This window comes from Pseudovibrio sp. SCP20 (assembly GCF_057774105.1).
This window is the reverse complement of record NZ_JBYMDH010000003.1, coordinates 286,816-722,291: the sequence shown is the minus strand read 5'-3', so window position 1 is coordinate 722,291 and position 435,476 is coordinate 286,816. Positions and strand designations below refer to the sequence as shown.

374 protein-coding genes, 3 tRNA genes, 2 other RNA genes and 1 riboswitch (1 of these 380 running past the window's edge) are annotated in these 435,476 nt (G+C 52.6%); of the genes, 231 read left to right on the top strand and 148 right to left on the bottom strand.

The genetic code is table 11. From position 1 onward, the window contains the following. Both AC3CB2_RS15865 and AC3CB2_RS15860 read right to left on the bottom strand, forming a co-directional pair. A partial coding sequence (locus AC3CB2_RS15865) for a DedA family protein (RefSeq protein ID WP_352934157.1) occupies nucleotides 1-582 on the bottom strand: 582 nt, incomplete at its 3' end. A 3-nt stretch (nucleotides 583-585) separates the two neighbouring features. Next, nucleotides 586-1,326, bottom strand: a complete 741-nt coding sequence (locus AC3CB2_RS15860; protein WP_352934154.1) for a glycosyltransferase family 2 protein — start codon at nucleotides 1,324-1,326, stop codon at nucleotides 586-588. A 130-nt stretch (nucleotides 1,327-1,456) separates the two neighbouring features. On the opposite strand from AC3CB2_RS15860, the gene AC3CB2_RS15855 reads away from it, so the two are divergent. Together AC3CB2_RS15855 and AC3CB2_RS15850 are read left to right on the top strand one after the other, a co-directional pair. Beyond that, on the top strand, nucleotides 1,457-1,849 hold the full coding sequence (locus AC3CB2_RS15855) for a cupin domain-containing protein (protein ID WP_352934151.1): 393 nt from the start codon (nucleotides 1,457-1,459) through the stop codon (nucleotides 1,847-1,849). Between the two features lie 208 nt (nucleotides 1,850-2,057). Next, on the top strand, nucleotides 2,058-2,750 hold the full coding sequence (locus tag AC3CB2_RS15850) for a nitroreductase family protein (protein WP_352934149.1): 693 nt from the start codon (nucleotides 2,058-2,060) through the stop codon (nucleotides 2,748-2,750). On the opposite strand, the gene AC3CB2_RS15845 is transcribed toward AC3CB2_RS15850, so the two are convergent. Both AC3CB2_RS15845 and AC3CB2_RS15840 read right to left on the bottom strand, forming a co-directional pair. Further along, nucleotides 2,747-5,077, bottom strand: coding sequence for a heavy metal translocating P-type ATPase (locus AC3CB2_RS15845; protein WP_352934146.1), 2,331 nt, complete (start codon nucleotides 5,075-5,077; stop codon nucleotides 2,747-2,749). The two genes, AC3CB2_RS15850 and AC3CB2_RS15845, sit on opposite strands and share 4 nt — an antisense overlap. A 162-nt stretch (nucleotides 5,078-5,239) precedes the next feature. Next, on the bottom strand, nucleotides 5,240-5,920 hold the full coding sequence (locus tag AC3CB2_RS15840) for a 2OG-Fe(II) oxygenase (protein ID WP_352934144.1): 681 nt from the start codon (nucleotides 5,918-5,920) through the stop codon (nucleotides 5,240-5,242). Between the two features lie 341 nt (nucleotides 5,921-6,261). On the opposite strand from AC3CB2_RS15840, the gene AC3CB2_RS15835 reads away from it, so the two are divergent. Further along, a complete protein-coding gene (locus AC3CB2_RS15835) occupies nucleotides 6,262-7,053 on the top strand; it encodes a DUF6345 domain-containing protein (protein WP_352934141.1) in 792 nt (263 codons plus the stop codon). A gap of 14 nt (nucleotides 7,054-7,067) precedes the next feature. Further along, on the top strand, nucleotides 7,068-8,138 hold the full coding sequence (locus AC3CB2_RS15830) for a hypothetical protein (RefSeq protein ID WP_352934138.1): 1,071 nt from the start codon (nucleotides 7,068-7,070) through the stop codon (nucleotides 8,136-8,138). A 35-nt stretch (nucleotides 8,139-8,173) separates the two neighbouring features. Here AC3CB2_RS15830 and AC3CB2_RS15825 read toward each other — a convergent pair whose 3' ends face one another. Further along, entirely contained in the window at nucleotides 8,174-8,797 is a 624-nt protein-coding gene (locus tag AC3CB2_RS15825) for a TetR/AcrR family transcriptional regulator (RefSeq protein ID WP_352934135.1), read from the bottom strand. Nucleotides 8,798-8,916: 119 nt separating this feature from the next. On the opposite strand from AC3CB2_RS15825, the gene AC3CB2_RS15820 reads away from it, so the two are divergent. From AC3CB2_RS15820 to AC3CB2_RS15785, 8 genes are all read left to right on the top strand, one after another. Then, nucleotides 8,917-10,749, top strand: coding sequence for an acyclic terpene utilization AtuA family protein (locus AC3CB2_RS15820; protein WP_352934133.1), 1,833 nt, complete (start codon nucleotides 8,917-8,919; stop codon nucleotides 10,747-10,749). Continuing rightward, on the top strand, nucleotides 10,749-11,555 hold the full coding sequence (locus AC3CB2_RS15815; RefSeq protein WP_352934130.1) for an enoyl-CoA hydratase/isomerase family protein: 807 nt from the start codon (nucleotides 10,749-10,751) through the stop codon (nucleotides 11,553-11,555). The genes AC3CB2_RS15820 and AC3CB2_RS15815 overlap by 1 nt, the downstream gene beginning before the upstream one ends. A 184-nt stretch (nucleotides 11,556-11,739) precedes the next feature. Then, nucleotides 11,740-13,428 carry an AMP-binding protein gene (locus AC3CB2_RS15810; RefSeq protein ID WP_352934128.1) on the top strand — a complete coding sequence of 563 codons (1,689 nt, stop codon included), beginning with the start codon at nucleotides 11,740-11,742 and terminating at the stop codon, nucleotides 13,426-13,428. Between the two features lie 104 nt (nucleotides 13,429-13,532). Next, a complete protein-coding gene (locus AC3CB2_RS15805; RefSeq protein ID WP_352934125.1) occupies nucleotides 13,533-14,441 on the top strand; it encodes an SDR family oxidoreductase in 909 nt (302 codons plus the stop codon). Continuing rightward, entirely contained in the window at nucleotides 14,429-16,039 is a 1,611-nt protein-coding gene (locus tag AC3CB2_RS15800) for an acyl-CoA carboxylase subunit beta (protein ID WP_352934122.1), read from the top strand. Before AC3CB2_RS15805 ends, AC3CB2_RS15800 begins: the two co-directional genes overlap by 13 nt. A gap of 53 nt (nucleotides 16,040-16,092) precedes the next feature. Continuing rightward, complete coding sequence (locus AC3CB2_RS15795) at nucleotides 16,093-17,280, top strand: acyl-CoA dehydrogenase family protein (protein WP_054784594.1); 1,188 nt, start codon at nucleotides 16,093-16,095, stop codon at nucleotides 17,278-17,280. A 102-nt stretch (nucleotides 17,281-17,382) separates the two neighbouring features. Continuing rightward, nucleotides 17,383-19,272 (top strand): acetyl/propionyl/methylcrotonyl-CoA carboxylase subunit alpha, encoded by a 1,890-nt coding sequence (locus AC3CB2_RS15790; protein WP_352934119.1) that lies wholly within the window; start codon nucleotides 17,383-17,385, stop codon nucleotides 19,270-19,272. A gap of 39 nt (nucleotides 19,273-19,311) precedes the next feature. Then, nucleotides 19,312-20,484: an acyl-CoA dehydrogenase family protein gene (locus AC3CB2_RS15785; protein WP_352934116.1), complete on the top strand. Its 1,173-nt coding sequence runs from the start codon at nucleotides 19,312-19,314 to the stop codon at nucleotides 20,482-20,484. Nucleotides 20,485-20,540: 56 nt separating this feature from the next. Here AC3CB2_RS15785 and AC3CB2_RS15780 read toward each other — a convergent pair whose 3' ends face one another. The 4 genes from AC3CB2_RS15780 to AC3CB2_RS15765 all read right to left on the bottom strand — a co-directional run bounded on the left by AC3CB2_RS15780 (nucleotide 20,541) and on the right by AC3CB2_RS15765 (nucleotide 24,213). Then, on the bottom strand, nucleotides 20,541-22,277 hold the full coding sequence (locus tag AC3CB2_RS15780; RefSeq protein ID WP_352934113.1) for a flotillin family protein: 1,737 nt from the start codon (nucleotides 22,275-22,277) through the stop codon (nucleotides 20,541-20,543). Between the two features lie 21 nt (nucleotides 22,278-22,298). After that, the gene (locus AC3CB2_RS15775) at nucleotides 22,299-23,012 is read right to left on the bottom strand and encodes an OB-fold-containig protein (protein WP_352934110.1); all 714 of its coding nucleotides are present in this window, start codon (nucleotides 23,010-23,012) and stop codon (nucleotides 22,299-22,301) included. A 36-nt stretch (nucleotides 23,013-23,048) separates the two neighbouring features. Then, the gene (locus tag AC3CB2_RS15770) at nucleotides 23,049-23,726 is read right to left on the bottom strand and encodes a PspA/IM30 family protein (protein ID WP_014286867.1); all 678 of its coding nucleotides are present in this window, start codon (nucleotides 23,724-23,726) and stop codon (nucleotides 23,049-23,051) included. A gap of 67 nt (nucleotides 23,727-23,793) precedes the next feature. Beyond that, nucleotides 23,794-24,213, bottom strand: coding sequence for a hypothetical protein (locus AC3CB2_RS15765; protein ID WP_208608772.1), 420 nt, complete (start codon nucleotides 24,211-24,213; stop codon nucleotides 23,794-23,796). A 273-nt stretch (nucleotides 24,214-24,486) separates the two neighbouring features. Here AC3CB2_RS15765 and AC3CB2_RS15760 point away from each other — a divergent pair, with 273 nt between their 5' ends. Beyond that, the gene (locus tag AC3CB2_RS15760) at nucleotides 24,487-25,347 is read left to right on the top strand and encodes a trypsin-like serine peptidase (RefSeq protein WP_352934106.1); all 861 of its coding nucleotides are present in this window, start codon (nucleotides 24,487-24,489) and stop codon (nucleotides 25,345-25,347) included. Between the two features lie 154 nt (nucleotides 25,348-25,501). Continuing rightward, nucleotides 25,502-26,137: a hypothetical protein gene (locus AC3CB2_RS15755; RefSeq protein ID WP_352934103.1), complete on the top strand. Its 636-nt coding sequence runs from the start codon at nucleotides 25,502-25,504 to the stop codon at nucleotides 26,135-26,137. Nucleotides 26,138-26,172: 35 nt separating this feature from the next. Here the strand turns inward: AC3CB2_RS15755 and AC3CB2_RS15750 are convergent, their stop codons facing one another. After that, the gene (locus tag AC3CB2_RS15750) at nucleotides 26,173-27,321 is read right to left on the bottom strand and encodes an acyl-CoA dehydrogenase family protein (RefSeq protein ID WP_008552877.1); all 1,149 of its coding nucleotides are present in this window, start codon (nucleotides 27,319-27,321) and stop codon (nucleotides 26,173-26,175) included. A gap of 308 nt (nucleotides 27,322-27,629) precedes the next feature. Here AC3CB2_RS15750 and AC3CB2_RS15745 point away from each other — a divergent pair, with 308 nt between their 5' ends. From AC3CB2_RS15745 to AC3CB2_RS15730, 4 genes are read left to right on the top strand one after another with little or no spacing between them, the layout of a single operon-like run. Next, nucleotides 27,630-28,082: a YeeE/YedE family protein gene (locus AC3CB2_RS15745; RefSeq protein WP_352934100.1), complete on the top strand. Its 453-nt coding sequence runs from the start codon at nucleotides 27,630-27,632 to the stop codon at nucleotides 28,080-28,082. A 1-nt stretch (nucleotide 28,083) separates the two neighbouring features. Further along, complete coding sequence (locus AC3CB2_RS15740) at nucleotides 28,084-28,524, top strand: DUF6691 family protein (RefSeq protein WP_008552810.1); 441 nt, start codon at nucleotides 28,084-28,086, stop codon at nucleotides 28,522-28,524. A 49-nt stretch (nucleotides 28,525-28,573) separates the two neighbouring features. Further along, nucleotides 28,574-29,464, top strand: coding sequence for an MBL fold metallo-hydrolase (locus tag AC3CB2_RS15735; protein ID WP_352934097.1), 891 nt, complete (start codon nucleotides 28,574-28,576; stop codon nucleotides 29,462-29,464). Further along, entirely contained in the window at nucleotides 29,454-29,831 is a 378-nt protein-coding gene (locus AC3CB2_RS15730) for a protein tyrosine phosphatase family protein (protein ID WP_008552848.1), read from the top strand. The genes AC3CB2_RS15735 and AC3CB2_RS15730 overlap by 11 nt, the downstream gene beginning before the upstream one ends. A gap of 100 nt (nucleotides 29,832-29,931) precedes the next feature. Here AC3CB2_RS15730 and AC3CB2_RS15725 read toward each other — a convergent pair whose 3' ends face one another. Next, nucleotides 29,932-30,375 (bottom strand): DUF3429 domain-containing protein, encoded by a 444-nt coding sequence (locus tag AC3CB2_RS15725; protein ID WP_075700705.1) that lies wholly within the window; start codon nucleotides 30,373-30,375, stop codon nucleotides 29,932-29,934. 234 nt (nucleotides 30,376-30,609) lie between these two features. Between AC3CB2_RS15725 and AC3CB2_RS15720 the strand changes: the two genes are divergently transcribed. Next, the gene (locus AC3CB2_RS15720) at nucleotides 30,610-31,362 is read left to right on the top strand and encodes an inositol monophosphatase family protein (protein WP_352934094.1); all 753 of its coding nucleotides are present in this window, start codon (nucleotides 30,610-30,612) and stop codon (nucleotides 31,360-31,362) included. Nucleotides 31,363-31,525: 163 nt separating this feature from the next. Here the strand turns inward: AC3CB2_RS15720 and AC3CB2_RS15715 are convergent, their stop codons facing one another. Beyond that, nucleotides 31,526-32,065, bottom strand: coding sequence for a DMT family transporter (locus AC3CB2_RS15715; RefSeq protein ID WP_352934091.1), 540 nt, complete (start codon nucleotides 32,063-32,065; stop codon nucleotides 31,526-31,528). Nucleotides 32,066-32,143: 78 nt separating this feature from the next. After that, the gene (locus AC3CB2_RS15710) at nucleotides 32,144-32,398 is read right to left on the bottom strand and encodes a hypothetical protein (RefSeq protein ID WP_352934088.1); all 255 of its coding nucleotides are present in this window, start codon (nucleotides 32,396-32,398) and stop codon (nucleotides 32,144-32,146) included. A 91-nt stretch (nucleotides 32,399-32,489) separates the two neighbouring features. Here AC3CB2_RS15710 and AC3CB2_RS15705 point away from each other — a divergent pair, with 91 nt between their 5' ends. The 3 genes from AC3CB2_RS15705 to AC3CB2_RS15695 all read left to right on the top strand — a co-directional run bounded on the left by AC3CB2_RS15705 (nucleotide 32,490) and on the right by AC3CB2_RS15695 (nucleotide 34,698). Then, complete coding sequence (locus tag AC3CB2_RS15705) at nucleotides 32,490-32,744, top strand: hypothetical protein (protein WP_352934085.1); 255 nt, start codon at nucleotides 32,490-32,492, stop codon at nucleotides 32,742-32,744. A gap of 107 nt (nucleotides 32,745-32,851) precedes the next feature. Next, nucleotides 32,852-33,679, top strand: a complete 828-nt coding sequence (locus AC3CB2_RS15700) for an oxidoreductase (RefSeq protein WP_352934082.1) — start codon at nucleotides 32,852-32,854, stop codon at nucleotides 33,677-33,679. A 20-nt stretch (nucleotides 33,680-33,699) separates the two neighbouring features. Beyond that, entirely contained in the window at nucleotides 33,700-34,698 is a 999-nt protein-coding gene (locus AC3CB2_RS15695) for an AraC family transcriptional regulator (RefSeq protein WP_352934080.1), read from the top strand. A gap of 51 nt (nucleotides 34,699-34,749) precedes the next feature. Here the strand turns inward: AC3CB2_RS15695 and AC3CB2_RS15690 are convergent, their stop codons facing one another. Next, nucleotides 34,750-35,814 (bottom strand): alpha/beta fold hydrolase, encoded by a 1,065-nt coding sequence (locus AC3CB2_RS15690; RefSeq protein WP_352934078.1) that lies wholly within the window; start codon nucleotides 35,812-35,814, stop codon nucleotides 34,750-34,752. A 470-nt stretch (nucleotides 35,815-36,284) separates the two neighbouring features. Here AC3CB2_RS15690 and AC3CB2_RS15685 point away from each other — a divergent pair, with 470 nt between their 5' ends. The 4 genes from AC3CB2_RS15685 (at nucleotide 36,285) to AC3CB2_RS15670 (ending at nucleotide 40,455) form a co-directional block, all read left to right on the top strand. Then, on the top strand, nucleotides 36,285-37,304 hold the full coding sequence (locus tag AC3CB2_RS15685; protein ID WP_352934076.1) for a TAXI family TRAP transporter solute-binding subunit: 1,020 nt from the start codon (nucleotides 36,285-36,287) through the stop codon (nucleotides 37,302-37,304). Nucleotides 37,305-37,390: 86 nt separating this feature from the next. Continuing rightward, entirely contained in the window at nucleotides 37,391-39,427 is a 2,037-nt protein-coding gene (locus AC3CB2_RS15680; protein WP_352934074.1) for a TRAP transporter permease, read from the top strand. 76 nt (nucleotides 39,428-39,503) lie between these two features. Further along, nucleotides 39,504-40,019, top strand: a complete 516-nt coding sequence (locus AC3CB2_RS15675) for a peroxiredoxin (protein ID WP_352934072.1) — start codon at nucleotides 39,504-39,506, stop codon at nucleotides 40,017-40,019. A gap of 79 nt (nucleotides 40,020-40,098) precedes the next feature. Continuing rightward, nucleotides 40,099-40,455: an Imm8 family immunity protein gene (locus tag AC3CB2_RS15670; protein ID WP_352934070.1), complete on the top strand. Its 357-nt coding sequence runs from the start codon at nucleotides 40,099-40,101 to the stop codon at nucleotides 40,453-40,455. Between the two features lie 85 nt (nucleotides 40,456-40,540). Here the strand turns inward: AC3CB2_RS15670 and AC3CB2_RS15665 are convergent, their stop codons facing one another. Next, nucleotides 40,541-41,260, bottom strand: a complete 720-nt coding sequence (locus tag AC3CB2_RS15665) for a glutathione S-transferase family protein (RefSeq protein ID WP_352934067.1) — start codon at nucleotides 41,258-41,260, stop codon at nucleotides 40,541-40,543. A 101-nt stretch (nucleotides 41,261-41,361) separates the two neighbouring features. Between AC3CB2_RS15665 and AC3CB2_RS15660 the strand changes: the two genes are divergently transcribed. The 3 genes from AC3CB2_RS15660 (at nucleotide 41,362) to AC3CB2_RS15650 (ending at nucleotide 42,866) form a co-directional block, all read left to right on the top strand. Then, nucleotides 41,362-42,108 carry a helix-turn-helix transcriptional regulator gene (locus AC3CB2_RS15660; protein WP_352934065.1) on the top strand — a complete coding sequence of 249 codons (747 nt, stop codon included), beginning with the start codon at nucleotides 41,362-41,364 and terminating at the stop codon, nucleotides 42,106-42,108. Between the two features lie 21 nt (nucleotides 42,109-42,129). Beyond that, entirely contained in the window at nucleotides 42,130-42,444 is a 315-nt protein-coding gene (locus AC3CB2_RS15655) for a hypothetical protein (protein WP_352934064.1), read from the top strand. Nucleotides 42,445-42,575: 131 nt separating this feature from the next. Then, complete coding sequence (locus AC3CB2_RS15650) at nucleotides 42,576-42,866, top strand: hypothetical protein (protein ID WP_352934062.1); 291 nt, start codon at nucleotides 42,576-42,578, stop codon at nucleotides 42,864-42,866. A gap of 11 nt (nucleotides 42,867-42,877) precedes the next feature. On the opposite strand, the gene AC3CB2_RS15645 is transcribed toward AC3CB2_RS15650, so the two are convergent. From AC3CB2_RS15645 to AC3CB2_RS15625, 5 genes are all read right to left on the bottom strand, one after another. Further along, nucleotides 42,878-43,327, bottom strand: coding sequence for an HIT family protein (locus AC3CB2_RS15645; RefSeq protein ID WP_352934060.1), 450 nt, complete (start codon nucleotides 43,325-43,327; stop codon nucleotides 42,878-42,880). Between the two features lie 2 nt (nucleotides 43,328-43,329). Then, complete coding sequence (locus AC3CB2_RS15640; RefSeq protein ID WP_352934058.1) at nucleotides 43,330-44,526, bottom strand: efflux RND transporter periplasmic adaptor subunit; 1,197 nt, start codon at nucleotides 44,524-44,526, stop codon at nucleotides 43,330-43,332. A 2-nt stretch (nucleotides 44,527-44,528) separates the two neighbouring features. Then, nucleotides 44,529-46,901, bottom strand: a complete 2,373-nt coding sequence (locus AC3CB2_RS15635; RefSeq protein ID WP_352934055.1) for an ABC transporter permease — start codon at nucleotides 46,899-46,901, stop codon at nucleotides 44,529-44,531. Then, on the bottom strand, nucleotides 46,895-47,602 hold the full coding sequence (locus tag AC3CB2_RS15630) for an ABC transporter ATP-binding protein (protein ID WP_008552870.1): 708 nt from the start codon (nucleotides 47,600-47,602) through the stop codon (nucleotides 46,895-46,897). The genes AC3CB2_RS15635 and AC3CB2_RS15630 overlap by 7 nt, the downstream gene beginning before the upstream one ends. Nucleotides 47,603-47,701: 99 nt before the next feature. Next, nucleotides 47,702-48,727 (bottom strand): substrate-binding domain-containing protein, encoded by a 1,026-nt coding sequence (locus tag AC3CB2_RS15625; RefSeq protein WP_352934052.1) that lies wholly within the window; start codon nucleotides 48,725-48,727, stop codon nucleotides 47,702-47,704. 468 nt (nucleotides 48,728-49,195) lie between these two features. On the opposite strand from AC3CB2_RS15625, the gene AC3CB2_RS15620 reads away from it, so the two are divergent. From AC3CB2_RS15620 to AC3CB2_RS15480, 29 genes are all read left to right on the top strand, one after another. Beyond that, nucleotides 49,196-50,470, top strand: coding sequence for an ABC transporter substrate-binding protein (locus AC3CB2_RS15620; protein ID WP_008552837.1), 1,275 nt, complete (start codon nucleotides 49,196-49,198; stop codon nucleotides 50,468-50,470). Between the two features lie 116 nt (nucleotides 50,471-50,586). Next, nucleotides 50,587-51,552, top strand: a complete 966-nt coding sequence (locus tag AC3CB2_RS15615; protein WP_008552909.1) for a carbohydrate ABC transporter permease — start codon at nucleotides 50,587-50,589, stop codon at nucleotides 51,550-51,552. Further along, nucleotides 51,549-52,376 carry a carbohydrate ABC transporter permease gene (locus AC3CB2_RS15610; protein WP_008552832.1) on the top strand — a complete coding sequence of 276 codons (828 nt, stop codon included), beginning with the start codon at nucleotides 51,549-51,551 and terminating at the stop codon, nucleotides 52,374-52,376. The genes AC3CB2_RS15615 and AC3CB2_RS15610 overlap by 4 nt, the downstream gene beginning before the upstream one ends. Before the next feature lie 5 nt (nucleotides 52,377-52,381). Then, nucleotides 52,382-54,046, top strand: coding sequence for an alpha-glucosidase family protein (locus AC3CB2_RS15605; protein ID WP_352934049.1), 1,665 nt, complete (start codon nucleotides 52,382-52,384; stop codon nucleotides 54,044-54,046). Nucleotides 54,047-54,061: 15 nt separating this feature from the next. Continuing rightward, nucleotides 54,062-55,189, top strand: coding sequence for an ABC transporter ATP-binding protein (locus AC3CB2_RS15600; protein WP_352934047.1), 1,128 nt, complete (start codon nucleotides 54,062-54,064; stop codon nucleotides 55,187-55,189). A 398-nt stretch (nucleotides 55,190-55,587) separates the two neighbouring features. Next, nucleotides 55,588-57,201, top strand: coding sequence for an ABC transporter substrate-binding protein (locus tag AC3CB2_RS15595; protein WP_054784611.1), 1,614 nt, complete (start codon nucleotides 55,588-55,590; stop codon nucleotides 57,199-57,201). A gap of 16 nt (nucleotides 57,202-57,217) precedes the next feature. Then, nucleotides 57,218-58,285, top strand: coding sequence for an ABC transporter permease (locus AC3CB2_RS15590; RefSeq protein ID WP_008552824.1), 1,068 nt, complete (start codon nucleotides 57,218-57,220; stop codon nucleotides 58,283-58,285). Beyond that, the gene (locus tag AC3CB2_RS15585; protein ID WP_008552852.1) at nucleotides 58,282-59,223 is read left to right on the top strand and encodes an ABC transporter permease; all 942 of its coding nucleotides are present in this window, start codon (nucleotides 58,282-58,284) and stop codon (nucleotides 59,221-59,223) included. Before AC3CB2_RS15590 ends, AC3CB2_RS15585 begins: the two co-directional genes overlap by 4 nt. Before the next feature lie 11 nt (nucleotides 59,224-59,234). Continuing rightward, on the top strand, nucleotides 59,235-60,095 hold the full coding sequence (locus AC3CB2_RS15580) for an ABC transporter ATP-binding protein (protein WP_352934044.1): 861 nt from the start codon (nucleotides 59,235-59,237) through the stop codon (nucleotides 60,093-60,095). Further along, on the top strand, nucleotides 60,082-60,912 hold the full coding sequence (locus tag AC3CB2_RS15575; RefSeq protein ID WP_352934043.1) for an ABC transporter ATP-binding protein: 831 nt from the start codon (nucleotides 60,082-60,084) through the stop codon (nucleotides 60,910-60,912). The genes AC3CB2_RS15580 and AC3CB2_RS15575 overlap by 14 nt, the downstream gene beginning before the upstream one ends. 124 nt (nucleotides 60,913-61,036) lie before the next feature. Then, nucleotides 61,037-61,393, top strand: a complete 357-nt coding sequence (locus AC3CB2_RS15570; protein WP_352934041.1) for a DUF2834 domain-containing protein — start codon at nucleotides 61,037-61,039, stop codon at nucleotides 61,391-61,393. A gap of 151 nt (nucleotides 61,394-61,544) precedes the next feature. After that, nucleotides 61,545-62,261 (top strand): Crp/Fnr family transcriptional regulator, encoded by a 717-nt coding sequence (locus tag AC3CB2_RS15565; protein ID WP_008552895.1) that lies wholly within the window; start codon nucleotides 61,545-61,547, stop codon nucleotides 62,259-62,261. Between the two features lie 189 nt (nucleotides 62,262-62,450). Beyond that, on the top strand, nucleotides 62,451-62,903 hold the full coding sequence (locus AC3CB2_RS15560) for a c-type cytochrome (RefSeq protein WP_037038179.1): 453 nt from the start codon (nucleotides 62,451-62,453) through the stop codon (nucleotides 62,901-62,903). Nucleotides 62,904-62,914: 11 nt separating this feature from the next. Continuing rightward, on the top strand, nucleotides 62,915-64,300 hold the full coding sequence (locus AC3CB2_RS15555) for a cbb3-type cytochrome c oxidase subunit I (RefSeq protein WP_008552859.1): 1,386 nt from the start codon (nucleotides 62,915-62,917) through the stop codon (nucleotides 64,298-64,300). Beyond that, nucleotides 64,300-65,097 carry a CbbQ/NirQ/NorQ/GpvN family protein gene (locus tag AC3CB2_RS15550; RefSeq protein WP_008552880.1) on the top strand — a complete coding sequence of 266 codons (798 nt, stop codon included), beginning with the start codon at nucleotides 64,300-64,302 and terminating at the stop codon, nucleotides 65,095-65,097. The genes AC3CB2_RS15555 and AC3CB2_RS15550 overlap by 1 nt, the downstream gene beginning before the upstream one ends. Before the next feature lie 5 nt (nucleotides 65,098-65,102). Next, nucleotides 65,103-67,046, top strand: coding sequence for a nitric oxide reductase activation protein NorD (locus AC3CB2_RS15545; protein ID WP_352934038.1), 1,944 nt, complete (start codon nucleotides 65,103-65,105; stop codon nucleotides 67,044-67,046). 3 nt (nucleotides 67,047-67,049) lie between these two features. Then, a complete protein-coding gene (locus tag AC3CB2_RS15540) occupies nucleotides 67,050-67,241 on the top strand; it encodes a hypothetical protein (RefSeq protein WP_037038177.1) in 192 nt (63 codons plus the stop codon). After that, entirely contained in the window at nucleotides 67,238-67,486 is a 249-nt protein-coding gene (locus tag AC3CB2_RS15535; RefSeq protein ID WP_008552875.1) for a hypothetical protein, read from the top strand. Before AC3CB2_RS15540 ends, AC3CB2_RS15535 begins: the two co-directional genes overlap by 4 nt. Nucleotides 67,487-67,684: 198 nt before the next feature. Then, on the top strand, nucleotides 67,685-68,965 hold the full coding sequence (locus AC3CB2_RS15530; RefSeq protein WP_352934036.1) for a carbohydrate porin: 1,281 nt from the start codon (nucleotides 67,685-67,687) through the stop codon (nucleotides 68,963-68,965). Between the two features lie 460 nt (nucleotides 68,966-69,425). Then, on the top strand, nucleotides 69,426-69,932 hold the full coding sequence (gene napF, locus AC3CB2_RS15525; RefSeq protein WP_352934034.1) for a ferredoxin-type protein NapF: 507 nt from the start codon (nucleotides 69,426-69,428) through the stop codon (nucleotides 69,930-69,932). Further along, a complete protein-coding gene (locus AC3CB2_RS15520) occupies nucleotides 69,929-70,189 on the top strand; it encodes a chaperone NapD (protein WP_352934033.1) in 261 nt (86 codons plus the stop codon). The genes napF and AC3CB2_RS15520 overlap by 4 nt, the downstream gene beginning before the upstream one ends. A gap of 13 nt (nucleotides 70,190-70,202) precedes the next feature. Next, a complete protein-coding gene (gene napA, locus AC3CB2_RS15515) occupies nucleotides 70,203-72,692 on the top strand; it encodes a nitrate reductase catalytic subunit NapA (RefSeq protein ID WP_352934032.1) in 2,490 nt (829 codons plus the stop codon). A gap of 32 nt (nucleotides 72,693-72,724) precedes the next feature. Next, nucleotides 72,725-73,522 (top strand): ferredoxin-type protein NapG, encoded by a 798-nt coding sequence (napG, locus tag AC3CB2_RS15510; protein ID WP_352934029.1) that lies wholly within the window; start codon nucleotides 72,725-72,727, stop codon nucleotides 73,520-73,522. Further along, the gene (gene napH, locus AC3CB2_RS15505; RefSeq protein WP_352934027.1) at nucleotides 73,522-74,451 is read left to right on the top strand and encodes a quinol dehydrogenase ferredoxin subunit NapH; all 930 of its coding nucleotides are present in this window, start codon (nucleotides 73,522-73,524) and stop codon (nucleotides 74,449-74,451) included. The genes napG and napH overlap by 1 nt, the downstream gene beginning before the upstream one ends. After that, nucleotides 74,448-74,891: a nitrate reductase cytochrome c-type subunit gene (locus AC3CB2_RS15500; RefSeq protein WP_208608778.1), complete on the top strand. Its 444-nt coding sequence runs from the start codon at nucleotides 74,448-74,450 to the stop codon at nucleotides 74,889-74,891. Before napH ends, AC3CB2_RS15500 begins: the two co-directional genes overlap by 4 nt. Nucleotides 74,892-74,918: 27 nt before the next feature. Further along, nucleotides 74,919-75,563 (top strand): NapC/NirT family cytochrome c, encoded by a 645-nt coding sequence (locus AC3CB2_RS15495; RefSeq protein ID WP_008552814.1) that lies wholly within the window; start codon nucleotides 74,919-74,921, stop codon nucleotides 75,561-75,563. 324 nt (nucleotides 75,564-75,887) lie between these two features. Continuing rightward, nucleotides 75,888-77,915 carry a TonB-dependent receptor plug domain-containing protein gene (locus AC3CB2_RS15490; RefSeq protein ID WP_352934025.1) on the top strand — a complete coding sequence of 676 codons (2,028 nt, stop codon included), beginning with the start codon at nucleotides 75,888-75,890 and terminating at the stop codon, nucleotides 77,913-77,915. Between the two features lie 55 nt (nucleotides 77,916-77,970). Continuing rightward, nucleotides 77,971-78,339, top strand: a complete 369-nt coding sequence (locus AC3CB2_RS15485; protein ID WP_352934022.1) for a hypothetical protein — start codon at nucleotides 77,971-77,973, stop codon at nucleotides 78,337-78,339. Nucleotides 78,340-78,397: 58 nt separating this feature from the next. After that, nucleotides 78,398-79,162, top strand: coding sequence for an SDR family NAD(P)-dependent oxidoreductase (locus tag AC3CB2_RS15480; RefSeq protein WP_352934020.1), 765 nt, complete (start codon nucleotides 78,398-78,400; stop codon nucleotides 79,160-79,162). Between the two features lie 7 nt (nucleotides 79,163-79,169). Here the strand turns inward: AC3CB2_RS15480 and AC3CB2_RS15475 are convergent, their stop codons facing one another. After that, nucleotides 79,170-79,772, bottom strand: a complete 603-nt coding sequence (locus tag AC3CB2_RS15475) for a hypothetical protein (RefSeq protein WP_352934019.1) — start codon at nucleotides 79,770-79,772, stop codon at nucleotides 79,170-79,172. Between the two features lie 1,056 nt (nucleotides 79,773-80,828). Here AC3CB2_RS15475 and AC3CB2_RS15470 point away from each other — a divergent pair. The 6 genes from AC3CB2_RS15470 to AC3CB2_RS15445 all read left to right on the top strand — a co-directional run bounded on the left by AC3CB2_RS15470 (nucleotide 80,829) and on the right by AC3CB2_RS15445 (nucleotide 94,790). Then, on the top strand, nucleotides 80,829-84,104 hold the full coding sequence (locus AC3CB2_RS15470; RefSeq protein WP_352934017.1) for a beta strand repeat-containing protein: 3,276 nt from the start codon (nucleotides 80,829-80,831) through the stop codon (nucleotides 84,102-84,104). 78 nt (nucleotides 84,105-84,182) lie between these two features. Next, nucleotides 84,183-86,126: a hypothetical protein gene (locus tag AC3CB2_RS15465; protein WP_352934015.1), complete on the top strand. Its 1,944-nt coding sequence runs from the start codon at nucleotides 84,183-84,185 to the stop codon at nucleotides 86,124-86,126. A gap of 91 nt (nucleotides 86,127-86,217) precedes the next feature. Beyond that, the gene (locus tag AC3CB2_RS15460; RefSeq protein ID WP_352934192.1) at nucleotides 86,218-88,056 is read left to right on the top strand and encodes a type I secretion system permease/ATPase; all 1,839 of its coding nucleotides are present in this window, start codon (nucleotides 86,218-86,220) and stop codon (nucleotides 88,054-88,056) included. Nucleotides 88,057-88,084: 28 nt separating this feature from the next. After that, nucleotides 88,085-89,425 carry an HlyD family type I secretion periplasmic adaptor subunit gene (locus tag AC3CB2_RS15455; RefSeq protein ID WP_208608780.1) on the top strand — a complete coding sequence of 447 codons (1,341 nt, stop codon included), beginning with the start codon at nucleotides 88,085-88,087 and terminating at the stop codon, nucleotides 89,423-89,425. A 578-nt stretch (nucleotides 89,426-90,003) separates the two neighbouring features. Continuing rightward, a complete protein-coding gene (locus AC3CB2_RS15450) occupies nucleotides 90,004-92,190 on the top strand; it encodes a GGDEF/EAL domain-containing response regulator (protein ID WP_008552818.1) in 2,187 nt (728 codons plus the stop codon). Further along, nucleotides 92,187-94,790, top strand: coding sequence for a hybrid sensor histidine kinase/response regulator (locus tag AC3CB2_RS15445; protein WP_352934012.1), 2,604 nt, complete (start codon nucleotides 92,187-92,189; stop codon nucleotides 94,788-94,790). Before AC3CB2_RS15450 ends, AC3CB2_RS15445 begins: the two co-directional genes overlap by 4 nt. 9 nt (nucleotides 94,791-94,799) lie before the next feature. Here AC3CB2_RS15445 and AC3CB2_RS15440 read toward each other — a convergent pair whose 3' ends face one another. From AC3CB2_RS15440 to AC3CB2_RS15425, 4 genes are all read right to left on the bottom strand, one after another. Then, nucleotides 94,800-95,780, bottom strand: a complete 981-nt coding sequence (locus AC3CB2_RS15440) for a crotonase/enoyl-CoA hydratase family protein (protein WP_054784630.1) — start codon at nucleotides 95,778-95,780, stop codon at nucleotides 94,800-94,802. 897 nt (nucleotides 95,781-96,677) lie between these two features. Further along, nucleotides 96,678-99,149, bottom strand: coding sequence for a trimethylamine-N-oxide reductase TorA (gene torA, locus AC3CB2_RS15435; RefSeq protein ID WP_352934009.1), 2,472 nt, complete (start codon nucleotides 99,147-99,149; stop codon nucleotides 96,678-96,680). Between the two features lie 31 nt (nucleotides 99,150-99,180). Continuing rightward, complete coding sequence (locus tag AC3CB2_RS15430) at nucleotides 99,181-99,804, bottom strand: TorD/DmsD family molecular chaperone (protein ID WP_352934006.1); 624 nt, start codon at nucleotides 99,802-99,804, stop codon at nucleotides 99,181-99,183. A 39-nt stretch (nucleotides 99,805-99,843) separates the two neighbouring features. After that, a complete protein-coding gene (locus AC3CB2_RS15425; RefSeq protein ID WP_352934004.1) occupies nucleotides 99,844-101,004 on the bottom strand; it encodes a NapC/NirT family cytochrome c in 1,161 nt (386 codons plus the stop codon). A 119-nt stretch (nucleotides 101,005-101,123) separates the two neighbouring features. Between AC3CB2_RS15425 and torT the strand changes: the two genes are divergently transcribed. Then, entirely contained in the window at nucleotides 101,124-102,230 is a 1,107-nt protein-coding gene (gene torT, locus AC3CB2_RS15420; RefSeq protein ID WP_352934002.1) for a TMAO reductase system periplasmic protein TorT, read from the top strand. An 8-nt stretch (nucleotides 102,231-102,238) separates the two neighbouring features. Further along, nucleotides 102,239-102,955 (top strand): response regulator, encoded by a 717-nt coding sequence (locus tag AC3CB2_RS15415; RefSeq protein ID WP_352933999.1) that lies wholly within the window; start codon nucleotides 102,239-102,241, stop codon nucleotides 102,953-102,955. Here the strand turns inward: AC3CB2_RS15415 and torS are convergent. Next, nucleotides 102,922-105,828 (bottom strand): TMAO reductase system sensor histidine kinase/response regulator TorS, encoded by a 2,907-nt coding sequence (torS, locus tag AC3CB2_RS15410; RefSeq protein WP_352933996.1) that lies wholly within the window; start codon nucleotides 105,826-105,828, stop codon nucleotides 102,922-102,924. The genes AC3CB2_RS15415 and torS overlap by 34 nt on opposite strands. A gap of 177 nt (nucleotides 105,829-106,005) precedes the next feature. Between torS and AC3CB2_RS15405 the strand changes: the two genes are divergently transcribed. The 3 genes from AC3CB2_RS15405 to AC3CB2_RS15395 are packed head-to-tail and all read left to right on the top strand — an operon-like array spanning nucleotide 106,006 to nucleotide 108,769. Continuing rightward, a complete protein-coding gene (locus tag AC3CB2_RS15405) occupies nucleotides 106,006-107,529 on the top strand; it encodes a cryptochrome/photolyase family protein (protein ID WP_352933993.1) in 1,524 nt (507 codons plus the stop codon). A gap of 53 nt (nucleotides 107,530-107,582) precedes the next feature. Further along, complete coding sequence (locus AC3CB2_RS15400; protein ID WP_352933990.1) at nucleotides 107,583-108,335, top strand: SDR family NAD(P)-dependent oxidoreductase; 753 nt, start codon at nucleotides 107,583-107,585, stop codon at nucleotides 108,333-108,335. Next, a complete protein-coding gene (locus AC3CB2_RS15395) occupies nucleotides 108,332-108,769 on the top strand; it encodes a nuclear transport factor 2 family protein (protein ID WP_352933987.1) in 438 nt (145 codons plus the stop codon). Before AC3CB2_RS15400 ends, AC3CB2_RS15395 begins: the two co-directional genes overlap by 4 nt. 39 nt (nucleotides 108,770-108,808) lie before the next feature. Here AC3CB2_RS15395 and AC3CB2_RS15390 read toward each other — a convergent pair whose 3' ends face one another. From AC3CB2_RS15390 to AC3CB2_RS15380, 3 genes are read right to left on the bottom strand one after another with little or no spacing between them, the layout of a single operon-like run. Beyond that, complete coding sequence (locus tag AC3CB2_RS15390; protein WP_352933984.1) at nucleotides 108,809-110,053, bottom strand: class I SAM-dependent methyltransferase; 1,245 nt, start codon at nucleotides 110,051-110,053, stop codon at nucleotides 108,809-108,811. Continuing rightward, nucleotides 110,050-110,910 carry a DUF1365 domain-containing protein gene (locus tag AC3CB2_RS15385; protein ID WP_352933981.1) on the bottom strand — a complete coding sequence of 287 codons (861 nt, stop codon included), beginning with the start codon at nucleotides 110,908-110,910 and terminating at the stop codon, nucleotides 110,050-110,052. Before AC3CB2_RS15385 ends, AC3CB2_RS15390 begins: the two co-directional genes overlap by 4 nt. Next, on the bottom strand, nucleotides 110,907-112,247 hold the full coding sequence (locus AC3CB2_RS15380; protein WP_352933978.1) for an NAD(P)/FAD-dependent oxidoreductase: 1,341 nt from the start codon (nucleotides 112,245-112,247) through the stop codon (nucleotides 110,907-110,909). The genes AC3CB2_RS15385 and AC3CB2_RS15380 overlap by 4 nt, the downstream gene beginning before the upstream one ends. 145 nt (nucleotides 112,248-112,392) lie before the next feature. Between AC3CB2_RS15380 and AC3CB2_RS15375 the strand changes: the two genes are divergently transcribed. From AC3CB2_RS15375 to AC3CB2_RS15365, 3 genes are all read left to right on the top strand, one after another. Beyond that, entirely contained in the window at nucleotides 112,393-112,986 is a 594-nt protein-coding gene (locus AC3CB2_RS15375) for a sigma-70 family RNA polymerase sigma factor (RefSeq protein ID WP_352933975.1), read from the top strand. Further along, nucleotides 112,983-113,639, top strand: coding sequence for a ChrR family anti-sigma-E factor (locus tag AC3CB2_RS15370; protein WP_352933972.1), 657 nt, complete (start codon nucleotides 112,983-112,985; stop codon nucleotides 113,637-113,639). The genes AC3CB2_RS15375 and AC3CB2_RS15370 overlap by 4 nt, the downstream gene beginning before the upstream one ends. Before the next feature lie 142 nt (nucleotides 113,640-113,781). After that, the gene (locus AC3CB2_RS15365) at nucleotides 113,782-114,681 is read left to right on the top strand and encodes an MJ1477/TM1410 family putative glycoside hydrolase (RefSeq protein ID WP_352933969.1); all 900 of its coding nucleotides are present in this window, start codon (nucleotides 113,782-113,784) and stop codon (nucleotides 114,679-114,681) included. Here AC3CB2_RS15365 and pelG read toward each other — a convergent pair. Genes pelG through AC3CB2_RS15345 form a run of 4 tightly spaced genes read right to left on the bottom strand, consistent with a single transcriptional unit; the run spans nucleotide 114,678 to nucleotide 119,703 of the window. Beyond that, nucleotides 114,678-116,099, bottom strand: coding sequence for an exopolysaccharide Pel transporter PelG (gene pelG, locus AC3CB2_RS15360; protein WP_352933966.1), 1,422 nt, complete (start codon nucleotides 116,097-116,099; stop codon nucleotides 114,678-114,680). The two genes, AC3CB2_RS15365 and pelG, sit on opposite strands and share 4 nt — an antisense overlap. A 33-nt stretch (nucleotides 116,100-116,132) precedes the next feature. Continuing rightward, complete coding sequence (gene pelF / locus AC3CB2_RS15355) at nucleotides 116,133-117,644, bottom strand: GT4 family glycosyltransferase PelF (protein ID WP_352933963.1); 1,512 nt, start codon at nucleotides 117,642-117,644, stop codon at nucleotides 116,133-116,135. 13 nt (nucleotides 117,645-117,657) lie between these two features. Then, entirely contained in the window at nucleotides 117,658-118,644 is a 987-nt protein-coding gene (locus tag AC3CB2_RS15350; RefSeq protein WP_352933961.1) for a hypothetical protein, read from the bottom strand. Beyond that, the gene (locus AC3CB2_RS15345) at nucleotides 118,645-119,703 is read right to left on the bottom strand and encodes a hypothetical protein (protein WP_352933958.1); all 1,059 of its coding nucleotides are present in this window, start codon (nucleotides 119,701-119,703) and stop codon (nucleotides 118,645-118,647) included. Nucleotides 119,704-120,060: 357 nt separating this feature from the next. Between AC3CB2_RS15345 and AC3CB2_RS15340 the strand changes: the two genes are divergently transcribed. Further along, on the top strand, nucleotides 120,061-122,256 hold the full coding sequence (locus tag AC3CB2_RS15340; protein WP_352933955.1) for a polysaccharide deacetylase family protein: 2,196 nt from the start codon (nucleotides 120,061-120,063) through the stop codon (nucleotides 122,254-122,256). After that, on the top strand, nucleotides 122,256-123,074 hold the full coding sequence (locus tag AC3CB2_RS15335) for a tetratricopeptide repeat protein (protein ID WP_352933952.1): 819 nt from the start codon (nucleotides 122,256-122,258) through the stop codon (nucleotides 123,072-123,074). The genes AC3CB2_RS15340 and AC3CB2_RS15335 overlap by 1 nt, the downstream gene beginning before the upstream one ends. Nucleotides 123,075-123,152: 78 nt before the next feature. On the opposite strand, the gene AC3CB2_RS15330 is transcribed toward AC3CB2_RS15335, so the two are convergent. Beyond that, nucleotides 123,153-124,142, bottom strand: coding sequence for a LacI family DNA-binding transcriptional regulator (locus tag AC3CB2_RS15330; RefSeq protein WP_352933949.1), 990 nt, complete (start codon nucleotides 124,140-124,142; stop codon nucleotides 123,153-123,155). Nucleotides 124,143-124,271: 129 nt separating this feature from the next. Here AC3CB2_RS15330 and AC3CB2_RS15325 point away from each other — a divergent pair, with 129 nt between their 5' ends. The 11 genes from AC3CB2_RS15325 (at nucleotide 124,272) to AC3CB2_RS15275 (ending at nucleotide 138,361) form a co-directional block, all read left to right on the top strand. Continuing rightward, complete coding sequence (locus AC3CB2_RS15325; protein ID WP_352933946.1) at nucleotides 124,272-125,372, top strand: ABC transporter ATP-binding protein; 1,101 nt, start codon at nucleotides 124,272-124,274, stop codon at nucleotides 125,370-125,372. A gap of 57 nt (nucleotides 125,373-125,429) precedes the next feature. Further along, nucleotides 125,430-126,578, top strand: coding sequence for an ABC transporter substrate-binding protein (locus tag AC3CB2_RS15320; protein ID WP_352933943.1), 1,149 nt, complete (start codon nucleotides 125,430-125,432; stop codon nucleotides 126,576-126,578). A 108-nt stretch (nucleotides 126,579-126,686) separates the two neighbouring features. Then, nucleotides 126,687-127,505: an ABC transporter permease gene (locus tag AC3CB2_RS15315; protein WP_014286797.1), complete on the top strand. Its 819-nt coding sequence runs from the start codon at nucleotides 126,687-126,689 to the stop codon at nucleotides 127,503-127,505. 1 nt (nucleotide 127,506) lies between these two features. Continuing rightward, nucleotides 127,507-128,331 carry an ABC transporter permease gene (locus AC3CB2_RS15310; RefSeq protein WP_014286796.1) on the top strand — a complete coding sequence of 275 codons (825 nt, stop codon included), beginning with the start codon at nucleotides 127,507-127,509 and terminating at the stop codon, nucleotides 128,329-128,331. Nucleotides 128,332-128,621: 290 nt separating this feature from the next. Beyond that, nucleotides 128,622-129,305 carry a response regulator transcription factor gene (locus AC3CB2_RS15305; protein WP_352933940.1) on the top strand — a complete coding sequence of 228 codons (684 nt, stop codon included), beginning with the start codon at nucleotides 128,622-128,624 and terminating at the stop codon, nucleotides 129,303-129,305. A gap of 12 nt (nucleotides 129,306-129,317) precedes the next feature. Continuing rightward, the gene (locus AC3CB2_RS15300; protein ID WP_352934189.1) at nucleotides 129,318-130,610 is read left to right on the top strand and encodes a sensor histidine kinase; all 1,293 of its coding nucleotides are present in this window, start codon (nucleotides 129,318-129,320) and stop codon (nucleotides 130,608-130,610) included. Nucleotides 130,611-130,729: 119 nt separating this feature from the next. Then, complete coding sequence (locus AC3CB2_RS15295; protein WP_352933937.1) at nucleotides 130,730-132,112, top strand: TolC family protein; 1,383 nt, start codon at nucleotides 130,730-130,732, stop codon at nucleotides 132,110-132,112. Nucleotides 132,113-132,156: 44 nt separating this feature from the next. After that, a complete protein-coding gene (locus tag AC3CB2_RS15290) occupies nucleotides 132,157-133,338 on the top strand; it encodes an efflux RND transporter periplasmic adaptor subunit (protein ID WP_352933934.1) in 1,182 nt (393 codons plus the stop codon). Nucleotides 133,339-133,341: 3 nt separating this feature from the next. Continuing rightward, nucleotides 133,342-136,515 (top strand): efflux RND transporter permease subunit, encoded by a 3,174-nt coding sequence (locus AC3CB2_RS15285; RefSeq protein WP_352933931.1) that lies wholly within the window; start codon nucleotides 133,342-133,344, stop codon nucleotides 136,513-136,515. 298 nt (nucleotides 136,516-136,813) lie between these two features. Further along, a complete protein-coding gene (locus AC3CB2_RS15280) occupies nucleotides 136,814-137,821 on the top strand; it encodes a ChaN family lipoprotein (protein WP_352933928.1) in 1,008 nt (335 codons plus the stop codon). 153 nt (nucleotides 137,822-137,974) lie between these two features. Then, nucleotides 137,975-138,361, top strand: coding sequence for a hypothetical protein (locus tag AC3CB2_RS15275; protein ID WP_352933925.1), 387 nt, complete (start codon nucleotides 137,975-137,977; stop codon nucleotides 138,359-138,361). Nucleotides 138,362-138,635: 274 nt separating this feature from the next. Here the strand turns inward: AC3CB2_RS15275 and AC3CB2_RS15270 are convergent. Further along, nucleotides 138,636-138,712 (bottom strand) — tRNA-Met (locus tag AC3CB2_RS15270). A gap of 514 nt (nucleotides 138,713-139,226) precedes the next feature. Here AC3CB2_RS15270 and AC3CB2_RS15265 point away from each other — a divergent pair. From AC3CB2_RS15265 to AC3CB2_RS15245, 5 genes are all read left to right on the top strand, one after another. Then, complete coding sequence (locus tag AC3CB2_RS15265; protein ID WP_352933921.1) at nucleotides 139,227-140,588, top strand: TolC family outer membrane protein; 1,362 nt, start codon at nucleotides 139,227-139,229, stop codon at nucleotides 140,586-140,588. Nucleotides 140,589-140,673: 85 nt separating this feature from the next. Then, a complete protein-coding gene (locus AC3CB2_RS15260; protein WP_352933917.1) occupies nucleotides 140,674-142,857 on the top strand; it encodes a type I secretion system permease/ATPase in 2,184 nt (727 codons plus the stop codon). Then, nucleotides 142,857-144,164, top strand: coding sequence for an HlyD family type I secretion periplasmic adaptor subunit (locus AC3CB2_RS15255; protein WP_352933914.1), 1,308 nt, complete (start codon nucleotides 142,857-142,859; stop codon nucleotides 144,162-144,164). The genes AC3CB2_RS15260 and AC3CB2_RS15255 overlap by 1 nt, the downstream gene beginning before the upstream one ends. A 251-nt stretch (nucleotides 144,165-144,415) precedes the next feature. Next, on the top strand, nucleotides 144,416-145,312 hold the full coding sequence (locus AC3CB2_RS15250; RefSeq protein ID WP_352933911.1) for a transglutaminase-like cysteine peptidase: 897 nt from the start codon (nucleotides 144,416-144,418) through the stop codon (nucleotides 145,310-145,312). Between the two features lie 376 nt (nucleotides 145,313-145,688). After that, nucleotides 145,689-155,303, top strand: coding sequence for a T1SS-143 repeat domain-containing protein (locus tag AC3CB2_RS15245; RefSeq protein WP_352933908.1), 9,615 nt, complete (start codon nucleotides 145,689-145,691; stop codon nucleotides 155,301-155,303). 514 nt (nucleotides 155,304-155,817) lie between these two features. Here AC3CB2_RS15245 and AC3CB2_RS15240 read toward each other — a convergent pair. Further along, a tRNA-Met gene (locus AC3CB2_RS15240) sits at nucleotides 155,818-155,894 on the bottom strand. Between the two features lie 360 nt (nucleotides 155,895-156,254). Further along, entirely contained in the window at nucleotides 156,255-157,457 is a 1,203-nt protein-coding gene (gene mnmA, locus AC3CB2_RS15235) for a tRNA 2-thiouridine(34) synthase MnmA (RefSeq protein ID WP_352933905.1), read from the bottom strand. Nucleotides 157,458-157,916: 459 nt separating this feature from the next. On the opposite strand from mnmA, the gene AC3CB2_RS15230 reads away from it, so the two are divergent. The 11 genes from AC3CB2_RS15230 to AC3CB2_RS15180 all read left to right on the top strand — a co-directional run bounded on the left by AC3CB2_RS15230 (nucleotide 157,917) and on the right by AC3CB2_RS15180 (nucleotide 170,838). Then, nucleotides 157,917-160,274, top strand: a complete 2,358-nt coding sequence (locus AC3CB2_RS15230; RefSeq protein WP_352933902.1) for a flagellar hook-length control protein FliK — start codon at nucleotides 157,917-157,919, stop codon at nucleotides 160,272-160,274. A 22-nt stretch (nucleotides 160,275-160,296) separates the two neighbouring features. Beyond that, nucleotides 160,297-160,953: a flagellar hook assembly protein FlgD gene (locus AC3CB2_RS15225; RefSeq protein WP_352933899.1), complete on the top strand. Its 657-nt coding sequence runs from the start codon at nucleotides 160,297-160,299 to the stop codon at nucleotides 160,951-160,953. Between the two features lie 125 nt (nucleotides 160,954-161,078). Beyond that, nucleotides 161,079-161,357 carry a CtrA inhibitor SciP gene (gene sciP, locus AC3CB2_RS15220; protein WP_054784903.1) on the top strand — a complete coding sequence of 93 codons (279 nt, stop codon included), beginning with the start codon at nucleotides 161,079-161,081 and terminating at the stop codon, nucleotides 161,355-161,357. A 408-nt stretch (nucleotides 161,358-161,765) separates the two neighbouring features. Continuing rightward, a complete protein-coding gene (gene fliF / locus AC3CB2_RS15215; protein WP_352933896.1) occupies nucleotides 161,766-163,415 on the top strand; it encodes a flagellar basal-body MS-ring/collar protein FliF in 1,650 nt (549 codons plus the stop codon). Between the two features lies 1 nt (nucleotide 163,416). Next, nucleotides 163,417-164,481 carry a flagellar motor switch protein FliG gene (locus AC3CB2_RS15210; RefSeq protein WP_008547484.1) on the top strand — a complete coding sequence of 355 codons (1,065 nt, stop codon included), beginning with the start codon at nucleotides 163,417-163,419 and terminating at the stop codon, nucleotides 164,479-164,481. A 36-nt stretch (nucleotides 164,482-164,517) separates the two neighbouring features. Then, nucleotides 164,518-165,198, top strand: a complete 681-nt coding sequence (locus AC3CB2_RS15205) for a FliH/SctL family protein (protein ID WP_128647449.1) — start codon at nucleotides 164,518-164,520, stop codon at nucleotides 165,196-165,198. A 61-nt stretch (nucleotides 165,199-165,259) separates the two neighbouring features. Further along, nucleotides 165,260-165,595 (top strand): flagellar motor switch protein FliN, encoded by a 336-nt coding sequence (fliN, locus tag AC3CB2_RS15200; RefSeq protein WP_041768750.1) that lies wholly within the window; start codon nucleotides 165,260-165,262, stop codon nucleotides 165,593-165,595. Between the two features lie 31 nt (nucleotides 165,596-165,626). Beyond that, a complete protein-coding gene (flbD, locus tag AC3CB2_RS15195; RefSeq protein WP_008547472.1) occupies nucleotides 165,627-167,000 on the top strand; it encodes a sigma-54-dependent transcriptional regulator FlbD in 1,374 nt (457 codons plus the stop codon). Between the two features lie 19 nt (nucleotides 167,001-167,019). After that, entirely contained in the window at nucleotides 167,020-169,194 is a 2,175-nt protein-coding gene (gene flhA, locus AC3CB2_RS15190) for a flagellar biosynthesis protein FlhA (RefSeq protein WP_352933891.1), read from the top strand. Between the two features lie 94 nt (nucleotides 169,195-169,288). Then, the gene (locus AC3CB2_RS15185; protein WP_352933888.1) at nucleotides 169,289-169,897 is read left to right on the top strand and encodes a GNAT family N-acetyltransferase; all 609 of its coding nucleotides are present in this window, start codon (nucleotides 169,289-169,291) and stop codon (nucleotides 169,895-169,897) included. Between the two features lie 311 nt (nucleotides 169,898-170,208). Next, nucleotides 170,209-170,838 (top strand): hypothetical protein, encoded by a 630-nt coding sequence (locus tag AC3CB2_RS15180; protein ID WP_352933885.1) that lies wholly within the window; start codon nucleotides 170,209-170,211, stop codon nucleotides 170,836-170,838. A gap of 112 nt (nucleotides 170,839-170,950) precedes the next feature. Here the strand turns inward: AC3CB2_RS15180 and AC3CB2_RS15175 are convergent, their stop codons facing one another. Then, the gene (locus AC3CB2_RS15175; protein ID WP_352933882.1) at nucleotides 170,951-171,886 is read right to left on the bottom strand and encodes a metallophosphoesterase family protein; all 936 of its coding nucleotides are present in this window, start codon (nucleotides 171,884-171,886) and stop codon (nucleotides 170,951-170,953) included. A gap of 526 nt (nucleotides 171,887-172,412) precedes the next feature. On the opposite strand from AC3CB2_RS15175, the gene AC3CB2_RS15170 reads away from it, so the two are divergent. Both AC3CB2_RS15170 and AC3CB2_RS15165 read left to right on the top strand, forming a co-directional pair. After that, nucleotides 172,413-172,817: an NUDIX domain-containing protein gene (locus tag AC3CB2_RS15170; RefSeq protein WP_014286776.1), complete on the top strand. Its 405-nt coding sequence runs from the start codon at nucleotides 172,413-172,415 to the stop codon at nucleotides 172,815-172,817. A 323-nt stretch (nucleotides 172,818-173,140) separates the two neighbouring features. Continuing rightward, entirely contained in the window at nucleotides 173,141-173,716 is a 576-nt protein-coding gene (locus AC3CB2_RS15165; protein WP_352933878.1) for a GNAT family N-acetyltransferase, read from the top strand. 55 nt (nucleotides 173,717-173,771) lie between these two features. On the opposite strand, the gene AC3CB2_RS15160 is transcribed toward AC3CB2_RS15165, so the two are convergent. From AC3CB2_RS15160 to AC3CB2_RS15145, 4 genes are read right to left on the bottom strand one after another with little or no spacing between them, the layout of a single operon-like run. Further along, nucleotides 173,772-175,856: a hypothetical protein gene (locus AC3CB2_RS15160; RefSeq protein WP_352933875.1), complete on the bottom strand. Its 2,085-nt coding sequence runs from the start codon at nucleotides 175,854-175,856 to the stop codon at nucleotides 173,772-173,774. Between the two features lie 35 nt (nucleotides 175,857-175,891). Next, on the bottom strand, nucleotides 175,892-178,699 hold the full coding sequence (locus AC3CB2_RS15155) for a DUF4159 domain-containing protein (RefSeq protein ID WP_352933872.1): 2,808 nt from the start codon (nucleotides 178,697-178,699) through the stop codon (nucleotides 175,892-175,894). Nucleotides 178,700-178,701: 2 nt separating this feature from the next. Next, complete coding sequence (locus AC3CB2_RS15150) at nucleotides 178,702-179,625, bottom strand: DUF58 domain-containing protein (protein ID WP_352933869.1); 924 nt, start codon at nucleotides 179,623-179,625, stop codon at nucleotides 178,702-178,704. 22 nt (nucleotides 179,626-179,647) lie between these two features. Beyond that, nucleotides 179,648-180,661 carry an AAA family ATPase gene (locus AC3CB2_RS15145; protein WP_352933866.1) on the bottom strand — a complete coding sequence of 338 codons (1,014 nt, stop codon included), beginning with the start codon at nucleotides 180,659-180,661 and terminating at the stop codon, nucleotides 179,648-179,650. A 477-nt stretch (nucleotides 180,662-181,138) separates the two neighbouring features. On the opposite strand from AC3CB2_RS15145, the gene AC3CB2_RS15140 reads away from it, so the two are divergent. The 6 genes from AC3CB2_RS15140 to AC3CB2_RS15115 all read left to right on the top strand — a co-directional run bounded on the left by AC3CB2_RS15140 (nucleotide 181,139) and on the right by AC3CB2_RS15115 (nucleotide 185,565). Continuing rightward, the gene (locus AC3CB2_RS15140) at nucleotides 181,139-181,759 is read left to right on the top strand and encodes a DUF1285 domain-containing protein (RefSeq protein ID WP_425328950.1); all 621 of its coding nucleotides are present in this window, start codon (nucleotides 181,139-181,141) and stop codon (nucleotides 181,757-181,759) included. A 27-nt stretch (nucleotides 181,760-181,786) separates the two neighbouring features. After that, the gene (locus tag AC3CB2_RS15135) at nucleotides 181,787-182,407 is read left to right on the top strand and encodes a CoA pyrophosphatase (RefSeq protein WP_008548117.1); all 621 of its coding nucleotides are present in this window, start codon (nucleotides 181,787-181,789) and stop codon (nucleotides 182,405-182,407) included. Beyond that, nucleotides 182,407-182,679 (top strand): DUF6111 family protein, encoded by a 273-nt coding sequence (locus AC3CB2_RS15130; RefSeq protein ID WP_208608786.1) that lies wholly within the window; start codon nucleotides 182,407-182,409, stop codon nucleotides 182,677-182,679. Before AC3CB2_RS15135 ends, AC3CB2_RS15130 begins: the two co-directional genes overlap by 1 nt. Then, nucleotides 182,676-183,896: a CCA tRNA nucleotidyltransferase gene (locus AC3CB2_RS15125; RefSeq protein WP_352933863.1), complete on the top strand. Its 1,221-nt coding sequence runs from the start codon at nucleotides 182,676-182,678 to the stop codon at nucleotides 183,894-183,896. Before AC3CB2_RS15130 ends, AC3CB2_RS15125 begins: the two co-directional genes overlap by 4 nt. Before the next feature lie 2 nt (nucleotides 183,897-183,898). After that, nucleotides 183,899-184,336 carry a DUF1284 domain-containing protein gene (locus tag AC3CB2_RS15120; protein ID WP_352933860.1) on the top strand — a complete coding sequence of 146 codons (438 nt, stop codon included), beginning with the start codon at nucleotides 183,899-183,901 and terminating at the stop codon, nucleotides 184,334-184,336. Nucleotides 184,337-184,509: 173 nt separating this feature from the next. After that, on the top strand, nucleotides 184,510-185,565 hold the full coding sequence (locus tag AC3CB2_RS15115; RefSeq protein ID WP_352933858.1) for a TIM44-like domain-containing protein: 1,056 nt from the start codon (nucleotides 184,510-184,512) through the stop codon (nucleotides 185,563-185,565). 78 nt (nucleotides 185,566-185,643) lie between these two features. Here the strand turns inward: AC3CB2_RS15115 and AC3CB2_RS15110 are convergent, their stop codons facing one another. Further along, nucleotides 185,644-186,075 (bottom strand): organic hydroperoxide resistance protein, encoded by a 432-nt coding sequence (locus AC3CB2_RS15110; RefSeq protein WP_352933855.1) that lies wholly within the window; start codon nucleotides 186,073-186,075, stop codon nucleotides 185,644-185,646. 181 nt (nucleotides 186,076-186,256) lie between these two features. Between AC3CB2_RS15110 and AC3CB2_RS15105 the strand changes: the two genes are divergently transcribed. Continuing rightward, on the top strand, nucleotides 186,257-186,727 hold the full coding sequence (locus AC3CB2_RS15105) for a MarR family winged helix-turn-helix transcriptional regulator (RefSeq protein WP_352933852.1): 471 nt from the start codon (nucleotides 186,257-186,259) through the stop codon (nucleotides 186,725-186,727). Here the strand turns inward: AC3CB2_RS15105 and AC3CB2_RS15100 are convergent. The 3 genes from AC3CB2_RS15100 to AC3CB2_RS15090 form a co-directional block, all read right to left on the bottom strand. Beyond that, nucleotides 186,724-187,206 (bottom strand): PAS domain-containing protein, encoded by a 483-nt coding sequence (locus tag AC3CB2_RS15100; protein WP_352933849.1) that lies wholly within the window; start codon nucleotides 187,204-187,206, stop codon nucleotides 186,724-186,726. The two genes, AC3CB2_RS15105 and AC3CB2_RS15100, sit on opposite strands and share 4 nt — an antisense overlap. 81 nt (nucleotides 187,207-187,287) lie before the next feature. Beyond that, a complete protein-coding gene (locus AC3CB2_RS15095; protein WP_352933847.1) occupies nucleotides 187,288-188,268 on the bottom strand; it encodes an EamA family transporter in 981 nt (326 codons plus the stop codon). Between the two features lie 2 nt (nucleotides 188,269-188,270). Continuing rightward, a complete protein-coding gene (locus AC3CB2_RS15090) occupies nucleotides 188,271-189,395 on the bottom strand; it encodes an AAA family ATPase (protein ID WP_352933844.1) in 1,125 nt (374 codons plus the stop codon). Between the two features lie 241 nt (nucleotides 189,396-189,636). On the opposite strand from AC3CB2_RS15090, the gene fumC reads away from it, so the two are divergent. Continuing rightward, nucleotides 189,637-191,043, top strand: a complete 1,407-nt coding sequence (gene fumC, locus AC3CB2_RS15085; RefSeq protein WP_352933841.1) for a class II fumarate hydratase — start codon at nucleotides 189,637-189,639, stop codon at nucleotides 191,041-191,043. On the opposite strand, the gene AC3CB2_RS15080 is transcribed toward fumC, so the two are convergent. After that, complete coding sequence (locus AC3CB2_RS15080) at nucleotides 191,030-191,602, bottom strand: TetR/AcrR family transcriptional regulator (protein WP_054784915.1); 573 nt, start codon at nucleotides 191,600-191,602, stop codon at nucleotides 191,030-191,032. The genes fumC and AC3CB2_RS15080 overlap by 14 nt on opposite strands. A gap of 86 nt (nucleotides 191,603-191,688) precedes the next feature. Between AC3CB2_RS15080 and AC3CB2_RS15075 the strand changes: the two genes are divergently transcribed. Next, nucleotides 191,689-192,096, top strand: coding sequence for a hypothetical protein (locus AC3CB2_RS15075; protein WP_352933838.1), 408 nt, complete (start codon nucleotides 191,689-191,691; stop codon nucleotides 192,094-192,096). A 216-nt stretch (nucleotides 192,097-192,312) separates the two neighbouring features. Continuing rightward, nucleotides 192,313-192,903 carry a DUF2087 domain-containing protein gene (locus AC3CB2_RS15070; RefSeq protein ID WP_352933836.1) on the top strand — a complete coding sequence of 197 codons (591 nt, stop codon included), beginning with the start codon at nucleotides 192,313-192,315 and terminating at the stop codon, nucleotides 192,901-192,903. A 71-nt stretch (nucleotides 192,904-192,974) separates the two neighbouring features. On the opposite strand, the gene hemF is transcribed toward AC3CB2_RS15070, so the two are convergent. The 4 genes from hemF to AC3CB2_RS15050 form a co-directional block, all read right to left on the bottom strand. Beyond that, nucleotides 192,975-193,886, bottom strand: a complete 912-nt coding sequence (gene hemF / locus AC3CB2_RS15065; RefSeq protein WP_352933834.1) for an oxygen-dependent coproporphyrinogen oxidase — start codon at nucleotides 193,884-193,886, stop codon at nucleotides 192,975-192,977. 81 nt (nucleotides 193,887-193,967) lie between these two features. Continuing rightward, the gene (locus AC3CB2_RS15060) at nucleotides 193,968-194,531 is read right to left on the bottom strand and encodes a DUF1176 domain-containing protein (protein WP_352933832.1); all 564 of its coding nucleotides are present in this window, start codon (nucleotides 194,529-194,531) and stop codon (nucleotides 193,968-193,970) included. A 129-nt stretch (nucleotides 194,532-194,660) separates the two neighbouring features. Then, the gene (locus AC3CB2_RS15055; protein WP_008547576.1) at nucleotides 194,661-195,239 is read right to left on the bottom strand and encodes a DUF1176 domain-containing protein; all 579 of its coding nucleotides are present in this window, start codon (nucleotides 195,237-195,239) and stop codon (nucleotides 194,661-194,663) included. Nucleotides 195,240-195,307: 68 nt separating this feature from the next. Then, on the bottom strand, nucleotides 195,308-195,763 hold the full coding sequence (locus AC3CB2_RS15050) for a tRNA (cytidine(34)-2'-O)-methyltransferase (RefSeq protein ID WP_008547433.1): 456 nt from the start codon (nucleotides 195,761-195,763) through the stop codon (nucleotides 195,308-195,310). A gap of 567 nt (nucleotides 195,764-196,330) precedes the next feature. Here AC3CB2_RS15050 and AC3CB2_RS15045 point away from each other — a divergent pair. From AC3CB2_RS15045 to AC3CB2_RS14995, 11 genes are all read left to right on the top strand, one after another. Next, a complete protein-coding gene (locus tag AC3CB2_RS15045) occupies nucleotides 196,331-196,720 on the top strand; it encodes a hypothetical protein (RefSeq protein ID WP_008547746.1) in 390 nt (129 codons plus the stop codon). Between the two features lie 73 nt (nucleotides 196,721-196,793). After that, on the top strand, nucleotides 196,794-198,632 hold the full coding sequence (locus AC3CB2_RS15040; protein ID WP_352933829.1) for an ABC transporter ATP-binding protein: 1,839 nt from the start codon (nucleotides 196,794-196,796) through the stop codon (nucleotides 198,630-198,632). Between the two features lie 365 nt (nucleotides 198,633-198,997). Then, nucleotides 198,998-199,573 (top strand): ubiquinol-cytochrome c reductase iron-sulfur subunit, encoded by a 576-nt coding sequence (gene petA, locus AC3CB2_RS15035; RefSeq protein WP_008547658.1) that lies wholly within the window; start codon nucleotides 198,998-199,000, stop codon nucleotides 199,571-199,573. Nucleotides 199,574-199,596: 23 nt separating this feature from the next. After that, nucleotides 199,597-200,853, top strand: coding sequence for a cytochrome b (locus AC3CB2_RS15030; RefSeq protein WP_008547360.1), 1,257 nt, complete (start codon nucleotides 199,597-199,599; stop codon nucleotides 200,851-200,853). 18 nt (nucleotides 200,854-200,871) lie between these two features. Then, entirely contained in the window at nucleotides 200,872-201,714 is an 843-nt protein-coding gene (locus AC3CB2_RS15025; protein WP_008547549.1) for a cytochrome c1, read from the top strand. 145 nt (nucleotides 201,715-201,859) lie between these two features. Then, complete coding sequence (locus AC3CB2_RS15020) at nucleotides 201,860-202,732, top strand: S-methyl-5'-thioadenosine phosphorylase (RefSeq protein ID WP_352933826.1); 873 nt, start codon at nucleotides 201,860-201,862, stop codon at nucleotides 202,730-202,732. Nucleotides 202,733-202,812: 80 nt separating this feature from the next. Then, complete coding sequence (locus AC3CB2_RS15015; protein WP_037036260.1) at nucleotides 202,813-203,367, top strand: adenine phosphoribosyltransferase; 555 nt, start codon at nucleotides 202,813-202,815, stop codon at nucleotides 203,365-203,367. Continuing rightward, on the top strand, nucleotides 203,364-204,074 hold the full coding sequence (gene bluB / locus AC3CB2_RS15010; protein WP_008547373.1) for a 5,6-dimethylbenzimidazole synthase: 711 nt from the start codon (nucleotides 203,364-203,366) through the stop codon (nucleotides 204,072-204,074). Before AC3CB2_RS15015 ends, bluB begins: the two co-directional genes overlap by 4 nt. Further along, nucleotides 204,059-204,553, top strand: coding sequence for a GNAT family N-acetyltransferase (locus AC3CB2_RS15005; protein WP_008548018.1), 495 nt, complete (start codon nucleotides 204,059-204,061; stop codon nucleotides 204,551-204,553). Before bluB ends, AC3CB2_RS15005 begins: the two co-directional genes overlap by 16 nt. A 69-nt stretch (nucleotides 204,554-204,622) precedes the next feature. Continuing rightward, the gene (locus AC3CB2_RS15000; protein ID WP_352933821.1) at nucleotides 204,623-205,417 is read left to right on the top strand and encodes a DeoR/GlpR family DNA-binding transcription regulator; all 795 of its coding nucleotides are present in this window, start codon (nucleotides 204,623-204,625) and stop codon (nucleotides 205,415-205,417) included. Between the two features lie 75 nt (nucleotides 205,418-205,492). Further along, a complete protein-coding gene (locus tag AC3CB2_RS14995) occupies nucleotides 205,493-206,302 on the top strand; it encodes a DeoR/GlpR family DNA-binding transcription regulator (protein ID WP_352933818.1) in 810 nt (269 codons plus the stop codon). Between the two features lie 77 nt (nucleotides 206,303-206,379). Here AC3CB2_RS14995 and ychF read toward each other — a convergent pair whose 3' ends face one another. The 9 genes from ychF to lgt all read right to left on the bottom strand — a co-directional run bounded on the left by ychF (nucleotide 206,380) and on the right by lgt (nucleotide 214,802). Further along, entirely contained in the window at nucleotides 206,380-207,480 is a 1,101-nt protein-coding gene (gene ychF / locus AC3CB2_RS14990; RefSeq protein WP_014286748.1) for a redox-regulated ATPase YchF, read from the bottom strand. Next, nucleotides 207,481-208,245: an aminoacyl-tRNA hydrolase gene (gene pth / locus AC3CB2_RS14985; RefSeq protein ID WP_352933815.1), complete on the bottom strand. Its 765-nt coding sequence runs from the start codon at nucleotides 208,243-208,245 to the stop codon at nucleotides 207,481-207,483. A gap of 31 nt (nucleotides 208,246-208,276) precedes the next feature. Then, nucleotides 208,277-208,891: a 50S ribosomal protein L25/general stress protein Ctc gene (locus AC3CB2_RS14980; protein WP_008548139.1), complete on the bottom strand. Its 615-nt coding sequence runs from the start codon at nucleotides 208,889-208,891 to the stop codon at nucleotides 208,277-208,279. Nucleotides 208,892-209,105: 214 nt separating this feature from the next. Then, the gene (locus AC3CB2_RS14975) at nucleotides 209,106-210,041 is read right to left on the bottom strand and encodes a ribose-phosphate pyrophosphokinase (RefSeq protein ID WP_008547515.1); all 936 of its coding nucleotides are present in this window, start codon (nucleotides 210,039-210,041) and stop codon (nucleotides 209,106-209,108) included. A 235-nt stretch (nucleotides 210,042-210,276) separates the two neighbouring features. Continuing rightward, nucleotides 210,277-210,780: a hypothetical protein gene (locus AC3CB2_RS14970; RefSeq protein WP_041768747.1), complete on the bottom strand. Its 504-nt coding sequence runs from the start codon at nucleotides 210,778-210,780 to the stop codon at nucleotides 210,277-210,279. 76 nt (nucleotides 210,781-210,856) lie between these two features. Continuing rightward, entirely contained in the window at nucleotides 210,857-212,035 is a 1,179-nt protein-coding gene (locus tag AC3CB2_RS14965) for a M24 family metallopeptidase (RefSeq protein ID WP_352933811.1), read from the bottom strand. A 53-nt stretch (nucleotides 212,036-212,088) separates the two neighbouring features. Next, a complete protein-coding gene (gene pgeF, locus AC3CB2_RS14960) occupies nucleotides 212,089-212,856 on the bottom strand; it encodes a peptidoglycan editing factor PgeF (RefSeq protein WP_352933809.1) in 768 nt (255 codons plus the stop codon). Nucleotides 212,857-212,880: 24 nt separating this feature from the next. Further along, the gene (locus AC3CB2_RS14955; protein ID WP_352933806.1) at nucleotides 212,881-213,972 is read right to left on the bottom strand and encodes a class I SAM-dependent methyltransferase; all 1,092 of its coding nucleotides are present in this window, start codon (nucleotides 213,970-213,972) and stop codon (nucleotides 212,881-212,883) included. Continuing rightward, nucleotides 213,969-214,802: a prolipoprotein diacylglyceryl transferase gene (gene lgt / locus AC3CB2_RS14950; RefSeq protein WP_352933803.1), complete on the bottom strand. Its 834-nt coding sequence runs from the start codon at nucleotides 214,800-214,802 to the stop codon at nucleotides 213,969-213,971. The genes AC3CB2_RS14955 and lgt overlap by 4 nt, the downstream gene beginning before the upstream one ends. A gap of 204 nt (nucleotides 214,803-215,006) precedes the next feature. On the opposite strand from lgt, the gene AC3CB2_RS14945 reads away from it, so the two are divergent. The 5 genes from AC3CB2_RS14945 to AC3CB2_RS14925 all read left to right on the top strand — a co-directional run bounded on the left by AC3CB2_RS14945 (nucleotide 215,007) and on the right by AC3CB2_RS14925 (nucleotide 218,264). Next, on the top strand, nucleotides 215,007-215,291 hold the full coding sequence (locus tag AC3CB2_RS14945) for an accessory factor UbiK family protein (RefSeq protein WP_054784924.1): 285 nt from the start codon (nucleotides 215,007-215,009) through the stop codon (nucleotides 215,289-215,291). 295 nt (nucleotides 215,292-215,586) lie between these two features. Next, on the top strand, nucleotides 215,587-216,087 hold the full coding sequence (locus AC3CB2_RS14940; RefSeq protein WP_008547464.1) for a type III secretion system chaperone family protein: 501 nt from the start codon (nucleotides 215,587-215,589) through the stop codon (nucleotides 216,085-216,087). Next, a complete protein-coding gene (gene proC, locus AC3CB2_RS14935; RefSeq protein WP_425328949.1) occupies nucleotides 216,084-216,905 on the top strand; it encodes a pyrroline-5-carboxylate reductase in 822 nt (273 codons plus the stop codon). Before AC3CB2_RS14940 ends, proC begins: the two co-directional genes overlap by 4 nt. A 273-nt stretch (nucleotides 216,906-217,178) precedes the next feature. Next, entirely contained in the window at nucleotides 217,179-217,871 is a 693-nt protein-coding gene (locus tag AC3CB2_RS14930; protein WP_008547577.1) for a hypothetical protein, read from the top strand. Between the two features lie 36 nt (nucleotides 217,872-217,907). After that, a complete protein-coding gene (locus tag AC3CB2_RS14925) occupies nucleotides 217,908-218,264 on the top strand; it encodes a tRNA-binding protein (protein WP_352933799.1) in 357 nt (118 codons plus the stop codon). Between the two features lie 563 nt (nucleotides 218,265-218,827). On the opposite strand, the gene AC3CB2_RS14920 is transcribed toward AC3CB2_RS14925, so the two are convergent. Genes AC3CB2_RS14920 through AC3CB2_RS14910 form a run of 3 tightly spaced genes read right to left on the bottom strand, consistent with a single transcriptional unit; the run spans nucleotide 218,828 to nucleotide 221,442 of the window. Continuing rightward, nucleotides 218,828-220,210, bottom strand: coding sequence for an ATP-binding protein (locus tag AC3CB2_RS14920; protein WP_352933796.1), 1,383 nt, complete (start codon nucleotides 220,208-220,210; stop codon nucleotides 218,828-218,830). Between the two features lie 44 nt (nucleotides 220,211-220,254). Beyond that, nucleotides 220,255-220,956 carry a response regulator gene (locus AC3CB2_RS14915; protein WP_008547432.1) on the bottom strand — a complete coding sequence of 234 codons (702 nt, stop codon included), beginning with the start codon at nucleotides 220,954-220,956 and terminating at the stop codon, nucleotides 220,255-220,257. Between the two features lie 9 nt (nucleotides 220,957-220,965). Next, nucleotides 220,966-221,442, bottom strand: a complete 477-nt coding sequence (locus AC3CB2_RS14910; protein WP_352933793.1) for a MarR family winged helix-turn-helix transcriptional regulator — start codon at nucleotides 221,440-221,442, stop codon at nucleotides 220,966-220,968. A gap of 319 nt (nucleotides 221,443-221,761) precedes the next feature. On the opposite strand from AC3CB2_RS14910, the gene AC3CB2_RS14905 reads away from it, so the two are divergent. Next, a complete protein-coding gene (locus AC3CB2_RS14905; RefSeq protein WP_008548062.1) occupies nucleotides 221,762-222,661 on the top strand; it encodes a branched-chain amino acid aminotransferase in 900 nt (299 codons plus the stop codon). A gap of 60 nt (nucleotides 222,662-222,721) precedes the next feature. Here the strand turns inward: AC3CB2_RS14905 and AC3CB2_RS14900 are convergent, their stop codons facing one another. The 10 genes from AC3CB2_RS14900 to AC3CB2_RS14855 form a co-directional block, all read right to left on the bottom strand. Beyond that, nucleotides 222,722-223,981, bottom strand: coding sequence for a multidrug effflux MFS transporter (locus AC3CB2_RS14900; RefSeq protein WP_352933789.1), 1,260 nt, complete (start codon nucleotides 223,979-223,981; stop codon nucleotides 222,722-222,724). A gap of 151 nt (nucleotides 223,982-224,132) precedes the next feature. Next, nucleotides 224,133-224,618: a molybdenum cofactor biosynthesis protein MoaE gene (locus AC3CB2_RS14895; protein WP_008547460.1), complete on the bottom strand. Its 486-nt coding sequence runs from the start codon at nucleotides 224,616-224,618 to the stop codon at nucleotides 224,133-224,135. 46 nt (nucleotides 224,619-224,664) lie between these two features. Next, nucleotides 224,665-224,916 (bottom strand): molybdopterin converting factor subunit 1, encoded by a 252-nt coding sequence (gene moaD / locus AC3CB2_RS14890; protein WP_008547358.1) that lies wholly within the window; start codon nucleotides 224,914-224,916, stop codon nucleotides 224,665-224,667. Between the two features lie 60 nt (nucleotides 224,917-224,976). Beyond that, complete coding sequence (gene pgsA, locus AC3CB2_RS14885) at nucleotides 224,977-225,549, bottom strand: CDP-diacylglycerol--glycerol-3-phosphate 3-phosphatidyltransferase (protein ID WP_008547678.1); 573 nt, start codon at nucleotides 225,547-225,549, stop codon at nucleotides 224,977-224,979. Nucleotides 225,550-225,666: 117 nt separating this feature from the next. After that, complete coding sequence (locus tag AC3CB2_RS14880; protein ID WP_352933785.1) at nucleotides 225,667-225,948, bottom strand: HlyU family transcriptional regulator; 282 nt, start codon at nucleotides 225,946-225,948, stop codon at nucleotides 225,667-225,669. Between the two features lie 27 nt (nucleotides 225,949-225,975). Continuing rightward, complete coding sequence (locus tag AC3CB2_RS14875) at nucleotides 225,976-226,611, bottom strand: thymidine kinase (RefSeq protein ID WP_352933782.1); 636 nt, start codon at nucleotides 226,609-226,611, stop codon at nucleotides 225,976-225,978. A 117-nt stretch (nucleotides 226,612-226,728) separates the two neighbouring features. Next, nucleotides 226,729-227,418: an HAD family hydrolase gene (locus tag AC3CB2_RS14870; protein ID WP_352933779.1), complete on the bottom strand. Its 690-nt coding sequence runs from the start codon at nucleotides 227,416-227,418 to the stop codon at nucleotides 226,729-226,731. A 49-nt stretch (nucleotides 227,419-227,467) separates the two neighbouring features. Next, on the bottom strand, nucleotides 227,468-228,499 hold the full coding sequence (locus AC3CB2_RS14865; RefSeq protein ID WP_352933776.1) for an endonuclease/exonuclease/phosphatase family protein: 1,032 nt from the start codon (nucleotides 228,497-228,499) through the stop codon (nucleotides 227,468-227,470). Nucleotides 228,500-228,582: 83 nt separating this feature from the next. Beyond that, nucleotides 228,583-230,616: an excinuclease ABC subunit UvrC gene (gene uvrC / locus AC3CB2_RS14860; protein ID WP_425328948.1), complete on the bottom strand. Its 2,034-nt coding sequence runs from the start codon at nucleotides 230,614-230,616 to the stop codon at nucleotides 228,583-228,585. Nucleotides 230,617-230,717: 101 nt separating this feature from the next. Continuing rightward, nucleotides 230,718-231,704 (bottom strand): calcium/sodium antiporter, encoded by a 987-nt coding sequence (locus AC3CB2_RS14855; RefSeq protein ID WP_352933773.1) that lies wholly within the window; start codon nucleotides 231,702-231,704, stop codon nucleotides 230,718-230,720. Nucleotides 231,705-232,098: 394 nt separating this feature from the next. Here AC3CB2_RS14855 and AC3CB2_RS14850 point away from each other — a divergent pair, with 394 nt between their 5' ends. After that, nucleotides 232,099-232,764: an outer membrane protein gene (locus AC3CB2_RS14850; RefSeq protein ID WP_008547496.1), complete on the top strand. Its 666-nt coding sequence runs from the start codon at nucleotides 232,099-232,101 to the stop codon at nucleotides 232,762-232,764. Between the two features lie 56 nt (nucleotides 232,765-232,820). On the opposite strand, the gene AC3CB2_RS14845 is transcribed toward AC3CB2_RS14850, so the two are convergent. The 6 genes from AC3CB2_RS14845 to AC3CB2_RS14820 all read right to left on the bottom strand — a co-directional run bounded on the left by AC3CB2_RS14845 (nucleotide 232,821) and on the right by AC3CB2_RS14820 (nucleotide 237,263). Beyond that, nucleotides 232,821-233,453, bottom strand: a complete 633-nt coding sequence (locus AC3CB2_RS14845; RefSeq protein WP_352933769.1) for a glutathione S-transferase family protein — start codon at nucleotides 233,451-233,453, stop codon at nucleotides 232,821-232,823. A gap of 8 nt (nucleotides 233,454-233,461) precedes the next feature. Then, entirely contained in the window at nucleotides 233,462-234,079 is a 618-nt protein-coding gene (locus tag AC3CB2_RS14840) for a glutathione S-transferase family protein (protein ID WP_352933767.1), read from the bottom strand. Nucleotides 234,080-234,224: 145 nt separating this feature from the next. Continuing rightward, nucleotides 234,225-234,773, bottom strand: coding sequence for a menaquinone-dependent protoporphyrinogen IX dehydrogenase (hemG, locus tag AC3CB2_RS14835; protein ID WP_352933765.1), 549 nt, complete (start codon nucleotides 234,771-234,773; stop codon nucleotides 234,225-234,227). 84 nt (nucleotides 234,774-234,857) lie between these two features. Beyond that, complete coding sequence (locus AC3CB2_RS14830) at nucleotides 234,858-235,382, bottom strand: hypothetical protein (protein WP_352933763.1); 525 nt, start codon at nucleotides 235,380-235,382, stop codon at nucleotides 234,858-234,860. A gap of 179 nt (nucleotides 235,383-235,561) precedes the next feature. Then, nucleotides 235,562-236,416, bottom strand: a complete 855-nt coding sequence (locus AC3CB2_RS14825) for a 23S rRNA (adenine(2030)-N(6))-methyltransferase RlmJ (protein WP_352933760.1) — start codon at nucleotides 236,414-236,416, stop codon at nucleotides 235,562-235,564. A 196-nt stretch (nucleotides 236,417-236,612) separates the two neighbouring features. Then, on the bottom strand, nucleotides 236,613-237,263 hold the full coding sequence (locus AC3CB2_RS14820) for a cold-shock protein (RefSeq protein ID WP_352933757.1): 651 nt from the start codon (nucleotides 237,261-237,263) through the stop codon (nucleotides 236,613-236,615). A 549-nt stretch (nucleotides 237,264-237,812) separates the two neighbouring features. Here AC3CB2_RS14820 and AC3CB2_RS14815 point away from each other — a divergent pair. After that, nucleotides 237,813-238,478: an MBL fold metallo-hydrolase gene (locus tag AC3CB2_RS14815; protein ID WP_352933754.1), complete on the top strand. Its 666-nt coding sequence runs from the start codon at nucleotides 237,813-237,815 to the stop codon at nucleotides 238,476-238,478. 44 nt (nucleotides 238,479-238,522) lie between these two features. Here the strand turns inward: AC3CB2_RS14815 and AC3CB2_RS14810 are convergent, their stop codons facing one another. Continuing rightward, nucleotides 238,523-239,455 carry a DUF1402 family protein gene (locus AC3CB2_RS14810; protein WP_352933751.1) on the bottom strand — a complete coding sequence of 311 codons (933 nt, stop codon included), beginning with the start codon at nucleotides 239,453-239,455 and terminating at the stop codon, nucleotides 238,523-238,525. 117 nt (nucleotides 239,456-239,572) lie between these two features. After that, nucleotides 239,573-239,986 carry a septal ring lytic transglycosylase RlpA family protein gene (locus AC3CB2_RS14805; protein WP_371256238.1) on the bottom strand — a complete coding sequence of 138 codons (414 nt, stop codon included), beginning with the start codon at nucleotides 239,984-239,986 and terminating at the stop codon, nucleotides 239,573-239,575. A gap of 244 nt (nucleotides 239,987-240,230) precedes the next feature. On the opposite strand from AC3CB2_RS14805, the gene AC3CB2_RS14800 reads away from it, so the two are divergent. The 3 genes from AC3CB2_RS14800 to AC3CB2_RS14790 all read left to right on the top strand — a co-directional run bounded on the left by AC3CB2_RS14800 (nucleotide 240,231) and on the right by AC3CB2_RS14790 (nucleotide 245,048). Beyond that, a complete protein-coding gene (locus tag AC3CB2_RS14800) occupies nucleotides 240,231-241,175 on the top strand; it encodes a heparan-alpha-glucosaminide N-acetyltransferase (protein WP_352933748.1) in 945 nt (314 codons plus the stop codon). Between the two features lie 735 nt (nucleotides 241,176-241,910). Continuing rightward, complete coding sequence (locus AC3CB2_RS14795; RefSeq protein WP_352933745.1) at nucleotides 241,911-243,200, top strand: OmpP1/FadL family transporter; 1,290 nt, start codon at nucleotides 241,911-241,913, stop codon at nucleotides 243,198-243,200. A gap of 609 nt (nucleotides 243,201-243,809) precedes the next feature. Continuing rightward, nucleotides 243,810-245,048 carry an OmpP1/FadL family transporter gene (locus AC3CB2_RS14790; protein WP_352933742.1) on the top strand — a complete coding sequence of 413 codons (1,239 nt, stop codon included), beginning with the start codon at nucleotides 243,810-243,812 and terminating at the stop codon, nucleotides 245,046-245,048. Between the two features lie 55 nt (nucleotides 245,049-245,103). On the opposite strand, the gene AC3CB2_RS14785 is transcribed toward AC3CB2_RS14790, so the two are convergent. Both AC3CB2_RS14785 and AC3CB2_RS14780 read right to left on the bottom strand, forming a co-directional pair. Then, a complete protein-coding gene (locus tag AC3CB2_RS14785; RefSeq protein ID WP_352933739.1) occupies nucleotides 245,104-245,604 on the bottom strand; it encodes a hypothetical protein in 501 nt (166 codons plus the stop codon). A 5-nt stretch (nucleotides 245,605-245,609) separates the two neighbouring features. Continuing rightward, nucleotides 245,610-246,095 carry a hypothetical protein gene (locus AC3CB2_RS14780; RefSeq protein WP_352933736.1) on the bottom strand — a complete coding sequence of 162 codons (486 nt, stop codon included), beginning with the start codon at nucleotides 246,093-246,095 and terminating at the stop codon, nucleotides 245,610-245,612. A 254-nt stretch (nucleotides 246,096-246,349) separates the two neighbouring features. Here AC3CB2_RS14780 and uvrB point away from each other — a divergent pair, with 254 nt between their 5' ends. The 3 genes from uvrB (at nucleotide 246,350) to AC3CB2_RS14765 (ending at nucleotide 250,599) form a co-directional block, all read left to right on the top strand. Continuing rightward, the gene (gene uvrB, locus AC3CB2_RS14775; RefSeq protein ID WP_352933733.1) at nucleotides 246,350-249,193 is read left to right on the top strand and encodes an excinuclease ABC subunit UvrB; all 2,844 of its coding nucleotides are present in this window, start codon (nucleotides 246,350-246,352) and stop codon (nucleotides 249,191-249,193) included. A 164-nt stretch (nucleotides 249,194-249,357) separates the two neighbouring features. Next, entirely contained in the window at nucleotides 249,358-249,999 is a 642-nt protein-coding gene (locus AC3CB2_RS14770) for an HAD family hydrolase (protein WP_352933730.1), read from the top strand. Between the two features lie 135 nt (nucleotides 250,000-250,134). Then, nucleotides 250,135-250,599 (top strand): plastocyanin/azurin family copper-binding protein, encoded by a 465-nt coding sequence (locus AC3CB2_RS14765; RefSeq protein ID WP_352933727.1) that lies wholly within the window; start codon nucleotides 250,135-250,137, stop codon nucleotides 250,597-250,599. A 59-nt stretch (nucleotides 250,600-250,658) separates the two neighbouring features. Here the strand turns inward: AC3CB2_RS14765 and AC3CB2_RS14760 are convergent, their stop codons facing one another. From AC3CB2_RS14760 to AC3CB2_RS14745, 4 genes are all read right to left on the bottom strand, one after another. Then, complete coding sequence (locus AC3CB2_RS14760) at nucleotides 250,659-251,558, bottom strand: DMT family transporter (RefSeq protein WP_352933724.1); 900 nt, start codon at nucleotides 251,556-251,558, stop codon at nucleotides 250,659-250,661. A gap of 199 nt (nucleotides 251,559-251,757) precedes the next feature. Continuing rightward, complete coding sequence (locus AC3CB2_RS14755) at nucleotides 251,758-251,886, bottom strand: hypothetical protein (RefSeq protein ID WP_256377897.1); 129 nt, start codon at nucleotides 251,884-251,886, stop codon at nucleotides 251,758-251,760. 168 nt (nucleotides 251,887-252,054) lie between these two features. Next, nucleotides 252,055-252,465, bottom strand: coding sequence for a DUF3775 domain-containing protein (locus tag AC3CB2_RS14750; protein ID WP_008547506.1), 411 nt, complete (start codon nucleotides 252,463-252,465; stop codon nucleotides 252,055-252,057). 447 nt (nucleotides 252,466-252,912) lie between these two features. Continuing rightward, nucleotides 252,913-253,311 carry a GtrA family protein gene (locus AC3CB2_RS14745; protein WP_008547969.1) on the bottom strand — a complete coding sequence of 133 codons (399 nt, stop codon included), beginning with the start codon at nucleotides 253,309-253,311 and terminating at the stop codon, nucleotides 252,913-252,915. 274 nt (nucleotides 253,312-253,585) lie between these two features. On the opposite strand from AC3CB2_RS14745, the gene AC3CB2_RS14740 reads away from it, so the two are divergent. Continuing rightward, nucleotides 253,586-254,785, top strand: a complete 1,200-nt coding sequence (locus AC3CB2_RS14740; protein ID WP_352933720.1) for a pyridoxal phosphate-dependent aminotransferase — start codon at nucleotides 253,586-253,588, stop codon at nucleotides 254,783-254,785. A 121-nt stretch (nucleotides 254,786-254,906) separates the two neighbouring features. On the opposite strand, the gene AC3CB2_RS14735 is transcribed toward AC3CB2_RS14740, so the two are convergent. Beyond that, nucleotides 254,907-255,620: a hypothetical protein gene (locus AC3CB2_RS14735; RefSeq protein ID WP_352933718.1), complete on the bottom strand. Its 714-nt coding sequence runs from the start codon at nucleotides 255,618-255,620 to the stop codon at nucleotides 254,907-254,909. Nucleotides 255,621-256,068: 448 nt separating this feature from the next. Between AC3CB2_RS14735 and AC3CB2_RS14730 the strand changes: the two genes are divergently transcribed. After that, the gene (locus AC3CB2_RS14730; protein ID WP_008547457.1) at nucleotides 256,069-256,578 is read left to right on the top strand and encodes a DUF992 domain-containing protein; all 510 of its coding nucleotides are present in this window, start codon (nucleotides 256,069-256,071) and stop codon (nucleotides 256,576-256,578) included. Nucleotides 256,579-256,825: 247 nt separating this feature from the next. Continuing rightward, on the top strand, nucleotides 256,826-258,886 hold the full coding sequence (locus tag AC3CB2_RS14725; RefSeq protein ID WP_054784947.1) for an elongation factor G: 2,061 nt from the start codon (nucleotides 256,826-256,828) through the stop codon (nucleotides 258,884-258,886). A gap of 117 nt (nucleotides 258,887-259,003) precedes the next feature. Here the strand turns inward: AC3CB2_RS14725 and AC3CB2_RS14720 are convergent, their stop codons facing one another. Together AC3CB2_RS14720 and AC3CB2_RS14715 are read right to left on the bottom strand one after the other, a co-directional pair. Further along, nucleotides 259,004-259,453, bottom strand: a complete 450-nt coding sequence (locus AC3CB2_RS14720; protein ID WP_352933713.1) for an HIT family protein — start codon at nucleotides 259,451-259,453, stop codon at nucleotides 259,004-259,006. A gap of 78 nt (nucleotides 259,454-259,531) precedes the next feature. Further along, nucleotides 259,532-260,431, bottom strand: a complete 900-nt coding sequence (locus AC3CB2_RS14715; RefSeq protein WP_352933709.1) for an NAD(P)-dependent oxidoreductase — start codon at nucleotides 260,429-260,431, stop codon at nucleotides 259,532-259,534. A gap of 252 nt (nucleotides 260,432-260,683) precedes the next feature. On the opposite strand from AC3CB2_RS14715, the gene msrP reads away from it, so the two are divergent. Next, nucleotides 260,684-261,658: a protein-methionine-sulfoxide reductase catalytic subunit MsrP gene (gene msrP, locus AC3CB2_RS14710; RefSeq protein WP_014286693.1), complete on the top strand. Its 975-nt coding sequence runs from the start codon at nucleotides 260,684-260,686 to the stop codon at nucleotides 261,656-261,658. A 234-nt stretch (nucleotides 261,659-261,892) separates the two neighbouring features. Here msrP and AC3CB2_RS14705 read toward each other — a convergent pair whose 3' ends face one another. From AC3CB2_RS14705 to AC3CB2_RS14690, 4 genes are all read right to left on the bottom strand, one after another. Further along, entirely contained in the window at nucleotides 261,893-262,036 is a 144-nt protein-coding gene (locus AC3CB2_RS14705) for a hypothetical protein (protein WP_162097435.1), read from the bottom strand. 947 nt (nucleotides 262,037-262,983) lie between these two features. Beyond that, nucleotides 262,984-263,895: a LysR family transcriptional regulator gene (locus AC3CB2_RS14700; protein ID WP_008548057.1), complete on the bottom strand. Its 912-nt coding sequence runs from the start codon at nucleotides 263,893-263,895 to the stop codon at nucleotides 262,984-262,986. A gap of 27 nt (nucleotides 263,896-263,922) precedes the next feature. Further along, complete coding sequence (trxB, locus tag AC3CB2_RS14695; RefSeq protein ID WP_352933705.1) at nucleotides 263,923-264,885, bottom strand: thioredoxin-disulfide reductase; 963 nt, start codon at nucleotides 264,883-264,885, stop codon at nucleotides 263,923-263,925. Nucleotides 264,886-264,948: 63 nt separating this feature from the next. After that, the gene (locus AC3CB2_RS14690) at nucleotides 264,949-265,908 is read right to left on the bottom strand and encodes a mitochondrial fission ELM1 family protein (RefSeq protein ID WP_008547703.1); all 960 of its coding nucleotides are present in this window, start codon (nucleotides 265,906-265,908) and stop codon (nucleotides 264,949-264,951) included. 161 nt (nucleotides 265,909-266,069) lie between these two features. Here AC3CB2_RS14690 and AC3CB2_RS14685 point away from each other — a divergent pair, with 161 nt between their 5' ends. Continuing rightward, nucleotides 266,070-266,552: an Lrp/AsnC family transcriptional regulator gene (locus AC3CB2_RS14685; RefSeq protein WP_008547806.1), complete on the top strand. Its 483-nt coding sequence runs from the start codon at nucleotides 266,070-266,072 to the stop codon at nucleotides 266,550-266,552. 319 nt (nucleotides 266,553-266,871) lie between these two features. Here AC3CB2_RS14685 and AC3CB2_RS14680 read toward each other — a convergent pair whose 3' ends face one another. The 4 genes from AC3CB2_RS14680 to AC3CB2_RS14665 all read right to left on the bottom strand — a co-directional run bounded on the left by AC3CB2_RS14680 (nucleotide 266,872) and on the right by AC3CB2_RS14665 (nucleotide 272,944). Further along, nucleotides 266,872-268,212: a protoglobin domain-containing protein gene (locus AC3CB2_RS14680; protein WP_352933700.1), complete on the bottom strand. Its 1,341-nt coding sequence runs from the start codon at nucleotides 268,210-268,212 to the stop codon at nucleotides 266,872-266,874. Nucleotides 268,213-268,600: 388 nt separating this feature from the next. Next, on the bottom strand, nucleotides 268,601-269,074 hold the full coding sequence (gene greA, locus AC3CB2_RS14675; RefSeq protein ID WP_008547672.1) for a transcription elongation factor GreA: 474 nt from the start codon (nucleotides 269,072-269,074) through the stop codon (nucleotides 268,601-268,603). A gap of 95 nt (nucleotides 269,075-269,169) precedes the next feature. After that, nucleotides 269,170-272,532, bottom strand: coding sequence for a carbamoyl-phosphate synthase large subunit (gene carB / locus AC3CB2_RS14670; RefSeq protein ID WP_352933697.1), 3,363 nt, complete (start codon nucleotides 272,530-272,532; stop codon nucleotides 269,170-269,172). Nucleotides 272,533-272,710: 178 nt separating this feature from the next. After that, complete coding sequence (locus tag AC3CB2_RS14665) at nucleotides 272,711-272,944, bottom strand: helix-turn-helix domain-containing protein (protein WP_008547646.1); 234 nt, start codon at nucleotides 272,942-272,944, stop codon at nucleotides 272,711-272,713. Nucleotides 272,945-274,251: 1,307 nt separating this feature from the next. Between AC3CB2_RS14665 and AC3CB2_RS14660 the strand changes: the two genes are divergently transcribed. Then, on the top strand, nucleotides 274,252-274,701 hold the full coding sequence (locus AC3CB2_RS14660) for a MerR family transcriptional regulator (protein WP_208978965.1): 450 nt from the start codon (nucleotides 274,252-274,254) through the stop codon (nucleotides 274,699-274,701). 145 nt (nucleotides 274,702-274,846) lie between these two features. On the opposite strand, the gene carA is transcribed toward AC3CB2_RS14660, so the two are convergent. Continuing rightward, nucleotides 274,847-276,037 (bottom strand): glutamine-hydrolyzing carbamoyl-phosphate synthase small subunit, encoded by a 1,191-nt coding sequence (gene carA, locus AC3CB2_RS14655; protein ID WP_352933693.1) that lies wholly within the window; start codon nucleotides 276,035-276,037, stop codon nucleotides 274,847-274,849. A gap of 250 nt (nucleotides 276,038-276,287) precedes the next feature. Here carA and AC3CB2_RS14650 point away from each other — a divergent pair, with 250 nt between their 5' ends. From AC3CB2_RS14650 to rpoD, 3 genes are all read left to right on the top strand, one after another. After that, nucleotides 276,288-276,749 (top strand): GatB/YqeY domain-containing protein, encoded by a 462-nt coding sequence (locus AC3CB2_RS14650; RefSeq protein WP_008547492.1) that lies wholly within the window; start codon nucleotides 276,288-276,290, stop codon nucleotides 276,747-276,749. 181 nt (nucleotides 276,750-276,930) lie between these two features. After that, nucleotides 276,931-278,889: a DNA primase gene (gene dnaG, locus AC3CB2_RS14645; RefSeq protein ID WP_352933690.1), complete on the top strand. Its 1,959-nt coding sequence runs from the start codon at nucleotides 276,931-276,933 to the stop codon at nucleotides 278,887-278,889. A gap of 539 nt (nucleotides 278,890-279,428) precedes the next feature. Next, nucleotides 279,429-281,534 carry an RNA polymerase sigma factor RpoD gene (gene rpoD / locus AC3CB2_RS14640; protein ID WP_352933687.1) on the top strand — a complete coding sequence of 702 codons (2,106 nt, stop codon included), beginning with the start codon at nucleotides 279,429-279,431 and terminating at the stop codon, nucleotides 281,532-281,534. 72 nt (nucleotides 281,535-281,606) lie between these two features. Here the strand turns inward: rpoD and AC3CB2_RS14635 are convergent, their stop codons facing one another. Further along, nucleotides 281,607-282,527 (bottom strand): hypothetical protein, encoded by a 921-nt coding sequence (locus AC3CB2_RS14635; RefSeq protein WP_352933684.1) that lies wholly within the window; start codon nucleotides 282,525-282,527, stop codon nucleotides 281,607-281,609. Nucleotides 282,528-282,553: 26 nt separating this feature from the next. Continuing rightward, complete coding sequence (locus AC3CB2_RS14630; protein WP_352933681.1) at nucleotides 282,554-282,847, bottom strand: Imm53 family immunity protein; 294 nt, start codon at nucleotides 282,845-282,847, stop codon at nucleotides 282,554-282,556. Between the two features lie 841 nt (nucleotides 282,848-283,688). Here AC3CB2_RS14630 and AC3CB2_RS14625 point away from each other — a divergent pair. Together AC3CB2_RS14625 and AC3CB2_RS14620 are read left to right on the top strand one after the other, a co-directional pair. Then, nucleotides 283,689-284,015 carry a hypothetical protein gene (locus tag AC3CB2_RS14625; protein WP_352933678.1) on the top strand — a complete coding sequence of 109 codons (327 nt, stop codon included), beginning with the start codon at nucleotides 283,689-283,691 and terminating at the stop codon, nucleotides 284,013-284,015. Nucleotides 284,016-284,353: 338 nt separating this feature from the next. Next, entirely contained in the window at nucleotides 284,354-284,611 is a 258-nt protein-coding gene (locus AC3CB2_RS14620) for a hypothetical protein (RefSeq protein ID WP_352933675.1), read from the top strand. Nucleotides 284,612-284,721: 110 nt separating this feature from the next. On the opposite strand, the gene AC3CB2_RS14615 is transcribed toward AC3CB2_RS14620, so the two are convergent. From AC3CB2_RS14615 to AC3CB2_RS14605, 3 genes are all read right to left on the bottom strand, one after another. Then, a complete protein-coding gene (locus AC3CB2_RS14615) occupies nucleotides 284,722-286,161 on the bottom strand; it encodes an MFS transporter (RefSeq protein WP_352933672.1) in 1,440 nt (479 codons plus the stop codon). Between the two features lie 481 nt (nucleotides 286,162-286,642). Beyond that, nucleotides 286,643-287,398, bottom strand: coding sequence for an SIMPL domain-containing protein (locus AC3CB2_RS14610; RefSeq protein WP_014286674.1), 756 nt, complete (start codon nucleotides 287,396-287,398; stop codon nucleotides 286,643-286,645). A 125-nt stretch (nucleotides 287,399-287,523) separates the two neighbouring features. After that, nucleotides 287,524-288,606 carry an AI-2E family transporter gene (locus tag AC3CB2_RS14605; RefSeq protein ID WP_075698770.1) on the bottom strand — a complete coding sequence of 361 codons (1,083 nt, stop codon included), beginning with the start codon at nucleotides 288,604-288,606 and terminating at the stop codon, nucleotides 287,524-287,526. Nucleotides 288,607-288,814: 208 nt separating this feature from the next. Between AC3CB2_RS14605 and AC3CB2_RS14600 the strand changes: the two genes are divergently transcribed. The 6 genes from AC3CB2_RS14600 to AC3CB2_RS14575 all read left to right on the top strand — a co-directional run bounded on the left by AC3CB2_RS14600 (nucleotide 288,815) and on the right by AC3CB2_RS14575 (nucleotide 293,769). Next, nucleotides 288,815-288,891, top strand: a tRNA-Ile gene (locus tag AC3CB2_RS14600). A 345-nt stretch (nucleotides 288,892-289,236) separates the two neighbouring features. Then, a complete protein-coding gene (locus tag AC3CB2_RS14595) occupies nucleotides 289,237-289,704 on the top strand; it encodes a curli assembly protein CsgF (protein ID WP_208608798.1) in 468 nt (155 codons plus the stop codon). A gap of 15 nt (nucleotides 289,705-289,719) precedes the next feature. Continuing rightward, entirely contained in the window at nucleotides 289,720-290,670 is a 951-nt protein-coding gene (locus AC3CB2_RS14590; RefSeq protein WP_014286672.1) for a CsgG/HfaB family protein, read from the top strand. A 250-nt stretch (nucleotides 290,671-290,920) separates the two neighbouring features. Then, entirely contained in the window at nucleotides 290,921-292,483 is a 1,563-nt protein-coding gene (locus AC3CB2_RS14585; RefSeq protein ID WP_352933667.1) for a curlin, read from the top strand. 118 nt (nucleotides 292,484-292,601) lie between these two features. Further along, complete coding sequence (locus tag AC3CB2_RS14580) at nucleotides 292,602-293,126, top strand: curlin repeat-containing protein (RefSeq protein WP_352933664.1); 525 nt, start codon at nucleotides 292,602-292,604, stop codon at nucleotides 293,124-293,126. Between the two features lie 40 nt (nucleotides 293,127-293,166). After that, on the top strand, nucleotides 293,167-293,769 hold the full coding sequence (locus AC3CB2_RS14575) for a curlin (RefSeq protein ID WP_352933661.1): 603 nt from the start codon (nucleotides 293,167-293,169) through the stop codon (nucleotides 293,767-293,769). A 35-nt stretch (nucleotides 293,770-293,804) separates the two neighbouring features. On the opposite strand, the gene AC3CB2_RS14570 is transcribed toward AC3CB2_RS14575, so the two are convergent. Further along, complete coding sequence (locus AC3CB2_RS14570; RefSeq protein WP_008547991.1) at nucleotides 293,805-294,674, bottom strand: glucosamine kinase nucleotide-binding domain-containing protein; 870 nt, start codon at nucleotides 294,672-294,674, stop codon at nucleotides 293,805-293,807. 173 nt (nucleotides 294,675-294,847) lie between these two features. Between AC3CB2_RS14570 and AC3CB2_RS14565 the strand changes: the two genes are divergently transcribed. Next, nucleotides 294,848-295,390, top strand: coding sequence for a GNAT family N-acetyltransferase (locus AC3CB2_RS14565; RefSeq protein ID WP_352933658.1), 543 nt, complete (start codon nucleotides 294,848-294,850; stop codon nucleotides 295,388-295,390). A 138-nt stretch (nucleotides 295,391-295,528) separates the two neighbouring features. Here the strand turns inward: AC3CB2_RS14565 and arsH are convergent, their stop codons facing one another. The 4 genes from arsH to AC3CB2_RS14545 all read right to left on the bottom strand — a co-directional run bounded on the left by arsH (nucleotide 295,529) and on the right by AC3CB2_RS14545 (nucleotide 297,951). Next, nucleotides 295,529-296,254, bottom strand: coding sequence for an arsenical resistance protein ArsH (gene arsH, locus AC3CB2_RS14560; protein WP_352933655.1), 726 nt, complete (start codon nucleotides 296,252-296,254; stop codon nucleotides 295,529-295,531). A gap of 3 nt (nucleotides 296,255-296,257) precedes the next feature. After that, nucleotides 296,258-296,668: an arsenate reductase (glutaredoxin) gene (gene arsC / locus AC3CB2_RS14555; protein ID WP_352933652.1), complete on the bottom strand. Its 411-nt coding sequence runs from the start codon at nucleotides 296,666-296,668 to the stop codon at nucleotides 296,258-296,260. Nucleotides 296,669-296,690: 22 nt separating this feature from the next. Continuing rightward, complete coding sequence (locus AC3CB2_RS14550; RefSeq protein WP_197432686.1) at nucleotides 296,691-297,053, bottom strand: ArsR/SmtB family transcription factor; 363 nt, start codon at nucleotides 297,051-297,053, stop codon at nucleotides 296,691-296,693. Between the two features lie 166 nt (nucleotides 297,054-297,219). Beyond that, nucleotides 297,220-297,951, bottom strand: coding sequence for a pirin family protein (locus AC3CB2_RS14545; RefSeq protein WP_352933649.1), 732 nt, complete (start codon nucleotides 297,949-297,951; stop codon nucleotides 297,220-297,222). A 379-nt stretch (nucleotides 297,952-298,330) separates the two neighbouring features. On the opposite strand from AC3CB2_RS14545, the gene AC3CB2_RS14540 reads away from it, so the two are divergent. Both AC3CB2_RS14540 and AC3CB2_RS14535 read left to right on the top strand, forming a co-directional pair. Continuing rightward, nucleotides 298,331-299,578 (top strand): exonuclease SbcCD subunit D, encoded by a 1,248-nt coding sequence (locus tag AC3CB2_RS14540; protein WP_352933646.1) that lies wholly within the window; start codon nucleotides 298,331-298,333, stop codon nucleotides 299,576-299,578. Then, complete coding sequence (locus AC3CB2_RS14535; RefSeq protein ID WP_352933643.1) at nucleotides 299,578-303,327, top strand: AAA family ATPase; 3,750 nt, start codon at nucleotides 299,578-299,580, stop codon at nucleotides 303,325-303,327. The genes AC3CB2_RS14540 and AC3CB2_RS14535 overlap by 1 nt, the downstream gene beginning before the upstream one ends. 44 nt (nucleotides 303,328-303,371) lie before the next feature. On the opposite strand, the gene AC3CB2_RS14530 is transcribed toward AC3CB2_RS14535, so the two are convergent. Then, the gene (locus AC3CB2_RS14530; RefSeq protein ID WP_352933640.1) at nucleotides 303,372-306,467 is read right to left on the bottom strand and encodes an EAL domain-containing protein; all 3,096 of its coding nucleotides are present in this window, start codon (nucleotides 306,465-306,467) and stop codon (nucleotides 303,372-303,374) included. Between the two features lie 539 nt (nucleotides 306,468-307,006). On the opposite strand from AC3CB2_RS14530, the gene AC3CB2_RS14525 reads away from it, so the two are divergent. The 3 genes from AC3CB2_RS14525 to ettA all read left to right on the top strand — a co-directional run bounded on the left by AC3CB2_RS14525 (nucleotide 307,007) and on the right by ettA (nucleotide 310,963). After that, nucleotides 307,007-307,822: an acid phosphatase gene (locus AC3CB2_RS14525; protein ID WP_352933637.1), complete on the top strand. Its 816-nt coding sequence runs from the start codon at nucleotides 307,007-307,009 to the stop codon at nucleotides 307,820-307,822. Between the two features lie 356 nt (nucleotides 307,823-308,178). Beyond that, nucleotides 308,179-308,389, top strand: a riboswitch (cobalamin riboswitch). 35 nt (nucleotides 308,390-308,424) lie between these two features. Beyond that, complete coding sequence (locus tag AC3CB2_RS14520) at nucleotides 308,425-309,090, top strand: energy-coupling factor ABC transporter permease (protein WP_352933634.1); 666 nt, start codon at nucleotides 308,425-308,427, stop codon at nucleotides 309,088-309,090. Nucleotides 309,091-309,313: 223 nt separating this feature from the next. Then, nucleotides 309,314-310,963, top strand: coding sequence for an energy-dependent translational throttle protein EttA (gene ettA, locus AC3CB2_RS14515; protein ID WP_008548166.1), 1,650 nt, complete (start codon nucleotides 309,314-309,316; stop codon nucleotides 310,961-310,963). A 59-nt stretch (nucleotides 310,964-311,022) separates the two neighbouring features. Here ettA and ospF read toward each other — a convergent pair whose 3' ends face one another. Continuing rightward, nucleotides 311,023-311,760, bottom strand: coding sequence for a type III secretion system effector phosphothreonine lyase (gene ospF, locus AC3CB2_RS14510; protein WP_008547743.1), 738 nt, complete (start codon nucleotides 311,758-311,760; stop codon nucleotides 311,023-311,025). A 261-nt stretch (nucleotides 311,761-312,021) separates the two neighbouring features. Continuing rightward, nucleotides 312,022-312,927: a glycosyl hydrolase family 18 protein gene (locus tag AC3CB2_RS14505; protein WP_352933631.1), complete on the bottom strand. Its 906-nt coding sequence runs from the start codon at nucleotides 312,925-312,927 to the stop codon at nucleotides 312,022-312,024. Between the two features lie 241 nt (nucleotides 312,928-313,168). On the opposite strand from AC3CB2_RS14505, the gene AC3CB2_RS14500 reads away from it, so the two are divergent. Beyond that, nucleotides 313,169-313,432: a hypothetical protein gene (locus AC3CB2_RS14500; RefSeq protein ID WP_352933628.1), complete on the top strand. Its 264-nt coding sequence runs from the start codon at nucleotides 313,169-313,171 to the stop codon at nucleotides 313,430-313,432. A gap of 7 nt (nucleotides 313,433-313,439) precedes the next feature. Here AC3CB2_RS14500 and AC3CB2_RS14495 read toward each other — a convergent pair whose 3' ends face one another. Both AC3CB2_RS14495 and AC3CB2_RS14490 read right to left on the bottom strand, forming a co-directional pair. Continuing rightward, nucleotides 313,440-313,775 (bottom strand): DUF2293 domain-containing protein, encoded by a 336-nt coding sequence (locus AC3CB2_RS14495; RefSeq protein ID WP_352933625.1) that lies wholly within the window; start codon nucleotides 313,773-313,775, stop codon nucleotides 313,440-313,442. Nucleotides 313,776-313,804: 29 nt separating this feature from the next. Continuing rightward, complete coding sequence (locus AC3CB2_RS14490) at nucleotides 313,805-315,802, bottom strand: diguanylate cyclase domain-containing protein (RefSeq protein WP_352933622.1); 1,998 nt, start codon at nucleotides 315,800-315,802, stop codon at nucleotides 313,805-313,807. A 390-nt stretch (nucleotides 315,803-316,192) separates the two neighbouring features. Here AC3CB2_RS14490 and AC3CB2_RS14485 point away from each other — a divergent pair, with 390 nt between their 5' ends. Then, nucleotides 316,193-316,819 (top strand): helix-turn-helix transcriptional regulator, encoded by a 627-nt coding sequence (locus tag AC3CB2_RS14485; protein WP_008547428.1) that lies wholly within the window; start codon nucleotides 316,193-316,195, stop codon nucleotides 316,817-316,819. A gap of 14 nt (nucleotides 316,820-316,833) precedes the next feature. Here the strand turns inward: AC3CB2_RS14485 and AC3CB2_RS14480 are convergent, their stop codons facing one another. Together AC3CB2_RS14480 and AC3CB2_RS14475 are read right to left on the bottom strand one after the other, a co-directional pair. After that, nucleotides 316,834-317,436, bottom strand: a complete 603-nt coding sequence (locus AC3CB2_RS14480) for a helix-turn-helix transcriptional regulator (RefSeq protein WP_008547980.1) — start codon at nucleotides 317,434-317,436, stop codon at nucleotides 316,834-316,836. 204 nt (nucleotides 317,437-317,640) lie between these two features. Then, nucleotides 317,641-318,528: a hydrogen peroxide-inducible genes activator gene (locus tag AC3CB2_RS14475; RefSeq protein WP_352933618.1), complete on the bottom strand. Its 888-nt coding sequence runs from the start codon at nucleotides 318,526-318,528 to the stop codon at nucleotides 317,641-317,643. A gap of 521 nt (nucleotides 318,529-319,049) precedes the next feature. Between AC3CB2_RS14475 and AC3CB2_RS14470 the strand changes: the two genes are divergently transcribed. From AC3CB2_RS14470 to AC3CB2_RS14440, 7 genes are all read left to right on the top strand, one after another. Then, nucleotides 319,050-320,135 (top strand): DUF2336 domain-containing protein, encoded by a 1,086-nt coding sequence (locus AC3CB2_RS14470; protein ID WP_037036136.1) that lies wholly within the window; start codon nucleotides 319,050-319,052, stop codon nucleotides 320,133-320,135. A gap of 155 nt (nucleotides 320,136-320,290) precedes the next feature. Beyond that, nucleotides 320,291-322,633: a mechanosensitive ion channel family protein gene (locus tag AC3CB2_RS14465; RefSeq protein WP_352933615.1), complete on the top strand. Its 2,343-nt coding sequence runs from the start codon at nucleotides 320,291-320,293 to the stop codon at nucleotides 322,631-322,633. A gap of 259 nt (nucleotides 322,634-322,892) precedes the next feature. Then, nucleotides 322,893-323,867, top strand: a complete 975-nt coding sequence (locus tag AC3CB2_RS14460) for an ArsR/SmtB family transcription factor (protein WP_054785212.1) — start codon at nucleotides 322,893-322,895, stop codon at nucleotides 323,865-323,867. A 2-nt stretch (nucleotides 323,868-323,869) separates the two neighbouring features. After that, entirely contained in the window at nucleotides 323,870-324,790 is a 921-nt protein-coding gene (gene metF, locus AC3CB2_RS14455) for a methylenetetrahydrofolate reductase [NAD(P)H] (RefSeq protein WP_075698749.1), read from the top strand. 87 nt (nucleotides 324,791-324,877) lie between these two features. After that, nucleotides 324,878-328,624: a methionine synthase gene (gene metH / locus AC3CB2_RS14450; RefSeq protein WP_352933612.1), complete on the top strand. Its 3,747-nt coding sequence runs from the start codon at nucleotides 324,878-324,880 to the stop codon at nucleotides 328,622-328,624. 240 nt (nucleotides 328,625-328,864) lie between these two features. Continuing rightward, entirely contained in the window at nucleotides 328,865-329,461 is a 597-nt protein-coding gene (locus tag AC3CB2_RS14445; RefSeq protein WP_352933609.1) for an FMN-dependent NADH-azoreductase, read from the top strand. A gap of 605 nt (nucleotides 329,462-330,066) precedes the next feature. Then, nucleotides 330,067-330,876 carry an extensin-like domain-containing protein gene (locus AC3CB2_RS14440; RefSeq protein ID WP_352933606.1) on the top strand — a complete coding sequence of 270 codons (810 nt, stop codon included), beginning with the start codon at nucleotides 330,067-330,069 and terminating at the stop codon, nucleotides 330,874-330,876. Nucleotides 330,877-330,943: 67 nt separating this feature from the next. Here the strand turns inward: AC3CB2_RS14440 and AC3CB2_RS14435 are convergent, their stop codons facing one another. Continuing rightward, nucleotides 330,944-331,441, bottom strand: a complete 498-nt coding sequence (locus AC3CB2_RS14435) for a BA14K family protein (protein ID WP_008547411.1) — start codon at nucleotides 331,439-331,441, stop codon at nucleotides 330,944-330,946. A 270-nt stretch (nucleotides 331,442-331,711) separates the two neighbouring features. Between AC3CB2_RS14435 and AC3CB2_RS14430 the strand changes: the two genes are divergently transcribed. Then, nucleotides 331,712-332,458: a HugZ family pyridoxamine 5'-phosphate oxidase gene (locus AC3CB2_RS14430; RefSeq protein WP_352933603.1), complete on the top strand. Its 747-nt coding sequence runs from the start codon at nucleotides 331,712-331,714 to the stop codon at nucleotides 332,456-332,458. 83 nt (nucleotides 332,459-332,541) lie between these two features. Next, the gene (locus AC3CB2_RS14425; protein ID WP_008547575.1) at nucleotides 332,542-333,198 is read left to right on the top strand and encodes a class I SAM-dependent methyltransferase; all 657 of its coding nucleotides are present in this window, start codon (nucleotides 332,542-332,544) and stop codon (nucleotides 333,196-333,198) included. Here AC3CB2_RS14425 and AC3CB2_RS14420 read toward each other — a convergent pair. Beyond that, nucleotides 333,182-333,865, bottom strand: a complete 684-nt coding sequence (locus tag AC3CB2_RS14420) for a glutathione S-transferase (RefSeq protein ID WP_352933600.1) — start codon at nucleotides 333,863-333,865, stop codon at nucleotides 333,182-333,184. The two genes, AC3CB2_RS14425 and AC3CB2_RS14420, sit on opposite strands and share 17 nt — an antisense overlap. Next, entirely contained in the window at nucleotides 333,858-334,430 is a 573-nt protein-coding gene (locus AC3CB2_RS14415) for a thioesterase family protein (protein ID WP_014286640.1), read from the bottom strand. Before AC3CB2_RS14415 ends, AC3CB2_RS14420 begins: the two co-directional genes overlap by 8 nt. A 163-nt stretch (nucleotides 334,431-334,593) precedes the next feature. Between AC3CB2_RS14415 and AC3CB2_RS14410 the strand changes: the two genes are divergently transcribed. The 6 genes from AC3CB2_RS14410 (at nucleotide 334,594) to AC3CB2_RS14385 (ending at nucleotide 339,385) form a co-directional block, all read left to right on the top strand. Next, on the top strand, nucleotides 334,594-335,376 hold the full coding sequence (locus tag AC3CB2_RS14410) for a sulfite exporter TauE/SafE family protein (protein ID WP_352933597.1): 783 nt from the start codon (nucleotides 334,594-334,596) through the stop codon (nucleotides 335,374-335,376). 116 nt (nucleotides 335,377-335,492) lie between these two features. Further along, nucleotides 335,493-336,293 (top strand): sulfite exporter TauE/SafE family protein, encoded by an 801-nt coding sequence (locus AC3CB2_RS14405; RefSeq protein ID WP_352933594.1) that lies wholly within the window; start codon nucleotides 335,493-335,495, stop codon nucleotides 336,291-336,293. A gap of 94 nt (nucleotides 336,294-336,387) precedes the next feature. Next, nucleotides 336,388-337,365 (top strand): calcium/sodium antiporter, encoded by a 978-nt coding sequence (locus tag AC3CB2_RS14400; protein WP_352933591.1) that lies wholly within the window; start codon nucleotides 336,388-336,390, stop codon nucleotides 337,363-337,365. Between the two features lie 492 nt (nucleotides 337,366-337,857). After that, the gene (locus AC3CB2_RS14395; protein WP_093518059.1) at nucleotides 337,858-338,091 is read left to right on the top strand and encodes a type II toxin-antitoxin system Phd/YefM family antitoxin; all 234 of its coding nucleotides are present in this window, start codon (nucleotides 337,858-337,860) and stop codon (nucleotides 338,089-338,091) included. Further along, the gene (locus AC3CB2_RS14390) at nucleotides 338,088-338,474 is read left to right on the top strand and encodes a type II toxin-antitoxin system VapC family toxin (RefSeq protein WP_352933588.1); all 387 of its coding nucleotides are present in this window, start codon (nucleotides 338,088-338,090) and stop codon (nucleotides 338,472-338,474) included. The genes AC3CB2_RS14395 and AC3CB2_RS14390 overlap by 4 nt, the downstream gene beginning before the upstream one ends. Before the next feature lie 38 nt (nucleotides 338,475-338,512). Continuing rightward, on the top strand, nucleotides 338,513-339,385 hold the full coding sequence (locus AC3CB2_RS14385) for a hypothetical protein (RefSeq protein ID WP_352933585.1): 873 nt from the start codon (nucleotides 338,513-338,515) through the stop codon (nucleotides 339,383-339,385). 54 nt (nucleotides 339,386-339,439) lie between these two features. Here the strand turns inward: AC3CB2_RS14385 and AC3CB2_RS14380 are convergent, their stop codons facing one another. Next, nucleotides 339,440-343,039, bottom strand: coding sequence for a hydantoinase B/oxoprolinase family protein (locus tag AC3CB2_RS14380; RefSeq protein ID WP_352934176.1), 3,600 nt, complete (start codon nucleotides 343,037-343,039; stop codon nucleotides 339,440-339,442). Between the two features lie 238 nt (nucleotides 343,040-343,277). Here AC3CB2_RS14380 and AC3CB2_RS14375 point away from each other — a divergent pair, with 238 nt between their 5' ends. Beyond that, a complete protein-coding gene (locus AC3CB2_RS14375; protein WP_352933582.1) occupies nucleotides 343,278-343,820 on the top strand; it encodes a winged helix DNA-binding protein in 543 nt (180 codons plus the stop codon). Nucleotides 343,821-343,852: 32 nt separating this feature from the next. On the opposite strand, the gene AC3CB2_RS14370 is transcribed toward AC3CB2_RS14375, so the two are convergent. Next, nucleotides 343,853-344,758, bottom strand: a complete 906-nt coding sequence (locus tag AC3CB2_RS14370) for a DoxX family protein (RefSeq protein WP_008547947.1) — start codon at nucleotides 344,756-344,758, stop codon at nucleotides 343,853-343,855. A gap of 103 nt (nucleotides 344,759-344,861) precedes the next feature. After that, nucleotides 344,862-346,943, bottom strand: coding sequence for a putative bifunctional diguanylate cyclase/phosphodiesterase (locus tag AC3CB2_RS14365; protein ID WP_352933579.1), 2,082 nt, complete (start codon nucleotides 346,941-346,943; stop codon nucleotides 344,862-344,864). Nucleotides 346,944-347,295: 352 nt separating this feature from the next. Between AC3CB2_RS14365 and AC3CB2_RS14360 the strand changes: the two genes are divergently transcribed. From AC3CB2_RS14360 to AC3CB2_RS14350, 3 genes are all read left to right on the top strand, one after another. Continuing rightward, nucleotides 347,296-347,988 (top strand): TerB family tellurite resistance protein, encoded by a 693-nt coding sequence (locus AC3CB2_RS14360; RefSeq protein ID WP_425328954.1) that lies wholly within the window; start codon nucleotides 347,296-347,298, stop codon nucleotides 347,986-347,988. Beyond that, on the top strand, nucleotides 347,985-348,743 hold the full coding sequence (locus AC3CB2_RS14355) for a peptidoglycan recognition protein family protein (RefSeq protein ID WP_352933573.1): 759 nt from the start codon (nucleotides 347,985-347,987) through the stop codon (nucleotides 348,741-348,743). The genes AC3CB2_RS14360 and AC3CB2_RS14355 overlap by 4 nt, the downstream gene beginning before the upstream one ends. 269 nt (nucleotides 348,744-349,012) lie before the next feature. Then, on the top strand, nucleotides 349,013-349,510 hold the full coding sequence (locus AC3CB2_RS14350; protein WP_008547682.1) for a lytic transglycosylase domain-containing protein: 498 nt from the start codon (nucleotides 349,013-349,015) through the stop codon (nucleotides 349,508-349,510). Between the two features lie 169 nt (nucleotides 349,511-349,679). Here the strand turns inward: AC3CB2_RS14350 and AC3CB2_RS14345 are convergent, their stop codons facing one another. After that, nucleotides 349,680-350,378: a pyridoxamine 5'-phosphate oxidase family protein gene (locus tag AC3CB2_RS14345; RefSeq protein ID WP_352933570.1), complete on the bottom strand. Its 699-nt coding sequence runs from the start codon at nucleotides 350,376-350,378 to the stop codon at nucleotides 349,680-349,682. 222 nt (nucleotides 350,379-350,600) lie between these two features. Here AC3CB2_RS14345 and pdxR point away from each other — a divergent pair, with 222 nt between their 5' ends. The 3 genes from pdxR to AC3CB2_RS14330 all read left to right on the top strand — a co-directional run bounded on the left by pdxR (nucleotide 350,601) and on the right by AC3CB2_RS14330 (nucleotide 353,375). Further along, nucleotides 350,601-352,034, top strand: coding sequence for a MocR-like pyridoxine biosynthesis transcription factor PdxR (gene pdxR, locus AC3CB2_RS14340; protein WP_352933567.1), 1,434 nt, complete (start codon nucleotides 350,601-350,603; stop codon nucleotides 352,032-352,034). A 44-nt stretch (nucleotides 352,035-352,078) separates the two neighbouring features. Then, an RNA gene (gene rnpB / locus AC3CB2_RS14335) (RNase P RNA component class A) lies at nucleotides 352,079-352,474 on the top strand. A 103-nt stretch (nucleotides 352,475-352,577) separates the two neighbouring features. Beyond that, nucleotides 352,578-353,375 carry an alpha/beta fold hydrolase gene (locus tag AC3CB2_RS14330; RefSeq protein ID WP_352933564.1) on the top strand — a complete coding sequence of 266 codons (798 nt, stop codon included), beginning with the start codon at nucleotides 352,578-352,580 and terminating at the stop codon, nucleotides 353,373-353,375. Between the two features lie 106 nt (nucleotides 353,376-353,481). On the opposite strand, the gene AC3CB2_RS14325 is transcribed toward AC3CB2_RS14330, so the two are convergent. The 3 genes from AC3CB2_RS14325 to AC3CB2_RS14315 all read right to left on the bottom strand — a co-directional run bounded on the left by AC3CB2_RS14325 (nucleotide 353,482) and on the right by AC3CB2_RS14315 (nucleotide 355,986). Then, entirely contained in the window at nucleotides 353,482-354,477 is a 996-nt protein-coding gene (locus AC3CB2_RS14325; protein WP_352933561.1) for an NADP-dependent oxidoreductase, read from the bottom strand. Between the two features lie 105 nt (nucleotides 354,478-354,582). Beyond that, nucleotides 354,583-355,053, bottom strand: a complete 471-nt coding sequence (locus AC3CB2_RS14320) for an SRPBCC family protein (protein ID WP_008548053.1) — start codon at nucleotides 355,051-355,053, stop codon at nucleotides 354,583-354,585. A gap of 210 nt (nucleotides 355,054-355,263) precedes the next feature. Then, nucleotides 355,264-355,986: an SDR family oxidoreductase gene (locus AC3CB2_RS14315; RefSeq protein ID WP_352933558.1), complete on the bottom strand. Its 723-nt coding sequence runs from the start codon at nucleotides 355,984-355,986 to the stop codon at nucleotides 355,264-355,266. 146 nt (nucleotides 355,987-356,132) lie between these two features. On the opposite strand from AC3CB2_RS14315, the gene AC3CB2_RS14310 reads away from it, so the two are divergent. The 4 genes from AC3CB2_RS14310 (at nucleotide 356,133) to pepT (ending at nucleotide 358,819) form a co-directional block, all read left to right on the top strand. Next, nucleotides 356,133-356,471: a formylglycine-generating enzyme family protein gene (locus tag AC3CB2_RS14310; protein ID WP_352933556.1), complete on the top strand. Its 339-nt coding sequence runs from the start codon at nucleotides 356,133-356,135 to the stop codon at nucleotides 356,469-356,471. Next, nucleotides 356,465-356,824 carry a formylglycine-generating enzyme family protein gene (locus AC3CB2_RS14305; RefSeq protein ID WP_352933553.1) on the top strand — a complete coding sequence of 120 codons (360 nt, stop codon included), beginning with the start codon at nucleotides 356,465-356,467 and terminating at the stop codon, nucleotides 356,822-356,824. Before AC3CB2_RS14310 ends, AC3CB2_RS14305 begins: the two co-directional genes overlap by 7 nt. Before the next feature lie 42 nt (nucleotides 356,825-356,866). Beyond that, nucleotides 356,867-357,487 carry a LysE family translocator gene (locus AC3CB2_RS14300; RefSeq protein ID WP_352933551.1) on the top strand — a complete coding sequence of 207 codons (621 nt, stop codon included), beginning with the start codon at nucleotides 356,867-356,869 and terminating at the stop codon, nucleotides 357,485-357,487. A 90-nt stretch (nucleotides 357,488-357,577) separates the two neighbouring features. Then, nucleotides 357,578-358,819, top strand: a complete 1,242-nt coding sequence (gene pepT / locus AC3CB2_RS14295; protein ID WP_352933548.1) for a peptidase T — start codon at nucleotides 357,578-357,580, stop codon at nucleotides 358,817-358,819. Nucleotides 358,820-358,855: 36 nt separating this feature from the next. Here pepT and AC3CB2_RS14290 read toward each other — a convergent pair whose 3' ends face one another. Further along, nucleotides 358,856-359,278, bottom strand: a complete 423-nt coding sequence (locus AC3CB2_RS14290; protein ID WP_008548141.1) for a helix-turn-helix domain-containing protein — start codon at nucleotides 359,276-359,278, stop codon at nucleotides 358,856-358,858. A gap of 69 nt (nucleotides 359,279-359,347) precedes the next feature. Here AC3CB2_RS14290 and AC3CB2_RS14285 point away from each other — a divergent pair, with 69 nt between their 5' ends. From AC3CB2_RS14285 to AC3CB2_RS14185, 21 genes are all read left to right on the top strand, one after another. Then, nucleotides 359,348-360,580 carry an MFS transporter gene (locus tag AC3CB2_RS14285; protein WP_352933545.1) on the top strand — a complete coding sequence of 411 codons (1,233 nt, stop codon included), beginning with the start codon at nucleotides 359,348-359,350 and terminating at the stop codon, nucleotides 360,578-360,580. 285 nt (nucleotides 360,581-360,865) lie between these two features. Next, on the top strand, nucleotides 360,866-361,684 hold the full coding sequence (locus AC3CB2_RS14280) for a sugar phosphate isomerase/epimerase family protein (protein ID WP_054785231.1): 819 nt from the start codon (nucleotides 360,866-360,868) through the stop codon (nucleotides 361,682-361,684). A 621-nt stretch (nucleotides 361,685-362,305) separates the two neighbouring features. Next, nucleotides 362,306-362,776: a division/cell wall cluster transcriptional repressor MraZ gene (locus AC3CB2_RS14275; protein ID WP_008547354.1), complete on the top strand. Its 471-nt coding sequence runs from the start codon at nucleotides 362,306-362,308 to the stop codon at nucleotides 362,774-362,776. Then, nucleotides 362,776-363,813, top strand: coding sequence for a 16S rRNA (cytosine(1402)-N(4))-methyltransferase RsmH (gene rsmH / locus AC3CB2_RS14270; RefSeq protein WP_208982202.1), 1,038 nt, complete (start codon nucleotides 362,776-362,778; stop codon nucleotides 363,811-363,813). The genes AC3CB2_RS14275 and rsmH overlap by 1 nt, the downstream gene beginning before the upstream one ends. A gap of 3 nt (nucleotides 363,814-363,816) precedes the next feature. Beyond that, complete coding sequence (gene ftsL, locus AC3CB2_RS14265) at nucleotides 363,817-364,170, top strand: cell division protein FtsL (RefSeq protein WP_008547620.1); 354 nt, start codon at nucleotides 363,817-363,819, stop codon at nucleotides 364,168-364,170. Nucleotides 364,171-364,181: 11 nt separating this feature from the next. Next, entirely contained in the window at nucleotides 364,182-365,906 is a 1,725-nt protein-coding gene (locus AC3CB2_RS14260) for a peptidoglycan D,D-transpeptidase FtsI family protein (protein ID WP_352933540.1), read from the top strand. 112 nt (nucleotides 365,907-366,018) lie between these two features. Further along, nucleotides 366,019-369,690 (top strand): UDP-N-acetylmuramoylalanyl-D-glutamyl-2,6-diaminopimelate--D-alanyl-D-alanine ligase, encoded by a 3,672-nt coding sequence (locus AC3CB2_RS14255; RefSeq protein WP_352933537.1) that lies wholly within the window; start codon nucleotides 366,019-366,021, stop codon nucleotides 369,688-369,690. Nucleotides 369,691-369,700: 10 nt separating this feature from the next. Further along, a complete protein-coding gene (gene mraY, locus AC3CB2_RS14250; RefSeq protein WP_008548111.1) occupies nucleotides 369,701-370,795 on the top strand; it encodes a phospho-N-acetylmuramoyl-pentapeptide-transferase in 1,095 nt (364 codons plus the stop codon). A gap of 12 nt (nucleotides 370,796-370,807) precedes the next feature. Then, complete coding sequence (murD, locus tag AC3CB2_RS14245) at nucleotides 370,808-372,208, top strand: UDP-N-acetylmuramoyl-L-alanine--D-glutamate ligase (RefSeq protein ID WP_352933535.1); 1,401 nt, start codon at nucleotides 370,808-370,810, stop codon at nucleotides 372,206-372,208. Then, on the top strand, nucleotides 372,208-373,365 hold the full coding sequence (locus AC3CB2_RS14240) for an FtsW/RodA/SpoVE family cell cycle protein (protein ID WP_352933532.1): 1,158 nt from the start codon (nucleotides 372,208-372,210) through the stop codon (nucleotides 373,363-373,365). Before murD ends, AC3CB2_RS14240 begins: the two co-directional genes overlap by 1 nt. 27 nt (nucleotides 373,366-373,392) lie before the next feature. Next, nucleotides 373,393-374,517: an undecaprenyldiphospho-muramoylpentapeptide beta-N-acetylglucosaminyltransferase gene (gene murG, locus AC3CB2_RS14235; RefSeq protein WP_008547994.1), complete on the top strand. Its 1,125-nt coding sequence runs from the start codon at nucleotides 373,393-373,395 to the stop codon at nucleotides 374,515-374,517. Next, nucleotides 374,514-375,935 carry a UDP-N-acetylmuramate--L-alanine ligase gene (murC, locus tag AC3CB2_RS14230; protein ID WP_352933530.1) on the top strand — a complete coding sequence of 474 codons (1,422 nt, stop codon included), beginning with the start codon at nucleotides 374,514-374,516 and terminating at the stop codon, nucleotides 375,933-375,935. Before murG ends, murC begins: the two co-directional genes overlap by 4 nt. Then, nucleotides 375,932-376,906, top strand: coding sequence for a UDP-N-acetylmuramate dehydrogenase (murB, locus tag AC3CB2_RS14225; protein ID WP_352933528.1), 975 nt, complete (start codon nucleotides 375,932-375,934; stop codon nucleotides 376,904-376,906). Before murC ends, murB begins: the two co-directional genes overlap by 4 nt. 49 nt (nucleotides 376,907-376,955) lie before the next feature. After that, nucleotides 376,956-377,879, top strand: coding sequence for a D-alanine--D-alanine ligase (locus AC3CB2_RS14220; protein ID WP_054782681.1), 924 nt, complete (start codon nucleotides 376,956-376,958; stop codon nucleotides 377,877-377,879). Between the two features lie 209 nt (nucleotides 377,880-378,088). Further along, entirely contained in the window at nucleotides 378,089-378,781 is a 693-nt protein-coding gene (locus AC3CB2_RS14215; protein WP_352933526.1) for a cell division protein FtsQ/DivIB, read from the top strand. Beyond that, nucleotides 378,778-380,100, top strand: a complete 1,323-nt coding sequence (gene ftsA, locus AC3CB2_RS14210; RefSeq protein WP_008547536.1) for a cell division protein FtsA — start codon at nucleotides 378,778-378,780, stop codon at nucleotides 380,098-380,100. Before AC3CB2_RS14215 ends, ftsA begins: the two co-directional genes overlap by 4 nt. A 110-nt stretch (nucleotides 380,101-380,210) precedes the next feature. Next, nucleotides 380,211-381,980, top strand: a complete 1,770-nt coding sequence (ftsZ, locus tag AC3CB2_RS14205) for a cell division protein FtsZ (RefSeq protein ID WP_352933523.1) — start codon at nucleotides 380,211-380,213, stop codon at nucleotides 381,978-381,980. 247 nt (nucleotides 381,981-382,227) lie between these two features. Then, nucleotides 382,228-383,190: a UDP-3-O-acyl-N-acetylglucosamine deacetylase gene (gene lpxC / locus AC3CB2_RS14200; protein WP_008548064.1), complete on the top strand. Its 963-nt coding sequence runs from the start codon at nucleotides 382,228-382,230 to the stop codon at nucleotides 383,188-383,190. Between the two features lie 154 nt (nucleotides 383,191-383,344). Further along, nucleotides 383,345-384,211 carry an outer membrane protein assembly factor BamD gene (locus AC3CB2_RS14195; RefSeq protein ID WP_054782683.1) on the top strand — a complete coding sequence of 289 codons (867 nt, stop codon included), beginning with the start codon at nucleotides 383,345-383,347 and terminating at the stop codon, nucleotides 384,209-384,211. Nucleotides 384,212-384,245: 34 nt separating this feature from the next. Beyond that, complete coding sequence (recN, locus tag AC3CB2_RS14190; protein ID WP_014286609.1) at nucleotides 384,246-385,919, top strand: DNA repair protein RecN; 1,674 nt, start codon at nucleotides 384,246-384,248, stop codon at nucleotides 385,917-385,919. A gap of 53 nt (nucleotides 385,920-385,972) precedes the next feature. Next, complete coding sequence (locus AC3CB2_RS14185) at nucleotides 385,973-386,755, top strand: APH(3') family aminoglycoside O-phosphotransferase (RefSeq protein WP_352933520.1); 783 nt, start codon at nucleotides 385,973-385,975, stop codon at nucleotides 386,753-386,755. A 9-nt stretch (nucleotides 386,756-386,764) separates the two neighbouring features. On the opposite strand, the gene AC3CB2_RS14180 is transcribed toward AC3CB2_RS14185, so the two are convergent. From AC3CB2_RS14180 to AC3CB2_RS14160, 5 genes are all read right to left on the bottom strand, one after another. Further along, the gene (locus AC3CB2_RS14180) at nucleotides 386,765-387,523 is read right to left on the bottom strand and encodes an ABC transporter permease (protein ID WP_352933518.1); all 759 of its coding nucleotides are present in this window, start codon (nucleotides 387,521-387,523) and stop codon (nucleotides 386,765-386,767) included. Next, a complete protein-coding gene (locus AC3CB2_RS14175; RefSeq protein WP_352933517.1) occupies nucleotides 387,520-388,203 on the bottom strand; it encodes an ABC transporter ATP-binding protein in 684 nt (227 codons plus the stop codon). The genes AC3CB2_RS14180 and AC3CB2_RS14175 overlap by 4 nt, the downstream gene beginning before the upstream one ends. Nucleotides 388,204-388,314: 111 nt before the next feature. Continuing rightward, nucleotides 388,315-388,779 carry an SRPBCC family protein gene (locus tag AC3CB2_RS14170; protein WP_352933515.1) on the bottom strand — a complete coding sequence of 155 codons (465 nt, stop codon included), beginning with the start codon at nucleotides 388,777-388,779 and terminating at the stop codon, nucleotides 388,315-388,317. Continuing rightward, nucleotides 388,776-389,120, bottom strand: coding sequence for an ArsR/SmtB family transcription factor (locus AC3CB2_RS14165; protein WP_352933513.1), 345 nt, complete (start codon nucleotides 389,118-389,120; stop codon nucleotides 388,776-388,778). The genes AC3CB2_RS14170 and AC3CB2_RS14165 overlap by 4 nt, the downstream gene beginning before the upstream one ends. 136 nt (nucleotides 389,121-389,256) lie before the next feature. Next, the gene (locus AC3CB2_RS14160) at nucleotides 389,257-389,706 is read right to left on the bottom strand and encodes a translation initiation factor 2 (RefSeq protein ID WP_352933511.1); all 450 of its coding nucleotides are present in this window, start codon (nucleotides 389,704-389,706) and stop codon (nucleotides 389,257-389,259) included. Nucleotides 389,707-390,038: 332 nt separating this feature from the next. Here AC3CB2_RS14160 and AC3CB2_RS14155 point away from each other — a divergent pair, with 332 nt between their 5' ends. Beyond that, entirely contained in the window at nucleotides 390,039-391,298 is a 1,260-nt protein-coding gene (locus AC3CB2_RS14155; RefSeq protein ID WP_352933509.1) for a glycosyltransferase family 87 protein, read from the top strand. 337 nt (nucleotides 391,299-391,635) lie between these two features. Next, nucleotides 391,636-394,011, top strand: coding sequence for an NAD-dependent DNA ligase LigA (ligA, locus tag AC3CB2_RS14150; RefSeq protein WP_352933506.1), 2,376 nt, complete (start codon nucleotides 391,636-391,638; stop codon nucleotides 394,009-394,011). Between the two features lie 56 nt (nucleotides 394,012-394,067). On the opposite strand, the gene AC3CB2_RS14145 is transcribed toward ligA, so the two are convergent. Then, nucleotides 394,068-394,679, bottom strand: coding sequence for a hypothetical protein (locus AC3CB2_RS14145; RefSeq protein WP_352933503.1), 612 nt, complete (start codon nucleotides 394,677-394,679; stop codon nucleotides 394,068-394,070). A 188-nt stretch (nucleotides 394,680-394,867) separates the two neighbouring features. Further along, a complete protein-coding gene (locus AC3CB2_RS14140) occupies nucleotides 394,868-395,386 on the bottom strand; it encodes a DUF4142 domain-containing protein (protein WP_352933500.1) in 519 nt (172 codons plus the stop codon). A gap of 384 nt (nucleotides 395,387-395,770) precedes the next feature. Here AC3CB2_RS14140 and AC3CB2_RS14135 point away from each other — a divergent pair, with 384 nt between their 5' ends. The 4 genes from AC3CB2_RS14135 to AC3CB2_RS14120 all read left to right on the top strand — a co-directional run bounded on the left by AC3CB2_RS14135 (nucleotide 395,771) and on the right by AC3CB2_RS14120 (nucleotide 403,462). Then, nucleotides 395,771-398,176, top strand: a complete 2,406-nt coding sequence (locus tag AC3CB2_RS14135) for an ATP-dependent helicase (RefSeq protein ID WP_352934171.1) — start codon at nucleotides 395,771-395,773, stop codon at nucleotides 398,174-398,176. A gap of 74 nt (nucleotides 398,177-398,250) precedes the next feature. Next, on the top strand, nucleotides 398,251-400,068 hold the full coding sequence (locus tag AC3CB2_RS14130; RefSeq protein WP_083416668.1) for a cation:proton antiporter: 1,818 nt from the start codon (nucleotides 398,251-398,253) through the stop codon (nucleotides 400,066-400,068). 89 nt (nucleotides 400,069-400,157) lie between these two features. Next, nucleotides 400,158-401,060, top strand: coding sequence for a 50S ribosomal protein L11 methyltransferase (locus AC3CB2_RS14125; protein WP_352933498.1), 903 nt, complete (start codon nucleotides 400,158-400,160; stop codon nucleotides 401,058-401,060). A gap of 581 nt (nucleotides 401,061-401,641) precedes the next feature. Continuing rightward, nucleotides 401,642-403,462, top strand: a complete 1,821-nt coding sequence (locus AC3CB2_RS14120) for an aminopeptidase P family protein (protein WP_352933495.1) — start codon at nucleotides 401,642-401,644, stop codon at nucleotides 403,460-403,462. Between the two features lie 59 nt (nucleotides 403,463-403,521). On the opposite strand, the gene AC3CB2_RS14115 is transcribed toward AC3CB2_RS14120, so the two are convergent. The 4 genes from AC3CB2_RS14115 to AC3CB2_RS14100 form a co-directional block, all read right to left on the bottom strand. Next, a complete protein-coding gene (locus AC3CB2_RS14115) occupies nucleotides 403,522-403,845 on the bottom strand; it encodes an AzlD family protein (protein WP_008547628.1) in 324 nt (107 codons plus the stop codon). Further along, nucleotides 403,842-404,591 (bottom strand): AzlC family ABC transporter permease, encoded by a 750-nt coding sequence (locus tag AC3CB2_RS14110; RefSeq protein WP_352933492.1) that lies wholly within the window; start codon nucleotides 404,589-404,591, stop codon nucleotides 403,842-403,844. Before AC3CB2_RS14110 ends, AC3CB2_RS14115 begins: the two co-directional genes overlap by 4 nt. A gap of 102 nt (nucleotides 404,592-404,693) precedes the next feature. After that, nucleotides 404,694-405,563, bottom strand: coding sequence for an AraC family transcriptional regulator (locus AC3CB2_RS14105; protein WP_352933489.1), 870 nt, complete (start codon nucleotides 405,561-405,563; stop codon nucleotides 404,694-404,696). An 89-nt stretch (nucleotides 405,564-405,652) separates the two neighbouring features. After that, on the bottom strand, nucleotides 405,653-407,293 hold the full coding sequence (locus AC3CB2_RS14100) for a chloride channel protein (protein ID WP_014286590.1): 1,641 nt from the start codon (nucleotides 407,291-407,293) through the stop codon (nucleotides 405,653-405,655). 309 nt (nucleotides 407,294-407,602) lie between these two features. On the opposite strand from AC3CB2_RS14100, the gene AC3CB2_RS14095 reads away from it, so the two are divergent. Both AC3CB2_RS14095 and AC3CB2_RS14090 read left to right on the top strand, forming a co-directional pair. Further along, nucleotides 407,603-409,024 carry an FAD-binding oxidoreductase gene (locus AC3CB2_RS14095; protein WP_352933486.1) on the top strand — a complete coding sequence of 474 codons (1,422 nt, stop codon included), beginning with the start codon at nucleotides 407,603-407,605 and terminating at the stop codon, nucleotides 409,022-409,024. Between the two features lie 172 nt (nucleotides 409,025-409,196). Further along, nucleotides 409,197-413,264, top strand: a complete 4,068-nt coding sequence (locus AC3CB2_RS14090; RefSeq protein WP_352933483.1) for an AsmA family protein — start codon at nucleotides 409,197-409,199, stop codon at nucleotides 413,262-413,264. Here the strand turns inward: AC3CB2_RS14090 and AC3CB2_RS14085 are convergent. The 4 genes from AC3CB2_RS14085 to ssrA form a co-directional block, all read right to left on the bottom strand. Next, nucleotides 413,257-413,478 (bottom strand): ribbon-helix-helix domain-containing protein, encoded by a 222-nt coding sequence (locus AC3CB2_RS14085; RefSeq protein ID WP_008547767.1) that lies wholly within the window; start codon nucleotides 413,476-413,478, stop codon nucleotides 413,257-413,259. The genes AC3CB2_RS14090 and AC3CB2_RS14085 overlap by 8 nt on opposite strands. 7 nt (nucleotides 413,479-413,485) lie before the next feature. Further along, nucleotides 413,486-413,689, bottom strand: coding sequence for a DUF4169 family protein (locus AC3CB2_RS14080; protein ID WP_352933480.1), 204 nt, complete (start codon nucleotides 413,687-413,689; stop codon nucleotides 413,486-413,488). Between the two features lie 57 nt (nucleotides 413,690-413,746). After that, nucleotides 413,747-414,355 (bottom strand): SspB family protein, encoded by a 609-nt coding sequence (locus AC3CB2_RS14075; RefSeq protein WP_083416670.1) that lies wholly within the window; start codon nucleotides 414,353-414,355, stop codon nucleotides 413,747-413,749. 127 nt (nucleotides 414,356-414,482) lie between these two features. Continuing rightward, nucleotides 414,483-414,838: a transfer-messenger RNA gene (ssrA, locus tag AC3CB2_RS14070) on the bottom strand. 272 nt (nucleotides 414,839-415,110) lie between these two features. On the opposite strand from ssrA, the gene AC3CB2_RS14065 reads away from it, so the two are divergent. The 4 genes from AC3CB2_RS14065 to AC3CB2_RS14050 all read left to right on the top strand — a co-directional run bounded on the left by AC3CB2_RS14065 (nucleotide 415,111) and on the right by AC3CB2_RS14050 (nucleotide 417,978). Then, nucleotides 415,111-415,905, top strand: a complete 795-nt coding sequence (locus AC3CB2_RS14065) for a thymidylate synthase (protein WP_352933477.1) — start codon at nucleotides 415,111-415,113, stop codon at nucleotides 415,903-415,905. 28 nt (nucleotides 415,906-415,933) lie between these two features. Continuing rightward, nucleotides 415,934-416,758 (top strand): 3-deoxy-manno-octulosonate cytidylyltransferase, encoded by an 825-nt coding sequence (locus AC3CB2_RS14060; RefSeq protein WP_352933474.1) that lies wholly within the window; start codon nucleotides 415,934-415,936, stop codon nucleotides 416,756-416,758. Continuing rightward, a complete protein-coding gene (locus AC3CB2_RS14055; RefSeq protein ID WP_352933471.1) occupies nucleotides 416,755-417,366 on the top strand; it encodes a histidine phosphatase family protein in 612 nt (203 codons plus the stop codon). Before AC3CB2_RS14060 ends, AC3CB2_RS14055 begins: the two co-directional genes overlap by 4 nt. A 90-nt stretch (nucleotides 417,367-417,456) precedes the next feature. Next, nucleotides 417,457-417,978 carry a dihydrofolate reductase gene (locus tag AC3CB2_RS14050; protein ID WP_352933468.1) on the top strand — a complete coding sequence of 174 codons (522 nt, stop codon included), beginning with the start codon at nucleotides 417,457-417,459 and terminating at the stop codon, nucleotides 417,976-417,978. On the opposite strand, the gene AC3CB2_RS14045 is transcribed toward AC3CB2_RS14050, so the two are convergent. Further along, nucleotides 417,979-418,899, bottom strand: a complete 921-nt coding sequence (locus AC3CB2_RS14045) for a phytanoyl-CoA dioxygenase family protein (RefSeq protein WP_352933465.1) — start codon at nucleotides 418,897-418,899, stop codon at nucleotides 417,979-417,981. It lies immediately after the preceding gene. A gap of 199 nt (nucleotides 418,900-419,098) precedes the next feature. On the opposite strand from AC3CB2_RS14045, the gene AC3CB2_RS14040 reads away from it, so the two are divergent. The 5 genes from AC3CB2_RS14040 to AC3CB2_RS14020 all read left to right on the top strand — a co-directional run bounded on the left by AC3CB2_RS14040 (nucleotide 419,099) and on the right by AC3CB2_RS14020 (nucleotide 423,809). Continuing rightward, on the top strand, nucleotides 419,099-419,563 hold the full coding sequence (locus AC3CB2_RS14040) for a GNAT family N-acetyltransferase (protein WP_014286580.1): 465 nt from the start codon (nucleotides 419,099-419,101) through the stop codon (nucleotides 419,561-419,563). Nucleotides 419,564-419,912: 349 nt separating this feature from the next. Continuing rightward, nucleotides 419,913-421,079, top strand: coding sequence for an FtsH protease activity modulator HflK (hflK, locus tag AC3CB2_RS14035; protein ID WP_008547520.1), 1,167 nt, complete (start codon nucleotides 419,913-419,915; stop codon nucleotides 421,077-421,079). Beyond that, on the top strand, nucleotides 421,079-421,966 hold the full coding sequence (gene hflC, locus AC3CB2_RS14030; protein WP_008547935.1) for a protease modulator HflC: 888 nt from the start codon (nucleotides 421,079-421,081) through the stop codon (nucleotides 421,964-421,966). Before hflK ends, hflC begins: the two co-directional genes overlap by 1 nt. Next, nucleotides 421,966-422,160 (top strand): DUF2065 domain-containing protein, encoded by a 195-nt coding sequence (locus AC3CB2_RS14025; RefSeq protein ID WP_014286578.1) that lies wholly within the window; start codon nucleotides 421,966-421,968, stop codon nucleotides 422,158-422,160. The genes hflC and AC3CB2_RS14025 overlap by 1 nt, the downstream gene beginning before the upstream one ends. A gap of 164 nt (nucleotides 422,161-422,324) precedes the next feature. Then, nucleotides 422,325-423,809, top strand: coding sequence for a DegQ family serine endoprotease (locus AC3CB2_RS14020; protein ID WP_352933460.1), 1,485 nt, complete (start codon nucleotides 422,325-422,327; stop codon nucleotides 423,807-423,809). 69 nt (nucleotides 423,810-423,878) lie between these two features. Here AC3CB2_RS14020 and serB read toward each other — a convergent pair whose 3' ends face one another. Then, nucleotides 423,879-424,772, bottom strand: coding sequence for a phosphoserine phosphatase SerB (gene serB / locus AC3CB2_RS14015; protein ID WP_352933457.1), 894 nt, complete (start codon nucleotides 424,770-424,772; stop codon nucleotides 423,879-423,881). On the opposite strand from serB, the gene miaA reads away from it, so the two are divergent. Together miaA and AC3CB2_RS14005 are read left to right on the top strand one after the other, a co-directional pair. After that, complete coding sequence (miaA, locus tag AC3CB2_RS14010; protein ID WP_352933454.1) at nucleotides 424,750-425,748, top strand: tRNA (adenosine(37)-N6)-dimethylallyltransferase MiaA; 999 nt, start codon at nucleotides 424,750-424,752, stop codon at nucleotides 425,746-425,748. The two genes, serB and miaA, sit on opposite strands and share 23 nt — an antisense overlap. Nucleotides 425,749-426,359: 611 nt before the next feature. Then, nucleotides 426,360-426,896 (top strand): GNAT family N-acetyltransferase, encoded by a 537-nt coding sequence (locus AC3CB2_RS14005; protein ID WP_008547740.1) that lies wholly within the window; start codon nucleotides 426,360-426,362, stop codon nucleotides 426,894-426,896. Between the two features lie 58 nt (nucleotides 426,897-426,954). Here AC3CB2_RS14005 and AC3CB2_RS14000 read toward each other — a convergent pair whose 3' ends face one another. The 3 genes from AC3CB2_RS14000 to AC3CB2_RS13990 form a co-directional block, all read right to left on the bottom strand. Next, nucleotides 426,955-428,511, bottom strand: a complete 1,557-nt coding sequence (locus AC3CB2_RS14000; RefSeq protein WP_008547692.1) for a 2-isopropylmalate synthase — start codon at nucleotides 428,509-428,511, stop codon at nucleotides 426,955-426,957. 519 nt (nucleotides 428,512-429,030) lie between these two features. Then, nucleotides 429,031-429,945: a PhzF family phenazine biosynthesis protein gene (locus AC3CB2_RS13995; protein WP_008547952.1), complete on the bottom strand. Its 915-nt coding sequence runs from the start codon at nucleotides 429,943-429,945 to the stop codon at nucleotides 429,031-429,033. A 137-nt stretch (nucleotides 429,946-430,082) separates the two neighbouring features. Continuing rightward, nucleotides 430,083-431,237: a GNAT family N-acetyltransferase gene (locus AC3CB2_RS13990; protein WP_352933449.1), complete on the bottom strand. Its 1,155-nt coding sequence runs from the start codon at nucleotides 431,235-431,237 to the stop codon at nucleotides 430,083-430,085. A gap of 304 nt (nucleotides 431,238-431,541) precedes the next feature. Between AC3CB2_RS13990 and AC3CB2_RS13985 the strand changes: the two genes are divergently transcribed. Beyond that, a complete protein-coding gene (locus tag AC3CB2_RS13985) occupies nucleotides 431,542-433,020 on the top strand; it encodes a tetratricopeptide repeat protein (RefSeq protein ID WP_352933446.1) in 1,479 nt (492 codons plus the stop codon). A gap of 110 nt (nucleotides 433,021-433,130) precedes the next feature. Here AC3CB2_RS13985 and AC3CB2_RS13980 read toward each other — a convergent pair whose 3' ends face one another. Further along, a complete protein-coding gene (locus tag AC3CB2_RS13980; protein ID WP_352933443.1) occupies nucleotides 433,131-435,176 on the bottom strand; it encodes an alkyl/aryl-sulfatase in 2,046 nt (681 codons plus the stop codon). A gap of 212 nt (nucleotides 435,177-435,388) precedes the next feature. Here AC3CB2_RS13980 and AC3CB2_RS13975 point away from each other — a divergent pair, with 212 nt between their 5' ends. Next, nucleotides 435,389-435,476, top strand: partial view of a tetratricopeptide repeat protein gene (locus AC3CB2_RS13975; RefSeq protein ID WP_352933440.1) — the beginning only. Its footprint extends 2,927 nt past the window's final position; 88 of the gene's 3,015 nt are visible here — the first part of the coding sequence; it begins with the start codon at nucleotides 435,389-435,391; the stop codon falls past the right edge of the window.

Sequence of the window (435,476 nt, the reverse complement as noted above, 5' to 3'; positions counted from 1 at the left end):
GTAGGCGGTTGGGGCTATGGTGGCTGGGAGGAGGAGGAGTTTGTAGTGGGTTTGGAGGAAGGTGGTGACTGGTTGCCAGTAAGGGTGCAGGGCTTCGAGGCCTTTGGTGCCTAGGGCGCCATAGAGACAGAATTGGCCTACGCCGAGGAGGACGCCTGCTGTTGTTGCTGGCAGAAAGCGTGAGGCGGGGATGTTGCTGGCGCCGCTGAGAAAAGGTGTGATCCAGGCCAATGGTCCGAGGATGCGCGCAGAGATGATGAACGGGACTGCGTGTTTTTGCAGGGCGGTGCGGGCCTTGTGCCATGCCCGGCGTCGCTTCAATGGCCTGAGAAAGTGCAGGATGGCTCGGGTGCCGTACACTCTGCCGAGGATGTAGCTTGTGATGTCTGCCAGTAGTGCAGCGACCATAACCACTATGATTGGCCAGGGATCGCCGGAAGTTGCATAGAGGGCTCCGGCTGCGAGGAATGCGATTTCGCCAAAGACAAAGAAGCTTGGGCCGATGAGAGCATCACCGAAGGCAATGGCTGCCAACAGGGCATAGCTGAGGGGCCCGTTGAAGGTGGTGACAAGATCCTGCATGACTTACGTGTTGCTGTAGTGGCCGAACTCGTAGGGGACTTCGTTTTTGTAAAGTTCGCCTTTGAAGAAGCGCAGCATGTTGGCTTTGAGATAGGTCCAGCCCGTTCGCAGGATGCCATCCTGATTGAGGCGGCGCGGATTGAACATGAAGCGGGGCTTGATGATTTGCCCCGAGAACCGGCCAGTTTTCTGAGCTTTGAGGACGTAGTTGCAGTCTTCGCAAAGCTTCAGCTTTTCATCGAAACCACCAATGGCTTCGTGGGTTTGCGGTGTTGAGAACAGGCATGCGCCGACTGCGGTTGGGAAGAAACGTCGGCTGAGGGTTATGCCGAGGTTCATCAGTTCATAGCCGATCACCTGTTTGGCTGGCAGGCGATAGCTGGACATGAGGACGATGCCGATGTCGAGGCTGCGATACTCCAGCTCCCACATGGATTCAGCCAGAAAGTTTGGTGGCAGTCGGGTATCTGCATCCAGAAACAAGATGCGGCGGCCTTTGGCCTGCGCTGCACCCGTGTTGCGGCCTAGGCTGACACCGCGCTTTTCCATTTGCACGATACGATAGTGCTTGAAGTTTTTGGCATGGTGCTGTGACAGAGGCACCGTGTTGTCTGTGCTGGCACTGTCCACATGGATGATCTCGAAGTTCTGCCATGTTTGCAGGTTCAGATCTGCCAGCAGACGCGGGAGGTGGTGTTCCTCATTCAAGGTGATGATGACAATTGAGAGATCGATCGTGGTCATGAGCGTGCCTTCCAAGCCTTTCTGAGCATTGGTTTGCGCGGTCAAACTGAAGAGCACCTGAACCTGATTTCGAAACTCTTTGCCTTTGGTGGTTACAAGGGAGGTCAGGTTCTTTGGATGGAGGTTTGTGATGACTCTGTTTGACCATAGCAAGCAGGCACTGGAAGAGTGGCGGGGTGGGGTGATGACCCAGATGCGGGTTTCAGCGCTCAACGGGTCTTGTCAGCTTTGTATTTTTGACCAGTGGTGTGAGCCGGGAAGTGGGGCGCCGCGGCACTTGCATGCGGTTGAAGAACTGCTGGAGGTGATTGAGGGCACTGCGGAGATCACCTGCGGAAATGAAACCCATGTTGCCACGGCTAATCAGAGTGTGTTGATCCCTGCCGGGTGTTTGCATGGGTTTAAGAATATTGGAGCGGGCAAGCTGCATGTGCGGGCGACTTTGGCAGCACCGATCTTTGAGGCCAGTTATGAGAATAGCACGGAAGTTTCCCGGCGCTGGGTGCCGGGTGGGAAATCGTGATCAGCTCGGCTCTCTGGAGGCAAGTTCAATAGATTTGGCCGCAATTCTGTTTTAGTCGTTATTTCTGCGTATCTTTATCCGAAAACCGGTTTCCACTTTTCGGAGATACGCTTTAGCTTGCTGAAACCTTATGTGAGCTGCGAGAGGCTGGGAGGCTTTATCTGTCTGGCTCACACATAAAAGAATATCCGGAAAGCGGGGGAACAGGATGTTTGCCAAAGAACACATCAAGTATGAGCCGGTGGATCTGCCGGACCGTATGGACCTGAGCGATGAGCAGATGCTTGAGGCTGTGAAAGCCTTTTATGACAAGATGAAGCGTCGCCATACGGTGCGGGACTTTTCTGACCGCCCCGTCGCCCGTGAAGTGATTGAAGAATGCATCCGCACAGCGGGGACCGCGCCTTCCGGTGCAAACCACCAACCATGGCATTTTGTGGCGATCTCTCAACCAGACTTCAAGAAGCGTATTCGCGATGCGGCGGAGGAAGAAGAGCGCCGGTTTTATGACGGCGGGGCTGGCGATGAATGGATCAAGGCGCTGGAGCCGATTGGCACCAATGACCATAAACCACATCTGGAAGAAGCGCCGTGGCTGATCGTGGTGTTTGCGCAGCGCTGGGGCGAGTTTGAGGATGGCACGCGCTACAAGAACTACTACGTGCCTGAAAGTACTGGTATCGCCTGTGGTTTTCTGCTGACCGCGCTGCACCATGCCGGATTGGTTTCACTGACCCATACGCCGAACCCGATGAAGTTTCTGAATGGCATGCTGGACCGTCCGGATTCTGAGAAGCCGATCATGATTATTGCGGTAGGGCATCCGGCTGAAGATGCAAAGGTGCCTTCGGTTGCGAAACTGAAGAAGCCGCTTTCTGAAATTCTGACCGTTGCTGATTAGAGCTTCAGGTTCTTCAACCGCAGGGAGTTCATAACCACGCAGAAGGATGAGAGGCTCATGGCCAGCGCTGCGATCATGGGTGAGAGCAGGGCTCCGGTGAAGGGGTAGAGAATGCCTGCTGCAATGGGGACGCCTGCGGAGTTGTAGACAAATGCCAGGAACAGGTTCTGGCGGATGTTGCGCAGTGAGCCGATGGCGAGCTTGCGGGCACGAACGATGCCGGTGAGGTCGCCATTGAGCAGGGTGATGCCCGCGCTTTCAACGGCGACGTCAGCGCCGGTTCCCATGGCAAGGCCCACATCTGCAGAGGCCAGAGCCGGGGCGTCGTTGACGCCATCACCTGCCATGGCCACCATGGCGCCGGAGGTGTGGAGCTGATCGATCAGGGTTTTCTTGTCTTCTGGCAGGGCTTCAGCTTTGAACTCATCAATGCCCACAGTGGCAGCCACGGCTTTGGCTGTGAGTGCGTTGTCTCCCGTTGCCATGATGACTTTGATGCCTGCCTCATGCAGCTGCTTAATGGCTTTGCTTGCGTTCTCTTTGATCGGATCAGAGATGGCGATGAGGCCGATGACTTTCTCTTTGTTTGAAATGTAGATGCTGGTGTTGCCGGTCTCGCTGAGGGACTGGTGCTTTTGCTTCATCTCCTCGGAGATCTTGTCGGTCAGGCCGAAGATGGCGGGGTTGCCGATGGCGTAGACGTGGTTGTCTACCTTTGCGCTGACACCTTTGCCGGTGTGGGCCTCAAAGTCCTCTGAGTTGGAGAGTGCCATACCTCTGTAATTGGCCGCATTGACGATGGCTTCTGCCAGCGGATGCTCTGAGCCTTTTTCGATGGAGGCGGCGACGTGGAGCAGCTGGTCTTCGGTGTACTCTTCTGAGAACGCATGGATTGAGGTGACGGTTGGTTTGCCTTCCGTGATGGTGCCGGTTTTGTCGACGATGAGGGTGTCGACTTTAGACATGAGCTCCAGTGCGGTGGCGTCTTTGATGAGGACGCCGGCCTGCGCGCCTCTACCGCTGGCGGTCATGATGGACATGGGGGTGGCGAGGCCCAGTGCGCAGGGGCAGGCGATGATGAGCACGGAGACGGCGACGATGATGGCATAGGAGAGGGATGGCGCCGGGCCGACGATGAGCCAGATAAAGAAAGACAGGATCGAGATGCCGACGACTGTTGGGACGAAGTAAGCGGAGACCTTGTCTGCCATGCCTTGGATGGGCGCGCGGGAGCGTTGTGCGGAGGAGACCATGGCGACGATCTTCGAGAGCATGGTGTCAGCGCCGACGTTGATGGCCTCGATGATGAGTGTGCCGTTTTTGTTGAGCGTGCCGCCGGTGACGGTGTCGTCGACGTTCTTCTCAAGGGCGATGGGTTCGCCGGTGATCATGCTTTCGTCCACGTAAGACTGGCCGTCTATGACGCGGGAGTCGACGGGGATGGCCTCGCCGGGGCGGACGCGGAGCTTGTCGCCGGTCATGATGTTTTCAAGCGGGGCGTCGTACTCGGTGCCGTCGTCCAGCACGCGGCGGGCGGTTTTGGGGGCGAGGTCCAGGAGGGCGCGGATGGCATCGCCGGTGCGTTCGCGGGCACGGAGTTCCAGCACCTGCCCCATGAAGATCAGCGCGACGATGACGGCGGCGGCCTCATAGTAGACGGGTGGGTGACCGGTGGCGGCACGGATGCCCGGGGGGAACAGACCAGGCAGGAACGTGGCGACGAGGGAATAGAGATAGGCAGCCCCGACACCGAGCGTGATCAGGGTCCACATGTTGAGGTTCCACGTAGTGATGGATTTGATGCCTCGTTTAAATAAGGGAACGCCTGCCCAGAGGACAACGGGTGAAGCGAGGACAAACTCGACGTAGATGGCGGTGGGTTCGCCGATCCACTCACGGAAGGGCAAGCCGATAAAGGGGCCCATGGTGATTGCGAGGAGCGGGATCGCGAGGACCGCGCTGAGCCAGAAACGGCGGGTGAAGTCGATCAGTTCGTGGCTGGGTTCGTCATTGCTGGTGACGGTCATGGGCTCCAGTGCCATGCCGCAGATGGGGCATTCGCCGGGGCCTTTCTGGACGATCTGCGGGTGCATGGGGCAGGTGTAGTCAATGTCCTGCGCGTTGGCGTCCTGCTGCTTCTTGCTGTTGCCGCTTGCGTAAAAGTAGGGATCGCCCTCGAAGGTGTGGGAGCATTTTTCGGAGCAGAAGTGGTAGGATTTTCCAGCAAAGTCAGCGGCAAGGGTTTCAACGGTGACGGTGACCTGCATACCGCAGACCGGGTCTTGTTCTGTGGTACCGGAGGTGGGTGTGTTTGATGCCTCGTCCATCGGTCAAAAGGCTCCCTGATCCAACAAGCTCGCGTTTCACCAGCGCAGATCATAAGCCTTTGCCCTGCCTGAAAGGATTAATGCCTAGTGAGAACTCGCAGTATCCCTAGGCAGAGCTTAACGGGATCGATTGGATTTGGCTCAAACTCCCTGAGCCGGGTGTCAGGCAGCGATTGTGAGGCGTTCTGTGAGAGCTTCCGGGAAGGCCAGTTCATGCCGAGCACGCCATTCTGAGGTGACGTAGTTGATGATGAGGCTCTTGCGTGGAGCGTTGATTTCACGCTTCTCAAAGCCATGCCAGGAGTCATCGGAGGGGATGAAGAACATGGCCCGATTAGGCGCCCAGGGAGTGTTGGAATGGAAGGTCTCTTTATCGGAATACAAAGAGGTGCCCCATTCTTCACCGTGGGCCTCTGAGAGGTAGATCATCAGGGTGAATTTCTTGGCGCCGATATCGGTGTGGGGTTCCAGCCAGAAGCCTTCGCGATCACAGGTGTACTCAATACGCAGATAGGTGTTTGAGAGGTCTACGCCGCATTTTTCATAGAACAGCTCGATCATTTGTGGAGCTTGGAAGGCGGAAGCGAACTCTTGTTCGGCTTCAAACTTCATAAAGCTGTCGCCGTGGAGGTACTGGCGCAGCTTATTGTTGGTCGCCCGTTGGCCTTCGCTGTAGTCCATATCACGCATGCAAGTGGGCAGGTTCTGAAAGTCCGAGAGCGTGGGCTGAGGCAGCAAGTTGTCTGCCGTCCAGTGCAGAAACGGAGCTTTGTGCGGCGTCGCTGTGCGCAGGGCGTGAAAGATGGATGCGCTGATAAGGCTTGCGGAGTTTGGGCGATTCATTAAGTCCTCCTCCTGCGCTGCCGTGCTTATGTGCATGGGGCGTTTCTGCAGGTGGTTGTTGGCTTGGAACAGGCGGGAGGTACTTAATGCCAGCTTAGGGGCCGAACAATGCCGGCTTGCAATCGTCGAAAATACCTAATGAAAAACGGTAGTTCGTTTTAATGCGAATTTGAGCGCAATTGGTGCAGTTGAAAGCTCATCCACGCGGGAAGTTACGTTGCTTACTCGTCTCATTTGCACCCCTGAATTGCAGTAATGTTGAATGCAGCTCACATACCGTATGGTGATCTCGTTGTTTTGATAATTTGTATCTTTTGTGCAGCGTTAAGGGGGGCTCCCCGATGAGAGTACGTGGTTCTGTTCCATTTTTGAAAACAGTGATTGGTGCCATGCTGGCGTGTTTGGTTGCTAATTCCGCGAGTGCCGATGGCGCTAATTATTGGATTGACGAGTCGACCGATTTTACTGGTAATGGCTGTCAAAATTCCGACTTGAACGATGTTACATCAAGCCTACGCAGCGAGCTCAACAATCGGGGTTGGACTGGTACACGCTGGTCCAATGCAAACGCTTGGCCTGAAGATTTCATTGAGCAAAATTTAGGTGGGATTGACCACGTTGCAGGGGATGCACGCACATTGTCTGTCTATGCCGGGCATGGTTGGCGAGCGCTTATTCAATTCGGTTTTCAGCGCAACGGTGTTTGCACGGTCAGTTTTCCGAACTCTACGCGACTTGGCACTCAAGGCGGTGACGAGGCCGTTTATGCGATGTGGGTTACAAGTTGTACCGTTAATCTTGACAGTCTATCGAGTCATTTTGACCAAGCGATCCGGCAGACCTTTGGGTACCACAACTCGCCATCAGTCAAAGATGATCAGCCACGCGACTTCTTCCGCGAAACAGATGATTTGAGGAATGAACGTGCCTGGATTGAAGAGATGGAAGATCGACCAGGCTGGTTTACCGGTGACAACTCTCCAATTGCGCTCACTTTTGGTTTGTCTCCAAGCCACTGTGATTGGGTGCAGGATAATGCCCGGTTGCGCGATCAGATCCTTCTTTACCAGGCTCCAAGCCCGGATACTCACTTTTGCTATCTGATGTTTGACAATGGCCAAAGTGGTTGCTGAGAGGAGCATTTGAGATGTTGATGAGACGTGTTTCTTTGTCCGTTGCCATCTTGGCTGCTCTGACCTTAACGGCGACTGCCCAGCAAGAACAGCAGCGCACTGATAACAGGAATACAGCACCGCTGCTGCTGGAGCGGAATGCACAATACAAGGTTCCGGCATTTAAGGAAGGGCTAGAGCTTCCGATAATCCGGATGACCTGGCGCAATGATCGTGATGCACAACAAGTAATTGATGCTGCTGAAGCGGCGATAACCCTCATGCTTGACGGAAGCCGTTCTGAAAAGATGGATGGCGCGTTGAAAGAGGTGCTTTACGGAAATGAGGCAGGCACGTGGGCACGCGTGTCCGCAGCTCCTCAGATCTTAGTCCGATATGATGCAGATTTTGATGAAATTCGGCTGATTAACGAAGAGATTGACGTGATCCGTGAACCTCTTGGACGGATCAGCGTGGATGAAGCAGTTGCCCGAGCCAACAAGGTGATCGACGCGTTATCGGAGCAGGGGATTCTGAACCGTCGCCTCTATAGCAGTGCAGCTATTCAGATTGGTTACCGCCGCGTTGGCAGTGGTTCGCGGAAGGCACAGCCTGGTCGCAGCCAGATCCTAGAGTACCGAGTTACGTATCGGCCACGGATCGAAGGTGTTGAATTGGCTAATGCTGGCGTTCGGGTGGGTGTTATGGCCAATGGCCAAATTGGCTCGATGCGATTTGGCGGTGTAACACCTCTGGTCAAGTTCACTGACGACAAGGTTGAACCAGAGGAAGATGGCAAGCGGCAGCCCGTGGTAATCGACCCTAATCGTCTTACTAAACGGTTCTATCGGACGCTTAGTGCCAACGTATCGCCGCAAGTGGCTTGGAGCCGTGTGATGTACGCTATGCCAGATGGCGAACGCAGTGCCTTGCTTGAGCCGATGCTGGTGGTCTCTTTCTCTGAAGGCACTACTACGGACAAGGGACAGCGCGTTAGTAGCCGGCGCAGAATTCTCGGTTTCTCTCTGGTGGATGAGAAGGCAAAGCCATTCGACTTTACTGCGCCGACTCCTATCAAAAGTGATGAGCCTAAACGCAGCAAGTAGGCGCGTCCAAGCGCCTGTTTCCTCCCACAGTTTGATCAGCCATTTTGGGACTGGACCATCTTCAGGTGTGGTTCCATGATCTTGGCGAACTTGCGGATGATTTTTTCGACGTAGGCTGGGTCGCTGTGGAACTCTTGCTGGAAGATCATGCCGCGGATGAAGGAGCGCCAGATGAGGAGGGTGAGGGTCATGTCCTCTTCCGCTGCTTTGTCCAGGTCTGGAGGCAGGAAGAACTGGTTGAGCTGGTCGTTCCAGTCTTCCAGCTTTGGCGAGATGCGCTGCGAGAGTGCTTTATCGGTGCGCGTTGCCATGATGATTTCAGAGAATGCCCGGCCTTCTGGCGTATCGATGATGTTGCGCCAATAGGTCACGAGGGCATCTGCCAGTGTGCCGCCCTCAGCTTGTGTGATCTGCGCGAACGGGAAGGAGCTTGGGCTTTCCTGCTGATAGTGGCGCAGAATTCTTGAAAGCAGAAAATCCACCGTACCGATGACCAGATCTTCCTTTGAGGGGAAGTGGTGCATCAGCGCACCGCGGCTGACATCAACGCCTTCCAGCACCCGGTTGATGGAAGTTTCCGCATAGCCAAGCCGGTCGAGGCAATCGATGGTCGACTTAATGAGGGCCTTGCGTGTGTTTTCACCGCGCTGCTTCTTCATGTCCAACTTGCTTACCATGATCAACCTTAGCCTTAAGACGGGGTTTTTGCTGAAATACTTGACGTATTGGGAAGGAGTATATACCGTACGTTTGGTATGTAAAAGAGGTTTCCGTCAAAATGACCATGAAAAACACGGAAAATCAAAGCTCTAGTAAACGTAAGCAGCCTATTCGCATAGGGGGTGCTTGCGGCTTTTGGGGTGACTCCAACGCGTCTACGGGGCAATTGTTGCGCGCTGGCGGGCTCGATTACATCGTTTATGACTATCTGGCAGAGATCACTCTTTCCATCATGGCAAGGGCGCGTCAGAAGTCCCCTGATCTTGGATATGCAACGGATTTTGTCGAGCAGGTGCTTGGGCTCAATCTGAAAACAATCGCGTCTTCCAAGACAAAAATTTTAAGCAATGCAGGCGGCGTGAACCCGGAGAGTTGTGCTGCCAAGATCCGCGAGTTGATTGCTGCACAGAAGCTGGATCTGAAAGTTGCTGTTGTGACCGGTGATGACCTGCTGGCGGAAGCTTCAGCCTTTAAAGAGGCTGGTGTCACTGAGATGTTCTCCGGCGAAGCCTTTCCTAAAGCGGAGAAGGTTGCTTCCATCAACGCCTACCTCGGCGCCCAGCCTGTTGTTGCTGCTTTGGAGGCGGGTGCAGATATTGTGATTACGGGTCGATGTGCTGACAGTGCGTTGACGCTTGCGGCCTGTGCTCATGCCTTTGGCTGGGACTGGACGGATTATGATCGCCTCTCTGCAGGTAGCCTTGTAGGGCATTTGCTGGAGTGCGGAACGCAGGTTACTGGAGGCAACTTTACAGACTGGCGGGATGTGCCGGATGTGAAGAAGATCGGTTATCCGATTGCGACTGTCTATGAAGATGGCAGCTGCGACCTGAGCAAGCCTGAAGGCAGCGGCGGCCTTGTGAGTGTTGGCACAGTTGCGGAGCAGCTGGTTTATGAGATCGGTAATCCGCAAGCTTACCTGCTGCCAGATGTGACCTGCGATTTCTCCAAGGTAACGATCGAGGCGAAGACCTCTGAGAGTGTGCATGTTTCTGGTGCGAAAGGGCGCGCTGCGCCTGAGAGCCTGAAGGTTTCTGCCACCTGGGCGGATGGGTTCCGCATTGGGTTGATGGTGCCTTATGTGGGCTTTGATGCAGGTGAGAAAGCAAAGGTCTTTGCTGACCTTGCCCTTGGCCGCGCTGAGACAGTTATGAAGAAACTTGGTGCGCCCGGCTATCAGGAAGTTTCCGTTGAGATCGTGGGGGCAGGATCTCAGATAGGGGAAGCGCCTGTCAGCCGGGGCACTTACGAAGAAGTTGTTTTGAAGATTGCCGCACGGCATGTGGATCAGCGGGCTGCTGGCTTGTTGCTGCGGGAGCTGACTGGCCTTGGCCTTTCTGTTGCGCCGGGCATGACGACCTTTAATGGCGGAAGGCCTAAGCCTTCCCCTGTTGTGCGGTTGTTCTCTTTCCTTGTTGAGCAGTCTGCCGTGTCTCCCAAAGTTTCGCTGGAAGGTGAGGCTGTGGCGTTTGAGCAGGTTGTTGCGGCAGAGGCTGCCGCCTCAGTTGAAGCTGCTGAAGTTCCGGGTGCGCCTGCTGCTGATGACGTACTTGCAGAGGTGCCGCTGATCAAGCTTGCTTATGCCCGCAGTGGTGACAAAGGCGATAAGGCAAACATTGGTGTTATCGCGCGAAAAGCAGAGTGGCTGCCATGGATTGCAGCGGCTTTGAGTGAAGATGCGGTTGCCAAAACCTTTGCGCATTTCAATCCGGGCAAGGTGGCCCGTTTCTATCTGCCGGGCTGTCATGCGCTCAACTTCCTGATTGATGATGTGCTGGGCGGTGGCGGCATTGCCAGCTTGCGGCTGGACCCGCAAGCGAAGGCGTATAGCCAGATCCTGCTGAGGCACAGTGTTTCCGTTCCGCACTCCATCGCGCAGGAGGTGATGTAATGACTGATGCTCCAACAACGGATGCTGTGCTGGTTGCGCAGCAAGATGGCTGGATGACCATCACGCTGAACCAGCCGGAAAAGCGCAATCCGCTGACTGGCGAAGTGATTGCTGAAATTTCCAAGGTTCTGCGGGGTGTGCAGGATGACCGCAGCGTGCGTGGCATTACGTTCACTGGTGCTGGTGGTGTGTTCTGTGCAGGCGGTGATCTGAAGTCCTTCCAGCAGATTATGGCTGGTGGTGATGAGGCTGAAGCCATTGCGCAGAAGATCAGTCTGGAGGCTGCCGAGTTTTTTGGAATGATCGCCCATCAGCCGCAAGTGACCATTGCTTTGGTGGAGGGGGCAGCTATGGCTGGTGGCCTGGGCATGGCGTGTGCCTGTGATTTTGTGGTGGCCACGCAAGATGCCAAGTTTGCTTTTACTGAGACGCGGATTGGCTTACCGCCGGCTCAGATTGCTCAGTACGTGACCAAGCGACTGGGCTACCAGAAAGCCAAGAAAATGCTCGTGTTGGGGAGCAAACTGACCGGTGACGAGGCCTTTGACGTCGGTCTGGTTGATCAGGCTGTTGCCAGTCAGGCAGAGCTTGAAGCAGCAGAAGCTGAGATAAAACAGCAGGTTCTGGCCTGTGCGCCGGGCGCTGTTGCAGCCACGAAGAAGGTGGTTGAAGAGACGCGTTTCCTTGAGCAGGAGGAACTGCGCCAGAGTGCAGCTGCCTCGTTTGCGAGAGCAATTGTTGGGGAAGAGGGACAGGAAGGCGTGATGTCGTTTTTGCAGAAACGCAAACCCTCCTGGGCTCCATAGCTGGCCCCTCAAATTTGGGGGTATGCGTTTACCCGATAACAGATGTTCGAATGCGGTGAAGGAAGAAGAAATGCAGGGTATGCTCATATGCGTATGAGCTGATTATAATGCCGAAGTCTATCGCGCAAAAAAGATAGTGCTGGAAGCAGCGGGGAGGCTGAACCAGCACATCAGAGGAGGGAACATGGGTACACAGTACGCACTGCCAATTGAAATGCTGCAAAAATGGGCCACAGAGAAACCAAACTCGGTTTATCTGCGACAGCCTGTGAACCGGCAGTTCATCGAGTTCACCTGGAAGGAGTGTTACGACACGGTCCGGCGAATGGCTGCTGCGCTCCAGTCAATGGGTTTCCAACCGGGAGACCGGATTGGCATTCTCTCTAAAAACTGCGCTGAATGGTTTCTGGCTGATTTTGCAATTCAGGCTGCCGGTTACATCTCCACGCCGATCTATTACACCGCCTCAGCAGATACGATCAGCTACATCATTGACCATGCGGACATCAAAGCGGTGTTCATGGGCAAACTGGATGACTTTGCGCCGAGTGAGCAGGGTATCCGTGATGGTGTGGTGAAGATTGCGCTTCCTTATAAAACGATAGATTGCGAGTACAGCTGGACGGAGCTGCTTAAACAGAATGAGCCTTTACCAGAAGACCAGCTTGCCAAGCCGGATCTGGATGAACTGTTTTCCATTGTTTACACCTCAGGCTCCACCGGGAACCCTAAAGGGGTGGAAGTCTCCTGGCGCAACATTGCTTATGGGGCGTGGTCTCCAACCCAGTCTCTTGAGCTGGGCCGTGAAGAGCGTCTGATTTCCTATCTGCCGCTGGCTCATATTACCGAGCGTGCGCTCATTGAGCATGTGAGCCTTTATGCTGGTGTGGTGGTGAGCTTTGTGGAGTCGCTGGATACGTTTGCAGAAGATTTGCGTGCTGCTGAAGTGACCATGTTCATTTCCGTGCCGCGGCTCTGGATGAAGTTCCAGTCGGGGATTTTGGCCAAGGTGCCACAGAAGAAACTGGACCGGCTTTTGAGCATTCCGATCCTGAGCTGGTACGTGAAGCGGAAGATCCGCGCGCAGCTTGGTTTGACCAATGCGAAGCTGATCGGCAGTGGATCTGCGCCGATCTCCAAGGCCGTGCTGGAATGGTATCAGAAGCTGGGCATCAACATTACTGAAGGGTGGGGCATGACCGAGACGGCTGGTCTTGCGTCCTCACACTTCCCATTCCGTGCGGACAAGGTTGGTACCATCGGTACGCCGCTTGCGGGGCTGGAGATTAAGATCACCGATGAGGGTGAGCTGCTTATTCGTGGGGATTCCGTCACCAAGGGTTACTACAAAGACCCTGAGATGACTGCGGAGACCATTGAAGAAGGTGGCTGGTTCCATACGGGTGACAAGGTGGAGCAGGATGCTGACGGGTTCTTGCGGATTACGGGCCGGGTGAAGGAGATCTTCAAATCCTCCAAGGGCAAGTATATCGCGCCGGTACCGATTGAGGCCATGCTGTTTGACAATACCTATGTGGAGCAGGCCTGCGTGATGGGGTCTGAGTTGGCTCAGCCTGTTGCTGTGGTGTTCCTCTCCTCCGAGATCACTCATGGTCTGTCGCGTGAAGAGGTTCGTACGAGCCTTGAAGAGACCTATCACAGCATCAATCGATCTGTTGAGAGCCATTTGAAGCTGAGCTCGATCATTGTCGCCAACGACATGTGGACCATCGAGAATGGCTATCTGACCCCAACCATGAAGATCAAGCGGACGCGCCTGGAAGATCGCTATCAGGACGTGGTGCACTCCATGCCGGATCGGCCTGTGGTCTGGGAAGATGAATGTGGAGCCGAGGCAACCGCTCCGGCCTGAAAGGATGATGATGGTTTGGGGTGACGTGGTCACCCCGGCCGGGATTTTCTGAGGTGAGAACCTCCGTTTGACTAAGCCGCGCTTGTGGCAGGGAGACTTTTGGAATGAGCAATGAACCGTCCCGTTACGCATCAGTTCTGCGAGATGGGTTGTTTGATGGGCAAACTGTGATTGTGACTGGGGGAGGCAGTGGCATTGGTCGCTGCATCGCCCACGAACTCGCCGCGCTGGGTGCCCATACCGTTCTCCTTGGCCGCAAGCAGGCAAAGCTGGATGCGGTGGCTGATGAAATTCGTGAGGATGGTGGAGATGTTTCCACCCATTCTCTGGACATCCGCAATGAAGACGCTGTTGCGGAGACTGTTTCAAACATCGTTGCCGAGCGTGGTGTGATCCATGGTCTGGTGAACAATGCTGGCGGGCAGTACCCAAGTCCGGCAGCGGCGATCAAGAAGAAGGGCTTTGATGCGGTTGTTGAGACCAACGTGACCGGCGGGTTTCTGATGGCGCGTGAGGTTTACAATCAGGGCATGCGCAAGAGCAAAGGCGGTGCCATCGTCAACATCGTTGCGGATATGTGGCGCGGTATGCCGGGCATGGCGCACTCTGGTGTGGCGCGGGCCGGCATGCAGAACCTGACCATGACGCTGGCCGTTGAATGGGCGGAAGCAGGTGTGCGCGTGAATGCTGTAGCACCGGGCTGGATCGCGTCGTCCGGTTTTGACACGTACGATGAGAACTTCATCAAGCACATGTTTGCGCGCATGTCTGAGAACAATCTGGCGCGCCGTCTGGGCACTGAGGCTGAAGTGGCGTCTCTGGTGAACTTCCTGCTGTCTCCGGGTGCTGCGTTCATCACTGGCCAGTGCATCGGTGTGGATGGTGGTGCGCCGCTCTGGACCAATCTGATGCCGGTTGGTGACAATGCAAACATGAAGGAATACCAAGGCTTCCATCGCTATGAGAAGCCGAAGGCCCTTCAAGCTTGGGAGAAAGACAAATGCCCAAGTTAACCTCAGCTGTCGATAGCGGCAGTGCCGCGTTTGCCCAGAACAAGGCCTTCATGGAAGCGCTGATTGAGGAGTTTCGTGGATATGAGGCCAAGGTTCGCGAGAACTCTGAGAGCAAGCGTGGGAAGTTTGAGAAACGTGGTCAGTTGCTGCCGCGGGATCGGGTGAGCCTGCTGCTGGATCGTGGTGCTCCGTTCATGGAAATCTCTACGCTCGCAGGCCTGAAGATGCATGATGACGATGGCAAGAAGAACGCTGCGGGTGGTGGTTCGATTGCTGGCATCGGTTATGTGGCAGGCAAGCGCTGTCTCATTGTGGCGACGGACTCTGCCATCAAGGGCGGTTCTATTTCTCCAATGGGTTTGAAGAAGACGCTTCGCCTGCAGGAGATTGCCAAGAAGCAGAAGCTGCCGATTGTTGCGCTGACGGAAAGTGCTGGCGCGAACCTCATGTATCAGTCTGAGCTGTTTGTTGAAGGCGGACGGGCGTTTGCTAATCAGGCGCGTTTGTCTGCAGCTGGTATTCCGCAGGTGACCGTGGTGCATGGGTCTTCAACGGCTGGCGGTGCGTACATGCCGGGGCTGTCGGACTATACGGTTGTGGTGCGCGGCAAAACGAAGATTTTTCTGGCTGGCCCTCCGTTGCTGAAAGCGGCCACGGGTGAAGTTGCGTCGGATGAAGAGCTGGGTGGTGCAGAGCTGCATTACAACACAGCTGGCACGGCGGAATACATGGCCGAAGATGATGCGCATGGCGTTGAGACCGCGCGTGAGATCGTTGACCATCTGCCATGGGAAGCCCCGTTGGAAGCCGAAGGCGGCAAGCAGCCGTTTTATGATGCTGAGGATTTGCTGGGCATCGTGCCGGAAGACACCAAGAAACCATACGATGTACGCGAGATCATCGCGCGTATCACGGATGGGTCCGACTTCCTTGATTTTAAGAAGGAGTTTGGCGGTTCCACGGTTTGTGGTCATGCGCGCATTGATGGGCAGGCCGTTGGCATTCTTGGTAATAACGGCCCGATTGATCCGCAAGGTGCGGTGAAGGCGGCGCAGTTCATTCAGCTGTGTTGTCAGAGTAATACGCCACTGCTGTTCCTGATGAACACCACTGGGTATCTGGTAGGCCGGGATGCAGAGACGAGTGGTATCGTCAAACATGGGTCCAAGATGATCCAGGCGGTTGCCAATGCCACGGTTCCTAAAGTGACCGTGGTTGTTGGTGGTGCCTGGGGTGCTGGTAACTACGGCATGTGTGGTCGTGGGTTTGATCCTGATTTCATCTTTTCATGGCCCTCTGCCAAGGTTGGTGTGATGGGACCAGAGCAGGCGGCGACGGTGATGAAGATCATCACTGAAGAGAAGTTTGCGAAGATGGGTCAGCAGATCCCTGATGGCATGACCGATCAGATGGCGCAGAAGATCATTGACCAGATGTCGCCGGAGACTACAGCGTTGTTTGCGACAGCGCGGCTTTGGGATGATGGGATCATTGATCCGAGAGATACGCGCCGTGTTGTCTCAATGGCCCTATCTGTTTGTGCAGATGCCAAGAAACGTCAGCTTAATCCAACAGCATTCGGAGTTGCGCGCGGCTAGGGAGAGCTGCGCATTACGGCTCCCGGAACACAGTTCAACATGAGGGTTTCACGATGGAATATACTGAAGAACATCGGAAAATGAAAAGTGCGGTGGTCAAGTTCGTCGAGGCCGAAATCAACCCGCATGTTCAGGAATGGGAAGAGGCTGGAATCTTCCCGGCTCATGAGCTTTTCAAGAAGATGGGTGATCTCGGTTTTCTTGGCGTCAACAAGCCGGAAGAGTACGGCGGGATGGGCCTTGATTACTCTTATCAGGCCATGACTATCGAGGCACTGGGCGCGTGTGCCTGCGGTGGTGTGCCAATGGCGATTGGCGTGCAGACCGATATGGCAACCCCGGCACTCTCCCGGTTTGGTTCTGATGAGTTGCGCCGCGAGTTTCTGACTCCGGCGATTGCTGGTGACATGGTGGCCTGTGTTGGTGTGTCTGAGGCCCATGCGGGGTCTGATGTGGCGAACATCAAGACCACAGCGCGTAAAGATGGTGATGACTATGTGATCAGCGGATCCAAGATGTGGATCACCAATTCCACGCAGGCGGACTACATGTGCATGCTGGCAAACACCAGTGATGGGCATAAGCACCAGAACAAGTCTCTGATCATCGTGCCGATGGATAGCGCGGGTATCACCAAATCAGATCGCCTGAACAAGCTGGGTCAGCGCTCTTCTGATACGGCGCAGATCTTCTTTGATGACGTGCGTGTTCCTCAACGCAACCTGATTGGTACTGAGGGCGCTGGTTTCATGTACCAGATGCTTCAGTTCCAGGAAGAGCGTCTGTGGTGTGCGCTGTCGCTGATTGACGGTATGGACCGTATCATTCAGCTGACGGAAGATTATTGCCGTGAGCGTGCTGCGTTCAACCAGAGCATTCTGGACTTCCAGGTGGTTCACTTCCGCCTGTCAGAGCTGCGGACCGAGGTTGAGCTGCTGCGTGCGCTTTCTGAGAAGTGCGTTGAATCCATGGTGCGCGGTGAGAATGTGACCCGCCTTGCTTCCATGGCGAAGTTGAAGGCTGGCCGTCTGTCTCGCGAGCTGGCGGACTCCTGTCTGCAGTTCTGGGGCGGCATGGGTTACATGTGGGACAGCCCTGTGAGCCAGTTCCTGCGTGATAGCCGCCTGACCTCCATTGGTGGCGGTGCGGATGAAGTGATGCTCTCCATCATCTCCAAGCTGGATGGCACTTTGCCAAACCCAAAGAAGAACCGTGCAATGCAGAAGGAAGCAGCTGAATAAGCTGCCTCCTCGGCCATTATTTGAAAGGCGTATCCTTATCCGAAAACCGGTTCCCACTTTTCGGGGATACGCTCCATATTGGCAGTGTGAAGGGAATTTTCGATGTTTGATAGCGTCCTGGTCGCCAATCGGGGGGAGATTGCTCGCCGAGTGTTCCGCACTGCGCGGCAAAAGGGCTATCGGAGTATTGCTGTTTATTCCGAGGCTGATGCAACCGCTCCGCATGTTAAAGACGCTGATATTGCGGCGTGTATTGGCGGTGCGACACCAGCTGACTCCTACCTCAAGATTGAAGCTATTTTAGAAGCGGCTCGCAAAACTGGCGCACAGGCTGTGCATCCGGGCTACGGGTTCCTAGCGGAGAATGCTGAGTTTGCGCGTGCTTGTGCGGAAGCTGGGCTGGTGTTCATTGGTCCGCCTGCGGAAGCCATTGAGCTGATGGGCTCCAAGCGGCTTTCCAAGCTGCGGATGATTGAGGCAGGCGTGCCATGCGTGCCGGGGTATTCCGGGTCTGATCAGTCGACCGATACGTTGGCAGCGGAAGCTGCGCGTATTGGTGTGCCGCTGATGATCAAGGCATCTGCCGGTGGCGGTGGGCGCGGTCTGCGCTTGGTTGAAGACCTGAATGGGCTTGAAGACAAGCTGGCTGCTGCGGCCTCTGAAGCAGAGAATGCGTTTGGCAATGGCGAGCTTATTCTTGAAAAGGCCGTCATCAATCCACGCCATGTGGAGATACAGGTGTTTGCCGACAATCACGGCCACGTGGTGTATCTGGGTGAGCGCGATTGTTCTGTGCAGCGTCGGCACCAGAAGGTGGTTGAAGAAGCGCCGGGACCATCTGTAACGCCGGAAATCCGGGCTGCGATGGGGCAGGCAGCAGTGGATGCAGCGCGGGCCATTGGCTATCGCGGGGCAGGCACTGTTGAGTTTCTGCTGGCTGAGGATGGCAGTTTCTACTTCATGGAGATGAACACCCGCTTGCAGGTGGAACATCCGGTGACGGAAGAGATTACCGGTCAGGATCTGGTTGCCTGGCAGCTGGATGTGGCTGCTGGCAAACCTCTGCCACTGGAGCAGGACGAGATTTCCTTCAGCGGCCACGCCATGGAGCTTCGTCTTTATGCCGAAGATGCGGATGCGGGCTTCCTGCCACAGACAGGGACTGTGCTGGCGTGGAACGGCAATGAGCTTTCTTTGCGCGTTGATAGTGCCATTGAGCAGGGCAGCGAGATTTCATCCTATTACGATCCGATGATTGCCAAGCTGATTGCGCATGGCAGTGACCGGGGCGAAGCACGCCGCAAACTGTTGCGCGGGTTGGATGAGCTGGTTCTGCAGGGATTGGTGCACAACGGTGCGTTCCTGAAGAGCGTGTTGCAGGACGAAGTATTTGCGGCTGGCAATGCAACGACTGCTTTCTTGAATGATCGCGAGCTTGGATCGGTTGCGGCAGATGCCACACGAGAGTTGATGCGTGACCTCGCTGTGCATCTGTTTGCGCGCAGCAAAGGCCAAAACCGCTGGACTACAGCGACGCCTTTGCCGGTGAAGATCAAGCTTGATGGGGAAGAGACCGCAGCGCGTGAGGATCTGACTATCCTCAGTGGCGGTGACAGTGGTGCCATTATCTTTGAAGCGGATGGTGTTCGACGCTCAGCCTTTGTGAGTGAAGCTCCCGAGGGTGGTCTCTGGATCTCATTGGAAGGGCAGACGCAGTTCTTTGAAGAGCAAAGTTTCAGCACCAAGAAGGATGACAGTTCAGCTGCAGGCAGCTCCATCATTGCGCCTATGCCGGGTGCTGTTGTGGCGTTGAAGACAGAGCAGGGCGCACAGGTTTCCAAGGGAGATGTGTTGCTGGTTCTGGAAGCGATGAAGATGCAGCATGAGCTGACAGCACCGCGTGATGGCGTTGTTGCTGAGCTTGGAACACAGGAAGGCGCGCAGGTGAACAGCCGTGATGTGCTGGTTCGTCTGGAAGATGAAACCGCCTGATTGAGTTGATGGAATCCGCTTTTGAAGGCGGTGGAGAATATGATGAGTTTGAACCTTCCTGACTTCGGATTGAAGCGTAAGTCCACCATGTTCACTGAGGAGCATGAAGCGTTTCGCGATGTGCTTTCCCGCTTCATTGCCAAGGAGATTTCGCCTTACGTCTCCCAATGGGACGAAGCTAACGAGTTTCCGCGTGAGCTTTACAAAAAGGCGGCGGATGTTGGGTTGCTCGGCATCATGTTCCCTGAAGAGTACGGCGGGACGGGCATTGATTATCCGCTGTCTTATCTATCGGCTGTTGAGCTTGGGCGTGCAGGAAGTGGTGGCATCAATGCGGGTTTGATGAGCCACACCATTGGCACGCCTCCGATTGCCCATCTTGGCTCTGATGAGTTGAAGGCACGGGTGATCCCTTCTGTGCTGGCAGGTGAGAAGATTTCTGCTCTGGCGATTACTGAACCGGGTGGTGGGTCCGATGTGCAGAACCTGAAGACTGTGGCACGCCGTGAGAATGGGCATTATGTGCTCAATGGTGAGAAGACCTTCATCACCTCTGGTATGCGTGCAGATTACTATACGGTTGCGGTGCGGACGGGTGATACGGGCATGGGCGGTATTTCGCTGATGCTGGTTGAGAAGGGCATGGAAGGTTTTACTCAGACGCCGTTGCATAAGATGGGATGGTGGGCTTCTGATACCGCGACGCTGCATTTTGACAATGTGAAGGTGCCAGTTGAAAACCTGATTGGGGGTGAGAACGCCGGGTTCATGGGCATCATGATGAACTTCAACAATGAGCGTCTGTTCCTTGCATCCGCCTGTTATGGTCATATGCTGGGTGTGTTTGAAGAGGCGCTGGATTGGGCGCAGCAGCGTGAGACGTTTGGCAAGCCGCTCATTCACCGGCAGGTTATCCGGCACAAGTTCGTTGATATGGCAATGAAGATGCAGGCTGTTCGGGCTGTGCTGGAAGAACTGGCGCAGCGGTTGCAGCTGGGAGAAAGCCCGATCACCGAGATCTGCATGGCGAAGAACCTTGCAACGAGTACGCTGGAATATGTGGCCAACGAGTGCCTTCAGATCCTGGGTGGTGCAGGTTACATGCGCGGAACCAAGGTTGAGCGCATATATCGTGAGACCAAGGTGATGACCATCGGTGGTGGTTCTTCTGAGATCATGAAGGATCTGGCCAGCCGGCAGATGGGTATCTAGGAGCAGTTTGTTGCAATGAAAAGCCCCGCTCATTGGCGGGGCTTTTCTTATTGGGGTTAGGCTTTTTCTTCGGTTGCGACTGATTTGGCAATCTCGTTTGGCGTTGCGCCGGAGATGCCCAGTTCTCCGAGGAGACTGTCGACCAGTGGGGCCTGAGAGCGGTATCTCAGAGCTGAGTTGACCAGCTGATCGGAGAGGCCTGCGGAAGAGCCTTCTGCCGGTGCTCCATTTGCAACCGGAGCTGAGCCGTTTAAGCCATCGACCTGAAGGATCTTGATCTCGTCGATGTTTTCCATCGGCTTCACGCTTGCGCCGATGACCTGCGGCAGAGCCTCGATCAGCGCGAGTTTGACCTGCATCTGGATCTGCTCAGGGGACAGCAGGTTTGCCGCTTCGTTGAGGATGCGCTTACCTTCTGCTTCCACTGCAAGGCGCAGTTTGTCTGCTTCCGCGCGGGTGGTGACAGCATCGGCTTCCGCGTTTGCCGCGATGCGGATCTGATCCGCGTTACCGCTTGCTTTCAGGCGGACGGCTTCTGCGTGGTCTTCTGCAGCCTGCTTTTCAGCTTCCGCACCAACGGTGACAGAGATTGCAGCACGTTCCGCTTCCTGAGCTGCAACAACCAGCTCAACTTGCTTCTGACGCTCTGCCACTTCGATTTCACGAGCGGTAACAACCTGTTCTTCTGCCTTGATGGCAACAGCACGGGCTTCGTTTGCAGCAGCATCCGCTGTTGAGAGTGCTTTGGACTTTTCAGAGACCGCGATGGAGCGATCCTGCTGGGTCAGCTCAATGACCTTTTCCTTCTCAATGCGGGTCTCTTCCAGAGCGCGATCTTTGAGGATCTCCTGCTCTTTCACCTGACGTTCAGAAGCGATAGATGCCTGCTTAATCTCCAGATTGGATGTGATCTCTGCCTGCTCTGCATCACGGCGGCGTTCGGCTTGTTCGGTGGCGATCAGGGCCTGCTGTTTGGCGCGGCGGATTTCAAGATCGCGCTGCTGTTCCAGACGGGCGTATTCTTCTTCACGAGAGATATCGAGCTTCTGCTGTTCGGCATCCAGGTTTTTGCGCTGGATCTGAACTTCGGTGTCCTGCTCGATGTCGTTCCGCTTTCTGCGGCGCTCTTCGATCTCCTGTGTGAGCTTGGTCAAACCTTCCGCATCGAACGCGTTGTTCGGGTTGAAGTATTCCATGCGGGTCTGGTCGAGACCGGTCAGAGAAACGGACTCCAATTCCAGACCGTTTTTCAGCAGGTCTTCGGAAACAGCAGCCTGTACCTTCTGCACGAAGGAGACGCGTTGCTCGTGGAGTTCTTCCATTGCCATTTCTGCAGCCACAGCACGCAAGGCATCAACGAACTTACCTTCGATGAGATGTTTTAGGTCTTCCGGGTGCATAGTCCGCACACCGAGGGTTTGAGCAGCGTTTGCGATGGACTCGATGGTTGGCTGAACACGCAAGTAGAACTCGGCCACCACGTCGACGCGCATGCGGTCGCGGGTGATGAGGGCTGCTTCGTCAGCGCGGCGGACTTCCAGACGCAGGGTGTTCATGTTGACGTTGATGATATCATGAAGCACCGGCAGGACGATTGCACCGCCGTTCATGATGACTTTCTGGCCACCAAAACCAGTCCGTACGAAGGCAACCTCTTTTGAGGAGCGGGTATAAAGGCGTGAAAAGACAATACCGATTGCAAGAAGTGCGACGAGGATAACACCGGCGAGTACGAGCAGCTCCATAAAGCTGGTAGACGTAGCTACGACCGCGTTTTGAGTATCTGAAAACATATTTGACCTCAAACTGAGAGATTAGTTTGTAAGCGTGTCTTTGCGAGGTGATAAATTGACGTGTGGGTTAGGAATTGCTGTGAAAAGGGAATCTTTTAAGCCGACAAGCAAGACTTCGTCTCCCTGCATTAATGTTGTGTCTGGCTGGTCTGGAATGACCTGCACATAATGGCGTGTGCCGAAGCTGTCCGTGACGCGGGCTTCTGCCTGCAGTTCCTTGGTCGCATTGCCAAGTGTCAGGACTGCAACTTCGCCAATCAAGGCATCTCTGGAGCGGGCATCCGTCTCTTCCTTGGGCATGACGCGACCAATGGCGTGACCGGTTTTCGCGGTGAACCAGAAGCTGACAATGCCTGTCGGGATCAACGCCATCCAGAATGGTAGTGTTGCACCAGCGATAGATGCGGCTGCATATTGGACAAGAATACCTGTGATGCCGAAGCTGGTGAGCAGGATGATCAGCAGAACAATGAACGGAACCTTGCCCACTGCCAGCCATGCCAAGAACCCTTCGATGGGGCCAAGGCCTGCGGCATCGACTGAGACATCAGCGTCGATGTCTGCATCTATATCGAGGTCAGCGTCGACCTCCAGATCTGGCAGAGCGTCATCTACCAGACCGGACAAAGACAGTCCGAAGATCATGCCGACAACTTCGAGCAGTGCCAGAGCAAGCATCACGAAGATGGCGAGTGTGAAGAGATAGGTCTCACCCGAAAAAATAAGTTCTGCCAATTCATCCCCCAATGAACATAATAGTTTTTGTTGCTGTTATTCCAGTTCAGCTTCCAAGGCTGCGAGGCGTTCTTCTACACGGTGATCGCGCGCCATCTGGTCCAGTTTTGCCAGTTTGGCATCGTCTGCCATAGAACCAGAGTTTGCTACGCCCGGAACACCGGTTGCTGCCTTCATTGCCCGTTCGAAAGCAGAGTTGGCGTTGTCGACGGCGCTGTTCAGTTTACGATCCGATCCACCATCTGTGGTTGTACTTTGTGATGCTGCCGCATTTTTCTGCGCAATGTAAGCATCTAATTGGTCTGACATTTCGCGTTTGCGGCCCTGAAGTGCGAGAATGGAGTTGTTGAGCTCCAGCTCTTCGTCGCCAGCGTCCGCAATGGTCTTTTCGAGTACCGGGATCTGGGCTTCCAGATCCATCTGGCGGGCGACTGCTGCACGTGCCAGATCTTTCTCACCAGCGCGCAGGGCGATGGCGATTTTCTCCGAGAGTTCCTCGTGAGACTTGTTGGTTTCAGCAAGGCGTTGGCTTGCGACGTGTTTTTTGACCGCGGTTTTGCCAAGGGCGTCGCGGACATCCTCAACAGCGCTGTCGAGTTCGCGAATAGCCTGTTTCATGACCAAATCTGGCGCTGTGCTTTCGACAGCATCAACGATCGAGTTTGCAGTTCCGGAGACCAGACGACCTACGCGAGATAAAAGAGATTCAGACATAAAATCCTCCAATTCTATGGCGTATCTTTCTCCGAAAAACGGGTTCCACTTTTCGGAGATACGCTGATTACTTCGAGTTCAAACGGGTGCGCAAAAGGTCGGTGGAGCTGCGCATATCATCGACAAGCTCTTTGAAAAGCTCAGGGTTTTGAAGGCGCGGGTTACGTCTCAAACCTGCCTGAAGCACCAGTTCAATGAGCTCAAAAAAATCTTCTGTAATGGCGGCTTCTGCTTCTTTCAGATCCGTGTCACCAGCTTTACCGGCCAGTTCTCCAAGAAGAAGCGGAAGACGATCTGTCAGTAGTCGTAGTACGTCTGACTGACGGTCGCTCTGGTCCAGCATGTCACTTGCTGGCTTCACCAGTTTTCGCGCTGCGAAGGTGTGTGTGCCATCCCCCAAGGATGCGAAGCTGCTTTCCGGGGCAGCTATGAGAGCTCTGATTTTGTCGCTTGGCGTTTTGGCGTCCGGAAAGTTCAACCGGGCCAAGCGCTCCGACTCCTCTTGCGTTAATCGCACGCTTAGCGAAATGGATCTGGATGGCATGTTGCACCTTTGCATTACAAATGTATTTCTAATGTAATTGCAATTTGTGATTGTTCAAGAGGTAAAGCTAAAATTTTTTCGAGTGACAGGGAATGACATTGGCCAAACTGTCAGGATCTACCTGTGGTTTTGGTAAATGAACTCCGAAATCTCACAGGGCGGCTTAAAGCGGGTCTTCTTAGGGAATAAGTGGTCTTTGTGACGTGGAGCTCTGAGATGGCGAAAGCGCGAACCGGTGGATGTGATTGTGGGCGTGGTGAGGAGAGCCACGAGGGCGATGTCTGGGATGAGCCGGAGCGTTTACAGGTGCGCAGAAATCTGATCCCGGAGGGGGATAACACCGCGTTTGAGCGCATTATGGGTGTTTCCGATATTTTTCCGATCAACTACCTGAGCAGAGGTGTTGCGGCAGCACGGGCGGTTTGTAAGGTTCAACTTTATCGGGGAGGGCGTATCCCGGCAGGTGCGGGATCTGGCTTTCTTGTTGGCCCGAACCTGTTGTTGACCAATAACCATGTGATCAGGTCCCGGAACTCAGCTGCGTTGGCCAAAGCCATTTTCCGCTATGAGATGAACGAGGATTTCTCGTTGGACCGAACGGCGGAATTTTCAATTACAGACGAGTTGTTCTTCACCAGCCCCAGCAATCAGCTGGACTTTAGCTTCGTCTCTGTTGAGGGGGATAATAAGGGGAAAGTGGCTCTGGCGGACTTTGGGTTCCTGAGGCTGCTGCCTCAGTCCGGTAAGGCGGTGAAGGGTGAGCCGGTTTCAATCATTCATCATCCCAATGGTGGGCTGAAGAGCCTTTCACTTCGTAACAGTAGCATCCTGAGCGCACATGAGCAGTTCATCACGTATACCAGTGATACGTTGCCGGGATCATCAGGTGCGCCGGTGCTGAATGACCAATGGCTGCCCGTGGCGCTGCACCATCGCAGCATTCCGCACCCGTCACATCGCAACAAGTGGATTGCCAATCGAGGTATCCGGATTAGTGCCATTCTTGCCAACCTGAAGCTGCATGCGTCAAAGCGCAACACCGACGCTGTGCGGATTGCTGAACTACTTGAGCTGTAATTGCACAGCAAGATCAGTGCACTAACCAAAGTGTTATGTTGATATACGTAGTTCAAAGTGACTAATGGGCAAAACGCATATATCAATCCCATTTTTTCAGAATGCTGATAGATAGGCGACCATAAATAGAAGAATAAATCTACATGATAGATCGATGAAAAGATCCGGCGTTATAACCAAAACATTTATGGGACTTCTGGGCAGCGTACTCTTCGGTGGCGCGGCTGTTGCACAAGTGTGTCCAACCGCTGACACGATGAAAACTGGCATGGTCCTGATCAACAGCAGTATTCCTGCACGCCTGTTTGTTCGGCTTGATAATAACGGGCAGATTACAGAGCTGCATTTGAACGAGCGGTATGTGGTCGTGCGAGACCAGATCCATGTTCACGAGCGGGGATTGTTTCTCTCCTACGAACGCGGTTCCCATATCAATCGCACCTATGTGCCTGATGTTCCGTTTTCCGAATTCTTTCCGCTGGAAGTGGGTAAGACCTGGACGGCATCTGTCGATGTGTTTGAAAATGAAGACCTTGTGCGCAGAGATGTACCTTACAAGTTTTCCGTTGGCGAACCGGGCAGATTGCAGGTTGGCAGCTGCGCATATGATGTGCTCGACGTGACGCTGGAAACTGTCGGCACTGAGGGTGAGGATATCGTCACAAAGTATACGTACAGCCCGGAGCTGGGAACCATCCTGAGAGGGGAAGGCCAGCACCTTTGGACATCTGAAGATGGTGTCATGCAGTTTGATGAGTTGCGGGTCGTGCGCAACAAGTTGGTGCAGTGATGAAAGGGGAGACTCGTGCCTCCCCTTGAAGAAACTTATGCCAACACTTCGCGGCTGATCAGTTCCTTCATGATCTCTGAAGTACCGCCGTAGATGCGCTGAACACGGGCGTCTACGAAGGCGCGGGAAACGCCGTATTCTCTCATGTAGCCGTAACCGCCATGGAGCTGGAGGCAGCCGTCGACGACGCGGCCCTGCATTTCCGTTGTACCGAGTTTCGCCATGCTGACGGTGGTGTTATCGAGCTTGCCTTCCAGGAACAGGCGACAGCATTCATCAACGAACGCACGGTGAACGCGGACGTCGGTGGCCATTTCTGCCATTTTGAAGCGGGTGTTCTGAAGGGTTGCGACCGGGCGACCGAATGCCTGACGTTCTTTGACGTAGTCAGCAGTCATTGCCAGCACGCCTTCAGCGCCAGCAACTGCGCCCACTGCGAGGGTAAGCCGTTCGCGTGGCAGCTCGTTCATCATGATGTGGAAGCCTGTGTCCAGCTTGCCGAGGCAGGCACTGGCCGGGACGCGGAGGTCCTCGAAGAACAGTTCAGATGTGTCTGAGGAATGCAGGCCGATCTTGTCCAGGTTCTGACCGCGCTTGAAGCCTGGGTTGTCTGCATCGACGAGGAAAAGACTGGTTCCCTTGGAGCCGGAGACGTCTAGATTTGTGCGGGCAACAACGATCACAACATCTGCATGCTGGCCGTTGGTGATGAAGATTTTGCTGCCGTTGATGATGTAGTCATCGCCATCTTTGCGGGCGATTGTACGGATGCCCTGTAGGTCAGAACCAGCTGCTGGTTCGGTCATTGCGATGGCGCCGACGCATTCGCCGCTGACCATTTTAGGCAGGTACTTTTTCTTCTGCTCTTCGCTGCCGTGATTGAGGATATAAGGGGCAACGATGTCTGAGTGCACGCTCAGGGATACGCCCAGACCGGAGCAGTTGGCACGGGTGAATTCTTCAATGATGACCATGGAGAACAAGAAGTTGGTGCCGAACCCGCCATATTCTTCCGGGGTGTCTACGGAGAGCAGACCCTGCTCACCCATCTTGTTCCAGATGTCACGCGGGAAGATATCTGCCTTCTCCCATTCGTCGTAGTGCGGGAGAATCTCTGCTTCGATGAACCGCTTTACATTATCGCGAAAAAGCTCAAGTTCACCCTTCAGGTCTTCGTCAATCATATCCATCCCTTTGTATTTCCAAGTGAAACGACAGGATCCCCACGTCATCTCCCAACAGCGATCCAGGGTCGTTTCTTTACGTATACGGCAAGCCTAAGGGAGGGGATCATTCTGCGCAACTGGCGATGAGTATTAGGTGATTGGCATAATTGCTGTTGGTAGCGACTTGACACTCAGAATTCGGCTTATATATTAGAAATAACTAAATTAGAAAAATATATTATTTTTGATCGTGGTGTTGCGCACCCTTCGGTCAAATTCTCCATCAACCGAACTTTCCTCTGCAGGGGAAAGAACGAGTATAAAACATGACTGAGTTTACCCCATATGCCTCGTTAGCCGGAGGCGTTTTAATCGGCTTGTCTACGGTCATCCTGCTGCTCGCCAATGGGCGTATCGCGGGGATTAGCGGTATTTACAGCCGCTTGTTTGAGCCGGGTACGCTTGCCAATGGCAAGTCGGCCTGGGTGCATGGTGAGAAGGGCTGGCAGCTGTCGTTTGTTGTCGGGATTATTCTTGCGCCTCTGCTGCTTATGGCAGCTGGTTTTGAGATTGAGCAGGTGTTTACAGGAGACCTGACGCTGATTGCGATTGCAGGGGCTCTTGTGGGCTTTGGCTCGGTGTTCGGTAGCGGATGCACGAGTGGACATGGGGTTTGCGGATTGTCGCGCCTGTCTGTTCGCTCACTGGCTGCGACGATCACCTTCATGTCTGTCGGCATTGCCGTTGTGTTCGTTCTTCGCCACGTGGTGGGGGGATAACATGCAACGGATTATTGCTGGATTATTCGCCGGTCTGACCTTTGGGGCTGGTCTGGTTATTGCGGGAATGAGCAACCCTTTGAAGGTGCAAAACTTCCTTGATGTGTTTGGAAACTGGGACCCAAGTCTCGCCTTTGTGATGGGCGGTGCCATTTTGGTGGCGGCTCCGTTCTTCCGTCTGGCGCGCTTTCTGCCGCGTCCGTTTGTGGCGGATGATTTCCGGATCCCGACGTTTCAGCAGATCGACAAACGGCTGATTTTCGGGTCAGCCACGTTTGGTGCGGGATGGGGATTAATCGGTTTGTGCCCTGGGCCTGCACTGGTTTCAGTTTCGTTGTTGTCGCCTCAGGCGATCGTGTTTGTTTTATGTATGACGGGAGGGATGCTCTTTGCGAAGTTCGTTGCCAATCTCTCGATGCGAAGAGCCCTCAAACAGGCCTGATCTGTCATGCATTTCTTAGATAAATCATAGATTTAAAGCGGAGAAGGTTATGAGCAGCTATCCTGTGCAGATGGACCAGAAGGTGGAAATCAAGGACTTCTTTGATCCGGTGTCAAACACGATCACCTATGTGGTGACAGATCCGGAAACAAAGGCATGTGCGGTTGTCGACAGTGTGATGGATATCGACTATCCCGCTGGCCGCATCAGCTTTGAGCATGCCGATGAAATCATTGAGTACATCCGCTCTAATGGCCTGAAGCTGGAATGGCTGCTTGAAACTCATGTGCATGCGGATCACCTGTCTGCTGCGCCGTATATTCAGGAGCAGCTGGGCGGCAAGATTGGTATTGGTGAGCAGGTAACAGTTGTTCAGGGCGTGTTTGGCAAGGTGTTTAATGCCGGTACTGAGTTTGCCCGTGATGGTAGCCAGTTTGATAAGCTGTTCCAGGACGGGGATACCTATCAGATCGGGAATCTGAAGTGCTTTGCGATGCATACACCGGGTCATACGCCAGCGTGCATGGTGCATGTGATTGGTGATGCAGCGTTTGTGGGGGATACCTTGTTTATGCCGGACAGTGGCACTGCACGTGCTGACTTCCCGGGCGGGGATGCGTCCGTGCTGTATGACTCCATCCATAAGGTGTTGAGTTTGCCAGATGAAATGCGTTTGTTCATGTGCCACGACTATGGCGCAAACGGGCGTGATATTCTGTTTGAAACAACTGTTGCTGCTGAGAAAAACGAGAACATTCATGTAGGTAATAGTACTAGTCGTGAAAAGTTCGTCGAAATGCGCGAAGCTCGAGATGCAACGCTTGATATGCCTAACCTGATTGTGCCGAGCATTCAGGTGAATATGAGAGCCGGCCGTTTGCCTGAGGCAGAAAACGAAACCGGTCAAACCTACTTGAAAGTGCCAGTTAATGTTCTCTAGTCTACTTCAGAAAATTTCAGGCGGCGGCGGTGGTCAGCTGCGTGCGCGTCAACTTGCCGAGGATTACTGGGTTGCCGGGCAGCTCTATCCGGAGGACATGGAGAAGGCGCGTGAGCAGGGTTTCCGGTCTATCGTCTGTAACCGTCCTGATGATGAAGCGCCGAACCAGCCGACTTATCTGGAGGTTTCTGGCGCTGCTGAAGAGCAGGGGCTGGAGCACATTTACATTCCGATTGGACCGGGGACAGATTTTGCAGAAGCTGGTCAGGAGCTGATCGATTTTCTTGCGGAAGCACCAAGACCTGTTTTGGCATATTGCCGGAGTGGGAACCGTTCTACCATGTTGTGGCGCTCCATCAATATGTAAGCGTTGCCAAGCAGCTAGATTTGAAGATGCCAGTGAGGGAGACCTTGCTGGCATTTTTCGTCGAACGTATGGCTTCGAACAGGCTGAGGGGGGATAAGCCTCACACGTTGAGGGCGATGACGCCCAGTGCGATCAGCGTGATGATGGTGGCTGTGATGCGTACGCCGAGGTAATTTCGTGATGTGATTTCCAGGTTCTGAAGATAGAAATCAACAAACAGCATGCCTGAGAAGAGGATGATAAGTCCGAGAATGAAGATGATCGGCGCGGTAAACAGGAACAGGCACCAGCCGGAAAGTGCGACAAAGTTGCTCCATAATAGCAGCCAGGCGCGTCTTGGATGAGGGGCGATGAAGAACATGCCCCACTGACTTCCGGCCATGAAGGAGAGGATGACAAGGGCATAGAGACTGACCGCGATGACCGTTGCGCCAACCACCGGTAGAAACGAGTAACCCACTGATAAACCTATAGCTCCGGCGATGAAGGGAATGGTTCCGGCCAGGGCGAGGCAAGCATAGAGCACGGGGAGTTCTCGGTTCATCAGGTTTTAGTCCAGCTCATTTCTACTCCTGATAAAGGCTAGCGTTTAAGGCTGAAGGTAGTCCTGATACGAAGTTGCTCTTTTGAATGAACTGCTCAATACCTAAAGGCAGTTTGCGATGAAACTGCTTTAGGCCTTGTTTTTGCGTATCTTAATCCGAAAACCGGTTCCCACTTTTCGGAGATAAGCAGAAAGGGCACCACCAGACAGTAATAACCAACGAAAGTGCTCACCATGCAACAAGAGATACTCACCACAGCCAGACTGATTGCAGAGGAGGTTGGTGCTTATGCTCTTGCGGTGTTTCATGACCGAGACAAGCTACAGATTGGCAGCAAGGGTTTGTTGGATTACGTGAGCGAAGCGGACTGTGAGGTTGAGCGGCGCATCAAACAGGCGCTGTCAGAGGCCTTCCCGAAACATGGGTTCAAAGGGGAAGAAACCGGCGGAGTTCTGGAGCCACCGTGCTGGGTTATTGACCCGATAGATGGCACGACCAACTACCTTTATGGCCGGCCAGACTTTTGTATTTCCATGGCTTTTGTTGATGAACAGGGACCGGCTGTTGGTGTTGTTCATGCGCCATTTCACCGGCGGACGATTTATGCTGCGCGGGGGATAGGGGCGTTTGAGGATGGCAAGAAGTTACAGCCTCGGCAGGCTTGTGATCATGAGCTGGTCGTGAACCTGTGCTTCAATTACAAGCAAGAGAACAACCTCGACTTCCTCAACAAGGTCAATCAGTTGGTGGCTGAGCAACATCAGATCCGGATTTGCGGGTCTGCGGCTTGGGCATTGTGTCAGGCAGCGACGGGGCAGGTGGATGGCTCTTACAACGGCTGCGTGAACAGCTGGGATGTGTTGGCAGGGCAGCTGATCTGCGCTGAGGCTGGACTTGAGGTTGGGCCTTATGTTTATGAGCGCGGCAGCGTCTTTGCCTATCCGAAGGGTTCTGTGCTTTCAGATATTCTGGTGCCGTACCTTTAAGCGCTTGTGGCAGGAGCGGGGATATCTGCTTTTGCGTTGTTTTGTGCGTTTGTTTGCGTTCTTAGCGTTTTTCTGCGTTGCTTGGGGTTGATGGTCTCGTGGTACCACCAAAGCCCCTCCGCCTGCTTTCCAGCAAAAGTTATTCCCCTTGCGCCTTGCCGGGTTAGGTTGGTTTGAGCGCTGCTTTCCGGCGGTGTTCTTTCTGCATCATGTAGAGAGCAGAGAAGATGATGGTGGCTGCTCCAATGAGGGTGAAGGCATCTGGCAGCTCTGAGAAGAGGACAAGTCCGAGCAGGGCGGCGTAGATGAGGGAGAAGTACTCCGTGCTGCTGACAAGGCGGGCCTCACCCAGTCTGAGCGCTTTGATGCCGATCCACTGGCCTAGTGTGGCGATGAGAGCCATGGAGATGAGGAGGACGAAGCCGAAGAGGTCCGGTGTCTTCCAGAGCCAGAACATGGGCAGGCCTGCCATGAGGCCGACAAAGACGGCCTGATAGCCGAGCAATGTGGCTGTGCTTTCTGTCTGTGAGAGTTTGCGGACACAGACGACAGCGACGGCAGCGCCCAATGCCCCGGCAAGAGGGACAAGTGCATAGAGGCTGGCAAGGCCATCAAAGCCGGGTCGGATAACGATCAGCACGCCAAGGAAACCGAGGGTGATGCCGAGTATGCGGTTTTTTGTGGTGGCTTCCCCCAGAAACACGGAGGCGAGGAGAGCTACAAAGAAGACCTTGGCAAAGGCGAGCGTGGTTGCGTTGGTGAGAGGCAGCAGCGCTACGGCTCAGATGCCGGTGGAGAGCGTAACAAAAGCACCGCCTAACCGCAATGCATGGGGCAGTGGATGCTGCGTTTTGAACCCGTGGGGGAATGTTTTGAGCAGCACTGGCAAAGCAGAGGCAAACACAAAGCATTGCCTGACAAACAGGATTTGCAGCACGTGATACTCAATGACCGCGATCTTGGCGAGAGCCGACACGAGCGTGAACAGCGCAGCAGAAAGAAGGCCCCAAAGGACCCCTTTGATGTTGTTTGACATGGGAGAACCGCCAAGATATGAAATTGGTAACTTGGTACCATGTTACCAGATTCGTTTGAGACGTAAACTATCCTGTGAGCGAGGAACTGTCATGACACCATGTAAGATTGAACGGGTGCAGACCGGTGTGCGGCTGGAAAAGCGGGTGCTGAAGGTGCTGAAGGCCGTGGCTGCTCATCATGAGATGGGGCTGGGGGATCTGCTTGAGGGCATCGTGCTGCACAGCTTTGAAGGCAAGGCACCGTTTGGCCCGGATACACTGGCCTTCATCGCCGGCATGCGCGAAGCCTATGGGCTCGACCTGACAGCTGAAGACAGCCACAAGCTGATTGAAGCGGAAGACTGACGCTTCTTTGAAAGTTGGCGTGATCTGCATATCCATTGGCGCGGTCTGCTAGTGTGCTGTCGTGATCTGCTGGTTACGTTCTTTCCAACGCAAGACAGGAGAGAACAATGTCCAGCAAAGCAAAAGTCGCCCTCGTCACCGGTGCTTCTTCCGGCATGGGTAAAGAGATTGCCCGGAACCTGATGAAAGATGGTCTGGTGGTTTATGCCGCTGCACGTAGTGTTGAGAAGATGGAAGATCTGGCAGCCAGCGGTGCACATGTGCTGCAGATGGATGTGACCAAAGAAGAGGATCTGATCGCTGTTGTTGAGCAGATTAAACAAGTGCATGGCACGGTGGATGTGCTGGTCAACAATGCTGGCTTTGGCTGCTACGGATCCGTTGAAGAAACCAGCATGGAAGATGTGCGGTATCAGTTTGACGTCAACTTCTTTGGTGTGGCACGTCTGACACAGCTGGTTCTACCTCTGATGCGAGAACAGAAGTCCGGCAAGATCATCAACATCACCTCCATGGGCGGAAAGATGTATACGCCGCTGGGTGCGTGGTATCACGCCTCCAAACATGCGGTAGAGGGATGGTCTGACAGCTTACGCTTGGAAGCTGCCTTGCACGGGATTGATGTGGTTGTTGTGGAGCCTGGCATCATTCTGACTGAGTTTGGCAATGTGATGCTGAAGCCGATGATGGAGCGCTCCGGCTCTGGCCCTTATGGCAAGCTGGCGCACAACATCGAGAATGCCAGCCGGGCGGCTTATGAGAAGAAGACCGGCTCACCGGCCAGCCTGATTGCAGATGTGGTTAGCCAAGCTGTGCGTGCGGGGCGCCCAAAAACGCGCTACGCTGCTGGCCGCTATGCGAAGCTTATGATTTTCGTGCGAACATACCTAGGTGATCGCCTGTTTGACCGCATGGTGATGAGTACACTGAAGTAAGAGTGAGATGGTGCAAGACCATGACACAGGGTGCTGTGAAATTCGCGATTGATGACGGGTGGAAAGAGCTGGTCAAACAGCTTGGCATCCGTCCGCAGGACCTGCTGGTGCATGCGCAGTTACCGACAGATCTCATCAGCCGCGGAAACGCATCGCTAACGGCACCGGAGTATTTGCGCTTGTTGGAAAGCCTTGGTGTTTTGCTGGATGATCCGTTCTATCCGCTGATGCTTGGGCAATCCATCAGTGTGGAGCAGTTCAGCCCGCCGATCTTTGCAGGCTTTTGCAGCGCCAATCTGATAGAAGCGATCAAACGGATTTCGCAGTACAAGATGCTCATCGGTCCGGTACGGCTGACCGTGCAGGAAGGTCCGTTTGACGTACGTTTTGGCGTGAAAGGACCGATGCCGGGCATTGAGTTGCCCATGCAGGTAGTGCTCATGGAGCTGGTGTTCATCGTCCATTTGGCGCGTCTGGCCTTGCGGGAGCGGATTGTGCCCAAAGCCGCTTTCATCAAAGAGCTGCCGAAGGATTGTGGGCCTTATGAGGAGTTTCTGGGCTGCAAGCTGACGAAGGCGGACCATGATGGGCATGTGTTTTCCGAGGAGGTTGCTTCGCGGCCTTTTCTGAGCGCGAACAAATCCATATGGGCTGTTTTTGAGCCCGCTTTGCAAGCGCGGTTGAATGAACTGACAGAGCAGGCGGGTTATAAAGACAAGGTACGGGCGTGCCTGACGGAGTTGCTGGCCAGCGGGCATTGCTCCATTGAGGATGTGGCGCGGAAGCTGGCGGTTAGTCAACGCACGTTGCAGCGCAAGCTGGCTGCGGAAGCGACGAGTTTTCAGGAGGTGTTGAATGAGTTGCGGGAAGAGCTGGCCTGGCACTATCTGGGCAACACGGATTACTCCAGCGCTAAGATCTCGTTCCTGATTGGCTACAATGATCCCAACTCATTTGTGCGGGCGTTTCATGGATGGACAGGCCGCACACCGGAGGCGGCCCGCAGAGCCGTGCACTGAGTGATCTTGAAAGGTGCTCCCCGTTGGGGGGAGAGCACCTTTTTTGCTGCGTTACTTGTTCAGGAACGGGCGCAGTTGTTGTTCCAGCGCTTTGGCGTTGTTGAAGTGCGGGAAGTGGGCGGCTTCTTCGATTTCTACCAGCTGTGCGTTCGGGATGGCTTTTTCGTAGAGCTCTGAGACGGCGAGTGGCTGGAAGTCTTTGCTGCCGTGAATGATCAGCGTGTCAGCGGTGATGTTGCCCATGTGTGCGCTCCAGTCATGACGTCTACCAAGGCCGAAGAACTGGGCGCGGGTGTACCAGCTGCCGAAGAGGTCTGGTGAGACTGGTGGAGCGCCTTCGATCGTGTCGCCGGTTGCCTTGATGAAGAACGGCAGGAAGTCTGCATCCAGCTGTTGCAGGCTGGCTTCGTCTTCCTTGAAGATCTGGCCAAGGTCGAGGTAACGACGCTGCCATCTATCATAGGCTTTGTGGTCGCGCTCTGGCAGGCGTTCGCGGACATTCTCAAACAGGCCTTTGTTGCCAGAGGGGAAGACGAGCAGGTCTGCCGGATTGAGCAGGATCAGCTTGTCGACGTTCTCTGGAAACTCAGCGGCATAAAGTGATGCGAGCAGGGCGCCGTAGGAGTGTCCCATGAGGATGAGCTTGTCATCGCCCAGCAGTTTACGAATGCGTTCGATGTCCGCCAGTTGCTGGCTGATGCCGAGGGTGCTTTCCAGCAGCTGGATCTTTGTCCATGAACTGTCTTCTGCCGGGAAGCGATCGAAGGGGCGTGTGGAGCGGCCTACGCCGCGCTGGTCGTAGTAGTTGACACGGTATTCATCTGAGAGCAGGTCAAAGCCCGGAGCGCTCTCCATTGTTGGAATGCCGGGGCCACCGTGCACGAAGAGGATGTTGCGGCCTTCACCAGTTGAGAAGTGCTTGAGCTTTACACCCGGTGAGACTTCCCAGAAATCATCAAAAATGCCGACAGGGGTCAGGTCTGTACGCTGGGCAACGGTGCCGAGTTTGAACATCGGCTGTTGCATCATCCACCAGACAAAGGCGCCACCACCGGCGAACAGCAAGCCAACCAGAATAACGATAAAGAGAAGCATCTTTTTGCCGCTTACCCTCATAAAACCACTCCTTCATTGCAGCAGAGCCCAATGAATCATATGTGCACCTATCCGGTCTATAGCGGAGACAACGTGCACGGTGAAAAATGTCGTTTCAGGACTGTACTCAACTGAATTTCTTCATGCTTCGCATTTCTTGCGGAATTTCGCTCATGAATGCGTTTTGTAGCTTTTGTTCTGAAAATGGACTTTGTCTGACATATTCATGCGTCAATCGCGTTTGGAATGACCTAGAATTACATTTTCTTGCGCTTGCCTACGAAAAATCTCGTATTTCACTTGCGATCTCTGGTTGAAGCGTGTCTTCTAATACGCGTGAATATTTCTTGTTCACTTCATTACACCAGTCGAGCGTCCTTTTTCATTTTCCGGTGACCGCTCAGGCTTTTCATAGTGTTTGGGGCAGACGATTTTATGGCACTTATGCGCCGTAAGGTGTCCTGTCTCTCGTATATTTTCCCGGGGGGGCTATGACGCTTCTATCTTCCATTACAAAATTGGCGACAGCTGCAGCTATTGTTGGCGGCGCGGCGCTGTTTTCTGGTCAGGCTTTGGCGCAGGATCTCAAGTTCTTCACCATCGGCACAGGTGGTACGGCTTATACCTACTATCCGGTTGGCGGTATGATCGCCAATGCGATCTCCAATCCTCCGGGTTCCCGCGCTTGTGATGCAGGTGGCTCTTGCGGTGTGCCAGGTCTGATCGCTTCTGCTGTTTCTTCCCGTGGTTCCGTAGATAACGTGAATGCGATCAACTCCGGCCTGCGTAACTCCGGTTTTGCGCAGTCTGATGTTGCTTACTGGGCGTTTTCCGGTACCGGCACCATGGAAGGCAAGGAGCCTATGAAGGATCTGCGTTCCATCGCGGCGCTGTTCCCTGAGCACATTCACCTTGTTGCAAAAGCTGACAGCGGCATCAACTCTGTTGCTGATCTGAAGGGCAAGCGCGTGTCTCTGGATGAGCCTGGTTCAGGAACGTACACCGATGCGAACCTGATCCTTGCTGCTTATGGACTGTCCACTTCCGATATCACTGCTGAAGCGCTGAAGGGGTCTGCGGCTGCGGAAGCTCTGCGTAACGGCAAGGTGGATGCGTTCTTCGTGGTGGCTGGTTTCCCAACCGGTGCTGTGGTTGAGCTGGCGTCTGCGGAAGACATCAAGATCGTTCCAATCACCGGCCCTGAAGCAGAAGGTCTGGTTGAGAAGTATGGCTTCTTTGCAAGCTCTGACATTCCGGCAGGTGCATACCAAGGTGTTGATGCCACAACCACTTTGACCGTTGGTGCGCAGTGGATCACCAGTGCGAAGGAAGATGATGAGCTGATCTACAACATCACCAAGGCTCTTTGGAACGACAAGACTCGCAAGCTGCTGGATGTTGGCCATGCGAAGGGCAAAACCATCACCATGGAAACTGCAATGGACGGCCTTGGCGTGCCGCTGCATCCGGGTGCTGAGCGTTTCTACAAAGAAGCTGGTTTGCTGAAGTAAGCCGAGACCTTCTTTGAGAATTTTGTGGTGCCCGGTAGACCTCTGCCGGGCGCTGCTGTTTTCAATCTAAAAGAAACGCAGGGCTGATGTCTCACAATACGACAGATCAAACCCTTGAGGATCTGGAACGCAAGTACGATCCAGACCTTACCTTCAGAGCGGCCGGGCCGGTGCTGGCTGTTGTAATAACAGCGGCACTCGTTGCCATGTCGCTCTACCATTATTACGCCTCCGGCTTCGGGCTTATTCGGGAGCTTGTCCATCGCGGCATTCACCTCTCGTTTGTGCTGGGGCTGGTTTTTGTCCTTTTCAGCTTCATCAAGAGCACGAGCAGCCAACCGGCGCCGTCTGCCTGGTGGCGTCCGAGTGGTGTGCATCTGTGGGATGTTGTGCTGGCGGTTCTGGCTGTTGTTGCCGCGATGTATTTGCCGTTGTTGCCAGCTGAGGCGGTTGCCTCCCGCGTTGGGGCGCCTGCTCCGATTGATGTGTTTATGGGCACCGTATTGCTGGTGCTGGTGCTGGAAGCTGCGCGCCGGTCTGTTGGGCCAACGCTGCCACTGATAGCGCTGATCTTTATCGGTTATGCGGTGTTTGGCATGTTTGCGCCGGGGGCGTTGAAACATCCGGGTGCGAGTTGGACCGGGCTGATCAATCACCTTTACATGACGAACCAGGGCATCTACGGCATCGCCATTGGGGTGGTGGCCAAGTATGTGTTTCTGTTTGTTTTGTTTGGGGTTTTGGCGACGCGCATTGGCCTTGGGCAGCTGTTTATCGATCTGGCCTCGGTGATTGCGGGACGTTATGCAGGCGGGCCAGCCAAGGTTGCGATCTTCTCCTCTGCCATGCTGGGCACGATCTCCGGCAGCTCCATTGCGAACACGGTGACCACGGGCTCGCTGACCATTCCGGCCATGAAGAAAGTTGGGTATCCGCCGCACTTTGCCGGGGCTGTTGAGGCGACGGCATCAACGGGCGGACAGATTACGCCGCCGATCATGGGGGCGGCTGCCTTCATTATGGTGGAGTTTCTGGAGATCCCGTATCGTGAGGTTTTGCTGGCAGCGATGTTCCCGGCACTGCTGCACTATTTCGGTATCTTCGTGATGGTGCACTTGGAAGCCAAGCGACTAGGGCTGCGCGGCCTTTCTGCAGATGAACTGCCGAAAGCGCTGGTGGTGATGAAGCAGCATTGGCTCTCGGTCATTCCGCTCGGCATTCTGGTTTATCTGATTGTCTCCGGTAAAACGCCGGACTTTGCTGCGGTTTGGGGCATTACGGCCTGCGTGGTTGTTGGCTTCCTGAACCCGCATAACCGGATGGGCCTCAAGGATCTGATTGAGTCTCTGGCAACGGGTGCCAAGTACTCGCTGGCCGTAGGGGCTGCGGCTGCGGCGGTGGGTATTATCGTTGGTGTGGTGACGCTGACAGGTACCGGCTTCCGGCTGTCGTTTGTGGTGACGCAGGCGGCGTCTGATCTGGGTGGCTTTATCGCGTCTGGTATGCTTGCAGAATACGTAACGCAGAATGCTTTGACGCTGTTCTTCACCCTGCTGTTTACGGCCATTGCCTGCATCATCATGGGGGCGGGCATTCCCACAACGGCGACCTACATCATTCTGGTTTCTATTGCAGCGCCGGCTCTTGGTCTGCTGGGCGTTCAGCCGCTCGTGGCGCACTTCTTCGTGTTCTATTACGGTGTGCTGGCGGATGTGACGCCACCTGTAGCATTGGCGGCGTATGCAGGGGCTGGCATTGCGGGGGCGAACCCGTTCAAGACTGGTAACACCGCGTTCCGGCTTGGCATTGCGAAGGCCCTGGTGCCGTTTGTGTTTGTCTACTCACCAGCCTTGCTGTTGGTGACGCCTGAGTTCACCTGGTACGACTTCCTGATCACCCTTTCCGGTGCCATGGTTGGTATTGGTCTGCTGGGTGTTGCGTTCTCCGGCTACATGCTGGCCGGGCTGAACAAGCTGGAGCGATACTGGACAGCCTTTGCAGCCATGTTCTTCGTGGCTCCGGGAATACAGACCATGGCGATTGGCGGAGTGCTGATGCTGCCGGTTATCGTGCGGCAGATGCTCGCCCGCAAGAACCAACAGCTGGTGATGCAAGACGCTTAGTGCTGGTGACTGATTGGTGAGAATAGCCCTGCCGGATGAGTGGGTTCGGCGGGGCGGTTGTGAGGGAATGGTTTGAGTGACTGAGAGTGACACGAAGAGTTTGCTTGGGAGGACCCTTCCGCAGTTGGCGTTGCGGGCGACGAGTGGAGAGAGGGTGGATGTTTCGGCGTTGCCCGGCATTACTGTTGTCTATGCTTATCCGAGAACAAGTCCCCCTGATGAGGGACCAATTGAAGGATGGGATCTGATACCGGGCGCGCGTGGATGTACGCCTCAGTCCTGTGCGTTTCGTGATCACTTCAGTGAACTGGAGGATGCTGGCGCGCAGGCGGTGTTTGGACTTTCCACGCAATCAACCGCGTTTCAGAGAGAAGCGGCTGAGCGTTTGCATCTGCCGTTTGCTCTTCTTTCAGATGAAGATCTGACCCTGACCAAGGCATTGGAGCTGCCGACCTTTGAAGCCGGAGGCATGGTTCTGCTTAAACGGCTGACCATGATCCTTAAAGATGGGGTGGTTGAGCACATCATGTATCCGGTGAGCGATCCGGCCAAGAATGCTGAAGATGTGATTGCTTATTTGCAGTCTCAATGAGAGTAAAAGTTGCTCTCTGGATAACTATGTTTGCTAGTTACTTAGTTTAGACACCCATGATTGGACTGCGAGATTAATAGTGAAAGCTGAAGTAAAATGTTTTTGCATGGTGGGTCAGGAGTGGTCTGCTTACTGGCCAGAAGATGTAACTGATTTTCACTTCGCAGCCGATGCCACCATTGGAATCAAAGGCGGTAAAGGTGGTGACATATTTAGTTTTGAGGTGTGTACACCGAAGTGGTTTGCTCGTGAGCGAGGGACAGCAGCCAGCTTTATGCGGCACATTATTTTCGTGAATGAGTACGATGAAACCCAAATTCAAAAGCTGGTTGTTGATCTAGTTGAGAATACAATTGGCCAGGACTGGGAGGAAATTGCGCGAGTACTTTCGCGTTACATGTTTTGGGAATTTGAAGACTATGAAAATCTCAAATAGAAATTGAGGTCCATTTTTCAAGTCTGGATTGCTTTACTTTTAGCAGTGCCCCCGCCGGATGCACCAATCCGGCGGGGTGTTTTGTTTATGCGGCTTCGGTTGCCTCCTCCGGGTAGGCCTCTTTGATGCGGTTGGCGTAGGCGACAAGGTTGGGGAACTGCTCGACGGTTTTTCTCCAGCCTGAGAATGGCAAATTGGAGAGTGCACAGAGGATCTGGGCGCCAACGGCGGCATCAGCAAAGCAGGGGCGATCGCCGAGCAGGTATGGCTTGTCGCCTAACTGAGTGGAGATGGCCTGCAGATCTGCGCGGCCCAGTGCGAGACGCTCTTCCCATGTGTGCTGGCCGTATCCGTGGTTGTTGACTTTGGTGATGACGCTTTTGCGAGACTCGTTTGCAAGGGTGCTGCGCATTTCCGGTGGCAGGATGCCGAAGAACTGATCTTCGATGACCGCAAAGTTTTCATCTGGCAGCCAGCGGGTGCAGACGGTTACGAAATAAAGAGAATGCTCAGCCATGCGCATGAAAGCGTGGGCGACAGCCAGCTCTGCCTCAGAGTAACTACCTGAGAAATCAGCGTTATAGTTGATCACCAAATGCCGTCTGATGAACTCGGAATCGGCGATTAGTTCCTCCTGATCCTTCATCACGGGCAGCTTGCCTTTGGGGGCGGTTTGCAGTGCTGCTGGGCCTTCCAGAACGTTATAGGTCAGGCCTGCCATGGCGAGCAGGATGTCTACTTTCAGGCAAAATGGGCTTGCACTGACACCGTCGAGTTTGGCGCTGAATTTGTGATGTGTGAGCATTTGCTTTCTCCGCTTGTGTTTGCTGGGAGATTGGTAGCAAGGTGCTCCTGACAGCATGGTGTCAGGAGTGTTTGGCTTCTGACAAATTTCTGGAGGATTTCATGCGTAGAGCAGATCGGTTGCTGCAGATTGTGCAGTTGCTGCGGCGGCATCGGGGGCCGGTGACTGGAGATGTGATGGCAGAGGAACTGGAGGTTTCTGTGCGCACGCTTTATCGCGATATTGTCAGCCTGCAATCAACCGGAGTGCCGATCCGCGGGGAGGCAGGCGTTGGCTATGTGCTGGATGAAGGCTACGATCTGCCGCCGCTGATGTTCAACAGTGATGAGCTGGAAGCGGTGATGATGGGTCTGCGCCATGTGCAGGTGCGCGGGGACGAGCAGCTTATCCGCACGGCCAGTGATGTGATTGCCAAGATCGCGGCGGTGCTTTCTCCCGAAGCGCGGGATGAGTTTATTGAAGCGCCGCTGTATGCGCCGGACTTTGGGGTGGAGCCTATTCCCACAGCGCGTATTGAGTTGAAGGATGTGCGGCAGGCTATTCGCGGGCAGCACAAGCTGAGGCTTACCTATGAAGATGCGCAGGGTGAGATGAGTGAGCGACTCATTTGGCCGCTGAGCCTGACCTTCTTTGCGCAGTCTCGGATGATCGTGGCGTGGTGTGAACTGCGCAAGGACTTCCGGGCTTTTCGGACGGACCGTGTCACCCACATGGAGGTGCTGGAAGACCGCTACCGCGAAAATCGCGTCACCCTACGTGATCGTTGGTGGAAGCTGGAACTGGCACGACGGGAGAAAGAAGCGGCAGAGAAGGCTGCGAAAGACGGCTTGCCTGTTGCAACGAGTTAGAGCGATCCCTATCAATACTGTATGTTTATTTTCATTCTTACGTTGCTCATTGTATCCATATGTGCTGCTGCTATTTCAGAGAGTGTTTTTCTTCGCTTCAAGGCTGACGATTACTTTGAAAATAAGAAAACCGCTCATGTTTTCCATTTCTTATTGGCGGCAATAGCTGGATTTGCAGCCATGTATTATGCGCTTTGGGATTACCAACTGGCTGCATCGCATGACTCGCGCGCTTTCCAGTATGTTGGATACTTCATCAGTCTACCGGCTGGCATTTTGACGTATGTCGTTTGCAACCTGTTCTACGAGTTCTTCCGGTATGTGAGAGGAGCGTGAGTACGTGCTGAGATATGCACCTCAAGGTTGTGCTTGGCCGTTTTTTAAGTGAGAATGATTGCGTTTTGGAAATGCTTTTTTGAACGCGTGTGAGACTCGCTTTGCATTATATGATCTGGAACAGTCTTTTTTTGCTCGTTATCACCTTCGCTTTCACGGGGTTTGCTGAGCTGCTTATTATCGGGCGTAATGCTGAGGGATACTTCCGGTTTAATAAACTGGCGCGCGTGCTGTTGTTTGCTGGTGCGATGGCCGTATCGTTTGCGACGACGCTTTGGGTGCTACTCGGTTATGGCTTCGCTGATCCAGTTATGTATAGGGCGAATGGATACATGGCATTTGCTGCAGTTGTTTCCAGCTCGTTTCTCTCGTATCTGGCGTTCTATCTGATCTATAAGTTTGTCGAAGATATCTTCAACTAAACGGTGACTTATCAGAGGTATTCAGAACTCATTGCTTCCTTGATTTTTCTGAGTATCGCCAGCTGCTCGTTGTGGGGTGGATGGGCTCTATCCTGAAAGGTGAGGTCCTCATTGAGGATGTAGCGGCGGGAGGTGATGTCGGTTTTTTCATACATCGGGACCAGATGAGCGTGGGCGTGGGGGATGTCTCCGCCGGTGAAGAGGAACGCTACTCTTTCTACTCCCGTGATTTGCTTGAGTGCTTTGGCTAGGCGTTGGCCAAGTTCCATGATGTTGGTCGCAAGTTCGAGCGGCAGATCATCAAAGTAGTCGTAATGCTCCAATGGGATGATCTGAATATGACCGGGACGGATTGGGCCATTGTCGAGAAAGGCCATGATCTTGTCATCGCGATAGACCTCATAAACGCGATAATGCTTCTGAGCTATTTTGCAAAACGAGCAATCCGTTTGTTCGGTCATCTTTACTCCGCCACCACTGCAGTACCATGTGAGACCGTATCTCCCGGAAACTGGATCACGGTGTCGTTCTGGGTCAGGCCAGAGCGGACTTCGGCCATATCCTGGTTGAAGGCGCCGATTGTGAGGAGTTGGAGGTGGGCTTTGCCGTCGATGACTTTGAAGGTGGCCCAGTCATTGCCTTCCCGGAAGAGGGCGGTCATGGGAATGCGCAGGACGTTTTGGCCGTGCCAGGTTTCGATGGCGGCGCGCAGGTGGAAGCCGTGGCCGAGTTCCAGGGCTGGGGTGTCCAGATCCAGAATGGCGTTGACGCGCTGCTCTTCGATGCCAAGGGCTGAGACCTTGGTGAAGCCAGCAGGATCAATGCGGCGGACGGTTGCCTTCAAGGTGTTGCCGCCCCAGTCGACCAGCGTTGCTTTTGCCCCTTCTGCGATTTTCACGGCTTCGGTAGAGAGCAGGTCTACGACCACCTCGATATCTGCGGGATCGCCCAGTTCCATCAGCAGGGCGCCGGACTGGATGGTTTGCTCGCTTTCGACAGCCAGATTGAGGACCACGCCATTGATCGGGGAGATCATGCGCACGGCCAGTTCCTCTGAGCGTTCAGGATCCTGAGCGATGTGCGGCTCAATCAGACGGGCTTTGGCGCTTTGCAGGTCGCTGCTACGTTGAGCGATCTGAGCTTCTGCGCTTTGCACTTTGGCGGCTTTCAGAGTGACGTCAATTTCCACGCGCTCCAGCTGCGCATCAGAGATGGTTTTAGAGCGGTTGAGGCGCTGGGCGCGGATGAGCTCTGACTTAGCCAGTTTGTGCTCTGCCTTGGCGGAGGCGAGCTGGGCTTCTGCCAGAGTGATGGCGGCTTTGGCGGTTTCAACACCTGCCAGTGCTTCTGCCTTGGTACGGGCGTTCATGAACGGAGTGGTGAGCGGGTTGATAGTGGCGACTGTGGTTTCGCCACGGGATAACTTATCGCCAACCTCCAGCAGGGAACGATCTACTCTTCCGGCGATTGGGGCGGAGATTTTGTAGATCTCCTTCACGCGGGTTTTGCCGTCTTCTTCCACGGTGACCACCAGATCTCCGCGAGTGACCTTGGCGGTTTCAACGGAGATTGGCTTTTCCTGCAAGGCCCAGCCGAAGAGGAGGAGAACGACCAGAGCGATAGCGATGTAAGCGCCTCGTTTGACGTATTTACCGTTCATTCCTATTCCCTCGTTTTTAAGGTTTTGATGAGATCAAGTTTGCCCACACGGCGGCGCACGATCAGCGCACAGGCCAGTGCGGCTGTGAGAATGACAAAGCTGGCGATGGCATAGGTGCTTGGTAGCACCACAAGCGGCACGCGGAAGAGATCGCTGGCGAAGCCCTGTATCATGCCCGCGGCCATGCCATAGCCGATGAGCCAGCCCATGGGCTGTGCCAGCAGGACGATCATCGCCATTTCCACCAGAATGACATGGAAGACTTCCTGCTTGGAGAAGCCAATGACGCGGAGACTAGCCAGTTCGCGACCCCGCTCTGACAGCTGGATGCGGGCGGCGTTGTAGACCACGCCAAAGGCCACGATGACGGCGATGGTGATGTAGGCCACCAGCATTGAGGTAAAGCTCTGGTCCATGAGCTCGCGGAACTTTTCGCGAGAGAGCATCTGCATGGCGATGCCGCCGAGGCCCGGTGTTTCCTTCACGGCGTCGTAAAGATCATCCAGCCGTGTGCGGTCGATGTTGATCGCCAAGTCAGAGATGCGTGGGCCAGTGGGCACAAGGGCGTTCAGCGCGTCGATGTGCATGGAGGCGGAGATGCCCATGTAGCTGGTGACGGTACCAGACACGCGAACCTGCCGCTCAACGGAGTTGTGCTTGGTGAGCTCTACGGTGACCATCTCACCCGGCTTTACGCCCAGCTGGTTGGCGAGATGTGTTGGCAGCATGAGGCCCGTGCGGGGCATCTGGATAGCGCGTTCATCGAGGTCCAGAATGCGGGAAAGGTTGGCGTTGGTTGGGCGGCCTGTGATGGCGACGCGCTTCTCTTTGGGACCAAAGCGCAGGATGACGGGTTCTTGTCTGTAGGCTTCTGCAGTGAGCACGCCGGGCAGGCGCAGGATGTCATCGAGTACGCTGGGGGCTTTGTCGTCGGCGAGTGTCAGGCGAGCATCTGCGGTTTCTGCTTTGTTGAAGGCCACGTTGATCATGTGGTCCATGGAGTTTGTCAGGAACAATGCAGAGACGAGCAGGGCCAATGAGAAGGAGACGCCCAGGCTGGTGAGCAGGCTGCGTACCGGATTGTGCATGAGATGGCGCAGACCCATGGTGCTGAGCTGAGACAGGATGCGTACACGTCTGGATTTGAGCGAGAGGAAGCTGCGGAACCGTGGTGGAGCCGGTGGGCGCATAGCCACAGCAGGTGGCAGGCGGGCGGCCTTCATGATGGAAGAGAACGCACCGCCCAGAGCTGCGGCCAGTGAGATGGCGGCTGCGATAAGGTACAGATCCGGGCTTTCATCGAAGACGAGGAAGGGGAACGAGAAGTACTGCGCATACATCTGCGTCATCAGGCGGCCCATGTAGTTGCCTGCAATGGAGCCGATGCCAACGCCGAGGAAAGCGACGATGGAAACCAGTTTGGCGTAGTGACCGGCAACGGACCATGAAGAGTAGCCGCAGGCTTTCAGCAGGCCGATCTGCTCGCGTTCCAGAGCGATCAGGCGAGATAGGATCATGTTGACCAGAAAAGCGGAGACCAGCAGGAATATGGGCGGGAGCACCTTCGCCATGGCAGAGAGCTGGGTGAGTTCTGCATCCAGAAACGCGTGGGATTGCTGTTCCTTGCGTTTGTATGCGCCCGTACCGCCGTAGGGTTTCAGCAAGCGGTCGAGTTTTTCCAGCACGCAGGGTGTACAGGCTCCTCTGAGCTGTCTCAGGGAAATGTCGTTGGCCGCGTTCTTCATGTCAAACAGGCCTTCCATGGCGGATTGGGCCATGAAGAAGACGGCGAAGCGGCGATCATCGGGGACCAGATCACCGGGGCCGAGGGCGTAGATGAACTCAGGCGAGAGGATGATGCCGGTAATTTCGAGGTTGAGCTTCTTGCCGTTCAGGGTGGCGCTGAATGTGTCCCCGGGGTTGAGACCGTGTGCTTTGGCAAAGCGCGAGTCGAGGGCGACTTCGTTGGTGCGGGAGCCTTCTGGCAGACGGCCTGCTCTCAGGTAGAGGCGGTTGACGGCTGGCTTTCTGCCGGAGGGCAGGGAAAGGGCGATACCAGCAGCAGGTTCCGCCATCTGCGGGATGTCGAGGATAGCGGAGCGGACGATGCGCATTTCGACGGCTGCTACACCATCAATGGCGGCGATGCGGTCTTTCAGGTGGTCAGGTGCGCGGACGGCCTGCGCAAAGATGTGGCCGAAGCGGTATTGATCGTAATAGGTTTTCTGCGTTTCGCTGAGAGAACGGTAGGCTCCTTGGGCGAGGATCAGCGTCATCACTCCGCAGGCCATGACCAAAGCAATCGCGAGGACTTGCGCCCAAAGGCGTTTCAAGTCGCGAAGTACTTTCCGGTCAAGGACGGGCAGAGCTACCATGCAACCTCCGACGGCTGCTTGGGTGTTTCGTTTTCGTGCGTGCTCTCAATGGCGCCGTCTTTGAAAACGTAGACACGGTTTGCCATTTGCTGGATTGCGGTGTTGTGCGTGATGATGGCTGTTGTGGTGCCCAGCTCTTTGTTGATGCGCTGCAAGGCTTCCAGCACCAATGTGCCGGTTTTGGTGTCGAGGGCACCCGTGGGCTCATCACAGAGCAGGACTTCCGGTCGCTTGGCGATGGCGCGGGCGATGGCGACGCGCTGCTGTTCTCCGCCGGACATTTCTGCCGGGAAGTGAGAGGAACGCTTGCCGAGGCCGACCAGTTCCAGCGCCTCCTGCGGGTCCATGGGGTTCTTGGCGATCTCTGTTGTCAGCGCCACGTTTTCCCATGCGTTGAGGCTGGGAATGAGGTTGTAGAACTGGAAGACGAAGCCGACGTAGTCGCGTCGATAGCGGGTCAGCTCGCTCTCGCTGAAATCGGTGAGGTTCTTGCCCATGAAGGAGACTGTGCCTGAAGTGGCATTGTCCAGCCCGCCGAGAATGTTCAGGAAGGTGGATTTGCCGGAGCCGGATGGTCCGAGCAGCACAACCATTTCGCCTTCAAAAAGTGTCATGGAGACACCGCGAAGTGCGTGCACCTCAACCTCGTTGGTGACATAGGTTTTGGTGGTGTTTTCAGCGATGAATACTGGCGTTGGCATAGGGGCCCCAACCTGAATGTGCAGCTACATTACACTATAGCCTCAAACTCAAGTTGTATGGCAATGATCCCACTCAAGGAATTGAGTAAATTCCCTAGGTCAGCCGTTCGTGCGTGGCGGAGCGCCTACAGATTTGCGGAAAATCAGTTCAGGGTGCCAGAGGCATTGCAACTCTTTGATGTCTGTGCCTTTGAGGTAGTTCATCGCCATGATTGCGATCTCGCGGCCTGCATCGCGCAGCGGTGAGCGAGTGACCGTCAGTGGCGGGTCCATATCCGCTGCTTGTGCAAGAGGCACGTTATCATCGTGCGCAACAATGGAGACTTCTGAGCCGATCTTGATGCCAAGTTCATTGCAGGCTCTATAGGCGCCTTTTGCCATGACCACGCTTGAGCAGAGCAGGGCGGTTGGGCGATCTTCCAGCTGCAGGATCTCCATGGCGAAGGTGTAGCCGTTCTCCTCAGACATGGCGCCAGCGCGCACGTAATCCGGGTTCGGCGTAACGCCTCGTTCCTTCAGTGCATCCTGCCAGCCGTTGAAGCGGTCAATGGCGTAGACGCGGTTAGGATGACCGTTGAGGATTGCGATCTTATCGTGGCCCATCTCCAGCAGCATTTTTGCTGGCTCATGGAAGACGCCATAGTTATCGATGTCGATATACGAGTAGCTGTCGCAAGTGGCGGTGCGGCCATGCACGATGAAGGGCATGTTGAGGTCTTGCAGAAGACGGATCCGCTCTTCGCTGAGGTCCACGTTGGACAGGATCACCAGATCAACGGTGCCTTTTTCTGCAAAGCGGCGGTAGACGTCGACTTCCTCACTCTGGGAGGAGGAGATCATGATGTCGTAGTCCAGCTCAGATGCCTTTTCTGAAAGACCTGTCAGAAACTCGATGAAGTGTGGATCGAGGAACATGTTCATGTCAGTTGGGAAGGCGATGCCGATGACGCTGGAGCGGCCTGTTGCCAGGCGGCGTGCGTTGACATTGGGACGATAGCCATAGGTCTTCGCGGCTTCAGCGACCCGGTTTCGGGTGGCGAGCGACACATCAGAATACCCGTTGAGGGCTCTGCTAACTGTGGTTTGTGAAAGACCGAGATGATTGGCTAACGTCTTAAGATTCATAATTATTCAATGGCTCAAACTTGCTATGCGCCGCGTTTATAGCCCCTTTTTCTCCCGCATGCTTGTGAGAAATGTAGACCATAAACTTCAGGAAAATCCAGTGAGACCTTTGTCTTTTCCAAAGCGCTTTGGGTCCGGTACCGGAGTCAGTGGAAAACTGATATTTTTCAGAGATGCAGTAAAATACCACATATGGGGTGCTCTAAACTTAGGAGAATTCAGCTATTTTGCAGGTGTTGCATCGCAAAATTGGGCCTTTGGCGGGCATGGTCATAAATGTTCCTACGGATTTTTACTATTGACTTAGACCGGTGAGTAAACTTTGCTGGTCTCAAAGCGCTTTGGGAATCTTTCAATAGATTGCCAGTGTTTGGGGAGCCCTTCGCTCTGGAGGGTTAATTACTGGCCGGACAACGATTGGGAATTCGTTGAATGAGGGCCAAGGACGAAACAGGGAGGCGTCCCATTATGGGTATCCGTCGTACATTATTAGGTTCTGCTGTTGCACTTGCTGGTATGGCTGGCGTTGCGGGTTATGCAATGGCTGCTGAAGTTACTGTTGTTTGCGGCAGTGTTGGGCAGGGCGCTAAGCTTTGTAAGGGCGCAGCAACTGAGTGGGCCAAAGAAACCGGCAACACCGTCAAGTTCTTCGCTGCACCTGCATCTTCTACCGAGCAGCTGGCCCTTTACCAGCAGATCCTGAGCTCTGGTTCTTCTGATATCGACGTCTTCCAGATTGATGTTATCTGGCCTGGTATTCTTGGAAGTCACCTGATCGATCTGAAGCCATACTCCAATGGCGCAGAAGACATGCACTTTCAGCCAATCGTTGCGAACAACACCTATAAAGGCAAGCTGGTTGCTATGCCTTGGTACACCGACGCCGGCCTGCTGTTCTACCGCAAAGACCTGCTTGAAAAGCACGGTGAAAAAGCTCCTGAAACCTGGGGTGATCTGACCGCGACTGCGAAGAAAATTCAGGATGCTGAACGCGCAGCTGGCAACGACAAAATGTGGGGCTTCGTTTATCAGGCGAAGGCTTACGAAGGTCTGACCTGTGACGCTCTTGAGTGGGTTGACAGCTTCGGCGGTGGTGATGTTGTAAATGCAGACGGCGACATCACCATCAACAACGAAAAAGCTGCGAAAGCTCTTAAACTGGCAGCTAGCTGGACCGGTTCAATCGCACCTGCTGGTGTTCTTTCCTATCAGGAAGAAGATGCACGCGGCGTGTTCCAGTCCGGTAATGCGGTGTTCATGCGCAACTGGCCTTATGCATGGTCTCTTGGTCAGGCTGACGATTCCCCGATCAAAGACAAAATCGGTGTGATGGCTCTGCCTAAAGGTGGGGAAGACGGAAAGCAGACCGGTACTCTTGGTGGATGGCAGCTTGCTGTTTCCAAGTACTCCAAAGCGCCTGAAGCAGCTGCAAGCCTTGTTATGCACCTGACCAGCAAGAAGAGCCAGAAGCAGCGCGCTATCGAAGGTTCTTACAACCCAACCATTGCTGATCTGTACACTGATGCAGACGTGCTGGCAGCAAGCCCATTCATGGGTCAGCTGAAAGACACCTTCACCAACGCCGTGGCACGTCCATCCCGTGCAACGGGCTCTAACTACAACAAAGTTTCCAACGCATTTTACAATGCAGTGCATGATGTGCTTTCCGGTAAAACCGAAGCAGAAGCATCCCTTGCGAAACTTGAAAAGAACCTGAAACGCATCAAGCGTAAAGGCTGGTAAGTCTCCTCCCTAGACTTGCGATCTGTGTTGCGGCCTCCCGATGGCCGCAACACTGAACCGAGCTCCGGGGTGGTTCCTTGGAGTTTCCCTAAAATAAAGAAACCAAGGATCAGAGGATGACCCTTGCTCTGCAGCAGGATGGTACTGCCACACGTAAGGCAAAACGCTCTAATCTGAGTTCTGCCAGATTGCGCGCCGCGTGGCTTTTTCTCGCCCCCATGATGATCGCATTGGCCGCTGTTGCAGGCTGGCCGTTGCTCCGCACCATCTGGTTGGGTTTTACCGACGCAAACCTCATTGATCTCAGTGAATCCCAGTTTATCGGCTTTGAGAATTACCTCGCCTTTTATGATGGGGAAGCCTACGGCGTTCTCGTCGATGCCGAATGGTGGAATGCGGTTTGGAATACACTCTGGTTCTCTGTCATTTCTGTTGGTCTTGAAACCCTGTTCGGGCTCATCATTGCGTTGATCCTGAATGCGGAGTTCAAGGGACGTGGCCTTGTGCGTGCCGCTGTTCTGATCCCATGGGCGATCCCAACAATTGTTTCCGCCAAGATGTGGGGCTGGATGCTTCACGACCAGTTTGGCGTGATCAACGAAATTCTCCTCGGCGTTGGCATTCTGTCTGAGCCTGTTGCCTGGACCGCTGATCCTTCCACCGCGATGTGGGCTGTGATCATGGTGGATGTGTGGAAGACCACACCATTCATGGCACTGCTGACCCTTGCTGCACTGCAGATGTTGCCCGGCGATATCTATGAAGCAGCCCGCGTGGATGGCATCAATCCGATCCGCGTGTTCTTCAAAGTGACGTTGCCGCTGATCCGTCCGGCGATCATTGTTGCGGTGATTTTCCGCAGTCTTGATGCGTTGCGCGTGTTTGATTTGATTTACGTGCTGACATCCAACTCCACTTCGACAATGTCCATGTCAGTCTATGCAAGGCAGCAGCTGGTGGACTTCCAGGAGGTTGGCTACGGCTCTGCCGCTGCAACGCTGCTGTTCATTGTGATTGCCTTGTTGACGACCATTACTGTGGTGGCAGGCGGATTGAAATCCGGTGAAGGAGATCAGGCATGAACCGTCAAATCAAAACTTTTGTGTTCTATGCGCTGGTTGTCGGAGTTGTTCTCTTCTCTGTCTTTCCGTTCTACTACGCGATTATAACCAGTTTCAGAAGCGGGCAGGAGCTGTTCAATCCGTCTGTGTTCCCGACCAGCTTCAGCATTGGCAATTACTTCTCGATCTTTAAAGAGCAGCCGTTTGGTCTGAACATTCTGAACTCGGTGATCGTGGCGACGTCCGTTGTGATCCTGTCGCTGATCATTGCGGTGACTGCTTCTTATGCGCTGGCTCGCATCCACTTCCGTGGTCGTGGCCTGCTGCTGATGACTATTCTGTCTGTCTCCATGTTCCCGCAGGTGGCGATCCTGTCCGGCATGTATGAGCTGATCCGTTCTATGGGGCTCTATAACTCTCTGCCGGGTCTGATTATTCCGAACACCGTGCTGACGCTGCCGTTTACCGTGTGGGTGCTGACCACCTTCATGAAGGAGCTGCCGAAGGAACTGGAAGAAGCTGCTGTTGTTGACGGTGCTTCTCCGCTGACCATTGTGCGCCGGATCTTCCTGCCGCTGATGTGGCCCGCCATGGTGACCACCGGTCTGCTTGCTTTCATCGGTGCGTGGAACGAGTTCCTGTTCGCGCTCACCTTTACTCTATCCAACGAAGTTCGCACCGTACCTGTGGCGATTGCCCTGATGTCCGGCGCAACTGAATACGAGCTGCCATGGGGCAATATCATGGCTGCTTCTGTGCTAGTGACCGTCCCGATCGTGGTCCTGGTGCTGGTGTTTCAACGAAAAATCGTCGCTGGTCTTACTGCTGGTGCGGTTAAAGGATAACTGGAATGAACCTCTCTACCCCAATAAACGAAAATACAAGCCATCGAGTTCTGGCGAACGATCCGGATTGGTGGCGGGGCGCAGTCATTTATCAAATCTATCCGCGGTCTTTCGCTGATAGCAACGGTGATGGCATTGGTGACCTTCCAGGAATTACCGAGAAGCTGGATTACATCTCTGATCTTGGTGCTGATGCGATCTGGATTTCGCCTTTCATGAAGTCGCCGATGGATGACTTTGGCTATGACGTTTCTGATTATGAAGACGTTGATCCAATGTTCGGCTCTCTGGACGACTTTAAAGAGCTGATTGCCAAAGCGCATGGCAAGGGCATTCGTGTGCTGATCGATCTGGTGATCTCGCACACCTCTGATCAGCATGAATGGTTTGTTGAAAGCCGCAGCAATAAAACCAACAGCAAGTCTGACTGGTATGTGTGGGCTGATCCGAAGGCTGATGGGTCTCCGCCAAACAACTGGCTGTCCATCTTTGGTGGTTCTGCATGGCAGTGGGATAGCCGTCGTTGTCAGTATTACCTGCACAACTTCCTGCGCTCTCAGCCGGATCTGAACTTCCATTGCGAAGAAGTGCAGCAGGCTGTTCTGGATGCAGCGCGCTTCTGGCTGAAGCTGGGTGTTGATGGGTTCCGTCTTGATACCGTGAACTTCTACGTTCACGACAAGCAACTGCGTGATAACCCACCTTATCCGGATCCAGATAGCCTTGCGGATGTGACCGGCGTGAATCCTTATGCGTTCCAGGATCACAAGTTCGACAAGTCTCAGCCTGAGAACCTGAAGTTCCTTGAGCGTTTGCGTGAGGTGATGAACGAGTTCCCGAACACCACTACAGTTGGTGAGATCGGTGCGGGGCATGAAGCCAGCGAGATCATGAAGCAGTACACCTCGGGTGATGGTCGTCTGCACATGGCTTACAGCTTCGATCTGCTTTCCAATACGCCAACCGCGAAGTACGTGCGTGAGCGCGTGACCAACCTGCAGAACATCGTGACTGAGGGCTGGCCAAGCTGGGCGATGTCCAACCATGATGTGAAGCGCATGGGCTCTCGTTTGCCAGAGGATGTTGATCCTCAGGTGGCAACACCGGCTCTGTTGGCTCTGAGTGCGTCTTTGCGTGGTAGCCCTTGCATCTATCAGGGTGAGGAGCTCGGCTTCAAAGAGGCTGATGTTGCTTTTGAAGATCTGCAGGATCCGTATGGCATTGAGTTCTGGCCTGAGTATAAGGGTCGTGATGGTTGCCGTACGCCGATTGCCTGGTCCAAGGATGGTGGTTTCACCTCTGGCAAGCCTTGGCTGCCAATGGCGCAGGATCATCTGGATCACAGTGCCGAAGCTCAGGTGGGCGATGAGGTTTCTCCAATGCGTCGGACTGCAAAGTATCTGCATTGGCGCAAGGACCAGAAGGTTCTGCAGAAGGGCTCTCTGGACTTTGTTGATCTGGGTGAAGATGTGCTGGCGTTTGAGCGTGAGCATGAAGGTGAGAAAGTTCTCTGCGTCTTCAACCTGACAAATGATGATATGCGTGTTGCTCTGGGAGCTTACAGCTCTGCTGTGTTGCTGGAGGGGCATGGATTTAGTGCGGAAATGGACGGCGAGGCACTCAACCTGCCTGCATGGCAAGTGGCTTACTTGCAAATCTCAAAGAACTAAGCTGAGGGCAACACCATGGCAGATGTAACACTTAAGGGTATCGTCAAGGACTTCGGGTCAACCCGCATCATCCACGGCGTTGATTTGCAGATCAAAGATCGTGAACTGATCGTGTTTGTCGGACCATCCGGCTGCGGTAAGTCGACTTTGCTGCGCCTGATCGCCGGACTTGAAGATATTACTGATGGTGAAATGTTCATTGATGGAGACCTGGTGAACCAGCGCACTCCAAAGGAACGCAAGATTGCCATGGTGTTCCAGAGCTATGCTCTTTATCCGCACATGAGTGTTTATGAGAATATGGCGTTTGGCCTTGAGCTCTCCAAGCATTCTAAAGAGGATATCAAAGAGAAGGTGATGGAGGCAGCTCGTATTCTTGAGCTGACTCCGTTGCTGGAACGTAAGCCGAAGCAGCTCTCTGGTGGTCAGCGTCAGCGTGTGGCGATTGGCCGTGCGATTGTTCGTAATCCTAAGGTCTTCCTGTTTGATGAGCCGCTGTCCAACCTTGATGCGGCGCTGCGTGTGCAGATGCGTATCGAGATTGCCAAGCTGCATCAGGACATGGATGCCACCATGGTGTACGTGACCCACGACCAGGTGGAAGCAATGACGCTTGCTGACCGAATTGTGGTGCTGAATGCGGGCCGCATTGAGCAGGTTGGTAGCCCGCTTGAGCTGTATCACCGCCCGCGCAACAAGTTCGTGGCTGGCTTCATTGGATCGCCAAAGATGAATTTCATTGAGGCTCAGGTGACTGGTGTTTCTGAAGACGGTGTTGAGCTGTCTGTTGTTGGCTCCGCACCGGTGACGGTTGCTGTTGACCCGTCCTCTGTTGCTATTGGCGATAAGGTGGAGTTCGGCATTCGTCCCGAGCATATGGTGAGCGGCGGCGAAGGTGAGCTGGCCGGTAAGGTGGAAGTCATCGAAGAGCTTGGTGAGAGCCACTTCCTGCATGTGCGCCTGACGGATGGTTCACTGGTGACCGTTCAGGGTAAGGGCGATGCGCAGGCAAAGGCTGGCGAGAGCTGTCAGGTGAAGCTGGAATGCGGCCATGCGCACGTGTTTGGCGGTGACGGATTCGCGATTTCTAAATTGGGGACGTTAGGTCAGCAAGAAAAGGCCGCAACTCTTGAGAGTGTTTGATAAATAAAATTTCTCACAGGCTCAGTCCAATTTGGCATTTTGTTCCAGTGCCGCACCTTGTGTGCGGCACTTGTCGTTTGGGGAGTCGCCAGCGCATCCTTAAAACGATTAAATAGCTGATTTTTTTAGGCTGAATCAGGTCTGATCATACCAATTGACTACTCCGTTAGGGGAGGTTGGATTACTGGCAGAAACCGCAAGGTTAGTCTTTCAGGATCAAGCGAAGATTGAGCTCCTGCATGGTATTCTTGGGCTGAGCTCAACCAAGGGTACTTGTTCCCTTTCCTAAAAAATGAAAGAATTTAATCAGTGATTGCACTTATGCGCGATTACAATTCTTTTTGCCTTTGCCAGTCCAACGATGCGAAGGCCTTTTATAAATAGGGGAGCATTTTTAAATGCAATTTAAGCGTAGTCTTCTCTCGCTCGCGCTTGCTGCAAGCGTGGCGATGCCAATTTCCGGCGCTATCATCACTGAGGCAGGTGCTGCAACACCACCTAACATGCTCATCATTGCTGGCCGTATCGACGACCTCATCTCTCTTGACCCGCAAGAGATGTTTGAGTTCTCCGGCACAGACATGGCGAACAACATCTACGACAAGCTGGTTATGCTGGACCCATCCGACCTTTCTAAAGGTTATGGCCCAGGTCTGGCTGAGAGCTGGGAGATCTCCGAGGATGGCAAGACCTTTACCTTCAAAATGCGTGAAGGCATCAAGTTCCATTCCGGCAACCCTGTAACTGCAAAGGACGCTGAATTCAGTATCCGCCGTGCAGTTGCTCTGAAAAAGACACCTTCCTTCATTCTTACTCAGTTCGGTTTCACCGCTGAGAACATGAATGACACCATCAAGGCTGTTGATGCGAACACGTTCCAGATCACCACTGACAAGAAGTACGCTCCTTCTTTCGTGCTGAACTGCTTCACCGCTGCAATCGCTTCCATCGTTGACTCTGAGCTGGTTAAGTCCAACGAAGTTGACGGTGACTGGGGTAACGGCTGGCTGAAAACTAACTCTGCTGGTTCTGGCGCATTCAAGCTGCAGAACTGGAAGCCAAATGAGTCTTACTCTCTGACAGCTGTTCCAGGTTACTGGCGTGGTGAAGTTGCGATGAAGCGCGTTATCGTGCGTCACGTGATGGAATCTGCTTCTCAGCGTCTGATGCTGGAAAAAGGCGACGTTGATATTGCGCGTCACCTATCTCCAGAAGACATTGCATCCATCTCCACCAACGAAGACCTCAAGGTTGAGGACACTCTTCGTGGTCGTCTGATGTACATCTCCTTCAACCAGAAAGATAAGGCTCTGTCCCATCCGAAGGTTGCGGAAGCTCTGAAGTACCTTGTTGACTATAAAGGTATGACCGGTTCCTTCCTGAAAGGTCAGTACACCATTCAGCAGGCGTTCCTGCCACAGACCTACATGGGTGAGTTGAAAGACACTCCTTACTCCCTGAACGTTGAAAAAGCGAAAGCTCTGCTGGATGAAGCTGGTTATGCTGATGGCTTCGACGTTGAGTTCATCGTTCGTAACGCAACTGAGCGTCTCGAAATTGCTCAGAGCCTGCAGAACACCTTCGGTCAGGCTGGCATCAACGCGAAGATCTCTACCGGTACCGGTAAACAGATCCTCGGTCGTTACCGTGCTCGTGACTTCCAGATCTACGTAGGTGCATGGGGTCCGGACTATCCAGATCCACACACAAACGCTGACACCTTCGCGAACAACCCTGACAACCGCGATGAAGCAAAACTGACAGGTAAACTGGCATGGCGTAACGCTTACCCAGCAAAAGACCTGACAGTTCTGACTGATCTGGCTGTGCAGGAAAGTGACCGTGAGAAGCGTGCTCGCATGTACGTTGAAGCTCAGAAGACCTTCCAGAAAGAAGCTCCATTTGCAGTTATGTTCCAGAAAATCGAACAGAACTCCATGCGTGCAAACGTATCTGGCTTCAATCCGGGTGGCGCGATCACAAGCGTATTCTACTGGCCTGTTAAAAAATAAGATTGGCTGATACAAAATGAGCATCGCTGACTCTACAGCGACTGTGGCGCGGCGAGGGACTTCCTCGCCGCTCTACAAGATTTTGAAAGGTTTGATCGCTGGCCTTTTCTCCATCACCCTCACCATGGTGGGGCTGCTTTTCGTAACCTTTATCATTGCGCGCGTTATGCCCGTCGACCCGGTTCTTGCGGTTGTCGGTGAGCGTGCTTCCCAAGAAATTTATGAGGCAGCCTACAAGGCCATGGGTCTTGATCAGCCGCTGATTGTGCAGTTCTGGCTGTTCCTGAAACAGGTGGCTATGGGTGACTTCGGGATGTCGACGCTGACAGCGCGGCCCGTAGTTGAAGACGTTGCCCGTGTATTCCCGGCAACCCTTGAGCTTGCAACCCTGGCGACGATTGCCGGTGTGGGCCTTGGCGTGCCGATGGGTGTGATTGCAGCTGTGAATGAAGGCCGGTGGCCTGACCAGCTGATCCGCCTTGTTGGATTGTTTGGCTACTCCATGCCGATTTTCTGGTTCGGCCTGATGGGCCTGCTGATTTTCTACGGCATTCTTGGTTGGGTTGGTGGCCCAGGCCGTATTGATATCTACTATGAAGATATTGTTCCTGTCGTATCAGGGATGATCCTGATCGATAGCCTGCTTGCTGGTGAGATCGAGATCTTCTGGAATGCGGTGAGCCACATCATCCTGCCAGCCAGCATTCTTGGTTATTATTCCATCGCCTACATTTCACGCATGACCCGCTCTTTCATGCTTGAGCAGTTCTCTCAGGAGTACATTACTACTGCGCGCGTGAAGGGTGTTTCTGAGACTGCTGTGATCTGGCGTCATGCTTTGCCGAACGTGATGATACCGCTGATTACTGTGATCGCGCTCTCCTATGCGAACCTGCTGGAAGGGTCTGTGCTGACTGAGATCATCTTCTCCTGGCCGGGGCTGGGCAACTACATCACCAACGCTCTGCTTTCTGCGGATATGAACGCGGTACTGGGTGGAACGGTTGTGGTTGGTGCGATCTTTGTGGGTCTCAACCTCTTCTCTGACTTTATGTACAAAGTGGTGGATCCGAGGGCACGATGACAACAGCACCTGTAAAATCAAATGTGCCTGAGAAGACTGGTTTGAAGGCATGGCTCACCTCTGATGCACCTGAATCGCGCGGTCATGCGCGTGCTGTGCAGCTGTATCTGGGGTGGTTGAAACTCTATGAAAACAAACTCGCTTTCCTTGGTTTCCTGATCATTCTTGGTCTGGTGTTGATGGCTGTCTTTGCGCCGCTGCTGGCGACCGCTGAACCGAATGCGCAGGACTTGAGTAAACGCCTGCTGTCACCGGGGACAGATGGGTATTTGCTGGGTACTGATGAGCTGGGTCGCGACATTTACAGCCGGCTTGTTTATGGCTCCCGTATCACTCTCTTGATTGTCGGCATTGTTGCCTTCACCGCACCGGTCTTCGGTTTGCTGATTGGTACAGTGGCTGGTTATCTGGGTGGTTGGGTTGATCAGGTGCTGATGCGCTTGGTGGACATCTTCCTTGCCTTCCCGCGCCTTGTTTTGGCGCTGGCGTTTGTTGCTGCGATTGGTGCAGGTATTGAGAGTGCCATTATCGCGATCAGCCTGACAGCCTGGCCTCCTTACGCCCGTATTGCACGTGCTGAAACTCTGACCATTCGTAATGCAGATTACATCAGTGCTGTGCGTCTGCAAGGTGCGGGTGTCATGCACATCATCGTGGGTCATGTGTGGCCGCTGTGTTTGTCCTCCATCATCGTGCGTGTGACACTGGATATGGCTGGGATCATTCTGACGGCTGCTGGTCTTGGCTTCCTTGGTCTTGGTGCTCAACCGCCAGAGCCAGAGTGGGGTGCGATGATCTCTGCTGGCCGTAAGTTTGTTCTGGACCAGTGGTGGGTTGCTGCCATGCCGGGTATGGCGATCTTTATCGTGTCTTTGGGCTTCAACCTGCTGGGTGATGGTCTGCGCGATATTCTTGATCCGAAGAAAAGCCAGAGCTGAGGGAGAGGACCATGAGTGATACGCTTTTAAGCGTTGAGGACCTTTGGGTTCGCTTCCCAACCCGCAATGGTACCGTTGATGCTGTGCGGGGGATTTCGTTCTCTATCGGGCGTGAGCGCGTTGGAATTGTGGGTGAGAGTGGTTCTGGTAAGTCCATGACTGGCCGCTGTATTCTGCGTCTGATCCGCTCTCCGGGGCAGATGGAGGCTAAATCCATCCTGTTCAACGGTGAGAACCTGCTGGACTATTCTGAGAAGCAGATGCGCAAGATCCGTGGACACCAGATTTCCATGGTGATGCAGGATCCGAAGTTCTCGCTGAACCCGGTTCACACTGTTGGTAAGCAGATTTGTGAGGCTTTGCGCCTGCACACCAAGGCATCGCGCCGTGAAGCCCGTCAGGGCGCTCTGGAGATGCTGGAAGCGGTGCAGATCCGTAATCCCGAGCGTGTGTTTGACAGCTACCCACATGAGCTCTCCGGCGGTATGGGCCAGCGTGTGATGATCGCGATGATGCTGATCACTGATCCCAAACTGCTGATTGCTGATGAGCCGACTTCAGCGCTGGACGTGACCGTTCAGATGAAGGTGCTGGCGATTATGGACAAGCTGGTGCAGGAGCGCGGTATGGGGCTGATCTTTATCAGTCACGACCTGAACCTTGTCTCTTCTTTCTGTGACCGCATCATCATCATGTATGCAGGCCGTATTGTTGAGACCTGTAAGGCCAGTGAGCTGCATAAAGCGACGCACCCTTATACTCGTGGGCTGCTGAACGCCTTGCCGCGTATTGAGGAGCCTAAGGGACGTCTTGAAGCGCTGCAGCGTCAGGACAGTTGGAAGCAGGAGGCCAGTGTCGATGCAAGGGTCTGATAGTGCTGTGATGGAACGTAAGCCATGGGTTGCGGAAGCAACGAATGATGCGCGCCTCGAAATCAAGAGTCTGAACGTTTACTTCGGTGATGGCCCGGATCGTTTTCAGGCCGTCAAGAATGTGAGCCTCAAGGTTCAGCAGGGTGGTAGCTTCGGTATCGTTGGTGAATCTGGCTCAGGTAAATCAACTGTTCTGCGCGCTGTGTGCGGACTGGTTGAGAGCTGGGACGGTGAGATTGATATTGACGGAGCCCCTGTCTCTCATAAGCGTGACAAGGCCTTTGCTCGCAAGATTCAGATGGTCTTTCAGGACCCTTACGCATCGCTGCATCCACGCCATACAGTTGACCGAGTTTTGTCAGAACCACTGAAATTACATGGGTTTGACGATATTGACGGTCGTGTGCTTCGTGCATTGGATGATGTGGGGCTTGGAGCTGATTTCCGCTTCCGTTATCCGCATCAGCTTTCTGGTGGTCAGCGGCAACGTGTGGCGGTTGCACGGGCTTTGATGCTTGAACCGGAGATCCTGTTGTTGGATGAACCAACCTCAGCGTTGGACGTGTCCGTGCAGGCGGAGATCTTGAACCTGTTTGCGGATCTGCGCAAAGAGCATAACCTCACCTATGTGATGGTGACGCATGATCTGGCTGTGGTGGCTCATATGTGTGATGAGATCGCGGTTATGCAGCATGGTGGAGTGGTTGAGGTGATGGATGTTGAGGCTATGCGCCAATCCAAACCAGAGACTGCCTACACTCAGGAACTGCTGAAGGCCTCTATGGGATATGATGCTGAGTTCTTTGGAGACAGCTGACCTGTCAATGAGTTAGACGATTTACGAAAGCCCTGCCATCCTGGTGGGGCTTTTGTTGTTTTGGGCCAAGAACTTTACTAGGATCGCCCTATTGCTTTTGAGATTATGAGCTGCGGAGCCGCAGATGAAATACTTTTATGGTGTTCTTTGTATTTTAGGATTTCTGCTGCCCTACGGGGCATTTATGCCATGGCTGCTTGAAAATGGCCTGGATTTACCACGGCTTTTAGCGGAGGCTTTTGCAGGTGAGATTTCTGCTTTTGCCTGGCTGGATGTTGTGGTTTCTGCGGTGGTTTTGACAGGCTTCATCTTTGCCGAAGGGCAACGACTTGGAATGAAGTTTCTTTGGCTACCGATTCTTTCTGTGTTCACCGTTGGTGTGTCACTCGGCCTGCCATTGTTCTTGCTGCTGCGGGAATTACACGTTGAAAAAACATCGAAAACAGGCGCGGTTAGCGGAAAAAACGTAGCGCGTATATGATAGTTGGAACTCATGTGCAGAAAATAGACTACGCCAATGAGTTCACTGTGAATTTCTTAATGTTTTCTGCTATAAACAAGCCGCTTAATCCTACGAGTACACGAGCTGAAACACTCGCAGATTAGCTTGGGTGTTTTCTAATTTATCTACGGTGTCTTCTTTGAGAAGTCTTGACGAAAATCTTATTTCGCATATTCCTCCGTTCCGCAAACTGGAACGCGTTGATATTAGAGAGATTTTGGACGCAGCAACGCCAAAGCGTTTCAGTGCGGGTCAAGCTATCTTTGAAGAACATGAGCCAGCAGAGCGGTTCTTTCTGCTTCTCGATGGCCATGTGCGGGTTATTCGCACCACCGCAGCTGGTGATCAGGTGATTGCACGCCACATCGTCAGCGGCGAGCTGATGGGCATCGCGCCTGCAATCGGGCGCACGACTTATCCGGCAAGTGCTGTCGCGATTGATGATTGCCTTGTGCTGTTCTGGCCTACAAACCTCTGGCAGACGTTTGTTGCGAAGTATGATGGCTTTGCCACGGAGACCTACAAAACCGTCGGTGAGCGCATCTCAGAGGCTAACAATCACATTCTGGAGCTGGCGACCCAGCAGGTTGAGCAGCGTGTTGCTCGTGCACTTCTGCGTTTGGCTATTCAAAGCCATCGTGACACGGAAGAGGGCATGGAAATCGATTTTCCGCTTACCCGCCAGAATATCTCCGAGATGACAGGCACAACACTCTACACCGTGAGTCGTTTGCTAAGTGCTTGGGAGAAGCAGGGAATTGTGACCAGCGGTCGTAAAAAGGTTGTTGTGACAGACCTCGGCAAGCTGAAGACTCTGGCTGATTTGGACCCTATGGGCGACTCCTAAGCCGAGTGGGGTACTCACGCGTGTGGTACTAGGCATAAGTACCAGTATTCTCGATTTTGTATCTCATTGTTTTATTTAAATTATTTCTTACATATCCGGTAATTACCGAATAGGTTGTTCTAGCACAAACTTCGCCACTGGCGTCAATTTTATCATCTTCGGGACCGTAACCACGATAGGATTCCGTAGATGTCAGAATTCCTTACAAAATCGCGGGCACGAAATATTTTTTATGGGGGATCCTTATTCTTCATAGGCATATTTGCCGTGCTCTCAATCGACAGCCACCTTTACGTCGTGAATGAATCGACTGCTAAGGCTCCGCTTACGGACGAAGTCGTCCTTGGTAAGCACGTTTGGGAAAAGCATTCCTGCATCAACTGTCACACACTGCATGGTGAAGGTGCTTACTTTGCACCAGAAGTCGGCAACGTGATGACACGTTGGGGTGTTCTGGATGATCCAGATGATGCTGCTGAAACTCTTGGCTCATGGATGGAATCTCAACCTAGCGGCATCGAAGGGCGTCGTCAGATGCCATACTTCAAGCTGACAGAAGAAGAAGTCCGCGGCCTCTCAGAATTCTTGCGTTGGGCTGATAAGACCAACACGCAAGACTGGCCACCGAACGACGCTGGTTAAGGGGTGGTATTATGAAATACAGTTCTCAAAAAGTTGCGTATGCTTACTTCGTAGCTGCGCTTGGACTATTTGCAATCCAGGTTCTCGTCGGTTTGATCGGCGGCTGGATTTACGTTTCACCTAACTTCCTTTCGGAGTTGCTGCCGTTCAACATCGTTCGCATGTTGCACACCAACGCGCTGGTCGTCTGGCTTCTGCTCGGCTTCTTCGGTGCTGCTTACTTCATCATTCCTGAAGAGAGTGAGCGGGAAATCCATTCCGTGAAACTCGCTTACATCCAGTTGCTTATTCTGGTTGTCGGTACTCTGGGTGCTGTTGTCAGCTATATCTTCGGCATTCACGAAGGTCGCGAGTTCCTTGAGCAGCCGCTCTGGGTTAAAGTCGGCATTCTTGTTGCTGCACTGATCTTCCTGTTCAACATCTCCATGACTGTGCTGAAAGGTCGTAAGACTGCAATCACCAACATCCTGGTGATCGGTCTGTGGGCTCTTTCCCTGCTATGGCTGTTTGCATTCTACAATCCTGCAAACCTCAGCCTGGACAAAATGTACTGGTGGTATGTTGTTCACCTTTGGGTGGAAGGTACCTGGGAACTCGTGATGGCTTCCATCCTTGGCTTCCTGATGCTGAAACTCACCGGTGTTGACCGCGAAGTTATCGAGAAGTGGCTCTACATCATCGTAGCAACCGCTCTGTTCTCTGGTATTCTTGGTACAGGCCACCACTACTACTGGATTGGCTTGCCTGGCTACTGGCAGTGGATTGGTTCCATCTTCTCAACTCTGGAAGTTATTCCATTCTTCCTGATGATGACCTTCTCCTTCGTCATGGTCTGGAAGGGTCGTAAGAACCATCCAAACAAAGCAGCTCTGCTGTGGTCTCTCGGTTCCGCAACTGTTGCGTTCTTCGGCGCTGGCGTATGGGGCTTCCTGCATACTCTGCACGGTGTGAACTTCTACTCACACGGTACTCAGATCACTGCAGCGCATGGTCACCTTGCCTTCTTCGGCGCATACGTTGCTCTGAACCTTGCAGTATTCACCTACGCAATGCCAATGCTGAAGGGTCGTAACCCATACAACCAGGTTATCAACATGGGCAGCTTCTGGCTCATGACCGGTGGTATGTCCTTCATGACCTTCGTGCTGACATTTGCTGGTACCATCCAGACACACATGCAGCGTGTTGTTGGTGAAGACTTCATGACCGTTCAGGATCAGCTGACAGTGTTCTACATCATGCGCTTCGGTGCTGGTGCAGCTGTTGTACTCGGTGCAATCCTGTTCATCTACTCCGTGCTCGTACCACGGAAGGAACTGTTCACCGAGACATCTGGTTCCAAACCAGTAACCGGAAGCAACCCTGAAGCCCAAGCAGTTCTGGAAGGTGGTCGTTAATGACTGTACAGAACCACGTTTTTGATGTGCCCTATTATCAGCCAATCGCCGATGAATGTGCATTATTTGAAACGGCTTTTAACAAAGGTCTGCCCCTTCTTTTGAAGGGGCCGACGGGCTGCGGCAAAACCCGCTTCGTGGAACACATGGCCGCGAAGCTGGGTCGCCCGATCTACACCGTGGCTTGCCACGATGATCTTTCCGCAGCAGACCTGATTGGTCGTTACCTGCTTAAAGGCGGCGTGACTGAGTGGGTTGATGGCCCGCTGACCCGCGCTGTTCGTGAAGGTGCGATCTGCTATCTTGATGAAGTGATCGAAGCACGGAAAGACGTTGCGGTTGTTCTGCACCCGCTGACCGATAACCGTCGTCGTCTCATCATTGAGAGAACTGGCGAAGAGCTGCAAGCTCCTCCGAACTTTATGCTCGTTGCCAGCTATAACCCCGGCTATCAGAACGTTCTGAAGCAGATGAAGCCTTCCACACGGCAGCGCTTCCTCTCAACCACCTTCGATTTCCCTGATGCGGAAACTGAAATTCAGGTTGTTGCTAAAGAAAGCGGACTTGATGTTGAGCGTACCAAGAACCTGGTTCGTCTCGCCGGCCATATCCGTGGTCTTTCCAGCCTGGATCTGGAAGAGGGTGTTTCAACCCGCTTGCTGATCTATGCAGCATCCCTGATTGCTGGTGGTATGCCAGTCGACAAAGCACTGCAATACTCTGTTGTTGAACCGCTGAGTGATGAACCTGATGTTCAGGTTGCGCTTCGTGATTTGATCGCAGTTGTTTACGGGTGAGCCTGATGAAAGAGCAAATACTGGAGTTTTTAGAGCCTGAAGAAGCCGTAGGTAATCTGTGGCATGATTATGCTTCAAGCCTGGGTGCTCCAGTGCACTACGAAGATATGGAGGTCGAGCTGGCTAAGCTTCGTACCTCCGTGCAAGTGGTGTTTCGCGGGTTAGGTGGTGAAGCGAAAGTCGAGATCAGTCAAGCTCCGGCGACCGCTTCAACCTACCGTATGCCCGTCAAACGCAAACTGGGTAACGCGGCTGAGACTATTTTTCTCTCCGAGTTTGATGGTGAGCGTTTAAGACTTCCGCCGGTTCTCGGTGTTTTCCCAAGTGCGGAGATGAACCGCGCGCATTACATCTGGCTTGCTGCTTTTGCGGCCAACTGTGATGTTCAGAAAATGCCGGAAGATCCATTGCAGGCGGATGTTCAGGCGTTGGCTTTGGCCAAGCAAGCTATTGAGCGTGTTTGGGAAAAGTGCAGTGGCCTGCAGAAGTTCTTCCGTGAATCCTGCGAGTTCTTGTTGCAAACTCGTAAGCGTCCAAGTCTTCCTGAATGGGAAGCTGCGGTTGAAGCTATTGTTCTGGAACTGCTTGGTGGACCGCGTGCGGTGACCAGCACAAGTGCAACTATTCGCAAGGCGATGGAATGTGTTGATGAGCGTTGGAAGCTGCAGGCTCCACGTGGATATTGCACTTTTGCGCCTGTGCCGATCTGGGTTTCCAGTGAGTTGGTCAACGGTGAACGGGGTGAAGAGCGCTCGGATGAGCAAGCTCCGCCAACACCGCAAGGTGCCAACGCGACATCGAAACGCAAAGCGAAGCGCGAGAAGCGTGAGCAGGCGGATCGAAAAGACAGTTTTATTCTGCACCGGTTTGAGGCGATCCTCTCCTGGGTAGAAAGCATGAACCTCAATCGTAGTACTGACGATGATGAAGAGGAAAATGCGCAGAAAGCAGCTGATGATCAGGACTACATCAGCCTTTCCAAAAATCAGCGGAAAGCCGCGACGCGTTTGCGTTTGCATCTGGATCTGTCTCCGGAAGATGCGGACCACGAACGCCTTTCCGACAAATACACTTATCCTGAATGGGATCATCGCCAGCGTAAGTTCCTAGAAGATCATTGCCGCGTTCTTGAGAAAGACGCCGAGCCTGATTACGAGAGCGTGCTGCTGACAGATGCCTATCACAGACGCCGTATCCGGCAGGTGAAACGCCAGTTTGAAGCTTTACGTCCGAAGCGGATCATGCAGATGCGTCAGGCGGAAGGTTCTGAACTGGATCTAGATGCGTTGGTTACAGCGCAAGTTGATCTGAAGGCATCCGGGTATGCGTCCGATCGGATCTTCCAGGATGCCCGCGCTGTCGAGCGTGATCTTTCTGTTGCGATGTTGCTTGATACATCCCGCTCCACTGAGAGTGCGGTTGGCGATTCCAGCGTGATCGAAATTGCTGGGGCTGCTCTGGCTGCATTGTCTGGCGGTATCGATGCAAGTGGTGATCATCTCGGCGTCTGGGGCTTCTCGTCCTTGAAACGAGACCGCGTTTTCATGAACAAAGCCAAAGGCTTCGATGAGCAGATGACTGACGAGGTGATTGCGAAGATTGGCGGGCTCAAGCCTTGTTATTACACCCGTCTGGGTGCTGCGATCCGGCATACAACCGCGCAGCTTGCCTTGCAGCAAACACAGCGGAAGCTTTTGCTTGTACTAACAGACGGAAAGCCAAACGACTTGGATCACTATGAGGGCATTCACGGCATTGAAGACAGTTACATGGCTGTTCGTGAAGCGCGTCGTCAAGGCATGGCAGTTCATGGTGTGATTGTTGATGAGGATGGGCAGGACTGGTTTGCCCGGATCTTCGGCAAGGGTGGTTATACATTGTTCCCAAATCCGGAGCGTCTTACTCGCGCGCTACCTGATATCTACAGAAGCCTGACAAGGGAGTATTAGATTATGAAGCTTTTCTATATGGTTATGGGCTTTATGGCGGGTCTGCTGCCTTTGTCCGCAATGTCGGCGGTTTCCGGGTATCAGCGCCCTGTGCCACAGCCGCAAAGTGCGACTGCTGAACTCTGGTTTTTGCTGGCAACAGTTATGCTTGTTGTTTCACTTTATGTCGTTCACAGGGTCGTTAAAGGCAGATGACTGAAGACGAACTCCGCAATCGCATCAGCGTAAGAAGGCTGGCGCTCTATCTTTACCCGTTGGGTATTGGAGCGGTTGGCATCAACCTCTTCTTTCTGTCGCTGATCTTTTCATGGGTTGGGCTGCCAGTCATGTCGCCCTATCTCGCGATGGCTGGAGGTGTTGTGTTCGGCTATCCATTTGCATATCCCTTCGCGAAGCATATCCGATACCTGATGGATAAATCGGACGGATTGCTGGACTGATCGAACAGTTCAGTGAAGGTTGAATCTCAGCGCGGCCTCTTCAGGTCGCGCTTTTTTTGTGAGAAGTGGTCACTGCATTGATCTGATTGACAATTCTGTCAATTCAGGACTGCTGATTATTGTGCCAGCATAGTGTTGATTTGCTGGAGTTGTTTTGCGTTCCTTCTGGCCTGGACTTCTGATCGAGAGAGGCAGCAGTTGCGAGCGTTTTCTGCCCGTACATTTTTGCTGGAACTGAGGTGGTGTTGCTGGCTGACAGCAGCATGCTTTGGGCTCTGCTCGGGATTTGGGGGAGAGGCTTCTGCTCAATCAAGCCGTTGGCCTTTAGACTGGAACAGCTGGGAAACCGCGACTGGAGACTGGGGCGGATATCGCACCAAGCTCAATAACATGGGCATTGATCCAGAGCTGAACTATACGCATGACATCATGGCAAATCCGGTTGGTGGCGAGCGGCAATCTTTGGCTTATGCAGGGGCGCTTGATGCCAGTGTTGATTTTGATCTTGAGACATTGTTGGGATTTAACGGAACCAGTTTTAGCTTGGGTTTGTACCAAGGTCTCGGGCGTGACCTTTCCGGTGAAGACATCAATAACTTTTTCGATGTGGCGCAGATCTTCATCGGCGATGTGTTTGGCATTTCGCAGATGAACTTTCTGCAGACATTGGCCAATGATCGGATTGAGATTGCGCTTGGCAGATTGTCGGCTGGTACTGACTTTGCCTTCAGTGAAGCATTCCCGCTTTATGTGAACACCGCCGTCAACGGCAACCCGGCTCAGTTGCTTGAAAACGTACCATCTTTTACGACGCCGCCCTTCAGCCAGTGGGGTGTGCGAGGAACGGTTAAACCGGAGGAGTTCCTGTATCTTTCGGTTGCCGCTTATAATGCTGATGTGAATGCTCAGGACAATGACACGCAAGGGCTGAACTTCAAGTTCAATCCCGAAGATGGCGTGCTGGCTATTGCTGAAGGCGGGTTGCTTGTTGGCCAGGAAAGTAATGGTCCGTATCTACCCGGACGCTACATGATTGGTGGGTACTATGATACCAGTGACTACACCAGTTTTGTAGATCCAGATGACATCATTGAGGGGAACTGGGGGCTCTACTTCATCGCCAACCAAATGGTCTATGAAGAGCAAGCGGATCAGGGACTTAACATCTGGGGTGTGTTTACGTTGGCCCCGCGTCAGAGCATCAATAGTTTCCCGTATGGAGTGAGTGGTGGTGCCTATTACAAAGGGTTGTTTGATAGCCGTGATAACGACATCACGGCAGGTGCTTTTTACTTAGGCATCTATAGCGAGGACTTGCCCGGTCAGACCTTCGAACTCGTTTTCGAACTGAACCATCGTTTTCAGTTTAATCAGTGGTTCTATACGACGGTGGATGGCCAGTATGTTGTGAACCCAAATGGGCAGACAAACATCTCTGATGCGTGGGTTGTTGGCCTCGAAATGTCTGTCGATTTCTAAGTAATTTCCCTGTGATTTTGAGCGTGATTTGGCCGTATCTGATAGTGCAAATCAGTTGCATAAAACATGTAGATTTACGGAAGAAAAAATACGCGGAAATCCACTGTAAACTTAGAGTTTTTGCGGCTCGGATAGCTGTTCTGCATGGGGGACGGCTCCGTAGCGAAGCAGTACAAAATTTCAGCTTTAAAACATAGGTATTCAAGTGCTGATTTTATCTTATCGAGCGGAACGTACTGACTCTACATCAGAATTCTCTAAATTAGTTTGGTTTGATGTAATTTGAAATATGGACGAAAGCTAAATCATCACGGAAGTGTGAGATGTAAACTCAAGTTAATTTTAAATCTTGAGTTTTCAGTACTAGTATTTCTCAAGCTTTCAAATTGATTGCAATCAAAATGAAAAAGTAATCTCGTTGATATATTTTTCTCAGTTCAGTTGAGAAGTTGATTCTATCATGCAAGCGCAGATGGAGAGGCGGCGTTTTCTTGGTATATCCAAGTATGCGGAGGATAAACCGTGTCCGCCCTACAGTATTAGCATAGATAAATTTTCGGATGCTTGCACCGGTTGCGGCGATTGTGTTTCCGCGTGCCCTGAAAAGATCCTTCTCATTTCTGAACGGAGCAGATTGGCTGTTGTCGATTTCGGCATGGGATCCTGCACGTTTTGTGAGGAATGTGTCGACGCCTGCAAGGAGGGAGCGTTGGTCAAGACTGATGAGGCTCCCTGGGCGATGAAAGCTACCATCGGTTCCAACTGCCTCTCTTTTCAAAAGATCGCGTGCCGATCCTGCGCAGACTTTTGTGAGATGAGGGCAATCCGGTTTCATCTTGGCCTTGGTGGCCAGCAAATTCCTGATTTGGACAGTGAAGCCTGTACCGGCTGTGGTGCCTGCCTTGTTGCCTGTCCCAATGGATCCATCGAAATGCGTGAAATTAAACTCCAAGAGGAGGTTCTATGAACATTTGCGGCGTTCTTGTGACCTGCGAGCCGGGCAAGACCCAAGAGGTTTCCGAAGCAATCACAGCCCTTCTGGGCGTGGAAGTTCATATCACCAATGAAGATACAAGGCAGCTCGTCGTCACAGTGGAAGACACGGATGAGACATTTGCTGATCAGCAAGTGATGGAGCTCCACCGGACCCCGGGCGTTGTGTCTGCAGGACTTACTTACCATCAATTCGAACCAAACACCGACCCTGACTTGAAGGCGGCCTAACGGGAGGCAAACCATGTCAATCACGGCATCTCGCAGAGATATAATTAAGTCAGCAGCGGTTGCAGCAACTGCTTCTGCAGCTGGCATCGCTCTACCAAAGTCCGCCGAGGCTCAGGGAAAAGCCTCCGACATCCGCTGGGATAAGGCTGTCTGCCGCTTCTGCGGTACAGGCTGTTCACTCCTTGTTGGTGTGAAGGATGATCGCGTTGTGGCAACTCAGGGTGATCCTGACGCGCCTGTAAATCGCGGCCTGAACTGCATCAAAGGCTATTTCCTCTCCAAGATCATGTATGGTCAGGATCGCCTGAGAACACCGCTTCTGCGTAAGACCGGTGGCGTTTACGACAAGAATGGTGAGTTTGAGCCTGTTTCCTGGGATGAAGCCTTCACCGTTATGTCTGGCAAGTTCAAGGACGCGATCAAGAAGACTGGTCCGTCTGCGGTTGGTATGTTTGGCTCTGGTCAGTGGACCATCTGGGAAGGTTATGCTGCCTCCAAGTTTATGAAGGCGGGTCTGCGTTCCAATAACATCGATCCAAATGCGCGCCACTGTATGGCGTCTGCTGTGGCAGCGTTCATCCGTACATTCGGTATTGATGAGCCAATGGGCTGCTATGATGATCTGGAACTTGCTGACACGTTTGTGCTGTGGGGCGCGAACATGGCAGAGATGCACCCAATTCTCTGGTCACGCCTGACAGACACACGTCTGACAAAGCCTGGCTGTGAAGTGCATGTTCTTTCCACCTTCGAACATCGCAGCTTCGAGCTTGCCGACAACGGTATGGTGTTCACACCACAGACCGATCTGGTGATCCTCAACTTCATCGCCAACTACATCATCGAGAATGATGCGGTGAACTGGGACTTCGTGAACAAGCACGTCAACATCACCAAGACTGCGACAGATATTGGTTATGGTCTGCGTCCAAATGACGAGCGTGAGACAAGTGCTGAGAATGCTGGTTCCGGCAAGATCTCCAAGATCGACTTTGAAGAGTATAAGCAGCTCGTTTCCAAGTATACGCTTGAGTATGCAGAGGAAATGTCCGGTGTACCTGCGGAGAAACTCCTGAAACTGGCACAGGCATATGCTGATCCAAACCGGAAGGTTATGTCTCTCTGGACTATGGGCTTCAACCAGCACTCACGTGGTACATGGGTCAACAGCCTTTGCTATAACGTGCACCTGCTGACAGGTAAGATCTCCGAGCCAGGCAATGGTCCATTCTCTCTGACTGGTCAGCCATCAGCTTGTGGTACTGCCCGTGAGGTTGGCACCTTTGCGCACCGTCTGCCTGCGGACATGGTGGTTAAGAATCCTAAGCACCGCGAGATCTGTGAAAAGGCTTGGGGCATTCCTGAAGGTACGATCCCTGGTAAGCCTGGTTACCACGCCGTTCTGCATCACCGGATGCTTAAAGATGGCAAGCTGAATGCCTATTGGGTTCAGTGCACCAACAACCTGCAAGCTGCTCCAAACATGAACGAGGAAGGCTGGCCGGGTTATCGGAACCCAGACAACTTTATCGTGGTGTCTGATCCGTATCCAACCGTTACTGCAATGGCTGCTGATCTTATTCTGCCAACCGCTATGTGGGCAGAAAAAGAAGGTGCTTACGGCAACGCAGAACGTCGTACTCAGTTCTGGCGTCAGCAGGTGAAGGCTCCGGGTGAAGCTATGTCAGATGTCTGGCAGGTTATGGAGTTCTCCAAGTACTTCAAGACAGAAGAAGTCTGGCCTGAAGAACTTCTTGCCAAGAAGCCAGAATTACGCGGCAAGACACTGTTTGAAGTTCTCTTCGCCAATGGTGTGGTCGACAAGTTCCCTGTTTCTGAAGTGAAAGAAGGCTTCAACAACCACGAGTCTGAAGACTTTGGCTTCTACGTTCAGAAGGGTCTGTTTGAAGAGTACGCTCAGTTCGGTCGCGGTCATGCGCACGATCTGGCTGACTTTGACACCTATCACAAGGCTCGCGGCCTGCGTTGGCCAGTGGTTGATGGCAAGGAAACACTCTACCGCTTCCGTGAAGGCTACGATCCTTACGTTCCAAAAGGAGAGGGCGTCCGCTTCTACGGAAAGCCAGATGGTCGTGCGAACATCATCTTTGCTCCTTACGAGCCGCCTGCAGAAATGCCTGACAAAGACTTTGATCTCTGGCTGTGCACTGGTCGTGTTCTTGAGCATTGGCACACAGGTTCTATGACCCGTCGTGTTCCTGAGCTGCACAGAGCATTCCCTGCCGGTGTCGTGTTCATGCATCCGCAAGATGCACGTGAGCGTGGTCTACGCAGAGGGCAAGAGGTCACTGTATCAACCCGTCGTGGTGAAGTGCAGACACGCGTTGAAACCCGTGGTCGTAACAAGGTGCCTAAGGGCTTGGTCTACATGGCTTTCTTCGATGCAAGTCAGCTGACCAACAAACTCACCCTTGATGCCACTTGTCCGATTTCCAAAGAGACGGATTTCAAGAAGTGCGCTTGTAAAGTCGAAAGCGCTTAGAGCAACCCTCTGAGCAGCAATGGATAAGAACCATGTCTGATCTCAAAAAGACAGGCCTCAGCAGTGCAAAGCGTCGTCAGTTTCTTGGCGACGCAGCCCGCACGGCGTGTGGCTGTGCTGTTGCTGCGACGTTCCTGACGGTCTATCAGGCGCAGGCCAAGGCTTTGCCTGCCGACGCCATCAGACCGCCCGGGGCTCTTACTGAAGAAGAGTTTTTGAGTGCATGTGTGCGGTGTGGACTGTGTGTTCGTGACTGTCCTTATGACACTTTGAAGCTCGCCGAGCTTGGTGAAACTGGCCCGGCAACCGGAACACCATACTTTACAGCTCGTGATGTGCCTTGTGAGATGTGTGAGGACATTCCTTGTGTTGCTGCCTGTCCAACAGGGGCACTGGATCATTCTCTCACCGACATTGATGATGCTGATATGGGTGTGGCTGTCCTGATCGATCAGGAGAACTGCCTCAACTTCCTCGGTTTGCGCTGTGACGTTTGCTATCGGGTTTGTCCGCTGATTGATGAAGCGATCAAACTTGAGATGACGCCAAACACGCGAACGGGCAGCCATGCTGTCTTCTCGCCAACTGTCTATGCAGATACCTGCACAGGCTGCGGCAAATGTGAGAAGGCGTGTGTTCTGCCAGAGTCTGCGATCAAGGTTCTTCCTCGCCGCATTGCCAGAGCTGAGAGTGCAGAGCACTACCGGCTTGGTTGGGAGGAAAAAGCCAAGGCAGGAAATGCGTTGGTGCCAGGTGTGATCGATCTGCCGGATCGTGTGCCGGATGCAGGTGCCTTCAAGCCCGTGTTCCAGCCAGGGAAGGGGCAGTGATGACTACGCATGCATTAGACGCCCAAAGCCTTAAGGAAAAGAAGCGGAGTTGGGTTCTGCGTAACCGCTTTCTGCTGCTTAGACGAAGCACTCAGTTGCTGGTTCTGGCTCTTTTCCTTGCTGGTCCCTGGGCCGGGATCTGGATTGTCAAAGGAACGCTGACGTCCAGCATGACGCTGAACATCCTTCCGCTGTCAGACCCGTTTTTGCTGTTGCAGACAATGGTGACGGGACACTGGCCTGAGCTGACCGGTTTGATTGGTCTGGCCATTGTGATTGTTTCCTACGCTGTGTTTGGTGGTCGGCTTTACTGCTCATGGGTTTGTCCCATGAATGTGGTGACTGACAGTGCAAACTGGCTGCATCGTAAGCTTGATCTGAAAAAGGGATGGCAACCGAAAAAGCACACCCGCTACTGGGTTCTGGCGATGACGCTGCTTGTCGCTGCCGGATCTGGTTCTCTGGCTTACGAGCTGGTCAATCCAGTCACCTTGCTACACCGTGGGCTGGTGTTTGGCATGGGCTTCGCCTGGGCTGCGGTGCTGATGGTGTTTCTGTTTGACACTTTCGTCTCCCGGCATGGCTGGTGCGGACATCTGTGCCCTATGGGTGCAGTGTATGGACTGCTCAACACTAAGAGCTTGCTGCGGGTCTCTGCCAAGAACCGCGAAGCTTGTGATGACTGCATGGACTGCTTTGAGGTTTGCCCTGAGAACCATGTGATCTCGCCAGCTCTGCGAGGCAAAGGGGATGATACCCCGCTCATTCAAAATCGGGACTGTACGTCTTGTGGTCGCTGTATCGACGTATGCGATCTGGACGTTTTCAGTTTCACCCATCGTTTCGATACTCAACTTATTCAACCTACTTCAATCGAACCGGGCCCCCGCGATCCGGTCGCGACCAAAGCTATGGGAGGTCACAAATGAAAACGGGAGTGCCTTGGAAGGCTATCACCATTATGGCGGTTTTGAACCTTACCGGCTTTGCTGCCTTGAACGCACATGCCGAGGGGGTAAAGTCCTTGCGGGGTGTACAGGTCGATGAGCCCGTGTTCGTAGAACCGATTGCTCGTCCTCAAAACACCCGGGTGAACCGCGAGTTTCGTCAGCAGCCACCATTGGTGCCGCACAAGACTGAAGCCTATCAGGTGGACCTGAAGGTGAACCAGTGCCTGACTTGCCATGACTGGGCAAATGCAGGTGAGAAAAAAGCACCGACCCTTTCCATGACACACTATGCGGACCGTGAAGGGCGTCAGCTGGATCAGGTTGCTGGTACACGCTGGTTCTGCACGCAATGCCATGTTCCTCAGGTCGAAGCTGAGCCGCTCGTGGAGAATGAATTTACTCCGTCAAGCAAACGCTAGATGGCACTCTGACTGGAGGAACTAAATATGAGCAATCAAGGCGCAATTCCCAATAAAGATCAGGGGCCTGGCCTGATCAAACGGATCTGGCGTTTTCTGAGGCATCCTGCTGCGACGATTTCTGCAGGTGCTCTGTTGCTGATTGGTGTCGTTGTTGGTGTGGCTTTTTGGGGTAGCTTCAACTGGTCTATGGAAATGACCAATACAGAAGAGTTCTGCATTGGCTGTCATGAGATGGAAGCAAACGTCTACGCGGAATACACTGAGACAGCGCACTACAACAATGCTTCAGGCGTACGGGCAACCTGTCCTGACTGCCATGTGCCTAAAGAGTGGGTGCATAAGGTGGTTCGGAAGGTGCAGGCAACCAGAGAGCTTTATCACAAAGCTTTGGGTTCCATTGATACCCCTGCGAAGTTTGAAGAGAAACGTCTTGAGTTAGCAACCAACGTATGGACTGCAATGAAGAAGACAGACAGCCGCGAATGCCGCAACTGTCACGAGTTCGATTCTATGGACTTTGTTCTTCAAGAAGGCCGCGCATCCGCTGCTCACTCTGATGCATTCAAGGAAGGCAAGACTTGTATTGATTGTCACCAGGGCATCGCACACAGCCTGCCAGCAAACGCTCTGGAAGCTTACAAAGAGAAGGTTTCAGCTGTTTACGACTAAACATCGCATTTGCTGACGTCAGACAAGACAATTGGCAGAACCCACCTTCAATCAACCATGAGGGTGGGTTTTCTTTGTCTCATGCACTGTGAGATGAGCGAATCAGCTTTTGTGAGTGGCTGCAGAAGTACAGGAAGGGAGCGCAGCATGGATGTGTTCGCTTGATCCAAATCAAAGGAGAAGGGGAGCAGTTATGTTGGATGTGATCAAAATGACACAAACATGAGTCTTATATTCATATTTATTTTCGAATGATCATTTTTACATTGATAGATATCTCTACTCAATAATATGAGTCATTAACTCATATTAAAGGGTGTAGGGATGTCCAAGGGTTTTGTCTCCGGCTTGATGACCGGAATCTGCTATCTCGCACTGCAATCCGGTGCATATTCTCAAGAACAGAAAGAGCCAGAAGAGCTCGGTCCGATCGTCGTAACCGCTGCCCGCGGTGAACAAAGCCTAGACGAGGTCACACGCTCCGTCGCTGTCGTTGATAGCGTGCAGATCGAGCGTGCTGTTGCCGATAGTGTGACTGAAGTTCTTCGAGATGTGCCGGGGATTAAAATCGTTGATAGTGGTACTCAAGGAATGAAGCGAATTAGCATCCGTGGAGAGGAGGCAATTCGGAATGTAGTATTGATTGATGGGCAGGAAATTTCCGACCATTCTTCTTATGGGCCGCTATTCCTTATCGCGCCCGAGGACATCGAACGTGTTGAGGTTGTTAAGGGGCCGGGGTCTGTTCTACACGGCTCGAAGGCCATTGGTGGTGTGGTAAATATCATCACTAAGAAAGGTGCTGATAGGCCAGTTGAGATTGAAGTTGGTACTAGTTTTGATTCATCAAATGATGGTTTTACAGCGTTTACATCTGCTTCTGGAACTGTAGATAGGTGGGATTATCGCGTTTCTGGACGTAAGGCTAAAGCCGGGGATTTGCAAACGCCTTCCGGTACTTTGGAGCCGAGTGGTTCTGATGAGCAAAGCTTGACAGCTTATCTTGGGTACAGTGGGGATCAACACGATTTCAGCCTCAAGGTAGAACGCTACGAGCTTGAAAGCGAACTTTACTCCGAAGAACCAGTGATGGCTTTTGATTTTCCCAAGCGAGACCGCACAAAGATTGGGATCTTTTATGACTTTGCCGATGTAAATGAAACGATTTCAAACTTGCATCTGGATGGATATTTTCAACAGATCGAACGTGTTGCAGTCAATAATCTCTTCATTGGTACACCCGCAGAAAAAAACAATGAAATTGACAGTACATTGCAAACTTTTGGTTTTAATGGACAGGCTGATTTGCTTTTATTCGAGAACCATTTGACGAAAATTGGTTTTCAAGTCACCAATGACAATCTGGATAAGAAAACTGATAGTCGAGCCAGCATTCCAATTTTAAATAAGTTTGAAGCGGATAAGTCTGATCTAACCACTGTATCTGCGTTCGTTCAAGATGAGTGGGATGTTTCCGACGATCTGACATTAACGGGTGGAGGTCGCTACTACTTTGTTAATCGGCAGAACAAAGGGGCATCAGGGAATATTGACGATAAAGATCAAGCGTTTGTCGGTGCGTTGGGTTTAAATTACACCGGTATCGAAAACGTATCGTTGCGTGCTCATTTAGGTCAAGGATATGTATATCCAACGCTGGTTCAAAATACGATTGGCAGCATTTTTACGCCGGCAAATGTTATTCATGGAAATCTAGACTTAAAACCGGAAAAGTCTGTAACGGCGGAAGTTGGTGCACGTTATGATAATGGAGTGTTCACGCTTGATGTTGGAGCATACTATACTGATGCAGAAGATTATATTGATAGCGTAAGTTGCAACATGTCAAATCCGGTTCACGCGAGTGTTTGTGATACAGGTTCTGACTATCTCTATGTTAATATCGATAGTGCTAAAACGTGGGGCTTAGAAGTCTCCGGGTCTTACAACTTTTCTGAATATGCTCTCAAACCTTACGCAAGCATGACAGTGATGCGGCGTCAATTTAAGACACCTGAGCACACGACCTTTCATACTGATACACCACTAGTTTCTGGACGTTTGGGTGTAGTGAAAGACTGGAGCTTCAACAATGGCGTCCAAGCTTATGCTGATCTGTATTCCCGCTTCGCAAGCAAGCATACGAAGCTTGAGCGTGGTGTAGTTGAGGAAGAAGCGGGCTTCGCAACTCTCAACTTAGCCGGTGGGTTCTCTTACGACTTTGATGAGGAGCGTAAGTTGAAGGTGAATGCTGCGGTCGAGAACATATTTGATCTTGAATATAAGCCTTCCCTGGATGAATTGACTGCTCCAGGGCGGACCTTCAAGCTTTCTGCAAGTGTGATCTTTTAAGTCTTTTGAGCTCTGTCGTAATTGCGGCAGGGCTTTTAAATAAGGAAACAACAAAATGAAAACCGTGCTTCTCATGTTTCTGCTGAGTTCAGTGGGAGCTGATGGGGAGGTTGGTGCCTCCTATGTTGAGAAAGACAGCCACGAAGAATGTCAGGAAGGCATTGTTGCTCTTAAAGAAATTCTCAGTGAGCCACGTTTCAAGATCCACTATGCTGGATGTCATGAAAGTAATGCGAATATCTCAGAGTTCGAGCATCCAGGGGCTGAAGACGAAGGTGAGAAAGCTGAGAGGTTTGTGTATCTGAATGCACTTCAAGATGGAAAACTCTTGGTTTCTCAAGTTAAAAGCCTTCCTCTCTGTGAAGCTCAGTTAGAGGACTCTGACAGCTGGTGTGCCATCAGCACACAGAAGTTATTGCCGTAACAAAGTGATCTATGCTTTGCTCTCTCTTAGAAGTTTTGCTTTTGGGGGGGGAGCACGCATGTCATCACATACTAAGATTATCTGGGTTATTGGAGCAACTTCTGGAATTGGTGAGGAGCTATGTAAGCTCTATGTTGCAGATGGTTGGAAAGTTGTGGCGAGTGGCCGGCGTGTTGAGCGCCTTGAAAAACTGATGAAGGCTCACAGCTCAGTGAAAGCTTTGCCAGTTGATGTAACCGATAAAGAGCAGATTGAACATGCTGTTCAAAGACTTGAAGCCGAAGACTTGCTGCCGGACCTCACTGTGTACTGCTCTGGTGTGTTCCATGTAGGCGGACTATCCACTTTGACAGATGATGTATGTGTCAACGCAATGGATACCAACTACTTTGGCGCGGTTCGTACCATCCATAATCTATTTCCACTTTTGAAAGAGCGCGGCTCAGGCCAGATTGCAATCATCTCATCATTGAGTGGATACGGCGGTCTGCCTTATGCGGCGAGTTACGGCCCGACAAAGGCCGCCTTGATCAATCTCTGTGAGGCTTTGAAGCCGAGTTTTGATCGGGCAAATCTTTCTCTATCGGTGATCAATCCGGGTTTTGTCAAAACCGCAATGACGGAGAACAGCAGGTTGCCGATGCCGTTTATCATTGGGGCTGAAGGTGCGGCGCGGCGGATCAAGAAAGATCTTGATCGAAAGAAGTTTGAGATCGCCTTTCCATTCCCGTTGGTGGCTGCGCTGAAACTGCTCCGATTTATGCCTTACTGGGCTTACTTTAGATTAATTGGTTTATCTGCTGGCAAACGAGGGCGAAGCTGACCTGCCTTTAGGATGGCTGAAGTTGCAGTGAGTTTTGAGTTTGAGGATTCTCTGCTGCATGCGACATAGCGTGTTGCAACTCAGGTATGAATGCCCAGATCTCGCGGTTCAGCTTGACCAGTTTTTCGATAGCTTTCCCCATTTGGGCGATACGGGCGTCATCCAGTGCTTTGATTTCTCCGAGCTGGATTTGCCCGTTTTTACGCTGAATGCGCATTGAATGGGTGTGCGTTATTTCACCCTGCTGGTTTTGCCGGAAGGTTGCGTGACTGAACTCATTTCTCAGCCGCGTGCTTTCGTTGAAGATGCGCAGGATACGACGAAGTTTCTTTTTAAGGGTATCATCTTTGAGCTTTGCATCGGCCAGACGCTCAATCAAGTCAACGCGGGCCCTTGTTGTATTGAGTGTGCCAAAGACCAGCGTCGCGGTGAGTTCATCTGTTTCCATCAGGTGCTGGAGGATGTAGATGAACGTGCTCTCATTGTTTGACCAACTGTAGTTGATGTTGCCAATCAAGGCGAACAGCAGGTTGCGCCTGCCTGCTTTGTTGGGGGCCAAGCGATCCAGTTCGTCAAAGTCAGGCGAATGAGGGATCTGATCATCATCCATGGAGCTTACCGTCTAAGAAGATACGTTGATGTGCATGGTCTCTATATTCTGACGTAAGGGTAGCAAAGCTGTAGGTTCATTGACAGGGGCTGTCAGATTGATTTTTGCTGGCGACTCCTAGGATGGGTGTGATGCATGCTTTCGTGAAGTATATGAAGCATCAAAAGGAGAAGCGCTGGAATCTTGAGGGTTATAAATCTCAGTGAAGCCAAATAATCTTGAATTACCTGTGAAGAAATTTATGCGATCAGAAATAGAAAAATAGTGCCGTATTGTGTCCTTAAATTGGAGTATTGCGTTCTTTTATTAGTCGGCGAAGTATGGTTATGGATCCATAACTTTTGCACTGAAACAGTGTTTGGGGTGTGCTGTAATTTTACTGCATATTGCATGAGTTCTTGAAAACCTGTTTCCCGATCAGCTTGCTAGGCGATTTAGATGAGACCGGCATTATTGAGACCAATAAACATACCCCTGTGAGGGGTGCCCAATTAGTTTTCGGTGATATTTAAAACATTAATTTGCAAATACTAACGTTAACTAGCTATTAATATCCTAGATAATCATAGTAATTTCTATCTAGTTCAATTGAACGTATTGTTTGTTTTGACCCAGTATTACTCTTGGTTTGTCTGTTTTTTAGGCCGTGTTATAGCTTCCGCCGCTTCCGTGAGGAATTTTCTTTCTTGTCTTTGCTGGAGCTTTGTTTGAAGGAATGGAGTCAATTCGTTTTAGCAAGAGCATTTAGTTAGTATTTAGAGCGGAAACCCAGAACCAAAGCATTTTATCGGTTCCTTCGCTTTCTGAAGCCGAAATCATGTTTATCGTGCAGATACCTTGTTTGTGCGGGCTGGACCCTTGTGCCTAAAATTCGGAGCTATCCGGGTATGCGAGCCATATGCTCTCTTTGGTCCCAGATCGAAACGCTGAACTGAAAAGACAGCCTTCAAATCATGGAATGAAACATTTTTTCAATCCTCAGGAGAACCTGTAGCAACCAGCTGACGTAAATGATCGGCTTTTTGCAGGGCAGTTCTCCGAATATTTGGAGACGATATGTCTAGTTATAATCCTAACAGTCCTAAAACCGACACCGTCACTGATTTTGACCAGAACAACAATATTGGTGATCAGGATACATTAGCCGGAGATATTTCGGTTACGAATAAATCTCAACCAGTGCATCAGCATGTTGATGCAAACTCCTCTGACTTTTCATTCATTCATGCACAAGCTGGTGATGGTATTGAGGACATCAATGATGCGCTATGGGTTGGTGATGATCTAACAATTGATGCAGATTCCCTCGCGTCCTCCTCCGGCAAAGGATATGCGCTAGCGTTTGACCAAGGTCTTGCAACTGGTGCAAATGTTCAGTCAAACAGTATTGACGGTGCGGTGACTGGTGGTAACTACACAGCTGCGAGCGCAGGCGAAGACAGCTCTGGTGGCCTGAAGGCGAATGGAGTTCCGTCAACAGGTGGTGATACCGACACAGACCTACCTATTTGGCAAGAAAATACTGCTGGTGATTGGGATTCTGTTCAGTCCCCTTATGTATTGAATGAAGGAAGCCTACTGCAGGACGTTGATGCTAATGGTGGCGAGGCAACCTCTGGTAATGGTGTGAGTGCTGTTCGCCCTCAGGGGACCTCAGCTGATGTTGCTTTAGGCGCTTCTGTAGGCGTTGGTGATGATGAGGATGTCAGTGGTTCAACGATCGCACAAGCTGATAGCCTAGGGTTAGCCCGCTCATTTAACCAAACAATCCAAACCGGGGCAAATCAGCAGGGCAACTCAACTGACCTCCAGATAACTGGAGGAGATGTAAACATTGGTGGTGCTGGTGAAAGTGGTCCTGCTGGCATTTCTGGCGGTGCCCTGAACGGCATCACTGACACAAATACTGAACTCAACATTGATCAGTCAAATGATCTAACAGATGGCGGACTATTCTCTTGGACTGGAAGAGAAGAAATTTCGTCTCCTGACGTGACCAATGATGGAAGCCTTAATCAGTCAGTCTTCTCCGATGGTGGTACTGCTCAAACTGGTTCCGGTATTTATGCTGAGAATAATGGTAACGGGCAAAGCTCAATTGGCTCCAGTTCATACGTTTCTGATGATTCATCTATCTCTGGCGCGGCCGCTGCGTCTGCAGATGCCAGTGCGGTAACTCTGGGCTTTAAGCAGGACATTGCATCTGGCGGCAACAGCCAAGGCAACTCTGCATCAATGGATGTGGTTGGTTCCACTCGTGCTGCTGCAACAGCTGGTGAGGATGGCGCATCACTGAATCTTCATCAAAGCGGACTGTCTGCTTCATCTTTAACTGATACGAACTTAGAGGCGTTGCAAACAAACCATATGCATGATGGTGATCGCGTTGGCGATGCTCTCGTGACAAATGATGGGCATGTTTCGCAAACTGCTGATGCGGATGGCGGTTCTGCATCAACAGGTGATGGCATCTTCGCTCATAACACTCACGTCGGTTCTGCTGGTAGTGTCGGTGGCGACAGTGATATTGCAGGATCTTCCGCTGCATCTGCTGATGCAACCGCGGCTGCAATTAGCTTTGAACAGTCTATCAAGTCCGGTGGCAACTCTCAGGGTAACTCACTTGACTACAGTGTTATCGGCGGTAACTCAGTGGCAGCTGTTTCTGGCGGTGAAAATGCCAGTATGAATGCCAAAAATTTGGGTGATGCAACCGTCAATACCGATACGACTTCCGAAAACGTTCAGATAAATGATCTGTCTGATAGTGATCATGTTATCGGTGCTGTAGTTGAAAATATCGGTGGTAGTCATGTTCATCAAAATGTTTCATCCACTGGCGGTACTGCAACTGCTGGTAATGGAATTGCGACATCGGGCGATGACAGTGGTCTAGGCGCAGTATGGGTTGGTGACGACTCAAATATCGTGGGATCTGCGAGCGCATCCGCTGATGCAATGGCATCAGCCTCCACGATGAACCAGCGGATTCAAACAGGTGGGAACTCTCAGGTTAACTCACTTACAGAAGAATCTGTTGGGGGGAATAGTCAGATTGTTGCTACTGGTGAGGATAATGGTTTTGGTATCACTGGACTGATGGGTGATCAGGGAAGTCAAGGGCTCTCCAGTGATCTTACAGCTGGCCAGCATAACTTCCTCAATGATCATGATCATGCAAATAACTCCTCTGTAACGAACAATGATTTGGTAACTCAGGATGTGACTGCTCAAGGTGGACAAGCTACGAGTGGCGATGGCATTTTGGGTGGTGATCCAGATGATGGAAGCGTTGAGAGTGATCTGACGGGTGCTGCTGCGGTTGAAGACAACTCCAGCCTGACTGGTCAAACCAGTGCATCGGCAGATGCAATCGCAGAAGCTTCTGCATTCAATCAGACGATTGTCACGGGTGGTAACGTACAGGTTAACACAGCAGAGACCAGCATTGTTGGAGATAATAAAACAGTCGTTTCCACTGGGGATGATATGATTGGATCTCAGGCTGGTTCTCTGCGTTCAGGTGGTGTGTCCGGGAACGCTGACACGGCATTGTTTGCAGGCCAGATCAACATTGCATATGATGGCGATGATATCCGTGACAATACTGTAACTAATGATGGTACCGTTGATCAGACAGTTACAGCTAGTGATAGTAACAGTGTTTGGGATGCCAATGCAGGTTCCGGTATCTCAGATGATGGTTCCAGTTCCTTCAAAGTTGATGCTGATGGTGGCTGGGTTGGTGATGATTACAGCATAACTGCTCAGGCTGTTGCGTCTGCTGATTCCACTGCGAAGGCTTCTGCTTTTAATCAGACATTGTCATCAGGTGGAAATAAGCAGGTAAACTCAACTGAAACTGAGGTTACCGGCCATAACGATGCTGTGTTGTTTACTGGTGAAGATGACAGTTTGCCCAATATGACTGTTACACCCGACGGTAGTCCGACAAGTTCCAGTCAAGATGACTTTGACGGCACTGATACGACGTTTTCTGCCGTACAAGCTAACGCCCTTTTTGATCAGGATGAGATCACTAACGCCACGGTTACCAATAATGGTTCTCTACATCAAGAAGTAAGTGCTGAAGCTGGTGGAGCATTGTCTGCTGACGGTATCTTTGATGCTGAGACAGTCTTCGACTTCGGTACAGGTGATGATTACAGCGTGACGGCTTCTACGGCTGCGACTGCTGATGCTCTGGGTGTGGCAAATGCCTTCAACCAGACAATCGTCATGGGTGCGAACGTTCAGGCCAATGCTGTTGATGTCAATGTTGTTGGCGGTTCCTCAACCGTGAACGTTGTTGGCGAAGACGACCTTGCATAAACAGACCTAAACAAGGCCTGCGCGGAGCAATCCGCGCAGGTCATTTTATATATCCATATGAAATTGTTAGGATATTTTATGCTGTCGCAGGCTATAAATGAATTAAGCTGGCACTTTGTCGGCTATATGAAGATCTTTGATAGTATCGCTACAGCCGAACAGAGCTTTGACGAAGCCTGGTTTGCTCAAGACGCTATTGTTATTACCCCGGTGGAAGTTGTTTACTCTCGCGGAGATACCGCTGAGCTTCCCTATGAGAAATTCTATAATCTTCCTTCACTGCTACCAGAGATTGGCGCAGCCTCTCAGGCTCGTCTCCCATATTCGGTTGAGACGCTTGTAAATGCTTCGGACTTTACGCTGCCTTCTGAAGGTGTGTTTTTTGAAGATAATGGTGAAACAGATCTGCCGCAAAATGGTGATGTCGGTCAGTCTTTCGACTACACCTATACAATCACCTTCACCTATCGCGATATTTATGCTCCTGACATCGAAATCAACCTCGCTCAAGAGAATGCCCTCACAGATGATGATCTGTTGCTGTCCAAGAGCGAGTTTGGTGATGATATTCCAGAGAGCAATGCCGATGAGGTGTTAGAACAGCTTCTGGATGCTGCCAATGAAATAGAGCTCGATACTCTCGATCAGATTTTTGAGGAGGAGGATGCTCAAAGTGCAGCTGATGCTATCGGTGAAGCACTGGTTCAACGTGCTGAAAATGATGCTCCGAACCCATCATTCACCAGCGGTGACAACATCGGTGAACTGCCTGAAGAAGAGCAAGTTAGTGATGAGAGCTCTGATGATGACGAAAATGATAGCAGCTATGTGACGACTGGCGATAATGAGGCCGTGAACGTGGCTTCAATCGTGGATCTGAGTGAGCTGAAGTGTTCGACTGTTGTAATGGGAGATTACTACGCTACAAACTCGATCATTCAGAGCAACCTCTATTATGGGCCAACTGAGCAGCCCACCGATGTCGTCAATGGGCAAGGTCTCTCGGACACGGTTGTCTACAACGATGCCAATGTGACCTCAGAAGGGGAGTATCTGATCTCCTCTCACGTGTCCTACGACAATCCAGACTACTCCTTCACCGTCGATGTGGTGAGTGGCAACTTTTACGATCTGAACATTGTTAGTCAGAAAAACTATCTGTCAGATGATGATTGCGTGTCCTATCAGCTGAACAACAACGGCTACTATGTTCAAACTGGTGACAACACCCAGGTGAATGCGGCGCAGTTGATTGATAGCATTCAAAATTATGACGTCATTGTCGTGCTCGGGAACTATTATGACGTCAACTACATCAGCCAGAAAAACATTCTTCTTGATACTGACTACGTTGATACCGCGGGTACTTCGATTAACGGTACGGGGCGGCACAATGTTCTGACCAACGAAGGCACCATTAAGAACATTGGTGGTGGGTCGCTGATGAAACCCATGACTTCTGAAGTTCATGGTTTGGTTGATGCGATGGATGGCCGGGCTGGAGAGTATGAGTACACCGCTTCTTCGGCGACAGGCGGTTTGCCAATCCTGCCCAGTACTGATCTGAAAGTCCTTTATATCACGGGTGATTACTATCAGATCAATGCGATTGAACAGATCAATGTTCTTTCAGACGCTGATTACGTGAAGATCCATAAGGAATCTGAAGACAGCGGAGTACTGATGCAGACGATCAACGGTGAGGTTGTTGAGGCTGATGAGGATGGGTATCTGGATTCGTCTAGCAACAAGACAAGCAACAAAGCAACCATCATTGATTACGACAGTCAGTCGGGTTTTCAATATTTGGATGGCGAATACTCAGAGGAAGACATTGTCATAAAAGTCAATATCGTAGTCTCTGAAGAGGAAGATCTCGAAACAGCATTGAATGGAAATACTGATCTGGTTTCGGAGGTTGTTGCGTTTACTGGCAATGACACTGGAAGTGAAGCCGGATCATCTCCCGCATTTGTTCCTTATGCGGGCGAGAGTGATATGGTCTCAGATATAATTGTTTGATTTTAATAGATTTTTATAGAGAGAATGTATGTTTAAAGCTCGAGAGACAAAGAATAATAGCCGACAGCGTGGAGGGCAGGCGAGCAAAACATTGCAGGTGGATGGCATTTCGCAGCAACCTGCACATGGAGAAAAGCTCGCTGGCCAAAAAGGCAATTTTGCCTCCAGAAAAAATGGCGGCCCTTATGAGGATATTGATTTTCGAAAGTTGATGCAAAATGGTCTGGCACGGGCGAAGATAAACCTGTTGTATGTCGGGTTCTTCTCCTTCTGTGCCAGCCTTCTGATCCTTTCTGTTCCTATTTATCTGTTCCAGATTTCTGACCGTGTGTTGACCAGCCGAAGTGTCGATACACTTGTTATGCTTACTGCTATCGTCATCGGCCTTGTGCTGGCTCATGTGCTGCTGGATATGTTTCGCCGCTTTATGCTTATGCGGGTTGCTGTGGATGTTGAGACGCGGCTCGGTGGGCCTGTGCTCAGTGCAGCAGCAAGGGCATCGCATAATGGAAGCAGTCAGGAGTTTCAGGCTCTTTCTGACTTGCAGCAGTTGCGGAGCTTTTTGACGGGGTCCGTGCTTCTGACCATGATGGATGCACCTGTGGCTCCGATTTATCTGCTTGTCGTTTACATGGTGCACCCGCAACTTGGAATGATCGTGACAACGACCATTTTGCTGCTGCTCGTTCTTGCGCGGATCAACCAGCGACTAACCGCTGTTCCATTTGGAAAGGCCAATGCATTTTCTTCCCGTGCAAACCTGCAGGCGGAAGCGATGGCACGGAATGCTCAGGTTATGAACGCAATGGGAATGATCCCTGAAGGTGTGATTATCTGGGGTAAGGAAACTGCTGAATCGTTGAAGGCTCAGATACTGGGGCAGGATCGAAATGTTCTGATTTCAGCTGTATCCAAGTTCATTCGCTTGTCTACTCAGATCACGATGCTTGGATGGGGGGCCTGGCTTGCGCTTTCTAACGAAATTACTGGCGGTATGATCATTGCTGCGTCCATTATTGGTGGTCGTGCTCTAGCTCCTGTTGAAGGCATTATTGATGGCTGGAAGAGCTATGTCGGTGCGAAGAACGCTTATGGGCGTATCCAGAAATTGCTGCATACCTCTCCGCTTAATGTGCATCGGCTTCGGTTGCCAAATCCTGCTGGCCGACTGAGTGTTGAGCGGCTGCTATTCGTACCGCCTCCAAACAAGCGTGTGATCTTAAATGGTATTTCGTTCCAGCTTTCTCCAGGAGATTCTCTGGCTGTTGTTGGCGCGTCTGGTTCCGGGAAGAGTACGCTTGGAAAAATGTTGGTTGGATCTCTCATCCCAACAGCCGGCAATGTGCGTCTTGATATGATGGACTTGAGGAACTGGGATAGTCGGCAGCTCGGTGAGAATATCGGTTACTTGCCGCAGGATGTTCAGCTCTTTCCGGGGACGATCAAAGAGAATATTGCCCGAATGAACAGAGAAGCCAAAGATGAGGATGTCTTCAAGGCAGCTCAAATGGCGGACATTCATGAGATGGTCTCTCAATTTTCTCAGGGCTATGAAACGCAGGTTGCCATGGATGGAGCACCACTCTCTGGCGGGCAGAGGCAGCGGATTGGGTTGGCTCGGGCGTTCTATAACAACCCTCGTCTGTTGGTGTTGGATGAGCCAAACTCCAATCTGGACACCATCGGGGAACATGCTTTGGCAGAAGCTCTTGGGCGTGCCAAGCAGGATGGGATGACTGTCATTGCGATCACACAGAGGCCTGCGCTGCTGCGCTGTGTTGATAAGATCATGATGCTCAAAGACGGGACTGTGGCGGCGTTTGGAAGCCGTGATGAAGTGATGCCTCTGATTACAGGAAAACGGCCGGGCATTTCACAGCATCAAAACGTTCCGGGGCATAACCTGCCGGCAGCGCAACCAGCTGAATAGTTTAATCTTTTGAGATTTGGTGATTTTAATGTCTACTAGAGCACTTATACTTGATGGGAGCTGGTATGAGGATGTGCCCCGCACAACTCGCTCACCCATATTGGCTAGTTTAATCATTATTGCGCTTACTTTTGCCGGATTTGGTTATTGGGCCTCCAGTGCTCCCATGGCAGGTGCTGTGGTTGCTTCCGGTTCCTTTGTTGCCACAGGCCAGAACAAGATTGTCCAGCACTTTGAAGGTGGGATCATCAAAGAGATCCTCGTAAAAGAAGGGGATGTGGTTTCTGCCGGTGATGTTCTGGTGAAACTGGATGAAACAGCTGCAGAAGCAAATCTGGAACGGTTGGTGATCCGGCAAGCACGTTTGCAAGCTATTCAAGCGCGGCTAACACAAGAAGCCAAAGGGCATAAGACGCTGGTTCTTCCTGAGATGCTGACAAGCACGGCACACGATCCGAAAATCAAAAGCATCATTCTGAACCAGTCGCTGACGTTCAAAGCCCGAACGAGAAAACTGCAGAGTGAGATTGATATTCTGGCACAGGGTATCGATGCCTTGAAGGAGCGCATACAGGGTGGTCAGTCTCAATTGGTTGCTGTGAAGCAGCAGATGGAGTTGTTCCAAGAAGAGCTGGATGCCAAGAAGAAGATTTTGGGTAAGGGACTGATCCGAAAGTCAGATGTGCTGCGCATCGAGCGTTCGCTTGCAAACCTGAAAGGTGAGGAAGGACGTATCCTCGCTGAGATCGGAGATGCGACTGAGCGGATTGCGCGAGCGCGGGCTCAGATTGTCAAAGTAGAAAACGAAGCATCCCAAACGGCAGTGGGTGAATTGCAGGTGGTCAATGCGGATCTTGATGATGTGAGTGAGCAGATACGGGCGGCACAAGATGTCTTGCAGCGTGTTGAGATTGTTGCTCCTGTACGGGGCATTGTCGTTCGAATGCGTTATCACACTGCTGGAGGTGTTGTTGAGAGTGGTAAGGACCTGATGGAGATCCTGCCTCTGCAAGATGAGTTGATCATCGAAGCTTCCATCCAGACCACGGAAATTGACAATGTGAAGGAGGGGCAGAAGGCTATGGTGCGGCTGACAGCCTTGAACCAGCGCATTACGCCTATGCTGGACGCTAAAGTCATTTATGTTTCTGCAGATGCTTTACGAAATGAAGATCCCATGAGTAGCGCAGGAGATGTTTACAAAGCGCGGGTGCAGTTGGATCGTGAGAAGATCCCTGGGCATCTGAACTTCAAGGCAACTCCTGGTATGCCTGCTGAAGTGTACATCACGACGAGAGACCGAACCTTCTTTGATTATCTCATGGAGCCTGTGCGAGACAGTATGGCCAGAGCCTTCAGGGAGCCATAAAACCTGAAGTGGTACAGGCGAGTTCGTTAAGTCCATTTAATGATTGGCGCTTTCTGCCAGGTTATACTTCTTGGCAGAAAGTTTAGTGTTCGAAAGTCTCTTTTAAGAATGATTCAAAGGAAAATAAAAGAGTTTGAGTGACTTTTTTAGTCAGACTCAGTCTTGTTACTGGAATCTTATTTGCTCGGTTGTGCTGAGGTACAAGCTTTAGGCGAGTGTGTGTGGATCTATATTCACAACTGTTTAGTGTAATTTGAAGAAAATTTTTTATTGTGTTTTCAATGTTTCAGTAACTAATTGAAGACCCAACTGTTTTGCGGTGCAAAACATCGCAAACTACCGCTTACGTTAGCTTTATTCCGTTGATGAAGGAAATTAAAGGGTCTGTGCACTGACGGTGGACGAACCGTGTATGCCTATAGGTAAATAGAACCATGAGTTTGATACTAGGCATTTAATGATAACTATTTGGCATTTCTTAACACTGTCTCCTTAAGCGAAGATAACCATGGGGTGAATTTGTTCAACTGCTGCGGGTGTTTGATACCTTCGGCAGTTAGGCTCGTGGTGGTAGCTGCATGACAACAATCGTTATTGTCGATGACAGAGCAATTAATAGAAGTATCTTTGAGAAGCTTGCACTCGCTGTAGATGCATCTGTCAAAGTACAGTGTTTTGCCTCGCCGATTGATGCTCTCGAATATATGGAGAGCAACGTCCCCGACTTGATCATTACCGATTACAGCATGCCAGAGATGGATGGGGCTGACCTGACGCAGAAGGTGCGCGCGCTGGAGCATTGCAGTGATGTGCCGATAGTCGTCATTACGGTCTTTACAGACCGCTCGTTCCGCATCCGTGCTTTGGAGGCAGGCGCAACTGATTTCTTGCAGAGCCCGGTTGACCACAATGAGTTTGTGAGCCGAGCGCGAAATCTGCTTGCTCTGCGGGAAGAGCAGAATGCAGTTAAGCGACATGCGCGTTTTCTTGAGCAAGAGCTGGTCAACGTAGAACAGCAGAGCAAAGAAGCGCTGCGAGATTCTCGTGAGCAGTTGGCGCAGGTTATCGATAGCGTTCCTGCAATGATCACCACCAGTACGCGAGATGGCCTTTGCGCTTTTTCCAATGCAGCATGGGCTCGGTTCCTGAACTCAACAACTGCTGAGCTTGTTGGTGAGGACACCTATGGGAAATTTGATAAGTTTACCCGCGAGCGGAATCGCCGGCTGGATCGCAAGGTGTTTATTACAGGCAGAGCGCTGCCACCCTATGAGATCGAACAACGTAACCATGCGGGTGATATCTTTCACTTCATCGTTACAAAGAGTCCTTTGCTCGATGCGGAAGGGAACACAACGCATGTGGTGACGACTGCGACCAACATTTCGGATCGCAAACGTGCTGAAGCTCATTTGCTGCATATTGCGCACCATGACGCGCTGACCGGTTTGCCAAACAGGACCATGCTTGGTGAACGGATTGATGAAGAGATTTTCCAGTGCCGCAACAGCGGACGTAGCTTTGCGCTGCATTTCATCGATCTGGACCGCTTCAAATCTATCAATGATGCCTTAGGCCACCGGACGGGTGATCGCTTGCTGGAGGTGCTTGCAGAGCGTTTGTTGCGCTGTGTAGATGGTTCGGACTTGGTTGCACGACTGGGTGGTGATGAGTTTGCTATTCTTCAGACTGATTTGAAGAGCTCTGAGGAAGCCATGCGTTTTGCTCAGCATCTGGTGAGTGTGGTGGAAGAACCGTTCCACATCAGCGGTAAAGAGCTTCAAACCAGCGCCAGTGTTGGGATCACGAAATATCCGGAAGACGGCCTGAACAGTGAAGAACTGCTGCGCTGTGCGGATATGGCCATGTATCAATCCAAGGCTGATGGCGGGAACACGTTCCATCTGTTCTCAACAAAGATGGACCATCACGTCAAAGAGACTGTTGCGCTGGAAGCTGAACTGCGGAACGCGATTGAGCATGATCAGTTGGAGCTGTTCTATCAACCGCAGATTGATTTGCGGACCAACGAGATTGTTGGGGCCGAAGCTCTGCTGCGCTGGAACCGTCCTGACTATGGTGTAGTAGCGCCGAATGTTTTCCTTGGTACGGCTGAGGAAGTTGGTCTCATCTTGCCGATCGGAGAGTGGGTGATTTTCGCTGCGTGTCAGCAGGCGAAAAAGTGGATGGATATGGGGCTTGAAACGCCGCGCATTGCTGTCAACATCTCGCCAACGCAGTTCCGCAAGCAGAATGTGCCGCAGCTTTTAAAGGATGCGCTGGTTTCTTGCAGCTTGCCAGCTGACAAGCTTGAAATTGAAATCACAGAAAACATCGTTTTGCATGGCTCAGACGCCACAGTGCGTGATTTACGTGAGATCCGTGAGATGGGGATTGCAATCTCCATCGATGACTTTGGAACTGGTTATTCTTCACTGGCTTATCTGAGTAGGTATTCGGTTGACTGTCTGAAAATCGACCGTTGCTTCACGCGCGATATGATGACGGATCCGAACAACACCGTCATCATCAAAGCGATTGTTGGCCTCGGTAAGAGCCTTGATCTCTCCATCATTGCTGAAGGTGTTGAGACGCGCGAACAGGCGGAATACCTGAAGGATGCCGGTTGTGAGATGGCGCAGGGCTACCTGTTTGGTAAGCCTGTGCCTGCTGAAGATTTTGCTCGTCTGTTGGAGGAGCAATCCTCGAACTTGCAAGGGCATAGCCAGCAACGCGCTCTGGCAGGGGCGGAGTTTGAGCTATGAACGATAACAGAAAAGTAAAGCTGCAAATGCTTCCATTGGGCAAACTGAAAGAGTTGTACTCCCGCATCACTCAGCTGGGTGGTGGTGAAGGTGAGATGTCTCTGAACCGGTTTATGTTCACGCTTCTGATAACCCCGTATCTGGCATCGAACATCACCTTTGGCAGTGCCGAAAACTTCCAGACCAACGTTATCATGACAACCTTTGCGTTGGGCTCTGTGGCACTGCTCGCGCATTTGCTTTACTCGAAGCAGATCAGCTCATTGCGGCGGGTTCTGGCAATTTTCCTGGATGTGGGAGCCGTTTCTGCAGGCCTTTATGTAGGTGGTGAATATCTCTCCATTCTGTTCCCAATTTATCTTTGGGTGATTTTCGGCAATGGATTCCGGTTCGGACTGGATTATCTGGCCTTAGCGACGATTGCCTCTGTGAGTGGCTTTGCTGTGGTGTTGACGACGCCATACTGGCAAGGTGAGTTTATCCTTGGACTTGGCTTGCTGGGTTGTCTGGTCGTTGTGCCGCTATACGCCAGTAAGCTCATTCGCTCGATGACCGCTGCGCAGCAAGCGGCTGAAGCTGCCAATAAGGCAAAAACTCAGTTCCTTACTGCTGTGAGCCATGAACTGCGTACACCGCTTAATGCGATCATCGGTATGGGTGATCTAATTCAGGATACCAAGTTGGATCCTGAGCAGCGAGATATGGCTAAGACCATCCAGTACTCTGGCAGTTCATTGCTTTCCATGATCAACGGCATTCTTGACTTCAGCCGGATCGAAAGCGGACGCATGATCGTCAATCGGACTGTCTTTGACATGAACTCGATCCTGCGTGAAGTGACTCAGATTGTTCAAGGGCAAGCCCGCGGTAAAGGCCTGATTATTTCGCGCTACGTGGACAGTAAATTGCCTCCGTTCCTAGTGGGTGATGCTCGTCATATCCGCGAAGTGCTGCTGAATATCGCCGGTAATGCGGTCAAGTTTACCGAAGAGGGCTCCGTTTCCATTAGTGCAACCTGCAAGGAAATGGATGGCGGTAAAGTCAGTTTGCTGCTGGAAGTGAAAGATACCGGCATTGGTATCTCTGAGGATGCTCAAGGCCGTATTTTTGAGCGCTTTACTCAGGCCGATGAAAGCATCGTTGATCGCTTTGGTGGTACTGGTCTCGGTCTTTCCATTGTGCGTGAAGTCGTGCGAGCGATGGGTGGTGAAGTTAAGGTAACCAGCCAGCCTGGGCAGGGAAGTACGTTCACCATTGAGCTTGAAGTCGGTCGTGCCGTTGGTGATGAGACTGCACTTCTTGAAGTGGCTGATGGTGCTGTTGCGATTGTCTCTAAGCGTAAAGATCTGCGTGATGTATGCGCCGAGTCTCTGGTTGCGTGTGGTATTGAGCCTGAGTGCTTTGAGACGGTCGGTAGTGCATTTAGTTCGTTGCGGCAGCAGACGTCTACTGATGGTGGCAAGATTGTCCTTTTTGTTGGTGAAGATGTTTTGGCTGCGACCTCTGACAGCCTGCATTATGCGTTGAAGTCAACCGGGCAACATCACAACGTCAATCTTATTCCGATGTACTCTTCTGCTTCGGAAAAAGAGTGTGAGGATGTGTTCCAGCCGAGCATTGTGTCTTCCATCAAGGTCCCGGTTACTACTCAGTCCGTCGCCTGGGCTTTGAGAGCAGCTGGTGCTGAAGATGCTAAGTCTGGCATGGAGCTGAAGGAAGAGCTTCAGGCTTACTTCAGCCGCTACATCGGCCTTGATATTCTTGTTGCTGAAGACAACAAGACCAACCAGCGTGTGATTGAGAAAATCCTACAGAAGGGCGGGCACACCTGCACACTCGTCAGCAATGGTGAGCTGGCGCTGGATGAGCTTGAAGAGAACTCTTACGATCTTGCGATCATGGACATCAACATGCCGGTTCTGAACGGTATTGAGACCATCAAGCTGCACCGTATTACAGAGCTCGGGCAGGATCGCTTGCCAATCATTGCATTGACCGCAGACGCAAGCCGAGCTGCGGCCCGAAACGCCCAGGAGGCTGGTGCTGACGCTTGTGCAACAAAGCCGATTGAACCTCAGAAACTCCTGACACTGATTGATGATGTGATTGCTGAAAGCGGTGTTTACGAGAACATCACGCGCAGGCAAATCGCCAACAGTCAGGTGACTTCCATCTCGGAGCATCCGCGTTTCTCTTCTGAAGTGTCTTCAGGGATTGACTATGGAAGCCTGTCTCAGCTGAGAACGCTTGGTGGTCTGGACTTCGTGATTGGGGTGATCGAGGATTATCTGAAGGACACCACGCAGCTGCATCGCGATATCAAAGCTGCTTATGAGGCTGGCGATACTGAGCTATTCCGTGCGAGTGCACATGCGCTGCGGTCTGCTTCAGTCAATCTTGGGGCGACTGAAGTTGCCAAACTGAGTGATGACATGGAGAACATGCCTCCACACCAGATGCATGCTCTGGGTGAAGACATGGTGCGAAAACTGTCCGGCAAGGTGAAGCGAGACCACGACAATCTTAGTCGCTACCTGCAGCAGCTCAAGCAGGAAGGGCATAACCCTGTCAACCGCTTGAGCACTTTGGATTTTTCTTAGAGCTAAACTCTAGAAAGCTTGTTTGCGAACAGATGGAGCGCCGAGACGGTCCTGAGCTTTTGTCAGGCGTTCCATCTTTTTCAGGTCTTGATCGGACAAAGACAGAGCGGCATCTACCCAGATCTCGACTACATCAATCAGTTCTTCATAGCTCACGGGTTGCACGGTGCGACCTGCGCGGTAGATTGCAGAATGAGCGGTGTGTTTGCGTGAGTTCTTGGTGATGTACTGCTGAACTGCGAACGGTGCTTGGCCTTCTTCAACCACTTCATGGACAATGCCCATTTCGTGAAGTTCTTCTGCTGAGTACAAGCGACCGCTCATAAGCATCTTCTCAGCAATGCGACCATCCACCATGCGAGACAGGAAGCTATAGGCACCCATACCCGGGAACAGGTTGAACAGGACTTCCGGCAGGCCGAACTTTGCCTGCTTTTCTGCGATGATAACGTCGCAGGAGAGGGCTGTTTCAAAGCCACCCCCCAAAGCATCACCCTGGATCATGCCGATGGTGATGATTGGCAGATTGGAAGAGACAGCGTTGCGGTAAACAACGTCGATGCAATCAACTGCATATCTGTGAAGCTTCTCACGGTTCTTTTCGCGGATGAGCTGAATGAAGAGATTGAGATCCCCACCCAGATTGTAAACGCCCGGAATACGTGAAGCGACGACCTTAAAGTTGATCGGACAAGGATCTGCTGGCTGATAGGTCTCGAAGAGGCGCTTCATCACAGCCTGAGACTGCGCCAGTTCACCCAATAACTCTGGCGTGAAGCAAGGACGACCCTCGCTCTTCATGTAAAGCCAGAGTGCTTTGTTGGTTTCGTCAAACTCTAGATCAACCCAATTCAACTGAACCGATGCAAACTGCTGTGCAATTGAAACAGTTGAGACATCCATTGCTGGATGCGCATTGGACTTCAGGGATGGCTTCGTGGTTCCACTAAAGGAAGGAAAGTTGGATCTATGCCCCGTTAGATCAGACATCTCAGCCCCTACAAATTTTGGTCTACGCGTTTACAGTGGTTATGGCACACCCCAGATCAGTCTATTTTTTATTTCCGACTGTATTATGTGCAATCAAACATGGTAAATAATATATTAATGCTAATATGTATGTCGAGTAAAAAAGTTTCCACACTGCTTAGGTAAAGTAGTTACCTAGCGGCATTGTGGCTAAAATTTTAGCTTTATTGTTAACCATAAATATTAACTGTTAGATCAGCTGAAGTTATAGATATGATTACTTAAGAGCTGGAGCGGGGGTTACCAATAGGTAATGCGATGATAAGCTGAAGTTTGTAGTAAACAATTCAGTTGGAAGTAGAATTTGCTTAATGAGATGCAAGCATAAATAGTTATGGATTTCCGTAAAATTAAAGCGTTACTTAAATCTAAATATAAAACATAAAATGTGACCTGTTTACACATTGCTCTAGGCTCAGAAAACTTACCTTCTGTTTTAGTTTTGCATGAGGCATAGAGATCTGTTCTAAACTATGCGTGAGTTTAAACTGGGAAACTGGCTTTGAGTTGATTGGCTAAAGTGGTGAGAGTTTTGCTGTTAGTTTGAAAATATTGTTCTATTACAGTCGTTTAATTGCATTTTATGTGTTTGATGCATGTAATGTCGTGGCTACTCTAAAGAATTGCGATTTGTAAGACTAAAACTGTTTCTCTAAGGTTTTTTGCCTAAAAAATCGGCAATTATATCTAGGTGGACTTTTCCCAAGCCCTTCGTTGAAATTGGGGTGTGAAGTGGGGGAAAACTGCTGAAACGCGCTGAGTTTGAGGTGATAACCAGCAAAAATGTATGATGAATCGATTTCGCGCAGACAAGAAAAAGGCCGCTCTGGGGGTAAGTAGAGCGGCCTTAGATTTTAATTATGCACCTTGAGGAGCGTCAAATGCTGTTACGGTTGGTGCGTCTCCTTCCAGCTTAGCAATGTCTACAAGACAGGTGTTTGCGATGGTTGCCTGAGACAGTTTTGAGGCGCCTTTGTCGATGGTCAGAACGTTAGCGTGACCATACTTACAGCGAGAGCCGATCTTGCCTGGCTCTTCCGGATCGTACCAACCACCTTCGCGCAAACGAATGACACCCTTACGCAGATCGCCTGTTACGTATGCGCCCGCGAGTGTCTCACCGCGCTCGTTGAAGACACGAACCACGTCACCGGTTTTAATGCCGCGTGAAGATGCATCTTCCTCTGAGATCCAAACTGGCTCGCGACCTGCGATGGTGTAGTTATCGCGGGTGGAGATATTGTTGGTTTGAGAATGGATGCGTTCCACTGGGTGCGGTGAAAGCATATGCAGTGGGTACTGCTTAGCTTTTTCTGAACCAAGCCATTCTGCTGGCTCAATCCAGGTTGCGTGGCCTTTACAGTCGTCGTAGCCCATGTCTGCAACAGTCTTGGAATAGATCTCGATGAGGCCAGATGGTGTGCCCAATGGCTCAAGGAGAGGGTCTTCGCGGAACTCGCCGTGGCGGGTGTACTGTATTGCCTCTTCGGTGGTTGGGAACTCGACATAACTTGTCGGGTTGGACCAGAACTCGTCAAAATCAGGCATATCAAGGTTCTTGGCTTTGCCCTGTGCCAGTGCTTTGCCATAGAGTTCGCGCAGCCAGTCTTCTTCAGATTTGCCTTCGAGGTACTTGTCACCAAAGCCAAGCTTGTCTGCGATACCCTGATAAATGTCGAGATCGTTCTTGGATTCAAACTGAGGTTCAACAACCTGATGCATCGGGAAGAGGTACTTGCCGGAAGCGCCGCCACCCATTTCCATGTCGTTGCGTTCAAATGCAGTGGTTGCAGGCAGAACGATATCAGCGAACTTAGCTGATGCAGTCCAGAAGATATCCTGAACGATGATAGTTTCAGGGCGCTGCCATGCTTTGAGCATGCGGTTGCGGTCTTGCTGGTGGCTGAGTGGGTTGCCGCCGGTCCAGTAGATCAGCTTGAACTCTGGATAGGTGTACTTGCGGCCATTGTGGTCGATAGTCTCGCCTGGGTTGAGGAGTGCATCGGTAATGCGTGCCACTGGCATTGCAGGAGGCATGTTTTCAGGTGCTTTGCCACCAGACAAGCCCGGTACGATTGCGTTGTTTGCGGATGGTACGCCTGCACATTCGTAGTGCCATGAGTAGCCGAAGCCACCACCGGGTTTGCCGATCTGGCCAAGCATTGCTGCGAGGGTGACCATCATCCAGTGCGGTTGCTCACCGTGGTCAGCACGCTGCATGGACCAGCCGCCCATGATCATGGTTGTACCGTTCGCCATCTGAGCTGCGATGTCGCGGATATCGCTTGCAGGTAGCTCGGAGAGCTCAGAGGCCCACTCAGGTGTTTTCTCAATGCCGTCTGTTTCGCCGAGCACATAGGCTTTGAGTTCTTCATAGCCAACTGTGAACTCTGAGAGGAAGTCCTCGTCCACTTTCTCTGTTTTGATCAACTCATGAGCGATTGCCATCATGGTTGCTGTGTCAGAACCCGGACGCGGTGCATACCACTTAGCGTTCAGGTGCTTAGCGGATTCAGTCATCAATGGATCGATAGAGATGACGTTCTTGCCGGCATCACGAAGCTGATCCAGATAGGTGAAGCCTTTGTGGTCTGGAATGACCCAACCCATGTTGAGGGTTTCCTGCGGGTTACATCCCCAAAGGATGATGTTGTCTGTGTGTTCCAGAACGGTCTCATAGCTGGACATCTGAGCGTACACTTCCGGGTTGCCCATGATGTGGGTCATGATGACTTGAGCTGCACCAGTAGAGTAGTCGCCCACGCCTTTTGTGTAGCCACCGTTCATATTGAGAAGGCGATAGAGGCCCGCGCGGCAGTTGTGGAAGCGACCAACACTCTTCCAACCAGGAGAGCCACCGTAAATTGCGGCTGGACCAAAGGTGTCACGCACGCGGTTCAGTTCTTTTGCAACCAGTTCGAAGGCCTGATCCCAGGTTACGCGTACAAATTCACCTTTACCGCGATCTTCCGTGTTGGCCTGAGGGCCGTTTTCAAGGAACCCACGGCGAACCATTGGGTACTTGATGCGGCTTGGGGAGTACACCAGCTCAGGAGTATTGGCGATGTTTGAGGTTGGGCGAATGTCGTGTTCGAAAGGTTTTGCTTCAACAAAGCGACCATCCTTAACAACAGCGCGGAACAGCCCCCAGTGCGCGCCGTTGAGAACTTCCTTGGTTCCAGCCGCTGCAGCATGAGCAACCTTCATCAGAAGTGGTGAGCCCATGAATGCAATAGCCGAAGTGCTGAGCAGCGTGGACAGAAAACGTCTACGTGTCATCCCTTTGGTTGGGCTTGTGTTTTCGGTGATCGTGTTATTTTGAGTGGACATGATGTCCCTCCAATTTCCCAGTTTTATGTGTTTAGTGCAGGGTGCTAAGGTCGCGCTCAATCAGAGCGCGGAGTAAGTTGGCGCAAGCGAGATAGAAGCCATCGCTGTCGTAGGATGAGCAATCCTCGCTGAAACCTTGCGAGAAAGTTTTCAGGTGCGTTTGCAGGAAGGCTTTCAGTTCAGCCTGCTGTGTTGGTTGCAACGCCAGTTCGGAGCAGAAGCTCAGCATGGCTGCGATGTGGTCAGCAGGCTCGGAGAAGCTTTGATGGGGAGCCAGCTGGTGCTTGCGATAGGTTGTTTCTATTTCTGCAACACAGGCATGACTGAGAGAGGTTTTCTCGGTTGCGTAGTAAGAAGCGTATGGCGGGGCGGATTTGCGACCACCAGCACCGAGGAATAGGCTTGAGAAGATGACGCGCAGATCCATGATTGCAGAGGCATCGTGACCGCGTTGATCCAGATTGAACTTCAACAGATCAACAGCATCTTTCAAATCAGCTTCGCACTGAAGATCATCCAATAACTGGCGGAGTTCTCCGGAGGTTGCTGACTGCAGGAAGGTGGCATCCACTTCTGTTCCGAAAACACCTGCAAGGAAGCGATATGTTGCAGCTCTTGAGAGGTTTTCTGTGGTGATGTCCGTTAGATCATACATGGCATATTCCTTAGACAGAGACGGGTGTGGCAGGGCGGCCTAGTGTTGGCCTTTGCCGCCCGTGTCCTGTGCGTTGAGCTGCAGGTATTTTTGAAGAAGGCGCTGTTCGTCTTTGCTGAGCGCGGTGTAGCGCACCATTGATTTCAGAACGCCGATCCATTGGTTTGCCAGGAAGTGGCTAGGTGATGGCGCGTTGTGACAAACGGAGCAGGAGTTCTCGTAAAGCTCACCGGAGTAAGACCAGAGGGCATCTGCGTCTGAAATCATGTCCTTCTTGTCCATGAAGCCGGTGAAGCTGACTTCAGTCCAGTCCTGACCTGTGCTTTCGAGAGTGATGGTTTCACCGCGTTCAACTAGAGGCACTGCTGTTTTGCCGAGGGCTGTGTTGAAGATACGCTGGCCCTTCATTGCGTAGATGATCTTCTCCGCGCCCTTCTGGCTCCAACCGCTTACTTTCACTTTCACACGGTCACCACTGGCATCGACAGGTTCAACTGTGGTGGCAGGGAGAACACGTCCGGCTGCCTTGGTGTCATCCTCGTTGAGGTAGATGTTTGCTGTTGCCAGAGTGGTGAGGTGAGCTGCGTTGTAGCTGACAGTTCTGGACTGTTCTTTCAGCATCTCGAATGCTTGCTTGGAAGCTGCTGAAAGGTCAGGCAGTTTGTGGGCGATGCCTTTGTGACAATCGATGCAGGTGCTGCCTTCCTTAATGGCTTTCGGGTGCATCTTTTGTGCTTTTTCGCGCTGTCCATCGATCTTCATCGTATCGAAGGCATGGCAGTTGCGGCACTCGCGGGAGTCCGTTTCCTTCATGGCATGCCAAACGTTCTTGGCAAGGCGCAGACGATTGGCTTCAAACTTTTCCGGTGTGTCGATCGAAGGGTCGATAAACTTATGATAGAGCTCGTTCGTTGCCTGAATTTTACGAATGACTTTTGGTCCCCATTCGCGGGGAACGTGGCAGTCCGGGCATTCTGCTCTTACGCCTGAGTTGTTCTGGTAGTGAACTGAGGTTTTGTATTCTTCGTAGACCGGCTGCATCTCGTGGCAGGAGACACAGAACTCCAGATTGTTGGTGACTTCCATTGCTGTGTTGAAGCCGCCCCAGAAGATGACGCCTCCGATACCACCTATGATGATGAGAACCGCGAGAGGAAGTGGACTTGCCGTCCACATGCGTTGCCAGAGCTTTTTAATCATTATTGTTGTTCCTGAGTGCCCTACAGGAAAATGTGATCCTGCTGTCGGATTGGTCGCATTCCCAGCGACTGATTTATCTCTATGGTAGCGGGCGGATATGAACTGGGTTCTGGCTTGCTATGAACAGACCGAAAGAAATTGTAAGAATTTGTAAGATCCTGATGGCGGCTCTTGTTGGGGTGTTTCTAACGGGGTATGCGCATGCAGAAACTTGGTCTGCAGTGACATGGGAGAAGCTGCTGGATTTCACTTCACCGCGGAAAAGTATTTCTTATGAGCCGCTTAAGCAGGCTGAAAAGGCCTGGAGCATCTGTGCGCTCTATCCGCATCTGAAGGATTCTTACTGGCTTAGCGTCAATTACGGAATGGTCAAACAAGCCAAGAAACTGAATATCAATCTTCGTGTTTATGAGGCGGGTGGCTATTATCAGCTGGAGCAGCAGCGCAAGCAGTTGCAGGCCTGCGCGGACAGCAAGCCGGATGCAATTCTGCTGGGCACGGTTTCCTTTGAAGGGCATCACGATCTGTTGGAGGAGATTGCAAAGGATACGCCGGTTATTGCGCTGGTGAACAACATACGCAGTGACTTCATTGCGGCTGCGACTGGTGTTGATTGGGATGAAATGGGGCGCCGAACAGCGCAGGTGATTACAAAGAGGCATCCCGCTGGAACGGCTTCGGTAAATGTGAGTTGGTTTCCTGGTGCTGGGAAGCCGGGGATCTCTTCAACAAAGTTGAGCGCATTCAAATCAGAGCTGACAAAGTCCTCCGCCAATCTGCTGAACACACGCTACGGAGATACCGGCAAGCTGATCCAGCTGTCGCTGATTGAAGAAGAGTTAGAAGGTGGAACTGCTCCAGATTATCTGATTGGAACCGGAGTTTCGGCAGAAGCGGCAATTGGCGCACTTAAAGTTCGTGGGCTTTCGGAGGATATTGAGGTTGTTTCCGGTTATCTAACCCATGGCGTGTTTCGTGGCATCAAGCGTGGCAAAATCATTGCTTCGCCCACTGATCAACCGGTCATGCAGGGCATGATGGCCATCGATCAAAGCATTCGTCTTTTGGAAGGCAAGCCATATCTCAAGCACTATGCACCAGAGATTTTGATGGTGACGAAAGACAGCATTGCTGAAGTCGATTTGGAATGTGCGTTGTCTCCGGCGTCTTTCAGTCCGACTTACACGGTGGAAGCGCAACGCAATGCAGAAACTAAGAGCAACTAGGTGATCCGTTGAATATTCGCAAAACCCGCATACTCGTTGTTGAAGACGAAGCGATCTCTCGCAAGAAGCTGGTTGCCTATCTGCAAACCGAAGGTTTTGATGTGCTCGAGGCTGCTGATGCAGGCCAGATGCATCAAGCGCTTGAAGAGTTCACGATTGATCTGGTGCTGCTGGATATCAACCTGCCGGATGATGACGGGATCAATCTGGCAAGAGCATTACGTGCGCAATCTGACATCGGGATTATTCTGGTTACTGGCCGGACAGATGAGATTGACCGGATTATCGGGATTGAGGTTGGGGCGGATGATTACATCACAAAACCCTATAATCCCAGAGAGTTGTTGGCGCGGGTGAAAGCTCTATTACGTCGATCCGGGCAGGTGCAGCCTTCCAAGGATGAAGCCCATGCGCATCGGTTTGGACGTTGGACGTTGAACCTGATGAAACGGGAGTTGATTGCTGAAGGTGAGGAAGGTGTTGCTCTTACGCGCGGAGAGTTTCAGTTGCTCAACACCTTTACATCCAAGCCGGGGACTGTTTTGAGCAGAGATTATCTGATGGATCATATCAGCCATCGAAGTTGGTCACCGAATGACCGCTCGATTGATGTGTTGGTCGGGCGGCTTCGCAAGATCCTTGAGGATAATCCGCGCAAACCAACCATGATCCTGACGTCTCACGGAGAGGGCTATATCTTCGCTGAGAGTGTTGAGGCTTTGTAGCTCGCAAGAGCGTTTATGGCTCTGTCTAGAGCATCAGAGAGACCTTCTGGTGGTCGCTTTGCGGCTTCAACATTAGCAGATAACTCTCGCAGTTCCTGAAGACCCAAGCTGGCGGCAGCGCTCTTCAAGGCGTGCGCTGCTTTCTTTTGCTGCTCAGGTGATTGAGCGGAAAGTACATTCTTCAGCAACTGTTTGGATTCCGCCTCGAAGAGCTCAATGATTTCTGCCAAAGCAGCTTCCCCGAGCATTTCGACATCCTGATCAAGTGTTTCTAGATCTAGCACTTGAGTGTGGTTTGTCGCTGCTTGGGAAGGTGGGCATTGTTGAGCCGCGGTTTTTCCATCTTTCTGTAGGACGGAGCGCAAGATCTGGTGAAGCTCTGCTTGTTCAAATGGCTTGGCGAGGAAACCATCCATGCCTGCTTCTTTGCATTTGTCTGCATCCACTCCAATGACGTGAGCGGTAGTTGCAATAATTGGAGTGCTTGCAAGTGTCGTATCTGCAAGCTTGCGGATTTGTCGTGTGGCTTCAAGGCCATCCATCTCTGGCATGCTGACGTCCATCAACATCAGGTCTGGCCGTTCACGTTGCAGCTGCTCGAGAGCTTCCAATCCGTTATGGGCTTCGAACACGGACATACCCAGTTTGATCAACATGCTGCGGAGGATGAAGCGGTTGGTTTCAATGTCTTCGGCAATCAGGATTTTTGCAGCGGGAAGGGCTTCCTGCTCTGAAATCACTGGATTTTCTGCTGTGTACTCGCAGGATTCCATAGGGAGTGTGAAAGTGAATGTACTGCCTATGTGAAGTTCACTCTCAACTGAAACTGTTCCTCGCATTCCCTTTATCAACTTGTCGCAGATTGCCAGGCCAAGGCCGGTTCCACCATAACGGCGGCTGGTTGAATCTTCGGCTTGTGAGAATGCGTCGAACAGTGAGGAAATCTTGTCTTTTGGAATGCCGATGCCACTGTCTATCACTGAGAAGATTAGCTCTGATTGTGTTGAATTTGCAGTGACTTGCAGTTGGATGCCGCCAACTTCCGTAAACTTGATTGCATTGCTGAGAAGGTTGGAGAGTACCTGATAAAGACGTGCGGGATCACCGAGGCTGCCATCAGGCACATTGTCTGCCACATGATAGGTGAGGCTCAGGTCTTTTTCTTGTGCCAGAGGGGTGAACAGGGTGATCAGGCGCTCGATGATTGTGTGTACGGAGAATGGGATTTGCTCGAAGGTGAGCTGACCTGCTTCAATCTTTGAGTAATCCAGTATGTCATTGAGAATACAGAGAAGTACGTTGCCGGACTCTGCAATGGTGCTTGTCAGATGTTGTTGCTCGGTGTTGAGCTGAGTATCTTTCAAGAGCGAAGTGGTACCCAGAATACCGTTCATAGGTGTTCTGATTTCATGGCTCATCGTCGCGAGGAAGGTGGACTTGGCGCGGTTGGCTTCCTCGGCTTGCTTGCGTGCTTTTTCCAGTCGGACAGCTTCTTCTTCGAGTTGCTGATTAACCTCCACCAGCTTCTCTGTGCGATCTTCAACGAGTTGCTCCAGCTCATTCTGGTAACGCTGAAGTTCTTGATTTACCTTCACTTGTTGCTCTTCGAGCTGACCTCGCACAACAGCAGTCTGGCGGAAAACCTCAAGGGTTTTTGCCATGGTGTGCAGCTCGTCGGAGCCGTAGTCGTTTATGGTAGAGGATAGGTTGCCCGACGCCAGAGTTGCCATGCCTTCGTGGAGGCGGGAGAGGCGTTTGAGAAGATTGCCCTGAACGTAGAAGTACACGACTGCGAATGTGACGAGCAAAGAGATTGCAGCCAGTGCAACAAGTGTGATTTGGCCAGCTGTGATGGCGAGACCGGAGTCTTTAATAGCTTGGTTGATCCAGTCCTGAGAGGAAGCCGTAATGCGCTCAACTGCTGCTGTCAGTTCTGTACTGTGCTCCGCTGCTTCCTTTGTAAGTGCTTCAACTTGCTTGTCTAATCGCACCAGTTGCTCACGAAGTGAAAAGACATCGGAACCAGATGAACCAGTGGTTTCGACCTGTAGTTCCTGAAGAAGCTGTGTTGCCTCTGACTGTCTTCCGGGATCGCTTGCAAAACGGAGGCGACGTTCGATGATCCGCCAGGATTGTGCGAAGTCCTGCTTGAGTTGACTGATTTTCGCGATGTCCAACTCACGGGCAACTGTGTTGAGCTTGTGTGTGAGCAGAATGGAGAGCAGGCGGAGCTCTGTCATGCGCTCTAACTGGTCCAAATTGTCTTCCGCAATGCCATCCAATGCGGCCAGAAGTTGTTCTTCTTCCTGCGTTTCTTCCACCAAGTCATAGGTGCGGACGATCGCTGCCATGGAGCGGGTGTAAGCGTTCTCGACCAGCGTTCGGGAGATTTGCGTTAATCTGTCCGAAGTTGTGAGCGCTTTTGTAAAAGATGCGTTGAAATGTGCTGAAACACGCACACGCTCAGCCGTCAGCACCTCTTGCTTCATAGTCACATCGAACAGTGAGTTGGCCGCGATATTCACCTCATTGAGCTGCGGGCCGAGTATCTCGCGCTGGGTGAGATGGGTGATTTTATCCTGAATGCTGGATTGAGCCTGAGAGAGGCGCCGACGTTGCTGGGCGAGCTCTTCCAGATTTTGAACGCGAGCGAGAGAGGGCAGGGAGGAGACAACGGCTTTACTGGTTTCGCTGATCTCTTGTGCGAGGAGGAGGTTGGGAAGGGCTTCCTGCGTGATGCGGTCATTGGCATCTTCAACGGCGCTGAAGCCGAGCCAGCCAGTGCTGGCTGAAAGCAGCATACATAAAACGATGGCGCCAAACGCCAGTAAAAGCCGCCCTCTGATGCCCATAGCGATCATCGTGTCATCCACCTGTTCCTCATCATTCCTGACTATCTGCGAGGAGGGGATAAGGGCAACTCTCTACATAGCCGCAAGACAACATGTCTCAGGGGGAGGACTTGTCCCAATACTCGGGTATGGTCTCCTTATGTCTTGCGCCCTACCTTTCTTGGAAATCAATGAGTTCCTTTGAAGGGAGAGCGAGAGATGAAGGTGCGGTTGGTGTTGGGGGATCAGCTGAGTTTGTCGCTTTCCAGTCTGCGGGATGCGGAGCCGGGTGTGGATGTGATTTTGATGGCGGAGGTGCGTGAAGAGGCAACGTATGTTCGACATCACAAAAAAAAAATTGCGTTTCTGTTTTCGGCCATGCGGCACTTTGCAGAGGAGCTGAAATCTCTTGGGCACCGCGTTGTTTACAGACGGTACGACTGTGCTGAGAACACGGGCAGCTTGCTTGGGGAGGTTCTTCGACTGACGAAGGAAGAAGCTGTCTCCGATGTCATTGTGACAAAGCCGGGAGAATACCGGCTGCTGCATGACATGGAGAGTTGGCAGGAGCGGTTGGGTGTTCCGGTGGAGCTGCGGGAGGATGATCGGTTTCTTTGCAGCTCAGATGAGTTCCAGCGCTGGGCCTCTGGTCGCAAGAGTTTACGGCTGGAGTACTTTTATCGCGATATGCGCCGGCAGCATGCGGTTTTGATGGATGGTGACAAGCCGCTGGGTGGGCAGTGGAACTTTGATCACGATAACCGCAAGAGTGCTCCAGAGGCGTTAGAGGTTCCAGAACCCTTTGCGGCTGAACCAGATGAGATCACGAAAGAGGTTTTGGTGCTGGTGGACGAGTGCTTTCCGGATCATTTCGGAGACCTGCAGCCGTTCTTCTTTGCTGTTACCCGTGAAGATGCGCTGAAGGTGCTGGATCAGTTTGTTGCGGAGCGACTTGGTAAGTTTGGTGATTATCAGGATGCGATGGTTCAGGGGGAGCCCTGGATGTTTCACAGTCACATCAGCTTCTATCTCAATTGCGGCTTGTTGCTGCCGATGGAGTGTGTGAGGGCAGCGGAACGTGCTTATTTTGAGGGGCGCGCGCCGTTGAACTCTGTTGAGGGCTTCATTCGCCAGATTGTCGGATGGCGCGAGTTTATCCGGGGGATCTACTGGCTCAATATGCCAGAGTATGCGGAGCTGAACTACTTTGATGCTTCGCGAAATCTGCCAGAGTTTTACTGGAGCGGTGAGACGCAGATGAACTGTCTGCGCCAGTGTATTCTGGAGACCAAATCCAATGCCTATGCGCATCATATCCAGCGTTTGATGGTGGTTGGGAATTTTTCGCTGCTTGCCGGGTTAGCGCCAAAGCAAGTGAGTGAATGGTATCTCGCTGTTTATGCAGATGCTTATGAGTGGGTGGAGTTGCCCAATGTGAGCGGTATGATCCTGTTTGCTGATGGCGGGATTTTCGCTTCAAAACCTTATGCAGCCAGCGGTGCTTATATCAACCGCATGTCCAATTACTGCCAGCATTGCTCTTATTCCGTCTCTGCCAAGACCGGCGAGAAGGCTTGTCCCTTCAACTATCTTTACTGGAACTTTCTGGAGAAGAACCAGGAGAAACTGCGAGGAAATCCGCGGGTTTCGATGATCTATCGCAGCTGGGATAAGATGAGCGACGCGAAGAAGGACCAGATTAAGCAGGATAGCCAACGCTTCTTTGCTGAACTGGACGCTTAGCAGGCGTGATCTGAAAACTGTTGTGCAGCGTAAGAGCAGACAGAGAGGGCGTTATGGCAGAACATCAAAAGCTTATCTGGATTATTGGAGCGAGTTCCGGGATCGGAGCCAGTCTTGCTCAGCTTTATGCGCAGTCTGGTTGGCGTGTTGCGGTAAGTGCGCGAAATGAGCAGAAGCTTAAAGAGCTTGCTCAGGATGCAACTCAGTTCGACGTAGTCCCGCTGGATGTGACTGACAGTGGACAGGTTGCTGCCGTGGTTCAACAGTTTCACGATGCAGGGAAGTTGCCTGATCTGACGGTGTATTGTTCTGGCCTTTATTATCCCGGCGGCATTGATGTGCTGACGGAAGAGCACTCAGTGGCCTCTATGGACACCAATTATTTTGGTGCTGTTCGTGTGATTGAGAAGCTGTTTCCTTTGCTGAAAGAGCAAGGAAACGGGCACATTGCGATCATTAGCTCCCTTAGTGGTTATTGTGGTCTTCCGGAAGCTGCGTGTTATGGACCGACGAAAGCAGCGCTGATCAATCTTTGTGAGAGCCTGAAACCTGATTTTGATCGGGTCGGACTTGAGCTCTCACTAGTGAACCCCGGCTTTGTGAAAACGCCAATGACGGACAAGAACACGTTCGATATGCCGTTTCTTCTTACACCCGAACGGGCGGCCAGGGATATCTATGAAGGGCTTCAGCGAAAGTCGTTTGAAGTCTACTTCCCGTTCCGTCTGGGTGCCATCATGAAGGTGCTTCGGATGCTGCCTTACGCTCTCTACTTCCCTGTCATGAGAAGGATGAGTAAGAGATGACCGAGAGAGCTGAACTGGAGAGAACTGCCCGGCAGTATGCGCTTTTCTTTGAAAACGTAACGCCAGAGAGCATCAAAGAGGTTCATGAGCTCATCAGTGATGATGTGCATTTCATCGATCCGTTTAATGATGTGAAGGGCCGAGAGAACTATGAGAAGGTCTTTCACAAGATGTACGAGGATGTGCAGGAACCTCGGTTCAAGATCCTCGATCTGGCGTGGTCCGGTGACCTGTGCTTTATGCGGTGGGATTTTACCTGCAAGCAAAAGCATCTGGGGAACTGGAGTGTGCGAGGGCTGACCGAGGTGCATTTTGATGCTCAAGGCAAGGTGAGTGCGCATTACGATTACTGGGACGCATCGCGGCACTTTTATCGCAAACTGCCGATTGTTGGTGCGATGATCAAATGGATTGCGTCCAGAGCTGCTATCTGAGGGATGAATTGGGCCACTGTGGCCCAACTTTTTTAGCTATTAGGCTGGCTTCTTAATCTGAAACAGACCCACATTGATGGTGCCTTGGGCAAAGCCTGCTTCGCAATAGGCGAGATAGTAATGCCACATGCGCTTGAAGCGGTTGTCATATCCAAGCTTTGAGATTTCCGACCAGTTCTGGAAGAACGCTTTTCTCCATCGCACCAGAGTCTGTTCATAGTCGGCGCCAAAGAACTCGCGGGTGATCAGTTCCAGTTTCTGTTCTTCTATCTTCTGTGCCATTTCACGAGCAGAAGGAAGCAGCCCTCCCGGGAAAATGTAGCGCTGAATGAAGTCAACGTTTTTGCGATAGGTATGGAACTTGTCATCGGCAATCAGGATCGCCTGAATGACGGCTGTCCCACCGGGCTTCAGTCTGGACTTCAGCTTTTCGAAGTAGCTGTTCCAGTTTTCCTCTCCGACTGCTTCAATCATCTCGATAGAGACGATGGCGTCGTACTGGCCGTCGGTCTCTCTGTAATCTCTCAGCTCAAAAGAGGCGTTACCGACTGTCTGTTGAGACTGAAGGCGAGACTGGGCAAACTTCAGTTGCTCCTGTGACAGTGTGATGCCGTAAACGTCTCGTCCGGACTGACAGGCGTGTTCTGCAAACCCGCCCCAGCCGCAGCCGATTTCAAGGATCTTTTGATCTGGCTTGGTGTTGGTCAGTTGCAGGACACGGTCGTATTTTCTGCGCTGAGCCTCATGTAAGGGCTCGTGCTGTTGCAGTTTGTAGGCAGAAGAATAGGTCATGGTTTCGTCCAGCCAGTGGCTGTAGAAATCATTGCCCAGATCGTAATGGAACGCGATGTTGCGTTTGCTGCCCGCAAGTGTGTTTGCATTCGCCAGATGGCGCAGGCGTGCCAAGGCTCGTGAGAAAACACCACGTTTTGTGACAGACTGCATGATGCGTTGGTTCGCAACCAGTAAATCAAACAGGGAGCGAAGGTCACTGCACCGCCAGTCTTCTTCCAAATACCCTTCAGCCAGAGCCAAAGAGTTTCCTGAGAGAAGCCGCCACAACAGGCGGGTGCGCAGGATTTTTACGGTGACGATGGGGCCGTGATTGGCTTGGTTTCCATAGGTCAGTAACTGGCCGTTGGGCAGAATGACACCGAGATGCCCTTCTTTGAGTTTGCTGAGCATAGGATCCAGCAAGGACTTCCATAGTCTGGAGGTCAGGTTAAGATCCGTCATACTGGCGCCTGCCAATGGACTGAGGGAGGAGTTGTCTCTGAGTGTCATGGGTGTCTCCCTGAGTTTGCTTTGATTTTTTTGAGTGCAGGGCCTTGCTTATGCATGCCTGTTACGATGGAAGCGGGTGGGGGCGGGCGCTTGTAAAACTTGGCGCCTTTGATCCAGAGCTTGAGCGCTTCATAATGGATCAACCCCAATATCTTGGCGGAGTTTTGGAAGTAGCGAAGCCCGATTGCCAAAAGGCGAGTTGTCGTTGCGGGCTGCTCCTTGCCCTGAAAACTTGCCGTTAGTACGGGCGCGCTTTCCTGAGTGAGGCGGATAATGAGTGAAACATCATCTGCCGGTGGGCGCGCTATGAAGTGGTAGTGGCCGGAGAGTTCCAGAAATGGAGAGACATGGAAGTTTTTTGGGCATGAGTGCCGGAACACTGGCTGAATGCCTTGAGCTTCAGATGTATCGATCTCGACGGCGTAGTGATGCATGTCTCCAAAGGTGTTTCTGACCTGATACAGGATCGCTTGAAGCTTCTCCTTGGAGTAGCAGTAGAACACACTGATTGGATTGAAGGCTCTTCCCAAAAATCTGGGGTAAGCGAGCAGTTGGATCTTGTCCGGGACGGTGTCGATTTTTGCCTGCTTCAGGACTGCTTCTACATACCCTCGGAGGTCTGTATGACCGCTCTCCATGTGATCTGATGGGTGGAAGCTGAAGAGGTTGAACCGGTCAACGGACAGAAGCGACGACATCTGGTCCATGTCCTGCAAGCGGTCTATGTCGATTGAGAAGGACAGTGCCTTGTAGCTCAGCTTGTGTTTGATCTTGTCATGACGACAGTGCACCACATCGCCCAGATAAATTCTGAGAGGTGCGCTTTCTGTTTTATGCTGTCGTCTGGTCAGGATCATTCCGCAGCCTCCTGCTGGCCGCCAAACTGCCAATCCTCAGGTAAGCCAATGCGACCGTTCGGATTATCGCAGTCCCAAGGGCGTTTCACATCTCCAAGTGCTTCGGCCACAGCGAGGCCGGACTGAAGTCCATCCTCGTGGAAGCCGTAACCGAGATATGCGCCGCAGAACCAAGTGCGTCGCTCGCCCTGTATCTGCCAGAGTTGCTTTTGAGCTGTGAGCGCTGTCTGATCAAACACAGGGTGCGCGTAGTGGAAGGTGCGCAATATGGACCCGGTTGCTGGCTGATGGTTGGGGTTGAGGGTGACAAACACATCTTCAGTGGTATTCAGCTGTTGAAGTGCGTTCATCCAATAGGTCACACAAAGGGAGTTGTTGCCCATTTGTGAGCCGATGAAGTTCCATGCTGACCACGTTGCTTTGCGCTTTGGCATGAGCGATTTATCGCGGTGCAAGATGGCGATGTTGCGCTGATAACGAGTTGAGCCAAGGATCTTTCGCTCTGCGTTGGATGCATTGCCTTTCGCATTCAGGATTGCCAGCGCCTGATCTGAGTGACAGGCAAAGACCACGTGATCGTAAGTGTCGACCTGGCCATTTCTGGAGAAGATGGTCACAGATCCGGGCTTACGCTGCACATCTGAGATATTGGCATTCAGGATGATCTTGCCGGAAATCTCCGCTGCCAGTTTCTCTACGTAGTTGCGAGAACCACCTGTTACCGTGCGCCATTGTGGTCGGTCCTTCAGCTGGAGAAGACCGTGGTTGTTGCAAAAGCCGATGAAGGTCTGGAATGGGAATGCAAGCAATTGTGCTGGCGGCATAGACCAGATCGCCGCTCCCATTGGGAGGAGATGATCGTTGATGAACGTTCTTGAGTAGTTGTTTTGAGAAAGGTAGCTGCCGAGTGTGGTGGTCTCATACTCTCCTTTGGCTGCATCTTCAGGCGCGTCTTTATAGAAGCGCAAAGTTTCAACGATCATGCGCAGGAAAGATGGCCTTAAAAGATTGGTCTTTTGAGCGAACAGCCCTTTTAATCCTGAACCAGAGTATTCTTGCTGTCCCTCATTGAGCGAGACTGCAAACGACATTTCTGTTGGGTTGGTGTCGACGTTGATATGGTCGTAGAGAGCAGTGAGGTTTGGGTAGGTGCGCTCGTTGTAGACAATGAAGCCCGTGTCTACAGCGACTTCGACACTGTTAATAACAGGGTGCTGTGTGTTGGCATGACCACCAAGGCGATCGTCCTTCTCATAGATGTCTACCTGATGCTTTTGGGAAAGAAGCCAGGCGGCTGAAAGGCCGGAAATTCCACTCCCAATCACTGCTATTTTCATTGCTTTCGTCCAATCTAAAGTTTCTCTTTTTAGGAGCGCTGATTGGAAATGGATCACCCTAGGCAGGAAAAAGTGATCCAAATGACAAACTGTTTGGTAAAAAGACGTGTGACACAATTCGGCGGTTTGCAGAGCGATGGTTACGATGCAACTTAAAAGTAATGATGGTGAGAGTGAAAACTGCCTGACTTCTGCGGAGTTAAGCGCCATGCTTCAGTCGCTGGGCAAGCAACGCTCGCGGGATGTGTTCAGGCAATTGTTCGAGTTCTTTGCTCCGCGCCTGAAAACGTACTTTCTTAAAGGTGGAGCAACAGCAGAGCTTTCCGAAGAGCTTATTCAGGAAACCTTTGTCATTGTCTGGCGGAAAGCCGAGCTGTTTGACAGCCGGAAGGCCTCCGCATCGACCTGGATTTACACCATCGCCCGTAACCTGCGGATTGATCGGTTTCGTAAAGAGCGGCGGTATCTTTACAAAGACGATCAGTTTTTTGCCAATGAGTTGGTGGGTGAAGGATCGCAGCTGGATGACCATCACCAATCGCAACTGAGTGAACAGGTAGAGAAAGTGCTTCCTCTCTTGCCAGCCGAGCAATCACAAATAATCAAACTGGCCTTCTATGAGGATGCCAGCCACTCAAAAATCGCCCAGCATCTGGAACTCCCGCTGGGTACTGTGAAGTCCCGAATGAGACTTGCTTTAGCGCGACTACGGAAACTTTTGGAAGGGGTGGAACTATGATCAACCATCACCTCAGCGATGAAATTCTTTGGGCCTATGCGACAGGATCGCTGCCTGCCGGACATGCCCTGCTGGTTTCCTGTCATCTGGAGCTTTGTGAGGGATGTAAAGGTCGCCTTGCTGAAGCCGAAGCGCTCGCAGGGGCTATGTTGCAGACAACAGAGCAGCAAAAGCCTTCCGACGACATGTTTGACCTGCTGATGGCGCGCGTGGAAGATGAGCCCGCTGTTCCTGCTGCTGCTTATACATCCGAGCCGAGATCAGAGAAGGGTGTCCCCTCTGCTCTTTGGGATGTGCTTGGGCATGGCTTTAACGACATCAAGTGGAAGATGGTTGGTCCGGGTATCCGCCAGTTCATTTTGCCGATCAAACCGAGTGAAGGCGAAAGCGCTCGCTTGCTGAAGCTGTCTCCCGGCTTCGTCACCCCTGAGCATTCGCACCATGGTTCAGAGATGACACTTGTCTTGCAAGGCTCCTTCAGCGATGAGACAGGCCGTTACAAGATCGGTGATGTTCAGGAAGCCGACGAACACGTGCATCACCAGCCCGTCGCCGACACAGAAGAAGACTGCATCTGCCTCGCCGTAACAGACGCCCCCCTTGAGTTTAAAGGCTTCCTCCCCAAACTGTTGCAGCCGTTGTTCCGGATTTGATTTTGGGTTGGAGGTGGTTGGTTTGTTCAACCGCCTCCTTTCCTTTCCGACGGAAGACCTGAGAAATTTTCATAAGAAAGAATAGGCATAGCGCTTTGTTTTAGGCGGGCATATGGTGTGGAGCCTGCTGCATGGAGCGCCGATGTTTTACCTTAGGTTTGTCCTCGCCGTTGTTGCGTTCTCTCCTCTTGTTTTTCTTTTAAGCTGCTCCAGCGATAAGGTGGAAGAGATGCAAGCGCCTTTGAATGACGTGTCAAAGTGGGGCGTGCAGCTTCAGGATATTGAGATCAAGAAAATCCATCAGTCTGACCTTGATCTGTTGGTGATTGACTACTCTAAAGATGGCACAGCGCTGGGGCGTTTTTCCCGTTATGAAGTGGCGAAAGCCAAACAGAAGCCTGATGGATCGCGTCGGCTTGTGCTTGCTTATCTGAGCATTGGTGAAGCTGAGGATTATCGCGACTACTGGAAGGATAGCTGGCAGGCAAACCCGCCAGACTGGCTTGGTGATGAGAACCCGAACTGGCCTGGCAATTACACCGTCAAGTTCTGGCAGCCTGAGTGGCAAGGGCTGATAATGGCCTACCTCAAGCACATCATTTCAGCTGGTTACGACGGTGTGTATCTGGATGGTGTTGATGTGTTTCAGCGCTACAAAGACCGGACGGATGCGCAGGCGAACATGGTTGAGTTTGTTGGGAAAATTTCCCGGTTGGCGAAGGCGCAGGCTCCCGGATTTATTGTTGTTTCCCAGAATGGCGAGGAGCTTCTGAAGTATCCCGAATATCGTGGTGAAATTGACGGTATCAGCAAGGAAGACCTGCTTTATGGCGCTTATCATGATGGCGTACGAAACGGCTCTCAGCTGATTGATTGGAGTTGGGGGTTCCTGAAAGAGGGGCGTGATGACGGTCTTTCAGTGTTTGTTATCGAATACCTTGAGCAGGCCGACAAACGCCAACGTGCACGACAAGAGCTAGATGAGCTTGGCGTGATCTCTCTCTTTACCCGCAGGCCGCTCGATACGCTGGTCGCCTTCTAGCGCAGTGCCTCATACCAGCTGTTAGGCCGCAGGGAGAGACGTGCCTGAAAGAAGATGTGCTGGTCCAGCCTGCCAAATGCATTTTGAAGTGTAGCTACTGCGAGGAAGCTGGCGGATAGACAAGCGATGAAGTAGCCAAACCCTAAGTACTCAGCTGGCAGGTATAGCGTGGCATAGGTGCAGACTGCGTTGAGCAGTAGAAATGCCAGTTGCAGCAGCATGTTCTCCATATTTCGATTGATGAAAATGAGTGTGGTTGATGCTGCGAAAAACACAAATTGAAAGAGAACACTGGCAGCGGCAATGCGAATGATCGCAGCTTGCCGATACTCGAAGTTCAGATACTCGACGACCAGTGGCGAAAACAAGATAAGCAACGCACACAAGCCCAACTGAATTAAGGTGAGGCGGCCAAGGGTGTAGATTGCTTCTGTCTTCAGTTCCTGTGATTTGGCGCGAATATCAAACAAGGTGCCGTGCCCGGTGATCGTTCGGATGTAAGACTTAAAGTTGCGGAAGAAGTTCGTTTCTGCCTCGATCAGGAAGAGAGCGAGCGGTGGGATGAGGATGAGCTGGGCGATAAAGATGGAACTGTCGTAGGCAGGAGCATGTCGCAAGCCGCTTGGAAGCAATTGCCCCTCATGGCTTTGCCAGATGATGATCTTATCTACCCACAAGGCGCTGATGTTGAAAGTCGCAGCCAAAGCTAGCGGCCAATAGCGTTTGAGTGCGCCCGTCAGATACTCCCGGGTCTCTTTGAAAATGTAGCTGAATGCCGGGAACGTGAAGAGCACTTGGATGGATAGCCATATGAAACAAAGCAGGAAACCGAGACTGAAAGCCAGCAGTAAGTGAAGCTCGCTGGGATGGTGGGCGGTGCTGTAGATGACCAATGATATTGTTAGAAGCAGCCCAGTTGCGAAGGAAAGGCTTACGCTTTTGTAGTTTTGAAGGCTGGAACTGAAGCCCAGTGCGATCCAAAGAAGGTTGGCGATGATGCAAGAGATGATAATCGCCAGTAGTTCTATGAGTGGAACGTTCAGCAGTATGAACAGAACTGGGGCAGCTACAATGACAGTCAGGAGGGAGGAAGTGTAGAGGGCACTCAGGTAGAGCTGCGGGATGAGGTGAAACTTTCCGAAGTAGATGGCGTCTGAAGCCATTCTGATTGCAAGGATCAGAACAGGTGCGCTTGTCAGCAGTGAGATGCCCAGAATGTAAATCAGCTTGGTTCTGAAACTGGTTAGCATAGGCAGACCGAGTCTTTGCTCTGTCAGAAGCGAGATGAACAGAATGCAGAAAATGAACATGAGCCAGGGGCCCGCGATGACCATGCTTGCGTGAAAGATCGCCCGCATGTGGGATGTCATGTCGCCTTTGTGTGTTAGTCGCTGCAGCTCAAAGCCTATGCCTGCCATCTGAAATCTCCGGGAAAGGGTTGGGGTTGGGCTTTAAGCGAACAGTCGGCTTTCTTGTTCAGCGGTTCTATTAAAGTTGCGGGTGTACAAGTCTCTGTAGGAGCTGAGGGCCTGATGCTCGTTGTAATCCCGCTCAATACGCTTGCGCAGCTGTGCACCGTATTGTTGGCGTAAGTTATGATCTTTCAGTAGTTTGGCCATGGCCTTTGCGGTGGCAAAGGGGGAGACGAGTTCTGTGATGATGCCGCCGGCACCAAGCGGGGCCGGGTCATCTGAGCGCCCTTCGAGAACTTCCCGGCAGGAGCCGACATCCGTTGCAACACAAGGAATGCCTGCTGCGCCTGCCTCCAGAAGGACAAGCGGTTGGGCTTCACTAAGGCTGGTTAAAGCGACAAGATCGATGGAGGGCAAATACTCAGCGATGTTGACCGGGCCTGTGAAGGTGATTGTCTCTTCAAGCCGTAGCTGAGAGACGAGCGTTTTACATTCCTCAAAGTACGCTGGTTCTTCGTCGGTTGGGCCAAGAATGAGCGCTTCCACGGTGGGAAGTTCTTCCTTAAGCAAGGCAACCGCGTGGATGAAACTCTTCACATCTTTGATTGCAACAACTCGCCCAATGAGAGCGACTGTGGGTTTGTGATTGTCCTGCTTTGCGGGTATGGTGCTGAATTTGTTGAGATCTATCCCATTGGGGATGACTTGCATCTTGCTCTGGCATGCACCCTGAGAGAGCTGCATCAGCTGGTTGTCTTTGTAGAGGGTCGTGATGTCTGAACAGCAGTTGTAGCAACACCGAGCGAAGGACTCGAAGGCCGTGATCCATAAATCACGAAGGTCCAGCCTAGGATCGTCCAGCGAGAAGCCTTTGTTGATGCTGTCTTCAATCCAATCGGCAAGGAGGATCTCGATCCGGCGCTCGTTTGTGTAGATGCCATGCTCGGTGATGATGGCCGGTGCGCTGGTGCTTATGGCTGCTCTTGCTGCGAATAGGCCGGCATAGCCAGTTGAGATTGTGTGATATGCTTTGGCTTTGGGAATGGGAGCTTTGAGTACGGCGAAGAGTCCGCCAAATAGTGTGTACCACGCCCAGAAGAAATGGTGGAACGATGTCTCCGGCAGGATCTCCTCGTACATCTGGCAAATGACATTCCAAGTAAGATCAGAGTTCGTCAGCTGATTTATTGTCCAAGGACGAGAGGCAGAGTTCACCAGACGGTTCAGATCGTAAAGCCTTGCTTTGCTGCCATTCTTAAGGAAAGCCCGGAGTTCGCGCGAGATTTCATTGATGCTGGCTGAGCCATAATCAGGAGCAGGTTGGGGATCGTGAATGTCGAAGAGTGCGAGCTCCTGATACTCAATGACGTTGGAGGGGAGCTTGTACTTGGGAGTGCCATTTTGAGAGCTGGAAAGCACGGCGACCATTGAAAAGGTCAGATCAGGCAGACCGGAGATAAGCCAATTGATCCAGGAGGATACGCCACCAGCCACATAAGGGTAGCAGCCCTCAACTATTATGCAGACATCTGCCGTGGGATTGGAATGCATATTACTCACCATTTCAGTTGATCAGAGCGTGCTCTCGTGTGTGTAAAACGGCTCTTTTGTTGAGCTTGGCAGAAATCCTCTGGTTCAGGGCCGTGGCTTCAGGGTCTTTGATCCGAACCAGTGGCTTAAGGCAGAGCTGGGCTTCTTTCAGTGCACCCTTTTGAGTGAGGCGGTCGGCTCGTAAGACGGTCAAAGCTTTTTCTGCTTCCGGTCGGACATCAGTTTTCAGCAGTTTGCGCAAAGTTGCAGTGACTTGATCTCGCTGGGATTTATCGATGAGCTGTGAAAGGCCTGCTGCCTTCAACCGGGAGATGGCTTCTCGCCGATGCTCTGAAGTGGCGTCTTCGGGGAAGATGACTGAGTTTGCGATGTCATCCTGAAAACGTTGTTTGAGTTTGGTGTAGACAGCCGCTGCCTGGACGCGGATCTCTGGCTTATCATTCTTAAGAGCAACCTGAAGAAACTCCAGTAGTTCCGGTTTGTATTTGAGTGTGATGATGGAGAGGGCGCGTTTGATTTCCTGCGTGTTGTCAGAGGAGAAGATCTTCTGGAAGGGTTTGAGGGAGCCGTTGGTCATATCCAGTGAGCGGTTGCTCATGATTTTGCTGAAGATATCCTCCTGATGAGAGGCGGGTGGTTCATCAAGCGCGAGCGTTTTATGCCAATCAGCTACGTGAGCGTCAGGTTTGCACTTTTCAAACTGCATGAGGATAGAGGCGATTAAACCTCCCAATGGCCCGAGTAAGGCAAACAGAAAAATGCCGAAATCGAATAGTGCGAACGCTGGGCTGCGGGCGTTTTTCAGCATTAGTTTGCAAAGCAGTGCAGCGAGGCAGTGAAATCCGACTGCAGGGAGAACTAAGCTTTGCTGCTCTCTGATCTGCCAGATGAACCACACATCAATGAGTGTTGCAGTTGCGATGACTACCGGCAGCAGGAAGATAGAGAGGCTGAAAGGCGCAGCTTTGGCTGCTTTCTCCGTGATGACAGGATCAGACATTTACAGCACCGTGTTGTCGAGTCTGTTGCTCTTAGGCGGTGTGTTTATTGAGTAAAGTGAGATGAGATTGTCCGGCGCCTTTTCAGCGTTGTGGTTTGCAAGGCTTTGGGCCAGTGACTTGCCGATTGTTTCCAAGAGGATCGTGGTGTCTTCTTCCAGCACATGCTGTTCAAGCTGGTGGAAGATGATGGCGCCCTGCAAGATCTCGTGATCCGGCTTTGGAGTGGTTGCATCAGGAGCCTTCAACAACAGGACCAGACTGCCTTTGGAGGTGCGCGTGATGACATGCTGGGTGTTCCCGGTGATTTCGGTTATTTCCAGATGATTGATCAACCACGTTTGCTCTTGCTGCGCGCTGGGAGATGCCGCTCCTGAGGAAGTTGCGATATTGGAGTGCACCAGATCCAAGTGATCACTGGTGTAGCTGAAGAGGCTGAACTTTGTGGCTCCAATCAGATTACCGAGTGCGATGTCCAGTTGTTTAGGGTTGTTCTTCAGATGCAGCGTGCTCAATCTGTCGATGCTTTTGAAAACACTCACCGGACTTGTTGTTTCCATGTAGGCGATGCGGCTTTGCAGGTTTTCTGCTTCCATGGTGAGCATGGTGCAGTAGTCCGAGATCGTGTCCCGTTGTCCAAGCGCTTGTGCCAGCTGATTTTGAAGGCGCTGATTTTTGCGCAGGAGGGAGGTTCTGAACTCGCCGAAGATGATAGCGGTGAGGAGCCAAAGGGTTGGTTCCAGACCTGTGGTCGTGAAGTACTCAAAGAAGTTCTGCCCTCCGATGGGCTGCGGAGGTACGTACCAAAGCGTGAGGGTGAGGGCGGTTAATGCAGAGAGAATGCCGGAGCGGGTTCCGAAGATGCTGCTTGCGATGATGATTGGGATCCAGAGCGGACTGGGGGAGATGCTCCAGATTAGTAACTCGGGATGCATGGAGGCCAGAACTGGAAACGGTGCGAAGAGCACCGCGACTTCCAGCAGATGAAAGCGCTTTTCCGGTGCTGACTTTTTCTTCTTTGTTGGTCGCACATCATTTGAAAAATACTGATCCGAATACATCGTGAATAAATATTCCTATTGTAAAAATATGCAGTATAGTTGGAAGTTTAAATCTCTGTTCGTGGCCGGAAATATTTACTTGCTGTTTTATTTATATTCAACTCTATGGAAAGTGAGGGTATTAGGTTCTGGGTTGGATTTGGAATGATTTGTTTGCAATAAGTATTCAGTCTTAACTTACTTATTGGTGTCTTCCGGATGTGTGAAGTGCGTAGCAATTGTTCTTTATATCCCTTCCATATTGAAGGTATCTGGCAATTGTTTTTAGCTAGAATTACTAGGCAGCTTGGCGCCCTTATTTTGTACGGTTTCGGTGTGCTTGGCTTTGTATGTTTCATCAATAATTCGCAGGCTGCGATGGTGAAACGTGAGATCATCGGGATCTATGACAGCCATCGTGAAGCTGAACCATCTGCAACGGCAATACATAACTTCCTTGAAATGCCTCTGAACCATCTCGGGTATTCGATCCGCTATCTGGATGTGAATGCTGAGTTGCCTGAGGTGGGAGACTTGGAGAATGCAGCAGCGGTGGTCACGTGGTTTCAGGGCGCACTGGCTGATCCTCATCGGTATTTTGCATGGGCAGAGGAACACGCTCGTGCTGGGCGACGGTTTCTGGTGTTCGGGGAGACCGGGGTCAAGAATCTTCAGGATGATCGCGTTGTTCTGAACTCGTTTCTGGAGCATTTGGGTCTGCGGTTTGAGACTGGATTTGTTCTGCTGACGAGTGGATCATTAGATCTCCAGCTGCATCCTGAACTGATGGAGTTTGAACGGCCGTTTTACAAGATCCTGCCGGGGTACTCATTGGTCTCGCAGATCTCTGCGAATGGTCTATCCGTTGCTTCTGTTCGCCCGCCAGAACGGCTTGGTGCAGAACGAACGCAGCTGGCGTTTATCGGGGCAAGGGGAGCTTATGTTCAATCTGGCTTTGCGATTGCCAGGGATGATGCGCTGAACCGCCATAAGTGGCTGATTGATCCTATAGGGTTTCTCCAGCGTGCTCTTGGACCAAGCCTGTTTCCAATCCCGGATACTTCCACGTTGATGGGGCGGCGGATTTACTTTTCTCATATTGATGGAGATGGCTGGAACAACGTCTCTTACTCAGCTATGTATCGGGATCAGCAGGTGCTTTCGGGTGAGGTCATGCTGCGGGAGCTGATCGAACCTTATCCTGATCTTCCGGTGACTTATGGTCTTGTGACTGCCGATGTCGACAAGAGTGAAGGTGGGGATGACCGGGGTGTTGGTCTGGTGAGGGAGTTGTTCGCCCTTCCTCAGGTGGAAGTGGCGAGTCACACGCATTCGCATCCGTTTCATTGGGCTTTTTACAGGGACTACGACCGCGAGAAAGAGCTGGCTCTCATAGAGGAGAAAAACGTTGCCAAGACTCCGGCGGCTGAAGGACCTGTGAGTTGGTTATCCCGTCGGTTCTTTGGTGAAAGTGGCAAATCATCCTTCAAAAAGTATCTGGCCCAGAACGTGGCGATGCCGCGCTATTACATGCGCAAACCTTTTTCGCTGATTGGTGAGATTGGTGGCTCGCTGCAACAGGCAGAGCGTTATGCGCCGGTGGGCAAAGAAGCGAAGCTGTTTTTGTGGTCAGGGGATACGCAGCCCTTTGAAGAGGCGCTTGCTTATACACGTGAGCTTGGTGTCTACAACATGAATGGCGGTGATACACGGTTTGATCGGGATTGGCCGTCTCTCAGTTATGTAGCGCCATTATCGCGGCAAGTAGGGGCTGAGCGGCAGATCTATGCGGTTGCGAGTAACGAGAACACGTATACGAACGACTGGACCGGCCCGTTCTATGGTTTTTCTCAATTGCATCAGACCGTTGATAATACTGAGAGCCCGATCCGATTAAGGCCTTACAATGTTTACTACCACACCTACTCAGCGGAACATGATGCGTCATTGCGTGCTGTGAAGAAGCATCTGGATCGGGCTCGGGACGGAGCTTATCTACCAATCTTTGCTTCGCACTATGCAGCGATTGTGAACAGCTTCTTTGATGTGAAGCTTTATCAGATAAGTGAGCGAAGCTGGCTGGTTCTGAACCGAGGCAGTTTGCAAACATTTCGATTTGATGACGCAGAGCAATGGCAGGTTGATCTGTCAAAGAGCGCTGGTGTGATTGGTTCGAAGCCCTATCAGACGTCTCTGTATGTCTCGCTTGATCCTTCCGCGCGTGTTCCAGAGATTGTGCTCGCGAAGAGAGATGCGGCCAGTGCGGTGCCTTTTGCCAGCATCTCTGAGGCGCGGTGGCAGGTTTATGATTGGCGTGCTGAGCCTTGCCAAATCAGCTTTCGCAGCTTTGGGTTTGGTGTTGGTGAGTTTCAGTTCCATGGGCTTTCTGCACTTTCCTACCGCTTGGAAGTGAAGCGTAGGGAGATTGTCCTGCTGAGTGATGAGGTCCAAGCTTCACAGGCCGGAGATTTGCATCTCGATCTTCCTGTTTCTGGTATGGAACCACTTGAGATTTCTCTCACCTGCGGAAACTCGGTGTCGACAGCGCACATGATTGAAATGGAGGAGCAGTGATGATCCGGTTCCTCAAATACCTGTCGCTTTATTTGCTGTTTTTAGGTGTGGGGTATGCGCTTGTACCGGGGCAAACTGAGAAAGTTGCCGTGCAGATTAAAGAGCGAAAGTACTTTGAAGCCCGTGAGGATTTGCTGAGGACTTTTGACCGAACAAACAGCACTCCAGAGGAGCTGCTTCAACTTGCTGAGATTGCTGAGCAACTGGGCTTTGTGGAAGAGATGCACCAGATGCACGAGGCTTATGTGCAGCAATCTCCGAATGATCTTTGGGTTCTGAGAAAGATCGAACTCTATCACCGCTTATCTGGAGATCTCCGAGGCTATGTTGAGAGTTTGAAGGCTATTGCGCGGTTGAGCACTGAACCAGAGGACCGTGACAAGTTGCTCTCAACACTGCGGTTTGAGGGGCTTTATAAGGAAGAACTTGCTGAGCTTACGTACTATGGGGCTAAAGGACTTTTGAAACCCGAGCAGCTTGGACGGCTTGGCATGTTATACTTTCAGGGGGAGAGGATGGAGGAGGCTGCTGTTGTTCTTGCCCAACTTCACCAAAGTGTTCCTTTAACGCCAAAGCACTGGCCTGCACGCCTAGTCTATTTTCATAGCCTGCTGGAAATTGGTGACTTTTTGCAGGCTGAGAGTGTGGCTGTCAGCTTGCGAGAGACCAAGGAGCCGTGGGCTGATTATGATTTTCGCAGTGAGTTCCTGCGTTATGGGCGCGATGAGTACTTGCGGGAAGTGGAGATTCCTGAAGGCGTTGCCAATATTTTGTCTTGTGTCCTCAAGCCCAAGGAGGGCAGTGCAGACTGCCCTTGACCTAATGAGCTAACCTATTCTGGCTGATGCTTTTGTACATGCATCAGCCGGTTTTATTGGTGTTTTGAATGCTCTCAATCAGGCACTGCCGCGGATGACGAGTTGGGGTTCTACGACGACGGACATTTCCTTTTGGGAGGGATCGGCGAGGCGGGCTTCCAGGGTGCTCATGAGGTTCTGGACGATCTCGTCGATAGGATTTGTTGCGGCTGTGAGGTCGAAGCAGGGCCAGGCGGCCATCGGCATATTGTCGGAGCCAACCACCGCCACATCTTCCGGTACACGCAAATTCAAAAGAGATTTAGCTGCGTTCAGAGCTCCAAGTGCAGCCGCGTCTGATACACAATAAAAACCATCTGGCGGGTTATCACTTTGTAGGAGTGTGAGTGCAGATTGCATTCCGCTTTCGAAGTCGAATCTGGTCTGTGAAATGCTGTGTGGTTGCAGTCCTGCAGCTTGCAAGGCCTCAAGGTATCCTTCACGGCGACCAGTGTCTGCAGTGATGCCTTCGATGCCACCGATGTAGGCGATTTTCTTGCATCCACGTTTGATCAAATGTTCCGTTCCGAGCTGGCCACCGCGTTTGTAATTGAGCCAGACGCAGTCTGCCCCTTTCATGGTAGGGCCTAGTCCGGTGTAGATCAGCGGCACGTGCATCTGCTTGCTGTTTTCGATCACCTGAAGATCAACTGTGCCAGCCCGGACGATTGCGGCTGCAACCGGATACATGAGTGCCTTGCCCAGTGTTTCTGCGATGTTTTCTTCTTCTTCCGAGCGGATTTGCAGCGCCCATTTTCCGCGCTTTTGCAGTTCAGTAGAAAGGCGATTGAAGAAGTCTTTGTCGTACATGCCATCGGTATTTCCGAACACGACAGCGACGAGATCTGACTCCTGTTTGATGAGGGAGCGTGCAAGTGCATTTGGTCGATAGCCCATCTCAGCTGCGACCTTGAGGATGTGATCACGAGTCGCTTTGTTGAGGCGATTCTCTGCTGTGAACGCGCGGGAAACAGCAGAGGCAGAAACGCCAGCAGCACGTGCAACATCTTTACCTGTCAGTCTTTTCATAGCTTCTTACTATCTAGGATGATTGTCATTTTACCTTCAAAGAAGTCCCTTACAAGACCTCTATTGCAATCGATTGCCAAAACTCATAGCATAACGCTTTGGTTGCTTAAAGGGGGGCAAGTTTCCGGAATGGTTGGCGTAGGAATCGAAATCGAAAAGCTGTGTGTTGGTTACGACAAGAACCGTGTTCTTCATGACATCGATCTTGAAATCAACTCATCCGAGTTTGTTGCGTTGTTGGGTTCATCCGGCTGCGGAAAGACAACTCTTCTGAAAAGTCTCTCCGGTTTCATCAAGCCCATGTCCGGGCAGATCCGCGTCAATGGAAGCGATGTTGCGCAATTGCCGCCAGAGCAGCGAAACATGGCTATGGTGTTCCAAAGTTATGCGCTTTGGCCACACATGACGGTTCGCCAGAATGTGGGGTATGGTCTGAAGCTTCGTGGCATGTCCAAGGAGCAGATCAATCGTAAGGTCGATGAACTTCTTGTTCTGCTTGGCCTTGCTGATTTTGGTGATCGCAAAGTGCCAAACCTGTCTGGTGGCCAGCGTCAGCGTGTGGCGCTTGGGCGTGCGCTTGCTGTCGATTCCCCAATCCTGTTGTTGGATGAGCCGCTCTCCAACCTTGATGCGCGTATTCGTTTGTCGATGCGTCATGAGATCCGCTCTTTGCAACAGCGTATGGGTTTGACAGCCGTGCATGTGACCCATGACCGGGAAGAGGCCATGGTGATGGCAGACCGCATTGTCATTTTGAATGCGGGGCATATTGCGCAAGTGGGAACGCCTCTGGAAGTTTATGAGCAGCCAAAGTCCAATTTTGTGGCGACCTTTATGGGCGCTGAAAACGAAATTGCCCTCAATGTTGAGCGTGCGAATGGAACTTTGAGCATATCAGAGCAGGAGGCCGTCAAGGCTGCCAGCTTAAGCGTTTCAAACGAGATTGGTGATGGAGGTGTGAACTGGCAGGCGACAGCTGTCGGATCTGTTCGGGGGCGTTTCCGCTCCAGTGCAGCGCATCTGCTTGCCGATGGAACCGTACCTGAGGGGCATTTGGCTCTGGCCGGTAGGGTGACACAACTCAGCTATCCGGGGGGGGTATTTCGATACGAAATAGAAAGCGCCGGGCAGCTCTACATGATCGACGATCCTTGTCGATATGCAGTTGGCGATGCAGTGACGATCTGCGTGCCAGCTGGTGGGCTTCACCTTTATTCCGAGGCGGCCTGACACATTTAACGTGAACAGAACTTTTTTCTCAACGATCTTAACCCAGGAATTTGAGTGATGACACTTAAGTCAGTTCTAACAGGCGCAATCTCAGGTGCTGTGATTGCTGTTTCTATGCCTGCGTCAGCTGAAACCCAGTTGAACGTGATTACCGGCGGTTCCCAGAATATGGTCGAGTACGTGACCGACTATCTGGGTCCTCTTTTTGAAGAAAAATATCCAGGCGTGAAAGTTCGCGTCACAGGCACCGGCCCGGGAGATGCCGGTTCCCAGAAAATTCTTGAGAAGCTTGAAGCTCAGTCTGCTGCTGGCAAGGAGCAGTGGGATATCGACGTGATCGTTGCGGCCCAGAAAAAGACTGGTGAGATGAAGGAAATGGGCCTGCTGGCCGACTTCCGCGGTAACATCGAAACCGGCAAGATGGTGACCCGTGAGACTGCTGAGAACGCGCTCGGCGTTTACGTTGGCGGCTACGTGATGCCTATGTTCCATAGCCAGACCGCGATTGCATATAACCCAGCGTTGGTTCCTAACCCACCTGAGTCCTATGACGAACTGCGTGAGTGGGTGAAGAAGTATCCAAAACAGTTCGGCTACAACGGCATCAAGAACGGAATGTCCGGCGTCGCGTTTGTGACTGGCTGGATGTACACCTATGCAGGCGACACCAAGACCCTGCAGAGCGGTCCATATGATGCGGCTAAGAAAGAGACATGGGCGCAGGCTTATGCTGATCTGAAAGCCTTCAACGAGAACGTGACCTTTACACCGGGCAATGCTGGTACGCTGGACATGCTCAACCGTGGTGAGATCGTGATGGGCCCGGTTTGGGTTGACATGTTCTACTCCTGGCAGGGTGATGGCCGTATTCCACCAAACCTGAAACTGAAGCTGATTGCTCCTGGCATGCCAGGTCAGCCTTACTATTACGCAACCCCTGCGAAGGCTGCGAACAAAGAGCTGGCTGAAAAGTTCATCGAACTGGCAACCAGTCCGGCTGTGCAGGCGGAAGGCATTGTGAACCGCTTTAACTGGTACCCAGGCATTGATGCAGACCACGTGAAAGCATCTCTGGATGAGAAGGTCTGGACCAAGCTGTTTACTGATGTGACCCCTCTGGAACTGGCTCAGAAAGGTCAGCCGTTCCCAATCGGTCCTTACTTTGACGACATCAAAGAAGGTTACGAGAAGCAGGTTGCTAACTAAGCACTTTTGAGAGAAACCGGGAGGGGCACTTGTCTCTCCCGGCTTGTTTGGTTTTGGGAAGAGGTGGTGTCCATGAGCGGACAAAGTATGTCAGTTGGGCCAGGTCGGATGGGAGCAATCTTGTTGGTTGCACCCGCATTGTTGATGATCGGTTTTTTGTTTGTTTATCCCTTTGGTTATTCTGTGGTTTCAGCTTTCACAGACAATGGCGAAGGCAGCTGGCATATCGCCAATTTTACCAAGGCCGTTGAGTTCTATTCCAAAGATATCCTGTTCACGATTGTGATCGTCAGTCTGTCGACGGTGATTATCGGCATTCTGGCCGTTGCGATTGCGGGTTATCTGACACTGGGTGAAAACAAGACTGCTGTTGCTATTCTGAAATGGCTGTACCGCTGGCCGTTGTTCATTCCGTTTATTGTGAGTGCGCAGTTGATGCGTACGTTTTTGGCGAAGAACGGGATGATGAACAACATCCTGACCAGCTCGGGCATTATCGAGCCGCTGGCAGCACAGAGTTATCTGGACTGGCGCGGGATCGTAATCACCTTCGTATGGAAGCAGACACCGTTTGTGGCACTGCTCGTTGCCGGTGCGATGGCCTCTATCGATCGTACCACCATTGATGCGGGCCGGATCTTTGGGGCGTCTCGCTTGCGTATTCTGATTGAGCTGGTGGTTCCGCAGATTGCAACTACGCTTATGGTTGGCCTGATCCTTTCTTATGTAGTTATGCTGTCGGTGCTTTCTGTGCCGTTGATGATCAACGCGCAATCTCCAACCATGCTGACCGTTGATATGGCGTGGCGGATCAACTCTTACGGCGACTACGGCGTCGCCAATGCATTGGGCATCATGTCCTATCTGTTTACCGGGGTGGTTGCGTGGTTCTATCTGCGCCAGAGCCTCAAAGATAAAGGGGCATAAGATGGTTCAGGCTACTCTTTCTTCCAATTGGGTGCGGATGACCACACGTGTGCTCACCATGAGCCTGCTGGCATTTGCGATCTTTGGCCCGATCACCAACATGCTGCTATGGGCTGTGGCTGAGGTTTGGTACTTCCCCTACAAACTGCCACTGGAATACGGCTTCTCCTTCTGGGAGCGTGTTTTCCGTCCAGAGGGCAATGCAACGGAAGCGTTGTTTTCCAGCATCTGGATCGCTCTGCTGACCGTGGTTGTCAGTCTGGCGATTGCTATTCCGGCAGGCTATGCGTTGGCGCGGGGTAAAATGCCGTTCCGCTATCTCATCATGCTGTTGTTCCTTCTCCCGCAGGCTTTCCCAGCTGTGGCGGTGCATATGAACGTGGCGAGGATTTTCTATGGTCTGGATCTGACTGGCACTGTTATGGGCGTGGTGCTGGTTCATGCCAGTCAGGGGCTGGTGTTTGCTGTTTGGATCGCAACGGCGGCTTTTGCTGCGGTTGATGGAGAATTGGAAGCGGCTGCGCGGAACATGGGAGCAGGGCGCTGGCGGACCTTTATTGACGTGACCTTGCCCCTTGCACTGCCGGGCATTATGGCCAGTGCGATCTTCGTGTTCCTGATCTCCATGGATGAGTTTACCGGAACCTACTTTGTCGGTGCTCCGGATGTGGTGACGCTGCCTATGCTGTTGTTCACCTCCAGCATGGAAGGTAACTACCAAATCGCCTCCATCTCCTCCCTCATCCTGCTCGTGCCATCCGTCGGCTTCATGCTGTTCATCGAACGGTTCCTAAAAGCAGATGTGCTGGCGAAGGTAGGGAGCTGAGTTAGCCCTCCTGAGACAGGGATAGAGACATGTTTGAGAGCGGCGGCCTTATTGTCAGGTCGCCGTTTTTTGTATGTGCGGGTTACTTTGAGTGATATAGATTATTTAAATCATGTAGTTACGTGATAACCGGCTTGTTACTGGGGCTATGGAATGTTCGGAGAATGTATCCTTCATAGGTGTATTCGGATGTTTCTGCTTTTCTCGTTGTTCAACCGCCTCTTAAGTTTGATCGGCTACGATCGAAAGCTCTTCCAGGTTTTGTGATGGAATACAGGCAGGGCTGAGTGATGCCGATGGAAATGAATGCGCTGCTTGTTCTTCTTATTGAAGATGACATGGATCTGGCTGCGACGGTTGGTGACTACCTTTCCTTTGAAAATATTGAGTGTGACTATGCCTTCAATGGGCAGGTGGGTCTCGATAGTGCGCTGAAAAATCAATACGATCTGATCTTGCTGGACCTCACCCTTCCTAAAGTGGATGGGCTGACGGTGTGTGAGCAGCTGCGGGCGCAGAATGTGACGTGCCCGATCCTAATGCTGACTGCTCGTGATGCCGTGAGTGATCGGGTGGCTGGGTTTGAAGCTGGTGCGGATGATTATCTGATCAAGCCTTTTGCGTTTCCTGAGTTGGCTGTTCGCATCCGGGCGTTGGTGCGTCGGAGCAAAGGATATTCGACGAGTGTGACCATTGGGGATCTGGAAGTGAACCTGAGTGCGCGACAGGCGAGTAGGGCGGGGCGGAAGCTTAAGCTCTCACCGACTGGTTGGGTCTTACTGGAACAGCTGGTGCGCAGCACACCGAATGTGTTGAGTAAGCAGGAGTTGGAGCGAGCTGTGTGGGGAGATCAGGTGCCTGCCAGTGATAGCCTTAAAGTGCACCTATATAAGCTGCGTCGCCAGTTGCAGCGTCCTTATGAAACGCAGTTGCTGCATACAGTTGCCGGGCACGGTTTTGCTCTGCGGACCTGAGGTTGATTGGTGATGTTATTATTCTGGCGCAAAAAGAAGAAAGCCAAGACGCTTAAACGAGAGCTGCGATACTGGCTGCTCGCTTTTGTCGGTATGCTCGTGCTGGTTTACAGCGTTGGTCTGTTTTCCTACATGATTGCGGGTCTGGAGCTGTCGAACAAGCTTGAGTTGAAAGGCTTTATTCATGCCTATGAACGAGCCCTGCAAAATCAGCCGGAGCGTGAGCCTCCAGATGAGAGCAGGATCTTTTCAACCTTCAATTATGATGAGCTGCCTCCAAAGGTAAAAGAGGCTTTTCCGAAAGATAAGATTGTACTTGGAGATCCTGAGGTTGAACCTATTGGAGGTGTTGGGGATCGCCCGGAGGCGGTCGTCTTTTTTCTGGCTGATCGGATTGCTGATGGGAGAACGCTTTACGTTCTCCGTATGCTGAAACTGAACAAAGAGCTGGAAAATCAAGGGCGCATAAACTTCAACCTGCTTGAACGGACTATGTATGTCGGTGGGGCGATCATCCTGGTACTGGTGTTTTTGCTGTCGCAGTTCATCAATCGGCGTATTAACCGGCGCATCGCAGCTTTACAGCAATGGGCGGATACGTTGAATGAGACGAGTGCGGTCGAGCAGCGTCCTGATTTCCATTATGATGAGCTGAATAAGATTGGTGATCACCTGAGCAATGCTGCGCGGCGGCTTGGCCGGTTTGTTGAGCGGGAACATTCGTTTTTGCGCCATGCCAGCCATGAGCTACGAACACCCATCACCATCATCTCCGGCAATGCCAGTGTTATGGAGAAGATTGCAACGGACGATAAGCAACGGAAGGTTACGGAACGGATTAAGCGGGCCAGCCATTCCATGCAGACGATTGTTGCAACGCTGCTTTGGCTCGGGCGCGAGCAGGAACCTAATCCTGATTTAGAGAAGGTTGATCTTGCCGAGCTGCTTGAAGAGGTGATTGAGGATCACAGATACCTGCTCTGCGGTAAGGACGTTGAACTTCACGTTGACCTTCCCGAGACTGTGGTCGATGCTCCACGCGTACCGCTGTGTATTGTTGCGGCGAACATGGTGCGCAATGCGTTTCAGCACACGCAACACGGGCCGATTGAGATCTCAATCAGTGCCCGAGATATTCTCATCCGCAATCAGTCAGCAGAGCTTTCAGAACAGGAAAGTGAGATTGTGTTTGAAGAGAGCTACGGTGTTGGGCTTTCGCTCATCAAACGGATTGCACGCCGGTTGAACTGGGAGTTCCAGATGGAGCAAGTGGGCGAGCGTGTTACGACGCGCGTGGTTTTCTAATTGGTGTCCGTTCGGCAATCGAAACTGCAATTTTCTTTATTTTGTAGCTATTTACGTCGTTACCTAGCGATAATCGCTAATGTGTCATTTCTCCCCTAAGAATTTATAGGGGATAGGACATGCGGTCTTTATCGCACAAACTCATTCTTGCTGCATCGGGCGTTTTGCTGGCAAGCTGCACCACCAGTCTCAGTCCTGAACGGACTACATTTACGGAAGAGATGGCAGTTGGTCGGACGCCAACAGAGTGGAGCCAAAAAGGTTCTACTCACGGGCAGGCTCTTTCGTCTCTGCTTGCCTTGAGCAGTGATAAGAAACTGAACAAGCATGTTGATGCGGTGCTGGCGAACAACATCTCGCTTCGCCAATCTGTGCTTGATTTGCAAAAAGCTGAGCTGGAGCGCGATAAAGCTTCTGGCACGCTCTGGCCGACACTGACATTCAACAGTCAAACGGATCGCCAGCGTGTGAAATCTGCCCAAGGCTCGTCCTATCAGAACTCCGTGGGTGGAGATCTCACAGTTCAGTGGGAGGCGGATCTGTGGGGGAAGCTCTCTGACCGAGCATATGCTTCTGACCGGACTCTGAGGGCAAGTGCTCATGATCTTCTGGCTGCGCGAGCTTCTCTTGCTGCGCAGGCTATGCGGAACTGGGTTCAGCTGACAGCTCTGGAGAAACTTGCCAATCTGGATCGATCCCGCATTTCCAGCCTGCGCAACACAGAGCAGATCATTTCCGATCAGTTCACGCGCGGTATTGGCGAGCTAAGTGATCTGGAAGCGGCGCGTTCTGCGACGGCCAATGCGCAATCTGATCTGGCTGATCGGACTGTTCAGATCGATCAGTTGAAGCGGCAGATGCAGGTTGCGGCCAGCCAGATGCCAAACACTCATTTTAAGACTGGTAGCTTGCTCCCCAACGTCAAGCTGCCTAAGGGCGCCATGCCTGCCACCACTCTTGGGCGGCGGCCAGATCTTTTAGCTGCTTATGAGCGGGCCGCAGCTGCGGACCTGCAGCATAAAGCCAGCTACAAGGATCTGCTGCCAACCTTTTCAGTCAACTTCACTGCAAGCGATCAATCCGCAAGCCTTGCAGATCTGTTGAACGGTGGACCGGCATGGCGTCTCCTTGGCTCTTTGTCTGCTCCCATATTGGATGGCGGCAATCGCCGCTTAACGGCAAAGCAGGCTGATCTGGACGCGGCCCGCCTCTGGCTATCCTATCGACAGACTTTACTGACAGCGGTGATGGAAGTTGAGAACGGACTTCAGAATGAAACCATCCTGCGCAAACGTGAGCAGATCCTGACCCGTGCTCTGAACCATTCTCAAAGCAATTATGAGCAGTACGAGCGGCGGTATCGTGATGGATTGACAGACATCGTAACCTTGCTCTCTGCGGAACGGGATGCGTTTGCTGCCCGTCAGGCGGTGGTGAACATTCGCAGCAGCAGAATGCAGAACCGTGTTGATCTGGCTGTTGCTTTCGGCATCGGGCTTTAAGTAGGCGTCTTCTTTCTCCCTCAATCAAACAAGCAGTTCCCAATATGCGTACCACCCTTCGACCCAAACTGGCTCGTAGAGCAGCCTTTGCGAAAGTTACTCTGGTTGCCAGCCTCTCAGTCTTTGCTGTTCTGGCAGAATTGGCCAACCCTCACACTGTCGCTGCACAGGATGCCAGTGCTCCAACATTGCCGCGACCGCTCGTATCTGTCGTGCAACGAGAGGCGCAGCCTGAAGCTGTTCAGTTTACGGTTTTCGGAGCTGTGAGTGCTCACTACCAGCAGAAGCTGACCAGCGAAGTGACCGGGAGAGTGTTGCGACTTTCAATGCAACTTGAGCCGGGCTTGGCGCTCAAGAAGGGGGATGTGCTGGCTGAGATTGAGGACAGTAGTTATCGCGCAGCGCTTGCAACTGCGGAGGAGAGTGTCGCCAGTTCTGAGCTTTCTCTTTTGCAGGAAGAGCAGCGTGGGAAGCAGGCAGAGCTGGATTGGCAGCGGGCCAACATCAAAGGCCGCGAAGCTTCGCCTCTTGTTTTGCGTCAGCCATTCTTGAAGCTGGAACAGCTGAAACTGAAGGCTGCTGAAGTCAACTTGGTCGAAGCTCAGCGAAACCTGCAAAACACCCGAATTGTTGCTCCGTTTGATGCTGTCGTTATCTCCCGCAGTGTTGCGCCTTCCAGCTACATCACAGCAGGAACGGAAGTTGCTGAGGTCTACTCTACGGATGCGCTTGAGGTTGAGGTGTCTCTGACGCCAGTGCAATGGCAGTTGTTGCTCACCGAAAACGGCAGCTCTTTGGATGTGAACGATATCTCCGTGCAGGTGCTCAATGGGGCTGGTGTACCGTGGCCTGCCAGGATTACGTCTGTCGGGCCAATAGCCAATGCGCAAACGCGTCAGCAGTCTTTGCGGTTGCAAGTGGAGCCACGCAATGCGCAGGGCACTGTGATGCGCCCAGGCACGTTTGTGAGCGTTGTGCTCACTGGTCGGAAAATTCCGGATGTTGTGATGGTTCCAGCCTCCGCCATCACTTCTCAAGGGTATGTCTGGACAGTCTCCCGTGACAGCAAGCTGGAACGTCATGCAGTTTCGCCTCTGTTTACTCGTGGTGATGATGTGGCGCTGGATGTGAATGCTTTTCCTGCTCATGGAGCATGGGAGATCGTGGTGAACCCGATCAGCCGATATCTGCCGCAGCAGATTGTTACCACTCAGCCTGCGGAGTAAGCCATGCAACAGAACACTCATAAAGGCTGGATTGCCTGGTTTGCTCACAATCCGGTCGCAGCAAACCTGCTGATGGTCTGCATCATTGTTGCCGGTGTTTACACCGCAATGAATATCCGAACTGAGGGATTTCCGGGGTTTGAGGCCAATCAGGTTACGATCTCCGTTGAGTATAAGTCCGGTGCAGCGCAGGAGACTGAGCGTGGTGTGACGGAAAAGATCGAGCGTGCTCTGACTGGTACTGAGGGCATCAAGAAAGTCACCAGCACGTCTACTGCAAGCAATTCCACGATCATCATCGAAAAGTCCTCAGGCACTGATCTTGATAAGCTGCTTTCTGATGTGAAGACGAAGGTGGACGCAGTGTCCCTGCCGTCAGCAGCCGAGAAGCCGGTTGTTGTAAGGGCCGAAGAGATTGAAGATGCCATTCAGGTCGAGATCTTTGGCGATGCTGATCCGGATGTTCTGGATACGGTTGCGCGGCGGGTTAAAGACCGGTTGCTAGAAGATCAGTTGATCCCGTCTGTTACCATCAGTGGTGAGCGCACTCAGGAAATTTCCATTGAGGTGCAGGAAGATGCATTGCAGCGCTATCAACTCAGCTTCTCTGAGCTTGTCCGTCAGGTTGGCAACTTCTCTCTTATCTCGCAGCAGGGTAGCCTGAAGAATGAGAATGGTCGCATTCTGATCAAGGCTGATAAACAGGGCTACTTCCTGCAGGACTTTGAGAGCATTCCTGTGATCACACAGACGGATGGTACCGTGGTCAGATTGCAGGATGTTGCCAGGATTACAGATGCCTATACAGATGACCGCTCCATCTATCTCTATCAGGGCCAACCTGCCAGAAAGCTGAGTGTTCAGCTGATCGGTAAAGCCAGCCTTATTCCGGCTGCCGTGCGTGCTCGCGAGATCATCAATGAGGTGCAGGCAGAAGGCAGCTTGCCAACCAACATTCAGTTCGATTTTTGGGAGGATGAGAGTGAGAACATCTCTGACCGTCTTTCCCTGATGCTGAAAAATGGCCTCATGGGTATGGGGCTTGTGCTTGTTACCCTTGCGCTTTTCCTCAACCTGCGTACTGCCTTCTGGGTTGCTATGGGTTTGCCGATTGCTTTTGCTGGTGCGCTTGCACTGATGGGGGATGGCTTCTGGGGCATGACGCTCAACGAGCTGACGACCTTTGGATTTATCATTGCGCTTGGTATTGTCGTTGATGATGCGATTGTTGTGGCAGAGAGTGCGCACAGCGTCACCGAGAAAGAAGGGGATGGCATTGATAATGTCATCAAAGGGGTGAAGCTGGTTGCAACACCTGCGATCTTCGGTGTGCTGACAACGATTGCTGCATTCTATCCCATCACATTGGTGACCGGACGCTTGGCCGAGATCTTCTCCGTGTTTGCCTGGGTGGTGGTTTTCTGTCTTGTCTTTTCGATCATCGAGTCCAAGTTTATCCTGCCTGCGCATCTGGCGCATCTCAAACACAATGCCAAGCCGAACAATCCGCTTTCTCGTGGATGGAAGGTTATCCAGAATGGCGTAAGTGCCGGATTGGAGCGGTTTAAGCAGAGTGTTTATCGTCCAATGGTCAAGCTCAGCCTGAGAATGCGGTACTTGTCTGCTCTGGGCTTTGTGGTGCTGTTTGTGGCTGTGGTCTACATGGTGCCGTCTGGTATCGTGCGCGTGGTGTTCTTCCCGGAAATCCCTCGTCAGATTGTGACTGCGACTTACAAAGGTGAGCCTGATCTTGGGTATGGCCGTTTGTTTGCTGAGGCGAACCGTATTGAAGCAGCCGCGCATAAGTTGAAGGCGCAGCTTGATGCGGAGAGTGACACCGATGTCTCTCCAATCACTGGCATCGAGATGCAAGCCAGTGATGATGGCACTGTGACGGTTCTTGCGATTGCAACGCCGCCACTGGAGCGCAACATCACCTCCAACGAGATTGCCGAGCGTTGGCGTAAACTTGTTGGGCCGGTTGAAGGCGCACAAACCATCAAGTTTGCCGCTGATGACTTTGACTTTGCGGACTTTCGCGTTGAGTTGCTGCTTGACGATGTAGATCAGCTGATTGCAGCGAGCCAATACGTGGAAGATATGCTGGCGACGCAGGCGGGTGTTTTGTCTGTTACCAATGACTTTCGAGCTGTGCGCGGTCGCCTGAACATTGAGCTGACCGACTATGGCCGTTCTGTCGGTCTCACGACCTCCGCTATTTCCGAGCAGGTGTTTCAGGCTATTGGCGGTGCGGAGATACAGGAGTTTCAGCGTAACCAGCAAGAAGTGAAGGTGCGGGTGCGTTATCCAGAGGCTCAGCGGAGCTCAGCTGCGGCTCTGCAAACGCTCTATGTTCGCACGCCTGCTGGCGATCCGATCCTCTTGTCTTCTGTTGCCAATCTGCATTCTGATCTGACCGTTGATGAGATCTATCGCAGCTCCCGCAAGCGTGTTGCGACGTTGGATGCTCAGATCAACAAAGACGAAATCTCAGCAGATACGCTGGTTACCTACTTCAACGAAGAGCTTTTGCCTCAGCTGCAGGCGAAGTTTCCCGGTGTTGCGGTGGACTTTGGCGGGGAGGTTGAGCAGCAGCGAGAAGCGATTGGTGGTTTGATCACGGCCTTCGGGATCACGATCATCGCGATCTATGTTCTGCTTGCGGTGCCGTTGAAGTCCTACACGCAGCCGATCGTGGTTATGATTGCCATTCCGTTTGGCATTACAGGTGCGATCATGGGGCACTGGATTGTCGGTATTCCGGTCTCAATCCTTAGCATCAACGGCATTCTTGCCTTAAGCGGTATTGTAGTGAATGACAGTCTGCTGCTAGTCTCTGCCTTTAATGACAACCGAGCGAAGGGAATGCCTATCCGCCAGGCTCTGGTGGCTGCAGGAACCCAGCGTATGCGGGCCGTGATCCTGACTTCAACAACAACCTTTGCTGGGTTGGCTCCGATGATCTTCGAAACCGCAGAACAGGCCCAGTTCCTCATTCCAGCAGCAGTTTCGCTTGGCTTCGGCATCCTCTTCGCAACCCTGATCACGCTCTTCCTGATCCCAACCTTCATGATGATCCTCGAGGACTTCAGCCGGTTGAAAGCGGGTGTATTTAGGATTGCATCGCCCAAGGCGGTGAATACCGAAGCACCGGAGGTGACAGCTGCGGGGGAGTGATAAGAGAAATGGCTTCTTATTGCTCAAATTAGAGAGGTTTGAGGCTGGCTGATTTAAGTAGATCAATGCAAGCAAACGGTGGAAGCTGTTTGCTTGCATTTGCTTTTAGTGGCAGGCCTATGAGGTTGCTCGTGGGGTTTGTTTTGAAAGACAAGCCAGCTTTTGCGTCATGTGCAAATTAAACTCATCCATGAATGATGAGTAAGTAATTGTCTATTCTGTTTGGATTACGATGTTTGATGACGCTTTTAATCCGAGCATAAGAACCGTGGGCAAAGTCCCGCCTCAGGAACAGAACATGCTGAACAAAGCCATTAATGTGCTCTCTTTTGCTGTTGCTTACAGCGCGTTGGTCATCACAAGTGAAGCTGCTTCCGGGCAAGACGGAGTTGCTCAGGGTGAGCTATCCGAAAAGCCCAAAACTGAGCTTATTCTGACTGATCACCCCTTGGTGGATACGATTTGGGATTTGAGAACGGGCAAACAGATTTCACAGGATGCTTTTTGGAAACTTGCGGTTACCCAGGATCATCTGTTGGTTGGCGAGAAGCATGATAATCCGCGTCATCACGAGATTCAGGTGGAAGCAGTGCAGCAAATGGGAGCTTCTGGCAGGAAGCCGCTGATTGTTATGGAGATGGTTGATCCAAAGCATCAACAGTGGTTGAAGGATTTAAAGCCTGAGGACGTATCTGGGCTGGGCGATAATCTGGAGTGGGAGAAGCGTGGCTGGCCTGCGTGGAGCATGTATGAGCCGATTTTTAAAAAAGCTGCATTCTATGGCATGACCATAGCCCCAGGAGCTCCGAAACGTGCGCTTCTTATTAAAGTCGGGAAGGGTGGCGTGCCGCCTGAAGATGTTTCCAAAGACCTGATGTGGAGTCAGAAATTCAGCAAAGAACAGCATGACAGTTTGCTGGATGAGTTAGAGCGGTCCCATTGTGGTGTTGTACCACGTAAGAGCCTGGAGCCGCTGGTCGAGATGCAACGCCTAAAAGATGCTGCCATGGGACTGCCGATGCGCTCGGCTATGAAAGCCGGTCAGGGGTCTATCCTGATTGCTGGTACGGGCCATACACGCAAAGATCGTGGTGTGCCATGGTGGCTTGATAGTAATGACAGTCGCTTAAGCCTTGCTGCTGTCGAGGTTAGTTCCGATAATTTCCAGTTAAGTGATTACAGCCTCGCCGATGTTAACCGGTTCGACTACGTCTGGTTCACAGGCAGAGTAGAAACAATTGATCCTTGTGAAAAATACGCAGAGCAGCTGAAAAAGATGGGAAAGAAGCATACTCACAAGGAGTAGTGTTTCGATTTGGCTGCGAGCGGAATGCATTGAGAATATGCAATGAGCCGTAAAGAGACGTTTTCCTGCATAACCGATACAATTTGAATTGATATGTCTGATTTATACAGCTCTAGATAGTGGAGTTTTATCAGTTCAAAATTTGGTTATGGAATGAAGTATACACGTTCGTTTGTGGTTGGTTTGTGTTTGTTGATTGCAGGTTGTCAGACTGTGACGGTTCAACAAGTCCAGACAGATAAAAATCCCACAGTTGCACATAAGAAGCTTCTGATTGAGGCGGTAAAAGAGCATTTCTACGATCCTTACAGCATCAGGGATGCTGAACTTTCCAACTTGCTGCGTTTTCCAAATAGGAGCACCGGTTACTGCGGTCGCTTGAACGCAAAAAATGCGGTTGGCGGGTATTCTGGGCGCCAGTATGTGGAAGTTGGGATCAGGGGCGGTTTGATTACTTCCTATCACCCTAACAGCTACTGGTGTAAGGCACAGCAAAACCACATTAAATGGAATAGATTCCGCGAGCTCGAGAAACTCTAAGGGATTTATCAATATCAAAGAGGTGCGCAAAATGTGCACCTCTGATCCAATCTCTGTAAAATTGAGTTGTATAAGCTGAGTGAACAAAAGACAGCCTACTATTGCTTTTCTGTTTGGTTGCCTCGGTGTGTAATAGTGAGCTTCTGAAGCTTGGGGACTTGCTGCCAAAGTTGAGAAGCTGGCCTGGCACAAGTGATCTACAATTTTTAGGAAGCCTAAAACAAAAAAGACATCTTGCGGTGCCTTGTCGTCTCGATCTTCGTTTGAAGAGAGATGGTAGCGAGAGAGGGACTTGAACCCCCAACACGCGGATTATGATTCCGCTGCTCTAACCAACTGAGCTACCCCGCCATCCGGTGCGCGGCAAGTATGGCATCTCATTTTCTAGTAGAAGATTTTACTTCAAATATCGTTTGAGTTGAAGTCGATTCTCTTTTACCTCGGTAACGTGACTAGCAACGATAGAATGAGAAATGTCGTTCTCAAAAAATATCTGATTAGATACAGTGTTCTATGAGGCAAGATAGCAACTTTGTAGATGTCGCGATGATTTGTATATTATTGAAATGATTTGCAATGTTAATGGGTTAGTCTAAATCTATTAAGAAATGTAGTGTTGTTGCATTGATCAAAATGTTACACTTCAAACAATATATTAATAATAACTACCGATTTATCACTATTGCAAAATTAACATTGATAATTTAGTCATTGCATGATTTTAATAATCTAAATTTGTTTCAAACTTTATTGGTCAGAGATCATCAAGGGAAAGCAGGGACTTCTGCTTGGCACCTAACTCACTGCTGAGAAGATTTCCGAACTTCTTTGTGGTCTTTGGTCAAAGTTATTGGGGTGTCTCATAATGTTAATTCGCAGCGTTGCTGTTGCAGCTATTTTGACGAGTTTGAGTTCTGTTAGCGCGCATGCTGTTTCATTGCGGGATGCTGTTGATACCGCTGTTCACAGTAACCCAGATATCATTGAGTCCGCTGCAAATCGTCGAGCTAGAGATCAGGAGCTGCGTGCTTCTCAGAGTGCATTCCTTCCAAAACTGAGCGTGAATGCTTCATTCGGTACAGAGCGTTTCCGAAAGGATCACTCAAATACGCCAGAGCACTGGCGCGCTTCAAAGCAAGTCAACTTTGAGGCGGAACAGCTCCTGTTTGACGGTTTTGGTTCGGTTAATGCAATTTATCGGCAAAGTGCACGTGTTGATGGTGCTGCTCTTCGCGTTCTTGAACGTACTGAGGCTGTCGCTCTAGATGCGATTGAAGCTTACATTGACGTGGTGCGCCATCAGGCAATCTTAAAGCGTGCTAAGCAAAATACAGCACTACACCAGAAACTCTATCGAGAGGTGCGTGAGCGCTATGATGGCGGTGAAACTGGTGCTGCCGATCTAGCTCAAGCTCAAGAGCGAGTAGCTGCCACGGAGTTAATTACTTCGAGCGTGAAGAAGTCTCTTCTGGATGCCGTAGCTAAGTATCGCCGTGTAGTTGGAGAACGCCCGCAAAATCTTGCATCGGTTAGTGAAGCTAAATCACCGAGTACTAATCTATCGTCTGCTTTGGCTTTCGCGCACAGACAGAACCCGCTGGTTCTTTCTGCTATGGCAGACACAGACGCAGCTGGTTTCCAACTGGAAGGCACGTCTTCAGCATTTATGCCACGCGTTACCTTGAATGGTTCTGCTTCATTCGGCGATGACGTAGGAGGCTACGATGGTCGAAGTGATGATTACCGTATTATGCTGCGCTTGAAATGGAACCTCTATAACGGTGGTTATGATACCGCGATGCGGGGACGTGCAGTTGAAGAACTGGCAGAAGCGCAAGCACGCATTGATCGTACGCGCCGTGAAACCTCAGAAGCTGTTGAGCGTGCATGGTCGCAAGTCTCTACAACACGCGAGCGTATCACCGCATTGCGCAAGACTGTCTCTGCAAATCGCAAAGTGGTTGATGGCTATCGCCAAGAGTACAATATTGGTCAACGGACTTTGTTGGATGTTTTGAATGCTGAGAATGCCTTGTTCAACAGTCGTATTGATCTCACTTCAGCTGAATATATCTTGAAGTTTTCGACCTACCAACTACAAGGTACAACAGGGAACTTGCTTGCGTACTTTAATATTGCGCCACCTGTAGAAGCGAATGCAAACCGTCGCGACACTGTTTCTGTTTTCCCGCAGTCTAGTGGTTTTGAGATTGAGCCGCTGCGTTAAGGCCTACAGAGTCTTACTGAAAGCCTGAATGAGTTGCAGGGAGCCTTTATAGGCTCCCTTTTTTCTATGATTGGAATTGTAGCCGATGAGTGACGATAGCCCACAGGCAGAAACACCCAACATCGCAGATCCACTTGTTACGGCGATTAAGTACATTGCGCGGTCCTATGGTAATTATGCATCAGAAGCCGTTGTCCTTGCTGGCCTCCCAACCTCGAATGGACAGCTGCAGATGAAACTGGTGGGGCGTGCTGCTTCAAACTGCGGCATGCGGGCACTTGCAGAAAAGAAGGCGATCAGTTCAATCCCTGCAGTTGCTCTCCCAGCTTTGCTCGTCATGGAAGATTCCAGCCTGCGGGTGCTTATTGCGCTAGAGGAAGATAGCGGCCACGCTGTGTTGGTAGATGCTGCTGCGCCAGATGAGAAGCAGATTATCTCCCTAAAAGCTCTAAAGAAGCTGTACAGTGGGCATGCGGTGTTCTTCAAGCCGGCAACCCAAGCTTCTGAGAACCAAGGGTTAGGGGTTGATCGCCAGGGACATTGGTTCTGGGGGGTAATCGCGAGTTTTTGGAAAGATTATGTCCATGTTGCTTTGGCTGCGTTCGTGATTAACGCTTTGGCGCTTGCGTCTCCCTTGTTCATTATGAACGTGTATGACCGTGTCCTGCCAAACTTTGCCATTCCCACCTTATGGGCACTGGCAAGTGGCGTGCTCCTGGCGCTTGTCTTTGATGCGGTTTTAAAAAGCGCGCGCAGTTCCATCATCAATATGACGGGAAAGCAGGCTGACCTTGCAATTGCCTCGCGAATTTTCTCCCATGCATTAGGGCTGGACCTGCAGAACCGACCGGGATCCACCGGTCAGTTTGCCAACCACATCAAAGAGTTTGAGACCGTACGCGAATTCTTCACGTCTTCCTCGCTCGTTGCGCTCATTGATATGTGCTTCATCGGCCTGTTTGTGTTTGTGCTCTTCATCATTGTTGGCCCAATCGCATATGTGCCTTTGGCGGCGATCCCTGTTGTCATTCTCATCAATCTGTTTGTACAACCGGGGTTGGCTGGGTCTGTTGAACAAGCCAACCAAGAAAGCTCGCTACGTCATTCCGTGCTAGTTGAAAGTGTAGCCAACATTGATACGATCCGTGCACTGAATGCTGAAAGCATCATGCAAACAAAGTGGGAGCGTTCAGTTGCGGCAAGTGCAACGGCGATCCTTAAAGGGCGTTACTGGTCTACACTTGCGCAATCTCTGACAGGGTTGGCACAAGCACTGGTGTCTATCTGTATTGTAATCTGGGGCGTTTATTTGGTGGGCGAGGGCATCGTCAACATGGGCGGGCTCATCGCTGCGATGATGCTCAGCGGTCGTGTTCTCGCACCTCTATCCTCTATCGCGAACACGTTGACCCGACTGCGGCAAACCATGCACTCCTACAAAATGCTCGCAAACATGATGGATTTGCCTGCTGAGCGAAGTGCCGGACGCACTTATGTGAACAGCCAGATCCAATCTGGTAGCATCACCTATGAGAAGGTGAGTTTCCGTTATCCCAAAGCTGCAGAAGATTCCCTCAAGAATGTTAGCTTCACCATTAGGCCGGGCGAAACAATTGGTTTGATTGGACGCGTTGGCGCTGGCAAGTCAACAATCGGTAGGCTGTTGTGTGGTCTATATACGCCCGCCGATGGATCGGTGCTGGTCGATGGTATTGATACACGCCAGTACGACCCTGCTGACCTGCGTGATGGTGTCGGTTTCCTGTCTCAGGACAATGTGTTGTTTACGGGCACATTGCGCGAAAACATCATTGTCGGCCGTCCTCAAGCAACGAATGAAGAAGTGATGCGCGCCGCCCATATTTCTGGCGTGGAGGACTTTGCTGCTACGCACCCGCATGGGTTTGATATGCAGGTGGGGGAAGGCGGGCGCCTGCTCTCTGGCGGACAAAAACAATGCGTTGCTCTGGCGCGTATGCTGCTGCGTAGGCCAAGAGTGTTGTTCCTTGACGAGCCGTCGAGCCAACTGGATACAACCTCCGAACGCCGATTGCTACAACGCCTTTCTGAGTTCAATAGCGCGGAAACTACCGTCATCATCAGTACGCACCGCACATCCTTGTTACAGCTTACCGATAGGCTCATTGCACTTGATCGTGGCCAGTTGGTTGCCGATGGGCCGCGTGAGCTAGTGATTGCAAAACTTCAGGAGATGGGTGCTCAGCAAGCAGCTGTGCGCAGTCGTCAGGTTGCTGAGGAGGCGCAGTGATGAACAATTGGGATTACGCAACAGACATTCGTGCCAGTTTGCAAACACGTCCCCCACGTGCCGCAACAAACATCGTAGTATTGGTGTTCATTGTTCTCATCTCAGGTTTTCTTTGGGCTTCGCAAGCAGAGCTTGAGGAGGTTACCCGAGGCGATGGGCGCGTTGTTCCATCGCGGCAAGTACAAGTGGTGCAGGCGCCAGAAAGTGGGATCGTAAAGGACCTTCTGGTTGAAGAAGGGCAGGTTATCGAAAAAGGGGATGTTGTTGTCCGGGTGGATGACACCAACTTCTCTGCTCAACTGGGCGAGATAAATCAACGTCGCTGGGGGTTATGGGCGCGTGCATCCCGGCTTGAGGCAGAGGCCAATGGCACACCACTTGCTTTTGCTGGTGAGCTGAAGGAAGCCGCTGTGGGGCTGATCTTCGAGGAGCAGCAGGTTTATCAGGCACGCAAGGCCCAACTTGATAGCGAGATTTCTCTCCTTGAAACTCAACGCTTTCAACGCGAGCAAGAGCTGGAAGAGTTAGCTGCTGGAAAGCGCAAAACTGAAGCAGTGTTAGCCACGTTGACGCGAGAAGTTGAGATCAACGAACGTCTGTTCAAACGCAAGGTATTGCCAGAGATTGAGTTCTTACGTTTGAAGCGTCAGCTTGATGAGATGGCCGGCAGCTTGCAGGTTACTGAGGCTTCTATTCGGCGTGTCATGTCAGCTGGTCGTGAAGCGGAAGAGCGGATCGCGAACGCTTCAAAGACATTCCATGCAAAAGCTCGTCAGGAGCTTGCAGCTACCCGTGCTGAACTAGCTGTAATTGAGGAAACGCTTAGGGCAGCGAAGGATCGTGTACGCCGTACAGACTTGACTGCTCCGGTGTATGGCGTGGTGAACAAGCTCAATATCTCAACCATTGGGGCGGTCGTGCAGGGCGGTGAACCGCTTATTGAAATCGTACCGCTTGAAGATACCTTGCTGATTGAGGCACAAATTCGCCCGCAGGATGTTGCGTTCTTGCGCCCTGGCCAGGATGTTACGGTTAAGATCTCCGCCTATGATTTCTCAATTTACGGTGGTTTGAGCGGGAAGTTGGAGCGAATTGCCGCCGATACTGTGGAAGACGAGAAGGGAAACCGGTTCTTCAAAGTCTCTGTTCGCACCGATAAAAATTACCTTGGAACTGAAGAAGAGCCTCTACCAATCATTCCGGGAATGGTAGCCTCGATCGACATTTTGACAGGCAACAAGACCGTTCTGGATTACCTATTAAAACCAATAAATAAGGTAAGGTCTGAGGCCCTGCGCGAGCGCTAGCCTCCTTCAAAATGCATTGTACATTGTAGAACCTCGCTCCTGTAAAGGGGGCGGGGTTTATTATTGGAAATACTATTTAAATTTGCGCAAATCTCTTTAAAGGTTGTTTACCAGAAGATCGCTGAGTGGTTGGAAACCCTTGAGCATTAACGAGTTTCAAGCGCCGTTGGACTACAACTTAAAGTCAGAAAACGACTAGCGCTTGCACCTTCTTTGAAGGACCTGACAAGCGCCTGACAAGGGGCGTCAGAATGTATTTTCAACGGCGATCACCTGCCGGCCTAGGCCGTGCGGGAACAGGAAGACTGTGTCTGCGTTTCGGTACAATGGCAGTGGTGAGCCTCCTAGGGCTACCTCTCCTGTTCTCCGGAACTGCAGGTGCGTTTGAGCCAGAACATACACGTTTTTCGGGTGACCAGAACTCTCGCATTGTCGCGTCTGTTCCGGTACCGAAGATCAAGCCAGAAGCAGCACCCTTTGCGACGGCCTCTGCCTACACTGGCTTGCCAAAAACGACCACAAAGCGGATTGCTCCGCTGAATGTGGTGAGTTCAACAGCAGGGCAGGTCATCGATTGGCGGTGGGATACCATATCAAGCCAAATGGAAACCCACCTTGCGGATAAAAACCACTGTCTTAACTCACTTCAAAAGTGCAGTGACCCTGCGTTGAATGTCTGGGTGAACCTCATCAAGTCGGCGAAAAGTAAGCCAAAGTTCAAGCGGTTGGCTTATGTGAATCGTGGCATCAATGCGCTGTTGAGCTACAAGAGTGATCAGTCTATTTGGGGGCAGGCAGACTACTGGGCTTCCCCAATGGATGCTTTGGGACGCAGGCAAGGGGACTGCGAAGACTACGCTATTTTGAAGTATTGGAGTTTGCGTAAGCTTGGCTTAGCAAAGGATGATTTGAAGGTCGTTGCTGTGTTCGATCAACGGACCGGCCAATACCATGCGGTGCTGGATGTGCAGTACAAAGGCGGCTCATACCTCTTGGACAATCGCAGCGGGCGAGTCCTTTTGAAAAGAGACCGACGTAACTATCAATATGTGCACACTGCGGGTAGTGGCAAACCTGCATCAGTACCCGTAAAATTCACACCTTTGTCTCAGCTGGCCAGTAATGCGCAGGCGCGCAACCTACAGTAAGCGCTAAGTTAACTTTGCTTGAATTTCGAGTTGTGCTGTAAGGGGCGAAGAACAGCTCACGCAAAATCCTAATCAAATCTAAATAATAGACTTCAAGTTTTTTCTATAACCTTGACGAAAAGTTTGGGTTAATAGATTACATACTCATAGCTCGACAATCTCTAATAAATAATTAAAATTTAAACTAAAACTAATATAAAATAATCCTAGAGTAGCTTGCATACCAGCTTGATTGCATGAAATGCGCAGAATTCAGCCATTAACGATATTAATAGTACGTTAAATAAATGGTTTGACTTTTAGTGGGATTGGCAATTTTATCGCGATTATATCTAAAATTTTATTTAAATTTGATCGTACCTAGGGTTGCCGAAAAATGTCAGAGCGTACTGGTTCCAACTCCCAAACTGATGTCAATAATCAAGCAGCAGCGGCTGAAGCCCTGAAACTTGCGATAATCGAACGAGGCGCAATCAAAACTGTCATTAAGGCCGAGGGGCAGTCGGTTGATTTCAGCGCAATGCTTGATGCACCGGTATCTCTGTTTCGCGTTGGTGATGCATTGCAGATCGCCTTCGGTGATGGCGGTACGCTGATTGTTGAGGAGTTCTTTGTCGGGGATCCCGCTTCATCTGCGATTGTTCTAAGCGAAGAGCAAACTCTTTCGCTGGAAGAGTTTGGCCGCCTTGTTCAGATTGTCCCGGTGGACCAAATCCAAACCGCATCTGGCGAAGGTGCGCCAATCGCAGGACAATTGGAGACGCCTCAAAGTTCAGGCCAAAACTTTCAAGAAGCTGAAGTTAGTAACCTTGGTGATGGTCTATTTTTCAATGAACTCCTTGGTCCAGAAAATCAAGCGGGGCAACTCGATACGAACCGTGATTTGAATGCTGAAGATGACATTCCAACAGCAGGGGCTGCGGATTCAGGCTTTGTCTCTGAGAACGGCTTGGTAGATGGCGATGAAGTGCTCCCTGTTGCCCGTGGTGGATTAGGTATCGATTTTGGGCAGGACGGACGCGGTTTCGGTAATGGTAATCGTGCTTTGACGTTTGAACTAAGCGCAGAAGGTATCCCGCTGGACGAAGACGGCAATCCTATGCGGTTGACGTCTGATGGCCAAGCGCTCGACTATGAAGTGCGGACTGCTCCAGATGGGTCTCAAACTCTGATTGCAACACGTACAATTGTAATCGATGATGGCGAGAGCGCCGAGATTGTTTTCACTGTGTTGCTGGATGTTCAGCCTGATCAGGACCAACCTGCTGGTGAGTTTGTGTTCACGCTGCATGGCAATCTAGATCATCCGGATCCAGAAGCTGCTGATTTAATCGGATTGAACTTCCAGTTTACCGCCTCTGATCGTGATGGTGACAGTGTTACCTCCAACTTCCTTATCGAAGTGGAGGATGACCTTGTTGAGATCGGAGCGGCGGAAAACGGTAGTGTGCATGAAGATGGCACCATCGAAGACGCAAACGAACAGAATGGCACACTTGCGCAGCAAGACGACAATGATGATTCCACAGACCCATCTAATCCTGCGATCGCCAAAGGTAATCTCAATGTAAGTTGGGGGGCGGACGATGCAGATGCTGACGGAAGTCCCGTATTTGGCGCTGACAGAACACTTAGCTTTAGTGGTCAGAACAGCTCAGGCCCAGTCACAGTTGATGCGCCTGCCGCTGAAACAGAGAGCACTCCTATTCCGCTGAAAGCAAACAATGAGCCGGTGTCGGTCGTGGTCGGTCCCGATGGCGTTCTTTATGGTTACACCGGCGCAAATCCTTATCCTGCAGAGGTTGGTACGCAAAGCCTAGCTGCAGAAACCACATTGATCTTCAAGATCACATTGGATGATGATGGCAGCGGTAGCTATACCTTCGAGCTTTTAGAAAACCTTGATCATTTTGGTGACAATGACGAGACGCTCTCACTGACCTTTGGCTTCACCGCTAAAGACAGCGATGGTGACACTGCAACAAACGAGTTTACGGTTTCTGTTGGTGATGACATCGTCACCATTGATCCAAGCCAGATTGTGGCCGGTTCTGTTGACGAAGAAGGGCTTTCAGGCGGAAACCATGGCGATAGCTATTCTGACAAGGTTGGTGATGCTGCTGATCTTGCTGGTGTGGCGACTAAAACAGCAGGTGCGCTAGGCATCTCCTGGGGTGCAGATAGCGGCAACAGCGTTGAGAGTACCGGTTTAGCGAATGATGGGGAGCCTCAAGATGATGGCAGTGACCGTTCGCTGACATTTGATGAGAAACTGGATGGCAAACGTCCGGACGGTATTACTTCTGACGGTGAGCAGCTTGTCTATTCCTTAAATGATGCTGGGACTGTTCTGACTGCTCACAAAGTAGACACCGATGAGGCCGTTTTCACTGTATCGCTTGATGATACAATCGATAGCGGCAGCTACACCTTTAATTTGCTTGGCAACCTGGATCATCCAAGAGCCAATGAAGAAGACGATCTGGACCTGACCTTTGGTTTTACGGCTAAAGACAGTGATGGCGACACTGCAAGCAGCTCATTCACAGTGACCGTGGATGATGATGCGGTGGCTTTGACCGATGCAAATGTCACACGTACCGTTGATGAAGATAACATTTTCAGTTGGTTCTCATTGGGAACAAGTCCCGATTGGCTTGATTGGGACAAAGATGGTAATTGGACAGAGTTCTTTACCGGTGGATCGGCAGTGGTTGGCGACCTTTCTTCAACGGTGAGTTTTGGCGCGGATGGCCCGCATCCTAGTGACGCATTCACTTTTGTTGCTGATGCAGAGCAAAAGATGAATGCGCTGGGCCTGAAATCAAAAAGTGAAGCTGTTTCCTTTAAGACATTGGATGTGCCAGGCGATTACACTGTCCTAATTGGATTTGTAGATAATGGTACCCTTGGCCTTTCTGAAGACGATAGGCCGGTGGTTACACTGATCCTAAATGAAGATACCGGCAAGTTTGCGGTGCTTCAGTTTGATCAACTGGATCATGTTGATGGGAATGATGATAACACTGCTCTTGTTCATGCTGGTACTGATGAACTAACCGCGATCGACTTTGGCAGCGTGATTCAGGCGCAAGATCAGGACGGCGACACTGTCACACTCGATAACAAGCTTGAGATCACATTTAAAGACGATGTGCCTGAACTGTATGTCAGGCCTACTTTCTTTACTACTGTGCGTGTTGACGAAAACGCTGGCCACCAGCCAGGTGAGTTAAGCGAAAATGAAACTAAAGACATTCTCGAAAATGGGGTGTTCAAAGGACTTCAGGGTGCTTCTGATCCGCACATGGATGCCCCACAGATTGCTCGCGCAGACATCGTACACATTGTCAGAAACGACGGAGCGGACGACACTGCGAGCTTAACGCAGAAGCTTGTGATCACTGATCCAGCATCGAGTGCAGAAGTCACAAGCATCACTACTGATCTGTTCACCACCGAAGGTGAGCCAATCAAGTTGATGGTCGAGAACGGCCTGATTGTTGGACGATCAACCACTTTGGTTGATGATGGTAATGGTCGCGGTGGAACTGTTGAGCAGTTGGGCGATGTGGCTTTTGCTCTTCATTTGGACGCAGACGGTACGGTAACCGTTGTTCAGTACCAATCCTTGTTGCATGCCACCTCTGGAGTGGCTGGTGAGAGAGTGGACTTAGGTGGTTACGTGTCCGCATCCTTCACGCTGACTGATCATGACGGCGATAAAGACACGAAGGTTGCTGCGATTGGAAACAAAATCATCTTCCGTGATGATGCTCCAGAAATCACAAGCTTTACACCTGGCACTGGCTCTCTTTTAGTTGATGAAACGAGTGGTGTCCAAGGTGATGAGATTGATGTACAGCCAGACTCCGACCTTGTGGCTTTGTTTGGCTCTCTTCAAGGGGCACGTGGCGTCGATCCTGAGATGGAAACGATCTACGCGAAGGCAAGTGACTTGATTGCAGAACCTTCTTATGAAGGAGGTGCAGATGGTGCAACGCACAGCATGGAGTTCGTTGATCCTAACGGGGTGAATTCTGGTCTGGACACGACCTCAGGCGCAGACATCACTTTGTACTTGCGAGGTTCTGGGACAGATGCTCGTCCATACTTTGTTGTTGGACAGTTTGTAGAAAATGGCGAGCCACAGATCGCGTTTGCTTTGCACCTTAATGAGCAGAGCGGTGAGGTAAGTTTTGTTCAGTATGTGTCTCTGGATAACATCAACGGAGCTCAGGGTGATGTGCTGACGCTTGCCGATAAACTTAGCGTCAAGCTAACAGTTACTGACGGTGACGGTGATACGGATAGTCGCACGATCAATATCGGCGATAAGATTGTCTTCCATGATGATGACGTTGTCTTAGCTAACTCTGCAGTTACGCGGACAGTTGATGAAAACGATATTGCGACTACTACAGTACTGGGAACTAGCCCGAATGACGGAGCAGCGGACGACGGTTCGATAACCAACGGCAGTGATGGAGCTGCGACTGTTACAGCAAGCTTGGCCAACACCGTTAGCTTTGGTGCAGATGGTGTAAAGGCCGGTGGCGGCTTTAGTTTCTTGCCAATTACGTTAACCTCAGGTGAGGATACCATTGCGAGTGTGCTTGCGGGTGAAAACCTGAAATCTCATGGTCAGACCGTCGAATATAGTCTGGATGGATCGACACTAACTGGTTTTGTAATGGTTGGTGATCCTACCGTTAAAATTGACGTCTTCACATTGGATCTTCAAAATAATGGTGCTGTTGAGTTCAAACTGTTTGACCAGATTGATCATGACTTGCACTCGGGTTCAAAATCCATCGACTTCGGTCAGATCATTGTTGCTACAGATGGCGATGGTGACACCGTCGTCCTTGATGGCAAGTTGAACATCAAAGTGTCCGATGATCAGCCAGTTATTGTTGAGGCGACTAACCTAGTTGAGAATGGTTCTTTTGAACTGCCAGGACTTCTTACAGACCAAAGCCACGCTCACCTAGAAGCGTTGGATGACTGGCAATCGGATTCAGTATTCCGTTACAATGGCGCGGACACCAAGTTTGAGGTCCACCGCAGTATCGATGGCAGTACCGCAAAACATGGTAAGCTGTATCTGGAGCTGGACAAAGCGAATGCTGATGAGACCACTGGGGTGGCAATAGATAACATCTACCAGAACATCGACACTGATGAGGGTGTTGTGTACCAGTTGTCCTTTGCCTTTGCTGATAGAGCTGTGACCCAAGGTGATAGTACGATTGAGGTGTGGTGGAGTGGCACCAAGATCGGTGAAGTAAGTACAAGTTCTACCGATTGGCAACAAGCGACGTTCTTGGTTGTGGGTACAGACAACGCGACAGACAAGCTTGAGTTCCGAGAGGTTTCTTCAGAGAATGATGGTGCTGGCGCATATCTTGATGACGTTCAGCTGGTCGAGGCAATGAACCTTGTACACGAAGCGGATATCGCTTCCGAGCCTGCTACGGTTGAAGGCGATTTGTCGATCCTCTGGGGCACCGATGATGCGAATGCAACTACGGATTCCAAGTATGCAAATGGTAAGTCTCCAAGTGCTCTAGGCACTGACCGGACAATTGAGTTCACACTAGAAAACGGTTCTCCGATTGTTACCAGTGTTGGTGGTGTGTCGCTGAAAGTTGGTAGTGAACTTGTTGAAACAATTGTCGTTGATGGCATCCTTTATGGATATACAGGAACTGCTCCAGTAAACGGAGCTGTTCCTGCAAACAAAGTCTTCACTGTTGAACTGTTCGACGGTGGCGCTGAAGACAGCCACAATAACGGCACTTTCAAGTTTACGCTGCATCAAGAGCTCACCCACAAGGATGCGGACGGTAACCCGATTGACTTCTCCATGCTGGAAATCGGATACACTGCAACCGACAGCGACGGTGATAGCGTCAGCAGTACGTTTACTGTAACGGTGAAAGATGATGTGCCGTCGGCTGGCGAGAGTATTAAGCCTTTTATTGCTGATGAAGAGGGCTTTCATCTAATCGACGGGCATCAACTCGCTTTTGATCTAGGTGCTGATGATGGCGTGAATGGAACAAGCGTTGTTGATGCGGCTTTGGTAACAGGAGACAGTTCATCTGGAGTTGTAAGCAGGTTCATTACGAACGATGTTTCTGACGAACTGACTGTCAACAACGTTCATGTACAGTCAAAAGCCTTCAAGGAAGCTGATGGGCAGATCAAACTCGTTGGGTATACGGGTTCAGAGCCAGCCTCAGCCGATGCAGGTAACATCGTTTTTGTCATTTCCATTCAGCCAGATGGAACATATTCCTTCGATCATATCGTAGCTTTTGATCACCCTGAGAGTGGTTCAGCTAAAAACGAGATCGATATTCGCTTCCGTTACACTGTTGAGGATGCGGATGGCGATCTAGCAACCGGTACTGCTGCAATTACAATTACAGATACTGTACCAACACAGCAAAATGCCGAGACGACGACTGTCTCTGAAGCATCATTTGTAGTAATGGGCGAGAATCTCATCGAAAATGGTTCCTTTGAGGACGTTACCGGCGCCCATGTGCGTGGTGGTACGCCTGGAAAATGGGCGCAGTACAATCCTGCAGACGTGCCAGGCTGGGAAGCGTCTCCAGACTATATCGAAATTCAAGACAGTGGTTTCGACGGTCGTGATGCATTGCATGGTGATAAGTTTCTCGAAGTTGATGCTCGAGCAACTACCAATGGTTCGCGTGATGTTGTTTCGCAGCAGGTGACCACAGAAGCAGGCAAAAACTATTTGCTAGAGTTCTATGTGGCCGCACGTGCAGGGAACGGTGAAGGTGAAACACTTCATGTTCTGTGGAATGACACAGTGGTTGCAACCAGAGTTACTAACACTAGCGATGGCTGGCAGAAAGTCGCTCTTATTGTAACTGGCACTGCCGGACTAGATACTCTGAAGTTTGCTGAGTTAAATACTCAAGACGACCGTTATGGCCTTCTGATTGATAATGTTTCCTTGCGAGAGGTAGTTAGCACCGGTACTCCTGATCCAACCTCGGCAACCGGCTCTCTTGGTATCGAATGGGGAGCTGATGATGGAAACCTGCGTAGTGTAGAGCTGACAGGTGCAGAGCTGCCAAGCAATTTGACGTCAAACGGCATGTCGGTTCTGACGGCAGTGATCGGCGATAAACTGGTTGGTTATGTCGGTGGTGAACCTACTGCGGAAACTGATGGAAACGTAATTTTCGTTGTCTCAGTGGATGCCTCAAAGCCGAATGGTGAATACACATTCGATTTGGTTGGTCGTTTGGATCATGACAATAGTGCCGATGAACAACTGATCTTCAAGTTCACCGCCAAAGACAGTGATGGGGACAGCTTGAGCCAAGATGGTCAGTTCATCGTCAAAGTTGCAGATACAGCGCCATCTGCTCCGCAAGGTGATACAGCATCAGTAGCCGAAGACGGTTCCATCGATATCGATGTACTGCGCAATGACACAGTCGGTGTTGATGGTGCGCAGGTTAAACTTGCTGCGGTTGGCCCAGCAAATGGAATTGTGTCCTTAAACGCTGACGGTACTGTAAACTACACACCGAATGCAGACTTCCATGGCGTGGATTACTTCCATTACTCTCTCGTCGATGCCGAGGGCAATGAAACACCAATTGCGACTGTGACTGTGACTGTGACAGCTGTTAACGATGCTCCGGAAATCACCAATGTTTCAATGGTGAGGACGGTAGATGAAGGCTTCTCCACGACGGATGTGCTGTTCGATGTCAATGCAATCGACATTGATGTGAACGATACGGTAACCTACTCACTAAGCGGTACAGATGCGGGCGCATTCACGATCGACAGTGATGATGGTGAGATCCGGTTCAATACATCGCCAGACTACGAAAATCCGTCTGATGCGAATGACGACAACACCTATTCATTTTCGGTCACAGCCGATGATGGGAATGGTGGCACTGACACAAAGACTGTGACGGTAAATGTCGAAGATATGAACGAAGCCCCTGAGACCACAGAGATTAATCGTGGTTCTGTGACCGAGGACGCAGCTCCTGTCGAGATCGACTTGCTGGCAGGGCAGACTGACCCAGAAAACAACGACTTGTCAGTCGTGAACCTGACGGTAAAAGATCAGAACGGTGTGGATGTAGTTTATTCTATTGATGCCGATGGAAAAATCAGAATCGATCCAGCGCAGTTTGATAGCCTGAATACTGGTCAGCAAGCCGATATTACTATCCGGTATGGCGTGCACGACGGAAACCTCACCACTCAAAATACTGCCACACTGACGGTTACCGGTATTACTGATAACTTTGCGCCTGTGCTTGAGTTTTCGGAAACAGACCCACAGGGTACGATCATTGCATCAGACGACTTTTCATCGCGAAATCTGAGAGGAGGCAGCGGTTGGGAAGAGACTTGGCAGAAAAGAGCATATAACGATGCGGGCTGGAATGGCAGATCTGCTAACAATGATATCTATGTGAACTCCAATGAGAAGCTTTGGGTAACAGATAAGTATTACAACTACGAAAATAGTGATTATTATTCTGGCGATGGTTATGACGCAGCTGCAAGTCGTGAAGTTGATTTGACATCAGTTAGTAAACCCAAAATCAGCTTTGACCTAAAAGCGCACAATTTCGAAAACGGGGATACAGCTGAAGTTGTGATCAGGTGGCAAGACACGAACGGGGATTGGTCAAAAGTTGCGCGACTCATGTTTGTTGATCACAGTGATAAATATGAAGAAGAGGATAACTATAGCTTTGATCTTAGCGACATTGCTGATTACACACCGGGTCCTACGCGCATAGAGTTCGTTGCACATGGCCAAACCATGGAGGCAGGAGACTACCTGCGGATCGATAATGTAGTTGTGTCTGGCGAAGGTGCTCCGCTTGACCCAACACAGCACAGTGCGACTTATTCCTTTGATGCAGCTGGTGTTGGCATTACGAGGCAAGCCAATATCTCCGATCAAGATGGTGACGAGATCAAAGGCGCAACGATCACGCTTACCAACCATCAAGTTGGAGATTCTTTGATATACACCGCGCAAGGAGCATATGCAGGGATCGCTGGTAGCTTAGCCGTAAACGGTGCGGGTGAACTTGTTCTATCACTTTCCGGAGCAGCCTCGAGTTCAGTCTATCAAGAAGCGTTGGACTCCATTCGGTTCCATACAATTTCTGATCAGATTGATACTCCTCGCAATATAAGTGTGACTGTATCGGATGGCGTTGCTGACTCCGCTGCAATAACAACCACATTGATGTTCGACTATGATGCATATGCTGAAAAATCTGGGAACGGTTACCTCATCGGTACGTCGCAACCTAACCTTCTTATTGGTGGTGACGGTAACGATTATCTTTATGGACAAGACTATAATGACGTGTTGTTTGGCGGAGGGGGAGATGACCGGCTGAGGGGATATAATGGCGACGATGTTTTGTTCGGCGGTTCAGGCCGGGATAATCTGTACGGCCATTCTGGCGATGATGTTTTAAATGGCGGCAGAGGTAGTGATAGGCTGTACGGTGGTAGCGGTGACAATATCCTCAATGGTGGTGCTGGTGCTGACTATTTGGAAAGCTATAGTGGGGATAATAGCGATACGTTTGTCTTCGATACTCTGGATTACAGTGTTGATGAAATCGTCGGCTTCGATCACACAACTTATGACGGAGAACCTGCTGACGAAACTGATCAACTCGACATCTCCGCTCTTTTGGATGACGCATTCGGTGACCATGGCGGCAGTGTCGATGCAGATGAAGCCAGCAATTACGTGAAGATCGTGCATAACAACTCTAACGGTAGCGATCTATTCGTTGACACTGATGGTGCCGACAATGGCGAGAACTGGGTTAAAGTTGCACAGCTCAATGGCGTTCGTGACAATGGCGGATATCAGGACACTGTACGGATTGTGTTGGATGAGGATGGCACAACAGCGGATGTGAACATTCTGGTCGCCTAGTCTTTACATCGAGACATAAAACAAAAAGACCCTCGGCCTAGGCTGAGGGTTTTCATTGAAGCTTAGGAGGCACGTGGCTTTTGATGGATCCGCCTGCTCTGTGCTGCCTTACGTATCTGTTTCTGTTTGTTTCAGCTGGATATATAGAAGCCGTGTCGCGCGAGCGCGGTTGAGGAGAAACAGTCGATCGTTAGCGAGTTTGTATTTTAAACGGGCTTTGTTTGATACTGCATAGAAACACTATCAGGATTGCCCCGAAATTTTAAGACAGTTCCGGAAGTTGCTCATCTCATCAAGATTGGTTTGTTCAATGGCGGAGCGTAAAGCTTCCTAGAAATTTGTTTCATGATCAAATGCCCAAGGATTACCCAGCTTTGTTCTTAATGAGCAGTCGTTCTAATCTATTGAAAGTCTGCTTTATTTTCCCGAAGCAGTGCAAGCGCTCGCGTACCTTAGATTTACAATAAACCTAATACAAAAACTTAGAATATATTTACTTTTACTCGAAGAGAGATGGTAGCGAGGGAGGGACTTGAACCCCCGACACGCGGATTATGATTCCGCTGCTCTAACCAACTGAGCTACCCCGCCATCCGGTGCGCTATGTTGCGGTGGTGACCGCCGCGCTGTGAGGGGGTGTATAAGGCCCTAGACGGGTATCGTCAAGCGTTCTTAGCTAAGTTTTGTGGAAATATGCCTTCTTGTGAAAAACTCCATGAAAACCTAGGGTTAATGCCAATTTCATTGAGGTTTAACTGCCGGTTGTGACTTGGAGTTGCGAAAATAATCGAAAATCTTTCCAACCCAATATTCCTCAAATGGATTTCTTAGGCTGCGTTTGCTCAGAAGACGGTGATTGAAGGTTTGCTGATGTTGTTATGGGGACAATAAAAAACGCCCCGCAAGGCGTTTATTCCAAGCGAGGCGTCTGATTCATAATTGGCTTGCAGTCTAGCTTGCTGGGAAACCCGCTGCTTCCCAGCTCTTGCCGAGCAGGGCTTTTAGAGCGGCTTCCGCGCCTTCCTGTTTCTCGGCACGCTGGATCCAGCCGCCGCCAAGGACGCGAGCTTCCTGGCCTTCTTTATCGAAGAAGACACAAGCCTGACCTGGAGCGACGCCCATTTCACCCGCGACGAGCTCTACCTGAATGTTCTCACCATTCTTACGTAGCACTGCTTCGGTTGGTGGACGAGTGGAGCGCACTTTGGCGTAAACTGTGATGCCTTCTTCTGGCAGGTCGTCCAGAGTGCCCGGGCCAATCCAGTTGACTTCGCGGAGCAACAGATTGTGTGTCGCTAGTGCTTCTTTTGGACCGACAATCACACGGCGGCCATCAGCATCCAGATGGACAACATAGAGCGGGTCGCCTGTTGCAACACCGATGCCGCGGCGCTGGCCGATGGTGTAATGAATAATGCCGTTGTGCCTGCCCAGAACACGGCCATCCACGTGCACGATGTCACCTGGTTCTGCTGCATGTGGGCGCAGCTTGGCAATTACGTCGGTGTAACGGCCTTGCGGTACAAAGCAGATGTCCTGACTATCGTGCTTATCAGCGATTGCCAGATCAAACTCTCGGGCCAGTTCACGTACTTCCGGTTTTGTCATGCCGCCAAGAGGGAAGCGAAGGAAGTCGAGTTGTTCCTGTGTAGTGGCAAACAGGAAGTAGCTCTGGTCACGGTCCAGATCGACAGGGCGGAACATGGCAAGCTGGTTGCCTTCCATACCTGTGCGAACGTAGTGGCCAGTGACGAGTACATCTGCGCCAAGATCCTTGGCTGTTTCCAGTAGGTCTTTGAACTTGACGGTCTGGTTACAGGTGACACAAGGAATTGGGGTTTCGCCGTTGATGTAACTGTCGGCGAAACGTTCGATCACCTGCTCTTTAAAGCGGGACTCATAATCCAGAACGTAATGTGGGATACCGAGCTTCTCTGCAACACGGCGGGCATCGTGGATGTCCTGCCCTGCACAGCAAGCGCCCTTGCGTTGGATTGCTTCGCCATGATCGTAAAGCTGCAGTGTGACGCCAACGACATCATAGCCTTCGCGCTTCATCAGTCCGGCAACGACTGATGAATCTACGCCGCCTGACATGGCAACAACCACCCGTGTGTCTTCCGGGCGGCCGGGCAGGCCAAGACTGTTTAGCATTCCAAGTACCTCATCCTGTAGGCGCGTTTGAACAGAGAGCCATATCTATAATGCAACGAGCAGAATTCAAGCTTGGGAGACATTGAAATCCGAAGTGCAGATTAGTTTCTTTTGCTTGCTTAGTGCTTGTTGCGCTTTGGCGATGGCTAAGCGCAAACTCTCATTTTTAAACGCTTCGCATGCGTACGCTTTGAGCGTGTTAGTTGGCGGGAATATACCTAAAACTCGACGGAAGGCCAATCTTTTTGATTGAGGCATTTTGCAGGCTGGGCATTTGTTGCCGGGAGGCGGCAAATAAGTCGGTGCTATTCGGTTGTCTGTGCAAGGTTTAATTTCCTTATCTAACTGTAAATAAAGGGAAATGTAGAATTGTATAACTGGCCTGCTATTTGCATATCTGCGCACAAGATATCTTTGTCATCGGTTTTGATGATACGTGCTGCGTAGTTTGAGGAATATATGTCGCAACCTGCCTTGCTGAGTTTGAATAGCCCAGTTCAGCCGCAAACACCTGTTGGACCCGCTCTCGGGCAAGGTGGTAATGCGCTGCTTGGCGAAGGTGTGCTTGGCCAAAACGCGGATCTCTTTTCCAACCTTCTGGCGAAGGCTTCTGAAGGGGATGGAGCTGCTGCAACGACAGTAGATCTGTTTTCAGGAGCCTTGAACGCTGGTGGAGACCTACCCGTTCTCAATCCAAAACTTGTTCAGCAAGAGGCTGGAGAAGATGGCGTTGCTGGTTTGGCCGCAGATCTTTCGGTTTCTGCGACTGCACAGGTTTTGGCTGCTTCTGAAAATCTGAGCGTGATTGCTGGCATTCAAGGGACGAGCGCTGCGCAAACTATTGCTGCTGGAATTGTAGCACCTGTTGCAGATGGTACGAAGGCGCCGTTTGTGCCGCTGCCGCAGAACGTGACAGGAAAACCTTCGGGAAGTGGTGAGCAGGGTAGTGGTGCCAAGGCAGTAGGAAGTGCTGCAGCACCAGTCGTTGGTGCACAATCAGCTTCTGAGGTTGCTGCTCCAGTCGCGAGGGGCGAGCAAACCGTTCCACTTGTGAATGAGAATGTGCAGGATATTGAGCTTGCAACAGCAGCGCTTAAAGAGCGCGGTGGGCAGATCTTGCCGCTTGGCTCTAACGGGGATGTTGAGGCTGATCGCTCTATAGCTGTTAAAGCTGAGAATGCTGGAGTGACTGGGCAGCAGGATGCTGCAAGCTCTCGTGGTGCAGCTGTTACTCATCAAGAGACTGTTGCGAGTGATACCGCAAAGCCTGCTGAAGCGCGGGGCGCGCAAGTTGATGCAACAACTAATCCTGTTGTATTGCCGAAGACAGATGCCGCAGCAAATGTTGATCCAGAGCTAGTTGCCCGTGCAGTAGATGCGGTGAAAGCTGGTCGTGCTGGCGGTGAGCAAGTGCAAACTACAGTCGCTACCAGTGCATCCTCACAGTCTTCAGAGGCAGCAGATGGGAAAGTGCAGCCGCCGCAGGAACTGGGCCGGGTTGAAGCGCCAAAAGTGCTTGGACCTCATCCTAGTGTAAAGGCTGAAGGTGCAGTAACACCCGAGGCGCCTGTCCAGCCTGCTGCAAAAGTAGCGGTCGATGTAGTGTCTGAACTGGTAAAAGCGGCTGAAGTGAAGAGCATCAAGGTGCAGAATGAGCCTGTGCAAGCTCAGCCAGTGCTCACAAAGGACAACTCTCAGTCTGCAGTTACCACTGATGATGCTCTAGTCGAGAGTGATGTGCAGGATCAGGAGCCTGTTCTTGTCCGACGTGCAGATCGGTCTGGACCGGGTTTTGTTGGAAGTCAACAGCGTGCAGCGCAACCAGTAGCTCAGGAGGGGGATGGTCAGATCATCTTCCCTAATGTGAGAGCAAAAGCTGAGGCTGTTGTGAAAGACGGTGAGCAGTTGGCTCAGGTGCAGAAAACAGCAGGTGAACCAGCGCATCAGGGTGCTGATAGCAGCGTCCGTGTTGCTGAACAGTCCAGCCGAACTGCTTCTGTAGCCACTGCGGTGGCTCCATTGACTGCCAATAATAAAGTCGCTGGTGGCTCTACCCAGAATGCCTTTGCTTCAGAAGGAGCAGCAGAAACTGCAACGGGTTTTGAGGTAGAAGAGCAAGCGAGTGTTCAAGGCAAGGCTGTTGAGCAAACTGCATCTACTAATAAGAAGAGTGGAAGCGCGCCGGTTGTTGTTCAGGTGAAGGTGCAACAAGCCCCTGAGCAGGGAACGGCTCCTACAACATTTGGTTGGGGACTTGCAGCGGGACCGTTGGATGGATCTGAGGCTGAGCTGGATTGGGAAAGCTCTGAGGCGATCTCCAGCACAGCGTCCCGTTCTGAAAATGCCTTCCGCTCTATGGGCTCACTACCAACAGCTACTCTGAGAAATGTAGCTAACTCTGTTTGGCCGGAGATAGCCCGTCAGGTGAGTGGTGGTGTGAACCGGTTTGAGATCAGGCTCGATCCGAAAGAGTTGGGTTCTGTCGATGTATCTATTGAATTTGGCAAGGATGGACGCGTTCGTGCGCACCTGATTGCTGAGCGCCCAGAAACGCTTGAACTTTTACAGAAAGATCAGCGTGGGTTGGAGAAAGCGCTTCAGGAAGCTGGCATTGATGCTGATAAGAGTTCGCTCCGCTTTTCTTTAGGACATCGGGACGGCGGTTCTCAGGATGCTCATCAGCAGGATGGTCGTGATCCGCTCGTTGCTCAGCTGGACAGAGCTTCTGATGATGCGGACCTTCTGGATGACACCTATCTCGCTTCTAACAGAGTAAATAATAGTTCCCGCGCTGGTGGCGTGGATATTTCGGTTTGATGCCGTTTTGAGGAAATAGAAAATGACTACTATTAACGCGCTGACACCGAATGCAGGCTCCTCTGGCTCAAGCGCTCAGAACAGCATCAATGCCAACTTTGATCTGTTCATCTCTTTGCTCACCACACAGATCCAAAACCAGGATCCACTGGAGCCGCTCGATTCGTCCGAGTACACGAATCAGCTCGTTCAATACACGATGGTTGAGCAACAAGTTGCAACAACAGAGAAATTGGATGAGCAGCTCACTCAGCTCAAAACGCAAAGTGCGAGTCAGTTTGTAAATTATATCGGTAAGGAAGTGACCGCTCAAAGCTCAACAGCTCAGCTCAAGGATGATAAGGCATCCTGGAATCTTGATGCCGTTTCTGCTGGTAAGGCGACTGTTACTATTAAGAACAGTGAGGGTGCTGAGGTCTATCAGAAAGAGATTGATCTGGTTGAAGGCGACAATACCTTTGAATGGGATGGTGTGGCGACAAACGGCACAAAAGCTGAAGATGGCGCCTATTCCATTGATATCATTACGAAGGATGCCAACGGTGAGCCTTTCGCTGTGCAGACTGAAGTGAAAGGCACTGTGGATGCTGTGGACTTCAGCACAGGCGACATTATTTTGCATATGGGCGACCTGAAAATTCCGGTGGGTGAAGTTACTGGAGTCAAAGGAGTTCTCTAGTAGTTAATATCCACTAAGATTCCCGGTTATGAATCTTACCAAAAGATTGATGGGGGCTTAGCCAAATTTTAAGCGCCTTGTTCTAGTCTCATGCTCAGCTTGGTCATGGTTTGTGTGAGAGTAGAATGACCGAACATATTCGTTCACGAGTAAAATACGTCATCGGTCCCGATGGGAGCCCTTTGACGATAGCGGATCTTCCACCCACTTCTACGAAGCGGTGGGTTATCAGGAGAAAAGCTGAAGTGGTTGCGGCTGTGCGTGGAGGCTTGTTGTCTCTGGATGAAGCCTGTAACCGGTACACTTTGACTGTTGAAGAGTTTCTGTCATGGCAGAACTCGATTGATCGTCATGGGTTAGCCGGGTTGCGCGCTACACGCGTTCAGGACTATCGCAGCAACTAGTAAGCTTCAGGCAAATAAAAGGCGTGATGCCCGAACAGGTTTGAGGTTCTGAAAAGGCCGGCTGTTATAGCCGGCCTTTTTGTATGTGGTAGCCACATTTTGTACATTTTTAAGCATTAACCATGATGTCTTAACTGCTTCGGCAAAATCTGCCGAACAGGCCGCCCGAGATTCATTCGAGTCTTCAAAAGGCTAGTCAAAGGCCTTTCCTGCGATATTCCACAATGCTTCTTTGTGGGTAGAGTTCCCGTTTACCGATTATTAGGGCTTTGTTAACCTTTTGTTAACTTTAAGGCGGGCAATTTTTACCTACCAGCAAATCAGGGGCAAATCACACCGTATTCCAAGGTGTTGAGAGTATTGCTGGTGCTTTTTGAATGAGCGATTAAAAAGTACGGGGCGGCAACTGTGAGTGGAATCCTTGACTTCTTGAAAGGACTTGGGCCCGCGCGTTTGGCAGCGATGGGCGCGATGGCTGCTCTGTTGATCGGCCTGTTCAGCTTTATTATTGTACGCGCGACTGCACCGCAAATGGTGCCTCTCTTTACAGACCTCACTCTTGAAGATGCGGCGGCTATTGTTAGCCAGGTTGAATCTCAGGGTGTGTCCTATGAGCTGGGTGTGAATGGTCGCAGCGTTCTTGTTCCTCAGGAAAATGTACATCGTCTTCGTATGACGCTTGCTGAAGTGGGCCTGCCATCTGGTGGTGGTGTTGGCTACGAGATCTTCGATAAGACCGATACGCTTGGCGCGACGAGTTTTGTGCAGAACCTGAACCGGACACGCGCTCTTGAAGGTGAACTTTCCAGAACAATCAGAAGCATTGGCCGAATTGCATCCGCGCGCGTTCATCTGGTGATCCCTGAAAAACAACTGTTCCAACGAGACCGTGAACCGCCAACAGCTTCTATTGCTATTAAAGTGCAGGGGTCTCTGACCAATGGTCAGATCCGCGCTATTCAGCATCTGGTTGCGACTGCGGTTGAAGGGCTGGAACCTTCTTATGTTTCTATCGTTGATGAGCGCGGCACACTGCTTGCCAGCGGAACCGGCGATAAAGAAGGTCTTGCTGGCGGTTCTTCTCTGGACGAGCGACGTTTGACTATGGAGTCTCGCCTGCGGCAACAGGTTGAAGAGATCCTGAATAACGTCGTTGGAACAGGTCGCGCGCGGGTGCGGGTTGCTGCGGAAATCAACTATAACCGCAAAACTGAAACGCAAGAGTTGTTTGACCCTGATGGGCAGGTGCTGCGTTCTTCTCAAAGTAAGGAAGAAAATGCGTCCTCCACGAATGGGGAAGACACTGTTTCAGTTGGCAACCAGCTGCCAAATGCAGACGCTGCGGGCAGCTCTGCAGGCTCCAAAGACTCCTCCAATGTTTCCGAAGAGATCCTGAACTATGAGATCTCCAAGAGCACAGTAACGGAGATCTATGAGGCCGGTGGTCTGGAGCGCCTGTCTGTAGCGGTTCTGGTTGATGGCACGTATACTACCAGCGAAGATGGCACGCAGACTTATCAACCGCGCAGCAGAGAAGAGCTGGAGCAGATTGCTACTCTCGTGCGTACTGCAGTTGGTTTCAGCAAGCATCGTGGTGACACCGTTGAAGTGGTGAACATGCGCTTTGTGGAAGCGCCTCTGTCGGACTTTGCTGATGGCGAAGGCGGACTGTTTGACTTCACTCGCGCTGACATCATGAAATTTGCAGAACTGGGTGTTCTGTTCGTGATTACCGTTCTGCTGCTGATCTTTGCAGTGTCTCCGCTGATGAAGCGTATCCTTGCCAAGGATGAAGAGCCTGAAGCAGCTCTTGAAGGCGGCGGTGTACAGATGCTGCCGGATGGTACGTTGGTTGCTGAAAGCCCTGCGCAGGTTGAAGGCATTGTGGGTGAGATGGAAGCGGTTCCAACTGAAATCCCAACAGCTGAGTGGATTGAAGATGCCAAGATGCAGGCAGCTCTCCACCAGAGCTCGATTAAGCAGATAAGTGAAATGATTGAAGATTCTCCAAGCGAAGCAGTCAACATCGTTCGCGGTTGGCTGAATGAGGCCGCATAATATGAGTGAGGAGATTGGCGCACACGAGATCACAGAAACGGCTTTAGCTGTCACCTCTGAAGTGGCAGAACGAGAGCTTGGTGGAGCAGAACGGGCAGCCGTTCTGCTTTTGGCGCTTGGGCAGGAGTACGGCAAAGCGATCTGGGACGGGCTTGACGAGATTGAAGTCCGTCAGGTTTCCAGCGCAATGGCGAGCCTTGGCCCTGTGACGCCAACCATGCTGGAAGAGCTGTTTGTTGATTTTCTGAAGCGTCTTTCAACCCGTGGTGCACTGAACGGCAACGTGGATGTGACAGAACGATTGCTGAACTCGTTCCTGCCTTCTGATCGTGTTGCGATCATCATGGAAGAGATCCGCGGTCCTGCTGGCCGTAACATGTGGGAGAAGCTCTCCAACGTTCCGGAAAACGTGTTGGCGAACTATCTGAAGAACGAATATCCGCAGACCATTGCGGTGGTTCTTTCCAAAATCCAGAGTGATCATGCTGCCCGCGTTCTGGCGCTGCTCAATGAAGAGCTGGCGCTGGATGTGGTGAACCGCATGCTGCGCATGGAATCCATTCAGAAGGACATTCTGGAGAAGGTTGAGCAGACGCTGCGTATTGAGTTCATGTCGAACCTATCTCAAACAAGCCGTCGTGATAGCCATGAGATGATGGCGGACATCTTCAACAACTTCGACAGACAAACGGAAGGTCGCTTCCTGGCTGCGCTCGAAGAAGACAGTCGCGAGTCTGCAGAGCGTATCCGCAATCTGATGTTCACCTTCGAGGACTTGCTCAAGCTGGATTCTGGCGCCTGTCAGACCTTGCTGCGTAATGTTGAGAAAGATCAGCTGGCGATGGCGCTGAAAGGCGCTTCAGAGACTGCTGTGGCGTTCTTTACGGCCAACATGTCAGCTCGTGCTGCGAAGATGCTGCAGGAAGACATGGACAACATGGGACCAGTTCGCCTTCGCGAGGTGGATGAAGCGCAGAACGGTCTTGTGTTGAAAGCAAAAGATCTGGCTGCTGCTGGCGAAATCACCATCAACAAGAAGAAAGGGGAGGACGAGCTTGTCTACTAATCTTTCCTTTTTTCTGCAGTTTCAGGAGGCATGCTGATGGTTACAGTTATGCCTCAGGGCGCAGTTCGTCAGCGTTTTCTGTTTGATACCAAATCCATCGATGAGGTTGAGGCTGCTGCTGTTGTTGAAGATGCGCCTCCACCGGAGCCAACGATTACAGTTGCTGAGCACCAGCAGATTTTGAAGGCGGCGGAAGAAGCAGCCTTCGCTCGTGGTGAGATGCAGGCCCGTCAGGCGATTGCTGAGCAGCAGAAGCTGAGCGCTCAGGAAGAGCTCATTGTTCTGCGGGAGCGACTGGAAGTGGCGCTGGGTGATCTTGAGAACCAGCTTCGTGCACAAGAGCAGAACCTTGTGAGCATGTGCTTTTTGATTGCGCGCCGCCTTTGCAGCCATCTGATCGCACGTGAGCCTTTGGCTGAAGTGGTGGCACTGCTGTCTGAATGTCTGGCACCGCTGCGCAAGATCCCTCAGATCCTCATTGAAGTGCCAACAGAAGATACGCACGCATTGGAAGAGATGGTTGAAGGTCTTGTTCTGAACAGCAGCTTTGAAGGCAAAGTGCATGTTGTGAAGTCTGAGAGCATGTCTCGCGGTGATTGCCGGATCGAATGGCCGGATGGTGGAATTATTCGTGATCGTCGCAAGACGGTTGAGCATATTGAACAAGTCATAAAATCTCACTTTGACGCCCGTGAGCGGGCCAGTCGGGCTGAGTGATTTTAGTTTTTGCCTATGATTGGAACGGCTTAAGGCCGGTGCCGGATCAGAAAGGTTGATTATGAGCAGTGATGAACAGGGCATGGTGCTGGACCAACACCAAAGTACCCAGCGCGCTGGAACAGATGAAGAAGGCGGGGCCGGTGTAAAGGCTGCCGAGGATCTGGAAGCAGTTTTTGATGTTCCGGTGCAGCTGGCGGCTGTGCTTGGGCATACAAAGATGAAGGTGTCTGACCTTCTGCATTTGGACACCGGAATTGTTATGGAGCTTGACCGGAAGGTTGGCGAGGCCATAGACGTTTACGTGAATAACAGGCTTATTGCTCGCGGTGAAGTTGTGCTGGTGGAAGATAAGCTTGGTGTCACCATGACCGAAATTATCAAGGCGGATAAGTAAGGGGCATGGGGCGTAGTGGAAAGGAACTGACATGCGGCTCTTGATCGTTGGAACGCTTGGCGGCCAGCTGACGACCGCAACCAAGATCGCTATGGAGCGTGGGGCGTCTGTTACTCATGCGCCAGGCACTCCTGAGGCTATGAAAGTTTTGCGCTCCGGTCAGGGGGCAGATCTTCTCATGGTGGATGTCAACGAAGACATTGGCCAGCTGGTAGAGCTGACAGAGCGCGAACGTATCCATGTGCCACTCGTAGCGTGCGGGTTGGGAACGGATGCGCGCGCCGCGGTTTCTGCTATCCGGGCTGGTGCGAAGGAATACATCCCGCTGCCACCGGATCCTGAGCTGATTGCTGCTGTTCTGGCTGCTGTTACCGAGGAGCGCGAAGATCTGATCTATCGCGACGCGGCTATGGCAAGCGTGATCAAGCTGGCTGAACAGGTCGCGCCTTCTGATGCGTCTGTGCTGATCACCGGTGAATCCGGTAGTGGTAAGGAAGTTATTTCACGCTTCCTGCACAGCAAGTCCAACCGCGCTGACAAGCCGTTCATCTCCATCAACTGTGCTGCTATTCCTGAACATCTTCTGGAATCTGAGCTGTTCGGTCATGAGAAGGGCGCGTTTACCGGGGCTGTGGCGCGCCGTGTTGGTAAGTTTGAAGAGGCCAATGGCGGCACGTTGATGCTGGATGAGATTTCCGAGATGGATGTCCGTCTGCAAGCCAAGCTGCTGCGCGCTATTCAGGAACGTGTGATCGACCGTGTTGGTGGCAGTCGCCCTGTGCCGGTTGATATCCGCATTATCGCGACGTCTAACCGTGATCTGGCAGAGGAAGTGCGCGCTGGCACGTTCCGTGAGGATTTGCTGTATCGCCTGAATGTGGTGAACCTGAAGCTTCCTGCTTTGCGGGAGCGTCCTGCTGACATTCTGGAGTTGGCGAGCCACTTCGTTGAGATCTATGCGAAGGCCAATGGCACCAAGCCATTACCAATCTCTCAGGAAGGGCGCCAGTTACTGCTGGCGAACCAATGGAAAGGCAACGTGCGCGAGCTGGAAAACACCATGCACCGCGCTGTCCTGCTCTCTTCTGGTGCTGAGATTGATGCTGATGCGATCCGTATGCCGGATGGATCTCCGATTGCCATGGGCGCGGGCCAGCAGACGGCTGCACGGGCGGCGCATGCCGCGGAAGCAGCTTCGCGCAATATGGTTGGGCGTACAGTTGCCGATGTGGAGCGTGATCTCATTTTAGATACGCTGGATCACTGTCTGGGGAACCGTACCCATGCAGCCAAAATCCTCGGTATTTCGATCCGCACATTGCGTAACAAGCTGAACCTTTACACCAAAGAAGGTGTTGAGGTTCCAGGCCCGGGCGAAGCGCGCGCCGGCACTGCAGACGCGTAAGAACGGATAGGGCACGAGAATGTCTGAAGAGACAAACACACAAGCAGCTCAAGGGGGAGGCAACAGCACTCCTGCGGCTGCTGGCGTGCCCGGTCTAGGTGCTGCTGGTAACACAACCTTTTTTCGAGACCTTTGGGTTGCCATAAAACAAGGCGACTTGGGTCTTGCAGCAGGTGTGATGGTCATCCTTGTGATGCTGATCGTTCCAATGCCTGCGATGCTTTTGGACATGTTCCTTGCGATCTCGATCATCTTTTCCGTGATGATCCTGATGGTGGGCTTGTTCATTCAAAAGCCCTTGGAATTCTCTGCTTTTCCAACTGTTTTGCTGATTGCGACCATGTTGCGATTGGCGCTGAATATGGCATCGACGCGTCTGATCCTGTCGCATGGCCATGAAGGTGCGGATGCTGCAGGTAACGTGATTGCGGCGTTCGGCAGCTTTGTTATGGGCGGTAATTTCGTTATCGGAATTATCGTCTTTGCGATCCTCGTGATTGTGAACTTCATCGTTATTACAAAGGGTTCCGGGCGTATTGCTGAGGTTTCCGCCCGCTTTACGCTGGATGCGATGCCCGGTAAGCAGATGGCGATTGATGCGGATCTGGGTGCAGGTCTGATCGATGAAGAAACAGCGCGGACCCGCCGTAAGGAACTTGAAGCGGAATCCACCTTCTTTGGTTCCATGGATGGTGCTTCCAAGTTCGTTCGTGGTGATGCGATTGCTGGTCTGATGATCACATTCATCAATGTGATTGGTGGTATTGTTATTGGTGTAATGCAGCAGAACCTGACTTTTGCGCAGGCTGCCGAAAATTACACGCTGCTGACAATTGGTGATGGTCTGGTTTCCCAGATCCCTGCGCTTATCGTTTCCACCGCTGCTGGTATTCTGGTTTCCAAAGCGGGTGTTGAAGGCGCGGCGGACAAGGCGCTTGTCACCCAGTTCACGGGCTACCCAAAAGCACTTGGTATGTCCGCGTTTGTTATGGTGGTTCTGTCGTTCCTGCCAGGTATGCCGATGATCCCGTTTCTGGCTCTGGCTGGTGCTGCTGGTTACATGGCGCGGCAGGCGAGTAAGCGGCAGGCGGTTGAGAAGGCGGAGGAAGTGGCAGCTCAGGTGGAAGCTGAAGCGCCGGAAGAGCCTCAGGAAGCGCCAATCTCTGATAGCCTGAAGATGGACGTGCTGCGCATTGAGCTGGGCTATGCGCTGCTGCCAATCATCAATGGACGTAACAAGCAGGAAACAGATCAGGTTACCGAGCAGATTAAAGCGCTGCGTCGCCAGATTGCTTCCGACATGGGCGTGATTATGCCGTCCGTGCGTATTCTGGATAACATCCAGCTGGGCGCGAATGACTACATGATCAAGGTGAAGGAAGTGGATGCCGGTGGCGGCTCGCTGTTCCCGAACCAGTTCATGGTTATGGACCCTGCCGGTGGGCAGGTGCGCTTGCCGGGAACTCATACCACCGAGCCGACCTTTGGTCTGCCTGCGACCTGGGTTGAGGCGCAGTATCGTGAAGAAGCGAACTTGCTGGGGTACACGGTTGTTGATCCGGCGACGGTGATTTCCACGCACCTGACGGAAACCATCAAGTCGCATATTTCCGAGTTGCTCACCTATGCTGATGTTCAGGTTCTGCTGAAGAAACTGGATGAAGAGCAGTCGAAGCTGGTTGAGGACATCGTTCCAACCCAGATTTCCATTTCTGGCATTCAGCGTGTGCTTCAGGCCCTGTTGGAAGAGCGGATTTCCATTCGCGACCTTGGCACCATTCTGGAAGGTATCGCGGAAGCTATTGGCTCTACGCGTAACCCGAATGCGATTGCTGAGCATGTGCGCACGCGTCTGGCTCGTCAGATCTGTGCTGCCAATCAGGCACCGGGTGGGTATCTGCCACTGATCAGCCTGAGTCCTCAATGGGAGTCAGCCTTCCTTGAGAGCATCATCGGGGACGGTGATGACCGCCAGCTGGCGATGGCACCGTCCAAGCTGCAGGAGTTTGTTGGTCTGGTGCGTGATGCTTATGATGCGGCGGCCAATCAGGGTGAAGTGCCTGTTCTCTTGTGTTCTGCGCAGTCTCGTCCGTTCGTTCGTTCTATCGTTGAGCGCTTCAGAGCGCATACGTTTGTGATGAGCCAGAACGAGGTTCATCCGCGGGCACGCCTGAAAACGGTGGCAACCATCTAGGATCTCAAGTGTTTCGTGAGATCGGCACACTTGCGGCCTTCATATCTTCCCGTTACCCAAAGAGCGTTGTTTATTCCTAATTTGAGAGAGTGACATGGCGCATATTCAACTGGACCTTGATGGATACACAGACTTGCCGGAAGGCAAAATCGCAACTGTTGTGACGCATCTGGAGATGTTGGAGAAACCTGCACTCAAACCGATAGACCGCCCTGATCTGACGCTTCAGCAGGCAGATAAGATTGACCCCGAGGCTTATCGGACACTCTTCAGGCGTGTTGGTGAGCCGTGGCTGTGGTTTGCTCGTCTCGTCATGAATAATGAAGAGCTGGAAGCGACACTCAATAAGCCGACCAATGAGTTCTACGTTGCGATGAAAGATGGTGAGCCTGTTGGCATGGTCGAGCTGAACGTTGCCAAGGAAGATGAAGTCACTCTGAGTTACTTCGGCCTTGTACCAGAGGCTGTTGGCGGTGGCGCCGGGCGTTGGCTGATGAATCATGCCATTACACAAGCTTTCTCCCGCCCAACAGTGAAGCGCTTCTGGCTGCATACTTGCACAGGTGATAGCCCACAGGCGCTGCAGTTTTATATTCGCAGTGGATTTAAGCCGTTCAAGCGCGCAATTGAAGTGGCTGATGATCCGCGCGTGCTTGGTGTTTTGGATCCAGCCAGCGCTCCTCACGTTCCGTTTTTGTCATAGGGCAGAACAGGTTGCAGCATCGCCGTTTGAAAGCTGTCGATGCGTTGGTATCAACTTGCGATGATTTGCTGGCACAACCTGAGTGTTGTGCCGCAGAACCTGCATGGGCTTGGTACTGGAAAACTGCCCCAAAACGGGACAGTTAGTGAGGTTTCATTAGAGTTTTATCTAGGATGTGTTAGTTTCCTTTTACCATGTACCTTTGATTAATCGTGGAAGATGTGTGAGGGCTGCACTTTACATGATTGGTTGTACGTAGGTTGGGGTACGGTTGAAACGGGGTGAGTTCAGCCGGATATTCGGGAGCTGCCATGTCTGAGCTACATGACAACGTTGTGCCTCATGAGAAGGTACGGTCACTGAGAGATAGCATTCGCAAAGTTCGTGTTGCGGAGATGGAACGGACTGACGTTGTTGTGAGCCTGCAAGAGAGCGAGAAGGCCCGCCTTGAACTGCTCAGCGAAGAGCTGATTGATGTGTTCAAGGAAGTTCCTGAAGATGATGATCAGTTTTCCTTCCAGATTGTTCCGGGCACTCAGCCACGTCTCTGGATCGACATGACCAGCCATGTGCTGATGGGCCGTGATCGCCATTCTTATCGCTTTGTGAAGGAAACCCGTCTGGGCCGTATGGTTCTGTTGGAAACTGCTGATATCGACGATATGGCGGACTGCATTACGGAGTACATTGCAGAGCGGATCATCGAGAAAGAGCGGGCGCTGGAAGCGGATTGGATGGTCAACCGCATTCGCCAGCAGGATGTTCCCAGTGGCAAAAAGCTGGATCAGCTGAAGCAGGACGCAACAGGCAAAGCAGTTGCAGCCAAGCCAAACAAAGCGAGGGATATGTTTATCCTGTTCTGCGGGTTGCTGATGGGCGCGGTTATTGGCGCTGTTGGTCTTGTTGCGCTGGCTCTTTATGCCAACCCGTTTGCCGGGTAGCGCTTTTATGAGAGGCACCTAAATCAGTTTTCGTATCTTTATCCGAAGATCGTTTTTCACTGTTCGGGGATACGAGACAGATGCCTCTCTTTTTCTAATTCTCTGATTGCTTTCAGGCGGCTTGTCTCAGGCCGGGTATAGACAGGTCGTGCTGTGCGATGTGGTGCACACCTTCGTTTGCTGTCGTAAAGCCGCGCTCTTCCATGATGCAAGACCAGCCACTGCCATCCTTTTCAATAGTGAAGAGGTTGTAGCGGGCAGGCGGCTTGTGGCTGCTGAGGCCGTTAGAGGCAGATGGGACACAAATCACTGGCACAGGGCCTTCCAGCCCGTTGATTTCCATGCGGGTGGCGCGGTGGGTATGGCCGTGCAGGATCAGTTCTGCGCCGTGTTCCGCAATGATGTTGCGGAAGCGGCTGGAGCCAACGAGGCGCTTGTACCATGAAGTTGCGTTGCGCACAGGCGGGTGGTGCAGCATGACAACGCGGAAGTCGCCACGTTCCTTCGCATGGCGCAGTTGATCAGCCAGCTCACGCAACTGATTGGCGCTGATGTGGCCGGTTGCCATGAACGGACCAGTCGCCTTGGCCGTTGAGAGGCCGATGATGGTGACGTTTTCGCGTCTACGCACAAATGGAAAGTGTGGATCTGTTCCCAGGGGAGGCGTAAGCCCCAGATCCGGGTCACTCTGCATGTAAGGACGCCAGGCGCCATAAGCTTGCTTGAGCGCGCCTGGAACATAGGCGTCGTGATTGCCGGGTGTCAGGGAGAGATTTTCCGGAGAGCCTACGGTTGCGAGCCAGTCTTTGGCTCCAGCAACCTCTTTAGGCAGTGCGATATTGACCAGATCTCCGCAAAGAGCAATGTGATCTGGCTGCTGCGCATGAATATCGCGTATCAGCGCATCCAAGTAAGAGTTGGTCATTGCGTGGGCGCGGTTGCGCCGCCAATTTATATAACCAAGAATGCGCTTTGAGACGAGCTGGACGGGCTGTACGTCCGGCAACGGGCCCAGATGTGGGTCAGATATGTGTACAAGCTTAAACATAGCCTGCGCATCATCGCTGCATTGCGCCTGAGGTCAAGGAATTTTCCTTAATTCGGAGAATTACCCTCAAGCGCCTTTAACAGATCTGCAACGCTGAACTCGAATTTGCCTTAAAGGCAAGAAGATGGACGCAGAACAGCATTGTCGTGGGTGTTTGCAGTGTTTACTGCTGGTGCCCAATGGAAGCGTTTTGTACGACGGAAGCGTGCGAGAACTTTAGTAAGCATGACGTATTTCTCCTGCGATTTGGGAAACGCGGATTAGGTGTCTATTATAAGTAGGTGATGGGGCCGCCCTGATTAATTTTTGGGCGTATGCTTATTCTTTGATCTCTTTCTACGCCTATCCTGAGGGTTGTGTAGTGTTAGTTTTGCAAGGGTGGTATGCACTTTTTGCATGAATGATATTTCATATTTTTATCTTGTAATATCAGAGAGTTATAATGAATGTGAGGCTGTGCGTGGCGAGCTTTAAAACGCGAATTATCAATATACTCGTGCAATCTGCCGCACTTTTGAGTCGCGGCATGACACTAGGAGCGCGCGTTGCGGCATTTGACGATGAAAACCGTGTCCTTCTCGTGCGTCATCAGTACTTGCCGGGCTGGTATTTTCCAGGTGGCGGAGTTGATTCCGGAGAGACCATGGCGGAGGCTGCGCGCCGTGAGTTGGCGGAAGAAACCGGCTATGGCTGCGGGTCAGATGTGACGCTTGTTTCCATGCATCTCAACAAGGGTGGAACTGGCCGCGATCATGTGGGGCTCTTCAAAGTGAGGCTCACGGAGCAGGATCCGAACTGGAAAAGACCTTCCATGGAAATCTCCGATCTGCAGCTGTTTGCGTTGGATGCACTGCCTGATGATATTAGCCCGGCGACGCAACGTCGGCTGCAGGAAATGGCGGGTGAGGCTGAGCCTAATCCGTATTGGTAGTTGTTTTTCAAAGGCCTAGCTGAAGCTGGTCTACGACTAACGAATACGCATCTGCACTTAGTTTTGTGCTTTACGACAGAAAATTTGCGTGTTACGTAAGCAGGTGAAATTATATTTCGTGTGCTCTCGCATGCGATGAACCGAGAAACTGGGGTACAGGCCTTATGGCAATTTGCTGGGAACAGCGACGACGAATGAACGCGCGGGACATGCTCTCGCGTGGTGCTTCGTGCCGTCCTTTCCTCAGTGTGCTCCCAACATCGGTCTAACTGCCCGAGCCACACGGATCGACGGTCTTCCTCCTTCGATTTGTGGTGTGTAAAATGACAGTTTCAAAATGGCTGGTGCGGCAGGAAACCCCAGCAGATTTTCTCGAGATAGAGCAGATGCAAGCCGAGGCCTTTGGCCCTGCGCGGTTTGAGCGGACAGCGTTCAAAATCCGGGATGGGGTGCAGCAGGCTTCACATTTGTGCTTTGTTGGCGAGCAGAACGGTGAGATTGCCGGGTCTGTGAAACTTACCCCGATTATGATTGGCACTCAGAAGAGCATGTTGCTTGGGCCGTTGACTGTGAAGGCTACCTTCAAAGGGCAGGGGCTTGGACGGTTGCTGCTGACGACCGTTGCCGAGGAAGCCAAGGTGCAGGGCGTTCAGTCGATCTTGCTGGTGGGTGACCATCCCTACTACGGTCCGCATGGCTATGAGCAGGTGCCACATGGGCAGATCACTCTGCCGGGGCCTGTTGATCCAGATCGGTTGCTTGTTCTGATGTTGCAGGATGAAGCGATGCCAGTTGGTCATGTTTCTGGTGGGCACACGAAGCCAGCGCTGGTGGCAAGCAAGCAGACTGATGGGCAACTGCTGGATATGATGCAGGGCTCCCTTGCTATGGCGACTTAATCCGCGCCATAGCGACATTCATTTCCAAACACCATTTTTTCAAGAACACTTCGTTTTAGCGTCCTTCGCGGTACCAGGTGAAGGACAGCAGCCCCAGTAGTAATGCGAGGCCGAGGAAGCCGATCAGCAGTGGGTAGCGGTCTATTCCGTTCAGGATGCTTGCATCTGTGCGTTTGACGCCAATCCAGCCGCTGCCGTGGTATTGCGTGGAGGCTCGTTGTGCGATGACGTTAGGCAGGGACAGAGATGCTCCATCATCGCCGCAAATACGCAGTGCTGTGCCACCTGTTTGTGTGGTGATGCCGGATAATTTGTCAGGCGTGGAGACGACTTCCAAAAACTCGCGGGGGTTCGGTGGGCCAACATTGATGAGTGCTGTGTGTGCGCCATCAGTGGCAGAGTAAAGACCGAGCTCTTCTGCCTTGACGGAGGCTATCCAGTGACCGGAGTTGTCTTTGGTCAGCTCCAGCTGCTCCGTTTTGCCTGAGGGCGTTGTGAGGGTTACCGGATCGACCAGATTGGCAAGGGTCTGGCGTTCTGTGATGAGGGTTGAGCCGCGCAGGGACATGCGCAGGGCTTCTTCTTCCAGATCGGGTTCTTTCATGAGCCAGTGCGCCAATCTGCGCAGAAGCGGAACATGCGGGCCGCCGCCTTCGTAACCTCTGGCCCACAGCCAGACGTGATCGGAGAGCAGGGCGGCTACGCGACCTTTGCCAACGCGGCTGAGGACGAGCAATGGCTTATCGCCCAGCGCGGTCATGATGGGCTGACCTTCCTGAACATTTGCCCCAACAAGACGGAACCATTTGCTCCATTGTGGTGGTGTCTGGCCAGCTCCCGGTAGATCACGGGTGACTGGATGGCGCAGGCCGAGTTCAGATACATTGGCGTGGAACGGCTCTTCGAAGATTTCTCCTGTTGGAGCTGCCGGAAGCACGCGGCCCAGCGGGGTTCGGAAGATGCTGTTGACCTCGGCATAGTCCGGCCCACCTGCGATAAGCACTGCACCGCCATCATTCACATATCTTGCGATGTTATCGAAATAAAGCAATGGCAGCACGCCGCGGCGCTCGTAGCGGTCGAATATGATGAGGTCGAACTCGTCGATCTTGACGGAGAACAGCTCGCGGGTTGGAAAGGCGATCAGGGACAACTGGTTGATTGGTGTGCCGTCCTGCTTTTCCGGTGGGCGCAGGATGGTGAAGTGGACGAGATCAACGGAGGCATCTGATTTGAGCAGGTTGCGCCACGTGCGTTCACCTGCGTGGGGAGAGCCGGAGACCAGCAGGACACGCAGGTTTTCGCGAACACCATCAATGGTGACGAGGGCGCGGTTGTTGAGCGGGGTGAGCTCCCCTTCAAGGGCTTCCACCTCAAACTCATAGATGTTCTGGCCGCCATGCTCGATTTCAACGGCGATTTCTGCAGGGTAACCGGAGGAGATGAACTGCTTGGAAAGGATATCGCCATTGCGGCGGACCGTGATCTCTGCGCGATTGCCGTAGGGCTGCAAAGAGCCTTCTTCCACCAGTTCCAGCTGGACCACCTGGGTTGAGCCAACCAGCCCAAAGCGTGGGGCCTTTGCGACTTTCAAACGTCGGTCAAACTCGCCCTCACGACCTGTGATGAGGGCGTGGACAGGTGCGGAGAAGCCCAGCTTCTCAGCGGTTGCCGGGATATCGTGGATCTGGCCATCGGTGATGACAATCGCTCCGGCGATCCTTTCTGGCGGAACGTCGGCGAGCTCATTGGAGATGGCGGTGAATGCGCGGGTGCCATCTCCGGTTTCCATGGAGGTGTCATTGAGGGAGACCTGCCGCAGATCAATGCCGTCAAGAGCTTGCAATTGAGAGACGATCTCTTCTCTTGCTGCTTCTGTCAGCTCAGCGCGGTTTTCCAGTTGCTGGCTTTGGCTGTTGTCAGAGACCACCACAACGGTGCTTGGCAGATACTCGCGATCTTCGCGCAGGACGGCGGGATTGAGCAGGGCCAGCACAAGTAGGGCGAGGGCAAGGGAGCGGATGAGCGCGCCGCGCATGCCCACAAAGAGCAGATAGGCGCAGACCAGAATTATGATCACTCCAAGCGCGATTATTGCCGGAAGGGGCAAAAGCGGATCGATGGAAAGAGACCATGTCATGTGTGTTGCTGTGCTCCGCGTTGAGTTGCTGCTTGTTATTGGCCGATACGTTCCAGCAGGGCAGGGATGTGGACCTGATCTGCCTTGTAGTTGCCCGTCATGGTGTACATGAGGATGTTGATGCCGACGCGCGCTGCCATTTCGCGCTGGTTGCCGTCTGCCGGGATGGTTGGGTAGAGGTAGTTGCCTTGTGTATCGATGGCCCAGGCAGCAGCGAAGTCATTGCCGCTGATCATGATGGGAGAGACGCCGTCGCCCGCTCGCACCGGACGACTGCCGTCAGATGTGGTAGCGCTGGCTTGTACCCACATGGGGCTTTGATTGTAGCGACCCGGGAAGTCATCCAGAATGTAGAACGTCTTTGTCAGCACGTGATCCTGAGGGACAGGTTCCAGACTTGGGATATCCAATCCTCTGAGCAGTTGCTGCAGCTTGAGTTTGTTGGGTGAGTTGGAGCCAGTGCCATAAGCATCGCGGGTATCAAACAGGATGGTGCCGCCGTTGCGCATGTAAGCACCGATACGGGACATGGCCTCGGGGCTGGGCATCTGCATGGCAGCATCAATCGGCCAATAGATGATTGGGAAGAAGGCCAGCTCATTTTCTTGTAAGTCCAGCCCTATGGGGGCTTCCGGTTCCAGCGCAGTGCGATCTGTGAGCAGGCGGGTGAGGCCGAACAGTCCGGCACGGCTGATTTCATCCACCTCCGGTATACCCGTCATCACATAGGCAAGGCGGGTGTCCAGTGAAGCGTCCAGTGCGAAGAGCTCGTTTGTTTCCTGCGCCTGAACTTTATCTGCTCCGGTCAGGCTCAGACTGGAAGCGAGGAGCAGGAGGATGGCGGCGTGGGTGAACTGGTTGCGACGCAGTTTGCCGGACAGCCAGAGCAGGGCAAGGGTATCCAGCAGGGCCAGCAGGATGGCGATGGAGAAGAACCAGCCGCGCAGGTCCAGAGGTTTTTCGGAGGGGTAATCGAGAATCGTGGCCATGGAGAGTGGCTTCAGGTCAAGCGGAACCAGATTGTCTTCGTCTTCCATCAGGTTGAGTGCGCGGGCTGCATCCTCAGTGCCATACAGGCCCGGAGGGGTCGTGCGCCCCGGATGGGTGGTTGCGAAGTCGCGTTCCAGAATGGGTTGGTGATTGGCTGATGGCGGGGTGAGTTTGCCGTAACCGTCCAGCATCTTGAGCAGAGGGAGAGCGGCAGCTGATGTTGTGCCGTCGGCTTCCTCATCCGGATTGTAAATAGCGGTTGAGGAGATACTTGTGATGGCGCGCAACATATCTACGAAGCCACCGGAAAGAGGCAGGTTGGACCACTTGGTGTCTGGGGTGACATGGAACAGCACAATTGTGCCGTTGCCGTGTTTCTTGGCGGTGACAAGTGGTGTGCCATCTTCCAGTGAGGCCCATGTTCTGTCTGGCAGGTCAGCTGTTGGTTCTGCGAGAACCTGGCGATTGACTGTCACGTCCTTCGGCAGCGCAATTGCGCGGAAGGGGCTGTTTTCAGAAAAAGACTTGAGCGCCTGAGGTTCTTTCCAGGAGAGGGAGCCGCCCAGCTTGCGATCTCCCAGACGGAGGGCGACCGGGATCAGCGAGTCCTGCTTTTCTGGAAGCTGTGGGCCTGCGAAGCGGATCAAGGTACCACCCTTGGAAACCCAGTTTGCGATGTCTGCTTCCGTGTTCTTGGGCAGGGTGCCAACTTCAGCCAGAACGAGGACGGAGATGCCTTTGTCGAAATAGTCTGAGATGGCTGCCACGATATCCGTGCTTTTGGCGGGCGGCAGGTCTGCAAATGGAGAGAGGGCGCGCTCCAGATAGTAAAGCGGTGACAGCAGAGGTTGAGAGCGGTCTGCGAAGCCTCCTGCGAAGAGGCCGACTTTACGGCGTCGCCATTTTTCATCCACCAGTACCGTGCTGCCTGCACTGGATTTGCCAAGAATGGTGAGCTTGGTGATGTCGTTGCGCAGCTCAGAAGGGAGTTCCAGCGCAATTTCCGCGCTGTTCTGACCTGCCTTCAGCTCAACAGTCTGCTCTGCGATGGCTCGCTGTTTGCGGTCATAGGCTCGGACTGTCAGTGTTTCGGCCAAGGGGGCTGGGTGGCGCAGGACTGTGGTGGTCATCGCACCGGCAGTATTCTGTAATTGCTTGAGTGCGTAAACCGGGGTTTCTGATCGGTAGATCAGGAAGGAGCTTTCGCTTACATCTGACGCTCTGGCAATGCTGGCTAGCCCTTTGGCGAAGCTGGTGGTGGAGGGCTCTTCCAGTGGAGAGGAAAACCAGAGGATTGCACCGGGTGGGTTTTGTTCTGCCTGTTTTTGCAGAGCCGGGATCAACTCAGAGCGGGCTGCCTGCCACCCTTGCGGTGTCAGGGCGCGGAGCTGATCTGCCACTTCCTGCGCGCTGGAAAGGCGCATAGGTTGGGCTGGCCCGTCTGCGGTGGTGACCAGCATGACGGTTCTGTTGTTTTGTGCGGCGCCATCCACCATCAGCTCGGCCATGCGGATCTGGCGTTCCCAGTCTGCCGAAGCATCCCAGCCGTTGTCTACGATGAGCCAGAGCGGACCTGTTTTGGGCTGGGCGATATCCAGCGGTTTCCAGACAGGGCCAGCCATGGCGATGATGAGAACTGCGGCCAGCATCAAGCGGAGAAGGATCAGCCACCATGGTGTATGCTGCGGCGTTTCCTCTTTGTTGCGAAGGGAGAGAAGCAACCGTAAGGGCGGAAACTTGATGTGTGCGGGCTGGGGCGGCGTGGTGCGCAAAAGCCACCACAGAACGGGCAGGGCCGCAAGAGCTGCCAGAACCCAGGGAGCGGCAAAACCGATTGGGAGAAGAGACCCCATGGTTACAGACCTCCTCTCATCTTGTGTTCCGGTGCATCAGCCAAGCGGGAATGCAGCAACATGAGTGGCTCGATCGCTGGGCGGTCTGTGTGGTGCAGTGTATAGCTCCAGCCGAACTTGCGGGAGAGAGCGCTGATCTGGTCTTTATGGGCTGCCAGACGGTGCAGGTACTCCTGCTGCCATGTTTGCGCGCGGCCTGCTTTCAGTTGCTCGCCGTTCTCCGGGTCTTCAAACTGGGTTGGGCCGGTGAAAGGAAAGGTTTCTTCAATGGGGTCCAGCAGCTGAACAAGGTGGCCTTTGGCGCCAGAGCTGGCAACGGTTGCCATCCATTCTTCCAGCTTCTCAGGTGGGTCCAGCAGATCAGAGAAGAGCACGACCTCTGAGAAACGGCGAATGCCATCCGGATTGGGCAGGGTTGCCTCCGGGTTCTCGTGGACCAGCGTTTCCGCAATGGTTTGCATGGCATTTCGGCTGGCAAGTGGGCGTGAGAGGCCCGCAAGGCCAACGCGTTCGCCTGCTTCATTAAGGGCATAGGTGAGGGCGAGCATGAGCAAAAGCGCCCGGTCTCTTTTAGATGCGGCTGCTTGTTTGCTTTGGAAGCGCATGGAGGCGGAGAGATCTGCCCAGACCCAGATGGTTTGGGCGGCTTCCCATTCGCGCTCACGTACATAAAGATTATCGTCGCGGGCGGAGCGGCGCCAGTCGACCTGTTGAGCGGCTTCTCCGGAAAGGAAAGGGCGGAACTGCCAGAAGGTTTCGCCGGGGCCTGCACGGCGGCGGCCATGCCAGCCTGCGGTGACGTTGGCTGCGATGCGTCTGGCTTCCACCAGTAGCTCTGGCAAGGTATCAGCAAGGGATTGCGCTTCGCCTGTTAAGCCGAAGATGTTTTCCTGTCTGTCTTGAGGATCGGTCCTCGAAGATAACATATGCGATCCTGTCGGCTTGTTGTTAGGCGATGCGTTCTTTGATGTTTTTCAGCAGTTGCGGGATGGTTTTGCCATCAGCGCGTGCTGCGAAGGTGAGCGCCATGCGGTGTTGCAAGACCGGCTCGGCCAGCGCTATCACATCATCAATGCTTGGAGACAGGCGGCCATCGGCCAGCGCGCGGGCGCGGACTGTCAACATCAGGGCTTGGCTGGCGCGGGGGCCGGGGCCCCAGGCGATGTATTGGGCGAGATCTTCAAAGCCATCAGCTTCACCAGGACGGGCCGCACGGACCAGCTTCAGGATGGCGTCCATAACGGTTTCACCAACCGGCATGTGACGCACGAGCTGCTGCATTTCTCTCAGCTCATCCAGCTGCAAGACCTGTTTGGATTTTGCTTCGGATGCACCTGTGGTTTCCAGCAGGATGCGGCGTTCTGCGTCCATATCCGGATAATGGACATCAATCTGCATGAGGAAGCGGTCGAGCTGGGCTTCGGGTAGTGGGTAGGTGCCTTCCTGTTCAAGCGGGTTCTGAGTGGCCAGTACGTGGAAGGGGGCAGGCAGGTCGTGATGATGGCCTGCTATTGTGACGTGGTATTCCTGCATGGATTGCAGAAGGGCGGATTGGGTTCGCGGGCTGGCGCGGTTGATCTCATCCGCCATCAACAGCTGGGCGAAGACCGGACCGGGAATGAAGCGGAAAGAGCGTTTGCCGTCCGGGGCTTCCTCCATCACTTCAGAGCCGAGAATATCGGAGGGCATCAAATCCGGGGTAAACTGGATGCGGCTGGAGTCGAGCCCCAGCACGGTGCCGAGTGTTTCCACCAGCTTGGTTTTTGCAAGGCCGGGCACGCCAACCAGCAGGCCGTGGCCGCCGGAAAGGATTGTTACCAGCGTGCGCTCAACAACGCTTTCCTGACCAAATATAGAACGGGCGATTTCCTCTTTTGCCTTTTGGATCTTTTCGCAGGCCGCTTCTGTGCGGGCGACTATATCCTCTGGTTTTGGGGGCATGCCTGTCATATTGGTGTTCATCGCTGCTCTCTTTTCGTCGCGCGTTACAACCCTGCCTAGCTCACCTTTGCATCATACTCGGTTTTAAAAATGGCGATCCCTAGCAAATTTATAGGCCTGTACATTTCATCGGTTCAATGACAGCGCAGGCAGACGTGCTGTGTGCGGCAGGTGGGCCAGTTTCAAAGTTTTCATATGATTGGGGTCAGAGCATCCCTGGGTTTACATTCTTGTTTGAAGCTACCCTAACGGTATTTTTGTGAACAGTTGGTGAGTCTTGAGGCGGAGAATACCTTTTTCCCTGAGATTTGAGAGTCACGTAAGACTTGAGAGTTCTGGGAGCATTGCGTGCTTGAAATGTGGTGATGGAAGGTACGCTGATTTTTGCGAGGGGGGCTTATCGCAAAGGTATAACTTGGCGTTGGCTTGTGGTGAGGGTAGCGTTAGAGCTTCTGTGACACCATATTACCCCCATAATGGTGCAGATGTACTGGTAGAATGACCGTGGTGACTGAACTTAAAGAAAAGAGCATTCCGGAAATCAAGGAGATGCCGAAAGGTCTTCAGGCTTTGATTTCGCGTGCGGGAAAATCCAAGAGCTTGCCGCCGATCCATTTGTGGAACCCGGATTTCTGCGGAGATCTGGATATGCAGATCAAGCGGGATGGCTCCTGGTACTACATGGGCACGCCTATTCAGCGCGAGGCTCTGGTACATCTGTTTTCGACTGTGTTGAAGCAGGAAGAAGACGGAAAGTACTATCTAGTCACGCCGGTTGAGAAGATTGGTCTGACTGTCGAAGATGCACCATTTGTGGCTGTGGAGATGGATATTCACCAGCAGGACGGAAAGCAGGTGATTACCATTCGGACCAACTGCGGTGATGTGGTTGAAGCCGGGCCAGAGCATCCGCTGCGCTTTGTGCAGAGGCAGGAAGATGGCGGGCTGAAACCTTACATTCTTGTTCGTGACCGGCTGGAAGCGTTGTTTGCACGTACGCTGGTGCATGAGCTTGCTCCGCATTTGCAGGAGCGGGAAAGCCCAGAGGGACGGGTTGTTGGCATCGAAAGCCATGGTGAGTTCTTTGTGGTGGACACCGTGCAGAACCTTGGATTTTAGAAAGACACATTAGGACGGCGCATAATCTTGTCTGAGTTTACAGCAGAAAATTTCAGATCCCGGGTTCTGGATCGGCTGGACGGCCAATCCTACGAGCCGGCTGGTGATCACCTTCTCAATCCGGAGATTGAGGATTATGGGGAGGATCTGGACAAGGTGCGTGATGCTGCGGTGCTGATTGGGATTGTTGATCGTGGTGCCGAGGCTTCCATTTTGCTGACACAGCGCACCGCTCACTTGCGCTCTCATGCCGGGCAGATTGCGTTTCCCGGTGGCAAGATAGATGCGGAAGATGATGGCCCTATCGGTGCAGCCTTGCGAGAGGCCCATGAAGAGGTTGGGCTGGATTCTGATCTGGTGGAGATCGTGGGTGATCTTGGACACTATTACACTGGTTCCGGTTATCGAGTTGTGCCGGTTCTGGCCACTGTCAAACCGCCTTTGATCCTCTCACCCAATCCGGCGGAAGTGGATGAAGTGTTTGAAGTGCCTTTGTCTTTCCTGATGAATCCTGAGAACCATCAGAAAAAAAGCGGAGAATTTAGAGGCAAAACGCGTTACTATTACGCCATGCCATTTGAGCAGCGTTACATATGGGGTGTCACCGCTGGCATCCTGCGCGTGCTTTATAATAGGGTTTATGCCTGATGATACGAATGCTCCTGACACATGGGTTGTTGTTCTTTGTTCCTTTCATTGCCTACGCGGTGTGGGTGATGGTTGTGCGCAAGGCAAAGAGTGACAAGCGGTTTCGCGATGGCCCGATGTTGTGGTTGAGCATCACAGGCATCGCTCTTGTTATCGCCAGTCTGGTGTTGCTTGCTGAAACAGGCCACGCACCGCTTGGGTCACAATACCGGCCTGGGCAGATTATTGATGGCGAGTTTGTTCCGGGTGGATACGAGACACCTCAGAAATGACCAAGTTACAACAAAGAGGCTGGCTGGATAGCTCTGCTGTTCAGCGTGCTTTTGACGTTCTGGAACAGGACGGCGATGTGGCCCGTGCAGTTGGTGGAACCGTGCGGAACTCCCTGCTGGGTGAAGTGGTGGATGACGTGGACATCGCCTGCACTGCTTTGCCGGATGTGGTTCTGGCCAGAGCGGACGCTGCTGGTGTGAAGGCGATCCCGACCGGTGTTGATCATGGCACTGTGACGCTGGTGATTGAGAGCCAGCCGATTGAAGTGACGTGTCTGCGTGAAGATGTGGAGACCCATGGCCGCCACGCGACGGTTAAGTTCGGGCGTGATTGGGTGAAGGATGCGCAGCGGCGCGACTTTACCATGAATGCGCTTTACGTGGATCGGCACGGTGAGCTGTTTGATCCGCTGGGCGGGTTGGATGACTGCCTCAACCGACATCTGCGGTTTATTGGCGATGCGCGAGCGCGTATTCGCGAGGACTACCTGCGCATTCTGCGGTTCTTCCGGTTCTTTGCCACGTATGGGCAAGGAGAGATCAATGCAGATGGCTATGCGGCCTGTGTTGAGCTGAAGGAGGGGCTGTCGCATCTTTCCAAAGAACGGATCACCAAGGAAGTGCTGAGAACGCTTGGCGCGCCTCGTGTTCTGGATGCTCTGGAGTTGATGGAGCAGGGCGGTATTTTGCAGCTTATTCTGGGTGAGGACGCTGCGAGTGTTCGTGTTGCACGGTTGCTTGAGCTGGAAGGATTGCCGGTAGCTGCGGAAGATCCTGTGCTGAGGCTCGGCGGTGTTGCGGGAGCAGATGTTTCGCAGCATCTGCGGCTTTCCAATGCGCAGAAAAAGCGGATTGAGGTTGCTGCTGAGATTGCAAAGGCTTTGTGTGTCTCCGGTCATCAAACGCAAGAGCTGAAGGCACTGTTGGTTGCGCATGGAGCTGATGCGGTTGTTGATGGTGTTCTGACGGCGTGGATGAACGGTATTCTGCAGGATGAGGCTGTGCTGAGAGAGCTGCTGGCATTTGCGCAGAACTGGGAAATCCCGGGCTTTCCGCTGACTGGCAAAATGATGATTGCTGGTGGTATTCCTGCCGGGCCAGAGATGGGTGCTGCCATGAAGCTGGCGCAGCAGATCTGGGCTTCTGCTGATTATCAATGCTCTGCTGAGGAGTTGCTGGCGAAGGTGAAAGCTGCCGTTGAAGATAAGGCGGGCTGACCATGAGCGTGAAGCTACGTGGTCATCATCTGCTTTGTGTGCTCACGTTCATCGGGCATGGTTACTCGCCTGCGTTTTCCAAAAACTACAAAGCTGTGGTGAAGCGGCTGAATGCTGGGGAACCGGTTGAACTGGTGGATGGGCCGGATGAGATTTGCGCGACTTTGATCCGCGAGGAGACTGAGCCGCATTGCTTCAACTGCAGTGTGGTGGAGCGGGACAAAGCGGCGGTGAAGCTGGCCTCACAGATCTTGGGTTCTGAGCTGCATGTGGGGGATGAGCTGGTGTTGAACTCGCGCCTGATCGGCAAAATGCGGGAGGCATATGCTGAGGGAAATTTCAGAAGAGCCTGTGAAAACTGCGAGTGGGTGCAGTTTTGCGCTGAAATTGCCTCATCTGGCTATGAAAAAGTTCTTCTGCGCAATCCAAAACATCACTGAGGCGGTTTGCTTTTGTTTTGAGGGACTTAAACGGTCTCTGAGTTTCTCAGCAGTGCGTATTGTCCTTCGAAAACCGATTTCTACTTTTCGCGAATACGCTTTGGTCTTCAAATTTTAACAGAATGCCCCCATATGGGGTGCAACATGAGTTTACGGGCAGGTTTAGGGGTTACATGCTTGCATTGAATAAGTTTCCAAGGTTTTTGACCTTGCTGGTGTTTTCGATCGGTCTGATCTTCGTGACTGCGGATTTTGCTGAGGCGAAGCGTGGGTTTAGTTTTGGTAGCCGTGGCTCTCGCAGCTACTCTGCGCCGAAAGCGACCAAGACTGCGCCGAAGACAGCTCCGGTTCAGCGGACCATGACACCAAACAACGGCACCAACACCGGCGCTCAGCAGTCGAATGCTGCGGCGGCTTCCAAGGCAGCTGCAGGTCAGCAGCGTCGTGGCCTCTTTGGTGGTGGATTCCTCGGCTCCATGCTGGGCGGTCTGGCACTGGGTGGTTTGCTCGGCATGCTGTTCGGCACTGGTTTTGGCGGAATGGCCGGGTTCTTTGGGCTGATCGTTCAGGCGCTTCTGATTGGTGGCGGTATCATGTTGCTGATGCGTTTCCTGCGGAGCCGTCAACAGCCGCAAGCTGCCGGTGCTTATGGGCATCATCAGCAGCAGGCACAGCAGAACCAGCCGTTCACCTTTAATGATGCCGGTGCGCAGGATGCGCCACGTCGCTCAGGTTCCTCCGGCATTCCAAACACCGGTTTTGGTGGTGGTCAGGCGCCTCAGTTTGAAGAGCAGCCTGCGTTCTCAACTGAAGCTGATGACGAAATTGGTCTGACTGCGGATGACTTCGATGCGTTTGAAGCGCTGCTGACAACCGTCTGGACTGCGTATGGTTCTGAGGACTACGGCAAGATCCGTGAGATCGCGACGCCTGAAATCATGGGCTACTTTGCAGAGGAGCTGGGCAAAGCGGCTTCCAACGGTCTGGTCAACGAAGTGCGCGACATCAAGTTGTTACAGGGTGATCTGACTGAAGCATGGCGTGAAGGCGACAAGGACTATGCGTCTGTCGCAATGCGCTATGAGTCCATTGATGTGATGCGTGAGCGTGCGACCAATAAGGTTGTTGAAGGCAACGCTGATGTGCCGGAAGAGCGGACCGAGATCTGGACCTTTATTCGCGGTGCTGGCGAAAACTGGCAGCTCTCTGCGATCCAGCAGGCTGGCTAATCACAGCAGACATTATGCAATAGGAAAGGGGCCTCAAAGGCCCCTTTCTTTTTGGTGGTTCGATGGGTTGTGTGCTTATTAGACTGTGACAGAAAGCTTTACATCGATGTTGTTGCGTGTTGCGTTTGAGTAAGGGCAGACCTCATGGGCCGCTGCGACCAGTTCTTCTGCTTTGGCCTTGTCCATGCCCGGTACGGTGACTGCCAATGCAATCTCCAGACCGAAGCCGCCTTCAGAGCGTGGGCCAATGCCAACAGTTGATTCAACATTAACGTCTGCTGGCAAAGTCACGCCGGACTGCTGAGACGCTACAAACTTCATAGCTCCGATGAAACAGGCAGCATAACCTGCAGCAAACAGCTGCTCAGGGTTGTTGCCTTCTCCACCTGCGCCGCCCAGCTCTTTTGGCGTTGCAAGTGTCAGTTCCAGAGCACCGTCCTTTGTTTTTGCAGTGCCATCACGGCCACCTGTGGCAACTGCGTTTGTTTCGTAAAGAACGTCTACTGGCATTTCGTATTCCTCGTTGTTGTTATGTATCGTGCACGATTAAATCCTGTACGATATAGTTAAGAAGAAATGTAGGGTGCTGTCAATCAAAACGTGAATTAATCGTGTGCGATTTAGTTTGACGGCTTTTGTCTTGATGGGTAGAACGGGGAAAGAGGATGTTACTCAGGACTGGAATACGGTGATGGCCGAGAAGAAATCAGAAGAATTTCAAGGCTTTGGATTAGATCAGCATTTGTGCTTTGCCATCTATAAAGCAAATCATGCCTTCAATCGGTTTTATAAACCGGTGATGAAGAAGCTTGGTGTCACCTATCCGCAGTACATTACTTTGCTTGCTCTTTTGGAAAAAGATCATCAGCGCGTTTCTGAGCTGGGGGAGCGTTTGTTCCTTGAGTCGAACACGTTGACACCTTTGCTGAAACGTCTGGAAGAGATGGGATATATTGCCCGCACACGCTCCAAAGAAGATGAGCGCCAGGTGATTGTGAGCCTGACCAAAGAGGGACGGGGTCTGAGTGATGGCGTGATTGATGTGCAGCACTGCGCGTTTTCCAATCTGGATGTGCCCGTGGAGACAATCCGGCAGCTGGTTAGTCAGCTCAACGGCATTCAGGAGATGCTGACTGAGGCCAAAGACAAGGTTTCCAGCTAGGTCGGAGGTCCGTTGGGCAGCATATCCTTTTCAAAGGGATCACGGCCATGCTGGTCGAACAGGCAGCACAGCTCCTGTACTTCTTCTTTTAGCAAGACAAACTGGGAAAAGCCGACGAGCTCTCCATCAATATGGATTGGGGAGACGGTGACCAGAATGGTGGTGGTTCCGTATGGATTGGCCACGTAGCGCACCGGGTCTTTGCGGCCATCTCTAAACAGCTGCAACATGGCATCAAACCGCGGGTTGGTGATGGACCGGCGATGATTTTCCTTCACGTTGTGCCCGATGTGGCGCGGCTGGCGATCCAGATTTTCCGAAGCCCATTTGTTGTAGTAGAGCAGCTTGCCGTCTTTATCGATGATGGTGACGCCGATGCCTGCTTCTTCCAGCAGGCGATCCGCCCAGCCTGACAGCTTCCATGCTTCCAAGATGCGTTGATCGGTGACTTCGGGCAGTTCGTTATTATTGTCAGTCATGCCTGCTTACTCGCTGTTCGCTGGAACTCTAGCGAAGGCGAGTAAGCAATTGCTTTCAGAAATAGTCGGGTTTTCGCGGACTTAAGAGAATGCGGCTGCTGCTTTGAACTTGCGTTGGCGTGCCCAGAGAATGCCTAGAGAACCGGCTGTCATGATAACCCCAGCCAGAATGGTGATCGGATTGGGCACCGCCTGAGGCAGGTAGTCGGCTTTGTCTGCGATCAGCTCAAACAGCAGAGAAGTGAATGGCAGAGCAGCGATGGTGGCGACGTAGTTCTGGCTGCCAACCAGATTGATGGCCTGCATGGACAGGAACATGGAGACACCGCGCAGGGTGATGCCAACGGCGATGGCTGCCAGCCACATGGTTGGGCTCCAGACCTGAGTGAGGTCAATGAGGGGCAGGTTGCTTGTCCAGTCTGACGCGCTCTGAGTGGCCGGTCCATCTGTGAAGAGGGAGAGGCCCGCGAGGCTGATGAGCATGATGAGGGCGCTGGCGACCAGCATAACACCGCTGAGGGAGGCGCGTTCCTGTAGGTCATCACCCTGATTTTGCGGATGAAACTCCGCGATGACCACTGAGGCGACCACGGCGAACTCCGAGAACACCATCAGGTAGACGGCTGGGTTGGAGTAGGTACCTTCCAGCGTGGAGATGAGCAGGACAACGCCCAGAATGATGATGATGTGGCCGGGAATTTCCAGAAAGGACGGCAGGCGGAAGAACAGGACTGCAAAGACCAGTGCTGAAAACGGCACGGAGACGAGGCCGAAGAAACCTGCGTTTGCGGCGCTGATGTAAAGCAATGAGGCTGTGAAGCAGGCTGCGGAGAGGACGCGGGCAATGCCATACGCCCATGTGTAGGGGCTTTTGAGCGCTTCCATAGTAGCGCCCAGTTTGCGGCTGATGGCGATGAGGAACAGGCCGCCAAACATCAGCTGGATGATGGTGAAGATCCACGGGTCGAGGTTGTAGGCGAGCAGCAGGCCCTTGCTTATGACAATAAGAAACGCCCAGCTTACCATGGTGGCAAGGCAGACAATCAAACCTTTGGGGGTCAAACTCAGTACTCCTCTCCGACGAACTCGCCGGTGATTTTCAGGCCATCAATTCCGGTCTGGCCGTTTTCTTTATAAATGCGCCTTGGGTATGCCCCTGCATGATTGGCAATATGATCAGCAAGTTGTTCAGAATGGGTTACGAGCCAAATCTGGCTGCGCTCTGAGGCTTTGGCAATAACTTTGGCGAGCGGTTCCAGCAGGTCGGGGTGGAGGCTGGCTTCCGGTTCGTTGAGGGCAATAAAGGAGGGCAGGCGGTAGGACAGCATGGCGCCAAGCAGGGCGAGATACTGCAATGTGCCGTCTGACAGTTCTTGAGACGGGAAGGGGCGGCGGATTTCCGGGGTTTGCAGTGCGAAGCGGCAATCCTGGCCGTTGGCTTCAATGATCAGTTTGCTGTCCGGGAAGGCGTCGTCGACTGCCTGTTGCAGGAAGAAGGTGTCCTTTTGGATTTCCTTCAGTGTCGCAAATACTGCTGCCAGATCGCTGCCGTCAGAGGAAAGTGTCGGTGTAGTGACATTTGGGCTTGGACGGCGCAGCAGGCTGTCCCGGTCACTGCGGAATGTATGGTAGAACCGCCAGTCTGTTATGGCGCGGCGCACCAGATCCAACTCAGGAAACTGGCTGCCATCGCGGATGCTGGCGAGAGCGGTTTCAGAGGGGAGCAGCTCGTTGTCGTAAGTGACTTTGCCGCCCTTGCTGGATCTTAAGAACGCACTTGGGCCTTTGCGCTGCATCAGCACGACTGGCTTTTTGCCAGTCAGGAGCGTGAGTTCTTCGTCTCTGACCATGGTTTCATAAGGTAGGGCAGGATCGGAGATCGGATTGGGTAGGCCCAGCTCGATCCGGTAGGACAGATCCCCCAGATCAGCACGCAGGATGATGCGCTTCTTTTCGTGGGTCTTCAGGTCGCCCGCCCACATGACGCTGTCCACCCCACCTTCCTCTGAGACGGCGCGGGTGATGCGGCCCAGCGCTGCCTGCTGGAGCAGCTCCAGAGACTTGTAAAGGTTCGTTTTGCCAACGCCGTTGTTGCCGACAAACACGTTGACGGCGCCAACTCGCATGAAGAGCTTATGTACGGACCGGTAGTTCTCTATGCCGATCGCGGAAAGAGGGGGCATGGCCATGAGGTGAAACTTTTTTGATATATCTTCGGTAAGTATGGTTGAGAATAAGCAGGTTGGATTGGGATTGTAAATTGAACCCGAAAGTTCATGCACCGGAAATTCACGTTTTGTTCGCCTGTGGTTGAGGTAACTCTTTACTTCAAGGGTGGGTTGTTCAAACTGCTTGGTGTCTTCGTTTGTTGCGTTCTTCTTTCAGGAAACCGCAAGGGTTTTCGGAACTGCGCTTTGGAGGAGAGTTTCGATGTCTGCTCAAGATTCTGACAGCATGCGGCAGGAATCCGACAGTTTTGGTGTGTTGGATGTTCCGGTTGGCAAGTACTGGGGCGCGCAGACCGCACGTTCCCTGATCAACTTTCCTATTGGCCGGGAGCATTTGCCGCCTGCACTGATCCATGCGCTGGGTGCGGTGAAGCTGGCGGCTGCCAAAGTGAACATGGAAGAGGGGCGCTTGCCGGAGGATCTGGGCAAAGCCATTTGTCAGGCAGCGACTGAGGTGATCTCCGGCAAGCTGGATACGCATTTTCCGCTGGTGATCTGGCAGACGGGCTCAGGCACACAATCGAATATGAACACCAATGAGGTGATTGCGAACCGGGCCATTGAGCTGCTCGGCGGGCAGATTGGCAGCAAGTCTCCTGTGCACCCCAATGACCATGTGAACATGGGGCAATCCTCCAATGATACGTTCCCGACAGCGATGCATATTGCGGCGGCTTGTGAGATCAACAAGGTGCTGCTGCCTGCGCTGGTCCATCTGCATGACACGCTGGAAGCCAAGGTGGCAGCGTTTTCTGACATCGTGAAGATTGGCCGCACGCATACGCAGGATGCGACGCCTCTGACACTTGGGCAGGAGTTCTCTGGATATGTGGCACAGCTGGAATATTCCAAGGAGCGCATTGAGCAGAGCCTTGTGGGGCTTTATCGCCTTGCACAGGGCGGCACGGCTGTTGGGACGGGGCTCAACTCAACACCCGAATTTGCAAGTGCATTTGCCACCCATGTGAGTGAGGTGACAGGCCTGCCGTTTGTGACGGCAACGAACAAGTTTGAGGCACTGGCCACCCATGATGCAGCGGTGTTTGCCCATGGTGCGCTGAACACGCTGGCGTGCTCGCTGATGAAGATTGCTAATGACATTCGCTTCCTTGCCTCCGGGCCTCGGTCCGGCTTGGGGGAGATCAGCCTGCCTGCCAATGAGCCGGGCTCTTCCATCATGCCGGGCAAGGTGAACCCAACCCAGTGTGAGGCGGTGACCATGGTTTGCGCGCAGGTGATGGGCAATCAGACTGCGGTGAGCGTGGCTGGTGCGACCGGGCATTTTGAGCTGAACGTGTTCAAGCCCGTGATTGCCAACAGTCTGTTGCAGTCTATCGAGTTGCTTGCTGATTGCATGGTGAGCTTTGCGGACCGTTGTGTGGTTGGCATTGAGCCGAACCTTGATCGAATTGAGGAGCTGATGGAGCGGTCGTTGATGCTGGTGACAGCACTGGCGCCGACGATCGGTTATGACAAGGCAACCGAGATCGCTAAGTCCGCACACAAGAACGGCACGACCCTGAAAGAAGAAGCGCTTCGGTTGGGCTATGTGACCGCGGAGGAGTTTGACCGGGTGGTGCGGCCTGAGAAGATGGTCAGGCCGGGATAGGGCGCTCTGAGCCCATCATGATATCCAGCGTTTGCGCCAGGCAGGCCTTTGTGTCTGCCTGATCCAGCTGTTCTGCGCCAATCAGCGTGGCGTAGAGGATCTGGGCGTTGATTTTGGCGTGTTTGCGGGTTTGAGGCACCTGAGAGAACAGGCTCTCAACATACTCCAGACGGCGGCGGTCGATCTTGGTGGTGTAGGCGCGGGCGAGCTCATCAAACTGGGCCCAATTTCTCAGGGCGTTTGAGACACCGTTGGCGCCGTATTCTTCAGAGACTTCACTTGCTGCAATCTCAATCAGATCATAGAGGCGCTGTTTCGGGTCGGGGCTGCCAGCATCCACTTGCGCGATGATTTGCTGGGTGGCGAGCTCTTCCCAATGGTCCAGCATGGCGGTTTTGAGGGCGGCGACGTCTTTGAAGTGCCAGTAGAACGAGCCTTTGCTGACCTTCAGCTTTCGTGCCAGCACTTCTGCTTTGAGGCCTTGCGGGCCGTCAGAGGCCAGAGAGCGGAAGCCGCCTTTGATCCAATCAAGCGCTGTGAGTTTGGTTTTCTCCGTCATATTTCCACCATACGCTACCGTATTGACAAGATCCAGCAATAATGTACCGTACGCTACCGTATGGAATCAGAAATGAGAGAACTCCAATGAATAAATGGCTGTTGGCTTCTGGAATACTGTCTTTACTGCTGGTGTTGGTGCATGTGTTTCTGGGTGGGCCAGAGATCCATGATCCTGTATTGGGCAGTGATCTTCATCCTGTGGTGATCGCGGTGCTGTCAGTGGTCTGGCACGGGATCACGGTGGTGATGCTGGTCAATGGTGTGTTGCTGCTGGCTGCGGCTTTCAAGAGCGAGTTGGCAGCGGGTGTTGCCTGGGTAGTGATTGGGCAATATGGCGGGTTCACCCTGCTGTTTATCGCTTATGGCCTCTCTCAGCTGGGTAACCTGATGGACATGCCACAGTGGATCTCTTTTATCATTATTGCTGGCTGTGTGGCGATGGGTTTGCGCACAGCGGGCCGCGCACCTGCTTTGCAAAGGGCAGCTGTCTGAGTGGTTGAGACCGGCAACGCCTAAAGCTTCTGCGTGTTGACATTTTGCGGAATTCGCCTTTATTGTCAGCGCAGGTCGGCAGTTCCCAAGGCGTCGCTGCCCCGAAAGGGGAGCTAAACCTGCCATTCACTTCGAGAGTAATCGACATTCTTGTCCGATGCCGCTTCGCAAGTCAGCGACCACGAAAAGTAAAATGCGGCTCGAGAGGATTTTTCAATGTCGAGAGTCCCGGTCCCTCTTCGTTCGCCTGATATCTCCACGTTTGCGCGCAGTGTTGCCCGCCAGATGAAGTCACGCGGTGATGCTCCTTCTCATGTGGAGCTGATGAACATGCTCGCCAAAGCGGCGGGCTTTCAAAACTTCCAACATTTAAGAGCATCGCATTCCGCTGGACGCCGCCTTGATACGGAGCCGGTTGTTGAGACGGTGGATCATCGGTTGGTTGAGCGTGGGCTGAACCAGTTTGACAAGGCGGGGCGGCTGGTCAGCTGGCCGTCACGTCGGCAGGTTCAGGTGCTTTGTCTTTGGCAGTTGTGGTCTCTTATTCCGGCTGGTGCATCGCTTCGGGAGAAGGAGATCAACACTGTGCTCAATGACGCCCATTGTTTTGCAGACCCCGCGTTGCTGAGGCGCGAGCTGTTTAGCCTTGGACTGCTGCATCGTAATCGGGATGGTTCCGATTACCGGCGGCAAGAGCAGCAACCACCGCTGGAGGCGCGTGATCTGATTAAGCGTTTGAAGGGGAGACGTTTGGAAAGTGAAAGCGGCAGCTCTGCCATGTCGTTCATTGTGCGACCAAGCGCTTAAGCTGGTTTTCACTGCCATTTAGACAGGAGGCTTCCCGACTTTTGGGCCGGGGAGCCTCTTTCGGTTTTGGCTTATGGCCACTTTACCACGGGTGGCATGGAGGACAGGATGGAGGAGACGTTTCCGCCTGTCTTGAGGCCGAAGATGGTGCCGCGGTCGTAGAGGAGGTTGAACTCCACGTAGCGGCCACGACGAACCAGCTGTTCTTCGCGCTGCTCTACTGTCCATGGGGTCAGGAAGTTTTTACGCACCAGCTTTGGGTAGATGTCGAGGAACGCGTTGCCGACGGATTTGGTGAAGGCAAGGTCTGCATTCCAGTCGCCGGTGTTGTGGCGGTCGTAGAAGATGCCGCCGATGCCACGCGCTTCTTTGCGGTGAGGCAGATAGAAGTACTCGTCGCACCACTTCTTGAAGTGATCGTAGTCAGCGCCCGGATGGTCAACGCATGCCGCTTTCATGGCCTCGTGGAACTCAATGGTGTCCGGGTCTTCCTGTGTGCGGCGAGCGCTGAGCACAGGGGTGAGGTCTGCTCCACCACCAAACCACTGTTTGGTGGTGACCACCATACGGGTGTTCATATGCACTGCTGGTACATTTGGGTTGTGCATGTGAGCGATCAGGGAGATGCCGGAGGCCCAGAAGCGAGGATCTTCGCTGGCGCCTGGGATCTGGTCACGGAACTCCGGAGAGAATTCGCCGTGCACGGTGGAAACGTGGACGCCGACCTTCTCGAACACACGACCGTGCATCAAAGACATGACGCCACCGCCGCCATGGCCGCCGCTGTGATCTGTACGCTCCCATGGGGTGCGTTCAAAGCGTCCGGCTGGCTGGTCTGCGAGTGGGCCGTCCTGTTCGCCTACTTCTTCTTCCAGCTGCTCAAACGCGGCGCAGATGTTATCGCGCAGCTGAGTGAACCACGCAGAGGCTTCTTTCTTCTTGTCTTCCAGATCTGCCGGAAGCGTGTTCTGTGTGTCGCTCATCGTCCCTCCTAGAGCGCTAAATCTTCTTTGTTGCTCTGTTTAATGGAGTGCGCCTGCGAAGTACAGGAGAGGTGGGTGCTGTTATTGCGGCTGAGTGAAGACGACGGGATACTTTTCCGGCTGCACATAGTTGCCGTCGCATTCCGGTTTGGCGCGGAACTCAAGAAGGTGCGGGTAGCCATCTGGTGTGAAGCGGTGGACCTCGTAGGTTCCGCAATCGCCTAAACCGCGGCCTTTCATGAAACTGGTCAGATCGCCAGTCTTAATGTCCCAGACGCCATTGAAGACCACATGCGGATCATCGTTGTCTTCGTTCTGAGGGCGCTTGAAGCTCAGCAGCTCGGCGTCCTGTGGTTTGTGGGAGTCCACACGCACATAAACATGGGCTTCATTGTACGGACTTATGGAGCAGGCGAACTCTAGCACTTCGATGTTTTTGCTAAACTGGAGGCGGTAGTTGCCCAAGGTGTCGTAAGCCTGCTTCCAATCGCAGGGATAGGCCTGATCCAACAGACCCAGATAGCGGTTCAGGATTTTGGGGTCGTTTTCTCTCACAGGCTCAATGGGCTCGGCCAGAGTGGGGTTTGCCAGCAAACTGGTGGAGAGGAGGGCAGCAGCCAGTGCTGGGTACAGGGACTTGGACATGGCGGCTTTCCTCTCTGATGGTGTGGTTTTGCCTGAGGATGCCGGTTTCGGATTACGCTTGCCTAAAAACTCTTGGTTTACTGCGGGCTACCAGTTCCAGACGTGCTTTAACGATCTGTTTAGCTGGCGTTACAAGGCCGGGTAGATCAATGGGTAATCGGTGGGTTCGCGGAACTTGCCGTCGCAGTTTCGCTTGGCGCGGTACTCGATGAGTTCCAGATAGCCATCTGATGTGAAGCGGTGAACTTCAAATGAGCCGCAATCGGAGAGGCCGCGGTCTACGGTGAAGCTAGTGAGTGCGCCGCGGTTGAGATCCCAGAAGCTGTTAAAGAGGATGTACTTGCTGGTGACCGGTTGCCCCTTGGGCCGACGCAGTGCGATGAGCTGTGCTGGTTGCTTGCTGCCCTTGATCCGGCGGATGTAGAGGTTCGCCAGATTATGCAGGCCCACGGTGCAGGAGAACTCCAGCACCTGAATGCCATTGCCTAGATCGTAGAGGTTATACCCGCTCCGTGTGTGTGCATCATGCCAGTCACAGGGGTATATCTGGTTGAGCAGGTGCAGGTGCCGGTCCAATTCTGCCTTGTCGTGCAGGTTGGGATAAAGTACCGGCTCTATCGGAGCGCCTGCCAAAGCGGGCAGGGGGATAACGAGAAAAAGTGCAACAGAGAATAGATGAGCAATTTTTCTCGAGACACTCTGAAACATTGCAAAATAAACCTAAACAGCGCAAAGCAACGCAATAAATAACGCACCTAGTCTAGGTTGTATTTTATTCAAAAACAATCTGTTTGACGAAGGGCTTCGCCCAACACCATTCCGGTGGAAACCGCCATGTTGAGGGAGCGCATGCCGTTCTTCATGGGAATCAACAGTCTGGAATCGGCGAGCTGATGGATTTCTTCTGGCACACCAGAGCTTTCGCGGCCCATCAGGATCAGGTCGTCTTTTTTGAAAGCGAACTGGGTGTATGGGCGGGTTCCCTTGGTCGTCATGAGGATAAGTCGGCGCTTTTCCGCCAATTGCCATTCACGAAAACTCTCCCAATCCATATGGCGTTGGAGCTTCGCGCGCTCGATGTAATCCATGCCTGCCCGTTTAAGTGCATGATCTGACAGCGGGAAGCCTGCCGGTTCGATCAGGTGCACCGTTACATCCATGCAGGCGGCCAAGCGCAACAGGGTGCCGGTGTTCTGCGGAATGTCTGGCTGATAAAGGGCAATATCTGGCATGGCGCAGTGTGCTCGCTGTAAGTTTTTCGTGATCCGCTTATGGAAGCATCTCTTGGGCATCTAGAGGAACCCGGTGAAAATCTCCAGAAAAATCATAGAGTTTGTTGATAGGTGGCGCGTTTCGCTGGGTGAAACCTAATCAAATTCAAGAGGTTCCATAGGAATTCGTGATATATGTTGCGAAAAAGATACAGTGCACCCTAAAGTGTTTTTCCGGAATTTTTGGGGCTAGGCATGTCTCCGCCTTTGTGAGTATAAGCATCTCGCACCGGCCGAGAGCCCTCTTCTTACTTGACGAGACTCTCCGAGTTGCTGATCGCCCGATCAGCTATTTTTAACGTTGGAACCAGGGAGACATACATGAATACTGAATTTGTGCTCGTGAACGCTAATGTTCTCCCGGCAGTAGGCGCATGCGCTATGCATCCCACTAACTGCATTGCATTTGCCGTTTCCGCTTAAGCGGCGGCTTTCCAACACTTTACTAGCTCGTATTTTCTTAATGTAGCCCTCTTTACGGACGAATTGCGTCTGCGGCTGCATGCATATGTTGTCGGAGTATCTCCAATGATTACGTCATTTATCTGGGCGCAGGTCGCGTCCCGTGACGGTTCTGCATCTCAAATTCCGGTCGACGGTGGCCGGTATGTGCGTTCGGCTCGGTCTGAAAAAGTAACTTTTTCTCAAAGCCTTATGCACGCATTCTGGTTCTTGATGATTAGTGCCGGAATTGCATTTTTCACAATTGTTCCAACGCTTTACGCTGAGTTGGCTGCGGTTGAAATTGTGAAAGCAAACGGAACCTATGAAGCTGGCTCCCTGTTTAAGGGGCGCTTTGTTGACACTTTGGTTGGCGCTTTTGCCGTAGGTATCGGGATTGCCAGCGTTATCTGGAGCTTTTCCGGTTCTCCACGCGATAACCGTGATCCATACGAACGAGATGAGCGGCTGCAGTAAGCAGCCGTCATCCTCTTACCATGTTGACGTGGTAGCGCAGCTCGCAAACCAAATATCTTAATTGGGATTTGTCATGTTCTCGTATTTTGAGAAGCTTATTGATCCATTTAAAATGGAAGAGATAGAGACTCCTCCAAGTAAGTTTTGGGGCTTTATCTGGTATTATACTAAGCCAGTTTCTTTATTGCTTATGATTATTGCTTTCTTTGCAGCAGGTATTGCTGTTTTGGAAGTGGTTATATTTACGTTCATGGGTGATCTTGTTAACTGGCTGGGAACTGAAGATCCAGAGACGTTCTTTGCAGATAACTGGGGCCATCTCATCTGGATGGGTGCGGTTCTACTTATTATTTCGCCCCTTACTTCAGCAGTGTGGGAGATGTTCTTCCATCAGGGACTCGTCGGCAACTATCCGATGTTGATCCGTTGGAAAGGGCACCGTCAATTACTTCGTCAGAGCTTGAGCTTCTTCCATAATGACTTTGCGGGTCGTATCGCTAACAAGTTGATGCAGACTTCTTTGGCTGTCAGGGAAGTTATTACGCGTATAGTCGATATCTTTGTCTATGTGATTGTTTACTTCCTGGCTGCTCTTGCTGTGCTTGCAAGCGCAGACTGGCGCCTTGCGCTGCCGATGCTGGGTTGGTTGGCTTCTTACTTCCTGGTCATGTACATCTTCGTGCCGAAGCTGAAGCGGATCTCCAAGAAGCAGGCAGATGCGCGGTCTGTGATGACTGGCCATGTTGTTGATGCATATACGAATATCTCGACCGTAAAGCTGTTCTCGCATGCTTCTCGCGAAGAAGATTATGCCAAGGGCTCCATGAGCACGTTCATGAACACGGTGCATCGCCAGATGCGGAACGTGACCTTGCTGAACATCTGTCTGACCGTGATCAACAATCTGCTTCTGCTGACGCTTGGTGGTGTTTCCATCTGGCTCTGGAAGGGCGCATTGGTGACGACGGGCGATATCGCGATTGCTATTGGTCTGGCATTGCGCCTGCAAGGTATGTCTCAATGGATTCTCTGGGAAGTTGCTGGTCTGTTTGAGAATATCGGTACGGTTCAGGATGGCCTGGGTATGCTTTCCAGACATACGGAAGTCACGGACAAGGACGATGCGAAGGAGCTTGTGGTCTCTGATGCGGAAATCCGCTTTGAAGATGTGAAGTTCCATTATGGCAAGGGCAGTGGTGTTCTTGAGAGCTTGTCGCTGAATATCAAACCGGGTGAGAAGATCGGCATTGTTGGTCGTTCGGGTGCTGGTAAGTCTACGCTGATGAACCTGCTGCTGCGCTTCCATGATCTGGAAGGTGGTCGGATTACCGTTGATGGTCAAGATATCTGCGCGGTGACACAGGAAAGTCTGCGTCAGCATATTGGGGTGGTGTCTCAGGATACATCCTTGCTGCACCGGACTATTCTGGAAAACATCACTTATGGCAAAGATGGTGCGACGTTCGAAGAGGCGCAGGAAGCGGCTCGCCGGGCGCATGCGCTGGAGTTTATCGAGGGACTGAAAGACCCAGAAGGGCGGACTGGCTTCGATACTCTGGTGGGCGAACGCGGTGTGAAGCTGTCCGGTGGTCAGCGTCAGCGTGTGGCGATTGCACGAGTGCTGCTGAAGGATGCTCCGATCCTTGTTCTGGACGAGGCGACCTCTGCTTTGGACTCAGAAGTGGAAGCTGCAATCCAGGAAAGCCTGTTTGAATTGATGGAAGGTAAGACGGTTATTGCAATTGCCCACCGACTTTCCACAATTGCGGCAATGGATCGCCTGATTGTCATGGATCAAGGCAAGATTGTCGAAATGGGTACCCATGAGGAACTTTTGAAATCCGAAGGTATCTACGAGAACCTCTGGAACCACCAATCTGGCGGTTTCCTTGCACAAGTTGCCGCTGAATAGGGATTCTTGACAGGGAATCAAGCGGTTTAAACCAAAAGTGGTTCGGGGCGAAATTGCGTCTTCTGGTCCCCGAACCACTCGACTTTTGACTCATATTCACGTGTCAAAAACTCAATTGTCCCTGTTTTTTGTCTCTTATGCCCAAATTGTCTGCGACAATAAGTCCCCAATTTTTTAACGAGTCTAGACAAGTGCGACCATTGGTGGCAGATAGCATCCGTCAATATAAGTGCGTATTTTGCGCATTTTCACCTACAGCTCTTTGTAGTGAGTAGATAGTGGTTGGTTTTACTAGCCGTGGGTACTGTCCTCTCAAGAGAGTTTTTAGGTGATCTCTTTCAATTTTGTTTCGAGAGGACGCGACCTTGGAACACACGGAAACGGCTGAACCGACACGCCGCGATTTTCTCTACATCGCGACCGGTGCCGTGGGCGCGGTCGGTGCGGGAGCTCTGGCTTGGCCCTTTATCCATCAGATGAACCCGGATGCATCTGCACTCGCTTTGGCTTCTATTGAAGTTGATGTTTCTGCGGTTGAAGTCGGGCAATCCATCACCGTAACTTGGCGTGGCAAGCCGGTCTTTATCCGTCAACGTACGGAGCAGGAGATCGCTGAAGCTGCAGCCGTTCCGCTTTCTGATCTGCCAGACCAGTTCGCACGTAACTCTAACCTAGAAGACGGTGCGGATGCGTCAGATGCAAACCGCGCAGCCGATGGCAAAGAAGCCTGGCTCGTCATGGTTGGTGTATGTACGCACCTTGGCTGTGTGCCACTTGGCCAGAAAAACGGCGACAACAAAGGTGAGTTCGGTGGTTGGTTCTGCCCATGCCATGGCTCTCACTACGACACCGCTGGTCGTATCCGTAAAGGCCCGGCTCCAGAGAATATGCTCGTGCCGCCTTACAAATTCACCACGGACGACACTGTCGTAATCGGCTGACGTGACCCCTTCAGGAGGCAGCTATGGCTGGTCATTCTACTTATGAACCGCAAAACGCTGGCGCCAAATGGCTTGAGCGTCGTTTGCCGGTTCTCTCCCTTGTTCATGGGAGCTTTGTCGCTTTTCCTACCCCGAAGAACCTGAACTACTGGTGGACCTTCGGCGGTATCGCATTCTTCATGCTGGTTGTGCAGCTGATCACCGGTATCGTTCTGGTGATGCACTACACCCCGCATGAAACTCTTGCATTCCTCTCTGTTGAACACATCATGCGCGATGTGAACTACGGATGGCTTATCCGCTATCTGCACATGAACGGCGCATCCATGTTCTTCATTGCAGTTTACATCCACATCTTCCGTGGTCTGTACTACGGTTCCTACAAGGAACCACGTGAGATCGCCTGGATCCTTGGTGTTCTGCTGTTCCTGCTGATGATGGCAACTGCGTTCATGGGCTACGTGCTTCCATGGGGTCAGATGTCACTGTGGGGCGCGACGGTTATTACTAACCTGTTCTCCGCGATCCCAATTGTTGGCGACAGCATCACTACATGGCTCTGGGGTGGCTTCTCCGTTGGTAACCCAACTCTGAACCGCTTCTTCTCACTGCACTATCTGCTGCCATTCGTGATTGTTGGTATTGTGATCCTGCACATCTGGGCGTTCCACGTTGCTGGTAACAACAACCCAGTTGGTGTTGATCCAAAATCCGAGAAGGACACGATCCCATTCCATCCGTACTACACGATGAAGGATCTGTTCGCGATTGTTGTCTTCATGATCTTCTTCTCCTGGTTCGCATTCTACCTGCCGAACTACATGGGTCACCCAGACAACTACATCGAAGCAAACCCAATGGTAACGCCAGCACACATCGTGCCTGAATGGTACTTCCTGCCGTTCTACGCGATCCTGCGTGCGATCACTTTCGATATCGGCCCAATTCCTTCGAAGCTGGGTGGTGTTATCGCAATGTTTGGCGCAATCGCAGTGCTCTTCGTACTGCCATGGCTCGACACTTCCAAAGTTCGCTCTGCGCGTTTCCGTCCAGTTTACAAGTTCTTCTTCTGGCTGTTCGGTTTCACCTGTGTGATGCTTGGTTGGCTCGGTGCAATGCCTGCAGAACAGCCATACGTGGCTCTGGCTCAGGTCTTCACTGCACTGTACTTCGCTCACTTCCTGATCGTTCTGCCAGTTCTCGGACTGATCGAAACGCCTCGGAAAGTTCCTGACTCAATCAACGATGCAGTGCTGGGTAAAACCGGCGAAGCGGCTTAAGGGCAGGGGATTTTAAAGATGAAAAATCTAATGTTCAAAAGCGCTCGCGCACTTGCTGTTGTTGCAGGTCTTGCAGTGGCAGGCCCAGCTCTGGCAGCTGGTGATGCTCCGCACGTTGAGAAGCAGCCTTGGTCTTTTGCTGGTCCTTTCGGTCAGTTTGACAAAGCGCAGCTGCAGCGTGGTTTCCAGGTGTACCAGGAAGTTTGTTCTTCCTGTCACGGTCTGAGCCTCGTTGCATTCCGTAACCTCGCTGAGGAAGGCGGACCTGGCTTCTCCGTTGATGAAGTTAAGGCTCTTGCAGCTGAATATTCCATCGTAGATGGTCCGGATGATGAAGGTGAAATGTTCGAGCGCGAAGGCAAGCCGTTCGACAAGTTCCCTTCTCCGTTCCCGAACGAGCAGGCAGCACGTGCTTCCAACAACGGTGCTTACCCACCAGATCTTTCTCTGATGGCTAAAGCCCGCGCAGTGACCCGTGGTTTCCCATGGTTCGTTCTGGATATTGCTACGCAGTATCAGGAAAACGGCCCGGATTACCTCTACGGCCTGCTGACTGGTTATCACGAAGCACCTGAGGGCGTTGAAGTTCCAGAAGGTCAGTACTACAACACCGGCTTCATTGCTGGTAAGACGCTTGCAATGGCGCCACCACTCTCTGACGAGCTGGTTGAGTACTCCGATGGTTCTCCAATGACGACTGATCAGTACGCTCGTGACGTTTCTGCATTCCTGATGTGGGCAGCTGAGCCTCATCTGGAAGCACGTAAGCGTATCGGCTTCGGCGTCATGGCATTCCTGATCCTGTTTGCATCTTTGCTGTACTTCACAAAGCGCAAGATCTGGAGCAATGTAGACCACTAAGGTCACATCGATACTTTCAAAAAGGGCTATCCTATTCGGGTAGCCCTTTTTTTTGGGGTTGGCGTCTGGATTTGATGTAGTGCCAACTTCACGTGACTGAATCAGGTAAAGTGCACTGAAACTGGCTATAAGCGGAGAGAGCGATATGCAGGCGGTTCTGGGTATTATCGGAGGTTCTGGCCTCTACAATATTCCTGGTTTTGAAAATGCCCGATGGGAGCGGATTGAAAGTCCATGGGGCGAGCCAAGCGATGATGTCTGTATTGGCGAGATTGACGGCCTGAAGGTTGTCTTCCTGCCGCGTCACGGTCGTGGCCATGTACATTCTCCGAGCGAGATCAACTACCGCGCCAACATCGATGTGCTCAAGCGTGCTGGTGTGACGGATCTGATTTCCGTCAGTGCCTGTGGTTCTTTGAAAGAAGAATATGCACCGGGAACGTTCGTGCTGGTTGATCAGTTTATTGACCGGACGTTTGCCCGTGAGAAGAGTTTCTTTGGCACTGGCTGTGTGGCGCACGTTTCTGTGGCGGACCCGGTTTCACCGTTGCTAGTGGATGTGGTGGAAGGTGCCTGTCAAGAAGAGGGCCTTACGTATAGCCGCGGTGGGACTTATCTGGCTATGGAAGGGCCGCAGTTTTCTTCTAAAGCTGAGAGCCATCTGTATCGTTCCTGGGGCTGTGACGTGATTGGTATGACGAACATGCCGGAAGCAAAGCTGGCCCGTGAAGCAGAAATCAGCTACTCAACAGTGGCTATGGTGACGGATTACGACAGCTGGCATGCCGATCATGGCAATGTCGATATCAATGCGATCATCAAGGTTCTGCATGAGAACGTGGAAAGCGCTCAGAAGCTTGTACTGGCGGTGGCCCGCAAACTGCCGAGAGAACATCAGCAATGCCCGATTGGCTCCAACACTGCGCTCGACTTTGCGATTATGACTGCTGAGGACAAACGAGATCCTGAGCTGCTTGCAAAGCTTGATGCTATTGCCGGACGTGTGCTGAAAAAATAACTGATTACCTGAGTGATCCTGAAGGCCCTGAACGGAGGGCCTTTGACTGAAACAATGCAATTCAAAACGTGGAAATGACCATGACTGACACACTGAACACAATCTCAGAGGAGCTGATCGCGTCTATTCGCACGATCCCGGACTATCCGAAGGAAGGTATCCTGTTCCGCGATATCACGACGCTTCTGAGCGATCCTCGTGCGTTCCGCCGTGCGGTTGATGCACTGGTGCAGCCATGGGCTGGTTCAAAGATTGAGCAGGTTGCTGGTATTGAAGCGCGTGGCTTCATTCTGGGTGGTGCTGTGGCTCACCAGCTGTCTGCTGGTTTCCTACCCGTGCGCAAGAAAGGTAAGCTGCCGTTCAAGACCATTGAGCAAGAGTATGAGCTTGAGTATGGCACAGACACCATTGAGATCCACTGTGATGCTGTGAAGCCGGGTGAGAAGGTTATTCTGGTGGATGACCTGATTGCGACTGGTGGTACTGCGGAAGCGGCTGTGAAGCTGCTGAGAAGTGCTGGTGCTGACATTGTGGCAGCTTGCTTCATTGTCGATTTGCCAGAACTGCAAGGACGTGCAAAACTGGAAGCTCTGGACGTTCCTGTCAGGACATTGGTGGAGTTTCCCGGTCATTGAATGACGCCTTTGTAGAGCAAGGCCCGCAGTTTTCTGAGGCCTTCAATCAAGATTTTGAATTGCTTTTGAAATGGCGCAGGGATGTGCGCCATTTCAAGCAAGACATGATTGATCGCGAAACCGTTGAAGAGCTTTTGCGATTAACTGATCTTTCCCCAAGCGTCGGCAACAGTCAGCCGTGGCGCTTTATCGAGGTAAGTCAGCCCTCAAACCGAGAGGCGGTTTATCTCAATTTCCAACAGGCAAATGCAGAGGCCCTGACGGGCTACAAGGGAGAGCGTGCGGAGAGCTATGCCAAGCTCAAGCTGCAGGGTTTGACCGATGCTCCGCTGCAGTTTGCCGTTTTTTGTGATCTTGAACCAACACAGGGAGCTGGGCTGGGACGGCAGACCATGCCGGAGACGCTGGCCTATTCTTGTGTTAGCGCAATTAACTGCCTTTGGCTTGCTGCTAGAGCGAAAGGCATTGGCGTTGGTTGGGTGTCTATTCTCAATCCAGATGGTGTCGGAAAGCTGTTTGGCGTTCCTGACAGCTGGAAGTTCGTAGCCTATCTGTGCATTGGTTACCCGGTTGAGAATAACCTGACGCCCGAACTTCAACGCACCGGCTGGCAGGCACGTACTGCCACTGAATTGCGAATGTTAAAAGATATTGATCTAGTTAGGCCAGAAGCCAAACAGGAGTCTTCTTCGTGTCAATCCAAGTAAGAGCAATTGAGCCAGAAGATCGAGAGCAGGTTGTTGAGCTGCTCGTGAACCGGTGGACCAGTCCTGAGCAGTTGCTTGATGGCGAGATGGTGGATGCATCCAAGCTGCCAGGATACCTTGCTCTGGATGAAGGTCGTCTGGTTGGCATGATTACGCTGATCAAACGTGAACAGGAATGGGAGATCCTTACTCTCGATTCGTTGCAGCGCTGGGGTGGTATCGGAACGCTTTTGCTGGACGCCTCTGTTGATGCCGCTCGTAAAGAGGGTATTGGCCGCATTATGGTGCGTACTTCCAACGACAATCTGGATGCATTTCGGTTTTATCAGAGACGCAGCTTCCGTTTAGAGAAAGTCGTTCAGGGCGTCATCGATGAAGAACGTAAGTTAAAACCCGAAATACCAGTCACAGGTCTGCACGGAATACCGTTGCGTGATGAGGTGATTTTTGGTCGGGACATAACCGGGAATCGATCTTAGCTTTACTTTCAAACGGTCTTTGACTAACTTTGTGAAAGTTTAAATAAAATTGTAACTGAGGGTTGTGTTGTGATCGTCCGCATAATCGAATTGGTGCGACGCTATAGAACGATACGGCTCTCCTTACTGGCCACTGTCCTGGATTGCTCTGTCGACGAGATCCTGTATGCGGTAGATGGGCTGGAAAACAATGCCATCATGCGCGTGCGGGGTAACTCGCTGGTTTCCAATGAAGCCATCGCCGAGAGCGACATCAGCGTGCGCATGCATTCCCGCTTTGCAGAGAAGAACGCCGTTGGCAAACTGGCGGCCAGCCTGATTAAGGATGGTGACCGTCTTCTGATAGAGGCGGGGAGCACACTTTCCCTTTTTGCCAATCATTTGAAAGAGAAGAAGGACTTGTCCGTTGCGACCACTAGTCCGCTGATTGCTGAGAGCCTTGTGCGGCACAGCCGGGCGTGTAGTGTGGAGCTGATTGGGGGCAAGCTGACTGCTCATACGACTGCGCTTCATGGTGAAGAGACCATGGCGCGTATTCGTGATCTGGAGGTTGATTGGACCATTTTGAGCCCCACCAGCATGTGCATTCACAAAGGGGCCTGTTATTTTCATAAGGTTGATGCTGAAACGAGCTTATTGATGCAGCGTAGTGCAAAGAAAACTATGATGCTCAGTGATAGTTCTAAGTTAGGTGTCCCCAGCCGCTACACTGCGCAAACAATGCAAGGTGTAGATGTCTTTATTACTGATAATAATGGAGAATTAGGTTTTTCTGAAATAGAGCATCATCTTAAAAAAGCTCGCGTTTTTCATGCGATTTCGGAAGATGCTGACAGCGAAGATTTCATTCTCTTGAATAGTTGATAAATTTTAATCTTTTTCGATAAAAATGAACGATGTTTACTACCGGAATAGTATCTTGGATCTAGGCCTACTTAGATGATTAATGACTTAATGGTGGACGTTCTAGCCAATCTGGTGAAACGCCACAGACGTATTTCTTTGACTGCTGCTGCAGATATTTTGGGAATGGACTTTGAAGAGCTCACAAGTCTGGCAAAGGTTTTGTCAGAACGTGAGGAGTTTGAGCTCTTTGACAATTCGATATGTTTTCTTATGCCGCGAGATCAGGATGCTTATCGGGTAAGGCTGCGCAGCCATTACATCGAGAAGTATGCCATTGGACGTCTTGCTGCCTCTTTCATTCAGGAAGGCGACCATGTGGTCGTTGAATCCGGAAGTACCATGACCATTCTTGCGCAGCACCTTGCGCAGGTTGAGCAGATTAGAGTTTCGACCAACTCTTATGCGGTTGCCTCCATGATTATTGGAGCGGAGACAGCTGCGGATATTCATGTGATTGGTGGGCACCTTTACACAGACGGGCAGGGGGCGTTGGGTCCAATTGCTCTGGATACGGTTGCTGGACTGAACGCGGACTGGGGGATCATTTGTCCCGTTGGTTTGTCTGCGGAAGGCGACCTCATGTACTACGTGGAGGAAGAGGCCAAGTTTGCGCGGGCTGTGATGGCCTCCTGCAAGCGGACGATGGTTCTGTGCAACTCCAGCAAGATCGGTGTGCCGAGCCGCTTTGTGGCCAACTCCTGCGCTCAGGCGGACATGCTGATTGTCGACAGTGGTGTTGAGCCGAGCATTCTGGATAGCCTCGTTGCTCAGGGTGTGAGGGACGTGCACGTGGCTGATGTGGAAGCGGAAGCCTCCAGCGAAATTGTGTTGCTCGATATTTGATTTTTTTCATTATTTCCAAACTAAAAAAGGCGCTCGATTGAGCGCCTTTTGTGTTTCTTGCGATGTTGGATCGCCGATCAGGTGTTGAACTTGAACAGCAGTACGTCGCCGTCCTGAACAATGTATTCCTTGCCTTCGTCGCGCGCCTTACCAGCTTCTTTTGCTGGGGTTTCACCGCCAAGCTCAACGTAGTCGTTGTATGCGATGGTCTGCGCGCGGATGAAGCCGCGTTCAAAGTCGGTGTGGATCACGCCAGCTGCCTGAGGTGCTTTCGTACCAGCAACAATGGTCCATGCGCGGGTTTCTTTTGGACCTGCTGTGAAGTAGGTGATCAGCTCCAGAAGGCCGTAACCTGCGCGGATCAGGCGGTCGAGGCCAGGCTCTTCCAGACCCATGTCTGCCATGTACTCACGCTGCTCTTCATCTTCCAGCTGAGCGATTTCAGCTTCGATTGCTGCGGAGATGACAACAGAGGCTGCACCTTGCTCTTCAGCCATGGCCTGAACCTTTGCAGAGAGGCTGTTGCCTTTGTCAGCGGATTCTTCTTCCACGTTACACACGTAGAGGACTGGCTTGGAAGTCAGTAGGTTGAGCATTTTCAGCTGCTTGATTTCTTCTGGGTCAGTCAGACCGAGTGCGCGTACTGGCTTGCCGTCCTGAAGGATCGCGAGAGCCTGCTCCATGATTGGCAGGGCTGCTTTTGCGTCTTTGTCGCCTGACTTCGCTTTTTTCTCGAGCGGCGCGATGCGCTTTTCAAGGCTTTCCATGTCAGAAACCATCAGTTCGGTTTCGACAGTTTCAGCGTCAGCGATTGGGTCGATCTTGCCATCCACGTGCGTGATGTCATCGTTCTCGAAGCAGCGCAGAACGTGTGCGATCGCGTCTACTTCGCGGATGTTCGCGAGGAACTGGTTGCCCAGACCTTCACCCTTGGATGCACCGCGTACCAGACCTGCGATGTCCACAAAGGTCAGGCGGGTCGGGATGATTTCCTTAGACTGCGCAATTGCAGCGATCTTGGACTGACGTGGATCCGGAACAGCAACATCACCGGTGTTCGGCTCAATGGTGCAGAACGGATAGTTCGCTGCCTGAGCTGCTGCTGTCTTGGTCAGAGCGTTGAAGAGGGTAGACTTACCAACGTTAGGCAAGCCGACGATGCCGCACTGAAAACCCATTTACTCTTGTCCTTTCGATCCAAATAGCTGCTCAAGCGCTGAGGCGAGCGGCCCTTTTTTGTTAGCTTCTTTGTCCTGATAGCCGGTTGCTTTAGGTGCTGGCTTTTTTTCTGGCTCAGGCTTGGCGGTATCCTGCTTTTTCTTTGCAGCCGCATCGCGTGAGCTTTCCTTTTTATAAGGTTTGCCAGAGCCTTCCGGGCGGGTTGCCAGTGTCACCTTGTTGGCGAACTGGTTGTCCTGATGCTGAGCAAGGAGAGGGGCGTTGTCTGCGATGGCCTCTAAAAGAGGTTCCAACCACTCCTGATCCGCTTTTGCAAAGTCACCCAATACCCACTGATGCACACGGTCCTTATGGCCCGGGTGACCGATGCCGAGGCGAACACGACGATAGGCATCTGTGATGTGTGCTGTGATGGAGCGCAGACCATTGTGGCCGCCATGACCACCGCCGTTTTTCAGGCGGAACTTGGCAGGAGGCAGGTCCAGCTCGTCATAGAGCACGACAACATCTTGTGGAGTGAGTTTGTAGAAACGGAGTGCTTCGCCTACGGAACGACCACTTTCGTTCATGTAGGTTGTTGGCTTCATGAGCAGGACTTTTTCGCCCGCCAATGTGCCTTCAGAAACATGTGCCTGAAAGCGAGCCCGCCATGGGCTGAATGAGCTATGGCGGCGATGAATTTCATCTGCCGCCATGAACCCGATATTGTGACGATTATTCTCGTATTTAGGGCCTGGATTACCGAGGCCGACAAACAGCTTCATAGGTATGGTTCCAAGCCCTGAATTCTGAGAATTACTCTTCGCCTTCACCTTCTTCAGAAGCTTCGTCAGCTTCTTTCAGACCTGCAGGAGCTGCAATGGTGGAGATGGTGAAGTCACGGTCGGTGATGGTTGGCGCGCAACCAGCTGGCAGCTTAACAGCAGAGATGTGCTGGGAAGAGCCGAGGTCTGCTTCAGCCAGATCAACTTCGATAGCTTCTGGGATAGCAGTTGCTGGAACAGTCATTTCAACAGTGTGACGAACAACGTTCAGAACACCACCGCGCTTCAGACCTGGGGAAGTTTCTTCGTTCAGGAACTTCACTGGGATTTCAACTGTCAGAGTAGCGTCTGCAGAAACGCGCAGGAAGTCAACGTGCATCAGAGTGTCTTTAACCGGATGCAGCTGGAAGTCTTTTGCGATTACAGAAGTTTTTTCGCCGTTCAGGTCGATTGTACCGACGTGAGACAGGAAACCGCCCTTATGAAGGGTCATGGTTGCTTCTTTAAGAGGCAGGTTGATGGATACTGCTTCTTTTTTGTCGCCGTAGATTACTGCTGGTACAAGACCTTCACGACGAGCTGCACGAGCGGCCCCCTTGCCGGCCCGTTCACGCACCTGTGCTTTCAGCTCATAGCTGTTTGCCATGGTGGAATCTCCTAGTTTGATAATAAAAGTAAGGCCGCGGGAGCGACAGAATTCTGCGCTCAACTACGGCCAACTTTGTACGCCTCCTCCAAGGGTGTCGACGTACGCGGCTCGTATAGCTGAACTTCCTTTAAAGAGCAAGAGCAACCGTAGAGCCTACAATAAGAAAAACCGGGGCGTACCCCGGTTTCTCAAAGTCTGTGATTAAAGCGAATTATGAATCGAACAAGCTGGAAACAGAACGTTCCTGCGATGTGCGGTTGATCGCTTCGCCCATCAGAGGGGCGATAGAAATAGTGCGGATGTTCGGAGCAGCCTGAACAGCAGCGGTTGGCTCGATGGAATCGGTGATCACCAGTTCCTTGAGCTTGGATGCAGAAACGCGTGCAACTGCGCCACCGGACAGCACGCCGTGCGTGATGTAGGCGGTTACAGATTTTGCACCAGCGTTGAGCAGAGCATCCGCTGCGTTGCAGAGAGTTCCACCAGAGTCCACGATGTCGTCCACGAGGATACAGTCGTAGCCATTTACATCACCGATGATGTTCATGACTTCGGATTCTCCAGGCTTGTCGCGACGCTTATCAACGATGGACAGAGGAGCTTCGATGCGCTTTGCAAGTGCACGTGCGCGAACCACGCCGCCAACATCCGGAGAAACAACCATGACGTTGGTTGTGTCGTAGCGCTCTTTGATGTCACGGGTCATCACAGGCGCGCCGTAGAGGTTGTCGGTTGGAATATCGAAGAAGCCCTGAATCTGGCCTGCATGCAGGTCGAGTGTGAGCACTCGGTCAGCACCGGCGTTGGTGATCAGATTGGCAACAAGTTTCGCAGAGACTGGCGTACGAGGCGCCGGCTTACGGTCCTGACGGGCGTAGCCAAAGTATGGAACCACTGCGGTAATACGACGTGCTGAGGAACGACGAAGCGCATCAATAATGATGAGCAGTTCCATCAGGTGGTCATTAGCCGGATAGCTTGTTGGCTGAATGACGAAGACGTCTTCACCGCGTACGTTCTCCTGGATTTCAACGTAGATTTCTTGGTCTGCAAAGCGGCGAACCTGGCACTTCGCCAATGGTACATCAAGATACTTTGAAATTTGCTCAGCCAGCGCGCGATTGGAGTTACCCGCGACGATTTTCATAACCCGCAAGTCCTTCTTGGGCTTTGATCTCACAACCCGGCTTTCGCCGGTAGTGAGGTGGAAATTTGCGTCCCTTGGTGGAACCCGATTTCTTCTGGTAAGGCACCCTAACGGGTCGCCTTGGGGCGCCTTTTAGCAACCTCGTCTTAAGCCGACAATAGCCAGAACGCACAGCAGCTCAGCTTTTTTGCAAAAGCTGAGCTGCATAATTGTGTATCTATTTGATTTTATTAGGTCACTTGCTGTGTAACCATGCTTCTAAAGAAGCAATAGTTCTTGAGGCAATTCTCTGCAGCGCGTCGCTGGAAACATCGTTCCATGGGTCGCCAGAGTTGCCGCCTGTCTGCTCTTGGCCGTCAATTCTGTGAACGCGGTTGCCGTTTGCATCAATAATATCAAATACATAGAAGACGGTGGTGGTGTACTGGTCACCCGCTGCGGTCAAGAATCCTTTGACTCGGTAGGTTGCTGGCGCACCAACGCGTCTAACGAGGTTGAGATTCGCTGCTGCTGCGCGATTCCCCAGTTCCTCGGAGAGATCATCGGCAATGTTGCCAGGTAGGCCGGTCAGCTGTTCGAACGCGAACGTTGCTTTGGCCGGAGATACAGCAGGAGGAGCAGACTTGGTTTCAATCATGTCCCCGATGCTGGACGGGGGAATAGGGTTTGCCGCACAGCCTGCAAGAATTGCCATAGCGGCAATGATTAATACCCGAGGTGAAAGTACGAGCTTCAGCATGTCAGTCCTTAAAGTCCACTCAAAGAATCAGCGAGGGGTGCCCCAGTAGATTCGTAAAGAATAATTATGGCAGTCTTTACCCTGCCTTCACAGGGAGGTCGAGAGAAAGCTGTGATAAGCTTTCTGGCCCATCTTCGTGTGTGATGTAAGTTTGGCCCAAAGTCATGGCAGTTTCGCTGTCGGAATCCATGATGATCATGTGCATAAACAACACCATGTTTTCCTGAATTTCATGTGCATTTTCTTTGAAGGCCATATACGGCGGCTCCATCCAGCTTGGTGTGAAGCGGGCGCCAAGGGAATATCCGCAGGCATTGAGGCGGTGTGGCATCAGGCCGCGATCATCCAGAATATGAGCGTGCGCGGCAAACAGATCGCCAAAGGTGTTGCCAACCTGCATGGCCTGTTCAACGGCAATCATCGCGTCTTTTGCAGCTTGATGAAGCTCCAGATGGCGCGGGGTTGGTTCGCCCAGAATAACGGTGCGGATGGCGGCTGCGTGGTAATGACGGTAAACACCGGCCCACTCCAGTGTGAGCTGATCATTTTCTGAGAGTGTTCTGCGGCCAGACTTGTAACGGCAGAGTAGGGCGTCCGGGCCGGAGCCGATGACGAACTCGTTGGCGGGATAATCACCGCCACCCTCAAAGATGGTGCTTTGCATCTTTGCAAGGATGCGGCCTTCATCTGCTCCCGGCTTGATCTCTTCCATAGCAGCGAGGAAGGCCTGATCGGCGAGTTTGCCAGCGGTTCTGACGTATTCCAACTCGGTTGGTGATTTGACCAGACGGAGTTCCTTGATGATGTCGGAGGCGTCATCCACGTCTGCGAAGGAATGGAGAGACTCGTCCAACAGGCGGCCATTGGCAGCAGTGAGGCCGTGGGTGTCGTATTCCACGCCGATGCGTGTGCCGAGCAGGTCGAGGTCGAACAGCAGTTCTTTCACCTGACCAACCGGAGATTTGCCAGCCACATCCATCCAGAGGCGGATGTCTTTGAGGTTGGAGGTGTTGCGGGCTTGTCTAAGGTCCGCAGAGCGGGTGAGGAGGATTGGTTCTTCGCCCGGGCGATAGATCAAGCATTGGAAGAAGCAGTAGCCGAAGGTGTCGAAGCCTGTCAGCCAGTACATGCTTTCCTGCGCGAAGATCAGCAGGCAGTCCAGATTGCGCTCTTTGAGTTTTGCGTCCAGAGCAGTACGGCGCTCAGCAAATTCTTCCGGTGAAAAGTGCAGGGCCATGGTTTTCTCCCAATCCATAGTTTGCAACGCAATCTGAAACAGAACTTACTCTTGCTCGCCCGTCAGTACAATCAGGCGGTTAACATGATAGTTGATATTTGGCGCCCGTAATCCGGTTCTTTGTTATGGGTGGTTCTTCGGTAGGAGAAGAACCTATCCGCATCTGCATAGGTGCAGAGTTTCAGGTCGATGACTTCTTTCAGGCCCAGTTGGTCGAGCTGTGCTTTGATGAAGGCAGGTAGGTCGAACATACTGTGCAGTGGCTTTTCGGAAGGCACAAAGAAGCGTTGGTTGTCCTGAGATTGCTCAAGGAAGCGCAGGGCAAACTCTGGGCCGACTTCATAGGCTTTCTGGGAGATCATCGGGCCCATCACTGCGGTGATGTTAGCTGGATCTGCGCCAAGCTGTTTCATGGCTTTCACGGTGTTGGGCAAGATGCCATCTACTGCACCTTTCCAGCCGGAATGGGCTGCGCCGATGACGCCGTTTTCCGGATCAACAAACAGGATCGGGCCGCAGTCCGCTGTCAGAATGCCGATGGCAACACCAGGTGTGTTGGTGACAAGAGCGTCTGCGCGTTTGTCGTCTTCTTCAGCGAAGGGGCCGGATACACTCAGGACCTTGGTGGAGTGGATCTGGTAGGGCGTGACCAGATGCTCTGGTGTGGTGCCGAGCTTTTCGGCAACGCGACGGCGGTTTTCAAGCACATCTTCGCGATTGTCGCTGGAGCCGAGGCCGACGTTGAGGCCCTTGTAGATGCCGGAGGAGACACCGCCTTCGCGGGTGAAGAAGCCATGTGAGATGCGTTGCATTGCTTCAAGCTCTGGCACTTTAATCATTGGCTTCTCCCGCGTTCGACTGGTTTAATTCTGGAAAGGAATTGGTTGTTCTGAAGTGTTGGTGATGCAGAGGACTTTGAATAGGGTGCCCATCTGATCATCGGCGGCAAGGCGCTCCACATCTTTGCGGATCTGGTCCTGATCCAGCGTGGATTTGCCTGCACCAAGCTGGCCAGCGCGTTCCAGCAGACCGAGGCCGAGCAGGAACTGGCCTTGTCCGATTGGGCCATGCGCGTTGGCGCCTTCTGCTGCGGCTGCGTTTGCCAGTGCCTGAAAGTTGACGTGTGCGGTGAGATCCGCTTCGCCGCAGTGTTCCAAAGTGGAGACGTACTCGTGCTTCTTGAGGGCCTGGAAGGTGTCGCCGGTGACAGTTTTGGCGTAACCGTAGTCGATCAGCAGTGCTGCGCCGCCATTTGCTTTGAGGCGGTGGCCGATCTGGGAGGCAATGGCGTTGGATGCTGGTGACAGTTCCAGTGTGTCGCCGATCTTTGCCTGCAGGTTCGCTTTGGCGACGTCTGCTGGTGACAAAGTGCCTGAGCCGATGCCGAACGTGAGGTTGCCATCCTCATCCAGACCAACACAGCGTTCGCGCCAGCCGGTGTCTGTCAGCTGGTACTGGTGGATTGGCAGGGCGTCGAACAGCTCGTTGGCGACGAGAAGTGTCGGGCCTTCCGGGATGGTGTCCAGCGTGTCGTGCCATTTGATGGAGTAAGCCTTCAGCAGCTTACGCTGTGCTTTGCGCAAGGACGGGCTGGTTTCGACCAGATGGATCTGAATGTTCGCAAGCATCTGCGGGCGTAGTGAGATCACGCGCAGGATGTCTTTCATCAGCGTGCCGCGGCCCGGACCCATTTCTACCAGATGAACAGGTCCTTTGAGATCTTGCGATAACCACTGGTGCAGAAACCATGCGCCGATAAGCTCGCCGAACAGCTGAGAGATCTCTGGCGCTGTGGTGAAGTCGCCTTTTGCGCCAAAGGGCTGTTGTCGCATGTAATAGCCGTGCTCAGGATCAGACAGGCACAGCCCCATGTACTCGGCAACGGTCATCGGACCATGATCCGCAATGCGTTTTTTGATTTTTTCCTGAAGAGGCGTGGATGCAGAACCGGTCATTTTGCTTCTTTGTTTTCCGTATTTCTTTTAAGTGCCCAAACCACGATGACAATACCGATCAGAACCATTGGCAGGCTCAGCAGCATACCCATGGTGAAGAAGCCGGATAGATAGCCAATGTGTGCATCCGGAACGCGGTAGAACTCTACAAAGGTGCGCGCCAGACCGTAGCCAATTGCGAAGCTGCCTGCGAGCACGCCGGGCTTTTGCAGCAGCTTGAAGCGGTGAGACAGCAGGCGCAGCACGAGGAATAACAGGGCTCCTTCCAGTGCTGCTTCGTAAAGCTGGCTTGGGTGTCTTGGTTCTGGTCCGCCATTGGGGAACACAACAGCCCACGGCACATCCGTGACACGGCCCCAAAGTTCGGAGTTGATGAAGTTGGCGATGCGTCCGAAGAAGAGGCCGATCGGTGCAGCGATGGCAGCAAGATCAAACATGGTCCAGCCGGACAGGCCGCGGGCTCTGGAATAGATGAACAGCACGACAATCATGCCCAGCAGGCCGCCATGGAAGGCCATACCGCCTTGCCAGACTGCAAGGATCTCGGCCGGGTTCGCCAGATAGTAGGGCAGATTGTAGAACAGCACGTATCCCAGACGACCACCCAGCACGATGCCGAGTGTTGCCCACATGACGAAGTCGTCGATGTCGGTTCCTGTTGGATGAGCTGTCTTGCCCCACAGATTGGTGTTGCGCACGGTCACGACCATGTAGCGCCATGCGAGAAGAATTCCGGCGATATATGCCAGCGCATACCAACGGATGGCCAGTGGTCCGAACTCAATCAGAACCGGATCAATCATCGGGAACGGTATGGCTAGGAGCGGCATAGGAAACCCTTCTGTTGTTAACTGAGCGAGCATTCCGACAAGTGGAGGAAATGGTCAAGTGGTTTATGGAAGGTGTTCAACACAAGCTTTCGGCATTTTACTGACAGGTTCTTTAGGGTTCTGGGCGCAAAACGGCTCTCAACGCTTGAAAGTGGCGGGCCAGACCAATACTTGTTTGAGAGAGATAAATTTTAAGAGGACGCCATGAGCCAGTCTCCTAATCGCATGTTCGACGAGTTTGCTAAGCTGATGACCGATGCAGCTGGTGTTGCACAGGGTGCCAAGCGGGAAGTCGAAACCGCATTCCGAGCGCAGATCGAGCGTTTCATGTCGGATATGGATCTGGTGTCCCGCGATGAGTTTGACACAGTCAAAGACATGGCGATCAAGGCACTGGATGACGTAGAAAAGCTGGAAGAGCGCCTTGCAGCTCTGGAAAAGCGCCTTGCGGATCAGGACGAAAAAGCTGCCCCTGAAGACAAGGCATAATGCCCGCTGAAAATTACATGTGAATATGCTGTGGGCGGCTTTGAGTCGTCCACAATTTTCGCAATGAACTGTCTGTTCCCCCTATAGGGGAATGTCCAAGTCTATCGGTATATTGGCAAAAAAAGGGATTCGATGTGTTGCATCAATAGTTCCCGTGAAACCTTCTTGGTGGAACTTCCTTTGTAGCGCATGCTTCTATCTAAAGAGCACGTAAGTGTCTGGTCCATGATCACTCAACCCGCGTCCGTCCGGAGTGGGTAGATAAACCATTCCTCAAACGGAAAGAGGACCGGAAATGAGCCTTATTGAGTTCGGCACGGAACGCCCCCTGAATCCGGTTGATACGATCGAAAACCTTGCAACCGGTAACGACTGGTCCTTTGAACGACTTGGTGATGATGAAATTTCCATTTCGGTTACAGGGACTTGGTGCGACTATCACGTAACCTTCTCGTGGATGGAAGAGTTGGAAGCGCTGCATATGGCAAGCGCATTCGATCTGAAAGTCCCAGCCCCCCGCAAAGATGAGATTGTCCGCCTGCTTGCGTTGATCAATGAGCAGCAATGGATGGGTCACTTTGATATCTGGGGCCGCGAAGGTGTTGTTATTTTCCGCCAGTCTTTGCTTTTGGCTGGTGGTGCAGAAGCCAATTCTTCTCAGATTGAAGTCCTTTTTTCCAATTCTTTGGATTCATGCGAACGGTACTATCAGGCATTCCAGTTTGTCGTCTGGGCAGGCAAGACCGCTCAGGAAGCGATGGAAACAGTGATGTTTGAAACTGCCGGTGATGCATGAAATTAATGAATGAACGTCCGCTTGTTCTGATTGGAGCAGGCAAAATGGGTGGTGCCATGCTGTCCGGCTGGATGAAGCAGGATATGGCACCAGAACACGTGGTTGTTGTTGACCCAAACCCACCTGCTGAAACGATTGAGACCATCCAAGCGCATGATTTGGCTTGGCACAAAAGCGTGCCTGACGGTGTTGTCGCCGGTGTGCTTCTGCTCGCTATCAAGCCACAAATGATGGAAGAGGTGCTGCCGACGCTTAAAGGTTTGGCAGATGAGCAGAGCGTGGTGCTTTCGGTAGCTGCCGGTACGACCATCAAGCGGTTTAAAGATAACTTTGGTGCCGGGCAGCCGGTGGTTCGCGTTATTCCAAATACACCTTCGCAGGTGGGCCGTGGTGTGACTGCTGGGTATGCCTCTGATGAGGTTCAGGACACGCAGAAGGCATTGATGAGTTCTCTGCTGGAATCCATCGGCGTGTTTTACTGGGTGGAAGCTGAAGAGCAGATTGATCTGGCAACGGCAGTAAGTGGTTCTGGCCCTGCCTACGTATTCCACTTGGTCGAAGCGATGAGCGCAGCTGGGCAACGTTTAGGCTTGAATGCAGAGTTGGCGGAAGCGCTTGCAAGAGGAACTGTGGCTGGCTCTGGTGAGCTGCTTCACCAATCCTCTGAGGATGCAGATGTTTTGCGTAAGAACGTGACCTCGCCGGGCGGCACAACAGCTGCAGCGCTTTCTGTGCTGATGGGGGATGATGCCCTGACCAACCTGATGAGCGATGCGGTTGCGAAGGCAGCGCACCGTGCAACAGAACTTGCTGATTAAGGCAGCTTCTGCAGTGCTGGAAGATTGCTTCCACCAAGTTTCAAAATTACTCGATATTGACGTAAAGCCTCGGTTACTAGACTGAGGCTTTTTCTTTGTACGTGGGGTGTTCCTGTGTGTATGATTAAGTGTTGATGCGTAGTTGGAGCACGTTGCGTTCATTTACATTCACGCCCCGCACTCTAACTTCTTTAATGAAGCGGGTTCTCTGCGGTTGGTCCTAGCCAATCTAAAGGAATGCGCTTCAGAGTGTTGGCCATACAGGAGCGTGCCATGCCTACTGAGAAGACCCATCAGAAAGTCGTCGCGAGTTTCATTGAGCTGCTGGAGACGCACCGGATTGAAGAAATCACCTATGCGGCGATCGCGGACAATGCGGGTGTAAAGATCGAAGTGGTGCGTGCGTGCTGTAATGGCAAACTGGACCTGCTTGCTGCCTTTATGCGGGAGATCGATCAGAAGGTTTTGAAAGAGCGGGACCCTGATCTCATGGATGAGACCCCTCGGGACCGCCTGTTTGATGTGCTGATGTGTCGTCTGGATCTCATGGAGCCACACAGAGAAGCCATCCGAAATCTACGCAGAACAGTTGTTAAAGATCCCGCTCTGGCCATGCACATGCATAAGCTGGTGACACGCTCCATGAAGTGGATGCTGGTTGCTGCCGGTATTGAAGAGTTTGGCTTGCGCAATGTGGGCATGTCGAATGCGTTGGCACTGGGCTTTGAGCGGCTGGTGCGGGTGTGGCTGGAAGATGATGCACCCGGACATCCTAAAGTTATGGTCGCCGTTGATGACATGTTGGCAAATGGCGAAAAGTGGATGGGCCGTGCTTGCCGGGTCGAAAAAGTGGCGGCACCCTTTATTGAAGGGTTGGGCCGTTTGTGTCAGAGGCCGCTGCGCCCAAAAGGCCAGAGCACACCTCCATCAGCTGCTGCAAATGGAGGGGCTGAAGCCAGCCCCTGATGCAGTTGGTATTTAATTTGAGTTACTGAGAAGAATATGGACCAAAAAGAAACGACTAAAACCATCGGCATTGATGATTTTTTGAATGTAGATGTGCGTGTTGGCACCGTTATTGAAGCAGTTGATTTTCCTGAGGCTCGTAAGCCTGCTTACAAGCTGAAGATTGATTTTGGCGATGACATTGGCGTCAAAAAGACGTCTGCGCAGATCACCGCGCATTATGCGCCTGAGACGCTGATAGGGCGTCAGGTGGTTGCTGTCGTGAATTTCCCGCCACGCCAGATCGGGCCTTTCATGTCTGAGGTTCTGACCCTTGGGCTGGCTGACGAAAACGGCGATATTGTTCTGTTGCATCCTGACAGCAAGGTGCCAAATGGCGGGCGGATGCACTGACCCTTATGTGGTTGTTCGGGCAGGGAGATGAAAACTTATCCCCCTGCCTTCAGAGTGTGCCCATACTAATTGCATGCCTACGTAACGGGCTGCTGGCGGAGCGACCGTCAGTGTGTCGTAGGCTGGGCGGGGCTATCAGAAGAGGTAACGCAGCTTTCGGTGGTCCGGTGAACCGAACTTCAAACGTGGCCGCATGGTTTGAGGGGAAGGGCCCAGGAATATAGGGTATCACGCGGTGACGGGCGCTGATGTACCGGCAGGGATACCTGCTTTTGCTGATGTGTCTGTTAAAGACGGAGGAACTGTTCGGGCAGGGAAACCTGACTGGATAAGCCACTGTCTTTCCGGGAAACCGGCTATCGTGCCTTATAGGCAAAAGAGGCGACGTTGTTCATCAAAAGAAAGCCCGGGCAAGGCGTGTAGCCAATGCCGAAGACTCATTACTAACAAACAGCGCAGGTGTTGCCTGCCGCCTTGCTCATCCCGATCATCGGGAAACTTAGCTTCACCACTGCATGGGATGCCATGTGGTGCTGTTGGCATGTCTGCTTGCTTTTCGTTGGTTAGATCGGGATACGAATGCGTACGCGCAGGCCACCCAGAGGGGATTGGCGGAGGAAGATTTCACCACCGTGGCTTCTGACGATATCCCGCGCAATGGCAAGACCCAGACCTGAGCCACCGCTGTCCTGATTGCGGGCCGTGTCCAGCCTATGGAATGGACGGAAGACGTTTTCACGCTCTTCCCGCGGGATACCAGGGCCATCATCATCGACCGTAATGATCAGCCAATCCGGGGTTCGGTTGCCCTTGATGCGCAGCGTCTTGCCGTATCGCGCAGCGTTGGAGATGACGTTCAGCAGACAGCGCCGGAAGGCACGGCCTTTGACGATAACGAGTGGGTCGCCGTCGAAGGACGAGGATACATCCGCCCCAACAACTTCGGCCTCAACCTCCAGATCTTCCAGCATGAGCGAGATGTCGACCGGGGCAGGAGGCTCATCGCCGTAGCCTTTGGAGAAGGACAAATAGTCCTCCAGCATCCGGTTCATCTCATCCACGTCCTTACGCAGTGCATCAGCCTCAGGCGATTGAGGCAGCAGTGCGAGCTGCAAACGGAAGCGGGTGAGAATGGTGCGCAGATCATGGCTGACACCAGCGAGCATGGTGGTGCGCTGATCTACATGCCGCTCGATCCTGCGGCGCATATCGATGAACGCAAGCGCTGCCCGGCGGACTTCTCGTGCACCATGCGGACGGAAATTGGAGACCTGCCGGCCTTTACCAAACTCCTCCGCTGCATCGGCCAGTTGCTCGATGGGCCGGATCTGATTTCGGAGGAACAGCACTGCAATGATGATCAGCACAAGGGACGTAGCTACCATCCACACGATGAAGATGTGTGAGTTGGAGGCATAAGTCTGACTGCGCCGCGCAATGATGCGGAGGGTTTTGTCTTCCAGCTGAATGCGGATCTCGACAAAACGAGCCGCACCAACTGTATCGATCCAGAAAGGCTTGCCGATACGCGCTGCGATTTCGCGGGTCATGTATCGATCAACAAGGTCAAAGAGGGGCTTCGGTTTTGGTGCTGGAAGCGGCTCTTTGGGGAGCACAGAGACTGACAGACCCAGAGCTCCGGCACTAATCCGTTTGAGTGTCGCATAGTTATCGTCATGGGCGTATGTTTCAGTCATGTCGACGACAGCGGCGATTTCTCTGACTACAGCTTCAGAGAGGCGCCGGGTCACGAGGTCATAGTGGCGCTCCATGAAAACGAAAGCGAGGACGGATTGCAGGATCAGGAAAGGAATGACGATGATCAGAAGGGCGCGGACATACAGGCCTTTGGGAAGGCGGTAGTGCAGCCAGCTTGTCACCGCGAAGTAGGGCGTTAAAAGCGTTCTGACCCATTGTGGGAGTTTGAACCGGTCTGATAAGCCCATAGTCCTCTCACTGTTTGCGTGTCTGCTGGCTGTTACTATGACAGCTAGTTGGTAATAAGCCGATAACCTATCCCACGCACAGTTTGCAGGTACAAGGGATTGCCGGGATCTTCCTCAATCTTTCTTCTCAAGCGGTTTACCTGAACATCGATTGTGCGTTCACCGAGGGAGGCATCTGCTCCCACCAGATCAGTTCGTGCTACAGTTTGTCCTGGCTTTTCTGCAAAGGTGTTGAGGATCTGTTTTTCGCGGTCTGTCAGGCGGACGTGTTCGTCATTACGTTTCAGTTCACCGCGCTCGGCGTTGTACTGGAACGGACCGAAGGACAGGACTTCCAGTTTCATCTTTGGTTTTGGGCCACCTCGACGGAGGATGGCGGAAATTCGCAGGAGGAGTTCGCGTGGCTCGAAGGGTTTGGAGACGTAATCGTCGACGCCAGCTTCCAGACCTTCGATGCGGTCTTCGATTTCGGAGCGGGCAGTGAGCATGAGGATTGGGACAGCTTTGGAGCGGCGCAGGTCTTTGGCGAGCTCAATTCCGCTTTCGCCCGGCATCATGACGTCGAGAATGAGGAGGTCGAACTCCAGACCGGATAATCTGCGGCGTGCTTCTTCTGCGTCTTTGGCGACGGTGACGCGGAAGCCGTTTTCTCCAAGGAACCTGTTGAGGAGGTCACGGATACGACTGTCGTCATCAATCAGGAGAATGTGAGGTGCATCATCTTCCAGAAGAGCAGAGCGGGCCACGGTAATTCCTCAATCTGTTTGTTTGCCAATGAGACGGGCAACTTCGCTGCGATCGTTCTCATCGATCATAAGATATAAAAACTGACGGACAATCTCATCACTGCCATTGGGCATCAAGGAGATCGCCTTATTAATACGCTGCGACTGAAGTTTGGACAGCTGGGCACAAAATTCTGTACCCTTTTCAGTGGTATAAAGCAGGCGCTGGCGGCGGTCCAACGCTCCGGGTTCCTGACAAATGAAGTCTTCATCCACCAACTGTTTCAAAACGCGTCCCAGACTTTGCTTTGTAATCTTCAAAATATCGAGCAAGTCGGAGACTCTGATTCCCGGGTTTCTGTGCACAAAATGGAGAACACGGTGATGGGCACGGCCAAAACCCAGTTCATCAAGAAGCACATCCGGATCACCTGTAAAGTCGCGATAAGCGAAGAAAAACAGTTCAATAAGGTCAAACCGTGGTGAATCGCTGTCTTTTTTGTTCATTTCCTGTCCCGGATAACTGCCTATTTTTTAATCTCATAAAAAATACGTCAGCTATGTTGACTTATTTCAGAATGATAGTTACAAGTTACTCATCGCTGAAGAAAGGAAAGAACTCAACATGCGCTGTGTGCGCAATAGTTGAAAAATTAATTTCTTCATCGGTTTTACATCGTGGGTAGATATTGAACATCTGCAGTTGTAATGCGGCTGGTCGTTATACCTATCCTTTAAGAACTCATTGATTTAGCTAGAACACACCTTGACTGGCAAGGCCTTGCTTTGCCTGCACCGTGAATTGTTCGCCATATGGAGAAGAGAAATGGCGGGTATACCCTTTGATCAGCTGGAAGGCTCAATCTGGTTGGATGGAAAAATCATTCCTTGGTCAGAGGCCCAAGTGCATGTGCTTACACATGGCTTGCACTACGGAAGCAGTGTGTTCGAAGGTCAGCGTGCGTATGGCGGCGAGATCTTCAAGCTGGAAGAGCACACCAAACGTCTGCATGCATCTGCTGAAGTTCTGGGTTTCACCATTCCGTGGACGGAAGAGCAAATCAACGATGCCTGTAAGCAGATGCTGGTTGAGAACAACCTGACCGATGCTTATCTGCGCCCAGTTGCATGGCGTGGTAGCGAGATGATGGGTATTTCAGCGCAGGCGAATACCATCCATCTGGCGATTGCTGCTTGGGAATGGCCAAGTTACTTCTCTCCTGAAGAGCGCCTGAAAGGTATCCGTCTGGACATGGCGGAGTATCGTCGCCCTGATCCTAAGACTGCGCCATTCAAGTCCAAGGCTGCTGGCCTTTACATGATCTGCACCATTTCCAAGCATGCCGCTGAAGCAAAGGGTTACTCCGATGCTCTGATGCTGGACTGGCAGGGCCGTGTTGCTGAAGCGACTGGTGCAAACGTCTTCTTCATCAAAGACGGTGCGATCCACACGCCGATTGCGGATTGCTTCCTGGATGGCATCACACGCCGCACAGTGATTGATCTGGCGCGTGCTCGCGGGATTGAAGTGATCGAACGTCGTATTATGCCTGAGGAGATGGAAGGCTTTGAACAGTGCTTCCTGACTGGTTCCGCTGCTGAAGTTACCCCGGTTTCCGAGATCGGCCCTTACAGCTTCGTTCCGGGCGACATCACCAAGCTGATGATTGAGGATTACATGGCTGCCGTTCAGCCAGCTAAAGAAGAGCTGCTTGTCGCAAGCTAAGCTCTGAAGCTTAAAAATTTTAAAGCCCGCGGCTCGGTTGGAGCGGCGGGCTTTTTCGTTTTACTTGGTTGCGAGTTGTGGCTGCTCATGTTGCGGTTTGAAGAGTTTCCCGTTCTCAGTAATCAGAACACAGATTAGTCCGAGGATCGAGAAGAGTGCTACGCCATAGACGAGTGGTAGCTCAGTCCCATCGTAGAGCTTGCCAATGCCTGCGCCGAGCAATGCGCCGATCAGGGTGGTGATGAAGCCGATCATGGCAGAGCCAGCGCCTGCAACGCGTCCCAATGGTTCCATGGCCATGGTGTTGAAGTTTGGGCCAATGAAGCCGAAGAAGAACATGGCCAGCGACTGAATGGCGATGAACGACACGATGGTCAGCGTACCACTGTAAGCAATTGCTGCGGTTAGCAGAGAGGTGGCTGTAAAGCCCAGCAGAGCCATGTGAGACATTTTTCTCAGGCCATACTTCTCCACCATCTGAGAGTTGAGATAGGAGGAGAGTGCCATAGCGATGGAAATTGCAGCGAAGACAATCGGGAACAAATCAGCGAGAGCAAAGCGTTCCATAAACACTTGTTGTGCTGAGTTGATGAACGCAAACAAGCAGGCAAAGACGAAGGTCATCGCCATCATGTAGCCAACGGTAACTCGAGTGGTTAGGGCCAGACGATAAGCGCTCAGGATCGACCGGGCTTCCAGCGGACGTTGATTTACAGGATCAAGGCTCTCTGGCAGGCGCATAAGGCACCACACCAGAAGGAGGACACCGAACATGGTCAGAGCTGCAAACACCCCCTGCCATGGTGCAAACCACAGAACGACCTGACCCAGGAATGGGGCTATGACAGGTGCAATCTGGAAGGCGACCATGACGAGGGACATCACCTTACCCATCTGACGGCCACTGTACCAGTCTCGGATCATGGAGATAGAGGCGACCCTCGGAGCCGCCGCGCCAACACCCTGCAGCGCACGGGCGGCGAGCATGTGCTCGTAGCTCATGGCAAACGTCGAGTACACTCCGCCTATGATGTACAGGCTTAGGCCGATCAAAAGCGTGGTTCTTCGACCAATCGTATCCGAGAGCGGACCGAAAAAGAGGGAGGCACAAGCAAGACCAATCATGTAGGCCGTGATCACCAGCTGGCGATCATTGTCAGCGACAGACAATGCTTCGCTCATGGCTGGGAGAGCCGGAAGCATCATAGACGTCGCAACCGCGTTTAGCGCCATAAGCGCTGCAACAAGGCTGACAATTTCCCATAAGGAAAGCCCAGGATGAGGTACTCGCTCATGCTGCAGATCAGAAACTGCAGACATCAGAGACCTGTTTGTTGGGTGCAAAAAGGTAAGAGGCCGCGATTGCGACCTAATAAACTTAAATTAGCTTCTATTTGAACTGGCAAACATGGCTATGTCAAGGCAAGTGCCAGTCCATTGTTGCGTGATGCATGTTTATGAGATGCTGAAGTTATTTGGCTTTTTCTTCATTCCAGCGGGCGGCATCTGCATCATCTGCTGCTTTAGCTTCAACCCAGGTGCCTTCAGAAGCATCTTTAAGATGTTCCTTCTTCCAGAAAGGAGCCTGCGTTTTCAGGAAGTCCATCAGGAAGTCGGCGGCTTCAAATGCTGCACGGCGGTGTGGGCTGGTTGCAATGACCAACACGATGTTCTCACCTGGTGGGATTTTGCCAAAACGGTGAATGATGGTGAGGCCGGTGATTGGCCAGCGTTCCACGGCTTGCTGCGCAAACTTGGAGATCTGAGCCTCAGCCATCCCCGGATAGTGCTCTAACTCAAGGGCTTCGAGTGTGCCGCCTTCGTCACGGCAAAGGCCTGTAAATGTTACGATTGCGCCAACATCTTTGCGGCCTTTGGTGAGGATTTCGGTCTCTGCCAGAACATCGAAATCCTCAGCCTGAACGCGGACTGTATACTCTGTGGTGCTGTTTGCCATGGTATTCGCAGACTTTCGGAATTGCTGGAAAAAGGAGAGGTGTTCCTCAACCGCCTGTCATTGGCGGGAAGAATGCAACCTCTTCCGTTCCAGTCAGAACGTGGTCTTCCTCTACGTGTTCCTGATCAACGGCAATGCGGATGGTTTCTGGCTGCTCAAATGCGAAGGCATAGCCTTCATCGCGAGCTGCAAGCCAACTCATTAACTCACCAGTCGTTTTGACGTTTTCCGGAAGCTCAATGGTTTCCTCGGAGGTTCCAGTACGTTCACGCAGCCAAGCGAAATAACGAATTTTCATGAGATTGAGCCCCGGTCTTATATGGCTTCCTTTGAATGGAAGCCTCGTCTTTTACAGGAATTAGTCTTCAATCAGATGGCCAATTCCAGCGCGGAAGTAGTCATAGCCCGTATATAAGGTCAAAATCGCTGCGACCCAAAGTAGCACGATGCCGGTTGAAGTGGTGTACGGGAAGATGACGTCCCCTGCCTGGCCTGCCAATAGAAAGCCAAGTGCAATAAGCTGGACTGTGGTTTTCCATTTAGCCAGTTTGGTCACGGGCACTGAAACACGAAGCTCAGCAAGGAACTCACGCAAGCCGGAAACAAGGATTTCTCGGCAGAGAATAATGATTGCTGCAAAGATGGACCAGTTTCCGATGGTCTGATCCCATGCCAACATAAGGAGGCAAACTGAAACAAGAAGCTTGTCAGCAATCGGGTCGAGCATACGGCCAAGGGCGGACTGTTGCTGCCAAATTCTGGCGAGATATCCGTCAAAGAAATCCGTGATGGCAGCTACGAAGAAGATACCTAATGCAATCCAACGTGCAGTGTGGGTCGGGAAATAGAAACACACAGCCAGAGCTGGCACAGCAGCAATGCGGCCGTAAGTAAGAATATTTGGAAGCGAAAATATAAGCTTACGGGACATATGGACCTTCAAGTTTACGCGGCTAACAAGCGCTCATACTCAGGGTGTGCACATCCAAGCGGGTCCTGTCAATTGTGGCCCGCGTATTTGTGCAGGACTTTGGGGGAGTATGTGGGATTATGTAAACATCCCGTCACCCATTTCCTTAATGATCTGCTTTGCCTTGCGCGAAGAGAACTCTTTTGCTTCATCTTCAGAGGCATGTGTGTCTGCACGGATGAAGACATGTTCTTTGGTCTCTTCACCAAACTGCTTAGTGATGCGGCCCGCTGTTTGCCACTGGCCACCACGACGGGATGGCTCGGAGTAAATCAGATAACCCTCAAACTCTTCTGCTTTTGTAGCTGGAGCTGAGTTTTCGTCTTTGTTGCCGCCAAACAGACGTGAGAAAAAGCCCATGGTAGTTCTCCCAGACTAAACGTGGTTTCAGTGGTCTACAGGTTCGCACAGGATGTCTGCGAGCGCATCCTTGTTTTCAGTTGGCTCGCCAAGTTTGCGCATAGACCAGTGTTTTCTGCAGAGCGAGATGTAAGATTCCTCACCGCCGATGACAACCTGATCACCTTCTTCAACAATGTTGCCGCTCTCATCCATACGCGCCACCATGGTTGCTTTAGAGCCGCACCAGCAGATGGTTCTGACTTCGCGAAGGATGTCTGCGATTGCAAGAAGCGCGGCACTGCCGGGGAACATCTTGCCTTGGAAATCGGTTCTAAGACCATATGCCATCACAGGAATGCGGAGGTGATCAGCAACACGGGCGAGCTGCCAGACCTGATCTTCTGTTAGGAACTGCGCTTCGTCGATAAAGACGGCGTTGATTTGTTGCTCTTTGAGCTGCTCTTCGATGCAGGCAAATAGATCGAGTTCGGTGTCGTAGATCAGAGCGTCTGATTTGAGGCCAATACGCGAGGAGATTTCTCCGATTTTGGTGCGGTTGTCGAGCGCTGCTGTGAACAGCAGGCTGCGCATGCCACGTTCCTGATAGTTGTAGGAGGCCTGCAGCAGCAGAGTGGACTTACCAGCATTCATTGCGGAGAAATTGAAATATAGTTTTGCCATTGGCCCTTCGCGGCGCAGAGCGCCTCATCGCGTTCAATCTGATTAGGTCTTCATACATGGATTCGCGAGTGAGGCCAGAACCATGGGAGGTTACTCACAAGGTTCAGTGGCAAACTTTCAGCGGGAGGCGTATCCAGCTACCAAACTAGGTAATTCTCTCATGCAGGCAATGGAGTGATCTGGCAGGACAGGGGAGCTGTTGTCGTGATGAAGGGGGTTAAACCAGACGGATGTGGCGCCGATATTGTTTGCACCTGCTATGTCATGTTCCAGTGAATCTCCGACATGAATGAGTTTGTCGGGGCTCATACCTGCCATCGAGAGCATGGCATCGAAGAGGCGAGGGTCTGGCTTTCGGTAGGGATATTCTTCTGCCATCACCACGAAGTCGAAGAGGTGGGCGATCCCTGCGCTTTTGGGACAGGAGTTGCCGTTGGTGATTAGCGCTGTTTTGTAGTTTCGTTTTAGTGTCGCGAGTGTTTCTTTGACATGGGGATAGAAGTAGGGATCACCAAATCGGACTCTTTTGAAGATCTCCAGTGCCTGCTCGGATAATTCCTTAGCATTGCTCAGTGGATTAAGTGCTTGTTCAAATGAGGATCTTCGTATTTCTAGCAATCGGATATTGTTGGGATCAGCGTCTTCTACAAGAGACTTGTGTATTCTCTTCAAGCGCCTGGGCGTGATGGGCTTTTCTGAATAATGACTGAGAAAGCTTGCAGTGGTGATCAGGGCTTCATCGAGAATGCGTTGAAAGTCAAAGAGGGTTTGGTCTGCGTCGAACGATATGAGCAATTCTCGTGGCATTCCAAGTTTCCCTCCGGATTAGTTCCTAGAAAGTTATTATAGCCTTACTTTAAGGTAATATGTGAAGTGTTGCGAAGATTGGAAAATGGTCTGAGCCGATGTCTTCGCCAATCATAAGGTCTTTGATGATTATTTTTTCAGAAGAGGTGATGTGATCAACTTTAGATCCCAACACCTTTCCAAGGAATGGATTGATAAAATATCGCGTGGTCTGCGGAACGAAGCTCGTGAATGTTGTTTTCAGCTTCAGATCAGCCAGCAATTTCTGGAAGGTATCTGACCAGACCGGAGTGTTCCAGTCCCCTAAAACCATAATGGGTGTATCTGTCCGATGTTTTTGGATGTGCTTGGACACGTAATCCACATAGGTCGTGCGGCCATTCAGTCGACGTTTGCTGCGCGGGCTTGCTGGGTGGATTGCGTAAAGCTGAATTTTCCGGCCATTGACATTGACATCTGCGCTCAAGAACTCACGGGGAATGTAACCGTTGAACCCCAGCCCCGGTACAAGATTGCGCTTTGAGTTCTCTAATGGGAACTTACTGAAAACTGTGAGATCGGTGTCTTTCTTTTCAGGGGGAAGGATAGCGTACTGATAGTTTTCTCTCAGGAATGCTTGGAGGCGCGGGGTTGCGCTCGCGGTTTCCTGAAACACGATCAGGTCGGGTTGGCGTTTTTCGATGAGTTCCTGCAGAGCTTCTTTCCCGAACTGCATATGCAGGAGGTTAAGGCTCATGACGTTGAAGCTCTTACTGTCCGGATGGTTTTCCAGAATAGCGGTGGGCTGTCTGACAAGGCGAATGCTGGTGACCATCCAGAAACTGGAGATGATCAAGCCCAGAAGGCATAGCAAATGAAGCCAATGCAGTCTTCTGGCCATGACAAGCCATATCAGGAGACCGATAAAACCTGCAGCGATGAGTTGCGGGATGAAGAAAGCAGCTGCCTCGCTGAGAAGATTGCCCGGTGCAACCAGAGAGAACAGAAGAAGGAAGGTGACAGCAAGCGTTCCGGCACGGACCAGATGAAGCAGTATTGGGGTATTTGGCTTCTTCTTTAAAAATACCCTGTCTGACCGCACTGACTTCACCTTTGGCTGTTAAATTTTATCGAGAATAGCGCAGAGTCGTTTTCTATTTGTAAAAACAACGCGTTATCCCGTGATTATTCGTGAAAGTGATTGTAAATCAGCTTGGCTATGCTTTCGGAGATACCAGAGACAGCTCTCAGGTCGTCGATGCCTGCCTTTGAGACGGCTTTTGCCGTACCGAAATGACGGAGAAGAACGCGCTTTCTTGCCGGGCCGATGCCAGCAATCTCATCCAGTGGATTGGCAACAATAGCTTTTTTGCGGCGGGCTCTGTGAGAGCCGATGGCAAAGCGGTGGGCTTCATCTCGCATACGTTGGACGAAATACAGAACCGGGTCGCGCTCCGGCAGCATGAAACTTTGCTCTCCAGTTACGAAGAATTTTTCGCGGCCTGCATCGCGGTCCGGGCCTTTTGCGATACCGACGAGTGGAATGTCGGTGATACCCATTTCTTCCAGTGTTTCACGCACAGCGCTCAGCTGTCCTTTGCCGCCATCGATCAGAACCAGATCTGGCCATGCAGGGATGTCGGCGTTTGAAGGTGTGATGTCTTGTTCATCACTTTTGGCTTCCTGGCTCGCTTTGGATTGTGCTTTGAAGCGTGCAGCTTGTTCGTAACCTTCCGGATTTTCTTTCTGGAGGCGTGCAAAGCGGCGGGAGAGGACTTCTCGCATCATGCCGTAGTCATCGCCGGGGATCAGGTCTTCCGACTTGATGTTGAATTTTCTGTACTGGCCTTTTGCAAAGCCATCAGAACCAGCAACGATCATTCCACCAACAGCGTTGGTTCCCGAAATGTGGGAGTTATCAAAAACATCGATGCGGCGTGGGGTGCGATCCAGTCCAAAGGCTTCTGCAACGCCTTTCAGGAGTTTCAGTTGGCTGGAGGTTTCAGCAAGTCTGCGGCCTAGTGCGCCTTTCGCATTGGTGAGCGCATGTTCCACCAGTTCGCGTTTTTCTCCGCGTTTTGGTGTTGCGACTTCAACCTTGCGGTTTGCGCGGGCTGTCAGGGCTTCTGCCAGCAGATCATGTTCTTCGAGATCATGGGAGAGCAGGACCATACGTGGTGGTGGTTTGTCCTCGTAGAACTGGGAAAGGAAGCTCTCCAGAATTTCAGAGGGCTCGTAGCTTTTGTCCGCCTTTGGGAAGTAAGCGCGGTTGCCCCAGTTCTGTCCTGTACGGAAGAAGAAGACCTGAACGCATGTCTGGCCTCCTTCCTGATAGGTGGCGAAGACGTCGGCTTCCTCGATGCCTTGTGGGTTGATGCCCTGATGGCTCTGAACGTGGGAGAGTGCTGCTATACGGTCGCGATAAACTGCGGCTTGTTCAAAGTCGAGGTTCTCAGAGGCCTTTTCCATGGCCTGAGCGAGTTCCTGCTTGATGAGCTGGCTTTTCCCGGAGAGGAAGGACTTTGCTTCAGCTACAAGGCCTTTGTAGTCATCGATAGAGATTTCACCGGTACATGGAGCTGCACAGCGTTTGATTTGATAGAGCAGACAAGGGCGTGAGCGGTTGGAGTAGTAGCTGTCAGAGCAGTTGCGGATCAGGAACGCCTTCTGCATGGCGTTGATGGTGTCGTTCACTGCACCTGCGGAAGCAAATGGGCCGAAGTAGTCACCTTTTCTGATGCGCGCGCCACGATGTTTGATCAGGGCAGGGGCTTCATGATCGGCGCTGATCAGGATGTATGGGAAAGATTTGTCGTCACGCAGAAGCACGTTGAAGCGAGGACGCAGTCGCTTGATCAGGTTTGCTTCCAGCAACAGGGCTTCAGGCTCTGTGCGAGTTTCGACAAACTCCATGGCGGCAGTTGCCATGATCATCCGCATGATGCGGTTGGATTGGCCTTGTAGGCGTGTATAGCTTGTTACACGCTTTTTGAGTGAGCGGGCTTTGCCGACGTAAAGGACTTCGCCGTCCTCATCAAACATACGGTAGACGCCAGGGCCAAGTGGCAGGCGTTTGACGAAATCAGCGATGACTTCAACGCCCTTCACGCCCGGCTTGCGCGGAGAAGCATTGCTTTCAAACTGGATTTCCGGAGTGCTCTCAGGCACATCGACATTGTCTTCTGCTTGGGCAGGCATGTCGGATGTGTCTTTGGCCATGGTCCGTTCGCTCTCGGTATGTTCAGAAGTAAAATATGGAAACGCACCTTATCCGATTCAACGGCAGGTGCGTTCTCTCAAAAGCGTTTTAGGTGTGTCTCTTAGATGAAATCCAGAGCAAATACGCCGTAGATGTAAGCGACGTAAGCAACGCTTAGGAAAATGCCCCATGCTTTGCCAAGGCAGAGACGCTTGGCTGCGAAGATGTAGAGCAGTACGGCACAGGCCAGCATGACCCAGATATCATAGACGAGGATCTGCTCCGGGATCGGGATCGGGATAACAGTGACCGTGATCCCCATGATCGCGAGCAGGTTGAAGACATTGGAGCCGATAACGTTGCCAAGTGCGACCGCGGAGTGCTGGCGGATCGCTGCCATCACGGTCGTAGCGAGTTCTGGCAGGGAAGTGCCAAGAGCAACGACTGTCAGGCCGATCACGGCATCAGAAACACCCCAGGAAGAAGCAACATCGGTTGCGCCTGAGATGGTCAGTTGGGCGCCAAGCGGCAGGCCGATGAGGCCGAGGATCAGAAAGAGGGCTGCAATGCCTTTGTTTTCCGGTACGGAATCGACGTCGAGATCGTCTTCTTCATCATCGTCGGAGTCTTTTGTGCAGCAGGAGCCGTTTTCTTTCTTGTGCTTCTTCGTTGCGCGAACGGAATCGCCAAGGAAAATCGCGAGCAAGATCAGAAGACCGATGCCTGCGTAATGGGTGAGGGTGCCCATAAAGCAGAGTGTTGCAAAGATTACAGAGACCACCAGCATGAACAGGGCATTTCTCTGAGCACCATTTTCATCGCATGGTGTTGTTGCGATGAGGGCTGGAACGCCGAGTACGAGCAGCACGTTGGCGATGTTGGAACCAACCACGTTGCCGATTGCAACGCCGCTTACGCCATCAAAGGCGGCCTTCAGAGAGATGAAGAGTTCTGGTGCAGAGGTACCAAAGGCGACGATGGTCAAGCCGATGATGAGTGTTGGAATTCCCAATGCCTGAGCAATTGACACAGCGCCGCGTACAAGCAGGTCACCGGCAAAGATCAAGAGTGCGAGACCTCCGAGGAGGGCAGCATATGAGAAAAGCATAGGCTGAAATTCCAATTATGTATGGTTTTTTGTTTACACCGAAGGGGGCAGACAAGAGTCTGACCGGGTATATAGACAGGTTTGCGGCGTTCTTGAAGTGTCTCAGATCACTTTTGATACCTGATCTCTGCAAAAATTTCAGTCGGCAGAAATGATCACAGCTTGTGTATAGTAAAAAGGCCACTCAAATAGTATATATTACCTAGCGTAAACAATAGGTTGTCAAAGTCGCCATATTCTTTCTGTAGTTTGCCTTGAATTAACCAGAATTCGCGTCAGATCCAGCCACAAAGTCAAATCATATCTTTCTCCATCCCGGGGCGGTCTCATTTGATCGCCTTCCCCCAGCGGATGCGCTTCATGCGCTCCGCCTATATTTGTTGGAGAATGATACATGCTGCGTATTGCGTCTTGTACCGCTATTGCTTTCGGTCTGATGGCCGGCACTTCCCTTGCTGCTGACCTCCCTCAGCCAGTGCAGCCAAGTCAGCCAGAAATTTCTTATGAAACACCAGCGACCTTTTCTGCGTATGACTGGTCCGGCGCTTACATTGGTGCCAATGCTGGTTGGGGTTTCCTCAGCGCCGATGGCAAAAGCGGTGCATCCGGTGCTCTGGATGACGACCAGAACGGTGTAACTGCAGGCGTTCACGCTGGTTACAACTTCATGGTTGCTCCTAGCGTTGTGCTGGGTGCTGAAGCTGACATTCAGTACAATGACCTTGAAGAGAAAAGCGCTGGTGTAGAGCTGCAGTCTGACTGGAATGCGACTGTTCGCGCTCGTGCTGGTTACGCTCTCGACCGTACCCTCGTATACGGTACAGGTGGTGCTGCATTCAAAGACCTGACTGCAAAATCTTCTGCAGGCAAAGATGAGAAAACTGCGATTGGTTACGTTGTAGGTGCTGGTGTTGAACACGCAGTAACCGACACTCTGACTGCTCGCCTCGAATACCTCTATCAGGATTTCGGCGACCAGAAGTTTGACTTCGGTGGTACTACTGAAAAAACCAAGATCGACGAAAATCTGGTACGCGCAGGCGTGTCCATGAAGTTCTAATTGAACGGATTTTCTGCATTAAAGGCGCATGCTTCTGGCATGCGCCTTTTTTTGTTTTAGCTTCTTTCGAGCATCTCTGGTGCCAGTGTTTCATTATAGGCTGGCACCTGCTCCACAAAGGCGTCATGCCAGCGTACGAGCTCCGGATTTTCGTGGCGCCAGTCGCCGTTAGCCCGTAAGTCCAGATAACCCAGTGAACATGCCAAAGCGATTTGAGCGCAGTCCGGGATGCCATTGGTTTGTGCTGGCGTTGGAAGCGGTTGGTCGTTGAACGCTTTGAGTGTGCGGTTGACCTTACCTTGTTGGCGATCAATCCAGACTGTGTTCCAGTGTTCTTCCGGATGATTTCTGGTTTCGATCTGCGCCTGAATAGCTGCATCCGTGATGCCGTCCGCCATTGCCTGTTTTGTCAGCGCTGAAATGCGTGCTTCACCTGTTGGGATGATCCTGCCGCCGCCTGCGAGCGTGTCGAGCAGCTCCAGTGCAACGCGGCTGTCGTAAACGATCTCGCCGTTTTCCAGCAGCAGTGTCGGGACTTTTGCAAGCGGGTTCTGCTCGTACAAAGATCCTTCAGAAGCTCGGGTGTCTGCCCAATCGACTTTGACCTGATCTTCAAGACCAAGAACAGCTGCAGCAATGCGAGCCTTCCTCCCATAAGGAGAGGTTGGTGATGTGCGAAGGATGATCATTGCAGCTCTTATGCTCCTGGCTCAGGCTTGGTTTTGTCGTAGGCTGGGACGCTGGAGGCGAAGTCATCAAGCCAAGCGACGAGTTTTGGATAGGACTTGCGCCATTCGCCTGCAAAGCGAAGGTCAAGATATCCGAGCGCGCAAGCCAGAGCGATCTGTGCGGCATCTGGTGAGTTGTGCTGAACCTGTGGGAGTGGGGTGTTTTCAAAGGCTGTGAGCGCACGATCTATTTTGGCCTGCTGGTAGTCTACCCAATCCTGATGCTTCTTCTCTTCAGGGCGCATACGGCCTTCATAGACGATCTGGATAGCTGCATCACAGATGCCGTCCGCAAGTGCTTGCTTGGTGAGGATGTCAAAGCGTTCAGCTCCGGCAGGGATCAGCTTTTCACCGCCTGCCATATAGTCCAGATATTCGGTGATCACGCGGCTATCATAGAGCACATTGCCGTCTTCTAGAATGAGACACGGGATCTTGCCGAGTGGGTTTTGCTGGCGCAGCGTATCGTTTGGGTCCAGTGTCTTAGCGACTTCCACGTTCACTTTATCTGCGAAGCCTAACACATACAGCGCGAGCTTGATTTTGCGACCAAATGGAGAAGCGCTGGAGGAACGAAGAGTTTGCATGGCAGCCACCTGTAAAACACTAAATCATGTTGTTACGCGCATCCTTGTCCGAAAACCGGAATTACTTTTCGGGGAGACGCTCTAGGAGAATTGAGTGGTCTGCACGATATCCGTGTTTCTTCCAATAATGCAAGTGACTTCGCTGCTAAAGTGCCTGCGCCTCCCGTGGGCTCGCGATTTCTTCTGCAAAGCGTTCAACGGCTTGCCAGTCCGTGAACTCGATGGAAAGGGATGGGTCTGTTGGACCATTGGTCATCTTCATAATGAGCTGGATCATCAGGCGATCCCACGGTTTGTAATCAGGGTAGTTGAGCGCACCTGCAAAGACAGCAGCCTGCTTTGGCTGGAACTTTGATTTTTCGAGGAATTTCCTGAGATATGCGTTGGTTTCTGGTGTGCTCTTCTCGGCTTTTCGAGCTGTCAGGTTGACTGAGAAAAAGGCTGTTTGAGCTGCATTCAGTTCGCTTAGGTTTTGCTGCACGAACTGGCGCACTGGCTTGAGATGGAAGCCGTAGCGGATGGGCGCACCGATCAGAATGCTGGCGTCTTGCAAATCAGAAGGGAGTGGCTCCATCCCCGTTGCAAGGGGGAGGAAGACAACCTTTTCTCCTTTGAGTTCAAGAATCTCCGAGATCTTGCCAATTATTTTTCTGGTTTGGCCTTCATGGCTTGCGTAAGCGAGATAGTGTTTCATCAACTGCATACCCGTAGGACTGAGCTGGATGGATTATAGATCTCCAGCTTTCTTCGTCCTACGAGGCATGATGTAGCAAGGCTGCTAGCGCGGAATGATTTCCTGCTCTGGGCGAACGGTTCGACACTCGCCGTCGTAGACCCGGAACTTGTCGAGGCCATCGATACACGCTTTGACGCCCCACGAAATGCCAAGGAAACCATCGTATTGTACGAGTGCGTAATAAATTCGATAGCGGGCGTCGTCTGTCAGTGTGGCGATGCCGTTGCAGTAGCGTCGTCCAACGGGACTGGGCCTTCTGATTGTGAACTCGGACTCGCGAATGTCTTCAATCAGCTTGATTTGCAATCCGCCATAGTAGCTGGGCACTGCGCGGGCGATCTGGCGGGCGACTGCGCGTTGGGCTTTGCCGGAATCGCAGGCTGGCAGATAGTCACCGGACCATCCGAAATAGACCTTCTCATCTGGATCGATGAAGTCTTCCTTGTCTATCTGAGGGATGTTGGAGTCAAAGGTTCCCGGAGGGACAAGATCAGCGGCAAATGTCGTCCCGGTGGCAACACTCAATACAGTTGCAGTCAATAGTGTGAGGATTGATCTCGCGCGCATTAACACTCTCCACGGAAAGGCTGGCTGGTCGTGAACAGCAGAAGGCTGCTTGCAGGAAGCGTGAATGCACCAGCCTCTTTACGAGGCGCGACGAGATACAAAAAAGCGCATGAGCTTTGATCCTGCGCTTTAAGCAATCAGTGATTTGCGGATTCTGGTCAATCAAAGGTTCTGAGGGGTTACTCAGCAATGACCTGTTTCACAGACCATTCTGCACCTTTGCCCTGAGAAAGGGCCTGACAGAGCCATGGCAGAGCTGTGTTCATGTCTCGTGTGAGCGTCCAAGGTGGATTGATGACCAGCATGCCACTGGACTTCATTGGTCTGTCATCGCTGATCTGGCCTGCGGAGAGTTCCAGTTTCACTGCGTTGCGGATGCCAGCTTCTTCAAGTGTTGCAATGAGTTGGTTGACGACACGCTGGTTCTTGACCGGATACCAGATTGCGAATGTGCCGGTTTGCCAGCGCTTCCAGCCCCGGATGACGCCCTCAGCGAGACGCTTGAACTCGTCTTCTACTTCGAAAGCCGGATCGATCAGTACAAGACCGCGTCTTTCTTTTGGGGGGAGGAAGCTACCCAATGCCAGCCAGGCATCCAGTGCAATCACCTTGACCTTTTTGTCCCCGCCGTAATTGTTCTTCAGCTCTTCAAAATCTTCTGGATGAAGTTCTGTCAGCGTCAGGCGGTCCTGCTTTCTGGCGAGCATACAGGCAATTTCCGGGGAGCCCGGATAAAACTGGACGCCACCACCGGGATTGAGATTCTCAACGGTCTCCAGCCAAGGGGCCAGGACTTCCTTCACCTGATCAGATGCGGCGTCGATGTTTTCCAGCACTTTGCCGACGCCTTGCTGCCATTCACCGGTTTTCTGCGCTTTTTCCGAGGTTAGGTCATACAGGCCGATACCGGCATGTGTATCGAGCACCCGGTAGGCTCCATCTTTTTTCTGGAGGTACTTCAGGATATTGGCAAGAACGACGTGTTTGAGGACATCGCCGATGTTGCCTGCATGATAAATGTGCCGGTAGTTCATAGTGGCGCCTGTTGGCCTTTGTTTCGCGCTGCCGGAGGGAATGTGTTGCCGTTGGACGCGCTTGTGACTGAGTTTGTTGTCGGCCTTATAGTCCGATGGCGGGGGAGGAGACAAGGCGCAAAGAGGCAGGTTGCGGACAAAACTAAAGGCAGCGAAATGCTGCCTTTAGAAAATCAACAGAGCTGTTTCAGGAGGATTAGTCCTGACCCATGCTGTCAAAATCGTTGTTCATCTCTGGCTGAGATTGAGAGTCTTCAGATGAAGCTGCTGGACCATCTTCCAGTCGCAGTTCAACTGCCTTTGGACCTTTGCCCCGGCGATCAGGTTCTGTCTCAAAGGAAATCCGCTGGCCGCTATCGAGGGTGGTCAGGCCGGAGCGTTCGACGGCTGAAATATGGACGAACACATCGTTTTCGCCTTCATCCGGAGTGATAAAGCCAAAGCCCTTATCCAGTTTGAAGAACTTGACGGTGCCTGACTGGCGTGGGCCTCGTTCTACCGGGGGATAGCTGCGTCGACCGCCGCCGCCACCGTTTGGACCATCACGGAAGCCACCGCCTCCGCCGCCGCCGCTAGCACGATTGCCATATCCGCCGCGGTCACCATCTCCGTGTCCGCTTGCACGATAACCGTTATTCCGGTCTCCGCCATACCCTCCCGAGTTGCGGTTCCCATAGGGGCCTCTGCGTTCATTTTCCATCATCGGAGGCGCGTAGGCATCGCGCTCGGAATCTCCTGGAAAATAAGCTGGTGCCCCAAACTCCGGGCCGAAATTCTGCGAATCCCCAAATTCGCGCTTGCCGCCTCGCTTGCTGCGTGGACGACGACCCGAATTCCCATTATGCATTACAATATCGCCTTTCCTGCGGATTTAAACCTGCCAGTATCCGCATGTACTCGCTTTCTCAAAGCCAAATGCCCGTCCGAAAACAAACAAATAATAAAATCAAATGTCCTAGTGGGGCTTTGGTTAAGAGCTCCTACCTGCCTTACACCGCAAATGCTCCCTAATTTGCTTGGCCGGGTAATAATATTGGCCAGATCAACATAGGCAGTCTTCACGAATGCGCGGCATATAATAGGGGTCAGTTTGGTAATAGGGCAAGCTTTTCCTAGGGAAGGTGGAGGTAAAACCCTATGAAATTGGGGGTGTGACCAGAAATTAGAGGATAAAACGGCATAGTTTACCTCTAAAAGATCGAATATTTTTGCGATGACAAATGAAATTTGCATGTTTGACTGTGATCACAATTATAAATGGTATTTATTTGGACTTGCTTTGGAGGTTGTATTTGAAAATCGTAATATTAGCTGAGTTCAAATGCAGCGGAGAGTAGCCCGCCAAATATGATTACTGTATGGTGCGTGGAATTCGGAATTTGGAGATTGAGCACTTATGAGTGATGCCAGCAATAAAGCAGATCTGTCAGGAGTTCAGATTACTGTTGTCCCGGTCACTGCCTTCCAGCAGAACTGTAGCATCGTCTGGAACAAAAACACGCAAAAAGCGGTTGTTGTTGATCCAGGCGGGGATGTTGACCACATCCTTGCTGCGTTGAAAGAGCTTGGCGTTACTGTTGAACATATCCTCATTACTCACGGGCATATCGACCATATTGGTGGCGCTGCTGAACTGGCAGAAACATTGGGCGTGAAAGTGATTGGACCACATGAGGCTGACCGCCCACTGATTGACCGCGTTGAAGATCAGGCGAAGCAGTTTGGTCTAGATGCCGTGCGTAAAGTTGAGCCGGATCAGTGGCTTGTGGAAGGTGATGTGGTGACTGCTGGTGGAGCGGAGTTTCAGGTTCTGCATTGCCCAGGCCATGCTCCGGGGCACGTTGTTTTCTATAATACGGACCTGAAGCTGGCGATTTCCGGTGATGTTCTGTTCGCTGGCTCTATCGGGCGTACTGATCTGCCCGGTGGTGATCATGATACGCTGATTGCTTCTATCAAAGAGAAGCTTTTGCCGCTGGGCGATGACATTACGTTCCTGCCGGGGCATGGTCCTGCGTCTTCGCTTGGTCATGAGCGACTGAACAACCCGTATCTGAAGTAAGCCTCAGATACTATGGTGCGAAGGGGAGTTTCAGCTCCCCTTTTTTATTGCAGGATCGCTCTGAGTTCCTCGATGCGCTCATTGATCAGCCAGCCGTAGTAGTTCTCGCGGGGCAGATGAGCTGGTCTGATGCGGCGTTTGTTTCTGTAAGAAATCGCGCGTTCCCAAGGGTTTCCGAGATTATAGAGCGTGGAGGTGATCCCGGGGTTTTCAGAGATGTCGACGTTCGCGACCTGCTTGTAGGCGTTGATTGCATCTCTCAGAACTGCGGCGGTGTAGTGGATGGATTTGTTGGGATCCATCACTGTTTTATATAGACCCGAGGCGTCTTTGGAACTGAGCCTCGGGAGGCCGCTGATGCTGTTGACCATGTCGTTCATCTTCAAGGCCGTCAGTGGGGTTATTTGACCTAAACCGAAGCTTTGACCGGCAAACATAGGGCGGAAGAAAGCGCGATGGAATGGTTCTCTGGGATAGCGGATGCCGCCGACGCGTCTGCCCATGAACTTGGAGTTCCAGATGAGTTCATAGCATCTCCAGCGACTGTTGCTGGTTTCTTCACGGTGACAGTTGTTAAACTGCGGGCGTTCTACAAAGCTCCAAACCTTCTCGCCATCATATTGAAATGAAATGGGAATTCGAGCGTATTGCAGGGCTTTCATGTAATAGCCCTGTGCGCTGTCGAGGCTGTCGTAATTGTAGGTGTGCTCGCCGACAATGGCGCCGAGGATGTGAACGGGATCGATATTATAGAGTGTAGCGACTTTTTTGATGTTCCGGATCAGGCGGTTTTCTCTTTTGAGGACTGTGAGAATACGCTGGAACTTCTTCTCGTAAGTTCGATTGAACGCTTTGGTGCGAGTTGCGGATGCAGTTGGGATTGTTGGCTGGATCTTCAACCGGTTGCCAGCAGGCACAATAAGCGGCACGTTGGCGTTTGCCGGGCTCAGCAACAGGTCAGTACTAGGTAAGATCAAGCATAATGCTAAAAGAACAGCACTGGTTTTACGCGGTAACTTCATAGCAATCGAACTCTGGACTATTCATTATTTTAGGTTCTGATTGCTTATGTGTAGAGTAATTGTCCTAAAATTTTATTCAGTCAATGTATTTGCAGCGCTATTAAAAGTATATTGTTGATTATTACATTTGTGTCCTTTCAAGTGTTGTTTGAATTCGTTGGCAACTGAGATTTTTACCTGAGTTACACCGCTTTTAATGAAACCCAGTTCCGCAGCTGCTGCTTTGGAAAGGTCAATCAGTCGGTTTTGAGCATAAGGGCCGCGGTCATTGATGCGGACAGTCAGTGATTTGCCGTTGGTAAGGTTTGTGACCAGCACTCGGGTGCCCATGGGAAGCGTGAGGTGGGCCGCCGTGAGTTTGGACGGGTCCATCATTTCCCCGCTGGCCGTTTGTGAGGTGAGGGCATACCAGGATGCTTCACCGCATTGGGACGAGGTTTTTATCTCAACCTGATGGGGGCGCAAAATGAAGGCAACAAACACGATCACGATGGCGGTGATGAGAAGGAGGAGGGCGTAGATGCGGCTGCCACGGTGGGCTAAGCCTTTATTGTTCCAGGACATTCCGAAGCCTATTGGCTATTTAGCTTCCCTATTTATACAGGGTTTCCCTTGTTTTAGGGACCGGAGAGATTTTCTGTGTTGATGAGTTGGTTTATGTAGGTTGAAGATAATCATCGCGTTTGTAGTGGTGCGAGCCGCTTTCGCAGATCCTGAATAGGGGAACAACGTGCAGCAAAACCCATTGCCAAGCAGACTTATCCTCGCGGACGTCGCCCGCGGTCTCGCGCTTCTGGCAATGGCGATTTACCACTTCTCCTGGGATCTCTCCTGGTTCAATGTTGTTGGTTGGGATGTCTCCGGTGCGCCGGGGTGGCGTCTGTTCGCCCAGTTGATTGCCGGTAGTTTCCTGTTTCTGGTTGGCTTCAGTCTTGTGTTGGCGCATAGAAATGGCATTCGTTGGGAGAATTTCTGGCGGCGGGAGATCAAGGTTGCTGTTGCTGCGCTGGCGGTTTCTGTCGCAACCTACTTTATCTTTCAGGATCAATGGGTTCGCTTTGGTATTCTGCATTCCATTGTGGTTTCCAGCTTGCTCGCTCTGCCGTTTTTGCGGGTTCATTTTATAATTGCGTTGCTATGTGGGGCAGGGGTGATTTTGCTCTACCACTTGCTGGGGGATTACGTGCTGCCTTATCGCCAGTTCTTCTGGCTGGGGCTCAACTCATTACCCGAAGTTTCCGTTGATTATGTGCCGCTTATTCCCTGGTTTGGTCCTGTGCTGTTGGGCGTGGGCTGCGGGGATATCTTTGCCCGCTACGACCTTTTGCGATTTTTGCGCGGTTCTGCGTCGCCAAGCGTTATTTCGCGTTGCTTTGCGTGGTTCGGTCGCCATTCCCTCGCGACCTACCTTCTTCATCAACCGATCCTGTTTGGTGTCGTTTGGGTTGGTGTGAATGTTGGTCTGTTCGGTTATGGGCAGGTGCGAAGCTTTCAGCAGTCATGTACCGCGGTGTGTAGTCAGACAGTAGACGCACGGCAATGTGCGCGAGCTTGTGAGTGTACTTCTGCCGAGCTGATGGAGCGTGGTGTTTGGGAAGATCTGCTGGTTCGGCCGAATGATCCTGATGTGCGTGAGATTGCGCAGCAGGTGTTTCAGGTGTGCTTGCGACCATAAAGCTATCGGGATTTGCGCAGGGAAATTTGCGTTGCTTTGGTTCGTTTCTCGCTGGGTGGTTCTATAGCTACCTTCAATTTTCAGAGATGTGCTGAAAACTGAGATATTCCCTCTGGTGTCAGAGTTTATCCTCCCTCCTCAAAAAAGATATGCCCATGCAATGTGCGAGGGGGCTACTCGTGAATCAGTTGGGTCATGAGCTTCAGCATATTTGCGGTGTTAAGCCTCAAATATGCTGCTGTGTCGTTATTGCATTGAAAAAATATGCTTTTTTTGCCCGCTGAAATCTAAGGGGTTTGGCATCGCAGGCTGAGCCGCAGTGTTGCGACACATTTTTTGACATTACCTAAACGTAAGTTTCAGAATTGAATGAGTTTTTCCATTCGTGTTCGAGTTTTTATTTCGATGCATAAGTCATATTTTGCTCATTTGTGTAGCTCACATAAAGTTAGGTTTAGAAGAAAAATACTCAAAACTACATATGGATGGTATTGACCACGATAAATGTGCGGATAATATATCACTCGGTAAATATACGCAGTTATTATGAAGTGATGTTGGGAATTTCGTGCTAGTGGGGTAAGTATAGTCACAATCTATGCTCAAATAATGTTTTAAACATAGAACTACCTCTTTCGAGGTGGGCTCTTCTTTCACGACATATCTTCGCATCCCTTCAAACGTGGGTCCGGCCCTGGGGAGTTGCCCGAGACCCATTAGCATTGGGGGAAGAGTATGCGGGTTTTAAAGAATGCAGGCCGCGGCCTCGCAGCAGGCTGCTTTGTGCTGGCAGGATCAGGCTCAGCTTTAGCGGGCGCGTGGGATACGATGGGAGTAGGATCCCTTGATCTGCTGTTTGCGCCTGAGAAATTTGTTGTCGAAGGTGGTACGACCTATCTGGATCGCAATGTTGATTACAAGGTGAAGAGTGGCAAGACGCAGGGAGCTCGACATCCTGTTACGGGCAATTGGGTGATTAATCCTGCAGATGTCACCACGGGTTCTGCAAAAGAGAGAGCTACGCCCAACATTTGGAATTATCAAATCGGTGTTAAAGCAACACTGATGGATAAACTCGATTGCCTTGGAAGGGTTTATAATCCATTCGGAATAACAGAGGAAATGGATCCAACTTGGCAAGGACGTTATGGGGGGTATGAAACTGTCGCCAAAACTTTGGGTATGGATGCTACTTGCTCTTATAAATTCCAAATCGATGGTGGCAGCAATCTTCGTGCAATTCTTGGTGTAAAGGCAAATGATCTGTCTTATGCCTCCGATGGAATGGTCTGGGGAACAGTTCTAAAGGCTGGTTTGGCAGCAGCAAGTTCACCGCTTGCAGCTGCTGTTGATCCTTCAAAAGATTATATTTCTCAGGCTGATTTGAAGTCAGAAGGAATGGCGTGGGGGTGGCGTGCAGGCGTCGCTTATGAAATTCCAGCCTATGCTTTACGTGCAAGCGTCATCTATGATTCAGCTGTTGAGATTGATGTTGCCGGTGACACAAGAGTTATCGTGCCAACATCTGCTGGTACTCAATATGTCCCAGGAAAAGGTTATGCCTCGCTGACATTGCCGCAGTCTGTCGAACTGAACGTGCAATCAGGTATAGCCCCGGGGTGGTTGGCCACATTTGGCGTAAAATGGATGGATTGGTCAGTGATCGACCGTCTTGTTGTGACTGATAGCAAAGGCGACGTGAAAACTGATCGTAAGCTGAGTTTTAAGGATGGTTGGACTGTTAAGGCAGGTGTTGGGCATAAACTCAACGAAAAGTTGAGCTTAGGTAGTTCTGTTCAATGGGATCGCGGCGTCGGTGGTAGTTATTCTGATACTTACACATTCGGACTTGGTGGATCTTACGCTCTCAATGACAAGGTAAAAGTCATTCTTGGTGGAGCGGCAATCTATAAAACTTCCGGTGCGGGTGATGCTAACAATTTAGCGAGCGGAGCTGAAAACAATTATGAATATGACTCTTCTTGGAACTATGCGCTGAACACGAAGTTACGAATTGCGTTCTAAGTGATCTGATCAACTGATTTGCGGAAGCCGGGGCTTAGTCTCCGGCTTTTTTGTTTTCAGCGCAGGGTTGATTTTGATCTGTGTCACAGGGTGTGTGTGATTTGTGCAAGCTACACCCCGATTTGTGCTGTTTGTGCAACAGTTTTGTGGAGAAATGAGCATGTTGATTTGTTGGAAAAGCTAGCTCAAAACTCTTAAGTAATTTACGTATAGGTAAGTTTGACTATAGTCTAATACATGGCGCTATCTGGTACTTAACTTCGTTGCTCTGTAGTTAAGTAAATATATCATCATTATTTACCTTAGGTTATATTTAAGTCTTGAAATGCCTGCCCAAACGAAATGGCGTAGTATTTATACTATGGGAGGGGTGATTATTTCTCTCAATGCGTTATGCATGCAGTTAGAACTATATCAGTTTGCTCTGCAAATTGGTGGGATTGCACTGGCGCGAGACACGTAGAGACTCGGTGAGTGCGGGTTGCATGTGTATCGCATTGGGGTGAAACGCGCTGCAATTTCCGTATCTTAAGCAAGTGCTCCCAACTGAATGAACCTGAAATCAATGTTTTAAACATTGTATACGGGGAAACATAAGGGGGAGAGGGCATGCGTGTTCTCAAAACATTGGCTCAGACCACCGTTCTGGGCTGCGCGGTATCCATGATTCCTGCTGCTGCATTTGCGAGTGGTTGGTCTACTGAAGGTTTGAACAGTTTTGATATTCTGTTCGCTCCAGAGAAATATGTATTTGAAGCACAGGCAACTTACGGCGATCGAAATGTAGATTTCGAAGATGTGGAAGCAACTGATCCTACTGGCTCTGTAAGCGGTGGTGGTGCTGACGATATTGCTCCAAATGTTTTCCTTGGTTCTGGTGCTGCAAAGATTGGAATCGGTGACCATTTTGATTTCTTTGCAAAAGTTTATCAGCCTTACCGGATTAATGAAGAACCAGGCTCTAAGTGGGCTGGTCGCCGGTCGCTTGGCGTGACAGATGCCGATGCTCTTGGCATTGATGCAATGGCTAGTTTTAAACATCAGATCGGCGAAAAAAGCCAAATCCGCGTGTTTGGTGGTGTACGATCAGTTTCTCTGGATTATCTTCAAAAATCGCTCACCTATGTTCCTGCGAGTTCTGGCCCACCTGCCACACCTGCATTTGAGGGTGACGTAACCATTGATCTTGAAACAGATAATCGCGAATATGGTTATCGCATCGGTGCTGCTTTTGAGATTCCTGAGATAGCATTGGTTGCTCAGGTCACTTATGACTCTGCTATAGCTTTCGATTTAGACGGTGATTTCTCTGTGGTAGCTCCTACTGGCGTTGCTGTTTCAGAACTCGATGCTACTGCTTCTGCAGAGCTTCCACAATCAATTGAGGCAAGCATTAAGACTGGGGTTGCTCCAGGATGGCTTGTGTCTCTTGGTGTAAAATGGATCGATTGGAGTGTGCTTGATAAGCTTTCTGTTGATTTGAGCACCAGTGGTTCTGCAGTTGGCGTTGTTGAACGTGATCTTAGTTATAGCGATGGCTGGATTGTAGAAGCAGGCGTTGGGCATAAGCTGACTGACAAGCTTAGCTTAGGTGCTAACGTTGGCTGGGACAAAGGTATTGGCGGACCGTATTCTGATCTCTATTACCTTGGTCTTGGTGGTGCATACGATGTGACTGAAAACGTGAAGCTATCCCTTGGTGGGCGTGCTATTTTCAAGACTGCAGGAGAAGGTACTTACGCCATCACTCGTAACATTGGTGGTACACCTACACAGTCTGTTGCCGACTACGAATACGACTCCTCCTGGAACTTCGCTGTTTCTTCCAAGATCCGCGTTGCGTTCTAAGTTGTTGTATCTTTGAGAGTTATGGGGCCGGGGATGGTGATCTCTGGCCCTTTTTTTATTTGGGGGATGAGGCGATGAGGTGGCATTCGTAGCGGTTGTTGTTGCTGAAGCGGATTTCGACTGAGGGGTGTTTGAACTTGTTGTTGATCCGGAAAATCACCGCTTGGGCACCGAGGCTTGCCAGGTGTTTCGGCAGCTTGTTGCTGAAGAACTTGTAATGAGCCTTGATGGGGTGTGGGGTCATTTTTACTACTTCACCTGCAACGGCGATCTCGGCGAAGGCGTAGGTTGAGCTGGTGTCTATTTCATAGTCGACAAAGACAGCGGTTCCGCGAAACTCGTCATAGATAGACTGGCAGTGGTCGGTCATGTTTGAGGAAGCCAGTCCAGTGCTGACAGCAGTGCCGAAGTGGGCGATGGACAGCATGAGTTCTTCTGTGACCAGCCGGGCGTTTGCGTTGCCGGCTGATCCCAAAAGAACTGCAGAGCCAAAGCACACCATCACTGCGAATGTGCGAAGTGGCGTGTATTGACGGGCGGTTGCTGTGTAAGGCATTCGCCTTATTGTCTCAGCTTGAAGGCTTCGGTGCTGAGGAAGCACTTGTCTGTTGGCTGATCTCCGGCGGCGATGATGTGGACCACTTCGTCATCAAAATCATCTTCCATTGTGAAGATCACGCGCAGGAAGCCTTTTTGCTTCAGGACATCCGGCATTTTATCTGAGGTGAAAGAGTAGGTCTCCGGGATGCCGAGAGGGGTGAGCCTGACTTCGGTGTCTTCCACCAGCGCAACCGCGCGGTTTTGTGTTGGGCTGATCTGGTATTCGACAAAGATTTCTTTGCCCATGCCCACTTCATACTTTTTCTCGCAGGCTTCTGTCACAGCCTGGTCGGATGAACCGTCTTCTTTTAAGCCGATGATGTAGTTGAGTGGGACGAGGACCTCACCGCTTACGTTTTTAGAAGGCGCTGCTTGTGCGGTGGACGCGAGGAGGAGGGTGGCCGAAAATATGGTTGTGGCACCAAGTCCGAAAGGTGTTTTTATCATTCTTATTGTCCTGCTCGGTGAGTGAGAGTGAGCGGTTGTGTTTATCTGCACGGGCCAGAACACGCTCTGGCTGTTGAGGCGCAGTCTGCGGCAACCTCAGGCACCACTCAATCCAATGCATTCAGGCTGGTTAAGAGAGGGCAACGGGTTCTTTCAAAACTGTCCTTACAAATTAAGAGGATGATTACGTGAGAGTGATGGAACGAAGGAAGAACATACTTTCTTTTCCAAATGACTCACGGCATAGTGTGCCCATGACTAAGCGCCCCACAAAAACTTCCAGTTCATCCTCACTCCCAGAAGCTGAAGGGTCTTCCGCCGGCTTTGGTGAGGCTCCGCAGCCAGCTCTTTCCGGCAGTCCGTTGTCCGGCTCCGTGTCTGACTGGGCTGATCAGCTTGCCGAAGAAGATCTCTCTGGCCTGAAGGCGAAGAAAGAAGCCGAGCAGCCAGCTGAAGAGAAGCCTGCGCCAAAGAAGAAAACGGCAGCTAAGAAACCTGCGGCTAAGAAATCGGCTGCGAAGGAAAAGAAGGCACCTGCGAAATCTGCGCGGGGTACGTCGATGGGCGCGACCAGTGATCCGCGGGAGCGGGCCAAGGGTGGTTTGAACCCGATTGCCGGATTGGACATATCGCTGGAAGACGCTGAGAAGCTGCTTGATACGCACGTCAAGGAGACGAAGAAAAAGCGGAAGAAGGCGAAGGAAGAGACGATCACCGGTGCGACTGCGACTGTTCAGGCGCTGGCACGGTTGATTGAGCAGGGTCGTTCTGATGAGACGGGGGAAGATGCGTGGGTGCCGCATCGCCCTGAGCGTCCGCAGAAGTCTGAAGGCGGCGTTGCCTTTTCTCTGGAATCTGAGTTTGAGCCGAAAGGCGACCAGCCGAAAGCGATTGCGGATCTGAAAGCTGGTTTAGCGGATGGTGATAAAACACAGGTGCTGCTGGGTGTGACGGGGTCTGGTAAGACCTTCACCATGGCGCAGCTGATTTCGCAGACCCAGCGCCCGGCATTGATCCTTGCTCCGAACAAGACACTGGCGGCTCAGCTTTATGGAGAGTTCAAAGCGTTCTTCCCGAACAACGCGGTTGAGTACTTCGTTTCTTACTATGACTACTATCAGCCGGAAGCCTATGTAGCGCGAACGGACACCTTCATTGAGAAGGAAAGCTCCATCAACGAGCAGATTGACCGGATGCGCCACTCGGCGACCCGTGCTTTGTTGGAGCGTGATGATGTTATCATCGTGGCGTCGGTTTCCTGTATCTATGGTATTGGTTCAGTAGAGACCTATACGGCGATGACCTTCAAGCTGGAGGTTGGTGAGAAGATTGAGCAGCGGCAGCTGCTGGCGGATCTGGTGGCCTTGCACTACAAGCGCAATGATGCGGCCTTTCAGCGTGGAACGTTCCGCGTGCGTGGGGATACGATTGAAGTGTTCCCGGCGCACTATGAGGACCGGGCCTGGCGTATTTCCCTTTGGGGCGATGAGATTGAAAGCATCACCGAGTTTGATCCGCTGACGGGCAAGAAATCCGGTGAGCTGCAACTGGTGAAGATCTACGCGAACTCGCACTATGTGACACCGAAACCGACACTCAATCAGGCCATCAAGTCCATTAAGAAAGAGCTGAAGCATCGTCTTGATGAACTCAATGAGCATGGCCGCCTGCTGGAAGCGCAGCGGTTGGATCAGCGCTGTACGTTTGATCTGGAGATGATGGAAGCAACCGGCGCCTGTGCGGGTATTGAGAACTACTCTCGCTATCTGACAGGTCGTGCGCCGGGTGAGCCGCCGCCAACTCTGTTTGAATACCTGCCTGACAATGCGCTGGTGTTTATTGATGAGAGCCACGTGACCGTGCCTCAGATCGGCGCGATGTACCGAGGTGACTTTAGGCGCAAGGCAACGCTGGCGGAGTATGGGTTCCGTCTGCCGTCCTGCATGGACAACCGTCCGCTCCGGTTTGAAGAATGGGATGCCATGCGGCCGCAGACGGTTGCTGTGTCGGCGACACCGGGCGGCTGGGAGATGGATGAGAGCGGTGGCGTGTTTGCTGAGCAGGTTATTCGTCCGACCGGTCTGACTGATCCTGATATTGAGATCCGGCCTGCCAAGACGCAGGTGGACGATCTGCTGGGTGAGGTGCGTGAGAAGGCGGCAAATGGCTTCCGTACGCTGGTGACCACGCTGACCAAGCGCATGGCGGAGGATCTGACCGAGTATCTGCACGAAAACGGTGTGCGTGTGCGTTACATGCACTCGGATATTGATACGCTGGAACGTATTGAGATCATTCGCGATCTGCGTTTGGGTGCGTTTGATGTGCTGATCGGGATTAACCTGCTGCGTGAGGGCCTCGACATTCCGGAATGTGCGCTGGTGGCCATTCTGGATGCGGATAAGGAAGGCTTCCTACGCTCTGAAACCTCGCTCGTGCAAACCATTGGTCGTGCGGCGCGTAACGTGGATGGCAAGGTTATCCTGTACGCGGACAACATGACCGGCTCCATGGAGCGTGCGATTGCGGAGACCAACCGTCGTCGTGCCAAGCAGGAAGCGTATAACGAAGAGCACGGCATTACACCGGAAAGTGTGAAGCGCTCCATCGGCGATATTCTAGAAAGCGTCTACGAGCAGGATCACGTTTCAGTGGATGCTGGCTTTGCTGAGGAAGGGGCCACCATCGGTCATAACCTCAAGGCTCACATTGAAGATCTTGAGAAGCAGATGCGTGAAGCGGCGGCTGATCTTGAGTTTGAGACAGCAGCGCGGTTGCGTGATGAAGTCAAACGTCTGCAGGAGACCGAACTTGCGGTGGCGGACGATCCGATGGCGCGGCAGTCTTCCGTTGAACAACAGACTGGCGGTTTTGGCGGTAAAAAGAAGTATGGCGCTTCCGGCAACCTACCGAAGGCAGAGGCTGAGAAAGCCGATGCTGGTAGCAAGGTGCACAAACCACGGCTGGGTGAGATGGGACCGGGAACAGACCTGCCAACACCAGCTGGTGCCACAGGCGAGAGGAAGAAACGCCGGACCACATCAGGCCGCAGCTCTGGTGGGCGTCCAGGTACGCGGACATTCAGGAAGAAGAACTAAAGCAGCCTAACTGCTTTAGCTTGTTGCTGCGCATCTCTTTCTACGGATATGCGCAGCATTGACAGACGTCACTGTTTGCACCACATGTGAGGCAAATGTTCTGTTTGCATATCCGTTAGCGCCGCCGGGCACTTTTCGGCGATATCCTGAAACTGGTTAGGTCTATGATTAAGCACATTGTCTGGGACTGGAACGGTACCCTGCTGGATGATTTTGAGATCACAGCACAGTATGGCATCGATACTTTTGCGAAGGCTGGTTTGACCGGCGTAACGTTCGATGATGTGCGGCAGCATCATACGCGTCCTTTTGCCGATTATCTCAAGGCTGTGATGGGGCGCGATGCAACAGACGTTGAGCTCTCTGAATTTTATAGCGGGTTTGGTGCAGTCTATGAGCCGGTGATGTACGATTTGCCTCTGGCACCTGACGCGTTGCACGCGCTTGAGACTATCAACGGCGCAGGCAAGAGCCAGTCCATTCTCTCCATGGCACCGCATGAGGAGCTGGTCTCTCTGGTTCGCCACAACGGCATCTACGAGCACTTCACCCGCGTTGATGGTGCACAGGATCTGAGCAAGCACTTCAAGATTGATGCCCTTCGCGCGCATATCGACAAGCTCGGCGTGGATCCTTCCAGCGTCTGTGTGATCGGCGACAGCATTGATGACTTTGACGCAGCAAAGGGCCTCGGCGCTTCCGCTGTTCTCGTCTCCACCGGCATGTACGCCCACAACCGCCTCATCGCCACCGGCGCCCCAGTGGCAACAAACCTGACAGGCGCTGTTGCCGAGGCGTTGAAGTAACTCCCAACAGCTCAACGCTTTTTCTTAAAAGGGCATAACTTCACTTTCTAAGGGCTGAGTGCGTTAGATCAATGTACTCAGCCTTTTCCTAGGTCACGTTGAGAATGGTTCCGAATTGCAGTTGGACGTGTCTCGATGAAAAGAATTCTCTCAACCTTGGCCTTGAGTGTGTTGATGGCGGGTGGTGCGCTTGCTGAGGAGGGTAAGACGTATTCCGTTAATCAGGTGACTGATGCTAGCGCGAATACGCCTTCTCATATGTTCCGGTTTGAGCCGGATCTGCTTGAAGTTCCGCTGGGCGCCACTGTTAAGTTTGATAATTTTGACGGCAACCACACTGTTATTTCGATCAAGAAGATGACACCGGAAGGTGGACCGAAGTTCAAGTTCAGCAAGATGTCTCCTGACCGGAATGTGACCTTTGATACGCCGGGCATTTATGGCGTGACCTGCGGTATTCATGGTCGCTTTGGTATGGCGATGATTATCAAGGTGGGTGAGGATAATGCTGAGGATCTGAAGAGTGCGCGCACTGTGGTGCCGGGTGGCCGAATGGGCACCAAGATCTCTCAGATACTGGATCGGCTGGAAGGCAAGTAAGTCCAGAAATAGCAAAGGCAGCCGAGGGGCTGCCTTTTTTGATGATGATGTCGGTGAGGCTATTCAGCCTGTGCCACACTGCGTCTGGATTTGATGTAGTGCGGTCCGACTTCCACCAGCAGGATGCCGCTGAAGATCAGAGCACAGCCGACCATACCGATTGGGGCGATGCGTTCTCCCAGAATGACAGCGGCTGCCAAAGCTGCGAACAATGCTTCTGATGAGAGCATGATTGCGGCGTCAGATGGGGTTGTCCATTGCTGGCCGAATGCCTGGAATGTGAAGGCGACACCGCCAGACAAAGCGCCTGCGAAGAAGATCTCAAACCATGCGTTCTGCAAGGACTGCAGAGAGTAGCTCTCGAAGAAGAGTGAGAGGAACACGCAGATCACGCCGATGGATGCGAACTGGATGACAGCGATGGTGATTGGGCGGCCTGATGTGCTTGCGAGGCGTCCCACGAAGATCACCTGAAGCGCCCAGAAAACGGCGCAGACCAGCATGAGCAGGTCGCCAGCGTTCAGGGCTGTCAAACCTCCGCCAAGCAGGTAGATGCCGAGCAGGGTGAACAAGCTGGCTGGCCAGACGAGGAAGTGGGGACGTCCTTTAAAGAACAGCGTCACGAGGATCGGCGTCAACACAACATAGATGGCTGTCAGAAAACCGGCGTTGGTGACGCTGGTGATGACGATGCCGTATTGTTGCAGAACCGTGCCCAGAGTGAAGGCAACACAAATCGTTAAAAGTGCCGGCATATGTGCCTTGGTCAGCTTTTTGGTGTTGTAAATGCGGCGTTCTCGCAGAGCAAATGGCAGGATCACCAGAGTCGCGAGAAGGAAACGCAGGCCAGTGAACTGCAATGGGCCAAGATTTTCCATTGCGGTTGACTGCGCGACAAAGGCCATGCCCCAGATGAGGCCAGCCATAAGAAGAAGAATGTTTGCAGATGCCCTAGTCATTCCGCAGCTGTACTGCAAGCGAATAGGCGCCGCAAGCGGTCTGTCAACGCTTCCGTTGAAATTCTCTCAAGACGATTTTGAGCTTCTGATCACTGCCAGATACGTTGCGTTTGCTTACGCTCGTGCTGCGTGTGCTGGCAATTGTCTTTCAGGCACGGCTCTTTGTCATCCGGTTGAGATCAACCAAATGAAAGATACTTTAAAAGACGAAGAGGACCATAAACATGATGCCGACAAAGGCGGCAATGATGGTGGCCGCTACAGGCCATGGTGACTGGGCATGGTCGACGTGTTCTTTACGATGGTAGTCAACTGGCGAGGTTCTCATTGTGTCCCCCTGCGGCCCGGGTCAGTTGTGTTCCTGAGTAGGGGCCGATAGACGCGGATAACATCGAATACAGAAAGTATATATTACTGGAAATTGGTGTGTTCGAGATACCACAGGTTGAGCTTAAGCAGATCACTCAATTGCAAAACTGCTATGGCCCATATTTTCTCATAGATTTAGAGCTTCGAGACCAGCCTCAAGATAATCAGGCAAGAGTGGTAACCCAAGCAGGTAGGTTGAGACCGGAGAAGTGGATCGTTCACGTGCTTCGGCGAAGGCCAGATCGAGGTCTCCCTGATCATAATCACCCCGTCCGATCCACGCGATTGCGACCAGCTCAGTTGCCTCGTCGACGTTGAGATCGTCGATGATTTCTCTCAGCTCAGACTCAGAAAAGTCATCGTGCTCTTCTTCTGCAAGCCCGTCATGGTGGTGAACGTTTTCCAGTTTTTCCGTGTCGAAGGACAGATCGCCTTCGTGCCCGTCTTCGTAAGTGTCTGGCAGGCTTTCGGAAACAGCGCGCGCTTTTTGTACGATCATGCGAACAGTATCTGCAGATAGTGCTAGTTCTACGGCCATCTTGCGTCCCCGCTTATTGCTGTAGGAGAACGTTACTCCTGTTCGGAATTATTCTGCAAGTGGAACTTATGGAACACCTGCCTGCATTCCAATCGGGCTGAACGGCAGTATGGGGCTGCCAGCTGTAATAGGTGATTTAAGCGGCGGAAAAGAAAAGGGATTTGGTTAAATGGCCGTTAGTGAACTGCTCAAACTTTTCGTATGTAGTTCTACTGAGCGGAATACTGGATATCGTTATGGTTAAAAAAAAACAGTATATACCGCAACGGCAGGACTTGTTTGTGCGCTGCACCTGCGAGTAGCCTTTGATTCAAGGGCGAAATTACAATCAAATCTCCCAGAAATTTTAGGTGCTGGCGGACCTGAGTGCATGGTGCTGGCAGGGTTGTTTATTGCCCTGTCGGCACTGCCAAATTACCCCATTTCACTTTACAAGACAGGCTGCTATCAGCTCTTGAAGGCGTAGATCTTTGAGAGCACGAAGTTGAATGTCATGGACACCAGCGTGGCAAGGATCACGGCCAGATAGGTGGAGAAGCCATCGATCAGGGTGATGAGCGCGCCATAGGTGCTGTAGTTGATGACCGCGCCCACGCTGTTGACCAGAACGAATCTGAAGTACTCACCCAGTGGGCTGCCTTCTGAGCGGAAGGTGAAGACGCGATTCCAGAACCAGTTGTTGGTCATGGCAACCCAGATAGATAGGATTCGCGCGATGAGGGGATCGAGGCCGACAACCTGCCAGAAGAAGGCGAGGGCGGCGAGGTCGACCACAAGACCGGAGCCCCCGACCATTCCAAAGCGAATGAACTGATTTTCTAGGAGTTTTCGCAGCAGGATGTTCACGGGAGTTGGGCTCTCTGTTCTGGTTTCACCAGCTAAATTTTTTGGTGTTGCAACATATGGGCTGCTTATCGCTGTTCTGCCAGAAATGCAAGAGACGCTGCGTTACAGAACCTGCGATTATATCTGGGGAGTAATATTTGAAAAAATCTGCAGTCTTTGGCGAAATTTGAGCCGAAAAACTAGCCTGTTTGCGCTTGCCAAGCCATGGTCTGCGCCTTAGGGTCTGCGCGCACTTATTTTGCGAAGAACGCACCCGCTTCTATTGGAGGGCATTATGGGCTTTATCGCTGACTCGCTGTCTCGTGTGAAACCATCTGCAACGATTGCAGTGACCACGAAGGCACGCGAACTGAAAGCCGCTGGCCGCGACGTTATCGGCCTTGGTGCTGGCGAGCCGGATTTTGACACGCCAGAAAACATTAAAGCTGCTGCGATTGCAGCCATTAATGGCGGCAAAACAAAATACACAGCGGTTGATGGCACTCCTGAGCTGAAACAGGCAATCAGCGCAAAGTTTCTGCGCGACAATGGCCTGAAGTATGAGCCAAACCAGATTACTGTCGGTACCGGTGGTAAGCAGGTGCTCTACAATGCGTTGATCGCAACCATCAATCCGGGCGATGAAGTTCTCATCCCAACTCCATACTGGGTGTCTTACCCAGACATGGTGCTGCTTGCTGGTGGTGAGCCAGTGGTTGTTGAAGCGGATCAGAAGACCTTCAAGATCACTCCGGAAGCTCTGGAAGCGGCGATTACGCCTAAGACAAAGTGGTTGATTTTCAACTCACCATCCAACCCATCCGGCGCTGGCTACACCCGTGATGAGCTGAAAGCTCTGACCGACGTGCTGCTGAAGCATCCGCATGTTTGGATCATGTCTGACGACATGTATGAGCATCTGGTCTATGACGACTTTGAATTCACCACGCCTGCGCAGATCGAGCCTAAGCTTTATGAGCGCACTCTGACCGTGAACGGTGTTTCCAAAGCGTACTCCATGACCGGTTGGCGAATTGGTTATGCGGGTGGTCCTGTTGAGCTGATCAAAGCAATGGCGAAGGTTCAGTCTCAGTCCACCTCCAACCCGTGCTCCATCTCTCAGGCAGCTGCAGTTGAAGCGCTGAATGGTACGCAGGACTTCATCCCAGTCAACAACAAGGTCTTCCAGGATCGTCGTGATCTGGTTGTTTCCATGTTGAATCAGGCGTCTGGCCTTGAGTGTCCAGTTCCAGAGGGTGCGTTCTACGTGTTCCCATCCTGTGCAGGTACTATCGGTAAGACAGCGCCATCCGGTAAGGTCCTTGAGACTGATCTGGACTTTGCAAGCGAGCTTCTGGAAACAGAAGGTGTTGCTGTTGTGCCGGGTTCTGCGTTCGGTCTGGGTCCAAACTTCCGCGTTTCCTACGCGACTTCCACTGAAGCTCTGACCGAGGCCTGCACTCGTATTCAGCGTTTCTGCGGAAACCTGAAGTAAGCGATTTTCTGAAATGGATGTCTGGGAGAGCTCAGGCATCCGGTTTCAAGCGACAGATACAAAAAAGGCGCCGCATCACGCAGCGCCTTTTTTGTTTTAGGTGTTTCGCGAAACTGGAGGCTTAGTCCGGGAGGAGGGCGTCCAGAATATAGCTGTTGTTGACGAATGTACCGCGGCTTTCTTCAACCAGTGTCTGTGCATCGGCGAAGGAGAAGCGAACACCTGCCATGATGGACGCGTTTTCGAGCTTCTCTGAGCGCAGGTCTGCGAACATTGTCATGCCATTGGCTGTTTCTGTGCCTGGCTTGAATTCCATACCCATCGCGTAGATATGGTTTTCGCGCAGGTAGCGGTAACCTGCATAGAAGCGGGCATTTTCGCTAGCATAGTAAGATGCGCTTACTCCGCCCATGATCGTACCCATGTCGTCAATCATCTGAACGCCGATGAGACCATCGACAGACAGGTTCTCAAAATGAACCTGTGTTTCTGCACCTATATAGCCAAGGGATCCAGCACTGCCGTTGATCTGTGCCGCAGAGCCTACAAGACCGAAGTAATTGTAGTCCTGCGTGCGGAAACCCATGCGGCCAGTGCCGGCATAGAAGCCATAGTCTCTAGTTCCGCCTGCGGTCGCATCAAACTGGGATGCAAAGCCCGGGCCTTGCCCGAATGCAGCTGTTCCTGACAACAGGCCCAACATCTTGCCTTCGAGAGCCCCAAAAGCAGTGGTGATGCGGGCATTGATGGGATTTGCCTGCGCGATCGCTGGAAGAGTTGCAATGGCAATTGCACCGGTTACGCCAAACAATAGTGTCTTAAAATTGGAGCGCATTGCTGATTCTCCGTACTCAATTTTCTGAGTGGAGCATTCCGTTTTTTATTTAAAACATTGTTCTAAAGTGTCCCATTATGGGTCAAATCGTTAGGCTTAATATCTATGGTTAATAATCGGTTTACGGCTCGCTGAAATCTGTTTGTGATATATGATTTATCGATTTTCCTGAGCTAAGCCGTTCTGGATGCGTGGCTTTTCGTAGGCACGGGTAAATCCTTTAAGGAAAACTTAGGGTTAACTGGCGTGGGGCAGGGGCAGGCGAGAAGGGGCTGTCCAGAGTTTATGGTGAAAATCCTAATCACGAATTCTAACGCTAATCACTAGGTAAAAATAACAGCTGAACTAAGCGGAGTGTTCACTCTGATCGTAGCAAGGCTTTGACAGGCCATACTGTTTGGTCTCCCATTGCTCAAAGGTCGTAGTGCCTGAGCATTGGAGAACAATAATGAGAAAATGCCTTGCTTTAGCTGCTGTCGCCGCTCTTGGTTTCAGCACTTCCGCCTATTCTGCTGACACTCCTACAACTCCCCCTGAAGAACCAAAGAAAGATCGTCCCGGTGTGGAAGTCGGGTCTTTGACCTGTGATCTGGTTGCTGGCACCAACTTCATTGTTGGCTCCTCCCATGAGCTGTCCTGCGTGTTCAAGTCACCCAGTGGCAAACGCATTGAGGGCTATACCGGCACCATCAACAGCTATGGTCTGGATATCGGTCCTGTGACCTCTGGTACGCTGGTTTGGGGTGTAGTGGCACCTAAGGCTAATCTGAAGCCGGGTTCTCTTGCGGGGAACTATGGCGGTGTTTCAGCTGGTGTGACACTGGGTGCTGGTGTGCAAGCCAACGTTCTGTTGGGCGGCTTGAACCGCTCCATCGCACTGCAGCCTTTGAGCCTGCAGGGACAGACCGGCGCGAACATTACAGCAGGTGTAACGGGGTTGCGGCTGACCAAGCAGTGATCCTTTAAATCTTAGGGGGGATGGTGAAACCTAACCCTTTGATCCTTATAAATTGCACCGGTTCATATTGTGCGGCGGACTGTCACGTTTCAGTCCGTCGTTGTTTTGGCGCTTGCATATCACAGCGTTTCCGAGTGACGATACTTATCCAGAGTCTTATAATTCTCTGGAAGGCGCGTGTGATTTTGCGCCGCCATGGCGCAGACGCCCGTGCCTGCTTCCCAAACCCAAACAGGGAGTATGGATCATGGGAGAAAAGCATGTCGGAGTTGCCGGAGGCAGGGTTAGCAGCCCTCGTTCGGTTGCCATTATTGGACCTTTCGCAAGTGGCAAGACCACACTGCTGGAAGCTCTTCTAGCGCGAACGGGGGCTATTGGGCGACAGGGAAGTGTTGACGCGAAAAGCTCACTGGGTGACAGCAGTGACGAAGCGCGTGATCACGCAATGAGCGTTGAGGCGAACATTGCCACCTGCACCTACAAGGGCGATCACTTCACATTTATCGACTGCCCTGGATCCGTAGAATTTCTTCATGAAGGCAACAGTGTCTTAAACGGTGTTGATATTGCCGTTGTTGTTGCTGAGCCAGATGAAAAGAAGACAGCGGCTCTTCAGCTCATCCTGAAATCACTTGAACAGCGGAATATCCCGCATGTTCTCTTCCTGAACAAAATTGACAAGGCAACCGGCAGTGTGCGGGCGATGCTTCAGGCATTGCAGCCAGCTTCCAGTTTGCCGATGGTTCTGCGCCAGATCCCGATCTGGGAGAACGGCGTGGCGACAGGCTTTATTGACCTGGCGCTGGAACGGGCCTTTGTTTACCAGGATGGCAAGCCAAGCAAGACCATTGAAATTCCTGATGATGAGCGCGGCCGTGAGGTGGAAGCGCGCTATGCCATGATGGAAATGCTGGCTGACCACGATGATGTTCTGATGGAGCAGCTCCTTGAGGATGAGTCTCCTGAGAATGAAATCATTTTCGATGACCTTGTGCAGGAAATGCAGCGCGGTGAGATCTGCCCTGTGTTCATTGGCAGCGCGATCAAAGGCAATGGCATTCGTCGTTTGCTGAAGGCTCTGCGCCATGATGCACCGGATGTGGTTGATACCCGCAAGCGCCTTGGTCTTGGTGAGGATGAGGCGGTTCTTCAGGTACTGAAGACCTATCACACCTCTCATGGCGGCAAGCTCTCTGTTGCCCGTCTGTTTGGTGGTTCGCTGAAAGAAGGCGCGCTTCTCTATGATAGCCATGGCGAAGAGTATCGTCCTTCTGGTCTCTTCCAGATGTTTGGTTTGCAGCCGAAGAAGATTACGGAAGCTGCGGCTGGTGATCTGGTGGCACTTGGCAAGCTGGATGACATTGAAACAGGCATGACCCTTGCTGTGGGTGCACAGCCTAAGGAAACTCTCTTTGTTCCGGGCAGCCCTGATCCTGTGCTTTCCAAAGGCATCAAGGCTACTGAGCGCAAGGATGAGGTGCGTCTCTCTACTGCTCTTTCCAAGCTGGTGGATGAAGATCCATCCTTGAGCGTGACACAGGTGCAGAGCACCGGTGAGACCGTTCTGGAAGGGCAGGGTGAAATGCACCTGCGTGTGGCTCTTGAAAAACTGACTGGCCGTTATGGTCTGTCCGTGAAGAGCTTTGAGCCTCGCATTCCATACAAGGAAACCATTCGCGGTAAAACCGAGCTGCGTGGACGCCATAAGAAACAGAGTGGCGGTCATGGTCAGTTTGGTGATGTGGTGCTGGCCATTCAGCCAATGCCTCGCGGTGAAGGCCACAGCTTCAATGACACGATCACCGGTGGTGTGGTGCCAAAGCAGTACATTCCATCTGTTGGCGAAGGCGTGAAAGAAGCGCTTGAGAAAGGGCCTCTGGGCTTCCCTGTTGTGGATGTGGCTGTGACGCTGAAGGATGGTTCCTACCACTCTGTGGACAGCTCCGATCAGGCGTTCCGTATGGCTGGTATTCTCGCCATGCGAGATGGCCTGAAGGAATGTAAGCCTGTGCTGCTTGAGCCAATCGATAAGGTTGTTGTGGCTTGCCCGTCAGAGACGACGGCGCGCATCAACGCGATTGTCTCCGGTCGTCGCGGTCAGATCCTTGGGTTTGACGCTCGTGATGACTGGGACGGCTGGGATGAAGTGGAAGCTATGATCCCAGAGAGTGAGCTCAGCGACCTTATTGTGGAGCTTCGCTCTGCAACAGCCGGTGTGGCCACATTCTCCCGAAACTTTGACCATCTGGCCGAGCTTTCCGGCAAGGCCGCGGACAAAGTCATCGAGAGTGCGACAGCACCTGCATAACACTCCAGAGCTTGTGCGCGTATTCTTATCCGAAAACCGGAACCACTTTTCGGGAATACGCTCCAGCGTGAGACAGAAAAAGAACCCGGGGCCAAGCTCCGGGTTTTTCTTTTGGGATCAGGCGCTCTCTGTCATCAGTGCTTTGAGGCCAGAGACAAACTGTGCCATCTCAGCATGCCCACCTTTTGGCGCCTCCGGCCATTCGGTTACCCTTGTTCCCCAATACTCTCTGGGAGTGCCTTTGTAGCGTGGCATAAGCCAGACATGGAGATGGGCAACTGCATCACCAAACACCCACGTATAGACGTGCTCGATCTCCTCATGCGCATAGAGAGTACCAGTGATCTGCCCGATCAGAGAACCAAGCTTGCCTGCCTGTTCAGGGCTGAGTTCTGACCAGTTTTGAACGTGAGTTCGCGGTTCAATGATCAAGGCTCCAATGAGATTGGAGCCGTCCTCAGTCCGATCCGGAGCATGAGCAACAACGAAGTCGTCATACCCCTCGATACTGATCGTCAGATTGGATTTGAGGGTTTTATGTTTGGTACAGACAAAGCAATCGGTCATGGTGTACTCGAAAAACGCAGCAGGCTTAAAGCTTGGAGATTAGCATAGCTGCTGGATCCGACAATGTTTCGGGGACGTTCACTCTTCTTCACTTCGACTAATCGGCGGCAGGGAAGCTGTGCGGGCTTTTAGGCGGGCTAGGGAGGACCAGTCTTCGTCGGGGTATCCGGCTTTGATGGCGGTGCGGAGTTGGTCTGTGATGATGTCTGCCATGGGGAGGTCGATCCCGAGGGCCTGGGCTTCCTGTTGGGCCAGACTGACGTCTTTCAGGCCCAAAGTGGTTTTGAAGCCAGGTTTGGGGCTTTGCTCGCGGGCGATTAGGGGAGCGTAGGCCTTAAAGGCGGGGGCGCTGAAGAGGGTTTCGGTTACCAGTGTGAGGAAGACTTCCGGATCGATGCCTGCCTTTCGTGTGAAGGTGAAGCTCTCAGCGAGGACTTCTACGGCTGTGGCCAGCATGAAGTTCATGCCGAGCTTGGTGACGGCTGCTTGCCGGGGTATCGGTCCCATCCAGAACTGACGGGTTGATATAGCTTCTAGAACAGAGCAGGCTTCCTTTACAGCGTCCTTCGGGCCGGCAGTGACAGCGACGAGTTCGCCAGCAGCGGCTTTGTCTGGCCGCCCCAGAACGGGGACGCATAGAAATCTGATGCCGGCTTGTTCGTGAGCTTTGGTGAGCTTGTCGACCATGGGTGGACTGATGGTGCTGTGGGAGATGGAGATGCTGTTCTTTTTGAGGGGGAGCGCGAGTGTGTCGCCTGAGATATAGACGGCTTCCACCGCTGCATCGTCAGATAGCATGGTGCAGACGATATCGCAGTCCGTGAAGTCTTGCAGAGATTGGGCTTGTGTTGCTCCGTTTGCGACAAGGGCTACGGCCTTTTCCGGGGAGCGATTGTAGACCTTCAGTTCGTGCTCTTTGTTGATGCGCTGGGCCATGCCCAAGCCCATTGCGCCGAGGCCGATAAATCCGATGGTCATTGTCTCACTCCTGACTGGCTCTGCTGGCGGCAGATTAAGCCGGCGGAGTGTTGCAAGGCGTTTCGGGGACTTGCTGAATTTGAAGAAATGTATCTTGAAGCGCGTTTGGGAGGGGATGATGCAGGTGCTTCTTGTCTTCGATCACGCGCGGTATCACGGGGGCTTTACTTGAAGTTTAGGGAGTTTCGCAGCTAAGTCATAGGCAATATTGGTAGAGATTACCGTAACCCTTACCTGCTGGGAGATGGCAGCATGAACATTATTCATAGGCCTGAATGGATTATTCCGGAAAGAGAAGCGACACCTGAGGATGTGTTCTTCAACCGGCGCAGGTTTATGAAAGGCTTGGGTGCCGTGGGCCTCGGTCTGGCAGCTGGCGGTGGTGGCCTTGTGAGCAGCGTGTTTGCTCAAGAGGGCAAAGATCCGACGCTCGACCTTTACCCAGCTAAGCAGAACCCTGACTTTACGCTGAAGCGCGCGATTACGCCGGAGAGCGTGACTTCGGTCTACAACAACTTCTATGAGTTTGGGTCTCACAAGCGCATTTCTGGTGCCGCGCAGGCGCTGAAAATCCGCCCTTGGGCGATCACCATTGATGGTTTGGTCGATAACCCGCAGACCATTGATTTTGATGATCTGGTGCGCAAGATGCCATTGCAGGAGCGTCTCTATCGTCATCGCTGCGTGGAAGCATGGGCGATGGCTGTGCCGTGGACCGGTTTCCCGCTGGCGGAGCTGGTGAAGTACGCTGGACCACAGAACGGTGCCAAGTACATTCGCTTTGAGACCTTTGAAGATTCCGACGTGGCCAGTGGTCAGCGTCAGTTCTGGTATCCATGGCCTTACGTTGAAGGTGTGACTATGGATGAAGCGATGAACGACCTGGCGTTTGTTGCGACGGGTATCTATGGCAAGCCGCTGCTGAAGCAGTATGGCGCGCCGATCCGTCTGGTGATGCCGTGGAAGTATGGCTTCAAATCCATCAAGTCCATCGTGAAGATCACCTTCACTGATGAGCGTCCAGTCAGCTTCTGGGAGAAGATTGGCCCAAGCGAGTATGGCTTCTGGGCGAATGTGAACCCTGAAGTGCCGCATGCGCGCTGGTCTCAGGCAACAGAGCGTTTGTTGGGAACGGATGAACGTGTGCCTACACAGCTGTTCAACGGCTACGCGGAGCAGGTGGCGCACCTTTACAAAGATCTGCAAGGGCAAGACCTCTACAAGTAAGAGGCACTCCCACGAGCTTTAGAAGAGGCCTGAGCGATATCCGCTTAGGCCTTTTTTGTAGGTGCGTTCCGGCGCGCAGTTGTGGCTGCGTTTCGTGAAATTGCCCGGATACTCAATGGGTTTTGATGGCTGCAGCTTTGGGCAGGACTGAACTGGAAGGATAAACTGCCTGATGCTGTGGATAATTGAAAAGCGGCGTCTCCTCGTCAAAAGAGGAATCAGTTCAGGCCGCTTTTATTCAGCCGGAATGTGCAAAGTGATTTGGGTGCTCATACGCTCTGCCTTGTCGGCTTCGCTGATGGCGTGGGAGATTTCGCCATAGATTGCGAAAAGTGCGCAGGCAACCAGAGTATAAAATGCTTTTCTCAGGTCATTCACATCCACTACCTCGGATATTTGCCAATAGGTATGATTCGATAAGTAAAGGATGCAAGGTGATTTGTAATTTCGCTGATTAGGGGTGGTGAAATTTCACTGTTTGAAGATTTACCTAGGAAATTTATAGTTAATTCAAGTGTATTTTGCAGAAATTACTAGTTTTGATGGTTTGGGAATACCTCGAATCTAACGGGTTTTCCCTTAGTCTGGCTGCGCAATAGCCTGTTGAATCCGCATGTCTCTGCGTGCGTCTGAGATAGTTGATTTTTTAGTTTGCTCAAAAAGTAAGCGGGCTTGGTTTGTTGTTGAGCAGTGTGATTTTGGCGCTGGTGGTGCGGTACTTTTCGAGCCTCCTTATTCCTCAAAAACCGCATAGAGAACAGATGATTAGGTCTGTAGGTGGCTTTGAGTGCCTTGAAATGTGGTGGGCTTATGAAGAGTTCGCTGGCTAAAAAACCAAGGAAACCCCTTGGTCACTTTAGCGATTTGGCAAAAAAAAAACCGGACCATGCGGTCCGGTTTAGAAGTGATGAATGATAAAGCACCTAATGGGTGCAATCACCTTCCAGAGGGGAACAGTTGATCGAATGTTGGAGCCACTGGGAGGAGAGGTGTGGCAGCAACTGATCAACAGCAGGTGTATATATGCAGTGCAGCGCCGAAACAGCAATCCTTAATTTTTGCATTGCAGCTATGCATTTTGTGAAGGGCTTGAGGCGCTCGGAACTTCCTTGCAGGATCTGACAACTATCATAAAGCTAACTCTGCGTAAGATATTGTCATTTCGGGATGTGCAGGCCTCAAAAAAGCCTCTCATGTTGCTTGAGAGGCTTCAAAAGAGATCCGAAATATTTTTTATTTTGCGGTGCAAAACTTCTGGTTGATTCCACTGAGGAGGCTAATCAAGCCAAATCAGTTCTTTTGCGGAGCCAGAACTGCGTTTTGAACTAGTGAGTCCAGCGTTCTGCGTAGGAGACAAGGAAGTCTCTGAATGCGGTCACGCGGGCAGTGTTCTTCAGTTCGGACGGATACACGAAGTAGGTGTCGAAGCTTGGCAGCTCTTCCTGCGTGACGGACATAACGCGTTTGATGCCAGCACCGGGCTCAACCATGTAGTCTGGCAGGATCGCGATGCCTACGCCGGTCTGAACAGCCTTCTTGATGCCGGAGAGGTTGTTCACGCGCAGGGAGACGTCACGACGCTCACCGTTTGGCAGGCCAGCAGTTGCGAGCCAGTTCATGGCGCGCAGGTAAGAGGCCATGTTGTCGCCGATGGTGATCAGGCGGTGATGGTCCAGATCGTCAATGGTGCTCGGGCTGCCATAGCGCTCAATGTATTTCGGTGACGCATAGACGTGGAAGTGCACTGTGAAGAGCTTGCGCTGGATAAGGTCCGGCTGGGTTGGCTGACGCAGGCGGATGGCCACGTCGGCCTCACGCATGCCCAGATCCAGCTCATCATCCATACAGATGATTTCCAGACGCATGTCCGGATAAAGGTCCACGAACTCGTTGACACGAGCAGTGAGCCAGGTTGAGCCGAGACCCACAGTGGTGGTGACACGGAGCGTGCCGCTCGGCTTTTCCTTGGTGTCTGTCAGGCGGGACTGAACGGTTTCCAGTTTCAGCAGAACTTCACGAGCGGTTCTGTAAAGAAGCTCGCCTTGCTCAGTCGGGATCAGTCCACGTGCATGACGGTGGAAGAGGGGGACACCCAGCTCTGCCTCAAGGGCACTCACCTGACGGCTGACAGCCGACTGGCTCATGTTGAGAGCTTCGCCTGCATGGGTAAAGCTTCCTGCCTGTGCTGCTGCATGAAAAATTCGCAGCTTGTCCCAATCTAAAGAACGGCCTGGCATCTGCTTTCCCCCAATCTTCCCAGTTTGTTATTCAGCTGCTTCGGTTTCAGCTTCCAGAGCTGCCAGGTAGCGTTCTGCTTCCAGCGCAGCCATACAGCCCATTCCTGCTGCGGTTACAGCCTGACGGTAGTGCTCGTCTGTCACGTCGCCAGCTGCGTACACACCCGGAATGGAGGTCTGAGTTGAATCAGCTTCAGTCCAAATGTAACCGGATTCCTTCATCTTTACCTGATCTTTAACAAGATCAACCGCTGGAGCGTGTCCGATTGCGATGAATACGCCGTCAGTGGACATCTCGGTGGTTTCACCGGTCTTGCGGTTTTTCAGGCGAACGCCGGTCACAACAGCTGGGCTTTCGGTGCCGAGGATTTCTTCTACCTGGGTATCCCAGACCACTTCGATCTTCTCGTTTTTGAAGAGACGATCCTGAAGGATCTTTTCGGAGCGCAGGGCATCACGGCGGTGAACCAGAGTGACCTTGCTTGCGAGGTTTGCGAGGTAAAGCGCTTCTTCAACAGCGGTGTTGCCGCCGCCAACCACTACAACTTCCTTGCCGCGGTAGAAGAATCCGTCACAGGTTGCACATGCGGACACGCCGCCAGCCTGATACTTTTCTTCGGATGGCAGGCCGAGCCATTTTGCCTGTGCACCGGTTGCGATGACGAGCGCGTCTGCGGTGTAGATGGTGCCGCTGTCGCCCTTCAGTTCAAACGGACGCTTGGACAGGTCAGCTTCCAGAATGGTGTCGTAATCAATCTTGGTGCCGACGTTTTCTGCCTGCTTGCGCATTTCTTCCACCAGCCATGGACCCTGAATCGGATCTGCAAAGCCTGGGTAGTTTTCAACGTCAGTGGTGATGGTCAGCTGACCGCCGGTCTGCACACCTGTGACCAGGAGCGGCTCCAGCATTGCGCGCGCGCCATAGATGGCGGCGGTGTAGCCTGCAGGACCAGATCCTACGATCAAGAGTTTGGTGTGCTTAACAGTCATTTCCTCAGAACCTTTAATTTCGTGCGCGCTTGGATAGTACCAGTGCAGTGTTAGGGAGGGGTTCTATCCGCTCGCTTGCTTTTGTTCAATCGCTTTGGATATGGCATCCGCAATATCCGGTGTTGCGTCTATCGGTTCATAAGTAGGTGCTAATATGTCTCCGGGGAAGGGATGAAGTACTCCCAAACCCTCCATTTTTGATAAAAACCTATCAAACTTCTTGTGAGCACCTGTCGGGCGGAAGCCGTAAATAGGCTTTCCGGTGGCTGCGGCTTCCCCCACCATATTGGTGGAGTCCGTTGTAACAACAATGATTTCTGCGTTGGCCAGATACTGAACGATTGGGTTTTCACCTTCCCCATTCCAGAACAAGTTGCCCTCTGATCTGCCAAGGTCGTGCAGCTCGGTTGCCAGCTCGCGTGGGGTGCGGCGGGAGCAGGTGATCATGAGAGAATGGGTCTGCGACAGATTTTTAAGTGCGGCGAGAAGCGTGTTGATATTTTCGGGCGTAAAGGTGTGGTGCTGGGAGTTCCCGCCAATCAACACGGCTGCTTTCGGCTGGGGCAGGGCAGCGATGTGCTCAAGCGGATTTTCGCGAGCTTCCTGCAGCTTTTGTGCGGAAAAACGATGAGGTGACGTAAGTGTTGTTACTATGTTTTCTCCGGAAATTCCGTCGTGTTCCGGCGCCCAGACAAAATCAGCAAATTTGCTGTTGATCTTTGGGTCCTTCAGGAAAACAGTAAAGGTCTGGCCCTTGGAAAGCCGCTTTAGTGCGCGTAAGTAGGGCACCGCTCTGCGCCCGGATGCAATCGCGACCGCGGGATATGGGGGTGCAAGCGGGCTTTCTGGCTTATGTGGTGCGTCTTTGGGATCTATCGGACCCCATGGCATTGCGTAGGTAAAAAGCTTGCGGGGGGCAACTATTCGAATTTCGTAGGGCAGATCCAAGGCTTCGGCGACGCCGATGCATTGCGCTACATCTCCGATTTTGCCATCTGTTAAAACCCACAGGTTTTGCGACATTTTGTTCCCCCAGCTTTCGGGAAGTGTCTGCAAAATGCTATTTGTTGATATAGTCTGTCGCAAATAAGCAATAAACTAGCATTTTGCCTAACTTCGTGTTTTAGGCAGTGTTGTAAAACAGGTTAACTGTTAATCCAATAGGACAAGCAAAGGAGACGAGCTTGAAAGCGCGTCTGGATTCGATCGACTGGCAAATTTTGAAGGAGCTGCAGGGAGACGGCCGCATTACCAATGTTGAGCTGGCTCGTCGTGTAGGAATTTCTGCGCCTCCATGTTTGCGCAGGGTTCGAGCCCTGGAAGAAGCAGGACTCATTCGCGGCTACCGCACTCTACTTGATGAGAAACAACTGGGATATGAAGTCACCGCCTTTGTGATGGTTGGATTGCATAACCAAACAGAGAATGATCTCGTCGCTTTTGAAGCGCAAGTCAAGGAATGGCCGTTGGTTCGGGAGAGCTACATGGTTTCCGGTGAAGTTGATTTCATCATGCGTTGTACTGCCAAGGATCTGGAGACCTTCCAGAACTTCATTATTCGCGATGTGACCTCCACCAAGAATGTGGATCACGTTCGCACGGCACTGACCATCCGCCGTATCAAGGATGAGCCAAACGTGCCAATCGACAAGCCTGAATATTTCTAGGCTTTCGATATTGGGAGAACTTGCAAACGGCCTTCGCGTAGGAAGGCCGTTTTTTTATGCGCGATTACGTCCACTTGCCGACGGTGATGGTTACCATCCTGCTGTTGTAAGGCTCTTCAGTGCGGTTTGAGCTTGTTTCGTGCTCTGTGCACCTCCCTTCACAATACGACGGCACAAGACACCCCTGAGGAGATTTATCGGCGTGTTGATATCCCCTCTGTGTGTGATCCGAAGATGTGAAAGCCGGGATGCCTGCGCATAGAAAAACGGCCCTCCGTATGGAAGGCCGCTTAATTTTTCAGTTTGTGGTCGCAAGCCGTCAGAGGGTGCGGATGCTGGTGAAGAATTGGGAGATTTCTTCGGACATCGCTTCGCTCTGCTGGCTGAGCTCTGTTGCGGCGCTGGTTGCGGTGGCAACGGCACGCTTGGACTCTTCAGCAGTGGCAAGGATGTTGCTCAGCTCGTTGGTCACGCCTCGTGCATTTTGAGAGGCAGACTGAATGCTGGATGAGATCTCGTTGGTGGCCACGGTCTGCTGATCGACAGCATCTGCGATCGCTGTTGCGGTGGAGCTGACTTCCTCAATCTTCTGGGAGATTGCAGAGATCTCTTCCACGCAGCGGCGGGTTTCGCTCTGGATTGCACTGATCTTGGAGGCGATTTCGTCAGTTGCCTGACCGGTCTGGCTGGCGAGGTCTTTCACTTCGCTTGCCACAACAGCAAAGCCACGACCTGCTTCACCTGCACGGGCTGCCTCGATGGTGGCGTTGAGTGCGAGGAGGTTGGTCTGTTCTGCGATTGCGCTGATCAGCTCAGTGACGGCGCCGATCTCGTTGGTTGCGGTCTGCAGGCCAAGAACGGTGTCGTTAGTGCGCTCAGCGTCCTTGGACACAGTGCGGGCGGTTTCTGCCGAGCGGCTGACCTGACTGCCGATTTCGGAAACGTTGGCAGACATTTCTTCAACTGCAGCGGCGCCGGAGTGAACGTCAGAAGCGGTGTAGTCAGCGGACTGGCTGGCGGCTTCTGCTGCCATCTGGCTCTGCTCAGAGGTTTCGCGCAGGGTGAGAGCGGAGTTCTCAACGCGTGAGCCTACTTCGCCGGTTAGTTCCATGCGCTTGCTGATGGTCTCTTCGAAGGAGTTGATGGCGTTTTCCAGACGGCTGGTGCGCTCATCCCGCTCTTCGGTGTAGTGACGATGGTAAGCAGCAACAGCCTGACCCATGTCGAACATGACGGCTTTCTGAAGCGCAATCAGACTGCGAGACAGGCGGCCCGGAGAAAAGCGCATTTTGCTGGCAAGGATTTTGGTCAACTCTTCGAGGATAAACGTATAACCACCTATATACCAATCCGGCTCAAGGTCGGTGTACACGTGCGCGCGGCCAATCTTGTCGACGCGTTCCATGTAGGTGGAATCAAAGCCTGCGGTGAAGAGGATCTTCCAGTGGCTCGCTTGAGCTGATTTCAAGCCAGGGACTTTGCCCGCAACCTTCTTTTTCAGCTCAGGATCAAGCTGAACGTGGTTGTAAAAATCACTTAAAATCTGGGTCAGGTGGCCTTCAACAAGCGGCCAGAGATCTGAAAGTGTTTGTATGGTCTGACTATCGATTTTGAAAAAACCGAGCTGGCTTTTCAGACCTGAAAATGAATTGGTGGTCATGGCAGCAAATTTCCCGTCAATTTGTCGAGTTCATTTGCATTTACAAGGGTTAACAGTAGGTAGATTTATCTATGCTAAATTTCGAATATATACCTAAAATTGTGTGAGTAAGCGCAGATTGTGATGGGATATGAGCTTTTTAGGAGGGCTTGTGTGCCAGATTGTCGCAGATTCCTGCGGCTTTTTCGGCTGTTTGAAGTAAACGCGTTAACTTATCAAAAAACCGATTATCTGTTCTGCAATTAGTGGATAACCCGTGCGGGCTGCATAAAAAATGCCGCACGAGGCGGCACTTTTATTTCTTGAAATCATAGGGAGCTAAATTTCTTCAAAGATTATCTCAGTTCATGAGAAGCTTTGAATCGATGAATTCAGCTCTATAATTTACTTAACCGAATTCGACTTCGACGATCTCGTAACCGCGTGCGCCACCTGGTGCCGCAACTTCAACGCTGTCGCCAACGGACTTGCCGATGAGCGCGCGAGCGATTGGGGAGGAGATGGAAATACGACCACGTTTCACGTCGGCTTCAACATCGCCAACGATCATGTATTTCTTCTCTTCCTCGGTATCTTCGTCAACGAGAGATACGGTTGCACCGAACTTTACAGTGTCGCCGCTGAGTTTGGTCAGATCGATGACTTCTGCAAGGCCGAGAAGACCTTCCAGTTCGTTGATCCGGCCTTCGTTCAGGCTCTGCTGTTCTTTCGCTGCGTGGTATTCCGCATTCTCAGAGAGATCGCCGTGAGCACGGGCTTCGGAAATGGCTGCGATAATGCGCGGGCGTTCTCCGGTTGTGCGATGCTTAAGCTCTTCTGTGAGCATCGCATAACCTTCAGGCGTCATAGGTACCTTTTCCATGGCTCGTACACCTTTCTAACGTTGTGGTGGTGTGGCCCATCACACTAAAAAACTGACCGGGCTGAGCGACCCCAACCCGGACCTGTTAAGCTATCTTAGCAAAAGTAAGATTGTAGGGACCTTACTTCAAGCGTTTTCGCGCGGAAAGCTTCAATGCCTTGAGCTGCTGCTACGGCTCCTGCCACCGTGGTGTAATAAGGAACCTTGTTCATCAGCGCAGCCTGTCGAAGCGACCGACTATCGGAGAGTGCTTGCGCGCCTTCGGTTGTGTTGAAGACGAGCTGAACCTCACCATTCTTGATAGCATCAACGATATGCGGACGCCCTTCAAGCACCTTGTTGACCTTTGCGCACGGGATGCCTTGGTTTTCCAAGTATCTTTGTGTGCCCTCGGTGGATATAATGGAAAATCCTGATGCGACCAGTTTCTTCGCCGCCTCAAGAATTTTTGGTTTGTCTGCATCTTTCAAGGAGATGAAGACGGTTCCACCTTCCGGAATAACAGTGCCACCGCCGAGCTGAGACTTGGCGAATGCGAAGGAGAAGTCTGTGTCCAGACCCATGACTTCACCCGTGGAGCGCATTTCCGGGCCGAGGACCGTATCAACACCTGGGAAGCGGGCGAATGGGAAGACAGCTTCCTTAACCGCCACGTGATCCAGCTTCTTAGGCTTCAGATCGAAGGCTGACAGTTTCTCGCCAGCCATCACGCGTGCTGCGATCTTGGCGATTGGCTCACCGATGGTTTTCGCCACGAACGGAACGGTTCTTGATGCACGTGGGTTCACTTCCAGAACGTAGATCTCTCCGTCCTTGATTGCGAACTGCACGTTCATCAGGCCGACAACGTTCAGAGCGAGGGCAAGTTTGCGTGCCTGCTCTTCCAGTTCAGCAAGGGTTTTGTCGTCCAGTGTGTAGGCTGGCAGAGAACATGCGCTGTCGCCGGAGTGGATACCCGCTTCTTCGATGTGTTCCATGATGCCACAGATGAAGACGTCTTCGCCGTCGCACAGAGCATCCACGTCCACCTCGATTGCGCCGTCGAGATAACGGTCGAACAGAAGCGGGTTGGTGCCGAGCAGGGTGTTGATCTGGCCGGTCTTATCATTCGGGTACTTGGCGCGCACATCATGCGGCACCAGCTCTGGCAGAGTGCCGAGCAGGTAGTTGTTGAGTGCTTCTTCGTCACGAATGATCTGCATTGCACGGCCACCCAGCACGTAGGATGGGCGAACGACAAGCGGCAGGCCAAGCTGGTTGGCGATCAGGCGGCCCTGTTCAACAGAATAGGCGATGCCGTTTTCTGGCTGCTTCAGGTCGATCTTGTGCAGCAGGCGCAGGAAGCGATCGCGATCTTCTGCAAGGTCGATCATGTCCGGAGCGGTACCCAGAATTGGGATTCCAGCTTCTACAAGAGCTTCCGCCAGTTTCAGTGGGGTTTGGCCACCGAACTGTACGATCACGCCCTTCAGGGTGCCTTTGGACTGCTCAAGGCGCAGGATTTCCAGCACGTCTTCGGAGGTGAGTGGTTCGAAGTACAGGCGGTCGGAGGTGTCGTAGTCAGTGGAAACCGTTTCCGGGTTACAGTTGACCATGATGGCTTCGTAGCCAGCGTCCTTCAGAGCGAAGGCCGCGTGACAGCAGCAGTAGTCGAACTCGATGCCCTGACCGATACGGTTTGGACCACCACCCAGAATAACAACCTTCTGACGCTCGCTTGGTTGTGCTTCACAGGATGGCAGGCCAGCGGTTGGTGTTTCATAGGTGGAGTACATGTACGCGGTTGGAGAGGCGAACTCTGCCGCGCAGGTGTCGATGCGCTTGTAGACCGGCTTAACGTCCAGCTCAGCGCGCAGTGCTGCGACTTTGTCGGCTGTGGTGTCGGCCAGCACTGCAAGGCGGCTATCGGAGAAGCCCATGGCTTTGACCATGCGCATGGCTTCGGTGTTGTTCGGTAAGCCGTGTTCAACTACCTTCTGTTCCATCTCCACGATTTCCCTGATTTGCTCAAGGAACCATGGATCGATCTTACAGATATCGTAGATTTCTTTGTTGGTGGTGCCGAGGCGCATTGCCTGTGCCACGTTGAGCAGACGGGTTGGCGTTGGCACTGCCAGCGCCTTGCGGATGGCGTTGGAGTCGTCGCCGTGGCCAAGGCCGTCGAGGTCGATTGGATCAAGGCCGGTGAGACCGGTTTCCAGACCGCGCAGCGCTTTCTGCATGCTCTCTTTGAAGGTCCGGCCAATAGCCATCACTTCACCAACGGACTTCATCGCAGTGGTCAGGGTCGGTTCAGAGCCCGGGAACTTCTCAAATGCGAAGCGTGGGATCTTGGTGACCACGTAGTCGATAGTTGGTTCGAAGGATGCTGGTGTTGCACCGCCGGTGATGTCGTTTTCCAGCTCGTCCAGTGTGTAGCCGACTGCCAGCTTTGCAGCGATCTTTGCGATCGGGAAGCCGGTTGCCTTGGATGCCAGAGCGGAGGAGCGGGATACGCGTGGGTTCATCTCGATAACGACCAGACGTCCGTTGTCTGGGTTCACCGCGAACTGAACGTTGGAACCACCGGTTTCCACGCCGATCTCACGCAGAACAGCAATCGAGGCGTTCCGCATGATCTGGTATTCTTTGTCCGTCAGGGTGAGGGCAGGGGCGACGGTGATGGAGTCGCCAGTATGTACACCCATTGGGTCGATGTTCTCAATGGAGCAGATGATGATGCAGTTGTCCGCTGTGTCGCGAACCACTTCCATCTCGTATTCTTTCCAGCCGAGCAAGCTTTCGTCGATGAGCACCTGACCGTTTGGAGACGCGTCGATACCGGAGCGAACAATCTGTTCGTACTCTTCGCGGTTATACGCTACGCCGCCGCCTGTGCCGCCGAGGGTAAAAGCCGGGCGGATGATGGCAGGCAGGCCGATGCTGTCCAGCTGGCGCATGGCTTCTGCGTAGCCTGCGCCGCGGTCGTATCCGGTGATGTTGCCTTCATCATCAAGGATTGGCGGTGAGGAGGCGATTGCGGCGCGCGGGTTCTCCAGACCGATCTTGTCCATCGCAGCGCGGAACTTCTCACGGTCTTCAGCCTTGTCGATCACGTCGGCTTTTGCACCGATCATCTCGACACCGTGTGCCTTGAGTACGCCTTTGCGGTCCAGCTCCAATGCGCAGTTCAGCGCGGTCTGTCCGCCCATGGTTGGCAGGAGAGCGTCCGGCTTTTCCTTGGCGATGATCTTTTCAACGGCGTCTGCGGTGATTGGCTCGATGTAGGTCGCGTCAGCCAGATCCGGATCGGTCATGATGGTTGCCGGATTGGAGTTCACCAAGATTATTCGGTAGCCCTCATCTCGCAGTGCCTTACAAGCCTGAGTTCCGGAGTAATCGAACTCACAGGCTTGACCAATCACGATGGGTCCAGCCCCGATGATCATGATAGATTGGATGTCATTGCGTTTAGGCATGGTGACTCACATATGCTCGCGTTAAAGCACCAGTGCACCCGCATGGTGCTCTGGTGTGCCCTCTATAGGAGTATGTCGGCTGAGCGCGCGTTATAAGAAATATTGGAGTAATTAGAAACCCCAACCAACGCCTATTTCCGAAATAATCCGGTTTTTTTTCTCAAGACTTAAGGGGAGTTTATTCAGCTAAAGTCGAAGTCTCTGTGGGTTTTTCACCATCAAAGTCTGCAATGCCGTGACTCAGGGCATAGCAGGCAAGGCGGACTGACTTGGGAATTTCTACCGGTTTACCGTCTCGATTGCCGTTTTCATAATATTGAATCATTCGTTTTTTTAAGCCGAGGCGTTCTGCGGCCTCTTTTTGCTTATAACCCATCGACTTGCGCCAAGCCCGAAACTGAGATGGTTTCATGATACTAACCTAATGATTCCCAGACTGAAAATTCATTGTACAGACTGCTGTATAATAATCAGCATTGGTACTATTGCATATAACAGAATACAAAAGGCGCAAAAATTGCGCTATTTACCTTGATGAGGCGCAATTTGTGCGCTTATAATTGTGGTGTATCAGGAAAACTTCTGTAAGCCTGTGCGATTGATGCACATAAAGCTGAGGTGGCTTTCCATTCATACAGCTCATTAAGGAGATACCCATGCTCAACGAACTCATCCTCTATCGGGCTAATCTGAAGGGCAAAAAGATGAATGTGCATCGGCATGCCACGTTCAGGTTTCAAATCAGACGGATCGTCAATGGCCTCTTGAAGGGCTAAACGCAAGTTCGGGTTTTAACGGCACGTCATTTTGATGTGGTGATTTGAGAAGCGGGGGTGCTGGCCGTCGCCTGATTGTTTTGGTTTGCACAAGCTGAAGAAGTTTCAATTAATGAAATTGGGTGGCCAAAATTGTGCAATGCGCATTTTTTAGTGCTTTTTGCTGGTGCGATTTTCCCAATATCCTGCCTGTTTATGTATCAGACTGCCCGTTATCCCCTCTGTACGCGAGGTAAGGTAAAAGTTTTGCAGCGCGAAAAATGAACATCCTGTTTAAAAAATGTGCAGTGCGGTCATTTGGTCGGCCAATTTTCGTTTTGCTGAGAAAGAATAAAGTCAGAGCAGATCTAAAGAAGGCGAGTAGTTAAAAGTTTTATTGTTCGTTCTCTCTATCCCTTCGTCATGTTCACATATTATAGACAATATGTAATTGATGGTTTCCTAGTATATCATCTCAGATAACGCAGGAACATCTTTGGAAAATTGACGCGAAATGTAGAATAGATCAGCGTTCTGACAAAATTAGGTGCCGGAATTTTTTCATAATACTTATCTAGTATAACTACTTATGATGTTAATTCTGATATGTCCTAGTGTATACGTTGCATTTACGAAGTAAAAAATGCGAAGGCGGGCTATATTTTATCGGTTTCGTTGTGTAGATTATGAATTGTCCAATATGAATTATCATAGATTTCGTTGAGGACTTTGAAAGTGGGGGTACTCATTCCTCACTGGGAGATGCCTGTATCCATGTTCATATGAACATGGGAAAGCTTCCGCAGTGTGAGTGGGTATCAAATGCTACTACACAAGCTAGTACAGAAGTGGGGGAGTACAAAAGTTATTAGGGGAATTCATGGAAGCACCGGGTGGGGAGCTGAAATGATGAACTTTTGTAACTCTTCTAAGGTTTAACATACAAACCACCGGGCAAATGGAAATGAATAGTATTCCTAGTAAGCTAGATGTCGCGGCAGATATCGCTGGACCAATTCGTGAGGACGATGGGGACGGTCAGCTGCTGGCAATCTCTGAGATGTCAGAGTTGTTTAGTGTAACTCTGCGTACACTTCGCTTCTATGAGGAGAAGGGCCTTCTTAATCCTGTACGTCGTGGCGCACGCCGCTTCTACAGAGGTCGTGACGTAAGCCGTATGCGCGTGATTTTGCAGGCCAAGAAGATCGGTCTGACGCTTGCAGAAGTTCGTCGCATCATCAAGCTTGTTGAGGGTTCCAGCCCTCGTGCAGACCAGCTTAAAGAACTTCAGGAAATTTGTGGTGCGCAGGAGCAGCTGCTTCATGAGCAGGAGCAAGCGCTTCAGGAACAGATTGCAGAAGTTCGTGGTGTGTCTCAGGCACTGACCAGCATGCTGGAAACAGAAGCAGCTTAATCGCTTCTTCGTTTTCTTAATATGGAACCCGGCTCCATTGGTGCCGGGTTTTTTGTTGCCATGATCTTGGGGCTCTCAGGTTCCCGGCAAAGAAAAAGCGGGACACCTGGCCCCGCTTTCAATCGTTTCTTACTGACTGGCTCAGTTATGCAGCCGCTGCAGCCTTGTGGTTCTCGATCTGCTCGATGAAGCGAGAGAACAGGTAGTGGCTGTCCTGCGGGCCCGGGGATGCTTCCGGGTGGTGCTGTACTGAGAAGACAGGTGCATCTTTTACACGCAGACCACAGTTGGTGCCGTCGAACAGGGAAACGTGTGTTTCTTCCACGTTGTCTGGCAGGCTACCAGCGCTCACAGCAAAGCCGTGGTTCATGCTGGTGATCTCAACCTTGTTGGTGGTGTAATCGTGGACCGGATGGTTTGCACCATGGTGGCCCTGATGCATCTTCTGGGTTGTTCCGCCCAAAGCAAGTGCCAGCATCTGGTGACCGAGGCAGATGCCGAAGAGTGGCAGGCCGGACTTTACCAGATCCTGAATGGTTGGAACCGCATACTCACCTGTTGCTGCTGGATCGCCAGGACCGTTGGAGAGGAACACTCCGTCCGGCTTCAGCGCAAGGATGTCATCAGCTGAGGTGTTTGCAGGTACAACTGTTACACGGCAGCCAGCTTCAGCCAGCAGGCGCAAGATATTACGCTTTACGCCGAAGTCCATTGCCACCACGTGGTGGGCTGGTTTGTCCTGAGCGCCGAAGCCGTCATTCCATTCCCAGGTGGTTTCGTTCCAGTCGTAGGTCTTCTGTGTGCTGACACCTTTCGCAAGGTCCATGCCTTCCAGATCTGGCAGGCTGGCCGCTTCCGCTTTCAGTGCGTCCACATCAAACTCGCCTTCAGGATTATGCGCGATGACAGCGTTCTGCATGCCTTTTTCGCGGATGAGGGCGGTGAGTGCTCGGGTGTCCACGCCTGTCAGACCAACAATGCCGCGGGCTTTGAGCCAGGCATCGAAATGATTGCCAGAGCGGTAGTTGGAAGGAGTGGTGATGTCGGTGCGCAGAATCGCACCACGAACGCCATTGGTGCCTTCCATGTCTACAGTTTCGATATCATCTTCGTTGGTTCCCACATTGCCGACATGAGGGAACGTGAAGGTGATGATCTGTCCTGCGTAGGAAGGATCTGTGAGAATCTCTTCATACCCGGTCATTGCCGTATTGAAGCAGACTTCGCCGGACGCTTTTCCAAGAGCTCCAACGCCTCGGCCTTCAATGACTGTGCCATCTGCGAGAACGAGGAGGGCGGTAGGTTTGGGTGCTGACCACGCGTCTTGAGCTTTCATCACTTGCTTTCTTGATACGGTTGATGACAATATGCGTCCATCTGAAACACACCGAAGGGACTTGACTTTGGCGCGTCACAGTCGCATCAAGGCCGGGACCATAGGAGAAGGGGTCACTCTGGTCAATATCACTCGTGTAGAAATAATCGCGCGCGAGTTACAGGAAATTAGCCTAAATCAGAAGGATGAGGCGTCTTATCCGGGATTTAGAGAGCCTCTTTTAAAGTTTCCGCGTCAGGGTTCCTTTAGTATGTTGCGAGACAAAATAGCGAATGCGCTGAAAGCCGCGCAAGAAGACAATAACAAGAGACGTGCCGCCACGTTGCGCCTGATCACCGCTGCCATCATGGACCGGGATATGGCTGCTCGTGAGCAGGGACGCGATGGCTTGAGCGAAGAAGAGCTTATGGACCTGCTGCACACCATGCTGGTACAGCGTGAGCAGGAAGCGACGCACTGTGAAGCGAGCGGCAAGGTTGAGCTTGCTGTACAGGAGCGCGAGGAAGCGGAAATGATCCGTGAGTTCCTGCCTTCTCAGCTGAGCGAGTACGAAATGAAGCTTGTTTGTCAAACAGTTGTCGAGTGCGTTGAAGCGCGCGGACTGCGTGATATGGGCCGTTGCATGGCCGAGCTGAAAGAGCGTTATCCGGGCCAGATGGACTTTGCGAAGGCCAGCTGCATGGTCAAGCAAATGCTCCGTGCTCCGCAATAAATCCGTATTTCCGGAGCACTTTTAGGTCGCCGCGTCGTCATGATGCGGCTTTTCTTTTTTCCTGAAGCAAATTCATGCGTTAAGCCAGTGTTCTGGGGGTTTTGCTGGCTTCTCCGGGGGGACATGGTTATAAAATAGCCATCCCAGCTGCTTTCGGGCCAGAACCACACTATGGACTACTATGCGCTTTGATCAGCTCTTCCTTGATGACATTCGCAACCGCGTTTCGCTTACGGACGTGGTGGGGCGACGTGTAACTTGGGATCGACGCAAATCGCAGCCCGGAAAGGGCGACTATTGGGCCTGCTGTCCTTTCCATTCTGAGAAGTCTCCAAGCTTCCATGTGGATGAGCGCCGCAACCGCTATAAGTGCTTTGGTTGTGGTGAAAGTGGAGATCATTTCAAGTTTCTGATGGAGACAGAGGGCCTCAGTTTTCCTGAAGCTGTGGAAGAATTGGCCGGTTTGGCAGGAATCGCCATGCCAGCGCCAGACCCTCAGGCCGCGAAACGTGCTGCTAAGCGCAATACACTGACCGATGTCTGTGAGATGGCGGCGCGGTATTATCGCCATATGTTCCAGTCTGCTGAAGGGCGTGCGGCGCAAGAGTATGTGCAGCGGCGCGGTTTGTCGGCAGAGACGCTGAATGAGTTTCAGTTCGGGTTTGCACCTCCGGGCCGTGATAACCTGAAGAAAGCTCTGATGGCGAAAGACATCAGTGAAGCTGAGCTGATTGAGGTTGGCCTGCTGATTAAGCCGGATGATGGCCGTCCTTCCTATGACCGTTTCCGTAACCGCCTTATGATCCCGATCCATGATGATCGCGGTAGAGCGGTGGCGTTTGGTGGCCGTACCATGGATCCGGATGGGCAACCGAAATATCTGAACTCGCCGGAAACGCCGCTCTTCCATAAAGGGACGATGCTGTTCAATGCTCACCGCGCCCGCCAGCCTGCTTATGAAGCCGGGCAGGCGATTGTGGTGGAAGGCTACATGGATGCCATCGCTCTCTGGCAGGCGGGTATGAAAGGCACGGTCGCGAGCCTTGGTACTGCGTTCACTGAAGACCAGATCATGCGGCTCTGGAAGTTTGCCGATGAGCCGGTGATCTGTTTCGATGGTGACGTGGCCGGTATCTCAGCTGCGCATAGAGCTGTCGACCGTATTTTGCCTGTGTTGACCAGTGGCAAGTCCTTCCAGTTTGCGTTTCTGCCAGACGGGCAGGACCCGGATGATGTGATCAACGCTGGTGGCACCTCTGCCATGTATGGCGAACTTGAGAAGGCACTGCCGCTTTCTGAGGTTGTCTGGCAGCGTGAGAGCGAGCATGCGCGGATTGATACACCAGAGCGTAAGGCGGCTCTTGAAAAGGCCGTTGAAGATCTGGTGGGCACCATCAAGGATGAGCGCGTTCAAAAGCGCTACCGGATGGACCTGCGCCTCAAACTCTCAAACCTGTTTTATGAGGAGAGCCGTCGGAACCGCGGGCAGGGTGGTGGCCGTGATGGTGGTTGGCGTGGCCCGCAGGGCGGCAATGACCGCGCTTCTCTGGTCAAGGTGGAAGCGCCGGATACGCCAGCTTATGGCGTGGAGCGCAGCTTCTGCACCATGTGCCTGATGTATCCGGAACTGTTTGAGCGTCACTTCGAACGCATTTCGCAGCTGAGCTACTCCAACGAGCTGCACTCCATGTTCATGGCAGCCTTGGTGCGGATTGCGACAGACCTTGCTGAAGGGGCGGTTACGCAAATCTACAACAAGCTGGATGAACGGTTCTATCAGATCCTGCAGGAAGCCATTGTGGGCTCGAAGAGCGAGGATGATGGCAGCAAGAGCACAACGTTGCGGCGTTGGGATGCGCTGACCAATCGTCTGCAGATCCTGAAAGAAGATCCACCAGAAGACTTTGTCGAGATGCTGTTCCTGAACTACGCCGATATGCTTGAGTTGCGCATGTTGGAGTTGGAGCTTGAGCATGAAACGCGGGCGATGGAGCAGGATCTGACAGAAGAAAGCTGGAGCCGTTTTCAGGCCTTGCAGCAGGATCTGTCTCGCCGCCGTGAGGAATGCTTGCGTGATGAGCAGGAGCTGGCAGAGCGTGCCGCCAAGATGCGCTCTACGAAAAGTTCCGTTCTTGCATAACGTCTGAAGCGGAATTTCCGGTCAATTTGTTGGTTCACCCTGCGGGATTGGGTGATGACAACTTGAGGTAGATTTGTGATAGAAGAGCTGTTGTTTTTCAAAGTTATCCAGAAAAACTGGCAATGATCTGTCCAAAATCCCCCAGAATCAGATTGACCAAGCCGAATCGCCCTTGCGAATCACAAAAGGCGAGCTACATACACTAAGTCAGACAGCCGATACGAGCGCCCGTAGACCACAGATGTCACTAGAGCGGCGAAATCATAGTCGGATAATCAGCGCTGTCGATGCCTGGAATGTGCCGGAGACGGCCTAAAACGGTAGGGATGCCGGTGAGCACTCCTGCCCGTATGTGTTTTGGGTTTTCAATTCCGTGAAAACATTTTGATACCAGGGTTAAGTCAGGTTTAAGGGACTTTGCGTTAAACCCCAAAGTCAAATGTGATTCAAATGCTACCTGTGTGGGTTCATGCACGGGGGCGATGGGTTGCGTAACGCAATAGTTCGCTGGCGCACGACCAGCGACTTTGGAGCAGAATATGGCGACGAAGGCGACACAAGCTGAAGATACGCAGGAACCGGCAGGCGCAGAAGGACAAGATGGTCCTCTCTTGGATTTGTCGGTCGCCGCCGTCAAGAAAATGATCAAAACCGCAAAAAAACGCGGTTACATCACTTATGACGAACTGAATGAAGTTCTTCCTCCTGATCAGGTGAGCTCTGAGCAGATTGAAGACACCATGTCGCTTCTTTCTGAAATGGGCATCAACGTTGTTGAGGCGGAAGATGCGGAAGAGGGTAAAGAGGAAGAAGATGCACCGGCTGCTGTAGATGGCGGCGAGCTGGTTGTTGCGTCTTCAACTGCTGTTACCAAGACTTCCACTGCTAAAGAACCAACTGACCGTACCGATGATCCGGTGCGTATGTACCTGCGCGAGATGGGCTCTGTTGAGCTTCTTTCCCGTGAAGGTGAAATTGCGATTGCAAAGCGCATTGAGGCTGGCCGTGAGGCTATGATCTCTGGTCTTTGCGAAAGCCCGCTGACCTTCCAGGCGATTATCATCTGGGGTGAGGAACTGGCCGAAGGCAAAGTTCTGCTGCGTGACATTATTGATCTGGATGCGACTTACTCTGGTCCTGGTGATGCAGGTGGTCCGTCCGATGATGATCTCAGCGAGCAGGAAGAAGCTGGTGAGGGTGAAGTTCCTGAAGCGGTTCGCCAGAAGGAAAAAGAAGAAGCCCGTAAGCGCAAGGAAGAAGAAGCACGCAAAGCCAATGGCGCTGCTGCTCCTGCCCCTGCAGCTGATGGCGCTCAGGGTGAGCAGACCGGCGAAGGTGGCGAAGCGACTGACGACGATGACGACGAGTACGAGGCAAACGTTTCTCTTTCCGTAATGGAAGCAGAACTGAAGCCTATGGTCGTTGAGATCTTTGACAAGATCACCGAGGACTACAAGAAGCTGCGTAAGCTTCAGGATCAGCTGGTTGAAAACAAGCTGGCCAACAAAACACTGTCCCCGTCTCAGGAGCGTCGTTACAAGAAGCTCAAAGAAGACATTATTGCTGAAGTTAAGAGCTTGCACCTCAATGCAAACCGTATTGAGACACTGGTTCAGCAGCTGTACTCCATCAACAAAATGCTGATGGGTTATGAGGGCCGCCTGCTGCGTCTTGCAGACAGCAACGGCGTGAACCGCGCTGACTTCATCAAACACTATCAGGGTTCTGAACTGGACCCGAACTGGATCCGTAAAGTTGCAAACCTTTCTGGCCGTGGCTGGAAGAAGTTTGTAACCAACGACGGTGACATGATCCGCGAACTGCGCGGCGAGATTCAGTCCCTTGCGACTGAAACTGGCCTTGAGATCACCGAATTCCGTACTCTGGTTTCCATGGTGCAGAAGGGGGAGCGCGAAGCGCGTATCGCGAAGAAGGAAATGGTGGAAGCGAACCTTCGTCTCGTTATCTCCATTGCCAAGAAGTACACCAACCGTGGCCTGCAGTTCCTGGATCTCATTCAGGAAGGTAACATTGGCCTCATGAAGGCGGTAGACAAGTTCGAATACCGCCGCGGTTACAAGTTCTCCACCTATGCGACCTGGTGGATTCGTCAGGCGATCACCCGATCCATCGCGGATCAGGCGCGCACCATCCGTATTCCGGTGCACATGATCGAGACGATCAACAAGATCGTTCGTACCTCTCGTCAGATGCTTCACGAGATTGGCCGTGAGCCGACCCCGGAAGAGCTCTCTGAAAAGCTGCAGATGCCGCTTGAGAAGGTTCGTAAGGTGCTGAAGATCGCTAAGGAGCCTATCTCCCTTGAAACACCGATTGGTGACGAGGAAGACAGCCATCTTGGTGACTTCATCGAGGATAAAAACGCCATCCTGCCGATTGATGCGGCAATTCAGGCGAACCTTCGTGAGACCACCACCCGCGTGCTGGCATCGCTCACACCTCGTGAAGAGCGTGTTCTGCGTATGCGCTTCGGTATCGGCATGAACACCGACCACACTCTGGAAGAGGTTGGTCAGCAGTTCTCCGTTACCCGTGAGCGTATCCGTCAGATTGAAGCGAAAGCCCTGCGCAAGCTGAAACACCCAAGCCGCTCCCGCAAACTGCGGAGCTTCCTGGACAGCTAAACCGCTGCACTGGTTGAGAATTAAGAAGCCGGTCTCCGAGAGGGGGCTGGCTTTTTTTGTTGGAGGGTGATTTTATTTACGACTGAAAATCTGCAGAAATTTATTAATGATTGATCCGGCCCTCAATCTTCGATGACGAGACTTCTTGTTCAGTGATCTGTTCTGGAGTTGAAAGCAGAGTTCACACAGCTGCTGAAGATCACCATCTGTTGTAAATTTTGTTGTCAGGTGATGTTTTGAGGGGAGTTCTGAAACATGCATTTCGATTACAGAGCGGGCGAGATTTGCTCTGGCTATTTTGCTTTCTGTGTCGACGGTGATGCGTTCACCATCAAGGTTGAACTCATAAAAATATCCGTTTGAATCGAATAGGGAATACTCATTGTTTGCGATGTCGATGGGTTCAACGTCATTTATGACACTCTCCAATGAATCGTAAAATTCCAGATCACCAGCTTGCTTGATGGAGCTGCTTTCGTTCAACACGAATAGAGTCTGGAGACCTGAAGCTGTTGCTTGCGGAAACGTCAACACTGCCTCCTTACATGCCTCCGAAACTTGAGTAATTAAGTTCTCACCTCCGGCAAACTCCAGATATTCGCAGAATGGGTCGTGGAACACGATAAAGCTGAAACTGCGGTCAAACGTAAGTTCAAAACTTGAGCCGGATATTCTGGTGCAGTACTGTTTCAGATATAAGTTCAAATCGTCCTTTTTGTTTGAAAAGGCAAATACATACTCATCGATAAATGGTTCGTTGCTGGCGGGATCGATTAGCTCAATCCACGAGATATCTATCAGTTTATCTGAGGGCTGTGATGCGATGATACTTAGTAGTGGCCCAATCTCATTATCATCATCACCAAACAGCACATCATCGGAAAGGTAGATTGACGTTAAGCCTAGCTGCGTTAACAGCTCCTTCTTTATCCCTTGCTCAGGAGATGCGAAGTTGAGAAAGGTACATTCGCCAAATTCTCTAATTTCAAGCATTGTAGTATGTCCTAAAAGTCGTCGTTTCAGACCTTGACTGCTAAAACCATTCTCATTGCGTCGGCTAATGTGTGTGTGCCTTCACACAGAACTTCCAGAGTGAACTTTTCCCTGTCGTATTTTACAAAAATCGGTTTCTCTGGGTTGGAGTAATGCTCCAGAAGCCACTTAATGCTCTCGGGCTCGGGTTCATGAGGGTCGTATGTAACAGTGATACACCATCCTGGATTGTCGAGGGTCTCTATTTTGATGCCTCCGGTATGCTCCCAGTCTCCGTTGCACAGATCTGCATACCAGTCTTCCAAACCGACTATATCCATCTCAAATTGCCTTATTAAATAGTTGTACCTGTTAGAAATATGCAATGAAAACAGAATGGATGGAGGGCTGTTAAAAGTAAAGTTTAGCAGAGGCAGTCATCTTGGTGACCTCATCAAGGAATAAATGCCATCCTGCTGATTAAGGCGGCAATTCAGGCGAATTTTCGTGCAACCACCATTCGTGTTCTGGATCCCGCATCGAGTGCGGGAAGACGGCGGAGAGGTGTGAAGCCGTTTTGCTTGTTCCGCTGCCGTCATGCCGGACGGAGCGAAGTGGAGATCCGGTATCCAGCGGAGATGTTTGTGTTTGGGGCATTGGGTCCCGCATCGCACGGCGCTTGTGCGGGATGACGAAGGAAGAGAGGTGCTGCTTCGTGTGGTCTGCGGTGCCCTCGCCGTCATGCCGGACGGAACGGAGTGGGGATCCGGTATCCAGTGGGGGGGAGAGGTTTGTGTTTGGGGCTCTGGGTCCCGCATCGCGCTGTGCTTCGTGCGGGAAGACGGGGGGTGGGGTGTTATCAGCGTATCCTTGGGGCAACACCTTGTCGGCTTGTGCAACTTTTCGTTGACAGGTGGGGCGTTCCATTCCACATTCATATGTGAGGCTTCGAAACCTCTGAAAAGCGGTAACCGCTCCCGTTAACTAGCGGATTTTTTGTGCCTTTTTTCTGGGGCGCAAACCCTTTGCTATGAGCGGGAGGGCGGTGAATACAACACCTCCTTCGGGGGGGAATAAACTCGCCTGTCTTTTCCAGGTTTCGAACCTCCCGCTCGCCAGTGGGTCTTCGAAAGCTCATCTGTCGTTGCGGATCTTCAACAGCCAGAAAAGAAGGCTTTGAATATGGACGACACTGCATGCGCCTGTGGCGCCACAAATACTCTTCAAAATGAAATTGACGAAGTGAACGTTGCCGTTTCTGATCTTCAGAACCTTGTTTACGTTCAGCATTTGGTGCTGAGCGAGCGGATGAAGAACAGCAGCGAGCGTGATGCTTTGATCACCTTGCACTATGCACTCTCTGACCGCCTAGAGGCACTTGATAAGACCTGCGGAATTTTGACTGATGCGTTGTTCGGCACCTTCTCCCCTAGAGGAGCATCCGACAGCGCGACACGCAGCGTCGCCTCTCCAACACCGGTCAACACCAATATTGTGTCTCTTGATTAGATCACTGTGATCGGCACTCCAAGGGCTCGCGACTAAAGCAGTTTGCCTTCAAACTGAAACAGATAAACTGCTTTAGACTTTGATTTTGCGTATTCTTATCCGAAAACCGGATTCCACTTTTCGGGAATACGCAGAATCCACCCTTGCACAGCCCTTCATGAGTGTCCTGCTGGTCTGCGGCCGGGCGCCTCTTGCCCGCAGGCCAGCGTTTTGGCTTATCAATGATGATGTTGGCTTTTGAGTACTCGCGCAGATGTCTTCAAACTGAAGCGTTTCTTCAACTGGGTGTTCCGGTGTTTCTGCCATTCTTGCTCTAAGGTGTGCAATGGAGCAGGGATATGGAGCCGGAAGATTTTCGTCGTGAGCTGGATGGGTTGCGGGCTGCTGTGGAGCGGAAGCCGGGGCGGGGATGGGTGATTGTGGCTGCGATTGTCACGACCCTGCTGGTTCTGGTGGTGATTGTCGCGATTATGATGTTTGTGATGATGAGCCGCATGCACAATGTTGGGTGGGGCGGTCATGGGCCTGACAGATATTTTGATCAGCCTTTGCGGCAGCCGCCTGCGCCACCACCGGGGCAGCCGTTGCCTCGCTAAACCCTGATGGACGTCCTTTGGTTTGAGCACCGGCCGGTGCCTATGTTTCTGGCGGATCGCGGCCGGGGTTGTCTCCACATTTGCGGCACATGCTGTTTCTCCTCTAAAGCTTAGGTCATCTTTGGCATTTTGAACGCTGCGATGGCGGCGAGGCTGGAGATGAGTGCCATGATGAGGAAGACGAGTGGGCCGGACGAAGCTGCATTTTCCAATGTGATCAGATCTTCCGCGCCGGGGATGGAGAAACCGGTGAGGCCTGCCAGCAGGCCAGCCAAGGCTGCGCCGATCGCCATGCCAGCGGATTGTAGCGGACCGATGAAGCCAGAGGCTCTGTCGCGCTCATCATCCTGCTCCGCGTAGATGATTGCTTTCTTGAGGAACTGGCTGCTCATGCCAAAACCTGCTCCGGCAAAGATGGAGGAGACGAGGAAGATCCAGAGAGACATGGCGGAAAGGGCCCACATGGTGAGCAGCGAACCTGCGATGATGCTCAGGGTTCCCACACGGATCAGGTAGGTTTGTACATGCGGTGTCTGCACGCGCGCGACGATCCATGCAGCAGCTGTCCAGCTGAAGGCGGTGATGGCCATGGCGTAAGAGGCCTGCGTGACGGTGAGGCCCCAGAGAACCTGCCCCATGGCTGTGCCATAGACAACGCGGGCGGCGCTGGAGATGGAGAGCAGAAGTGTGACCCACATGCCAAGGCCGATGATGCCGTTGAACCGGAAAGCACTGCGCGGAATGAAGGGCGCGCTGCTTTTCTTATCCCAACTGACGGCCATGAACAGCAGGGCTACGCCGACGATCAGCGCTAATGAGATGTGTCTTAGATCGCGCAGTTCGCCCACATAGGCGATCAACAGTACGGCCACTGCGAGCAAGGAGAGGCGCGGGATAATGTTCTTTTTGCCTGTGCCTACGGACGTCTCTGTCTTTTCCCTCGTGGTTGCCGGAATGACGGTGATTGCGAGTATCAGCAGGAGCATGGCGAGCGGCAGGTTTGCATAGAACACAGCACGCCAGGACCAGCTGTCGGTCAGCATTCCGGCGGTGAGGGGGCCAATGCCTGCAGAGACCGCCCAGACACCTGAGAGGAGTGCAAAGACGGAGGAGACAGCGGTTTTGGGATAAAGGTCTGAAATCAAGGTGTAGCAGAGTGAGACGATCATGCCTTCGCCAAGGCCCTGAAGCATTCTGCCAAGCAGCAGGTGTTCCAGCGAATTGGCTGCGCCTGCAACAAAGGAGCCCGCGAGGAATGACAGTGCGGCGGCGATGAAGAGCGGGCGTGCGCCAATGTTGGCTTTCAGGGATCCTGTGACGGTGCCAGCCAGAATGGAGCCGATTTGAAACAGGCTGAGCACCCAGAAGGCGCGCTGCTGGCCGCCTAGATCTCGGATGATATCGGGCATGATGGCGGAGGACAGGAAGCTGTTCATGCTGGCAGAGCCAACGCCGAGGATCATAATGAGGGACGCCAACCAGCGACCATCCATCGTCAGGTTCTTTAAGGGAGATAAAGGAACAGATTGTGTGGGATTGGATATGGTCACGAGTATCACCTATTTAGAAATATATCTCTTTCTTAATTTGCGGGATTTAATAAGTAAAGTATTTTCTTATTAAATGGAGAGGCCTGTTAAGACCGGCAGAAATCGATTCCGCATAAATTGGCCCCGCATAAATTGGCGGATTGTTCCTTTTGTTTCGTGGGCTTAGCCTTTCCTTAGCACGGGGAGGCCCTTTTTTCGGTAAACATCAGGGCAAATCGAGAGGCGTGGTTTGGTGCGGGCATATGGCGGTGTTCTGCACATAGTCATGCTTGTTTTATGACTTGTCAAAACTGCCGGATTTGGGGTGGTACGCAGCCTGGGAAAGTGGAGGTCGCTTTTCCTGCAGCTGATGAGCGTGGTGTTGCCAAGTGTAGCATGGTGCTTTTCTTCTTGCACCAGTTTGGCTGACAGGAAATGCCGGGCTGGAAAAAGAAAACCCCGCGGGGCGCGGGGTTTTGAAGGTGGTGTTGGAGGCTCGTGTTTATTGCACAAGCTCATATGTTATTGTCACTGATGACGAGAGGGTTTCTTGCCCTGCTGCAATTGGAGGGGCGCTGTCCATTTTTGCAGCTCTCATCGCCATCATTTCCGGATATGGGCTTGGGTTATATCCAGCTTCGGAAATACTCAGGACCTTGCCGAGTGTGACACCAGCAGCTTTTGCGTAGGTTTCGGCCTTGGTGCGGGCATCCTTCACTGCGCTTTCCCGCGCTTCATCAATGTATTTCTCAGGATTGGAAACGCCGAACTGGATCTGGCCCACATCGTTGGAGCCGTTCTGCACCAGCATGTCCAGTGTTGTGCCGAGTTTGGTGATGTCTTTCAGATTGATGCGGATGCCATTTTGTACGCGGTATCCAACAATCTCAGGGGCTTTGCGCTCACCGTTGTTGAGACGACGGTTGTCGTAGATCGGGGAGATATCAAAGCCGGTGGTCTGGATGTCTTTTTTGTCGATGCCAGCGTCTTCAACATCCTGAAGGATGGCGCGCATGGTGACTGAGTTTTGCTGAAGTGCAGATTTTGCGTCATCGCCCTGCGTGATTACGCGGGAGACCAGCGTCGCCATATCCGGTGCCACGTTGACGGAGCCCTGTCCAGAGATGGTGATCTTGCCGGTCTGCTCAGCAGCCTTGGCATTTACACCACTGGAAACAACAAGGGCGGCGGCAACGAGACCGGCAACGGCCAGCGCGCTCATGCTTGGAAGACGCAATTTCTTCTGTTTGTTCTGCATTAAAAACTCCAATGTCAAAGTCGTTTGGGCTGATGCAAGATCAGGGGGCCTGACTGTCATTCTTGATCAGCCGAATATCGAGAAATGCAATTAGAAGTTACAATTGCGGCGGCTCTCGGGCGTGATCATGTCAATTCACGGGTTTGATTTTGATGATCAAGAATAATTGGATCACCCACGTTTCCATCTCCCGACAGCAGGATTGCAATGGGGCGGGAAGACGGGAATTGAGCGCAAATGATGATGGCGAGCACGACAAGTGGCACGCACAGCACCATTCCAATTACACCCCATAATGCGCCCCAAAAGCTCAAAGAGATCATAATAACGAGGGGTGAAATGTTAAGTTGTGTGCCCATCAGACGTGGTTCCACCAGATTGCCAAGAATGAACTGAACTGCTCCCAGTCCCAATGTAATGGCGATAAATGGTGTGAGGGTGTCGAAGTAAACCAGCGACAGCAGGCTTGGGAAAATGACTGCGATCAGGGATCCGATAGTCGGGATGTAGTTGAGCAGGAAGGCAATGAAGCCGAAGAGCGCTGCATAGGGCAGGCCTGCCCAGGATGTGATGGCATAGGTGAGGAAACCCGTGATGATGCTGACGCCGGTTTTGATGCCCATATAATGACGCATGCGGCGGCCAATCTCTCCACGAATGGCAAACGCCAGCTGTACACGGTCGGAATCTTCGAAGAGGGCGGCCAGTTTCTTATCGAATGTGGCGGCCTCAAAAATCATAAAGAGCACGTAGATGAAGACCAGAGAGCTGGAGCCAGCAAGGCTGGTGAGAACAGAGGCTCCAGTGCTGAGGGCTGCGCTCAGCGAGAAGTTGGGCAGGATATCCGACAGCTGGAGCGGCTTTTCCATGTTCAGCTGATTGGCCAGCTTGAGCAGCAGTTCATCCAGCCGACCCTGATATGTCGGGGCGTCGAAGGCCAGTTGCTGCAGATTGACCGAGACGATGTTGAACAGGATGCCGACGACATAGAAGATCGCGAAAAGGGCCAGCAAAATGGTGAGGGGACGCGGCAGGTAGGTGCCGATCACCGGCAGATGTCGCAGGGCGGAGGACATCGAGTTGATGATGTACCAAAGCACCAATGCGATAATCAGGGGGATGATGAGGGAGCGCCCTATGAAGAGTAACCAGCCAATAACGACAAGGAGAAAGAGAGAGGCGGTGAACTTAATGAGGGGCTGGCGCATCATGCACTCCAAGGGGGCAGGCTGTCGGTGGCGTGTTGAGTTTTCACATATTCTCTTAAAATCAGGTATTTATAAAGCATTGTGATGAATCCTCTGTTGATCTGACGGGGAAAAGACACATCCCCAAGTTTCAACAGGATCTGCCGGACTCCCGGCTTTAAACAATTTACTCCACGGCGGTTGTTGGTGTAGAACCTGTCCTCGGTAAGGGCCTGTAGCTCAACTGGTTAGAGCCGTCCGCTCATAACGGACTGGTTGGGGGTTCAAGTCCCTCCGGGCCTACCACCTTTCCCTATCTTCTTTGTTTCTCTTTAAAATTCGCTGTCGTGGTGCAGGTTGCATCTTGTGGTGGAGTGCATTTTGCCTGCCTGCTGTAATCATCTGGGCGCTATTAGAATTGATAATAATACCACTATGAATTCATGGATGATATATTCTATCAATAATCCATTAGGTGAAATTAGTTCATAGTAATTACTTGGTTCTTACCTTGTTAAAAGAAACTAATACCTCGATATGTCGAGAGATGACACAATAGTAATCCCCTAATATACCAAAGCTACATCGATACAACTGACACTTTCTTTCTCAGAAATTTATCGTGAAGTCCTCGTTAGATTAGGGGTTGCTATGAGACTAACATCTGCTCTCGGGCTTATGCTGGGGTGTGCCCTCAGCGTGGGCTCTTCTCACGCACAACAACTTATTTATCAGCCGACTAATCCAAGCTTTGGCGGATATGCGGCCAACACAACGCACCTGTTTGCAACAGCCAACGCGCAGAAAACGGCGACGGTTGGGGGAAGCAACAAGTATGGGTCCGGTTCCGGCAGTGGGGCGGATGGTTCCGGCAGTAGTCTGGCTGACCTGTTTGTGCGCCAGCTGCAGAACCGACTGATTTATGCGCTGGCGGATCAGGTTTCCCAGGCGATCTTTGGTGATGATCCGAAGGACAGCGGCACCGTTAGTTTTGGCGACCAGAAAGTTTCATTTGTTCGCGGTTCAGATTCCATTCAACTGCAGATTATTGACGAAAGCACAGGCGCGATTACCGATATTACGGTTCCGGTTCTGCAGACTGATACTCCTATAAATTAATGCCAGGTTATTGATATGATGAAGAAATCCATTGTGGTTGCCATGGCGTTGTCGTTGTCTGCTTGCGGGCCGGTAACACGCATGGCTTTTAGTCCCGGACCTCAACTTGCAACGGTGTCTGTTCAGGCCAGCAAGTTGAAAAAGCTGCCGCCTCCGAAAGAGCCCGTCTATGCTGCGGTTTACAGCTATCAGGATCTGACGGGGCAATATAAGCCCTCCGATAAAGTGCAGACCCTGTCTCGTTCTGTGACGCAAGGGGCGGATACCATGCTGGTTCGTGCTTTGCAGGATGCGGGGGATCGCAAGTGGTTCCGTGTGGTTGAGAGGGGCAATCTGGATGCCTTGCTGAAGGAACGCCAGATCGTTACGCAGATCCGCAAGATCTATTTGGGTGAAGACAAGGTGGACCCGAAGGTTCTGCCGCCGCTGCTTTATGCTGGCGTTTTGTTTGAGGGCGGCGTTGTTGGGTATGACAGCAACACCCGCACAGGCGGTGCCGGGGCTCGCTATCTGGGCATCGGCGGCAATGCGGACTACCGACAGGATGATGTGACCGTATCGCTTCGTGCTGTGAGCACGCGGACGGGTGAAGTCATGGCCAACGTAATGGTTCAGAAGTCTGTGGTCTCTGTTGGCCTGAAGGGCGGGGCTTTCCGCTACATCGCTTTGGATGAAATTTTAGAAGCCGAAGCTGGGATCACCAAGAACGAGCCTGTGACGCTGGCTGTTCAACAAGCCATTGAGAAGGCGGTTTATGCCATCGTGATGGAAGGTGCCCGCGTTGGAGCCTGGAGTTTTGAGAACCCGGCGCAAGCCAATGCTTTGTATCAGGAATACACATCGGAGAAGGCACAGGTCACTCAGCGTGTAAAGGTTAAAAAGGCGCGCCCCCCATCGAATATGGGTCCTTACAGAGGCAGTGTTCCACTGGCACGGTCAAACCTGTGGGCGAATAAGAAATCTTAGGATGTTGCGAAATGTTCAGCAGTTCTAGAACAGCATCCAACTTTTTCCTCCTGCACTCCAACATCTCTAACTCATTGAAAATAAGAGGCTATGAGAATTGGTGGCAAGAGATCTCGGTTACCGTAAAAACGGTAATAGAGGGTGTGCGACCTCGCTAAAACTCACACACCCTCATGTCGCAACGGAGCAAATTTGATTGGTTGCAATCACCTTTGCTCACCCGAACTATTATAGGTGAAGGTTCGAAATTATGAAGCAAATTCTTATTTTGTCATGTTCAGCTTTAGCATTTTCAGTTGCTGCTGCGCATGCGGGAGATGGTAATGCATCTTCCCTGAGCCAGGTCAATTTAGCTGGTGCAGGCAACACGGGCACAATCACCCAGATTGGCGACAACAACGACGCTATCGTTCAGCAGACCAACACTGCTGGTGGTGGAAATACCGCAACTGTTCTGCAGACTGGTAGCAACAACATTGCTGGTAGCGACCGCAGTCCAAGCGGTAAGTATGATGGCCAGATGGTTCAACATGGCGCCAGCAACACTCTCTCCGTCAACCAAGATAACAATCAGATGGTGAGAAATGTTAGCCAGTCTGGAGACCAGAACACTGCAAGCATCTTGCAGCGTGCCAATGGTTCTCCATCTGACCGTACTCCTGATCATCGTGTCTGGAACGTGGAACAGACTGGTCAAGCAGGTGCTGTCACAATGCAGAACAGCCTGACAATTGATCAGCGTGGCGACACTAACGTTGTGGCTCGTGTTACTCAGGAGAACACCAGTGCAACTGGTGGTGTAAACACTGCAACAATCCGTCAGCGTGGCAATCTTAACGGTGCTAACATCAACAATGTTCCACCAGATCCAACTGGCACCGGTACAAACGTTGTCGAAGGTCCATCTCATGGTGCGAAGCTGATCCAGGTTGGTTCTGCCAACGATACATCAGCTTCTCAGAATGGTTCACGCAATAACTTCTGGCTTGAGTCCAGAGGTAATAGCAACCTGGTTGATCTGGTTCAGGATGCAGGGGCTACCCAGTCCTATGCTAAATCTGTCATCGAAGGTGACATGAATGATGCTGCTTATCGTCAGACTGGTGATCTGCAGGATGCTGATGTCAACGTAAATGGCAATAACTTCCTGATCCGGACCCGTCAGGCTGGATCTTCCAATGCTATCGACTACGTCGGTATGGGCTCCAATGGTAAGGTTTCCATTCAGCAGACCGGTGAAGGCAACACCGTCTCTGGTAACTCCAGTGGTGTTAACCAGTACATGGCTGTGAAGCAGTCTGGTGATGGCAACAGTGTGGATATTGCTGGGCTAAACGGTCCAAACATCAACAAGTTCTATGTGTTGCAGACAACTGACGACAACACAGTAGAGGTTGGCACTGTTTCCGGAAGCTTTAACCGTCTGCAGTTCATCCAGAAGGGTGGCGATAACAACCAGATCATCTGGGGTGACGTTTACGGTGATCAGAACAAAGTGTTCTTCACTCAAAACGGTGCTGGCAACATCATCGAAGGTAACATCGGTGACCTGAGTGATCCGTCTACCAGCAACAACAACCGCTTGCAGGTTGCTCAGATTGGTAATGATAACAAAACTCTGGCTGTGATCATGGGCAACAACAACAACGCCCGTGTTGGTCAGAAAGGCAACATAAATGCTGCTGATGTTAGCCAGACTGGTGACAACAACAACGCCACCATTATGCAGGGTGCTGCGAACGTAAACCTGCCAACGATCGTGACAGACAACTCTGTTCCATTCCAGACACTGGATGGTGCGACTGGTTGGTAAGTCTATCAGCCCCGGCCTTAAGGGCCGGGGTCTTTTCAGTTTTAGTGACTGAATCCAGAAAAAATAGAAAACGCTGTGATGTGATGGAAGTGGCTTAGTCCACTTCCGGAGCATTGTCATGTTGGGTCGGTCTGTTGGTTTTCTTGGTTTTTGGGGTGCCCTGTTGATCGGGCTTTCCTGGAGTGCCGCGCAGGAGCTGGCGGTTATTCCTCAGGTGAATGCAACAGGATATGCGCTGGACAATCAGAGTTTTCGATATCTGGAAGAAAAGAGCGCAAAGGTGTTCACCGGCAATATTCCGCAGGTGACGGAGTACGGTGGCAACACCATCAGTCTTCGTGGTCTTGAAGAGAGTTTTGCCAGTTTGATTGTACCAGTGGAGCCTTCGACGATCAGCGGTGTGCCGAACTCACCGGTTGCCGGGCAGGGGCTCATCATCGGAACGGGAAACACGGTGCTTTATGAAGCGCAGGGAACCGGGAATGGTTTTGGTTTCATTCAATACGGGTACGGCAACTCGCTTTCCGGCAGAGTTTATGGGCACGACAACAATGCGCTGGTGGGGCAGTTTGGGAACAACAACCGGGCGCTCTTCAATCAGTTCGGGAATGGAAATTCTCTGAGTATTATGCAGGGGCAATAGCCTTAGGTGGGCTCATCGCTCCGATTTTCGGGTGATGGTTATGTTTAGAAGTTTTGTAGGAATGATGCTGGCTGCTTTGTTGATGCCGTGTGCGGTGTTTGCGGGTGACGGGAACTCGGCGCTCATCCGGCAGGTGGGTGACAGTCACAAAGTTCAAGTGATGCAGAATGCCAATAATACTGAGGCAACCGTTCTGCAAGGCGGTGATACCTTGACCGCAGGCCTTGGGCAGTACGGTTTGAGGGGCACATGGCTTGTCGGCAAGATTTTTGGTGCTTCGAAAGATCAGCTGGATACGGCAGATGATTTAGCGGCGCTTGCTGTGCGCAACAGCTTTCTTGCGCCCAATGGTGGCGGTGTAGGGAATGACGCCACTGTGGTGATCACGGGTGATAACTCAACGGGCAATCTGTTCCAGACTGGTGATGGCAATCAGGGCTCCGTGGAGGTTTCCGGCAACAACTCCAAAGGTACCTTATGGCAACACGGTAACAACAATGAAGCTGGGCTTGCTGTGACGAGCAATGGAACCAATGTGCTTTACACTCAGCGCGGAAATGGGCTCAAGACTGCGGATACTGGTGCCGGCAATACGCTGACAGTTCATGCGCCGGGCAACACGGTGATGGTTCATCAGCAGTAGAAGCCGAGAGCCAGATTGGGTGTGTTTCCTGAGGTTCAGGTGTTCAGCGCGTTTTCACGTTCGGCCATGGCCAGTGCACCGCGCAGGGCGTCGTTTTTGGCTGGCACGATGAACTGCTTCAGATCTGGCGGGAGGAATGCGTCGTAGGCGTGGCTGAGGCCGCCGAGAAGGGCGATGGGGAGTTTGCCATCATCACTCAAGAGGCGCAGAGCTGAGGCCACGTAGGTGGTGCCTTCTTCGACAATGTCGAGGGCAAGGCTGCTCTGCTGCTTGGCGTAAATGAGGATGATGGGCATGAACTCGCCGAAGTCCTTCGGCTTTGCTGTGCGGGCGAACTCAGAAAGCTTGCGCGGGTCGTCGTCAAACTGGCGCAGGATGTGTTCTGTTAGCGGGCAGAGTTTGCGCAGGCCGTCGTGGGCGAGCAGGGCTTCTTCCAGCGCGCGTTCGCCCATTTTGGCTCCGCTGCCCTGATCCCCGCAGTGGAATCCCCAACCGCCGAGGTAGTAGTGCTTTTCGCCTTTGCGGGCCATAAAGTTGGAGCCGGTACCGAGAATGCCGATGACGCCGTCTTCAGAACCGTGGGCACCTTCCAGAGCGATCAGGCTGTCGGAGACGACCTGAACTGCAGCGAAGGGCAGGTTCTCGGCAAGGCCGACGGGGTCGTTGTGGGCGTTGGCGCCGGCAAGGCCCAGCACGGCGAAGGTGTGCTGCAAGGCGTCTTCCGTGAGGCCCGCATCCTCGCAGGCTTCTTTTGCGGCATGGAGGATGGAGCTGAGGCTCTGGGTTGGATCGCTGTAGATGTTGGCTGGTCCTGCTTTGCCGCGGCCCAGCAAGCGTCCGTCTGCTGTTGCGATTGCTGCACGACATGTGGAGCCGCCGCCATCAACACCCAGAATGTAATCCATGAGGTTTGCCTCTGTTTGTTCCAATCCCTGTGCTGTGTATGGCAGCAGGTGTTTAATGCATGGTTGAGACCTGTCAGTTTTAGCGGCAGTGGTCCCGGTCATGAGCTGAGATTTAAGTTGCTAATCTGCATAAGTCCTGATCTCTTTGCATAAGTCATTGAGAAGGAATTACAGTGAGCGGACCAAACATTCATATTTTTAGAGAGGATGAAGTTGATCGCAGGCGTGAGGCTGGTCTTGTGACCCTGCTGGATCAATGTTTTCCTGGTTTTTTTGAAGGTCGGACTTTCTTCAAGCAGCTTCCTCATTTCAGGCTGATTGCTGAAGAACACGATGAAATCATTGGTCAGGCCGGGGTTGATCACCGGATGATTAAAGTTGGAGACCAAAGCCTGCGGGTTTTCGGGATGATCGACGTGTGTGTTGCTGAAACGCACCGCAATCGCGGTATCGCAGGCGCCATACTGCAAAAAGCAGAGGAGTTGGCCAAGCGGGCGGACGTCGACTTTATGGTGCTGATTGCGGATAAAGGTGGATTGTACCTGAAACATGGGTTCCGCCATGTTTCTCCCGCACCAGGCAAATGGATGGCCATTCATGAGTTGGCCAGCATCATGCTGCTTGAGAAAGATTTGCCTGAGTATTTTATGATTAAGCCTGTCGGCGACAAAACGTGGGCTGGGGGGCAGATCGATATGATGGGCTATCTGTTCTAGGTGTTTTCCGGAGAAAACGGCCTCACCAAACGAATGCGGCAAAAGCCGTTTGCGCTGTGTTTTGATCAGGCAAACGGCTTTTGTGAAACGTTCGTTCTGGTGGCATGCTCTTTGAGGGGCATACCAGCTTGGTCAGATCTACTTCGTGTTCACTCGGGCAGAGAGTTCTGCGGCGGTTTCTTTGCGCTCGGAGTATCTGTCGGTGAGGTAGTCAGCGTGGCCTCGGGTGAGGTGGGTGAACTTCATGAGTTCTTCCATAACATCCACCACGCGATCATAGAGAGAAGACGGCTTCATGCGGTCGTTCTCATCAAACTCCAGAAACGCCTTTGGAATGGATGACTGGTTGGGGATGGTGACCATGCGCATCCAGCGGCCCAGCACGCGCATCTGGTTGACGGCGTTGAAGCTTTGAGAGCCGCCGCTGACTTGCATCAGCGCCAGAGTCTTGCCTTGTGTCGGGCGGACAGCGCCGACGGACAAAGGCACCCAGTCGATCATGGTTTTCATGATGCCCGTCATGGCACCGTGGCGTTCTGGTGAGCACCAGACCTGACCCTCAGACCACATCATCAGCTCGCGCAGTTCCCGCACCTTGGGGTGGTCTGGTTCCGCATCATCAGCCAGTGGCAGGCCGCTTGGGTTGAAGATGCGGGTTTCGGCGCCAAGCTGTTCCAGAATGCGCTGGGCTTCTTGTACCGCGAGGCGGGAGAATGAGCGTTTGCGTAAGGAGCCGTAGAGCAGCAGGATGCGCGGGGCGTGGTCCGGGGCATCGTCTTTGCGCAGGGTGCCGGATTGGATCGGGTGGAAGCTGTCAGCCTCCACCTCTGGCAGGTCAGTTAAATCAATCGAGCTCTCAGACACGGCTTAACCCTTTGCCGGAATGACGATTTCGCCATCTTCCTTGGTGAAGGCGCCGATCTGTTCCTCATCGAGGATTTCCAGCAGCACTTCAGATGGGCGGCAGAGGCGAGTGCCTTTGTTGGTGGTGACGAACGGGCGGTTCATGAGGATCGGGTGTTCCTCGATGAAGTCGATCAGCTGGGCGTCGGTCCACTTTTCATCGTCCAGGCCGAGTTCCTCATAGGGCGTGCCTTTTTTGCGCAGGATTTCGCGCACGGTCAGGCCGCTGTCCTTGATCAGCTTCTCCAGCGTTTTGCGGGAAGGCGGGGTTTTGAGATACTCGATAACCTCTGGCTCGGTGCCGGCCTGCTTGAGCATGGCGAGGGTGTTGCGGGAGGTGCCGCATTTGGGGTTGTGGTAGATGATCGGGTTCATTTGGTCTCTCCGATGGGGTCGGTCAACGACAGGGAAACGGGTTGAAGTCCAGACACATGGTCGGATCGCCGCTGCAGCAATCCTCGGTCAGGAACCGAAGCAGGCCGCGCATGGTGTGCGGGGCAATGGCGTAACGCACCACGCGGCCTTCGCGCTGGGCGGTGAGTAGACCAGCGCGTTCAAGCGTTGCAAGGTGGAAGGACATGCGGGTGGGGGCGATGGAAAGGTCTTTGGCAATCTGCCCGGATGGAAGGCCGTTTGGCATGGCTGTCAGGATGAGGCGGAATGCGGCCAGCCTGTCCTTGTGGGCCAGAGCGGCGAGCGCTGCGACGGCGTCATCTTCCTGCAGATTTGTGGGGGCATCACCCGTAGAATTCTCAGTCATGCGAATATATTACAAATATCCTTGTAGTATTGCAAGGTGAGTCTTCAGCGGAGAAAGAGGATAAGGGGAGGGAGGCTTTTTGTTATTGAGGAGTGCCTCCCTCCCTTTGTGCCAATGCCAACCTGTCAGGCATTGGGTGGTTCAGATGGGGGATGTGCTGTTTTGCTTAGCGGCGTGGGGAGAGGTGGAAGAGCACCACTTCTGCGTCCTTGCCGTTGGTCAGCTCCAGTGTGCCGGTGCCATCTGCTTCAATGGCATCGCCGTCTTTCAGCGTTTCGCCGTTGATCTGCACTTCACCGCGGGCCACGTGCACGTAGACGGCACGTTCGTCGGCCAGCTCAAAGCGGATGGCGTCGTCGCCGTTCAGTTTGCCGGAATAGACGTCTGCTGCTGCCTCTGTGCGGATGGAACCGTCGCGGCCATCGTGGGAGAGGAAGAGCTGCAAGTTGCCATCGCGGGCGGTGTCATCCAGCTCCAGCATTTCATAGCGCGGCGTGGTGTTCTTGCGGTCCGGGATCAGCCAGATCTGCAGCAGGTGGGTTTCGTCCGTGCTGGATGGGTTGAACTCTGAGTGCTGCACGCCGGAGCCGGTGCTCATGAACTGGATGCCGCCTTTGCGCACGGTGCTGCCGTTGCCCATGGTGTCTTCGTGGGCCAGAGCACCTTCCAGCATGTAAGAGAAGATCTCGAAGTTCTCATGGGGGTGCATGGGGAAGCCGCCACCGGCTGCGACCCAGTCATCATTGATGACCCGCAGATTGTGGAAGTTCATGTTATTACGGTCAAAATAGTTGGCGAAGCTGAAGGAGTGGGAGGACTTCAACCAGCCTGCATCAACGTGGCCACGGGCTTCGGACGGGCGAATTTTTACTCTTAAATCAGATGCGATCGTAGACATGGGACTCTCCTGATTTCTTAATATTTTCAATGCGGTCGTCTTGCCTCTCAAGATATTCCTCTTCTCAGAATGAACAAGGTAAGCTTTGGTGATCTGATTGTTCGCTAATGGTGAACGAAGAGATTCGGGTGGGCTTTGCGGAAGCTGCGAAAAGGGGCTCACAAATTCACGAAAATTACGCGCGGGGAGGTGGGGAAACAGATTCCTGTGAGCTACTTGTGCCAAATCCCCTAAATCTGTGGGTTAGCGCCACGCTTTAAAGACTTCTGTGTAAACCCTATGCCTAATTTGCGGATTGGTTAATGAATCATTTCCGAGTCATGATGCTGCGGTCCTTCAAGTTGACTGTACTCATGGCCCGGAGCGTGGAACAGGTAGTATGGCGTTGAAAATCCTGCACACAGCAGACTGGCATATTGGCCAGAGTCTGAACGGCTGGTCGCGCACCTATGAGCACCAACAGTTCTTCAAGGAGCTTGAAGAACTGATTGAGCGCCATGAGGTGGACGCGCTGGTCGTGGCAGGAGATGTGTTCGACAATCAGAACCCTTCGGCAGAAGCCACGCAGATGCTTTATGAGACGCTGGCCCGTTTTCGGGAGAAGCGCCCGCATCTGGTGACAGTGCTGACTGCTGGCAATCATGACCCTGCCGGGCGTGTGGAAGCGCCGGGCGTGCTGTTTCAAAAGATTGGTGTGCAGGCGGTTGGCATGGTGCGCCGCCATGATGGTTTGCTTGACCTTTCTCATCACCTCGTTCCACTCAAAGACAGTGATGGTGCGGTGAAGGCCTATGTGCTGGCACTGCCGTTTCCTCGTGCAACCGATTTGCCAGGGCTGAGCTTTTCTTCTTCAGAAGAAGGCTCGCCAGTGGTGCGGGCTGTGGCGGAGCTTTATGAGGCGGCGGTTCAGCAGGCTCGTGAGCAGATTGGCGAGATGCCGTTGATCGCGACTGGACATTTGCATGTGGCAGGTGGTCTGGAGTCGGAAGGCGCAGAGCGGCGCATTCTGATTGGTGGTGAGCATGCCATGCCGTGGGAGCAGTTTCCTGATGACCTGATTTATGTGGCGCTTGGGCATTTGCACAAACCGCAGAAAGTGGGCAAGGAAACCATTCGCTATTCCGGTTCGCCGTTTCCTCTTTCTGTCACCGAGCAACACTACAAGCACGGCGTTAATCTGCTGAGCTTTTCGGATGCCGGCGTGCTTTCCATTGAGCGTCTTGCTTTGACCCGGCCTGTGCCGTTCCACCGCCTGAAAGGGGATGGTGGATTGCTGCTGGAAGAGCTGGTGCCTGCGCTGAATGCGTTGGAGCTGGATGGAGATCTGCCAGTCGAACAACAGCCATTTGTGCATGTGGATCTGAGACCGCAGGTGTCGGCTGGCGGGCTGAAGGCTGAGGTGGACCAGATTTTGGCGGAGTATCCGGTGCGTAGTGCCGGTGTTTCTGTGCTGCGACCCAAACAGCAAGAGGTGGTGAGTGCTGAGGCCGAGAGCCTGATCCGCCTATCTGAAATTCAAACGGATGAGCTTTTCAAATCAGCTTTTGAGCGGGTGCACGGCATGGAGCCGGAAGCTAAGCATCTGGACTATTTTTATCGCGCAATCGCAGAAGCGGAGGTCGAGTAATGCGTATTCTAGCGGTGCGTGGCGAAAACCTTGCCAGTCTGGCAGCTCCGTTTGAGATTGACCTTGAACAGGAGCCTCTGGACGGGGCTGGTTTATTCGCGATTACCGGAGAAACTGGAGCGGGCAAATCCACCTTGCTGGATGCCTTGTGCCTTGCCTTGTTTGGGCAGTGCCCGCGTTTGAGCGCTGCAGGCAGCAGCGACAGTGTGCCGGATGTTGCCGGTGCAGACCTGAAAGAGACAAACCCGCGAACTGTGCTGACCCGTGGTGCAGCTTCTGGCTTTGCCGAGGCGGACTTTATCGGTGCAGATGGAACGGGATACCGCGCGCGCTGGACAGTGCGCCGTGCGCGCAACAAGGCGTCTGGCCGCTTGCAGAATGTGGAGCGGTCGCTGGTTCGCATTGAAGACAATGCTGCGGTTGAAAGCGGCATCAAGCAGGTGGATGCGGCTGTTGAGGAACGGCTTGGGCTGACCTACGACCAGTTCAAGCGCACGGTTTTGTTGGCGCAGGGCGATTTTGATGCTTTCCTGAAAGCCAATGACAATGAGCGGGCTGCGCTTCTTGAAAAAGTGACAGGCACCCAGCGCTACAGAGACATTTCCAAGCAGATCTTCCAGCGGTTTTCTGAGGCCAAAGATGCTGTCGGCAAGCTGGAAGAAAAGTCTGATGTGGCCGGTCTTCTGGAAGACGAGGAACGCACCGCGCTTGTTGGTGAGCAGGGTGAGCTGGAAAAGCAGTCTGCCTCCGTTCAATCGGATATGGATGCCATTGCCAAGTCTTTGGGCCATCTGCAAAAGCTGGATGAAGCCAAGACCAAGCTGGCCTCTGCCCATGATGAGTTTGTTGCCCTGAAAGCGCGCCATGAGAATGCGCAGGCCAAGCGGGATCTGAAGGCACAGTTTGAGCGCATCAAGTCTCTGGAGCCGGTGAACCAGCGCGTGGTGGATGCGGAGCGCGATGTTGCTGGCACGCGTGCAACTGCTGAAAAAAGCCTGGTGATGCTGGAAGCTGCGCGTACGGATCTGGCTGCCAAGGACGAGCAGGCCAAGCAGGCTGATGCGCTGTTCAATGAGCTGGAAGCTGAGCTGACCAAGCTGACACCAGAGTGGAGTGCTGCTGAGCAGCTGGACACCAAGCTGGGTGAGCTGGAAACGGAAGGCAAGCAGCTGCGCGAACGCTCTGATGCGGCCAATCTGGATGCCAAGCAAGCGGAAGATGCGCTGGCGGCACACACCAAATCTCTTGAAGAGCAGAAAGCCTTGCAGGCCACTGTGAAAGAGCAGATGGCCCGGCTGAGTGCGACCAAAGTGCTGAAAGAGCGCCGGGACAGCCTGTTTGCCGATCTGGAAGAGTATGACCGGGTTCAGATTGCGCTTTCCAAGGATGCTGAACGCCTTGTTGAGATGCGCAAGCGTGAGAACGAACTCACTGAGATCCAAAGCAAGCTTTCCGCTGAGCTGGCGCAATTTGCGTCTGATCTAGACGGCTGTGAGAGTGATGTTGCCTCCAAGAAAGGCGAGATTTCCGCTCTTGGCGCCAACGATGCCCGCAAGAGCATGGAGCAACTTTCTGCTTTCCGTCAGCGGGCTGAGAAACTTCAGGAAACCTCTCGCAATTTCGTGAAGGCCAAGCGGAACAAGCAGGCTGAAAGTGCGACCTGGCAGAAGCTTGTAGACCAGATGGAAGGCCTGCAGGAAGCCAAGGAGAAAGCGACCCGGGAACTGACGTTTCGCGACGAAGCCCTCGAAAAAGCGCGTGGGCTCTCCACCCTTGCTGAAGCGGCGCAAGGGGATCAGGTAAAGCTGCTGCGCGCCGGATTGGTTGAAGATGCACCTTGCCCGGTTTGTGGCTCTGACGATCACCCCGTAGATACACAGGAGGGCCGGGCTGCGCTGGATGCGCTGTTCGGCGACGTGTTTCTACAGCGCAAGGAAGCGGAAGAAGCTCGCACAGCTGCGCAGCGAAACCTAAGCGATATAGAGCGAGAGCTTGCTGCCTGCGAAGCTTCAAAGAAAAATGCTTTGGAGCAGGCGGAGCGGTTTGAAGCAGAGACGACTGCATTTGAGGCAGACGCTCAGCAGCAATGGAGTTTGCTTGCAGCTCCGTTCGTGCTGTCGTTTGCGCTGGATGCTTTGCTTGAAACGCCAGAGTTGCTGGATACGGTGCTGGCTCAGGTGACGTCCAAAGCCGATGCTTTGCGCGCAGTGCTTGTTCAGGACGATGAGCTGCGCAAAGAGCTGGAGCAGTTGGAAACCAAGCTTCGTGAACTGCGTGATGCACATAAGAAAGCGGCGGGGGATCAGGCTGGAAAAGCTGAAGAGGTTTCTTCCATCAAGGTGGAACTTTCCGGTGTTGAGGGTCGTCACAACGAGAACTCTGAGGCACGGTTGCGATTGGAGCAACGGCTCAGCGAAACGCTGCTGGCTGGTGGCATGGTGTTTGGGTCCCTTGGTGATGAGTTACCAGCGCTGAAGGTGAGCTTGCAGGACCGCATCAGCACGTGGGAACAACTTGAGCAGCAGGAGGGGACAACGTCTGCCGCGCTGCAATCACTGGAGCAGAAGACCAGTGGTTTGAGCGAGCGGCATGGTGGCCTTGCTAAGACTGCCGCTGACTTGCAAGGGCAGCTTGAGAAACTTCGGGCGCTGCATCAGGAGCGGTTTGCGGAGCGCAAATTGCTGCTGGGTGGCATGGCGACCGGGGCGCATCGTGCAGCATTCACTGAAAAACATAGCAACGCAAAAGAATGCATAAAAAACGCAAGTAACGCACATAGCAACGCAAAGGCCGAGTTTGGCCGTGCGGAGGCTGGACTGGCTGCTGCGAAGGATGCAGAGGCGAAGGCAGGTGCCGCGCTAATTGATTGTGCGGAAAGGCTAAATGCTGAGCTTGCGGGGCTGGGGCTGACGAAAGACGCCTATGACGGCTTGCGGGAGAGGAGCGCTCACGAGCTGGAGGCTTTGCTGGCTGAACTGAAGGCGCTGGATGATGCTTACGTTGCAGCGCAAACTGCTGTTTCGACTTGGGAAAAGGAGCTGGCAGCGGTTCAGGCAGAGCCCTTGCCGGATAAGTTGCAGCCGGAGTTATCCTCTCAGCTGGAGGCCACCAAGCAGGCGCTTTCTGAGTTGCAAGTGAAGCGCGGCGTTCTTTCAGAGAAGCTGCGCGTGGATGCTGAAGCACGGGAAAAAGCCCAACAAATCATGGGTTTGCTGCTGGAGGCGAAGGAGACAGCCAAGACGTGGGGCGCGATTTCTGAGGCAATTGGCTCTGCGGATGGCTCCAAATTCCAGAAGGTGGCGCAGGGTGTTACTCTCGATTTGCTGGTGGAGCTTGCCAACAAACAGCTGCATCAGCTTAAACCACGGTACCAGCTGAAACGGGCTGATTTCGGTCTCGGCATCTTCGTCATCGACCGTGATATGGGCGACACACCACGCTCCACCCGCTCGCTAAGCGGCGGAGAACGCTTCCTTATTTCGCTCAGCCTCGCTCTTGCGCTGTCTGGTTTGGAGGGACGTCAGTCGTTCGTTGACACGCTCTTCATCGACGAAGGCTTCGGCTCACTGGACGCAGAAAGCCTCGATCTTGCCATTGATGCGCTGGAGATGTTGCAGGGGCAGGGGAGAAAAGTTGGTGTCATTAGCCATGTGGAAGCGCTGAAGGATCGAATTCCGGTTCAGGTTCAGGTGGTTAGGCAGGGTGCCGGACGCAGCCGCGTGGCGGTGAATGCGCCAGCAGGGTGGTGATAAGTCCTGCTGGCTTCTTGCGGTTTTGCTAGAAGAGTGCGGGCTTAGTCGCCCGCATCACTCATTTCCTGACTTTGCATAGCTGCTTGTTTTTCCTTCTCTTTTAGCTTCAGAGAAGTTTCCTGCAGCGCAGCGATGTACTGGTCCAGCGCCTGAATTTCCAGATTGGCATTGCTGACATGCTTCGCTGTTTCTCCATCCATAATCTGCGGACGGCCAATCAGGTAGCCTTGCACCTCATCGCAGGATTCATTGCGCAGCAGCTCTAATTCTGGTTCAGTTTCAACACCTTCGGCGATGACTTCCATACCCAGAGCCTGTCCCAGATCGATCACGGCGCGGATGATGGCTGCCAGTTCCGGTGTCTGAGTTACCCCACTGACAAAACTGCGGTCGATCTTGAGGCGATCAAACGGGAAGCGGCGCAGATAGCTGAGGGAAGAGTAGCCGGTACCAAAGTCGTCCAGCGCGATGGTGATACCTAACTCCTTGAGTTGTCTCAGGGTATTTAGTGCGCGGCGGTCATCGTGGATCAGGACGCTCTCTGTGATTTCAAGCTCTAGGCGCTCCGGGGTCAGGCCACTTCGTGCCAGTGCGCCTTCCACTTCCTGAATAAGATACTCATCACAGAACTGCACCGGACTGAGGTTCACACCTACACGATACCGCTCCGGCCACTGAGACGCCTGCGCACACGCTTCGTTCAGCACCCAGCGACCAATCGGGATGATCAGACCACTCTCTTCCGCAACCGGTATGAAGTTGTTAGGAGCGATCAGGCCTTTCTCCGGATGGTTCCAGCGCAGCAGTGCTTCAAAGCCGACGATGGAACGGGTGTCTGAGCGCGCCTGTGGTTGGAAGTGAAGCTGAAGTTCTTCATTTTCCAATGCGTTACGCAGATCACCTTCCATGGTTCTTCTCAGCAGGATGGCTTCTTCCATCTTGTCTTCGAAGAACGCAAAGGTGTTTCTGCCAGCTTCTTTTGCCTCGTAAAGGGCAATGTCCGCCTTGGACATCAGCTCATCAGGATCGGTCCCATGCTCCGGAATAATCGCGATACCGATGCTGGCGCTGGTTCTGATCGTGATGTTGTTGCCCACATGGATTGGCTTAGACAGGACTTCGATGATCTTGTTGGTGAGCAGACCGACTTCTGCCGTTGTCTTCAGATTGACCTGAATGATCGCGAACTCATCTCCGCCCAGACGGGCAACGGTGTCGTGGTGTGTGACACAGGCATTGAGACGGCGGGCGACAGTCTGGATGAGTTTGTCGCCGACGGGGTGGCCGTATAAGTCATTGATATCCTTGAAACGATCCAGATCGAGAACCATGACGGCGGAGATGGTTTCTTCTGCGCTAGCCTGGTTTTCGATAGCTTGCTGGAAGCGCTCGCGGAAGTAGGTTCGGTTCGGCAAACCCGTCAGCATGTCGTGCTGGGCAAGGTGCAGAATGCGGGCTTCGTCTTCCTTCTGCTTGCGCATGTCACGCACTGCAGAGACGCGGAGGTTCTCGTCTCCCACCTCCATCAAGCGGCCACGCACTTCTATCGGAATGCGCTCACCAGTCTTGCTGAGCAGGATGACTTCATTCGGTGTTGGCTCATTGGCCTGAATGGCTGCACGGGCTTTCTCGCGGTAGTCCGGGGCCACGTGAGACAGCAGGCTGGAGCCACGCATTTCGCCTGCGGAATAGCCGAGAAGCTCGTAGAGAACGTGGTTACACTCGACAATGATACCGTCAGTTGAGATGGCGAGACCTTCGAATGCGCCTTCAGCGAATGTGGCGAGTTTGCTGAGTTCTTCCTGCTGCTTACTGTCTGAAGTTTCGCTGATTTTTCGCCGCTTCTCATCGCTCTGCAGCTTGTCGAGGAATGAGTTGAATAGGGAGGCGAGGCGTTCTTGTGGGTCTGTATCGCGAACTGGTAGGCGCTCATCCAACTTGGCGTCATGCCAGACCAACTTGCCGATCAGGTTCTCCATCTGGCTGATGGTGCTGACGATTGGAGAGTCGTTCAGATCAATCTCATCGGCTTTCTGGAACATGCCAGAGTACTTGAAGACTGAGAACAGGATCAGGCCTGTCATAAAGGCCCAAAGGGACGTCAGAGAAGCGCCAACGGCTTGGAGAACGAAGTTGTCGAAGGTCCAGCCCGCCAGAACATTATCTGATGGAAGTGCCAGAGTGTAGCCAAAGAGGCCCACTAATGAGCCGATTCCGAGGCTCGTGTAGTAGATCGTGACTTTGTGGGTCTTGGTTCGGATGAAGACAATACGGGCAGCTGTGACTGAAAGGGCGGAGGCCACGAGTGATAAGGCTGCTACGCCTTCGATCGTCAGGTGTTGCGCATTTCCAAGTGCCGATGCAAGACCGCCGATCAGGCTCAGCAGAATAGTTGGATACATTACCTTTCTTGGCGCAAAGAAGCCAAAGAGAACACCCAAGGCAACAGAGATGCCCGCAGCGACCAGAACGTTGTAGATCGCAGCGCCCAGCTCACCAGAGTAAATGCTTGTGTTGCCAACTGAAAAACCAATGCCACCGACAGCCATGAGAGCTGCACCAGCTTTGATCTGCAGCACATTGTAGTTTTGTGTATTGCGCAGGATATACTCAGGCAGTGCAGGCGAGTTCTTGATGCCGGTGACGAAAATGCCGGAGAATGCCACAAAGGTTGCCAGTAGGGTGACGACCGTTCCACCTCCGATTTGCTCAAAACCTACTGAAAGAACAGTGCCCTGACTGATTGGATGTAAGAGCAGCCCCTGTACGCCTTTCAGGTAGGCTGGGTAGATGACAGCACCAACTGAGAGTGCAAGGATGATGGTTGCGCGGAGTGTGAGCTGATGTGACAGGGGCAAGTATGCGATCACTGCAATCATGGCGGCCATTGCGGCGTGGATTGCTGCGGCATGGACCTCGCTCTGAGGGATGAACTCGACCTCTGACTGCCAAAGGGTCAGCTGAGCTGTGACATCCGGCAGGTTCAGAGTGGTGTCAATCAACAAGCATGCCGCAGAGCTGATTACGATCAGAAGCAATGCGCGGTTGAAAAAGCGAGATGCCCGCATGCGTTCCTGAATGAACAGGCTGGAATACACGACAAGTATTCCAAGAACACCAAGCGCAAATAATCCCACGGACAAAATGGTCCATAGGTTCTGCTGCTGTGTCAGGAGTTCTGCCTGATTTAACGAGCCTTGAAAGCTGGTGTTCGCTGGATCAAAAATTGACGCATACGAAGACACCGACATGAAGTGTAACGATAAACCAATCAGCGTAAGTAAGAGCAATACTGGAAGTAAAAGGGCTCGGAAATGCATTTTGGTACCCCAAGAAATTCCTGGGCATAATTGTTTGAAATTGTTGCGCATTTATTAAGAATTCTAGGGAGTTGAGGGTTTCATCCTAAAAAGTATCGAAAAGAGAGGCGTATATGACGTTTATCTGACGCTTTCAAAGCAAATTGATGAAAATTGTAAGTAAAAGTTTCGGTGATTGAAATTACTTATATACGTGAATACTCGTATTTGTCTTCAAGTTGAGAGAAAAGAGATTCCGCCCGTCAATCATGATTCTCTTCTCTTTTCACAACTGCATTTAGTTCATTTTTTATGGGCAATTGATGTGCATTGTAGGTCTCCATCTTGCTTGAACAGCTTCTGGGTGATCTTGAGCGATGCAGTGGTCCAGCTTGTTTTTATACTCCGCAGTTTCAGTCATGCAGCCAACCGGTGGTGAGCGGGATAACATCCTGCCGAGCTGGAGTTCCACCACAGCACGCCACGGGATTATTGAGAGCATTGAGCGCATGGGGCGGACGGAAAGCCCGGAGTTCGTGGCGCTGGAAGACCGAGTGGCCGTGCTTGTGGGCGATGGGGCATTGTGGAGTACCGCTGTACAGAGCGCTGACAATAAGGTCGTACCACCCAATGCTGACGGAGATCTTGGCAGTTTCGCTGACTACAGCGAAAGCGTGCGGGCTCATTTGTCCCTCAACGGGCCGAAAGCGGTTGGTGCCAAGTATCGGGAGTTCGCCTATCAGCCTTTAAAGGAACTGGTGGGTTTCCTTAAAGAACATCACTTCGAAATCTGGGTGCTGAGCTTTGGTGATCATGAAGTGGATCGCACCATGGTGGAGCTGAACTATGGTCTGCCGCGTTTCCGGGTTATTGAAGTGTCAGCGACCTCCAGTGAAACCCCGTCTTTGAAGTTGGCGCGTGCGATCTGGGATCGGATTGGTGCAGCACCTACGGTTTTTCTGGGCCGGACACAGACAGATCTGGGATTGTTGAAGTTGGCAGGGAAGGGCGAGGGTACTTTGAAAATTCAGATTGCGTCTGGCCAGAGTGGGGTACAGGAAGCCTCCGGCACAACTCCAGATAAGGTCTCTGGAAAGGTTGATTCATGGAGCTTTGTGATTTCACCAGAGAGACATTGGCTCAGGAAGTTTTCGTGGCAGGCTCCCTCTGTGACCAGCCTGAGTAAGAATTAGTAAAAAATACTGAGACTTTCGTTGAGGTCTCTCAGAGATATATTTGAGTTGTTCTAGTTTTAATCGATTGAAGGACTGACTAGTTTTGTAACAATGAATAATTTCTGCTGTTTCAGAAGTAATTTTATTTATTTTGATGAAGATCAATGAAGGGATGGGGCACTCTGATATCTCTAAATGCAGCTTCGGCTGGCACTCGGATGGGGGAGTGTCAACTTTCTTAAAGGCGTGTACCACCGGGTACACGCCTCTTTTTTTGCCTGCAGCTTGTAGTGGCTTCTTCTGAGTAGAAACCTCAGGAGTTGAGCGTTTTCCCAACCTCCTCTTATTTCTAGTTGTGTCTTCTCCTGGAATTTACGATATTCCGGCTGTTGGGTTCTATAGAAGCCAAGCTTCTTGGATGAAAAGGGAATGCGGTAGGGATGACCAAAGATGGGCCCGAGCCGCAGCTGCCCCCGCAACTGTTACGTGGTGCGTTCCTCATAAAAGCCACTGGAGATGATCTCTGGGAAGGCGAGTGATGCAAAAGCCATGAGCCAGGAAACCTGCCCGACACAACATAAACTCAAACCGCACGGTGGGTGCGAAGAGGAGCATATTAAATGCATATTGAACCGGGTTACGTTTCTGCGGCCAAGGTTATTGCTGCCAATGCAGGTGCCGTCGGCGTTTTTGTTTGGGGCTGTAAAGAGCAGATCTCTGAATTTCTGAAAGAGCCGCTTACTCCGCTGAAAACACTTTTGGCTGCTGGTTTCTTCTCCATTTTCATGCAGAGTTTCCATATGTCTGTCGGACCGTCCGAGCTTCATTTTATTGGGGCTATGGCGATGTATCTGACGCTCGGCTTTACACCTGTTCTGCTAGGGTTTGCGATTGGTCTGTTGTTTCAGGCGCTCGCTTTCGACCCGCAGGACATGTACCACCTTGGCGTCAACAGCTTGTCTTTGATGCTGCCGCTGATTTCCGTTCATTATCTGGGTGGTAAGCAGCTGTTTGACAAAGACCTGACCAAACGTCTGAGCTTTGCTCAGATCCTGAAGCTGGATGCTATGTACTATGCTGGTGTGACTGGCATGGTTGGCTTCTGGCTGATGATTGGCGAAGTGGCAACACCATTTACAGCATGGGCGCAGTTTGCCTTGTCTTATCTGGCAATTGTTGTTTTTGAGCCGGTTGTGACCTTCATTGCTGTGAAGGGCCTGAAGGCTATTGAAGACAACGCTGTGGTTCGGACTCTTACCGTGGTTCCGCAGCTGAAGATGGCGTAAGTTTCTACGGGTTTACTTGTAGCAGGGGCGGCGGTTTTTACTCGCTGCCCTTTTTCTTGCTTTCGCGAAGCTGGCGGCTTTGCAAAAATCCTGATTTTGGAAGAAAAAAGCGGCGGATTTGATCTTCGCTGAAGTGTTATGGATTGCCCCGTGGCGCAGCTTCCACTATGAGTGCTTCCCAGAGAATTCTTAGTTTACACAGATCAGGAGATGCAGGCAGTCCATGGCGCGCCAGTTCATCTATCACATGCACGGGGTCTCCAAGGCCTACGGTGCTAAAAAAGTACTCGACAACATTCACCTGTCTTTCTACCCGGATGCGAAAATCGGTATCCTTGGTCCTAACGGTGCAGGTAAGTCCACTCTTTTGAAGATCATGGCTGGTCTGGATAAAGAGTACACCGGTGAAGCCTGGGCTGCTGAAGGTGCCAAGGTTGGTTACCTGCCGCAGGAACCACACCTTGACCCGGACAAGACCGTCTTTGAAAACGTGATGGAAGGCGTTGCGCACAAGCAGGCGAAGCTGGACCGTTACAATGAGCTGATGATGAACTACTCGGATGAAACTGCCGAGGAAGGTGCTCAGCTTCAGGACGAGATCGACGCTCAGGATCTGTGGAACTTGGAAAGCCAGGTAGAGATGGCAATGGAAGCGCTTCGTTGCCCTCCATCCGACAGCCCTGTGACCAACCTTTCCGGTGGTGAGCGCCGCCGCGTTGCGCTTTGTAAGCTTCTGCTTTCCGAACCAGATCTTCTGCTGCTCGACGAACCAACCAACCACCTGGACGCTGAAACTGTTCACTGGCTGGAGCGTCACCTGCGTGAGTTCAAGGGTTCGGTTCTGATCATCACCCACGATCGCTACTTCCTTGATAACGTGACTGGCTGGATTCTGGAGCTCGACCGCGGTCAGGGCATCCCATATGAGGGCAACTACACCACATACCTTGAGAAAAAGACCAAGCGTATGGAGCAGGAAGGCCGTGAGAACATGGCTCGCTCTCGTGCGATCAAGCGCGAAAAAGAGTGGATGGGTATGTCTCCGAAAGGCCGCCAGACCAAGTCCAAAGCCCGTATTAAGGCTTATGACGACCTGCTGGCTGCTCAGGAAGAGCGTATGCCAACCATTGAGCAGATCATGATCCCGGTTGGTGAGCGTCTTGGTAACAACGTGATCGACGTTGAAAATGTTTCCAAGGGCTTTGGTGATCGCCTGCTGATTGACGATCTGTCCTTCAAGCTGCCACGCGGTGGTATTGTTGGTGTGATTGGTCCAAACGGTGCTGGTAAATCAACCCTCTTCAAGCTGCTGACCGGTCAGGAAACTCCTGATAGTGGTAAGGTTGAGCTTGGTGAGCGCGTGCATCTTGGCTATGTGGATCAGTCTCGCGATAAGCTGGATGACAGCAAGACCGTTTGGGAAGAAATTTCCGAAGGTGCTGAAGTTATCTACCTGGACAAGAAAGAGATCAACTCTCGCGCATACTGTTCTTCCTTCAACTTTAAAGGTGCAGGACAGCAGGCGAAAGTTGGCGACCTTTCCGGTGGTCAGCGTAACCGCGTGCACCTTGCGAAGGTTCTGAAGTCTGGCGCTAACGTGCTGCTGCTCGATGAGCCGACCAACGACCTTGACACCGAAACCCTTGCTGCGCTGGAAGACGCTCTTGAGAGCTACGCAGGTTGTGCCGTGGTTATCTCGCACGATCGTATGTTCCTCGACCGTCTGGCAACGCACATGCTGGCTTTTGAAGGTGACTCCCACGTTGAGTGGTTTGAAGGTAACTTCGAAGACTACGAGAAAGATAAGGTTCGTCGTCTGGGCGCACACGCTGCTGACCCACGCCGCATCAAGTACAAGCCACTTACCCGCTAAGTACTGCTTTCTAAAAAGAATTAAGGCCCGCATTTGCGGGCCTTTTTTTGTTGGTGGCTTCAGATCGTGAGAAGTTCGAAAACCGGTTCGCGGCGCAGAGCCTCTGTTTGGGCGACGCCACCTTCACGATCACTGCGAAGTTCATTGCGGTAGCTGGCAAACTCCCAATGGTGAGCAGAAACATCTGAGGCCGGACGTTCGCCCGGTTGAATGCCTGCATGGGTGAGCTTTTGCTCGATTGCTTCAACGAAGGATTTATCGTTCTTCAGATCCTGCGCGGTGTATTGGGAATCCTCGGAGGTTGGGCGTAGGTACAGAGTGAACTGCGCGCCGACCTGAACACGAGAACCCTCTGTCACACGGGTCATGTCTGTGACTTTCCATTTGTCGACCGGAGAGTCCTCAGAGAAAAGCAGAGTGTTAATGGCGTCAAAGGCTGCTGGTACCTGGCTCGGCTCGATGCTCAGGTGGATTTTATCGCCGGCATACTCACCCTGAGCTTTCGCATCGATGCGTTTGGTATGGATGAAACTGTCCTGGTTCTCGATGTTCAGAGTGCGCCAACCGCTGTTTTCTGAGCCCCAGCCGCTACCACGTGCACCTTCAAAAGTTGGTGGATTGGATGCTGGGCGGAAGACAGGTGCCGGGAGGTCTTTCACCTGCTGTGCAATAGCGTCTTGCTTTCCTGCAAGACCGCCTGGTTTATTTGCCTGATGATTTGCAGCAGGCGCCTGTTGCGGCTGGTTCAGTTGAAGTGGTGGGACTTGAAGCTTAAGAGATAGTCCGAACTTTGGCATGTGATCCTCTCCTCATATTGAATTTTTTCAGGCTGCATCTGCGGATGGAGGTGTTTTGCCATCGTGCTTTTGCAACCATTGAGGGAGACCCTAGGGAATATGCATCGTGCATTACGTGCTGCTCGGCACTGATCACGAAAAAGTTTTCAAACCAGGTGTTGTGAAGGTGCTTGTTTGGGAGAACACCAATTGACTGGAGTTCGGACTTCGCTGCTGAGCGGCGGAGCAAGATTTGCTCCGCCGCCCGCTAATTGGTCAGGATCAGTTGCCTAGTGCTTTTGCCATGGTTTGTGCCCAATCATCTGTACCGGTATCTGAGCCGTACTCAGTGGGGTACTGCCACCCCATCATTCCGGCAAAATCGGGTTCTTTTCCTAGTAGTGGAGTGATGAGACTGTCGACGATCTCATCGGCAGACAGATAGCCATTTATAGAGGCTGAGCCGGTGACATTTTGCAGTGTGGTCGGTTTGCCGAGGATAAGCTTGGAGATCGGAACACCAGTTGATGCGATTCCGATAATGCTGGAGGGGAATGTCTGACCATTCACCAGCTCAGTACCTGCAACTTTGCCAGTTTCTTCTGCAGCAGTTTCACCGACATACCACTGATTATTATAGTACTGGATATTGTAGAGATCGATTGTGTCTCCTGCATTCTTGGCGACATCTACGTACACTTGTGTGTAGGTTCCTGGAGCACCGCCATAAAAGTAAGGTGCTTGTGGTGCATGGGTAACGAAGCTCTGACCGTCCGGCAGCTGGTCCTTCAAGGCTTTGGAGAGGTCCACGAGGAAGGATGGGGCATCATACCCCGTGTAGTTGGTATCTTCCCAGTCAATATCGACACCATCGAGATTGTGGTCGGTTACCATTTTGGTCAGCTGTTGCACGGTGTTGTCTAGGTTATTTGCCAAGGCAGCCCAGGCTGGGGTTGAGAAGACTTCTCCGCCCAGAGAAATCAATACTCGCTTACCTGCAGATTTCAGGTTGCTGATGAGATCTGGTGCATCAAACATTGCTTGAAGTTCTGTGCTTGGGGAGAGATTTCCCGCTTCATCACCTACAACAAAGCAAAGAATGACTGTTGTATAATCGCTTTCCGCCATCTTAGCGATGAGCTGCGCATTGGTGCTGAGTGCGTACCCGACAATTTCTTTATTTGGCATCTTGTTTCCTTTTTCCTGCGGCCAAAGCGGCTGCGTTTAGCTGACGAAAAGAAGGAAAAATCGTGAAACAGAAACAGTGCCGTGGTTAATGTTATGCATGGGGCTGATTTAGAAGAGCAGCAGTCACATTCTATATTCATGCTTCATACGTAGATGTGCTGATGTGACGCATGCGCGCAACTGCTAAATTGATGTAAGTCAAGACTGTGTTCTTCCCCATCAATCAAAAACGGGCACTGTAATGAGCGATACAACTTTGTCTTCTGCTGAGGTTCAGCAGGATAGCGATCCGCTGTTCTTTAAAATACTCTTCCTCGTCCCAGTCATCGGCTGGTTGTTTAAAGACGCTGTTCATGGCAACAGCGAAGCGAAATACTATTTCTGTGCTAACTTCTTTGTTGGCTGGGGCCTTGCAATTGCGTTCTTCGGCTATGCTGCGATTATTATTCCAGCACTGTGCCTGGTAGCACTTGCCTTTACTTGGATTATTGGTGTTTGCCGATAATTTATAGCTACTGATCGTGCTCGCCGCTTTCATTGGGAGCGGCCAGCAGTTCATCCGCAGTTATGGTGCCACCCCACGATGTGATGGTGGCTTCCATTTCGTCAGCCACGCAGTAGCGTGCAGCGTCGCGGTCTAAACCGTCTTCCAGCAAATCATCATAGTCCGTGTATTGGTGGCGCACATAACTGGTTGTTGCCAGCAGAACGGCGATATGTGCCGGTAGGTGGCGCAGATGTTGCTGGTTGGCTTTGCTTCTGATTTCAGCTGCATCCAGAAATGGTACGTGAGGTATCAGTGCGCCGAGTGCATCACTGATTGCCCGTTGTCTTTTGGTCTTGCTCACACATGATCTCTTGCGCTGATGTCTGAGCACTAATTTATCATGGATGACGGCAGGCGCGACACTCTTCTATGTGCAATGCTTGATTTTGCTCTCTGGATCGGATCCTGAGATATGCCCAGCACGTGTTTCTTATGGATTTCCGAGAAGCGTTGTTCAGGTGCATAGAACTCTCCCTGAACATATTCCGCTCCAAGTTCTTTCAGCTTTTCTTCGGTATGAGCGTTCTTGATCTCTGAGAGAATGATCTCGATGTTCAGCGCGTGTGCAAACTCGGTTGCGGCGATGAGCAGGCGGGCTGTCTTCTCGTCTTCAAAGAGCTTCTCAACAGACCCTGCATGCAGTTTGATATAAGAGATGTTCAGTTTCTGGAAGTGCTCGATCTTGAGACCTCCGGAATCGAAATGGTTGATGCAGAGTTTGACGCCGGTGCTGGTGAGTTCATTGAGCTGACTGATCAGGATGTGGGCGTTGGCCCGCAGGAGAACTCGTGAGGGGATCTCTAATGTGAATTTGTCTGGTTGGACGTTGTTTTCCTGAAGCAGATAGCTGAGATCGTCGCAGAAACCTTCCTTCAATAGAGATGGCACTGGCACGCGGAACAGGAACTCCCAAGGCTCCATTGAAGTGTTTTGGCAGGCGCGCATGGTGTGAATGATGGCTGCAATTGTGGTGTCGCCGAGAATGTCGCTGAAGCTGGCGCTGTCGAAGATTTTGGAGAGATCGCTGCCTCGTGCAATTTCAAGGATTTGTGTGGGCCAGTCCGGGCGGGCCTCCAGCATTTTGATCTTGCTGGTTTTGCAGGTTCTGATGGGTTGGAACACGGTGCCAACCTGATTTTGCATGAGTGCCTGTTTTGCGGTGCGCTGCAATGTGACCTGTCGATCCAACCGCGTGCGCATCACTTGATTGAAGAGGCTAGCGCGGTTCCGGCCTCGTTTCTTTGCATGATACAGAGCTGTGTCGGCACTCTCTTGCAGTTCTTTGACGTTGTTTGCATGGCGAGGAAACACGGCAGCTCCGATGCTGACCTTGGGGCGGATCTCACTATGCTCGTGATAGATTGGATGACTGAGGGTTGCAGGCAGCTCTTCCAGCAATGCTCTGATCTGATGACAGGTGGTGTCTTCTAGCAGCAGGGCAAACTCGTCACCACCTAAGCGAAGGGCAGTGATGTTTTCACATTCCATCTGTTTGAGGCGGTCGGAAATCGCAACCAGGGCTGCATCACCTGCAGCGTGGCCGTGGGCATCATTGATGACTTTTAGATGATCCAGATCCACGTAGAACAAAGCGACGCGTTGGTCTGGATCGGTGACGCTCTCGATTGCATCCGATATCAGTTGCTCAAAGCTTTCTCGGGTGCGCAGGCCGGTGAGTGGATCGATGTTGCAGACTGTGAAAATCTCACGCGGATTGGATTGCTGAGGGGGAAGCAAATACCTTGCGGAGGCTGGATCATGAATGCGCAGTGTATCGTTCAGATCGTTGGCTGAGAGGATGCGCAACAGGCCGGGAACCAGAATGCGTGCCAGGTTTCTGAAGCTTTTCAGTTTCTTAGTGAGGTCCGCATTGATGAGCTGATCAGAGCCTTTTTGAAAGTGTGCTCTTGGGAAGTGCGTGGACGTGTTTGTCTCTGAGTTGCAAAGAATGCCAACGACTGCGATGACGCGGTCCTGCAGAGAAAGTGGCATGAGTGCAATGAACTGTGTGGCAGAGGTGCTTTCACTTCTAAATCGGTGTGGGAAGATCTGAACATCATCACCGCAGATTGGCAGCTCGGTAATCTTGGTCAGTAGGGTTCGTAGCTGTCCTTCCAGCGGTTGGATACTGTCAGAAACGAAGAGCTCTGTATCGTGGAGATCATCTTGCGGGTTGATCATAATGAAGGTGGGCAGCTCGAACAGTTTTTCATAGACGCGCAAGACAGATTGCGCGAAAGGCTGTTGGCGCGTCTCAGCAGAATGAGGGCTCGTTCTGTAAACGGGGTACTCGATATTGTATTTTGTGTTGCCTGCTTCAGACATCATTCCCACCACTATCAACCAATTGTTTACCACGCCTCTATTGATAGGGATTATGGGCTTTTACGCAAAAAGAAAGCGGGGGTCTCTCTGAGAATTTGGGGGCATGTTGTGCGGGAATACTATAAAAATACTAGGTAAATTTTAGGAAAATGGGGATAAGCGTCTTCGAATTTTTCAGTTTATATGAAAAGTGAAATTTCTTATTTGCGCATTACATATGTAGATGAGTAATTATGATGCATAATCTCTTCTGCGGCAAAGACAATACTATTTTATGGGTAAGTTATCAGTGATTCCTTGCTGTGGTTTACATAGGGCATAAGCCCAGTAGCTTTTGCTTTATTAGGAAAGCTAAAACTTTTCATATAATTTCTAGTGTGCTATGAGTTTCCTATGAGTGATCGCACAAAAGACAGACTGATGTACGCGCTTAAATCGCGCGGACCTAACACAGCGGCAACCTTGGCTAAACACCTGGGTGTAACGGCTGTGGCTGTTCGTCAGCATCTGGATGCGCTCCTTGAAGCAGAGCTTGTTGAGTTTGAAGATCTGAAGGGTACTGTTGGCCGTCCGCGCAGGACCTGGCGCCTTTCTGATACTGGCAATAAGAAGTTTCCTGACAACCATAGCGGTGTGCTTGTCGATTTGCTTGGCAACATCAAAGACCTTTATGGGGAAGAGGGGCTTCAGCGTTTGATTGATGCGCGTGCTGATCAGTCCCGCAAGTCCTATGTGTCTGCGATGAAGTCTGCCAAGACGCTCTCAGAAAAGCTGCATTGCCTTGCTGAGCAGCGCAGTGAAGAAGGCTACATGGCTGAGGTTCTGAAGGACGGGGAGGAGAGCTTCCTGTTTGCGGAGAACCACTGTTCCATCTGTGCCGCAGCCCGGTCTTGCCAGCATTTCTGCCAGTCTGAGTTGGATCTGTTTCAGGATGTGCTGGGTGCGGATGTGCGTGTAGAGCGCGTGGAGCATATCCTCAAAGGGGATCGCCGCTGCCTCTACAAAGTCTCGCCTAACTAATCAGGCCTTTGTTTTTACACTAGGATAGAGAGAAGCATTGCCAGTTCTACGCGGCTGCTTACGTTCAGCTTTGCGTAGATGTTCTTGCGGTGTGTGCGCAGTGTGTTCTTGGTGATGTCGAGATCTGCTGCGATTTGAGGCTCTGTCTGTGTTCCTGACAGCTGTTCCAGAACGATTGCTTCTTTATCCGTCAAGCGGAAGAGGGCGGTTGCCTTCTGGATGTTGATCTGCTGCTGGATTTCCAAATCGGTGATGAAGAGGAAGAACAGGTCCTCATAATCCGTATCAACCAGACGGATGTCGATATGGATTGGGCGCAAGAATGCTTCGTCGCGGCGGAGGACCAGCTCCTGCTGAACATCCAGATCAATGGTGGCTGTTGCCAGGCTTTGTGCGTTCTGGAACTCGCGCTGATGGCTTGGATCTGTGAACTCCAACCTACCGGTGCTGATCTTGATCTGGGGTGTTTGCTCAAACAGGCGTTTGGCGAACTCGTTGCTGCGCAGGATGGTGCCATTTCCCTGAATTATGGCCACGCCCTTTTGTAGCCGGTCAAGGCTGTCTGCAAGATAGCTGCAGAAGGCTTGGTCTACAATGTGGGCGATCTCATTGCTCAAGGTATTGGATTCCTGTTTTACACCGAGCAACAAAAAATGGCTGATGGTGTAATAGCGTGCGTTTGAATGGAAGGAAGTTCATCTAAATAAGAGTCGTTCTTCTATTCCATATTCTATAGCTTAGTGAAAAATCGATAATGCGTATGCAGTCATACGGTATATTTTTCGGTTATTCACAGCAACGGGTTGAATTAACTACTTTCATTAGTTGGTGACGTTACGCAAACACCTTGCGAGCGCCATGTAATCCTCGCTTTTAGGCGAAGTTTTGCGCCAAATTAAACCTATCCTACGGGAAGGTTGAGGCTCTGCAAACCGCAAAAGTGTTATGCGATCATCTGCGATTTCTGTATCTGTACAAATTTCCGGTAGTACGGTTACCCCATATCCGGCGGCCACCATATGGAGGACTGTGGCGATACTTGTGGCGCCCACATTAGCTGATTGATTTTGACTAATTGATCCACAAAAGCTCAGTGTTTGATCTCTGAGGCAGTGACCTTCTTCCAGTAGTAACAGATTCTCACCGTGCAGATCGTCAGGGCCCATGCGTTTGCGTTCGTCGATTTCGCGTGAACTGGCTACAGCTAAAAGGAAGTGATCTTCAAAGATTGGAGCTTCTTCCAGATCGGGCTCTTCAACAGGCAATGCCACGAGGACGGCGTCCAGAGTGCCGTGTTTGAGTTCGCTGAGTAGGGTCGCAGTCAGTGTTTCGCGAAGATCCAGCTGCAGCGCAGGATATTGCTTCGTGAGAGCTGGCAGCAGTTTCGGGAGGATGTAGGGGGCGAGTGAGGGGATTACACCGAGGCGAATGGTTCCGCTTAAGGGGGAGGCGGCGTGTTCTGCGTAGGCTTTAAGGTCTTGCATCTCCCGCAGGATCTGGTTCGCACGCTTTGCGATCTCTTCGCCTTCCGGAGTCAGGCGGATGGAGCGGGCGTTTCTTTCGATCAGGCAAAGGCCGAGCTCTTTCTCCAGGTCGCGGATCTGCATGGAGAGAGCGGGTTGGGAGACGCAGACTTCTTCCGCGGCATTTCCGAAGTGGCCGTGCTGTTGGACAGCGACGAAATAGCGAAGTTGTTTGAACGTAAGCATGAGATAAAAATATCTTATTGCAGGGTGAAACTGAATTCACATTTGCTGATGAAATGTTGATGCTATTGCCGCTCTGAAATTGTTGATTTTCTTAGGCGGCTTAGAAACTTGACCTCGGGCGACTCAAGGGTGCTTCATCCGGAAGTTGACCTTTTGGTAAGGAATTAACGTTTTGAGTGCCGTAAATGTTGATGAAGCCACTCAAAATTTGGGGACGTTCTGACAAAAAGAGAGTATGTCACCAACAGGAAGTTAACGGTGTCCGGGCCATGCGTCGAACAGATGAATGTGGTTAAGGATTTGTGATATTTTTGTAAGCCCTTGTTGTTGCTTATTTTTTTAATTAAATTTCTGAGGTCCTCGCTAGAGCCCGAAAACTTATTGGTTTTTTTGTTATTCAAAGCATGCAAATCGCACATTAATTTTTCTAAATTAACTAAAAATAGAAGAGATTGAGTTAGGTTTTGTTTAATCCTGTTTCTTAGGTTTTTATTAGTTTGCGTATCCCATCGGTGTTTTAAATGTCATCTGACTTGGCTTCTCATATCGTTGACTTCAAATCTCTGGCGCTTGAAAAAAATATCGAGCGGCGCTCGGAGCTTGCCCGCCATGTGGCACTTTTGTTTGCCCGGACGTGGGAGCGGTGCTCTGATGATCAGATTGATATCTATGATAGCGTCATGCTCCGCCTCTCAGAAATGGTCGAGCGGCATGCGCTGAGTTATATGGCTGAGCAGCTTTCTGAAGTGCGCCGCGCTCCGGAACAGACTGTTCGTAAGCTTGCTTTTGATGAGATTGATATTGCAGAGCCGCTGCTGCGGAGCTCTAACGTGTTGCGTGAGAGTGATCTTGTGAGCATTGCGCGCAGCAAGAGTGATGATCATCGTCTGGCGATTGCAAAGCGTGATGTGATTTCAGAGAATATCAGTGAGGTTCTGGTCGATCTTGGAAACTCCGAGGTGAAACAGACTGTTGCTGGCAATGATGGTGCGGTGCTGGGTCAGCGCAGTGTGAACTCCTTGATGAGTGAAGCGCGCGGGGATGAGGTGCTGCAGATGGCGCTTGGTCAGCGTGCGGATCTAGCTGATGCGCATATCGAGGCGCTTATCAATTTTGCCAGTGAGCAGGTTCGTAAGCAGCTTATTAAAGAGGGTGCAAGCGATGTTGCTGGCAAGCTTCCAAAAGCTGCGCGGATTGCGGCTGGTAAGCTTTCCAACGAGTTCTGGCTTGGTCGTTATGACTTTGAGACCGGACGTGGCCGTGTAATGGAGCTGGTTCGTCAGGGCCGCCTTAATGAGAACGCTCTGCGGGCTTATGCGGAAGAGGATCGCTTTGCCGAGGCTGTTGCAGCGTTTGCGATGTTGGCAGGGATTGGTCATTCAGAAGCACAACATTGGACCGTGCGCAATGATACGGAGCCATTCCTTGTTGTGTGCCGCGCTTCCGGCTTTGGCATGATGACCGTTCAGGCACTGTTGAAGATTGGGCCATGGCGGTATCGCCTTTCCAACTCTCAGCGGCAGGCTGCGTTGAAGACTTATCAGGCGCTGGATCAGCAGGAAGCTTATAAGCAGTTCATCACCTGGAAAGAGCAATGGATGGCTTAGGGCCCGCTCTTTATGCGTTGGTTATTCAAGGGTCGCTTCGGCGGCCCTTTTCTTTGTCAATTTAATCCAAAAGTCGAGTGGTTCTTCAAAAGCAACTTTAGGTACTCGTCGTGTTTACTCCTGCCTGATTGGGTCGTGTAGCCAAAGCAGGATTGATGCAAGTAAGAAAAAGCAAAAAAGTTTCTTCTGACAGTGCTAAAGCGGATCGCTTCCTTAATTTCCTTATCTCCTTTCTGACGCTGCTTGTTCTTGTTGGTATGGGGCTCCTGTTGCACATCAGTTTCGTGGCTGCGCAAACGGTGGAAACTGGAACTCCCGCTGCCGCAGCTCCCATGGTTGCGGAGCAGGAGATGGTGGTGCAGAGCGCACCTGCTGCTATGGGCAATGAGGAGCTGGTCTTTGGGCTGTCGAATGGCCTTGAGCTGTTCTCGCTGGAGAATATCGATCGCTCCAGCGAGTCCCTGAATGCTGTCCTGCTGGATCTGGGTAACTTTCCGGTTCACGTTCACAACGCTTTGGAGCGGGCGCGGCCAGACACCAATATCTCCTGGGTCTGGCAGATTTTTGCGCTGACGTTGTTTGCTGTCACCATTGGTTTTGTGGTGGAGCTTCTGGCTGACAAGTTGTTTGCCAAGCGGTTGCTGCGGTTTTATCGGGGTAAGCCAGAGAGCAGGGCGGAGAAGATTGGTTTTCTGTTCTCCCGGTCACTGGTGCAGGTGGCAGCGATCTTTCTGCATGTGATTGTGACTTTCGCACTTATCCTCGTGATCTCAGATAACACTGAGAGTGTGCGGCATGCGGCGTTGATCTTCGCTAGCTTCTACTTTTTCTTCCGTCTGCTGCTTGTCTTTACGCGAAACTTTCTGGCTGTTGGAAATGAGCATCACCGGGTGGTGCCGCTGGATGATCAGGTTGCGCGGTCTTTTCTGCATGCGATCGTTTTCTGTGGCGGCGTGGCCTTCTTTCTTCTGGCGTTTGGCAGGTGGATGAGCCACTTGTCGCTCAATGCCAATGCACAGCGTATTCTGGATTTGCAGAGTGGGTTATTTCTGGCCGTTTCTGCTGCAGTGATCTGCTACATCTATCGCAGGCCGATCGGGAACTGGTTTTCTGGCCAGCAAGATCCAGCTCAACGGCGACGGGTCTGGCGGCGGCTGTTTAGTCAGAATTGGCATCTGGCAGCACTGGCTTACTTTCTGGTGGCGTGGCTGGTGTTTGCGCACCGGCTGCTGTTGGGGCTGACCTATGACAGTTTGCTGCTGCTTGCGCCTATTGTTGCGATCTTTGCCAGCGTGTTGCTCTACGGCATTCTTCTTCTCGTCATTGATAAATGGCTATTACCGCCGATCAACATCGACAAGCTCCAGGATGCCTTTGTTGAAGAGATTGTGCAGGTAGAGGAAAGAGCAGGACACTCTTACAATCAAGAGGAAGTCAACGCTGAGGCACGGGCGTTGGCCGCGGACAAGGAGGCTGGGCGACAACCCTATCGACAACTGCTGGACCATGGTGCCCGCTTGGTGACATTGATGTTTGGTCTGGCTGTCATCATCGAAGCCTGGGGGATCAATCTCTTCAAGCAGGATGGGCTGTTTGGCAACTTGGTTGAAGTGGCGTTGATCGTGTTCTTTGGCTACATGGCCTATCAGGCTGTTCACATTACCATTCAGCGTCAGATTGAGATTTCTGAGAGTGACAAGAGCGGGCAGGCCAAGATGGGGCGGTTGGCGACGCTGCTTCCAATCCTGCGAAACTTCCTGCTGATCTCAATTGTGGTGCTTTCCGGCATGGTTGCCCTTTCAGAGATCGGGGTGAACATAGGCCCGTTGTTTGCCGGTGCTGGTGTTGTTGGACTTGCGGTTGGCTTTGGAGCGCAAACGCTGATCAAAGACATCTTTTCAGGTGCGTTCTTCCTGCTGGATGATGCTTTCCGCACGGGTGAGTACATCTATGTGACCAATAATGTGGAGGGGACGGTTGAGCGGATCTCCATCCGGTCCATGCAACTGCGTCAGTCTGATGGTCTTCTGAATACGGTTCCCTTTGGCAATCTTTCCTTCGTGAAGAACTCCTCCCGTGACTGGACCATGATGAAGCTGGCGTTTCGGGTTACTTACGATACGGATGTGGACCGGATGCGGGAGTTGATCTCTCAGCTTGGCGACAAACTGCTGAATGACCCTGAGCTGGGGCCGAAGTTTCTGGAACCGCTTCAGTCACAGGGCATCACTGCGCTGGAAGATTCAGCGATGATTGTGCGGGTGAAGTTCACGACGCGGCCAGGGGATCAGTACATTCTACGGAAGGCTGTGTTTGCGGGCATTCGGGAAATCTTCAACCGTGAAGGCATCACATTTGCCCACCGGGAGGTGAAGGTGAGGATCGATGAGGGGGCTGGAAGAGGCCGGTCTTTCTCTGACTCACAGAAAAAGGCAATGGGTGGTGCCGTTTTACCGATTGTTGAAGATGATGACCCGGATAATCCTTCCAAGGCATAAATGCCGCAAATTGGCGGTTTTTCTCTCTTTTTGACCTATGGGAATGTCAGAGTTGAAATTTGATCAGCCAATTTTCAAGGAAAACTCAGAAAAACTATTCCTCTTTTGGTGCGAGAAGGGAATGTTCCTCCTTGTCATCGAGTTCTTATACGTATAAAGATATCTTTATATCATATTATTCGATCAGCTGGCGGCGGTAATAGGCTTGATAACGACAGTAAATAATGAACCAGAAGGCAAACTCCCGGTAGAGGATTTGGTGGGCTGCTTGCGTGCCTGTGGTGAGACGACACGTATTCGTCTGCTTGCTTTGCTTGTGCTTGGCGAGCTGACCGTGAAGGATCTGACAGTCATTCTTGGGCAGAGCCAGCCTCGGATTTCGCGCCACCTGAAGCTTCTGTGTGAGGCCGGGGTGATCAAGCGCTATCCGGAAGGGGCCTGGGTTTATTACCGTCTTGGTGAAGGCGGCCCGGCAGAGTTGGCACGACGCATTGTTGCGCAAAGCCAGCAGAGTGATCCGGTGCTTGCTGCTGACCATGACCGTTTGGTGTCGTTGCGCCGTGCAAAGGCGGAGGAAGCGGCGGCTTTCTTTGCAGCACGTGCCAACAACTGGGACAAGGAGCGTAGTCTTCATGTTCCTGAAGTTGCTGTCGAAGCTGCTATGCGTGCGCTTGTGGGGGCCAAGTCCTTTGATACCCTCCTAGACCTTGGGACTGGAACCGGACGTTTGCTGGAACTGTTCAGCGAGCAATACGAGCGTGGCATCGGTATTGATACCAGCCAGAACATGCTTTCTGTGGCGCGGGCCAATCTGGACCGCGTGGGCTTGCAGAAGGCACAGGTGCGTCAGGGCGATATTTATGCGCTTCCGATTGCACCGGACACAGCTGATCTGACAGTGGTTCATCAGGTTCTTCACTATCTGGAAGAGCCTGGGCGGGCGATTTTGGAAGCTGCCCGTACTTTACGGCCGGGTGGTCGCCTCTTGCTCGTTGATTTTGCTCCTCACGAACTGGAGTTTTTGCGAGAAAAGCATGCGCATCGTCGTCTTGGCTTTTCTCAGGAACAAGTGGGCAATTGGCTTGCAGAAGCTGATCTGGAGCTTGTTTCAACGAATGATCTTACCCCGGGCGCGGGGGAAAAAGACAAATTAACTGTTACCCTTTGGCTCGCTCAGGATCGTCGGGTTGTGACCGACCTGCCTGTAGCGGATCCGACCAAGGAGCTTGCTTAGTTATGAGCGAACATAGTATCGATCGCCGTTTTAGGCTCAATGGAGCCTCTGACATCTCCGTTTCTTTCGAGTTTTTCCCTCCAAAGAGCGAGAAGATGGAGCAACAGCTTTGGTCGTCAATCAAACGGCTTGAGCCTCTGAGCCCGAGCTTTGTATCCGTCACTTATGGTGCTGGCGGATCGACCCGTGAACGTACTCACTCTACCGTTTCGCGTATTGTGAATGAGACTGCTCTGAAGCCAGCTGCTCACCTGACTTGTGTGGATGCCACCAAGGAAGAGGTGAACGAAGTCATTCAGGCTTACTGGGATGCTGGCGTTCGTCACATCGTGGCGCTGCGTGGTGACCCAGCTGCTGGTCTTGGTGAGGCCTACCATCCGCATGAGGGCGGTTATCAGTCTACTGCAGATCTGGTGGCGTCCATCAAAACGATTGGTGATTTTGAGGTTTCTGTTTCTGCCTATCCGGAGAAGCACCCTGAATCTCCAAGCTGGGATGCTGAGCTGGATGTGCTGAAGGCAAAGGTGGATGCGGGCGCGACCCGTGCGATTACTCAGTTCTTCTTCGATAACGACCATTACTTCCGTTATGTGGACCGCGTTCGTGCGGCTGGAATCAACATTCCGATCATTCCGGGCATTGTTCCTGTGACCAGCTTCAAGGGCATTTCCGGTTTTGCGAAGAAGACTGGTGCTTCTGTACCAGGCTGGTTAGCGCACCGGTTTGATGGTCTGGATGATGACCCGCGCACCCGTGAGCTGGTTGCTGCAGCGGTGGCGGCTGAGCAGGTGATGAGCCTTGCGGATGATGGTGTTGAGGACTTCCACTTTTACACCATGAACAAGGCGGACCTCGTTTACGCGATCTGCCACATGCTTGGACTTCGGGCAAAACAGGATGTGAAAGCATCTGTCGCCGCCTGAACTTAATCCACGTCAGCAGAGATAATTATCGGGTTACGGCCCAGCTGTGACCCGCACAAAATAAAGTACTAGAAAAGATCGGATCCCATGAGTTTGCAGGTGAAAAAGACCGGTTCGGACATTTTTGCAGCCCTAGAAGCAGCCGCCAAGGAGCGTATCCTTGTTCTGGATGGCGCCATGGGAACTATGATCCAGAATCTTCAGTTTAGCGAAGAGCAGTTCAGAGGTGAGCGCTTCAAAAACTGGAACCAGGACCTGAAGGGTAACAATGACCTTCTGATCCTGACGCAGCCGGATGCCATTCGGGACATCCACCTTCAGTATTTGAAGGCGGGCGCGGATATCATTGAGACCAACACCTTCTCCTCAACCTCCATTGCGCAAGCTGATTATGCGATGGAGAGCATCGTCTATGAGCTGAACAAAGAAGGCGCGCGCCTTTGCTGTGAAGCTGTTGAGCAGATGAAAGAGATCGATCCATCCCGCCGCCGCTTTGTGGCTGGTGGACTTGGACCGACCAACCGGACAGCTTCCATCTCTCCTGATGTGAACAATCCGGGCTTCCGCGCGGTTTCCTTTGATGATCTGAAAGACTCCTATGCTGAAGCAACACGTGGTCTGATCGACGGTGGCTGTGATCTGATCCTTGTTGAGACCATCTTTGATACACTGAACGCAAAAGCGGCTTTGTTTGCGATTGATGAGGTGTTTGAAGAGAAGGGCGTGAAGCTGCCGGTGATGATCTCCGGTACAATCACTGACCTTTCCGGACGTACGCTGTCCGGCCAGACGCCAGAAGCATTCTGGAACTCTGTTCGTCATGCTGCGCCGTTTACTGTTGGCTTGAACTGTGCGTTGGGTGCGAAAGAGATGCGTGCGCACGTGGATGAGATTTCCCGTGTGGCTGATACGCTGGTCTGTGCTTATCCAAATGCTGGCTTGCCGAACGAGTTTGGTGAATATGATGAGAGCCCGGAATACATGGCTGGGCTTTTGAAAGAGTTTGCTGAAGCTGGTCTTGTGAATGTGGTTGGTGGGTGTTGTGGCACGACACCAGAGCACATCAAAGCAGTTGCGGATGCTGTTGAAGGTTTGCCGCCACGCGCTCTGCCAGAAGTTCCGCGCCTGATGCGTTTGTCTGGTCTGGAGCCATTTACCTTTACCAAGGACGTGAACTTTGTGAACGTGGGTGAGCGCACCAACGTGACGGGTTCTGCGCGCTTCCGTAAGCTGATCAAGAATGATGATTACACCACAGCGCTGGATGTGGCGCGTTCTCAGGTGGAGAATGGCGCGCAGATCATCGACATCAACATGGATGAAGGGCTTCTGGACAGTGAAGAAGCCATGGTCACCTTCCTCAACCTGATCGCGGCTGAGCCGGATATCGCAAAGGTTCCGGTGATGATCGACAGTTCCAAGTGGACTGTGATCGAAGCTGGCCTGAAGTGTGTGCAGGGCAAGGCTGTGGTGAACTCCATCTCCCTGAAAGAGGGAGAAGAGAACTTCATCGCGCAGGCCAAGCTGATCCGTCGGTATGGCGCTGCTGTCGTTGTGATGGCGTTTGACGAGACCGGTCAGGCGGACACGCTTCAGCGCAAGATTGAGATTTGTAAGCGCTCTTATGATGTGCTGGTCGACAAGGTTGGCTTTGGTCCGGAAGATATCATCTTCGATCCAAACATCTTTGCGGTAGCGACTGGTATCGAAGAGCACGACAATTACGGCGTGGACTTCATTGAAGCGACGCGTTGGATCTCCGAGAACCTGCCTTACGCGCATATCTCTGGCGGTGTTTCCAACTTGTCGTTCTCCTTCCGTGGTAACGAGCCTGTTCGTGAAGCGATGCACTCTGTGTTCCTGTATCACGCCATTCAGGCGGGTATGGATATGGGTATCGTGAATGCAGGTCAGCTGGCGGTTTATGATGATCTGCCTGCGGAACTGCGTGAGCTTTGTGAAGATGTGGTGCTGAACCGCCGTTCTGACTCCACGGATCGCCTGCTGGATGCTGCTGAGAAGTTCAAAGGCGCTGGTGGCAAGAAGCGTGAAGTTGATCTGACCTGGCGCGAAGGCACCGTTGAGAAGCGTCTGGAGCACTCTCTGGTTCACGGTATCACTGACTTCATTGTTGAGGATACAGAAGAAGCCCGCCAGAAGGCGGATCGTCCGTTGCACGTGATTGAAGGTCCGCTGATGGACGGCATGAACGTGGTGGGTGACCTGTTTGGCGCTGGTAAGATGTTCCTGCCGCAGGTGGTGAAATCTGCCCGCGTGATGAAAGCGGCGGTTGCTTACCTGATGCCTTACCTTGAGCAGGAGAAGAAGGAGCTTGGTCTGGATGAGAGCTCATCCAACGGCAAGATCCTGATGGCGACTGTGAAGGGTGATGTGCACGATATCGGTAAGAACATCGTTGGCGTTGTTCTGCAGTGTAACAACTTCGAAGTGATCGATCTTGGCGTGATGGTGCCAACTGCGAAGATCATTGATGAAGCGAAGAAGCACAACGTGGACATCATCGGGCTTTCCGGTCTGATCACACCTTCTCTGGACGAAATGTGTCACGTGGCCTCCGAGATGGAGCGTGAGGGTCTCGATATTCCTCTGCTGATCGGTGGTGCGACGACCTCTCGTGTGCATACGGCGGTTAAGATCCACCCGAACTACTCCAAGGGGCAGGCGATCTATGTGACGGATGCTGGCCGTGCGGTTGGTGTTGCCTCTCGCCTGATGGCTGAGGGGGGCCGTGAGGAGATCTACGAGAACACTCGCCTTGAGTATGTGGATGTTGCTGAGAAGCACGCGGCGGCGCGGAACAAGAAGGTGCGTGCGAGTATTGAGAAGGCGCGGGCAAACCGCTTCAAGCCGGACTTTGAAACGCACAAGCCAACCAAGCCGAAGTTCCTCGGCACCAAGACCTTCACAGACTTCTCTCTGGAAGAGCTGGTGGATTACATCGACTGGACCCCGTTCTTCGCGACCTGGGAGATCAAAGGGGCTTATCCAGCGGTTCTGACGGATGATCGTTACGGCCCGGCAGCTCAAGCGCTTTACAATGATGCGCGGGAGATGCTGAAAGAGATCGTGGACGGCAAGCTGCTGCAGGCGAATGCTGTGGTTGGTTTCTGGCCATGTGCGCAGGATGGTGATGATCTGGTGCTCTACACGGATGAGAGCCGTACAGAAGAGCTGAAGCGTCTTTACACGCTTCGTCAGCAGATGGACCGTTCTTCCTCTGATCGTGGCAATGTGGCATTGGCGGACTTTGTTGCACCAGTTGAAAGCGGCATTCCGGATTATGTTGGTGGCTTTGCTGTTACCGCCGGTATTGGTGAGGACGTGCTTGCCAAGCGTTATGCGGATGCAGGTGATGATTACAACAAGATCCTCAGTCAAGCGATTGCAGACCGTCTTGCAGAAGCGCTTGCAGAACGCATGCACCAGTTGGTGCGTACCGAGCTGTGGGCCTATGCACCGGATGAGACGCTTTCTAATGCTGATCTGATCGCAGAGGGCTACGATGGTATCCGTCCGGCTCCGGGCTATCCGGCACAGCCTGATCATACTGAGAAGGGCACTTTGTGGGAGCTGCTTGATGCGGAAGCGCAGACTGGCATTTCTCTGACTGAGAGCTATGCGATGTGGCCTGGTTCAGCCGTGTCCGGTCTCTACTTCTCGCACCCTGACAGCCATTACTTTGGTGTTGGTAAGATCGAGCGGGATCAGGTTCAGGATTATGCGGTTCGTAAGGGCTGGGACTTGGAAACCGCTGAGCGCTGGTTGGCTCCAATCCTGAATTATAATCCAATGGCTCGTGAAGCTGCGGAATAACGCGCTGAAAATTAAAGATTAATCAGGGCTGCAAGGAAACTTGCAGCCCTTTTTCTTTGCTGGGATTGTCGATGATGCGTGCAAGGACTGTTTCCAAATAGTGATCTAATCATTCGCTGTGGTTCGACTATGTATGTTCATGAGAAAACAATCGCTCCTGTTCAGGGGCACTGAGAATGTCAGGTATTCCTCTCCGAAAGCCGGAGTCTTTTTTCAGGAATACGCTATTGGAGATGACAGATGAAAAAGACAATTCTGAAGATCGACAGTTCAGCCGCAACTGCAACCTCCGTCACCCGTCAGCTTGCGGATGAGCTGGTTGGTAAGCTTTCCAACGTAGGTGATGAGGTTATTGTGCGTGACCTCAACCAGCCTGTGTCATTCATTGATGAGAGCTGGATTGGTGCTGCTTATACCCCTGAAGAGCAGCGCAATGAAGATCAGAGAGCTGGTCTTGCTCTGTCTGACACACTCATCTCAGAGCTGAAGGAAGCCGACGTTCTTGTGATTGGTGCGCCGATCTACAACTTCTCTGTTCCAGCTGTGCTGAAGGCCTGGGTTGATCAGGTGGCGCGTGTTGGTGTGACCTTCCAGTACACAGAATACGGCCCAGAAGGCCTGCTGAAGGGCAAGAAGGCTTACATCGTAGCGGCAACCGGCGGTGTGCCTGTTGGCTCCCCAGCGGACTTTGCAGTGCCTTATCTCAAGCAGGTGCTTAGCTTCATCGGTATTACTGATGTGGAAGTAATTGCAGCGGAAGGCGTTGCTGTTGATCGTGATGGTGCGATTGAGAAAGCGCAGAACACAATGGCGGGCCTGACAGCAGTGGCTGCATAATACCCCGACAAATCAATGTCTCATCTGGAGCCCACCTTGGAAACAAGGTGGGTTTCTTTGTGCATCTGGATTGTTAGTGCCTTCTGATTTTTGTTCTTGAAGGACTTCGTAAGCATGGGGGGAGGGGTCTACAGTAGGCCGATAACAACCGCGGCAACAAATGCGAATGCAAATGTGATTGCGATGGCGTTAAAGCTTCGTGTGACAGTCATGGATTTATCTCCCGTTACTCACTAGCTGCTTGAAGCTTATGTGACGGGAGCCACGTTAGGAAGCAAAAAAATGCCATATTTCATGGCGCTGCTAGAAAACAGGCGAAGATCACTTAAAATTCCTACTGCAAATAATTTGTGTAAAGCCGGAGGATACATTCTGGTTGTTTTGTGAAAGACCAAGGGAATTCTTGCGTTTCCTCTGTCAAATCAATAAGCAGGATTTTTGCGGCTCCCGGAATACTATTGGGGTTGTGATATTTTTTCTCCTGCGGTGAATTGGACGTGGATAGTTTAAAACATTCATGACATTTCGGGCCGCAGTTCAGAAACATTCAGCAATGAATCAGGAACAGCGCCGGGCAAACAGCTGTTCAAATCGGGGATTTCGAGGTGGGTTACACGACAGGCGCGCGCGCTGCGCTCAGAACACTTTCGGCCGCGCTTGTTGTTGGCATGTGTATTGGTGCTGCACAAGTTGGTGCTACGCCGATGCCAAAAGCTCGCCCTTACTTCGGCAACACAACGCTGCTGCCACCGATGCCTCTTCCGCAGAGCAAGCTACCTGCCCAGCAGTTTCCGACCCCAATCGGAAAACCGCTTTCGCTGGTTCCTGTTCCTATTGAAAACCAGCGCGTCTTTCCGCCTGCCGGCAATGCCAAGATGTGTGTGTTGCGCGGGTGGAGTGTTGAAGTGCTGGAAAGCGTTGATGGACCGGGCGGTTGCGGTATCGACCAGCCTGTTTCCTTGCGCTCTGTAGTCGCTGGCGGGCAGGAAATTGGCCTGACCATGCCGGTGCAGATTGAATGTTCTCTGGCTCGGCAGCTGGATGGCTGGCTGCAGGATGTGGCCGTGCCTGCTGCGCGCCGGGAACTGGGAGTTTCCATCACCCGCATTCGCACGGCGGCGGGGTATGCTTGCCGCGGGCGGAACAACCAGCGCGGTGCCAAACTCTCAGAACATGGCAAAGGCAATGCGATTGATATTGCCGGTTTCCAGCTCTCTGATGGTCGCGAAGTGACAGTTGAAGAAGGTTGGGACGGGTCTTCTGCGGAAGTGCGTTTTCTGAGCAGCCTGCACAAAGGAGCGTGTGAGCGCTTTACCACTGTGCTTGGGCCGGATGCTGACCGATACCATCGTGACCATTTGCACTTTGATCAGGGCTGTCACGGCAAGGGCTGCAAATACCGGGTTTGCAAATAGGAGACGCCCACCTGATCGAGACGGGGCTTTATCTCTCTCAAGCGGGCGTTTGCTGTGATGTCAGGGCTTACTGGCAGAAACGGTTTTTGCCAGAGTAGGTGCGGTAAGTGCCGGTGTTCGGGTTAAAGCTTCTGTACTTGTTGGTGCAGTATGCGAACCAAGCTGGTGACCACGGGGCTGGGGCTACAGCCTGTGCGTGGTAAACCGGTGCTGGCTGATGCACGACCACTGGCGGGCGGTACGCAGGTGCCGGTGGGCGATACGCTGGCGCTGGTGGACGGTAGGCCGGACGTGGTGGTGCAACATACTGTGGCTGCGGTGTGACGGCATTGCCGATAATGAGGCCAGCTGCCAGACCGATGACGCCGATTGCAGCTGCTTCACCTGCATTGATGCCGTGCTTCTTGTGCTTTTTCTTCTTCCGCTTGTGGTAGTAGTGGTTCTCTACATAGGTGTTGTTTTCAATGTAGGTGTTGTTTCTTTGGCCTGCCTGAGCTGCAGAAACGACTGGCAACATCATTGCCCCTGCAAGCGCTACTGAAATTACTGCTGATGCTTTAGCCATTTTCGTCTCCGTAAACGGTATTTCGTGTTTGTTGAGACTAATTAACCAGAGACGGCCTGAACCTTCTTTGAGAGCGCCATTCATCTTCTGTTCATGTAGATTAATGAGATGGAAAAGCTATATAAATCAATTTATTAGTCGCAAGAAAAAATGTTCAGCGCCTGTGTTTCTTACCGAATTTTAAGTTGAGTATGCTTTTCATATTATTTAGTGCAGATAGACAACAATGAAGAATCTGAGCAGGGTCAGAACCGGATAAGTGAGGTTGGTATGGAAAAGAAGATAGATCCAATTCGTGAGACCACCGATGAAGCGCGCACGCTTGCCAGAAAGCTGATCAGAACGGTCCGGTTTGCTTCCCTAGCTGTGCTTGAGCCGGAGACCGGATACCCTATTGTCAGCCGTGTGGGGGTTGGCTCGGATGTTGTTGGTGCGCCGTTCATGCTGGCCTCCAGCCTTTCCAACCACTCGCAGTGCCTTGAGCAGGATCAGCGTGTGTCGCTGCTGATTGGGGAGCCGGGCAAGGGAGATCCTTTGGCGCATCCGCGTCTGACCGTGATTGGTCGGTTTGAGCGTCTGAGCAAAGGCGATCCGCTGTGCACGGAGCTACGTAACCGTTATCTGATGCGCCATCCTAAAGCCAAGCTCTACGTGGATTTTGCTGATTTTGATTGGTACCAGCTGCATGTCGAGCGGGTGAATATGAATGGCGGCTTTGGTAAGGCCTTCTTGCTGACGCGTGAAGATGTTCTGAGTTCTGAAGAAGGACGCGAGCAGCTGGCGGCGACGGCGCATGATCTGGTTATCCGCATGAATGAACGTCACGCTGATGAGATCGGCAGCTTTGCCTCCAGAACCTTCAAGGTGGGTGCCTCCAAGTGGGGGCTGGTGAGTATTGATGGTGAAGGGGCTGAGTTCTTTGACGGCGAGACGGTTTATCGTCATTTCTGGGATGAAGTGACACCAGCCGGTGCACTTGAAAAGCTGGTGCTACAAACTCTCGGTTGTTCTGTGTAAAACCATGACGTAGGGTTTTGCTTGCCTTATAGTTCTTGTAAGGCGACTATCTATGCAAGGCGCAGAACAGGGTTGGAGCAGAAATGAATAAAGAGAATCTGGACAGCACAGCGGGTGCAGAGGTCTATTCCGAAAAGACTTTGCGGATCTATGACCTGCTGGTTTTACGGTTCTCCAACACGTTTCTGTGGCGTTGTTCTGCTGCTAAGGCACTGAGTTTCTTCAACCGCAATGTCAGCGGCAACCATTTGGATGTTGGTGTTGGCAGTGGTTATTTTCTGGAACATGGCCGTTTTCCGCAGGACACGCGTCTGGTGCTGATGGATCTGAACCCGCAATGTCTGGACTATGCGAAGGCACGGGCGGTGGTTGCTAATGTGAGCACAGCGCAGGCGGATGTTCTGGAGCCGATTGAGTGGTCGGAAGACAAGTTCGACAGCATCAATCTGGGTTATCTGCTGCACTGCCTGCCGGGCTCCATGAAGCAGAAGTACATGGTGTTTGAAAACCTGAAGCCACTGATGAATGAAGGTGGGGTTCTGTTTGGCTCCACCATTCTTGGGGAAGGGCAGAAGCCAAACTGGGCTGCGCGTAAGCTGATGGCGTTTTACAACAGCAAGGGCATCTTCTCGAACCAGCAGGACAACCTTGAAGACCTTCGGGCCAATCTGGAGAAGTACTTCAAGGATGTGACCATTGAGGTGATTGGTGAAGTAGCGCTGTTCAGAGGGCGTGTGTAGCCGCTTCTTCCGGGAAGAGCACAAGGTCATCTTCGGGTGACCAAGGCTTCCATTTTTTGCCAAAGACGGTTTTGAAATCTGGCTGGTCGATGCGCTCGAGCAGCCATTTTTTTACGCTCTGCGGGGCCTCTTTCTCAAAGCGCTCTTTGTCTGCATTGGCGAACTGGCGCACGAATGGGAAGAGTGCCTGATCTGCCAGCGCAGGGCGGTTTCCGAACAGGTATGCAGACTTTTCCAGTCGCTCAGAGAGCTTTGAGAGCTCTTTGATGGCGAGGGTGTAATGCTCGTCCGGGTCGGTATCTTCGTAGCGCGTGGAGTATTTGTATCTGTCCAGATTGCGTTTGAAGTCGCCGTCCATTTCTTCGATGAGCTGCAGCATTTCTTCCAGTGAGCCGGTTTCCGGTGAGAGCCAGCTTTGTGGGTCGTTTTGCTGAAGTGCCCAGAGCATGATGTCCAGGCTTTCTTCAATCACCGTGCCGTCGTTGAGCAGAAGGACAGGCACAGTTCCTTTGGGCGAGATTTCCAGCATGTGGGCGGGCTTATCCCGCAGAACGATCTCGCGAAGGGCGACTGTAGTCTGGCTGGCCACCAACCCCAATCTTGCGCGCATTGCGTAGGGACACCGACGGAATGAATACAGGATCGGGAGGGATGTCTGCTCAGCCATGCTTTCTGTTGTCTGCCTTTGATTGATCGTTTTCAGCAGCTGGTATTTCTAATGAATCTACTGGAGCAATGCCAGCGGATTTGCGCTCATAAGCCTGAATTGCCTTTTCTTCTTTCAAAAAGGCCTCAATATGCGGCTGAAGTTTGAGCTCTCGGACAGGAGTGTCAGTTTCCTGCAGGACTGTTGTGGTCGGCACAAATGCTTTCTGTGCGCGGTCATACATGCTGACGCGGACAAGGCCGGTTGCTGCGACGATGCCCTTTTTCTGGCCACGGGTGAAGATAAAGCGCTGTTCCATGACGGCGGCTTCTTCCGTCCAGTAGACGATCTCGCTTTCCAGCTTAAAGGGCTCCATGAATGGCAGTTCACGGCGGAAGCGGACGGTGGCGTGGTTGGCCAGCGGAGTCCACTTGTTGCGGAAGATGGCTTTGCCCAGCTTGGTGCGGCTCATATGGTCCACACGGCCAAAGTCCATCATAGCCAGATAACGGCTGTTGGTGAGGTGGATGTTCATGTCAATATCGGAGGGAAGAACGCGCAGGCTCACAACAGACTTGCTGAACATATCTGCTAGTTTTTCCCGAAAAGGGAACTTAAGGAAATAAAGTATAAGTCTGAACCAGAGTTGCATTATTTCTCCACGTGATAGCTCACGGGCTCTCACAAAAATCTAATGGATTTTCCAATAGGGAATAAGGTTTCCTATTACGTTAGGTGTGTTGTGCCAGATGTTGAAAGAATTTTCCAGTTATCTCTTTGTGTGGGAGATTGCGTATAGCTCAACTGAACTCGCCGCGATTGCCGGGGCTTTTTTCTTCGCGGCCTTTGTTAAAGGCGCGACTGGCCTTGGGTTTTCAACCACTTGCCTGCCGTTTCTGGTTTATGCCGTGGGATTGAAAAGAGGAATTCCGCTCATCTTATTGCCGAGTATTACCAGCAATATTCTGGTGATGATCGATGCAGGATATTTCGGGGAAATGGTGAGCCGCTTTCGCTGGATGCTTTTGGCGACTGTCCCGGGGATTCTGTTAGGGCTGTGGTTTCTGGATATCGCCCCTGCGCAAGAAGCTGTCGTGGTGTTGGGGTGTGTGCTCATCAGCTATGCTTTGTTCGCCTTCTTCACGCCCAATCTGACCCTCTCACGAGAGATGGAGCGTTTGTTGGGGCCGGTAAGTGGCTTTATCACCGGAGTGGTCAACGGCATTACCGGATCGCAGATCATGCCGGTGATGCCCTATCTGTTGTCCCTGAACCTGAACAGCGAACGCTTTGTGCAGGCAATCAATTGCTCCTTTACGCTGTCGTCGTTTGTGATGGCAGGGGGGCTCTATTACCTCGGTCTGCTGGATCTCAGTGCGCTGGGTGTTTCCGCATTGGGGCTGGTCTTTGTGTATTTTGGTACCAAGTTGGGATCTTTGGTGCGGCAGTTGATGTCGCCTTCGGTGTTCCGGGCCACTGTTCTGCTGCTGCTTTTTGGGCTTGGGGTGAGCCTGCTGTTCAAGGCGTTTTGAGCAGGCGCATTCAGATGCTTTCCCGCGCCTTAAGCTAACTGGTGGTTTATGGATCTCCTCGGTTTGTGCCGGGAGATGATAGAGATTATTGCAGGTTCGCGCCTAGGCTCTGCTTCATGATGGAAATGGAAGCAGACATGGTGATGGCCGCAGAGTATCTCGGGTATACAGCCTTTGAGATCGCCATCATCATGTTCACGTTCTTTTTCGCAGCCTTTGTGAAAGGGCTTGCGGGACTGGGCTTTACGACAATCTGCCTTGCGATCCTTGCCTATACGGTGGGGTTGAAGAAGGGCATTCCTCTGATTGTTGTGCCGGGTCTCATCAGTGATCTGATCCTAGTTTATGAGGCTGGCTACTTTCGCGAATCCTTCAATCGATTCTGGCGGATTTATCTCTTCTCCATTCCGGGCGTGATGATCGGTCTTTGGTTTTTGAGTTGGGCGTCTACTCACTGGCTGACGATCCTGCTGGGTTTTGTCATCATGGCGTTTGTTGGCTATGCGCTGTTTTCAAAGAACCTACGATTGAGGACCCATTGGGAGAAAGCGGGCAGTTCACTTTCCGGCTTCTCAACCGGCTTGCTGACGGGGATGACTGGGTCTCAGTTGATGCCGATCACGCCGTTTCTGGTATCTCTGGACCTGCCGCGCAGCCATTTCATTCAGACAATCAATAGCTTCTTCACGGTGGTGACAGCCATGATGATCCTGGGGCTGACCTATCTGGGCCTGCTGCATCTGGGAGCGTTTGCGATTTCCATCACGGGGCTTGTGTTCGTCTATATCGGGACCAAGAGCGGCAATTATATCGGGCGTAGATTCAGCCCGGCGGTGTTCCGCTATTGTGTATTGGTGATGATGTTCTTTTCCGGTCTGGGGCTCATCATCAAAGAACTCTGGCTGAATGTGATGTGATGGCCCGCCCACTTGCAAACCCAGCGAAGGATCCCCAATTGCATCTCTGTCTAAACGATAAGCGCAGATGGCGCTTCAGAGAAGTTTTCGGAAAATGGTGATCCTTCAACTGATTGGGGGGCTTGTGCTGCTGCTTGTCGGCGGCGAAGCGCTGGTGCGTGGAAGTGTGGCTGTTGCCACGCGTCTGGGTGTTTCCAAGCTTTTTATTGGCCTGACGCTGGTGGGCTTTGGCACTTCCATGCCAGAGCTTGTGGCCAGCCTGCAGGGGGCATTTGCTGGATATCCCGGTGTTGCAATCGGGAACATCGTGGGCAGCAACATTGCAAACGTTCTGCTCATCCTTGGTATCACAGCGTTGATCCTGCCGATCACGGTGAAGCGGGAAGCCTTTCAGCGTGATGGGGCTGTGTTGCTGCTCTCCAGCCTGATCCTGTTGGTGGTGATCCTGACAGGGTATCTTTCCCGCTGGGCTGGCTTCGTTCTGGTTGGGCTGTTGTTGGCATATACCATCTACACCTATGTGGTGGAGCGGCGGGCAGAGCAAGCTTCCGGAGACGTTTATGAGGCTGAAGCGGATCAGGCGAGTTATCCGAACATCTCTATCCTGTGGGGGCTCGGGATCTTCGCAGCCGGCGTGATTGGCATCATTTCTGGTGCAAGCCTGTTGGTGAGCTCCAGTGTTGCCATTGCCCATAGCATTGGCGTTTCTGATGCTGTGATCGGCCTGACGCTGGTTGCGATTGGCACCTCACTGCCAGAGCTCGTCACCTCAGCCATAGCGGCGATCCGCGGCCATGTGGAGGTTGCATTTGGCAACATTGTTGGCAGCAACATCTTCAACATATTCGGCATTGGTGGTGTAACCGCACTCGTTGTGCCAATTCCAGTTCCCCCTGTGATCGCGCAGGTCGATATCTGGGTGATGGTGGGCACGGTGATTTTGATGGCAGTTGCCTGCGTCACTGGCTGGCGCGTCAGCCGCAGGGAAGGACTGTTCTTTCTGCTGTGTTACGCAACCTATATGGCGTTTCAACTCCTGCCGGGAGTGCGGGCTGCAGTTGGGATTGTCTGATCACAGGTTATCTTTGAGGCAAAAACTTATCCTCCCTGGTTCTGGAGCATCTATGCTTTTTACAGGTCCACGTAACGGGCTGCTGGCGGACCGTCCGTCAGTTGGTCGTGGGCTGGATGGGGCTACTGTGGAAGGTAACGTATTTCGTAGCAGGTCCGTGGAGGTTCCCCTTTCACCAACAGTGTTGAGGGATAGCGGATGCCCGGCCAGACCAGAGGGCGCCAGCACTGAGAACTGAGGCTTTCCAACGGCCTTAAGTCTTCCAAGTGTCTTTTGGACCCTGGCCTTAGCCTCCTGCAAAAACATCCGGGCAAGGCGTGTAGCCAATGCCGAAGACTCATTACTAACAAACAGCGCAGGCATTGCCTGCCGCCTTGCTCACCCCGATTATCGGGAATCCTAACTCCACCACTGCATGGGATGCCATGCGGTGCTGTTGGTGTTTTTGGTCTTCTATGGTATGTTAGCTAAGTCTAGCTAAGGTGAGGTGCGATGAAAGTAAACATGCATGAAGCAAAGTCCAATCTTTCCAAACTTGGTGAGAAGGTTTGGCAGGGAGAACGCGTGGTCATTGCTAAGGCAGGTAAACCCTACCTCGATCTCGTGCCGCATAAGGCACAGTTGAAACCGCGCAAACCGGGGCGCTTCAAGGGGCAAATCAAGCTGGCACCTGACTTCAACGAAGAGATCAAAGAAGTTACCTCAGGTTTTGAGGGCGAGGAATGAGACGTCTTCTCCTCGATACACATGCTCTTTTGTGGTGGCTTGGTGGTGATGCGCAGTTAGGGGCCAAAGCGCAGGCGATAATTGCAGATCCTCATAATGAGGTTTTTGTAAGTGCCGCAAGCTCATGGGAGATTGCAATCAAGCAGAACCTCGGAAAGCTCACAGCTCCCAAAGGACTGGCCAGTATCATTGAAGAAGAAGGGTTCATATCCCTTCCCATTTCGCTTTTCCATGGGGAACAGGCTGGCTATCTCCCAGAGCATCACAAAGATCCATTTGATCGAATGCTGATCGCACAGGCGCAAGCGGAAGGGCTAGAGCTTGTGACTTCTGATGAGAAGTTTCAGACTTATGGCGTGCGTTTGGTTGAGGCTGGGGAGTGACTAGCTTACTTTTGCAGTAGCTATGGGGAGTATCGATAATGCAAACTGGAAGTGAGGCATGTGCTTTTTGTAATGAAGTCAGAGAGCTGCGAGAAAGCCATATAGTTCCTAAGTTTGTTTTTCGATGGTTGAAAAATAGCGGAGTATCACCGTATCTGCGCAACCATCAAAATCCAAATAAGAAGGTTCAAGATGGTGTAAAGATTCCATTACTTTGTAATGATTGCGAGCAACTTTTCGAAAAATATGAAACTCCCTTTGCAAAGTTCATCTTCCGGCCATTTGTTGATGATCCTACTTACACTGTCATGTATTCGGACTGGTGTGCTAAGTTCGCAGCTTCAGTTATGTGGCGTGCCGGAACTTTTTTTCTTCTGACAAGTTCAAATGGATTGCCTGTTGAAGTGAGGCAACAAATCGAGGCAGCGTGTGACGTTTGGAGAACCTTTATTTTAGGTGCTAGCCCAAACCCTAGTCAGTATGAACTGCATATGGTTCCATTTGATCTAATTGAAAGTAGTGTCGGTGTTCCACTTCATAAAAGCCTTAATACCTACCTACAGCGAATAATTGACACACATTTGTTTGGTTTCACCGACGCTAATTCGCAAATAATCTCAGTAAAGTTGGGGCCAATCGGTTTGTTTGGTTTTGTATCGCCCCCAAGAGACAAATGGGCTGGAAGCCGTATTAAAGTTCGCTCTGGACAATTTAAGTTGCAAAATTTGAAGCTTCCTCTTGGTCTGTTTCAATATCTTAACTATCGATCTGAGGTAGTATTTGAGCAGTTGGAAAGCATGTCTGATGTTCAAAAATCTAAGGTCATGGATATGATAGAAGAGCACAGTGATGCTTTTTTTGAGAGCAATACATATCGTGCAATGTTGCAGGACATCAAATTGAGTTCATAAAAAACGCCCGGCTGGATGAGCCGGGCGTAGGTGTTTGAAGGGAACTTATTTTGCTTATTGAGGGGTGCCCCAGCCGCCGCTGGTTGGGGGGACGACTGTGATAGCTTCGCCTGCTTCCAGAATGGTCTGGTCGCAGCCTTTCAGCTCTTCCATCTGGCCAGAGTTACGGCGCACATAAGTACGGCCTTTCTGGCCATCTTCGCCGCCCTGCATGCCCTTTGGTGCGATGGTTCTGTGAGAGGCAAGGATTGCGCAGTCCATCTTCTCCAGGAAGCGGATGGTGCGCTTGGTGCCATCACCAGCATGCCACTTGCCTTTGCCGCCTGAACCCTTGCGGATGTGGAAGTCTTCCAACAGCACAGGGTAGCGGAACTCCAGAACCTCTGGGTCGGTGAGGCGGGAGTTGGTCATGTGAACGTGAACGCCATCGGTGCCGTTGAAGCCTGGACCTGCCGGAGAACCGGAGCACAGAGTCTCATAATACTGATAGGTGTCGTTGCCGAAGGTCAGGTTGTTCATGGACCCTTGCGAGTTTGCCATGGCACCAAGAGCTGCGAACAGCGCGTTGGTGATGTGCTGGGAGGTTTCCACGTTGCCTGCCACAACAGCTGCTGGATAATGCGGCCGCAGCATGGAGCCTTCCGGCACCACAATGTTGATTGGACGCAGGCAGCCTGCATTCATCGGAATGTGGCCTTCGACCATAACGCGGAAGCAGTAGAGCACTGCAGCGCGGGTGACAGGTTCCGGTGCGTTGAAGTTGTTGGGCTTCATCTCGCTGGTGCCGGTGAAGTCCACGGTTGCTTCGCGCTTTTCCTTATCAACGGTGATCTTGACCTTGATGGTTGAGCCCTGATCCGTTGGATACTCGTAGGTACTGTCTGCCAGCGCCTCAATCACACGGCGCACGCTTTCTTCAGCGTTGTCCTGCACGTGGCCCATGTAGGCCTGCACGGTTTCCAGACCGAAGTGGTCTGTCATCTTGCGCAGTTCCTGAACGCCTTTTTCGTTTGCGGCGATCTGGGCTTTCAGGTCAGCGACGTTCTGGTGAACGTTACGAACCGGATACTTGTGGTTGGTGAGCAGCTCGACCAGCGCTTCTTCGCGGAACTCGCCCTGATCCACCAGCATGAAGTTGTCGAACAGGACACCTTCTTCATCCACTGTTGTGGCGAGCGGGGTCATGGAGCCCGGAGCGGAACCACCCACGTCTGCATGGTGACCACGGGAGGCTGCCCAGAACAGGATTTCTTTGTTGTCCTCGTCGAAGACCGGAGAGACAACGGTGATGTCCGGCAGGTGGGTGCCGCCATTGTAAGGCGCGTTGAGTGCGAACACATCGCCCGGTCTGATCTTGCCTTTGTTGAGGGAAATGATCGCCTCAACAGAACGGTCCATGGAGCCCAGATGCACTGGCATGTGCGGAGCGTTGGCAACCAGTGCGCCGTTTTGATCGAAGACCGCGCAGGAGAAGTCGAGGCGTTCTTTGATGTTTACGGAGTACGCGGTGTTCTGCAGGGTGACGCCCATTTGCTCTGCAATGGACATGAAGAGGTTGTTGAACACTTCCAGCATCACCGGATCAGCGGTGGTGCCGAGCGCGACTTTCTTCTCCAGCGGGATACTGCGGGTTAGAATGATGTGGTTCTTGGCGTTGACCTCAGCCAGCCAGCCCGGTTCCACAACGATGGTTGCGTGTGGTTCCATGATGAGGGCAGGGCCTTGCAGCTTCATGCCCGGCTGGAATGCATCGCGCTTGAGGATGGATGCATCCTGCCATTTGCCGTTTGCGTAGAACTTGGTCTGCTCTGCGATGGCTGGTGTCTGTGATGCGAGTGCCTCATCAGGTTCCAGCAGGCCAGCGCCGCCGCCAACAGCTTCCACTTCGAGCGCTTCGACCACGATGGTCTTGTTCTCGTAGGCAAAGCCGAACTGTTTGATGTGGTTCTGAGTGAAGGACGCGATCATGGCGTCCAGATCACCGGTGTTCAGATCCACTGCGATTGGGGTGTCGGTGCCATCGTAACGCAGGTGCGCGCGTGGGATGACGGTGAATTCGTTTTCCGCAACACCCTGATTTTCGACTTCGGACTTGGCGTCAGTTGCAAGTCGTTGAGCCAGCTCTTCCAGAGCGAAGAGGTTGTCGGTGTTCAGCTCTTTGACGACGGCCTGTTGGCGGGTGGCGCGGATATCCGCAAGGCCCATGCCGTAAGCGGAGAGGATGCCGGAGAGTGGGTGGACGATCACGGTTTTCATGCCGAGGCTGTCTGCCACCATACAGGCGCTCTGGCCTCCGGCACCGCCGAAGCAGGTGAGGGCGTATTCGGTGACGTCGTAGCCGCGCTGAACGGAGATCTTCTTGATGGCGTTGGCCATGTTTTCAACGGCGATCTTCTGGAAGCCTTCAGCAACTTCCTCGCCGGTGCGGCCATCGCCGATTTCAGCGGCCAGTGCGTTGAAGGCGTCTTTGACTTCTTCGATTGCCAGAGGCTCGTTCTGGTTTGGACCGAAGATTTTTGGGAAGTAGTCAGCGTTGAGCTTGGCTGTCATGACGTTGGCGTCGGTAACAGTGAGCGGACCGCCGCGACGATAACACTTTGGACCCGGGTTTGCGCCAGCGGAATCCGGACCAACCTGGAAGCGACCGTCTTTGTAATGGAGGATGGAACCACCACCCGCAGCAACGGTGTGGATCATCATCATAGGCGCGCGCATGCGGACACCAGCCACTTCGGTCTCAAAAGCACGCTCAAACTCGCCGTCGAAGTGGGACACGTCCGTGGAGGTGCCGCCCATGTCGAAGCCGATGAGCTTTTCGAAGCCCGCCATTTTGGAGGTTTCAACCGCGCCGACAACACCACCAGCCGGGCCGGAGAGGATTGCGTCCTTGCCCTGAAATAGGGAGGCGTCGGTCAGACCGCCGGAGGACTGCATGAACATGAGACGGCAGTCGGTGTTCTTGATGTCGAGCTCGCCAGCCACCTGATCCACGTAGCGACGCAGGATTGGAGAGAGGTATGCGTCGACAACGGTGGTGTCACCACGGCCTACCAGTTTCATGAGAGGGGAAACTTCATGACTGACGGAGATTTGCGGGAAGCCGACCTGACGGGCGATGTCTGCCAGCTGCTTCTCGTGTTCCGGGTACGCATAGGCGTGCATCAGAACGATGGCGATGGAGCGGATGCCATCCGCATAGGCGGCTTCCAACTGTGCTTTGACATCACTCAGGTTTGGTGCAGTTTCAACAGTGCCGTCTGCGCGGACGCGTTCGTCGGCTTCCAGAACCTGATCGTAGAGGAGCTCAGGCTTGATGATCTCTTTGGCGAAGATGTCCGGGCGGGCCTGATAGCCGATTTCCAGTGCGTCGCGGAAGCCTTTGGTGATCAGCAGGAGGGTGCGATCGCCTTTGCGTTCCAACAGCGCGTTGGTGGCGACGGTGGTGCCCATCTTCACGGTTGCGATCTGGTCGGATGGGATGCGGGTGTCTTTGGCAACGCCCATGAGGTCGCGGATGCCCTGAATAGCCGCGTCTTTGTAGGCCTCAGGGTTTTCGGAGAGGACTTTATGGGCGCGGATTTCTCCTTGTGGTGTGCGTGCGACGATATCGGTGAAGGTGCCGCCACGGTCGATCCAGAAATCCCACTTACCCATTGTCATGTTTTGTCCCACCTCGGTATAAAATATTATTCTGTGATACATCTACAAAATGTAGATAAATTGTCAATGTGATTATGGGAGTGTAACGCCGAACCTGCGAGAAACATGCATGAATTTTTCGTGGACCGGTCTTTTTAGAGAGCTTGTGCCCTGCGCGTAAACTATTGACATTATGTTGCGCGAGCCGGAACGAATCTGTGCTTTTCGAACTTTTGCGGTTGTGAGGTCAAAAATGAGTGATGCTGTTGAGCAGAAGAATGCTGAAGGACTTGGCGTAGGGCCGGTCGTGTCCTCATCTCACCTTGCCTCTGGTGAACTGCCTGCGTTGTCTGAGGTGGAGTTTGCGGTGACGATGATGGTGAACGCCTATCACCGCTGGATGGTGCGTTGCATGGCTGCAGCCGGACAGGAGGGATTGTCCCCGCTGGAGACGCTGGTGCTACACTCAGTCAATCACCGTGAGCGTTCCAAGACGCTGGCTGATCTGTGTCTTGTGCTGAACATTGAGGACACGCACACCGTTTCTTATGCGCTGAAGAAACTTGAGAAGGCGGGGCTTATTCAGTCGGGTAAGCGCGGCAAGGAGAAGACCGCGGAGATTACCGATGCTGGTCGTGATCTATGCGATGCCTATAAGCAGCTTCGCGATGCGCTGCTGGTGAAGCCGGTGAAAGAGCTGGGGCTGGATGAAGCCGAGCTGTCCCGGCTTGCATCTGTTTTGCGCAGTGTTTCTGGCCATTATGATCAGGCGGCGCGTTCAGCTGCGGCGATGTAAAGTGGATGTGGCAGCGTTCTGCCGCTCCAGCATCAATCGACGTGTTCGTTATGGGCGAGGCCTGTGTCGCCCATGAGTAGCTTGATCCATCCCGGCATCCGGCCTGTTCTGCGCAGTGCGCCATCAAGTGAGAACTCTCCGGCGCCCGTTGTCGTGAAGCTGAGATAGGACGCGAAGAGGATGAGGGGCAGCTCCCATGACACTGCTGTGGCGAATGAGACGAAGCCGTGCTCCAACGCTCCGCTGAGTGTTGCGGCAAACAATATGTAAGCTGCTGCGAAGAAGCAGGAGAGGCGGGTGAGCAGGCCGAGGCCGACGCCAATCGCGATTGCCAGTTCGGCCAGACCAGCAGCATCGATGATCATGCCCGGGTCGGGATAGCCAAGCAGAGAGAAGAACTCGACGTGCTCCATGTATGGCAAGGAGCCTGCAAACAGCTTGTCGGTGAAGTGCGGGACCATCACGAAGCCCACCAGAATGCGGAAGAAGGTGAGTTGCCATTGCCAGAGAGTCAGTCCACGGCCAGCGGTTTCAAACGAGTTACGCTGGATGGTGCTGAGGAACCAGATGAGGTTGATGAAGAAGGCGAAGGCAAGTGGCCAGCTGAGCAGGTAGGCATAATACAAAGATGCGATGCGCCATGCCACGAGCTGACAGAGCAAAAGGCAGAGGAAGCCGATTGTGAAGTTCTTCGGAACCACGATGACGACGAAGAAGAAGGCCAGACCCAGCGAGATCAGCATTGGATGCAATGCGGATTCCGGGAGGGGCGACATGAGCACTTCCAGCGAGATGAGTGCTGTGACGCCGAGTAGAAGGGCGGTGATGAGGGACTGAAGCAGTTGGAAGAAGGACAGGTAATGGAAGGGCCGTGCGGTTTCGGCAAGGTCCTCTTGTTCGCTCATGTCCTCAGTGTTTGCATTGCTCTTATCTGCCATAGCTACCTCGCAGCGAATCCCTAGCGTGGGTCATTTGTGTCAAGGTAACGTGGGGCGCCTAGCAAGAGATATCCTGCTATTCTCGCTAGGCTTATTTGAGAGGTTAAGCGCTCTGCGTGGCTTCTATCTGCTTTGTGTCGTTCAGTCCCAGTGTGCAGCGGATGTTGGCGTGCGGGTTGGCCGGATCAACATTGTTCGGTTTGCCGAAATAGTAGCCCTGAACGATATCGCAGCCACCAGCCCGCAGGATCTGGGCCTGCATTTCGTCTTCGACGCCTTCTGCGGTGATCAGCACGTCCAGTGAGCGACCGAGACCAATGATGGCAGCCACAATTGCATCCGTGTGGGCATCTTTGCCGATGTTCATGATGAAACTGCGGTCGATCTTGATCTTGTTGAACGGGAAGCGAGAGAGGTAACTCAGAGAGGAGTAGCCCGTACCGAAGTCATCCATGGCGATGGAGACGCCCATGTCACCGATCTTCTTGAGCGACTTCACCACGCTGGTGGTGTCAGCAATCAGGAGGCTTTCGGTGATCTCGATCTCGAGGCGTTCCGGTGCCAAGCCAGATTCCTGAAGCGCTTCTGAGATCTTCTGCTCAATCTGGCCGGTTTTAAACTGGGCAGGTGAGAAGTTGACGGCAACCTTGAGGGTTGGGTCAGACCAGCTTGCGGCATCAGCGCAGGCTTTCTTGAGGACGTACTCACCCAGTGCTTCGATGAGGCCGGTGTCCTCGGCAATCGGGATGAAGACTTCCGGCGAGATGCGACCTTTCTCTGGGTGAACCCAGCGAAGCAGGGCTTCAAAGGCTTTGAGCTTGTTGTCTGCCAGACCGACCTGTGCCTGGTAGACGACTGAGAAGCCATCAAGCTTGAGGGCGCGGATCATTTCCGCTTCCAGCTCTCGGCGGCGCTCCAGCTCTTCGTCCATGCTGGACTCGTACCACGTGTAGGTGGAGCGGCCACCGTTTTTAGAACGGTAGAGTGCAAGGTCGGCACAGTGCAGAAGGCGGGATGAGCGCCAGGCGGCATCTGTTGCCTGAGCAATGCCCATGGACAGCGAGATCTGGATTTCCTTGCTGTCGATGACGCAATTGGAATTGGTTGTGGCCAGAGCGCGCTGGGCCAGAACGGTGATGTCGTGGCTGGTGTACTCGCCTTCGATCATGACTGCGAACTCATCGCCGGAGAGGCGGGAGACGAGGTGTTCTGAGAAGACGAGGCGCAGGCGGTCCGAGATGATCTGGAGGAATGTATCTCCGGCGGCGTGGCCGTGGTTGTCGTTCACTTCCTTGAATTTATCAACGTCGATGGCGATGACGTAGACATTGGAGGCGGTGATGGATGCCTTGCGCAGGGCCTTGTTCAGCTCGTCAGAGAAAACGGCGCGGTTTGGCAAATGGGTGAGGGGATCGTTGTGGGCAAGGAAGCGGATCGTTTTGGAGGTCTTCCAGCGATCATGCAGTCCTTTCCATGCGAACATAATGGAAGCGATGGCAACGACAAGAACCAGAAGGAATGCAAAGGCTGAGCCAAAAGCAATCGCATCCATAAACACAACGGTGTTGATTGCCGGTTTGGTGGAGAAGATGAAGCCGCCGCGGGCTTTGTTCTCTTCATTCACATAGGGAATGATGACACCAAACTCGGGTATCTGCCATTCAAGCCAGTGGAAGTTGGAGTAGATCTCCAGCTGTCCTGATTTGAGGGCAGAGTGCCAGGCATCGTAGGCGGAAGGATCTGAGAGGATTTCGTTGACGCGGTCGGTGGTCATATCCCGTGGATGTACAGCCAGCGGGCGGCCGGGAACATTGACGGCCAGAAGCTCAAACTCCTCGAACTCCTCCACCAGTGCCTGTTTGACAGCTCTGGCTTTGGCTGCAGGCAGTTTCCAGCTTGGTGAGATGATCTCCGGTGTTGGATCAGAACTGGAGCCGCGCAGGCCGAAACTTAATGGCGCAGAAGATTTCTGAGTTCCCTTGGTTTCATGAGCTGGCTCTTCTTCAAGCGGATGGTGAGATACGATGATGTTTCTGGCGGTGTCGAACTGTTTTTGGGCTTCACCCTTGAATAAATAATATAGAGTTGCCTGATCAATGGCATAAAAACTTGTAGCAATGGCGCCAATCACAGCAAACACTATGGTGGCATAAAGTAATTTGCGATGTGGAGGTATAGTTTCCACTTGAAATTCCCCATCCCGAAACGCACGAAATGGTGTGCGCTGGCAGCAGGCAACTGAGAAGTTAGTTGGCGCTGTTACCTGTATGTGTACTTAATTGATAACGAATATATCTGTAAAACATTACCCATGTGTTTCATGGGGTGATAATTTGAGGTGAAGCTTGGCTGGGCCTTGAACTGAATTCATGCAATGGGCACTTATAGATAGCCTTTGGCAAATAAAACCCAAGGGAAACAAACTATTCGGATTGATAAATAATTTGTTAGGTATAAACCTGATTTGCGGTGACTAATTATTTTGCTGTCTATTCAGGCAAAATTGTCGGGCGAATTGGACAGAGAGCAGGATGCCTATGAATTTTTGGAGCAGCTTTGACAAGATTGTTGGCGCACTGCAGGCCGGTGGCGCACAGTTGGTTGATCGTCTGCAGCAGCTTGTTCAATCTGTCGGTGAAGCGCGCCGGAATGTTGCTTTTACTGTCGCCATGATCGCCCTGTCTGCCAAGATGGCTAAGGCGGATGGCGTAGTAACGCACGATGAGGTTGTTGCGTTTTATGATCTGTTTGAGATGCCTGCCGGAGAAGAAGGCAACGTTGCACGGCTCTTTCATCTGGCGCAGCAGGACGTTGCAGGCTTTGAAACATACGCTTCCAAGCTCTCCGTTTTGTTTGCTGATGATGAGACGACCCGGACAGATGTGCTCGACGGGCTGTTTTACATTGCCAAGGCCGACGGCATTATTCATGAAAGAGAGATTGCGTATCTGAGCCGGATCGCGGAGATCTTCGGGATCGACCCAGTCGGCTTTTCTCAGATCAAAGCCCGTCATATAAGAGGCGGCGGAGACCCTTATCTGGTTCTTGGCATTGATATGAGCGCTACTGATGATGAAGTGCGCTCCCGCTATCGCCAGCAAGTTCGGGAAACACATCCTGATCGACTGATCGGTCGAGGTGTTCCTGAAGAGTTCGTCAAGATCGCCAGCGACAAACTGGTTGCACTGAATAAAGCGTATGAGCAGATCTGCGCAGAACGAGGAATATGAGCGTTAAAACTGAATGCGCAGTCCCTGCGCGTCTTCGTCCATCTCCCAATCACAATGAGCGTCGCGTTCCAGCTGCTGATATGCTGATCCTGCATTACACGGCGATGGAGAGTGCAGAGAAGGCTATCTCCTGGCTGTGTGATCCACGCTCTGAAGTTTCCTGCCACTATCTCGTGGATGAGATGGGCATGGTGACACAGATGGTGCCGGAAAGCCGCCGGGCCTGGCATGCAGGCGTTTCCAGCTGGAAGGGTGAGGATGATCTGAACTCCCGCAGCATCGGCATCGAGATTTCCAATATGGGAGATCTGGAAGAGGGAACGCAGGATTATCCGGATGTGCAGATCGAAGCGGTAATCGCACTTGCCAAGGATATCTGCGAGCGCCACAACATCGTGCCAGAGCGTGTGCTGGGCCATTCAGACGTTGCACCATCCCGCAAACAGGATCCAGGGCGTCATTTCCCGTGGGCGCGTCTGGCTGAGGCTGGGGTCGGGCACTTTATCGAGCCCGTGGACATTGATGCGTCGAGCTTCTTTCAGGAAGGGGATGAGGGGCAGCCGATTGAGGCGCTCCAGTCCCTGCTGGGGCTTTACGGATATGATGTGATGGTGAGTGGCGTGTTTGATGAGAAGACACGGTTTGCTGTCGAAGCGTTTCAGCGACACTTCCGGCCTGCAAAGGTTGATGGGATCGCCGATGCGCAGACCATTGCAACGCTTCATAGCCTGCTTAAAAAGCTAAAATCCTTCTGATTGTGATGGATGTCATTGAAATATCAGTGAAATAGGTTTTTGTACGTAATAAGAATATGTTTTGATTACGTAGGGGAATGGCTCTTTTTTGCTGAAAAGTTTCCCAAAGTAAGGCTGATGCGCCCTGCATCGGCCTTTTTTGTGCCATGAACTAAGGTTTATGCCAGTTTTTAAACATTAAAAATGTAACTTTTCGTGATCGAACCTGTCTGATTTTCGTCTCATCTTCTGAAGATAAACACTCCTGCTCAAAACATGATTGCCAGGACATGAAGATGAACCTTACAAAAATAAAAAATATCGTAGTAATCCCTGCCCTTGCTGCAAGTGTTATGCTTGGTGGTGTCGTCAATACCAGCGTGTTCTCTGATGAAGCAGAGGCTGCTACTAAGAAAAGCACCTACGTCAAGCTGATTGAACAGAAAGCTAAAAAGCACGGCGTACCGCACCACATCGCGAAGGCCGTTGTTGAAGTGGAAAGTAACTTCAACGAAAGAGCTCGCGGCAGAGCCGGTGAAGTTGGTCTTATGCAGATCAAGCCAGCGACTGCGCGCGGTATGGGATACCGTGGTTCAACCAAGGCTCTTTATAAACCAGAAAATAATCTGGAATGGGGCATGCGCTATCTTGCTGGTGCTTATAAGCGCGCCGGTGGTGATCTGTGCGGAACCATTTTGCGATACAACGCTGGCCACTATGCCAAGCGTATGAACCGAATTAGTGCCAAGTACTGTAAGCGCGTTAAGGATATTATTGCTCGCAGCTAAATGCATCTTGCATATTCGGGTCGGGACCTGTAAGTTCCCAATCAAAGTTTCCTAGAATTTTACGAATGTCTGACCGACGGTCAGTCTGTCTGCAAGGACACATCAGGGTGGTTGACCGGGCAAAGTCAACCACCCTAACTCTTAAAATTTTAGGCGAATTCCCCGAAAATTAGGCGAACTTCCGAGCGGCATTGGCTGGTGAAGCCGGTAGTTTGACGCCGTCCGGAACCTTTCCGTCATCGATTGGCTTTCCGAGGGATGTAGTCACAGGAACAACGCCTGCCCAGAGAGGAAGGGCGTAATCCTCTGCATCATCGACTGGTCCACCCTGACGGATTTTAGCTGAAGCATGCTCGATCTCAATGGCGATGACGCCAGTTGAGACCTGCTCTTTCTCAGTCATGGGGCGAACCTCATCCCATCTGCCGGGCAAGAGGTGCTCGGTGATGGCTTTCAGGGAGTCCCATGCTTCCTGATGGTCTGTGACGAGGCGAGCCGTGCCATGAATGATGGCTGTTCGGTAATTGACGGAATGGTGGAACGCTGAACGGGCTGCGACGATGCCATCCACATTGGTGAAGGTCAGGCAGACTTTGGAGTCCTTGCTCATCTTTTTCACGATCCGGGCTGCTTTGGCGCCGTGGATGTAAATGGTGCGATCCAAAACTGCGAAGGCCATGGGAATGACCATTGGTCGGTCTTCGTCCAAGAAGCCCACATGGGCAACAAGGGAGCTCTCCAGAATTGGGAGGATTGTGTCCCAATCATAATCAGCGCGCAGGCTTGTTCTGACACGAGCGAACTTAGGTGGCTTGGCCTCACGAGTCTTTGTGGTCGGAGCTGCTTCAAGTGTCATTTCTGCTGTCATCGTCTTAACCGTTTCTGGTCCCCGGTTTTGAGCACAATCGGCAATATGGGACCAGTTGGCCCGGCAAGCTGTTTGAGCTTCAGCTCTCACCGCTTGCCGGGTTTTCTGTTTCAATAGAGCACTTTGCCTCCGCTGCGGGGCGAAGAAGCATTGTGCTTCTACGTATTCTCTGTAAAACTGGTTCCGCTTGTAGATCCGCTTAATCTAATTTTGGGGTGCCAGTTGTTCGAGTATGTTGTGATGATCAATCGCGAGGTCAGTACCCCGCTGTCGAGCCAGATTTATCAGCAGTATCGGGAGGCGATTTTGAAGCGGCGCATCCCGGAAGGGGAGCGATTGCCCAGTTCCCGGCAACTGGCTGTCAGCCTCTCTGTTTCGAGAAATACCGTGAATACGGCTTATGATTTGCTGCGTTCTGAAGGACTGGTGGACGTGCGCTCTGGTGCAAGGCCGGAGGTGGTCGCTTTGCCAGAAGTTGAAGGGGCATCTGCTGAAGGCAGTGTTCGCGAAACTGCACCTCCGTTGTCATCACGCGGTCAACGGTTTGCGCGGAACCATCGATATACGAGCCCAGATGGGCGGGGCTCTTCCATGCAGCCTGGGGAGCCATCACGCGCGCTGTTTCCCAAAGAGCAGTGGGCGAGGAGCTTGAGGCGTGCCGCGCGCTTGCTGAATGGCAATGCGCTTGGGTATGAGCATACCTCCGGATTGCCGGAGTTGCAGCGGGTGTTGGCACAGTATCTTGCGCAAGAGCGTGGTGTCGTTTGTTCACCAGAGCAGGTGCTTGCGTTTCCGACAACACAGTCTGCACTCTCTCTTATGTCTCAGTGTTTTTCTGAGGAAGGAGATGTCGCGCTGCTTGAAGAGCCGGGGTATCTGGGGGCTCGGTCAGCTTTTGTTGCTGCGGGTCTGAATGTGCGGGCACTCAGTGAGATTGAGCAGATTAAGCGGGCATCGCTGATCTATGTGACGCCATCTCACCAATATCCCACTGGCAGGCGTATGGAGATGGGGGAACGGCTGACTTTGCTCAAGCAGGCCAATGAGCGTGGGGCCGTTATTCTCGAAGATGATTATGACAGCGAGTTCCTGTTTGAAGGACGGCCCATTGCTGCGCTTCAGGGGCTGAGTGATCGGCATTCGGTGATCTATATCGGAACCTCAGCCAAGTCGCTGATGCCGGGTATTCGTCTCGCTTACGCTGTGGTTCCCAAAGAGCATGTGGAAGGGCTGGAGCTGGCGCAGCGGGCCTCTGGTGCTTTGACGAATGTTCATGTGCAGATGGCCTTTGCAGATTTCATCGAGAGTGGTCACTTTCGTGCTCATCTGAATAAGATCCGCAGTGCCTATCATGAGAACGGAGTTGCATTGTGCCAGCTGATTTCTGAGCGATTTGGCAATCAGGTTGGTGTTTCAATGCCCACAGGTGGCTTGCAGACTTGCTTTTATCTGCCTGAGACCTGCGATGATGTCGCTGTTGCGGATGTGATGAACCAGAAGGGATTTGGCGTTAACCCGCTCTCTGTGTTCTATCTGGGAGAACCCAAGCGCGGGCTGATTGTTGGGTTCGCGGAGGCCAATGAGAAACTTCGGGAAGGCTTCGTGCGTGCTCTAGAGATGGCACTGGAGGTGACCGGAGATCGTGTGCAATCGTAATTCTTTACTTGACCTTTTTCCGAAGGCTCCGTAGTTCAGGTGCACCAGTCGGCCGGACGGTTGCTGCTGCAAGTGCCGAAAGGCCGCAGGGGAGGAAAGTCCGGGCTCCATGGAGACACGGTGCCGGATAACGTCCGGCGAGGGTGACCTTAGGGAAAGTGCCGCAGAAAGCAAACCGCCAGTGCATGCATTGGTAAGGGTGAAAGGGTGGAGTAAGAGCCCACCGCGTTTTTGGCAACAAAAACGGCATGGTAAACCCCACCGGGAGCAAGACCGAATAGGGGCGGCGCGGAAGTTTTCTTCCAGTCATGTTTCCAGACCTGACCGCCCGGGTTGGTCGCTAGAGGTGTTCAGCAATGGGCATCCCAGATGAATTGCCGTCGCGTACAGGGGTAACAGCCTGTGCCTTACAAAACCCGGCTTACAGGCCGACTGGTATTTTTCTTATTCGCGGAATAGATTGCTCGCATATTCTTAGAACTACTTGCTGTTGTGTAAGCTGGTTTCATTCCGATGTTTTAGTTGTTTATCGAGACAATCTGCATGTCAGCCCCAAAGCCCTCCAAGCTTGTTTACTTCTGTCATGGTGTTCCAGGTAGTCAGCATGACAGCGCTTTCCTGAAAGATGCCTTGCCTGCGGATGTAGAGCTTGTCGCTCCTAATCTGTTTTTATCAAAGGGTGATCCAACAGAAGCTTGCATTAGGCAGTTTGATGAAGTGACTTCTGGCTGGGACGTTTCTGAGATTCATGTGGTTGGGTTTTCTATCGGGACCATGGCTGCTGCGCATATCGCGAGTGCCTGCGCTGACAGAGTTACCAAGCTTACTCTTGTTTCTTCTGCGGCTCCGCTGAGCCTTGGGGACTTTCTTCCCAAAACCGCAGGAGCGCCTGTGTTCAAGGTGGCAAAGTCTTCGCCTCGTTTGTTGAAGATCCTGATTGCGGTTCAAAGACTGATCTTCCGTATGCGGCCAGCTCTTTTGTTGAATGGGCTGTTTGCGAAGTGCGGACCTCAAGAAAAAGAACTTATTGGGAGACCATCGGTTTCCAGAGTATTGTGTGTTGGGCTGGCGAATAGCCTCGTTGATCATCCTGAGAGCTATGCTGCTTATTTGAAGGCCTATGTTGCTGATTGGTCAGCTGTTCTCTCTGGCGTTTGTTGTCCAGTAGAACTCTGGCATGGGTCTGTTGATACATGGTCACCACTCGAGATGGTGGACGCAATCAAGGCGGCCCTGCCGACAGAGGCGGCTTTGCATTTGGTTGAAGGGGCGGAGCATTACTCGACGCTTCAGGCATACTCAGAGCACCTTTGTCGGAATGTGATTTCTGAGAGTGCGTAATCACAAAAGAAAGCACCGCTTTGGTAGGCGGTGCTTGTGAGGTGGTGGCAAACGTTGAGGGCATTGCCACTAATGTTTGACCTGGGAAGTCTTGAGCTTGTTGGGCTTAGATGCGGATGACCAGTTTGCCCTGATTGGTGCCGTCGAAGAGTTTGTTGATGGCTTCAGGGGCTTGCTTCAGGCCCTCTACGATATCAAGGCGATACTTGATCTGGCCTTTTTGAGCGTAGGCGCTCAGCTTCTCAAAGATCTCGCCGAACCGGTGCTGCTGATCGATGATCACGAGGCCTTTCAAGGTGAGGCGTCGTGCAATGGCGCGGACCAGATGTGGGCCTACGGATGGTTCGGTGTCGTTGTAGGTGGAGATCAGACCGCACAATGTGATTTTGCCGCCAATTTTCATGTTGTCGAGCGCCACTTCCAGCACCTTGCCGCCGACGTTTTCGAAGTGGCGATCAATGCCATCCGGTGCGTACTTTGCGACCATCTCTTCGAGATTTTCGGTTTTGTAGTTGATGACAGCGTCGAAGCCGAGCTCATTGAGGAGCCAGTCTTTTTTCTCGTCGGAGCCGGTGACACCGATGACTTTGAGGCCTTCGGCTTTTGCGATCTGGCCAACGAGGGAGCCGACGGAGCCAGCTGCACCAGAGATAAGGACGGTTTCGCCTGCTTTTGGCGTGTCGATCAACTCCATGAAGCCGTGGTAAGCGGTGGCACCTGGTAGACCGAGGAGGCCCATGAAGTGTTCCAGTGGCACGTCTTCTGGAAGAGGGACAAGATCTTCGCCGGTGGTGATGTAGTGCTCGCTCCAGCCGAACATGCCGTTCACTCTTGTGCCGACTGAGAAAGCTGGATTGTTGGAGGCTTCTACGATGCCGATGCCAAAGCTGCGCATGGTTTCGCCGATGCGGACTGGCGGCATGTAGCTGCCTTCGTCATCGTCCAGCCAGCCACGCATGGCCGGATCCAAAGACATATAGATCTGCTTGACCAGAACTTCGCCGTCTTTCAGTTCCGGCAGGTCTTCCTGCACTATCTTGAAATCAGTTGGCTTGATCATGCCGTTTGGGCGGGATGCTAATGTAACTCGTGTGTTTGTCATTTCATTCTCGCGCATAGCGCGTACCTAATTGTTTTATTGGATGGTTTGATTGAGCCAGAGCCGGGAAACTGGTCTGGCTCAATCTGTTTGGAGGTGAGAGAAGGATTACGCTGCTACCCGAAGGCCGGAGTATTTCTCCACGTAGTCAGCGTTGCTTTTCAGAAGGCCGCGCAGGCCTTTCTTGAACTGGAACTTCATGAGAGGCGTCAGAATCTTACCGAGGATGCCCATTTTCGGCGTGAAGCTCATGGTCATGGTGACGCGGGTTTTGCTTGGGCCTTCCGGAGTGAATTCAAAGATAGCTTTGCCATCTCTGAACGGCGCGTTGGTGTCGTAGATGTCGATGGTGATACGCTGATGCTCCAGATACTCGGAGATGCGCTCTTTCAGGAAGGTTTTGCCATCGGTGAAGTCGCATTGACGAACAGCGCCAACACCGGTTTTTTGCTTTTTGCCAAGCAAGTAGGAGGCATTTAGGCCTGGGTGAAATTTGTTGATGTTGCCGTAGTCGTCCCAGCTGTCCCAGACAGTGGCGATAGGGGCATTTACGGTTTGGTGGACTGCAATCGAAACCATCTGAACTCTCCTCATGTTGAAAAGGGGGAGGCAGACAATACCGAGGCCAGAAACCACCTCTGTCATTGGGGGACGGGTCTTGTCTGCTCCCTTGAGTTCATAGATAGCGTGATGAAAAATGAACCGGTAGATAGGTAAAGATGGACATGATGGTTCAAAAATGAACCAAACGTCTCTGGTTGATTTTGTGAGGATAGGCTGATCGCAGGATCAGGCAGATTGCCTTGTGGCTGTTATGACCAGTTCGCGAATATTCACGTTCTGAGGCTGATTGTAGGCGAACAGCGTTGCGTCTGCCACACTTTGTGGGTCAAGTGCGCCGCCGATCTGCCGTTTCTGTTCCTCGTAGTCTTCGCGGATTTTAGCATCGCGAGTGCTCTCCGGCAGGGCGGTTTCGACGAGGCCGGGGACGATGGTGATGACGCGAACGTTGTGGCCAGCTACTTCCTGACGGAGGGCTTCACTGAGACCGTGAATGGCGATCTTGGTTGCGCCATAGGCGGCTCGCATGGGGAAAGCTTTCTTGGCGGTCATGGAGCCGATGTTGATGATGGTGCCGGAACCGCGTTTGTACATTTGCTGCAGCACTGCATGAATGCCATTGAAGACACCGCGCAGGTTCACATCGATCATCCTGTTCCAGTCTTCTGGCCTCTGGTCTTTGAGTTCACCCAGAAACATGCAGCCTGCGTTGTTGACGATTGCATCTGCCGGTCCAAGGGCCTGTTCAGCGTGGCGGATGGCTTTGGCCATTTGCTCGCGGTTGGTCACATCCACTTTGCGGCAGATTGTGTTGGGGAGGTCCATGGCGACCGTGGGTTCTTTGCGTCTTGCTAAAAGCAGCAGGGGGTGCCCGTCTTTGCTGAAGGTTCTTGCAATGGCTGCGCCGATGCCAGAGCTGGCACCTGTGATCACAACAAGGGGCTTTGTCATGGGTTTGCTTGGGTTCCGGTCACCGTGAGTGTCATGATCTCTAACTCATTACGCGAAATAGTTTTCTGAAGCCTGTTATGAGCGGCTAAAGTTTGTTTCTATTCGTCGGGTGCCTTTACAGGGTTTGAGCAGGGTGGAGGGGACTGTTGGAAAATCTGAGGTCTATTCTGATGCCAGAAATGGTGACTGTTCCAGCTGGTGTTCTTTCTCAAAAGGATGACCGCAAAGGGAAAAGGTGGACGGTGCAGGTCCAGTCTTTTGAGGTCGCGAAGTATCCTGTCACTCAAGTGCTGTATGGCTCAGTTTTGGGAGACTGGCCCTCACGTTTCAAAGGAGATGAGTTTCCGGTTGAGTCTGTGAGTTGGTTTGATGCGCTGCGGTTTTGTAATGCGCTTTCGGGGCGGTGTGGGCTGGAGCTTTGCTATGCATTTCATTCGGATGATGTAGTTGAGCAGTATCTGATGGCGGTGGTTTTCGTTTGTTGACGGATGCGGAGTGGGAGTATGCCTGCCGTGGTGGTTCTCATAAGCCGCGATTTGGGCCGCTGGGTGAAGTGGCCTGGTATGCTGAGAGTTCCGGAGGAGCACCGCAGAAGGTTGGCCAGAAGGCTGCAAATGCTTTCGGGCTTCATGACATGCTCGGCAATGTTTGGGAGTGGTGTTGGGATCAGTATGATCCAGAAATGTATGGCGAGTACCGTATCTTCAAAGGAGGCGGTTGGGCTGATGAGGCGAGGGGATGTCTTGTCACCAATCGGCGGCGAAGCCACCCGACTTTCCGAGTTGATGATCTGGGGTTTCGTATTGCAAGGGCTGTGAGGTTGACTGGTTCAGCCTGATCAAGTACTCATGATCTAAATATGTATACATTGGGATACAATATGGATTTATGGGTTTGGTTTTCTTTCGTTCTGATTTCTGCTGCGAACATTATCACGCCGGGGCCGGCGATCCTCAACACTGTGCGGCGGGCAGCCCAGTTGGGAATGGGCAGGGTGTTTCCGACCATCCTTGGTAACACGCTTGGTCTTGCTATTGCTGGTTCCTTCTGTGCAGGTGGTGTTGCCAGCTTTGTGCTTACCTCAGAGATTTTGTGGAGCGTGTTTCGGTGGCTCGGCGTTGGGTATCTGGTGTGGCTTGGGCTCAAGTTTGTCTTCAAACGTGAGGAGATTGATTTGTCCGGTGATGTGAGAGCCTCTGTCTCGGGCATGACGTTGTTTTGGGAAGCGTTTTTGTTGGCTGTTACCAATCCCAAAGCCATTCTCTTCTTCGTGGCTCTGTTTCCGCAGGTGATGCGTTCTGAGAGTGCGTTGCTGCCGCAAGCTGCTATCTTGGTTGCAACGTTTTGTGGGATTTCGGTTCTCTCTTTATGCAGTTACTCGGCGTTGGCATCCTTGCTGCGTGCGCGCTTTATCACGCAGGCCCGTTATCGCCGGTTTCGTGTGGTCTCCGGCTTTGTTCTGTTTGGGTTTGCCGGGAAAATAGCTGGTGAGGTGCGTTAAAGCGGTTTGCATTTGTCAGGAGAGAGGTGTTCCTGCTTGAAACTTGAGGAGGCTTCGCGCAGATAGGAGGTAACTGCAAGGAGATCTTCTATGAGAACAGAATTTGATCAGGAACTGGAAGAGCGTCTCGTTCGTTATGCTGCGATTGATACGCAGAGTGATGAGACCTGCCCAGAGTCCCCAAGCTCTCAGATCCAGCTCGACCTGCAAAAGGTGCTGCGTGCTGAGCTGATGGAGATTGGTGCAAGCGACGTTGAGCTGACCGAGTACGGTGTTGTTCTTGCAACTATTCCTGCAACTATCGAGACTGATGCGCCTGTGATTGGCCTGCTAGCACACGTGGATACGGCTCCTGCTTATCATGCAGAAGGCGTGAAGCCGCGTGTTCATCGTGCGTATGATGGGTCTGCGATTTCCTTCCCGGATGCTGCTGATCTTTCTCTGTCTCCTGAAAACTCACGCTATCTGGGTGAGAAGATTGGTGATGACATCATCACCGCCAGCGGCAGCACTTTGTTGGGTGCGGATGACAAGGCTGGTGTTGCGATTATCATGTGTCTTGCGCGTCATCTGCTGGCAAACCCGCAGATCCCTCATGGCAAGTTGCGCATTGCGTTTACGCCGGATGAAGAAATCGGGCGTGGTGTTCATGACAAGCTGCCGGGTGATCTGGGTGCTGACTTCGCCTACACACTGGATGGTGGCAAAGTCGGAGAACTGAACTACGAAAACTTCTGCGCTGATGGTGCGACCGTGAAGATCACGGGTGTTTCTGTTCATCCGGGTTATGCGAAGGATAAGCTGGTCAACGCGCTGCATCTGGCAGGTAAGATCATCACCATGCTGCCGCATGCTACGATGACCCCTGAGACCACGGATGGCCGTGATGGCTTCATCTTCGTTGCCGACATGGTAGGCAATGCCGCTGAAGCAGAGTTGCATTTCGTTCTGCGTGATTTTGAGCTGGAAGGCCTTGAAGCGAAAGCTGATTTGCTGGAGCAGGTGTGTGCTGCTGTTCAGGCGACTGAGCCGCGTGCGTCCATCACCTGTGACGTGAAAGAACAGTATCGCAATATGCATCACTGGCTGCGTGATGACATGACACCGGTTGATCTGGCAAAGGCGGCTTATGAGGATATGGGCCTGACTGTTTCCTCCAAGCCGATCCGTGGCGGAACAGATGGTTCCGTTCTGACTGCCAAGGGAACGTCTTGCCCGAACATCTTCACCGGCATGCAGGAAATCCATGGCCCGTTGGAGTGGATCAGCGTGCAGGATATGGCAATGGCCACACAGGTTTGCCTGAAGCTGCTTGAGCGAGCCGCGAAGTAAGCTCATTCGGCCTGAAGAACTATTGAAAACCGTCGGCTATTTGGTCGGCGGTTTTCTTTTTGTCTGTTGGCGTTTGCCGGTTGTCTTCAGCATGCGTTGAAAGGACGGGCACTCCAGATGGCTTGGGGCGGGGCAGTCGGCCACGTGGTGCAGGACATCGCGCAGGGCGGTGAGTTCCTTGATTTGCTCGTCGATCTGATCAGCGCGTTCCCGGATCTGATCTCTCGGGATTTGCAGCTGACCTTGCTCTGAAAACATGCCAGCGATCTCGTTCAGCGAAAAGCCGCCTGCTTTTGCGAGGGTGATCAGGGCCAGCTTGGTCAGGATCTGCGGCTCGTATTGGCGCCTGAGGCCGTGCCGGGTGACAGACTGAATGAGCCCGACTTCCTCATAATACCGCAGGGTGGAAGGCTTTACGCCTGAACGCTCGGTGATCTCTCCGATATCCAGCAGTTTCATGCTTGACCTCAAGTTGACTTGAAGTCGTATCCTGATCCCAACAGGGCAATTTTGCAAGAGGATAAGCAAATGAAACAAGTGCACGTGGAGCCCACACAACAAGTCTGGAAAGACCCCAGAGCTATTGCTTTGCTGATGGCAGCCACTTTGACGGTGATGGCGAATGCAACCATCAGTCCGGCGCTTGCCGGGCTGGAGGAGATGTTCAAAGATGATCCGAATGTGTTGTGGCTGTCCCGGCTTCTTGTTTCAACGCCTTCGCTGACTGTTATCATCTGCGCTCCGCTGGCCGGGGTGATTGCAGACCGTTATGGTCGGCGAGTGTTATTGCTCGTTGGTGTTTTGCTGTTTGCCGTTATGGGGAGCGCTGGGCTGTTTCTGCCGGATCTGACGAGCATGTTGGTGAGCCGCTTGGGGCTTGGCGTGGCTGTTGCCATGGTGATGACGGCGCAAACAGCTTTGATTGGCGACTACTTTGTTGGTGATCAGCGTAGTTCTCTGATGGGTTTGCAGACGTCTGCGCGTAACTTTGGTGGCTTTCTGTTTATCTCCATGGCTGGTGTGTTGGCGGTGAGTTCTCCGAGGTTGCCGTTTGCCATTTATGGACTGGCGTTGCTGATGGTGCCGTTTCTGTGGCGTTACATTAGTGAACCCGCAAAGCATGCCGGCGGAGCACGGAAAACCGCCAGTATGGAAGGCGATGGTTCTCCTATATGGGCATTGTTGTTGGGAGCGTTGGCTGTCTTGCAGATGCTGACAAACATGATCTTCTTTCTGATGCCAACGCAATTGCCGTTCTTCTTGGATGCGCAAGGTTATGACAGTGCGAGTATGACAGGCGCCGCACTCGGTGCGTTGATGTTGTCTGGCGGAACGGCAGCGTTGCTTTACGGGCGGATCAAAGCGCGTGTTGGGTATAGCGGCGCGTTCACGTTGGCCTATGGATTTATGGCAATGGGTTTGATGTTGCTGACACTGCAAAGAACATGGAGCGTGTTCCTTGGAACGGCCGCCATGGGGGCAGGTTATGCGCTGGCAATGCCGAACTTTCCGGCTATGGCTTTGCAGGTTGCGCCGAGTTCACGTCGTGGCATGGCGGGTGGGGTTTTGACATCCTCAGTCTTCCTCGGTCAGTTCCTTTCCGTGTTCGTTAGTATTCCGCTGATTGCAGCTGTTGGGTTTGCCGGAACTTTCCAGATCGTTGCGACTGCGCTGATGTGTATGGCTTTGGTTGGTTTGCTGGTGTTCATCTGGCGTTCTTTCCGTAAAGCGACGACTGCGTTTGTACGGCTGGAAAACTGAACTTAAGAGCCTACGAGAGCGTCAGCTTCACCAAGAAGAACCGTAGATTTTTGTTGATGCTCTTGTTTGCTCTGGAATAGTACGTAGACCGCGCAAATCGAAGCTGTCATGGTGCTCCGATTGCCGCGCTTGGGACGCGGTGAGATGAGCGCTTAGAACAGTTGGTAGGAGCCGAGATAAAGGCAGACTGTTTTAGGTGATGTAATGCCTTTGACATGGTTGCCATGTAAGAGCAGAGGCATAACTGAAAGCGTGCCTTTTAAGGCCTTATCTTGGAATAGCCGCATGAGTGATTTGCCGGTTTTAGGCGCAGCAATGTGCGTCAAACATCTTCCTCAACATCGTGAATGGTTGCTGGAACTTCCCCGAGACCTTGAACTGCAAGATTTCTATAACTGGAAATTGCTGGACAATGGGTGTGATGACCTGATTGCAGAAGCGAAGAAGCTTCTGGATGGTCATGAAGGACGTCTCGGTTTGCATGGTCCGTTCTATAATATGGATCTGTCTGCAGCTGATCCGCTGTTTCAGCAGGCGGTTCGCAAGCGGTTGGATCAGGGCATTGAGCTGTGTGCCAAGATGGGTGCAGACCAGATGGTGTTGCACAGCCCCTATACGATCTGGGATCACAACAACCTGGATATTTACGACAATGGCCGTCAGATGAAGCTGGAGATGATCCATGCCAACCTGAAGGATGTTGTTGCCAAGGCTGAGGACATGGGCTGTGTCATTGTGCTGGAGAACATTGAGGATCTGGATCCGTCCTACCGGATGGACATCCTGAAGAGTTTTGACAGTGAGGCTCTGGCGCTTTCCATTGATACCGGGCACGCTCACTACATGCACTCCTGCTATGGCGCGCCGCCGGTTGATTACTTCATCAAATCCGCAGGCAACACTCTGCAGCACGTGCATATTCAGGACATTGATGGTTATGCAGATCGTCACTGGAATCCGGGTGAGGGATCTATTCCGTGGGAGCCGCTGTTTGCGGAGCTGGCAAAGCTGACGAGTAACCCACGTCTGATCCTTGAGATCATGGATGAGACCACTCTGCGCAAGGGTGCGGATTATCTGGTTGGACTGGGTGTTGCCAGATAACAGAAGCGCTTGCTTTTGTGATGAGATTTTGAGGCTGGCGGAGCTGTCAGCCTCTTTGCTTATGAGCGATCCGAAGTAACCAACAAAACCAATTGTGATCGCGGTGTGTGACGTCCTCATGGGAGGCAAATTATCGACTCGGGACAATCGTGGGTAGGTATGGGAAATTGCCCCACCCCTTGCTGATTGAGCATGGAATCTTATGGTCTGAGGTGGGAAAAGCTCCTTATTGGCGAGGCTGATAGGTTAAAATCACTAGAGCGACTTGGCCAAATTCTTTCTTTCGCCTCTGTAAAAACTGTGAGTACTTCTGGTTGTAATTGCGTTTTGGGTGCGTGTAACTCGCAGAAATCCCTGCGTAAACTCCTATCAATACTTCGTTTACCATAATTGGTGATAACTACCAGATGTTAAGGGGCATTCTTTTCGGTTTGGACATGTGGGTTCATTGACGTCCCATGCTATCCCATGGTATCCCATAGGCTCCCGGGGAATTCCGGTGTGTACTTCAGTAATCTTGTTGTTTTTGCCTGATTTGAGCGCTGGCTCTCCAAGGAGTGGAGAGTTGTTTGATGTGCCGATGACAGATCAAGAAGATCTGGCTCATTAAAGAGGGGACCAATGGCTGGTTTTGTTTCGCACTTCACCAATCGGGTGGATGCAAAGGGTCGTGTATCGATCCCTGCGCCATTCCGTGCGGCGTTGGCGAAAGACGGCTTTGAAGGTCTCTACTGCTTCCCATCTCCTTTTCAGGAGGCGGTTGATGCAGGTGGCAACGGACTTACCGCTGAAATCCAGAAACGACTAGATGCGTTTTCGACGCTTTCCATGGAGTACGACGCTCTGTCCACGGCGCTGTATGGTGCCAGTGAGACGCTGAAAATTGACCGGGATGGCCGGATTGTTCTGTCTGAGATGATCCGCAACCACACTGGCATTGACGGCGAAGTCACGTTTGTGGGGCAGGGGTTTAAGTTTCAGATTTGGGAACCGACCAGGTTCGCCAAGCACCGCGACGAGGCCATGAAGCGGGCGCTTGCAGTATTGTCTTCCGGCGGTGCGCCGGGGGCAGCAGCCGGAGGGGCACTATGATGACGGGCGGCGACGGAGACAAATCCGGTATCGCTGGCGGACCAGCGCGTCACATTCCAGTCCTTCTGGATCGGGTGCGGGAGGCAATGGCCCCCGCGCCGGGTGATGTGATTGTTGACGGCACATTTGGTGCCGGTGGTTACTCCAGCGCATTTCTTGAGGCTGGAGCCAGTGTGATTGGTATTGACCGGGACCCGGATGCGATCCGGGATGGTCGTGCTTTGGAACAGGCGTCTGATGGGCGCCTGAAGCTGGTTCACGGACAGTTTGTTGATCTTGAAGAGCATGCACGCGCGCTCGGCCATGATGCGGTTGATGGCGTGGTCATGGATCTTGGCGTTTCTTCCATGCAGTTGGATCAGGCTGCGCGTGGCTTCTCGTTCCGCTTTGATGGGCCGCTTGATATGCGCATGGAGCAGGATGGGCCAAGCGCTGCGGATGTGGTCAACACCATGGAACGCAAGGACCTGACACGCATCATCGGATTGCTTGGTGAGGAGAAGCGCGCTTCCAGTGTTTCCCATGCCATTTGTCAGGCGCGTGAAGAGAAGCCTTTTGAGACCACGCTTGAGCTTGCTCGCGTGATTGAAAAGGTGGTGAAGCGTAATCCGAAGAAAGCCAGCATTCATCCGGCGACACGCACATTTCAGGCACTGCGGATTTATGTGAATGGTGAGCTGCATCAGGCAGCGGGTGCGCTGGCTGCGGCAGAGCGGATATTGCGCCCGGGTGGGCGTCTGGTTGTTGTGACGTTCCATAGCTTGGAAGACCGCATTGTGAAGCGGTTCCTTGCGGATCGTTGCAAGACCCGCGGTGGTGGTTCTCGCCACATGCCAGAGGTGGATATTCCGCCTCCGACTTTCGAATTTATCGTGAAGGGCAATCAGGATGCCAGCGTTGAGGAGGTTTCTGAAAACCCTCGCGCACGGTCTGCTCGTTTGAGAGCAGGGCGCCGGCTGGATTCGCCTGCACGACCATTAGATATTCATGAGGCTGGCGTTCCGCGCCTTGCTTCATTCCACGGACTAGGGGGCTAGGCTATGCTGCGCTTCGTTAATCTGTTCTTTGTTGTTGCAGTGGTTATTGGCGCTGCGCTCGTTTACGACATCAAGATGTCCAACGAAAACCTTGCCGATCAGGTGCGTCAGCTCTCTGCTGAGATTGCCAAGGAAAAGGACGAGATCCGCTACTACAAGGCCCAGTGGAGTGTGCTCAATCAACCGGGGCGCCTGCAGGGTATCGTTGATCGTTACAACGATATTCTTAAGCTTGAGCCTTTGCGTGCAGAGCAGATTACGACACTGAAGGCATTGCCGGTTAAGCCTGTTCTGATGGAGCCAGTTTCTGCTGATGCGATGAGCGGTTACGCCAGTCGCGTTACATCCGTGCAATAAGGGAGGAGCTCGTGGCCAGGAAAGCTGACAGCTCCTTTTTGAGGCGGTCTAACTTCAATCAAAAACATGGCACTACAGCGATGCGGGTTCGTGGCCCGGGTCGCTCTCGTATTGTTTTTGCCATGACATTGTTCGTGCTTGTGTACGGCGCGATTGCCGGTCGTCTGATCTTGCTTGGATTGCAGGATGGAGATCCAGCTCAGCGTTTCCTTGCTGCGCAGAGTACGGTTGCTCAAGCGCGCCCGGATATTGTTGATCGCAATGGTGAAATCCTTGCGACCGATATCAAGAGTGCAGCGCTTTATGCTGAGCCGCGCAAGATCCCGGATACGGATGAGGTTTTTGATGGCCTGATCTCCGTGTTGCCCGAGCTGGACACGCCTGCGATCAAGAAGCGTCTGGAAAGTAATGCGCTGTTTACGTGGCTGAAGCGTGAGATCACGGTTGAGCAGCGTCAGGCTATTCATGCGTTGGGTCTGCCGGGTGTTGGCTTCCGTGAGAGCAATAAGCGGTTTTATCCGGGTGGCCAGACTGTCAGCCACATTCTTGGTACGGTGAATGTCGACAACCAAGGCCTTTCCGGCATGGAGAAGTATGTCGATCAGGCGTGGCTGAAGGATCTGCAGGATCTTGGCTTTACGCAGGACCGCAACATGGAGCCTGTGAAGCTTTCCGTTGATCTGCGTGTGCAGCATGCGGTGCGTGATGAGCTACGTCGCTCCATGGAGTACTACAAAGCCAAGGCGGCGATGGGTGTGGTGCTGAAGGCAGACACTGGTGAAGTGATTGCCATGACGTCTCTGCCAGACTTTGACCCGAACAACCGTCAGCAGGCGCTTGAGAAATCTCGCATGAACCGTGTCACCGGCGGTGTCTTCGAGCTGGGCTCAATCTTCAAGGGCCTCACCATCGCGATGGCGCTTGATAGCGGCAAGGTGAAGCTGGAAGACGGGTTTGATGCGACCAAGCCGATCCGTGTTGCTGGTCAGAAGATTGATGATTTCCACGGTAAGCGCCGTGTGTTGTCTGTTCCTGAAGTATTCATTTACTCGTCCAACATCGGTACCATCAAAGTTATGCAGCGTGCTGGTATTGAGGTGCAAAAAGAGTTCCTGTCAAAGGTTGGCCTGACCGAAAAGATGAACACCGAGATGCCTGGCGTTGCGCGGCCTCTGCTTCCTCCGAAGTGGAACGAGCTTGCTGCGATGACTATCTCGTTTGGTCACGGTGTGGGTGTGACGCCGTTGCAGATGGCTGTGGCTGGTGCAACGCTGGTCAATGGCGGCAAGTATCTTGAGCCAACCTTCCTGCCTCGCAGTGAGGAAGAGGCGGACAAGCTTGCCAAACAGGTTCTGAAACCAGAAACCAGTGAGATCCTACGGTATCTCAACCGCGAAAACGTTCTGCGCGGATCCGGTCGGCGGGCTGCTGTGCCGGGTTATGACGTTGGCGGTAAAACTGGAACAGCGCAGAAGGTTGTGAATGGCCGTTACGCGGAAGGTGTTTATTTGAACTCCTTCATGTCGGCGTTCCCGATGTCCAATCCTGAGTATCTCGTTTTGATTGTGTTGGATGAGCCGCAAAAAGTGGAGGGGCAACGTTATTCCACCGCAGGGTGGAATGCTGTGCCAACCACTGCATCTGTTATCCGCAGAATTGCACCAATGCTCGGCGTGGTGCCTGATTTCGCAGATGACGCAGAGACAATTCCGGTTTCCTATCAGAACCGGAACTAAACAGGAGAGGTGAATGGGGCAATACATGGAGATTTTGGGGAAATATGAAGACAATTATTCTCCGAAACTGCTTTGCCACATTCATGTCTCATAGGCCGGACATATCGACGCTATGTTGCTTAAAGACCTTACAAAACAAGAGATAGACTCCGCCGCAGGCGATGGGCCGGACGGCGCTGGTGCTCTCACTATTTCGGGGCTTACTGCTGATAGTCGGGCAGTGGAGCCCGGTTTTGTTTTTGCTGCCCTGAAGGGCGCGAAAGTTGATGGTGCACAGTTTATCGAGCAGGCCGTGGACGCTGGCGCTGCTGCTATTTTGATTGATGCAGACCGTATTGATGACGACATCCGCAAGAAGGCCAAACAGGCTCCTCTGATCGCTGCAAAAGATGCGCGCCGGGAACTTGCTTTGATGGCTGCGGCCTTTGCTGGCAGGCAGCCAGAAAAGATGGTTGCAGTCACGGGAACAGCTGGCAAAACGTCCGTTGCTGTTTTCGTTCGTCAAATCTTTGAATATGCCGGGCTTGTTTCAGCCAGCCTTGGTACTATCGGTACTGTGACCTCTACCGGTCAGAGCTACGGTGGTTTGACCACGCCTGATCCTGTGTCTTTGCATCAGGATCTGAAGCGTCTGGCAGAAGATGGTATTACCCACGCGGCGATGGAAGCTTCCAGTCATGGGTTGGATCAGCACCGCCTAGATGGTGTGCGCATTGTTGCTGCTGGCTTTACTAATCTTGGCCGGGATCACATGGACTACCACCCAACGGTGGAGGATTACCTGCAAGCGAAATTGCGCCTGTTCCGTGATCTGCTGCCGGATGACGGTGTTGTGGTCATTGATCCGGAAGCTCAGTTTGCAGACCGCGTGTTGGAAGTTGCCAAAGAGCGTGGCCTGAAGACCTTTACCACCGGGTTCTTCGGTGAAGACCTGAAGGTGCGGAGCGTTCAGCCGGAAGGGTTTAGTCAGGTTCTTGAGCTGGAGACTGCTGAAGGCGTGTTCTCCGTTGCTTTGCCACTTGCCGGCGATTTTCAGGTCAGTAATGCTTTGATTGCGGCAGGTTTGGCGATTGCTGCTGGCGTTCCGCTGCAGACTGCTTTGGAAGCTTTGACGGTTTTACGCGGTGCTCCGGGCCGTATTGAGCATGTTGGCACCCGCGAGAACGGGGCGCTGGTGTTCGTTGATTACGCCCATAAGCCAGAGGCATTAGAGAATGTGCTTGCGGCGCTGCGTCCGTTTGCGCCGGGTCGCCTGATCAGTGTGTTTGGGTGTGGCGGTGATCGTGATGCTGGTAAGCGTCCGATGATGGGTGAGATTTCGGCACGACTTGCTGATGTTTCCATCGTGACGGACGATAATCCGCGCACTGAAAATCCAGACAGCATCCGCGAAGAGATTGTTGCTGCTTGTCCTGCTGCGCTTGAGATTGGGGATCGTGCGCTTGCCATCCGCCAGGCTGTGAAGATGCTGCAGGAAGGGGATGTGCTTTGTGTGGCTGGTAAAGGCCATGAAACAGGGCAGATTGTTGGAACTGAGGTTCTGCCTTTCTCTGATCATGAAGAAATCCAAAAAGCGCTCGCAGAAGCCTCTGAAGAAAATGGCGTTTCTTCTGTTGCTGAGGGTGGTTCGCCAGAACTCTCTCTTGAGCTTGATGAGTTGGATCTTCTTGCCGATGAAGGTGATGAGTTAGCCGCTGCTGAAGCGCTTGATGATGATGATCTGCTGGCGGCTGTTCAAGCGGGTGTGGACGAGCTGGAAGCTGCTCTGCCGGAAAATCCTGATGACGCACGTGATCAGGAAGAAGAAGACTGGCTGGCGCTGGAAGAAGAAGTTCTTGGTGCGGACGATCTGGCTGATGCGGAGCTGGCTGATGTTGAAAGTCATGACCCTGACTTTGGCAAGGATGGTTTCCCGAATGTTGCGGAAGATACGCCTGATGCGCTTGAAGACGAGCTGCTGGGTGATCTAGCGGCTATAGAAGCCGAAGCCGAAGAGAATGTTGAGCCCGAGGTGTCGGCTGCATCTGATCAAGATGATGAGAGCACAGCGGATGCGGATGCATTTCTTGCGGATGAAGGTATCGAAGAGGTTGCTCCCGAGGTTGCCGAGGATGTATCGCAGTCCACTCAACCGGATGAGCAGGACGGTGCAGACGCCCTTGGTGGACTAGGCGCTTCTGAGGAACCTGCTGCTACGCCGGAAATCGCAGATTCTGAGGCTAAAAACAGCGAAAAACCACGCCTCAAGTCAGCGATAGACAAGCCTGAGTGGACTATCGTCCCCCACATCAACCTATTGGACCCGGAAATTAAGTCGGAATATGAGCGGCAAATGATTGAACTGCCTGAAATAGATCGTGGGCCGCTGTGGCTGCTCAGCGATTTTCTGGAGGCGGTAGATGGGGATGTTCACGGTGATCTGGCGGATGACATAACCGGAATTTCCATTGATAGCCGAACGATCCAACCCGGAGAGGCCTTCTTCGCTATCAAAGGTGAAAACTTCGACGGTCACGCGTTTGCGGGAACGGCTGTTGAAGCTGGTGCTTCTGTGGCTGTTGTGTCGCGTGAAAAGCTTGGTGAGCTGCCGGAAGGTGGGCGCTATGTGGCCGTTGATGATGTGCTGAAAGCGTTGGAGCGCCTTGGTGTGGCTGCTCGCGCCCGTTCAAAAGCACGGATCATCGCGGTGACTGGCTCTGTCGGTAAAACAGGCACCAAAGAGGCTTTGCGTCTTTGCTTGTCCAAATCCGGCATCACTCATGCGCCTGTGGCGAGCTTTAACAACCATTGGGGTGTGCCGCTGACACTGGCGCGCATGCACGCAGATACCGAGTTTGGTATCTTCGAGATTGGCATGAACCACCGCGGTGAGATTACGCCGCTGGTGAAGATGGTTCGCCCGCATGTTGCGATTGTGACCACCGTTGAGCCTGTGCATCTGGAAGCGTTTAACTCCGTTGAAGATATCGCCCGTGCGAAGGCTGAGATCTTTACCGGTATTGAACCGGGTGGTGTGGCGATCCTGAACCGGGACAATCGCCAGTATGATCTGCTCCGGTATCTGGCTGCTGTGGCTGGCGTGAAGAACATCGTCAGCTTTGGCATGCAGCCGGGCGCACAGTCCATTGCCAAGAAGGTTGCGGTCAATCCTGATTGCTCCTGCCTCAATGCCAATATCCTTGGGCAGGAAATCTCCTACAAAATCGGTGCCCCGGGCGCACACCATGTGATCAACTCACTGGGCGTGCTGACTGGTGTGATGGAGCTGGGTGCGAACCTTGCATTTGCCGGTTTGGCTCTGGCTGAAATGTCCGCGCCGAAAGGCCGTGGGGCGCAGACTGTTCTGGATGTGAATGGTGGGACTGCACTGCTGGTGGATGAGAGCTACAACGCCAACCCGGCCAGCATGCGTGCAGCCATCAATCTGGTGGCTGGATTGCCGGTTGAGAAGAATGGCCGTCGTATCGCCGTATTGGGGGATATGCTCGAATTAGGTGCAGATTCTGACAAGCTGCACGCAGACCTTGCGCGTGAACTGGAGCGCGCAAAGATCGACATCGTTTATTGTGTGGGTACTCACATGAAGGTGCTCTGGGAACGGTTGCCTGCACAGACCAGAGGCGCCTATTCAGAGACCTCCGACAAACTGGAAAAAGACCTGCTGTCGGAAGTGCGTCCCAACGACATCGTGATGGTAAAGGGCTCCCTTGGAACCCGTATGGGTCCACTCGTGGATGCTTTGAAGAAACGTTTTCCTGAACCGGCTGCAACCGGTAAGTCCTGAGGTTGACTAAATGCTATATTTGCTGGCGGAGCTTTCAGAGGTTTATCCTTCCCTGTCTGCGCTGAATGTTTTTAAATACATTACGTTCCGTACCGGCGGCGCGATTATGACTGCTTTGCTGTTTGTGTTCCTGTTTGGCCCACGCATCATTGATGCGTTGCGTTCGCGTCAGGGTCACGGACAGCCAATTCGTGAAGACGGACCTCAGAGCCATCTGCTGACCAAAAAAGGCACGCCAACTATGGGCGGCCTGATGATCCTTTCCGGGATGATTGTGGCGACGTTGCTGTGGGCTGACCTTCGCAACCCTTACACCTGGATTGTTCTGGGGGTGACTGTTGGGTTCGGCCTGATCGGTTTTTATGATGACTATCTGAAAGTCACCAAGTCTTCGCACAAAGGCTTTGGTGGTAAAGCTCGTTTGGGTCTGGAGTTTTTGATTGCTGGCCTTGCTGCGTTTGCGGTGACGCTTCTGGATTCTGAGCCATTTTCCACCAGCATCGGCTTTCCGTTCTTTAAAGAATTGACGCTGAACCTTGGTCTGTTCTTCATCCCATTCGCTGCCTTTGTTGTTGTTGGCGCGGGCAATGCGGTGAACCTGACTGATGGTCTGGATGGTCTTGCGATTGTTCCGGTGATGATTGCTGCTGCCGCTTTTGGTCTGGTGGCTTATCTCACTGGTAACGCTGTGTTCTCCAACTATCTGCAGATCCACCATGTGGCGGGCACTGGTGAGCTTGCCGTTGTGTGTGGTGCAGTGATTGGCGCAGGGCTTGGGTTCCTGTGGTTCAACGCTCCACCTGCTGCGATCTTTATGGGTGATACCGGTTCTCTTGCTCTGGGCGGTATGCTGGGTGCGATTGCGGTTGCGACCAAGCATGAGATCGTTCTGGCGATCATCGGTGGTCTGTTTGTTCTGGAAGCGGTTTCCGTGATTGTGCAGGTTGCTTCGTTCAAACTGACTGGCAAGCGTGTGTTCCGCATGGCGCCAATTCACCACCACTTTGAGCATCTGGGCTGGACTGAGAGCCAGGTGGTTATTCGTTTCTGGATCATTGCTGTTGTTCTGGCACTGATCGGCCTCGCCACACTGAAGCTGCGCTAGGAGGCCAAAAGCATGATCCCTATCCATCATCTTGCAGGTAAAGAAGTTGCGTTGTTCGGGCTCGGTGGTTCCGGGCTCGTGACTGCGCGCGCGCTTGAGGCTGGTGGGGCTCGTGTAGATGTCTGGGACGATAACGAGGTAAGTGTGGCCGCTGCTGAAGAGCAGGGGCTTGCTGCGATTGATCTGCGCGATGTGGACATGACACGTTATGCGGCACTGGTTGTTGCGCCGGGTGTGCCGCTGACCCATCCGACACCGCATTGGAGTGTGGTGCGGGCTCAGGAAGCTGGCATTCCGGTGATTGGGGATGTGGAGCTGTTTGTGAATGAGCGCGAGGCGGTTTGCCCGGAAGCGCCGTTTGTTGCGATCACTGGCACCAACGGCAAATCTACGACCACTGCGCTGATCTCGCATGTCCTCAAAGAATGTGGCATGGATGTTCAGATGGGCGGCAATATTGGTCGCCCTGTGCTGGACCTTGAAGGTTTTTCTGAAGATCGCGTCTATGTGGTTGAGGTCTCCTCCTACCAGATTGATCTTGCTCCAAGCCTTGCGCCCGATATCGGGGTGATGATGAACCTGTCGCCGGACCATCTGGACCGGCATGGCAGCATGGAGAACTATGCCGCCATTAAGGAACGTCTTGTGAAGGCGGCGCGTCTGGCTGTTGTGGGCGTGGATGATGAGTTTAGCGCAGCCATTGCGCAGCGCCGGGCGGAGAGTGGTGAGCCGATTGAGCTGATCTCCTGCCACGAGCCGGTTGAGTTTGGTGTTTACGCCGCTGATGGCAAGGTCATTGAAGTTTTTGACGAAGAGCAGGTGGTTGTTGCTGACCTGTCTTCCTCCAACACTTTGCGTGGCTCTCACAACGGGCAGAATGCATCGGCAGCGGTTGCTGTATGTGCAGCGCTTGGGCTGGAGCTGGACGAGATTGCCGGTGCTCTGGCAACGTTCCCAGGTCTTGCGCACCGGCTGAAGCTGGTGGCTGAAGCGGGCAAGGTTCTGTTTGTGAACGACAGCAAGGCAACCAACGCAGAAGCGGCAGCACATGCGCTGGCTGCGTTTGACCGGATTTATTGGATTGCGGGTGGCCGTCCGAAAGCGGGCGGTATTTCATCCCTGAAGGCTTACTTCCCGAAGATTGTTAAAGCGTACCTGATCGGCGAAGCGGCGGAAGAGTTTGAGCAGGAACTAAGCGGCTCAGTTGAGGCACACAAGTTCGGCAGTCTGGATATGGCTGTTGAAGCGGCAGCGCGTGATGCGGCGCGTGACAAGAGCAAAGAGGCAGTGGTTCTGCTGTCTCCGGCTTGTGCGTCCTTTGACCAGTTCAAGAGCTTCGAAGTTCGCGGGGATGCATTTGAGAGCGCGGCTGTTGCTGCTGCCAAAATGCTGAATGGTGAGGGGGCACGCTGATGGTTTCACGTACGGATCGCAGTGCGTTTGCAGAATGGCTTTGGACGATCGACCGCTATATGCTGATCGGCATCTTCACGCTGATGGTGTCCGGTCTGGTGTTGTCGCTTGCAGCCAGTCCTCCTGTAGCTGAGCGTATCGGACTTGAGAGCTTTTACTTCGTGAAGAAGCAGGCCATCTTCCTTGTTCCAAGTGCTGCGCTGATGCTGGGCGTTTCGGCACTGTCTCCGCGTTATGTGCGACGGGTGGCTTTGCTGGTGTTCTGCGGCATGCTTGTGTTGCTGCTGGGGACGCTGTTCTTCGGCACGGACATTAAAGGCGCGCGGCGCTGGGTGAGCCTGTTTGGTGTTTCCATTCAGCCTTCCGAGTTTATCAAGCCAGCTCTTGTTGTGATCGTGGCGTTTCTGCTTTCTGAGGGGCGCAAGGCGCAGGATGTGCCGGGGCAGCTGACTTCCATTATCCTGTTTGGGATTGTGGCGGCCATGCTGATTGCACAGCCTGACTTTGGTCAGACCATGCTACTGACGATCGTGCTGTTTGCGCTGTTCTTCTTGAACGGGTTGTCGTGGCTGGCGATTGTGCCGCTTGGCGTCATGGGCATTCTTGGGGTGGCGGCTGGCTTTACGTATCTACCGCACGTGCGCGGGCGTATCATGCGCTTCCTTGATCCTGCTTCCGGTGACACCTACCAGATTGATAAAGCAATCGACTCCTTCATTGCGGGCGGTTGGCTTGGTCGTGGGGTGGGCGAAGGCACCGTGAAGCGTATTCTGCCTGATAGTCATACAGACTTTATCTTTGCAGTTGCAGCAGAAGAATACGGCATCATCGTGTGTGTGGTGCTTGTGACTGTGTTTGCGTTTGTTGTGCTGCGCGGCCTTTACATGGCGATGCAGGATCAGGATCCGTTTGGCCGTCTGGCCTCTTCCGGTCTGATCGTGATGTTTGGCCTGCAAAGCTGCATCAACATGGCTGTGAACCTGAACCTTATGCCATCCAAGGGCATGACACTGCCGCTGATTTCGTCCGGTGTGTCTTCCCTTATGGCGATTTCCCTGACGATGGGGTTTGTGCTGGCGCTGACGCGGAAGCGACCGCAGCCGCGTAAGAACCCGATTATCACTGTTACCCGCGCTGCACCTTTGCAGCACGCTTAGAGAGTTTTGTTTGTGTCGGAGAGTGAAATGAAGCCGAAGATTATGCTCACTGCTGGAGGAACGGGTGGTCACCTGTTTCCTGCGCAAGCGCTGGCCAGTGAGCTGACGCGCCGTGGGTATGGTGTTGAGCTGATCACAGATAGTCGTGCTGACAAGTATGGCAGTGCGTTTCCGGCGGACAAGGTTCATCTGGTCAAGAGTGATACCATTCGCGGCAAGAACCCGATCTCTCTTGCAAAGACTGCGATCAAGCTTGGTCTGGGTACTTTGCAGGCGATGAAAGCAATCCGCGCGGCCAAGCCTGCTGCGATTGTTGGCTTTGGCGGGTATCCGACATTTCCGCCTATGTTTGCGGGGCGCCTATTAGGTATTCCATCCATTCTGCATGAAGCCAATGCGGTGATGGGCCGGGCGAACCGTATGCTTGCCAAAGGGGCAAGTGCTGTTGCGACCAGTTTTCCGCTTAAAACACTGCCTGCTGATCTGGCTGCCAAGGCAACCATGACGGGCAATCCTCTGCGTGACAATGTGATTGCTGTGTGTGGTCAGACCTACAATGCGCCGGAAGAAGGTGGAGCGTTCCATCTGCTGGTGTTTGGTGGCTCTCAGGGCGCGCGCGTGTTTTCTCAGGTTCTGCCGGAAGCGCTGAAACAGATGGCGCCAGAAGATCGCGAGCGGCTGGTGATTGTGCAGCAGGCCCGACCTGAAGATCTGGAAGGCCTTGAAGCTTCCTATCGTGAGATGGGTGTTGCGGCGCAGGTGGCGTCCTTCTTTACAGATTTGCCTGAGCGCATTGCAGCAGCGCATCTGGTTATCAGCCGTTCCGGTGCTGGTACCGTTTGTGAGCTGGCAGCGATTGGGCGTCCTTCTATTTTGGTACCTCTTCCAGGTGCCCTTGATAATGATCAGGGCCTAAATGCGAATGTGCTTGCTGAGGCAGGTGGCGCATGGCCGATCCCACAAAAAGAACTTGATCCGCAACGACTGGCCCGTGAGCTGAAAGAACTCATGGATAATCCGGGCCGTCTTGCACAGGCAGCACAGGCAGCACAGGCGCAGGGCGCGCCGGAAGCTGTACAGCGCCTTGCGGATCTGACCGAAACACTTGTTGGTGCTGCACCGGCAACTGAACAGAAAGAGATTACCTCATGAAAATGCCAGTAGACATTGGGGGAGTGCACTTCGTCGGTATCGGCGGCATCGGAATGAGCGGTATTGCAGAGGTTCTGCATAATCTTGGGTATCGTGTGCAGGGCTCTGACATGTCCGAGAATGCGAACGTTCTGCGTTTGCGTGAAAAGGGCATCAAGGTGATGGTGGGTCACGCTGCCGAAAACCTTGAAGGCGCTGATGTCTGCGTGATCTCTTCTGCGATTAAAGGAAGCAACGTTGAGCTGAAGGCTGCGCGTGAAAACAACATGCCTGTTGTGCGCCGCGCTGAAATGCTGGCAGAGCTGATGCGCTTTAAGCAGGCGATTGCCATTGGCGGCACGCACGGCAAGACGACGACAACCTCCATGGTTGCGGCGCTGCTGGATGCTGGCCACATGGACCCGACTGTTATCAATGGCGGTATCATCAACGCATACGGCACCAACGCCCGCATGGGTGAAGGCGACTGGATGGTGGTTGAGGCAGACGAGTCCGACGGGACTTTCGTCAAGCTTCCTGCCGATATTGCTGTTGTGACCAATATCGATCCTGAGCACCTTGATCACTACGGTGATTTCGATGGGGTTCGTGCTGCGTTTGCGCAGTTTGTTGAGAACGTGCCGTTCTACGGTTTTGCGGTTATGTGTCTGGATCACCCTGAGGTGCAGAGCCTTGTGGGACAGATTGAAGATCGCCGCATCATCACCTACGGCACCAACCCACAGGCTGATGTTCGCTTTACGGATGTTTCCACCAAGGGCGGCAAGTCCATCTTCTCTGTGAGCATTCATGATCGCCGTGGAGACAAGGTGACTGAGCTGAAAGATCTGGTGTTGCCAATGCCGGGTCTGCATAACGTTTCCAATGCGACGGCTGCGATTGCGCTGGCGCATTCTCTGGGCATCTCTGGTGAGAACATCCGCAAGGGTCTCGCGAGCTTTGGCGGTGTGAAGCGTCGCTTCACGCATACTGGCTCGTGGAATGGCGTTGAGTTCTTTGATGACTACGCGCACCACCCTGTTGAGATTAAGTCTGTTCTGCATGCAGCGCGTGAAGCGGCTGAGGGTAAGGTGATTGCTGTGATGCAGCCGCACCGCTTCACCCGTTTGCAGAGCCTGTTTGAAGATTTCTGCGCTTGCTTCAACGATGCGGACAAAGTGGTGATTGCACCTGTGTTTGCAGCGGGTGAGCAGCCGATTGAAGGTGCTGATCAGCCGGACTTGATTTCTGGTCTGCGCGCTGGTGGTCACCGTTCAGTTCACAGCATTGCGGGCCCTGATGAGCTGGCTGGCAAGATTGCGGAGTTGGCTGAGCCGGGTGATCTGGTGATCTGCCTGGGTGCAGGTAACATCACTCAGTGGGCTTACAAGCTGCCAGTTGAGCTGGAAGCACTCTCCCCAAAAGGAGAGACTGTATGAGCCAGAGCGTAAGCTATCCTGATCTGCTGCCACTGCTGGGCGATGCTGTCGAAGATATTCGTGGTCGTCTGATCCCGAACCAGCTGCTGTCTGCTGTGACCTGGTTCCGCGTTGGCGGGCCTGCTCAGTTGATGTTCCAGCCTGCGGATGAGGCTGATCTGGCCGTGTTCATGAAAGCGCTACCTGAAGATGTGCCTGTGACCGTGGTTGGGCTGGGGTCTAACCTGCTGGTGCGTGATGGTGGCATTGAGGGCGTTGTAATTCGTCTGCCGATCCGTGGGTTTGGTCAGGTTGAGTATCTGGGCGGTCATAAGCTGCGGGCAGGGGCGTCTGTTCCGGACAAGAAGCTGGCGGAAGAAGCTGCGAAGACTGGTACAGGTGGTTTTGCGTTCTACACCGGTATTCCGGGTGCTGTTGGTGGAGCGCTACGCATGAATGCAGGGGCTCACGGTACCGAGACAAAGGACCGGGTTGTTAACGTTAACGCGGTGACAAGATCTGGTGAAATCCTCACTCTTTCCAATGAGGAAATGGGCTATGCCTATCGCCATTCTTCAGCCTCCAAGGACCTGATTTTTACCAGTGCGGTGTTTGAAGGTTTTGCGCAGAGCGAAGATGAGATCCGCGCAGAAATGGCTGAGGTTGTTGCTCATCGCGAGAAAGCGCAGCCGATCCGCGAGAAAACCGGCGGCTCCACTTTCAAAAACCCTGAGGGCAACAGTGCCTGGAAGGTAGTTGATGCAGCTGGATGTCGTGGATTGCAGATCGGCGGCGCAAAAATGTCGGAATTACACTGCAACTTTATGTTGAACGTTGCAGACGCTACCGCTCACGATTTGGAAATGCTTGGCGAGACCGTGCGGTCTGAAGCATTGGCAAAGACCGGGACGCGTCTGGAATGGGAAATCAAGCGCCTTGGGGCGTTTGTGGACGGAGCGGCGATTGAGCCGTTTTTGGGTAAGGCGGACTAACTCCGTTCACGTGTTGTTTTAGGCGTTTTAATCAGGATTGGGTTTTGTGATGACCAAGCATGTTGCAGTTTTGATGGGTGGATGGGTTGCTGAGCGCCCTGTTTCTCTGTCTTCAGGCAAAGACTGTGCGGATGCGTTGGAAGCTGCTGGTTATCAGGTGACCCGTGTGGATGTTGACCGCAACATCTCTGCTGTTCTTCAGGACCTGAAGCCGGATGTGGCTTTCAATGCGTTGCATGGCCCGTTTGGGGAAGACGGGGCTATTCAGGGTATTCTTGAGGTGCTCGATATTCCGTACACCCACTCTGGTGTGATGTCCTCTGCGCTTGCCATGCACAAGGAAAAGGCGAAGGCCGTGATGAAGGCGGCTGGTGTGCCGGTTGCTAATTCTCTCGTGGTGAGCCGCGCTGATGCTGCGCGCCGTCATGTGATGGAACCGCCTTATGTGATCAAGCCAATCAACGAAGGGTCTTCTTTCGGCGTGTTGATCGTGAAGGAAGGGCAGGAGTACCCACCGCAGGAATTGACCCGTGATGATTGGGAGTATGGTGAGTTGCTTATGGTCGAGCGCTACATCCCAGGCCGCGAGTTGACGTGTGCGGTAATGGGTGATGTGGCGTTAGGGGTACTAGAAATTGTACCGCTGGGGCACGCTTACTACGATTATGATGCAAAATACGTCCCAGGCGGTTCACAACACATACTTCCTGCGGAAATTTTACCATCTGTTTACCAAGAAATACAAAAATCAAGTCTCAAGGCACATCAGGCTCTGGGGTGTCGCGGCGTTACACGCGCCGACTTCCGTTTTAACGAAGGACCCGGTGGCCTAGGAGAACTGATCTGTCTTGAGGTGAACACTCAACCCGGCATGACGCCAACATCACTGCTACCTGAAATCGCGGCGCACGCCGGACATGATTTCCAAGAGTTGGTGAGTTGGATCGTGGAGGACGCAAGTTGCGGAAGATAAAGGCAAAATTTGATGCATTGCGGGAACGCACAGGCGTCTGGAGCTATCGCTTCAGAAGTCGTGGCGTATCGCGTTTGCACCAGAGACCCGCTTGGGGGGTCACTGGATTTTTTGCACTTATCCCGTCGTGGGCTCCAACTGCGAGCGCCATTGGCTTCCTTGCTTTGTCTGCCGGATACGGAATTACCCTTGGCGGACACGCCCGTGAAGTGAGCGAATCAGTTACATCCGCCGCCGGTTTTGCTGTTAACGAGATCAAAATGGAAGGTTTGCAGCGCGTCACCGAATTTCAGGTGCTGGAAGCGCTGGAACTTCATGAACGTCCTTCTCTGATGCTGTTTAACGCCAGCGAAGCGAAAGAGCGTCTGGAAGGCATTGCCTGGATCCGCAGTGCGTCGATCCAGAAGTTCTATCCGGGCACGCTGCGTGTGATGATCAAAGAGCAGGAGCCTTATGCGCTCTGGCAGCGGGGGAACATTACCTCCGTCATCACCAAGAAGGGCGAGGTCATCACCGATGAGGTGGATGGTCGTTATGCGAATTTGCTTCGTGTGGTCAATCACGGTGCGCAGCTGCGTGCGGGTGAGATCATGAGCGAGCTGGACAAGTTCCCGGGCATTCGTGCTCGTGTGCGCGCTGCGAAGCTGCGCTCCGAACGCCGTTGGGATCTGGCCATGGAAAATGGAATTACGGTGCGTCTGCCTGAATTTGATGTTGGAGACGCATTGGCTGAGCTGAAGAAGCTCGATGATCAGGGTGGTTTGCTCTCCCGCGATATCGTCGCGGTGGATCTGCGTTTGCAGGATCGTGTGGTGGTGCGTCTTTCCGATGATGCTGCCATTCGCCGTCAGACCACCATTGAACAACGAGGCACTCCCTCCAGCACTGGGAGGGACACATGAGCTCGAATAAGAACGTGATCTTCCTGCCGCGTATGCGGCCTTTGCCAAGCCGCAGATCTGTTGTGGTTTCTGTGCTGGACGTCGGCTCCACGAAAGTGTGCTGCATTATCGCGAAACTGGTGCCTGGTGATGAGGAAGACCTGATGCCGGGCCGTACCCACGGTGTTGAAGTGCTGGGTTACGGCTATCAGGCGTCTGCGGGCATGAAGTCCGGCGTTGTGGTGGACATGGATCAGGCCGAGCAGGCGATCCGCCGTGCAGTGGATCAGGCTGAGCGTATGGCCGGTGTGATGGTTGAAACCCTGCTGGTGACTGTGAGCTGTGGTCGCCTGCAGAGTGAGATCTTCTCCGCCACTGTGCCGCTTGGAACTGAAGGTGTTACGGAAGCCGATATTCAGCGTGTGCTGGCTGCTGGTTCTACCCATACAGCGACCGAAGGGCGGGCGGTGATGCATGCGCTGCCGATCTCCTACGGGCTGGATGGTAACCGTGGTATTCGCGACCCGCGTGGCATGATGGGCCGCAAGCTGGGCGTGGATATGCAGGTGGTTTCTGCTGAAGTGCCGCCAGTGCGTAATCTGGAGCTTTGTATTGAGCGCGGTCACCTGCAGGTGGAGTCTCTGGTGGCAACGCCATACGCAGCGGGCCTTTCCACGCTGGTGGAAGATGAGACTGAGCTGGGTGTTGCCTGCATTGATATGGGTGGCGGGACCACCACGCTTTCTATTTTTGTTGACGGTCAGATGGTGCATCTGGATGCGCTGGCTGTTGGCGGTAATCACGTCACCATGGACGTGGCGCGCGCGCTCTCCACACGGATGGAAGCTGCAGAGCGTTTGAAGGTTTTGCATGGTTCGGCCCTGCCAAGTGTGGTGGACGACCGTGATTTTATTCAGGTGCCGCCCGTGGATACGGATGGTGATCTGCCAACGCAGATTCCACGAGCGATGCTGACGCGGGTTATTCGCCCGCGCGTTGAAGAAATATTGGAGATGGTGCGTGACCGGATTGTCGCTTCCGGTTTCGCAGGCCGAGTGGGCAAGCGTGTTGTGCTGACAGGTGGGGGCAGTCAGCTGACTGGTCTTTCTGAAACCGCACGACGCATTCTTGGACGCAGTGTGCGTCTGGGTCGTCCGCTGGGTATCTCCGGTTTGCCAGAGGAAGCCAAGGGTCCGGCATTCTCGGCAGCTGTGGGCCTGCTGATTTATCCGCAGGTGGCACAGATCGAGCAATTCGAACCACGTCACCAACGCCGCGGTCTTACGGGCCGCGGGAGCTATCTGGCTCGAGTTGGGCAGTGGATTAGAGAAAGTTTCTAGTGGGGAAGCGCATAACCCCCACTATCACGAGTTTCGCCAGATGCGGCGGACGCACGAGAGGAAGAACGACATGCCCGGTTCGGGCATGTTATTAGGGTCGCGAGGTTAATATGACAATCAACCTGAAAATGCCTGATATTCAGGAATTGAAGCCCAGGATCACCGTATTCGGTGTTGGCGGCGGTGGCGGAAACGCCGTAAACAACATGGTCACCAGCGGTCTGCAAGGCTGCGACTTCGTTGTTGCTAACACAGACGCGCAGGCGCTTGCTCTTTGCCAGGCAGAGCGCGTGATTCAGATGGGTGTTGCTGTTACCGAAGGTCTGGGCGCTGGTTCCCAGCCTGAAGTTGGTGCAGCTGCTGCTGAAGAAGTTATTGACGAGATCAACGATCATCTGTCCGGCTCGCACATGGTGTTCATCACCGCGGGTATGGGCGGTGGCACCGGTACCGGTGCTGCGCCAGTTGTTGCTCGTGCTGCGCGTGAGCAGGGTATACTGACGGTAGGTGTGGTTACCAAACCTTTCCAGTTTGAAGGGTCCCGTCGTATGCGCGTTGCTGAAGCCGGCATTGAAGAGCTTCAGCGCAATGTTGACACTCTTATCGTTATTCCAAACCAGAACCTGTTCCGCATTGCCAATGCGCAGACCACCTTTGCTGATGCCTTCTCCATGGCTGACCAGGTGCTGTATTCCGGCGTTGCGAACGTCACTGACCTGATGGTTAAAGAAGGTCTCATCAACCTCGACTTTGCTGATGTGCGCTCCATTATGCGTGGCATGGGTAAAGCGATGATGGGTACTGGTGAAGCTTCCGGCGAGAAGCGCGCAATTCAGGCGGCTGAAGCTGCGATTGCGAACCCGCTGCTGGACGAGACTTCCATGAAGGGTGCTCGTGGTCTGCTTATCTCCATTACTGGTGGTAACGACCTGACCCTGTTTGAAGTTGACGAAGCTGCGACCCGCATCCGCGAGGAAGTGGACCCAGAAGCAAACATCATTCTTGGTGCAACCTTCGACGAGTCTCTGGACGGTATTATCCGCGTTTCTGTTGTTGCTACTGGCATCGACAAAGAAATGCGCGAAGATATCTCTCCTGCAGAGGTTCGTATGGCTGAACTCACAGAGCGACTCCAGAGCGCTACTACGTCTACGCCCAGTCCAGCGGTAGCTGCGCCGGTAGAAGTAGCTCCTGCACCGACTCCAGTTCGTGCGATGCGCGCGATGGGCTCAGCCGCAGTTGACGCACATATGGAAGTTGAGCCTGTTGCAGCTGTAACAGACCCTGAAGTTGAGATTGCTCCTTATCAGGCCCGTCGCTACGAGCCAGTACAGGAATATGACGCTCTTGAAGAGCCAACTCAGGTGGTTGAAGAACCAACAACCATCCCTGAACCATTTATTCCACCTGTTGCTCAGAAAGCTGAGCCACAGTCACGTATGCCACGTGTGGAAGACTTCCCGCCGATTGCGCAGCGCGAAATTCGTGCCCGCACTCCTCAGCAGGAAGCTCCGGCAGCACCAGCTCCACAGCCGGTTTCTGCTGCTCCTCAGCCAGCACCAGCCACTATGGCTCCGTCGGTTGAAGAGCACGAAGCGCATCACATGGAAGAAGAGCGCCGCCCAATGGGTCTCCTGCGCCGTCTGACTGGTGGTCTTGGCCGCCGCGAAGATGAGCACATGGAACACCATGAGCCAGTGCAGACAGACGCGTTCGCTGAGGCTCCACGCCAGCCAGCAGCGCCTCGTCCAGCCGAGCCTCAGAATCACGGTGCAACCGGGAATCTGGACGCTGGCGGACGCCCTGCGGCAGCACGCTCTCAGATGATGGAAGACGATCAGTTGGAAATCCCGGCGTTCCTGCGCCGCCAAGCCACCTGATTATCAACAGAACTCGCGCCTCTCGAGCAGCAATTCGGAGATTTCCGGATTGCTGCTTTGCGTTTTTAAGCGAAATTGTCGGTAAATGTACCTAAAATTTTCAGGACGTTACAAACCGTAATAAAGCTTTATTTTATTTGGTAAGCCCCAGGGGCTATGTTCCAGCCAACCCGGTGGGGGTATTCGAAAGTAGTGGCTCATGAGGTCTCGTATGTACCTAGAGCGGAATGATAAAGGCTGGAACATTATGGGAATGCGTGTCGAAAAACAGACAACGCTTGCAGACAGTGTAACCTTGAACGGAATTGGGGTTCACTCTGGCGGTCCAGCTTCCATTACCCTTCACCCTGCAGACGCAAACTCCGGTATTGTTTTTCATCGCAGCACCAAAGATGGGTATGTTGAGACGGAAGCAAGCTGGAAAGAAGTAACTGCAACCTCTTTGTGCACCGTACTCGGTGATCCTCATGACAGCGGCATCTCTACCGTTGAGCACCTGATGGCTGCTCTGCGCGGTATGGGCATTGATAATGTGACCGCTTACATCGATGGACCTGAGATGCCAATCATGGATGGTAGCTCCGAAGCATTCGTTGAAGCTATTGACCGCGTTGGCCTGAAAACGCTGAGCGCAAAGCGTCGTTACATCCGCGTTAAAGAAAAAGTCCGTTACGTTTCCGGTGATCAGTGGTGTGAACTCAACCCGTTTGACGGCACACGCTTTGATATCACCATTGATTTCGATCACGCAAAGATCGGTCGTCAGCAGCTTAAGTTTGACCTGACACCTGAGTTCTTCCGTGATGAGATCTCCCGCGCCCGTACCTTTGGTAGTGTGCAGGACGTCGAGAAACTCTGGAAGCTTGGCTTCGCTATGGGGTCTTCTCTTGAGAACTCCGTTGCTCTTGACGGTGACCGCGTTCTGAACCCTGAAGGCACTCGCTGGACTGACGAATTTGTACGTCACAAAAGCCTTGATGCAATTGGTGATCTGGCTCTGGCTGGTCTGCCTATTCTGGGTGAGTACCGTTCTTATAAAGGCGGCCACCGCATGAATCACTGCATCCTCGTGGAGCTGTTCAAGAACCCTGATGCCTTTGAAATTGTTGAGGCGGATGTGGCTCTGGAAGAGCGTTATGCACGCGAAAAAGGCCATGCAGAGCTCATTGGTGGGCTGCAGGCTGCTGCATTTGGTCCTGAGGTCTCCTAAGGCAAAAATAGTTATTCAACGGTTTTTGCCTCTATTCCGACATAAATTCGAGGCAAATGCTGTGGTACTACGTGACGTTATCCAAACATTGAGATAGAAGCGTGAACTTGGGAGGGATTTTACCCGAATCCCAACACGATAGGAGTCGGAGACATTGCTGCGTTCAGATGCTGCCGGGAATGCTTTGGGGGCCGATCGCCTCAAAAGAGTGATTAGATATGCCTCTTTGGCGTTGGCGCTCGTTGTTGCGGGCTGTGCCACCAAGGATGATGTTGACGACCTTGCGCTGGATGATACGCCTGCGGAAGTGATGTTCAACGAAGCTCTTGCTCTGCGTGCTTCTGGCGATATCAGTGGTGCTGCGAAGAAGTTCTATGAACTTGATCGCGTCTATCCTTACTCCGAATTCGCGCGTAAATCGCTCATCAACATTGCTTACCTGAACTTCAAGATGGGTAAGTATCCTGAAGCGGTTGCTGCTGCGGAACGCTTTACCACGCTTTATCCTGGTAACAAGGATTCAGCATATGCGCTCTTCATCATTGGTGAATCCTACTTCCGTCAGATCCCTGACGTAGGTCGCGACCAGGCTGTGACAGCCAAGGCGCTGGATGCCATGCGTGAAGTTGTGCAGCGTTACCCAGATTCTGAATACACCAAGCAGGCTCGTCAGCGTATCCGCGCAACGGAAGACCAGCTGGCTGGTAAGGAAATGGAAGTTGGCCGTTACTATCTGGCGCGCCGTAACTACCTGGCGTCCATCAACCGCTTCAAGGTTGTTGTGACCAACTACCAGACCACTCGTCACGTTGAAGAAGCGCTGTATCGCCTGACTGAAAGCTACTACGCTCTGGGTGTGACCAACGAAGCGCAGACAGCTGCAGCGGTGCTTGGACACAACTTCCCGCAGAGCCAGTGGTACCAAGATGCCTATTCTCTTTTGAAAAAGGGTGGTCTTGAGCCTCGTGAGAACAAAGGTAGCTGGCTTAGCCGCGCATTTGGGAATATGAAGATCCTCTAAGCCTTTTAAAGGAATCGGGGTGACGTAGACTACCATGCTGGCATCGCTTTCTATTCGGGATATCGTTCTCATTGACAAGCTGGACCTGCATTTCAGCGATGGAATGAGTGTTCTGACGGGTGAGACCGGTGCAGGTAAGTCTATTCTTCTTGACAGTTTGAGCCTCGCCCTTGGTGGGCGAGGAGATGCCGGACTGGTTCGGCATGGTGAAGACCGCGGTCAGGTGACTGCGGTTTTTGACGTTCCAATGGCGCATCCTTTGCGTACACTTCTTCAAGAAAATGATCTGGAACATGACGCCGACATCATCTTGCGCCGCGTGCAGGCGTCGGATGGTCGTACCCGTGCGTTTGTGAATGACTCACCTGTGAGCGCTGGCCTGTTGCGGCAGATCGGGGCGCTGCTGGTTGAGGTTCATGGTCAGCATGATGACCGTGCGCTGATTGATCCTGAAAGCCATCGCCAGCTGCTGGACAGCTTTGGTGGTTTGGAAGGGGATGCTGCGAAGGTCGCGATGAGTGCGAAGGCCGTTCGCAAAGCTGAGAAAACCCTGAAGGATCATGTTGCCCGCATTGAAGAAGCGCGCCGTGAGGCGGATTACTTGCGCTCCAGTGCGGATGAGCTGAGCACGCTTGATCCGAAAGAAGGGGAAGAGAACGAGCTCGCTCTGCGTCGTCAGGACATGATGCAGGTGGAGAAGATCGCTGGTGATCTGCGCGAAGGATATGAGGCGCTGGATGGCCCTGCCTCTCCAATCCCTGAGCTTTCCAGCCTGCTGCGCCGTCTTGAGCGCAAGGTGGATCTGGCGCCGAACTATCTGACCAGTGTGGTTGAGGCAATTGGCGGTTCTCTGGATCAACTGGAAGAAGCGCGGAGCGGCCTTGAACAGGCGCTGCGTGATACGGATTTTGACCCGCAGGAGCTGGAGCAGACCGAAGAGCGTCTGTTCGCGTTGCGGGCAGCGGCCCGGAAGTATTCCGTTCAGCCGGATGAGCTGGGCAAACTGCGTGAGCAGATGGAAGGTGACCTTTCTGATCTGGACGCAGGCGAAGAGAAACTGCAGGCGCTTGAGAGCGCTGTAGAGGCTGCCAAGCAGACCTATGATAAACTGGCTGCTGCGCTTTCAAAGAAGCGTCAGAAGACGGCCAAGGCGCTTGAAGATGCAGTCCATGCAGAGCTTCCGGCTCTCAAGCTGGAACGGGCGCGGTTTATCATAGACATCGAGAGCGATGAAGAGCAGCGTGGCTCTTCCGGTATCGACACTGTTGAGTTCTGGGCACAGACCAACCCGGGCACCCGTCCGGGGCCGATGTTCAAGGTGGCGTCCGGTGGTGAACTCTCCCGCTTCCTGCTGGCGCTGAAGGTGTCCTTGGCAGATAAAGGCTCTTCTCCGACGCTGGTGTTCGATGAGATCGATACAGGTGTTGGCGGTGCTGTTGCTGAGGCGATTGGTGTGCGTCTAGCACGTCTGGCCAATAGCGTGCAGGTGCTGACGGTTACTCATGCCCCGCAGGTGGCTGCGCGTGCAAACGGTCACTTCCTGATCCGCAAGGACGAGGTGGAGAAAGACCGCGTGGCAACCCGCGTGACCGAGATCGCGCAGGAAGATCGTCACGAGGAAATCGCCCGCATGCTGGCTGGTTCCACCATCACCGAAGAAGCCCGCGCCGCCGCCAAACGCCTGATGGGCCAGGAAGAGCTGGTATAGTTATCGGATCTGAGATAGCTTGATCAGCATTGACTGATTGAGCTATTTATCTGATGCATAATTTAAATTTCCCACCTGAAATCCAATGCAGGCTGCGCTCATACGACTGGCATAAAGACAGTATGGGTCGTTCAGCCTCCGATATCTTCATGCTTACCCAGAAGGGTGACCTCAAGCTTGTTCTTAAAGTTGAGCAGGATAGTCCGTTCGCCGAGCTAAGTGATGAAGCCAAGCGGTTGGAGTGGTTGACTGAGCGTGGAGTGCTGTGCCCTGAAGTGCAGTGGTTTGAGCAGTATGAAGGCCGTCAGTGGCTGCTGCTGACTGCGTTGAGTGGAACGGATCTTGTTTCTGATCCGGAGTTGCAACCGCTCCAGCAGGTGGAGATCCTTGCGGACGCGCTTCGCCATCTGCATAGTCTTGATTGGGAAGGTTGTCCTTACGATCATACGGTTGAGCTTGGCTTGCGTGAAGCGGAAGCGCGCATGAAAGCGGGGTTGGTGAACGAAGATGATTTTGATCCTGAATGGCAAGGTGAGCCTGCTCAAAAGCTCTTTTCTTATTTGACTGCCAATATTCCGGAAGTTCATGAGAAAGTGCTTTGTCATGGAGATGCCTGCTTGCCAAACTTTATGGCGACTGCGGGTGATTTCTCAGGGTATCTGGACTGTAGTCGCGTGGGGTTGGCGGATCGCTATCAGGATCTGGCATTAGCCGTGCGCAGCATTCGCTATAATCATGATGACGCAGCAGTCGAGCACTTTCTGAAGTGTTACGGCATCGAGCAGTTCGACAAAAAACGCGCCACCTTTTTCACGACCCTGGATGAGTTCTTCTAAGCCTCCTCCTCACTCATACTCCGCTTCCATGTAGATGGTGAAGCGGAGGGCGAGGATGATGGAGAGGGTTTGGGAGGCAGAGATGCCGAGCATGATGGCGATCTGGTATTGGACGGCTTCGATTGGATTGAAGCCACCAAGGATCTGACCTGTCATCATGCCGGGCAGGGAGACCAGCCCCAATGTCGCCATGCTGGCGATGACGGGGGAGGCGGCAGCGCGCAGGGAAGCTTTGACGAGTGTGCGGCGGGCTTCCAGCTTGGTGGCGCCCATGGTGGTGAGCAGTTCGATATGCTCCCGATCTTCCGGCGTTCTTAAGTTGAAGCGGCGCAGGGCGATGACCAATGAGCCCAGAGCGTTGCCGAGCAGCATGCCGGCGATGGGGATGGTGATCTGTGCGGAGTACCATGGCACCGGGCGGCTGAGCACGACGATGAACATGAGCAGTACTGGCAGCATAGCGATGAGAATGGCTGAGGTTAGCGGTATGGCGGACTTGAGCCGTGGCATCTCGGCTCGCCCTGCAGAGGTGATGGCTGCAATCAGCGCCATGGCGACCAGCCAGAGAATGTTAAGGGCGAGATTGTCCAGATCAAAGACGGTTTGCAGGTAAAATCCGATCACCAGTAACTGGATGCTCATGCGAGCGATGGATATGGCCAGATCCCTGGAGAGGTCCTTGAGGCCCATGGACCAGAGCAGGGAAAGTGGGATCACCGCAATAAAGTAGAAAAACGCCAGATCACTCCATGCAACAGTTGAGGTCATTGTGAGCGCTCCTCTGCGTTGATGTGGTCTGGTTCGGGAAGCGTGATGACCCGATCTATCTCGCCTTGCAGGTGAGCGTCATGGGTCACGATAAGCAAGGTTTCAGCCTGTTCCAGAAGCAGTTTGGCGCAGGCGAGGGCGTGGGCTTTGTCGAGCGCAGCGGTTGGCTCATCCGTGATCCAGAGGGGGCGTTTCAAAAGCAAGGCACGGGCAAGCGTGAGGCGTTGGCGTTCTCCGCCGGAAAGGCTGTTGGTGGCCTGATCCAGCGCACTGTTTGGCAGGCCTGCTTTGGAGAGAGCCTCCAGCATTGTGGCGTCGGTTGGCTTGAGTTTCTGATTTGTGTGCAGCTCAAACGGGGCAAGGAGAGCACCTCGAATGGTGTCTTCCAGCAGGCTGACGCGTTGTGGTAACCAGTTGAGGTGCTTGTACAGGTCTGCCCGGCCTCCTGACGTGAAGGCTTTGCCCTGGAAGAGCAGCTCACCGCTGTCTGGCTTGTCCAGCCCTGCCAGAATGCGCAGCAGAACGGTTTTGCCTCGGCCTGAGGGGGCACTGAGGCACAGCTTGTCACCTTCATAGAGCGTGAAAGAGAACTGGTGAAACAGCTGGCGACCTTGCTTGCTGACTGAGATGTTGCGGGCCTCAATAAGCGGCACACGCTCTGCTTCTGGAAGGGCGACCATAGGAACTCCTGATTGCAGCGCTAAAGTTCCTCAGATGCCCTTGAAAATCAAGGCAAGAGTGGTTTCTGTCCCGATTGATAGAGGTCTGGATATGGTTTGCAGCAGAAAGAGCTATACTGTGATGTCTTGTTGAGTAGCGAGATAGGCAGCCAGACTTTCCAGTGAGCTTTTCCAGCCTTCCTCATTGCTTGCCTTGAAGGTGGAGGTGGGGAACCAGGCTTCACGTACGATGAGGCGGGAGCGATTGTTTGGCAGTGGCTTGAAGGTCATGGTGATTGTGGTCGGATCAGAGGCCTTGCCGTCCTCATCGATCCATTGGCTGGTGTTGCTGATCAGGTGAGGACTGTCGATCTTGAGGTATTCGCCCTGCATGCGGTAGGTGGTGCCATCTGGCCCCGTCATGGTGGTTGACCATGCGCCGCCTTCTCTGAAGTCCATTCTGATCTCGGTGATCTGAAAGCCTTCCGGGCATCCCCAATGCTTCATGTGCTCCGGGGCAGCCCACATCTGGAACAGCAGCTCCACAGGGGCATCGAACTCTCTCATCAGGTGCAGCTCAAATGCTGTATCACTCATTCCTGTGTCTCCCCGTTCTGGAGGTTGCTCAGATAGTCATCAAGGCGACTGAAGGTTTCGCACCAGACTTTCTTCTGCTGACTGATCCAGTCTTCTGCCTTGGCGAGATTATCCGCTGAGATTTCGCAGATACGGACGCGTCCTGCCTTGCGTGTACGCACAAGACCGCAGTCTTCCAGCACTTTGAGATGCTGCGAGAAGGATTGCAGAGCCATGTTGTGATGCTGTGCCAACTCACTGACAGAGGCCGTGCCACGGCTCAACTGCTCAATGACCGCCCGACGGGTTGGATCGGCCAATGCATGGAAGAGATTATCAAGGGAAGCAGAACACTCAGTCATGTGCCTGAGTATTGGAAAGGAAGATACTCAGGTCAATGCCTGAGTAATTGGGGAGCTGCTTTGAGAAGGGTGGTGCAGCTGCCTTGGTGGTAGGGGGTACTTCACAGATCCATACCCCCAACCGAATACTGTGAGCTTATGATGTTGGGGCTTTTGCCTTGTTCATCATTTCAATCTCAGCCGGTGTCAGCTTACGTGTGCCTTTGCCGCGCTTGAGGTTGAAGGTGACCGGGTTTGGATAGTGGTCCAGAGTTGCGCCAGTTACAGCGTCAACGCCTACACCAACAACGCCGCCAATCAGGATGTTGCCAGCCATGCCAGCTGCACCCTTGCCGCTGACGCGGGTCTCAACATCGATGACCTGAGTCTGGTAGCCAGGCGCAGATGCTGTGAGCGTGAACTCTTTTTTGCGTGGTACGTTGATGACACATGGACCAACGCAGGTGTGAGCTGTTGTTGACGTGATCTTCGCGTGCTCTGGCTTCACGTCGATCTTGATGTCTTCAGTTGTACCGCGAACAACTGTGCCGCAACCTGCGAGAAGAACGCTGGATGCAACAACGCCAGCTACTAGATAAGTTTTCAATTCCGTATACCCCATAATTACGTGGGGGCTTAGTAGGCTCGTGACACATTTCAGTCAAATTTATTAATGAATTAACTGGTGATATCTTTATCCAATAAGTTGCAGGTAATGATTTGTTAAATTTTAGATACTTCTGAAATGCATAGATTTACTCATCTTTATTGCGCAAACGCTGTTTCACTTTCCTAAGAGATTCTTAAATTACGTAGCGTATTCAAATAATTAACTTGGTATCTTTTAAACTCTCCGGCAACCAAGAATTTGTGCCTGCGCAGAGCCCCATCTGAAGACTGAAAGCAATTTAGGGGTGGCGCATAGATGGAGGCCGGTAGATGTTTATCTCGTTCGCCCGCTTGCAGATCTATTTTTTCATCGCACTGCTGCTGATTGCAGTGGTTTATCCGATCTATTTGTTTGGATCGGTGATGGGTCTTGATGGATTCGATTTGCGCAGGGTGGGGGGAGACTTCTATCAGTTCCTGTTGGCCTCTCGTATGGCAGTCGCCGGGCAGGCGGCGCAGCTTTATGACTTTGGCTGGTTCTATGATGAAGTGCAGCGAAACGTTGTGGGTGGTTCCGGCTTTTACGCCTGGGTGCATCCGCCGAGCCTGCTGGTGTTTCTGGTTCCGTTATCCGGCCTGACTTATCTGCAAGCCTACAGCCTCTGGATGGGCCTGGGTGGTTTGCTTTCGTTTGCGGTTGCGTTCAGTCGCAAGGCGCCTATTCGGGCGTTTACGTTCTTCATCTTTGCTCCGGCCACATTGGTGAACCTCTTTTACGGCCAGTTTGGCATGCTGGCAGGTGGGTTCCTATATGGTGGGCTGCGTTTGATGAACCGGCATCCGGCGTTGGCTGGCGTGTTACTTGGGTGTGTGTCCATCAAGCCTGAGCTGTTCATGCTGATCCCGATTATTCTGATTGCCCATCGCAGCATTATTGCGCTGTGTGCCTGTGTGGCGACGGTGGCGTTTCTGGTGGATGCGTCTGCTGTGTTCTTCGGCTCCGGTCTGTGGTGGATCTATCTGGAAACCGTTCCGTCCTTGCTGGCGACTGTTATGGATCAGGGTGAGGGCAGCTTCCTTTATCTTATCCCGTCTGCGTTTGGTGCGATGCGGTCTCTTGGGTTCTCAGCAACAGCTGGGTATCTGGTGCAGCTGCCGTTCACGGTTATGGCGTTTGTGGTGACGTTCTGGCTGTTCATGCGGGAGCGGGAGCCGGTTGCGCGCAACCTTGCTGTGACCTTGTGCGTGTTGCTGGCAACGCCGTTCCTGTTCCTGTGGGATTATGCGGTGCTTTCTCCGGCGCTCTATTTGTATGCGACCCGGACTGGCCTGTTTGATGATGACGCGGATTCTCCTTATGTGGCGCCGCTGCTCCTGTTTGCCGTCTATCTGCTGCCGATCGTCAACATTGCACTGGCGGCGCATGGTTTCCCGGTTGGGCCGATCTTTACGGCACTGGCACTGGTTGTGGTGATTGTGCGGATGATGAGCACAGCCGAGACACAAATGAGTGTACCTGAGGATGAGCAGGAGGGGGATAACTCCTTTGCAGAGGAGCGTGAAAGCGATGAGGGGCTCGGGACGACCTGAGCCCGAGCTGCGAAAAACACAGCAACGCAGGTTTCACCCCAAAAAACGCAGAATAACGCAAATCTGCGCAAAAGAACGCAAAACGAGGTTAAAGCAGTTCGCATTTATGCTGAAATACGTGAACTGCTTTATCTTTTTTCTGCGTATCTTTATCCGAAAACCGGTTCCCACTTTTCGGCAATACACTCTAACTCTTTGAAATCTAACGGGATGAGTGCGGATGCCTCTCCTGAGCTCGTTAAATCCTGTCTAAACTCCCCAGTACCGGGTGGTTTGTTATTCCCGGTGGCGATATGAATAATCCCCCTAATTGATGATTAAACAGGTGGGTAGACCGGTGAGCCTTGCTGATACCTCTCAAAAAGACATTGAAGCGCTGAATGCAGAAGAAGCTGCGCTGGAGCTGGAGCGGCTGGCAGGGCTGATTGCTGAATATCGTGCAGCCTATGAAGATGATAGACCCATAGTTACTGATAGCGAGTATCGGCAACTATGCGAACGAAATCTGTCTATAGAAAAGCGTTTTCCAAACTTAGTAAGGGGCGATAGCCCAACACCTAAGCCTGATCCTTCTAGTGTAGATGTTTCGGCAGAAGAAGCTGCGCTGGAGCTGGAGCGGCTGGCAAGGCTGATTGCTGAATATGATGAAGCCTACCATACCCAAGATGCGCCGATTGTTGATGACGCTACCTATGATGGGCTGCGTCGCCGCAACGCGGCTCTGGAAGCCAAGTTTCCTGAGCTGGTGCGTGCAGATAGCCCGAGCAACCGGGTGGGCGGTGCTGTTGCTGAAGGCTTTGGCAAAATCACCCATGCCGTGCCGATGCTCTCGCTGGACAATGCGTTTTCCGATGAGGATGTGCAGGACTTTATCGGCAAGGTGCGCCGTTTCTTAAAGTACGATCCGCTGATGGGTGCGCTGGCTGTTACGGCTGAGCCGAAGATTGATGGGCTCTCCCTTTCTCTTCGCTATGAGAGCGGCAAGCTGGTTTATGCAGCGACCCGCGGTGATGGGGCTACTGGCGAGAATGTGACGGCTAATGCGCTGACTATTCAGGATATTCCGCAGGAGCTGCCTGCAGGCGTGCCGGATGTGGTTGAGGTGCGCGGCGAAGTTTACATGAGCCATGCGGATTTTGCGGCACTGAATGCGCGCATGGAAGCCAATGGCGGCAAGGTGTTTGCCAACCCGCGTAACGCGGCGGCTGGTTCTTTGCGCCAGCTGAACCCGGAAATCACCAAGACCCGTCCACTCAAATTCTTTGCCTATGCCTGGGGCGATATGAGCGAGGTTCCTGCTGATACGCAGATGGGCATGGTGGAGCTGTTCGGTGCGTGGGGTTTCCAGATCAACCCGCTGATGAAGCGCTGTGAGACAGTTGAGGAATTGCTGAAAGTTTTTCATGGCATCGAGGAGGATCGTTCCGGCCTCGGTTATGATATTGATGGTGTGGTTTACAAAGTGGATCGGCTCGATCTGCAGGGACGGCTGGGCTTTGTTTCCCGTTCTCCGCGCTGGGCGATTGCACACAAATTCCCGGCGGAGCGTGCATTTACTACCCTCAATGCCATCGAAATTCAGGTGGGCCGCACCGGTGCTTTGACCCCAGTTGCAAAACTGGAGCCTGTTACAGTCGGCGGTGTGGTGGTCTCCAATGCAACACTGCATAACGAAGATTACATCAAAGGCATCGGTCAGGATGGGGAATCCATTCGTGATGGCAAGGACTTACGCGTTGGCGATACAGTGATCATCCAGCGTGCCGGTGATGTTATCCCACAGATCGTGGATGTAGACCTGAGCAAACGGGCTGAAGATGCGCAGCCGTTCGAGTTTCCAACTGAATGTCCGGCGTGCAACTCGCATGCGATTAGGGAAACTAATCCAAACTCCGGGAAGGTCGACGCGGTACGTCGGTGTACTGGCGGATTGATATGCCCTGCGCAGGCGGTCGAGAAGCTGAAGCACTTCGTCTCACGCAATGCCTTCGATATTGAAGGGCTGGGCGAGAAACAGGTGGAAGCCTTCTACGAGTATGACATGGATAAAGGTGGTATCCGCACACCAGCGGACATCTTTACCCTGGCAGAACGGGATAAGGTTTCCCTCAATAAGCTGCGTTCTCGTGAAGGGTTTGGTGCGGTCTCTGCACGAAAGTTATTCGAAGCGATTGATAGTAAACGCCAAATCGAACTCAATCGCGTGATTTTCGGGCTCGGTATCCGCCATGTGGGCGAAGGCAACGCCAAGCTACTGGCACGGGCCTACTCCTCGTGGAAGGGGTTCCATGACGCGATGATCGCGGCAACGGATACGACCTCAGAAGCCTATCGCGAACTCAATGACATTGACGGGATTGGTGGAACGGTTGCCAATGCTCTGGTCGAGTTCTTTGCAGAAGAACACAACCTGACTGCTCTGGCCGCTTTGATGGAGCAGATCACACCGCTTGATGTGATTGTGGCTGATACGTCTGGCAGTCCTGTTGCTGGCAAAACGCTTGTGTTTACAGGTAGTTTGGAGCGTATGAGCCGTGATGAGGCCAAGGCGCGTGCGGAGAGTTTGGGGGCTAAGGTTTCTGGTTCCGTTTCCAAGAAAACTGATCTTGTGATTGCAGGTCCAAAGGCGGGATCCAAGCTCACTAAGGCGCAAAGCCTTGGCATTGATGTCATCTCTGAGGATGACTGGTTCGAGCTGGTTGGTGATCAATAAAAAAGCGAGGGAGCTGTTCGGCTCCTCTCGCTGCATTAGTAGGCTTGCGGCAGAGCCTACTTCTGCGCCAGTGTTGCTCTGAGGCGGACAGATGCTTCGGCACGTCCGCCGATATAGAGCATCATGTTTTTCCCGTCCGTCTGAACACTCATCGGGATTGTTTTCTCGACCTGCTTCTTCAGCGGATCATAACTTGCTTCAGCCTGCTCCAAAGCCTTGAGAGCTTTATCGTATTCCTGGATTTTCTTCTTCACTGCAGGCTGGGCCTTGATCAGCTTTTTGAGTTCCTTGGCCGTATCGCGATAGTTGGGATCGGTTTTCGGATCGATTTCCTTTTGCTGCAACTGGCTTTCCAGCACTCGTAACATCTTGTGTTTGGCGGAGATTTCGTCTTCCAGAGACTTTAGACCCTGCACGAAGCGATAGGTTCTGGACTTTTCTTTTTCCAGCGCTGCAATGTTGGATCGGGCTTTCTTCATCTCCGGCGCGTCCTCAACATGGTTGTCGTAGGTCAGCCGGATGGCAGCCTTTCCCTGGAAGATGAGTTTGTCGAAGCTTGCAGTGTCTGCCGCATGAATGTCCATCCGGCGCCTGATCTCAGCCCAGATGCTTGTGCGGTTTTTATAGAACTCGTCGTAGTTCTTATATTTGCAAATGACCTTCGGCATATCTCAAGCTCCATTCCAGTTGCGATGGAATGAGAGTGAGTAGAAAATCTTATCGAGACCTGTCGGGAGAGGCGTGCAATTGAGCCAAATTTGAAGATGTGATCGGCTCTTACAGGTGGAAATGAACTGAAACGCCAGCAAACCCGTTAGTCTTTGCTGGCGTTTCTTCATGTATTGCAATGAGTTACCTAGCCGATCTGTTTGCGGATCTCTGCCAGCATGGCCAGATGGGTATGGATGAAGGCGACCAGAATGGTTGCCGTTGCCACATCCACGTTCACGGGCTTTTTACCTGCTTCCGGCGTTTGAACCGCCAGCAAGTCCTCATGTCCTGTGATTTCAGTCGAGATGTAGAGGCGGTCAAAGTCATCGCCAGACGCGGCCTCCAGCTTCTTGTAGATGTCTTCCAGAGCGCTTGGGCGTGGTGGTGGTGTTGCACCTGTGGACTCGATGATCATCGAAACAGCAGCCTGTTCCTCACGCTCCAGCTCCGCAAACTGGCGCACCAGCGGGTTGCTGGCCTTCATGGTCGCCATCTCGCTGATGGCGAGTGAGAAGGGGCTGATGGTGAGGGTTTTGTTGGTGTAGTCCGTAGAGCCGTGATTGTCGGCCAAAGCGGAGGAGACCAGAGCAGGGGCGGCAATGAGTGAGCCGGACATGCCAAGGAGAGCGTTTCTGCGCGTCAGGTGTAACTTACCAGTCTTCATTGTTTTTCTTTCAGGTTGTTACAGTGGTTTTTATGGTTTGAAAGTGAAGTTCGTCCCATTGATCAGTTCTGGAAATTTCAGGTCCAGATATACGCAGTCTTCCTCTTTAAATCGCTAAGCCAGCACTTGATTTTTCAAGTATCTGGGATCTGGCTTGATAAAACACCACAGAGCAAAGCAAGTTTCACCCAAGAGTTACTGGGCGAAGATGTGCTGATGCGCAAAACGATGTGTATCTCTTTGCTGACGCCTCGCTTCTTCAATGTTGTTGCTATATTGTTCTTCGTGAACTATTGGAGATTCTCCCTCTGATTTGAGAGGGGTATGCGTTCAAAGGATCCAACGAGCTCAATGGCAAATTCTTCTGGCCCACTACATCGCGGAATGCCTTCCAACCCTGCTGATCCTCTGGCTGCACCACAGCCCAAGGCAGGTGGTATAGCAGCGAGGGCCATGGCAGCACGGCAAACGACCATGCCTGCCTACATGGAAGGATTGAATGCGGAACAGCGCCTTGCTGTTGAGACGATCAACGGTCCGGTGCTGGTGCTTGCTGGCGCAGGTACGGGTAAGACGCGCGTTCTGACAACGCGTATTGCCCATATTCTGGCGACAGGGCATGCCACTCCGGGGCAGATCCTTGCTGTGACCTTTACCAACAAGGCAGCTCGCGAGATGAAGGAGCGCATCGGCGCTTACATTGGCGAGAACGTGGAAGGCATGGCGTGGCTGGGCACGTTCCACGCGATCTGTGTGAAGATCCTGCGCCGTCATGCTGAGCTGGTTGGTCTGAAGTCTTCCTTCTCGATTCTGGATACGGATGACCAGGTTCGCCTGATCAAGCAGATCATTCAGGCGGAAGGTCTGGATGAAAAGCGTTGGACGGCAAAGACTTTTGCCGGGTTGCTGGACAGCTGGAAAAACCGCGGGCTGACACCGGATCAGATTTCTGCCGGTGAAGCGCAGGCCTTTGCGAATGGTTTGGGGCGCAAGCTCTATCAGACCTATCAGGAACGTCTCTCCATTCTGAACGCCTGTGACTTTGGTGATTTGCTACTGCACTGCATCACCATTTTCAAAGAGCATGATGATGTTCTGAAGAGTTTCCAGAGCCGTTTCCGTTACATGCTGGTGGACGAGTATCAGGACACCAACATCGCGCAGTACATGTGGCTGCGTCTGCTGGCACAGGGCAACTCCAACGTTGCCTGTGTGGGGGATGATGACCAGTCGATCTATGGCTGGCGTGGTGCTGAAGTTGATAACATCCTGAGATTTGAGCAGGATTTCCCGGGCGCGACCGTGGTTCGTCTGGAGCGGAACTACCGCTCGACCAGCCACATTCTGTCTGCTGCCTCTCATCTGATTGCCCACAATCAGGGCCGACTGGGCAAGACCCTCTTCACCGATCAGGTGGGATCTGAGGATGAAGATAAGGTGCAGGTCGCCTCTGCCTGGGACTCTCAGGAGGAAGCGCGCTCCATCGGTGATGAGATCGAAGCGCTGCAGAACCATGGCCATTCGTTGAATGAGATGGCCATTCTGGTGCGAGCTTCGTTCCAGATGCGAGAGTTTGAAGACCGGTTTGTAACGCTTGGCCTGAACTACCGCGTGATTGGCGGTCCTCGCTTCTACGAGCGCATGGAAATCCGTGATGCGCTAGCCTATTTCCGCTGTGTGATGCAGCCCTCTGATGATCTGGCGTTTGAACGTATTGTGAACACGCCGAAACGTGGACTTGGTGAGGCCACTCTGAAGATTGTGCATGCCTATGCGCGGGAGCGGGCTATACCGTTGATGATTGCGGCGGGGGAGCTGGTGCAGACCAATGAACTGCGGCCTAAAGCGCGTGCTGCCTTGGCTGATGTTCTTGGCATGTTTGAGAACTGGCGCAATCAGGTTGAGACCATGAGCCATACAGAGCTTGCGGAAATCATCCTTGATGAGAGCGGTTATACCCAGATGTGGCGTCAGGATCGGTCAGCGGAAGCGCCGGGACGACTGGACAACCTGAAAGAACTTATCCGCTCTATGGAAGAGTTCGAGAGCATGGCTGGGTTCCTTGAGCACATCTCGCTGGTGATGGATAAGGACAGCGATGTGGAAGAGGATGCGGTGTCCATCATGACGCTGCACTCCGCGAAAGGCCTTGAATTTGATACGGTTTTCCTGCCGGGCTGGGAAGAGGGCGTGTTCCCGAACCAGCGGGCGTTGGATGAGACCGGACAGGCTGGTCTGGAAGAAGAGCGGCGCCTCGCTTATGTGGGTCTTACCCGTGGCCGTAAGCGTGTGAAGGTGTGGTTCACCTCTAACCGCCGTATCCATGGGTCCTGGCAGTCCTGTATTCCTTCCCGTTTTCTGGATGAGTTACCCGCAGACAGCGTTGAGGTTGTTGAGGCCTCCAGCTCCTATGGTGGCTATGGTCTGAACAGTGCTGGCGGTGGTTATGGTGCCAGCCGGTTCGACAATAGCGACCCGTTCCAGAGCAAGTACTCCACTCCAGGTTGGCAACGCGCCCGCAAGGCGCAGGCCTCTGGTCAGCAGTATGGCCGGATGCATGGTGGGAACCAAACTCGACGTGCCAAGAAGGCGGGTCCGATGACCATTGAGGGTGAGCTGGTGGCCAAGAGCGTTACTGAGGTTGGCAGTGACTTTGCCATTGGTGAGCGCATCTTCCATATGAAGTTTGGCTACGGCTCCATCAGTGACATTGAGGGGAATAAGCTCACTGTCGACTTTGAAAAGGCTGGCCAAAAGAAAGTGCTCGATAGCTTTGTCGAGCGGGCATAACCTGCAACTCAAGCGTTACTTACCTTTAGGGTAATTTGTGCTATCTCTCTTCTAAGTTGTGTTGGGAGGTGGCAATGGACAGTGTGGTTATCGCGCTTGCGATGATTGGTGTGGCGGGTGTTGGTGCGCAGTGGCTTGCGTGGCGATGGTCGCTTCCTGCTATTGTCCTGCTGCTTGTTGCGGGCTTTCTGATTGGCCCTGCAACCGGCGTTCTCAACCCAAATGCGTTATTTGGTGATTTATTGCGTCCAACTGTTGCGCTCGGCGTTGCAGTCATCCTGTTTGAGGGCGGTCTTTCCCTTAATTTTCAACGTATTGGCGGTGTTGAGAAGGCTGTTTGGCGGCTTGTGTTGCTGGGTGCGTTTATTGCGTTCTTATTGGGCGCGCTCAATGCTCATTATATAGCTGAATTAAGTTGGCCTTCAGCTCTTGTATTCGCTGCCATCCTGATCGTGACCGGCCCGACCGTCATCATCCCACTTCTGCGTCAAGCCCGACTGGAGCGCCGGGTAAGTTCGTTGCTGCGCTGGGAAGCTATTCTGGCTGATCCTCTTGGTGCGCTGCTCGCTGTGTTCATGTTTGAGGGTTATCTGGTTTACCACGGCGATCACGGCTTCTGGGTTCTTGCCGTGCGAGCAGTGGCCGGGTTGCTGATTGGCGGAGTTGGAGGCTGGGCGCTGGGGCGTGGGTTGATCTGGCTGTTTGTTGGTGGCCGGGTTCCCGAGTTTCTGAAAGTTCCTCTGATCTTTGTCAGTGTGATGGGCGCTTATGCGCTTTCTGATCTGGTGCTTGAGGAATCCGGTCTGCTGACCGTGACGGTTCTGGGGTTGGTGCTCGGCAACTCGCGCCTTGCCAGCCTTGAGGAGTTGAAGCGGTTCAAGGAAGCGGTGACGATTATTCTGGTCTCTTCTGTCTTCATAGTTTTGACGGCTTCTGTTCAGCTGGGCAGTCTGGCTGAGTTTGGGCTGGAGGATCTGGCGTTTGTTCTGGTTCTGCTGTTTGTGATCCGGCCTATCTCGGTTTGGGTTGGCACCATCGGCGCGCACTTAAGCTGGAAGGAGCGTTTGCTGGTGGGTTGGATTGCACCGCGCGGTATCGTGGCGGTGGCAGTGTCTGGCTTGTTTGCGCGCTCGCTGGTGGAGCATGGCGCTCCGGATGGTGAGCGGTTGGCAGTGCTGTCGTTCGCGGTTGTGGTTGCCACTGTGTTTGCCCACGGGTTCACGCTTGGGCCGTTTGCACGGTGGCTTGGGCTTTCCAGTCATTCAGGGCCGGGCCTGCTGATTGTTGGGGCAAGCCGGTTTAGCGTTGCGCTGGCGACCAAGCTGAAGACGCTGGACATCAACTCGCTTACCGTGGACCGCAACTGGGGTAAGCTGCGGCTTTCCCGGAATGCGGGGCTGGCGAACCATTATGGAGAGGTTCTTTCTGAAGAGGTTGAGAACGAACTCCCGCTTGAGAACTATAGCGTTTTGCTCGCCGTAACTGACAATGACGACTACAATGCGCTGGTGACCACAAACTTCGGCCCTCTTATGGGGCGAGGGGAGGTTTATCAGTTTGCACCGTCAGAAGAGCAGAGTGAGAAAGAGAAGTTTCGCCGTGTTGTGACGCTCGGTGGACGCCCGTTCCTGACGCCGGAGCACAGCTACAATGACCTTGAAACGAAAATCCGTGAGGGCTGGTTCATCAAGGCCAGTGAGCTGACAGACACCTATGGCTGGGATGCGTTTCAGGAGGCACTTCCGGAAAAAGCAATTGTGCTGATGCTGATTGAGCCGACGAAGAAGCTGCGCCCTATGAACAGCTCCGTGCCTGCGACGGTGGCATCGGGTTCAACAATACTTAGCCTTGTTCCCAGTGAATATGCGGCAGAACGCGAGAAAGCCTCGTGAGCTCTGGCTTTTCGGCGCTGTGCATTCTATACGCCTATGCAAAGATATTGTTTGAGTTTTGATAGCTCATCGTAACTAAGGGTTTTTGCATGGACACGATCCGGGTTCGCATTCCGGCGCCTGAAGCTGAAGCAAAGGCACTCTCCGATATTATGGAGGCCCGCTTTGAAGATGATGGTTTTCCGGTTGCTGTTTTTGAAAGCTCCACTGATGGAACCATCTGGACAGCTGAGGTGCTGGTGCTGGAGTCTACGGTTGATGACGCGATCAATCTGGTAGAAATGCGCCTGTTTGATCAGTTCGAAGGTGGCGTTATCCCAACTTCGGCTGAAGTTGAAGCACTGCCGGACATCAACTGGGTTGCCAAGTCTCTTGAAGGTCTGAAGCCGGTTCGTGCAGATCGCGTTATTGTGCATGGTGCGCATGATCGTGATGCGGTCAACAAATCTGATATCGGTATTGAGATTGAAGCAGCGCAGGCGTTTGGCACTGGTCACCACGGTACGACCGAAGGCTGCCTACTGGAACTGCAGCGTCTGCTGAAGCGCCACAAATATCATCGTATGCTTGATCTAGGTACCGGCACCGGTGTTCTGGGTATTGCTCTTGCAAAACTTTCCGGTTCTGAAGTTCTGGCAACGGATATTGATCCGATCGCGATCGAAGCTGCGATTGACAATGCGCGCAAGAACAATGTTGGTCCGCTGTTCAAAGCCTTTACAGGCGCTGGTGTGGAAGATCGTCGCTTCAACGAGTTTGGACCGTTTGATCTGGTTGTTGCCAACATCCTTGCAAAGCCATTGGTGCAGATGTCTGCCAAGCTGTGCAGCCACCTTGCGCACAAGTCCACGCTGGTTCTTTCCGGTTTGCGCATTGAGCACGGCCCGCGGATTATTTCCGCTTACGGCCAGCAGGGCCTGAAGCTGGTACACCGCCGTGAGATTGATGGTTGGCTGACCCTGACTTTTGCTAAGGGCAACTGGGCACCGTAAGCTCTTTTGCACTGTGAATAATTCAAAACCCTCTTTGCTTTGGCTCAGAGGGTTTTTTGATGTCTGATTTTTGGGCTGCAGAAAACAAAAAACCTTTGCTTCCTGATCCGGCAAATTGGGAGGAGGTTGCCGGGGAAGCAAAGGTTTTTTTGTGTGCCAAGCAACTGGGAGGAATTTGCTTAGCTTGCTAGATATTGGGAGGAGGTATCTAGCTATATGAGTGGCATTTCTAGCGCTTTATCAGCTGCTGATGGCTGCCGGCCATTGGTGTCGTGCGCATCACATTGGGAGGAGGTGTGATCCGCCGGTTTGCTTTGGGAGGGAAGCGCCCCGTCGACGAGAGGACTTATCCATTATTTTAGTTTGTAAAAAAAGAGATAGTTTCGCATGACACTTATGCATTTTTTGCATGTCTTGGGACTGTCATGATCTGAATTTGCATGGAGTACATAGCAGATCTGCGTATACGGCATGGATTGTGTACTTCTGTATCCTTTTGGCTTCTTATGAGAGCATAAAATCCTCTGAGGAGGCTTGTTTGTGTGGTTGAGTTGCGCCGCGATCAGCATTAGCCTTCCGGCATGTTTCAGAGCTTTGACACAGTAAATGATAAATCTCGCGGGCCGGTTCGGTTGGCCGCTCTGCGGGAAGAGCTGGCCTCTCGCGGGCTTGATGGCTTTTTGGTGCCGCGTGCAGATGCACACCAGGGCGAGTATGTGCCTGACAGTGACTGCCGCCTTGAATGGCTGACCGGCTTTACCGGTTCTGCCGGCATTGCTGGCGTGCTCAGTGACAAGGCTGCGATCTTTATTGATGGTCGCTACACTATTCAGGTGCGTGATCAGGTGGATGAAGAGGCGTTTGCCTATCGTCATCTGATTGATGAACCACTGACTGACTGGCTGCGTGAGAATGCACAGGAAGGCCAGAAGATCGGTTATGACCCTATGCTGCATCCTGTTCGTCAGGTGCGCTCCCTGAAAGCGGCTTGTAAAAAGGCTGGTGCTGAACTGGTTGCTGTTGACGGCAATCCAGTGGACGGGGTCTGGAATGACCGTCCAGCAGCGCCGCTTGGTGCGGTCAACATGCATCCAATGCAGTTTGCGGGTGAAAGCGCTGCAGACAAGATCAAACGTATTGGTGAGCTGATTGCTGAAAAGGAAGCTGACACTGCGCTTCTGACCCAGCCGGACTCCATTGCATGGTTGCTCAACATTCGCGGCAGCGATGTGATGCATACGCCGTTGCCGCTGTCTTTCGCTCTGGTGCCGACCAAGGGCAAGCCATCCCTGTTCATTGATGGGCGCAAGCTTTCCAATGAAGTGCGCGATGAGCTGAGTTCTCTGGCTGATATCGATGAGCCGGGTGGACTTACTCCAGCGCTGAAGGCGCTTGGAACGGATGGCAAGCGTGTTTTGATTGATACCGGACTTGCTGGTCAGGCGCTTTATGATGCGGTTGCTGATAATGGTGGCCATGTTGTGGAAGGGCAGGAGCCAACCCTGCTGCCGAAAGCGATCAAAAATCAGGCTGAGATTGAAGGCACTAAAGCGGCTCATCTGCGTGATGGTGTTGCGTATGCACGCTTCCTTGCATGGTTTGAGAAGACTGCACCGCTTGGTGGCCTGACTGAGGTTGTTGTTGCTGAGAAGCTTGAGGAGTTCCGCCGTGAGACGGGTGCTCTGAAGGACATCTCCTTTGACACTATCTCTGCTGCTGGTCCTCATGGTGCGATCTGTCACTACCGTGTGAGCTATGACAGCAATCTGCCGATTGAGCTGAACAGTGTTTACCTGATCGACTCCGGTGCGCAGTATGAAGATGGCACGACTGATATTACCCGTACGCTGGCTGTTGGAGCAGTGACCGCTGAGCAGTGCAAGCACTTTACGCTTGTTCTAAAAGGGCACATTGCGGTTGCGACAGCGCGCTTCCCGGTTGGAACAACAGGTTCTCAGCTGGATACACTGGCGCGCATCGATCTCTGGAAGCAGGGTCTCGATTTTGACCACGGCACTGGCCACGGTGTGGGTTCTTATCTAGGTGTGCATGAAGGTCCGCAGCGGATTGCGAAGGCACCGAACAGCATTGCGCTGAAGCCGGGTATGATCCTTTCCAATGAGCCGGGTTATTACCGTGCAGATGAGTATGGCATTCGCATTGAGAACCTTGAGCTGGTGACACCTGCTGCTGCCATTGAAGGTGGCGACCAGAAGATGCTCGGCTTTGAGCCGCTGACACTGGCACCGATTGATCTGCGCATGGTGGACACCAAGCTTCTCTCTGAGTTTGAGCTGAACTGGCTGAACGCTTACCACGCACGTGTGCGTGAGCTGGTTGGCCCACTGCTTGATGATGAGACCAAGGCATGGCTGGAAGAGGCGACCCGTCCGGTCTCCTGATCATGATCAGCTTTGTCATGAGATAAAGAAAACCCCGCTTCACGGAGCGGGGTTTTTGTTTAGATGACAGCAAGTGCCATTCTTAAGACCACTACACTGACAACACCGATTGTCATGGCTGCCAGCATGGGTAAGCGCAGAGCTGCGACGGCGGTGATGGCGGTTGCTGCGGTTTCAGCAATGCCTGTAGCAAACGCGGTTGGGGCCACGACAGACATAAGGATTGCGGGCGGTACGGCCTGTAGGGCTGCTTCTGTTCTGCCGGAGAAGGTGACGAACTTTGTCAGCACTAGACCTGCGATGCGGGTCAGGTAGGTTCCGGCTGCCATAACCAGAATGGTGAAGAGGACGAGCGGATCAACTGCGAAGATTTCTGAGGTCATGATTGTAACGCCTCCGCAGAGTTCTTAACCCCGTTTGGATTGTCGTCATATTGAATGGCAGCTGCAATGACGCCAGCAACGGCCCCGGCAATTATGTACCAGGCACCCGGCACAAATTTGTGTGTGAGAACAGCTGCAAGACCGCTGGCTGCGAGGACTACGCCTGTCTTTCGGCCCTGCCAGAATCCCATCACGAGACAGATGAAGAGAGCGGTGAAGGCAAAATCCAGGCCGTAGCGGGACGGATCGCCCATGACTGCGCCTATCAGGCTTCCTGCAACTGAAGCGGCTTGCCATGTGATGAAGAGGGTGAGGCCAACACCCATGTAGAAACTGAAGGTTGTGTGCTGTTTCATAGCACGCTGCTCAGACAGGGCCCAGACTTCATCTGCCAATATGAAGAAGCCGAGGTATTTTTGCAGGATTGTCCAGTGCCCCAGCTTAGGGGCCAGAGAGGCACTCATGAGCACGTGGCGCAGGTTGATTAGGAACGTTGAGAAGGCAATGGTGAGCCACGGTAGCGGGTCTGCCCACAGATCCAGCGCGAGGAACTGGGAGCCGCCTGCGAACACAAACGAGCCCATCAGCAGCACTTCCAACGGAGACATTCCTTTTTGTGCTGCGAGAGCGCCAAACAACAGGCCGATGGGCGTTGCGGCGAACACCAGTGGGAAGAACGTGGTGACGCCGAGCATAAATTCATTGGGGCCAGCGTTGACCGCTGATTTGTTTTGGTTGCTTTTCACAAAACCCTCCTAAAAGCATGGAGTGTTTTTAAGGCAGAGCGGCCGGAGCCGTCTTGAACGAAATTGCGCTTCCTATACTTAATTGGTGGTAGGTCGCGGATATTAAATGGAAATCACGGACCGCTGGAAGGCTGCCGGAGTGGTACCGACACGGGATTTGAACTGGCGTGTCAGGTGTGCCTGATCCGCAAAACCGCAGAGTGAGGCTGTCTCGCTTGGAGATGCGCCTCTGACGAGCAGGCGTCTTGCATTGCGCACGCGAACGTCTGTCAGGTAGGCATGCGGGGTCTGGCCCGTGGCCTTTTTGAAGGAGCGGATGAGGTGATATTTGGAGCGGCCTGAGATGTTCACCAGATCATCCAGATGCACGTTGCCCATGAAGCTTTCTTCCAGATACTCACGTGCTCTTCTCACCGCGACCGGATCTTTAGAGTTCATGTCACTTTCGCGGAAGCTGCCGTATTTGGCGAGCATCTTGGCGAAGATCATGTAGAGCGGCTCTTCGGCTTCCAGATCGATGGAGCGGTTTTGTATGGACTTGTGAGCTGTGATGAACTCCTGACAGAGCTCAGGGTCATGGACGCAAGCCTCCGGGAAGTATGGTGTTCCGCTTTGTGGCTTGTCTGTCAGGTCTTCGGCGATCTTCTGCAGCAGAGATATGCTTGGGTAGGTCATCCGGTAAGTGTAGCCGTAGCCTTCCGGTATGCCGTCGTGCAGCTCGAACGGATTTACGAACACCAGATCTCCGGGACCGGCAAATATCTGCTCGCCCCGCTGCCAATAGCACTGACAGCCTTGGAGAATTCCACCGACAACGAAGGTGTCGTGGGTGTGGGGTTCGTAGACGTGGGTTCTGAAACTTGCCGCAAGACATTCCAGTCCGTCAAAGTTGGGAGCGCTCCAGAATTGAGCGTTCTCTCCCGTATTGAGCGGAGTTGCTTCCAATGCAGCTTTTTGAGTGACCGGTTTCATAGACCCAAATTACCCAGCGAAGACAATGATGTCTTGAACGAGATTGCTGTTTTTTACGGATGGGTCAATGGAGATTATCTAGGGTTTGGCTAGCGGTGCTCCTCAACATTCGCCTGAATGAGGGCGGAGTTGAAGTAGCGCAGGGCCTTCACGTGGCTTGCATAGCCAATGACTTGCGTCGGGTTTTTCGGGTCAATGACAGGCAGCGTGGCCTTACCTGCATCATCGAAGGCCTTGAGGGCTTTTTCCAGCGTATCCAGCGGTGCGAGGAACGGTTCTTCAGACTCTGGATCGAAGGTGGTGTCAGTGTCCGGGCGGGGAGGATCCGCGAAATCTTCAACATGCACGATGCGGACGAGCCATTTGTGGGCTCCATCCTGCAGCATCACGCCGCGCATTTCCAGCTGCCAGTGGAAATAGGAGCGGCCATGGATTGCCTGATTGAGGCCAGTGGCGATGGAAACTGAGATCAACAGTGCGATGGACAGCTCGTAACCACCGGTCAGCTCGAACACGATCATCGTGGTAGAGATTGGTGCTCCCAACACTGCAGCAGCTACTGCGCCCATGCCGAGGATGGCGTAAAGACCGTGGCTGGAGGCCATCTCCGGCAAGTGGTTTGCGGCGATCAGGCCAAAAGCACCACCGGTCATGGCGCCCAAATAAAGAGAGGGCGAGAAGATGCCGCCGCCGAAGCGAGAGGCGAGGGTGATGGCCGTTGCAGCTGTTTTGGCAACCAGCAGCGACAACATCAAAGTGAGTGACAGTTCTGAGTTAAGCGCGCCATCCGTTGCTTCATAGCCAACACCGATGACTTCCGGATAAAAGACGGCGATAGAGCCGACAAGCACACCGCCAACAACTGGACGTAGCCAGATTGGCATCTTGACGTTTCGGGCGACCCAGTCGGACCCGATCAGAGCAAACTGGAAGGTGATGGCCACAATCGCGCAGATGATGCCGAGCAGGACAAAGGCCGGGAACTCCCAGTAGGTGTTGATCTGATAATGCGGCAGGATGAATGCGGCCACATCACCAAAGTAGAGGCGGGAGACCAGCGTTCCCATTGCAGAAGACAGCACGATTGGCACGAAGGCAGACATGGCGTAGTGGCCGAGGATCACTTCATGCGCGAACAGAACGCCTGCAATTGGTGCGTTAAAGCTGGCGGAGACTGCGCTGGCGACACCTGCTGCCAGCAGGATGCGCATTGTTGAATCGGGCAGGTTCAGTTTGGAAAAGACGGAGGTGCCGAGGGTAGCGCCCAAGTGCACCATAGGGCCTTCGCGGCCTGCACTTGCGCCACTGCCAAGAGAGATAACGGTAATCAGCGCAGAACTGATGCCGGGCCAGAAGGGGAGGCCGGTGCCGCCGTGAGCGCGTGCTTCAATCACATCTGCCACACCGCCCGCGCGTTGTTTCTTCTGGATGGTTTGCAGCAATAAGCCAACAATCGCGCCGCCGATGACCGGGGCCAGAACAATCACATACCAAGGCTGCGCGTTGGCCGCACTGATCATGCGCTCAGAGGCTGTGCCGAGCCAAGTCCACTGGATCAATCCGATGCCGATACGGAAAAGGATAGCTGAACCACCCACTGCGGCTCCGATGATGAGTGCGAGGAACCAGACAAGCGGAAGCCGCGATGACAAAAACAAACGTAAATTTGGTTCGACCCATTTATAGGCTATACGCATTGCGATTTTCAGCGGGTTAGCTTGGTTATGCATACTAGATTAAGCGATAAGACAATGAACGATTGGCACTGTCTTTAACGAGATTCCCCGGGAAACGCCAATCAGGATATGCTCTGATCTTCGAAATTCGGCTCATTATTTTCGATAAGCACTGAGAAACACTTAAGGCACCTCCAGAGACCGCGACGTAAGGGCGGGTTCTGCCTTGCCAAAAGCTCAATAATGACGACCATGCAGAATACTATAATTCCAATAAATGCCGAGTCGTGGCCTTGGGTTTCGAGTATACGCTTGCATGAGCGCTTTCTGGGGGAAGCATCTGGAATATGAGGGAGGTCTGCTATGTCTTTGACAGGGATGCAGCTTGAGGTGACACGCAATGCAGAGGGGATCGACAAAGCGATCGCGACCCTCACAGAACGGTTTAGAGACCGCTGCCAGACTTCCATGAGTTTGCGGGAGCAGCATGGACACACGACGTCCTGGCTGCCGAACCAGCCACCGGATGCAGTTGTTTTTGCCCAGTCGACTGAAGAAGTCTCTGAGATTGTAAAGCTATGTGCTGAGCTACGCGTGCCAATCATTCCATTTGGCAGTGGGTCGTCTCTGGAAGGGCACCTGAACGCCCCGGGCGGCGGTATCTCGCTTGATCTTTCCCAGATGAATGAGGTTGTTGCCGTTCATCCTGAGGATCTGGACTGTGTGGTGCAGCCGGGTGTAACGCGCAAGCAGCTCAACGCCTATCTTCGTGATACCGGCCTGTTCTTTCCGATTGATCCGGGAGCAGATGCCACTATTGGCGGCATGACGGCAACGCGTGCCTCAGGCACCAATGCGGTTCTTTATGGCACCATGAAGGATATGGTTTTGGCGCTGACTGTTGTCATGCCGGACGGGACCATTGTGAAGACCGGTAGCCGTGCCAAGAAATCCTCTGCGGGTTATGACCTGACCCGTCTAATGGTCGGCTCTGAAGGGACGCTTGGGGTGATCACTGAGATCACCCTGAAGCTGAAGGGAATACCTGAAGCGATTTCAGGTGGAATTGCCTCGTTCGACAGCATTGCGGATTGCTGCAACACGGTGATCGAAGCCGTTCAATACGGCATTCCGATTGCCCGCATCGAGCTTCTGGACACGCTGACTGTCAAATCAGTCAATGCCTATTCGAAGCTGGATTTGCCAGAATCACCGTTGCTGCTTGTGGAATTCCACGGCTCTGATGCCGGGGTTCGGGAACAGGCGGAGCGATTTGGTGAGATTGCTGCTGAAAACTCCCTGAAAAAGTTTGAATGGGCAACTGATCCAGAAGAACGCAACAAGCTTTGGGCGGCTCGTCACGATGCATATTGGGCAGGGTTGGGGCTGGCTCCTGAACGGACTGGTCTCTCGACCGACGTGTGCGTGCCAATCTCTCGTCTGGCTGACTGTGTGACGGCTACACACGATGACATCGAAGAAAATGGCCTGATTGGTCCGATAGTTGGCCATGTTGGTGATGGAAACTTCCATGTGCTTGTGTTGACGGACCTGAATGATCCGGAAGACATTGCCAAGTCAGAAGCCTTTGTTGAGCGCCTCAATTATCGTGCCATTGAGATGGGCGGAACCTGTACTGGTGAGCATGGTGTGGGGCAGGGCAAGATGAAGTATCTGCCGAAGGAACATGGGGCCGGGGTTGCTGTGATGGCAGCGATAAAACGTAGTCTTGACCCGTTGAATATCATGAATCCGGGCAAGATCGTTGCCTTAGATGCCGAGTAAAGAAGTGCCATAAGTACGCACTTGCTTCGTTCCATTCATAAACATTGCCTTAAGTCGTTGCTGTCGTCTTGTTCCTGCTGTAATTCACTTAGATAAACAAGTGTTTGCATGCGGCTCATAGGCGAACAGCGCGGCAAGGTGCGCGGTTCGAAGTGGGTAAAGGAGCTTAACGTTGAATTCGGTTTACATCACCGTTGGTGGGACTTTGATCTTGGCGCTGGTCATCGCGCTTGTTGGCCCTTTGGTCATCGATTGGTCAGCTTATCGTTCCCTGTTTGAAAGCTATGGTGAGAAAATTCTGGGGCATCAGGTTACGATCCTTGGAGAAACTGACGTTCAGCTGCTGCCTGCCCCTTATGTGAAGCTTTCTGACGTGCGTGTTGGTGCCGTCGAAGACCCGCTGATGACCATCAAAGGATTCGAAGGCCGCATAGAGCTTCCCTCGCTGTTGCGCGGTGAAGTGCATGTGACTGAGATGAAGCTCAATGAGCCAGAGCTGAACCTATCTCTTGATGAGGGCGGCCGCCTTGATGTGCTGCAAATCAACAGCCGCCGTTCCGTTATCTCCGAAATCGACCCAACTTCGCTTATTCTTGAAGATGTGAGCGTTCGTAACGGTTCAATCGTGCTGACTGACGCGCGCACCGGTGAAGTGCGCCGTGCAGGCAATGCAAATCTGGAGCTTTATGCTGGTGGTTTGCAGGGCCCGTTCAAAGCGGAAGGGGCAATGCTTTATGAAGGCGTGCCTTACACGTTGAAGATCGGCAGTGGCCGCCTGGAGCGTAATGGTCAGATCCGCGTTAAAACCCAGGTTTCTCCTGCCAATGTTGCTGCACAGTTCTCGACAGATGGTTTCCTGAGGCACCAGAATGGCGTTGTTTCTTACTACGGTGATGCTGAGGTTCAATCGGTTACCAGCGAAGGTTCTGATGATCTGGAGTGGGCCGGTAAGAGTAAGTTCAATCTGGACGGTGAGCGACTGGAGTTGACTGAAAGTACGCTGCGTCTTGGTTCAGAAGATCGTCCGATTACCGCTGAAGGTGGTGGTGTCTACAGCTTTGGCCCTGAGCCTGAGTTTCAGGCTGTTGCGCAGTTCAAGCAGGTTGATCTGGACCGTATGATTGGCGGTGGTCCACAGCGTCCGCTGGTTCCTTCTGAAGCTGTTATGGCCCGTCTGGCTGGCGGCTTGAGCTCCTTGCCGCTGCTGGATATGAAAGGCCAGATGGACCTGACTATTCCGGTTGTTGTGGCAGGCGGTTCTGTTGTTTCCAATCTGAGCACGCTGCTTGAATCTACCGGTACTGGCTGGAAGATTGATGAGCTTTCCGGTGAGTTGCCGGGCCGTAGTCAGTTCAAAACCAGCGGTTATCTGGATCTGCGCAACTCTGCTGGGTATCAGGGTGATTGGGAGATCTCATCTCGTCAACCGCACCAGCTGGCCCATTGGTGGCTGGGTGAACGCAAGGATGCGTCCAAGCGATTGTCTCCTGTTGCATTGAAAGGCCGTGTTGAAGCTGGTTCTGGTGCTCTGCGTCTTCCTGACTTGAGGATTGATGCTGGCGATGTACGCAGTGTGGGTCTGATTTCCTTTGAGCATCCACTCGATCGTAGTCCGTTGATCACCGTTGATATGGACAGCGACCGTGTCAATCTGGATGAGATCCAGCGCTATGTGGAAGCGTTTACGGGCAAGAAGGTCAAGCCGAGTGCGGTTGATATGTCCATGCGGCTTTACGCAGATGAGCTGGTTGCCAGCGGCGTGAAAGCCAAGAGCATGGCTGTGAGCGCGAGCCTGAGCCGGGATGCACTCTCCATCGAACAGCTGAAAATTCGCGACTTTGCTGGTGCCTACATCGACATGAAGGGGCGCATTGATGACCTGAGCACCACGCCTCAGGGGAACATCAAAGGCACGTTGACGGCATCCTCCCTGAGCGGTGCAGTAGCTGTTCTGGAAGAGTATGCGCCTGAGCATCCATTGATTGAGCGCCTGAAGACGGCAGCTCCTGATCTTGCCCCTGCCAACCTGAAAGCTGAGCTTTCCGCTTATGCGGAGAAGGGGCGCACGGATATGTCGCTGAACCTGTTCGGTGAGGTTGGCGTAAGCGATCTGGATCTGAACGGCACTTTCGAAGGGCGCATTGATGATTTTGCTGAGGGTGATCTTTATGCAGAGATGACGCTTGGGGGCAAAGACGGCGTGAAAGTGCTGCGCCAGCTTGGCTTTGAGGCAATCCCGATTACTCAGCTTCAACCGGGTGAGGTTCGCCTTTCTCTTTCTGGTAGCCCGCGTGACCAGTTGGCCTTTGGGTTCTCCAGTGATCTTGTTGGCATGAAGATCCTGTCCGATGGCACTGTTCGTGTGCCGAACCGTTCCGCAGCTGTCTGGTCTGCCAATGTGGCGCTGCAGTCCGATGATCTGGCGGATTATGGTCTGGCGTTTGGCAAGGTGTATCCGATTTACTCTGGCCCGCTGAAAGCAAACCTGACGGCTCAGGTAGAGGGACGGGGACGTGATTTCACGCTTTCTGAACTGAAGGGTCAACTCGCCAATATGGATCTGGAGGGTGATCTTGAAGGTACTCTTGAAAAGAACGGTCCGCTGAAGGCTTCCGGTAAGTTGGAACTTTCTGAGCTTGATATGCGCAGCCTGAGTGAGCTGCTGCTGGGCTCCAATGTTTGGGCGGGTGTTCTTCAGGAGGATTCTATCTGGTCTTCTCAAGCGCTGGGACAGAGCCTTGCAGATGGCGTGGATCTGACGCTTGATGTGACCAGTGATCGGGCGCTGTTCAGTGATGAGTTCCGTCTTGATGCTGCCAGCGGTCAGCTGCGTTTGCGCTCTGATCTGCTTTCTATCAATGAAGGCAAAGGCCGGTTTGCTGGCGGTGAGTTCTCTGGCACATTTGACTTGCAGCGTGATCAGGGGCAAGCAACGCTTTCCGGCCGGTTCCGTCTGGATGATGCGGACTTTGAAGAATTGGCCTGGACTGATGAGGGGCGTGCGCTGGCGACTGGTAAACTGCAGGCCATCGCTGAGTTTGAGGGCAGTGGCCGTACGATCTCAGGTCTTGTTTCTGGTCTCTCCGGTGGCGGTACGTTCAGCGTGACCAATGGTGAAATCCGCCGTGTTAATCCGGCAGCCTTTGATCTGGTGATCAAGGCAGCGGATGCGGGGATGGAGCTGGATGAGGCTGCTATTCAGAGTGCGTTTGCTGATCATCTGGATGCGGGTTCTGTGAAGTTCAACCGCGTTGATGGCTCACTGGGTATTGCAAGTGGACGCATCCGTGCGCGCAACATCTCTGTTGATACGGCTGGCACCACGTTGTTTGGTTCTGCGCTGATTGATCTTGAGAAATGGGCGCTGACTGGTGATGTTTCCATGAAGACCCGTGATGAAGCGCAGAAGGTTGCCGGGGCTGAGCCTCAGGTGGCGATCCTTTATTCCGGGCCGCTGGAAAATCCTGCGCGCAAGCTGGATACGGGGCCATTGCTTTCCTACCTCAACCTGCGTGCGATTGAGCTGAATGTGAAGCGCATTGAGGAAGAGCAGCGCAAGATTGCTGAGCAAGAGCGTATGCTTGATGAGTTGAAGAAGAAGCAGGAAGAGGAAGCAGCGCGCAAGGCTAAAGCAGCTGAAGAAGAGAAGGCCCGTCAGGCTGCTGAAGCGGAAGCTGCTGCTGAGCGTGAGCGTCAGGCGAAAGCTGCGCGGGAAGCTGAGGCACGTGCAGCTCAGTTGGCTGCAGAGGAAGAAGCTCGCAAAGCGGAAGCTCTGGCTGCTGTAAAGCGTGCCGAAGAGGCTCAACGCGCTGCGGAGGCGAAAGCTGCGGCAGAGGCAAAATCAGCTGAGCAAGCGCGTGCAGAGGAAGCCAAGAAGAGCTCTGTTCAGGATTTCAGTGCGCGAATCCGGTCTGTGCTTGATGGAGACGCTGCTGAAAAAAAGCCCAATAGTCCCTCTGTTTCCATCGTGGATCCTCCCAAACCGCGTGCCAAGTCCAGCTTACCTGCTCTGGAAGCTCCAGTGACTATTGGCGGTGTGAATGAGGCAACTGTGCCAGCAGGGGAGGTCGATCTGCTTGGGCCGATCATTCAGTCTGGTGCGCCGAAGAACCTTGGTGTGTTGGAAGCTGGAAATGATAATCAGGTGCTGCGTGGTCCGCTTCCGGACCTGCCTACCGATGAGCGTGGCACACCGAAGTTTATTGAGTTGCCGGGTGGACGGTTGCTGCAGGTTAACTGATCAGTTGGCTTTGAAAGTGCTTGAGTACTGCAACGCGGATGCAGCTAGAGAGATTGTTCTCAGGATTTCTTTCATCATCGATGCCAGCGATGGTCGCTGTGATGTTCTTTCCCTGACTGCGCGCAAGATCTTCCAGACCTGACCAGAACTCAGGCTCCAGCGTAATGCTGGTTCTGTGACCGTGCAGGGTTATGGACCGCTTCTTGAGGCTCATGGGTGCCTCAGTCTTTATCTTTACGTAAGGAGATAGAAGTGAGTTTGTGGCCCTCAAAGCGCTTGGTCTCCAAGGTCGCTTCAGCTTCTTCCTGAGATTTTTCGGCTTTGGTGCGCCCGAACTTCCGGCGATTTTCAGCTGCGGACTGAGCTTTTGTGTCTCTGGCCTTTTGTTTGCGGGCCTGACGCAGATTAACAACGGTCGCGCTCATTCAATCATCCATGTACTGGGGTTGATGAGCCGACCGCTCTTTTCTTGATCGGAGCGATTAGCTCTTTTTGCGGAATGCATCCAGAGAAACAACCTGAGCACTGCCGCTTTCTTCTGTAGAAGTTTCGTCAGCTTCAGACTTTTCTTTGTCTTCTTCAGCATCACCCGCTGTGTCTTCGGCTGCGGAAGCGGTTTTGGCTTCTTCCTCTTCAGCCTGTTCAACAGCAGTTTCCAGACGTGCATGGAACTCTTCAACAGAGTCCAGATCACGTTCTGCGATACGGAATTCTGCAGGCAGTTCTTCTCCGGTTTTGCCCGGCTCAAACTCAAGAGCGAACTGGACAGATGGGTCGAAGAAACCTTTGATTGCAGAGAACGGAACATAAAGATGCTCCGGAACACCACCAAAGGACAGGCCAACCTCGAAAGCGTGCTCAGTGATCTGCAGATCCCAGAACTGGTGCTGCAGCACGATCGTCATTTCTTTCGGGTAGCGTTCCTTCAAGCGGTTTGAAATCTTGACGCCAGGGGCCGTGGTTTCAAAGGCAATATAAAAATGGTGCTCTCCGGGAAGTCCTGCCCGGTTGACCTCAACCAATATCTTTCGAACTGCGCTTCTCAGCGCGTCCTGAATGATGATGTCATAGCGGATTAAATCTTCAGCCATGCTCGGCACCGCTCATCCTTTGCGTTCTTATTCGGCCTAACTATAGCGTAGAGGCGACAAAAAGGCCTGTCTTTTATTTCTATACCCTGAATCGGCGTAGAATAAGGAAAGAGCCTTTTAACACTAAAGTGGAGGCTTCTGTTGCCAGGTGCCCCCGAACCCCGCCTGAAGGTGCTAACCAACAGGACTTAGTGGACTACCGGAACCGCATTACGCAGCTACAGCGTTGTCCATAGCGTAGTTGTCATTTGCAACTATCATTTTGGTCCGATAACGGTGGTACCATGCCGAGCAAAAGCAAAGCCTTTACGCCCTCGTCGATCCTATTTCGCCCCCCCAAAGACCGCTGGAGTACAACGGGCTTTGGTGGAGGCGCCGGGTACCGCCCCCGGGTCCGAATGGTTTATTGCGCTCGCAATTTATTGCCGTAGCCAGCGAACTGGCAGGGGGAATATAGGTGCACGCACTGCCAAATGGAAGTGCAAAAGCTCATGGTTGTTGGCGCAAGACTAAGAGAAGCTGTTGACAAAGCGGCATATTCACAGGGCAATTTGAACAAGTGGCGTCGCTGAAGATTTGTAAATGACGCATTTGCAGGGATTTGTCGGAAGCAGATGATCTCTTGACGTTTTCATGGTCTTTTTATCGACGGAAGCTTGGGGTAAGACCGCTCCTGCAAGATGGCACAGAGGCGTTTTTCAGGAGATTGGCTATACTGTGCGCGAGCCGAATCGTAGAACAGGAGATGACCCTTCGTGCAGCAATATCTAGAGCTGATGCGCCGCATCATGGATGAAGGTGTGGTCAAGGAAGATCGCACGGGTACAGGCACAAAATCAGTCTTTGGTCATCAGATGCGATTTGATCTGTCTGAAGGCTTTCCGGTTGTGACGACCAAGAAACTGCATCTGAGATCTATCATTCATGAACTGCTGTGGTTTTTGGCGGGCGATACCAACATCAAGTATCTTAAAGAGAACAAGGTGCGCATCTGGGATGAGTGGGCGGATGAGAATGGCGACCTGGGGCCGGTTTACGGCTATCAGTGGCGCTCCTGGCCTACACCCGATGGTGGTTCGATCGACCAAATCGCGAATGTGGTGCAGCAGATCAAAACCAATCCTGACAGTCGTCGCCTGATCGTATCAGCCTGGAATCCGGCCCTCGTTGATGAGATGGCGCTGCCGCCGTGTCACTCGCTGTTTCAGTTCTATGTGGCAAACGGCAAGCTCTCCTGCCAGCTTTATCAGCGTTCAGCTGATGTGTTCCTTGGTGTTCCGTTCAACATCGCATCTTATGCGCTGCTGACCATGATGATTGCTCAGGTTTGTGATCTGGAACCGGGCGACTTCGTGCACACGCTGGGGGATGCTCATCTTTATCTCAATCACATGGAACAGGCTGAACTGCAGCTCTCACGGGAGCCGCGTGCTTTGCCTGTCATGCGCATCAATCCAGCTGTGAAGGATATCTTCGCGTTCCGCTACGAAGACTTTGCTCTGGAAGGTTATGACCCGCATCCACACATCAAGGGTGTTGTTGCGGTTTAGTTGTCTTTGACTTTCAAAAGGAGTTCCCATGCGAACCCTTATTTGCGTTCCTGCGCGCATTGGCTCAACTCGTTTTCCTCGCAAGCCACTGCATCCTATCAGTGGGCGTAGCTTGCTGGAGCGTGTTGTGCAGGTTGCCCGGGTGGCTGCCAAGCAAACCAACTCTGATTACGTGGTTGCTGTTGATCATGAAGAGGTTGCTGAACATTGCCGCCATATTGGGGCGCCGTATGTGATGACCGATCCTGAGCATCCGTCTGGAACGGATCGCGCGCTGGCTGCTTCCAAAGCGTTTGGCACGCATCCTGAGTTTGTGCTGAATCTGCAAGGAGATGCACCGTTTACGCCGCCGGCACATGTAGCCGCGCTCATCAAGGCCGCGGAAGCGCGGCCTGATGCGGATGTGTTTACACCGGTTATCCGTCTCGATTGGGAAGGACTTGATGTGCTGCGTGAGCACAAGAAAGCTCATCCGTTTTCCGGCACGACTTGCGTGCGTAAGGATGACGGCACGGCTCTGTGGTTCTCCAAGAATATCCTGCCTGCCATCCGCAAGGAAGAGAAACTGCGTGAGACGGATAACCTTTCGCCGGTGTTCCGTCATATCGGGCTTTATGGCTACCGCGTGGATGCGCTTGAGCGTTTCAACAAGTTGGGCCTTGGCTTTTACGAGCAGATGGAAGGGCTGGAACAGCTGCGCTTCCTAGAGAACGGCATGGTGGTTCACGCGGAAGAAGTTCAGCCGCCGAAGCTTTCCATGTCTGGCGTGGATACGCCAAGTGATGCTGAGCTTGCAGCGCAATTGATTGCGAAGTTTGGTGACCCGTTTGATCATCTGGAGACTGGCCTGTGACGCGTATTTATGTTCTCAGACACGGCAACACCTTTGATAAAGGTGATGTTGTCACGCGTGTTGGTGGCCGCACAGATCTGCCTCTGAGTGTTTCCGGTCTGGAGCAGGCTGAGAAGCTTTCTGAGCACTTTGCTGAACTTGGTGTAGCTTTTGATATGGCGTTCTGCTCGCCGCTCCAGCGCACCAAACAGACTGCTCAGATCGCGCTCAAGACACAGGCTGAAGAAGTTGATCTCAAGGTTCTGCCGTTTTTGGTGGAGATCGACTACGGGCCTGATGAAAACAAGCCTGAGGAAGAGGTACGCGCCCGCATTGGCGAGGATGCTCTTCGTGCGTGGGAAGAAGAAGGTGTGCCGCCGAATGGTTGGCATATAGATCCACCAGCGGTGATTGGTCGTTGGCAGGAGTTCTTTGCGAATGCACCAAAGAAGTATCCGGGCAAAACCCTCCTGGTGACCACCAGCAATGGCATCGCGCGTTTTGCGCTGAAAGCCTTGGCTGATGGTGGCGCTGGCGCTGACCTGAAGCTGAAGACAGCTGCCTATGGTGTGTTCGATGTTACAGACGATGGCAAGCCGTTAATGCTTAGTTGGAATGTGAGGCCGTAGGCTCGTTCCGCTGTCTTGAACTGGTTTGGATGAGAGCAGCTATGCTCTCGTCTCTCGATGGCCCCATGTCTCTTGCCGATTGAGGATAGGATGAAGCAAATTTCGATGATTTCAGCTGTTGCTGAAAATGGTGTGATTGGCGCAAACAACGACATGCCATGGTCTGTTTCTACCGATCTGAAGTTCTTTCGCAAAACGACGACAGGCAAGCCAGTCATCATGGGTCGGCGTACGTTTGAGAGCATTTGCACGACGCTTGGCAAACCTCTGCCGAACCGCAAAAATATCGTGATTACACGCGATCCGAGCTACGCCTATGACGGTGTAGAAGTGGTGAGTAGTCTGGGGGATGCGCTTACTCTGGCCAACGATATTGCAGAGAATGATGATGTCGATGAAATCATGATTGTTGGTGGTGGGCAGATCTACAAAGAAGCTATGCCGAAAGCCTCAACGCTCTACATCACCCGTATTCATGCTCAGCCGGATGGTGACACCAAGTTTCCTGAGATTCATGAAGATGAGTGGGAGCTGGCCGAGCGGACTCCGTTTGATCGCGGAGAAAAAGACTCTGCGGACTCCTCACTGGAAATCTACCGCCGTCGCCTCTGATCAGTTGCCACGGGCTGAGGATTTGGTCGAGAGATCAGCACGTAAAGCCAACCGGTGTGCTGTGTGGGCGTTTTGAGAGTTGTTGGTGCTCGGCAAACGCCCATGGAAACCTGTTCTATCCCAGATCAGCAATGTGTTTGCTTGAACATTAAGCGGTAGGAGTGGTGGCAAGTCCAGCTCCTGCAAGTCACTGAGCCCTGTGATGGGTGACTCTTCTTCCTCATCTATCTCTGTAAGATCGATATGCCGCTGGTACTCCCAGAAGATGCGCTGCTCAGTCATACGGTGAGAGCCGGGAATGTAGAATAATGCGCCATCTTCCGGTGTGATGGTTTCCAGAAACAGTAGCGCTGTTGCGCCCGGTGCACGTGCATCATGCTCAATCTCAAATGGTGGCGTGCTGTTGCCGTCCGTTTCAAAACGGAAGGCCGGTGCGCACTGAGCCATCGCCTCCAGTTGATACATGGGCTTGCCTTTTCGCCCTGCTGCATATTGCAGGGGCGGAGGGATCAACTCATCGGTGATCGCTGATTGCAGGAATGGTTGCCTCAGCAGATGGGTGTAGTTGAGCGGCAGTGTGAAGCTCTGCGCGTTGTGCCAGTTGGACAGGAGGCGCTTGTTGCGATCTCTTTGCCCCACGAAGTAATCAAACGCCTCAAACTTCAGTCTTCGGAAGAACTCTCTGGGTAATGCGTTGTGCTTGATCCAGATGCCATGAGTTTGCAGAGCCTGCGCGCAGGAGGCGGGCAAGGTCATATGCAGTTTGGCTTGTTTTTCGCGTTTTTGGTGATGCAAATCTGAGAGCTCATGATGGAACCAGCTTGGTACCGTTTCCTCATCCCATTCGGACTGGTAGGCGGAGGACGGCAGAAACCTGCGCTGCAAGCTGTTCATCAGGTATTTTGGCTTCATTGCCCGCATACGCATCCCCGCCGCTATTCATTAACGAGAGGTTAAGGGGATCGGTGCGTGCGGTCTTTCCTTCTGTTTCTGCGTGTGAAATCTGCCTAAAGATTAGTTTTTGGCAGCAATTCCCTTGCAAAATGAACGCTGAAGACCAACATAACAGAGGGTTTGAGGCTTGCTCCGTGGGAGTAAGCTGCGGAATTTTTGAGGTGGAATGTCCCAGTTTCTTGAGCTTAAAGACTTCAACGAGTTCAGTCTTGAACAGCTGTACTCGCTGCTGAAGCTTCGGTGTGATGTGTTCATTGTTGAACAGGAATGTGCTTATCCCGACGTTGATGGGCTTGATCCAGTCGCCAAGCATGTGTTGGTGCTGAATGATGCAGGCGAGATCATCGGAGCATTGCGGATTCTCCTTAAGTACGAAGATGGCGATGTGTTCAAGATTGGCCGTGTGATCGTTGCCAAGGAGGCACGAGGGCAGGGCATTGCACGGAAACTGATGGATGCCGCGCTTTCTTACTGTGCTGCCACCAATGATGACGCCCGCGTCGAGCTGCAGGCGCAGGCCTACCTTCAGGATTTTTATGGTCAGTGCGGTTTCTTTGCGATTTCCGAGATCTATCCGGAAGATGGCATTCCGCATGTGGACATGCGTTTGAGGTTGCCGCCTGAAAGCTGAGAGCGTGTAAACCTGCACGTTTCTGCTGTGTCTTGGGGTGGTTTACGTTTTGTTGAGCAAAACAGCAAGAATTTGCCAGAATATGCCTTTAATTCTTACAGCTGAAATTTGTAGGTGAGCTTTTGAGCGTCGGTTGAAACGCGCGAAAGAAGGCTTATCTTCTTCAATAATGTCCGGTTTCTGTGGGGTTTGGGTGTTTTTCCATAAAGTGCAGCCTTTTGGCTTATCTGCATTCGTTGAAAGGCGCTGGTAACTTGCCTATAACCCTAATCAAGTAATAGTTGGCTTAGTCCAACTCTCATTTATTTGTCGGTTTGTCCGGCAGCATACCTAGTAAAGGGATCTCTCTATGCCTTGGAGCAATCAAAGCGGAGGTGGCGGCAATAACGGCGGCCCTTGGGGGAACTCCGGCGGCAACAAGGGCGGTGGTGGCCCTTGGGGCGGTGGCGGCGGCCCACAGCGTGGCGGCGGTAACAACGGCGGAAACCCACCTGATTTCGAGGAAATTTTAAAGCGTGGCCAGGATCATCTGAAGACTGTTCTTCCAGGTGATGGCGGTGGCCTTGGCTTTAAAGGTGTTCTGTTCGCGATCCTCGTTGCTGTTTTGATTTGGATGGCTACTGGCCTTTATCGCGTTGACGAAGGTTATGTGGGCGTTCCTATGGTGTTCGGTAAGGTCGTGGGCCAGACCGGTCCAGGTCTGAACTACAACTGGCCGTATCCGATCGGTTCTGTTGAAACGCCAAACGTACAGGGTGTTCGCGAAACAACTATTGGTCTGCAGCAGTTCTCTGGTCGCAGCGCGGTTTCTACACGTGATGTGCCTGAAGAAAGCCTGATGCTGACCGGTGACGAAAACATCGTTGATGTTGACTTCAAGGTTCAGTGGGTCATTCAGAACACTCCTACTGGTGTTCAGGAGTTCCTGTTTAACATTCAGAACCCGGAAGGCACCGTTAAAGCTGTTGCTGAAAGTGCGATGCGTGAAGTCGTTGGCAGCTCTCAGATTGATGCGATCCTGACTGAAAGTCGTACACCGATCCAGCAGGCTGTTCAGAAGCTGATGCAGGAGACGCTGGACAACTACAAGTCTGGTATCCAGATCACCAACGTTCAGATGCAGAAGGTTGACCCGCCAGCGCAGGTTATTGAAGCGTTCCGTGATGTTCAGGCAGCGCGTGCTGACCAGGAACGTGTACAGAACGAAGCGCAGGCTTATGCAAATCGGATTGTTCCAGAAGCGCGCGGTTCTGCTGCTCGCGTCTCTGAAGCAGCACAGGGTTACCGCGATAAAACAGTTGCGGAAGCAAAAGGTCAGGCTGATCGCTTTACCAAAATCTATGAGGAATACGCGAAGTCTCCGGACGTTATTCGTCAGCGCCTCTATCTTGAGACAATGGAAGAGGTCTTGAGTAAAAATCCAAAAATTATCATTGACGGAAATGGTCAGCAGAATGGCGTGGTGCCATACCTGCCGCTTGACCAGCTGAACAAGCGTGCTGGAGGAAACAACTGATGAAAAGTGGTCTTCTTGGCATTGCAATTGCTATCGTTGCGCTGGTTCTTTACTGGTCCACATTTAGCCTGAACCCAGCACAGCAGGCATTGGTTCTGCAGTTTGGTGAGGTCCGCGGCGTTCAGACAACTCCGGGTCTCAAGTTCAAAGCTCCTTGGCAGAACGTTCTGATCATCGACAAGCGTATCCTTGATCTGAACATGCCTCCTATCGAGCCAATCCTTGCTGACAAAAAGCGTCTTCTGGTTGATGCGTTTGCGCGTTACCGGATTTCTGATCCAGTCCGCTTCTATCAGTCCGTGAACAACATCCCTGCGGGTGCATCCCGTCTGGCTACGTTCCTGGATTCCAGTCTGCGTGGCGTTTTGGGTAACGCAACTCTGGAGCAGGTCGTTCGTGATGATCGTTCCAACCTGATGGAGCAGATCCGTCAGGACGTTGACAAGCGCGCTGCTGCGATTGGTATGGACGTGATTGACGTGAAGATCCGCCGTGCGGACCTTCCGGAAGCGAACTCCCAAGCGATTTTCCGCCGCATGCAGACCGAGCGTCAGCGTGAAGCGACTGAAATCCGCGCACAGGGTGAAGAGCAATCCCGCCGCATTAAGTCTCGTGCAGACCGTGATGCAACCGTTATTGTAGCGGAAGCCGAGCGTGATGCGCAGGTGATCCGCGGTGATGGTGATGCGGCTGCCAACCAGATCTTTGCTGAAGCTTATGGCAAAGACCCAGGCTTCTTCGAGTTCTACCGCTCTATGCAGGCGTACCGGACCGCAATGGAGAAGGGTGATACCTCTCTGGTCCTGTCTCCGGACTCTGACTTCTTCCGCTACTTCAACGATCCACGCGGAAATGTGAGTGCTCCGGCGGCAGGTGCTGCCCAGTAATGAATGATTTTATTGTGGCTCTGGGGCTTGTCCTCGTTGTTGAGGGAGTGGTCTACGCTCTTGCCCCGGGTCATTTGAAGGAGTTCATGCGGAAGGCTCAGGAAATTCCTGATCAGTCTCTCCGTCTTGGTGGTGTTGCAGCAATGGCGTTGGGCGTTCTGATTGTATGGTTGGTGCGTTCGCTGAGTGGCTAGACGCAGATTTGCCAATGATACAACTGCGAGAATTCAGCCTGACGCTGTAAAAAAATAAATGTTAGTTTTGCCCGCGCTTTATTAACCAAGCGCGGGCATATTTGTTTTCAGAATGCGTTCTGGTGGCGCGTGTATGCTCACCTGATAATCTGAGGAGATGGCTTATGGCCGGTGTTTTCCCTCGCCTTGAGCTTGGACGATCAATCAAGGCAATTGTTTTTGCGAGCGTGCTTGGAGTTGCGGCAGTGACCGGCAGCTTTAACAACGCTCAGGCACGTGGCCCTGAATCTCTGGCGGATCTTGCGGAAGAACTTGGTGATGCTGTGGTGAATATTTCCACTGCGCAGCGTGTGAAAGCCAAGCGTTCTCTTCAGTTGCCGGATGTTCCGGAAGGATCTCCATTCCAGGAATTTTTCGAAGAGTTTTTCAACGGGCAAGAGCCTGAAGGTGAAAGTCCTCAGCGGGTTCAGTCGCTTGGTTCCGGGTTCGTGATCGATGGTGATGAGGGCATCATTGTTACGAACAACCATGTGATTGAAGGTGCTGATGAGATCACCGTCAACTTCAACGATGGCACCAAGCTTTCTGCTGAGCTGCTTGGCTCAGATGAAAAGACTGACCTTGCTGTTTTGAAGGTTGAGCCTCAGTCCACCCTGGACTCGGTCAAGTTCGGCAGCTCTGAAGTGCTGCGTGTTGGTGACTGGGTGATGGCGATTGGTAACCCGTTTGGCCTTGGTGGCACTGTGACGGCTGGTATCGTTTCAGCGCGTAACCGTGACATCAATTCAGGTCCGTATGACAACTTCATTCAGACTGACGCTGCAATCAACCGCGGTAACTCTGGTGGTCCGCTGTTCAACATGGACGGTGAGGTTGTGGGCATCAACACGGTGATCTTCTCGCCGTCTGGTGGGTCTATCGGCATTGGCTTTGCTATTCCTGCTGAAACCGCAACTCGTGTGATTGCGCAGCTGCGTGAGTTTGGTGAAACCAGACGCGGTTGGCTGGGTGTTCGTATTCAGCATGTGACTGACGAGATTGCCGAAAGCCTTGGCATGGACAACGCGCAGGGTGCGTTGATTGCTGGCGTTTCTGAAGATGGTCCTGCAAAGGAAGCAGGCATCATGCCGGGTGATGTGGTGCTTACCTTTGATGGTCGTGAAGTGCCTGAGATGCGTGATCTGCCGCGTATGGTTGCGACCACCACAATTGGCAGCACCGTGCCGCTGACTGTTCTTCGCCGCGGTGAAGAGGTTGAGATCGAAGTTACGCTTGGCCGTCTTGATGAAGTGGCTGAAGTTGAACAGGTTGAAGAAGAGCAGGAAAGCCCGAAGGATAAAGCTGACGAGACCGTTGTGTTGGGTCTGTCTCTTGCCAAGATCGATGAACCACTTCGTGAACGCTTCGCGCTTTCCGATGAAATTGAAGGCGTGGTGATTACTCGCGTGACTGAAGGCAGTTCTGCCGAAGACAAGCGAGTGCGTGCTGGTGACGTGATCGTTGAGGTTGCTCAGGAGCCTGTGGCTTCACCGAAAGACGTGGTTGATATGGTTGAGGCTCTGAAAGCCGACAAGCGCCGCTCTGCGTTGCTGTTGCTTTCAAATGGTGCTGGTGAGCTTCGCTTCGTTGCGGTTCGCATCGAAGAGTAAGACGCTCATATAAGACACGAAAAAAGCCGCTTCCGGATTGGGAGCGGCTTTTTTGTTGTTGGGTGAAGTTTAGTTCTTCACGAACTCATCATAGCTGTAACCCTGCAGATAGAGCAGGGCGGTCAGATCGCCATGGTTGATCATGGCGCGCGCTTCTGCCGCGACTTTTGGCTTTGCGTGGAAGGCAACACCGAGGCCTGCAGCGCAGATCATGGCAAGATCATTTGCGCCATCACCGACCGCGATTGCATCTTCCAGAGCGATGTTCTTTTCTTCGGTCAGCTCGTTCAGGCGATCCAGTTTGGCTTGCTTGCCGAGGATTGGCTCAGCCACTTCTCCGGAGAGTTTGCCATCGGCTTCCAGAAGGGTGTTGGCTTTGTTCTCATCAAAGCCTATGACCTCAGCGATCTTACGGGTAAAGGACGTGAAACCACCAGAGACCAGTGCTGCGTAGCCACCGTTGGCTTTCATGGTCTGGACGAGTTCTCTGCCACCTGGTGTCAGGGTGATGCGGTTCTCGATGGTCTTTCCGATCACTTCGGTGCCGAGGCCTTTCAGCAGGGCGACGCGTTCACGCAGAGCAGGTTCAAACTCGATCTCGCCGCGCATAGCGCGTTCAGTGATGTCGGAGATCTTTTCCTTCAGGCCCAGCTCAGCTGCCAGTTCGTCGATGCACTCCTGCTGGATCATGGTGGAATCCATGTCTGCGATCAGGAGTTTCTTTCTGCGGCCATTCTGGGGTTGAATGAAAACGTCAACTGGTGCATCTGCAAGGTTTGTGCGAATAGAGCTTTCGAGCTCTTCAGCATCTGCAGGTGCTTCAACCGTCAGATCAACTGCGATCTGTGGTCGGAGAACTTTAACCTGAGGAGCTGCGGGCAGAAGGGCACTGATCTTTTCGATAAGGTCTTCAGTGACAGCAGGTTTGGCTGGATTGGAAATGAGCGTGACAACAAACGACATAAGCAGCTCTCGAACTGTGCAAGTGAATGGCACTGGGAAAAGGCCTGTTGCCGTGTTGATAGCCGGACCGACGGCCAGCGGCAAGACAGCTCTTTCCATTCAACTGGCAAAAGAGCTGGATGCGTGGGTTGTTAATGCAGATTCCATGCAAATCTATTCTGATCTGCACATATTGAGCGCTCGTCCGAGTGCGGAAGAAGAATCGCAAGCACCTCACCACCTGTTCGGCCACGTGGCCAGTGAGCAGCCTTACAGTGTGATGAACTGGTTGACCGAGTTTGGTGAGCTGTTGGCGAGGGCACGGCAAGAAGGTCGTCCTCTGGTGGTTGTTGGTGGAACCGGGCTGTACTTCAAATCAGCTTTGGAAGGCCTCTCTTTACTGCCGGATATTCCAGAGGGCATTCGCCAGCATTGGCGCACCTTTGCGCAGGAAGCTACTTCTGAGGAGCTTCATGGTGCGCTTGTGGAGCGTGATACGGCTATGGCAGAACGGTTGCACCCTTCGGACACACAGCGCATCGTACGGGCTCTGGAGGTCATTGAGGGGACAGGTAAGTCACTTTCCATTTGGCAGAATGAGCGAAGCACACCTTTGCTTGCTGCTGATGAGGCAATGACCGTTGTGCTCTCGCCGGACCGGAAGGTGCTGCATGATCGTATCCACCGCCGGTTTGATATGATGATGGAGCAGGGAGCTGTTGAAGAGGCTTGTGCACTCTGGGCCAAGGGCCTAGATCAGAACTTGCAGGTGATGAAGGCGATTGGCGTGAAACAGCTTGCAGAAGCTGCCAATGGACTCACCACGATGGAATGGGCGATTGAGAAAGCGAAGACGGAGACTCGCCGCTACGCTAAGCGACAATCCACGTTCTTCAGGGGACAACTTTCCAGTTGGCCGAACCTTGATCCGCTAAATTCGGATGAAGTTGCCGAGTTTGTCAAAACTGTGAAGACGGCTTTCTCAGAGAAAGCGTGACGCCCAATTTTATTGATAGGCGAAATTCCCTGTTAAAATTGGCAGATAGATAGTTTTACGAATGAATTTCTGAGTGACAACTTTCTATGGTTTCTTTAAAGAGAGGCGCACGTTTGGCAGAGGCCGCCAAACAAGCCATACTTTTTTCCGAGAATTTAAATATGCGGCGGAGCTGAGGCTCCTTAGAGCTCTGGTCGGTGTGAGATTACTCCACCGACCAGTACTAATTTTAAGTGATTGTTACGGGTGCTGTTAGGGTAGGTTTACCTTAAGTCATTGTTCGGATCGCATAAATAGCGTTATCCGGCAAATCTATGGTAATTTGAGAACGTAATTTTGCCGCAATAAATGTTGTCTGCATACTTTCTTCGAGAAAATCCTACTGAATTTCAAAGGATTGCATGAAACAAGGGTTCTGACGCTTTTTAGACATATTAAAGTGCCATCAAGCACTCGCCTTTAAGTTTCGCCCATGCTTATAAGCATAGCGCATGCATTAAAAGTGGTCTTTCTTCGGGAAACTGATCTCCGAAAATGACCAGAGGCTGTTGGTCTCACGTAGCCTGTTTTCACGAACTGGCTGGCGTGTGATTATAATGGAGGAAGCGAGCGTGACACTCCCAATTCTGGAAACCAAACGTCTCCGGGCACGTCCTTTTACCTCTGATGATCTGGCAGATCTGGTTTGCCTCCATAGTAACCCAGTCGTTAACCGGTATCTGCAGCCCACCAATGTGGCCTGGGACATTTCTACCGTGAAAAAGCGGTTGGCTGGTTTCATTGAAACGCAGGAACTGATGGGCTTCAGCAAGTGGCATCTGTCTACGCGTGATGGTGAGTTCGTTGGACGAGCCGGCTTCTCTCTTTATGAGAAGACCGCTGAAGTCGAGATGGGCTACACCCTGCATCAGCATTACTGGAACCAAGGGCTAGGCAGTGAGATCGCGCAGGCGCTTGTGGAGTGGTTTTTTGAGAACACCTATTACTCCCACCTGCTTGCTTTTGCGCATCCAGAGAACCATGCCTCCAAGAAAGTGATGACACGTGCTGGCTTTGAGTTCCGTGAAACCCGGATGGTTGATGGTATGCCCTGTGAGTTCTATCAAGTGCTGAGCCCAAGCTGTCAGAAACTGGCTGTTCCGGCCTAAGCAGGCACAAAAAAGCGCGGGCATTCAACCCGCGCTCTTTCCTTGAAATTATGCAGGCTTACACGCTGATTGCGTCTTCTACGTTCACCTGACGCTGGCGGCGAATGGCCAGTTTGTTCAGAGCTGAAACGTAGGCGCGGGCGGATGCGACCAGAGTATCGGTGTCGGCACCTTTACCGGTTGCGATCTTGCCGTTGTCTTCCAGACGAACGGACACTTCAGCCTGCGCATCGGTGCCTTCGGTCACTGCATGTACCTGATAGAGGGACATGGTTGCATCGTGTGGCCAAATTGCCTTGATGGCATTGAAGGTTGCATCGACTGGGCCGTCGCCAGTGGCTTCGCGTGTTTCGTGCTTGCCGTTGACATCCATGGTCAGGATGGCTTTCTGTGGTCCGCCGGTACCTGCAATCACGGTCAGGGCGATAACCTTGACGCTTTCGCTTTCGATGGTGATCTGGTCTTCCACCAGTGCTTCAATGTCTTCGTCGTAGACGTTTTTCTTACGGTCTGCCAAGTCTTTAAAGCGACGGAAGGCTTCCTGCAGCGCGTTGTCGCCCAGCTCATAACCCAACTCAGACAGCTTGTCTTTGAATGCATGACGACCAGAGTGCTTGCCCATGACCAGGGAAGTTGCACGAACCCCTACATCTTCCGGACGCATGATTTCGTAGGTTTCTGCGTGCTTCAGCATGCCGTCCTGGTGAATGCCGCTTTCGTGAGCAAATGCGTTCTTGCCTACGATGGCTTTGTTGTACTGGACGGGAAAGGAAGAAACGGCGGAAACCAGCTTGGAAGCGCGGGTCAGGTAGGCTGGATCGATGGAGCACTCGTATGGCAACACATCGCTGCGGGTGCGCAGGGCCATGACGATTTCTTCCAGAGCTGCGTTACCAGCACGCTCGCCCAAGCCGTTGATTGTACATTCGATCTGACGTGCACCACCTGCGACACCAGCCAGAGAGTTTGCAGCAGCCAGACCCAAGTCATTGTGACAATGCACTGAGAACACTGCTTTATCTGAGTTCGGCACATTCGCGATGATCTGCTCAAACATGCTCTGATATTCAGCAGGCGTTGCGTAGCCAACGGTGTCTGGCAAGTTGATGGTGGTTGCGCCAGCATTGATAGCTGCTTCCACGCAGCGGCTCAGGTACTCGATGGAGGTACGGGTGGCGTCCATGGCGGACCACTCGATGTCATCGATCAGGTTGCGAGCCTGTGTCACGGTTTTGGTGATGATCTCCAGAACCTGCTCTTCGGTCTTGTTCATCTGGAACTGCAGATGGATCGGAGAGGTGGAGACGAAAGTATGGATACGGCCTTGATTTGCCAGTTTAATTGCTTCGCCAGCGCGGTCGATGTCTGCCGGAATTGCGCGGGCCAGACCTGCGATGATGGAGTTCTGGGAGCGTTTGGCGATTTCGCTGACCGCTTCAAAGTCACCCTGAGACGCAATCGGGAAGCCAGCCTCAATGATGTTAACGCCCATTGTGTCAAGTAATTCTGCGACTTGCAGCTTTTCTTCCAATGTCATGGACGCGCCTGGAGATTGTTCTCCGTCGCGCAGGGTGGTGTCGAAAATAACTACTTGGTCTTTAGCGGATGCGGTCATTGGTGATGCCTTCAACTTTGCCCCGACAGCTTGCTTGTCCTGAATAGCGCCTGGGGATTTTCCTTCAATCTCAGATATTTAGATGATCCCCTAAGTGCCCGCCCAGATACGGGGCAGCCGACGCCTAGGGGCATCTAAGTAGAAGGAGGGTGCGTAGGAAGAGGCCGCCATGCGGGCGCATGGTGCTGTTTTCATTCAGATTGTCGCGGTTCGCGATCATTATCTGTCAGCTGCCTTTTCGTCGCTATGGCTCAGAATCAAACGTTTCTAATCACTTAGGTGTCAGATACTCGTCTGAAATTACTAGCCAATTCTTCTTTAAGCGTTACCGAGTAAGTCTCGTTTTTGCCAAATCTGTAATTTTCCTAGCGGATATGAGGTGGAAACGCAAGAATTTTACTCAAAGACAGGGCTCTGATTACTCAAAAGTATATGCAGTTCACGCTGAGATAATCTCAATTGGTTCACAGCGCTGCGGGAAAGCGGAGGAGGCTTGAAGCGCTCCTCCGGAATAATCGATCAAAGCAGCAGTTCGCCGCGTGCGAGGACAACTGCTTGTCCGCCAATGCGATGCGCGTGGATTTTGCCGGACTGCATCTCCATTTCCAGTGAGATGGAGGAGGGGCGACCCATCTTGAAGCCTTGTTCAATGAGATACTTGTGAGTGCCATCCAGCGGAGCATCAAACTCGGCAATGGAACCCGCGAAAGCAGCGACTGCAGAACCGGTTGCAGCGTCTTCCCGTGGCAGGCCGTTTTCCAAATAGACCATGCGGGCGTGGAAGGCACTGTCTACGTGGATGGTCTGGCGGCAATAAGCGAAGGCGTTGTTGTGTGCGATATCGCCGAACGCTTCGTCCCAGTACTTGTGTACGGGTTGGATGCGGTTGATGGCGTCCATGTCAGCTACTGGAACAAATGCAAATGGAACACCAGCTTCCCAAGCTTTCGGCTTGTGGTTTTCGAAAGTGATTTCATTTGGTTCCAGCGAGAGCGCTGCTGCGATTACATCTTTGTCGCCCAGTTTCTGGGCTGGTTTCGGCAGCCTTGGCACATCAAATTCAGCGGAGGTGGCTTTGCCTTTTTGCAGGGCAACGGCGCAACGAACCAAACCGACTTTCTCTTCCAGCAGCACCAGCATGTCCATGTCGTTATCCGGCGCGCCAAAGCGGTTCTCAGCCAGCAGCACTGCGGTACCAACAGTCGGATGACCTGCGAATGGTAGTTCCATGGACGGTGTGAAGATGCGGATGGAGGCGTTGTGAGCCGGGTTTTCCGGCGGCAGAACGAACACGGTTTCAGAGAGATTGAACTCGCAGGCGATCCGCTGCATCTGAGAGTCTGATAGTCCTTTTGCGTCCAGAACGACTGCAAGCGGATTACCTGCCAGCGCCTTATCAGTGAAAACGTCTAGCAGGGCATAAGGTCTGGCCATTTTGAAGTCCAATTGTCTCAGTTTGGTGCTGGGCTGATGGCCTTGGAGCATGAGCCCAGCATGCGAAAAATGTTAGCTTGAGCGCTACTCAAGATTGTTTTGGCACCAAATACAAGTCTGCAAATGAATATAGCTCGTTAATTTAACAGATGTGCGGTGAGCGCGATTGCATAAGGTGGCACGCGATAGGCTTTCAGATCTTCCGGTGATGTAATGATAACTGCTTCTTCCAACTCAGGTTTTTCCTGGTTTGCGTTGAAATGTGAGATTTTTGAAAGGATTTCGTCTGAGCTGAGTTGCAATGTTAAAATACGGGCAATGGCCAGCCGTGGTCCATCTTCAATGGCGAGCACCTCACCCAGATCACCCTGATCGAGTGTGAGACCGGTTTCTTCTTCCAGCTCACGAGCGATGGAGCCGAAGATATCCACCTCACCGGAGGGAGTGATATCATTGAGATCAAGATTTCCACCTGGTGGGTAAACCTGACCGGCGGTTGCGGTGTTGCCAGCCATTTTACCAAAGACCAGATGACCTTCTCTGGAGCGCAGCACAGTGCAGCCGAACAAGTTCTTTGCTTCTCTGTCCGGGAAGCCCCAGTCGCGCCATGCCAGAAATTCGGAGTAGTTGATCTCTACCAGTTCGCCAGTGAACTGGGCGTTGTCCAAGGAGTACTGATAGAGTGACAGAACCTTGCCATCCCAAAGATCCGGATTATCAGAGATCAGGGTTTGCCAGTTGGCTTTGATTGCTTCGCTGTTGTGGGTCGCAAAGTCCCAGGTGGCGGCCATATCGAGCTTCAGGTCAATTTCGGAGACCTCGTGGATCTGAGGTGTGAGATCCTTCTGCATGTGCTCAATCGGGCCAGCGCCCTGAAAGGCACTCGGCCTGCTCATGGTGCTGTGGTAGCCGTGATGGGCATAGAACGGAGCTGCGTTTGCATCTGACTCAAGGCGCAGTTGCGTGCATTGCATGCGTTTGGCGATTTCCTCTGCGCCTTCCAACAGCCACGCGCCGTGGCCTTTTCCGTGTGCCTCTGGCAACACAAACAGACAATTGAGCAGCGCAACCTCCGTGCTTTCTTTGAGAACACGGGCAAATCCGATCGGATGATCTTCCTCTGAGATCACGAGGATCGGATCTTTGTCGATCATTTCTGGTGTGATCTTCCAGTGGTCGCAGAACTCCTGCATGTCCTGAGGATCATAGCCCCAGTGGCCTTTGGCTGCGTGCATTATGTTTGTGAGGGCAATGGCTTGGCTCTTTTCAGCCGGGCGCATTTGGCAATGCATTCTTCTTGGTTCTCCAAAAATCAACTTATGACGAAAAGCAATAGTGCCCGAGGAAGTCGTGGCTCTGGATTCGCCAGTCTTCTTTTCGGTCTAGTTGAAACAACCAGCCAATAGTGGCCCAAAAGAGGAAATGGTTTCAAGTGACCAGCGCGATTTGAAGGATACCCAACCCGAAAAGATTAACGATTAACTACTTGCATGAGGTTCGTTGGCTGACAAGAGCTTACCGGGCAGGCAGACCCTGTTTGACCCAATCGCATGGCGCTCTTTGTGACCCGTGACAATCACAGTTGAGAAGGTTCTCATGCGCATTCTGGTTTCACTCCTATGCTTGCTTGCGGTTGCCAAAGGGCTGCCTGCTTATGCTGTGAGCTGGCAAGCGACCGGGAGTGAAAAGGAACTGCTGCTGACCAAGGGCGTTGGTGGTTTGACGCTGCTGCATAACAGGGCGGGGAAGATCCATCGTTCCACACGGGCAGAAATGGCCAAGAGCGCGCTCATCAACTCACTGAGTGCAGAGGCACTTGCGGGGAATGCGCAGGCTGTCTTTGGACTGGCTGTGGCGCATGAAATGGGCCATGGGGTGCCGCGTGATTTGCCGGTTGCCATGGAGCTTTATGAGCGAGCGGGCGAGATGGGGCTTGCTGCGGCTTACAACAATCTGGGTGAAATCTACCGACAGGGGAAGCATGGTGAAGCTGACCCTGTGAAGGCGCGTGAGCTGTATCAGCTTGCTGCGGATTGGGGCGATGCCTGGGCGCAGAACAATCTGGGTCTTTTGTATCTGCATGGCATTGGCGTTACCCGAGACCCGAAGCTCGCCTTTTACTGGGTGAAGGGCGCTGCCATGGCGGGGTTAATGCAGGGTATTGAGAACCTTGCTGGCCTTTATCGTGATGGTGTTGGTGTTGAGCGAGACGCGATGCGCTCTCGTGCGCTTTATAAAAAGGCGATTGCACTGGGCTCTATTGATGCGCATGTGCCATTGGGCGAGCTGCTTGAGAATGGAGATGGCGGGAAGGCTGATCTGATGGGGGCCATCCGTCACTACCGTGTTGCGGCGGATGCAGGGCATCTGTTGGGGAACCATTATCTCGGCACGCTTTATGAGGATGGAGTTGGCGTTCAGCGGGATCTGGAGCTGGCGTTTTATCATTATGAGCGGGCGGCGAAGCGTGGTTTGGCCCGGTCACAGTTTGCTCTGGGGCGGTTCTATCTGCTTGGGCAAGGAACGAAGCCGAACCTAAAGAAAGCCATTGGTCTTTACAAAGCGGCTGCCAAGCAGGGCAATGCGCAGGCATTGAATGATCTTGGTGTGCTTTATGAAAATGGCCGTGGGGTTCCGCAATCCTACGAGTTGGCACTGGAGTTTTATACGGCGTCCTCAGCCCGGTTTCCGTTTGCGCTGACCAATGCGGGTCTGCTTTATCTCAATGGGCGCGGTGTGCCGCAAGATATCGAGCGGGCCAAGGATCTGTTCCGGGAGGCATCTGAGCGTGGGGAGCCTGTGGGAGATGTGCTGCTGGGCAAAGTCTATTTGCAGGGCTTTGATGAAGAGCCGAACCCGAGTGAAGCGGCGCGGATGTTTTTGCTTGCAGCTTCCAAAGGGGTGCCGGAAGCCTTTTATCTGCTGGGTTATTGCCATGAGAGCGGGCGGTGCATGGACCGCAATCTGGTGAAGGCTCGTGATTTTTATAAGATGGCGGCAGAGCAGGGCTATCGGGATGCGGAGCGGGCGCTTAACCAGCTTGAGTGGCGATTGCGAACCCAGCCACACAATTAAAGCGTATCGCTGAAAAGTGGTAGCCGGTTTTCAGATAAAGATACGCAGAAGCAAAGACAAAAAGAGCCGGTTTCAAACCGGCTCTTTTGCTTCACCGTGAGAGATGAATGTTATTTGGTGGTGCCGCCCTGATTGGCTTTGTCCAATGGCACTGGGCGAACGATGTTGAACCAGAAGTCAAAGGTATCCAGCATGCCGAGCAGATCGGTGAGCTTGGAGGCTTCTCCATCAACTGAGATCATGCCGGATTGGATCGCTTCTTCAAAGGTTTCCATGCCAAGCATGATGTTGTCGAGGGTGCTTCTGTCCATGGTGACGGTCGCGTCTGCATTTTCCAGCTGATAGCCTGCGATGTGGCTGAGCGCTGCGTTCTGCAGTTCCATGGCGTACTTCTGATCGGTATCCGGGAAGACCCAATTCAGTTTGATTTGCTGGTTGCCAGCCTTGGTGTTGTTCAGGCGCATGGCCGCATAGTCGAACAGTAGGTCGATGTCCATAGAGCGGATGATATCGGGGCTGGCGGTGTCGACAGCGGGCAAATCTTCAATGCCGCTGCGTAGCTCCTGTGCACCTGACAGGTAGAAGTTGCGCCATGGGCCAGACTCTGCCTGATAGCCGAGCTGTTCCAGTGCATCTGCCTGCAGTTTGGCGGCATCCTTGTTATCCGGTTGGGCGAAGACCAGGTGGTTGAGCACTTCCACGACCCAGCGATAATCGCCTTCATCATAGGATTCTTGCGCTTTTTGCAGGAGGACGGCTGGGCCGCCCATAAACTCAACGTATTTGGGGCCAGAGATGCGTTCCGGATATTCGTGCAGGGTGGCCGGGTTGCCGTTGAACCAGCCGAGATAGCGCACGTAGGTGGATTTGACGTTGTGGTTGAACGAACCGTAATAGCCGCGGGCACTCCAGTCGTGCTGCAAGGTTTCCGGCACTTCCAGTATCTCTGCGATCTCCGTCATGCGGAAGCCGTGGTTTGCCAAGCGCAGAGGCTGATCGTTGATGTAACGGTAAAGATCACGCTGATTGCGCAGGTGCTCCATGATCTTGTCGTTGCCTGACAGATGCCAGTGGTGCGGGGCAAAGAGGATATCGACGTCCTTGCCGTACTTGTAGATGGCCTCATTGATGTATTTAGACCAGCCCAGAGGATCTCTCAGTTTCGCGCCGCGCAATGAGTATGTGTTGTGCATTGTGTGGGTGGCGTCTTCAGCGGTGCACAGGGCTTTGAGCTCTGGAATGTAGAAGAAGAACTCAGAAGGGGCTTCAGAATCCTGCGCCATCCAGAAATCGAAGGTGAGGCCGTCGATAGTGTGGGTCTCGCCGTTGTTCTTGATGATGTCCGTTGGCGGAATGAGAGTGACGGTGCCGGTCGATGTGGTTGGGCCGAGGCCTGCGCCCACTTGTCCTTGCGGGGAATGAGGCAGCAGGTTGCCGTACATGTAGGAGGCGCGTCTGCTCATGGCGTTACCGGCCATCACGTTTTCTGAAACGGCGTGTTCCATGAAGCCTTCCGGGGCGTAGATCTTTACTTTACCGCTGATCACGTCTTGCTCGTCCACCACGCCGCGCACGCCGCCGAAGTGGTCCACATGGCTGTGGGTGTAGATGATGGCTTTGACTGGCTTCTTGCCACGTTGCTCGTAGTAGAGCTCCAGAGCGTAACGGGCGGTTTCCTCGGAGATCAGCGGGTCGACGATGATGATGCCTTCATCGCCTTCAATGAAGGTGATGTTGGACAGGTCTGCCGCGCGGACCTGGAAAATGCGTTCCGACACCTGAAAGAACCCGCTGAGCAGGATCAGCTGGGATTGGCGCCAGAGGCTTGGGTTGACGGTTTCCGGGGCGATGGAACCTTGCATGATGAAATCGAACTTGGAGAGGTCGTAGACGATCTCGCCCTTGGCATTCTTCACCACGCCGCCATCAGGCAGAGGTGCGAGATAGCCGGCCTGCGCATCCTTGAAGTCTTCTTCATCAGCAAAAGGCAGCTGCTTTAAGATGTTCTCGTAGATCTCACCTGTGAAGCGCGTTGCTGGGTTGGTGACGGTTGCAGCCATAGTTGCTGTGAGGGACAGGGACCAGGCCACGCTGACACCAAGGGATGTGCATAGGATTTGGCGGGCAAAGGATTTTTTGGTTTTGTTGAGCGTCATTCCCGACCTCCGGAGTAGAGTTGCCCCTTCCTTATCGCGTTGCAGTTAAGGGGGAGGCTCAACCAGTGTTTGAAATGAGGTTTTTGGTTGCTGAAGGCCTAATCGCACGCCGCAACCTTGGGTTATTAAGTTCAGGGTTTGCGTGGTTTTGATTGACTTCCGATTTGAGGGGAGTGAATGATTGCCTAGTTATATTTAAAGGTGCCGTTTCAATGATTTCGCGCGTTCTTTCTGCCTTTCTCCTGACCAGTGTCTGCATGGGTTTTGCGCAAGGCGTCTCTGCGGCTCCCTATGCAGAGC

Excerpts from the sequence above, each read along its gene's own strand:
- murD (WP_352933535.1), top strand. The coding sequence starts at position 370,808 with ATGATCCCTATCCATCATCTTGCAGGTAAAGAAGTTGCGTTGTTCGGG.
- AC3CB2_RS15340 (WP_352933955.1), top strand. The coding sequence starts at position 120,061 with ATGGTGAAACGTGAGATCATCGGGATCTATGACAGCCATCGTGAAGCT.
- AC3CB2_RS14660 (WP_208978965.1), top strand. The coding sequence starts at position 274,252 with ATGAATAGTATTCCTAGTAAGCTAGATGTCGCGGCAGATATCGCTGGA.
- AC3CB2_RS15640 (WP_352934058.1), bottom strand. The coding sequence starts at position 44,526 with ATGAACGGTAAATACGTCAAACGAGGCGCTTACATCGCTATCGCTCTG.
- AC3CB2_RS14970 (WP_041768747.1), bottom strand. The coding sequence starts at position 210,780 with ATGCTGAAGCTCGTACTTTCACCTCGGGTATTAATCATTGCCGCTATG.
- AC3CB2_RS15165 (WP_352933878.1), top strand. The coding sequence starts at position 173,141 with ATGACAGTTTCAAAATGGCTGGTGCGGCAGGAAACCCCAGCAGATTTT.
- AC3CB2_RS14115 (WP_008547628.1), bottom strand. The coding sequence starts at position 403,845 with ATGACCTCAGAAATCTTCGCAGTTGATCCGCTCGTCCTCTTCACCATT.
- AC3CB2_RS13985 (WP_352933446.1), top strand. The coding sequence starts at position 431,542 with ATGCGCATTCTGGTTTCACTCCTATGCTTGCTTGCGGTTGCCAAAGGG.
- AC3CB2_RS15540 (WP_037038177.1), top strand. The coding sequence starts at position 67,050 with ATGAAGCTTTTCTATATGGTTATGGGCTTTATGGCGGGTCTGCTGCCT.
- AC3CB2_RS14895 (WP_008547460.1), bottom strand. The coding sequence starts at position 224,618 with ATGGCAAACAGCACCACAGAGTATACAGTCCGCGTTCAGGCTGAGGAT.
- AC3CB2_RS14700 (WP_008548057.1), bottom strand. The coding sequence starts at position 263,895 with ATGCCAGGCCGTTCTTTAGATTGGGACAAGCTGCGAATTTTTCATGCA.
- AC3CB2_RS14400 (WP_352933591.1), top strand. The coding sequence starts at position 336,388 with ATGGTGATCCTTCAACTGATTGGGGGGCTTGTGCTGCTGCTTGTCGGC.
- AC3CB2_RS14255 (WP_352933537.1), top strand. The coding sequence starts at position 366,019 with ATGTTGCTTAAAGACCTTACAAAACAAGAGATAGACTCCGCCGCAGGC.
- AC3CB2_RS14975 (WP_008547515.1), bottom strand. The coding sequence starts at position 210,041 with ATGAAAATCGTCGCGGGTAACTCCAATCGCGCGCTGGCTGAGCAAATT.
- AC3CB2_RS15265 (WP_352933921.1), top strand. The coding sequence starts at position 139,227 with ATGTTAATTCGCAGCGTTGCTGTTGCAGCTATTTTGACGAGTTTGAGT.
- dnaG (WP_352933690.1), top strand. The coding sequence starts at position 276,931 with ATGCGCTTTGATCAGCTCTTCCTTGATGACATTCGCAACCGCGTTTCG.
- AC3CB2_RS15830 (WP_352934138.1), top strand. The coding sequence starts at position 7,068 with ATGTTGATGAGACGTGTTTCTTTGTCCGTTGCCATCTTGGCTGCTCTG.
- AC3CB2_RS15455 (WP_208608780.1), top strand. The coding sequence starts at position 88,085 with ATGTCTACTAGAGCACTTATACTTGATGGGAGCTGGTATGAGGATGTG.
- AC3CB2_RS14780 (WP_352933736.1), bottom strand. The coding sequence starts at position 246,095 with ATGATAAAAACACCTTTCGGACTTGGTGCCACAACCATATTTTCGGCC.
- AC3CB2_RS14750 (WP_008547506.1), bottom strand. The coding sequence starts at position 252,465 with ATGGCCGTAGAACTAGCACTATCTGCAGATACTGTTCGCATGATCGTA.
- AC3CB2_RS15370 (WP_352933972.1), top strand. The coding sequence starts at position 112,983 with ATGATCAACCATCACCTCAGCGATGAAATTCTTTGGGCCTATGCGACA.
- AC3CB2_RS15835 (WP_352934141.1), top strand. The coding sequence starts at position 6,262 with ATGAGAGTACGTGGTTCTGTTCCATTTTTGAAAACAGTGATTGGTGCC.
- AC3CB2_RS14165 (WP_352933513.1), bottom strand. The coding sequence starts at position 389,120 with ATGACTGAGTGTTCTGCTTCCCTTGATAATCTCTTCCATGCATTGGCC.
- AC3CB2_RS14485 (WP_008547428.1), top strand. The coding sequence starts at position 316,193 with ATGAGTGATCGCACAAAAGACAGACTGATGTACGCGCTTAAATCGCGC.
- AC3CB2_RS14285 (WP_352933545.1), top strand. The coding sequence starts at position 359,348 with ATGAAACAAGTGCACGTGGAGCCCACACAACAAGTCTGGAAAGACCCC.
- AC3CB2_RS15535 (WP_008552875.1), top strand. The coding sequence starts at position 67,238 with ATGACTGAAGACGAACTCCGCAATCGCATCAGCGTAAGAAGGCTGGCG.
- AC3CB2_RS15845 (WP_352934146.1), bottom strand. The coding sequence starts at position 5,077 with ATGGACGAGGCATCAAACACACCCACCTCCGGTACCACAGAACAAGAC.
- AC3CB2_RS14360 (WP_425328954.1), top strand. The coding sequence starts at position 347,296 with ATGAATTTTTGGAGCAGCTTTGACAAGATTGTTGGCGCACTGCAGGCC.
- AC3CB2_RS15705 (WP_352934085.1), top strand. The coding sequence starts at position 32,490 with ATGACACCATGTAAGATTGAACGGGTGCAGACCGGTGTGCGGCTGGAA.
- AC3CB2_RS14475 (WP_352933618.1), bottom strand. The coding sequence starts at position 318,528 with ATGCTTACGTTCAAACAACTTCGCTATTTCGTCGCTGTCCAACAGCAC.
- AC3CB2_RS14650 (WP_008547492.1), top strand. The coding sequence starts at position 276,288 with ATGTTGCGAGACAAAATAGCGAATGCGCTGAAAGCCGCGCAAGAAGAC.
- AC3CB2_RS14770 (WP_352933730.1), top strand. The coding sequence starts at position 249,358 with ATGATTAAGCACATTGTCTGGGACTGGAACGGTACCCTGCTGGATGAT.
- AC3CB2_RS15330 (WP_352933949.1), bottom strand. The coding sequence starts at position 124,142 with ATGAAAAGACTGACAGGTAAAGATGTTGCACGTGCTGCTGGCGTTTCT.
- ettA (WP_008548166.1), top strand. The coding sequence starts at position 309,314 with ATGGCGCGCCAGTTCATCTATCACATGCACGGGGTCTCCAAGGCCTAC.
- carA (WP_352933693.1), bottom strand. The coding sequence starts at position 276,037 with ATGAAAGCTCAAGACGCGTGGTCAGCACCCAAACCTACCGCCCTCCTC.
- AC3CB2_RS15800 (WP_352934122.1), top strand. The coding sequence starts at position 14,429 with ATGCCCAAGTTAACCTCAGCTGTCGATAGCGGCAGTGCCGCGTTTGCC.
- AC3CB2_RS15815 (WP_352934130.1), top strand. The coding sequence starts at position 10,749 with ATGACTGATGCTCCAACAACGGATGCTGTGCTGGTTGCGCAGCAAGAT.
- mraY (WP_008548111.1), top strand. The coding sequence starts at position 369,701 with ATGCTATATTTGCTGGCGGAGCTTTCAGAGGTTTATCCTTCCCTGTCT.
- AC3CB2_RS15260 (WP_352933917.1), top strand. The coding sequence starts at position 140,674 with ATGAGTGACGATAGCCCACAGGCAGAAACACCCAACATCGCAGATCCA.
- arsC (WP_352933652.1), bottom strand. The coding sequence starts at position 296,668 with ATGAACCCGATCATCTACCACAACCCCAAATGCGGCACCTCCCGCAAC.
- serB (WP_352933457.1), bottom strand. The coding sequence starts at position 424,772 with ATGTCGTTTGTTGTCACGCTCATTTCCAATCCAGCCAAACCTGCTGTC.
- AC3CB2_RS15245 (WP_352933908.1), top strand. The coding sequence starts at position 145,689 with ATGTCAGAGCGTACTGGTTCCAACTCCCAAACTGATGTCAATAATCAA.
- AC3CB2_RS14930 (WP_008547577.1), top strand. The coding sequence starts at position 217,179 with ATGCCTACTGAGAAGACCCATCAGAAAGTCGTCGCGAGTTTCATTGAG.
- AC3CB2_RS14545 (WP_352933649.1), bottom strand. The coding sequence starts at position 297,951 with ATGTCTACGATCGCATCTGATTTAAGAGTAAAAATTCGCCCGTCCGAA.
- AC3CB2_RS15180 (WP_352933885.1), top strand. The coding sequence starts at position 170,209 with ATGTCTGAGCTACATGACAACGTTGTGCCTCATGAGAAGGTACGGTCA.
- recN (WP_014286609.1), top strand. The coding sequence starts at position 384,246 with ATGCTGGCATCGCTTTCTATTCGGGATATCGTTCTCATTGACAAGCTG.
- AC3CB2_RS15160 (WP_352933875.1), bottom strand. The coding sequence starts at position 175,856 with ATGACATGGTCTCTTTCCATCGATCCGCTTTTGCCCCTTCCGGCAATA.
- AC3CB2_RS15655 (WP_352934064.1), top strand. The coding sequence starts at position 42,130 with ATGTTTATTTTCATTCTTACGTTGCTCATTGTATCCATATGTGCTGCT.
- pepT (WP_352933548.1), top strand. The coding sequence starts at position 357,578 with ATGAGAACAGAATTTGATCAGGAACTGGAAGAGCGTCTCGTTCGTTAT.
- trxB (WP_352933705.1), bottom strand. The coding sequence starts at position 264,885 with ATGACTGTTAAGCACACCAAACTCTTGATCGTAGGATCTGGTCCTGCA.
- ospF (WP_008547743.1), bottom strand. The coding sequence starts at position 311,760 with ATGCCAAAGTTCGGACTATCTCTTAAGCTTCAAGTCCCACCACTTCAA.
- fumC (WP_352933841.1), top strand. The coding sequence starts at position 189,637 with ATGTCTGCTCAAGATTCTGACAGCATGCGGCAGGAATCCGACAGTTTT.
- AC3CB2_RS14720 (WP_352933713.1), bottom strand. The coding sequence starts at position 259,453 with ATGACCGATTGCTTTGTCTGTACCAAACATAAAACCCTCAAATCCAAT.
- AC3CB2_RS14850 (WP_008547496.1), top strand. The coding sequence starts at position 232,099 with ATGCTGCGTATTGCGTCTTGTACCGCTATTGCTTTCGGTCTGATGGCC.
- AC3CB2_RS15080 (WP_054784915.1), bottom strand. The coding sequence starts at position 191,602 with ATGACGGAGAAAACCAAACTCACAGCGCTTGATTGGATCAAAGGCGGC.
- ftsL (WP_008547620.1), top strand. The coding sequence starts at position 363,817 with ATGCTGCGCTTCGTTAATCTGTTCTTTGTTGTTGCAGTGGTTATTGGC.
- AC3CB2_RS15430 (WP_352934006.1), bottom strand. The coding sequence starts at position 99,804 with ATGTATGATCTAACGGACATCACCACAGAAAACCTCTCAAGAGCTGCA.
- AC3CB2_RS15855 (WP_352934151.1), top strand. The coding sequence starts at position 1,457 with ATGACTCTGTTTGACCATAGCAAGCAGGCACTGGAAGAGTGGCGGGGT.
- AC3CB2_RS14355 (WP_352933573.1), top strand. The coding sequence starts at position 347,985 with ATGAGCGTTAAAACTGAATGCGCAGTCCCTGCGCGTCTTCGTCCATCT.
- AC3CB2_RS15155 (WP_352933872.1), bottom strand. The coding sequence starts at position 178,699 with ATGGGGTCTCTTCTCCCAATCGGTTTTGCCGCTCCCTGGGTTCTGGCA.
- AC3CB2_RS14425 (WP_008547575.1), top strand. The coding sequence starts at position 332,542 with ATGAATAAAGAGAATCTGGACAGCACAGCGGGTGCAGAGGTCTATTCC.
- AC3CB2_RS14385 (WP_352933585.1), top strand. The coding sequence starts at position 338,513 with ATGCAAACTGGAAGTGAGGCATGTGCTTTTTGTAATGAAGTCAGAGAG.
- AC3CB2_RS15825 (WP_352934135.1), bottom strand. The coding sequence starts at position 8,797 with ATGAAGAAGCAGCGCGGTGAAAACACACGCAAGGCCCTCATTAAGTCG.
- AC3CB2_RS14570 (WP_008547991.1), bottom strand. The coding sequence starts at position 294,674 with ATGGATTACATTCTGGGTGTTGATGGCGGCGGCTCCACATGTCGTGCA.
- AC3CB2_RS15070 (WP_352933836.1), top strand. The coding sequence starts at position 192,313 with ATGTCGAGAGTCCCGGTCCCTCTTCGTTCGCCTGATATCTCCACGTTT.
- AC3CB2_RS14905 (WP_008548062.1), top strand. The coding sequence starts at position 221,762 with ATGGCGGGTATACCCTTTGATCAGCTGGAAGGCTCAATCTGGTTGGAT.
- AC3CB2_RS14740 (WP_352933720.1), top strand. The coding sequence starts at position 253,586 with ATGGGCTTTATCGCTGACTCGCTGTCTCGTGTGAAACCATCTGCAACG.
- AC3CB2_RS15255 (WP_352933914.1), top strand. The coding sequence starts at position 142,857 with ATGAACAATTGGGATTACGCAACAGACATTCGTGCCAGTTTGCAAACA.
- AC3CB2_RS15395 (WP_352933987.1), top strand. The coding sequence starts at position 108,332 with ATGACCGAGAGAGCTGAACTGGAGAGAACTGCCCGGCAGTATGCGCTT.
- AC3CB2_RS15710 (WP_352934088.1), bottom strand. The coding sequence starts at position 32,398 with ATGTCAAACAACATCAAAGGGGTCCTTTGGGGCCTTCTTTCTGCTGCG.
- AC3CB2_RS15140 (WP_425328950.1), top strand. The coding sequence starts at position 181,139 with ATGACCGTGGTGACTGAACTTAAAGAAAAGAGCATTCCGGAAATCAAG.
- AC3CB2_RS14280 (WP_054785231.1), top strand. The coding sequence starts at position 360,866 with ATGAGTGATTTGCCGGTTTTAGGCGCAGCAATGTGCGTCAAACATCTT.
- AC3CB2_RS15465 (WP_352934015.1), top strand. The coding sequence starts at position 84,183 with ATGCTGTCGCAGGCTATAAATGAATTAAGCTGGCACTTTGTCGGCTAT.
- flbD (WP_008547472.1), top strand. The coding sequence starts at position 165,627 with ATGCGGCTCTTGATCGTTGGAACGCTTGGCGGCCAGCTGACGACCGCA.
- AC3CB2_RS15635 (WP_352934055.1), bottom strand. The coding sequence starts at position 46,901 with ATGGTAGCTCTGCCCGTCCTTGACCGGAAAGTACTTCGCGACTTGAAA.
- AC3CB2_RS14020 (WP_352933460.1), top strand. The coding sequence starts at position 422,325 with ATGGCCGGTGTTTTCCCTCGCCTTGAGCTTGGACGATCAATCAAGGCA.
- AC3CB2_RS15625 (WP_352934052.1), bottom strand. The coding sequence starts at position 48,727 with ATGAATCTTAAGACGTTAGCCAATCATCTCGGTCTTTCACAAACCACA.
- AC3CB2_RS14275 (WP_008547354.1), top strand. The coding sequence starts at position 362,306 with ATGGCTGGTTTTGTTTCGCACTTCACCAATCGGGTGGATGCAAAGGGT.
- AC3CB2_RS15015 (WP_037036260.1), top strand. The coding sequence starts at position 202,813 with ATGACTGACACACTGAACACAATCTCAGAGGAGCTGATCGCGTCTATT.
- AC3CB2_RS14630 (WP_352933681.1), bottom strand. The coding sequence starts at position 282,847 with ATGGATATAGTCGGTTTGGAAGACTGGTATGCAGATCTGTGCAACGGA.
- AC3CB2_RS15025 (WP_008547549.1), top strand. The coding sequence starts at position 200,872 with ATGAAAAATCTAATGTTCAAAAGCGCTCGCGCACTTGCTGTTGTTGCA.
- AC3CB2_RS14040 (WP_014286580.1), top strand. The coding sequence starts at position 419,099 with ATGTCCCAGTTTCTTGAGCTTAAAGACTTCAACGAGTTCAGTCTTGAA.
- AC3CB2_RS15585 (WP_008552852.1), top strand. The coding sequence starts at position 58,282 with ATGACAACAGCACCTGTAAAATCAAATGTGCCTGAGAAGACTGGTTTG.
- AC3CB2_RS15755 (WP_352934103.1), top strand. The coding sequence starts at position 25,502 with ATGAAAAGATCCGGCGTTATAACCAAAACATTTATGGGACTTCTGGGC.
- AC3CB2_RS15550 (WP_008552880.1), top strand. The coding sequence starts at position 64,300 with ATGACTGTACAGAACCACGTTTTTGATGTGCCCTATTATCAGCCAATC.
- AC3CB2_RS15725 (WP_075700705.1), bottom strand. The coding sequence starts at position 30,375 with ATGAACCGAGAACTCCCCGTGCTCTATGCTTGCCTCGCCCTGGCCGGA.
- AC3CB2_RS15850 (WP_352934149.1), top strand. The coding sequence starts at position 2,058 with ATGTTTGCCAAAGAACACATCAAGTATGAGCCGGTGGATCTGCCGGAC.
- AC3CB2_RS14430 (WP_352933603.1), top strand. The coding sequence starts at position 331,712 with ATGGAAAAGAAGATAGATCCAATTCGTGAGACCACCGATGAAGCGCGC.
- AC3CB2_RS14500 (WP_352933628.1), top strand. The coding sequence starts at position 313,169 with ATGAGCGATACAACTTTGTCTTCTGCTGAGGTTCAGCAGGATAGCGAT.
- AC3CB2_RS15325 (WP_352933946.1), top strand. The coding sequence starts at position 124,272 with ATGGTTGGCGTAGGAATCGAAATCGAAAAGCTGTGTGTTGGTTACGAC.
- AC3CB2_RS14520 (WP_352933634.1), top strand. The coding sequence starts at position 308,425 with ATGCATATTGAACCGGGTTACGTTTCTGCGGCCAAGGTTATTGCTGCC.
- AC3CB2_RS14170 (WP_352933515.1), bottom strand. The coding sequence starts at position 388,779 with ATGAGTGATACAGCATTTGAGCTGCACCTGATGAGAGAGTTCGATGCC.
- AC3CB2_RS14585 (WP_352933667.1), top strand. The coding sequence starts at position 290,921 with ATGAAGCAAATTCTTATTTTGTCATGTTCAGCTTTAGCATTTTCAGTT.
- ftsZ (WP_352933523.1), top strand. The coding sequence starts at position 380,211 with ATGACAATCAACCTGAAAATGCCTGATATTCAGGAATTGAAGCCCAGG.
- AC3CB2_RS14605 (WP_075698770.1), bottom strand. The coding sequence starts at position 288,606 with ATGCGCCAGCCCCTCATTAAGTTCACCGCCTCTCTCTTTCTCCTTGTC.
- AC3CB2_RS15555 (WP_008552859.1), top strand. The coding sequence starts at position 62,915 with ATGAAATACAGTTCTCAAAAAGTTGCGTATGCTTACTTCGTAGCTGCG.
- AC3CB2_RS14550 (WP_197432686.1), bottom strand. The coding sequence starts at position 297,053 with ATGACTGAGAATTCTACGGGTGATGCCCCCACAAATCTGCAGGAAGAT.
- hflC (WP_008547935.1), top strand. The coding sequence starts at position 421,079 with ATGAAAAGTGGTCTTCTTGGCATTGCAATTGCTATCGTTGCGCTGGTT.
- AC3CB2_RS15805 (WP_352934125.1), top strand. The coding sequence starts at position 13,533 with ATGAGCAATGAACCGTCCCGTTACGCATCAGTTCTGCGAGATGGGTTG.
- AC3CB2_RS14875 (WP_352933782.1), bottom strand. The coding sequence starts at position 226,611 with ATGGCAAAACTATATTTCAATTTCTCCGCAATGAATGCTGGTAAGTCC.
- AC3CB2_RS14000 (WP_008547692.1), bottom strand. The coding sequence starts at position 428,511 with ATGACCGCATCCGCTAAAGACCAAGTAGTTATTTTCGACACCACCCTG.
- AC3CB2_RS14470 (WP_037036136.1), top strand. The coding sequence starts at position 319,050 with ATGTCATCTGACTTGGCTTCTCATATCGTTGACTTCAAATCTCTGGCG.
- AC3CB2_RS15780 (WP_352934113.1), bottom strand. The coding sequence starts at position 22,277 with ATGTTTTCAGATACTCAAAACGCGGTCGTAGCTACGTCTACCAGCTTT.
- AC3CB2_RS15665 (WP_352934067.1), bottom strand. The coding sequence starts at position 41,260 with ATGCTCACACATCACAAATTCAGCGCCAAACTCGACGGTGTCAGTGCA.
- AC3CB2_RS14435 (WP_008547411.1), bottom strand. The coding sequence starts at position 331,441 with ATGGCTAAAGCATCAGCAGTAATTTCAGTAGCGCTTGCAGGGGCAATG.
- AC3CB2_RS15700 (WP_352934082.1), top strand. The coding sequence starts at position 32,852 with ATGTCCAGCAAAGCAAAAGTCGCCCTCGTCACCGGTGCTTCTTCCGGC.
- AC3CB2_RS15040 (WP_352933829.1), top strand. The coding sequence starts at position 196,794 with ATGTTCTCGTATTTTGAGAAGCTTATTGATCCATTTAAAATGGAAGAG.
- AC3CB2_RS15115 (WP_352933858.1), top strand. The coding sequence starts at position 184,510 with ATGCTTGCATTGAATAAGTTTCCAAGGTTTTTGACCTTGCTGGTGTTT.
- miaA (WP_352933454.1), top strand. The coding sequence starts at position 424,750 with ATGAGCGTGACAACAAACGACATAAGCAGCTCTCGAACTGTGCAAGTG.
- AC3CB2_RS15425 (WP_352934004.1), bottom strand. The coding sequence starts at position 101,004 with ATGATTAAAAAGCTCTGGCAACGCATGTGGACGGCAAGTCCACTTCCT.
- AC3CB2_RS15315 (WP_014286797.1), top strand. The coding sequence starts at position 126,687 with ATGGGAGCAATCTTGTTGGTTGCACCCGCATTGTTGATGATCGGTTTT.
- AC3CB2_RS14830 (WP_352933763.1), bottom strand. The coding sequence starts at position 235,382 with ATGCGCGCGAGATCAATCCTCACACTATTGACTGCAACTGTATTGAGT.
- AC3CB2_RS15645 (WP_352934060.1), bottom strand. The coding sequence starts at position 43,327 with ATGACCGAACAAACGGATTGCTCGTTTTGCAAAATAGCTCAGAAGCAT.
- AC3CB2_RS14085 (WP_008547767.1), bottom strand. The coding sequence starts at position 413,478 with ATGAGCCTCAAGAAGCGGTCCATAACCCTGCACGGTCACAGAACCAGC.
- AC3CB2_RS15600 (WP_352934047.1), top strand. The coding sequence starts at position 54,062 with ATGGCAGATGTAACACTTAAGGGTATCGTCAAGGACTTCGGGTCAACC.
- AC3CB2_RS14815 (WP_352933754.1), top strand. The coding sequence starts at position 237,813 with ATGAGTGATGCCAGCAATAAAGCAGATCTGTCAGGAGTTCAGATTACT.
- AC3CB2_RS14965 (WP_352933811.1), bottom strand. The coding sequence starts at position 212,035 with ATGGATTGGGAGAAAACCATGGCCCTGCACTTTTCACCGGAAGAATTT.
- AC3CB2_RS15280 (WP_352933928.1), top strand. The coding sequence starts at position 136,814 with ATGCTGAACAAAGCCATTAATGTGCTCTCTTTTGCTGTTGCTTACAGC.
- AC3CB2_RS14290 (WP_008548141.1), bottom strand. The coding sequence starts at position 359,278 with ATGAAACTGCTGGATATCGGAGAGATCACCGAGCGTTCAGGCGTAAAG.
- AC3CB2_RS14075 (WP_083416670.1), bottom strand. The coding sequence starts at position 414,355 with ATGGCTGAAGATTTAATCCGCTATGACATCATCATTCAGGACGCGCTG.
- AC3CB2_RS15170 (WP_014286776.1), top strand. The coding sequence starts at position 172,413 with ATGACACTAGGAGCGCGCGTTGCGGCATTTGACGATGAAAACCGTGTC.
- AC3CB2_RS15365 (WP_352933969.1), top strand. The coding sequence starts at position 113,782 with ATGTTTTACCTTAGGTTTGTCCTCGCCGTTGTTGCGTTCTCTCCTCTT.
- AC3CB2_RS15735 (WP_352934097.1), top strand. The coding sequence starts at position 28,574 with ATGAGCAGCTATCCTGTGCAGATGGACCAGAAGGTGGAAATCAAGGAC.
- AC3CB2_RS15030 (WP_008547360.1), top strand. The coding sequence starts at position 199,597 with ATGGCTGGTCATTCTACTTATGAACCGCAAAACGCTGGCGCCAAATGG.
- AC3CB2_RS14580 (WP_352933664.1), top strand. The coding sequence starts at position 292,602 with ATGTTGGGTCGGTCTGTTGGTTTTCTTGGTTTTTGGGGTGCCCTGTTG.
- mnmA (WP_352933905.1), bottom strand. The coding sequence starts at position 157,457 with ATGCTAAACAGTCTTGGCCTGCCCGGCCGCCCGGAAGACACACGGGTG.
- AC3CB2_RS14140 (WP_352933500.1), bottom strand. The coding sequence starts at position 395,386 with ATGAAGACTGGTAAGTTACACCTGACGCGCAGAAACGCTCTCCTTGGC.
- flhA (WP_352933891.1), top strand. The coding sequence starts at position 167,020 with ATGTCTGAAGAGACAAACACACAAGCAGCTCAAGGGGGAGGCAACAGC.
- AC3CB2_RS14735 (WP_352933718.1), bottom strand. The coding sequence starts at position 255,620 with ATGCGCTCCAATTTTAAGACACTATTGTTTGGCGTAACCGGTGCAATT.
- AC3CB2_RS15660 (WP_352934065.1), top strand. The coding sequence starts at position 41,362 with ATGCGTAGAGCAGATCGGTTGCTGCAGATTGTGCAGTTGCTGCGGCGG.
- AC3CB2_RS15045 (WP_008547746.1), top strand. The coding sequence starts at position 196,331 with ATGATTACGTCATTTATCTGGGCGCAGGTCGCGTCCCGTGACGGTTCT.
- AC3CB2_RS15480 (WP_352934020.1), top strand. The coding sequence starts at position 78,398 with ATGTCATCACATACTAAGATTATCTGGGTTATTGGAGCAACTTCTGGA.
- metF (WP_075698749.1), top strand. The coding sequence starts at position 323,870 with ATGAGCGAACATAGTATCGATCGCCGTTTTAGGCTCAATGGAGCCTCT.
- AC3CB2_RS14855 (WP_352933773.1), bottom strand. The coding sequence starts at position 231,704 with ATGCTTTTCTCATATGCTGCCCTCCTCGGAGGTCTCGCACTCTTGATC.
- AC3CB2_RS14590 (WP_014286672.1), top strand. The coding sequence starts at position 289,720 with ATGATGAAGAAATCCATTGTGGTTGCCATGGCGTTGTCGTTGTCTGCT.
- AC3CB2_RS15125 (WP_352933863.1), top strand. The coding sequence starts at position 182,676 with ATGACCAAGTTACAACAAAGAGGCTGGCTGGATAGCTCTGCTGTTCAG.
- AC3CB2_RS14320 (WP_008548053.1), bottom strand. The coding sequence starts at position 355,053 with ATGGTTTCGATTGCAGTCCACCAAACCGTAAATGCCCCTATCGCCACT.
- AC3CB2_RS14025 (WP_014286578.1), top strand. The coding sequence starts at position 421,966 with ATGAATGATTTTATTGTGGCTCTGGGGCTTGTCCTCGTTGTTGAGGGA.
- uvrB (WP_352933733.1), top strand. The coding sequence starts at position 246,350 with ATGACTAAGCGCCCCACAAAAACTTCCAGTTCATCCTCACTCCCAGAA.
- AC3CB2_RS15385 (WP_352933981.1), bottom strand. The coding sequence starts at position 110,910 with ATGATCCTGACCAGACGACAGCATAAAACAGAAAGCGCACCTCTCAGA.
- AC3CB2_RS14620 (WP_352933675.1), top strand. The coding sequence starts at position 284,354 with ATGGAGCCGGAAGATTTTCGTCGTGAGCTGGATGGGTTGCGGGCTGCT.
- msrP (WP_014286693.1), top strand. The coding sequence starts at position 260,684 with ATGAACATTATTCATAGGCCTGAATGGATTATTCCGGAAAGAGAAGCG.
- AC3CB2_RS15485 (WP_352934022.1), top strand. The coding sequence starts at position 77,971 with ATGAAAACCGTGCTTCTCATGTTTCTGCTGAGTTCAGTGGGAGCTGAT.
- AC3CB2_RS14760 (WP_352933724.1), bottom strand. The coding sequence starts at position 251,558 with ATGACTAGGGCATCTGCAAACATTCTTCTTCTTATGGCTGGCCTCATC.
- AC3CB2_RS14145 (WP_352933503.1), bottom strand. The coding sequence starts at position 394,679 with ATGCCGAAGGTCATTTGCAAATATAAGAACTACGACGAGTTCTATAAA.
- AC3CB2_RS14795 (WP_352933745.1), top strand. The coding sequence starts at position 241,911 with ATGCGGGTTTTAAAGAATGCAGGCCGCGGCCTCGCAGCAGGCTGCTTT.
- AC3CB2_RS14350 (WP_008547682.1), top strand. The coding sequence starts at position 349,013 with ATGAAGATGAACCTTACAAAAATAAAAAATATCGTAGTAATCCCTGCC.
- AC3CB2_RS14080 (WP_352933480.1), bottom strand. The coding sequence starts at position 413,689 with ATGAGCGCGACCGTTGTTAATCTGCGTCAGGCCCGCAAACAAAAGGCC.
- AC3CB2_RS15470 (WP_352934017.1), top strand. The coding sequence starts at position 80,829 with ATGTCTAGTTATAATCCTAACAGTCCTAAAACCGACACCGTCACTGAT.
- AC3CB2_RS14825 (WP_352933760.1), bottom strand. The coding sequence starts at position 236,416 with ATGAACTACCGGCACATTTATCATGCAGGCAACATCGGCGATGTCCTC.
- AC3CB2_RS15575 (WP_352934043.1), top strand. The coding sequence starts at position 60,082 with ATGCAAGGGTCTGATAGTGCTGTGATGGAACGTAAGCCATGGGTTGCG.
- AC3CB2_RS14715 (WP_352933709.1), bottom strand. The coding sequence starts at position 260,431 with ATGACCATCGGATTTATCGGCCTCGGCGCAATGGGCTTGGGCATGGCC.
- AC3CB2_RS14390 (WP_352933588.1), top strand. The coding sequence starts at position 338,088 with ATGAGACGTCTTCTCCTCGATACACATGCTCTTTTGTGGTGGCTTGGT.
- AC3CB2_RS15615 (WP_008552909.1), top strand. The coding sequence starts at position 50,587 with ATGACCCTTGCTCTGCAGCAGGATGGTACTGCCACACGTAAGGCAAAA.
- AC3CB2_RS15685 (WP_352934076.1), top strand. The coding sequence starts at position 36,285 with ATGACGCTTCTATCTTCCATTACAAAATTGGCGACAGCTGCAGCTATT.
- AC3CB2_RS14635 (WP_352933684.1), bottom strand. The coding sequence starts at position 282,527 with ATGCTTGAAATTAGAGAATTTGGCGAATGTACCTTTCTCAACTTCGCA.
- AC3CB2_RS15545 (WP_352934038.1), top strand. The coding sequence starts at position 65,103 with ATGAAAGAGCAAATACTGGAGTTTTTAGAGCCTGAAGAAGCCGTAGGT.
- pgsA (WP_008547678.1), bottom strand. The coding sequence starts at position 225,549 with ATGTCCCGTAAGCTTATATTTTCGCTTCCAAATATTCTTACTTACGGC.
- AC3CB2_RS15590 (WP_008552824.1), top strand. The coding sequence starts at position 57,218 with ATGAGCATCGCTGACTCTACAGCGACTGTGGCGCGGCGAGGGACTTCC.
- napH (WP_352934027.1), top strand. The coding sequence starts at position 73,522 with ATGACTACGCATGCATTAGACGCCCAAAGCCTTAAGGAAAAGAAGCGG.
- AC3CB2_RS15445 (WP_352934012.1), top strand. The coding sequence starts at position 92,187 with ATGAACGATAACAGAAAAGTAAAGCTGCAAATGCTTCCATTGGGCAAA.
- AC3CB2_RS15150 (WP_352933869.1), bottom strand. The coding sequence starts at position 179,625 with ATGTTATCTTCGAGGACCGATCCTCAAGACAGACAGGAAAACATCTTC.
- torT (WP_352934002.1), top strand. The coding sequence starts at position 101,124 with ATGAACAGACCGAAAGAAATTGTAAGAATTTGTAAGATCCTGATGGCG.
- AC3CB2_RS14060 (WP_352933474.1), top strand. The coding sequence starts at position 415,934 with ATGCGAACCCTTATTTGCGTTCCTGCGCGCATTGGCTCAACTCGTTTT.
- AC3CB2_RS14490 (WP_352933622.1), bottom strand. The coding sequence starts at position 315,802 with ATGATGTCTGAAGCAGGCAACACAAAATACAATATCGAGTACCCCGTT.
- AC3CB2_RS14845 (WP_352933769.1), bottom strand. The coding sequence starts at position 233,453 with ATGATCATCCTTCGCACATCACCAACCTCTCCTTATGGGAGGAAGGCT.
- AC3CB2_RS14185 (WP_352933520.1), top strand. The coding sequence starts at position 385,973 with ATGCATAATTTAAATTTCCCACCTGAAATCCAATGCAGGCTGCGCTCA.
- murB (WP_352933528.1), top strand. The coding sequence starts at position 375,932 with ATGAGCCAGAGCGTAAGCTATCCTGATCTGCTGCCACTGCTGGGCGAT.
- AC3CB2_RS14240 (WP_352933532.1), top strand. The coding sequence starts at position 372,208 with ATGGTTTCACGTACGGATCGCAGTGCGTTTGCAGAATGGCTTTGGACG.
- proC (WP_425328949.1), top strand. The coding sequence starts at position 216,084 with ATGAAATTAATGAATGAACGTCCGCTTGTTCTGATTGGAGCAGGCAAA.
- AC3CB2_RS14880 (WP_352933785.1), bottom strand. The coding sequence starts at position 225,948 with ATGGGCTTTTTCTCACGTCTGTTTGGCGGCAACAAAGACGAAAACTCA.
- AC3CB2_RS15400 (WP_352933990.1), top strand. The coding sequence starts at position 107,583 with ATGGCAGAACATCAAAAGCTTATCTGGATTATTGGAGCGAGTTCCGGG.
- rsmH (WP_208982202.1), top strand. The coding sequence starts at position 362,776 with ATGACGGGCGGCGACGGAGACAAATCCGGTATCGCTGGCGGACCAGCG.
- AC3CB2_RS15285 (WP_352933931.1), top strand. The coding sequence starts at position 133,342 with ATGCAACAGAACACTCATAAAGGCTGGATTGCCTGGTTTGCTCACAAT.
- AC3CB2_RS15310 (WP_014286796.1), top strand. The coding sequence starts at position 127,507 with ATGGTTCAGGCTACTCTTTCTTCCAATTGGGTGCGGATGACCACACGT.
- AC3CB2_RS15110 (WP_352933855.1), bottom strand. The coding sequence starts at position 186,075 with ATGCCAGTAGACGTTCTTTACGAAACAAACGCAGTTGCCACAGGTGGC.
- AC3CB2_RS15620 (WP_008552837.1), top strand. The coding sequence starts at position 49,196 with ATGGGTATCCGTCGTACATTATTAGGTTCTGCTGTTGCACTTGCTGGT.
- AC3CB2_RS15060 (WP_352933832.1), bottom strand. The coding sequence starts at position 194,531 with ATGTCCAAGTCCCTGTACCCAGCACTGGCTGCTGCCCTCCTCTCCACC.
- AC3CB2_RS14395 (WP_093518059.1), top strand. The coding sequence starts at position 337,858 with ATGAAAGTAAACATGCATGAAGCAAAGTCCAATCTTTCCAAACTTGGT.
- AC3CB2_RS15130 (WP_208608786.1), top strand. The coding sequence starts at position 182,407 with ATGATACGAATGCTCCTGACACATGGGTTGTTGTTCTTTGTTCCTTTC.
- AC3CB2_RS15250 (WP_352933911.1), top strand. The coding sequence starts at position 144,416 with ATGTATTTTCAACGGCGATCACCTGCCGGCCTAGGCCGTGCGGGAACA.
- AC3CB2_RS14525 (WP_352933637.1), top strand. The coding sequence starts at position 307,007 with ATGCAGTGGTCCAGCTTGTTTTTATACTCCGCAGTTTCAGTCATGCAG.
- AC3CB2_RS14680 (WP_352933700.1), bottom strand. The coding sequence starts at position 268,212 with ATGACCACCAATTCATTTTCAGGTCTGAAAAGCCAGCTCGGTTTTTTC.
- AC3CB2_RS15275 (WP_352933925.1), top strand. The coding sequence starts at position 137,975 with ATGAAGTATACACGTTCGTTTGTGGTTGGTTTGTGTTTGTTGATTGCA.
- AC3CB2_RS14995 (WP_352933818.1), top strand. The coding sequence starts at position 205,493 with ATGATTAATGACTTAATGGTGGACGTTCTAGCCAATCTGGTGAAACGC.
- AC3CB2_RS14820 (WP_352933757.1), bottom strand. The coding sequence starts at position 237,263 with ATGCATAATGGGAATTCGGGTCGTCGTCCACGCAGCAAGCGAGGCGGC.
- AC3CB2_RS14790 (WP_352933742.1), top strand. The coding sequence starts at position 243,810 with ATGCGTGTTCTCAAAACATTGGCTCAGACCACCGTTCTGGGCTGCGCG.
- lpxC (WP_008548064.1), top strand. The coding sequence starts at position 382,228 with ATGGGAATGCGTGTCGAAAAACAGACAACGCTTGCAGACAGTGTAACC.
- AC3CB2_RS15320 (WP_352933943.1), top strand. The coding sequence starts at position 125,430 with ATGACACTTAAGTCAGTTCTAACAGGCGCAATCTCAGGTGCTGTGATT.
- metH (WP_352933612.1), top strand. The coding sequence starts at position 324,878 with ATGAGTTTGCAGGTGAAAAAGACCGGTTCGGACATTTTTGCAGCCCTA.
- AC3CB2_RS15690 (WP_352934078.1), bottom strand. The coding sequence starts at position 35,814 with ATGAGGGTAAGCGGCAAAAAGATGCTTCTCTTTATCGTTATTCTGGTT.
- AC3CB2_RS15175 (WP_352933882.1), bottom strand. The coding sequence starts at position 171,886 with ATGTTTAAGCTTGTACACATATCTGACCCACATCTGGGCCCGTTGCCG.
- AC3CB2_RS14610 (WP_014286674.1), bottom strand. The coding sequence starts at position 287,398 with ATGCAGAACAAACAGAAGAAATTGCGTCTTCCAAGCATGAGCGCGCTG.
- AC3CB2_RS15290 (WP_352933934.1), top strand. The coding sequence starts at position 132,157 with ATGCGTACCACCCTTCGACCCAAACTGGCTCGTAGAGCAGCCTTTGCG.
- murC (WP_352933530.1), top strand. The coding sequence starts at position 374,514 with ATGAAAATGCCAGTAGACATTGGGGGAGTGCACTTCGTCGGTATCGGC.
- AC3CB2_RS14465 (WP_352933615.1), top strand. The coding sequence starts at position 320,291 with ATGCAAGTAAGAAAAAGCAAAAAAGTTTCTTCTGACAGTGCTAAAGCG.
- AC3CB2_RS15810 (WP_352934128.1), top strand. The coding sequence starts at position 11,740 with ATGGGTACACAGTACGCACTGCCAATTGAAATGCTGCAAAAATGGGCC.
- AC3CB2_RS14925 (WP_352933799.1), top strand. The coding sequence starts at position 217,908 with ATGGACCAAAAAGAAACGACTAAAACCATCGGCATTGATGATTTTTTG.
- AC3CB2_RS15210 (WP_008547484.1), top strand. The coding sequence starts at position 163,417 with ATGAGTGAGGAGATTGGCGCACACGAGATCACAGAAACGGCTTTAGCT.
- AC3CB2_RS15230 (WP_352933902.1), top strand. The coding sequence starts at position 157,917 with ATGTCGCAACCTGCCTTGCTGAGTTTGAATAGCCCAGTTCAGCCGCAA.
- ftsA (WP_008547536.1), top strand. The coding sequence starts at position 378,778 with ATGAGCTCGAATAAGAACGTGATCTTCCTGCCGCGTATGCGGCCTTTG.
- AC3CB2_RS14955 (WP_352933806.1), bottom strand. The coding sequence starts at position 213,972 with ATGACCGGTTCTGCATCCACGCCTCTTCAGGAAAAAATCAAAAAACGC.
- AC3CB2_RS14300 (WP_352933551.1), top strand. The coding sequence starts at position 356,867 with ATGGATTTATGGGTTTGGTTTTCTTTCGTTCTGATTTCTGCTGCGAAC.
- AC3CB2_RS14980 (WP_008548139.1), bottom strand. The coding sequence starts at position 208,891 with ATGGCAAACAGCTATGAGCTGAAAGCACAGGTGCGTGAACGGGCCGGC.
- AC3CB2_RS14940 (WP_008547464.1), top strand. The coding sequence starts at position 215,587 with ATGAGCCTTATTGAGTTCGGCACGGAACGCCCCCTGAATCCGGTTGAT.
- uvrC (WP_425328948.1), bottom strand. The coding sequence starts at position 230,616 with ATGGCCAAAGACACATCCGACATGCCTGCCCAAGCAGAAGACAATGTC.
- napG (WP_352934029.1), top strand. The coding sequence starts at position 72,725 with ATGTCTGATCTCAAAAAGACAGGCCTCAGCAGTGCAAAGCGTCGTCAG.
- AC3CB2_RS14595 (WP_208608798.1), top strand. The coding sequence starts at position 289,237 with ATGAGACTAACATCTGCTCTCGGGCTTATGCTGGGGTGTGCCCTCAGC.
- AC3CB2_RS14690 (WP_008547703.1), bottom strand. The coding sequence starts at position 265,908 with ATGTCGCAAAACCTGTGGGTTTTAACAGATGGCAAAATCGGAGATGTA.
- AC3CB2_RS15350 (WP_352933961.1), bottom strand. The coding sequence starts at position 118,644 with ATGTCTGATCCTGTCATCACGGAGAAAGCAGCCAAAGCTGCGCCTTTC.
- AC3CB2_RS15450 (WP_008552818.1), top strand. The coding sequence starts at position 90,004 with ATGACAACAATCGTTATTGTCGATGACAGAGCAATTAATAGAAGTATC.
- pelF (WP_352933963.1), bottom strand. The coding sequence starts at position 117,644 with ATGCATTCCAATCCCACGGCAGATGTCTGCATAATAGTTGAGGGCTGC.
- AC3CB2_RS14330 (WP_352933564.1), top strand. The coding sequence starts at position 352,578 with ATGTCAGCCCCAAAGCCCTCCAAGCTTGTTTACTTCTGTCATGGTGTT.
- AC3CB2_RS14125 (WP_352933498.1), top strand. The coding sequence starts at position 400,158 with ATGGACACGATCCGGGTTCGCATTCCGGCGCCTGAAGCTGAAGCAAAG.
- AC3CB2_RS15225 (WP_352933899.1), top strand. The coding sequence starts at position 160,297 with ATGACTACTATTAACGCGCTGACACCGAATGCAGGCTCCTCTGGCTCA.
- AC3CB2_RS14120 (WP_352933495.1), top strand. The coding sequence starts at position 401,642 with ATGTTTCAGAGCTTTGACACAGTAAATGATAAATCTCGCGGGCCGGTT.
- AC3CB2_RS15580 (WP_352934044.1), top strand. The coding sequence starts at position 59,235 with ATGAGTGATACGCTTTTAAGCGTTGAGGACCTTTGGGTTCGCTTCCCA.
- AC3CB2_RS15020 (WP_352933826.1), top strand. The coding sequence starts at position 201,860 with ATGCAGGCGGTTCTGGGTATTATCGGAGGTTCTGGCCTCTACAATATT.
- AC3CB2_RS15295 (WP_352933937.1), top strand. The coding sequence starts at position 130,730 with ATGCGGTCTTTATCGCACAAACTCATTCTTGCTGCATCGGGCGTTTTG.
- AC3CB2_RS14535 (WP_352933643.1), top strand. The coding sequence starts at position 299,578 with ATGCGTATTCTAGCGGTGCGTGGCGAAAACCTTGCCAGTCTGGCAGCT.
- AC3CB2_RS14345 (WP_352933570.1), bottom strand. The coding sequence starts at position 350,378 with ATGACAGCAGAAATGACACTTGAAGCAGCTCCGACCACAAAGACTCGT.
- AC3CB2_RS14725 (WP_054784947.1), top strand. The coding sequence starts at position 256,826 with ATGGGAGAAAAGCATGTCGGAGTTGCCGGAGGCAGGGTTAGCAGCCCT.
- AC3CB2_RS15760 (WP_352934106.1), top strand. The coding sequence starts at position 24,487 with ATGGCGAAAGCGCGAACCGGTGGATGTGATTGTGGGCGTGGTGAGGAG.
- pth (WP_352933815.1), bottom strand. The coding sequence starts at position 208,245 with ATGAAGCTGTTTGTCGGCCTCGGTAATCCAGGCCCTAAATACGAGAAT.
- torA (WP_352934009.1), bottom strand. The coding sequence starts at position 99,149 with ATGTCCACTCAAAATAACACGATCACCGAAAACACAAGCCCAACCAAA.
- AC3CB2_RS14765 (WP_352933727.1), top strand. The coding sequence starts at position 250,135 with ATGAAAAGAATTCTCTCAACCTTGGCCTTGAGTGTGTTGATGGCGGGT.
- AC3CB2_RS15790 (WP_352934119.1), top strand. The coding sequence starts at position 17,383 with ATGTTTGATAGCGTCCTGGTCGCCAATCGGGGGGAGATTGCTCGCCGA.
- AC3CB2_RS15185 (WP_352933888.1), top strand. The coding sequence starts at position 169,289 with ATGGCGCATATTCAACTGGACCTTGATGGATACACAGACTTGCCGGAA.
- AC3CB2_RS14840 (WP_352933767.1), bottom strand. The coding sequence starts at position 234,079 with ATGCAAACTCTTCGTTCCTCCAGCGCTTCTCCATTTGGTCGCAAAATC.
- AC3CB2_RS14325 (WP_352933561.1), bottom strand. The coding sequence starts at position 354,477 with ATGACAAACACACGAGTTACATTAGCATCCCGCCCAAACGGCATGATC.
- AC3CB2_RS15610 (WP_008552832.1), top strand. The coding sequence starts at position 51,549 with ATGAACCGTCAAATCAAAACTTTTGTGTTCTATGCGCTGGTTGTCGGA.
- AC3CB2_RS15695 (WP_352934080.1), top strand. The coding sequence starts at position 33,700 with ATGACACAGGGTGCTGTGAAATTCGCGATTGATGACGGGTGGAAAGAG.
- AC3CB2_RS15520 (WP_352934033.1), top strand. The coding sequence starts at position 69,929 with ATGAACATTTGCGGCGTTCTTGTGACCTGCGAGCCGGGCAAGACCCAA.
- AC3CB2_RS15375 (WP_352933975.1), top strand. The coding sequence starts at position 112,393 with ATGCAACTTAAAAGTAATGATGGTGAGAGTGAAAACTGCCTGACTTCT.
- AC3CB2_RS15440 (WP_054784630.1), bottom strand. The coding sequence starts at position 95,780 with ATGTCTGATCTAACGGGGCATAGATCCAACTTTCCTTCCTTTAGTGGA.
- AC3CB2_RS14785 (WP_352933739.1), bottom strand. The coding sequence starts at position 245,604 with ATGCCTTACACAGCAACCGCCCGTCAATACACGCCACTTCGCACATTC.
- lgt (WP_352933803.1), bottom strand. The coding sequence starts at position 214,802 with ATGCCGCTCCTAGCCATACCGTTCCCGATGATTGATCCGGTTCTGATT.
- ychF (WP_014286748.1), bottom strand. The coding sequence starts at position 207,480 with ATGGGTTTTCAGTGCGGCATCGTCGGCTTGCCTAACGTTGGTAAGTCT.
- AC3CB2_RS15630 (WP_008552870.1), bottom strand. The coding sequence starts at position 47,602 with ATGCCAACGCCAGTATTCATCGCTGAAAACACCACCAAAACCTATGTC.
- AC3CB2_RS14870 (WP_352933779.1), bottom strand. The coding sequence starts at position 227,418 with ATGCCACGAGAATTGCTCATATCGTTCGACGCAGACCAAACCCTCTTT.
- AC3CB2_RS14130 (WP_083416668.1), top strand. The coding sequence starts at position 398,251 with ATGGACAGTGTGGTTATCGCGCTTGCGATGATTGGTGTGGCGGGTGTT.
- AC3CB2_RS14540 (WP_352933646.1), top strand. The coding sequence starts at position 298,331 with ATGGCGTTGAAAATCCTGCACACAGCAGACTGGCATATTGGCCAGAGT.
- AC3CB2_RS15860 (WP_352934154.1), bottom strand. The coding sequence starts at position 1,326 with ATGACCACGATCGATCTCTCAATTGTCATCATCACCTTGAATGAGGAA.
- AC3CB2_RS15105 (WP_352933852.1), top strand. The coding sequence starts at position 186,257 with ATGGCCGAGAAGAAATCAGAAGAATTTCAAGGCTTTGGATTAGATCAG.
- AC3CB2_RS15795 (WP_054784594.1), top strand. The coding sequence starts at position 16,093 with ATGGAATATACTGAAGAACATCGGAAAATGAAAAGTGCGGTGGTCAAG.
- AC3CB2_RS15120 (WP_352933860.1), top strand. The coding sequence starts at position 183,899 with ATGAGCGTGAAGCTACGTGGTCATCATCTGCTTTGTGTGCTCACGTTC.
- AC3CB2_RS14220 (WP_054782681.1), top strand. The coding sequence starts at position 376,956 with ATGACCAAGCATGTTGCAGTTTTGATGGGTGGATGGGTTGCTGAGCGC.
- AC3CB2_RS15840 (WP_352934144.1), bottom strand. The coding sequence starts at position 5,920 with ATGAATCGCCCAAACTCCGCAAGCCTTATCAGCGCATCCATCTTTCAC.
- AC3CB2_RS15595 (WP_054784611.1), top strand. The coding sequence starts at position 55,588 with ATGCAATTTAAGCGTAGTCTTCTCTCGCTCGCGCTTGCTGCAAGCGTG.
- AC3CB2_RS14405 (WP_352933594.1), top strand. The coding sequence starts at position 335,493 with ATGATGGAAATGGAAGCAGACATGGTGATGGCCGCAGAGTATCTCGGG.
- AC3CB2_RS15770 (WP_014286867.1), bottom strand. The coding sequence starts at position 23,726 with ATGTCTGAATCTCTTTTATCTCGCGTAGGTCGTCTGGTCTCCGGAACT.
- AC3CB2_RS14625 (WP_352933678.1), top strand. The coding sequence starts at position 283,689 with ATGGACGACACTGCATGCGCCTGTGGCGCCACAAATACTCTTCAAAAT.
- AC3CB2_RS15745 (WP_352934100.1), top strand. The coding sequence starts at position 27,630 with ATGACTGAGTTTACCCCATATGCCTCGTTAGCCGGAGGCGTTTTAATC.
- AC3CB2_RS14380 (WP_352934176.1), bottom strand. The coding sequence starts at position 343,039 with ATGGGTAAGTGGGATTTCTGGATCGACCGTGGCGGCACCTTCACCGAT.
- AC3CB2_RS14155 (WP_352933509.1), top strand. The coding sequence starts at position 390,039 with ATGTTTATCTCGTTCGCCCGCTTGCAGATCTATTTTTTCATCGCACTG.
- AC3CB2_RS14945 (WP_054784924.1), top strand. The coding sequence starts at position 215,007 with ATGAGCCAGTCTCCTAATCGCATGTTCGACGAGTTTGCTAAGCTGATG.
- AC3CB2_RS14410 (WP_352933597.1), top strand. The coding sequence starts at position 334,594 with ATGTTGAAAGAATTTTCCAGTTATCTCTTTGTGTGGGAGATTGCGTAT.
- AC3CB2_RS15820 (WP_352934133.1), top strand. The coding sequence starts at position 8,917 with ATGACCATGAAAAACACGGAAAATCAAAGCTCTAGTAAACGTAAGCAG.
- AC3CB2_RS13995 (WP_008547952.1), bottom strand. The coding sequence starts at position 429,945 with ATGGCCAGACCTTATGCCCTGCTAGACGTTTTCACTGATAAGGCGCTG.
- AC3CB2_RS15475 (WP_352934019.1), bottom strand. The coding sequence starts at position 79,772 with ATGGATGATGATCAGATCCCTCATTCGCCTGACTTTGACGAACTGGAT.
- AC3CB2_RS15730 (WP_008552848.1), top strand. The coding sequence starts at position 29,454 with ATGTTCTCTAGTCTACTTCAGAAAATTTCAGGCGGCGGCGGTGGTCAG.
- AC3CB2_RS14370 (WP_008547947.1), bottom strand. The coding sequence starts at position 344,758 with ATGGCAGATAAGAGCAATGCAAACACTGAGGACATGAGCGAACAAGAG.
- hflK (WP_008547520.1), top strand. The coding sequence starts at position 419,913 with ATGCCTTGGAGCAATCAAAGCGGAGGTGGCGGCAATAACGGCGGCCCT.
- AC3CB2_RS13980 (WP_352933443.1), bottom strand. The coding sequence starts at position 435,176 with ATGACGCTCAACAAAACCAAAAAATCCTTTGCCCGCCAAATCCTATGC.
- AC3CB2_RS14910 (WP_352933793.1), bottom strand. The coding sequence starts at position 221,442 with ATGAACAAAAAAGACAGCGATTCACCACGGTTTGACCTTATTGAACTG.
- AC3CB2_RS14755 (WP_256377897.1), bottom strand. The coding sequence starts at position 251,886 with ATGAGAACCTCGCCAGTTGACTACCATCGTAAAGAACACGTCGACCAT.
- AC3CB2_RS15380 (WP_352933978.1), bottom strand. The coding sequence starts at position 112,247 with ATGAAAATAGCAGTGATTGGGAGTGGAATTTCCGGCCTTTCAGCCGCC.
- AC3CB2_RS15570 (WP_352934041.1), top strand. The coding sequence starts at position 61,037 with ATGAAATACTTTTATGGTGTTCTTTGTATTTTAGGATTTCTGCTGCCC.
- AC3CB2_RS15495 (WP_008552814.1), top strand. The coding sequence starts at position 74,919 with ATGAGCAATCAAGGCGCAATTCCCAATAAAGATCAGGGGCCTGGCCTG.
- AC3CB2_RS15680 (WP_352934074.1), top strand. The coding sequence starts at position 37,391 with ATGTCTCACAATACGACAGATCAAACCCTTGAGGATCTGGAACGCAAG.
- hemG (WP_352933765.1), bottom strand. The coding sequence starts at position 234,773 with ATGAAACACTATCTCGCTTACGCAAGCCATGAAGGCCAAACCAGAAAA.
- AC3CB2_RS14920 (WP_352933796.1), bottom strand. The coding sequence starts at position 220,210 with ATGGGCTTATCAGACCGGTTCAAACTCCCACAATGGGTCAGAACGCTT.
- AC3CB2_RS14135 (WP_352934171.1), top strand. The coding sequence starts at position 395,771 with ATGCCTTCCAACCCTGCTGATCCTCTGGCTGCACCACAGCCCAAGGCA.
- AC3CB2_RS14045 (WP_352933465.1), bottom strand. The coding sequence starts at position 418,899 with ATGCGGGCAATGAAGCCAAAATACCTGATGAACAGCTTGCAGCGCAGG.
- napF (WP_352934034.1), top strand. The coding sequence starts at position 69,426 with ATGCAAGCGCAGATGGAGAGGCGGCGTTTTCTTGGTATATCCAAGTAT.
- pgeF (WP_352933809.1), bottom strand. The coding sequence starts at position 212,856 with ATGATTAAAGTGCCAGAGCTTGAAGCAATGCAACGCATCTCACATGGC.
- AC3CB2_RS15075 (WP_352933838.1), top strand. The coding sequence starts at position 191,689 with ATGAATAAATGGCTGTTGGCTTCTGGAATACTGTCTTTACTGCTGGTG.
- AC3CB2_RS15785 (WP_352934116.1), top strand. The coding sequence starts at position 19,312 with ATGATGAGTTTGAACCTTCCTGACTTCGGATTGAAGCGTAAGTCCACC.
- AC3CB2_RS14665 (WP_008547646.1), bottom strand. The coding sequence starts at position 272,944 with ATGAAACCATCTCAGTTTCGGGCTTGGCGCAAGTCGATGGGTTATAAG.
- AC3CB2_RS14105 (WP_352933489.1), bottom strand. The coding sequence starts at position 405,563 with ATGAAACCGGTCACTCAAAAAGCTGCATTGGAAGCAACTCCGCTCAAT.
- murG (WP_008547994.1), top strand. The coding sequence starts at position 373,393 with ATGAAGCCGAAGATTATGCTCACTGCTGGAGGAACGGGTGGTCACCTG.
- AC3CB2_RS15090 (WP_352933844.1), bottom strand. The coding sequence starts at position 189,395 with ATGGCCATGCCCCCTCTTTCCGCGATCGGCATAGAGAACTACCGGTCC.
- AC3CB2_RS15740 (WP_008552810.1), top strand. The coding sequence starts at position 28,084 with ATGCAACGGATTATTGCTGGATTATTCGCCGGTCTGACCTTTGGGGCT.
- AC3CB2_RS14445 (WP_352933609.1), top strand. The coding sequence starts at position 328,865 with ATGAAAAAGACAATTCTGAAGATCGACAGTTCAGCCGCAACTGCAACC.
- AC3CB2_RS14315 (WP_352933558.1), bottom strand. The coding sequence starts at position 355,986 with ATGACAAAGCCCCTTGTTGTGATCACAGGTGCCAGCTCTGGCATCGGC.
- greA (WP_008547672.1), bottom strand. The coding sequence starts at position 269,074 with ATGGAAAAGGTACCTATGACGCCTGAAGGTTATGCGATGCTCACAGAA.
- AC3CB2_RS15490 (WP_352934025.1), top strand. The coding sequence starts at position 75,888 with ATGTCCAAGGGTTTTGTCTCCGGCTTGATGACCGGAATCTGCTATCTC.
- AC3CB2_RS15750 (WP_008552877.1), bottom strand. The coding sequence starts at position 27,321 with ATGATTGACGAAGACCTGAAGGGTGAACTTGAGCTTTTTCGCGATAAT.
- AC3CB2_RS15300 (WP_352934189.1), top strand. The coding sequence starts at position 129,318 with ATGTTATTATTCTGGCGCAAAAAGAAGAAAGCCAAGACGCTTAAACGA.
- AC3CB2_RS14180 (WP_352933518.1), bottom strand. The coding sequence starts at position 387,523 with ATGACCTCAACTGTTGCATGGAGTGATCTGGCGTTTTTCTACTTTATT.
- AC3CB2_RS15720 (WP_352934094.1), top strand. The coding sequence starts at position 30,610 with ATGCAACAAGAGATACTCACCACAGCCAGACTGATTGCAGAGGAGGTT.
- AC3CB2_RS14050 (WP_352933468.1), top strand. The coding sequence starts at position 417,457 with ATGAAGCAAATTTCGATGATTTCAGCTGTTGCTGAAAATGGTGTGATT.
- AC3CB2_RS14175 (WP_352933517.1), bottom strand. The coding sequence starts at position 388,203 with ATGGTCGCCCTTCCAGAAGCAGAGCGTGTGCCGCTTATTGAGGCCCGC.
- AC3CB2_RS15500 (WP_208608778.1), top strand. The coding sequence starts at position 74,448 with ATGAAAACGGGAGTGCCTTGGAAGGCTATCACCATTATGGCGGTTTTG.
- AC3CB2_RS15205 (WP_128647449.1), top strand. The coding sequence starts at position 164,518 with ATGGTTACAGTTATGCCTCAGGGCGCAGTTCGTCAGCGTTTTCTGTTT.
- moaD (WP_008547358.1), bottom strand. The coding sequence starts at position 224,916 with ATGAAAATTCGTTATTTCGCTTGGCTGCGTGAACGTACTGGAACCTCC.
- AC3CB2_RS15345 (WP_352933958.1), bottom strand. The coding sequence starts at position 119,703 with ATGTATTCGGATCAGTATTTTTCAAATGATGTGCGACCAACAAAGAAG.
- AC3CB2_RS15100 (WP_352933849.1), bottom strand. The coding sequence starts at position 187,206 with ATGACTGACAATAATAACGAACTGCCCGAAGTCACCGATCAACGCATC.
- AC3CB2_RS14100 (WP_014286590.1), bottom strand. The coding sequence starts at position 407,293 with ATGCATAACCAAGCTAACCCGCTGAAAATCGCAATGCGTATAGCCTAT.
- AC3CB2_RS14415 (WP_014286640.1), bottom strand. The coding sequence starts at position 334,430 with ATGTTCAGCAAGTCTGTTGTGAGCCTGCGCGTTCTTCCCTCCGATATT.
- sciP (WP_054784903.1), top strand. The coding sequence starts at position 161,079 with ATGACCGAACATATTCGTTCACGAGTAAAATACGTCATCGGTCCCGAT.
- rpoD (WP_352933687.1), top strand. The coding sequence starts at position 279,429 with ATGGCGACGAAGGCGACACAAGCTGAAGATACGCAGGAACCGGCAGGC.
- AC3CB2_RS15405 (WP_352933993.1), top strand. The coding sequence starts at position 106,006 with ATGAAGGTGCGGTTGGTGTTGGGGGATCAGCTGAGTTTGTCGCTTTCC.
- AC3CB2_RS14730 (WP_008547457.1), top strand. The coding sequence starts at position 256,069 with ATGAGAAAATGCCTTGCTTTAGCTGCTGTCGCCGCTCTTGGTTTCAGC.
- AC3CB2_RS14900 (WP_352933789.1), bottom strand. The coding sequence starts at position 223,981 with ATGTCTGCAGTTTCTGATCTGCAGCATGAGCGAGTACCTCATCCTGGG.
- AC3CB2_RS14575 (WP_352933661.1), top strand. The coding sequence starts at position 293,167 with ATGTTTAGAAGTTTTGTAGGAATGATGCTGGCTGCTTTGTTGATGCCG.
- AC3CB2_RS15390 (WP_352933984.1), bottom strand. The coding sequence starts at position 110,053 with ATGACACTCAGAGACAACTCCTCCCTCAGTCCATTGGCAGGCGCCAGT.
- AC3CB2_RS15605 (WP_352934049.1), top strand. The coding sequence starts at position 52,382 with ATGAACCTCTCTACCCCAATAAACGAAAATACAAGCCATCGAGTTCTG.
- AC3CB2_RS15305 (WP_352933940.1), top strand. The coding sequence starts at position 128,622 with ATGCCGATGGAAATGAATGCGCTGCTTGTTCTTCTTATTGAAGATGAC.
- AC3CB2_RS14505 (WP_352933631.1), bottom strand. The coding sequence starts at position 312,927 with ATGCCAAATAAAGAAATTGTCGGGTACGCACTCAGCACCAATGCGCAG.
- AC3CB2_RS15335 (WP_352933952.1), top strand. The coding sequence starts at position 122,256 with ATGATCCGGTTCCTCAAATACCTGTCGCTTTATTTGCTGTTTTTAGGT.
- fliN (WP_041768750.1), top strand. The coding sequence starts at position 165,260 with ATGAGCAGTGATGAACAGGGCATGGTGCTGGACCAACACCAAAGTACC.
- AC3CB2_RS15050 (WP_008547433.1), bottom strand. The coding sequence starts at position 195,763 with ATGCCAGATATTGCCCTTTATCAGCCAGACATTCCGCAGAACACCGGC.
- napA (WP_352934032.1), top strand. The coding sequence starts at position 70,203 with ATGTCAATCACGGCATCTCGCAGAGATATAATTAAGTCAGCAGCGGTT.
- AC3CB2_RS15145 (WP_352933866.1), bottom strand. The coding sequence starts at position 180,661 with ATGAACACCAATATGACAGGCATGCCCCCAAAACCAGAGGATATAGTC.
- AC3CB2_RS15560 (WP_037038179.1), top strand. The coding sequence starts at position 62,451 with ATGTCAGAATTCCTTACAAAATCGCGGGCACGAAATATTTTTTATGGG.
- AC3CB2_RS13990 (WP_352933449.1), bottom strand. The coding sequence starts at position 431,237 with ATGCATTGCCAAATGCGCCCGGCTGAAAAGAGCCAAGCCATTGCCCTC.
- AC3CB2_RS15055 (WP_008547576.1), bottom strand. The coding sequence starts at position 195,239 with ATGTTTCAGAGTGTCTCGAGAAAAATTGCTCATCTATTCTCTGTTGCA.
- AC3CB2_RS14375 (WP_352933582.1), top strand. The coding sequence starts at position 343,278 with ATGAGTGATGCTGTTGAGCAGAAGAATGCTGAAGGACTTGGCGTAGGG.
- pelG (WP_352933966.1), bottom strand. The coding sequence starts at position 116,099 with ATGGCAGGCATAGGCTTTGAGCTGCAGCGACTAACACACAAAGGCGAC.
- carB (WP_352933697.1), bottom strand. The coding sequence starts at position 272,532 with ATGCCTAAACGCAATGACATCCAATCTATCATGATCATCGGGGCTGGA.
- AC3CB2_RS14420 (WP_352933600.1), bottom strand. The coding sequence starts at position 333,865 with ATGGCTGAGCAGACATCCCTCCCGATCCTGTATTCATTCCGTCGGTGT.
- hemF (WP_352933834.1), bottom strand. The coding sequence starts at position 193,886 with ATGAGCGACACACAGAACACGCTTCCGGCAGATCTGGAAGACAAGAAG.
- AC3CB2_RS14095 (WP_352933486.1), top strand. The coding sequence starts at position 407,603 with ATGTCTTTGACAGGGATGCAGCTTGAGGTGACACGCAATGCAGAGGGG.